General features: G+C 62.8%; 393 protein-coding genes and 4 pseudogenes (1 of these 397 running past the window's edge). 166 read left to right on the top strand and 231 right to left on the bottom strand.

Features of this window, described 5'->3' with window-relative positions; translation table 11 throughout:
- Positions 1–1,446, bottom strand: the 5' portion of a protein-coding gene (locus PP1Y_RS03545) for a TonB-dependent receptor (protein WP_013836723.1). The gene continues 930 nt to the left of window position 1, outside the view; only the first 1,446 of its 2,376 coding nucleotides appear in the window; its start codon is at positions 1,444–1,446; its stop codon lies beyond the left edge, outside the window.
- Positions 1,447–2,146: 700 nt separating this feature from the next.
- On the opposite strand from PP1Y_RS03545, the gene PP1Y_RS03535 reads away from it, so the two are divergent.
- Together PP1Y_RS03535 and PP1Y_RS03530 are read left to right on the top strand one after the other, a co-directional pair.
- Positions 2,147–3,454, top strand: a complete 1,308-nt coding sequence (locus PP1Y_RS03535; protein WP_173364713.1) for an MFS transporter — start codon at positions 2,147–2,149, stop codon at positions 3,452–3,454.
- A gap of 102 nt (positions 3,455–3,556) precedes the next feature.
- Positions 3,557–4,336, top strand: coding sequence for a DUF4336 domain-containing protein (locus PP1Y_RS03530; RefSeq protein WP_148274812.1), 780 nt, complete (start codon positions 3,557–3,559; stop codon positions 4,334–4,336).
- A gap of 55 nt (positions 4,337–4,391) precedes the next feature.
- Here PP1Y_RS03530 and PP1Y_RS03525 read toward each other — a convergent pair whose 3' ends face one another.
- Positions 4,392–5,405, bottom strand: coding sequence for an AraC family transcriptional regulator (locus PP1Y_RS03525; RefSeq protein ID WP_232512357.1), 1,014 nt, complete (start codon positions 5,403–5,405; stop codon positions 4,392–4,394).
- A 210-nt stretch (positions 5,406–5,615) separates the two neighbouring features.
- On the opposite strand from PP1Y_RS03525, the gene PP1Y_RS03520 reads away from it, so the two are divergent.
- The 8 genes from PP1Y_RS03520 to PP1Y_RS03485 all read left to right on the top strand — a co-directional run bounded on the left by PP1Y_RS03520 (position 5,616) and on the right by PP1Y_RS03485 (position 12,374).
- Positions 5,616–6,548, top strand: a complete 933-nt coding sequence (locus PP1Y_RS03520; protein ID WP_013836719.1) for a hypothetical protein — start codon at positions 5,616–5,618, stop codon at positions 6,546–6,548.
- A gap of 36 nt (positions 6,549–6,584) precedes the next feature.
- Positions 6,585–7,157: an OsmC family protein gene (locus tag PP1Y_RS03515; protein WP_013836718.1), complete on the top strand. Its 573-nt coding sequence runs from the start codon at positions 6,585–6,587 to the stop codon at positions 7,155–7,157.
- A 327-nt stretch (positions 7,158–7,484) separates the two neighbouring features.
- Positions 7,485–7,700: a hypothetical protein gene (locus tag PP1Y_RS03510; protein WP_041558315.1), complete on the top strand. Its 216-nt coding sequence runs from the start codon at positions 7,485–7,487 to the stop codon at positions 7,698–7,700.
- Positions 7,701–8,345: 645 nt separating this feature from the next.
- Entirely contained in the window at positions 8,346–9,572 is a 1,227-nt protein-coding gene (locus PP1Y_RS03505) for an aromatic ring-hydroxylating dioxygenase subunit alpha (protein ID WP_013836717.1), read from the top strand.
- 57 nt (positions 9,573–9,629) lie between these two features.
- Positions 9,630–10,424: an SDR family oxidoreductase gene (locus PP1Y_RS03500; protein WP_013836716.1), complete on the top strand. Its 795-nt coding sequence runs from the start codon at positions 9,630–9,632 to the stop codon at positions 10,422–10,424.
- Positions 10,421–10,891 carry a VOC family protein gene (locus tag PP1Y_RS03495; RefSeq protein ID WP_013836715.1) on the top strand — a complete coding sequence of 157 codons (471 nt, stop codon included), beginning with the start codon at positions 10,421–10,423 and terminating at the stop codon, positions 10,889–10,891. Before PP1Y_RS03500 ends, PP1Y_RS03495 begins: the two co-directional genes overlap by 4 nt.
- Positions 10,876–11,877 (top strand): acyl-CoA thioesterase II, encoded by a 1,002-nt coding sequence (locus PP1Y_RS03490; protein ID WP_013836714.1) that lies wholly within the window; start codon positions 10,876–10,878, stop codon positions 11,875–11,877. Before PP1Y_RS03495 ends, PP1Y_RS03490 begins: the two co-directional genes overlap by 16 nt.
- Positions 11,874–12,374, top strand: a complete 501-nt coding sequence (locus PP1Y_RS03485; RefSeq protein WP_013836713.1) for a MaoC/PaaZ C-terminal domain-containing protein — start codon at positions 11,874–11,876, stop codon at positions 12,372–12,374. The genes PP1Y_RS03490 and PP1Y_RS03485 overlap by 4 nt, the downstream gene beginning before the upstream one ends.
- Positions 12,375–12,405: 31 nt before the next feature.
- Here the strand turns inward: PP1Y_RS03485 and PP1Y_RS03480 are convergent, their stop codons facing one another.
- From PP1Y_RS03480 to PP1Y_RS03450, 7 genes are all read right to left on the bottom strand, one after another.
- Positions 12,406–13,566 carry an acyl-CoA dehydrogenase family protein gene (locus PP1Y_RS03480; RefSeq protein WP_013836712.1) on the bottom strand — a complete coding sequence of 387 codons (1,161 nt, stop codon included), beginning with the start codon at positions 13,564–13,566 and terminating at the stop codon, positions 12,406–12,408.
- A gap of 13 nt (positions 13,567–13,579) precedes the next feature.
- A complete protein-coding gene (locus PP1Y_RS03475) occupies positions 13,580–15,022 on the bottom strand; it encodes a dihydrolipoamide acetyltransferase family protein (RefSeq protein WP_013836711.1) in 1,443 nt (480 codons plus the stop codon).
- Between the two features lie 11 nt (positions 15,023–15,033).
- Positions 15,034–16,044 (bottom strand): alpha-ketoacid dehydrogenase subunit beta, encoded by a 1,011-nt coding sequence (locus PP1Y_RS03470; RefSeq protein ID WP_013836710.1) that lies wholly within the window; start codon positions 16,042–16,044, stop codon positions 15,034–15,036.
- A 12-nt stretch (positions 16,045–16,056) separates the two neighbouring features.
- The gene (locus PP1Y_RS03465) at positions 16,057–17,031 is read right to left on the bottom strand and encodes a thiamine pyrophosphate-dependent dehydrogenase E1 component subunit alpha (protein ID WP_013836709.1); all 975 of its coding nucleotides are present in this window, start codon (positions 17,029–17,031) and stop codon (positions 16,057–16,059) included.
- A 26-nt stretch (positions 17,032–17,057) separates the two neighbouring features.
- Positions 17,058–18,425, bottom strand: coding sequence for an SRPBCC family protein (locus PP1Y_RS03460; protein ID WP_232512353.1), 1,368 nt, complete (start codon positions 18,423–18,425; stop codon positions 17,058–17,060).
- On the bottom strand, positions 18,425–19,186 hold the full coding sequence (locus PP1Y_RS03455; RefSeq protein WP_013836707.1) for an SDR family NAD(P)-dependent oxidoreductase: 762 nt from the start codon (positions 19,184–19,186) through the stop codon (positions 18,425–18,427). Before PP1Y_RS03455 ends, PP1Y_RS03460 begins: the two co-directional genes overlap by 1 nt.
- Positions 19,187–19,332: 146 nt before the next feature.
- A complete protein-coding gene (locus PP1Y_RS03450) occupies positions 19,333–20,970 on the bottom strand; it encodes a class I adenylate-forming enzyme family protein (RefSeq protein WP_013836706.1) in 1,638 nt (545 codons plus the stop codon).
- Between the two features lie 288 nt (positions 20,971–21,258).
- Between PP1Y_RS03450 and PP1Y_RS03445 the strand changes: the two genes are divergently transcribed.
- The 3 genes from PP1Y_RS03445 (at position 21,259) to PP1Y_RS03435 (ending at position 23,797) form a co-directional block, all read left to right on the top strand.
- Positions 21,259–21,915: a TetR/AcrR family transcriptional regulator gene (locus tag PP1Y_RS03445; RefSeq protein ID WP_013836705.1), complete on the top strand. Its 657-nt coding sequence runs from the start codon at positions 21,259–21,261 to the stop codon at positions 21,913–21,915.
- 157 nt (positions 21,916–22,072) lie between these two features.
- Positions 22,073–22,993, top strand: coding sequence for an SDR family oxidoreductase (locus tag PP1Y_RS03440; protein ID WP_013836704.1), 921 nt, complete (start codon positions 22,073–22,075; stop codon positions 22,991–22,993).
- Positions 22,994–23,044: 51 nt separating this feature from the next.
- Positions 23,045–23,797: an SDR family oxidoreductase gene (locus tag PP1Y_RS03435; RefSeq protein WP_013836703.1), complete on the top strand. Its 753-nt coding sequence runs from the start codon at positions 23,045–23,047 to the stop codon at positions 23,795–23,797.
- Positions 23,798–23,891: 94 nt separating this feature from the next.
- On the opposite strand, the gene PP1Y_RS03430 is transcribed toward PP1Y_RS03435, so the two are convergent.
- Positions 23,892–25,238: an SRPBCC family protein gene (locus PP1Y_RS03430; RefSeq protein WP_013836702.1), complete on the bottom strand. Its 1,347-nt coding sequence runs from the start codon at positions 25,236–25,238 to the stop codon at positions 23,892–23,894.
- On the bottom strand, positions 25,235–26,593 hold the full coding sequence (locus PP1Y_RS03425) for an SRPBCC family protein (RefSeq protein ID WP_013836701.1): 1,359 nt from the start codon (positions 26,591–26,593) through the stop codon (positions 25,235–25,237). Before PP1Y_RS03425 ends, PP1Y_RS03430 begins: the two co-directional genes overlap by 4 nt.
- Before the next feature lie 187 nt (positions 26,594–26,780).
- On the opposite strand from PP1Y_RS03425, the gene PP1Y_RS03420 reads away from it, so the two are divergent.
- Complete coding sequence (locus PP1Y_RS03420; protein ID WP_013836700.1) at positions 26,781–27,314, top strand: VOC family protein; 534 nt, start codon at positions 26,781–26,783, stop codon at positions 27,312–27,314.
- A 78-nt stretch (positions 27,315–27,392) separates the two neighbouring features.
- Here the strand turns inward: PP1Y_RS03420 and PP1Y_RS03415 are convergent, their stop codons facing one another.
- The 8 genes from PP1Y_RS03415 to PP1Y_RS03380 form a co-directional block, all read right to left on the bottom strand.
- Positions 27,393–29,756 carry a membrane-bound PQQ-dependent dehydrogenase, glucose/quinate/shikimate family gene (locus PP1Y_RS03415; RefSeq protein WP_232512349.1) on the bottom strand — a complete coding sequence of 788 codons (2,364 nt, stop codon included), beginning with the start codon at positions 29,754–29,756 and terminating at the stop codon, positions 27,393–27,395.
- Between the two features lie 67 nt (positions 29,757–29,823).
- Positions 29,824–30,066, bottom strand: coding sequence for a biotin/lipoyl-containing protein (locus tag PP1Y_RS03410; RefSeq protein WP_013836698.1), 243 nt, complete (start codon positions 30,064–30,066; stop codon positions 29,824–29,826).
- 12 nt (positions 30,067–30,078) lie between these two features.
- Complete coding sequence (locus PP1Y_RS03405; protein WP_013836697.1) at positions 30,079–31,071, bottom strand: alpha-ketoacid dehydrogenase subunit beta; 993 nt, start codon at positions 31,069–31,071, stop codon at positions 30,079–30,081.
- A gap of 13 nt (positions 31,072–31,084) precedes the next feature.
- Entirely contained in the window at positions 31,085–32,089 is a 1,005-nt protein-coding gene (locus PP1Y_RS03400) for a thiamine pyrophosphate-dependent dehydrogenase E1 component subunit alpha (protein ID WP_013836696.1), read from the bottom strand.
- A gap of 15 nt (positions 32,090–32,104) precedes the next feature.
- Positions 32,105–33,418 carry a Xaa-Pro peptidase family protein gene (locus PP1Y_RS03395; protein WP_013836695.1) on the bottom strand — a complete coding sequence of 438 codons (1,314 nt, stop codon included), beginning with the start codon at positions 33,416–33,418 and terminating at the stop codon, positions 32,105–32,107.
- On the bottom strand, positions 33,415–33,873 hold the full coding sequence (locus PP1Y_RS03390) for a cupin domain-containing protein (protein WP_013836694.1): 459 nt from the start codon (positions 33,871–33,873) through the stop codon (positions 33,415–33,417). Before PP1Y_RS03390 ends, PP1Y_RS03395 begins: the two co-directional genes overlap by 4 nt.
- Positions 33,874–33,966: 93 nt before the next feature.
- Entirely contained in the window at positions 33,967–34,758 is a 792-nt protein-coding gene (locus tag PP1Y_RS03385) for an SDR family oxidoreductase (protein ID WP_013836693.1), read from the bottom strand.
- The gene (locus PP1Y_RS03380) at positions 34,755–35,072 is read right to left on the bottom strand and encodes a putative quinol monooxygenase (RefSeq protein ID WP_013836692.1); all 318 of its coding nucleotides are present in this window, start codon (positions 35,070–35,072) and stop codon (positions 34,755–34,757) included. Before PP1Y_RS03380 ends, PP1Y_RS03385 begins: the two co-directional genes overlap by 4 nt.
- Before the next feature lie 17 nt (positions 35,073–35,089).
- Here PP1Y_RS03380 and PP1Y_RS03375 point away from each other — a divergent pair, with 17 nt between their 5' ends.
- Entirely contained in the window at positions 35,090–36,604 is a 1,515-nt protein-coding gene (locus PP1Y_RS03375) for a tetratricopeptide repeat protein (protein WP_013836691.1), read from the top strand.
- 90 nt (positions 36,605–36,694) lie between these two features.
- On the opposite strand, the gene PP1Y_RS03370 is transcribed toward PP1Y_RS03375, so the two are convergent.
- A complete protein-coding gene (locus PP1Y_RS03370) occupies positions 36,695–39,028 on the bottom strand; it encodes a TonB-dependent receptor (RefSeq protein WP_013836690.1) in 2,334 nt (777 codons plus the stop codon).
- A 273-nt stretch (positions 39,029–39,301) separates the two neighbouring features.
- Here PP1Y_RS03370 and PP1Y_RS03365 point away from each other — a divergent pair, with 273 nt between their 5' ends.
- The 3 genes from PP1Y_RS03365 to PP1Y_RS03355 are packed head-to-tail and all read left to right on the top strand — an operon-like array spanning position 39,302 to position 41,014.
- Entirely contained in the window at positions 39,302–39,988 is a 687-nt protein-coding gene (locus PP1Y_RS03365; protein ID WP_013836689.1) for a TetR/AcrR family transcriptional regulator, read from the top strand.
- A gap of 32 nt (positions 39,989–40,020) precedes the next feature.
- On the top strand, positions 40,021–40,494 hold the full coding sequence (locus PP1Y_RS24565) for a nuclear transport factor 2 family protein (RefSeq protein ID WP_051009932.1): 474 nt from the start codon (positions 40,021–40,023) through the stop codon (positions 40,492–40,494).
- Between the two features lie 22 nt (positions 40,495–40,516).
- On the top strand, positions 40,517–41,014 hold the full coding sequence (locus PP1Y_RS03355; RefSeq protein WP_232512347.1) for a prolyl-tRNA synthetase associated domain-containing protein: 498 nt from the start codon (positions 40,517–40,519) through the stop codon (positions 41,012–41,014).
- A 3-nt stretch (positions 41,015–41,017) separates the two neighbouring features.
- Here PP1Y_RS03355 and PP1Y_RS03350 read toward each other — a convergent pair whose 3' ends face one another.
- The 3 genes from PP1Y_RS03350 to PP1Y_RS03340 all read right to left on the bottom strand — a co-directional run bounded on the left by PP1Y_RS03350 (position 41,018) and on the right by PP1Y_RS03340 (position 46,689).
- Positions 41,018–41,758 (bottom strand): siderophore-interacting protein, encoded by a 741-nt coding sequence (locus PP1Y_RS03350; protein ID WP_013836687.1) that lies wholly within the window; start codon positions 41,756–41,758, stop codon positions 41,018–41,020.
- Positions 41,759–41,933: 175 nt separating this feature from the next.
- Positions 41,934–44,084: a PQQ-dependent dehydrogenase, methanol/ethanol family gene (locus PP1Y_RS03345; RefSeq protein ID WP_232512343.1), complete on the bottom strand. Its 2,151-nt coding sequence runs from the start codon at positions 44,082–44,084 to the stop codon at positions 41,934–41,936.
- A 112-nt stretch (positions 44,085–44,196) separates the two neighbouring features.
- Complete coding sequence (locus PP1Y_RS03340; RefSeq protein WP_013836685.1) at positions 44,197–46,689, bottom strand: TonB-dependent receptor; 2,493 nt, start codon at positions 46,687–46,689, stop codon at positions 44,197–44,199.
- A gap of 286 nt (positions 46,690–46,975) precedes the next feature.
- Here PP1Y_RS03340 and PP1Y_RS03335 point away from each other — a divergent pair, with 286 nt between their 5' ends.
- From PP1Y_RS03335 to PP1Y_RS03325, 3 genes are read left to right on the top strand one after another with little or no spacing between them, the layout of a single operon-like run.
- Positions 46,976–47,530, top strand: coding sequence for a nuclear transport factor 2 family protein (locus tag PP1Y_RS03335; RefSeq protein WP_013836684.1), 555 nt, complete (start codon positions 46,976–46,978; stop codon positions 47,528–47,530).
- An 11-nt stretch (positions 47,531–47,541) separates the two neighbouring features.
- Positions 47,542–47,844, top strand: a complete 303-nt coding sequence (locus PP1Y_RS03330) for a putative quinol monooxygenase (protein ID WP_013836683.1) — start codon at positions 47,542–47,544, stop codon at positions 47,842–47,844.
- 4 nt (positions 47,845–47,848) lie between these two features.
- Positions 47,849–48,145, top strand: a complete 297-nt coding sequence (locus PP1Y_RS03325) for a putative quinol monooxygenase (protein WP_013836682.1) — start codon at positions 47,849–47,851, stop codon at positions 48,143–48,145.
- A gap of 47 nt (positions 48,146–48,192) precedes the next feature.
- On the opposite strand, the gene PP1Y_RS03320 is transcribed toward PP1Y_RS03325, so the two are convergent.
- From PP1Y_RS03320 to PP1Y_RS03305, 4 genes are all read right to left on the bottom strand, one after another.
- Entirely contained in the window at positions 48,193–49,491 is a 1,299-nt protein-coding gene (locus tag PP1Y_RS03320) for an MFS transporter (protein ID WP_013836681.1), read from the bottom strand.
- Positions 49,491–50,726, bottom strand: a complete 1,236-nt coding sequence (locus PP1Y_RS03315; RefSeq protein WP_232512341.1) for an MFS transporter — start codon at positions 50,724–50,726, stop codon at positions 49,491–49,493. The genes PP1Y_RS03320 and PP1Y_RS03315 overlap by 1 nt, the downstream gene beginning before the upstream one ends.
- A 94-nt stretch (positions 50,727–50,820) precedes the next feature.
- Positions 50,821–52,389, bottom strand: a complete 1,569-nt coding sequence (locus tag PP1Y_RS03310; RefSeq protein WP_232512339.1) for an alginate export family protein — start codon at positions 52,387–52,389, stop codon at positions 50,821–50,823.
- A 14-nt stretch (positions 52,390–52,403) separates the two neighbouring features.
- Positions 52,404–53,402: an MBL fold metallo-hydrolase gene (locus PP1Y_RS03305; RefSeq protein ID WP_232512338.1), complete on the bottom strand. Its 999-nt coding sequence runs from the start codon at positions 53,400–53,402 to the stop codon at positions 52,404–52,406.
- Here PP1Y_RS03305 and PP1Y_RS03300 point away from each other — a divergent pair.
- Positions 53,383–54,210 (top strand): TetR/AcrR family transcriptional regulator, encoded by an 828-nt coding sequence (locus tag PP1Y_RS03300; RefSeq protein WP_232512337.1) that lies wholly within the window; start codon positions 53,383–53,385, stop codon positions 54,208–54,210. The two genes, PP1Y_RS03305 and PP1Y_RS03300, sit on opposite strands and share 20 nt — an antisense overlap.
- A gap of 29 nt (positions 54,211–54,239) precedes the next feature.
- Here PP1Y_RS03300 and PP1Y_RS03295 read toward each other — a convergent pair whose 3' ends face one another.
- A complete protein-coding gene (locus PP1Y_RS03295; RefSeq protein WP_013836676.1) occupies positions 54,240–55,088 on the bottom strand; it encodes a CoA ester lyase in 849 nt (282 codons plus the stop codon).
- Positions 55,089–55,132: 44 nt separating this feature from the next.
- Positions 55,133–56,278 carry an acyl-CoA dehydrogenase family protein gene (locus tag PP1Y_RS03290; RefSeq protein ID WP_013836675.1) on the bottom strand — a complete coding sequence of 382 codons (1,146 nt, stop codon included), beginning with the start codon at positions 56,276–56,278 and terminating at the stop codon, positions 55,133–55,135.
- 119 nt (positions 56,279–56,397) lie between these two features.
- Between PP1Y_RS03290 and PP1Y_RS03285 the strand changes: the two genes are divergently transcribed.
- Positions 56,398–57,285, top strand: coding sequence for a LysR family transcriptional regulator (locus PP1Y_RS03285; RefSeq protein WP_013836674.1), 888 nt, complete (start codon positions 56,398–56,400; stop codon positions 57,283–57,285).
- Positions 57,286–57,397: 112 nt separating this feature from the next.
- The gene (locus PP1Y_RS03280; RefSeq protein ID WP_013836673.1) at positions 57,398–58,585 is read left to right on the top strand and encodes a hypothetical protein; all 1,188 of its coding nucleotides are present in this window, start codon (positions 57,398–57,400) and stop codon (positions 58,583–58,585) included.
- Between the two features lie 286 nt (positions 58,586–58,871).
- Here the strand turns inward: PP1Y_RS03280 and PP1Y_RS03275 are convergent, their stop codons facing one another.
- Both PP1Y_RS03275 and PP1Y_RS03270 read right to left on the bottom strand, forming a co-directional pair.
- On the bottom strand, positions 58,872–59,849 hold the full coding sequence (locus tag PP1Y_RS03275; protein WP_013836672.1) for a ParB/RepB/Spo0J family partition protein: 978 nt from the start codon (positions 59,847–59,849) through the stop codon (positions 58,872–58,874).
- A gap of 171 nt (positions 59,850–60,020) precedes the next feature.
- Positions 60,021–61,226 (bottom strand): AAA family ATPase, encoded by a 1,206-nt coding sequence (locus PP1Y_RS03270; protein WP_013836671.1) that lies wholly within the window; start codon positions 61,224–61,226, stop codon positions 60,021–60,023.
- A gap of 550 nt (positions 61,227–61,776) precedes the next feature.
- Here PP1Y_RS03270 and PP1Y_RS03265 point away from each other — a divergent pair.
- From PP1Y_RS03265 to PP1Y_RS03250, 4 genes are all read left to right on the top strand, one after another.
- Positions 61,777–63,081, top strand: a complete 1,305-nt coding sequence (locus PP1Y_RS03265) for a replication protein RepA (protein ID WP_013836670.1) — start codon at positions 61,777–61,779, stop codon at positions 63,079–63,081.
- A gap of 484 nt (positions 63,082–63,565) precedes the next feature.
- Entirely contained in the window at positions 63,566–65,248 is a 1,683-nt protein-coding gene (locus tag PP1Y_RS03260; RefSeq protein ID WP_013836669.1) for a ShlB/FhaC/HecB family hemolysin secretion/activation protein, read from the top strand.
- An 82-nt stretch (positions 65,249–65,330) separates the two neighbouring features.
- Positions 65,331–65,891 (top strand): 2OG-Fe(II) oxygenase, encoded by a 561-nt coding sequence (locus PP1Y_RS03255; RefSeq protein ID WP_013836668.1) that lies wholly within the window; start codon positions 65,331–65,333, stop codon positions 65,889–65,891.
- A 37-nt stretch (positions 65,892–65,928) separates the two neighbouring features.
- Entirely contained in the window at positions 65,929–66,453 is a 525-nt protein-coding gene (locus PP1Y_RS03250) for a prepilin peptidase (protein ID WP_148274808.1), read from the top strand.
- 43 nt (positions 66,454–66,496) lie between these two features.
- Here PP1Y_RS03250 and PP1Y_RS03245 read toward each other — a convergent pair whose 3' ends face one another.
- The 12 genes from PP1Y_RS03245 to cpaB all read right to left on the bottom strand — a co-directional run bounded on the left by PP1Y_RS03245 (position 66,497) and on the right by cpaB (position 77,591).
- Positions 66,497–67,501, bottom strand: coding sequence for a response regulator (locus tag PP1Y_RS03245; RefSeq protein ID WP_232512335.1), 1,005 nt, complete (start codon positions 67,499–67,501; stop codon positions 66,497–66,499).
- Between the two features lie 29 nt (positions 67,502–67,530).
- Positions 67,531–67,992, bottom strand: a complete 462-nt coding sequence (locus PP1Y_RS03240) for a hypothetical protein (RefSeq protein WP_013836665.1) — start codon at positions 67,990–67,992, stop codon at positions 67,531–67,533.
- Positions 67,993–68,421, bottom strand: a complete 429-nt coding sequence (locus PP1Y_RS03235) for a TadE/TadG family type IV pilus assembly protein (protein WP_013836664.1) — start codon at positions 68,419–68,421, stop codon at positions 67,993–67,995. It lies immediately after the preceding gene.
- A gap of 16 nt (positions 68,422–68,437) precedes the next feature.
- Complete coding sequence (locus PP1Y_RS03230) at positions 68,438–68,617, bottom strand: Flp family type IVb pilin (RefSeq protein WP_013836663.1); 180 nt, start codon at positions 68,615–68,617, stop codon at positions 68,438–68,440.
- A 78-nt stretch (positions 68,618–68,695) separates the two neighbouring features.
- The gene (locus PP1Y_RS03225) at positions 68,696–70,462 is read right to left on the bottom strand and encodes a pilus assembly protein TadG-related protein (RefSeq protein WP_041558311.1); all 1,767 of its coding nucleotides are present in this window, start codon (positions 70,460–70,462) and stop codon (positions 68,696–68,698) included.
- Positions 70,459–71,163 carry a tetratricopeptide repeat protein gene (locus PP1Y_RS03220; RefSeq protein WP_013836661.1) on the bottom strand — a complete coding sequence of 235 codons (705 nt, stop codon included), beginning with the start codon at positions 71,161–71,163 and terminating at the stop codon, positions 70,459–70,461. Before PP1Y_RS03220 ends, PP1Y_RS03225 begins: the two co-directional genes overlap by 4 nt.
- Positions 71,160–72,053: a type II secretion system F family protein gene (locus tag PP1Y_RS03215; protein ID WP_013836660.1), complete on the bottom strand. Its 894-nt coding sequence runs from the start codon at positions 72,051–72,053 to the stop codon at positions 71,160–71,162. The genes PP1Y_RS03220 and PP1Y_RS03215 overlap by 4 nt, the downstream gene beginning before the upstream one ends.
- Positions 72,053–72,955, bottom strand: a complete 903-nt coding sequence (locus PP1Y_RS03210; protein WP_041558308.1) for a type II secretion system F family protein — start codon at positions 72,953–72,955, stop codon at positions 72,053–72,055. Before PP1Y_RS03210 ends, PP1Y_RS03215 begins: the two co-directional genes overlap by 1 nt.
- A complete protein-coding gene (locus PP1Y_RS03205) occupies positions 72,949–74,292 on the bottom strand; it encodes a CpaF family protein (protein ID WP_013836658.1) in 1,344 nt (447 codons plus the stop codon). Before PP1Y_RS03205 ends, PP1Y_RS03210 begins: the two co-directional genes overlap by 7 nt.
- Entirely contained in the window at positions 74,289–75,455 is a 1,167-nt protein-coding gene (locus tag PP1Y_RS03200) for a histidine kinase (RefSeq protein WP_013836657.1), read from the bottom strand. Before PP1Y_RS03200 ends, PP1Y_RS03205 begins: the two co-directional genes overlap by 4 nt.
- 1 nt (position 75,456) lies before the next feature.
- Positions 75,457–76,674, bottom strand: a complete 1,218-nt coding sequence (locus PP1Y_RS03195) for a type II and III secretion system protein family protein (RefSeq protein ID WP_013836656.1) — start codon at positions 76,672–76,674, stop codon at positions 75,457–75,459.
- Positions 76,671–77,591: a Flp pilus assembly protein CpaB gene (gene cpaB, locus PP1Y_RS03190; protein WP_013836655.1), complete on the bottom strand. Its 921-nt coding sequence runs from the start codon at positions 77,589–77,591 to the stop codon at positions 76,671–76,673. The genes PP1Y_RS03195 and cpaB overlap by 4 nt, the downstream gene beginning before the upstream one ends.
- 618 nt (positions 77,592–78,209) lie before the next feature.
- Here cpaB and PP1Y_RS03185 point away from each other — a divergent pair.
- The gene (locus PP1Y_RS03185; RefSeq protein ID WP_148274807.1) at positions 78,210–79,538 is read left to right on the top strand and encodes a hypothetical protein; all 1,329 of its coding nucleotides are present in this window, start codon (positions 78,210–78,212) and stop codon (positions 79,536–79,538) included.
- On the opposite strand, the gene PP1Y_RS03180 is transcribed toward PP1Y_RS03185, so the two are convergent.
- The 13 genes from PP1Y_RS03180 to uxaC form a co-directional block, all read right to left on the bottom strand.
- Positions 79,509–80,639: a sensor histidine kinase gene (locus tag PP1Y_RS03180; RefSeq protein ID WP_148274806.1), complete on the bottom strand. Its 1,131-nt coding sequence runs from the start codon at positions 80,637–80,639 to the stop codon at positions 79,509–79,511. The two genes, PP1Y_RS03185 and PP1Y_RS03180, sit on opposite strands and share 30 nt — an antisense overlap.
- Positions 80,640–80,827: 188 nt before the next feature.
- Entirely contained in the window at positions 80,828–81,292 is a 465-nt protein-coding gene (locus PP1Y_RS03175) for a response regulator (RefSeq protein WP_232512333.1), read from the bottom strand.
- Positions 81,293–81,390: 98 nt separating this feature from the next.
- A complete protein-coding gene (locus tag PP1Y_RS03170; RefSeq protein WP_013836651.1) occupies positions 81,391–82,008 on the bottom strand; it encodes an EAL domain-containing protein in 618 nt (205 codons plus the stop codon).
- Between the two features lie 886 nt (positions 82,009–82,894).
- A complete protein-coding gene (locus PP1Y_RS03160) occupies positions 82,895–84,553 on the bottom strand; it encodes a hypothetical protein (RefSeq protein ID WP_013836650.1) in 1,659 nt (552 codons plus the stop codon).
- A 279-nt stretch (positions 84,554–84,832) separates the two neighbouring features.
- Complete coding sequence (locus tag PP1Y_RS24560; protein WP_051009930.1) at positions 84,833–85,045, bottom strand: hypothetical protein; 213 nt, start codon at positions 85,043–85,045, stop codon at positions 84,833–84,835.
- A gap of 45 nt (positions 85,046–85,090) precedes the next feature.
- Positions 85,091–85,213 carry a CHAP domain-containing protein gene (locus PP1Y_RS26070; protein ID WP_148274804.1) on the bottom strand — a complete coding sequence of 41 codons (123 nt, stop codon included), beginning with the start codon at positions 85,211–85,213 and terminating at the stop codon, positions 85,091–85,093.
- A 179-nt stretch (positions 85,214–85,392) separates the two neighbouring features.
- Positions 85,393–86,727: an EAL domain-containing protein gene (locus PP1Y_RS26285; RefSeq protein ID WP_051009929.1), complete on the bottom strand. Its 1,335-nt coding sequence runs from the start codon at positions 86,725–86,727 to the stop codon at positions 85,393–85,395.
- A gap of 176 nt (positions 86,728–86,903) precedes the next feature.
- Positions 86,904–88,253, bottom strand: coding sequence for a hypothetical protein (locus PP1Y_RS03145; protein ID WP_086000000.1), 1,350 nt, complete (start codon positions 88,251–88,253; stop codon positions 86,904–86,906).
- Positions 88,254–89,519: 1,266 nt separating this feature from the next.
- A complete protein-coding gene (locus PP1Y_RS26280) occupies positions 89,520–89,963 on the bottom strand; it encodes a hypothetical protein (protein ID WP_232512331.1) in 444 nt (147 codons plus the stop codon).
- Complete coding sequence (locus PP1Y_RS26275; RefSeq protein ID WP_232512330.1) at positions 89,863–90,618, bottom strand: ParB/RepB/Spo0J family partition protein; 756 nt, start codon at positions 90,616–90,618, stop codon at positions 89,863–89,865. The genes PP1Y_RS26280 and PP1Y_RS26275 overlap by 101 nt, the downstream gene beginning before the upstream one ends.
- A gap of 65 nt (positions 90,619–90,683) precedes the next feature.
- Positions 90,684–91,904, bottom strand: coding sequence for an autotransporter domain-containing protein (locus PP1Y_RS03130; RefSeq protein WP_041558300.1), 1,221 nt, complete (start codon positions 91,902–91,904; stop codon positions 90,684–90,686).
- A 597-nt stretch (positions 91,905–92,501) separates the two neighbouring features.
- A complete protein-coding gene (locus tag PP1Y_RS03125) occupies positions 92,502–93,788 on the bottom strand; it encodes a mannitol dehydrogenase family protein (protein WP_232512328.1) in 1,287 nt (428 codons plus the stop codon).
- Between the two features lie 80 nt (positions 93,789–93,868).
- Entirely contained in the window at positions 93,869–95,269 is a 1,401-nt protein-coding gene (gene uxaC, locus PP1Y_RS03120; RefSeq protein WP_013836644.1) for a glucuronate isomerase, read from the bottom strand.
- A gap of 326 nt (positions 95,270–95,595) precedes the next feature.
- Here uxaC and manD point away from each other — a divergent pair, with 326 nt between their 5' ends.
- From manD to PP1Y_RS03100, 4 genes are read left to right on the top strand one after another with little or no spacing between them, the layout of a single operon-like run.
- A complete protein-coding gene (manD, locus tag PP1Y_RS03115; protein WP_013836643.1) occupies positions 95,596–96,804 on the top strand; it encodes a mannonate dehydratase in 1,209 nt (402 codons plus the stop codon).
- Between the two features lie 15 nt (positions 96,805–96,819).
- Positions 96,820–97,776, top strand: coding sequence for a sugar kinase (locus PP1Y_RS03110; protein WP_013836642.1), 957 nt, complete (start codon positions 96,820–96,822; stop codon positions 97,774–97,776).
- On the top strand, positions 97,733–100,522 hold the full coding sequence (locus PP1Y_RS03105; RefSeq protein WP_232512326.1) for a glycoside hydrolase family 2 TIM barrel-domain containing protein: 2,790 nt from the start codon (positions 97,733–97,735) through the stop codon (positions 100,520–100,522). The genes PP1Y_RS03110 and PP1Y_RS03105 overlap by 44 nt, the downstream gene beginning before the upstream one ends.
- 26 nt (positions 100,523–100,548) lie before the next feature.
- The gene (locus PP1Y_RS03100) at positions 100,549–101,817 is read left to right on the top strand and encodes an MFS transporter (protein ID WP_013836640.1); all 1,269 of its coding nucleotides are present in this window, start codon (positions 100,549–100,551) and stop codon (positions 101,815–101,817) included.
- Here PP1Y_RS03100 and PP1Y_RS03095 read toward each other — a convergent pair.
- Positions 101,806–102,714, bottom strand: a complete 909-nt coding sequence (locus tag PP1Y_RS03095) for a LysR family transcriptional regulator (protein ID WP_013836639.1) — start codon at positions 102,712–102,714, stop codon at positions 101,806–101,808. The two genes, PP1Y_RS03100 and PP1Y_RS03095, sit on opposite strands and share 12 nt — an antisense overlap.
- 153 nt (positions 102,715–102,867) lie before the next feature.
- Between PP1Y_RS03095 and PP1Y_RS03090 the strand changes: the two genes are divergently transcribed.
- The 7 genes from PP1Y_RS03090 (at position 102,868) to PP1Y_RS03060 (ending at position 111,785) form a co-directional block, all read left to right on the top strand.
- Entirely contained in the window at positions 102,868–105,243 is a 2,376-nt protein-coding gene (locus PP1Y_RS03090; protein WP_013836638.1) for a TonB-dependent receptor, read from the top strand.
- Positions 105,243–106,619 (top strand): glycoside hydrolase family 1 protein, encoded by a 1,377-nt coding sequence (locus tag PP1Y_RS03085; RefSeq protein ID WP_013836637.1) that lies wholly within the window; start codon positions 105,243–105,245, stop codon positions 106,617–106,619. The genes PP1Y_RS03090 and PP1Y_RS03085 overlap by 1 nt, the downstream gene beginning before the upstream one ends.
- A 54-nt stretch (positions 106,620–106,673) precedes the next feature.
- Entirely contained in the window at positions 106,674–107,789 is a 1,116-nt protein-coding gene (locus PP1Y_RS03080; protein WP_013836617.1) for an FAD-dependent oxidoreductase, read from the top strand.
- A gap of 26 nt (positions 107,790–107,815) precedes the next feature.
- A complete protein-coding gene (locus tag PP1Y_RS03075; RefSeq protein ID WP_013836616.1) occupies positions 107,816–108,727 on the top strand; it encodes a VOC family protein in 912 nt (303 codons plus the stop codon).
- A gap of 3 nt (positions 108,728–108,730) precedes the next feature.
- Positions 108,731–109,888, top strand: a complete 1,158-nt coding sequence (locus PP1Y_RS03070) for a S9 family peptidase (RefSeq protein ID WP_013836615.1) — start codon at positions 108,731–108,733, stop codon at positions 109,886–109,888.
- A 137-nt stretch (positions 109,889–110,025) separates the two neighbouring features.
- Entirely contained in the window at positions 110,026–110,805 is a 780-nt protein-coding gene (locus PP1Y_RS03065) for a cyclase family protein (RefSeq protein ID WP_013836614.1), read from the top strand.
- 5 nt (positions 110,806–110,810) lie between these two features.
- The gene (locus tag PP1Y_RS03060; RefSeq protein WP_013836613.1) at positions 110,811–111,785 is read left to right on the top strand and encodes a fumarylacetoacetate hydrolase family protein; all 975 of its coding nucleotides are present in this window, start codon (positions 110,811–110,813) and stop codon (positions 111,783–111,785) included.
- 45 nt (positions 111,786–111,830) lie between these two features.
- On the opposite strand, the gene PP1Y_RS03055 is transcribed toward PP1Y_RS03060, so the two are convergent.
- The gene (locus PP1Y_RS03055) at positions 111,831–113,432 is read right to left on the bottom strand and encodes a carboxylesterase/lipase family protein (protein WP_013836636.1); all 1,602 of its coding nucleotides are present in this window, start codon (positions 113,430–113,432) and stop codon (positions 111,831–111,833) included.
- A gap of 126 nt (positions 113,433–113,558) precedes the next feature.
- Here PP1Y_RS03055 and PP1Y_RS03050 point away from each other — a divergent pair, with 126 nt between their 5' ends.
- The gene (locus tag PP1Y_RS03050; RefSeq protein ID WP_041558296.1) at positions 113,559–115,136 is read left to right on the top strand and encodes a sulfatase-like hydrolase/transferase; all 1,578 of its coding nucleotides are present in this window, start codon (positions 113,559–113,561) and stop codon (positions 115,134–115,136) included.
- 382 nt (positions 115,137–115,518) lie between these two features.
- Here PP1Y_RS03050 and PP1Y_RS03045 read toward each other — a convergent pair whose 3' ends face one another.
- Entirely contained in the window at positions 115,519–117,786 is a 2,268-nt protein-coding gene (locus tag PP1Y_RS03045) for a TonB-dependent receptor (RefSeq protein ID WP_148274802.1), read from the bottom strand.
- A 185-nt stretch (positions 117,787–117,971) separates the two neighbouring features.
- On the opposite strand from PP1Y_RS03045, the gene PP1Y_RS26460 reads away from it, so the two are divergent.
- On the top strand, positions 117,972–118,103 hold the full coding sequence (locus tag PP1Y_RS26460) for a hypothetical protein (protein WP_255327350.1): 132 nt from the start codon (positions 117,972–117,974) through the stop codon (positions 118,101–118,103).
- A gap of 144 nt (positions 118,104–118,247) precedes the next feature.
- The gene (locus tag PP1Y_RS03040; protein ID WP_041558294.1) at positions 118,248–118,997 is read left to right on the top strand and encodes a FadR/GntR family transcriptional regulator; all 750 of its coding nucleotides are present in this window, start codon (positions 118,248–118,250) and stop codon (positions 118,995–118,997) included.
- A 122-nt stretch (positions 118,998–119,119) separates the two neighbouring features.
- Here PP1Y_RS03040 and PP1Y_RS03035 read toward each other — a convergent pair whose 3' ends face one another.
- The gene (locus PP1Y_RS03035) at positions 119,120–120,025 is read right to left on the bottom strand and encodes a LysR family transcriptional regulator (protein WP_013836632.1); all 906 of its coding nucleotides are present in this window, start codon (positions 120,023–120,025) and stop codon (positions 119,120–119,122) included.
- 315 nt (positions 120,026–120,340) lie between these two features.
- Between PP1Y_RS03035 and PP1Y_RS03030 the strand changes: the two genes are divergently transcribed.
- From PP1Y_RS03030 to PP1Y_RS03000, 7 genes are all read left to right on the top strand, one after another.
- On the top strand, positions 120,341–122,650 hold the full coding sequence (locus tag PP1Y_RS03030) for a TonB-dependent receptor (RefSeq protein ID WP_013836631.1): 2,310 nt from the start codon (positions 120,341–120,343) through the stop codon (positions 122,648–122,650).
- A gap of 13 nt (positions 122,651–122,663) precedes the next feature.
- Entirely contained in the window at positions 122,664–123,641 is a 978-nt protein-coding gene (locus PP1Y_RS03025; RefSeq protein WP_232512325.1) for an MBL fold metallo-hydrolase, read from the top strand.
- Between the two features lie 242 nt (positions 123,642–123,883).
- Complete coding sequence (locus PP1Y_RS03020) at positions 123,884–124,147, top strand: hypothetical protein (RefSeq protein ID WP_041558292.1); 264 nt, start codon at positions 123,884–123,886, stop codon at positions 124,145–124,147.
- A gap of 2 nt (positions 124,148–124,149) precedes the next feature.
- A complete protein-coding gene (locus PP1Y_RS03015; protein WP_232512323.1) occupies positions 124,150–124,590 on the top strand; it encodes a periplasmic heavy metal sensor in 441 nt (146 codons plus the stop codon).
- 36 nt (positions 124,591–124,626) lie between these two features.
- Positions 124,627–125,184, top strand: coding sequence for an RNA polymerase sigma factor (locus PP1Y_RS03010; RefSeq protein WP_013836628.1), 558 nt, complete (start codon positions 124,627–124,629; stop codon positions 125,182–125,184).
- A 25-nt stretch (positions 125,185–125,209) separates the two neighbouring features.
- Positions 125,210–126,958, top strand: a complete 1,749-nt coding sequence (locus PP1Y_RS03005) for a copper resistance system multicopper oxidase (RefSeq protein ID WP_041558290.1) — start codon at positions 125,210–125,212, stop codon at positions 126,956–126,958.
- A complete protein-coding gene (locus PP1Y_RS03000; RefSeq protein WP_232512321.1) occupies positions 126,955–128,016 on the top strand; it encodes a copper resistance protein B in 1,062 nt (353 codons plus the stop codon). Before PP1Y_RS03005 ends, PP1Y_RS03000 begins: the two co-directional genes overlap by 4 nt.
- 713 nt (positions 128,017–128,729) lie before the next feature.
- Here the strand turns inward: PP1Y_RS03000 and PP1Y_RS26260 are convergent.
- A pseudogene (locus tag PP1Y_RS26260) lies at positions 128,730–128,786 on the bottom strand (hypothetical protein); the annotation flags it as partial.
- A gap of 240 nt (positions 128,787–129,026) precedes the next feature.
- Positions 129,027–130,247: an MFS transporter gene (locus PP1Y_RS02995; RefSeq protein WP_041558288.1), complete on the bottom strand. Its 1,221-nt coding sequence runs from the start codon at positions 130,245–130,247 to the stop codon at positions 129,027–129,029.
- A 180-nt stretch (positions 130,248–130,427) separates the two neighbouring features.
- Here PP1Y_RS02995 and PP1Y_RS02990 point away from each other — a divergent pair, with 180 nt between their 5' ends.
- Genes PP1Y_RS02990 through PP1Y_RS02970 form a run of 5 tightly spaced genes read left to right on the top strand, consistent with a single transcriptional unit; the run spans position 130,428 to position 136,400 of the window.
- Positions 130,428–131,543, top strand: coding sequence for a Gfo/Idh/MocA family protein (locus tag PP1Y_RS02990; protein WP_013836624.1), 1,116 nt, complete (start codon positions 130,428–130,430; stop codon positions 131,541–131,543).
- Between the two features lie 21 nt (positions 131,544–131,564).
- Positions 131,565–132,623 carry a sugar phosphate isomerase/epimerase gene (locus PP1Y_RS02985; RefSeq protein WP_013836623.1) on the top strand — a complete coding sequence of 353 codons (1,059 nt, stop codon included), beginning with the start codon at positions 131,565–131,567 and terminating at the stop codon, positions 132,621–132,623.
- A complete protein-coding gene (locus tag PP1Y_RS02980; protein WP_013836622.1) occupies positions 132,620–133,252 on the top strand; it encodes a gluconate 2-dehydrogenase subunit 3 family protein in 633 nt (210 codons plus the stop codon). The genes PP1Y_RS02985 and PP1Y_RS02980 overlap by 4 nt, the downstream gene beginning before the upstream one ends.
- A gap of 5 nt (positions 133,253–133,257) precedes the next feature.
- Entirely contained in the window at positions 133,258–134,949 is a 1,692-nt protein-coding gene (locus PP1Y_RS02975) for a GMC oxidoreductase (RefSeq protein ID WP_013836621.1), read from the top strand.
- Positions 134,946–136,400, top strand: a complete 1,455-nt coding sequence (locus tag PP1Y_RS02970; protein ID WP_041558285.1) for an MFS transporter — start codon at positions 134,946–134,948, stop codon at positions 136,398–136,400. Before PP1Y_RS02975 ends, PP1Y_RS02970 begins: the two co-directional genes overlap by 4 nt.
- Positions 136,401–136,542: 142 nt before the next feature.
- Here the strand turns inward: PP1Y_RS02970 and PP1Y_RS02965 are convergent, their stop codons facing one another.
- Genes PP1Y_RS02965 through PP1Y_RS02955 form a run of 3 tightly spaced genes read right to left on the bottom strand, consistent with a single transcriptional unit; the run spans position 136,543 to position 138,348 of the window.
- Positions 136,543–136,929, bottom strand: a complete 387-nt coding sequence (locus PP1Y_RS02965) for a DUF6379 domain-containing protein (RefSeq protein ID WP_013836619.1) — start codon at positions 136,927–136,929, stop codon at positions 136,543–136,545.
- On the bottom strand, positions 136,922–137,335 hold the full coding sequence (locus PP1Y_RS02960) for a hypothetical protein (protein WP_148274801.1): 414 nt from the start codon (positions 137,333–137,335) through the stop codon (positions 136,922–136,924). Before PP1Y_RS02960 ends, PP1Y_RS02965 begins: the two co-directional genes overlap by 8 nt.
- Positions 137,336–137,343: 8 nt before the next feature.
- The gene (locus PP1Y_RS02955) at positions 137,344–138,348 is read right to left on the bottom strand and encodes a sugar phosphate isomerase/epimerase (RefSeq protein WP_013836618.1); all 1,005 of its coding nucleotides are present in this window, start codon (positions 138,346–138,348) and stop codon (positions 137,344–137,346) included.
- 666 nt (positions 138,349–139,014) lie between these two features.
- On the opposite strand from PP1Y_RS02955, the gene PP1Y_RS02950 reads away from it, so the two are divergent.
- The 5 genes from PP1Y_RS02950 to PP1Y_RS02930 all read left to right on the top strand — a co-directional run bounded on the left by PP1Y_RS02950 (position 139,015) and on the right by PP1Y_RS02930 (position 144,126).
- Complete coding sequence (locus PP1Y_RS02950) at positions 139,015–140,130, top strand: FAD-dependent oxidoreductase (protein ID WP_013836617.1); 1,116 nt, start codon at positions 139,015–139,017, stop codon at positions 140,128–140,130.
- A gap of 26 nt (positions 140,131–140,156) precedes the next feature.
- Positions 140,157–141,068, top strand: coding sequence for a VOC family protein (locus PP1Y_RS02945; protein ID WP_013836616.1), 912 nt, complete (start codon positions 140,157–140,159; stop codon positions 141,066–141,068).
- Between the two features lie 3 nt (positions 141,069–141,071).
- The gene (locus PP1Y_RS02940; RefSeq protein ID WP_013836615.1) at positions 141,072–142,229 is read left to right on the top strand and encodes a S9 family peptidase; all 1,158 of its coding nucleotides are present in this window, start codon (positions 141,072–141,074) and stop codon (positions 142,227–142,229) included.
- 137 nt (positions 142,230–142,366) lie between these two features.
- On the top strand, positions 142,367–143,146 hold the full coding sequence (locus tag PP1Y_RS02935; protein ID WP_013836614.1) for a cyclase family protein: 780 nt from the start codon (positions 142,367–142,369) through the stop codon (positions 143,144–143,146).
- A gap of 5 nt (positions 143,147–143,151) precedes the next feature.
- Entirely contained in the window at positions 143,152–144,126 is a 975-nt protein-coding gene (locus PP1Y_RS02930; protein ID WP_013836613.1) for a fumarylacetoacetate hydrolase family protein, read from the top strand.
- A gap of 59 nt (positions 144,127–144,185) precedes the next feature.
- Here the strand turns inward: PP1Y_RS02930 and PP1Y_RS02925 are convergent, their stop codons facing one another.
- Entirely contained in the window at positions 144,186–144,908 is a 723-nt protein-coding gene (locus tag PP1Y_RS02925) for a cupin domain-containing protein (RefSeq protein WP_041558520.1), read from the bottom strand.
- Between the two features lie 113 nt (positions 144,909–145,021).
- Positions 145,022–146,221 carry a DUF1624 domain-containing protein gene (locus tag PP1Y_RS02920; RefSeq protein WP_232512320.1) on the bottom strand — a complete coding sequence of 400 codons (1,200 nt, stop codon included), beginning with the start codon at positions 146,219–146,221 and terminating at the stop codon, positions 145,022–145,024.
- A gap of 375 nt (positions 146,222–146,596) precedes the next feature.
- Between PP1Y_RS02920 and PP1Y_RS02915 the strand changes: the two genes are divergently transcribed.
- A complete protein-coding gene (locus PP1Y_RS02915; protein WP_013836610.1) occupies positions 146,597–147,919 on the top strand; it encodes an FAD-binding oxidoreductase in 1,323 nt (440 codons plus the stop codon).
- 45 nt (positions 147,920–147,964) lie between these two features.
- Here PP1Y_RS02915 and PP1Y_RS02910 read toward each other — a convergent pair whose 3' ends face one another.
- The 8 genes from PP1Y_RS02910 to PP1Y_RS02875 form a co-directional block, all read right to left on the bottom strand.
- Positions 147,965–148,174: a hypothetical protein gene (locus PP1Y_RS02910; protein WP_041558519.1), complete on the bottom strand. Its 210-nt coding sequence runs from the start codon at positions 148,172–148,174 to the stop codon at positions 147,965–147,967.
- A 130-nt stretch (positions 148,175–148,304) separates the two neighbouring features.
- The gene (locus PP1Y_RS02905; RefSeq protein WP_041558281.1) at positions 148,305–150,371 is read right to left on the bottom strand and encodes a bifunctional diguanylate cyclase/phosphodiesterase; all 2,067 of its coding nucleotides are present in this window, start codon (positions 150,369–150,371) and stop codon (positions 148,305–148,307) included.
- Between the two features lie 289 nt (positions 150,372–150,660).
- Complete coding sequence (locus tag PP1Y_RS02900; RefSeq protein WP_013836608.1) at positions 150,661–152,121, bottom strand: aldehyde dehydrogenase family protein; 1,461 nt, start codon at positions 152,119–152,121, stop codon at positions 150,661–150,663.
- Entirely contained in the window at positions 152,118–153,398 is a 1,281-nt protein-coding gene (locus PP1Y_RS02895; protein ID WP_013836607.1) for an FAD-binding oxidoreductase, read from the bottom strand. The genes PP1Y_RS02900 and PP1Y_RS02895 overlap by 4 nt, the downstream gene beginning before the upstream one ends.
- A 91-nt stretch (positions 153,399–153,489) precedes the next feature.
- Positions 153,490–154,335 carry a GNAT family N-acetyltransferase gene (locus tag PP1Y_RS02890; RefSeq protein ID WP_013836606.1) on the bottom strand — a complete coding sequence of 282 codons (846 nt, stop codon included), beginning with the start codon at positions 154,333–154,335 and terminating at the stop codon, positions 153,490–153,492.
- Positions 154,336–154,580: 245 nt separating this feature from the next.
- Entirely contained in the window at positions 154,581–155,435 is an 855-nt protein-coding gene (copD, locus tag PP1Y_RS02885) for a copper homeostasis membrane protein CopD (RefSeq protein ID WP_041558279.1), read from the bottom strand.
- A 5-nt stretch (positions 155,436–155,440) separates the two neighbouring features.
- Positions 155,441–155,827 carry a copper homeostasis periplasmic binding protein CopC gene (gene copC, locus PP1Y_RS02880; protein ID WP_013836604.1) on the bottom strand — a complete coding sequence of 129 codons (387 nt, stop codon included), beginning with the start codon at positions 155,825–155,827 and terminating at the stop codon, positions 155,441–155,443.
- Positions 155,828–156,077: 250 nt separating this feature from the next.
- Positions 156,078–156,266, bottom strand: coding sequence for a hypothetical protein (locus PP1Y_RS02875; RefSeq protein ID WP_041558277.1), 189 nt, complete (start codon positions 156,264–156,266; stop codon positions 156,078–156,080).
- A 71-nt stretch (positions 156,267–156,337) separates the two neighbouring features.
- Here PP1Y_RS02875 and PP1Y_RS02870 point away from each other — a divergent pair, with 71 nt between their 5' ends.
- Positions 156,338–156,748 (top strand): copper resistance protein B, encoded by a 411-nt coding sequence (locus PP1Y_RS02870; RefSeq protein WP_013836603.1) that lies wholly within the window; start codon positions 156,338–156,340, stop codon positions 156,746–156,748.
- Positions 156,749–156,781: 33 nt separating this feature from the next.
- Here PP1Y_RS02870 and PP1Y_RS02865 read toward each other — a convergent pair whose 3' ends face one another.
- The 20 genes from PP1Y_RS02865 to PP1Y_RS02770 form a co-directional block, all read right to left on the bottom strand.
- Positions 156,782–157,930: a M20 aminoacylase family protein gene (locus PP1Y_RS02865; RefSeq protein ID WP_013836602.1), complete on the bottom strand. Its 1,149-nt coding sequence runs from the start codon at positions 157,928–157,930 to the stop codon at positions 156,782–156,784.
- Between the two features lie 19 nt (positions 157,931–157,949).
- Entirely contained in the window at positions 157,950–158,438 is a 489-nt protein-coding gene (locus PP1Y_RS02860) for an Lrp/AsnC family transcriptional regulator (RefSeq protein WP_007014171.1), read from the bottom strand.
- 12 nt (positions 158,439–158,450) lie between these two features.
- Positions 158,451–159,860, bottom strand: a complete 1,410-nt coding sequence (locus PP1Y_RS02855) for an aspartate aminotransferase family protein (RefSeq protein WP_013836601.1) — start codon at positions 159,858–159,860, stop codon at positions 158,451–158,453.
- 119 nt (positions 159,861–159,979) lie between these two features.
- The gene (locus PP1Y_RS02850; RefSeq protein ID WP_013836600.1) at positions 159,980–161,056 is read right to left on the bottom strand and encodes a tartrate dehydrogenase; all 1,077 of its coding nucleotides are present in this window, start codon (positions 161,054–161,056) and stop codon (positions 159,980–159,982) included.
- Positions 161,053–162,525 carry an NAD-dependent succinate-semialdehyde dehydrogenase gene (locus tag PP1Y_RS02845; protein WP_007014174.1) on the bottom strand — a complete coding sequence of 491 codons (1,473 nt, stop codon included), beginning with the start codon at positions 162,523–162,525 and terminating at the stop codon, positions 161,053–161,055. The genes PP1Y_RS02850 and PP1Y_RS02845 overlap by 4 nt, the downstream gene beginning before the upstream one ends.
- Positions 162,525–163,379 (bottom strand): GNAT family N-acetyltransferase, encoded by an 855-nt coding sequence (locus PP1Y_RS02840; RefSeq protein WP_013836599.1) that lies wholly within the window; start codon positions 163,377–163,379, stop codon positions 162,525–162,527. Before PP1Y_RS02840 ends, PP1Y_RS02845 begins: the two co-directional genes overlap by 1 nt.
- A 153-nt stretch (positions 163,380–163,532) precedes the next feature.
- A complete protein-coding gene (locus tag PP1Y_RS02835) occupies positions 163,533–165,347 on the bottom strand; it encodes an ABC transporter ATP-binding protein (RefSeq protein WP_013836598.1) in 1,815 nt (604 codons plus the stop codon).
- A complete protein-coding gene (locus PP1Y_RS02830) occupies positions 165,344–166,168 on the bottom strand; it encodes an ABC transporter permease (protein WP_013836597.1) in 825 nt (274 codons plus the stop codon). Before PP1Y_RS02830 ends, PP1Y_RS02835 begins: the two co-directional genes overlap by 4 nt.
- Positions 166,165–167,145 (bottom strand): ABC transporter permease, encoded by a 981-nt coding sequence (locus tag PP1Y_RS02825; protein WP_173364712.1) that lies wholly within the window; start codon positions 167,143–167,145, stop codon positions 166,165–166,167. Before PP1Y_RS02825 ends, PP1Y_RS02830 begins: the two co-directional genes overlap by 4 nt.
- Positions 167,145–168,695: an ABC transporter substrate-binding protein gene (locus PP1Y_RS02820; RefSeq protein WP_041558274.1), complete on the bottom strand. Its 1,551-nt coding sequence runs from the start codon at positions 168,693–168,695 to the stop codon at positions 167,145–167,147. The genes PP1Y_RS02825 and PP1Y_RS02820 overlap by 1 nt, the downstream gene beginning before the upstream one ends.
- 112 nt (positions 168,696–168,807) lie before the next feature.
- Positions 168,808–169,500 (bottom strand): haloacid dehalogenase type II, encoded by a 693-nt coding sequence (locus PP1Y_RS02815; protein ID WP_013836594.1) that lies wholly within the window; start codon positions 169,498–169,500, stop codon positions 168,808–168,810.
- A gap of 154 nt (positions 169,501–169,654) precedes the next feature.
- On the bottom strand, positions 169,655–170,584 hold the full coding sequence (locus tag PP1Y_RS02810) for a glyoxylate/hydroxypyruvate reductase A (RefSeq protein WP_013836593.1): 930 nt from the start codon (positions 170,582–170,584) through the stop codon (positions 169,655–169,657).
- On the bottom strand, positions 170,581–171,636 hold the full coding sequence (locus PP1Y_RS02805) for a PepSY domain-containing protein (protein ID WP_013836592.1): 1,056 nt from the start codon (positions 171,634–171,636) through the stop codon (positions 170,581–170,583). Before PP1Y_RS02805 ends, PP1Y_RS02810 begins: the two co-directional genes overlap by 4 nt.
- Before the next feature lie 73 nt (positions 171,637–171,709).
- Positions 171,710–173,863, bottom strand: coding sequence for a TonB-dependent siderophore receptor (locus PP1Y_RS02800; RefSeq protein ID WP_013836591.1), 2,154 nt, complete (start codon positions 173,861–173,863; stop codon positions 171,710–171,712).
- A gap of 516 nt (positions 173,864–174,379) precedes the next feature.
- On the bottom strand, positions 174,380–174,991 hold the full coding sequence (locus tag PP1Y_RS02795) for a hypothetical protein (protein ID WP_013836590.1): 612 nt from the start codon (positions 174,989–174,991) through the stop codon (positions 174,380–174,382).
- 1 nt (position 174,992) lies between these two features.
- Entirely contained in the window at positions 174,993–175,727 is a 735-nt protein-coding gene (locus tag PP1Y_RS02790) for a HupE/UreJ family protein (RefSeq protein WP_041558272.1), read from the bottom strand.
- Positions 175,728–175,732: 5 nt separating this feature from the next.
- Positions 175,733–176,131, bottom strand: a complete 399-nt coding sequence (locus PP1Y_RS02785) for a hypothetical protein (protein ID WP_013836588.1) — start codon at positions 176,129–176,131, stop codon at positions 175,733–175,735.
- Between the two features lie 58 nt (positions 176,132–176,189).
- A complete protein-coding gene (locus tag PP1Y_RS02780) occupies positions 176,190–176,942 on the bottom strand; it encodes a DUF4198 domain-containing protein (protein WP_041558269.1) in 753 nt (250 codons plus the stop codon).
- 214 nt (positions 176,943–177,156) lie between these two features.
- A complete protein-coding gene (locus tag PP1Y_RS02775) occupies positions 177,157–178,119 on the bottom strand; it encodes a FecR family protein (protein ID WP_013836586.1) in 963 nt (320 codons plus the stop codon).
- Positions 178,120–178,141: 22 nt separating this feature from the next.
- A complete protein-coding gene (locus PP1Y_RS02770; RefSeq protein ID WP_013836585.1) occupies positions 178,142–178,642 on the bottom strand; it encodes an RNA polymerase sigma factor in 501 nt (166 codons plus the stop codon).
- A gap of 113 nt (positions 178,643–178,755) precedes the next feature.
- Here PP1Y_RS02770 and PP1Y_RS02765 point away from each other — a divergent pair, with 113 nt between their 5' ends.
- Positions 178,756–181,272 (top strand): TonB-dependent receptor domain-containing protein, encoded by a 2,517-nt coding sequence (locus PP1Y_RS02765; protein ID WP_013836584.1) that lies wholly within the window; start codon positions 178,756–178,758, stop codon positions 181,270–181,272.
- Positions 181,273–181,617: 345 nt separating this feature from the next.
- Positions 181,618–182,673 (top strand): TonB-dependent receptor, encoded by a 1,056-nt coding sequence (locus PP1Y_RS02760; protein ID WP_013836583.1) that lies wholly within the window; start codon positions 181,618–181,620, stop codon positions 182,671–182,673.
- Positions 182,674–182,698: 25 nt separating this feature from the next.
- Here PP1Y_RS02760 and istB read toward each other — a convergent pair whose 3' ends face one another.
- Positions 182,699–183,568 (bottom strand): IS21-like element helper ATPase IstB, encoded by an 870-nt coding sequence (gene istB / locus PP1Y_RS02755; RefSeq protein ID WP_013832221.1) that lies wholly within the window; start codon positions 183,566–183,568, stop codon positions 182,699–182,701.
- Complete coding sequence (istA, locus tag PP1Y_RS02750; RefSeq protein WP_013832220.1) at positions 183,565–185,070, bottom strand: IS21 family transposase; 1,506 nt, start codon at positions 185,068–185,070, stop codon at positions 183,565–183,567. Before istA ends, istB begins: the two co-directional genes overlap by 4 nt.
- Before the next feature lie 146 nt (positions 185,071–185,216).
- Between istA and PP1Y_RS02745 the strand changes: the two genes are divergently transcribed.
- Together PP1Y_RS02745 and PP1Y_RS02740 are read left to right on the top strand one after the other, a co-directional pair.
- Positions 185,217–186,539 (top strand): TonB-dependent receptor, encoded by a 1,323-nt coding sequence (locus PP1Y_RS02745; protein ID WP_013836582.1) that lies wholly within the window; start codon positions 185,217–185,219, stop codon positions 186,537–186,539.
- A 13-nt stretch (positions 186,540–186,552) separates the two neighbouring features.
- Positions 186,553–187,878 carry an amidohydrolase gene (locus tag PP1Y_RS02740; protein WP_013836581.1) on the top strand — a complete coding sequence of 442 codons (1,326 nt, stop codon included), beginning with the start codon at positions 186,553–186,555 and terminating at the stop codon, positions 187,876–187,878.
- Positions 187,879–188,001: 123 nt separating this feature from the next.
- Here the strand turns inward: PP1Y_RS02740 and PP1Y_RS02735 are convergent, their stop codons facing one another.
- From PP1Y_RS02735 to PP1Y_RS02725, 3 genes are all read right to left on the bottom strand, one after another.
- Entirely contained in the window at positions 188,002–189,051 is a 1,050-nt protein-coding gene (locus PP1Y_RS02735) for a MucR family transcriptional regulator (protein WP_041558514.1), read from the bottom strand.
- 209 nt (positions 189,052–189,260) lie between these two features.
- Positions 189,261–191,687, bottom strand: coding sequence for a TonB-dependent receptor (locus PP1Y_RS02730; protein WP_232512317.1), 2,427 nt, complete (start codon positions 191,685–191,687; stop codon positions 189,261–189,263).
- 468 nt (positions 191,688–192,155) lie between these two features.
- A complete protein-coding gene (locus tag PP1Y_RS02725; protein WP_013836577.1) occupies positions 192,156–193,214 on the bottom strand; it encodes a zinc ribbon domain-containing protein in 1,059 nt (352 codons plus the stop codon).
- Positions 193,215–193,560: 346 nt separating this feature from the next.
- Here PP1Y_RS02725 and PP1Y_RS02720 point away from each other — a divergent pair, with 346 nt between their 5' ends.
- Together PP1Y_RS02720 and PP1Y_RS02715 are read left to right on the top strand one after the other, a co-directional pair.
- Positions 193,561–194,373 (top strand): transporter, encoded by an 813-nt coding sequence (locus PP1Y_RS02720; RefSeq protein ID WP_013836576.1) that lies wholly within the window; start codon positions 193,561–193,563, stop codon positions 194,371–194,373.
- 132 nt (positions 194,374–194,505) lie between these two features.
- Positions 194,506–195,945, top strand: a complete 1,440-nt coding sequence (locus tag PP1Y_RS02715) for a sensor histidine kinase (RefSeq protein ID WP_041558266.1) — start codon at positions 194,506–194,508, stop codon at positions 195,943–195,945.
- Positions 195,946–196,147: 202 nt separating this feature from the next.
- Here PP1Y_RS02715 and PP1Y_RS26255 read toward each other — a convergent pair.
- The 7 genes and pseudogenes from PP1Y_RS26255 to PP1Y_RS02680 form a co-directional block, all read right to left on the bottom strand.
- Positions 196,148–196,369 (bottom strand): annotated as a pseudogene (locus tag PP1Y_RS26255) (acyl-CoA dehydrogenase family protein); the annotation flags it as partial.
- Between the two features lie 398 nt (positions 196,370–196,767).
- Positions 196,768–198,141, bottom strand: coding sequence for an amidohydrolase (locus PP1Y_RS02705; RefSeq protein ID WP_041558512.1), 1,374 nt, complete (start codon positions 198,139–198,141; stop codon positions 196,768–196,770).
- 25 nt (positions 198,142–198,166) lie between these two features.
- A complete protein-coding gene (locus tag PP1Y_RS02700) occupies positions 198,167–201,445 on the bottom strand; it encodes a TonB-dependent receptor domain-containing protein (RefSeq protein ID WP_013836573.1) in 3,279 nt (1,092 codons plus the stop codon).
- 734 nt (positions 201,446–202,179) lie between these two features.
- Complete coding sequence (locus tag PP1Y_RS02695) at positions 202,180–202,959, bottom strand: GntR family transcriptional regulator (RefSeq protein ID WP_013836572.1); 780 nt, start codon at positions 202,957–202,959, stop codon at positions 202,180–202,182.
- 612 nt (positions 202,960–203,571) lie between these two features.
- The gene (locus PP1Y_RS02690) at positions 203,572–204,051 is read right to left on the bottom strand and encodes an Lrp/AsnC family transcriptional regulator (protein ID WP_041558260.1); all 480 of its coding nucleotides are present in this window, start codon (positions 204,049–204,051) and stop codon (positions 203,572–203,574) included.
- Between the two features lie 4 nt (positions 204,052–204,055).
- Positions 204,056–204,529, bottom strand: a complete 474-nt coding sequence (locus tag PP1Y_RS02685) for an Lrp/AsnC family transcriptional regulator (protein WP_041558258.1) — start codon at positions 204,527–204,529, stop codon at positions 204,056–204,058.
- Positions 204,530–204,680: 151 nt separating this feature from the next.
- The gene (locus PP1Y_RS02680; protein ID WP_013836569.1) at positions 204,681–206,846 is read right to left on the bottom strand and encodes an NAD(P)/FAD-dependent oxidoreductase; all 2,166 of its coding nucleotides are present in this window, start codon (positions 206,844–206,846) and stop codon (positions 204,681–204,683) included.
- 267 nt (positions 206,847–207,113) lie between these two features.
- Here PP1Y_RS02680 and PP1Y_RS02675 point away from each other — a divergent pair, with 267 nt between their 5' ends.
- Positions 207,114–207,884 (top strand): SDR family NAD(P)-dependent oxidoreductase, encoded by a 771-nt coding sequence (locus tag PP1Y_RS02675; protein WP_013836568.1) that lies wholly within the window; start codon positions 207,114–207,116, stop codon positions 207,882–207,884.
- 16 nt (positions 207,885–207,900) lie between these two features.
- On the opposite strand, the gene PP1Y_RS02670 is transcribed toward PP1Y_RS02675, so the two are convergent.
- A complete protein-coding gene (locus tag PP1Y_RS02670) occupies positions 207,901–208,983 on the bottom strand; it encodes a helix-turn-helix transcriptional regulator (RefSeq protein WP_013836567.1) in 1,083 nt (360 codons plus the stop codon).
- A gap of 74 nt (positions 208,984–209,057) precedes the next feature.
- Positions 209,058–210,221 carry an LLM class flavin-dependent oxidoreductase gene (locus PP1Y_RS02665; RefSeq protein ID WP_013836566.1) on the bottom strand — a complete coding sequence of 388 codons (1,164 nt, stop codon included), beginning with the start codon at positions 210,219–210,221 and terminating at the stop codon, positions 209,058–209,060.
- A 221-nt stretch (positions 210,222–210,442) separates the two neighbouring features.
- Here PP1Y_RS02665 and PP1Y_RS02660 point away from each other — a divergent pair, with 221 nt between their 5' ends.
- The gene (locus PP1Y_RS02660) at positions 210,443–211,918 is read left to right on the top strand and encodes an NAD(P)/FAD-dependent oxidoreductase (RefSeq protein WP_013836565.1); all 1,476 of its coding nucleotides are present in this window, start codon (positions 210,443–210,445) and stop codon (positions 211,916–211,918) included.
- Positions 211,919–212,000: 82 nt separating this feature from the next.
- On the opposite strand, the gene PP1Y_RS02655 is transcribed toward PP1Y_RS02660, so the two are convergent.
- The 3 genes from PP1Y_RS02655 to PP1Y_RS02645 all read right to left on the bottom strand — a co-directional run bounded on the left by PP1Y_RS02655 (position 212,001) and on the right by PP1Y_RS02645 (position 214,548).
- On the bottom strand, positions 212,001–212,795 hold the full coding sequence (locus PP1Y_RS02655; RefSeq protein WP_013836564.1) for an SDR family NAD(P)-dependent oxidoreductase: 795 nt from the start codon (positions 212,793–212,795) through the stop codon (positions 212,001–212,003).
- Positions 212,796–212,873: 78 nt separating this feature from the next.
- Positions 212,874–213,851 (bottom strand): 5'/3'-nucleotidase SurE, encoded by a 978-nt coding sequence (locus tag PP1Y_RS02650; RefSeq protein ID WP_013836563.1) that lies wholly within the window; start codon positions 213,849–213,851, stop codon positions 212,874–212,876.
- A gap of 67 nt (positions 213,852–213,918) precedes the next feature.
- Positions 213,919–214,548, bottom strand: coding sequence for a TetR/AcrR family transcriptional regulator (locus PP1Y_RS02645; protein WP_013836562.1), 630 nt, complete (start codon positions 214,546–214,548; stop codon positions 213,919–213,921).
- Positions 214,549–214,680: 132 nt separating this feature from the next.
- On the opposite strand from PP1Y_RS02645, the gene PP1Y_RS02640 reads away from it, so the two are divergent.
- On the top strand, positions 214,681–216,840 hold the full coding sequence (locus tag PP1Y_RS02640) for a TonB-dependent receptor (protein WP_148274794.1): 2,160 nt from the start codon (positions 214,681–214,683) through the stop codon (positions 216,838–216,840).
- A gap of 73 nt (positions 216,841–216,913) precedes the next feature.
- Here the strand turns inward: PP1Y_RS02640 and PP1Y_RS02635 are convergent, their stop codons facing one another.
- The gene (locus tag PP1Y_RS02635; RefSeq protein ID WP_013836560.1) at positions 216,914–217,729 is read right to left on the bottom strand and encodes an SDR family NAD(P)-dependent oxidoreductase; all 816 of its coding nucleotides are present in this window, start codon (positions 217,727–217,729) and stop codon (positions 216,914–216,916) included.
- A 4-nt stretch (positions 217,730–217,733) separates the two neighbouring features.
- A complete protein-coding gene (locus tag PP1Y_RS02630) occupies positions 217,734–218,525 on the bottom strand; it encodes an SDR family NAD(P)-dependent oxidoreductase (protein WP_013836559.1) in 792 nt (263 codons plus the stop codon).
- A 136-nt stretch (positions 218,526–218,661) separates the two neighbouring features.
- Here PP1Y_RS02630 and PP1Y_RS02625 point away from each other — a divergent pair, with 136 nt between their 5' ends.
- Together PP1Y_RS02625 and PP1Y_RS02620 are read left to right on the top strand one after the other, a co-directional pair.
- Positions 218,662–219,723 (top strand): AraC family transcriptional regulator, encoded by a 1,062-nt coding sequence (locus tag PP1Y_RS02625; RefSeq protein WP_158511826.1) that lies wholly within the window; start codon positions 218,662–218,664, stop codon positions 219,721–219,723.
- A gap of 126 nt (positions 219,724–219,849) precedes the next feature.
- On the top strand, positions 219,850–220,368 hold the full coding sequence (locus PP1Y_RS02620; protein ID WP_013836557.1) for a nuclear transport factor 2 family protein: 519 nt from the start codon (positions 219,850–219,852) through the stop codon (positions 220,366–220,368).
- A 59-nt stretch (positions 220,369–220,427) separates the two neighbouring features.
- Here PP1Y_RS02620 and PP1Y_RS02615 read toward each other — a convergent pair whose 3' ends face one another.
- Positions 220,428–221,492 carry an alkene reductase gene (locus PP1Y_RS02615; RefSeq protein WP_013836556.1) on the bottom strand — a complete coding sequence of 355 codons (1,065 nt, stop codon included), beginning with the start codon at positions 221,490–221,492 and terminating at the stop codon, positions 220,428–220,430.
- 90 nt (positions 221,493–221,582) lie between these two features.
- Between PP1Y_RS02615 and PP1Y_RS02610 the strand changes: the two genes are divergently transcribed.
- Positions 221,583–222,338, top strand: a complete 756-nt coding sequence (locus PP1Y_RS02610; protein ID WP_013836555.1) for an SDR family NAD(P)-dependent oxidoreductase — start codon at positions 221,583–221,585, stop codon at positions 222,336–222,338.
- 23 nt (positions 222,339–222,361) lie between these two features.
- Here the strand turns inward: PP1Y_RS02610 and PP1Y_RS02605 are convergent, their stop codons facing one another.
- The 5 genes from PP1Y_RS02605 to PP1Y_RS02585 are packed head-to-tail and all read right to left on the bottom strand — an operon-like array spanning position 222,362 to position 226,310.
- Entirely contained in the window at positions 222,362–223,294 is a 933-nt protein-coding gene (locus tag PP1Y_RS02605; RefSeq protein WP_013836554.1) for an alpha/beta hydrolase, read from the bottom strand.
- Between the two features lie 19 nt (positions 223,295–223,313).
- Complete coding sequence (locus PP1Y_RS02600) at positions 223,314–224,231, bottom strand: NAD(P)-dependent oxidoreductase (RefSeq protein ID WP_013836553.1); 918 nt, start codon at positions 224,229–224,231, stop codon at positions 223,314–223,316.
- A complete protein-coding gene (locus tag PP1Y_RS02595) occupies positions 224,228–225,037 on the bottom strand; it encodes an SDR family NAD(P)-dependent oxidoreductase (protein WP_013836552.1) in 810 nt (269 codons plus the stop codon). Before PP1Y_RS02595 ends, PP1Y_RS02600 begins: the two co-directional genes overlap by 4 nt.
- Positions 225,034–225,459, bottom strand: coding sequence for a nuclear transport factor 2 family protein (locus PP1Y_RS02590; RefSeq protein WP_013836551.1), 426 nt, complete (start codon positions 225,457–225,459; stop codon positions 225,034–225,036). The genes PP1Y_RS02595 and PP1Y_RS02590 overlap by 4 nt, the downstream gene beginning before the upstream one ends.
- Positions 225,456–226,310, bottom strand: coding sequence for an SDR family NAD(P)-dependent oxidoreductase (locus PP1Y_RS02585; protein WP_013836550.1), 855 nt, complete (start codon positions 226,308–226,310; stop codon positions 225,456–225,458). The genes PP1Y_RS02590 and PP1Y_RS02585 overlap by 4 nt, the downstream gene beginning before the upstream one ends.
- Positions 226,311–226,441: 131 nt before the next feature.
- Between PP1Y_RS02585 and PP1Y_RS02580 the strand changes: the two genes are divergently transcribed.
- A complete protein-coding gene (locus tag PP1Y_RS02580; protein WP_013836549.1) occupies positions 226,442–227,230 on the top strand; it encodes an SDR family NAD(P)-dependent oxidoreductase in 789 nt (262 codons plus the stop codon).
- A gap of 40 nt (positions 227,231–227,270) precedes the next feature.
- On the opposite strand, the gene PP1Y_RS02575 is transcribed toward PP1Y_RS02580, so the two are convergent.
- From PP1Y_RS02575 to PP1Y_RS02550, 6 genes are all read right to left on the bottom strand, one after another.
- The gene (locus PP1Y_RS02575; RefSeq protein ID WP_013836548.1) at positions 227,271–227,603 is read right to left on the bottom strand and encodes a 2Fe-2S iron-sulfur cluster-binding protein; all 333 of its coding nucleotides are present in this window, start codon (positions 227,601–227,603) and stop codon (positions 227,271–227,273) included.
- Positions 227,604–227,615: 12 nt separating this feature from the next.
- The gene (locus PP1Y_RS02570) at positions 227,616–229,034 is read right to left on the bottom strand and encodes a cytochrome P450 (RefSeq protein WP_148274792.1); all 1,419 of its coding nucleotides are present in this window, start codon (positions 229,032–229,034) and stop codon (positions 227,616–227,618) included.
- A gap of 166 nt (positions 229,035–229,200) precedes the next feature.
- Positions 229,201–229,713 (bottom strand): VOC family protein, encoded by a 513-nt coding sequence (locus PP1Y_RS02565; RefSeq protein ID WP_232512313.1) that lies wholly within the window; start codon positions 229,711–229,713, stop codon positions 229,201–229,203.
- An 11-nt stretch (positions 229,714–229,724) separates the two neighbouring features.
- Positions 229,725–230,600, bottom strand: a complete 876-nt coding sequence (locus PP1Y_RS02560) for an SDR family NAD(P)-dependent oxidoreductase (RefSeq protein ID WP_041558253.1) — start codon at positions 230,598–230,600, stop codon at positions 229,725–229,727.
- A 68-nt stretch (positions 230,601–230,668) separates the two neighbouring features.
- Positions 230,669–231,382, bottom strand: a complete 714-nt coding sequence (locus PP1Y_RS02555) for an EthD domain-containing protein (protein ID WP_013836544.1) — start codon at positions 231,380–231,382, stop codon at positions 230,669–230,671.
- 13 nt (positions 231,383–231,395) lie between these two features.
- Positions 231,396–232,157 carry an SDR family NAD(P)-dependent oxidoreductase gene (locus PP1Y_RS02550; RefSeq protein ID WP_013836543.1) on the bottom strand — a complete coding sequence of 254 codons (762 nt, stop codon included), beginning with the start codon at positions 232,155–232,157 and terminating at the stop codon, positions 231,396–231,398.
- 169 nt (positions 232,158–232,326) lie between these two features.
- Here PP1Y_RS02550 and PP1Y_RS02545 point away from each other — a divergent pair, with 169 nt between their 5' ends.
- Positions 232,327–233,121, top strand: coding sequence for an SDR family NAD(P)-dependent oxidoreductase (locus PP1Y_RS02545; RefSeq protein WP_041558251.1), 795 nt, complete (start codon positions 232,327–232,329; stop codon positions 233,119–233,121).
- Entirely contained in the window at positions 233,121–234,842 is a 1,722-nt protein-coding gene (locus PP1Y_RS02540) for an FAD-binding protein (RefSeq protein WP_013836541.1), read from the top strand. Before PP1Y_RS02545 ends, PP1Y_RS02540 begins: the two co-directional genes overlap by 1 nt.
- Before the next feature lie 117 nt (positions 234,843–234,959).
- Here PP1Y_RS02540 and PP1Y_RS02535 read toward each other — a convergent pair whose 3' ends face one another.
- Positions 234,960–236,141 carry a sulfotransferase gene (locus PP1Y_RS02535; RefSeq protein ID WP_013836540.1) on the bottom strand — a complete coding sequence of 394 codons (1,182 nt, stop codon included), beginning with the start codon at positions 236,139–236,141 and terminating at the stop codon, positions 234,960–234,962.
- A 227-nt stretch (positions 236,142–236,368) separates the two neighbouring features.
- On the opposite strand from PP1Y_RS02535, the gene PP1Y_RS02530 reads away from it, so the two are divergent.
- Positions 236,369–236,887, top strand: coding sequence for a nuclear transport factor 2 family protein (locus PP1Y_RS02530; RefSeq protein ID WP_041558249.1), 519 nt, complete (start codon positions 236,369–236,371; stop codon positions 236,885–236,887).
- Here the strand turns inward: PP1Y_RS02530 and PP1Y_RS02525 are convergent.
- Positions 236,857–237,732, bottom strand: a complete 876-nt coding sequence (locus PP1Y_RS02525; RefSeq protein ID WP_158511825.1) for a LysR family transcriptional regulator — start codon at positions 237,730–237,732, stop codon at positions 236,857–236,859. The genes PP1Y_RS02530 and PP1Y_RS02525 overlap by 31 nt on opposite strands.
- Before the next feature lie 123 nt (positions 237,733–237,855).
- Between PP1Y_RS02525 and PP1Y_RS02520 the strand changes: the two genes are divergently transcribed.
- The 8 genes from PP1Y_RS02520 to PP1Y_RS02485 all read left to right on the top strand — a co-directional run bounded on the left by PP1Y_RS02520 (position 237,856) and on the right by PP1Y_RS02485 (position 246,674).
- On the top strand, positions 237,856–238,935 hold the full coding sequence (locus PP1Y_RS02520; protein WP_013836538.1) for a Rieske 2Fe-2S domain-containing protein: 1,080 nt from the start codon (positions 237,856–237,858) through the stop codon (positions 238,933–238,935).
- 99 nt (positions 238,936–239,034) lie between these two features.
- Entirely contained in the window at positions 239,035–239,802 is a 768-nt protein-coding gene (locus tag PP1Y_RS02515) for an SDR family NAD(P)-dependent oxidoreductase (RefSeq protein ID WP_013836537.1), read from the top strand.
- Positions 239,803–240,307: 505 nt separating this feature from the next.
- Complete coding sequence (locus PP1Y_RS02510; RefSeq protein WP_013836536.1) at positions 240,308–242,878, top strand: TonB-dependent receptor; 2,571 nt, start codon at positions 240,308–240,310, stop codon at positions 242,876–242,878.
- Positions 242,879–242,951: 73 nt separating this feature from the next.
- Entirely contained in the window at positions 242,952–243,557 is a 606-nt protein-coding gene (locus PP1Y_RS24550) for an EthD domain-containing protein (protein ID WP_013836535.1), read from the top strand.
- A gap of 3 nt (positions 243,558–243,560) precedes the next feature.
- Positions 243,561–244,034, top strand: coding sequence for a nuclear transport factor 2 family protein (locus tag PP1Y_RS02500; RefSeq protein WP_013836534.1), 474 nt, complete (start codon positions 243,561–243,563; stop codon positions 244,032–244,034).
- A 16-nt stretch (positions 244,035–244,050) separates the two neighbouring features.
- Positions 244,051–245,268, top strand: coding sequence for an MFS transporter (locus PP1Y_RS02495; RefSeq protein WP_013836533.1), 1,218 nt, complete (start codon positions 244,051–244,053; stop codon positions 245,266–245,268).
- A gap of 22 nt (positions 245,269–245,290) precedes the next feature.
- Positions 245,291–245,848 (top strand): carboxymuconolactone decarboxylase family protein, encoded by a 558-nt coding sequence (locus PP1Y_RS02490; protein WP_013836532.1) that lies wholly within the window; start codon positions 245,291–245,293, stop codon positions 245,846–245,848.
- Positions 245,849–245,876: 28 nt separating this feature from the next.
- Positions 245,877–246,674: an SDR family NAD(P)-dependent oxidoreductase gene (locus PP1Y_RS02485; RefSeq protein ID WP_013836531.1), complete on the top strand. Its 798-nt coding sequence runs from the start codon at positions 245,877–245,879 to the stop codon at positions 246,672–246,674.
- Positions 246,675–246,681: 7 nt separating this feature from the next.
- On the opposite strand, the gene PP1Y_RS25165 is transcribed toward PP1Y_RS02485, so the two are convergent.
- From PP1Y_RS25165 to PP1Y_RS02455, 5 genes are read right to left on the bottom strand one after another with little or no spacing between them, the layout of a single operon-like run.
- The gene (locus PP1Y_RS25165; protein ID WP_232512312.1) at positions 246,682–247,506 is read right to left on the bottom strand and encodes a nuclear transport factor 2 family protein; all 825 of its coding nucleotides are present in this window, start codon (positions 247,504–247,506) and stop codon (positions 246,682–246,684) included.
- A 28-nt stretch (positions 247,507–247,534) separates the two neighbouring features.
- Positions 247,535–248,632 (bottom strand): zinc-binding dehydrogenase, encoded by a 1,098-nt coding sequence (locus PP1Y_RS02470; RefSeq protein WP_013836529.1) that lies wholly within the window; start codon positions 248,630–248,632, stop codon positions 247,535–247,537.
- Entirely contained in the window at positions 248,629–250,269 is a 1,641-nt protein-coding gene (locus PP1Y_RS02465) for a choline dehydrogenase (RefSeq protein WP_013836528.1), read from the bottom strand. Before PP1Y_RS02465 ends, PP1Y_RS02470 begins: the two co-directional genes overlap by 4 nt.
- The gene (locus tag PP1Y_RS02460) at positions 250,266–252,038 is read right to left on the bottom strand and encodes an FAD-binding protein (protein ID WP_148274791.1); all 1,773 of its coding nucleotides are present in this window, start codon (positions 252,036–252,038) and stop codon (positions 250,266–250,268) included. Before PP1Y_RS02460 ends, PP1Y_RS02465 begins: the two co-directional genes overlap by 4 nt.
- Positions 252,035–252,664: a nuclear transport factor 2 family protein gene (locus tag PP1Y_RS02455; RefSeq protein ID WP_041558244.1), complete on the bottom strand. Its 630-nt coding sequence runs from the start codon at positions 252,662–252,664 to the stop codon at positions 252,035–252,037. Before PP1Y_RS02455 ends, PP1Y_RS02460 begins: the two co-directional genes overlap by 4 nt.
- A 159-nt stretch (positions 252,665–252,823) precedes the next feature.
- Between PP1Y_RS02455 and PP1Y_RS02450 the strand changes: the two genes are divergently transcribed.
- Together PP1Y_RS02450 and PP1Y_RS02445 are read left to right on the top strand one after the other, a co-directional pair.
- A complete protein-coding gene (locus tag PP1Y_RS02450) occupies positions 252,824–255,184 on the top strand; it encodes a TonB-dependent receptor (protein ID WP_013836525.1) in 2,361 nt (786 codons plus the stop codon).
- 29 nt (positions 255,185–255,213) lie between these two features.
- A complete protein-coding gene (locus PP1Y_RS02445) occupies positions 255,214–255,954 on the top strand; it encodes an SDR family NAD(P)-dependent oxidoreductase (protein WP_013836524.1) in 741 nt (246 codons plus the stop codon).
- Here PP1Y_RS02445 and PP1Y_RS02440 read toward each other — a convergent pair.
- Positions 255,923–256,420 carry a nuclear transport factor 2 family protein gene (locus tag PP1Y_RS02440; RefSeq protein WP_041558502.1) on the bottom strand — a complete coding sequence of 166 codons (498 nt, stop codon included), beginning with the start codon at positions 256,418–256,420 and terminating at the stop codon, positions 255,923–255,925. The genes PP1Y_RS02445 and PP1Y_RS02440 overlap by 32 nt on opposite strands.
- Positions 256,421–256,479: 59 nt before the next feature.
- Between PP1Y_RS02440 and PP1Y_RS02435 the strand changes: the two genes are divergently transcribed.
- Positions 256,480–257,568, top strand: a complete 1,089-nt coding sequence (locus PP1Y_RS02435) for a hypothetical protein (protein ID WP_013836522.1) — start codon at positions 256,480–256,482, stop codon at positions 257,566–257,568.
- Positions 257,569–257,614: 46 nt separating this feature from the next.
- On the opposite strand, the gene PP1Y_RS02430 is transcribed toward PP1Y_RS02435, so the two are convergent.
- Positions 257,615–258,301, bottom strand: coding sequence for a hypothetical protein (locus PP1Y_RS02430; protein ID WP_013836521.1), 687 nt, complete (start codon positions 258,299–258,301; stop codon positions 257,615–257,617).
- 44 nt (positions 258,302–258,345) lie between these two features.
- Positions 258,346–258,984 carry a gamma carbonic anhydrase family protein gene (locus tag PP1Y_RS02425; RefSeq protein ID WP_013836520.1) on the bottom strand — a complete coding sequence of 213 codons (639 nt, stop codon included), beginning with the start codon at positions 258,982–258,984 and terminating at the stop codon, positions 258,346–258,348.
- 140 nt (positions 258,985–259,124) lie between these two features.
- Here PP1Y_RS02425 and PP1Y_RS02420 point away from each other — a divergent pair, with 140 nt between their 5' ends.
- Positions 259,125–259,934, top strand: coding sequence for a sugar phosphate isomerase/epimerase (locus tag PP1Y_RS02420; RefSeq protein ID WP_148274790.1), 810 nt, complete (start codon positions 259,125–259,127; stop codon positions 259,932–259,934).
- A gap of 21 nt (positions 259,935–259,955) precedes the next feature.
- Here PP1Y_RS02420 and PP1Y_RS02415 read toward each other — a convergent pair whose 3' ends face one another.
- From PP1Y_RS02415 to PP1Y_RS02365, 11 genes are read right to left on the bottom strand one after another with little or no spacing between them, the layout of a single operon-like run.
- Positions 259,956–260,915 (bottom strand): aldo/keto reductase, encoded by a 960-nt coding sequence (locus tag PP1Y_RS02415; protein ID WP_013836518.1) that lies wholly within the window; start codon positions 260,913–260,915, stop codon positions 259,956–259,958.
- Positions 260,916–260,939: 24 nt separating this feature from the next.
- On the bottom strand, positions 260,940–261,476 hold the full coding sequence (locus PP1Y_RS02410; RefSeq protein WP_013836517.1) for a nuclear transport factor 2 family protein: 537 nt from the start codon (positions 261,474–261,476) through the stop codon (positions 260,940–260,942).
- Between the two features lie 4 nt (positions 261,477–261,480).
- A complete protein-coding gene (locus PP1Y_RS02405; RefSeq protein WP_013836516.1) occupies positions 261,481–262,008 on the bottom strand; it encodes an SRPBCC domain-containing protein in 528 nt (175 codons plus the stop codon).
- 12 nt (positions 262,009–262,020) lie between these two features.
- The gene (locus tag PP1Y_RS02400) at positions 262,021–262,791 is read right to left on the bottom strand and encodes an SDR family oxidoreductase (RefSeq protein WP_041558499.1); all 771 of its coding nucleotides are present in this window, start codon (positions 262,789–262,791) and stop codon (positions 262,021–262,023) included.
- A gap of 49 nt (positions 262,792–262,840) precedes the next feature.
- Entirely contained in the window at positions 262,841–264,295 is a 1,455-nt protein-coding gene (locus PP1Y_RS02395) for an FAD-dependent oxidoreductase (protein ID WP_013836514.1), read from the bottom strand.
- Positions 264,292–264,924 carry an NADPH-dependent FMN reductase gene (locus PP1Y_RS02390; RefSeq protein WP_013836513.1) on the bottom strand — a complete coding sequence of 211 codons (633 nt, stop codon included), beginning with the start codon at positions 264,922–264,924 and terminating at the stop codon, positions 264,292–264,294. The genes PP1Y_RS02395 and PP1Y_RS02390 overlap by 4 nt, the downstream gene beginning before the upstream one ends.
- A gap of 13 nt (positions 264,925–264,937) precedes the next feature.
- Positions 264,938–265,978: a 4-hydroxy-2-oxovalerate aldolase gene (gene dmpG / locus PP1Y_RS02385; RefSeq protein WP_013836512.1), complete on the bottom strand. Its 1,041-nt coding sequence runs from the start codon at positions 265,976–265,978 to the stop codon at positions 264,938–264,940.
- Complete coding sequence (locus PP1Y_RS02380) at positions 265,975–266,919, bottom strand: acetaldehyde dehydrogenase (acetylating) (protein WP_013836511.1); 945 nt, start codon at positions 266,917–266,919, stop codon at positions 265,975–265,977. Before PP1Y_RS02380 ends, dmpG begins: the two co-directional genes overlap by 4 nt.
- 28 nt (positions 266,920–266,947) lie before the next feature.
- A complete protein-coding gene (locus PP1Y_RS02375; protein WP_041558242.1) occupies positions 266,948–267,751 on the bottom strand; it encodes a fumarylacetoacetate hydrolase family protein in 804 nt (267 codons plus the stop codon).
- A complete protein-coding gene (locus PP1Y_RS02370; protein WP_013836509.1) occupies positions 267,738–268,556 on the bottom strand; it encodes an alpha/beta fold hydrolase in 819 nt (272 codons plus the stop codon). Before PP1Y_RS02370 ends, PP1Y_RS02375 begins: the two co-directional genes overlap by 14 nt.
- Positions 268,557–268,567: 11 nt before the next feature.
- Positions 268,568–269,782 (bottom strand): acyl-CoA dehydrogenase family protein, encoded by a 1,215-nt coding sequence (locus PP1Y_RS02365; protein ID WP_013836508.1) that lies wholly within the window; start codon positions 269,780–269,782, stop codon positions 268,568–268,570.
- Between the two features lie 192 nt (positions 269,783–269,974).
- On the opposite strand from PP1Y_RS02365, the gene PP1Y_RS02360 reads away from it, so the two are divergent.
- Genes PP1Y_RS02360 through PP1Y_RS02275 form a run of 18 tightly spaced genes read left to right on the top strand, consistent with a single transcriptional unit; the run spans position 269,975 to position 287,045 of the window.
- Positions 269,975–270,739 carry an SDR family oxidoreductase gene (locus tag PP1Y_RS02360; RefSeq protein ID WP_013836507.1) on the top strand — a complete coding sequence of 255 codons (765 nt, stop codon included), beginning with the start codon at positions 269,975–269,977 and terminating at the stop codon, positions 270,737–270,739.
- Positions 270,740–270,746: 7 nt separating this feature from the next.
- Positions 270,747–271,676, top strand: a complete 930-nt coding sequence (locus PP1Y_RS02355) for a VOC family protein (protein ID WP_013836506.1) — start codon at positions 270,747–270,749, stop codon at positions 271,674–271,676.
- Positions 271,676–272,554, top strand: a complete 879-nt coding sequence (locus tag PP1Y_RS02350; protein ID WP_013836505.1) for a CoA transferase subunit A — start codon at positions 271,676–271,678, stop codon at positions 272,552–272,554. Before PP1Y_RS02355 ends, PP1Y_RS02350 begins: the two co-directional genes overlap by 1 nt.
- A complete protein-coding gene (locus PP1Y_RS02345; RefSeq protein ID WP_013836504.1) occupies positions 272,554–273,357 on the top strand; it encodes a CoA-transferase subunit beta in 804 nt (267 codons plus the stop codon). Before PP1Y_RS02350 ends, PP1Y_RS02345 begins: the two co-directional genes overlap by 1 nt.
- A gap of 25 nt (positions 273,358–273,382) precedes the next feature.
- Positions 273,383–274,282: an enoyl-CoA hydratase gene (locus PP1Y_RS02340; RefSeq protein WP_013836503.1), complete on the top strand. Its 900-nt coding sequence runs from the start codon at positions 273,383–273,385 to the stop codon at positions 274,280–274,282.
- Complete coding sequence (locus PP1Y_RS02335; protein ID WP_013836502.1) at positions 274,282–275,370, top strand: nitronate monooxygenase family protein; 1,089 nt, start codon at positions 274,282–274,284, stop codon at positions 275,368–275,370. Before PP1Y_RS02340 ends, PP1Y_RS02335 begins: the two co-directional genes overlap by 1 nt.
- An 11-nt stretch (positions 275,371–275,381) precedes the next feature.
- Positions 275,382–276,137, top strand: coding sequence for an enoyl-CoA hydratase family protein (locus PP1Y_RS02330; RefSeq protein ID WP_013836501.1), 756 nt, complete (start codon positions 275,382–275,384; stop codon positions 276,135–276,137).
- Positions 276,137–277,291 (top strand): acyl-CoA dehydrogenase, encoded by a 1,155-nt coding sequence (locus PP1Y_RS02325; protein ID WP_013836500.1) that lies wholly within the window; start codon positions 276,137–276,139, stop codon positions 277,289–277,291. Before PP1Y_RS02330 ends, PP1Y_RS02325 begins: the two co-directional genes overlap by 1 nt.
- Positions 277,292–277,305: 14 nt before the next feature.
- The gene (locus tag PP1Y_RS02320) at positions 277,306–278,337 is read left to right on the top strand and encodes an acyl-CoA dehydrogenase family protein (RefSeq protein ID WP_013836499.1); all 1,032 of its coding nucleotides are present in this window, start codon (positions 277,306–277,308) and stop codon (positions 278,335–278,337) included.
- Positions 278,330–279,481 carry an acetyl-CoA C-acetyltransferase gene (locus PP1Y_RS02315; RefSeq protein WP_013836498.1) on the top strand — a complete coding sequence of 384 codons (1,152 nt, stop codon included), beginning with the start codon at positions 278,330–278,332 and terminating at the stop codon, positions 279,479–279,481. Before PP1Y_RS02320 ends, PP1Y_RS02315 begins: the two co-directional genes overlap by 8 nt.
- Before the next feature lie 19 nt (positions 279,482–279,500).
- Entirely contained in the window at positions 279,501–280,406 is a 906-nt protein-coding gene (locus tag PP1Y_RS02310) for an SDR family oxidoreductase (protein ID WP_013836497.1), read from the top strand.
- 3 nt (positions 280,407–280,409) lie between these two features.
- Positions 280,410–281,462 (top strand): acyl-CoA dehydrogenase family protein, encoded by a 1,053-nt coding sequence (locus PP1Y_RS02305; protein ID WP_013836496.1) that lies wholly within the window; start codon positions 280,410–280,412, stop codon positions 281,460–281,462.
- Entirely contained in the window at positions 281,459–282,637 is a 1,179-nt protein-coding gene (locus PP1Y_RS02300) for an acyl-CoA dehydrogenase family protein (protein ID WP_013836495.1), read from the top strand. Before PP1Y_RS02305 ends, PP1Y_RS02300 begins: the two co-directional genes overlap by 4 nt.
- On the top strand, positions 282,634–283,419 hold the full coding sequence (locus PP1Y_RS02295) for an SDR family oxidoreductase (protein ID WP_013836494.1): 786 nt from the start codon (positions 282,634–282,636) through the stop codon (positions 283,417–283,419). Before PP1Y_RS02300 ends, PP1Y_RS02295 begins: the two co-directional genes overlap by 4 nt.
- The gene (locus PP1Y_RS02290) at positions 283,416–283,886 is read left to right on the top strand and encodes a MaoC family dehydratase (RefSeq protein WP_013836493.1); all 471 of its coding nucleotides are present in this window, start codon (positions 283,416–283,418) and stop codon (positions 283,884–283,886) included. The genes PP1Y_RS02295 and PP1Y_RS02290 overlap by 4 nt, the downstream gene beginning before the upstream one ends.
- Positions 283,886–284,263: a steroid Delta-isomerase gene (locus tag PP1Y_RS02285; protein WP_013836492.1), complete on the top strand. Its 378-nt coding sequence runs from the start codon at positions 283,886–283,888 to the stop codon at positions 284,261–284,263. The genes PP1Y_RS02290 and PP1Y_RS02285 overlap by 1 nt, the downstream gene beginning before the upstream one ends.
- A gap of 14 nt (positions 284,264–284,277) precedes the next feature.
- A complete protein-coding gene (locus PP1Y_RS02280) occupies positions 284,278–285,480 on the top strand; it encodes an acetyl-CoA C-acyltransferase (RefSeq protein WP_013836491.1) in 1,203 nt (400 codons plus the stop codon).
- Between the two features lie 17 nt (positions 285,481–285,497).
- On the top strand, positions 285,498–287,045 hold the full coding sequence (locus PP1Y_RS02275) for a FadD3 family acyl-CoA ligase (RefSeq protein ID WP_041558238.1): 1,548 nt from the start codon (positions 285,498–285,500) through the stop codon (positions 287,043–287,045).
- A 208-nt stretch (positions 287,046–287,253) separates the two neighbouring features.
- Here the strand turns inward: PP1Y_RS02275 and PP1Y_RS02270 are convergent, their stop codons facing one another.
- Together PP1Y_RS02270 and PP1Y_RS02265 are read right to left on the bottom strand one after the other, a co-directional pair.
- Positions 287,254–289,800, bottom strand: a complete 2,547-nt coding sequence (locus tag PP1Y_RS02270; RefSeq protein WP_013836489.1) for a TonB-dependent receptor — start codon at positions 289,798–289,800, stop codon at positions 287,254–287,256.
- Between the two features lie 130 nt (positions 289,801–289,930).
- Positions 289,931–290,704 (bottom strand): SDR family NAD(P)-dependent oxidoreductase, encoded by a 774-nt coding sequence (locus tag PP1Y_RS02265; RefSeq protein ID WP_013836488.1) that lies wholly within the window; start codon positions 290,702–290,704, stop codon positions 289,931–289,933.
- 380 nt (positions 290,705–291,084) lie between these two features.
- Between PP1Y_RS02265 and PP1Y_RS02260 the strand changes: the two genes are divergently transcribed.
- From PP1Y_RS02260 to PP1Y_RS02205, 12 genes are all read left to right on the top strand, one after another.
- Positions 291,085–292,734, top strand: coding sequence for a class I adenylate-forming enzyme family protein (locus PP1Y_RS02260; protein ID WP_013836487.1), 1,650 nt, complete (start codon positions 291,085–291,087; stop codon positions 292,732–292,734).
- Between the two features lie 15 nt (positions 292,735–292,749).
- The gene (locus tag PP1Y_RS02255; RefSeq protein ID WP_013836486.1) at positions 292,750–293,616 is read left to right on the top strand and encodes an amidohydrolase family protein; all 867 of its coding nucleotides are present in this window, start codon (positions 292,750–292,752) and stop codon (positions 293,614–293,616) included.
- On the top strand, positions 293,613–294,467 hold the full coding sequence (locus tag PP1Y_RS02250; protein ID WP_013836485.1) for an SDR family NAD(P)-dependent oxidoreductase: 855 nt from the start codon (positions 293,613–293,615) through the stop codon (positions 294,465–294,467). The genes PP1Y_RS02255 and PP1Y_RS02250 overlap by 4 nt, the downstream gene beginning before the upstream one ends.
- Before the next feature lie 133 nt (positions 294,468–294,600).
- On the top strand, positions 294,601–295,686 hold the full coding sequence (locus PP1Y_RS02245; protein ID WP_013836484.1) for a Rieske 2Fe-2S domain-containing protein: 1,086 nt from the start codon (positions 294,601–294,603) through the stop codon (positions 295,684–295,686).
- 11 nt (positions 295,687–295,697) lie between these two features.
- A complete protein-coding gene (locus PP1Y_RS02240) occupies positions 295,698–297,221 on the top strand; it encodes an amidase (protein ID WP_013836483.1) in 1,524 nt (507 codons plus the stop codon).
- A 42-nt stretch (positions 297,222–297,263) separates the two neighbouring features.
- Complete coding sequence (locus PP1Y_RS02235; protein ID WP_041558236.1) at positions 297,264–298,022, top strand: SDR family NAD(P)-dependent oxidoreductase; 759 nt, start codon at positions 297,264–297,266, stop codon at positions 298,020–298,022.
- 124 nt (positions 298,023–298,146) lie between these two features.
- Positions 298,147–298,626 carry an Lrp/AsnC family transcriptional regulator gene (locus PP1Y_RS02230; RefSeq protein ID WP_041558234.1) on the top strand — a complete coding sequence of 160 codons (480 nt, stop codon included), beginning with the start codon at positions 298,147–298,149 and terminating at the stop codon, positions 298,624–298,626.
- The gene (locus PP1Y_RS02225; RefSeq protein WP_013836480.1) at positions 298,623–299,099 is read left to right on the top strand and encodes an Lrp/AsnC family transcriptional regulator; all 477 of its coding nucleotides are present in this window, start codon (positions 298,623–298,625) and stop codon (positions 299,097–299,099) included. The genes PP1Y_RS02230 and PP1Y_RS02225 overlap by 4 nt, the downstream gene beginning before the upstream one ends.
- A 321-nt stretch (positions 299,100–299,420) precedes the next feature.
- Positions 299,421–300,479, top strand: coding sequence for an acyl-CoA dehydrogenase family protein (locus tag PP1Y_RS02220; protein ID WP_013836479.1), 1,059 nt, complete (start codon positions 299,421–299,423; stop codon positions 300,477–300,479).
- Complete coding sequence (locus PP1Y_RS02215) at positions 300,476–301,654, top strand: acyl-CoA dehydrogenase family protein (RefSeq protein WP_013836478.1); 1,179 nt, start codon at positions 300,476–300,478, stop codon at positions 301,652–301,654. The genes PP1Y_RS02220 and PP1Y_RS02215 overlap by 4 nt, the downstream gene beginning before the upstream one ends.
- A gap of 6 nt (positions 301,655–301,660) precedes the next feature.
- Positions 301,661–302,089: a PaaI family thioesterase gene (locus PP1Y_RS02210; protein ID WP_013836477.1), complete on the top strand. Its 429-nt coding sequence runs from the start codon at positions 301,661–301,663 to the stop codon at positions 302,087–302,089.
- Entirely contained in the window at positions 302,086–302,463 is a 378-nt protein-coding gene (locus PP1Y_RS02205; RefSeq protein ID WP_013836476.1) for a PaaI family thioesterase, read from the top strand. The genes PP1Y_RS02210 and PP1Y_RS02205 overlap by 4 nt, the downstream gene beginning before the upstream one ends.
- Here the strand turns inward: PP1Y_RS02205 and PP1Y_RS02200 are convergent.
- The gene (locus PP1Y_RS02200) at positions 302,460–303,254 is read right to left on the bottom strand and encodes a hypothetical protein (RefSeq protein ID WP_232512310.1); all 795 of its coding nucleotides are present in this window, start codon (positions 303,252–303,254) and stop codon (positions 302,460–302,462) included. The genes PP1Y_RS02205 and PP1Y_RS02200 overlap by 4 nt on opposite strands.
- Positions 303,255–303,356: 102 nt before the next feature.
- Here PP1Y_RS02200 and PP1Y_RS02195 point away from each other — a divergent pair, with 102 nt between their 5' ends.
- The 3 genes from PP1Y_RS02195 to PP1Y_RS02185 all read left to right on the top strand — a co-directional run bounded on the left by PP1Y_RS02195 (position 303,357) and on the right by PP1Y_RS02185 (position 308,849).
- A complete protein-coding gene (locus PP1Y_RS02195; protein WP_013836474.1) occupies positions 303,357–305,102 on the top strand; it encodes an amidohydrolase family protein in 1,746 nt (581 codons plus the stop codon).
- Positions 305,103–305,175: 73 nt separating this feature from the next.
- On the top strand, positions 305,176–306,054 hold the full coding sequence (locus tag PP1Y_RS02190) for a Coq4 family protein (protein ID WP_013836473.1): 879 nt from the start codon (positions 305,176–305,178) through the stop codon (positions 306,052–306,054).
- Positions 306,055–306,338: 284 nt separating this feature from the next.
- On the top strand, positions 306,339–308,849 hold the full coding sequence (locus PP1Y_RS02185) for a TonB-dependent receptor (RefSeq protein WP_013836472.1): 2,511 nt from the start codon (positions 306,339–306,341) through the stop codon (positions 308,847–308,849).
- Positions 308,850–309,189: 340 nt separating this feature from the next.
- Here the strand turns inward: PP1Y_RS02185 and PP1Y_RS02175 are convergent, their stop codons facing one another.
- Positions 309,190–310,074: a helix-turn-helix transcriptional regulator gene (locus PP1Y_RS02175; protein WP_013836471.1), complete on the bottom strand. Its 885-nt coding sequence runs from the start codon at positions 310,072–310,074 to the stop codon at positions 309,190–309,192.
- A 90-nt stretch (positions 310,075–310,164) separates the two neighbouring features.
- Between PP1Y_RS02175 and PP1Y_RS02170 the strand changes: the two genes are divergently transcribed.
- Complete coding sequence (locus tag PP1Y_RS02170) at positions 310,165–311,982, top strand: acyclic terpene utilization AtuA family protein (RefSeq protein ID WP_041558230.1); 1,818 nt, start codon at positions 310,165–310,167, stop codon at positions 311,980–311,982.
- A gap of 29 nt (positions 311,983–312,011) precedes the next feature.
- Entirely contained in the window at positions 312,012–312,848 is an 837-nt protein-coding gene (locus tag PP1Y_RS02165; RefSeq protein WP_232512308.1) for a Coq4 family protein, read from the top strand.
- A gap of 308 nt (positions 312,849–313,156) precedes the next feature.
- Here PP1Y_RS02165 and PP1Y_RS02160 read toward each other — a convergent pair whose 3' ends face one another.
- From PP1Y_RS02160 to PP1Y_RS02100, 13 genes are all read right to left on the bottom strand, one after another.
- Positions 313,157–313,510 (bottom strand): response regulator, encoded by a 354-nt coding sequence (locus PP1Y_RS02160; protein WP_013836468.1) that lies wholly within the window; start codon positions 313,508–313,510, stop codon positions 313,157–313,159.
- Positions 313,507–316,929, bottom strand: coding sequence for a CheR family methyltransferase (locus tag PP1Y_RS02155; protein ID WP_013836467.1), 3,423 nt, complete (start codon positions 316,927–316,929; stop codon positions 313,507–313,509). The genes PP1Y_RS02160 and PP1Y_RS02155 overlap by 4 nt, the downstream gene beginning before the upstream one ends.
- Before the next feature lie 17 nt (positions 316,930–316,946).
- Positions 316,947–317,528: a PAS domain-containing protein gene (locus tag PP1Y_RS02150; protein ID WP_013836466.1), complete on the bottom strand. Its 582-nt coding sequence runs from the start codon at positions 317,526–317,528 to the stop codon at positions 316,947–316,949.
- A gap of 216 nt (positions 317,529–317,744) precedes the next feature.
- Complete coding sequence (locus tag PP1Y_RS02145) at positions 317,745–319,175, bottom strand: L,D-transpeptidase family protein (protein WP_041558228.1); 1,431 nt, start codon at positions 319,173–319,175, stop codon at positions 317,745–317,747.
- Positions 319,176–319,257: 82 nt separating this feature from the next.
- Positions 319,258–319,947: a murein L,D-transpeptidase catalytic domain family protein gene (locus PP1Y_RS02140; RefSeq protein WP_013836464.1), complete on the bottom strand. Its 690-nt coding sequence runs from the start codon at positions 319,945–319,947 to the stop codon at positions 319,258–319,260.
- A 194-nt stretch (positions 319,948–320,141) separates the two neighbouring features.
- On the bottom strand, positions 320,142–321,959 hold the full coding sequence (locus PP1Y_RS02135) for a response regulator (protein ID WP_013836463.1): 1,818 nt from the start codon (positions 321,957–321,959) through the stop codon (positions 320,142–320,144).
- A complete protein-coding gene (locus PP1Y_RS02130; RefSeq protein WP_013836462.1) occupies positions 321,949–322,821 on the bottom strand; it encodes a protein-glutamate O-methyltransferase CheR in 873 nt (290 codons plus the stop codon). The genes PP1Y_RS02135 and PP1Y_RS02130 overlap by 11 nt, the downstream gene beginning before the upstream one ends.
- Positions 322,806–325,901 (bottom strand): response regulator, encoded by a 3,096-nt coding sequence (locus PP1Y_RS02125; RefSeq protein WP_013836461.1) that lies wholly within the window; start codon positions 325,899–325,901, stop codon positions 322,806–322,808. Before PP1Y_RS02125 ends, PP1Y_RS02130 begins: the two co-directional genes overlap by 16 nt.
- 214 nt (positions 325,902–326,115) lie before the next feature.
- Entirely contained in the window at positions 326,116–327,552 is a 1,437-nt protein-coding gene (locus tag PP1Y_RS02120) for an efflux transporter outer membrane subunit (RefSeq protein WP_013836460.1), read from the bottom strand.
- A gap of 14 nt (positions 327,553–327,566) precedes the next feature.
- A complete protein-coding gene (locus PP1Y_RS02115; protein WP_013836459.1) occupies positions 327,567–330,755 on the bottom strand; it encodes an efflux RND transporter permease subunit in 3,189 nt (1,062 codons plus the stop codon).
- 62 nt (positions 330,756–330,817) lie between these two features.
- Positions 330,818–332,092: an efflux RND transporter periplasmic adaptor subunit gene (locus PP1Y_RS02110; protein ID WP_041558226.1), complete on the bottom strand. Its 1,275-nt coding sequence runs from the start codon at positions 332,090–332,092 to the stop codon at positions 330,818–330,820.
- Entirely contained in the window at positions 332,089–332,496 is a 408-nt protein-coding gene (locus tag PP1Y_RS02105) for a hypothetical protein (protein WP_013836457.1), read from the bottom strand. The genes PP1Y_RS02110 and PP1Y_RS02105 overlap by 4 nt, the downstream gene beginning before the upstream one ends.
- A gap of 431 nt (positions 332,497–332,927) precedes the next feature.
- Complete coding sequence (locus tag PP1Y_RS02100; RefSeq protein WP_013836456.1) at positions 332,928–333,539, bottom strand: TetR/AcrR family transcriptional regulator; 612 nt, start codon at positions 333,537–333,539, stop codon at positions 332,928–332,930.
- Positions 333,540–333,895: 356 nt separating this feature from the next.
- Between PP1Y_RS02100 and PP1Y_RS02095 the strand changes: the two genes are divergently transcribed.
- Both PP1Y_RS02095 and PP1Y_RS02090 read left to right on the top strand, forming a co-directional pair.
- On the top strand, positions 333,896–335,542 hold the full coding sequence (locus PP1Y_RS02095; protein ID WP_041558223.1) for an FAD-binding protein: 1,647 nt from the start codon (positions 333,896–333,898) through the stop codon (positions 335,540–335,542).
- Between the two features lie 132 nt (positions 335,543–335,674).
- On the top strand, positions 335,675–335,911 hold the full coding sequence (locus tag PP1Y_RS02090) for a hypothetical protein (RefSeq protein ID WP_041558222.1): 237 nt from the start codon (positions 335,675–335,677) through the stop codon (positions 335,909–335,911).
- Between the two features lie 177 nt (positions 335,912–336,088).
- Here PP1Y_RS02090 and PP1Y_RS02085 read toward each other — a convergent pair whose 3' ends face one another.
- From PP1Y_RS02085 to PP1Y_RS02070, 4 genes are all read right to left on the bottom strand, one after another.
- Positions 336,089–336,715: a hypothetical protein gene (locus tag PP1Y_RS02085; protein ID WP_013836454.1), complete on the bottom strand. Its 627-nt coding sequence runs from the start codon at positions 336,713–336,715 to the stop codon at positions 336,089–336,091.
- A 75-nt stretch (positions 336,716–336,790) separates the two neighbouring features.
- Positions 336,791–337,786 carry a sterol desaturase family protein gene (locus PP1Y_RS02080; RefSeq protein WP_013836453.1) on the bottom strand — a complete coding sequence of 332 codons (996 nt, stop codon included), beginning with the start codon at positions 337,784–337,786 and terminating at the stop codon, positions 336,791–336,793.
- Positions 337,787–337,995: 209 nt separating this feature from the next.
- Positions 337,996–338,883, bottom strand: a complete 888-nt coding sequence (locus PP1Y_RS02075; RefSeq protein WP_013836452.1) for a hypothetical protein — start codon at positions 338,881–338,883, stop codon at positions 337,996–337,998.
- Positions 338,880–339,881 (bottom strand): isopenicillin N synthase family oxygenase, encoded by a 1,002-nt coding sequence (locus PP1Y_RS02070; RefSeq protein WP_013836451.1) that lies wholly within the window; start codon positions 339,879–339,881, stop codon positions 338,880–338,882. Before PP1Y_RS02070 ends, PP1Y_RS02075 begins: the two co-directional genes overlap by 4 nt.
- Before the next feature lie 117 nt (positions 339,882–339,998).
- On the opposite strand from PP1Y_RS02070, the gene PP1Y_RS02065 reads away from it, so the two are divergent.
- The 5 genes from PP1Y_RS02065 to PP1Y_RS02045 all read left to right on the top strand — a co-directional run bounded on the left by PP1Y_RS02065 (position 339,999) and on the right by PP1Y_RS02045 (position 344,363).
- Positions 339,999–340,937 carry a LysR family transcriptional regulator gene (locus tag PP1Y_RS02065; protein ID WP_013836450.1) on the top strand — a complete coding sequence of 313 codons (939 nt, stop codon included), beginning with the start codon at positions 339,999–340,001 and terminating at the stop codon, positions 340,935–340,937.
- Between the two features lie 88 nt (positions 340,938–341,025).
- Positions 341,026–341,955 (top strand): sterol desaturase family protein, encoded by a 930-nt coding sequence (locus PP1Y_RS02060; protein WP_013836449.1) that lies wholly within the window; start codon positions 341,026–341,028, stop codon positions 341,953–341,955.
- A complete protein-coding gene (locus PP1Y_RS02055; RefSeq protein WP_013836448.1) occupies positions 341,952–343,523 on the top strand; it encodes a tetratricopeptide repeat-containing sulfotransferase family protein in 1,572 nt (523 codons plus the stop codon). The genes PP1Y_RS02060 and PP1Y_RS02055 overlap by 4 nt, the downstream gene beginning before the upstream one ends.
- Positions 343,524–343,545: 22 nt before the next feature.
- A complete protein-coding gene (locus tag PP1Y_RS02050; protein WP_013836447.1) occupies positions 343,546–343,911 on the top strand; it encodes a hypothetical protein in 366 nt (121 codons plus the stop codon).
- 125 nt (positions 343,912–344,036) lie between these two features.
- Complete coding sequence (locus tag PP1Y_RS02045; protein ID WP_013836446.1) at positions 344,037–344,363, top strand: UrcA family protein; 327 nt, start codon at positions 344,037–344,039, stop codon at positions 344,361–344,363.
- Between the two features lie 44 nt (positions 344,364–344,407).
- Here the strand turns inward: PP1Y_RS02045 and PP1Y_RS02040 are convergent, their stop codons facing one another.
- The 9 genes from PP1Y_RS02040 to PP1Y_RS02000 are packed head-to-tail and all read right to left on the bottom strand — an operon-like array spanning position 344,408 to position 355,374.
- Positions 344,408–345,349: a hypothetical protein gene (locus PP1Y_RS02040; protein ID WP_013836445.1), complete on the bottom strand. Its 942-nt coding sequence runs from the start codon at positions 345,347–345,349 to the stop codon at positions 344,408–344,410.
- A gap of 2 nt (positions 345,350–345,351) precedes the next feature.
- Positions 345,352–347,115, bottom strand: a complete 1,764-nt coding sequence (atzF, locus tag PP1Y_RS02035) for an allophanate hydrolase (RefSeq protein ID WP_013836444.1) — start codon at positions 347,113–347,115, stop codon at positions 345,352–345,354.
- Positions 347,116–347,117: 2 nt separating this feature from the next.
- The gene (gene uca, locus PP1Y_RS02030; RefSeq protein WP_013836443.1) at positions 347,118–350,714 is read right to left on the bottom strand and encodes an urea carboxylase; all 3,597 of its coding nucleotides are present in this window, start codon (positions 350,712–350,714) and stop codon (positions 347,118–347,120) included.
- The gene (locus PP1Y_RS02025; protein ID WP_013836442.1) at positions 350,711–351,349 is read right to left on the bottom strand and encodes an urea amidolyase associated protein UAAP2; all 639 of its coding nucleotides are present in this window, start codon (positions 351,347–351,349) and stop codon (positions 350,711–350,713) included. The genes uca and PP1Y_RS02025 overlap by 4 nt, the downstream gene beginning before the upstream one ends.
- Positions 351,350–351,364: 15 nt before the next feature.
- Positions 351,365–352,189: an urea amidolyase associated protein UAAP1 gene (locus PP1Y_RS02020; RefSeq protein WP_013836441.1), complete on the bottom strand. Its 825-nt coding sequence runs from the start codon at positions 352,187–352,189 to the stop codon at positions 351,365–351,367.
- A complete protein-coding gene (locus PP1Y_RS02015) occupies positions 352,186–352,647 on the bottom strand; it encodes a CopG family ribbon-helix-helix protein (protein ID WP_013836440.1) in 462 nt (153 codons plus the stop codon). Before PP1Y_RS02015 ends, PP1Y_RS02020 begins: the two co-directional genes overlap by 4 nt.
- Positions 352,640–353,440 carry an ATP-binding cassette domain-containing protein gene (locus PP1Y_RS02010; RefSeq protein ID WP_013836439.1) on the bottom strand — a complete coding sequence of 267 codons (801 nt, stop codon included), beginning with the start codon at positions 353,438–353,440 and terminating at the stop codon, positions 352,640–352,642. Before PP1Y_RS02010 ends, PP1Y_RS02015 begins: the two co-directional genes overlap by 8 nt.
- The gene (locus tag PP1Y_RS02005) at positions 353,437–354,252 is read right to left on the bottom strand and encodes an ABC transporter permease (RefSeq protein WP_013836438.1); all 816 of its coding nucleotides are present in this window, start codon (positions 354,250–354,252) and stop codon (positions 353,437–353,439) included. Before PP1Y_RS02005 ends, PP1Y_RS02010 begins: the two co-directional genes overlap by 4 nt.
- A 39-nt stretch (positions 354,253–354,291) precedes the next feature.
- On the bottom strand, positions 354,292–355,374 hold the full coding sequence (locus PP1Y_RS02000; RefSeq protein WP_013836437.1) for a putative urea ABC transporter substrate-binding protein: 1,083 nt from the start codon (positions 355,372–355,374) through the stop codon (positions 354,292–354,294).
- Between the two features lie 787 nt (positions 355,375–356,161).
- Between PP1Y_RS02000 and PP1Y_RS01995 the strand changes: the two genes are divergently transcribed.
- Together PP1Y_RS01995 and PP1Y_RS01990 are read left to right on the top strand one after the other, a co-directional pair.
- Positions 356,162–358,555 (top strand): TonB-dependent receptor, encoded by a 2,394-nt coding sequence (locus PP1Y_RS01995; RefSeq protein ID WP_013836435.1) that lies wholly within the window; start codon positions 356,162–356,164, stop codon positions 358,553–358,555.
- A 142-nt stretch (positions 358,556–358,697) separates the two neighbouring features.
- Complete coding sequence (locus PP1Y_RS01990) at positions 358,698–359,624, top strand: MBL fold metallo-hydrolase (protein WP_013836434.1); 927 nt, start codon at positions 358,698–358,700, stop codon at positions 359,622–359,624.
- A gap of 166 nt (positions 359,625–359,790) precedes the next feature.
- Here the strand turns inward: PP1Y_RS01990 and PP1Y_RS01985 are convergent, their stop codons facing one another.
- From PP1Y_RS01985 to PP1Y_RS01975, 3 genes are all read right to left on the bottom strand, one after another.
- On the bottom strand, positions 359,791–361,530 hold the full coding sequence (locus PP1Y_RS01985) for an alkaline phosphatase (RefSeq protein WP_013836433.1): 1,740 nt from the start codon (positions 361,528–361,530) through the stop codon (positions 359,791–359,793).
- A 13-nt stretch (positions 361,531–361,543) separates the two neighbouring features.
- Positions 361,544–363,943, bottom strand: coding sequence for a TonB-dependent receptor domain-containing protein (locus PP1Y_RS01980; RefSeq protein WP_041558219.1), 2,400 nt, complete (start codon positions 363,941–363,943; stop codon positions 361,544–361,546).
- A 227-nt stretch (positions 363,944–364,170) separates the two neighbouring features.
- Complete coding sequence (locus PP1Y_RS01975) at positions 364,171–364,554, bottom strand: ribonuclease HI (protein ID WP_013836431.1); 384 nt, start codon at positions 364,552–364,554, stop codon at positions 364,171–364,173.
- A 210-nt stretch (positions 364,555–364,764) separates the two neighbouring features.
- On the opposite strand from PP1Y_RS01975, the gene PP1Y_RS01970 reads away from it, so the two are divergent.
- The 5 genes from PP1Y_RS01970 (at position 364,765) to PP1Y_RS01950 (ending at position 371,700) form a co-directional block, all read left to right on the top strand.
- On the top strand, positions 364,765–365,967 hold the full coding sequence (locus tag PP1Y_RS01970) for an aromatic ring-hydroxylating dioxygenase subunit alpha (RefSeq protein WP_051009925.1): 1,203 nt from the start codon (positions 364,765–364,767) through the stop codon (positions 365,965–365,967).
- 11 nt (positions 365,968–365,978) lie between these two features.
- The gene (locus tag PP1Y_RS01965) at positions 365,979–367,319 is read left to right on the top strand and encodes an SRPBCC family protein (RefSeq protein ID WP_013836429.1); all 1,341 of its coding nucleotides are present in this window, start codon (positions 365,979–365,981) and stop codon (positions 367,317–367,319) included.
- 200 nt (positions 367,320–367,519) lie between these two features.
- A complete protein-coding gene (locus PP1Y_RS01960) occupies positions 367,520–367,846 on the top strand; it encodes a TraR/DksA family transcriptional regulator (protein WP_013836428.1) in 327 nt (108 codons plus the stop codon).
- A 289-nt stretch (positions 367,847–368,135) separates the two neighbouring features.
- Positions 368,136–369,104: an alpha/beta hydrolase gene (locus tag PP1Y_RS01955; RefSeq protein ID WP_232512307.1), complete on the top strand. Its 969-nt coding sequence runs from the start codon at positions 368,136–368,138 to the stop codon at positions 369,102–369,104.
- A gap of 109 nt (positions 369,105–369,213) precedes the next feature.
- Complete coding sequence (locus PP1Y_RS01950) at positions 369,214–371,700, top strand: glycoside hydrolase family 9 protein (RefSeq protein WP_013836426.1); 2,487 nt, start codon at positions 369,214–369,216, stop codon at positions 371,698–371,700.
- Positions 371,701–371,874: 174 nt separating this feature from the next.
- On the opposite strand, the gene PP1Y_RS01945 is transcribed toward PP1Y_RS01950, so the two are convergent.
- The 3 genes from PP1Y_RS01945 to PP1Y_RS01935 all read right to left on the bottom strand — a co-directional run bounded on the left by PP1Y_RS01945 (position 371,875) and on the right by PP1Y_RS01935 (position 376,718).
- Complete coding sequence (locus PP1Y_RS01945; RefSeq protein ID WP_013836425.1) at positions 371,875–372,144, bottom strand: hypothetical protein; 270 nt, start codon at positions 372,142–372,144, stop codon at positions 371,875–371,877.
- 309 nt (positions 372,145–372,453) lie between these two features.
- Positions 372,454–373,380: a mechanosensitive ion channel family protein gene (locus PP1Y_RS01940; RefSeq protein ID WP_013836424.1), complete on the bottom strand. Its 927-nt coding sequence runs from the start codon at positions 373,378–373,380 to the stop codon at positions 372,454–372,456.
- A 2-nt stretch (positions 373,381–373,382) separates the two neighbouring features.
- Entirely contained in the window at positions 373,383–376,718 is a 3,336-nt protein-coding gene (locus PP1Y_RS01935; protein WP_041558214.1) for a hypothetical protein, read from the bottom strand.
- Between the two features lie 311 nt (positions 376,719–377,029).
- On the opposite strand from PP1Y_RS01935, the gene PP1Y_RS01930 reads away from it, so the two are divergent.
- Positions 377,030–377,230, top strand: coding sequence for a hypothetical protein (locus tag PP1Y_RS01930; protein WP_148274788.1), 201 nt, complete (start codon positions 377,030–377,032; stop codon positions 377,228–377,230).
- A gap of 239 nt (positions 377,231–377,469) precedes the next feature.
- Positions 377,470–378,033: a hypothetical protein gene (locus PP1Y_RS01925; protein WP_013836420.1), complete on the top strand. Its 564-nt coding sequence runs from the start codon at positions 377,470–377,472 to the stop codon at positions 378,031–378,033.
- 26 nt (positions 378,034–378,059) lie between these two features.
- On the opposite strand, the gene PP1Y_RS01920 is transcribed toward PP1Y_RS01925, so the two are convergent.
- Positions 378,060–379,112 carry a Glu/Leu/Phe/Val dehydrogenase dimerization domain-containing protein gene (locus PP1Y_RS01920; protein WP_013836419.1) on the bottom strand — a complete coding sequence of 351 codons (1,053 nt, stop codon included), beginning with the start codon at positions 379,110–379,112 and terminating at the stop codon, positions 378,060–378,062.
- 127 nt (positions 379,113–379,239) lie between these two features.
- On the opposite strand from PP1Y_RS01920, the gene PP1Y_RS01915 reads away from it, so the two are divergent.
- On the top strand, positions 379,240–379,701 hold the full coding sequence (locus tag PP1Y_RS01915) for an Lrp/AsnC family transcriptional regulator (protein WP_013836418.1): 462 nt from the start codon (positions 379,240–379,242) through the stop codon (positions 379,699–379,701).
- A gap of 7 nt (positions 379,702–379,708) precedes the next feature.
- Here PP1Y_RS01915 and PP1Y_RS01910 read toward each other — a convergent pair whose 3' ends face one another.
- The 13 genes and pseudogenes from PP1Y_RS01910 to PP1Y_RS01850 form a co-directional block, all read right to left on the bottom strand.
- Positions 379,709–380,860, bottom strand: a complete 1,152-nt coding sequence (locus PP1Y_RS01910) for a glycosyltransferase (RefSeq protein WP_013836417.1) — start codon at positions 380,858–380,860, stop codon at positions 379,709–379,711.
- 16 nt (positions 380,861–380,876) lie between these two features.
- Positions 380,877–381,374 carry a DUF2141 domain-containing protein gene (locus PP1Y_RS01905; protein WP_013836416.1) on the bottom strand — a complete coding sequence of 166 codons (498 nt, stop codon included), beginning with the start codon at positions 381,372–381,374 and terminating at the stop codon, positions 380,877–380,879.
- Positions 381,375–381,391: 17 nt separating this feature from the next.
- Positions 381,392–382,318, bottom strand: a complete 927-nt coding sequence (locus PP1Y_RS01900; protein ID WP_013836415.1) for a hypothetical protein — start codon at positions 382,316–382,318, stop codon at positions 381,392–381,394.
- Between the two features lie 23 nt (positions 382,319–382,341).
- Complete coding sequence (locus tag PP1Y_RS01895) at positions 382,342–383,532, bottom strand: glycosyltransferase (RefSeq protein ID WP_013836414.1); 1,191 nt, start codon at positions 383,530–383,532, stop codon at positions 382,342–382,344.
- A gap of 180 nt (positions 383,533–383,712) precedes the next feature.
- Complete coding sequence (locus PP1Y_RS01890; RefSeq protein ID WP_013836413.1) at positions 383,713–384,453, bottom strand: DUF2334 domain-containing protein; 741 nt, start codon at positions 384,451–384,453, stop codon at positions 383,713–383,715.
- A 113-nt stretch (positions 384,454–384,566) separates the two neighbouring features.
- Positions 384,567–385,869, bottom strand: a pseudogene (locus PP1Y_RS01885) (sugar MFS transporter).
- 131 nt (positions 385,870–386,000) lie between these two features.
- A complete protein-coding gene (gene trxC, locus PP1Y_RS01880; protein ID WP_013836411.1) occupies positions 386,001–386,447 on the bottom strand; it encodes a thioredoxin TrxC in 447 nt (148 codons plus the stop codon).
- A gap of 96 nt (positions 386,448–386,543) precedes the next feature.
- Positions 386,544–386,789 carry a hypothetical protein gene (locus PP1Y_RS01875; protein ID WP_041558211.1) on the bottom strand — a complete coding sequence of 82 codons (246 nt, stop codon included), beginning with the start codon at positions 386,787–386,789 and terminating at the stop codon, positions 386,544–386,546.
- A gap of 140 nt (positions 386,790–386,929) precedes the next feature.
- The gene (locus PP1Y_RS01870) at positions 386,930–388,030 is read right to left on the bottom strand and encodes an NAD(P)/FAD-dependent oxidoreductase (protein WP_013836410.1); all 1,101 of its coding nucleotides are present in this window, start codon (positions 388,028–388,030) and stop codon (positions 386,930–386,932) included.
- Between the two features lie 308 nt (positions 388,031–388,338).
- Positions 388,339–388,554, bottom strand: a complete 216-nt coding sequence (locus PP1Y_RS01865; protein WP_041558208.1) for a hypothetical protein — start codon at positions 388,552–388,554, stop codon at positions 388,339–388,341.
- Between the two features lie 86 nt (positions 388,555–388,640).
- Positions 388,641–390,053, bottom strand: a complete 1,413-nt coding sequence (locus PP1Y_RS01860) for a HAMP domain-containing sensor histidine kinase (RefSeq protein ID WP_013836409.1) — start codon at positions 390,051–390,053, stop codon at positions 388,641–388,643.
- A gap of 3 nt (positions 390,054–390,056) precedes the next feature.
- A complete protein-coding gene (locus PP1Y_RS01855) occupies positions 390,057–390,740 on the bottom strand; it encodes a response regulator transcription factor (RefSeq protein ID WP_013836408.1) in 684 nt (227 codons plus the stop codon).
- Positions 390,730–391,131, bottom strand: a complete 402-nt coding sequence (locus PP1Y_RS01850) for a PDZ domain-containing protein (RefSeq protein WP_158511824.1) — start codon at positions 391,129–391,131, stop codon at positions 390,730–390,732. Before PP1Y_RS01850 ends, PP1Y_RS01855 begins: the two co-directional genes overlap by 11 nt.
- A gap of 292 nt (positions 391,132–391,423) precedes the next feature.
- Here PP1Y_RS01850 and PP1Y_RS01845 point away from each other — a divergent pair, with 292 nt between their 5' ends.
- The 4 genes from PP1Y_RS01845 (at position 391,424) to PP1Y_RS01830 (ending at position 396,849) form a co-directional block, all read left to right on the top strand.
- Positions 391,424–392,155: an AcvB/VirJ family lysyl-phosphatidylglycerol hydrolase gene (locus PP1Y_RS01845; protein WP_013836406.1), complete on the top strand. Its 732-nt coding sequence runs from the start codon at positions 391,424–391,426 to the stop codon at positions 392,153–392,155.
- Between the two features lie 83 nt (positions 392,156–392,238).
- On the top strand, positions 392,239–392,652 hold the full coding sequence (locus tag PP1Y_RS01840; protein WP_013836405.1) for a DUF2147 domain-containing protein: 414 nt from the start codon (positions 392,239–392,241) through the stop codon (positions 392,650–392,652).
- 32 nt (positions 392,653–392,684) lie between these two features.
- On the top strand, positions 392,685–395,261 hold the full coding sequence (mprF, locus tag PP1Y_RS01835) for a bifunctional lysylphosphatidylglycerol flippase/synthetase MprF (protein ID WP_013836404.1): 2,577 nt from the start codon (positions 392,685–392,687) through the stop codon (positions 395,259–395,261).
- A gap of 349 nt (positions 395,262–395,610) precedes the next feature.
- Complete coding sequence (locus tag PP1Y_RS01830) at positions 395,611–396,849, top strand: dicarboxylate/amino acid:cation symporter (RefSeq protein ID WP_013836403.1); 1,239 nt, start codon at positions 395,611–395,613, stop codon at positions 396,847–396,849.
- A 105-nt stretch (positions 396,850–396,954) separates the two neighbouring features.
- Here the strand turns inward: PP1Y_RS01830 and PP1Y_RS01825 are convergent, their stop codons facing one another.
- The 5 genes from PP1Y_RS01825 to PP1Y_RS01805 form a co-directional block, all read right to left on the bottom strand.
- Positions 396,955–397,302: a RidA family protein gene (locus tag PP1Y_RS01825; protein WP_013836402.1), complete on the bottom strand. Its 348-nt coding sequence runs from the start codon at positions 397,300–397,302 to the stop codon at positions 396,955–396,957.
- A gap of 18 nt (positions 397,303–397,320) precedes the next feature.
- Complete coding sequence (locus PP1Y_RS01820) at positions 397,321–398,619, bottom strand: FAD-dependent oxidoreductase (RefSeq protein ID WP_083835149.1); 1,299 nt, start codon at positions 398,617–398,619, stop codon at positions 397,321–397,323.
- A gap of 89 nt (positions 398,620–398,708) precedes the next feature.
- Positions 398,709–400,310, bottom strand: a complete 1,602-nt coding sequence (locus PP1Y_RS01815; protein WP_013836400.1) for an amidohydrolase family protein — start codon at positions 400,308–400,310, stop codon at positions 398,709–398,711.
- Positions 400,307–401,644, bottom strand: coding sequence for a serine hydrolase (locus PP1Y_RS01810; RefSeq protein ID WP_041558206.1), 1,338 nt, complete (start codon positions 401,642–401,644; stop codon positions 400,307–400,309). Before PP1Y_RS01810 ends, PP1Y_RS01815 begins: the two co-directional genes overlap by 4 nt.
- 209 nt (positions 401,645–401,853) lie before the next feature.
- On the bottom strand, positions 401,854–402,777 hold the full coding sequence (locus PP1Y_RS01805; protein ID WP_013836398.1) for a LysR family transcriptional regulator: 924 nt from the start codon (positions 402,775–402,777) through the stop codon (positions 401,854–401,856).
- A 167-nt stretch (positions 402,778–402,944) separates the two neighbouring features.
- Here PP1Y_RS01805 and PP1Y_RS01800 point away from each other — a divergent pair, with 167 nt between their 5' ends.
- Entirely contained in the window at positions 402,945–405,929 is a 2,985-nt protein-coding gene (locus tag PP1Y_RS01800) for a TonB-dependent receptor domain-containing protein (RefSeq protein ID WP_013836397.1), read from the top strand.
- 282 nt (positions 405,930–406,211) lie between these two features.
- On the opposite strand, the gene PP1Y_RS01795 is transcribed toward PP1Y_RS01800, so the two are convergent.
- From PP1Y_RS01795 to PP1Y_RS01770, 6 genes are read right to left on the bottom strand one after another with little or no spacing between them, the layout of a single operon-like run.
- Positions 406,212–406,961 (bottom strand): SDR family NAD(P)-dependent oxidoreductase, encoded by a 750-nt coding sequence (locus tag PP1Y_RS01795; RefSeq protein ID WP_013836396.1) that lies wholly within the window; start codon positions 406,959–406,961, stop codon positions 406,212–406,214.
- Positions 406,961–408,082: a Gfo/Idh/MocA family protein gene (locus tag PP1Y_RS01790; protein ID WP_013836395.1), complete on the bottom strand. Its 1,122-nt coding sequence runs from the start codon at positions 408,080–408,082 to the stop codon at positions 406,961–406,963. The genes PP1Y_RS01795 and PP1Y_RS01790 overlap by 1 nt, the downstream gene beginning before the upstream one ends.
- Positions 408,079–408,936, bottom strand: coding sequence for a sugar phosphate isomerase/epimerase (locus tag PP1Y_RS01785; protein WP_013836394.1), 858 nt, complete (start codon positions 408,934–408,936; stop codon positions 408,079–408,081). The genes PP1Y_RS01790 and PP1Y_RS01785 overlap by 4 nt, the downstream gene beginning before the upstream one ends.
- Before the next feature lie 7 nt (positions 408,937–408,943).
- Entirely contained in the window at positions 408,944–410,176 is a 1,233-nt protein-coding gene (locus PP1Y_RS01780) for a DUF1214 domain-containing protein (protein WP_013836393.1), read from the bottom strand.
- A 2-nt stretch (positions 410,177–410,178) separates the two neighbouring features.
- Positions 410,179–411,456, bottom strand: coding sequence for a sulfotransferase (locus PP1Y_RS01775; protein WP_013836392.1), 1,278 nt, complete (start codon positions 411,454–411,456; stop codon positions 410,179–410,181).
- Complete coding sequence (locus PP1Y_RS01770; RefSeq protein ID WP_148274785.1) at positions 411,453–412,493, bottom strand: zinc-binding dehydrogenase; 1,041 nt, start codon at positions 412,491–412,493, stop codon at positions 411,453–411,455. Before PP1Y_RS01770 ends, PP1Y_RS01775 begins: the two co-directional genes overlap by 4 nt.
- Positions 412,494–412,609: 116 nt before the next feature.
- Between PP1Y_RS01770 and PP1Y_RS01765 the strand changes: the two genes are divergently transcribed.
- Both PP1Y_RS01765 and PP1Y_RS01760 read left to right on the top strand, forming a co-directional pair.
- Positions 412,610–413,272 carry a TetR/AcrR family transcriptional regulator gene (locus PP1Y_RS01765; protein ID WP_013836390.1) on the top strand — a complete coding sequence of 221 codons (663 nt, stop codon included), beginning with the start codon at positions 412,610–412,612 and terminating at the stop codon, positions 413,270–413,272.
- A 95-nt stretch (positions 413,273–413,367) separates the two neighbouring features.
- A complete protein-coding gene (locus PP1Y_RS01760) occupies positions 413,368–413,613 on the top strand; it encodes a hypothetical protein (protein WP_013836389.1) in 246 nt (81 codons plus the stop codon).
- 60 nt (positions 413,614–413,673) lie between these two features.
- Here PP1Y_RS01760 and PP1Y_RS01755 read toward each other — a convergent pair whose 3' ends face one another.
- The 3 genes from PP1Y_RS01755 to PP1Y_RS01745 form a co-directional block, all read right to left on the bottom strand.
- Complete coding sequence (locus tag PP1Y_RS01755; protein ID WP_232512304.1) at positions 413,674–413,913, bottom strand: hypothetical protein; 240 nt, start codon at positions 413,911–413,913, stop codon at positions 413,674–413,676.
- 118 nt (positions 413,914–414,031) lie between these two features.
- The gene (locus tag PP1Y_RS01750; protein WP_041558202.1) at positions 414,032–414,397 is read right to left on the bottom strand and encodes a DUF6481 family protein; all 366 of its coding nucleotides are present in this window, start codon (positions 414,395–414,397) and stop codon (positions 414,032–414,034) included.
- A gap of 333 nt (positions 414,398–414,730) precedes the next feature.
- Positions 414,731–416,164 (bottom strand): PLP-dependent aminotransferase family protein, encoded by a 1,434-nt coding sequence (locus PP1Y_RS01745; RefSeq protein WP_041558200.1) that lies wholly within the window; start codon positions 416,162–416,164, stop codon positions 414,731–414,733.
- Between the two features lie 122 nt (positions 416,165–416,286).
- On the opposite strand from PP1Y_RS01745, the gene PP1Y_RS01740 reads away from it, so the two are divergent.
- The 4 genes from PP1Y_RS01740 (at position 416,287) to PP1Y_RS01725 (ending at position 420,691) form a co-directional block, all read left to right on the top strand.
- Positions 416,287–417,165: a DMT family transporter gene (locus tag PP1Y_RS01740; RefSeq protein WP_013836387.1), complete on the top strand. Its 879-nt coding sequence runs from the start codon at positions 416,287–416,289 to the stop codon at positions 417,163–417,165.
- Positions 417,162–418,004: a PhzF family phenazine biosynthesis protein gene (locus PP1Y_RS01735; RefSeq protein WP_013836386.1), complete on the top strand. Its 843-nt coding sequence runs from the start codon at positions 417,162–417,164 to the stop codon at positions 418,002–418,004. The genes PP1Y_RS01740 and PP1Y_RS01735 overlap by 4 nt, the downstream gene beginning before the upstream one ends.
- A gap of 177 nt (positions 418,005–418,181) precedes the next feature.
- On the top strand, positions 418,182–420,167 hold the full coding sequence (locus PP1Y_RS01730) for a BCCT family transporter (protein ID WP_013836385.1): 1,986 nt from the start codon (positions 418,182–418,184) through the stop codon (positions 420,165–420,167).
- A gap of 113 nt (positions 420,168–420,280) precedes the next feature.
- Entirely contained in the window at positions 420,281–420,691 is a 411-nt protein-coding gene (locus PP1Y_RS01725) for a DUF1801 domain-containing protein (protein WP_013836384.1), read from the top strand.
- Positions 420,692–420,762: 71 nt separating this feature from the next.
- Here the strand turns inward: PP1Y_RS01725 and PP1Y_RS25665 are convergent, their stop codons facing one another.
- Positions 420,763–420,912 carry a lmo0937 family membrane protein gene (locus PP1Y_RS25665; RefSeq protein ID WP_148274784.1) on the bottom strand — a complete coding sequence of 50 codons (150 nt, stop codon included), beginning with the start codon at positions 420,910–420,912 and terminating at the stop codon, positions 420,763–420,765.
- A 423-nt stretch (positions 420,913–421,335) separates the two neighbouring features.
- Here PP1Y_RS25665 and PP1Y_RS01720 point away from each other — a divergent pair, with 423 nt between their 5' ends.
- The 3 genes from PP1Y_RS01720 to PP1Y_RS01710 all read left to right on the top strand — a co-directional run bounded on the left by PP1Y_RS01720 (position 421,336) and on the right by PP1Y_RS01710 (position 424,398).
- Complete coding sequence (locus PP1Y_RS01720; RefSeq protein WP_013836383.1) at positions 421,336–422,625, top strand: O-acetylhomoserine aminocarboxypropyltransferase; 1,290 nt, start codon at positions 421,336–421,338, stop codon at positions 422,623–422,625.
- Positions 422,626–422,788: 163 nt separating this feature from the next.
- Complete coding sequence (yaaA, locus tag PP1Y_RS01715; protein WP_013836382.1) at positions 422,789–423,541, top strand: peroxide stress protein YaaA; 753 nt, start codon at positions 422,789–422,791, stop codon at positions 423,539–423,541.
- Between the two features lie 59 nt (positions 423,542–423,600).
- A complete protein-coding gene (locus PP1Y_RS01710; protein WP_013836381.1) occupies positions 423,601–424,398 on the top strand; it encodes an exonuclease domain-containing protein in 798 nt (265 codons plus the stop codon).
- Between the two features lie 151 nt (positions 424,399–424,549).
- Here PP1Y_RS01710 and PP1Y_RS01705 read toward each other — a convergent pair whose 3' ends face one another.
- Genes PP1Y_RS01705 through PP1Y_RS01695 form a run of 3 tightly spaced genes read right to left on the bottom strand, consistent with a single transcriptional unit; the run spans position 424,550 to position 427,018 of the window.
- Positions 424,550–425,332: an alpha/beta hydrolase gene (locus PP1Y_RS01705; protein ID WP_013836380.1), complete on the bottom strand. Its 783-nt coding sequence runs from the start codon at positions 425,330–425,332 to the stop codon at positions 424,550–424,552.
- Positions 425,333–425,356: 24 nt separating this feature from the next.
- Complete coding sequence (locus PP1Y_RS01700; protein ID WP_013836379.1) at positions 425,357–426,136, bottom strand: SDR family oxidoreductase; 780 nt, start codon at positions 426,134–426,136, stop codon at positions 425,357–425,359.
- Positions 426,137–426,190: 54 nt separating this feature from the next.
- Positions 426,191–427,018: an alpha/beta fold hydrolase gene (locus tag PP1Y_RS01695; RefSeq protein ID WP_013836378.1), complete on the bottom strand. Its 828-nt coding sequence runs from the start codon at positions 427,016–427,018 to the stop codon at positions 426,191–426,193.
- A 152-nt stretch (positions 427,019–427,170) separates the two neighbouring features.
- Here PP1Y_RS01695 and PP1Y_RS01690 point away from each other — a divergent pair, with 152 nt between their 5' ends.
- Both PP1Y_RS01690 and PP1Y_RS01680 read left to right on the top strand, forming a co-directional pair.
- A complete protein-coding gene (locus PP1Y_RS01690; protein WP_013836377.1) occupies positions 427,171–428,157 on the top strand; it encodes a GlxA family transcriptional regulator in 987 nt (328 codons plus the stop codon).
- A 344-nt stretch (positions 428,158–428,501) separates the two neighbouring features.
- Positions 428,502–430,505 carry a glycoside hydrolase family 3 protein gene (locus tag PP1Y_RS01680; protein ID WP_013836376.1) on the top strand — a complete coding sequence of 668 codons (2,004 nt, stop codon included), beginning with the start codon at positions 428,502–428,504 and terminating at the stop codon, positions 430,503–430,505.
- Between the two features lie 162 nt (positions 430,506–430,667).
- Here the strand turns inward: PP1Y_RS01680 and PP1Y_RS01675 are convergent, their stop codons facing one another.
- Entirely contained in the window at positions 430,668–432,623 is a 1,956-nt protein-coding gene (locus PP1Y_RS01675; RefSeq protein WP_013836375.1) for a glycoside hydrolase family 127 protein, read from the bottom strand.
- 297 nt (positions 432,624–432,920) lie between these two features.
- Between PP1Y_RS01675 and PP1Y_RS01670 the strand changes: the two genes are divergently transcribed.
- Positions 432,921–434,702 carry an amidohydrolase family protein gene (locus tag PP1Y_RS01670; RefSeq protein WP_013836374.1) on the top strand — a complete coding sequence of 594 codons (1,782 nt, stop codon included), beginning with the start codon at positions 432,921–432,923 and terminating at the stop codon, positions 434,700–434,702.
- A 230-nt stretch (positions 434,703–434,932) separates the two neighbouring features.
- Here PP1Y_RS01670 and PP1Y_RS01665 read toward each other — a convergent pair whose 3' ends face one another.
- The 5 genes from PP1Y_RS01665 to PP1Y_RS01645 form a co-directional block, all read right to left on the bottom strand.
- The gene (locus tag PP1Y_RS01665) at positions 434,933–436,267 is read right to left on the bottom strand and encodes a glycoside hydrolase family 1 protein (protein ID WP_013836373.1); all 1,335 of its coding nucleotides are present in this window, start codon (positions 436,265–436,267) and stop codon (positions 434,933–434,935) included.
- Positions 436,268–436,269: 2 nt separating this feature from the next.
- Positions 436,270–437,187: an alpha/beta hydrolase gene (locus tag PP1Y_RS01660; protein WP_013836372.1), complete on the bottom strand. Its 918-nt coding sequence runs from the start codon at positions 437,185–437,187 to the stop codon at positions 436,270–436,272.
- A 95-nt stretch (positions 437,188–437,282) separates the two neighbouring features.
- Entirely contained in the window at positions 437,283–439,610 is a 2,328-nt protein-coding gene (locus PP1Y_RS01655) for a TonB-dependent receptor (RefSeq protein WP_013836371.1), read from the bottom strand.
- A gap of 139 nt (positions 439,611–439,749) precedes the next feature.
- Positions 439,750–440,154, bottom strand: coding sequence for a DUF6379 domain-containing protein (locus tag PP1Y_RS01650; RefSeq protein ID WP_013836370.1), 405 nt, complete (start codon positions 440,152–440,154; stop codon positions 439,750–439,752).
- Positions 440,147–441,079, bottom strand: coding sequence for a sugar phosphate isomerase/epimerase (locus PP1Y_RS01645; protein WP_013836369.1), 933 nt, complete (start codon positions 441,077–441,079; stop codon positions 440,147–440,149). Before PP1Y_RS01645 ends, PP1Y_RS01650 begins: the two co-directional genes overlap by 8 nt.
- A gap of 147 nt (positions 441,080–441,226) precedes the next feature.
- Between PP1Y_RS01645 and PP1Y_RS01640 the strand changes: the two genes are divergently transcribed.
- From PP1Y_RS01640 to PP1Y_RS01625, 4 genes are all read left to right on the top strand, one after another.
- The gene (locus PP1Y_RS01640) at positions 441,227–441,856 is read left to right on the top strand and encodes a TetR/AcrR family transcriptional regulator (RefSeq protein ID WP_232512302.1); all 630 of its coding nucleotides are present in this window, start codon (positions 441,227–441,229) and stop codon (positions 441,854–441,856) included.
- Positions 441,857–442,023: 167 nt separating this feature from the next.
- A complete protein-coding gene (locus tag PP1Y_RS01635) occupies positions 442,024–442,437 on the top strand; it encodes an MbcA/ParS/Xre antitoxin family protein (RefSeq protein WP_013836367.1) in 414 nt (137 codons plus the stop codon).
- The gene (locus PP1Y_RS01630; protein WP_013836366.1) at positions 442,434–443,153 is read left to right on the top strand and encodes an RES family NAD+ phosphorylase; all 720 of its coding nucleotides are present in this window, start codon (positions 442,434–442,436) and stop codon (positions 443,151–443,153) included. Before PP1Y_RS01635 ends, PP1Y_RS01630 begins: the two co-directional genes overlap by 4 nt.
- Before the next feature lie 135 nt (positions 443,154–443,288).
- A complete protein-coding gene (locus PP1Y_RS01625; RefSeq protein WP_013836365.1) occupies positions 443,289–443,777 on the top strand; it encodes a hypothetical protein in 489 nt (162 codons plus the stop codon).
- 118 nt (positions 443,778–443,895) lie between these two features.
- On the opposite strand, the gene PP1Y_RS01620 is transcribed toward PP1Y_RS01625, so the two are convergent.
- The 8 genes and pseudogenes from PP1Y_RS01620 to PP1Y_RS01585 form a co-directional block, all read right to left on the bottom strand.
- Entirely contained in the window at positions 443,896–445,179 is a 1,284-nt protein-coding gene (locus PP1Y_RS01620) for an aminotransferase class V-fold PLP-dependent enzyme (RefSeq protein ID WP_013836364.1), read from the bottom strand.
- Positions 445,179–447,551, bottom strand: coding sequence for a TonB-dependent siderophore receptor (locus PP1Y_RS01615; protein WP_013836363.1), 2,373 nt, complete (start codon positions 447,549–447,551; stop codon positions 445,179–445,181). Before PP1Y_RS01615 ends, PP1Y_RS01620 begins: the two co-directional genes overlap by 1 nt.
- A gap of 432 nt (positions 447,552–447,983) precedes the next feature.
- Positions 447,984–448,616, bottom strand: a complete 633-nt coding sequence (locus tag PP1Y_RS01610) for a 2-dehydro-3-deoxy-6-phosphogalactonate aldolase (protein WP_013836362.1) — start codon at positions 448,614–448,616, stop codon at positions 447,984–447,986.
- On the bottom strand, positions 448,613–449,503 hold the full coding sequence (locus PP1Y_RS01605; protein WP_013836361.1) for a 2-dehydro-3-deoxygalactonokinase: 891 nt from the start codon (positions 449,501–449,503) through the stop codon (positions 448,613–448,615). Before PP1Y_RS01605 ends, PP1Y_RS01610 begins: the two co-directional genes overlap by 4 nt.
- Positions 449,500–451,065: pseudogene (locus PP1Y_RS01600) on the bottom strand (alpha-N-arabinofuranosidase). Before PP1Y_RS01600 ends, PP1Y_RS01605 begins: the two are co-directional and overlap by 4 nt.
- Positions 451,066–451,089: 24 nt before the next feature.
- Positions 451,090–452,016: a Gfo/Idh/MocA family protein gene (locus tag PP1Y_RS01595; protein ID WP_013836358.1), complete on the bottom strand. Its 927-nt coding sequence runs from the start codon at positions 452,014–452,016 to the stop codon at positions 451,090–451,092.
- Between the two features lie 3 nt (positions 452,017–452,019).
- Complete coding sequence (gene araD1 / locus PP1Y_RS01590; RefSeq protein ID WP_013836357.1) at positions 452,020–453,015, bottom strand: AraD1 family protein; 996 nt, start codon at positions 453,013–453,015, stop codon at positions 452,020–452,022.
- Between the two features lie 65 nt (positions 453,016–453,080).
- Positions 453,081–454,610: an aldehyde dehydrogenase (NADP(+)) gene (locus PP1Y_RS01585; protein WP_013836356.1), complete on the bottom strand. Its 1,530-nt coding sequence runs from the start codon at positions 454,608–454,610 to the stop codon at positions 453,081–453,083.
- A 112-nt stretch (positions 454,611–454,722) separates the two neighbouring features.
- Between PP1Y_RS01585 and PP1Y_RS01580 the strand changes: the two genes are divergently transcribed.
- On the top strand, positions 454,723–455,478 hold the full coding sequence (locus tag PP1Y_RS01580; RefSeq protein ID WP_013836355.1) for a FadR/GntR family transcriptional regulator: 756 nt from the start codon (positions 454,723–454,725) through the stop codon (positions 455,476–455,478).
- Between the two features lie 125 nt (positions 455,479–455,603).
- Here the strand turns inward: PP1Y_RS01580 and PP1Y_RS01575 are convergent, their stop codons facing one another.
- The gene (locus PP1Y_RS01575) at positions 455,604–456,923 is read right to left on the bottom strand and encodes a sugar MFS transporter (protein ID WP_013836354.1); all 1,320 of its coding nucleotides are present in this window, start codon (positions 456,921–456,923) and stop codon (positions 455,604–455,606) included.
- Between the two features lie 137 nt (positions 456,924–457,060).
- Here PP1Y_RS01575 and PP1Y_RS01570 point away from each other — a divergent pair, with 137 nt between their 5' ends.
- On the top strand, positions 457,061–458,209 hold the full coding sequence (locus tag PP1Y_RS01570) for an aldose epimerase family protein (protein WP_041558191.1): 1,149 nt from the start codon (positions 457,061–457,063) through the stop codon (positions 458,207–458,209).
- A 15-nt stretch (positions 458,210–458,224) separates the two neighbouring features.
- A complete protein-coding gene (locus PP1Y_RS01565; protein WP_013836352.1) occupies positions 458,225–460,036 on the top strand; it encodes an IlvD/Edd family dehydratase in 1,812 nt (603 codons plus the stop codon).
- Between the two features lie 181 nt (positions 460,037–460,217).
- Here the strand turns inward: PP1Y_RS01565 and PP1Y_RS01560 are convergent, their stop codons facing one another.
- Positions 460,218–461,306, bottom strand: coding sequence for a glycoside hydrolase family 43 protein (locus PP1Y_RS01560; RefSeq protein ID WP_013836351.1), 1,089 nt, complete (start codon positions 461,304–461,306; stop codon positions 460,218–460,220).
- Positions 461,307–461,373: the final 67 nt, after the last annotated feature.

Raw genomic sequence — 461,373 nt, 5'->3', positions numbered from 1 at the left:
GTTGCCAGGGAACACGTTGTCGCCGGCAACGATCGGAGCAGTGCGAACGCCGCTGTTTGTGCCCTTTTCATACTGCACGCGAATACCGCCGATAGCACGCAGACCACCGACAAGACGGTAGTCGGCCTGACCGAACGCAGCGATGCTGTCCTGCTTCAGGCGGATGCGGCTCTGAGCCGATTGCCACACGATATTCGTGCTGGCGCACGGTTCGCCCACGACGCCAGCGGTGCAACGTGCACGGCGGCGGTCGAACGGACGGTCGATGTCACTGTGCATGTAAAACGCGCCAAGGACGTAGTTGAAGTCCGAGGTACCGTTGTTTGCGATGCGCAGTTCCTGCGACCAGGCACTGAGATCGACGATCCCGTGATTCTGGTTCCAGAGCGTGTAAGGCGCGAAGGACGGGGGGCCCAAGTAGATCGGCGTAGTTGCGTTGATACGGTCGATGGGCTGATTAACCTCCAGATCATACTTCTGGTACGCGGTGATCGAGGTGACCGTCGATCCACCCAGGTCCCAGTTGGCCTGAAGCGAGTATGTCTGCGACTTGCTGTTCGCGTAGGTGTCAGTATCTTCGTTGATCGTGCGGTTCTTGCGCGATGCATCGATCGGCCCGACGACCGACTGCAGAACCGGATTCACAATGGAGATCAACGTCGATGCGCAGCAATCCGAGTCGGTCTTCTTGTATTCACCCGTCAGCAGGAAGGTCAGATTGCTGGTGGCCTCCCATTCCAGCTTGCCGCGCAGACCCCAACTTTTCGAGCCGTTGACCCATTTGCCGGTGCCGATGTTGCGGGTGATGCCCTGGACATCGCTATAGAAGCCGGAAACGCGGGCACGCAGCGTGTCGGTGATCGGGCCCGAAACAGTGCCGCGTGCACGATACTCATTGTGCTCGGCGACAGTAATCTCACCCTTGCCTTCCAGCACGTCGGAGGGACGCGCGGTGGTTATGCTGATCACGCCGGCAGACGCGTTCTTGCCGAACAGGGTGCCCTGCGGGCCCCGCAGAACTTCGATCCGCTCGATGTCGGCGAGCTCCGAGAAGCCCTGTGCCGAGCGTACGGCGACAACGCCGTCCACCACGACGGAAACCGAAGATTCCACACCCTGACCGAACAGCGCCGTACCGACGCCGCGGATTCGGAAGCTTGTGTTGGTTGGGTTTGCGCCCTGCTGGAACGACAGCGAAGGAATGGCAGTGACAAGCGAGTTGGTATCGTTGATCTGGCGCGCGGCAAGCGATTCCGCACTCACCGCAGTGACGGCAAGGGGAACGTCCTGAAGGCGCTCAGTGCGCTTCTGCGCGGTTACGACGATATCGCCCGGCTGAACCTCGTCAGCGGCTTCCTGGGCGAAGGCGGGCGCACTGACAGCCAGAGCTGCGCCCAGCGACAATACAGACACGGCGGACACGCGAATAGCGACTTTCAAAGACATACACTCCCTCCTCATAAACGGTCCGACTACAAGCATGCTGCGCAAGGGCAGACATGTGCGGCGGCTTCGAGTGACTCGATACGTGTAACGCTAAAAGCGCCTTCGACGCCGCGCGTCAACGGAATAATTTTAACGCTAATATATAGCGGCAGAATTGTTGCTGAAATATCACAGGCAGGCTTTTGCCCGCGCGCGCAGGGACTGAGCGGTATAACCCCGGGAATTGGATCCGTACCCTGCTCACTTTCAGTTGCGCATGATTGACACTGACAAGGACTGCACTTTTAGCGTTAAACTAGGTGCGGCCTGTCGCCTTGCGCCTGGGCTTGGATGATGTGCCCCCTTCCCCCGACTCCTATTGATGAGCCAGTTTGGTTCGGGAACGATCCACACGAAAGAGCCGTTACTTCGGAGATCTTCACAGTCGGGCTCGATCTGGGGAAGAAAGTGTTCAAGGCGCACAGGGTCGAGGTTAGCCCTAATGCTGTTGAGAATGGATTGGCCCGCGCCTTTTCTCGATGATCGCATGTGATGCCGGAGGCGGATTTGGAAGGAGCGGTCCGATCGCTATTGTTATCCTTGTTGTCGATCTGGCCGAGAACTCTCGCAGCATGGTAGCCATCGATGCGGCGGACACGGTTGCTGTGCGTCGATCCTTGCAGCGCCAGACTCTCAATGATCTTTTTGCCAAGATGCCGGCATGACCAAGGAAGCCAGTTTCTCCCCCGTGAGCAGCGCACCCTTTTCCTTCCCTCCAATGGCCCGGCGCTCAATGGTCGTGGCGGCGCTGTCAACGGCGGTGGAGTGGTACGACTTCACGCTCTACCTCTACTTCGCGACGGTACTGGCCCGCGTGTTCTTCGGCGCCGGCGCGAGCTCGATGACCGAGACGCTGGGCGGATTTGCAGTGGCCTACCTCATGCGCCCCTTAGGCGCTCTGGTATTCGGCCACCTTGGCGACCGGTTCGGGCGGCGCGTTGCAATGCTGGGCTCGATGGCGATGATGACAGCGGCGATGGCGGCAACCGCCCTGCTGCCGACACATGCACAGGCCGGGCCTCTCGCGGGCGTCCTGCTGATCGCGCTACGCTGCCTCATGTCGTTCTCGGTTGGCGGAGAGTACACAGGCGTCGTCGCCTACCTGCTGGAAGGCGCCACCCAAGAACGACGCGGGCTGGTTACCAGCTGTGCTTCGGCGGCCAGCGAGATCGGCGCCTTGACCGCGGCGGGAGCGGCGGCGCTGACGGTATGCGTCATACCTGAAACCGCACTCGTCAGCTGGGGCTGGCGCCTACCCTTCCTGTTCGGCGCGGCGCTGGCAGGCGTGGTGCTGATCGCTCGTGCCACGCTGGAGGAAACACCCGAATTCACCCGCCAGCAACGCACGGGGAAAGTGCCCCGGCGGCCGATCCGCCAGACGCTGGCGCGCCAGCGCATCGCCATAAGCCGCGGCTTTGCGATTTCGGCGCTGGGATCGATCACCTATTATGTGGGCATTACGTATGTGCCGGTCTTTCTCGATGCCACCGGCACCATGCCCGAAGCGCGTGCATTGTCGATCTCGACGCTCGCGGCGCTGACGGTAATCCTGGTGACGCCGCTAACCGGGCTCCTTTCCGACCGGTTCGGCCGCCGCCCGGTTCTGCTGGCTCTGGCGCTCGGCGGTATCGCGCTGCCGACCAGCCTGTTCGCGGCAATGACCAGCGGCGGTGTGGCGACGTGGGCGGGCGCCTTCATCATGGCAGCGCTGGGCGGCGCAGTAAGCGCGGTAGGCGCGGTAAGCACGGCCGAACAGTTCCCCGGCGAGGGTCGCCTCAGCGGCCTCGCACTCGGCGCGACGACGGCGACCGCCCTGTTCGGCGGCCTAACTCCGCTCGTTGCCCATCTTATCGTGACGCAAAGTGGCTGGGCGGGCGCGCCGGGAGCCATGATCGCCCTGGTAGCTCTCTGCGTGTTCGCAGTATTCTGGCAGATGCCCGAAACGGCGCCAGCGAGAACCGAAGCCTGAGATCCATTCGAAGCGTCACAAGGAATGCTTTCCCACCCCTTCTCACAACTTTGGCAATCGCCAGCGGCCCGACCACAAGTGCCTGGATGAGAGGTCGGCGGCATGAAGGAACGGCTACGTTCGCGCGCAAGATCGATTGCGCCGCGCCGTATCATTTCATGTATCATCGAAGCGGATCAATTGGGAGCTGTTGAATCCATGCTCGAAGAATTTGGGCCGTCCCTCTATTGCGTCGACGGACCGGACGTATCGTTCTTTGGCTTCCCCTATCCGACACGCATGGCTGCCGTGCGGCTTTCGAACGGCAAGATCTGGATCTGGTCGCCCATCGCGCTGACGGATGGACTGGCCAGCGCCGTCGAAGCGATCGGGCCGGTGAGCTACATTGTTTCACCCAACAAGCTTCATCACTTGTTCCTTCAGCAATGGGCCGAACGATGGCCGGATGCCCGGCTCTTTGCGCCGCCCGGTCTGGCGCGCAAGAGGCCCGAGATGCGCTTCGATGATGAATTGGCCGATCTCCCACCCCCGTGCTGGGCGGCGGACATCGATCAGGTGATCTTTCGTGGCTCATTCGCGATGGAAGAAGTTGTCTTCTTTCATCGGCCATCGAGCACCGCGATAGTCTGCGATCTGATCCAGCGGTTCCAGCCCCCATACCTGCGAGGCTTCAAGGGCCTGCTGATGAAACTCGACGGTTTGGCCGGCGAACATGGGAGCACGCCGCGCGAATGGCGGGCGAGCTTTCTGCGGCGAAAGCCGGCCCGCGCCGCGCGTCGCAAGCTCCTCGGTTGGCAGCCGCAACAATTACTGATTGCGCATGGGAAATGCGAGAAAGCCAACGCCGCAAAAGTCCTCGAAGATGCATTGAGCTGGATCTAGGCTGCGCCCTGGAAACGGTCAGCCGCAAATGGACCCCTGGCCGGGATTACCTGCCTCAAGCCGCTTCCCGGGTTAGCGCGGTTCGACGCCAGCTCGCCGGTGCTGAGCCGTAGGCCTTCTTGAAGGCGCGCGAGAATGCGGCCTCGGAATCGTAACCGACCGACAAGGCGATCTGCGCCAGGGACGCGGAAGAATTGCGCAGCTCCTGTGCCGCAATCTGCATGCGCCAATGGTAGAGATACTGGATGGGCGGCTGGCCCAGCGACCGCACGAACCTGTCTGCCAGTGCCGAGCGGGAGAGGCCGACTTCATGGGCTAGGTCGTCGATCGTCCATGCCCGCGCCACATCGCCGTGAAACAAAGAGAGTGCACGCGCGACGAAGGCATCGCGCAAGCCGGCGAGCCAGCCGGTCTGACCTTCGGGAAGAGTTTCCGCATAGCGTCGAATCGTATCCACGAACAGAAGCTCTGACAGCTTGGCGAGGACGGCTTCCGACCCCGGCCGGCCGCCAGCCACCTCATTGGCTGCGAACTGGAAAGTGGATCGAATCCACTCCGCTCCTCCGGCCTCGTCTATGTTGAGGACCAGCAATGACGGCAGAGTGGAGAGGACCGGATTGGTCCGGGCGCCATCGCACCCCAGAAACCCGCAGACGATTTTTACAGGCCGGCCGCCACCGCCATGACTTATGGAGAACAGGCCTGAGTCTCCCGGCGGCTTGATCAGGTCGCTGGCGAGAATTGGCGTACAAGAGAACTCGCTTGCGAGAAGGTGCACGTCATTGTGCGGCACCACGACGACTTCGCCGGCCTGCAACCGGTGCACTTTTGATGGCTCGCGTTCAGTCCGCACGAAACACTCGCCATCGACGACATAATGGTAGGGAATCAGATGCTCGGCCGGTTGCATGAACGGCAGGCACAGTTGCGGCGTCATCTGTGACGCGATGCACCAAGGCGCGGTGAAATTGGCGTGCAGAAACACTCCGCCTTTCAGCCGCGCCACACGCAAAACGTCGGAAAGCGGATCCATCGCACTCTCCTGAAGAAGGGCCGGCGTATCGATCATTTTTCCCGGCGAGCCGATCATAGATCGCAAGGGGGCTTGGGCGCAAAACAAACCTGTGTTCGGAACCGCGGCATCGGTCGGCACCTGCCAGACACCAGAGGCACCTATGCTCCAATTCTGCCGCGAAACGAACAGCGAATGACAAGAAAAAAGCACCGCGCACGCGGGCAAGGCAGCGATCGCGCTGCCAATGGCAAAGGAGCAGCGAGAATGAACGCCGTTACCGAAATCACGCGACCCAATCGCTACCAGCGATGCATCAGCGCTTCCAAGCGCGTGCGCTGGGATATTGACCAAGACGTCATCCGGAACCGCAGGTTTGCGAGGGTGGAGAAATTCCTGCCTGACGGGCTGTCCCTGATCGATGAATTCAAATCACTTTCCCACGCCGAGAAGCGCCTAGTCAGCCAGATCCAGGGCCGGACCTATGCGAATGTATTCGGGCTGGTCGAGCGTTACATCAACGCCAAGATCCTTGAGCTGAGCCAGGATTACTGGCTTGGCGATCAGACGGCGCTAGAGGCCCTCATCCGCTTCAGCGACGAGGAGCTCAAGCATCAGGCCCTGTTCCGGCGGATCGACGCCATGATCGGCGATGTCCTGCCGAAAGGCTATCGCTTCGATATCGATCCCGACGAAGTGGCGGGCGCGGTTCTTGGCAAGAGCACATGGGCCGTCCTGATGCTGACGCTCGACATCGAATTGTTCACGCAAGCCCATTACCGGCAGAGCATCGATTTCGACGCTGAAGTCTCGCCGCTGTTCAGGGACGTGTTCCTCTACCACTGGAAGGAGGAAAGCCAGCACGCGATCCTCGACGAACTCGAACTGCAGCGGCACGACGCTTCGATCTGCGCCGAGGAGCGGGACCGCGGCGTCGACGACTTCATCGCCTTGATCGGCGCCGTCGACGCAATCCTGCAGACGCAATCCGCTTGCGATGCCGCGTACTTCGCGAACGTTTGCGGGCGAATGGTCGATCGCGGCGAAGCCGCCGCAATCGAGGCTGCTTTCCTCAAGGCCTATCGCTGGCAGTACATCCATTCCGGCGCGCAGCACCCGCACTTCGGCGAAGTACTGACCGGGATGGTCACCGAAGTCCAGATGAGCCGCATCGGCGACATGATCGCAAGCCTCGCCTGAAAGACAAAACCCCAGGAAAGAAGAAGGAGACGTATGATGACCAGCGCAACCGAAATGACGAAGCCGGAAATCGTGAACGGCATCAATGTGGACGAACTCAAGGCTCTCGTGGGCGGCGTGGCCGCAGACCCTGAAAGTGGGGCAACCAGCTGGCGCGTATCGACGCAGTGGCAGGGGCAGACCCACTCTCGAAGCAAGATCGACGGCTTTGGCCTTGCCGGCGAGCACATCGCCCGCCCCTTCACCATCGACATCGATGAACCGTGCGAGCTTGGCGGCTCAAACCGGTTTGCCAATCCACAGGAACACCTGCTTGCGGCCCTCAATGCCTGCATGACGGTGGGCTACGTCGCGCAATGCGCCATTCGCGGCATTGAGCTCGAAAGTCTTGAGATCGAAACCACCGGCGACATCGACCTGCGCGGTTTCCTCGGCCTCGATCCGGCAGTGGCCCCCGGTTACGAGGCCCTGTCCTACACGGTTCGGATCAAGGGCAACGCCACCCCTGCGCAGTTCGAAGAAGTCCACGCTGCGGTAATGGCGACCTCGCCCAACTTCCATAACATTTCAAAGCCGATCGGCCTCGATCCGAAGCTGGTCGTTGGTTGAGACCATTGCCTGCCCCCCGGCCAGGTCGAACCCGCCCGGGGGGCAATAATCGGGAGACGGACCGTGCCCAGGTACAATCTCACATGGTGGTTCTGGTTGGCCACCGACCTGATCCTGGCCAACTACCTGTTCGTCGACCGCAGTTTCATCAGAGGCCTGTTCACGCTGAGTCTGGTTCGGTTGCTCAACTCCGGCAGGACCATCGGGCTCAGACTCGGAATCCCAGGCACAAGCAGCGCCCCGTTATCTTTCACCGCATTATCAAGGTGAACGTGAAACGGATTCATGGCAGTCTCGTGCAACCGGGTTGGCAAGAGGAGAGGCCAGATGGAACTCAAGAACCAGACAGATCATATCGCGCTGCTGTCGCTGACGATGGTCGGTTTGCTCATCAAGCGGCTCGACGAGCTCGACCAGCTCGATGAACCGACCCGAAAGCACCTTCACAAGCTGATCGATGGCGTTCGCCGCCATGCCGACAACCATGGCATTGGTGAGCTGAAAGTGCTCTTCGACAATATCGACAAGTCATTGAGCACCTGAATCTAGCGGCGCGGCACTCCGCCTCATGGCTTCAGTCTTTGCGCCGCTTGCGGCAGTGCCGGAGAGGCGGGCAATCCCACGCCTCCCGGCCCCCGGCGTTCCGTACAGTTTTCTGGCGCCGCTTCGAGATCGGTCGGCGCGGGCGAAAATTGGGCCCGCATCTTGGCCATACGGCTGGCCTGGCAGCGACAGTCATCGAACACTTCGCGGCGCATCACCACGAACCGGTCCTTCAACTGCGCGGTGATCTGCTCTTTGCCCTACTTGCCGCAGAGATTGTGATCCTCGTTTGGGTCGGTCATAAAACTCTACCTGCGCGAGGGGCTACCTTCAGGATATCACTTCAATGCAGCGCTACACGGTGCAAGCCAGGTGCGGCTTTCGCGGCGAGCTACTGTGCGATGCCTAATCCATATTCCGCACCTGCCGCGCGCCTTGTCTCGCCGTCAATTCGCCAAACGATCGTTTGGCTTTAGTTCGCGCTAAAAGGCCAATCCAATTCCAATCACTGTTGACTGTTTAGCTGTACGCGCGGTAATGAGACAAGCATCACTTCGACGAAATCAAACATTCTTGTCTGTTTTTGATTCGGTCGATGCCTGCACCCGGAGCATTGAAGACCGGGGCCGGAGGGAGAAAGAAGAGATGCTCGATTCGGTGACAGATCAAAGGCCCGAGAACGACCATGCGCGCATGGAGTACGAACGGGACCGCAAGGCACCGCCCGAAGGTTTTCCCAAGCTACCCGACATTCCCGGCAGCCGCTACACCGATGCCGAGTTCCTGCAGCTCGAAAAGGAGATGATGTGGGACCGGGCATGGCTATACGCCGGCCATGTCGATCAGTTGCCCAATCCCGGCTCCTGGTTCCTCTCCCGCAATTCCGGCGCGCCGATCATCGTGGCGCGCAATCTCGCCGGGGAAATCAAGGCCTTCTACAATACCTGCCAGCATCGCGGCGCCCCCTTGGTGACCGAGGAATCGGGTGAAGGCCGCGGCTTCGTTTGCGGCTACCACGGCTGGAGCTACACTCTCGACGGCAAGCTGACGGCGGTTCGCGACAAGCGCGACTTCGTCGATCTCGACTTCTCCTGCCGATCGCTCGTACCGGTACGCTGCGAACTGCTGGGATCGCTGATCTTCATCAACAAGGATCCGGATGCCCAGCCGCTGATCGAGCATATCGGTCCGATGGCAGCGCAGCTCGAACAGTACCAGCTCGATAAGCTGCGCCTCGTCGACAGCCGCAGCTACGAGGTGGACTGCAACGTCAAGGTCCTGCTCGATGCCTTCCTCGAAGTTTATCACCTCAAGTCGATCCACATCGACACCGTCGATCGATTCCTTGACCACCGCGCGATGATCGTGAGCCTCTGGCCCAACGGCCACAGCCGCATGGCCACGCCCAACCGCCGGCCAGACTGGGTCGATCCCGGTACAGTAGGCATGCCGGAAATTCCGACAATCGGCGAGTTCCCCGCCAAGAACAACGTCAGCTACCAGATCTATCCCAACTTCGTGATGCCTCCGGCACCGACCGGCATCCCGATCCTGCAGTTCTGGCCGCTGGGACCGAAGCGCTCTCGCGTCGTCTCGAGCTGGCTGGCCCCGGATCACGATCCGGAGAACCCCCACCCGCTCTGGACCACGCGCCTCAACAACTGGGAACGGATCCTCTATGAGGACTTGCAGTACGCGCCGCAGATCCAGGAATCGTTGGAAAGCCCCGGCTTCAGGGGCATGCCGCTCAATTACCAGGAACGGCGCATCTACCATTGGCACGAGGAACTTGACCGGCGCATCGGCCTCAACCGGGTCCCCGAACATGCCCGCGTCGAACAGGTGCTGGAGCCCTGGGTCCAGAAGGACTGACCCACCGCCCCGTATTCGACGATACCATTGAACGACAAAAGACAATCGGGAGAGAGCATGGCAGATCTGGCAGGCAAGGTTGCCGTGGTGATCGGCGCAGCGAACCGCGACAACATGGCGCAGGTCATCGCCCGGCGGCTTGCCCACGATGGCGCGCGAGTCGTCGTCGCGGGCAGGAAGGCCGAGGAGCTCGATCGGCTCGCGGCTGAAATCGGCGGCCATGCAGTTGCCGATTGCGATCTCACCAGCGAAGAAGACCTTGCCCGACTGGCGCAGGAGGCGGTCGACACATTCGGCGGCATCGACATCGCCGTCAACGCCACCGGCTGGGGGCTTCTCAAACCCTTCCTCGATACGACCAAGGCCGAGATCGAACGCATGGCAGCGCTGCAGTTCACCGGCGCGGTCCTGTTCTACCAGGCGATGCTGCGCGCCATGCGCGAGGGCGGCTCCCTGATCCAGATCTCCTCGGCCACGGCCTCGATCATGCTGGAAGATCATGCTGCATACATGGGCACCAAGGCCGGGGCGGATCACGTGATCCGCTGCGTCGCCAACGAGTTCGGCCATCGCGGCATTCGCGCCAATTCGGTGGCCCCCGGCTTCACCGTCACGCCGATGACCGGCAAGGCCGCGCAGAATCCGGGGATCATCGAGAGTTTCACCAAGGAATATCCGCTGGGCCGGGTCGGCACGAGCGAGGACATCGCCGAAGCCGTCGCCTGGCTCGCCAGCGATGCCTGCTTCATGACCGGACAGGTGCTGCAGGTAAACGGCGGCCTCACCCTGCGCCGCAATCCTACCAATGCCGAAATCGTCAGTGCGGTGAAGGCAGCGCGGGCCTCGGCATGATCCGCGGCGTCCATCACCTCGCGATCTCGACACCGGATCTCGAGCGCTTCATCGACCACTATCGCCGCTGGTTCGGGTTCGAACGGGTCGGCGAAGGCGGCTGGGAACGGGGCAATGCGCGCATCGACACGATGGTCGGGCTGGAGAACAGTGCAGCGCGCTATGCCATGATCCGGCTGGGGAACCTGCATATCGAAGTGTTCGAATACGCCAGCAACGATCCCCGCGAGGTATACCCGCGCATGTGCGATCACGGCATTACGCACCTATGCCTCTACTGCGACGACGTCTTTGCCGAATACGAACGTCTGAAGGGCATGGGCATGACATTCAACTGCCCACCAGGAGGGTCCGGCATGACCCGGGCAACTTATGGAAGGGACTGCGACGGCAATGTCGTGGAGCTCCTGCAGATCGTCGATCCCGACTGCACCTTCGCCTTCGAAAAGCAATGCGCGACCTGCTAGGCTTCGACGATCCGGCCGGCACGCAAGGCTCCGCCTGCCGCCCTGCCTCGCCGAATGAAGCGCAACCGAAAGGGCCGCCTGAAGTGTCTGCCGCCAATTGCTTCCCGGACGATCCCGAAATCGAACGTGAACTGGCCTATGCGTTCGAGAGAACCGGTGAGGACCGGTTTCGCGTTGCTCCGGTGCCGAGCGGCCTGCTGCGGCTCTTTGGGGGGATGGTGGTTTCCCAGTGCCTTGCCGCGGCGCGGCTGACTGTAGAGACAGGCAAGGAGGCGCACAGCCTGCATGGCTATTTCTACAAGCCGGGCCAGGTCGACCTCGCCAATGACTTCGCCGTGACGCGGGAAATGGACGGGCGCAGCTTTTCCAGCCGGCTCGTGCGAATGACACAGAATGGCGAACCGCTCATGAATCTCATGGTTTCGTTCAAGGCACCCGAACCGTCCGCTTCGCACGCCGTGACGATGCCCGGCGTGCCACCACCCGAGGCCCTGCCCCGTATCAGCGATCTGGTCGAGGATTTCGGCCCTGCCCTGCCCGAACGCCACCGCCCCTTCTGGCAACGCCGCCAGCAGGTCGAATGGCGCCCGGTCGAGCCCTTCCCTTTCGACAACCGGGAAGTCCTGCCGGCAACGCGCCATTTCTGGTTCCGCATAAACGGACAAATCGGCGATGAACTCCATGTCCACCAGCGCCTGCTTGCCTATGCTTCGGACCTGCACATCTTCCATACCGGACTTGGCCCGATGGCACTGGGCTGGGCCAACGATTACCTGCAGACCGCCAGCCTCGATCATGCGATCTGGTTCCACCAGCCGTTCCGTATCGACGAATGGCTGCTCTATGCGCTCGACAGTCCAGCTGCGAGCAATGCCCTTGCGCTGGGTCGCGGCAATGTGTTCAAGCGCGACGGCACGCTCGTCGCCACCGTCAGCCAGCAGGGCCTGGCACGCATTCTCGACGGAAAAAGGGAGGGCAAGCTGTGAGTGCCGATAAATTCAGGCCGCGCGAACCCTATCGCACCTTCGAAGACCTTTCCCTCGGTGAAAGGCGCAAGTCGCGCTCGCGCACGGTAACGCAGGAGGAAATCCTCGAATTCGCCCGGTCCTTCGATCCGCAATGGTTCCACACCGACCCTGAAAGCGCGAAGCACTCGGTCTTCGGACAAGTGGTGGCCAGCGGCATTCATGTCCTCGCCCTGTGGCGCCAGCTCGATCACGAGATCAACTGGGACATCGATTTCGTGTGCGGCGTGGGCTGGGACGAATTGCGCCTCAAGCGCGCCATCCGTGCCGGCGACACGATCCACGTGACCAGCGAGATCGTCTCGCTCGAACCTTCCAGGTCACGCGCCGACCGCGGGACCGCCAGGACGCGCTATGCCGTGGTGCTGGAGGACGGGACCGAGGCCGTGACCTTCACCAGTATCAATCTGGTCTATACCCGCGATGGCCGTCAGCGGATGGTGGGCACCGCGCAGTAGTCCGCGCGATGCCCGCTCACCCCCTCATGGATCAACGCCGCTGATCGAAACGGCGGCCGAGCATGGCCCCGGCAATATTGACCTTCTGAATGTCGATGGCGCCGCCGGCGATACCCCAACCCCAGGAATCGCGCAGGCGGCGCTCCATCGGGAAATCCTTGGAATATCCGTATGCGCCCATCAGCTGCATGGCATCGCCTGTCACCTCGCGGGCAATGGTATTCGCAAAGCACTTGCCGGTGGAGCTGTGCAGCACCGAGGGCAGACCGTCTTCGGCCTGCGAAGCGGCACGCCAGATCAGCAGGCGGGCGGCCTCGACCTTCATCTGCATTTCGGCCAGCTTGAGCTGCACGGCCTGGAACTCGGCGATCGGCTTGCCGAACTGCTTGCGCTCCTGGACGTATTCGCACACGTCCTCCAGCGCACCCGAGGCCTGGGCCAGCGACATTGTCGCATTGCCGCAGCGTTCGAGATCGAAAGCCTCCATCAGCTTCTTGAAACCGCCGGCAGGCACGATGACGTTGTCCAGAGGGATCTCGCAATCGTCAAAGTTCAGGTCCGACGAGGGGATACCGCGAAAGCCCATGAGCTGCTCGTTGGGACCGAAGGACAGTCCCGGCGTGCCCTTCTCGACAAGCACCGCACCGATGCCCTTGGCGCCCGGATCGTCTGACAGGCGGCAGTAGACGACATAGGCATCGGCGTGGCCACCACCCGAGCACCAGCGTTTGGTTCCGTTGATCACGACCTTGTCTTCCCGGACGACACCCTTGGTCTTCAGATCCGTAAGCGCGCTTCCGGCGTCGGGCTCGGACATCGAGACAGCGACGACCATGTCGCCGCTGCACACGGCGGGGACGACGCGCTTGCGCAGCGCATCCGAACCGAAATGCTCGATGGCGCGGACGGGCCCTACCGAGGATTCGAAGATCGGGAAGCCGACCGCCGAAGAAATCTTGCCGAATTCCTCCAGTACGATCAGCGCCTCGATATTGCCGAGGCCAAGTCCGCCCAGGTCGCTGGACACGTTGATGCCCAGAAAACCCAGCTCGGCATAACGCTTGACCAGCTCGCGGCTGGGCGGTCGGTTTTCCCGTTCGAGTTGGGCGGCGATGGCCGGCAGTTCCGCGCGGGCGAATTCGCGCGCGACTTCCTGCAACTGCAACTGGTCGTCTGTCAGCGTGAAGTTCATAATCGGATCACTTTCAGAGCAGGTGAGGCTGTTCGATCAGGTCTGCCAGCGCAGCCATGAAACGGCCGCCGTCGGCGCCGTCGATGGCGCGGTGATCGCACGAGACCGATAGGTTGAGGACTGGCACGATACGGATGGCACCGCCATCGTCGATCGGTTCGGGACGCGCCGTGCCGACCGCAAGGATCGCACCTTGCGGCGGGTTGATGATGGCATCGAACTGCTCGACGCCAAAACCGCCCAGATTCGATAGCGAAAAGCTGCCTCCGGTAAATTCCTCCGGCTTCAACTTGCCGCTGCGTGCCTTCTGGGCAAGCCCCTTCATCGCCGCGCTGATCTGTGCGACCGACATGTCATCGGCATTGAACATGATGGGCGTGACAAGGCCCTTCTCGGTCGCCACGGCAACCGAAATGTCGGCGGCAGCATAGCGATGGATGTCGTTGCCATGGACCTGGATATTGACCGCCGGCACTTCCAGCAGCGCCAGCGCACAGGCCCTGATCAGGTAGTCGTTGACACTCGGCCTTTCGCCTTCGAGCCCGGCGCGAAGGGCAAGCAACCGGTCTGCACGGACCCGGCGGCGCACGTAGAAATGCGGGATCTGCTGCTTGGATTCGCTCAGACGCCGCGCGATGGTCCGCCGCATCGACGACATCGGCGCGACGTCGAACCGGTCACCGGCAGACGAAACGGCAGACGGCCGCGATTGCGGCTGGGGCTCAGCCTGCTGTGCAGGTTCCGCTAATGGTGGTGCGGGCTTGGGCATGGCGGCCAGCACGTCTGCCTTGCGGACCCGCCCGCGCGGCCCCGATCCTGCAAGGGAAGCAAGATCGACACCTTCATTCGCGGCGATCCGCCGGGCGACCGGCGTTGCGTAGACATCGGCGTGGGGCGTCGGTGGCAAAACGCCGACAAGCTCAGGCTGCGCTTCGGGCCTTGCGGCCTGATGGACGTCCTGCGCGAAGATCTTCCCTTCCCGGCCCGAGCCGGAAATGGCGGTCACATCGACGCCCAGCCGCTCGGCTTCCTCGCGCGCCCTGGCGGTGATGGCAATTCCCTCCGGCACGATGATGCCTCGGGCAGGCGCGGCTTCCTCGCGCCCCGGCGCCGGAGCTGGCGCTGCGACACCCTCGTCATCCGGTCCGAAGCCGGACTCCGAAGGAGTGAAGCCTGCGATCAGCGCGTCGATTTCCGTCGCCGTCGCCTCGCCGCCATCGGAAAGAACGGCGAGCAACGCGCCGACCGGATACGTCTGGCCCGGCTCGGCCAGGATCCGCACGAAGCGCCCCTCGCGCTCGGCTTCGACCTCGTTGGTGATCTTGTCGGTCTCGATGAGCGTGAGGACCGTGCCGCGGGTGAATGGCTCGTTCTCGGCCACCATCCATTCGGCAATCGTACCTTCTGCCATCTCGATGCCCCACTTGGGCATGGTGAAAGGCGTTAGTTTTGCCATGACCGGCCCTCCTAGCGGAATGCGAGGACGCGGCGCACGGCATCCTCGATGTTCTGCGGCGAAGGCACCCAGGCACGCTCGAGGTTGCGCGCGAACGGGATCGGGCTGTGCGGTGCGGTGACCATCGCCGGCGGCGCCTTGAGGCTGGTGAAGGCCCGTTCGGACACCATCGCGGCAATATCGGCGGCCAGACTGCAGCGCGGTGGGCTCTCGTCGACCACGACCAGACGCCCGGTCTGTTCCACCGATTCCAGGATCGCGTCCTCGTCCAGCGGGCTGGTCGTGCGCAAATCGAGCAGGTCCATGCCGATCCCGTCGGCGCCCAGCTTGTCGGCCGCCTTTTCCGAGAAGCTCACCATGCGCCCGCAGGCAACCACGGTCACGTCACCGCCCTCGCGCACGACGCGCGCCTCGCCGAAGCGCTGGCGAAAGTCACCTTCGGGCACTTCGCCCTTCACGCCGTAAAGCGTCTTGTGCTCGAAAAACATGACCGGATCGTCACCGCGCAACGCTTCGGTCAGCAGGCCCTTGGCATCGGCCGGCGTGGTCGGCAGGACGACCTTTAGGCCCGGCATCGAGGTCAACATCGCGTAGACCGACTGGCTGTGCTGCGCCGCCGTCTGCATGCCGGCGCCATAGACCAGCCGTACGACCGCCGGGCACCTGGTCTTGCCCCCGAACATGTAGCGGAACTTGGCCATCTGGTTCCAGATCTGGTCGAGGCTGACGCCGACAAAGTCAGCGAACATCAGTTCGGCAACCGGCCGCTTGCCCGAAAGCGCTGCGCCTGCCGCCGCGCCGATGATCGCGCTTTCCGAAATCGGCGTATCGATCACGCGTTCGGGGCCGAATTTCTCCCAGAGCCCCGGGCTCGTACCCCAGATACCGCCGATCGCTTCGGGACCGCCTGCAGTCCCATTGCCGCCCACCACGTCCTCGCCCAGAACGATGATGTCCTCGTCGCGCTCCATTTCAGAGTGGAGCGTGCTGACGATCGCCTCGCGAATATTCATGACTGCCATGGCAAGGCTCCCTCAGTAGTATTCGACGTAGACGTCGTCTGCGACGCCTGCGGGATCGGGCATGTCATCGGCCCGGGCCTCGGCCACGGCCTCGTCGATCAGTGCATCGACTTCGCTGTCGATGGCGTCGAGCTCGTCCGCCGAAAGCAGCGCAGCCTCGGTGACCCGGGCGCGAAAGGCCTTGAGGCAGTCGCGCTCATCACGCAGGCGATCGAGTTCGCCCGGGCCGCGATAGCGCTGGGGATCGCCCTCGAAATGGCCATAGAAGCGCTCGGTATCGAGCTCGATGGCCGCCGGACCGTTGCCCGCCCGGACATATTCGAGCAGCTGCGCAAAAGTCGCATAGGTATCGAAGTAGTCGCAGCCATTGGCCCGCCACGCCTTCATTCCGAAACCCTCGGCACGACTGGCGATGTCGTTCGACGTACCAACCGCATAGGCATCGCCAGTATGCTCGGAATAGTGGTTGTTCTCGAAGACGAAGATCGCCGGGACCTTGGTGACGACGGCAAGGTTCATCGCCTCGAAGGTGGTACCCTGGTTGCAGGCGCCGTCGCCCGAGAAGGCGATCCCGACGCGCCCCTTGCCCTGCAGCCGCGCTGCGATCGCCGCACCGACCGCCTGCGGTGCGCCGCCGCCGACGATGCCGTTTGCACCCAACATGCCCACTTCAAGGTCGGCAATGTGCATCGACCCGCCCCGGCCCTTGCAAAGCCCTCCGGCCTTTCCGTAGATCTCCTTCATCATTCCCTTCACGTCGCAGCCCTTGGCGATGCAGTGGCCGTGGCCGCGGTGGGTCGAGACGATCTTGTCATCCACGGTGAGCTGATCGCAGATGCCAACGGCAACCGCTTCCTGCCCAGCATAGAGATGGGTGAAGCCCGCGATCTCGCCGGTCTTGATCTCGTCGTGCAGGCGTTCCTCGAACGCGCGGATCGTCTTCATCCGGCGATATGCACCGAGCAGTTCGTCGCGATTGAATTGCATGCCCTCTCCCCGGCAAATGCGTGTGGCTAGATATCGCCCGGCTGTTTCTGGCCGGGCCCGTAGATGTAGTCGTCGAGTGCGGAGTGGAAGTGCCGGATCCGCAGTTCCTGGTCTCCGATCCAGAGACCGGGAAAATGATCCGACTGCATGCCCAGCTGTACCGTCGGCAGATTGAAGGCATCCTGGTCGAGCACCTGGCCGATGGTCTTGTCGCCGTGCCGGAAGCGCTGGTGGCGCACGCGCTCGGGCCATTCCTCGCCCTCGGGAACGATCTCGAACATCCAGATGTCGTAATACATCTTGTTCGGATCGCTCGCGTGTGGGCGCTGACGGAACAACATGATGTCGTCGGCATGCACGTTGACCGAGATGTTCGGAAATATCAGGTAGTGATAGTCGTCGGTCAGCTGGTCGTCATTGAGCTCGGAGTAGTCCTTGCCCTGCTCGGCCCCGTGCTCACGCTTGAACAACTGGACGTCACGGCGGATATCGCTGACGCGGCCTTCATATTCGGCCGGGTCCATGCCGGCATTGACCATGATCTCATGGATGGCCGGCGGAATCTGACTGGGCATGGCCACGCGCGGACTGATCGCCGCGAACGGGATCAGATAGCGACTGTGCTTGCCGTAGCAGTCGATCTGGACGTTGATGTCGTCGAGATACCACTGCAGCTGCGGGTGGATGCCCTGCACGTGATAGGTCTCGTTGAAGGCATCGACCGAGGTCTTCCAGTTGCAGTCCCATTCCACGGTAATGTCGCGCTTCCACGCCATGCGTTCGGGATGATAGGGCTCCAGGTGCTGGCGCATCGGTGCGATGAAATCATCGAAGGGCTCCACCTCGGTATCGAGCGAGAACCACACGAAGCTGTTCCACTCGACACAGGGCAGCGACGTGGCCGCCATGCCCGGAGGACCACCCTGGAAGAAAGTGCACATGTCCGGAATATGCTCGAGCCTGCCGTCGAGACCGTAAGTCCAGTGGTGGTACATGCACTTGAAGTTCTCGGCATTGCCACGCCCTTCGGGCCGCAGGCGATTGCCGCGATGCAGGCAGACATTGGGAAAGCACCGCACCGATCCGTCGATCTGGCGCACGATCAGCACCGATTCCTTGCCGATGTCGGTGCAGATGTAGTCGCCCGGTTCCCTGATATCGTCCGAGCGGCCGCCCAGAAGCCAGACCTTGGTCCAGACCCGCTCCCACTCGAGCTTCATGAACTCGGGTGAATAGTAACGCTCAGCCGGGATCAGCTCGGTGCCCAGTTCGGGGTCGGGAGCCTTCTCGACAGGCGTTCCGTTGCCGGTGGTCTCCGGGTCGACACGCGGCACATCGACGACGCGTCTCACGTCCATCGCTGCCGCGTCCCATCCCATGACATGCCGTTTCATCAGAAGTGTGTCCGGTTGGTATAGCCCCCGTCGACCACGAGGTGCGATCCGTTGCACCAGCTCGCAGCCTCGCTGGCCAGGAAGACGATGGCCTTGGCCACTTCGTCGGGCCGTCCGAGGCGCCCCATCGGCTGCTGGCGAAGCTGAGCCTTGTAGAATTTCTCCATTGTGCCCTTGATCATGTCCCAATTGCCGCCTTCGAACTCGATCGGTCCGGGCGAGACGACATTGACGCGAATGCCGTCCTTGCCATGGAACAGCGCAAGCTGCTTGCCCCAGGTGACCAGGCTGGCCTTGAGAGCGTTGTAGGGCTGCGGCCCGCCCATGGCCTCGAGCACGGAAGTCGTCGCGATCAGGACGATCGAGCCCTTACCTTGCTCTGTCATCGTCGGCACGACGCCTTCGACCGCACGCACGGCGCCCATCAGGTCCAGCTCGAAGGCATTGTACCAGTACTTCTCGGTACCCATGCCCCCGCCGGCGGAGGTAAATGGCACAAGGATATCGACGCCGTCCAGTTCCTCGATGGCCCATTCGATCCAGGCCTTGTACTCATCGGGCTGCTTGGCATTTGCCGGCCTGCCGACCACGCGGGTGCCATACTTGCTCAGCTCGGCGACGGCGTCCTTGACGCTGTCTTCGCTACGCGCGGTCAGCGCGATGTCGCAGCCTTCACGCGCAAGAACTTCCGCCACGGCATAGCCGATACCACGCGCTGCACCTACGAGGATAGCCTTCTTGCCTGCCAGTCCCAGATCCATCTCACCTCGTCCTTGTCGTTACCGGATCACAGCGCTTCTTCGCTGCGAATGCCATGCATTCTCGTCCCCAGTCTAAGAGACTCCCCCCGGCCCGCGCAATAAAAAAGACAGTCACGACTGCTTTTTTATGAATCCGCGCAATGCCGTCAAGCGGTCTGCAGTTCGGCAATAAGATCTTCGCGCAGGCGGAATTTCTGAATCTTCGAAGTCGACATCGGCCATTCATCGACGAAGCGGACATGGCGCGGCACCTTGAAGCCGGCGATGCGGCCCTTGCAGTGCTCGATCAGTTCCTGTTCGCTTACGCTTTCCCCATCCGCCAGTTCGACGAAGGCAGCCGGCACTTCCACATAGCGATCGTCGGGAAGTCCGACGACTTGCGCCAGCTTCACCGCGGGATGGGTCTGCAGCATCGCCTCGATCTCGGCTGCGGCAACATTCTCCCCGCCGACCTTGAGCATGTCCTTGAGCCGGCCGTGGAACATCACGTTACCCTGCGCATCGATCGAGCCGATATCGCCGGTGTGGAACCAGCCGTCGCGGATCGCCTCGGCGGTCTTGTCGGGGGCATTGTAATAACCCTGGAGCACGTTGGGCCCGCCCAGCACGATCTCGCCGCGCTCGTCCGGTCCGCAGTCCGCGCCGGTCTCGGGATCGACGATGCGTACCTTCCATTCATCCAGCGGTACGCCGCATCGCCCCGTGCGCACTTCGTAGCTGTCGGACAGGCGGCTGGTCGAAACCGTGCCGGCCGCCTCGGTGAGGCCGTAAGTGCCGACCTGGATCGTGTGCGGCATCGCCTCGGAAACGGCGAGCTTGATCCATTCGGGCTGGACCGCGAAATTCGAGTTCATGACACGCAGGCGCGAGAGGTCGGTCTTCTCGAAACTCGGGTGGGTAATCAGGCCCTGCATGATCGTCACGAAGCTGGGATAGGCAATCGTCGCGCCTTCCCGGCCAAGCATTTCCAGCCCCACGCCCGCATCGAAATGGGGGATCGTCATGTAGGCACCGCCCAGATCGAGGATCATCGTCATCGGCAGGATTCCCGCGATGTGGAAGATCGGCAGCGGAGACCAGACCTTGTCCTGCGCGGTGCATTCGTAGCGCACACCGAGGTTGCGGCTGTTCGCCACTTGCGCGCGATGGCTGATCATCGCGCCCTTGGGATTGGCCGTCGTCCCCGATGTATAGAGGATCATCGAGGTATCGCCCGGCTCCACCGCATCGATCCGCGCATCGATCTCGGCTTCATCGACTCTCTCGCCTGCCGCCAGCGCGGCGCGGGCGGGAATCAGATAGGCCGCGCAGTTCTCGTCGAGACAGACAATGCTGCGCAGGCGCGGCGCTTCCTTGAGCGAGAGCCGCCACGCATCCGTCTGATGCACAAGCGAGGGCATTGCCGTTTCGAGCCGGAGGCCGAAATCGACGCTTTCGGCGACCTTGCCGGTCGTGATCACCGTCACGAGATCGGCATTGGCCACCACATAGCCCAGTTCGCTGGCCTGGTAGCGGGCATTGACCGGAACCGCGACGGCCCCAGCCATGGTGATCCCATAGAATGCCGTGATGAAATCGATACAGGTAGGCAGGAGGATGCCGACGTGGTCACCGGGCTTCACGCCCATTGCCACAATCGCCTTGGCCCAGTCGCGGGCAGCCCGGTTCAACGCCTCATAGCTCAGCCGCCTGTCAGGAAACACGATCGCATCGCTTTTACCATGACGCCCCGCCGAAGCGCGGACCATCGCGCCCATGGTCAGGATCGGCTTTTGATCGCCCATCGCCTGCTCTCCCAATCTTTGCCTTGACCCGCGATGCGCCCGCCGAACGACGAGTCAGACCGAGGACCTTCGTTTGCAGCGAGCTTATCAAGGCAAACGGAAAAGACAATCATTCATGTCTGTTTTAATTTTGGAGGGCATGGTGGCGTTTCGGGCAGGCCGTTTGCGCCAACAGCGCAGTGCCTGGGCGACTCGCCGTGCTTGCGCTCAATATTGCATTGGGATTACAGGGCCTGTCCAAACACCTAGCCGCAGCATTTGGCGGCCCGATAATTTCAGGCGAATCACATGGCCCTATCGCGCACCAAATCGACCCGCACCGCCAAGGCGGCCCCGAGCCGCAGCACCGGCGGCACGCTGCAGGCCGCCAAGGCTGCGCAGACGCGCAGCCGCTTGATCGAGGCCACGATCCGCTGCCTGGTCAAGTACGGCTACGCGAACACAACGACGCCGCGCGTCGCGCAGGAGGCGGGACTTTCGCGCGGTGCGATGATGCACCACTTCGAGAACGGCGCGGCCCTGATCAAGGCCACGATCATCGAATTGCACGAGCGGCGCCTGCGCGCCTTTCGTCGCGCCGCGGAAAAGCCCGAACACGATGTCGACAATCTGACCGAGACCTATTGGGCGCAGGTTCAGAAGCCCGGGTTCATCGCCTTCCACGAGCTGGCCGTCGCCGCGCGCACCGACAAGGAACTGTCCGACATCCTGGTACCGCTGCAGGAGGAGTTTCGCGCGCGCTTTAACGATCAGGCACAGGCCCTGTTCCCCGAATGGCGCAGTTCTCCCGAAAAGTTCGACTTGGCCATGAACCTTTCGCAGACGATACTCGAGGGCATGTCGATCGCGGTCCAGACGGGCGCGATGTCTTCCGAGAAGGTTCCCGCTATGCTGCAACACCTCGAAAACCAGATTCGCGAGCTCATGCCGCGAGAGCAATCCTGATCGCAAACACCGCAGGCCCAGGCGCCGCGAGAGCCGCCCGACAGCCTTAAAAACAATCTTGTTTGTCTTTTTGATGCTCTGGCGTTACGTTGCTTTCCGGCAGAGGGAACAAACGGCGCAGTCCGGCCCTTGCCGTTGATTAGCAAGGACAAACGAATTGAGCGCCCCAAAGACCTTCGAACCCAAGATCTTCCGGCCCGAAGACGACGGTCCCGACCGGCCGCGCCGGGGACTGGACGACGATTCGCTGCGCACGCAAACGACGATCTACCGCGATGACCTGCTCGCCGGACAGACCGTGCTGATCACAGGCGCCGGAAGTGGAATGGGCAAGGCCGCGGCCTACCTCGCTGCAAGGCTTGGCGCTCAGGTCGCGATCTGCGGGCGTGACCCGGAAAAACTCGAAACCACGGTCAAGCTGGTACGCGAAGAAACCGGCAGCGAAGTCCTCGCCGTGCCTACCAACATTCGCGATCCGGAAGCGGTCGAGGCGCTGATCGACAAGGTGCACAGCCACTTCGGCGGCATCGACACCATCGTCAACAACGCCGGCGGGCAATTCCCGCAGGATGCCATCGACTTTTCCCGCAAGGGCTGGCTTGCCGTCATCGATACCAACCTCAACGGGACCTGGTGGATGATGCAGGAAGCCGCCAAGCGCTGGCGCGAAATCGGCAAGCCCGGAAACATTATCAATATCGTCGCCAACGTCGAGCGCGGCATGCCGCAGGCTGCGCATACCTGCGCCGCGCGGGCCGGCGTGATCTACCTGTCCAAGACGCTGGCCACCGAATGGTCGCGCTGGAACATTCGCGTGAACTGTATCGGTCCCGGCGTGATCGAAACCGAGGGCTTCCGCATGTATCCCGAAGAGGCGCTTGCCCGCTTCCACAAGGCCAACCCCATGAAGATGCGCGGCAATGCCTGGGACGTGGCCGAGGCGATCGCCTATCTTGCTTCGCCTGCAGCCCGCTTCATCAATGGCGACCTGTTGATCATTGACGGTGGACAGGCGCAGTGGGGGGTCATCTGGCCAGCCGGGATGCCGGACTATTTCAGCGAAGACGGCGCAGCCTGAAGCGGCGCTCAATCTGCACCAAAACAAGCTTAAACTAATCGGGAGAAGAGGATGGGCCGGGTAGAAGGCAAAGTCGCGCTGGTTACCGGCGGCGGGTCGGGTCTGGGCGCTGCGGATTGCGAAGCCCTGGCGCGCGAGGGCGCGACCGTGGTGGTGACTGACGTCAAACTCGAGCCCGCGCTGGCCGTAGCCGACCGGATCGGGAACGGCGCACTCGCCATGGCGCTCGACGTTTCCGACGAGGCTCAATGGATCGCGGTCATGCAGGAAATCGAGGCGCGCTTTGGCCGGCTCGACGTGCTCGTCAACAACGCGGGCGTCGTGCTCAATGCCGATGTCGAGGACACGACGCTGGAGCAGTACCGCTGGGTCAACGCGATCATGTCGGACGGCGTCTTCCTGGGCTGCAAGCATGCGATCCCGCTAATGAACCGCAATGACGGCGGTTCGATCATCAACATGAGTTCGACCGGGGCCCTGCTCGGCTATCCGATCTTCTTCGCTTATTCCGCCGCCAAGGGCGCGGTGCGGGCGATGACCAAGTCGGTCGCCGTCATGTGCCAGGAAAAGGGTTACAAGATCCGCTGCAATTCGGTCCACCCCGGCGCGATCGAGACGCCGATGGTGCAGACCGCCGAAGGCCGCGCGCCTCAGGAAGTGGCCGAGGGCGTCCTGCCCCCGGGAACGCCGGGCCACCCCAAGGACGTCGCCGCCCTCGTGCTGTTCCTGGCCTCCGATGAATCGCGCTTCATCAACGGCGCGGAAATGGTCATCGACAATGGCGTGACAATCCGCCCGTTCTGATCTGGGCCCAAGAAAATTCGCCGCTGCGACCTGCCTTGAGGCGGTTCGCAGCGGCGAGGGCAAAAGCGCGAGGCTGGCCTCCAGGGCCGCGCTTCTAGTTTTCCATCCAGCGATCCAGTTCCTTGTGGAAGTGGCGCAGGCGCGCTTCCTGCTCGCACCAGAGCGGGCCGCGAAATCCGCGCGAACGCGCGCCCTTCTGGACGATCGGCAAGAGGTCCGAGTCCTGGTCCAGCACTTCGCCCATTCCCGGCGGCTCACCCAGGGAGGTATGGACGACTTCGGGCCTTGTCGCTCCGGTCACATCGACCTCCTTGCCAAGCCCCATCCAGCCGGGAGCCCCGTAACCGGGCGCATCGACGTGGCGGTACATGATCGTGGTGTCGTAAGTGAACTGCTCCGGATCGCTTTCATGCGGCTTGAAGCGATGGAGAAAGACCGCTTCGGGATGGCAACCGATCTGCATGTTCGGAAAGATCCCGAAAATGGTGCTGTCGGTCAGCTGCGCATCGGAAAAGTGCGAGTAGTCGAGCCCGATCTTCGCCGCGCGCTCACGCTTGGCAATGGCAACGGCCGCGCGGCTTTCCATCGCCGTGCCCGAGAAGCTCTGCGGATCGATCCCGGCGTCGGCCAGCAGCATGGCGATGCCCGGATTGATTCCCTCCTGATCGGGAAAGTGCGAGTTGGGCTGCGCCATCGGTACGAACTGGCGGCTCAGCCCGCCGGGGAACAGATCGATGTGGGTGCGATCGTCGATCACGCCCATCGTCTGCGGGTGGATCGCGTGGAGGTGATAGCTCTCGTAGAAAGCATCGATCCCGCCCTTCCAGTTCGCTGCCCAATCCGACCGGCGATGCTGGACGACATGCATCAGGTCGATCCGATAGGTCTCGAGCATGGGCAGCAGGGGTCCCAGATACTCCTTCAGCGGCGGCACATCGTCCGACATCGAGATGAACACCAGACCGACCGCCTCCTCGGCGCGCACCGTTGTAAGGTCGGTGCCATGGCACAGGACTTCCGGCCGAAAGGTTTCCTTGTCGGTGACCTTCTCGTTCTTGCCGTCCAGGCCGAAACGCCAGGAATGAAACGGGCAGGTGAAACTGTCCTGACTGCCCATCTCGCCCGTCACCAACTGACTGCCGCGATGAGGACAGACATTGTAGTGGGCAGCGACCGACCCGTCATTCTGCCGCACCACGATGAAGCTCTCGGGACCGATGTCGAACTTCACCCAGTCGCCCGCCTCGGGCAGGTCGCTTGCCGGTGCGGCGAGCAGCCATGTCCTGGTAAATACCTTTTCCCATTCCCGCGCGAAAAACTCGGGCGAGGTGTAGCGGGTCGGGTCCAGCCGCTCCGTCCCGTTATCTATCGCAGGGGCGGGCTTGTCGAAGGGATGCTGCGAGCCCTTGTGAACTGCCCAGCTTCTGGGGTCATAGTTCACGCGCTCTTCTCCCCTTTCATCCGGCGATCCAGCTCAGCGTGGAAGTGGCGCAGACGGCCTTCCTGCTCGCTCCACAAAGGACCGCGGAAACCGCGCGAACGCGCACCTTTCTGGACGATCGGCAGGAGATCGGAGTCCTGATCCAGCACTTCGCCGAGCCCGGGCGGTTCGCCAAGCCCGGTATGCACGATCTCCGGGCGCGTGGCTCCCGATAGATCGACATCTTCCCCGAGCCCCATCCAGGCAGGAGCACTGTACCCCGGCGCATCGACGTGCCGATAAAGGATGCAGGTGTCGTAGGTGAACTGGTTGGGGTCGCTCTCATGCGGGACGAAGCGATGAAGGAAGATCGCTTCGGGATGGCACCCGATCTGCGCGTTCGGAAAGAGCGAATAGACCACCGAATCGCTGAGCTGGCTGTCGCTGAACCGCTCGTATCCCAGGCCCAGTTCCTCCGAGCGTTTGCGCTTGGCCTGCTGGACGGCCTCGCGGGTCTGCGCCGCCGTACCCTGGTAATTTTCCGGGTCGATGCCGGCATCGCGGAGCATGAGCTGGATGCCCGGATTGACCGTCTCCTGATCAGGATAGCGTGCGGCAGGCTGGGCGAAAGGAACAAACTGGCGGGACAGGCCGCCCGGCCACAGGTCGATCTGGGTGCGGTCGTCCATCAGGCACTGGGTTTGGGGATGAACCGCGTGAAGATGGTAGATTTCCGCGAAGGCATCGACACCGCCTTTCCAGTTCGCGCCCCAATCGGACCGGCGGTGCTGGACGACGTACATCTGGTCGATGTCATAAAGCTCGAGCTGCGGCAGGATCGGGGCGAGCCACGTTTTCAGGGGCTCGATCTGCGGATCCATCGAGATGAACACGAGACCGACCGCGACTTCACAGCGCACCGAAGTCAGATTGCGGTCGTGGCACAGCACTTCAGGGCGGAAAGTCTCTTCGTCCGTGACGGCAACGTTCTTGCCCTCGAGGTCGAACTTCCAGCTATGGAACGGACAGGTGAAACGCTCGAGCGATCCGAAGTCGGTCGTGACGAGCTGGCTGCCACGGTGCGGGCAAACGTTGTAGTGCGCGTGAATCTCGCCGTCGTCACCCCGCACGATAATGAAACTTTCGGGGCCGATGTCGAACTTGAAGAAGTCGCCCTCCTCGGGGATGTCGGAGGCTGGACCCGCCAGCAGCCAGCTCTTGGCGAAGACCTTGTTCCATTCCTCGCGCATGAAGTCGTGATCGAAATACCGTTCCGGTGCGGGGCGGCTAGTGCCGTTGTCGATCTGCGGCGCACGCTCGTTGAACGGATGAGGTGTGCCGACGTGGATATTCCAGTCGTCGAAATCGAGCTTCATCATGGTCATCCCTCTCCATTTGGGATTTGTAACGGCGTCTCAACTTGCCGTCCTGATCCTTCCCCCGGTCCGGCTTCTCGCCTGTCCGACTCCGCGGGGGGTAGACTTGCATTAAAAAACAGTCATGATTGTTTTGCAAGCTGCTTTGCGAATTGTTCGATATTCAGCGGCACGGGAGAGACGAAAGATGAGCCTGACTTACGGAAAGACATTCCAGATCGCCTATGTCGTGCCCGATGTGGACGCGGCGATCGACCATTGGACCGGCGCGATGGGGGTCGGACCTTTCTTCGAGTTCCCGCTGCCTCTGCCTTTCGAGGAACTGGCCGTGCGCGAAGAGGCCGTTCCACTCGACGCCGACATTTTCGGCGCGATCGCCGTGAGCTACAGCGGGGACACGATGATCGAGCTGATCCAGCCGGGCACCGCTCCTTCCACCTATCGCGAATTCCTGGAATCGGGCCAAAGCGGCGTCCACCATTTCGGGACTTTCGTGGACGACTACGAAGCATGCATGGCGCGTGTGCGTGCACAGGGCGTGCCCGTCCTGCTGGAAGGGCGCCTGCCCCTCTCGCGCTTCGCCTACCTCGACACCGCCCGCCAGGGTCTCAGCCCGATCATCGAGATCATCGAACCCTATCCGGCCATGCACGAAACCTTTGCCATGATCCGCGAAGCCGTCGACAACTGGGACGGCAAGGAAGGCCGTCGCTCGCTGTAACGCCGGGACGCGCGGCTGGGGCAAGGTAGCCGGAGCGATCCGGCTGCCCCGCCTCTTCCGTTACAGTCCAGCCAGCACTCACCGAAAGGCGGGCAGCGCGAAGGCAACGACATAGTCGCCCGGTGTCGTGCCCATGTACATATGCCCGCCCGATGCGATCACCACATACTGCCTGCCGGTCTTCGACGAGACGTAAGTGATCGGCGTCGCCTGGCCGCCTGCGGGAAGCCTGCCCTTCCACAATTCGCGGCCCGTCGCCGTCTCGAAGGCGCGCACGTAGTTGTCCATGGAAGCGCCGATGAAGGTCACGCCGCTGGCGGTATTTACCGAACCGCCCAGGTTGAAGGCTCCCGGCACCTGAATGCCCAGTGGCGCGGTATCCTGCGACGTACCGAATGTGCGCTTCCAGGCCAGCTTGCGGGTCTTCAGGTCGATCGCGGCTATATGACCCCAGGGCGGCGCCTCGCAGGGAATGCCAAGCGGCGAGAGCATCGGCAGCAGGCTCACGCCGTAATTGGTGCCGACCTGCGGCAAGTAGCCGGGCGCATGCGAATCCCTGGCATCAGCGGGCCTGTCGGTATCGGCACCGTGCCGGAACAGCCGTACCTCCTGCGGCACTGCCGAGGAATTGACGATCATCAGGTGCCGCTGCGGATCGATGCTGACGCTGCCCCAGTTGAGAATCCCGAATGTCCCCGGCCACTGGATCGCGCCCCGCTCGGAAGGCGGAGTGAAGGCCCCGGAATAGTCCAGCGATCGGAAACGGATGCGGCACCACATCTGATCGAGCGGTGTGGTCCCCCACATTCCCGCCTCGGTCAGCGGATCGGGCGCGAAGGAGGGAAAACCGGTCACGAAAGGCTGGGTCGGCGAATACGTCTCCCCCGGCAAGGTACCCTTGGGCACGGCACGCTCCTCTACGCCGACGAGCGGCTTGCCGGTCGCGCGGTCGAGGATGAAGATGTCGCCGCGCTTGGTCGGTGCGGCAAGCGCCGGGACCGTGCGATTGCCGACCGGGAAATCGAACAGCACCGGCTGGGCGGGCATGTCGTAGTCCCACAAGTCGTGATGCACGGTCTGGAAATGCCAGCGCACTTTGCCGGTCGCCGCGTCGAGCGCCACGATCGAACTCGCATAACGCTCCAGCATCGGCGTGCGGTGGGTGCCGACATGATCGGGCGTGGCATTGCCGGTGGGCAGATAGACGAGGCCGAGCTTCGGGTCGGCGCTGAACACGCTCCAGGCATTTGCCGAACCGCGCGTCCAGCCCTCACCCGGGCCGGGCATTGGCGCATCGTCGGGACGGCCGCTGTCCCAGGCCCAGAGCAGCTTGCCGGTCTTTACGTCATAGGCGCGAACCACGCCCGATGGATCGAACCTGGAGAAGTTGTCGCGCACATAGGACCCCAGGATCGCGGTATCGCCCACGATCGCTGGCGGCGAAGTCGTGTAGGACATGAGTGGATCGATATGCCCCATGCCGGCATCGAGATCGACGCTGCCGTCCTTCCCGAAATCGCTGCAAGGCGTGCCGGTCAGGGCATCGCTGGCGAGCAAACGACCGTCCAGAGTCGCGCTGATCACGCGCTTGGCGCATGCACCCTTCGCGGCAGGGTCGCTGTGATAGGAAACGCCCCGGCAATTGAACATCTGGGCATTGCCGGGCTTCGCGTGGGGATCGCGCATCCACAGCTGCTTGCCGGTATCGGCATCGAGCGCGAAGACCTTGCCCGTTGGCGAGCAGAAATAGAGCCGGTCCTCGACCATCAGCGGCGTTGCCATGAACGAAATCGGCACCTTGATTTCAGGCCGCTTCTCGACCGTATCGCCCGTCTCGAAGGACCAGGCCTTCTCCAGCTTTGCCGCGTTGCCCGGCGTGATCTGCCCGGCAAGCGAATGACGCGTACCGGAGGCATTGCCGCCATAGGCCGTCCATTGCGTTGCACCCGGGTCCACTGCCGGCACCGGGATCGCCTGTGCCATCCTGCCTGCCCCGACCAGATAGACCGGAACATTGGCGTAAGCGACAACGAGCACGAGAACGCACAGCAGACCCGCTGCGCCGGGAAGAAAGCGCGTGGCCTTGTCCCCGGCATCGGTCAGCGCCCGGCGTACGGGCGGCAGGGCAAGGACCAGCGCGATCAGCGCGGGCCCGGCAAGGCGCGGCAGCAGTTGCCAGAAAGCTCCGCCCACTTCCCACAGCGCCCAGCCCAACGTTGCCAGCAGCATCGCGGCATAGACCCAAAGCCCCCGGCGATCTGAACGCCAGATCAGGCCCGCCGAGGCGAGGCAGGCGAACCCTGCAAGCAAATAGTAGAAAGAACCGCCCAACAGGACGAGGCGCAGGCCTCCGCCGGCCAGGACCAGACCCACGATTGCCAGAAATCCGCCGACCAACCATCGCGGCCAGCGCGGCGACCCGTTCACTTGCGCCATACTCATGCTCTCCCCTACCCTTATCGTCCTGTCACCGATCCGAAGCCGGCACCTTCTGTGCAGGCGCGGGAGATCAGCCGGTTTCGATCACCGCAATCGGCGCGCGAACATCGACCGTTTCGCCTTCCTGGGCGACGATTTGCAGCAGGGTTCCGGAAACCGGCGAAGGCACTTCCACAGTGGTCTTGGCCGCTTCGACTTCGACGAGATTCTCCCCTTCTTCGACCTTGTCCCCGGGACCCTTGAGCCATTTGACGATTTCGCCGTCCTGCATTCCCATGCCATATTGCGGGAGAACGACCGTAAATTGCGCCATGCGTCTTCCTCCTCAGGCCGGAACCGATGCGGCCGCGCCGACAAGCCTGCGGGCGGCATCGACGATCCGCTCGACCGAGGGATAGAGCGGCTTTTCGATGTGCGGACTGAACGGCAGATGGGTATCCGGCGTCGTGACGCGCACGACGGGAGCGCGCAGGGCGTGAAACGCATGTTCCACGATCGTGGCCGAAATCTCGCTGGCCGCGCTGCACGTCATGTGCGCGGGATCGACGCAGATCGCGCGGCCTGTCTTGCGCACCGACTGCACGATCAGGTCGCGATCGAGCGGGGCCAGCGTGCGCGGGTCGACAACTTCGATCGAGATGCCTTCCCTGGCCAGCTGCTCGGCGGCCTTGAGAGCCACGTTGACGCCGCCGGCAACACCAATGACACTGATGTCGGTGCCTTCGCGCTTGATATCGCCCTTACCCAGCGGAATCACGAAATCGGGATCGTCGGGAAGCTCGGACTTGTTCATCCAGCAGGTCGAATCCTCGAAGCTGAGGACGGGATTGTCATCGCGCACCGCGCCCTTGAGCAGCCCCTTCATGTCATAGGCATTGGAGGGGGCGATGATCTTGAGGCCAGGCATGTTCATGAACATGGAATAGGGCCGGTCGGAGTGCTGCGCCGCGTTGGAATTGCCGTAGAACAGGCATGAACGCAGCACCAGCGGCAGACGCGCCTGCCCCCCGTAGATGTAGCGGGACTTGGCGATGATCGAACAGATCTGGTCCATCGCCGGAAACAGGAACGAGGAAATCGTGGCATCGACGATCGGACGCATGCCGACCATCGCCGCACCTCCGGCTGCGCCGATGAAACCGTTTTCCGAGATCGGCGTGTCGCGCACGCGTTCCTCGCCGAACATGTCGACGAAGCCGGTCGTGGTCCCGAAGACATTGCAGCGAATATCCTCGCCCATCATGAAGACGCGTTCGTCGCGCTGCATCTCCTCCATCTGGGCCTGCCGGATCGCTTCGAGATAGGTTGCCTTTGCCATGTCGCTCTCCTCCTCAGGCGTGGGCCCGGACGTCATCGGGAATGGGAAGTCGCTCGACCAGGACATGATCGAAGGCTTCCTCGAATTCGGGATAAGCGCTTTCGCGCGCGAAGCTCAGCGCATCGGCCACTTCTTCGGCAACCGCCTTCTCGATGGCGTCGAGATCGTCGGCTGACACTCCGGCCGCTTCCAGCCGCGCCCGGTAGAGCACAATCGGGTCCCGGCCGAGCCACTCGTCATGCTCCGGTCCGCGCGGGGTCAATTCGCGGCCCATGTTCACGGCATGATCGCCATAGCGATAGGTCTTGGTCTCGATCAGCGTCGGCCCCAGCCCTGCGCGGGCACGATCGACGGCCTCGCGCACCGCATCCTCCACGGCGTCGACATCCTGTCCGTCGACGATCACGCCGGGAATGCCATAGCCCTTGGCGCGATCCGCCACATTCTCGCCGGCAACGGCATGGCTGGTCGGCGTGGACATGCCGAAGCGGTTGTTCTCGCATACGAAGATCGCGGGCAGCTTCCACACTGCGGCCAGGTTCATGCCTTCATGCACCGCGCCTTCGCTCGACGCGCCATCGCCGAAAAAGCAGAGCGCCACGCGGTCCAGCCCCTGCAGCTTGGCGCCCAGTGCCGCGCCTGCGGCGACAGGGGCGCCCGATCCGACGATGCTCGTCTCGCCAAGGCTGCCCATCGCGAAATCGGACAGGTGCATCGAGCCGCCCTTGCCCTTGCACACGCCGGTCGCCTTGCCGAGCAGCTCGGCCATGAGCGGGCGCAGGGCCGCGCCCTTGGCGATCGGATGCCCGTGACTGCGGTGATTGCCGACCATGTAGTCGTCGTCGCGCAGCGCCATGCAGGCGCCGACGCCAGAGGCTTCCATTCCCGCGTACGTATGCAGGGCGCCCGGAATCTCGCCCTGGGCATGGATGGCCTCCGCCTTCGCTTCGAACTGGCGAATGCGCTGCATCCGCCGGTACTTCTCGATCTTGCGATCGTTGTCGCCTGCAAGGCTCATCTTATCGTTCCTCTCTCAAGCAGCACCGGCAGGCTGCGCCATGGCGCGGTCCGCGGTTTGGGCAACGATCAGTTCGAGCGGGGCCTGGTACATCGACTCAGGCCCGTCCTTCGTGATCGCGTAGACGTTTTCCATGTGGCAGGGGCCGAGCTTCGCGCCGAAGTAGAGACTGTCGAGCGAGATCAGCATGTCCTCCTCGAGGACGAAGCCTTGCTTCACCCCGGCAAGGCCGGCGGAAGGATAGGGCAGCGGGATTTCGAGCGGCATGAGGCCGATCCCGTGGGCGACGACCAGCAGCTTCTCCGGCGTGGCCACGCCCTTCGACTTCAGGTATTCATACCCGATCTGCGGGAGGTCGGCGGTGCGGACGCCCGGACGCAGCTGCTCCACCATAATCAGGAAGGCGTCGCGCAGGATATCGTGCTGGCGGCGGTATTCAGCGCTCGGCTCGCCGATGACGGCGGTGCGGTTGATGTCGACCCAGAAACCATCGTGGATGCCCTGGGTTTCGAGGATGACGATATCGCCGCGCCGCAGGGCCCGGTTGCCCTGGGTGCGGAACAGGTCCGGGATGAAGTCATCCTGCTCGTATGCGCCGCCGAAGAGCATGGCGCCTTCGTCGACGGGGATGACTTCGTGGCGGACCATGAAATCGCAGATGCGCGCCTGCACGTCGTTCCAGTCCGCACCTTCATGAAGAAGTGAGCCGGCATGGGCGATGATCGCGTCGGCAATCCTGCCCACCTTGCGATAGCGCGCCAGTTCCTCTTCGGTCTTGACGACCCGCACCCGGATCAGGAAGTCGAGCGCGTCCGAGTACCGGTGCTCCAGCCGTGAGCGCAGCTTCTCCGACACGCGTGGCTCATCGAAGCCGATCGCCTTTCCGGTCATGCCGTTATCGGCCAATGCCGAAGCGATCGCGGCGACGATGTCGCCCTGGCACTCTCCAGCAATCGCCCCGGCCAGCGACATGGCATCGTGCGCCAGTTGCCCACCCTTGCGATCGGGATCGATGTAGCGGCTCACCTCGCAGAAGTTGAGCATCTCGAACGTGCGCACTTCCCCGAAGGTACAGCGTTTTTCCTGACGGTTGAGGACGGCGACGATGCCCAGGTTCGCCTCGGGAATGACCAGGGTAAGCGGCTTGTCCGGATCGGCGTAGACGATCGCGGCGGCCACCGGCTCCATCTGGCCCCAACGTTCGAGGACGGAGTGATAGCCCGTCGCATAGCGCACATCGTGCGGGTGGCTGAGCACGACTGCGTCCAGCCCTTCCGCGGCAAGCATGGCGCGCAGGCGGTCCGCGCGCGGGTTGGACGCGCTCGTCATGCCGCTTCTTCCATTCCTTCGTTGGCGATGTTGGAGCGAACCTCACCGCTGGCGACATCCCGCAGGAACTCATGATTGAGGATGAAGCGGATCTCGCCGTTCTCTTCCGTGAAGGCCACTGCGCCGTGGCCCATGAACAGATATTCGGTGACTTCATCGCAGCGCGCTTCGCTGTGTCGAGAACCGATCGGCTCGTATCCGTAGGTCCCTGCCGGCGCCGAGCCGACGTCGTAGATCAGTTCGCCCTTGGTCACGAAATACTGCCCGTGCCCGAGATGCCAGTGCGGCGCGAAAGTTGCGCCCGGCTCCATGTGGACCCACAAGACCCAGTCGCCGGTTTCCTCGCTGTAGCGCAGCAATCGGATCGTCGTGCCCGTGCCGAGCTCGACTTCGCGGCAGTCGTTGATGTTGACGATGAGGTCACCCAGTTTTCCCGGATCGTGTTCTTTCGTCATGGTCGCTCTCCTCTTTGGCTCTGTTCTGTCTTGTGCTGGCAGCGCCGTGTGCACGTCAGCTGAGAAATGGGTCAGCCTACCGGCGAAATGGGGTCACTGCGCGGTGTAGCCGCCGTCCACGACGAGCTCCGATCCATGCATATACCCCGATTCATCCGATGCGAGGAATCGCACGGCCTTGGCGATGTCGATGGGCTCGGCCATGCGCCCGATCGGATGGGCCGGGGCAAGGCCTTCGGCAGCCTGTTCGACACTCTCGGCAAAGCCGTTGTCGACGAAGCGCTGCAGGATGTGATCGACCATACCCGTCTTCACGCCGCTGGGGTGAACGCTGTTGAAGCGCACCTTGTAGCCAAGAGCGGAGAACTCCATTGCGCAGGCCTTTGCGAACAGCCGTACCGCGCCCTTGGACGCACAATAGCCGGTATGCAGCGGCGAACCGATCAGGCCTGCGACCGAGGAGATGACGACGATGGACGCGCCATGCGGCAGTTGCTGTCCAGAGCGGCTCATCAGCGGAATGGCCACCTTGGTTCCGAGGAACACACCGTCGACATTCACCGCCATCTGTTTGCGCCACTGTTCGAGCGAGGTATTCTCGAGCTTCTCGACGACGACGATGCCCGCGACATGGACAAGGACGTCGAGTTTGCCGTGATCGCGCTCGACTGCGGCGATGACATGCTGCCAGGACGCCTCGTCGGTAACGTCCAGCCGGTGATAGGCAGAGGACTCGATGCCCTCGTTCCAGCCGCCGCCGTCCTCGGGCAGGTCCGCCCCGATCACCGTGGCGCCGGCCGCCCCCAGGGCACGGCTGGTTTCCTTGCCGATCCCCCCGGTGCATCCTGTGACAAGGGCAATGCGTCCTTCAAGCGATCCGATCATGCAGTCTCTCCCATAACTGGTGCATCTCCAAGCAGCTCGAAGCTGCGAATGTCGGCCTCCCCGTCGATGCAGGACCAACCTTCGTCCGCCATCGCGACGTGGTAAGGCCGGCTGGCGTGGTCCTTCCACGCCTGGTGACTGGTGAACATCTCGGTAAAGGCAAAGGCATTGGGCTCGGTTTCGGAGCGCATGACCTGGAACAGCAGGGTCTCCGTCTCGTTCGCGCGTACGTCCTTCTGCAGCTGGGTAATCAGCTCGATGAAGCGCTCCGTCTTGTCCGGCTTGGTGCGGACATGCATGATGACGCCAATCATGGGAGAGACCTTTCCGTATGTGGGGGCAATTGCTGGAAGAAGCTGCAAGGGCGGCGCAGGGGCCGAAGCCGAAAGCGGCAAGGCCGCTGATTGCGCGGCTGCTGGAAACCGCACCGGGCGATGCGGACGCGCTGACACTGGCCGGCATCGTTGCCCAGCGCACGGGCGAGAGCGATGAAGCCATCGCCGCCTTCACCGCAGCGCGCGACGCCGATCCCGGCGATCCGGGCCGGCATCAGAACCTTGCCGTCGCGCTCAAGAACAAGGGCGCCATCGTCGAAGCCCTGGCCGCCTTTCGCGCGGCCCTCAAGCTGCGGCCGGGCCATGCGGCCACGTTGGCGAACCTGGGTTCCTGCCTGATCGCCGCGCAGCAATACGGCGAGGCAGTCGATACACTTGAAGCCGCGCTCAAGGCTGCACCGGGCCATCCCGATGCGCACCTCAACCTGGGCGTGGCGCTCTCCCGCCTCGGCCGGCACGAAGAGGCCGCGCGCCATTACCGGCTGGCGCTCGATGCAAGGCCCGGCCATGCCGAAAGCGCGCTCAACCTTGTCGATGCGCTTGCCGCGCTCGGTCGCCGGGAAGAGGCTGAAACCCTCGCCCGGCAGGTGCTGAACGCCATTCCCGGCCATGTCCGCGCGACGAACCAGCTCGGGCTGCTGCGCGAAGCCGCAGGCGATGCCCGGGGCGCTGCCGAGGCCTTCCGCACCGGTTTCGATCCTGCTGCGCCCAGCCACGTGCTGGGCGTAAATCTCACCCGCGCGCTTATACGCGCCCAGCGTTTCGAAGATGCCCTGGAGGTCAGCGGCTGCCTTCAGAGCGCCTCGCCGTCGATCACCACGCCGCTTGCTCTCTCGCTCGCGGCGCTGGAAAGACTGGGCCGCGCCAAGGAACGCGACGCGCTTATGGCGATCGACCGTTTCGTGACGGTGCACGACATCGAGGCCGTTTCCGGCTTTGCCGATCTGCGCCAGTTCAATGCCCACCTCGTCAATGAGCTGCGCAACCAACCCTCGCTCACCGAAGAACCCGAAGGCCTGGTAACCCGGGGCGGACGGCAGAGCGACGACTTGGCCAAGGCACAGAGCCCCGCCATCGCGGCCCTGTGTGCCCTCGCTGCGGCGAGGCTTGCCGACGAGCACGCGCGTCTTGCCGCAATGGCGACCGACCATCCCTTTCTCCGCGCCCTGCCTGCCGAATGGAGCCTGACCCTGTGGGGCACGATCCTGCGCCCCGGTGGAGAAGTCGGCGCGCATATTCATGCGCCAAACTGGATTTCCGGGGTCTATTACCCCGAATACACGCCCCCCGCAGATAGCAACGACGAAGGCGCCTTCGCCATCGGTATCCTTCCGCGTGAACTTGGCGGTGGCGGCCCGACGCATGTGATGCAACCTCGCGCGGGCCGCATGATCCTGTTTCCCTCCTACCTCTGGCACGCCACGATGCCTTTCGGCGGCAGTGAGGAACGCGTCAGCTTTGCCTTCGATCTCGTGCCGGCAGGCGTCGGCCAGCCGCATCGCCTGCGATAGCGCAAAGGCACTCCCCCGGGGCGGGAACGGGATCCGCCCCGGGGGACGACCGCTGGCGCTGAGGCAAGGAGAGGCCCCCGGCACCATCGATCAGAACTTCGCCGAGCCTTCGACGCCGAAGGAGCGCGGCGGTGCGTAGTTCGTGAAGTTGAACAGGCCGGCAACCGAGTTGGCCGAAACGCGATAGACTTCATCCAGCAGGTTGCGACCGAATATGGCGATGCGATACCTGTCGCCGGGATCGGTCCAGGCGATGCTCGCCCCGACCAGAGTGCGCGCCTCGCCCTGCGAGTAATCGGCATTGAGCGTCGTGGATTCGAATTCAGACTGGTAGTTCACATCGGCACTCAGCGCGATGGTACCCCATTCCGCCGGCGGGAATTCGTAACGGGCATTGCCGCTGAGCGTCCACTTGGGCGCATTGCGCAAGTGAAGATAGGACGCATCGTCATTGGTGCCATCGCCATCCACGTCGGTAAAGAACTCGAGGTACTTGGCTCGCTGCCAGCCGAGCGCGGCACCGAGCGTCAGCCCCTCGGTGGGGGCAGCCGACGCCTCGACTTCAAGACCGTAGACCTTGGCCTTGCCAGCGTTGGTGGTGCGGGTCTCCTGTCCCGGCAGACCGGTGATCGGATCGATGAAGGGAACGACGGCATCTCGCTGGAGATCGTTGTACTTCACGTAGAAAGCGGCAAGGTTGACGCGCAGGACGCGATCCGCCGTTTCCGTCTTCAGGCCGAACTCGAAGCTGTCAGCGGTTTCTTCCTTGAAAGGCAGCGCGGACGTGGCCGACATCGCCTGTTCGTTGTAACCGCCCGACTTGTAGCCCTGGCTATAGGTGAAATAGTTGTTGATCCCCGGCGCGATTTCCCAGCGATAGCCCGCGCGCATGGTAGGGCGATCGAACTTGGCGCTGTCGGTATACTGCGGCCAGAACCCGGTTTCGACCAGCGAACGGCGAACCTGCGGCTGCACCGCGAAGCTCTTGTTCTCCTTGGTGTAGCGCGCCCCGACGAAGATCGAGAACGGATCGGCCACTTTGTATTCGGCCTCACCGAATACCGCATAGGAATCAACCTTGTAGTTGGCCGTCGACAGGTTGGGATCGGTGAGCGCGGTCGGATCGCCGAGGAAGCGCAGGAAGCCAAGGAAGCTGGTCGCATTGGCGTCCATCTTCTGGCCCCAGTACATCGCGCCGACCGTGAATTTGATACGATCGGAGAAGTCCGAGGAGAATCGTGCCTCGACGCTGTACTGCTTGCGCGTATCGTCGCGGGTGGAGACGAACAGGTAGGCGTTCTCACCGGTGTAGTCTGATGGCAGCGACGATTTCACCCGGCGCCAACCGCCGACCACGGTGATCGTGCCCGCGCCTTCAAGAGTGTGCTCGCCGCGCAGGTACAGCCCGTCCACATCGATGCGGTGCCCGCTCAGGGTGCCGGGACAGGTCGCTGCCGTGGCCGAACCTTGGCATAGGGTCGTGCCGGTATCGAAGGGGCTGGCGCCGGTCGTCTGGATGCCCGGGAAGCCCAGGACATCGAACAGGAAACCCGGCGGCGTCTCGTTCACCGAGGGCGGAGAATCCCCGCGATCGCGCAGGATCTCATAAGTGGCCATGATGTTGGTGTCGGCGGTCGGCTCCCACAGCAGCTTGGCGCGGCCACTGAAATACTTCGATCCGCCCCAGCGCTGTCCGCGACCCGGGACGCCCTGGATACCGTCGACGTCGTTGTTCTTTGTCAAGTGGTAATAGCCGTCGCTCTCCTGGAACGAACCGGCAGCGCGGAAATAGAGGTTGTCGGTGAAGGGGATGTTGATCGCCGCCTTCACGTCCTTGGTATTGAAGCTGGAATAGCCCAGACGGACCTCTCCGCTGAAGCCCGGTTCGGGGCGCTTGGTGATCACATTGACGACGCCGCCGACGGTGTTCTTGCCGAACAGTGTTCCCTGCGGTCCGCGCAGGACTTCGATGCGGTCGATATCGAAGAGGTCGAAGAGCTGGGTTTGCACATGGGCAAGCACGAAGTCATCGACGACGACCGCAACGGCCGGCTCGAAAGTCAGGATGATGTCGCCGGTGGACTGGCCGCGAATGCCGATCGAGGCGGCGTTGAAGCCCGGGACATTGGTGATGACCACGTTCGGCACGTCCCCGGCAAGTCCGCGGATGTCGGTTGCGAACTTGTTGTCGATAGCCGAGGCAGTGAAGGCCGAAACCGCGACCGGGGTATCCTGAAGCGACTCCGAGACGCGCCTTGCGGTCACGATGATTTCTTCAAGGCCGCTTGCCTTCTGCGGGGCACCCCCGCCTTCGCCGCCTGCGGAATCAGGCGCCGTCTGCGCCAGGGCTGTCGTGCTTGCCGAAGCGAGCAGACCGGTGACAAGCAGTTTCAGGGCGCAATTCAGGTGTTTGTTGCCGATCATAACGTTCCCCTCATCCATCGACTGCCTTGCTGTTGCGGCAGTTCGAATCACCGCGCCATTTTTCGTGCGGCTCCTATAAATGAGTGCACATGTTCATTTTTGTGAAGAGAAAAAATACAAACATGTATGATCTTTTTTTGCCGCATCGCAACGGCAGGCAGACAAGAGGGGATTGCTTTGGGCGCGCTTACGCTCGTAGAAAACGGCAGAACGGCAAAAGGAAACGCAGTGCCAGAACGCGATGCTGCAGCGCAAAAACAGCCCGCGAAAAAAATGCCATCGATTCGGCGTCGCTACACCAGTCCTGCCATGCGCGAGCGGCGAAAGCGCATCGTCGACACCGCGCACCGCATCCTTGGCGAAGGCGGGGTGACCAGCCTGACGATCCGGCGCCTGTCCGTGGAGGCACAAGTCGCGCAGCGTACGATCTATCGGCTGTTCGGGGACAAGGACGGCGTCGTGTGCGCCACCGTCGTCGATCGCATGAAGGAAGTGCGCGAGCACATCGCCCGCCGCAAGCAGACCTATACGCTCGATGTCGTCTTTTCGGAGCTGGACTGGATGGTCAGCGAAATGGAACGCGACACACTCTATGCCCGGGTTGTCGTCGGTTTCGTGTTCGCATCCGAGCAACGGCAACTCGAGGTGCGGGAACTGACCTCAGTGGCCTACAATCGCCTCATGGCGTGGTATGCGGTAATGAAGGCAGAACATCGGGTACGCGACGACCTCGACATCGAGCAACTCGCCCGCGAACACGTGATGCACGAATTTCTTGTCTATCGCCGCTGGTCGCTGGGAGCCTGCGACAGCCCGCAATGCCGCCTGGAACTGCACGCCTGCTTCCTGAAAACCGCAGCACTGGTACTTCTGGGAGATGACCGGGAAGAATACCTGCGCAAACTCATCGAGATCCAGAAGCTGCTGAATGAACTGGCATCACAAGCAGGCAGCACATGACGCCGCAAGGCGCAAACGGGAGAAAACCTGAAATGACCCAGACTGAAATCAATCTGGCAGAACTCTCCGCGCGCGAAGCCATTCGCGAACTGCGCATCGCCTATTCGACCGGTTTCGACACCATCGATGAAGAGGCCGTCAGGCAAAACTTCGCGAGCGATATCGTATGCGCCTATCCCGCGGCTTACGGCGGCAGTTTCGAAGGAGCCGACGCGGTGATCGAGCTGTTTCGACAGACCTGGCAGCATTGCCAGGGACCTCTGGACACCCTGCACCTGATCGCCAACCACTCGATCACATTGACCGGCCCCGATACGGCCAAGGGACATTGTCTCCTGCTCGACCTCATAACCCGCCAGACTGCGGCATCGCCTTTCGCCACGCGAGGCGGGCACGACAATCCACTCTTCCTCATCGGCCGCTATGACGACGAATATGTGCGCGAGGACGGTCGCTGGAAGTTCCGCAAGATCGCCCTCACCGCGCTTTGGCCCGAGCGGCACTGAAGCCACCGGCGGCGCAATTGTCTTGAACAGCGAACATGCCCTGCTGGCCGACCTCGAGGGCGCCGGGGTCAGCTTCACCGTCCACGATCATGTTGCCGTGGCAACGGTAGAGGACAGCGCCGAGGTGACCGGGCATATCCCCGGTTATCACACCAAGAACCTGTTCCTGAAGGACAAGGCAGGCCGCTACTGGCTCATCACCATGCCGGGAGAAGAACGCGCGGACCTCAAGTTGATCGCTTCCCGGCTCGGCGCGGGCCGCCTTTCTTTCGGCAAGCCGGGCGCGATGAAGGAACTGCTGGACGTGATCCCCGGGGCGGTCACCCCGCTCGCCGCCTTCAACGATCGGGCGGGGCTGGTCACCGTCGTGCTGGACGCGGCATTCGCGCCGGAGGAAACGATCAACGTGCACCCCTTGCGCAATACAGCGACGCTGTCCCTTCGCACGGCCGACCTCGTCGCAGCGCTGGAGCGGTGGGATCACCCGCCCATCGTGCTATCGCTCCAGACCGAAGATTGAGGATCAGCCTTCTCCGGCTGCCTCCATGTCCTCACGCTTCACACTGCGGTGATCGTCCTCGTTGAGGCCCTGTTTCCAGTAACTGGAGATGTAGAGCTCGGCCGGACCGAGACCGCGCTCGGTCCGCAGGTACTGGCGCATCCCGCGCATCGCCGTAAATTCGCTCGCGGCCCAAGCGTAGACCTTGCCCTCGGGCCAGGCAACAGCGCGCACCGCATCGACCAGCAGGTCGGGCTGCGAGCCCGGCACCGGGTTCACCAACCAGGTTACCGTGACACCTTCGGGCGCATCGATGGCCTGCTTGTCCGACTCGCTCTGGATCTCGATGATGGCAATGCCCCTGGCATCGCGGTCGAGCGCTTCGAGGTTGACACCGATGGCGGGCAAAGCCGTCATGTCGCCCGCCACGATGTAGAAATCGAGACCCGAGGGTAGCGGCTTCGCAGGCCCCGGACCGCCAAGCTCGACGGTCTGCCCGGGCCGGGCCTGCAGAGCCCATGCGGTGGCAGGGCCCGCATGACCTTCGCCGGCTCCATGCAATGCAAAATCAATATCGATCTCGCCCTCGCGCTGGTTGCGGATGGTGTAGGTCCGCACGGTCGGCTTCATCGCTCCGGGAGCCGGGGGAAACATGAACTTAACGTAGCCGCCGGCACTCCCTTCGGGATAGCCGGCCATGCCTTCACCGCCCAGTGTGACACGAAGAAGCGAGGGTGAAACCGTGCGGCTGGAAACGACGGTCATCTGACGGGGTGCAGGTCTGGCCACGCGAAAGACTCCTTGTTGCGATCAATTTGCAGCAAGGGATAGGGACCGGCCGGTACATTGCAATCGCGGCCGCCCTCACGCGGCGCGTTCGTAACCAATTATGATCTCGGCCTCGCCAAACTTATCGCGTGCCCGTCCGTCCACCGGGGGATCAATCCCCCGGCTTCATGACCGATCCGGCGACATCTTCCTGGCTGCCCTTGCGCAGCACCTCAGCGCGCGAACGGATGTACTGGCGCAGTCCGGCGAGGTCGGCCTGCGTGAATTCCCCGAACTGGGGCATGCCATTGGGCACGAGTGCCCCGTCCTTCACCACCGACGCGAAGGCGGAAGGGTCGGAAGGGATCGCCGACGTGCGCAAGTCGGGCGCGGTACCGCCGCCGATCGCAGCGGTACCGTGGCAGACGGCGCAGCGAACGTTGAAAATGCGCTCACCCTTCTGCCCCAAAGCGGTATCGGGCGTGTAGCCGGGATCGTCGAAAGCGACCGGCTTGTAGGGCGTCTTGGGGGGCAAGGTTCCCTTTGCGCCCAGCGCGAAGGTCAGAACGCGGCGCTGCTGGGTGCGATAGTCGATGCCGTACTTGGCGAACATCGGACCGAAAAGTCCGGCGCTCGTCCCGATCCCGGCGACGACCGTCACATATTGCTTCCCCTTGACTCTGTAGGTGATGGGAGGCGCAACGACGCCCGCCTTGGCATCGAAGTTCCACAGGCGCTTACCGGTTTCGGCATTGTAGGCCGAGAAGCCGCCGTCTGGCCTGCCCTGGAAAATGAGATTGCCGCCCGTTGCCATGATCCCGCCATTGAGATGCACCTCCATCGGGATTTTCCAGCGCGCCTTTTGCGCGACAGGGTCCCAGGCGACCAGCCAGCCGGTGATCTTCTTCCCGGCATCGCCGATCGAATAGCCTACCCCGGGGGAGAGGCCCATACCGCCGGACCACTTGAAGTTCTCGCGCGTAATTCCGGTGTCGTCGTAGGTCACTTGCAGATCGATGGCCGGAATGTAGGTCAGTCCGGTCTTGGGGCTGAACGCCATCGGCATCCAGCTATGCGCGCCGATCGGGGTCGGCTTGAAGGTCACCGGGCCATTCTCGTATCGGACATTGGGCTTCTCAATCGGGCGGCCCGTCTTCAGGTCGATCTTGCTCGCCCAGGTTACCTCGACGAAGGGCTCGGCCGAAATCAGCTTTCCGTCCTTGCGGTCGATGACGTAGAAAAAGCCGTTCTTTGGCGCCGTCATGACCACCTGGCGGGGTTTTCCGTCGATTTCCAGATCGGCCAGCTCCATATCCATCGAGGCATTGAAGTCCCAGCTCTCGCCCGGGTTGATCTGGTAGTGCCACTTGTACTTGCCGGTCTTGGCATCGAGCGCGACGATCGAGCAGACGAACAGGTTGTCGCCATTGCCCATCGAGCGGATCTTGTGGTTCCACGGCGCCCCGTTGCCGGTGCCGATCAGGATCTGGTCGTTGGCCTTGTCATAGGTAATGGCGTTCCAGACGCTGCCTCCACCGCCATAGTTCCACCAGTCGCCGGACCATGTCTTGGCCGCCATCTTCATGGCGTTGTCTTCGAACCCGTCTGCGGGGTTGCCCGGAACCGTGTAGAACTTCCAGAGGAACTTGCCCGTATCGGCATCCCATGCGGTGACAAAGCCGCGCACCGGGCTTTCATCCGAACCGCCGTTACCGATTATCACCTTGCCGTCGAAGACCCGTGGCGGGCCGGAGATGAACAAGGGATCGTCCTTGCCGAAGGTTTCGGCAGTCCAGACCGGCTTGCCGGTCTTCTCGTCGATCGCGATCAGGCGGCCGTCCTGCGTCGCGGTGATGACCTTGTGGTTCCAGTAGGCGATACCGCGACTGCCCCAGCCCTGCCGCAGCTTGATGCCGGACGCTTCGGGCGCGCGGGGATCGTACGTCCATTTCACCTTTCCGGTTTCGACATCGATTGCGCGCACGACGCTGTAGCCGCTTGCCAGATAGACGGTCCCGTCCACCTCGATCGGCCCGGTCGCCGGATTGCCCGGCGGGAGATCGACGGACCAGGCAAGGCCCAGCTGATCGACGTTACCGTCATTGATCTGGTTGAGCGGGCTGTAATGCTGCTCCCCGTAGGTCCGCCCGAAGGCGGGCCAGTCCTTGCCGTCGCTGCCATCGTCGAGCTGGGCGAGCCATTGCTGGTCCGCCTCGGCGCCGTCGGCGTCCTGCGCGCTGCCGCCCTTGCAGGAAGTCAGGGCAAGAGCCAGGGCAGCCACCAGCATGAGGCGCGGGGCGGCATAGCGGGGGGTATGTTTCACGCTCATCCTCTCTCGGGCCGTTTGCCTGCACAAAGCCGGACGCGGCCTCTTCCTTTGCGACGCAAAAAAGGAAAAGGGGCCCCGCCGCGATGACGGCAGGGCCCCATGATCCTTACTGGTACTGACCGAACTTCACGCCCAGTTCGACACCGAAGTAGCGCGGTGCGCCGTATTGCGAGTTCAGCCACAGGCCGGCCACGTTCTGGACCGCCACTCGATAGCGCTTGTCGGTCAGGTTCTTGCCGACGGCGCGGATATAGTACTTGTCGTCCGCCTGGGCGAGCGTGATCGAAGCGTTCACGAGCGTCCGGGAATTGAGGAAGGTATTGCCCAGCGGATCGTCGATCGCCTGGGTATTCAGGTTACGCCCGCTATAGGCGACATTGCCGTTGAAAGTGATCTTGTAGGCATCGCCGAGCGGCACACTGTAGGTACCGTCGAGCGTCCACTGCCACTTCGGCGCACGGTCGAGAGGAGCGGAGGAGAGATCGTATCCGGCATTGTCCGCGGTATACGAATTGTACTTGCCGTCCTGGTAGCCCAGCACGCCGCGCAGGGTCAGGCCTTCCACCGGATTGGCCTGCGCTTCGACTTCGAGGCCCTTCACGGTCGCGCTGGCCGCATTGACGAACAGCGTCACCTGGTTGGGCTGGCCGTTGACCTCGATCGGCACGTTGAGCTGCTTCTGAAGGTCCTGGTACTTCACGTAGAAGGCGGTCGCATTGAACCGCAGGCGATTGTCGAGGAACTGCGACTTGAAGCCCAGTTCGTAGCTGTCGGCCTTTTCCGGATCCGTGGCACGGGCAGCGGCACGGAACGCGTCGAGATCTTCGCCGAAAGCCGCGAAGCCGCCGATCTGGTCGTTGAAGCCGCCGCCCTTGTAGCCGTGCGAATAGGTGCCGTAGACGAAGAGGTCATCGGTAGCCTGGTAGCTCAGGCTCGCGCGGTAGGTCGGTTCGCGCCACTTGTCCGATACGGTGACGACGCCGGCGGGATAGTTGTAGACGCTGGCGTCAAGCGCGTGCTCGATCGTCAGCGTGGGATCGAAGCCCCCGCCCAGCGCCGGGATGAAAGTCTGCTGGCGGCCGTACCAGGTCTTGTCGTCCCAGGTATAACGCGCACCGGCCGAAAGGGTCAGCTTGTCATTGAACTTGAAAGTGCCCTCGAAGAACAGAGCGCGCGACTTGGCCTTCTGCGCGTTGCATAGCAGGTAAGGCGTGTTGTTCCACTCACCGAACGGCAGCGGACCCGACGTCAGGTCGAGGAAGCCGAGGATCTGCGAGACGCAGAAGTCGATCTTGTCACGCTGGTAGAAGCCGCCGGCAACGAAGTTGAACGGACCCTGGAAGTCCGAAGCAAAGCGCAGTTCCTGCTGCCAGGTCTTGCGGTCGTCATCGCGGGTTGCGTCGAAGAACGAGAGCAGTTGCCCGTCGCTGCCCTCAGCCGTCGCGCCGGCGTAGGAATTCGGAATGCGCGAGCGCTGGAAGCGATAGCCTGACACCGAGGTGAAAGTACCGAAGTCGGCATTGTATTCGATGTTGGCATAGATGCCGTCCACCGAGATCCGCTGCCCCTTGCCCATATAGAGCAGCGCGTCGTTGCGGCCGGTATAGGCTGCACGATCCAGCGGATCGGTTCCCTGCGCATTGGGATCGGTCAGACCGAGCAGATCGGTAAGGAACGCATTGCTACCGGTATAAAGATAGTTCTCGTTGACCGAGGGAACCACTTCGGAGCGGTCGCGAATCCATTCGTACTGGAACAGCGCGCTGAGTTCGGGTGTCGGTTCGACCAGCAGCTTGGCGCGGGCCTGCCAGACATCCTTGCCGCCTAGCGTCGCGTTGTCGAGGCATCCCGTCGAGCCTTCGAACTTGTTGGTCACGAACCCGGTCACAGGGCCATAGCAGGCCCCGTTCTTGTAATAGCCGTCAGACTTCTCGTAACCGCCAACAAGCCGCACGGCGGCGAAGTCGCTGATCGGCACGTTCATGGCGGCCTGGATCTTCTTCTCGCCGAAATCGCCGAATTCCATGCGGCCTTCGACGCCTACGTAATCGATGATCGGCTTCTTGGTGCGCACGGTGACGACGCCGCCCGTCGTGTTCTTGCCGAACAGAGTGCCCTGCGGACCGCGCAGGACTTCGACCTGGGCGACATCGAAGGTATCGAGCAACTGGGTCTGGACCGAGGGAACCACGAAGTCGTCGACGAGAACTGCGACCGGCGGTTCGAAGTATACGATGATCGAGGTCTGGCCCACGCCGCGCATGGCAAAGCTGGCCGCGTTGAAGTTTGCGATCGTCGCGGCAGAGAAGTTCGGCACGAACGCGGCGAGATCGCCAAGGTCGCGCGGGCTCGCCTGCTGGATCAGGGAACTGTCGACCGCCGACACCGATACCGGGGTCGACTGGAGGTCGGTAGCGCGGCGGGTAGCGGTCACGACGATTTCGGCCAGACCGGTGGACGTCGCTTGCGACTTGGCCGGTTGCGCCGCATCCTGAGCGCCCGCGCTACCGGTTGCATCCTGCGCCCAGGCGGGGCTGGCCAGCATTCCCGTAATCAGTGCCAGCGCACATGTTGACCCATAGAGCCTCTTAGTCAGCATTCGCTCTCTCCTTGTGGCCTCGCCATTGTTTGCGAGTTGACTGACTGGATAACAGGATTTTTTCGTGAAGCAATCAATCATGTTTGTTTTTATTGGCGTTAGGGCGAAGTGTGCCTTTGCCGCATCAGTCAGGCTGCGATCCTCCCCGGCGATGCACCACATGGGCGAGCACGAGACGCCAGATATGATGCATTCATGATTGTTTTTATTCTGCACTTGCCTATGCTGCCGTGAAGACCATGCCGGTGGCAGCGACCGCCTCGGCGAAGGCCCGGGAGAGCAACGAATGGATGGACTGGAGGCCCGCGTCGCGAGGCTCGAAGCCGAATCGCAGATCCGGCAGCTCATCGCTCATTACAGCTTCGATATAGACGATCGCCTGATCGAATCCGTGCGCTCGCTGTTCACCGAAGACGGCATCCTCAGGTCCGCCGACGGCGTCATGTATGCCAAGGGTGCCGATGACATCATCGAACAGTACCATGGTCGCTTCGATGTCCTGGGCCCGGGCCACCATTTCATGCACGACATACAGATCGATTTCGCGGGCGACGGCTCCCGGGAGGCGACCGGTCGCGTTTCGGGCCATGCCGAACTGATGCGCAAGGGCCAGATGATGGTTGCCGCGATACGTTACGCAGACCGCTACCGTCATACCGATCAGGGCTGGAAGTTCGCCGAGCGCGTGATTTCCTTCCTCTATTACGTCCCCTTGTCCGAGTACCCGGATATCCTGCTCAAGCCCGATCGCAATCGGGCCTACGACACACCGGCCCCCGGTGACTTCCCCGAACACCTGCCATCGTGGATCGCCTACGAAAAATCGCGCGGCCGCGCCTGAGGAGAGAGTACATGGCCTTCAGCTTCCTGTCCCGTTTTCGCATCAAGGACGAAAGACAAGACGACTTCATAGCCATGGCACGGCAGATGGAAGAGCTTTCCAAGCAGGAACCGGGAACACTGCACTACCAATTTTTCCGTCTTGGTGAGCCGGGCATGTTCGCCGTGTACGAAAGCTTCGTCGATGAAGCCTCCGACAAGGCGCACATGGAATACGACCACAACAAGGATCTGATCGAACGCATCGTCGGCTGCATGGACGGCAGTTACGAGCGCGAGCTGCTGTTCGATCTCGAACCGCATCGGAAAGGCTGAAGCGATGGCTGGCAAGAGCTTCATCGCGCGTCTGCGCACCAAGCCGGAAATGCGCGAGCGCATGATCGAATTGCAGGCGGAGCTGAAGAGCCTCGTCTTCGAACATGAACCCGATGCGCCGGTCTACGAATTCCTCCAGTCGCAAGACGATCCCGACCTGTTCCACGTCGTCGCCACCTTCCGCGACGAGGCTGCCTTCGACAAGCACATGCACATCGACTTCCATGATCGCCTGGTCCCGGGCATTCTGGAATGCCTGGCACAGGACATGGAACTCACTTTCCACACTTCGCTCGGCTAGGCGGGATTGCCCGGCAGTCTCTGGAAAGAAGATTGCCGGGCCGGAACTTACTCGCCCTGCTCTTTCAGGAACAGCAGCGCGCCCGCGCCGATGAGTGAGCCCATCGCCATGAGCAGGGAAACGTACCCCAGCCCCAGTCCGGCATTGAACAGCAGGCCCGCAACAATCGGGCCAAGCGCGGCGCCGCCCCTGCCTATGCCGATGGCAAAGCCCGTACCGCCGGCTCGCACCGAAGTTGGAAAACCCTTGGCAAACAGGGCATAGAGACCGACCACCGCCGCATTCGTGCAGAAACCCGCCGCCGCTGCCACCATCGCCAGGCCAGTGAGCGTTTCCTGTTCCTGCCCGAACAGCGAAACGAGCACGGTCGATGCCAGCATTGCCGCGATCACCAGCGCGCGAACGCCGAAGCGGTACGTCAGCAGGCTCAGCAGCGAGGCGCCGAGCAGGCCGCCGACATTGGCCCAGACCAGCACGTCGCCGGCCTTCGACGCGACGTAACCCATGTCGACCACGATCTTCGGGATCCACTTGATGATGTAGTAGAAGGTCATGATGTGGCAAAAGTAAGCGAGCGTCAGCAATATCGTCACGCGCGCGAGGCCCGGCGCAAACAGCTGCGCGATCGAAACCTTGGGCGCCTTCTCGGGCACGGGCGGAAGCGCCTGTGCGATGTCATGCCCCAGGCGGTGCAGGGTGACATTGATCCGCTCAAGCGCATTGGGGCCGCGCTTTTGCGCCAGATAGCCGATCGATTCCGGCAGCAGCACCCAGGCGATCGGCAGGAATACCGCCGTGATGACCGCCCCGAAGGTAAACACGTCGCGCCAGTGTCCATCGGCAAGCAGATTGGTCGCGATGGAACCGCCGATGATAGCCCCCATGGGATAGCCCGCCGCCATGATCGCCACCGCCAGGTTACGGTGGCGATCGTTCGAGAACTCGGCGACCAGCGCATTGGTGCAGGCAAGCATGCCGCCAATGCCGAGCCCGGTGACAAGACGGATCAGGGAAAGCTCGAAGACGGAATTGGCGAGTGTCGCCATGCCCATGCCGCCGGCCATGATGACCAGGCAGCCCAGCACGGTCGGTCGGCGTCCGATGCGATCGGCAACGTTGCCCAGCACCAGCGAGCCGACTGCCATGCCGATCAGTTCCATCGACAGGACAAGGCCGAGGGCGGCTCGGTCGATGCCCCACTCGCTGGCAATGCCCGGCGATGCGAAGCTGATCGCCAGCACGTCGAAGCCGTCAAGTGCGTTGAGCAGGATACACAGCGCCACGGCTGCAATCTGCAGCGGCCGCATCGCGCCTTGGGACAGGATGGACTGAGGGTCTTTGGTCATCATCTCACTTGATCGTTGGGCATCGCCTGCTGGGGCGATTGCTGGTCTGCGGCGCGGTCGATCCGGCCATAAGTCCTGTCGAGCCAGAAAGCGGCGAGCATGATCGCCGGCACTGGAAGCGCGAGGCTGAGCAAGGCCGTACTGCCGGCAACGTCGTGCATCGTCACGAAACCGATCAGCAGCGGTCCGCAAAGCGCACCGAACCGGCCCAGGCCGAGGGCCCAGCCGATGCCTGTCGAACGCAACTGGGAGGGATAGAACTGGGATGCCGCCGCAATCATGCCCTTCTGGCCGCCACCTATGCCGATGCCGGCAAGCACCGCGGCAAGCAGGAACGGCTTGCCGCCCTCCCCTGCGCTCAGTCCCAGCAGGGCGATGCCAGCAAGGCCGATTGCGCTTACGCAAACAAGCGCCCGGAAGGGGCCCATGCGATCGGCCCACCAGATCATCGGCACGGCGCCGACGGCATTGCCCACGGTAAACAGGTTGGCAGCCGTCACTGCATCGGCATAGGTCATGCCCTCGCGTGCAGCGAGCAAGGGTAGCCAGCCCTGCACGGCGTAAAAGAGACCGAGCCCGATGGAGCACATCAGCCAGAACAGCAAGGTGCCCTGCCGCAGGTCGGACGCGAACAGGGATGCGAGAGGACGCGATTGCGGCGCGTGAGGCAGGCGCGCGGGAAGCGCATGCCACAAGAGGGCCGCCGCGATCAGGGCAGCCGGCAGGCTCAACCCCCAGGCTGCGCGCCAGCCGTACAGGGGAACAAGCCAGGCGCTTGCCAGCCCTGCGGCAAGAAAACCCATGGAATAGGCAACATAGATCCCGACGACCTGCGCACCGCGCCACCGCTGGGGACCGTGCTGGCTGGCCGCCGATACGGCGCAGGGGAACGCCGCGCCAATGGCAATGCCGACAAGAACCCGTCCAAGGATAAGGATTTCGACATTCGGTGCGACGAAGCAGATCCCCATTGACGCGGCAAGGCCAAGCATGGCCGGGCAGACCACTGCACGCGGTCCCAGCCGGTCGGCCAGGGGGGCTATGAAAAGGTAGCCAAGCAAAAGGCCGAAAATGGCTGCGCTGAGAAGAGGCCCGATCAGGCTTTCGGCAAGGTTCCAGTCATGCACGAGCCCGGGCATCGAGAAGCTCAACGTCTGGAACGCAATGCCGCCTGCAAATAGGGCCATGGCGCAACCCAGGATGAGTTGGACGCCGCGGAATTTGCTCAGGATCACCCCGTATACCTCTCCCGCCGGCAGCCCAGCCGACGGGAGGCGGCCCAGCACTCCAGCCGGCATGGCAAGCAGGAATACCGGACCGATCACGGCGTCAGAACCGCAAGGTCAACATCGTCTTCACGAACAGGTTATCGCCATAACCTGCGCGGCGTAAGACCTTTCCGGCATCGGCATAATTGACCATGCCGGCCAGGGCGACGTGGGGGTTGAGAGACCAGTTGGCCTTGAGGCGCGCGATGTTCGCCACGTGCTTCCCGGCAACGTTCTGCGTGCCGGCATAGGCCTGTGCATTGCCGCGATAGGCCGCGTCGTTCTCGTTCGGGCGCCAGTAGGATCCCCATTCGGCGCTCACCTGCAGTCTGCGCGTGGGCGAGAAGCTGATCGTGGGCGCAAAACCCATGGTGTTGATCGCGCCGACGAAGTTGTCGTCGCTGAAGATCACCGTGGCATTGTAGAGGAAATTGAAGGAGCCGACCTTGCCGGCACCATCATAGGTTCCGCCACCCGAGGCATAGTCGGCATGAAAACCCAGGCGCGGCGCCGACTTGCCCTTCCCCAGCCCCAGCGACTGGTTGGTGCTCACCGCCCAGGCATCGACACGCCGACCGGCAAAGCGGCCGTCCTGCTTGATCGCCGCCCAGTCGAAGGACAGGTTGCCGCGCGAGCCCCACAGCCGCGCACCATAAGTCTCGCGCCGGTCCTTGCCGCTGATCGGGCCAAGCTTCCGGTCGGTGTCCTCGAAGTTGTAATAGAACGGATCGAAGAAGATCCGTCCCTTCCCGGCATCGCCCTCGCCGGTAAGCAGAAAGCTGCCGTAAGCGCCGGTCAGCGTCTCGCCATTGCCGATACCGTCATCGAGGAAGCCGTTGCCCGGATCGGTCGGCTCGAAATAGAACGCACTGAAGCGGAAGCGCTTCCAGTCCATCGACAGCCGCGCGCCGTTCATCGAGACGCGAATGTTGGGATTGTCGCGCGGGCTGATGATGAAGCGCGGTCCGTCGAAGAATTCCTGCCGGCCGACCGTGACACGCGCCACGCCCGAAGCGACCGGAGCCCTCACCTCGGCGAAGAGTTGCTGCACGACCAGGTCGTTCTCGAAGTTGGCAAGGTGACGGGTTTCGTTCTTGCCGGAGATATGTCCCGATGCGAGTTCGCCATAGACCCGCACCGCCGGGCCTATCCTCAGGTCAGCCCCCAGGGTGGTGCGCGAGAGGATTTCGATGCGGTCCGTGGAATCGCTTAGCAGCGGCCGCGTCGAAACGCTGACGCTGGTGCGCTGATCGCCGTTCAGCGACAGGGAGATGTAACCCTCGTCGTCGAGCGCAATGTACTTGAGCGGCGATGCCCAGTCGCGCTTCGCCTTGGGATTGGCCAGGAACCGCCAGTCCTCCGCACCGCGCAGCATCGTATAATTGGGGCCGGTGCGCGGCCCCTGCCCATCGGCTTGCGCAGGATAAGGCGATTTCAGCGGGTCGCGCGCCGATGGCGCGGCTGCGGCCCTGGCATTGGAAGGAGTCGCTTCGGCGATCGGCTGCACAGGCCCCTGCCGCTCGGCTCCGGCCGTGGCTGCGAAAGCGCAGCCCGGCACCGTGAGACCGAACATCAGAACCGTGGACAGGCTTCGATCGCGTAGCGGGTGTGTCCGGTTACGCTTGGTCATGTCCCTGGCTTTGCTTAACCGAGCGGAATTTCCATCAGGTCGCTACCGACCACGATCTCGCCCTTGTAGTGCTTGGCGGCTTCGTCGCGCCACATGTCATCGGTGATCCAATCCATGTCTCCGGGCACGAAGTGACTCAGCACCAGCTTCTTCACGCCCGCGCGCTTGGCGATCATGCCGACCTGCTCGGCTGCCGTGTGGCTTTCGAGAATGTGGTTGCGGAATGCCGCTGACCCGTTGGCGCGCTTCACCAGCGCATCGACACCCGGGACGTAGAGCACTTCGTGCACCAGCACATCGGCGCCCCTCGCGAAGTCGGCCAGCGCCGGATTATAGGCGGTATCGCCGGAATAGACGACCGAGCCGTAAGGCGTCTCGAACCGGTAGGCGAGATTCTCCATCGGCGGGTGCGGCGTCGTGAAGGCGGTAACCGTCACGCCGTCTGCCGACATGACCGTGCCCTGCGATTGGCGGAAATCGTGAGGACGCAGGAACGTGCCGGGGTGCGGCTTGCCTTCGTCGGCCATGCGAATGCGGATGTCCTCGCGGTTGAGGTGCCAGTAGTCCGCGGCAAGGGCCTCCATGCCCGCTGGGCCATAGGCGTCGATCGGGCGACGCAGCACACCGGCTGCCCAAATGTTGTAAACGAGATTGCCGAATTCGAGCTCGTGGTCCGAATGCATGTGCGAAATGAAGATCGCGCGAATATCGGACAGATTGAGCCCTGCCTTCACGATTTGCGAAGTCACGCCCATGCCGGTGTCGATGACATAAACGTTGCCGTCCACGACGAGGGCATTTGCCGGATTTGAGCGCTTGCCGCCAACCCGAGGTCCTCCCTTGGTGCCAAGCAGGACGAGCTTGGCGCCCTTGGCAGTCTTGGTCTCGGGTCCGCCTGCCGTTGCGGCCAGGGACATGACCGGGGCTGCAATCATGCCGCTGGCAGTCAGCGCCATTGCGGTGCGCAGCATGTTGCGCCGGTTGAGCATGGGCATGCGCGATTCGGAAAACATCAGGTTCCTCTCCTCCACAATCGAACGCGGCATTGAGCCGGTTGCCGCCGATCTATCATCGAGTTTGAGGTCTCGTCAATGCGAATCCGAGTCGCATTCTGTTTCATTCAGCTGGACAAGGACGTACAGATCGGCGATCTCACTCGGCATGGCTGACGGGGAGGCGACATTCGACATTGAGGAAAACCTGACGAAAGTCGGGGTAATACCGACACTTCAGGCCCGCAGCCGCACCTTGCGCAATCGTCTGATCCAGGAAGCCTTGCGGATCGCTCGCAAGGTCCCCTTCGACGATGTCAGCATACATGAAATTTGTGCGGCGGCCGGCTGTTCTACGGGCGCCTTCTACTCGCGCTTTCCCGACAAGATCACGCTTTTCAAGGCCGTTATGATCTTCGCAGCCGCCGAATCGGGCCCCATGCTCGAAAGCATGGTGCGTTCGTTGCCTTTTGAAGAAATCCTGCCGAAATTGATGGCCAAGCAGGTCGAACGCTTCCAGAAACAGGAAACGTTCTTCCGTTCGGCCTTCAAGGTCAGCCTCGATTCGCCCGAGGCATGGGAACCGTTCCGGCGCAATGCCAACAGCCTTGCCAAGGCCTATCTCGAACGCGTGCAATCCCATCCGGATATTGACCAGGAACGGGTCAAGCCGGATCGGGTCCTATTTGCCTTTCAGGTGATGTATGGTGTGCTCAACAACACGGTCATCAACCGCCCCGGCCCTTTCCTCATCGAGAGCGAGGATTTCCCGCTCCTTTTACGCGAATCCATGCTGGCAGCCATGCACCTCCCCTTGCGAACGCCCTGAACGCGTTCGCAGCTCCGTGCCGGACCGCTTCAGGCCTGATCGAGAATGCGGCGCGCCTGAACGAGGTGGGGCCGATCGATCATCTTGCCATCGAGCTTGAGGGCCCCGACGCCGGGATTGGCGGCAAACGCCTCGACGATCGTCCGGGCCTGGGCCACTTCCGCTTCGCTCGGCGTGAAACCGTGATTGATGGTCTCCACCTGAGCCGGGTGGACTGCCATCATCCCGGTAAACCCGTCGCGCCTTGCCCGCGCGACATAAGCCGCTAGGGCATCTGGAGCATCGATACGCGGAAAGACCGTTTCGAGCGCGAGCGTCTGCGCGGCATGGGCGCCAAACAGGCACAGGCTGCGCACCATTTCATATGGAGCCGTATAACTGCCATCCTCCTCCCGCGAGGTCGCGGCACCGATTGCGGCAGGCAGGTCCTCAGCGCCCCAGGTCAAGCCAGCGAGACGCTCTGTGACCTCTCGATAAGTGCCGAGCTGGAATATCGCTGCGGGCGTTTCCGTTGCGATGGGCAAGATCGGCGGCAAAGCGCATCTCCCGCCCGTCTGCGCCTCCATCAGTGCGACAAGCCGGCGCACGCATTGCGATCCTTCCGACTTGGGAAGGACGATCCCATCTGGCCTGCCGGGCAAAATGGCACCGAGATCATCGGTCGTCAGGTCGCCGTCCAACGGATTGACCCGCACGAAAGTCGGCACCTTGCGCTCATTTGCAAGCCAGGCGGCGATTGCTTCGCGCCCAGCCCGCTTCCGTTCAGGCGCGACCGAATCCTCGAGGTCCAGAATAAGCGCGTCGGCGCCGCTCGCCGCGGCCTTGGCGAAGCGCTCGGGACGGTCGGCCGGGACGAACAACAAGGAACGCAGTTTCATGCTTCTCTCCGCATTGGGGTCGTCCGGCGAGGTGCCCCCCCCTGTCAGGCACCGATCAGTTCGCGTCCGATCAGCATGCGTCTGATTTCATTGGTCCCCGCACCGATGTCCAGAAGCTTGGCATCGCGCATCAGGCGCTCTACCGGCCAATCCTTGGTATAACCTGCTCCGCCCAGCGCCTGCACCGCCTCAAGCGCGGTCTTCATGGCATTTTCCGAAGCCAGCAGGATCGCCCCGGCAGCATCGAAGCGGGTCGTCTTGCCCGCATCGCAGGCGCGTGCGACTGCATAAACGTAGGCCCGTGCGCTGTTCAACGCGACGTACATGTCGGCGATCTTTGCCTGCATGAGCTGAAATGCCCCGATCGGCTTGCCGAACTGCTTGCGCTCTCGCACATAAGGCAGCACGACATCGAGACAGGCCTGCATGATGCCCAGTTGGATGCCGGACAGGACCGTACGCTCATAGTCGAGACCCGACATCAATACGCCAACGCCGCCGCCGACCGGTCCCATCACGTTTTCTTCCGGAACTTCGCAGTCGTCGAACACCAGTTCCGCTGTGGGCGAGCCGCGCATGCCGACCTTGTCGATCTTCTGCCCGATCGAGAACCCCTTGAAGTCCTTCTCGATCAGGAACGTCGTGATGCCGCGCGATCCTTCGCCGGTCTTTGCGTAGACCACCAGTGTATCGGCATAGGTGGCATTGGTGATCCAGAATTTCGTGCCGTTCAGGACATAGCGGTCGCCCTTCTTCTCGGCTTTCAGCTTCATCGAAACGACGTCGGAGCCCGCGCCCGCTTCGGACATCGCCAGACTGCCGACATGTTCGCCGGATATCAGCTTGGGCAGATAGCGTGCCTTCTGCTCCTCATTGCCCCAACGCCGGATCTGGTTGACGCACAGGTTCGAATGCGCGCCATATGACAGGCCGATAGAGGCAGAAGCGCGGGCCACTTCCTCCTGCGCCACGACATGTTCAAGGTAACCGAGACCAAGCCCGCCCCATTGTTCTTCGACTGTGATGCCGTGCAGCCCGAGTTCACCCATTTGCGGCCAGAGCTCGCGCGGGAACCAATCCTTCTCGTCAATTTCCGCAGCGAGCGGCGCAATGCGGTCCGTCGCAAAGCGCATCGTGCTCTCACGGATCATGTCGGCGGTTTCGCCCAGGGCAAAATCGAAATCGGTCATTGCGTCTCTCCTTGCCGTTCCTGATAGCGCGGATCGGTGCATAGGAAAAATTGAACCTACCTCAACGACTGCATTGGCACTATCTATAGATTACACCACTTGCCGCCCGGAGCCCTCCTGTGCTGGATCGCTACCTGCTTCGCTATTTCCTCGCCGTCGTCGACCAGGGTAATTTCTCCCGTGCGGCCGGCCATTGCAATGTTTCCCAACCGACACTGTCCGTCGGCATCGCAAAGCTCGAAAGAATTCTCGGTCACGCGCTTTTCGTGCGCTCGAACCAACGCGTGGAACTTACCGACGCCGGATCGCGCCTGCTGGCACATGCCAGGCGGATCGAGCGGGAGTTCAACCTTGCACAGCAGGCGATGGAACCGGCCAGCGCCCTGCCCTCGCTCCGGCTCGGCGTCCTGTCGACCATCCCGGCCCGCGCCATCGCCAGCGCCATCGCCACGGCCCGGCCGCAGGAGGCATATCGTTTCGAACTCGTGTTCGGCAGCGAAAGGGAATTGACCGGCCAGCTTGCCAAAGGCCGCATCGACCTGGCGCTGGCGCTGGTCGAAAGAGGCGCCGACCGCTTCCTTGAACGCAGTATCCTGTCCGAAGGCTATGCGCTGGCCATGGCGCAAGGCCATCCCCTCGCCCGAGCGGAGACCATCGAGGCGGGACAGCTTGTCCATGAAGTGATGATTGTGCGCCGCCATTGCGAGGCCTTGTCCGACATCAGCCGGCATTTCACCGAGCGCGGGGTCAGGCCGCACTTCTCCCTGCGCTCGACCAATGACGAGCGGGTTCTCGAGATGGTGGCGGCGGGACTTGGGCTCACCGTCATGCCGGATTGCTATGCCCACGATGGCGTCGCTCGCCCCCGCCTTGCCGGGTTTCCCGACAAGCGGACGATCGGCTGGATGGCGGCTCACCACGCGGAGCATCTGCTGGCAGCCCCCGGGGAGATTATCGTGACCATCGAGTCGGAATTGCGCGCGCTGCGGGAGAAGGCAGCAGGTTGATCCTGCACCTGCAGCGCAGGGAAGCATACGATGACATTGAGTCCAAGAAGGTGTATAGCAATTATGAGTTAGCTATACATTACGATCAACTTCATGATTTACAGAGATTTTTATGCCCCATTTTGACGGCATGCCCCTCGAGCGTGACCCCGCGGTACTCTCTGCCCTATACCTTGGCAGGATCCAGTCTGCGGTTTCACAGGCCAATGACGGCGCCATGATCGTGCTGGCTGGCCGGCTCATCCGCGAAAGCCTCATCACCGCTCTACGACAGGAAGGACACGCCTTTACCGATGAGCGCTTCTTCGACTGGTTCGCCGGGCTCAGCACCTTGTCGGATGTCTCGGCCCACAAGCTACGCCCTCCCCGCGCGCTTTGTCAGGCGATCCTGACTGAATTGAGGCACAATCCCTGGCATCACCTCGCAGTAGCTTCGCAGCGCATCGGCGAGGCGTTCCTCGCCCCGATAGACCTTGACCGGAATGAAGGGCACGAGGATGCCAATGCCTTGCTGGCCGAGGCAAGGGCCGTGATCACCGCGATTGAGCCATGCAATACGGATCTTCCCTTCTCGCCGGTGGCCGCGCTTTTCTCGGCAGCCCGCCAGTCGCTGCACTTTGCAAGGCAGGAGCGCGGGATCGAACTGATCAAGGGGCCACGCTCCGCCGTTGCAGTGGAAGTAGGCGAGCAGGCGCATTCCCGGTGGGCTCTGGACATCCTGGCCGGCGGCTACCTTGCGCCCCGGCATGGCTTGCCGTTTGCCGCCCCGCTGCCCGGCCTCCTGACCTTGACGTTCGAGAGCAGCGCTGCGGTCGATCAGGACATGCCCTTTACCCCCTCGCCTTCCGGCAGGGACCGCGAGAGCCTCACCGCCCTGTGCAATGCACTATGGTCTCTCGATCGCTTCATCCAGGATGCAATCAGGGATGCCGGCTGCATCGCCGACAAGTTGCAAAGCTGCCGCTCCAATGGCCGCGCGGGGGACGTCGCTGGCTATCTTGCAGGTTTCGGTACCCTGCGCGGCGTCCAGATCGAGAAGGTGATTGGCGCATCGCGTCTGGGCGTCCGCACGATCATGGCCACGCTTGCGCAGGCTGGCCTTGTCGAGGGAGAGACTTCGCGCAACGCAGCTACGATGCATCGCTTTGCGCCGCGTGAGGTGGTCCATGCTCAAGCCGTACAAGACCAGGAAGACTTTGCGTTCTCGTCGCAAGCGATCGACGAGTTCCAATCTTCCATGGATGCCATCGATGAATTGCTTCGCCGCTCTTCGCCCCGCCCAAGCGAAGGTGAGAGCTAGGCAGTTGCTTGCAATGTGGCCTCCTGCAGCCGGGAACGTGCCCACTTTCGGCGATCTGCCCATTTTTTAGGCGCCGCAGAAGGTCGTAGAGCGCAAAGACCGGACTGGTCCGACCCAAAGCTCATCCACGACGCGACCCCGCACCACAGGCCAAATCAGGTCAAATTTCGTCGATGGCTGGTCGGTTTCAGCACTCGGAGTGCAAGAATAGGCGCGCAGACGCCCCTGATACGAAAAGGGGCAGGATCGCGCCCTGCCCCTCTATCTTCACTGCGGTTGGATCCGGTCAGGCGTCCAGAAGTCCCCGAATGGCCTCGAGCACTTCATCTGCCGTCGCTCCCGATCTCGGCAGCACCTTGAGATTGAGCCCGCCTCGTGCCGGACGAGAGTAGCGCAGCATGGGCTTACCCTTGCGCGTCTTGATCAGTTCCTCCTGCGCAGACTTCTTCGACGTCGCAACAGTCGCCTTCACCAATCGCTTGGCGACTTCGGGACCGGTCAGCTTCACGCCGAGGTCCTCGCGTTCGGCGATGATGGCCTTACCTTCCGCGACCATGAGACCCAGCGCGCGCTGATCGCCGGTGAGCGGCTTGAGGTCACGCGCAACCCGCACCGTAATGTCATGCGTGTCGGGAAAGACGTTCACGATCTCGCTCGGCAGGCGCGCCACGTCGAGCAAGCGCGTCAACCACGATCGGGAAATCTTGAGATGCTCGGCCATCTCACTCTGCGACCCGTCATAGAATTCGCCGAGTGCGCGCAGATACTCATTCGCGCGCTCCCAATCGGAGATGTCCTTGCGCGACCGGTTCTCGATATCGGAGACCCGGAAGGCCTCCTCATCGGAGACGTGCTGGATGGTGACAAGGTACTCGTACTCGGGGTGGTGATGTTCGCGCAGCCACTGCACCGTCCACCAGCGACGCACACCGGCGATAATCTCGTAGTCATACTCCGGGTCTTCGTGGAGCTTGCGGACGATGGCCGGGATGCGCTGCTTCTTGGCGGAGAGAAACGCATCGATAAGGTCGCGACAGGTTTCCTCGTTGAGGTGATCGATGTCGCGATTGTGGAGGCGCCAGGGTCTGCAGCGCGCCGGGTCGACCCACTCGGTACGATCGGTCACGACCTTGCCCGAAGCGAGGCGGGCAAGGGTCTGGCTACGGCTGGCCATGATGCTTTCAGCCGGTGCCGAAACGTCCAGTTCGCTGTCGTCCAAGCCTTCGGTGAGGCTGCTTCCGAAGCCGCGATTGCCTTTAGCCATGATGCATTTCCTGTCTTCCGCCGTCGTTCTCATGCGCCAGTTGCCACGTGGCAACAAACCCATTCTGATCCTCTTCCCGCGCCCAATCCATGCCGACCAGAGCGGGGTATCTTTCCACTTGCGGGTCTGCCTTTGCAGCCCCCGGCCTTCCGGTTGCCACGTGGCAACCGGTCACGAAACCTGCTCCGCCCGGCTCTCCCATGAGCGCAGGACATCCTGCTCGATGTCATGGCAGACATCGCCGAGAAACTTGACGCAGCGGTTGTGCACTTCATGCGAAGTCACCGGCCGATCCAGCTCGAACACCGTCTTCATCCGGGAGCTGGCGTTATCGATTTCGGCGCTCGTCTTGAGCACGGAATTGATCATAGAGCCGCCGAACACCTGCCGCATCATCGACAGGATCTCACGGTGCATCGACTTGCTTTCATCGACGCGGCTGCCGACCAGACGAATGAAATTATAGGCCGGTTTGACCCTGCCGCCCAGCTTCTCGAGCTGGTGCATCGTCGTGCGCGCCATGTCGATGAACGAGACTGTCGAGGCGAAGTCGATGACGCTCGGCGGCATCGGAATGACCATCGCGTTGGCCGCCTGCAGCACGGCCATGGAAACCATGCCCAGCGCCGGTGGCGGATCCATGATGACGATGTCATAGTCATCGACGACACTGTCGATCGCCTGGGCAATGAGATCGATGATGTCAAAGCTCTGGTGCTGCGCAAGGTAGCCCGCAATCTCGTACTCCAGATTGTAGAGCTTGAGATTGGCAGGAATCAGGTCGAGCCCGAAGAAGTGCGTCTTGCGGATAATCGAACGCACGCCCAGCAGTTCCGGATTATGGAAGTGCCCATATAAAGTGTCGTCCTCGCCAAGATCGACGTCGGGGCGATAGCCGAACATCATTGTCGAACTTGCCTGGCTGTCGCAGTCGATGAACAGGACGCGATAGCCGCGAATGGCGAAGTGTTGGGCAAGGTGCAGGGCAATCGTCGATTTGCCGACACCGCCCTTGAAGTTCGAAACCGAGATGATCGCCGGCGTGTCGGTCGGCTCGCGCCAGGGCCGCGTCCCGAAGACCTCGCGCATGTGATCGAGTTCCTGCAGGGTATATTGCACCCGGTGGCCCGAAGCTGTCCGGTCGCGGGGCGGCAACCTCCCATCTCGCTCAGCCTCGCGAATGGCCGAAGCCGTTCGGCCCACGAGCGAGGCTGCCTTTGAAATGGGAAAGGAGGGCCCGACCTTGTGACCGGTTTCCGGATCAAGAGCGCCGTCCCTGATCCTTTTAAGGATCGTCAGGGCTTTCCTATGCAGCAGGCCAAGGCCATCATTGGTCAGGTCGTCAGGCTGAATTTCAAGACTGGGATGTGTCGCCATATGCACCAACTTGTGAGATTGAGGCCGCACGATAGCCTTGTTGCAAGTTTCGGGCAATGAACGTCCACCAATCTTACAACTTCACCGATGATCTCCGTGCCAAAAGACTTCATGACCATGGCTCACAGGGCAGGGGAGGGGCGACCGACCGATGATCTCGGAGCCGTTTAGCCCCAACTCGGCTGTTTCCGAGTCGCGAATCCCAAGCAACCGCGTCGCAGCAGCACAGGCTTGCGTCAGGACCGATGATCTCGGTGCCAACCGATGATCAGCGTGCATTTTACCGATGATCTCAGAGCCATAGCCACCGATGATCTCGGAGCGCATACCTATTACAAGAATCCCTAATCAAAATCCGATTCGCGAATCGGCTTTGATGAATTTGAGAAGGTTTTGGGAGCACATCACGGAAAAGGCACCGAGATCATCGGTGGAATTGTAGGTTTCAACCGCGAAAACCCGTCAAAACTGCCAACCATCTTGCCAAGCTCGCTCAAAGCTGTTGTTACATGAGCACCTTAGGACCCGGATTCGGGAAGGGATGGGCAATATGAGCGGGGATACGAGCAAACCGATCGGGCACCAATATGCTCTGGCCATGCTGGATGGCGGGGAAGATCGTGTCCGCTCGCTGGCCAAGACAGCCGGCACGCAGCTCACCATGGATGCCTTCCTGCGCGTTCAGGACGAGGAACCGGTCCCTGCGTTTCTTCACTCCGCGCTTTGCGCGATGTCCTTGCCGACCAAACGGCCCAAGGATGAAACGCAGCCGATCCTGCGCGAAGACGGAAAGTATGCCCTGGCCATCAATCCGCGGCCTGTCCTGCAGACCGTCGATGGCAAGCCCGTGCTGAGGAGCCTTGGCGTTCCATACGGGGCTTATCCACGCGTTGCGCTCATCTACCTGCTTTCGCAGGCTGTCACTAAGCGCTCACGCGACGTCTATCTAGGGCGAAACTTTACCGAATGGATGCGCCGGCTTGGCTATCAGACGGTATCCTACGGCCCGCGCGGCACCGCGAACCGCATGCGCGAGCAGGTTGACCGCTTGCTCGCCTGCGAATGGCAGATCCGCTGGGATGGCACGGATGCAGGCGACAATGCCTTCGCCGTGCGCGATGTTAAGATTTCCAACGAATATGCAGGCTCGCTCGAGAAGAACGGCGCATTTGCACGTGAGATCCGCATGTCGGAGGCGTTCTACAGCCATCTGATCGAACACGCCGTGCCTTTGAACGAAATTGCGATCCGCGAATTGAAGGGCACGCCCACCGCGCTCGATCTTTATACCTATCTCGCTTACCGCCTGCCGCGCATTACCAGCGACAGGGGGCAGACGATCTCCTGGGACCAGCTCGCGCGACATCTTGGCAACAGCGCGGATTCGAAAAGGTTCCGCCAGACCGTGCGCGAGACGATGCAGCTGGTTTCGGCCGTTTATCCGAACGCGAATGTCGACCTTTCCGGTCGCAAGGTCGTTCTTAACCCGTCTCCGGCACCGCTCGAACGCAAGCTGGTCGGCCCGCATCTGCGGCTGGTCGGGGCTGCTGCAGCTGAAAAGGCACCGAGATCATCGGTTTCCCTGGAGCGCAAGTTTCGCCGTGAAACACCGCAACTGACCGAAGAACTCCGAGCCTTTCCGGAAGGCAGCCTCAGCTTCGGCACGCGCGAAGCCGCCTTTCGCAAGATAGGCCTCGAAAAAGGCCAGCCCTGGTCAGTCGACACGATGGCAGACGCCTTCCGCGCCGGCTTTCCCGGAATCGGCAAGCTGCGCACCGACACCGAATGGCTGCGCGTATGGGAAGCCTTCGTCGTCAGTTATGCCAAGCGCCGGTCGCAGGATGGGGCCGAATGACCGATGATGTCGGTGCGCCGACACCGGCAAGCTGATAGGTAAACTCGAAGCCGATTTGCGCCCACGTATCGAACTGCCGCGACAGCTAGACATGCAATTGGTTCGCGCAAGTACGCAACATGCCCCTTTTTTGAGGGCGACCCGGCACAAATTTGATCTTCATGCTTGGAAAAGGCCCGAAATGAAGGGCTTGGGCCCTAAGCATTCAAGTCCAGATTGCATGGGGAGATATTCGCAAATTCCCCATGCGGATTCGCCGCGTGTATCCAGGCACTCGAACCGGAATGAATATTGTTTAGCAGAGGTGGATGTCACACCGGCTCTTTTGATGCGTGCTCGATGACGAGAACCATGAGTAGATTGGTCGGAAGGCGCGTATCCGCCGTTCTCCGGACCAAGAGGGTCAAACTCGACCAAGATGCTCATTCCCGCGATGTTATATGTTGTCAGAGCACCAGGGCCTGGCCTGAAGCGAGATTGGCTAATGAAGCTCGCGCGGGCCATTATCGGCTTTGCGGTAGCAGTCGCAACTTGCGCGCTCACCACCGGGGCTAATGCACAGGATGCCGGTCAGGTCTCCACCCAATTCAATCCGGCAGCGAATATCGATCGCGATCGCATGGATCGCATCGAGCCGAATATTCCGGAGCGCAGCAATGCACCGGAAGCGCCGCGGCCATCGATCGAAGTTGCCGCACCGACGAAACCAAGTGCCGTTGCGGCGATCGAACTTACCAAGGTCAAGTTCGAAGGGGCCACGCTCGCACAGGACGTCCTCGAAGGAGCGGTTGCTCCCTACCTTGGTTCGCGATTGACGCGGCCCAACCTGCAGAAGGTCGCCAATGCAGTAAGCCAAGCCTATGCGACTAGCGACATTGCATTCTACTCTGTGAGCATTCCCACGCAGGTTCCTCGCGGGGGTGTGCTGATTGTGCGTGTTCTGGAAGGTCGCATCGGCAACTATACGATTGAGCACGAATCCCGTAGCACGCCGACTCGCCTGATCGCTGCGCATATGCGCCGCTTGATGCAGGAAACTCCAACGCACAAGAGTTCGATCGAGCGTACGCTCTCGCTATTGCGGGATATTCCCGGACAAACGATCGAAGCCAAACTCAAATCCGCTGGCCGTCCGGGTGAAGTGACCATGACGTTGAACGTACGCCGCAAACAGGTTGAGGTTACTCTCGACGTCAATAACAGCGGCGTGACCAATGTGACGAGTGGCGTTCAGTCGCAGCTTGGTATTGCAGTCAATGGCCTGATCCGTGAAGGGGATACGACCCGCTTTTCCGGCTATATCCCCTTCACGCCCGATCGCTATCAGTTCTACTCGGCGAGCCATGCCACGCCGCTTGGATCTAACGGCACAACATTGGCGGTCAATGGGGCCTATGTGCGGACGCGTACCCGATCGGCTGACATTCTCGGTGAAGCCAAGCAGGTTGGCCTTTCGCTCTCCCATCGCCTCATCCGGTCCTACCACAAGAATCTTGTAATCAGCGCGAGTCTCGATGGGACGAATAGCCAGCATTACTTTCTGGATACAGCTTTTGGCGGTTTTCGGACGCGTGCCATTCGAATTGGTGCGACCTGGTCGGCTGTCGGCAAGACCGGTGGCTATGGCGTTTCGGGCACGGTCAGCCAAGGGCTGGACGCGCTCGGCGCGAAGGAAATCGCCGGATTTTCCGAAGCGAAGTTTCGCAAGGTCAACATCCAGCTCACGGCGGTAAAAGACCTGGGTTCGGGCCTTTCCGGTAAGGTTACGAGTCGCGCTCAATATACGCAGGACAAATTGCCAACGACCGAGCGCTTTTCGCTTGGCGGGGAGGGCGCGGGTATGGCTTACCGGGTCGGGACGATCACTGCCGACAAGGCTATTGCCGCCGGACTCGAAGTCGGTTGGAAGTTGAAATCAGGTAAAGGCCTCTTCAACAACTTCCAGATCTTCGCTTATACGGACGGTGCATTGGGAAAATCAAGCAGTCGTCAAAGTATTGGTATTGCTTCGAAGAAATATTCTCTTGCGTCGGCGGGCGGCGGTATTCGTATTTCTCCGATAAAAGGTTGGACCGCCCAGGTGCAGATTGCAGTTCCTGTCAAGAGTCCGCGTGACTTCTATGAGAAGAAGCCGCGTTTCTTTTTCAGCGTAACCCGCCGGGTCTGAATGCCCGTTTTGCGTATACGCAAAACCTTCTGACCCGCAGCGATCAAGCCAACGATAGAAACGAAAGCGACGGGACTCGGCGATGAAGAACGTATGGGAAGTCTGGCCTACAGCCCTCACGAAAGCTGAATGCGACGCGATTACCAAGCGCGCACTCAGTTACCCGCAGCAGGATGCCACTGTCGGTTTCGCAGATCAGCGCCGAGCCAATAGCGGGCACCGCACGTCACAGATCCGCTGGCTCGATGCCAACCGTGAGAAAGATATCGTTTCACGCATCATGACATTTGTCAGTTCATCGAACCGTACCAATTTCGGCGCCGACATTGTCGCACCATTCGACCTGCAATTTACGCAGTACAACGCGACCAATGCCGGTCATTACGATTGGCATCAGGACGTGTGGCTGGAATCTCCGCGGCCATTCGACCGCAAGCTCTCCGTTGTCGTGCAGCTCAGTGAGCCGGATGAGTACAACGGTGGGGAGTTCGAATTCTTCGGGCTGCAAAACCCGGGTGCCACATTTGCCAATCGGGGGAGCATGCTGATCTTCCCATCGTTTTTGCAGCATCGGGTTCTTCCCGTGGTCAACGGAAGGCGCCAGAGCCTTGTGACCTGGGTGGAAGGGCCGAAATGGCGCTGATGACGGCGAGATCGTTCGGTCGGGCAGAGGCCCTGCAATGAATTGGCCGCTGACAGGACAATCCGAACCGCACAATGCAGCCATGATGTCTGCTGCCTTGCTGTTGGCAGTAGGCTTTCTTTGTATGGCCTCTATGATCGACGTACGTCAGCGCCGGATTCCAAACGAAATCAGCCTCGCGGTGGCCCTTCTGGCCATTCCTTTCTGCTATGGCGCTGCAGGAGGCCCAGGCTTGCTGTCGCTTTTGCGGCACCTGTCCGTACCGCTTCTGCTGGCCGTTCCCATGAGCATCCTCTTCGCGCTCAGGATCCTTGGCGGGGGAGATGTCAAACTGATCCTAGCCAGTTCCTTGTGGGTTCCGCCAGAGAAGATTGCTACCTTGGCAATGATTGTAATCCTGCTGGGAGGACTGGTCGCGGTTCTCATGCAACTGCTCGACATGATTTTCCAGGCCGTGAAGCCCGAAAGTGTCCCTTATGGATTGCCTATAGCCGCTGGGGTGCTTGTCTTGCAGGTGCCCACCTTGCGACAGATTGCCACCATTCTGGGTACCGGTTGGTAATCGTCGCAAGAAGCCTTCCCGGATAATACGCGAAACGCGTTCGTCAAACGCCGGGATTCATGAGGCTGATCTGATCGGAAAGGTAATCGATCAAGGGTTGTTCGAACTTGGGATTGATGATCAAGAAGTGTCGCCGTTTGTCCTTTTCGTCGGGGATGCGGCAGAGAACGTCTTCCGTGACCAGTCGCCGGACCAGGCGCAGTGCCGTGCTCATCGGCGCACCGGATGCGATGCAGGCACTGGATACAGAGACTGTACGACCTTCAATCTTGGCAAGCAGCAGGTCCAGGAGCATTTCCCAGGTCGGATCGCCGAACAGGGCTCCTCCACCGATGCCGCGCCGTTTCGACTCCTTCCGCAGTTGATCGCGAATGAAATCGCAAAGAACGGATCTGTCGATCGCCGGGCCTTTGAACTGTAGCCCATTGTTCGAATGTCCGAGCATCGGTTTCAGGCTGCCCGTGCCATTCGGTTGTGGTTCATGGATAAGCTGTGCCAGCCTGTTCAGCTCGGAACTAAGGCTCGACATCTTGGTCAACAAGGTTTCGCGAGCGGCCGGGTTGTCCTGTAGCCCGCTGATGCGCTGCAACGCGCGCCGCAGATCGGAAGGGTGAATCGGCTTCTCGAGGAAATCCGAGACCGAGGCACGCATTGCGTCCACGGCAATGTCTTTCGTCGCATAGCCGGTCGCCATGACGATGTGCAACTGGCGGCCGAGCGTTTGAGCATGGCGAGCAAGTTCATGGATCAGCGAAATGCCATCTTTGCCGGGCATGTTGTAATCGATGATCGCGATAGTCGTATCGCTGTCGAGATATAGCCGCAGGGCATCCTGGGGGGTTAGAGCATGGAGGGGCTCGTAGCCCATGGCTCGCAAGGCGTAGGAGCACTCTTCGCCCCAGTCGGGATCGTCGTCGACGATCAGTACGCTCCCGGAGTGCTTGTCCTGAACGAGAGAAGCCAGTTCGGTTTCTTCGTTAGCTTCGATCTGGTTTGGATTGAAAAGTGATCCCAATTTCAACCGCCAATTCTGAGACATGAGGTTCATCGCTGTGGTAAATTTCTCGGTTCGATGTCTTAATGCTTGGTAAAAATCTGTCCGGTCTGGACAATGAGGATCGCCGAGACGCCAATAGCGAAAAAGTCAGGACGGCGCAGTTGTCCGTTAGCCTTGTTGATAAAGGCGCTGGAAAAGAGAAAAATCGACGAAAAAGAGAGCATTAAAAGGCTGCCTACAGGACCCAGCCAAATCGCCCCGGTGGCAAGGAGCTGGATATGACTTCCTGTTAAAATTTGTACACCCTGCCATGATTTCAGAGCTGTCACTGCAACCGCGATACTCAACATGCTAACGGCACCCGAAAGCGCGCTGGCCAGGAGTGCGGCAGCACCGCCTGTCAACCATGCCGCTGCGAGGCCCGCACCAGCAATAATTGCGAAGTGCAGAGCGGGAACGCCTTTGCCGCCCCAAGGCAGTACCAGGACGGGCAGAAGTAACAGGACGAGTGCGGCCGTGCCGAAGAAGTCCATGGCAGCCATTCAATAGCCTCCATTCGTGACGGTGGCGCTTGCTTTCATGTCCGTCGCGGGCAGGGGCAGGATGCTGGCGTAGCGCATGATCGGACTGTCGCTTATGTCGTAGCTCACGGTGACCATGAAGGCGTTGGCGCCGTCCGTTGAGGTGGTGATCACGGCATCCTTGCCCGAACCCAAGAGATTTCCGTAACTGTCCACGATCTCCTGCGCGCGGGTTGTGGCAAGGCTGATGCGCTCGTCGCTGGATAGTCCAGCCAGTGCGGTACGCGCACCTTCCGAAGCCGCTTGTCGCACACCGAAATAGGCTGCGAAGTACAGCGAATAGACGATGATGGAGAAGACCAGCATCAGCAGCGCCGGAGCCAGGAACACGAACTCCAGCGCCGCCATGCCGGCACGGCAACGAGATAGGCGGTGCAGCAGGTCATCCATTGCCGATGCCCTTCGGTCAGCTTGTCGCGCTGGCGAAAAGATTCGAGAAGGCCGTTGCCAGATTATCCTGAAAACCACTTCCGATAGCCACAATTCCGGCAACCACGATGCCGCCAAGGACCGCATATTCCACAGCGGTCAGGCCGCGCTCGTCGCGGATCAGCGAGCGGATCAGGTAACGCGTGTAGTCAATCATTGCTTTCTTCCTTCAGGTTGCTCCCGTAGCTCGGCGCGGCATCGGAAGGGAGGCGGTCCGATGCCGCAAAAGCTCTTCTCAGATCAGCACAGGCACTCCGCAGCGCGCACCCGTCGCCCATACCGTGGCGTGTCCCAGCTGGATCCCGAGCGCTTCGAGAACGAAATCCAGCAAGGGATCGGCGGTATTTCCGACAAGACCGCTCAGCGGCGTCGTGATCGCGCCCAGCAAGGTCTGGCGCAGTGTATCCTCGCTGCCCTGACAGACGATGGGCAGGCACAGTCCAAGCAGCTCGATCTGCAGGCCATCCGGCGCCATCAGGCCGTCGACAAGCGAACTGATGAGCGGCCCGACCTGTGCCCCGTTCCCAACGCTTGCAGGAGAGCCTGGACTGTCGGGGGAGCCGATCGTCCCATTGCCGCCGGGCCCGAACGTGAGCGTGGAGCTTTTGCCGAACACAGGCTGGGCAACGGCGCGCGCGTCTACAGTCACGAGGTTGAGGACATTCAGGAGCCGCACCTGGCTGATGTCGTCAGCCGTAATGGGCGGGACCGGACGGGTGAGGGCATTGGCCGGTGCCTTGCCGATATAGGCATTCACCAGACCCGAACTCGCGGTGACATTGACCCGGGTGTCGCGGCCTTGCTCCGCCGTGTCTGTGCATTCAATCTGGGAAATCTCGGCATGTGCAGCGGCGACATCAATAAGGACCGGCACGGACTCGCTGATCGGAAAGCCGAGTAGATTGATATCGCCCAGCCCGAGCAGGATCTGGAGCCGCAGTAGCGAAGTCCCGACGCTCGTTTCGCCGGCGGGGCCGAATGAGAAGCGAGGACGGTCGGCAGGGCCCGTTGCGATCGCGCCGATCTTCACGATGCTGCCGGGCACGGCCAGGCTTACCGCGTCGGACAGGTCGATGACGCCGGGACCGGCCTGAATGGCGAAGGTAACGAGCTGGTAGGCATTGATCCCGGCACGCAGCGAGGGCGGCGAATCCGCATGACCTACCGGCATGTTCTTCCAGACGCCGAGCCCAAACAGGTCCGAGAGCGGCACCTGGTAGCTGTTCGTCACTTGCGAGCCCAGCGAATGCAGGCCGAGTTTCGCCGCGATATTCGACGTGGCATCGGCTGCGGACATGACGATGTCTTTGATACCGTAAGTCCCGGCCACGAGATCGCCGTAAGTGCCGGTGCTGCCGCTACGCTTGGCCAGTGCATCGAAAAACAAGCCCGCGTCAACATTGGCCCCCATCATGCCTTCGATGTCGGACTGGTTGAGCCGCAGCTTGATGCCGAGCAGGGCACCGAGCAGATCGTTGACGACGTTCACCAGCGGATTGGTCACAGTGAGCAATCCAGAAGTGATACCGATTCCGGCTTCGTCGATCCGGGCCGCTGAAGCGGTCACTTCCATATCGGGAATGACGGCCTCGTCGAAAACGCCGGTGAGGAAGCGCCGGCTGGCCCTTTTCGTGTGAAGCCGCACCGCATTGGCGACGCCATTGCCGGGGCATCGCGTGAACGAAGGGTCGAAACGTTGGTTCGGATCGACCGATACGTCAGGACAGTATCGTCCGACTTCGACCGATTGCAGGACGTCGCCGTCATAGCCATTGCGGGTGAGGTAATCGCGCGCGCGTTCCTCGGCATTGCCGGGGTTCATGGAAGCGGCAAGGGCCGCCGCTTCGGTGGCTGCGCGCAAGTCGCGTTCACCGACGTAGTACAGCGCGACATCCAACGCGAGGCCGGCGGCTGCCAGAAGCGATACACCAAGTACCGCCAGCATCGGTCCGACAACGCCGTCGCGCGCTTCGGGCAAGGAGGCAACCGGCCGCAGCTTCACAGCATCGCCTCGACCTTGACAGTAGCAAGGGCGACAAGTCGGTTCACCTCGTCGGCTACCGCACGCCGGATCCGGCTGCGCACAGTCTCGTCCCCGATCGTCTCGAACAGGTATTTGGCCTCGCGCGCGTGATCGGCGAGGGTAAGCGCCAGCAACAGGTTGTTGCGTATCACCGTATCGTCTGGCGCGAGATCGTGGGCCGCCCGCAGGTTCTCAAGCGCGGCTTCGAACTGACCCGACTGCAGGCGCGCATATCCGAGCGCGTTGCTGGTGAGTGGATCGGCGGGCTTGAGCAGCAGAGCCTGTTCATATTGCGCGATGGCATCGGGCCAGTGCTTCTCAGCAGCGAAGACGTGGCCGCGGACTTGTTGCACTTCACCGCTGCGATCGTCGGTTGGAAGCTTTCCGGCTTCAGCGCTGGCTTCGCCGGTCTGGCCCAGGTCGAGCAGGCAGTTCACCCGCAGGATCCGGGCTTCGAGATCGTCGGGGTGACGCCGGTCGAAATCGTCGAGATAGGCGAGGGCCGCTCGCGGTCGTCCGTCACTGCGGGCCTGACGGATCAACATGAGGTAGAGGGATTTCGTCGAGCCGGCCTCCTGCACGTCCGTGGCGCGGGCCTGGGCGGGCGCTGCACGAAGGGTCGGGGCGAGAACGGCCAGCGCGACGGCAAGAGAGATCCTGGCAGGAAGCAGGTTGCTCATGGCGCGGTACTCCGCAAGGTGTCGAAGATGGCAACGACCGGAGGGGCAGCCAGCACGATGAACAGTGCAGGCATGAAAAAGACGAGCATGAGGATGACCATGCGTACGGTGATCGTTCCGATTGCCTCGCGCGCGCGCGTGACGCGGCGCTGTGAGAACTCGATGATGAACTCGCGTAGGGCCGGGACCAGTTCCATACCCTGGAACAGCGATTGCCGGAACAGGGCCGCCAGTTCGCGCGCTCCCGCGACCGACACCCGCGCGGCCCAGCGATCGAGGGCGTTCTGGTAATCCTGTCCGCGATCAAGGTCATCGACCAGCATGGCCAGCAGGCGTGCGTGATGGGGGACGGCTACCTGCTCATCGCGCGCAATGGCGCGGAAGCACTGGTCCAGCGAGATGCCGCTTTCGAGCATCATCAGCATGAGATCGAGCAGGAATGGAAATTCCGCGGTCAATGTCCGCTCACGATCCGTAGCCCGCATTTGCAGGATGTACTTGGCGCCGATGTAGGTCAGACCGGGAAGCGCAAAGAGGGGAAAGACGTGGGCGAACGGGTTGCCGGCAGCAATCAATCCGTAAAGCATCACGGCCAGCGCCATGCCTGCGGTGGCCGCCAGCCTGAGCCACAGGAACGTCACCAGCGCGCCGCTGCCGAACATCCCGGCGCTGCGAAGCTTCTTTTCGATTTCCTCACGGTCGCGTCCTCTGGCCATGAAGAGCCGGGGCAGTCGCAGCGAAGTCTGGCCCGGCTGTCCGGGGCGTTGGGGACGACCCGACAGGCGCGCGCGCAGTCGGTTGTCTGCCAGTAGCATGCGCGCTCCGCAGCCTGCGAAAGCGACGCTTGCGGCGGCCAGAACGAAAAGCAGAATTGCACTTGCCTGGACCATCAGAAGTCGAGCCTCATTGTCCTGCGCATCACGAAGATGCCGAGGAACTCGAGCACCAGAGCGACGAGGACCATTGTGTGGCCGCGGGCGTCCTGCACGAAGAAGTCGATGTAGGATGGGTTCATCGCCACGAGCAGCGCCATGGCGATCAGGGGCATGGCGATCAGTACGCGGGAAGAGACCTTCGCCTCGGAAGTTGCCGCGAGCAGTTCACGCTTGATCCGGAGGCGTTCGCGCAAGATGTTCGAGAGGTTGCGCAAGGCGGAAGTGATCGAACCGCCGTAACGCAGGTTGGTCTTGATCGCGGCGGCGAGCATTGAAATTTCGGCGACCCGGAGCCGGTCTGCAAGCTGTTGCATCGTCTCTCCGACCGGCGCCCCCATCTCGAGCTTGCGCGCCGTCTGGCTGAAATAGCTCTGGACTACGTCCGGCGCCTCGGCGAGCGCGCGCTCAAGGGCTTGGGAAAGCGAGTTGCCGACGGCCTGCAACTGGCGGATGCCATCGATGTAATGGGGCAGGGCTTCGGTCAGGGCATCGATGCGCTTGCGCGCCCGGCCGCTGACCCAGGCATGAGCGAGGAATGGCACGCCGATCAGCAGGAGCAGGGTCACCGCAGGACCGAAGAGCGCAAGGGTGCCGAGCCCGGTGAGGAGTGCGAGAACGCCGATCGTGCGGATGGTGCTAGCCGTCACTTCGAGCTGGGCCTGAGCCAGTAGCGGTGCGAGCCTTTCAGGCACCGTCAGCGGCGCGGACTGGCGCGGAGAAGGGGTGTTTGCATCAGACAATTGCGCAAGGCGACGATCGATGTCTGCCAGTGAACGCCTGCGCTCGCCGACCAGGTACCAGGCTAGAGCTGCCATGATCAGCAACGCCAGGATAAGGTATGCGGCGCCCTTCACCATGTCTCCGCTCCACGAACCATCGGCGCGTAGTCGCGCAGGCTGGGGCCGTGGTAGGGACGCGGGGAAGTGATCCGAAAATCGCCCATGCCCGACATCGGCGGTGATTCCTCGAAGCGGAACAGCTCGTTGAGCGTGTAGGACTCGCCTTCCACGCCGGTCACTTCCGTTATCGAGGTGATCCGCCGCCGACCATTGCTGAGGCGCTGGATGTTGACGATCACGTGAATGCTGTTGGCGACGAAGCGCCGGATCGCACGCATGTCGTTCTGCAGGCCGGCAAAGCCCATCAGCATTTCGAGCCGTGCAAGCGCATCACGCGGAGAATTGCCGTGAAGCGTGGCCATCGAGCCGTTGTGGCCCGTCGACATGGCCTGCAGCATCTCTACCACTTCGGTCCCGCGCACTTCGCCTAGGATGATGCGGTCGGGCCGCATTCGCAGGGCGTTGCGCATGAGGTCGCGCGCGCTGACCTCGCGATTGCCGTCGACATTGGGAGGGCGCGTCTCGAGCCGGACGACATGTTCCTGGCGCAGCTGAAGTTCTGCCGCATCCTCGATAGTGACGAGACGCTCTCCCTGCCCGATGCAGCCGGACAGGACGTTGAGCAACGTGGATTTGCCCGCACCCGTACCGCCGCAAATGACGAGGTTCAGGCGCGAGCGGACCGCGGCATCGAGGAAATCTGCCATCGGCTGGCTCATCGTCTCGCTGGCGACGCAATCGGCCATCGTCAGCGCCTGCATGCGGAACTTGCGGATCGAGAGCGTGGGGCCATCGAGCGCGATGGGCGGGATGATGATGTTGACGCGCGATCCGTCCGGAAGGCGGGCATCGACATATGGGGTGGCCTCGTCGACGCGGCGGCCGATGGGGCCGACGATGCGCTGGATGATGTTCATCAGGTGCGTATCGTCGCGGAAACGCGTTTCGATGCGTTCCAGCAAGCCCATACGCTCGACATAGATGGTCTGGGCGCCATTTACGATGATGTCGTCGATGGTCCGGTCGCGCAGGAGGGGGGCAAGGGGCCCCAGACCGACCAGTTCGTCTTCGACGTCCTCGATCAGCAGCAGGCGTTCCGCGCTGTTGAGCGCGAGTTGACCACGCCGGCTGCGGCTGTTGATGACCTGCTCGATCTCCGAGCGCAGGGCGCGCTGTTCGAGCCCTTCGGCGGTGTTGCCTTGCGCTTCGAGATGCTCGATGACTTGTTGGCAGGTAAGCGCCTTGACCGCCTGGTAGGTGTCGCTCATCCGCTTCGAGGACGGTTGTGTGATCGCGCTTCGCATTGGCGACTGGGGCGCCGCTTCGCTGACGGTATCGGTGGTCAGCAGGCTCATACGGCACGCTCCAGCGAGCGCAGGACGGATCGCCGCAGCTTGTCAAAGCGGGCGACCGTGCCGCGTGGCTGCTCCGAGATGTTGCAAACGCGGCGGATAGCCTGGATGTAGGAAGCATTGCCCCTGCCCAGATAGAGGGGCCGCCCCGCGTTGAGGGCGTTGTAGTAGTCGATCCTGTCGAAGGGCACGCCCATCAGCGCTTCGATGCCCATGACGTCGGCCATGCGGCGACCGTCGAGCAGGATTGCCGGATCGTGGCCCCATACAAGCAGGCGCATGCGGGCCAGACTTGCCGTGTCCGGTGCGACCCGATCGAGCAAGCGGCGGCAGGAATCCAGTTCGCGAATGGACTGGCTGCACACGATTTCGATGGCCTGCGCCTGGGATGCCAGTTCACGCAGGAGGCCACCATTGCGAAGATCTCCCGAACACAGGACGATGTTGCGGCAACTCGCGCGCAGCAACTGGATCAGGCCGATCACGTCATTGGGAGATAGGCCCACGGGTTCGGCACCGGTGCCGCCATCGAAAGTGAGCAGGGACAATCCGCTCGGCTCATGGCGCGCCAGGGCGTCGGCCAGGAGGCTTGCGTCCATCCTGTCGATATCGGTGACTGCGGCGGCAAGGCCGTAATCCACCTTGATGTCGAGGTAAGCTTCGGCAGTGCTCGAGGGCAGTGTGCAATCGACAAGCAAGGTCGGTGTCTGCGTCGTGCTGTAGGCAAGGGCCATGTCCGTGGCGGCCACGGCAGCCGCTTCACGGTCGGCGCCCAGTACGAGCGTGAGGCGGCCCGGACGGCCCTGGGTCGAGATCACCGAGTTGAGAATGCGCGAGAGAACGCCGGCAATGGCGGATCCTTCAGCGTTGCGGGCTATGACGTCGGCTGCGCCCGCCCGGATCGCTGAGAGGACCTGCTCGGTTTCAAGTTCATCGGTGGCCAGAACGATGGCGCGGCCCGGCGCGCTGTCCGACACCGCGGCAATCGTCGAGCCCAGCGAGCGCTCTGTCGCGATCGCTGCATGGTCGATAACGACGATCCCGGGCTCGCCCAGGTCCACCAGTTCAAGCGACTGGACCATTTCGACGGTAACCCGTTCCCCCAATGCCTCGGTCAGGCGCTGGGCAAGGGTACGGTCGACCGATAGAAGATGGATTTTGCCCATATCAGCGTCTCACCACTCCGAATTCGGCTATCGCCTGTTCAACACCGTCGTTGCCGAGGATCATCTTGCCCATCGAAGGATCGACCTGACCGGAAGCGCCGGGCAGGGGAGGGACATCCTGTGGGCTCACCGGATCGACGAGCCTGGGGGTGGCGACGATGATCAGTTCCTGGCGTTCCTTCTGGCTTTCCTGGCGCTTGAAGAAAGCGCCGAGGACGGGGATGTCGCCGAGGAAAGGCACCTTGTCCTTCGAGACCGAGCTGCTGCTGTAATTCAGGCCGGCAATAACGAAGCTCTGGCCGCTGCCGAGTTCCACCGTGGTTTCAGCCGAACGCCGCCGTATGCCGGGAACCACGTAGCCCTGGAGCTGAACGCCGTTGTTGTAATCCAGTTCGCTCACCTCGGGCGCAAGCTTGAGGATGATGTGCTCTTTGGAAAGGACGTAGGGCGTCACTGAAAGGCGAACGCCAAATTCCTTGTACTGGATCGAGATAGTGTTGCCGTTCCCGCTCGTAGTCTGGGGAACGGGGACCGGAAATTCGCCGCCCGCCAGGAAGCTGGCTTCTTCGCCGGAGCGGGCCATCAGGGTCGGTTGGGCGAGAAGTTGGGAGAGGCCGTTCGACGAAAGCGCGCTCAGCACCGAACTGATGCCGCGCTTGGGCGATGCGAGGAAGAGGTTGAAGGCATTCTGGATCGGCGCGGAGGCATCGATGGAGAGACCCGATGAGCCCAGGCTTGCGCTGTTGAGACTGCTTGGCGTGATAAGCGCACCCTGCAGTCCTCCCGAAAGCTTGGAGAAGCTGAAGCCGAGCGCCCGAAGCGTTGAGGTGGAAACTGCCGCGAATTGTACGTCGACCGCCACGACTTTCTCACCGGCCACGAGCGTCCTGGCCGTCCCGTCGCTGGAAGTGAAGCGGGCCGTGGAAGGATTGCGGACCTCTATCGTCGTGCGGCCCATGAGCTTGCCTTCGCCCGAGAAGACCGAAACTGTCGCGTCACCTTGCGCAAGGCCGGTCACCCGCAAGGTGCGGTCCGTCGGTGCGGCGATCGCGACGATGTTTTCCTTGTCCACTTCCACCCGGCCTATCGAACGCGGGAAGGACAATGTCCGGTCGGCGTTGATCGCGACGACTTCGGGGCTTTGCGCCCATGCCACGGTTGGTGCGGCGATGAGCGGCAGGCTAGCGCCCAGCAGGCTAGATGCGATCAGGGTTTTCAACGCGATCCGCTCCCGGAATAGATGACTTCCTTGTTCCCGCCGACGACCAGCTCGATGGCGTGCGGCTGGGGTTTGGCCACGGCGCGCGGGCGCGGAGCCGGGGCGGGTGCCGCCAGGTTCCTGACTACAGGTGCGCGCGCCGGTTGTGTGCTGGGAGCCGATGATACCGCTCGCGCCAGTTCGATCTGGGCTTCATCATCGGGATTGCGCAGCGACAGGGTAAGAGAGCCGGTGCTCCTGGCCAGGGTAAGCGCCGAGACCTGTTCGGGGCTCAGTGCAAGCGTGACGTTGCGTGCAGGCGGTGGCGGCGAGGAGACTTGTGCCTCGACGCCCGAAGGCTGCCTCGTGCCCACGATCGTTTCCCCTACCGCGAGGACCTGGACCATCTGCAACAGGGTTTCGGCTTCGCTGCGACCGCTGCCTCGTGCACCGCTGATGGCATCGGATCCGGGGTAGACAACCTGAACATCGACACGGTCCCCCGGGCGGACGAGGCCGGCGACGGCAATCTCCGCAGTCGTTTCGATGCTGACCGCGCGCATGCCGCGGGGAACGCGGATTGCAAGCTTGGTTTCCTGGCCGAGAGCAGCGCGGGGTATCAGGGTATTGGCGCGGATGTCGCGCGTGGCCACCTTTCCGACGACTTCGCTGGGAACGGCGACGTTGGGATGGTCGGCAGGATCCGCGGTTGCGCTGCGAAACATGCTGGCATCGATGGTCTCGCCTGTCAGAATGTTCCGCGTCGATGCAGCCAGGACAAGCTTGGGCTCTATGCGGCTTTGCAGTGCTGTTTGCGCCATTGTCGCGGTAACTGGTGTTGCCGCATCCCCCAGTTGTCGGAAACCCAGAAAGGCGAAAGTCCCGGCAGTCATCAGCCCTATGCCGATCGTCAGCTTCGCTTTCGTGCCCAGGCGCATGCCATTTTCCCCAGAACCTTGCGCTTACGCAATTTGATCCTGCCCCCGGTTACCCAACGTTTTGCGTATTGAAGCCGTGCAAAGGGGGGCGTTGCGTATTCATGATAGCGCGTCGTATCTGCGAGCGGGCATGGAGAAAAACCCGAAGCGACTTCTTTGGGACAGGTTTGACGTATTATCGCAAAAGCAGCGGATAAGGCGCTCTGTGTTGCCTTGTACCATAAATCGCACACAATCTCGCCGTGCCGGGTTTCGATGTTTAATAACTAAACAGCATATTAACGTTCGATCCGGTTCTTTCATGCTAACCTTACTCCGCGATGCGGCGTAAAAAACTTGCGACATCCGCGCGGTTTGGACAATTCGAATTGCGCAACGATCTGGATTAAGCCAATTTATGCGAAGGAGCGTTCGCTTTTGGCTGCAGTTCGTTGGCGACCATTTCTCCGAGAATGGTAATAACGATTGCATGGCGGTCAGGTATCGGGAATCGACTTCTGCGGGGCCAGGGCTGATGCCCAAGTCGTGCAAGAGAAAATCAGGCAAAGGCGGGGCACTGCCCCGGAATGGAAAGTGTGTCGCACCCCATGCAATTTACCGTAGCAAGAGGATCTGGCCATGAGCAGGTCGCACAGCACTATGCTCGAGACTGATTCCGGTCATGGCGACTGGCCCCGCAAGGTGCTCCACGCAGTGCCGGCGGGGCAGGATACCGCTACTGCGGCCACGGCGACCGAAGAGCCGTTGGAGAATGATCCGCTCTTGAGCAACGCAAGGCGAAGCATTTCTGCCGATCGCTCTTCGCAGTTGCTTGTCGCAGGCCTTGCTATCTGCGCCCTGGTCTTGGGCCTGACTACGCTTGCTGCGCCAGCCTCGGCAATACCGGGCGCGGGTATTGCAGGAGCCATCAGCCTGCTACGTGGAAGGGGGGTTGCGCTCATCGGAGCAGGGGCGATGTTGATTGCTTTGCCTTTGCTCTCCTCGTGGGAAGCCGGGCCGGGTTTCTGGGTCTTGTTTCTGTTCATGCTGTGCGCCGGACTGTTACCGGCGCGCTTCGCTCCCGTTCTGCTCCGGATCCCCGGAAGAGTTTGGATCTTCGCTGCGACCGTGTGCACCGTCTGCTTTTCGTTGAATTTACTCTTGCCAGGCATTGCGGGCGTGACAGCGATGCTGGTCGGCGCGTTTTGCGCGGCATTCATCGGAGCAGGCCTGGCGCGTCACCTGGCGATGCTCGATGCACGTGTACTGGCTTGGGGTGAGGACGGCCTCATGGTGGTCACGCGAGACCTTTTGTTGGGCCGCATTACAAGCGGGATGCTGCATGACCTCTCGCAGCCGCTCAATGTAATTTCGATGGCCAATGGCAACCTGAGCTATATCGTCGAACATCTCGATATTGCCGATCCCGAGCGGACCCAATTGCTTGAGCGTATTCGCCGCATATCCGATCATACCGAAGGCACTGCCGCCATTCTCAACCTGTTCCGGTGGTTCGGGCGTGAGGGAAATCCCGCGCAGGGACAGCTAAACGTGCGCAGCGCTTTGGAACGGGCCGTCGCCGGAACGAAATCCAACGTCTACCATCACGATGTACAGGTCACGCTGAGGGGCAATGCGCTGGATCACTTGGTCCCGGGGCAGCACCACGCGTTGGAAATCATGGCGGTGGCAGCCCTGCTCAGCGCATTTGGGGCATTCGGGAAGGCGGGGGGAGAGCGCAAGTCCGGCGCGGTCGTCCTGAGCGCGGAAATGAGCCCTGCACACGTCATCATCCGGGTGCAGTGTGTCGACGAGGCTGGAATGTCCTTGGCGAAGAAATCGCTGGACCACGCCACATTGTGGCTTGTCGAGCAAATTGCCTTCGAGATTAACGGCGATTTCAGATGCCTGGGGAGGGGCCGGGATACGACTCAGTATCTAATCCGGCTCGCTCGCGACGATATCTGACCCGGCGATGAGGGGGAGTCGGATCTCAATTCTGGCGCCGCCGACCTCGCGCGGTGACAGCTCTATCTTGCCCCCTGCCTTGGCGACGAATTGCTCACAGATGTAGAGGCCAAGACCCGTACCGCTTTCCTTGCGAGTTGTGTAAAAGCGTTCGAAGCAACGGCTTGCCTCTCTGCGGAGCAGGCCCGCTCCATTGTCGGCAACTTCGCAAAGTACTTGATCGTCACGGATCTTGGCGCTGATTGCAATCTCTCCTTCGCCTTCCCAACCGGCCTGGCGCCGCTTGCGAATGCTGTCGGCCGCATTTCGCAATACATTGACGAAGAGTTGCTCCACTTCGAGCTGTTCGAGGGCTACCATTGCCGTTTCGTGGGGGATATCGAGCCGCACCTGAATGCTGTCGGATTCAAAGAACGAGTCGAGGAATTCAACGGTGTTTGCAAGCGTCAGGGGCAGGTCGGTGAATTGCGACTCTGCACCGTTTGTCGAGACGTAGGAGAGTGTCCGCTGGACAATGTTCTGGGCTCGGGCAACCTGGTCGGCGATCCTCGCGACAGACTTTTGCATTCGCGATTTCAAGGCGCCGGGAGTGTCCAGCATGAGCCGCAAGTTTTCGTTGGCCATGGCGATCGTGAACAGCGGCTGGCGTATCTCGTGAACGATGGCTGATGTTCGCTCACCAAGGTCGGCAAGCCTGCTCTTCGCAGAGACCGCTTCGATCAGGTGGCGTGGTTCCCTGATGTTCGCCAGAAGGCCCGAAGCCCAGCGCGCGTTCCCGGTATTCTTGCGCAATACGAGTATGAAGCTTGCCAGGCCTTGAGTTGCGAGACGTAATTCGACTGAGGCATGATCGCTTGCCGAATGGGCCTTCAATAACTCGCAGTCGTCCGGATGGATCTGCAGGTGGCTGGATCGATGGGCGGTCTGGGCCGACGCATTAAGAAATGAAAGCCGTGCACTTTCGGGATGAAAACTGACGTCACGGATAGGCATGAGGCCGATGCTGGCTTGCAAGTCATTGAAAATTTGCTTGAGTTCGTCGCGTTCTGCGCGAAGGGCTTCGATCTCGAAGTGCTGATTCCGATTGCTGTCGCAGTTCACGATCACATCCCCTCTTCGGGGTAGAACGCGTGCACATTGCCTTCACGATAATCGTGAACTTCCAGCCAGTTCATTCCTCTGCCCTCATTTTCGTCCATTGATGTCGCCATTTCTCAAGCGAACTTCAGGTGATTGAGTGATGGATGGAGGTATAGGCGGCTATGAGCACTTGTGAACATAAACTGCTGCTAGCCAATTGTTCGCATGGCATCCAGCTTTTCTCTGAGGAGTTCGATAAGCGCACGCGGTTCGACCGGTTTCGTCAGGATGGAATGCTTGGGCAGATGCGAGGCCTGATTGAGGCGCATGGGGTCACCCGAGATGAAGATGTACGCGAAATTGCGGGCCTTGAGTCGCGGATGCGTACGAATTCTGTCGCAGATGTCGAAACCGGATTCCTTTCCCAGCCGAACGTCGCAGGCGATAACGCGGATCTGCGGCGCGTTCTCGAGCGCGCCGATGGCTCCGTCCAAAGAATGCGCGCCCGTGGCTGAAATTTCTCGCAAGGATAGGAGAGTGAGCAATTCCTCCACGATCTCTGCCACGTCGTCTATCACGAGTACCGTCGGTGTTGTCCGTTCCATCGACCCCAGGAAATCCTGCTCCGCTGCTTGCTCCGAAATGGGATTCAAGCTTGCCCTGAAAAGCACCACAGGTCAGTCCTTGGAACGCCCATGCGACAAAGATTTAATCTTGAAGCTGGGGTCGACATTGCCAGTGCATGCATTCTCGAACCACCTCCATAGCCCATTCAAGTTGGGGAAAGACGGCCGAAGCTCTGGGGAATGCGCGAGTTTGCAGATCCTCTTCCAGTATCTGCGTTAGCGCGTGGTTTTTGAGGTTTTGCGAGCCATGCGCGTCTTGTGCTTGCGCGGCCCTGCAGGGGCCCTGCGATCCATTGGACGTTTTCTTCCCTTGCGAGTTTCATGTGCCAGGGCGTTTCGACGCCATCGATGACGAGGGTGTTGGAGAGGGTTCGGGCGAGGCCGATGAGGTGGCTGATGCGGTTTCGGTTTCGCTCGCACTGGTAGGCGGTGTGCAGGAAGATGCTGTCGAGCTTGACGATGTCGGGCTGGATCATGAGCAATTGGCGGGTAGAGGCGAAGCCCGATCCGAAGCCGGCGATGCAGATGCGGGCGCCCAGCGCGCGCATCTGGCCGACCAGGGCCTGGACTTCGGCGAAGCCGGTCATTGGCGCTGTCTCGTGGATTTCCAGGACGAGGCGCGCGGCAAGGCCCTTGTCGGCGCGCAGGCGGGCGAGCAGTTCGGTCCATGCCGCATCGCGTCCATGCAGGTGGGGAGACAGGCTCTGGGCCGATATGGCGAAGGAGATGCTGGCGAGCGGGTCAGCCTCGAGTTCGTCGAGCACGCGCGATGCGGCATGCTTGTCGGCGAGATAGGCCAGCCCCAGTCTTTCGAGCGCGGCATAGGCCAGGGTACATTCGAGCTGCTCGCCCTGTTCGCCGGGCAGCGCAGGAGCGCTTCGTAGTGCAGGACGCGGTCGGGTTCCTGCGGCTTGAAGATCGGACGCCAGACGAAGAAGGCTTCCTCGCGCCCGATCCGCTCGAGCAGGGCTGCGGCCTGGACCATGTCTTCGCGGTAGAGGCGGATCTGGGTCTGGGAGGGCAGGAGCGGGCCGTCGCTGGGCATGGTGGCATCGGCAAGACGCAGGCGGGCCTGAGCCTTGCAGGCCTCATGCTCTGCCGCATCGGCTTCGATGCCTGCGTCCAGGGATACGAAGGCGCAGCCGGCGGTGACCGAGAGCAGGACCAGACGGCCGTCGTGGCGCAGCGGATCCATGGCGATGCCGGCGCACAGCTCGTCGATCAGGGTGCGCATGACTTCGGGGCCGATGCGGGTCCGCTTGCAGGCGACCATGATCTCGTTCTCGCCGCTCCGGTCGAGTTCGACCGGGCCGAGGTAGCCGTGCAGGCCGACGAGATAGCGCTGCAGGCTGGCAGCGAAGTGATCCATGGCGGCGGTGACCATGCCTTGTCCGTAAGCCGCGGTGATGGGCTGCGCATTGTTGAGGCGGAAGGCCATATGGCAGGTGCGGGGGGCGATGGTCGGTTGGCTCATGGTGCGATATCCTGCGGCATGAATGGGTCCTCCAGGTGGAGGAGGCAGCCTCGGGTTGGAGATTGGGGCTGCCTCCTCCGCCCCTTCTCCCCCTGGAGGAGCAAGAGAAGGGGGCTGTTGCGCATCCGGCCATGGGGTCGCCGGCTACGCGGGGGGTGACCAAGGGGTTCAGGTGGTCAGTTGCTGCCTCCGAGCAGACCGCCGAGCAGTCCGGTGACAGGGGCGATCGGCGAACTCGTACCGGTATCGGGAGCGCCGTCGGTTCCGCCGGTCAGGCCGCCGGTCAGCGAGCCGACGATGCCGGTAACCGGGGCGAGCAGCCCGCCGCTCTCGCCGCCACCGGAGAGGCCGCCCAGGGTTGAGTCGACCACGCCGGTGACGGGGGCGAGGACACCGCCGTCCGCGCTGCCGCCGGTGAGGGTATCGACGATGCCGGTGACGGGGGCGAGCAGCCCGCCGCTTTCGCTGCCGCCGGAGAGGCCGCCCAGGGCGGAGTCGACCACGCCGGTGACGGGGGCGAGGACACCGCCGTCCGCGCTGCCGCCGGTGAGGGTATCGACGATGCCGGTGACCGGGGCGAGCAGCCCGCCGCTCTCGCCGCCACCGGAGAGGCCGCCCAGGGTCGAGTCGACCACGCCGGTGACAGGCGCCAGCAGGCCACCTTGCTCCCCGCCGTTCAGCAATCCGCCGGTGATTGGCTCGAGCAGGCCGCCGGCGGTATCGCCGACCACGCCGCCCAGCGTCGAATTGACGGTATCGAGCACGGGTGCAGTCAGGCCGTCGACGATGCCGGTGACCGGAGCGAGGACCGGTGCGGCGGTGCCGCTCACCTGGTCGACGAGGCTGCCGACCTGTTCGCCGAGCAGGGCTCCGGTGAGGTTGCCGACCGGGGCGAGGCCGTCGGTGATGCCTTCTGCCGTGGTGGGCAGGCTCACGTCGAGCACGGTATCGCCGGAGAGGACCTCTGCGGTGACCAGTTGGCCCTCGGCCAGGCTGGTTCCGTCGGAGAGCAGGTTGACCCCCGCCAAGGTGTCGGAAGTCGTCGGACCGGTGACGAGATTGTTGCCCAGGTCGAGGCCGAGCAGCGGGCCGTCATACGTGCGCGCCGGCTCGTTGCCGCCGACCGGCAGGCCATCGGTGAGGCCGCCGAGCAGTCCATCGGTGACACCGGTGACCGGCTCGAGCAGTCCGCCATCGCCAAGCAGGGGCGAGGTCAGGCCATTGACGGTATCGAGCAGGGGCGATGCGACCTGGTCGACCGTGGAGGTGAGGCTAGCCACGGTGGGCGAGAGGGCGCCGGTGGTATCGTTGACCAGGTTGCCCACCTGTTCGCCGAGCAGGGCGCCGGCGAGGTTGCCAACCGGAGCCAGGGTATCCTGAACGCCTTCCGCGCTCGTGGGGAGCACGACCTGAACCACTGTGCCGTCCCCGGCCAGTACGTCCACCGCCAGTGTATCCTGCGCATCCGTCGCAGTCGAAGGAAGCAGGTTTACGTCCGCAAGCGTATCCGTCCCGGACGGGCCCACGACTGTCGTGTCATCGACAGTGGCGCCGATCAGCGTGCCCGTGAAGCCCGTGGGTCCAGAAGGACCGCTGGGGTCCGTCGGGCCGGATGGATCGGTGGGCCCGGTAGGACCGCTGGGATCCGTCGGGCCGGATGGATCACTCGGATCTGTCGGACCGGTCGGTCCGCCTGGCTCCGTGGGGCCACCGGGATTGCCAACACCTCCATGGAAGCCAACTCCGCCGGCGCAGGCGCCGAGCAGGAGAAGCGGGAGGGTTGCGGCACTGATCAGAGCTTGCCGCCTCAGTCGGGCGATACGAGTGATGGACATGTGTTTTTCCTCCAGTAAGAACAGGCCATGCGGCGCTGCTCGATCGGAGGATAAGGGCCGGGAAATGCCTCCGCTCGCCTAGATGAAGTCATGTTGAGGTGCATCTGGCATGCCTGAATTCAGGCATCGCGAAAGGGGTGCGAAAAATTGCGCAATACGCCCGGGAGAGGGCGGCTGGCGTTCCGCAAGGTGGAAGCACGGACACGCAAAGCGCGCAGGAGTGAGGTCAAATGGCTCGGAATAGCGATGAATTTCGGCAGCTTCCGCTTTGGTTGTAATTTAGCCGGCGACGCCGGCATCAGTATGGGCCGCATGATGATCATGCCGGCGCGCGAACGAATCGCCGCTTGCACGCCATGCCACTTCAGCCGCGCCAATGGCGCCGCCGTAGAGGAATCCTGCCATGGGCCAGTGCGTCTCGCCCAGGTTATGGATCGGCGCATGCCACACTCGCACAAGACTCCAGTCGTTGCCTGCGGAAACATCGAGCATCGCGACATTGCGTTCGATCTGGCCGTGCCTCCGGCCAAGGCGAGATCAGATGGCGTGGCTGACGAGAATGGTCCTGGAATCGATGATCCGCTCGACGAAGGCCGGATGTCCGAGCGGGGCATGACCGTGGCGGTGCAGCACGACGACTGCGCCGGGCCCGCGGTGCATGGCCGCGTGCATAGCGGCCGACTGCCTTTGTCCACCAGGTATAAGCATCTCCCCGCAGGCCGATACCCGAACGGGTACGAGCACAAGGTTCGCATTCCAGGTTGGACATGGCCCTTGCCGGCGATTGCCGGCAAGGGCCTGTCGTGTTGCCTGAGACCGGAACTGAAAAGGCAATGCGCTTATCGCAGCTGTACTGCTTGCCCCGCAGGCTGTGGCAAGAAAACCAGGTTGTCGTCTACGGTCTCTTCGCCGCCGTTAGCGCGTGGTTTTTGAGGTTTTGCGAGCCATGCGCGTCTTGTGCTTGCGCGGCCCTGCAGGGGCCCTGCGATCCATTGGACGTTTTCTTCCCTTGCGAGTTTCATGTGCCAGGGCGTTTCGACGCCATCGATGACGAGGGTGTTGGAGAGGGTTCGGGCGAGGCCGATGAGGTGGCTGATGCGGTTTCGGTTTCGCTCGCACTGGTAGGCGGTGTGCAGGAAGATGCTGTCGAGCTTGACGATGTCGGGCTGGATCATGAGCAATTGGCGGGTAGAGGCGAAGCCCGATCCGAAGCCGGCGATGCAGATGCGGGCGCCCAGCGCGCGCATCTGGCCGACCAGGGCCTGGACTTCGGCGAAGCCGGTCATTGGCGCTGTCTCGTGGATTTCCAGGACGAGGCGCGCGGCAAGGCCCTTGTCGGCGCGCAGGCGGGCGAGCAGTTCGGTCCATGCCGCATCGCGTCCATGCAGGTGGGGAGACAGGCTCTGGGCCGATATGGCGAAGGAGATGCTGGCGAGCGGGTCAGCCTCGAGTTCGTCGAGCACGCGCGATGCGGCATGCTTGTCGGCGAGATAGGCCAGCCCCAGTCTTTCGAGCGCGGCATAGGCCAGGGTACATTCGAGCTGCTCGCCCTGTTCGCCGGGCAGGCGCAGGAGCGCTTCGTAGTGCAGGACGCGGTCGGGTTCCTGCGGCTTGAAGATCGGACGCCAGACGAAGAAGGCTTCCTCGCGCCCGATCCGCTCGAGCAGGGCTGCGGCCTGGACCATGTCTTCGCGGTAGAGGCGGATCTGGGTCTGGGAGGGCAGGAGCGGGCCGTCGCTGGGCATGGTGGCATCGGCAAGACGCAGGCGGGCCTGAGCCTTGCAGGCCTCATGCTCTGCCGCATCGGCTTCGATGCCTGCGTCCAGGGATACGAAGGCGCAGCCGGCGGTGACCGAGAGCAGGACCAGACGGCCGTCGTGGCGCAGCGGATCCATGGCGATGCCGGCGCACAGCTCGTCGATCAGGGTGCGCATGACTTCGGGGCCGATGCGGGTCCGCTTGCAGGCGACCATGATCTCGTTCTCGCCGCTCCGGTCGAGTTCGACCGGGCCGAGGTAGCCGTGCAGGCCGACGAGATAGCGCTGCAGGCTGGCAGCGAAGTGATCCATGGCGGCGGTGACCATGCCTTGTCCGTAAGCCGCGGTGATGGGCTGCGCATTGTTGAGGCGGAAGGCCATATGGCAGGTGCGGGGGGCGATGGTCGGTTGGCTCATGGTGCGATATCCTGCGGCATGAATGGGTCCTCCAGGTGGAGGAGGCAGCCTCGGGTTGGAGATTGGGGCTGCCTCCTCCGCCCCTTCTCCCCCTGGAGGAGCAAGAGAAGGGGGCTGTTGCGCATCCGGCCATGGGGTCGCCGGCTACGCGGGGGGTGACCAAGGGGTTCAGGTGGTCAGTTGCTGCCTCCGAGCAGACCGCCGAGCAGTCCGGTGACAGGGGCGATCGGCGAACTCGTACCGGTATCGGGAGCGCCGTCGGTTCCGCCGGTCAGGCCGCCGGTCAGCGAGCCGACGATGCCGGTAACCGGGGCGAGCAGCCCGCCGCTCTCGCCGCCACCGGAGAGGCCGCCCAGGGTTGAGTCGACCACGCCGGTGACGGGGGCGAGGACACCGCCGTCCGCGCTGCCGCCGGTGAGGGTATCGACGATGCCGGTGACGGGGGCGAGCAGCCCGCCGCTTTCGCTGCCGCCGGAGAGGCCGCCCAGGGCGGAGTCGACCACGCCGGTGACGGGGGCGAGGACACCGCCGTCCGCGCTGCCGCCGGTGAGGGTATCGACGATGCCGGTGACCGGGGCGAGCAGCCCGCCGCTCTCGCCGCCACCGGAGAGGCCGCCCAGGGTCGAGTCGACCACGCCGGTGACAGGCGCCAGCAGGCCACCTTGCTCCCCGCCGTTCAGCAATCCGCCGGTGATTGGCTCGAGCAGGCCGCCGGCGGTATCGCCGACCACGCCGCCCAGCGTCGAATTGACGGTATCGAGCACGGGTGCAGTCAGGCCGTCGACGATGCCGGTGACCGGAGCGAGGACCGGTGCGGCGGTGCCGCTCACCTGGTCGACGAGGCTGCCGACCTGTTCGCCGAGCAGGGCTCCGGTGAGGTTGCCGACCGGGGCGAGGCCGTCGGTGATGCCTTCTGCCGTGGTGGGCAGGCTCACGTCGAGCACGGTATCGCCGGAGAGGACCTCTGCGGTGACCAGTTGGCCCTCGGCCAGGCTGGTTCCGTCGGAGAGCAGGTTGACCCCCGCCAAGGTGTCGGAAGTCGTCGGACCGGTGACGAGATTGTTGCCCAGGTCGAGGCCGAGCAGCGGGCCGTCATACGTGCGCGCCGGCTCGTTGCCGCCGACCGGCAGGCCATCGGTGAGGCCGCCGAGCAGTCCATCGGTGACACCGGTGACCGGCTCGAGCAGTCCGCCATCGCCAAGCAGGGGCGAGGTCAGGCCATTGACGGTATCGAGCAGGGGCGATGCGACCTGGTCGACCGTGGAGGTGAGGCTAGCCACGGTGGGCGAGAGGGCGCCGGTGGTATCGTTGACCAGGTTGCCCACCTGTTCGCCGAGCAGGGCGCCGGCGAGGTTGCCAACCGGAGCCAGGGTATCCTGAACGCCTTCCGCGCTCGTGGGGAGCACGACCTGAACCACTGTGCCGTCCCCGGCCAGTACGTCCACCGCCAGTGTATCCTGCGCATCCGTCGCAGTCGAAGGAAGCAGGTTTACGTCCGCAAGCGTATCCGTCCCGGACGGGCCCACGACTGTCGTGTCATCGACAGTGGCGCCGATCAGCGTGCCCGTGAAGCCCGTGGGTCCAGAAGGACCGCTGGGGTCCGTCGGGCCGGATGGATCGGTGGGCCCGGTAGGACCGCTGGGATCCGTCGGGCCGGATGGTCGGTGGGCCCGGAAGGACCGCTGGGGTCCGTCGGGCCGGATGGATCGGTGGGTCCGGAAGGACCGCTGGGATCTGTCGGGCCGGATGGATCGGTGGGTCCGGAAGGACCGCTGGGATCTGTCGGGCCGGATGGATCGGTGGGCCCGGTAGGACCGCTGGGATCCGTCGGGCCGGAAGGGTCGGTGGGCCCGGAAGGACCGCTGGGGTCCGTCGGGCCGGATGGATCGGTGGGTCCGGAAGGACCGCTGGGATCTGTCGGGCCGGATGGATCGGTGGGTCCGGAAGGACCGCTGGAATCTGTCGGGCCGGATGGATCGGTGGGTCCGGAAGGACCGCTGGGATCTGTCGGGCCGGAAGGGTCGGTGGGCCCGGAAGGACCGCTGGGGTCCGTCGGGCCGGATGGATCGGTGGGCCCGGAAGGACCACCGGGATCTGTCGGGCCGGACGGCGAACCGCCGCCCCCAGCACCGACCTTGAAACCGACTCCGTCGGCGCAGGCTCCCAGCAGAAAAAGAGGAATGGTTGTTGCGCAAAGCAGCAGGTGCCTTGCCGAACGGTGCGAATAATTGCCCGGCATGTCTGGCTTCTCCATAAAAGTGTGCCCGAATTCCGCAGGCAGCCTAAGAGCCGGAATGATCGGACGCGCGTTTAGAAGAAACCGCGTCGGTTCAGCGGGATGCTTGTCTTGTACAAGCGGCGCATCTCGTTTCGGGAAGGAGCCTTTCAACCACGCAAAAGTGCCCCGGGCACGCCGGATGTTCATGGAACGAGGGGCAAATCAGCTCAAACTGACGCAATATTGGGCAAAAGCATGCATGCCCCGCGCAATTGGTCGGTTCCTTAAAATATGGCCGATCCGGCTGCAATTGCGGCAAGGCTTGGAACGGGCGCTGCTGTTCGTTCGCACAATGGTAGTACAGACTGCCGGAATCGGGTGTGTGACGGCTTGGCGAACGGACAGGAACCGCTCAGAGCGGCTTGGCCCACGTTAACGTAACCAGAAAAACGATATCCCGGGACTTTCGCCCCGGGATATCGCCAACTCCCCCAGCTTAGGTTATCGCGTAGATGCGGCAGCCAAAGATCGGATCAGCCCCGATCCGGTCCCGGCCCAGTTGTGTCGTTCTCCTTCAGGCGTCGGCTCGGTCGAGCGCTATGGCATGTGACGCAGCCGACCGATCGCGGCTCGCGAGGATCGCTGCGCGGACCCGGTGCAGGAGCTCGTCTATGTCGGTTTCATCCGAAACGACCATGTCGACTGCCAATCCGTCACGGGCCGGTTTGACTTTGCCCACGCGTGAATTGCCGATGATTATGGGCGTCTCGGCATGACCTTTGCGATCGCCGCTTGTCCCTGCCTCCTTCAGGCGTTGGAGCACCGCAGCAGCAGCGATCATGCGTTCTCCGCTTGCAGCGAGTCGTTGCTGTTCCGTTCCGATCTCCCGGGCGGCAACGAGGATCCGCTGGCACTGCTCAGGCCTGCGCAGTAGCGGCGTCAGCACTTCCGAATGCCGTACGCGCAACTCGTCTCGCGTTGCGAAGGCGTCGACCACCTCTTCCGGCATCTGGGCCAAGGCAAGTAGCCGGCTCAGCTGGCTGTTCGAAAGATTGAGCGCAGTTGCCATGCGCGACTGAACCTCCCCCATAAAACCGATCGACCGCATTTTGATAGCTGCGTGCCCGATCCAGCTCGGTGATGTCCTCGCGCTCGCGGTTTTCGATGTCGGCAAGGCGAAACGCTTCCTCGTCGCTGAGATCGACGACGAGGGCGTTGAGGCGTATTTCGGGGCGGCCGTTGTGGTTGAGCCAATCGACCGAAAAGCGCCGGCGACTGCCAACGATCAGTTCGTATGGCGCGTCGCTCCCGGGTGGGTTGCGCCGCACCAGGACTGGAATGCGGTTCCCGTCCTCCTGGGCAATTGATTCGATCAGGGAGCGGCAGTTCTCCGAGGTCAGGCCGGGTTGATCCCTGGGGTTCCCGTCCCAGACGGAACAGTCGTTCGGCCGGATGGTGATTGCGCTGCGGTTCTGCCCGGAATTCTGAACGAAACCGGCCAGCCGTTGATCGAGGCGGGACAGCGCGGCCCCGTCCGCAGGAATCTGGTCGGCAGCGGCAGGCTCGTATGACAGTGTCGTGAGGATGTCTCTTAAGAAGCCTGCCATCAAGCACTCCGCTTTCAACGTCAAAACGTTACCATACAGCCACTCCCCACTGGAGGCCTTGCGCAATCATGTTCATTCCGGCCGCAATTCGGCTCTCCAATCCGAAGGTTAGCGACGCTGGACGGTTTGGTTCAGAAGCGGCGGCTCGCGGTGAGGGTGAAGGCATGGATATGGCGGTCGGAGGCGAATTCGCCATCGTAGCCGATCCGGATTGCAGTGCGGTCATTGTAGACAGCGCTAAGTCCCGCCCCCACGATCGCGGCATCCCTTGCCATGCGTGAGGATTTCAAGGTGAAGATCGGGAGGTCGCCGTTTGCGAAAGCGGCTTCGACGCGGCTGTCCGGACGGGAATTGAGTTCCCGTTGCCATTCAGCCCGAACAGTGGGCCGGATATTCCAGGAACCGCGCTCCAGTCCAGCCGATGTTCGCAAGCCGAGACTGCTGCGTACCGATTCCGTCTTGTATCCGGCAACGGCCAATGCGGCATCACCGCCATACTCGATGAACCCGCTTACATCGGCGTAGCGATACTGCAGCCCGACGAAAGGTTGCGCCCGAAGGACGCCGGTCTGCAGGATGCCGCCAACTTCGACCGTCGCCGAGGCGTTATCGCCTTCCACGCCTGCCCGAAGCTGGTCCGAAAAGCCCGACCAAGCGACCTGTCGGCGCAACTTGTACTGGCTCAGGCTATAGGCCGCTGTCGCATCGGCATAGATTTTGCCGTTGGTGTAGCTGGCGTATGGCCCGACACTGGCATTGAACTGGGTAATGCGCGGGTGTTGGGCGCGATCGAGATTGGCGTCGATGCCGTCAATGCCGATCGTGGCGCCAAGGATGAGTCCGTCCATCGCGGTAACATCAATTCCGGCGCGGATCGAGCGGCTGTCAGAGTTGGCGGAAGGCCTGTCTGCCCGCGCCTTGTAATTGCCTTGCTTGAGGCCGCCGGTCAGCATGAAGGTGATGCTTTCTTCTCCGGTCGGTACAGAGCCAGCCGGAGCGTCGAGCATCCGGTCCCGGCGCTCGGCCAGGTAGTCGCGGACTTGCCTGTCAGCACTGTCCATCGACTGGATCGCAAGCCGGGGCAGCAGCTTGTAGGCCCGCGGCGTAAGCTGCCCCAGCGCGTCAGCCTGCGACGCGGCGTCGGGAAGGTCGTCGATGGATTGGAGCAACGGACCATAAGGTGTCGCGCTCGGCGTTGCGATCTGGTCTAGCACGCCCGCGATCGCCGTTTCACCTTGGGTCGATGCATAGTCGCTGTAGGGCGCCGCATTCGCCTGTTCCGCGAATACAGTCAAACCACCGGCGAGCGAGAGACCGCTGACAAGAGCAAGCCTGGCGAAGTCGAATTTCACTGACAAGTCAAAAATCCCCGAAAACTATAGTTCTGGTGCAGGTTGAATGGGTGTTCTTGTCATCCAGGTGTGCTGATGACGCCAGCGCAAGTACGGTCGATGCGGGGATATCATCCATTGCGTATGGAAAGCCCGCGTTGCGTGTCATGAGGCCGCTTTTCAGAGGCTCAAGCTGTAGCGGCGGCGACTTTGCTCTCGCACCTTGTCTTGAGGCGGCGATCTTGTGCGTGCATTCGAAGGCTATTGCGGCCTTGACGAGCCCTTGTCTGAAATAGCTGCGCTTTTGATTGCAAATTTCCTGGAGGTTTTGGGTTGAGCGCCGATGTCCTCACCGTCGTTTCGAGGATGTGAGCGCTCTCCCCGCCTGCTTATGCAAAGCCTGAGGGGAAGTTATAACCACCTCGGTATAGCTGCACGTAAGGCCGAAGGTGTACAAGAGAGATCGCGCGAACGGGCTGCGCGTTGGTTGTCGAGATTGGCCTGTGCGCATGCACACTTCGACATGCTTCCACGTCGCATGCGCCGGCTCTAGCGGCCACCGGCCTCATCCGGCTTTGATCAGCGCGCCTTGGGCCCAGATGAACATTGGCAAGGCCGTTACTCGGCGAATGCAGCGTTCAATTCGTCGTTCGAAATATTCCAGGTTCCTGCCAGAATGCCCTGGCAGCCGAACATCGAGAGCGCGAGAGAAGAGTTCGAACTCTCCTTTGCAAGCTTGGCCAGTTGATCCGACAATGGATCTTCCACTGTGCCGTTCATTCCACGCAAATGGTCGAACCACGCCTCCAGGGCTGCAATGATCGAGGGACAGGGACGTCCCATTTGCCGGTTAGCTTCAAGCGTTTCCAGCCAGCGCTGCGGGATTTTCTGGCTGCCGTCCATCGCAATCTGGGCCAAGCGGTGGTTCAGGGCAGAGTTGGTGAAGCGGTCGAGCAGGGAGGTCGCATAAGCTGCGAGGTCCTGGCCGGGAGATACGGATATCGTCGGCGCGGCTTCATCTCGCATGAGCCCTTCCACGATGGGACGCAGGCGCATATCGGTGATAGCTTCATGTATATAGTCATGTCCTGCCCGAAGCCCCAGATAGGCAAGTGCAGAGTGCGCGCCGTTGAGCATGCGCAGTTTCGCCGTTTCGAATGATGACACATCGGCGACCAGCTCAGCCCCGGCCCGTTCCCAGCGCGGGCGCTCCCCTGCAAAATCGTCTTCGATGACCCATTGACTGAATGGCTCGGTGAATACGGCAGCACGATCTTCCATGCCCAGGCGCTCCGCAAGCCCCGCTCGATCGGCATCGGTAGGAGCCGGAACGATGCGGTCGACCATGGAGGAGGGGCAGCGGCATTCATTCTCGAACCAGGTCATCAAATCAGGCGCGCGGGCTTCGAGGTATTGGCGTATGAGGCGCTTCAATTGGCGACCATTGTGCGAAAGATTGTCGCAACTGAGCAAGGTAAGCCCGGAAATGCCGGCCTCGCTGCGAAGCCTCATGGCCTGGGCAAGGTAGGGATAAAAACTGCCTTCATCCGTACGCGAGAAGTCGAGTGCGCCTTCCGGGGTTTGGCAATAGCCCTTTTCGGTAACGGTAAATGTAACGATCCGGGTTTGCGGGTCCGCAAGTTGCCGTATCAACCGGTCACTTTCATTTGGCGCAAGCAGCACGTCCTGAACAGCGCCGACGAGGCGTGATCGCATGTCTTCCCCTGAGCGCTCGGTCACCGTGTAGAGGCCGTCTTGAGGCTTCATCTCGAGTGAAACGCCGCCAGATCGCAGCGAAACGCCCAGGATCATCCACTCACTGTCGCCAGCATCCATGGCCTTGTCCGTATACCAGGCCTGATGCGCACGATGGAATGCGCCAATCCCGAAGTGGACGATACCCACCGTCCCGCGGTCCCGATCGTAACCAAATCGTTCCTGCACTTGAATTTGCTGCAGCGCGGTTCGATCGGTTCGTCTTGATATCACAGCTTATAGGCCTTCTTGGCGAGATTGTAGGCAAGGTCCTGGGCCAACTCGGCGGCCTCCCAGTCGTTCAGCCGATGCTCGGCCACCAGTTCGGCGAGGAAACCGCAATCTATGCGGCGGGCAAGATCGTGCCGGGCCGGGATCGAGAGAAAGGCACGTGTGTCGTCGTTGAAGCCGACCGTATTGTAGAAGCCGGCGGTCTCCGTCGTTGCCTTGCGGAAGCGTCGCATGCCCTCCGGACTGTCGTGGAACCACCACGCGGGCCCGAGCCGGAGACAGGGGTAATGCCCGGCCAGAGGTGCCAGTTCGCGCGCATAGACGCTCTCATCGAGGGTGAAGAGGATCAGCGTGAAGTCCGGGCGGTTGCCGAAGCGATCCAGCAGGGGCTTCAAGGCAGAGACGTATTCGGTGCGCGAAGGAATGTCCGCTCCCTTATCCCGTCCGAAGGCCTTGAAGATGTCTCTGTTGTGATTGCGATAGGCACCGGGATGAAGTTGCATGACGAGCCCGTCGTCAAGGCTCATGGCTGCCATTTCGGTCAACATCTGCGCGCGGAAGAGTTCCGCGTCTGCCGCACTGCAGTTCTTCCTTATGACGCGCGCAAACAGGTCCTCGGCTTCGCCAGCCGAGAGGTCGGCCGTGCGTGCAGTCGGGTGACCGTGATCGGTGCTCGTCGCGCCCATTTGTGCGAAGAAAGCCCGCCGCTTGCGGTGCGCGTCAAGATATCCGGTCCAGGAATGACAATCTTCACCGGTCAGTTCCGACAGTTTGGCCAGGTTGTCGTGAAAGCCCTCGAACTCCGGATCGACGACCGGATCCGGACGATAGGCCGTGATGACGCGTCCCGACCAACCCGACTTGCGAATGGCCTGATGGTGTTCAAGCCGGTCGAGCGGCCCTTCTGTCGTCGCGATGACTTCGATGTTGAAACGTTCGAAAAGCGCACGTGGCCGAAATGCATCCGTGGCCAGTTTGGCTGTTATCGCGTCGAAGTAAAGGTCGCTGGTCCGCGCTTCCAGGATGACGTCGATCCCGAAAGCTTCTGCGAAGACCCAATCCAGCCATATGCGCGAAGGCGTACCGCGGAACAGGTGGTATCGTTCTGCAAAGAGACGCCACGCCTCGCGCGGATCGGCATCGGACTTGCCAATTCCCAGATCTTGCAGATCCACACCTTGGGAATAGAGCATCCGGAACACATAGTGATCAGGGGCAAGGAGCAGGTCTGCAGCGTTGCCAAATGTTTCATTGGCGGCGAACCAATGCGGGTCCGTGTGTCCGTGCGGGCTGATGATCGGCAGCGAAGCGATGCTTTGATAGAGCTCGCGGGCGATGGCGCGAGTCGAAGGGTCGGCAGGCAGCAACCGGTCCGGGTGCAATTCGAGTGTTCTGGTCATTTCATTCACCGTGCAAGAGGCGCATCAAACTGGCGGCGGGTCATTGTCTTGGCGCTTCCTATCCATCGCCTGTTCATCGTTTGTCACAGGCAGGTTATCAAGGACGGCGATAAAGCCCGCGAAGAGCCGGGTGGCCCCGACTGACTTTGATCATCGAGAGTCCCATGGCGGGGCTCCGGTGGGGGGGAGGGCGGTCCTGAGTTTTCTGCCACTTATCGCCCTGCTGTATATTGGTCAAACCAGTTACAATCCTATTGACAGACCAATGCGGCAGTGTCAAGAATTCCGGTTCATACAAGTCTACGGTTCCGAGGGAAGTGGCCACCATGAAAATTGAGTCTGCCAGGGTAATTGTGACGTGCCCGGGACGGAACTTCGTCACGCTCAAGATCATCACGGACCAGGGCGTTTACGGCATCGGGGATGGCACTCTCAACGGGCGTGAGACTGCGGTCGTCGCTTATCTTGAAGATCACGTCATTCCTTGCCTGATCGGCATGGATCCGCGCAGGATCGAGGATATCTGGCAATACCTGTACCGCGGAGCCTACTGGCGGCGCGGGCCGGTCACCATGCGGGCGATCGCCGCAGTCGACATGGCGCTATGGGATATCAAGGCCAAGATGGCCGGGATGCCGCTGTATCAATTGCTCGGTGGGCGCAGTCGTGACGGCGTGATGGTCTATGGTCATGCCAATGGCTCCGACATTGGTGAGACCGTCGAGGCGGTGGGCCACTATATCGACATGGGTTATAAGGCGATCCGCGCACAAACCGGTGTTCCGGGCATCAAGGACGCCTATGGCGTGGGGCGCGGGAAGCTTTACTACGAACCGGCTGACGCTGCGCTTCCTTCGGTGACGGGCTGGGATACGCGCAAGGCGCTGAACTATGTGCCCAAGCTCTTCGAGGAACTTCGCAAGACTTACGGTTTCGATCACCACCTGCTGCACGACGGACATCACCGCTACACCCCGCAAGAGGCGGCAAATCTCGGCAAGATGCTTGAGCCCTACCAGCTCTTCTGGCTTGAGGATTGCACGCCGGCCGAGAACCAGGAAGCTTTCAGGCTCGTGCGTCAGCATACCGTCACCCCGCTGGCGGTGGGAGAGATCTTCAATACGATCTGGGACGCCAAGGACCTCATCCAGAACCAGCTCATCGACTATATTCGTACAACGGTAGTCGGGGCAGGCGGGATCACGCATCTGCGTCGGATCGCAGACCTGGCGGCTCTCTACCAGATCCGCACCGGCTGCCATGGTGCCACCGACCTGTCGCCGGTCACCATGGGATGTGCGCTGCATTTCGACACCTGGGTGCCCAACTTCGGTATCCAGGAGTACATGCGTCACACCGAGGAAACGGACGCGGTCTTCCCGCACGATTACCGGTTCGACGAGGGCGAGCTGTTCGTCGGCGAAACCCCGGGGCATGGTGTGGACATCGATGAGAAACTCGCCGCAAAATACCCTTACAAGCCAGCCTATCTGCCGGTCGCGCGGCTCGAGGATGGCACGATGTGGAACTGGTGAGATCGCTGGTTGGGAATGACTGAAGTGCGCAGGATCGTCTGCCTCGGCGAATGCATGCTGGAACTCTCGCGCCAACCCGGCGGAGCCGAAGGCTGGCGCATGGGATTTGGGGGAGATACCCTCAACACAGCAGTGCACCTGTCACGGTCCGGCCACCGGGTCTCCTACATGACTGCATTGGGCAGTTGTCCGTTCAGTGAGAACTTGCGCCGCGCCTGGGAAAGCGAAGGGATCGATTGCAGCCTTGTCGCGACCCACCCGACGCGCCGACCCGGTCTCTACGCGATCTCGACCAACCTCGAAGGCGAGCGCAGCTTCACCTATTGGCGAGAAAGCAGCGCGGCACGGGCCATGTTCGAGATCTCCGAGATCGAGGAGGCAATCGCCAAGGCCGAAGCGGCCGATCTGCTCTATTTCTCGCTGATCTCGATGGCGATCCTGCCGCCGCAGGGCCGCAGGGACCTCATCCTTCTGGCAAAGGCGGTGCGAGAGGCGGGAGGACTTGTCGCTTTCGACAGCAACTACCGCCCCTTGCTCTGGGAATCGCGCGAAGCGGCGCAATACTGGCGTGATCAGGCCATCGCGCTCGCCAATATCGGTCTGCCTACTTTTGAAGATGAAGCACAGCTGTGCGATGCGCGAGACGAAGTCGCCGTCGCTGCGCATTGGCAAGGGCTGGGCTGCGAGGAAGTGATCGTGAAACTGGGCGCGCGCGGCTGCATGCTTCCTGACGGAAATGCCTGTGCCGTGCCCTTGGCTGTTACGCCTGTCGATACGAGCGGGGCAGGGGACGCCTTCAACGCCGCTTACCTGGCAGCACGCATGCGCGGCGCATCGGTACTCGAGTCCGCGCTGGCCGGACATCGGCTTGCCGGCTGGTGCGTCATGCATCCGGGCGCCATTCCGCAGCGCGATCCTTCGGCGCCTTATGGGCGCACCGAGCCGAATGCTCTTGCGGAGCCAAGGCGATAACTCCAGATCCGGCAGCGCTGGATCGCGCCGGTGGCACGAAAGAAACGAGACGAGGGAGATGGTCTTGGTGAAATATGATCGACTGGCTTGGATGGCGATTGCCGGGGCCTGCCTACTCCCTGTGACTACGCCGGCCTTAGCTGCATCCCACGCGCAACAGGCGGACGGATTGCGAACCGTCGTTGAACTTGGCGAGGGTTGGCGCTTCCGCAAGGGAGACATTCCTGCGCAATCTCCCGAGTTCGACGATCGAGACTGGTCGACTGTCACGGTTCCGCACACATGGAACAGGATTGGTGAGTACGACGCCTCCGCCCATGTCCCGGGCTCCTCCGGGCGTAAGATCGACAAGTATATGGGGGTGGCGTGGTATCGCCTTTCCTTTGTTAGTCCGGCGACCGGGCCCACCAAGAGAGTTTGGCTTGAATTCGATGCAGCGAGCCGCACTGCCGAAGTGTGGCTCAATGGCAAACGATTGGGCGCACATGCCGGCGGTTTCTCGCGGTTTCGTTTCGACGCGACCGATGCGATCCGTAAGGGAGGGCGCAATTTCCTGGCAGTTAGGGTAGACAATAGCGAACCTCAGCCGGGCAATGCGACGGCCAACACGCTGCCGCTGGCAGGGGATTTCTTCGTTCAGGGCGGACTATACCGTCCCGTGCGGTTGATTGTGACCGATGCCACGCATTTTGCCATGGACGATTTCGGTGGCCCCGGAATCTATGCCCGGACTCAGAGCATTGCGTCAGGCGCTGCGACGGTATCCGTGGAGTCCAAACTTTCCACCGAGCGTTCCGGTCCAGTGCATGGCAGTGTCGTGACGCGTCTTGTCGCGGCTGACGGCACGATTGTCGCGCGCTCGGTATCCCCGTTCCATCTGCAGAGCGGTGCGAAGGTAGAGGTCTCGCAGGAATTGACGGTGCCCGATGCGCACCTTTGGCAGGGAACGGCGGACCCCTATCTCTATTCGCTCGAATCCGAACTGCGCGACGGCAATGGTCGGTTGCTTGACCGTGCCAAGCAATCGTTCGGGATCCGGCAGTTCCGGATCGACCCGGAAAAGGGCTTTTTCATCAATGGCCAGCATGTTGCGCTCCACGGCGTAGGGTTGCACCAGGACGGTATGGAATCCGGCTGGGCGATGACAAAGTCCCAGATCGCGGATCGCTTTGAGACCGTCCGCGACATGGGCGCGAATACCATCAGGCTGACACACTATCAGCATGGCCAGTCCATTCATGACCTGGCAGACAAATACGGACTGGTTCTCTGGGATGAAATCGCGCTTGTCACGGCCTGGACGCTGGACCAGGCGCAGGGCGATGCGCCCCCTGAAATCATGGCACAGGCCCGGCAGCAATTGGTCGAGCTGATCCGCCAGAATTACAATCATCCCTCCGTTGCACTGTGGGGTATTGCCAACGAAGTTGACTTCGGACCGATGCGTCCGGATTTTCTTGGTCGTGGATTGAAGGTCAGTCCCAGCGATCCGACCCCGATGCTGGAAGAGCTAGCGGCCATTGTCCGGCGCGAAGACCCGGATCGGTCCGCTGCGCTCGCTACGTGCTGTGAAGACCGCGATATGCCCGATGTGCCGATAGTCGCCAATGCCGTCCCGGTTTCGGGCGGCAACCGCTATTTCGGCTGGTATTACGGAAAGCCGGAGGAAGTAGGCCCGCATTTCGATGCTTTGCATGCAAAACGGCCATCGCAACCCCAGGCGATTACCGAATATGGTGCAGGTGGGGCCCTTTCGATCCATACGGACAATCCGCTGGGCGGTCCTTTCGACATGGGCGGGCACGATCAGCCGGAGGAATATCAATCCTGGCTGCACGAAAAGACATGGCCGTACCTCGAGGAGCGACCGTTCCTCTTCGCCAGCTGGCTGTGGAACGCGTTCGATTTCGCGACGGTGACGCGAACGGAAGGGGACGCCAAGGATATCAATACCAAGGGGCTGGTCAGCTATGACGGGCGAATCCGCAAGGACGCGTTTTATTACTATCGCGCGCACTGGTCAGATCAGCCTACCGTTCATGTGAATGGCCGCCGTTACGTTCAGCGCGCTTATCCCACGACCGATATCAGCGTTTACAGTAACGCTCCTCGCACCAAGCTGTTCTTGAACGGCAAGGACCTCGGTGAGCAGGGCAAATGCGATAACCTCGTTTGTGTCTGGTCCGGTGTGCAGCTGAGTGCAGGCGCCAATACGGTGGAGGCAGTGGGAAGCTTTGCCGACAGGGACGTGCGAGATGCCGTTTCGTGGAACCTCGATGCCTCGAGGGCCAGCGCCTACTATATCGATAGCGGTGCGCTCGTCGCTGCGCCGGGTTACGGATCGGATACGTTCTTCAATGGGGGAAGGGCGGGCTCGACCGACCAGCATCCACGCGGACGACCACCTGTTCTTGCACCCATCGTCCCCGATGAGGAACATGCGCAGCTCGCCACCTTCCGGGAAGGCACCTTCAGCTATCGCCTCCCGGTTGAGCCGGGCCGCTACAGCATAACCCTGCGTTTCTTAGAACCGAAGGCCACTGCGGGAGAGCGCGTCTTCGATGTGAAGGCCAACGGAAAGACCGTTATTGCCGCCTTGGATGTGGCCAAGGAAGCAGGGGCGCCAATCACGCTGGTCGCTCGCACGGTCACATTGGATGTCACCGAAAACGCGATCGATCTGCAGTTCCTGCCCCGCAAGGGCGATGCAATCGTCTCAACCATTGAAGTGCGCCCCAGCGCCTGATTCTCAAGCATTAGAAGTAGGAAATCATGGCCATCTTCAAAGGTAAGCTGCGTTGGTGGATGATCGGCCTGGTCACCTTGGGCACGATCATGAACTATCTGGCGCGCTCAACGCTTTCAGTCGCAGCGCCGACGCTCAAGGATGAGTTCGGCATGACGACCGAACAATACAGCTGGGTCGTGCTGGCCTTCCAGGCAAGCTATACGGCGATGCAGACGGTGGCCGGTGCCTTGCTGGACTCACTGGGAACCCGGCTCGGTTTCTTCATTTTCGCCATGGGATGGGCTCTGGCCAACATGGGACATGCCCTTGCCACCGGTTGGCCGAGCCTGGCGGCATTCCGTGCGGCACTTGGGGCGACCGAAGCCGCTGCCATTCCGGCCGGCGCGAAAGTGACTTCTGAATGGTTTCCGGCGCATCAGCGTCCACTGGCGACAAGCTGTTTTCAGATGGGTACGAGTGTGGGCTCGATGCTCGCCCCGCCGCTTGTTGCCTTTTGCATCCTTTGGTGGGGCTGGCAGGAGGCGTTCCTGATTACCGGCGGTCTCAGCGTGGCCTGGGCCCTGCTGTGGTGGTTCGGCTACCGCAAGCCGGAGGAGCATCCCGCAATAACGCCCGGCGAATTGGAAGAGCTGAGCAAGAATGATCGGGGGCAAGAGGGAGAAGCGCGTCCGGCGACGCGCGGTGCGGTATTGAGAAGCCGAGGGTTCTGGGCAATCGCCGTGCCAAGGTTTCTGGCCGAGCCGGCATGGCAGACCTTCAATTTCTTCATACCGCTCTACCTCGTATCGGTATGGGGCCTGAACTTGCGCGATATCGCGCTGTGGGCCTGGCTTCCTTTCCTGGCAGCCGACTTCGGTTCGTTGGCGGCAGGTATTTTGCCCAATGCGCTGATGCGACGCGGCGCGGGAATGATTGCGTCGCGCAAGGTGACGATGACAGTCGGTGCATTGTGCATGATCGGCCCGGCCTGCATCGGACTGGCCGGTTCCCCCGGTCTTGCAATTGCTCTCTTTTGCGTAGGCGGCTTTGCCCACCAGATGTTGAACGGAGCGCTCATCACCTTGTGCGCGGACATATTTGACACCCGAGCGGTCGGGACCGCCAGCGGCATGGCAGGTTCAATCGCCTGGATCGGCGGTATGCTCTTCACTTTCCTCATTGGCCAGAGCGCCGACCAGTTCGGTTACGCACCCTTGTTCGTAGCCCTCGGTTGCCTGGATCTGCTGGGGGCATGCGTCCTGTGGGGGCTCTTGCGATCTCCAAAAGGGTCGGCCGGACGTTCATATGGGTGATTTGACCTCTGCCCTGATCAAGTCGATCAGCCAGCGCAGCCCCGGATCGCTTGCGCGGGTCTCATGATATTGGATGATCTGGCGAAGCGGCTCAATTGCCTGTGGCAGTGGCCTGTAAGTGATGCTGAAATGACTCGCGGCGATATGAGCCAGTCGTTCATGCATAATGGCAAGCCTTTGCGTGCCGACAAGCATCCATGGAACAACAGTGAATGAATGGGCGATAATATCCACTTTCCTGGCATGACCCAATAAGTTTAGCTGCCTATCGCCCACTGTCGTGGAGCCCGTTTCACCCAGTGAAACGGCGATATGGCCATATGTGAAGATGTCCTCCATTGTGAATTGCGAAGCGAATAACGGGTGGTTCAGGCACCCTGCCACGACGAAATTATCTTCATAGAGCGGTTCTGTCGGCAAACCGCTCGAACCATACTCGCTCGGTGTAATCATGAGGTCGACTACACCGCGCCGCAGCAAGTCGGCGGAATGACTTTCGGGCGGCATCAGATCCAGCATGACACCCGGTGCGCTCGTCTCCAGCGACCGCAGGAGTGGGCTTAGCAACGCCGCCGAAACATAGTCGGATGCGACAATGCGGAACAATCGTTCCGCACGGGCCGGATCGAACTGGCTGGATGTCGAAATCACCGATTCGGCACTGCGCAGGCATGCCCTGACCCGCGGCAACAGTGTTTCCGCCAGCGGAGTCGGAAACATCCGCCGTCCTTTGACGACCAACAGTTCATCGCGAAAGTAGGCGCGCAGTCGGGAGAGTGCGGCGCTCGTCGCCGGCTGGCTCAGACCGATCTTCTCGCCTGCCCGGGCCGTGTTGCGGGTCTCCATAAGTGCCTCGAAAGCCACGAGCAAGTTCAGGTCCATTCCCTTGAATCGCATCTCGATACTCCGCGTGGTTCTTGTGGCACTTAGGTCTAACCAATTTGGGTACCAAATCGTTACTGAGTTGATCAATTAGTTTTTGTCGATCATTTTTCGGGGCTAAGGACACGCGCAAGTCCAAAGCAAAGGACGATAGGGAGGACCCCGAATATGCGAACCACATTCACCGCCATACTTCTTTCCGCCACCTTTCTGGGTGGCGCGTCGGCGCAGGCTCAGGAAGTCGATGCGGCTGCAGCTGAAGGGGCAGGCACCGAAATCATCGTGACTGCGCAGCGCCGCAGCGAAAGCATCCAGCGCGTGCCAGTCAGCGTGACGGCGCTTACGCAAGACACCCTAGCCTCGCAGAATCTGAATGATCTGACCCAGGTATCACGCGCTGCGCCTTCGTTGCAGATCGGCGTAGACAACTCCTTTGCCGTGCGCGGTGTGGGCACGCTTTCATTCGCCGGCACCATTGACAGCAGCGTGGCCGTGGCCATTGACGACGTCAACCTTGGCCGTCCGGTGCTGAATAGCCCGCTCCTCAACGACCTGGCGCGAGTCGAGGTGCTTAATGGGCCGCAAGGCCTGTTGTTCGGAAAGAACGCATCCGCCGGTCTTCTCAACATTGTCACGGCACGTCCGGTTCTGGGTGCTTATACCAGCGCAACGAATCTTGAATTGGCAATGCGAGATACTCCCGGTTCGGGCCGCAATGCCCCGGGCATCATTGCCCGGGAAACGCTTAACATCCCGATTTCCGACAATTCGGCGCTGCGCCTTGCTGGCCTCTATTCCTATCAGGAGCCGGGAACCACATACGTAGGTACGCCCAGTCCCGGAACGCGGCACGATCTCAATGCCACGAGCTATTCGTTGAAGGCCAAGTATCTTGCCGAGCTGACCGACAGCCTGACATTCTATGGCATTGCCGATTACAACGAAAGCCATGGCATCGCGGGTATTTTCGACAACAGCTATCGTCAGGTCGATGCGACCAGTACGAATAGTCCCGCGCTTGCGGCCGATGGCATTACGCCGGGAACGAAGAATCTTCTTTTCGGCGGTGACGCCGACCAGTTCAGGGATATTGAAACCGGTGGTGCGCAAGGTCAAGTGACCTATGCCTTCGATTCCGGCTTCGAGATCAGCAACCTCTTCGCATGGCGCTACTACGAGCAGGACCAATCGCTCGACGGCGATTATCTCTCGGCTGATGGTTTCAATACAAACGCATCACAGTCCAGTTACAATCAGTTCTCCAATGAATTGCGCGTGGCGCTTCCATCTGGAAATCGCCTGAGCGGTCAAGTTGGCCTCTACTGGTTCAAATCGACTCTTGACCTGTCCCGCCAGCTTGGCGGTAACAGCTACCTTCCGGCATTTGTACTGAGCGGCTATCCCTTCTGCGTAGGCGCGACACCGGTGCCGGGCGCAAATCCGCCGGTCTGTTCCGTCAACAATCAGTCGCAAGTTGGCGGTGATCGTGATTACTCCCTCGACACGGAGAGCTATGCCGCGTTCGGTCAGTTGACCTACGAAGTAATCGATGGCTTCAAGCTGATTGCCGGTGGACGCGTCACGCATGACAAGATCGATCTGGATCTGACACAAAACCAGGTCAATTATTTCCAGTCGATAGGTGGTCCGCGTGGACGCTTCGAGTCGCACTACAGCAACACCGATTTCAGCTGGAAGCTGGGGGCTCAGTTCCAGGCTACTCCGACGGTGATGCTGTACGGCTTCTACGGTCGCGGTTATAAAGGACCGGGGTTCAACGACAGCTTTCCCACTGCCGACGCGGATGTCGTAGTTCGCGAGGAAACTTCGAAGACTGCGGAAATCGGCGTTAAGTCGAGCTTCCTTGACCGGCGCCTGGTCGTGAACCTTTCAGCGTTCCATACAGACTTCAACAACTTTCAGGTTCAATCGTTCGACCCGAATTTGAGCACCTTTGTGGTGCAGAACGCCGCCAAGGTCGTTTCGAAGGGTATAGAAGCAAACGTCATTCTGGCTCCCTTCGAGGGCTTGACGATCAACGGCTCGGGATCCCTGCTTTCCTCGAAGTTCAAGGACTTCGTCGGTGCTCAATGCTATCCCACGCAGACCACTTACGGTTGCTCTGCCACTGTGAACGTATTCGATGCATCCGGCCTTACACTTCCGGCAGCACCGAAGTTCACATCCAGTCTGCAGGTTCGTTACGAGGTGCCGACCAGCGGATCGATCGTCCCATTCCTGCAGGGGAACTGGTACCACCGGTCCTCGATCAACTATCTCGTCAATCGCGCACCTGGAGCTGGTCTCGATGTGATCGACATCTTTGGGGCGAGCATTGGCGCCCGCATCGCCGATAATCTTCGCGTGTCGATTTTTTGCAAGAACTGCACCAACAAGATCAACCCGACGGCGATCGGCGTGGAATCGGGCGATGCCAATGCCCGCGACTCAAGAGGCGGGGCCACTCCAAAGCTGACCTACACGCAGCAATTTGGGCTGGATTCTGTGCGTACGGTCGGCTTGAACCTGGGCTTCGACTTCTGATGAAGAAGGGCCCGGGACCTCTGCTTGGAAAAACCTTGAACGCTATCAGCGGGGTTAATCGGCGTGAGGTCCTCATGGGCAGTGTGGCGTTGGGCCTCGCGGCAAACTCCCGACCGGCGATTGCCGGTCGGGAGGCTCCGAACGGGCGCAAGGGAACATTCCCGAGCGGCTTTCTTTGGGGTGCATCCACGGCGGGCCACCAGGTAGAGGGCAATAATCTCGCCAGTGATACCTGGGCTCTCGAGCACTTGAATCCGACGAATTTCACGGAACCTTCCGGTGATGCATGCGACAGTTTTCATCGCTGGCCACTCGACCTCGACATTGTACGGGACCTTGGTCTGAACTCCGTCCGTTTTTCGGTGGAATGGGCGCGGATCGAACCCGAAGCTGGCGAGTTCTCGGTGGCGATGCTCGACCATTACAAGGCCATGGTCGAGGGATGCCGTGAGCGTGGTTTGAAACCTTTGGTGAGTTTCAATCACTTCACTTGCCCTCGCTGGTTTGCCATGCGCGGCGGCTGGACCAACCCTGACGCTCCCTCGCTTTTTGCGCGCTACTGCGACCGGCTCGCCCGGCATTTGGGTGAAAGTATCGAGCGCGCCACGACACTTAACGAACCGAATCTGATGCTTCTGTTGCGCTACAAGCTGCCATCAGGCGTGTTTGCGAAAAACGATGTCGTTCAGGCCGCGGCGAGCAAGGCTTATGGCTCATCGACTTTCGTAAGCTCATTCATTGAGAATGAAGAGCAGTCGCATGCCGTGCAGCCGATCCTCATGGAGGCGCACCGCCAGGCGAAAGCGGCAATCAAGGCGGCGAGGTCCGATCTTCCTGTCGGGGTTACGCTGGCGATCGAAGACGATCAGCCATTCGGCGAGGGCAGCCAGATCGCCAAGAAGCGGGCCATGTGTTACGATGATTGGCTTCGCGTCGCTCGCGCGGATGACTTCATAGGCGTTCAGAACTACGAACGGGCCAGAATAGGTCCAGAGGGCCAGATGTCACCGCCTGCCGGCGCTGTCCTTACGGATCGCGGGGCCGAAATCTATCCGCCTTCGTTGGCCGGGGCCGTACGCTATGCCTGGTCACAGACGAAAGTACCCGTGCTGGTGACGGAACATGGCATCGGCACATCCGATGATCGCCAACGAGCCGGTTTCATTCCGGCGTCACTGCAACATCTTGCGGAAGCCATTGCGGAAGGTGTGCCGGTACTGGGCTATTGCCATTGGTCTTTGCTCGACAATTTCGAATGGATCTTCGGCTACACACCGAAGTTTGGACTGGTTGAAGTGAATAGAACGACCTTCGCCCGCACGCCAAAGCCCTCTGCGCATGTCCTGGCAGGCATTGCCCGAAAGAATGCAGTCTAAGCGCCGAATTTCACCAAGGATGCATCTGCAAATGATTAGAGAATTGAGAACACGATGAAAGATCTGAACACGCTGATCATTGGCGGTGGTATTGGCGGCCTTTCGGCTGCGATTGCGCTGCGCCGTGCGGGGCACGGTGTTACGGTGATCGAGAAGGACCCTGAGTGGTCGGTCTATGGGGTGGGCATCATCCAGCAGTCGAACGTGATCCGGGCGATGGACCAGTTGGGCGTTCTCGATGCCTTTCTCGGTGCTGCCTGCGGTTTCGATGCGGTCGAGATCTACCTGCCCGACGGGACGCGCGTGGCGCGGGTGCCGTCGCCGGCGCTGGTCGAAGGCAAGCCGGCCAATGTCGGCATCGGCCGGCGCGCGCTGCAGAAGGTCCTGGGCGACAGCGCCATGCAGCTTGGCGCCGAGATCCGCCTGGGCGTGGCGGCCGAGCGGTTCGACGACGACGGCGAAGGCGTGAACGTGAGGTTCAGCGACGGGCGTGAAGAGCGCTTCGACGTCGTGGTGGGGGCAGACGGGGTCTATTCGCAGACCCGCGAGGCGATCCTGCCCGATGCCGAGAAGCCGCAGTTCACGGGGCAGGCGGTGTGGCGCTACAACTTCCCGCGCCCGGCCGATCTCGATGCCCTGCATGTCTACAACGGTCCGATCGGATCCGGCCTCGTGCCGATGTCCGAAGAGCTGATGTACATGTACGTCACCACGCCCGAGCCGGACAATCCGTGGTATCCCACAGAGGGCATCGCCGCGGTCATGCGCTCCAAGCTCGCCCGGGCGGCTCCGCAGATCCGTGCGCTTGCCGAGCAGATCACCAGCGACGAAGGCGTCGTCTATCGTCCGCTCGAGGGGATGATGCTCTACGGCTCCTGGAGCAAGGGCCGCATCGCGCTGCTGGGCGATGCCGTCCATGCGACCACGCCGCACCTGGGCCAGGGCGCGGGCATGGCGATCGAGGACGCGCTGGTGCTGGCCGAGGAGCTGACGCGGGCCGATACGCCCGAAGCGGCCTTCGAGGCCTATCGCGACCGCCGTTTCGAGCGGTGCCGCTACATCGTCGAGAAGTCGCTCGAGATCTGCCACGGCCAGATCGGCAAGGGCCCGCCGGTCGACAATCACAAGGCTACTGCGGAGATGTTCGCGGTGGTTTCGCAGCCCATCTGATCAGTCAATCTTCAAGGATCAATCCCATGACCCGAGTAACCGAGATCCGCTTTGTCGGATATGGCGTCGAGGACTTCGATGCCGAACGCAAATTCTACACCGATGACTGGGGCCTCGTCGAAGTGCCCGGATCCGGCGACAAGGCCGACATGGCCTGGTTCAAGACCCAGGGACATGGCGAGCACCATGTCGTGCGCCTGCACAAGTCGGATGCCAACCACGTCGAGGTGATCGCCTTTGCCGCCGACAGCCGCGCCGATGTCGATGCGCTGTTCGGCAAGATCGAGGCGGCGGGCTGCAAGGTCATCTTCGCGCCCAGGGATCTGGATGCACCGGGCGGCGGCTATGGCTTCCGCTTCTTCAGCCCCGATGGCCTGCCCTTCGAGATCTCGGCCGGGGTCGAGACGCTCGAGGCCCGCGAACTCGAGCGCTGGGAAGGCGTGCCGCTCAAGATCAGCCACATCGTCCTGCACTCGCCCGACCACCAGGCGATGGTGAAGTTCTTCACCGACGTGCTGGGCTTCAGGATCTCCGACTGGCTCGGCGACTTCATGTGCTTCCTGCGCTGCAACGAGGCGCACCACCGCGTCGCCATCCTGCCCGGACCGCCGTGCCTCAACCACGTCGCCTACGACATGCCGAGCATCGACGACATGTTCCGCGGCGCGCATCGCCTCAAGCAGCACGGCACCGACATCCGCTGGGGTCCGGGCCGTCATACCGCGGGCAACAACACGTTCAGCTACTTCGTCACTCCGGGTGGTTTCGCGGTCGAGTACACCTCCGAGCTGGAAGTGGTCGACTTCGAGACGCACGAGTACAAGGTGCACAAGCCCGCGCCGATGGTCATGGACCAGTGGGGCATCGGCACCGGCGGCCCGCAGACGATGCCGCATCCGGCACCCGATGCGCGTCTGTTCCAGGCTTCGGAGTTCTGATCGATGGCCCTCTTCGAATATTTTCCGAACTACATCTGGAACCTGTCGGTCGCGATTGCGATGGAGAGCGGCGGCCGGATCGGCGAAGTCATCGACATGTGCAAGCCGATCAAGGATGCGGCCGATGCCGGGGCCGATGCGGGCACGCCCGCGTTCATGAAGCAGTGGGTGGCGATGGGCGACAAGCTCATCGAACTTGCCGCCGAGGACGAGGCGAGGGGCCGTCTGTTCTCCGCCTCGAACAAGCTGGAGCGCGCCGCGCTCTACATGTTCACCGGCGAGCGCATGCAGGGCCATGGCCATCCGGGCCGCAAGGAGACTTACGCCAAGGCCCGCGCGGCCTTCGACAAGTCGACGCAGATCGGCCGGATCAACCGCGAACGCGTCGAGATCCCGCTGGAGAAGGGCACGATGCCGGCGCTGTTCACCCGCGCGCCGGGCGAAGGGCGCAAGCCGGTGGTGGTCTTCTGCAACGGCCTCGATAGCTGCAAGGAGCTGCTCTACTGGACCCAGCTGCCCGAGCAGCTCGCCCGCCGCGGTATCTCGACGCTGTGCGTCGACCAGCCCGGCTCGGGCGAGACGCTGCGCCTGCAGGGCCTGCCGGTCGATCCGCATTCGGAAAGCTGGGCGAGCAAGGCAGTCGACTGGCTCGAGCAGCAGGACAACGTCGATCCCAGGGCGATCGGCATGACCGGCATCTCGCTGGGCGGCCACTTCGCGCCGCGGGCGGTGGCTTACGAGCCGCGTTTTGCCTCGGGCGCGGTCTGGGGGGCCAACCACAACTGGCGCGAAGTGCAGGACAAGCGCATGGCGCGCGAGGGCGAGAACCCGGTCCCGCACTACTGGGCCCACGTTCACTGGGCGTTCGGGGCCAAGGACCAGGAGGACTTCCTTGCCAAGTCGGAGGCGATGAACCTCAACGGCCACATGGACGGCATCAAGGTGCCGTTCCTGGTGACCCACGGGGCGAACGATCGCCAGATCAGCCCGCAGTACGCCGACGACCTCTACGACCAGCTCGTCAACTCGCCGCGCCGCGAGAAGGTGATCTTCACCGCGCGGGAAGGCGGCGTCGAGCACGTGGGCGCCGACAACATGAGCTATGGCCGCGATCTCCTCTCCGACTGGTTTGCCGAAACCCTCGGAGGCAAGACCGCCTGAACTTCAGCCCCGCAACGGGCTGACAAGGCCGGCGCATCGCCCGACCCCTCTCTCCTCCGGTCGGGTGATGCGCCGGTAGCACTTCACAGCAGCGCGCGTCTGGCGAGATGCGCGCGACAAGATGGGAACCCACGCCTATGGCCCGCCGCTTCGTCGACCTGTCGATCACCTTGTGCAACGATGTCATCACCGATCCGCCATTCCTGAAGCCGGAAATCACCTACCAGACGCATGGCGAGACGATGGGCGAGCTCGGGCACTTCTTCCCCGGGGTGACGGCCGAGCAGACTCCTGACGGTGCCGGCTTTGCAGCGGCGGAATGGGTGAAGCTGACCACACACAGCGGCACGCACCTCGATGCGCCCTGGCACTTCCACCCGACGCAGGACGGCGGCAAGCCTGCCCTGACGATCGACGAAGTCCCCCTCGAATGGTGCTTCCAGCCCGGCGTGAAGCTGGACTTCCGGCACTTCGAGGACGGCTACGTCGTCACCGCCAAGGACGTCGAGGACGAACTGGCGCGTATCGGCCATGAGCTCAAGCCGCTGGAGATCGTCGTCGTCAATACCGCGGCGGGCAAGGCGCTGGGCGATCCCGACTACGTCAGCCGCGGTTGCGGCATGGGCTACGAGGCGACGATGTACCTCACCGAACGCGGCGTGCGCGTGACCGGCACCGATGCCTGGTCGTGGGATGCCCCCTTCGTGCACACCGCCAGGAAGGTGGAGGAAACCGGCGATACCTCGCTGATCTGGGAAGGGCACAAGGCGGGCCGCGACATCGGCTACTGCCACATCGAAAAGCTGCACAACCTGGAAGTGCTGCCCGCCGACGGCTTCACGATCTCGTGCTTCCCGCACAAGATCAAGGGCGCCTCGGCAGGCTGGATCCGCGCCGTCGCCATTTTCGAGGACTGAGCCGCATGCGTCTGGCCACGATAGCGGGCGCCACGCCCGACGGAACCCTTGTCGTCGTCTCGCAGGACGGGCGCCGCATGCTTGCGGCCGGCCCGCAGATGCCGAACCTGCTTGGCGCCATGGAGCGCTGGGACGCGCTCCAGCCGCACCTTGCCGCGCTGGCCCGGCGTCTCGAGGCCGGGGAGGGCGAGCCGCTCGATCCCGGGGCCCTGCGCGCGCCGCTGCCGCGCACCTGGCAGTGGCTCGACGGTTCGGCCTTCGGCACCCATGGCGACCTGATGCAGATCGCCTTCAAGTTGCCGCCGATCGAGACCGACAGGCCGCTCATGTACCAGGGGATCTCGGACCGCTTCTACGGTCCGGGCGATCCGGTTCCCTTCCCCGATCCGGCGGACGGCATCGACTTCGAGGGCGAGTTCGGCGTGATCGTCGATGCCGTGCCGATGGGTACGACGGCAGAAGAAGCGATGAAGCACATCCGGCTTGTCGTGCAGATCAACGACTGGTCGCTGCGCACGATCGCGCCGGTCGAGATGAAGACCGGCTTCGGCTGGGTCCAGGCCAAGCCGGCCTGTTCGATGGCGCCTTTTGCGGTAACACCCGAAGCGCTCGGCGATGCCTGGCAGGACGGGCGCGTGTGCCTCGATCTCGTGATCGAATGGAACGGCAAGGCCTTCGGCCACGCCAATGGCGCGGCGATGGACTTCGGCTTCCACGAACTGGTCGCCCATGCCGCGCGAACCCGCGACCTTGTCGCCGGGACCGTGATCGGCTCGGGAACGGTCTCGAACCCCAACTATGCCGAAGTGGGATCGAGCTGCATCTCCGAAGTACGCGCCATCGAGATGATCGCCGGGGGCAAACCGTCGACCGCCTTCATGGGCTACGGCGACACCATCCGCATGGAAGCCCGCGCCAAAGACGGCCTCGCACCCTTCGGCGCCATCGACCAGCGCGTGGCCAAACCCGCCACGCGCTGATTACCTACGGTTCCCGAATATCACCGCCCTGGGAGGCGAGCGGCTTCAAGGGCGAGGAGCCTTGCCGCTCGTATCGAAGAAAAACAGTTGCTCTCTGGCCGGCCATGGCGCCGGGTGAAGATCGTCTGCGATCATCATGAGTTGGGGCGCGCTGGCATCGAACGGGGGGAACTCCGCACTCGGGACGTCCGGCGTCCCGGTGCGCGCAAAGGCGATCAGGGCATTGACCATCTTTTCGCTGATCCGCCGATCGTTGGCAGTCCAGTCGCGGGTGTGACGGAAGCGGTTGAAGCTATCGAGTGTGCCGAGCCAGAAAGGAACTTCCGAGGTATGATAGGCGCCTGCCTTGACCGGATCGAGGTCGGAGAATGTGACGCCTGCAGCAAAGGAATGGGGGTGGGCAAACTCGTAGGAATAAACCGGCGCGTGACCGTAGGTCTGCTGCAACGCGGCCCATGAGAACATGCCCAGTGCGACGGTATTGTCCCGGTCCGCGAGGCGGGCCTGTGCTTTTGCCTCCGCGTCGTTCGCAGCCGGGAACAGCTCGAGAAACCTTTCCGCGCGATCGCCGTAGAGCGACCTTGCCTTGGCTCGATATTCGTCCAGCCCGCTTATGGGCCCCATGCCGCCAAGCGCTTCATCGCGCGTGAAGCCGACCAGCAATGGTACGTCAGCCTGTTCGCCGCTCCTGAAGATCTCGGGAATTGGCCCGGGAAGCACATATCCGTCTATCGCCGGGCCTGTGCTTGGGCCCCCCGGCACACGCGGCACGATAAGGCGATCGGCGGGCATCGCTCGCAGTTGCGACAGGCTGGTAGCTTTCCAGCCCGCTTCGAGTTTGCTCCCGGCAGTCTCGGCATCCGTCCGGGACGGCAAGGTGATTGCCCCTGCGATCATCGCGCCGCTCATGCCGACTGCGCGCTGGAACAAGCCCTTGGCCAGCGGGCTGGCCTGGAGCGCAAGCACGGACATCGATCCCGCCGACTGGCCGATGATCGTGATGTTGTCTGGATCGCCGCCGAATGCCGCAATGTTGCGCTTGATCCATCCGAGTGCGGCGATCTGGTCGAGAAGGCCGTAGTTACCCGAGGTGCCTTGCGGGGACTCGGCGCTGAGCTCCGGAAGGGCAAGGAAACCCAGCGGTCCTACCCGGTAATTCAAATTGACGAAAACCGCGCCGTGCCGGGCGATGGTCTCTCCGTCGTAGATCGGAAAGCTTCCTGCCCCGGTATAGAACGCCCCGCCATGAATATAAACAATAACCGGGGCACGCCTGGTGCCCGGCCTGGCCCAGACATTGAGGTACAGACAGTCTTCGGACATTGTTTCCGCGCCGGCATATGAGTTCGCCGTTGCATCGCGCAGCGGTTGGAAGCACTGGGCCCCGAATTCCCTGGCTGACCGAATGTCAGACCACTCCGGAGCAGGTTGGGGTGCGCGCCAGCGTAAGTCACGGACTGGAGGTGCAGCATAGGGAATGCCCAGATACGCGCGAATGCCAGAGGGAAGAACCTTCCCGGACAGCGTGCCGCCCTGTGTATGGACGATGGCTGCAGACGGCGGAGCGTCGACAGTAGCGGCGGCCGAGGCGGCGGTGGGGCCCAAGAGTAGTCCTGCGACTATCTTGATGAGGTGTAGAGCGCGCATCGCTTCGATCTCCCGGTAAGCATTCGAGTTTTGTGAGGGCTGCATATTTCGTCGTTCGCGCTTGACTTTAGCGTGTCATCATCCAGATTGGCCAGACCAAAAATTCAGATCGGATTGGAAGAGTGTATGCCGTTCCGTAAGGTCGACCGTCGGTCGGTCATTCGCGATGGGATTGCCGGAATCACCGGAGCATCCGCGATGCTCCGCGCGCCCGGGGCGCTGGCCGAGGCGATGGGCCCGACCGCTGGTTCGCGCCCCAATCTGATTTTGTTCATGACGGACGAATGCCGTGCTGACGCACTTTCGAGCTATGGCAATCCTGTCTGCAAGACACCGAACTTCGACCTTCTTGCCCGACAGGGGACGCGATTTGCGGATTGTCACGTCCAGTACCCGGTATGCGGCGCTTCACGATGCAGCCTGCTGACCGGATTGCCGGTGGCGAACACCGGTCATCGCAGTTTGTATTACTTCATCCGGCCCGACGAACCGAACATGCTCCGGTATCTCAAGGAATCGGGATACGACACATATCTTATCGGCAAGAACGACGCCCTGGCGGAGGCAAGCTTCCCGTTGAGCCTGACGAACTGGCTGGATTTCCCGTGGCGAGGCGGGGGAGGCCATACGCGGTTCGATCTTGACGCGCCGAATACGATGCTGGTCGATGCCAAGCCCGATCCACGGCAGACCAATGATTACAAGTTGCTGCAGTCGGCTATCCAGATACTCGAGCGGCGTCAGCAGGATCGGCCATTCTGCATTTTCCTGGCAATCGGCTCGCCGCATCCGCCCTATTTTGCACCACAGGGCTTTGCAGACATGTACAAGCCGGATGATCTGCCCGATTTGGCGCCTCCGGGCTTGTCGAAGAAGCCGATCTTTCATGAGGTCGTACGGAAAGGGTATCACCTCGACGAGGTCGGTGACGCCGTGTTCCGGCAAGTGCGTGCCACTTATTACGGACAGGTGAGCTATGCCGATTGGCTGCTCGGTCAGCTGATGGAAGCATTGGAAAGGACAGGGCGTTCGCGTGACACCGTTCTGGTCGCGAGTTCTGACCATGGTGATTATGCCGGCGATTATGGAATGGTCGAAAAATGGCCGGGCGGCCTGGAGAGCTGCCTGACGCGGGTTCCATTGGTGATCCGTATGCCGGGGGGCGCTGAGGGCCATGTCGTTCCAGAAATGACCGAACTCTACGATATCATGCCGACTTTCCTTGATCTCGGCGCAGTGAGGCCCAAGCAAGCGATCTTTGCGCGTAGCCTGTTGCCGCAACTCGGCGGCGCAAAGGGCGATCCGGAACGAGCCGCTTACACCGAATCCGGCTACGATACATTCGAACCGCAAGCATTCGAACCTCGGATGAAAGGGCCGCCGAACATCTACACGGCCAAGCACGAAATTCAGAACGATTTCCCGCAGACAGTTACGCGCGCGGCGGCAATCACCACTCCGGCCTACAAGCTTGTCTCCCGTCCGAATGGGCAGTCTGAGCTTTACGATCGCAAGAAGGATCCTGCCGAACTCGTCAACCTGATCGACGATCGCCGGTATGCACGCACCCGAGAAGCTCTCACGCACAAGTTGCTGGACCGGTATATCTCGACGACCGGCGTGCCTCCGGTGGAACGGGACTCACGCGAGGTGCCTCCCGATCCACCGATGCCGCAATTCGACAACGCAGCTTCGGTGGAATGACAGGTCCGCAGTTCGCGCTCCAGCATGGCATCCGTATCGCTGGATTATCGCTGGATTTGGTCTGGCGATTTGCCGATCATTGAGCGTCGATCGCAGCAACTTCATTTGATGCATCACTCGGGGCGCGTGCGATGTAATTGCTGATTGCGCGCCGGCCCAGCATTGCGCAACGGATGGAAAATGCAATCGCCCTGTGCCGTCTTGCCGGGTTCGAACATCCCAGCACATTTCAATCCTCACACGCTTCCTGAGCCATTCAGAGTTCCGGCATGCGCTCTGCGCCGGGGAGGCGGACCTGACATCATGGCTGATTCAAAATAAAAGGGGCCGACGCGGTAGTGCGCCGGCCCCCTGGGCATTTCTCGAATGTCGAAGAAAGGCGTCAGCGATCCCCACCAAAACCGAAGCGCAGCTTCAGCCCGACATAGCGGCCGTAATTGCGGGGCACCTGCTGCACGATCGCCGTTCCGGTGTAGCCATTGTCCGAGTAGTCGGTGAGCACTGCGGCATAGGACTTGTCGAACAGGTTGTTGACGAACAGCGAGACTTCCCAGTTGCGGTTCTCGGTCTCGCGCAGGCCGATGGTGGCGTTGGCTATGCCGTATGCTTTCTGTTCGGTAAGCGGATTACCGTCGAGCGCGAAGTTCACATCGTCCTGCCAGACGTAGTTGGCTGACGTGAAAATGCTGATCGGCGAACTGCCGAGCGGCGTTTCGAAGTTGCCGCCGATGTTGTACTTGAACTTCGGCGAGTTGGCCAAGTTGGCGCCGGCAAGGTTCTGCGAACCGCCGACGCAGCCTTGTACCGCCGTCTGGCCCGGATAGCAGGTCGCGTTCGGGAACTGGCGGATTTTTGCATCGACATAGGCTGCCGAGGCGAAAAGCGAGAGGCCGTTGACGGGACGCAGCGTACCTTCGAACTCGATGCCCTTCGTGCGCAGCTTGCCGACATTGCGAAGCACCGGCTGGATCGCGCCTCCGACAAATTCGACGTTCTGGGCCTGGAAATCGTCATAATCGGTCCAGAAGCCGGTGAGCCCGAACGAACCGCGATTATCCCAGAAGCGGCCCTTCACACCGACCTCGTAAGCAACCGAATTCTCCGGCTTGACGAGATTATCGATGCGCGACTGATTGAATCCCGAAGAGATATCGTAGGCCTGGCCCTTGTAGCCGGTCGCAATCGACGCATAGGTCATCACTTCGTCGGTTATGAAGTGCTGCAGGGACGCCTTGCCAGTGAGAGCTGTATCCTTGGCTTGGCCCTGATAGATGATCGGGGTGGCCGGGATGTTATCGCGGTAGAACACGCCAACCTTCTCATTGTTGATGCGTCCGCCAACGGTGAGCTTGGTCTTGTCCGACAGATCGTAGCCGAGCTGCGCAAAGGCCGCGAGGGTCCGCGTTGAAGCGGTCGAGTCCCAATTGCGGCGCAGGAACGTCAAGAATGCAGCCGTATCGCGGGCGAACTGGCGATCCGTCTCGCCGTCGGCGTAGTAGAGACCGACAAGATAATCGAACGGACCGGTGTCGGCCGAAGTCAGGCGGAGTTCCTGAGCGAACTGCTTCGCATGGTAAGGGCCGCCCTGACGAATGACGAACGACGGAGTGAAATCGAAGTCGGACGAGGTGTCCAGCTTCCAGTCCTGGTAACTGCTGACCGAGGTCAACGAAGCAAAACCGAGATCGAGGCCGATCTTGGCCGACGCCATCCACTGCTCCGTGTTCGAGAGCTGGTCGTCGTTGACTGTGACTTCGGTGTTGGCGATGCCGGGGACCACCCCGCCCAGGTTGATCGGACGACCGTTCTGAAGCGTGCCGGGAGCGACGTAATAGTAGGTTGGCTGATTGCCGGTGGATTTTGTGTTGCTGTAGTCACCGATCAACTGGACCGAGAGAATGCCGCTGTCGTACTTGACCTTGCCCCGTACACCGTAGCTTTCTTCGCCATTGAGCCAAGTGTCGTTCGTCAGGTTGCGGATGTAGCCCTTGCGGTCGCCGTAGAAGGCGTTGATGCGAAAGCCTGCGCTGTCGCCAATGGGGCCCGACAGGTTGCCGTTTACGCGAACTTCGTTGTCATCGGTCATCAGCCCTTCGACGAAGCCGCTGAGGTTGTTCGTCGGATCCTTGGTCACGATGTTGATCACGCCTGCCGAGGCGTTCTTGCCGAACAGCGAATCCTGCGGACCGCGCAGCACTTCGATGCGGGCGATGTCGTTGAGTTTGCCGAACGCCTGACCCTGCTGGAGCAGAGCGACATCATCCACGACAATCGAAACCGACGGCTCGACGCTGGTCGAGAACGAGAGAGTGCCGATGCCGCGAAGCGATACGGTCGAGGACGCGGAGTTGCCCGCGCTCGCCACTGTGACCGACGGGGCGACATTGGTGATGTCAGTGAAGTCCTTGACCTGTGCCGCGTCGAGCGTCTTTTCGCTGATCGCAGAGACAGCGGCCGGGACTTGGAGAATATCCTGTGAGCGCTTTTGCGCTGTAACGATGATGACGCCGGCGTCCTGACCGGCATCGGCTGCGTCAGGCGAACCAGCGTCCTGAGCCTGAGCAGGCGCGGCGACCAGTAGCCCGGCAAGAGTGCCGGCCACGATGGCGCGACGTCCAGCGGTCGCGCTGAAAATTGCAGAATGCCTCACGAAGTCTTCTCCCTACGAACCTTGAAGCGGTCGACTGGCCGATTAGCGTATTTTGGTAAGACCAGTCAAGCCGGTAGCTTTGGTGTGGGCTCGGAAATGACCTGATTGTAACTTCAAGATCCGTGCTCCCTTGTCCTCCTGTAGCTTGCCGTCGGCTACAAGAAGGAAAAGCCGGGCAGGATCTGATGAGTTCACGATTCGACCAGTCGTCGATCGCGGGCCGCGATCCCGGTCTGGCCCAGGATTGCGGCACGAGCCCCCACCTGCGGCTGCCGATCGGTGCAAGAATGGCGATATTTGGCAAGTGCGTGACCTAATGGCGAGCGCAGTGCGCAGTGATTGCGCTGGCTTTTTATTTTTGTATGGCTCGCTGGCGAATCCCGGGGCGGATTTCTATGTTAGATTGACCTCGCCTTATTGGTCTGGCAATCATGCTAATTGGTAAGGGATATGGAAGCGTGATGGCTGAGGGTATGAAGGAACGGCTCTATCAGGATCTTGCGCGCGAACTGCTCGTTGACCTGGTAGAAGGCAAATACCGCGTCGGCGACCGTCTGCCAGCCGAGCGAGAGCTGTCTGCGCTTCACAACGTAAGCCGGCCCACGGTGCGCGAAGCAATCATTGCACTGGAAGTTCAGGGCCTTGTCGAAGTGCGCGTCGGCTCGGGCGCCTATGTAGTCCGGTTACCGGGCGACGAGGAGAAGCCTGGCTTCAACATCTCCGCCTTCGAACTTACCGAGGCACGCCTGTTGGTCGAGTCCGAATGCGCCGCGCTCGCAGCCGCGCAGATCACGGATGAGGAACTGGCCGGCCTGGAAAGGCTGGTCAAGGAAATCGCGCAGGAAAACCTGGACCCCAAGGGCACCGAAAGAGCTGATCGCCAGTTCCACGTCACACTCGCAGCAGCAACCCGCAACGCTGCACTGATAGAGATCGTGGAGCGCCTGTGGAATTTGCGGGCCACGTCGCCCGAAGCCTCCTTGCTTCACGAAAAGGCCCGCAGTGCCAACATAAAGCCCGTCGTGGATGAACACACCGCGGTCCTCGATGCCCTGCGCGCCCGGGATCCTCGCGCTGCCCGCGCGGCGATGCGGGCGCACCTGACCACTGTTCTCGACAGCCTGCTTTTCGCCACCGAAGAACGTGCGGTGGAGGAGGCCCGGCGCGCGGTCGCTGCCAAGCGTGAGCGCTATGCGCGGGCGACATCGTGATAATGCTTGCGACATGACATTGCGCTGAGCCACGCGATCGGTTTCGCTTCGTCAGGGGGAAGTGCCGATAAAGGCCAGGCATCATCGCGGCCCGCTCTGCCCAGCTTTCCGTCGGTGCTCGATCAGCTTTCCTGCGCTTTCTCCTGAAGTCTGGACAGGAGCCACTGAAGCCCGGCGTCCCGATCTCTGGTTGAGTGAAACTGCGCCATCTCTTCCATCGTTGACATGGGGAACGGTAGCGGCGCGATAGCCAAGGGCAGGTGCCGGGCGAATTTTTGCGCAAGGCGTTCCTGCAATACGGCCACCCGGCTGGAATTCGGCAGGATCCAGGGAACGGCAGCGAAGGTCGGCGCGATTACCTCGATTCTTCGCTGCAGCCCAAGCGCCCGCATCTGCTCCTCTGCGAACGGCACTGTCCGGTTCGGCCCAAATTCCACGCAGACTTGCGGTGCAGCAAGAAAGTCTTCCAGCTTCACTTCCTTCGAGAATATCGGATTTTCATTCCAGCCCACGATGACGTGCTGCTCTTCGAAGATGGCGATGGCCGGGTGTTCGGGGGTTACAAAGTGGCGGGGCGTCAGAAGTAGATCCACTTCTGCTCGCTCGAGCTGCTTGATTACATTGGGCTCCAATGGATTGGCCTGGATCCTGATGTTTGGAGCCTCGGCCTGCAAGGATGCGATGAACGATGCCAGTAGGGTGGTGAAGATATAGTCCGATCCCATCACGACAAACTTCCGGTCCGAAGTGGCAGGATCGAAGCTGGCCGAGGTGGCAATCAAACGCTCCGCATCTGCCAGGACCTCGCGGACAAGGGGCCTTATGCTCAAGGCATGAGCAGTGGGAAACATGGTTCTTCCGCGCTGCTGCAGCAATTCATCGTTGAAGTACTCCCTTAACTTGGCAAGCGCCGCACTTGTCGCGGGTTGGCTAAGGTTAAGGCGCCTGGAGGCGGCGGTTACGCTGCGTTCGGCCAGGAGAGTCTCAAGAACAAGCAGAAGATTGAGGTCGAGCCCCTTGAAGCGCATAACATTCCCATCAGATTTTCAAATGAGATATCATAGAAAAAAGCAATTTTGCAAATTGATTGCTTGGTGCGAATGACCAGCAGGCAAGTGAACGAGTCGAAGAACGGTACAGGAGGGGGACAAGGTGGGGAGCGCATGCCTGTTGGGAATCGCCCCGAAATCCATGACCTGATCAGTCTCGACCGCCCGCAAATCGCGCCGGTCCGCCGCAGATGGCAACGGCGCCTTCTCAAATCCATGCATCGAATCTGGCCAGGGAGACCTGCTTCTCCGGCGGCATAGTTGAAAAAACAAACTGATAATGGGGAGTGAAAAATGCTCAAGATCACAATCGGAACATTGCTGGCCGGGGTTGCCCTGGCTCCGCACCTGGTGCTGGCTCAATCCGCCGAAGCTCAAGTGGCAGAGCAATCGGCTGGCAATGAAGGTGGTCTCGAGGAGATCATCGTTACCGCTCAACGCCGGGAGGAGACCCTGCAGAAAGTGGCGGTGGCGGTGAGCGCCGTTACCGGAGACCAGCTTGTAAAGTCGGGCATTACCGAAACGTCAAACCTCGGCAAGTTGGTGCCGGCGCTGGTTGTCCAGCCTACGGGCGGAACGACAAGTTTCTTCCTTCGCGGCGTCGGCACGAATTCGCAGAACAGTTTTTCTGAGAATGCAATCGCCTTTAATTTCAACGGCGTCTATGTCGGCCGTCCGACTGCGCCCGCCGGGGTTTTCTATGATCTCGAGCGCGTCGAAGTGGTGAAGGGACCGCAGGGCACGCTATATGGCCGCAACGCCACAGGCGGCGCGATCAATGTCCTTCCCAAGAAGCCGCAATTGGGCACGCTGGGCTTCGAAGGGCTGGTGGAATACGGAAACTACGACAGCAAGAAGGGGTTCGCGGCGGTCAATCTGCCGTTCGGCGAAACGGTCGCGCTCCGGGTTGCAGGCCAGATCGTCGACCGCGACGGCTACCTTTCCGATGGCTACGACGACGACAAAGGCGAGGCAGCGCGTGCATCGCTGCTGATCAAGCCTTCGGATCAATGGTCAATCACTTTCGTCGGCGATTACTACAACCAGCATGGCAAGGGTTCCGGAGCGGTCCTTTTGCCCAATCCGGATTTTGCGGTTCCCCCTGTCGATGATCGCATTGGGCTGTCGGATCCTCTGGCAATCGCCGCCATCAATGGTTTTGCCGATACGCGTTTTGCGCCGCCCTTCTGCGTCGGGGGTTTCATCGCCAGTGGCTGCATCGAGAACGCCAAGGGTGATGGTTATCTCAACAACAAGTTCTACGGGCTGAGCGCGCAGGTCGAAGGAGACATGGGCTTCGGCAAGCTGACAATCATTCCAGCCTGGCGCCGTTCCGAAGCCGATTTCCGCACATATCTTCCCGGGTTCCTCGGCGAGATCCAGGACAATGCCGACCAGATGTCGCTGGAAGCGCGCCTGACTTCGTCAGCGCAGGGCAGATTGCGCTACGTTGCCGGTGCATTCTTCTATAATGAAGAGCAGGAGACGCTGAACTACTTCCGCCAGGGCCGCCTTTCCACGACCCGCTTTTCGCCGCGCCTCAAGACGCAGAGCATCGCTGCCTTCGGCCAGCTGACCTTCGATCTCAGCTATGCTTTCCGCGTAGTTGCGGGCGGGCGCTATACCCATGAGGAAAAGTCACAGCTCACCGCATCGGTATCGGGCGGGCTTCCCGGCCCGATCGATCCGCCGCTTGGCGCGCCGTTTACCGGTAGCCTGACCTTCAACAAGTTCACCTGGAAGGCAGGCGTCGAATTTGACGCAGGTCCGGCATCGCTGCTGTATGCAAATGTTGCCACAGGCTTCAAGTCGGGCGGGTTCTACGTTGCTTCGCCGCCGAATAACGTTTTCGCTCCCGAGACGCTGACCGCTTACACCATTGGGTCGAAGAACCGTTTCTTCGGCAACAAGGTGCAGCTCAACGTGGAAGCGTTCTACTGGGACTACAAGGACCAGCAAGTGACCTTCGTGGGCGGCGTGAAAACGGGTGACGGCCTCTTCGCTCAAGGCTCTCTCACGACCAACGCGGGACAGTCGCGCATATATGGCGCCGAAGTCGAGATGCGCTTTGCGCCTACGCGCCACGATCAGTTCAGCGCCAACGTCCAGTATCTCAACGGCAAATACAACAGTCTGCAGACGGCTAACTTCTCGCCAACCGGCGCGCCCGTTTCGACGGGATGCACGGTCACCGGTACGCGGCTGGCGAACCCCGGGGTGAACGGGGCGCGGTTCTTCGACATCGATTGCTCGGGCAAGCCAACCGTCAATTCGCCGCGCTGGTCGGCCAATGTCGGATACGAGCATACATTCGATCTGGGCGGTGACATGGAACTTATTGCCGGCCTGCGGTCCAACATCGAGAGCAGCCGATTCCTGAATGCGAATTTCCGCGACGTGGAAAAGCAGGGCGCGTTCATGATGTCCGACGCATACCTCACGCTCGAAGGGCCGGAAGGCCGCTGGACCGTCACCGCGTTCATCAACAACATCGAAGATGAAGAAGTTCTTGCTCGCGCAGGTTCACGCCCGATCCTTGACTTCCCGATCGGAACTCTTCGTCCGCCGCGCACTTACGGCGCTCGTTTGGGCTTCAAGCTTTAAGGGATTGGATGTGATGATGAAGGTATCGCTGCGTGCGCTGGCGCCACTGGCATTTCTTGCGCTGGCACACACGGGGGAAGCGGCCACTGTAACTCCGGGAGCCACCAGCTTCATCACCTTGGGGACGATGGGTGGTCCGGTACCGGATGGCCAGCGTTCCCAACCCGCGAATGCCATCGTACGCGGTGACCGGGTCTATCTCGTCGATGCCGGGGATGGCGCGACAGAACAGCTGGCGCGGGCAGGAATGAACCTGCCCGCGGTTCGCGCAGTCTTCATCAGTCATCTCCATATCGATCACGTCGGTGGCCTGGCCGCTGTGATCGGCTTGAGGCTTCAGACCGAAACCGGCGGAGTGCTGCAGATCTATGGCCCGCCCGGAACGCGGGAATTCGTCGGCGGCATTGTGGCTTCGCTGCAGCCGTCGGCAAAGGCTGGCTATGGCCTTCCCGGACGAGTCTGGGCGCCGCCGGCCAATACCGTGAATGTTACCGAATTGCGGGATGGTGAGATGATCACTGTCGATGACATGACCGTGAAGGTCGTTCAGAACACGCATTATGATTTTGCACCGGGGAGTTCGGACGAGCGGAACTACAAATCCTATTCCTATCGCTTCGACATGCCGGGCAAGTCTATCCTCTACACCGGCGATACCGGTCCCAGCGAAGCGGTCGAGAAGCTCGCAGCCGGAGTTGACCTGCTTGTCAGCGAGATGATCGACATGGATTCGACGCTGGCGCGCATGGCCAAGGTTGCCCCCGATATGCCAGCGAGCATCAAAGAAAACATGGTGCGGCATCTTACCACGCATCACCTGACGCCGCAGGAAGTCGGCCGGCTTGCCGCCAGGGCGCACGCCAAGGCGCTCGTCGTGACCCATTTCGCCGGGGGCCTTTCGGGACCGGAGCAGGTTGGAAGGAATGTGGAAGCGGTCAAAAAGGAATATGCCGGACCGGTTACCATAGCCAATGATCTGGACCGCTTCTGAGGTCCGACCGGACTGTGACAGGCAACCGCCAGGTGCACCTTCGATCGTTGCATGGCCGCGCGCCAGCATGCGCGCGGCACACTGACATATGTGCCTTGCCGAAAGCCTGAAGCGCCCCGGCAGCTTCATGGCGGCGATGCCCGCACGATTGGCCCTCACGATTGCATTCGCCATGAACATGAGGGATGGGTGAAGGGGCTGCGTATAGCTCGGCAAGCAGAAGTATTTCAGGATATCACGCCATGGACGATGTTGACCGGTTCATAGCCCAATTGCGCGATGAACCCGTGCCTGCCGGACTTGGCGCTATCGAGGGCCCGGTCATGGCCGGGCTGTTCGCAGCGCGCGAGCGGTTGGTGGCTCGCCGCGGCATCGTGCTCGCCTGTGCGGTTGCGGGGGTGATCGGGTTGTGGGGCGGGCTTGCATTGCCGGGCGCGCCTTCCGTGCACGAAGATCCGCTGCTTGGCCTGCCCGCGGCCGCGCCTTCGCACTTGCTGGTTTCCTGATCGTGGCAGGTCTGCGCGGCTACGTTCTGGCATTTGTCCTCGCATTCCTCGCTGCGCTGGTTGCCCTCATGATCGGGCAGAAGCTGCGGGCGGGCGACAATCACGAGAGCCGGCTGCATGCCGTGCTTCATGAGGAACTCGATCTCGATAAGGCGCAGGAAGCGCAGATTGATCGGCTCGAGAGCGAATTTGCTGAAAGACGCAAGCTGCTCGACGGGCGTTTGCGGCAGGCCAACGCGCAACTGGCACAGGCGATAGAGCGCGAGCATACGTATGGTCCGGCAGTGGAGAGGGCAGTCGACCAGTCGCACATGGCCATGGGCGAATTGCAGAAGGCGACGCTTCGGCACGTCTTTTCCATGCGCGCTGTGCTCCGGCCAGATCAGGCGAGGCGTTTCGATTCCGCTGTTGCCCATGCCCTGACCACGCCGCCAGAGGAATGATCCGGCGTGTCCGGGCAAGGGCGGCAAACCGGTAGAATGGCGGTCGGGGATGGCGATGATGCATCGGCGGCGGTCGCCGCGCTTGCCGGTCGCCAGTCGGGCTTCGATACCCTCATGAAGCGGCACCGCGAGGCGGTTTTCCGCTTCGTGCGCGGCCTTACCGGTAATGAAAGCGATGCGCTCGACATTACGCAGGAATGCTTTGTCGCTGCGTTCCTTGCCCTTGGCCGCTATGACCGCACGCGCCCGTTTCGTGCATGGATCCTGCGCATCGCGCGCAACAAGTGCCATGACTGGGCCCGTCGGCGAACGGTTCGCCGCTTCTTTTCCTTTGCCGTGCCGCTCGACGATGCGTCCGATATTGCCGACCCCGAGGAGAACCCGGAAGAGGCTCTTTCATCGCGTCGGGGGGTGGAGAGAATCCACGAGGCGATTGCCAGCTTGCCGGCCAGCCTCAAGGAACCGCTGCTGCTCTGTTCTCTGGAAGACATGACGCAGGATGAGGCTGCCGAAGTTCTAGGCATCAGCCGCAAGGCGGTGGAAACCCGCATTTATCGAGCCCGCCAGAAATTGTCGCACCTGCTTGAGGGGTAAGCGCCGGATCTGCGTATTATCGGCGATGACTGCTCTCGATCCCTTCAACCGTCGCCGTTTTCTCGCCTTGTCCGGCATGCTTGCCGGGGGGCTCGGGCTTTCCGCAGTGACTCCCGCCTGGGCACGCAGCGGTACGCCGGGTACGGCAGGTTTCGGTACGCTCTCGGGCGATTCCATTACTCTGCAGATCGGCGAGAGCCATTTTGCGACGGGCGGTCGCTCGGCCCATGCGATTACCGTCAACGGTACCCTGCCCGCACCGCTCCTGCGGCTTCGCGAAGGCCAGACCGTGCGTCTTGCCGTGACCAATACCTTGCGCGAACAAAGTTCGATCCACTGGCACGGCCTGTTGCTTCCCTTCCAGATGGATGGCGTGCCCGGCGTCAGCTTCCCCGGCATCGATCCCGGCGAGACCTTCGTCTACGAGTTCCCGATCGTCCATTCCGGTACGTTCTGGTACCATAGTCATTCCGGGATGCAGGAAGCGGTCGGGCTTTATGGCCCTATCGTCATCGACCCGGCCGGTCCCGATCCGATCGGCTATGACCGGGAGCACGTCCTGGTTCTGTCGGACTGGAGCCCGATGCATCCGCATGAGCAGCTGCGTCGTCTCAAGATGATGGGCGGCTACTTCAACCGCCAGAAGCAGACTCTTGCGGGGTTGCTGGCCGGCAAGGACCAGAGCCTTGCCGAGCGTCTGGAATGGGCGCAGATGCGAATGGATGCGACCGACATCTCGGACGTTACCGGCTCTACCTACAGTTTCCTGATCAATGGCCATGGCACGCCGGAGAACTGGACGGGCTTGTTCAAACCCGGCGAAAAGGTCCGGCTGCGGGTGATCAATGCCTCGGCCATGACCAACTTCAACTTTCGCGTCCCGGGCCTTGCGCTCAAGGTCGTCGCGGCCGATGGCAACCATGTCCAGCCCTTCGAAACCGACGAAGTGCAGATTGCGATTGCCGAGACGTACGACTTCATCGTCGAGCCGGGCGAGGCGGAGAGTTACGCGATCGTCGCCGAGGCCATCGACCGTTCCGGGCTCGTACGCGCCTCATTGGCGCAGCGGCCCGGGCTGGTGGCGCCGGTTCCTCCACTGCGGGAGAGGCCGCTTCTTACCATGCGCGACATGGGCATGGACATGTCCGGGATGGACATGGGCGAGGGCGGCGTGATCGACCTCAGCAAGCCTGCCAACGAATCGATGGACGGACACTCCATGTCGATGCGCGATCCCTCGGTTGCGCCCGGCGTGAAGATGGGGCCTGGGGTGGCCACGCTTTCGCCGATGCCGGTCGACCGGCTTGCGGACCGGCCGACCGGGCTCGAAGACGTCGACCACCGCGTTCTGACTTATGCGGACCTGCGCGCGCTCGATCCCAATCCCGATCCGCGTACGCCGAGCCGCGAGATCGACGTCCATCTTACGGCAAACATGGAACGCTACATGTGGTCGATGGACGGCGAGGCGCTTTCGGAAGGTCCTGACCCAATTCCGTTCCGGCTCAATGAACGGGTTCGCGTTAACCTCATCAATGATACGATGATGCCGCATCCGATCCACCTGCACGGTCACTTTTTCGAACTGGTCAGCGGTGAGCCCGGGCACCGGGTGCGCAAACATACCGTCAATGTGCTGCCGGGCGGGAAGGCGTCGTTCGATTTGACGGCGGACGGGGAGGGCGACTGGGCCTTCCACTGCCACATGTTGCTGCACATGCATTCCGGGATGATGCGCATCGTCACGGTCCGTGACGAGGGAGCGGACGCATGATCGCCCGTTTTTCAGTTCGCGTGGCAGCTTCGGCATCGCTGCTCGTCATGGCCATGCTCGTGCCGGACGTGGCTGCTTCGCAGGAGCAGGACGCCCCCATGGACCACTCGCAGATGGATCATGGGAGCATGGATCATTCCATGCATGGTTCCATGGACGATCAGAACGGCATGGATATGCCGATGGACGACAGCGAGGCCATGCCCGCTGGCGACCACACTATGCATGATGGGCAGGACATGCCGATGGACATGTCCAGCGGCGAGGATCATTCGGCCCATGCCGGTCATGTCATGTCCGCCCCGCAAGTCGCCGATCAGCCGGGCAAGGCGCCTCCTCCTGCGGTGCCGACCGATCACTCCGCGGATCGCTTTTTCCCGCAGGACCGAATGCAGTCGGCGCGCGATGCGCTGTTGAAACATTCCGCCTTCTCCACGCTCGCGCTTCAGGTCGATCGTCTTGAATATCGCATGAAGGACGGCAAGGACGGTTACGGCTGGGAAGGGGAAGCCTGGTATGGCGGCGACATTGACCGGTTTGTCGTCGCCAGCGAAGGGGAGGGCACCTTCGGGGAAGCAGCCGAGCGGATCGAGGTTGCGGCCTATTGGCGTCATGCTCTCGATCCCTGGTTCAACCTGCAGGTAGGCGCACGGCAGGATTTCCGTCCCGATACACAGCGCACTTACGCGTTGCTCGGCATTCAGGGGCTGGCACCGTACTGGTTCGAAGTCGAGGGACAGTTGCTCGTTTCCAACAAGGGCGACGTCCACGCCAGGGGCAAGGCTTCCTATGACCAGCGGCTGACCCAGGTGCTGGTGCTCGAGCCTGAAGCAGAATTCGACGTTGCGTTTCAGGACGTGCCGGAAATCGGCGTCGGGGCTGGTTTCGAACGGGTCGAGGTGGGCGCGCGGCTGCGCTACGATGCCAACCGTTCGCTCGCGCCGTACATCGGGGTGAACTGGGAACGCAAGCTGGGCAAGACGGCGCGCCTGTCGCGCGCGGCGGGCGAGGGCGCCTCGGATGTTTCGGCTGTGGTCGGAATACGCGCCATGTTCTGAGCGGCTACGGCTTCGACCAGCTTAACGGAGACGCCGCCGTAGTTGCGGGCCCCGACCAGAAGAAGAACTGCACCGCGTAGTTCGACTTCGGCATGAACATCTGGGGCGAAGCGAGCGCCAAGGCACAGGGGACCTTCAAGGTGGCCGTCCGCCTGACCGGTGACAAGGAAAGCTTCAGCGCTGCTTCGCGTCACGCGCCTTGTCTGTGGTGGACGGTTTTCAGATCCTGGCAGTGAGGTAAGCGAGGCACATGTTGCCGAGTTCGGTTTTGAGCTCGTTCCAGTCCTGCTGGTGCACGGCTTCGCCTGTGGATCCGAGGCTGAGTTGCCTTGCGAGTGTGGCGAAGATGATCTGGTAGGCGGCGTTGGCCTTTTTCTGGCAGTCGTTGCCGCTGAACTCGCTCGATATTCGAGCATGGCCTCGATGCAGATTGCTGCGGCGCGGTTGGCGCTGGCGCGGCCCGGTTGGGAGACGAGGGGGTCGAAGGAGGCGCGCTGCATGCTCAGGCGCAGGAGCGGGGCATGTTTCTTGAGCAGTTCGGCAAAGCCCTCGACGAACCGGGGCACGAAAGTGGTGAGCGAGGTGGCGCCGGCGCGCACCTTCTCGATCATCGCGTCCTCGTCGAGCGCCATCTTGGCCAGGTGGTTGCCGATGACGGCGCGCACGAGGTTCTCCTTGCTCTCGAAGCGCAGGTAGATCGACCCGATCGAGACGTTGCCGCTCTGGCTGACGTCCTGGAGGGTGAAGTCCTCGCTGCCGCGCGCGAGCATGAGCTTTTCGGCGGCGACGAGCATGCGCTCCAGGGAGGCCTTGCTGCGGCCCTGGAGCGGCGTCTTGCTGACCGTATCGACGCTCAGCGTGGCCCCGGCATCCCTTGCTTTTGCTTTTCTTGGCATAGGTTTCATCTGGAGCCCGTTTGAAAAGGAAACGTCAATTCTATTTAATCGTCGCGCCCCGGTCGCTGGGTCATCACGGGCCCTGCAGGAAGGGCCCGTCCACGAGGATAAGGCTCAGGCAGGCTCGGGGCGGCGGGCAAGGCCGGTGACGAGCAGCGCGAGAATGCCGACCATCACCGCCAGCGCCAGGCCTCCGGCAAGCAGGAAGGCCCCCTGCATCGTGCCGGCGGCGAGGTTGAACTTGTGCACGAACCAGGGCGAGGCGAACTGGCCGAAGAAGAAGGCGCCGGTCCAGATGCCCATGCCGGTGCCGCGGTGCTCGAAGGGAAAGCGGGTCTGGGCCCAGGCGATGAGCGTGGGAATGGTCATGCCCGCACCGGTCTGCTGGATGGCCAGGCCCACGACCATCTCGGTGGGCGTGCGCGCAAGGCCGATGATGGTCAGGCCCGAGCCGAGAATGAACAGGAAAGTGCCCAGCTGCACGGCATTGGCGCGCGAGGCGAGGACGCGGAAGATCACCGCGCCGAGCATGACGAAGAGGCTGGGCAGGAAGGTGATCTTGCTGACCGCGGCCGGGTCGTTCACGCCGACCTCGCCAAAGGCGATACTGCCGTTGACGATGAAGACGTAGTAGAGCGCGGCCGAGAAGAAGGTCATCGCCGCCACTGCCAGGGCATGGCCAAGCGGGAAGGGGCGGCGCGGCTCGCCGGCGAGGGGCCGGGCCGTCTCGCCGGCGTCCTGGCCTGCGCGCCTGGGCTCGTAGAGGCAGGCGAGCATCGCGAAGTAGATCGGGAAGGCGACGAGATAGACCAGGAAGCCGCCGTTCCAGCGCACCGAGGCGACAAGGCCGGACATGAGGATGACGCCCGAGGCGAGGAAGGGCCCGGCGAGGCCTTGCAGGAAAAGCCAGTTGTGGCGGCCTTGCTCGTCCCAGTAGTCGGCGATGAGGGTGTTGACGATGGTGAGGATGCCCGCCTCGCACACGCCCAGCGCCAGGCGCGAGGCGAAGATGTGGTCGAGATCGTCGAGAAAGAACGGGGCCGTGCCGAACACGCCGTAGAAGAACGTGCACAGAAGCAGCAGCCGGCGCCGTCCGAAGCGGTCGACGAAGAAGCCGGCAAAGGGCGCAAGGATGGCAATGGTCAGGCCCGGAGCGGTGACCATCAGCGGGACCTTGGTGGCGGCATCGGGATCGGTACGGAAATGCTGGATCATCGCTGCGACGATCGGGAACATCGAGACGATCGCAAAGATCGGCAGGAAGCCGGCAGCGACCAGGGTGATTCCCTGGGGCTTCATCGTGAGATTGCTGAAAAAGCGGCGTATCGGTGTCATTCCACTCCCACCTCGAGCCCTTGCGGCCACGCGTATTAGAATTCGAATTTCTATCGGCTAAAGCCCTTCCGCCCATCGGTCAATCCAGTTCGAACACCACCGATGGGCTTGACCGATCGCTCTGACAGCAATTAGAATAGGTATTTCAAAGCTGATGGTTGAAGGGGAGGTATTCTCGCAATGTCCCGATTGCGGATGGGCATGATTGGCGGCGGACCTGGCGCATTTATCGGTCCCGTGCATCGAATCGCAGCAGAGCTCGATCGCGAGATCGAGTTGGTTGCCGGTGCCTTCAGCAGCGATGCCGAGCGCTCGCGCAAGGCAGGTGACACCTATCGAATCGATCCTGCGCGCGCCTATCCCGATGTCGCAACCATGTTGCGCGAGGAAGCGGCTCGCGAAGACGGTATAGACTTCGTTGCGGTCACTACGCCCAATCATCATCACTTGCCCGCCGTGCGCGCTGCGCTGCAGGCCGGGCTTCCTGTCATCTGCGACAAGCCAGCCACCGCGACGCTGGACGAGGCACGCGAAATGGCCGGCCTGGTCGCTTCGGCCGGACTGCCTTTCGCGCTGACCTATACTTATTCGGGCTATCCGCTCGTGCGCGAAGCGCGGGCGCGCATCGCTGCGGGCGATCTTGGCCAGATCCGCAAGGTCGTGGTCGAATATCCGCAAGGATGGCTGGCCCAGCAAGCGGAAGGCAAGCAGGCCGAATGGCGGGTCGATCCCGGCCGCGCCGGGATCGGCGGATGTATCGCTGACATCGGCGTTCACGCCTTCCAGCTTGCCGAATTCGTGACGGGTCTGAAGGTCACACGGATCTTGGCCGACCTCGGCGCCGTTGTGCCCGGGCGCGTCCTTGACGACGACTGCCAGATCCTCCTGCGCTTCGAAAACGGCGCGCGCGGTGCGCTTCTCGCCAGCCAGATTTCGGTCGGCGAACGCAATGGCCTGCGCATTCGCGTATACGGTGAAAAGGGCGGAATCGACTGGCGACAGGAAAGCCCCAACGCCTTTACCCTCTACCATCTCGATGGCCGCACCGAGCTTGTCCAGGCCGGCGATCCGGGGCTGGGCGAGGCCGCTGTTGCCTCCAGCCGCACGCCGGGTGGCCACCCTGAGGGCTACCTCGAGGCCTTTGCCAACCTCTATCGCGATTTTGCCAAGCAGCTTCGCGGCGAGCCGGGCTCGCTGGTGCCCGGCATGGCCGACGGTCTGCGCGGCATGCAACTGATCGACCTTGCCGTACGGGCGAGCCGCGAAGAGCGCGGCTGGACCGACTTTCCGGCCTGACGAAACACAGAGAGAACAGCCATGAAAACCATCAAGGGCCCGGCCATTTTCCTTGCCCAGTTTGCCGGGGATGAAGCTCCGTTCAATTCGCTCGATGCGATCGGCGACTGGGTTGCTTCGCTGGGCTACAAGGGCGTGCAGATACCGAGCTGGGACGCGCGCCTGTTCGATCTGGCCAAGGCCGCCGAAAGCCAGGACTACTGCGACGAGGTGAAAGGCCGGCTCGGAGCAAAGGGGCTGGAGATCACCGAGCTGTCGACGCACCTGCAAGGGCAACTGGTGGCAGTCCATCCGGCCTACGATGTCCAGTTCGACGGCTTCGCTGCGGAGCATGTCCGCGGCGATCCCAAGGCGCGCCAGGAATGGGCTGTCGATCAGCTCAAGCTTGCCGCAAAGGCAAGCAAGCGTCTCGGGCTGAACGCTCACGCCACTTTCTCCGGCGCGCTGGCATGGCCCTATGTCTATCCCTGGCCGCAGCGCCCTGCAGGTCTGGTCGAGGATGCATTCGAGGAGCTGGCCCGCCGCTGGAAGCCGATCCTCGATACCTTCGACGAGAACGGCGTCGACCTCGCCTACGAGATCCATCCGGGCGAGGACCTGCACGACGGCGCGACCTTCGAGATGTTCCTGGAGCGGGTCGGCGATCACCCGCGTGCCAACATCCTGTACGATCCGTCGCATTTCGTTCTGCAGCAGCTCGATTATCTTGCGTTCCTCGACATCTATCACGAGCGCGTGAAGTGCTTCCACGTGAAGGATGCCGAATTTCGTCCTTCGGGTCGCATGGGCGTCTATGGCGGCTACCAGTCATGGGTCGATCGCCCGGGGCGCTTCCGGTCGTTGGGCGACGGGCAGGTCGATTTCGCGCAGATCTTCTCGAAGATGGCGCAGTACGATTTCGCCGGCTGGGCCGTGCTCGAATGGGAATGCGCGCTCAAGCACCCGGAAGCTGGAGCCGCCGAAGGGGCGCCCTTCATCGCCGATCACATCATTCGCGTGACCGATAAGGCCTTTGACGATTTTGCGGACAGCGGCAGCGACCGGGAGGTCAATGCACGGATCATGGGAATTGGGGCATGAGCACACCAGCCTCCGGCTGGACCCGGCGCGAATTCGCTGGAGGCGCGGCGCTGCTTGCGCTGGCCTTGGGCATTCCGGCCGCGGCGGTCAAGCTTACCGACCTGGATGCGGCCGATGTCCCGAGCGATCGCCAGCGCAAACTGATTGCCGAAGTGTCCGAGCTGGTCATTCCGAAGACCGATACTCCCGGTGCCGCCGAAGTCGGCGTCGGCGATTTCGTGATCCTCGCGCTTGCGCATGGGCTTTCGGGTACCCGCGAACCTGTGGCAACGGGCGTAATCACGCCTGCGCTCGCTCCGTTTCGCCGCCGAGACGGATCCTTGAACCACCTCGACTGGTTGGAGCGCCGGCTCGATCATGCTGCAGGCGGTGACTTCCTGCGTCGCGACAAGGACGAACAATCGCGCCTGCTGGCCGCGATCGATGGCGAAGCGATGGCGCACGGCGCTGCCTATTCGCCTTGGGTCGCGATCAAGGGGCTGATCCTGACCGGTTACTACACCAGTGAAGTCGGCGGTTCGCAGGAACTGCGGTACGAACTCGTACCTGGAAAGTGGGAGCCCGATATCCCCATTCAGCCGGGCGACAGGGCCTTCTCGAGTGACTGGACTGCAGTGGATTTCGGCTGATAAATATGCAAAATCATGAATTTGACGCGATTGTCGTCGGCTCGGGCATTACCGGGGGCTGGGCAGCGAAACAGTTGACCGAAGCGGGCCTGAAAGTCCTCATGCTCGAGCGTGGGCGCAAGATCGAGCATCAGGTCGACTATGAGAACGAGACCAAGGCGCCCTGGGACATGCCATTCCGAGGTGTCGGTGATACCGAGCTCTACAAGCGCGAATATCCGGTGCAGATGCTCAACCGGCATTTCACCGAATTTACGCAGGACCACTTCGTCAACGATGCCGACCAGCCTTACCAGAAGGCAAAGGGCAGCGAATTCGACTGGTTCAGGTCCTATCAGCTTGGCGGTCGCTCGCTCACCTGGGGGCGCCAGTGCTATCGCTGGTCGGACTACGACTTCGGGGCGAACAAGCGCGACGGCTTCGGCACCGACTGGCCGATCCGCTATGACGATCTTGCGGCGTGGTACGACCTGGTCGAGGACTTCGTCGGTGTTTCCGGCGCGCATGAGGGACTGCCGCAGCTTCCCGACGGGAAGTTTCTCCCGGCGATGGAGCTGAACTGCGTCGAGGCTGCGATGCGCGAGCGTATCCTCGCGAAGTATCCCGATCGTTTGATCACCATCGGACGCACCGCGAACCTGACCGAGGCCCGCCCCGAACAGGGCCGGGCACATTGCCAGTATCGTTCGATCTGCGCGCGCGGTTGCTCCTACGGTGCCTACTTCTCGACCCAGTCGGCCACGCTCCCGGCTGCGAAGAAGACCGGGCTGCTGACGGTCGTCACCGATGCGCAGGTCACGAAGCTTGACCATGATCCGCAGACACGCCGTGTCAGCGCCGTGCACTGGGTCGACACCAAGACCGGTGAAGCGAAGCGTGCCGGCTCGCGCATAGTGTTCCTCAATGCCGGCGCCTTCAACTCCGTGCATTTGCTGCTGAATTCCGCAAGTGAGGCCATGCCCAACGGTCTTGCCAATTCGAGCGGCGTGCTGGGCACGCACATCATGGATCATGCCAATACCATGGCGGCGATGGCTGTCGTGCCGGGCTTCGAGGACAGGACCAGCTTCGGGAACCGGCCGACCGGTATCGTGATCCCCCGCTTCCGAAATCTCGACAAGCTGGACGGAGACGGCTTCACGCGCGGTTATTCCTTCCAGGGCGGCGCGTTGCAGGGCACCTGGACACGCGGCAAGCGCATGCCGGGCATCGGTGAGGGCTTCAAGGAAGAGATCCACAAGATCGGCCCCTGGACCATGGTCCTTGTCGTTTTCGCTGATTCCATGCCGCGGGCGAGTAATCGTCTGACCCTCAGCAAGCAGCTCGATCCGCGCGGCGTGCCGCAGCTTGAAATTGCCTTTGCGCACGGCAAGGAAGAACTCGCGGCGCTTGCAGACGCGAAGAAGGAGGCGGCGGCCATGCTCAATTCGGCAGGGGCGCACGTGGTCATGGGCTTTGATCAGCCCGGCCATGGCGGCACTGCCATTCATGAAATGGGCGGAGCACGCATGGGCTGGGATCCAGAGACCTCGGTCCTCAACCGCTGGAGCCAGTCGCACGACGTGGCGAACCTGTTCGTCACCGACGGCGCGCAGATGAGTTCGTCCGCTTGCCAGAACCCGTCACTCACTTACATGGCCCTCACCGCAAGAGCGTGCGACGCGGCAGTGAAGATGCTCAAGGAAGGCGCCATTTGACCGAAGTTGCGTCGCCGCCGCTTGCGGTGAATCACAATACGCATGGGGCGGCGGGTAACCTCACAGATCGACAGAAGAGCGTTGCCTATCTGACCCTCATGGTGGCGCTGGTGCTTGAGATCGTCGACGTGACGATCGTCAACACCGCTCTCCCGGTGATCGAGAAGGATTTCGGATCGGCCGCCGCGGAAGCCCAGTGGGTCTCCGCCGGTTACTCGCTCGCCTTCGCGCTGCTGCTGATGCTTGGCGGTCGGCTGGGCGATGCACTGGGCTACCGGGGGCTGTTCATCACGGGTGTGGCCGGTTTCACCGGGGCCTCGATCCTGTGCGGGCTTTCGGGCAGTCCGGAGCAACTGATCGCTGCGCGCGTCCTGCAGGGGTGCGCAGGTGCGATGATGGCGCCGCAGGTCATGGCACTGATCCAGGTCCTGTTCGAACCGCTTGAGCGCGTCGCGAAACTCGCTTGGGTTGGCGTGATCGGCGGGATGTCGGCCATTGCCGGGCCAATTCTGGGAGGCCTGCTGATTCACGCGAACCTTTTCGGGCTTGGTTGGCGCAGCGTCTTTCTGATCAATGCGCCGGTGGGCGTCGTAGCCTTGATCGTTGCCTGGAGGCTTCTTCCCAAGGCCAGGTCTGAGCACGCCCGCGGTATCGATGTATGGGGAACCATGCTGTTTGCAGGCGCGATGGCGGGCCTTTTGTTCCCGCTCGTGCGCGGTAGCGACCTTGGCTGGCAGCCCTGGCACTTCGCCCTTCTTCTGGCTTCGCCGATCCTGCTGATGATCGTGTGGCGGCGAACGAGGCAAAGGACGGAGCGGGGCGCGGCAAGCATGTTCCACCCCGAGCTTTTCTCGCAGAGACAGTTCCCCATGGGGCTGCTGATCGCGCTGCTCTTCGGCTCGTCGACGAGCGGGTTCCTTTTCGTCTTCGCTTTCGGTGTGCAAAAGCTCCTGGGCTACTCGCCGCTGCAGACCGGCCTGCTGCACATTCCTTTCAGTGTCGGGGTCATGATCGGCATTGCCTTTCTCGGCCGGAAACTCATTGCCAGCCACGGCAAGTGGGTCCTCGTCGGCGGCGTGACCTGCATGGCGCTGTTTTCGGCAGGCACGCTTGGCTGGATTGTGACGGGCGGTGATGGATGGTGGGTATTGGGCTGCCTGGCTCTCGCCGGAGCGGGGATGGGAATGACAAACGGCCCACTGACCCCGGTGATCCTCGCGCGTGTCGACCGGAAACACGCAGGAGCGGCCAGCGGGCTCATCAAGACGGTGCAGGAACTCGGACTGGCCCTGGGAGTGGCGATTGTCGGCACCGCATTCTTCGCCAGTGCCGGGCCCGGCGAAACGGGCAAGTTGCTGCCTGCGATCCTCGTTATAGAGATCTTGCTGCTCGGATGCTTCGTCCTGGCTATCCGTCTGCCCGGACCCTTGTTTCCCGAACACGATGCCTGACTGGAAACTTCCAATCGTTTGATCAGAAAATCACCCCTCGTGGGCGGCGCAGCTTCATGCAGCCGAGACGCGCAGAGGTAGCTTCGCAAGGCGCTTGACGCATGGGCTGGGCGGTACGCGTTTCGCGCACCGCCCATGATGGTCAGAAAGTGACGCGCTTGACGTCCGTGTTGACCGAGGGGAAGGGCAGGTACGAAACGCGAAGCTGCTCTACCAGCGAAAGTTCGTGTTCGCCCTTCGGGAAGCCGCCGGGATATTCGACCGAGATCGTTGCCGGAGCGCCGAAGGGCCAGCGGCGATCGTAGGCGGTCTCCATCTCCTCGAGCGAGATCGGGCCCTTGCCTTCATCAAAGCGGACTGCGTCACGCGCTATGGTCTCACCGTCGATCGAGACATCGAGCTTCTCGATCATCGAGAGACCGATCCCTCGATAGTAACCGAGTTTGGCTTGGAACGCGAAGCCGGTGGGCGCGTCGGCCGGACCGGTGTTGTGCAGGGTTGTTTCGTCGATCAGGTACTTGTCAAACATTACTTGTCTCCTGACAGGAAGCCCATGGCTTCCAGCCACTTGAAGAGTTGCGCGGGCCAACCTCCGGTTGGCATTCGGGGCTTGCCGAGGCCGAAGCTGTGGCCGCCCGAAGCGAAATAATGGAACTTGGCAGGCTTATCTTCGTCCTTCGGCTTTCAACGAGACCGAGAAGACAGCCGTCGACCGGCTGGATCGGCGTCAGCGCGGGGCGAATGACACTGCGCATGTTCACCTGAGTTCCGTGCAGGTGCCAGATGTCCCTTGGCGGCGTTCCCATCGCAATCGGCAGATCGATCGCAGCGGGCTGCACCGGCGCGGGAAGCGTCTCCTTGCTGACGACCGGTTGCGCGCCTGCACTCGCCGTCCCCAATATGAGGACGGATGCCGCGGCAAGGTCGTGCAGCAAGAAGCGCATCAGGCGTTCTCAAGCTCCGCTTCGGCCTTGGCAATGAGGCGGTCAAACATGACGTGCTGGCGGCGGACCTGCTCGCGGCTGTCGACTTCCATCACGTCCTGGATCCAGCGGTTGCCCTCGTACTCGCTCGAAAGCGTGCCTTCCCATCCGCACTTCACCAGCTCGGGGATGACGTCCTCGTAGGCCAGCGAAGGATCGGTGCAGTCCTCGTTCATCTCGTAGAACTTGGCCTGGATGTGGCGGAAGTAGGGCGCGTAGTCCTTGAGCCGCTTGGGATTGGCGTAGGGCGCGTGGCGCAGCGTCTCGGCCATGGCGATCTCGGCCTTGTTTCCGCCCATCTTCACCGCGACTTCGTAGATCGTGTACTCGCACATGATTTTCTGTTCATGCTGATCGACGATGAACTGGGTTACTTCCGGACGGGCGCCTTGGCGCTCGAAGCGGGCACGGAACGCCGGCGGATAGTGCTTCATGAAAATGCCCATGTCCGGCAGGATGCCCAGGTGCCTGGTCTTCAGGCGGTCGGCGACGTCGATCGTGCGAAGGATCCAGGCATGTTCGAGGTGCCAGGGAGCATGCACTTCGACGCCCATGTGGATGTCCAGTTCCTCAGCGAGAGGCACGCACTTTTCGAGGATGTCCGGGCGCACGAAGATGAGGATGCGCATGTTCTTGATGCCGAGGCGATGGCACAGGCGCAGGTCGCGCTCGATGCTGGCGACCTGTTCCTCGTCGGACATGAGCTCGCCCTTGCGCAGCTTGGTGTCCAGGAACATGTCGTAGCAGGTGAAGTGGGTGCCGTGACGCTCCATCATTCCCTTCCAGCGATCGACTTCGGCGTCGCTGATGTTGGGGAAGGTGGGCATGTTCTGCTCGGGAAGGATCTCGATGCCCTTGGCGCCGATGGATGCTGCATAGGCGACGCAGTCCTCCACGCTCATCTGACCGAGGAACATTTCCTCCTGGAAGCTGTAAAGGCTCACGCCTCGTTGTATTTTGGACATTCGTCGCTCCGTGGTGATCGTCCGGACCCGGGATGGGCGGGGCGTGGTTTCGCTTCGCTACGCGGAACACGCCCCGGTCCTGTCGCCAGGCGCCGGCCAAGAAATTCAAACAGTGATTCGTATCGATGATCCGGTCGTGCCGGTTGGCACTCGCTTGGTTCGCCGCTCCCCCATAGTGTGTTCTGCTCGTTTCGGCCTTCGGCCCCATCGGGCGGCAGGATGTGTCCGAACTCGGCCGGAACCCATTGTCTCTTTTTCACTTTGGGCGGCCTGAACCACCCTCGTATCGAGGCTTGGAAGTATAATCCTTCGAGCCCGCTTGCAATCAAAAATTAAAACCGATATTCGCATTCATCGCATGGTGGCTACGCTTGACGGAGAGTGCGGCAATTAATAGAACTATATTCTAGTTATGGTCAACTTGGCGGCCCCGGACAGCCCGGGTTTGCGGATATCCGGCCTCCAGGCCTGGGAGAGTCCATTGCAGTCGATTGAGGTGTGCGGTGCCATGTCGGGCTGGTGCTCGATGCAGGCAGGCAGGGGCAATCTGCCTGGCTGCCCGGCTGCTGTGTCCTGCCAGAATTCGGCTCGCCGCGAAGGTCGGTTTCAGGCCGCCCGGTCTCCTTCAAGTACACGCTTCAAATTCGATTATCTGAGGTTCTCGCGATGAAAGATCTGAACACGCTGATCATTGGCGGTGGTATTGGCGGCCTTTCGGCTGCGATTGCGCTGCGCCGTGCGGGGCACGGTGTTACGGTGATCGAGAAGGACCCTGAGTGGTCGGTCTATGGGGTGGGCATCATCCAGCAGTCGAACGTGATCCGGGCGATGGACCAGTTGGGCGTTCTCGATGCCTTTCTCGGTGCTGCCTGCGGTTTCGATGCGGTCGAGATCTACCTGCCCGACGGGACGCGCGTGGCGCGGGTGCCGTCGCCGGCGCTGGTCGAAGGCAAGCCGGCCAATGTCGGCATCGGCCGGCGCGCGCTGCAGAAGGTCCTGGGCGACAGCGCCATGCAGCTTGGCGCCGAGATCCGCCTGGGCGTGGCGGCCGAGCGGTTCGACGACGACGGCGAAGGCGTGAACGTGAGGTTCAGCGACGGGCGTGAAGAGCGCTTCGACGTCGTGGTGGGGGCAGACGGGGTCTATTCGCAGACCCGCGAGGCGATCCTGCCCGATGCCGAGAAGCCGCAGTTCACGGGGCAGGCGGTGTGGCGCTACAACTTCCCGCGCCCGGCCGATCTCGATGCCCTGCATGTCTACAACGGTCCGATCGGATCCGGCCTCGTGCCGATGTCCGAAGAGCTGATGTACATGTACGTCACCACGCCCGAGCCGGACAATCCGTGGTATCCCACAGAGGGCATCGCCGCGGTCATGCGCTCCAAGCTCGCCCGGGCGGCTCCGCAGATCCGTGCGCTTGCCGAGCAGATCACCAGCGACGAAGGCGTCGTCTATCGTCCGCTCGAGGGGATGATGCTCTACGGCTCCTGGAGCAAGGGCCGCATCGCGCTGCTGGGCGATGCCGTCCATGCGACCACGCCGCACCTGGGCCAGGGCGCGGGCATGGCGATCGAGGACGCGCTGGTGCTGGCCGAGGAGCTGACGCGGGCCGATACGCCCGAAGCGGCCTTCGAGGCCTATCGCGACCGCCGTTTCGAGCGGTGCCGCTACATCGTCGAGAAGTCGCTCGAGATCTGCCACGGCCAGATCGGCAAGGGCCCGCCGGTCGACAATCACAAGGCTACTGCGGAGATGTTCGCGGTGGTTTCGCAGCCCATCTGATCAGTCAATCTTCAAGGATCAATCCCATGACCCGAGTAACCGAGATCCGCTTTGTCGGATATGGCGTCGAGGACTTCGATGCCGAACGCAAATTCTACACCGATGACTGGGGCCTCGTCGAAGTGCCCGGATCCGGCGACAAGGCCGACATGGCCTGGTTCAAGACCCAGGGACATGGCGAGCACCATGTCGTGCGCCTGCACAAGTCGGATGCCAACCACGTCGAGGTGATCGCCTTTGCCGCCGACAGCCGCGCCGATGTCGATGCGCTGTTCGGCAAGATCGAGGCGGCGGGCTGCAAGGTCATCTTCGCGCCCAGGGATCTGGATGCACCGGGCGGCGGCTATGGCTTCCGCTTCTTCAGCCCCGATGGCCTGCCCTTCGAGATCTCGGCCGGGGTCGAGACGCTCGAGGCCCGCGAACTCGAGCGCTGGGAAGGCGTGCCGCTCAAGATCAGCCACATCGTCCTGCACTCGCCCGACCACCAGGCGATGGTGAAGTTCTTCACCGACGTGCTGGGCTTCAGGATCTCCGACTGGCTCGGCGACTTCATGTGCTTCCTGCGCTGCAACGAGGCGCACCACCGCGTCGCCATCCTGCCCGGACCGCCGTGCCTCAACCACGTCGCCTACGACATGCCGAGCATCGACGACATGTTCCGCGGCGCGCATCGCCTCAAGCAGCACGGCACCGACATCCGCTGGGGTCCGGGCCGTCATACCGCGGGCAACAACACGTTCAGCTACTTCGTCACTCCGGGTGGTTTCGCGGTCGAGTACACCTCCGAGCTGGAAGTGGTCGACTTCGAGACGCACGAGTACAAGGTGCACAAGCCCGCGCCGATGGTCATGGACCAGTGGGGCATCGGCACCGGCGGCCCGCAGACGATGCCGCATCCGGCACCCGATGCGCGTCTGTTCCAGGCTTCGGAGTTCTGATCGATGGCCCTCTTCGAATATTTTCCGAACTACATCTGGAACCTGTCGGTCGCGATTGCGATGGAGAGCGGCGGCCGGATCGGCGAAGTCATCGACATGTGCAAGCCGATCAAGGATGCGGCCGATGCCGGGGCCGATGCGGGCACGCCCGCGTTCATGAAGCAGTGGGTGGCGATGGGCGACAAGCTCATCGAACTTGCCGCCGAGGACGAGGCGAGGGGCCGTCTGTTCTCCGCCTCGAACAAGCTGGAGCGCGCCGCGCTCTACATGTTCACCGGCGAGCGCATGCAGGGCCATGGCCATCCGGGCCGCAAGGAGACTTACGCCAAGGCCCGCGCGGCCTTCGACAAGTCGACGCAGATCGGCCGGATCAACCGCGAACGCGTCGAGATCCCGCTGGAGAAGGGCACGATGCCGGCGCTGTTCACCCGCGCGCCGGGCGAAGGGCGCAAGCCGGTGGTGGTCTTCTGCAACGGCCTCGATAGCTGCAAGGAGCTGCTCTACTGGACCCAGCTGCCCGAGCAGCTCGCCCGCCGCGGTATCTCGACGCTGTGCGTCGACCAGCCCGGCTCGGGCGAGACGCTGCGCCTGCAGGGCCTGCCGGTCGATCCGCATTCGGAAAGCTGGGCGAGCAAGGCAGTCGACTGGCTCGAGCAGCAGGACAACGTCGATCCCAGGGCGATCGGCATGACCGGCATCTCGCTGGGCGGCCACTTCGCGCCGCGGGCGGTGGCTTACGAGCCGCGTTTTGCCTCGGGCGCGGTCTGGGGGGCCAACCACAACTGGCGCGAAGTGCAGGACAAGCGCATGGCGCGCGAGGGCGAGAACCCGGTCCCGCACTACTGGGCCCACGTTCACTGGGCGTTCGGGGCCAAGGACCAGGAGGACTTCCTTGCCAAGTCGGAGGCGATGAACCTCAACGGCCACATGGACGGCATCAAGGTGCCGTTCCTGGTGACCCACGGGGCGAACGATCGCCAGATCAGCCCGCAGTACGCCGACGACCTCTACGACCAGCTCGTCAACTCGCCGCGCCGCGAGAAGGTGATCTTCACCGCGCGGGAAGGCGGCGTCGAGCACGTGGGCGCCGACAACATGAGCTATGGCCGCGATCTCCTCTCCGACTGGTTTGCCGAAACCCTCGGAGGCAAGACCGCCTGAACTTCAGCCCCGCAACGGGCTGACAAGGCCGGCGCATCGCCCGACCCCTCTCTCCTCCGGTCGGGTGATGCGCCGGTAGCACTTCACAGCAGCGCGCGTCTGGCGAGATGCGCGCGACAAGATGGGAACCCACGCCTATGGCCCGCCGCTTCGTCGACCTGTCGATCACCTTGTGCAACGATGTCATCACCGATCCGCCATTCCTGAAGCCGGAAATCACCTACCAGACGCATGGCGAGACGATGGGCGAGCTCGGGCACTTCTTCCCCGGGGTGACGGCCGAGCAGACTCCTGACGGTGCCGGCTTTGCAGCGGCGGAATGGGTGAAGCTGACCACACACAGCGGCACGCACCTCGATGCGCCCTGGCACTTCCACCCGACGCAGGACGGCGGCAAGCCTGCCCTGACGATCGACGAAGTCCCCCTCGAATGGTGCTTCCAGCCCGGCGTGAAGCTGGACTTCCGGCACTTCGAGGACGGCTACGTCGTCACCGCCAAGGACGTCGAGGACGAACTGGCGCGTATCGGCCATGAGCTCAAGCCGCTGGAGATCGTCGTCGTCAATACCGCGGCGGGCAAGGCGCTGGGCGATCCCGACTACGTCAGCCGCGGTTGCGGCATGGGCTACGAGGCGACGATGTACCTCACCGAACGCGGCGTGCGCGTGACCGGCACCGATGCCTGGTCGTGGGATGCCCCCTTCGTGCACACCGCCAGGAAGGTGGAGGAAACCGGCGATACCTCGCTGATCTGGGAAGGGCACAAGGCGGGCCGCGACATCGGCTACTGCCACATCGAAAAGCTGCACAACCTGGAAGTGCTGCCCGCCGACGGCTTCACGATCTCGTGCTTCCCGCACAAGATCAAGGGCGCCTCGGCAGGCTGGATCCGCGCCGTCGCCATTTTCGAGGACTGAGCCGCATGCGTCTGGCCACGATAGCGGGCGCCACGCCCGACGGAACCCTTGTCGTCGTCTCGCAGGACGGGCGCCGCATGCTTGCGGCCGGCCCGCAGATGCCGAACCTGCTTGGCGCCATGGAGCGCTGGGACGCGCTCCAGCCGCACCTTGCCGCGCTGGCCCGGCGTCTCGAGGCCGGGGAGGGCGAGCCGCTCGATCCCGGGGCCCTGCGCGCGCCGCTGCCGCGCACCTGGCAGTGGCTCGACGGTTCGGCCTTCGGCACCCATGGCGACCTGATGCAGATCGCCTTCAAGTTGCCGCCGATCGAGACCGACAGGCCGCTCATGTACCAGGGGATCTCGGACCGCTTCTACGGTCCGGGCGATCCGGTTCCCTTCCCCGATCCGGCGGACGGCATCGACTTCGAGGGCGAGTTCGGCGTGATCGTCGATGCCGTGCCGATGGGTACGACGGCAGAAGAAGCGATGAAGCACATCCGGCTTGTCGTGCAGATCAACGACTGGTCGCTGCGCACGATCGCGCCGGTCGAGATGAAGACCGGCTTCGGCTGGGTCCAGGCCAAGCCGGCCTGTTCGATGGCGCCTTTTGCGGTAACACCCGAAGCGCTCGGCGATGCCTGGCAGGACGGGCGCGTGTGCCTCGATCTCGTGATCGAATGGAACGGCAAGGCCTTCGGCCACGCCAATGGCGCGGCGATGGACTTCGGCTTCCACGAACTGGTCGCCCATGCCGCGCGAACCCGCGACCTTGTCGCCGGGACCGTGATCGGCTCGGGAACGGTCTCGAACCCCAACTATGCCGAAGTGGGATCGAGCTGCATCTCCGAAGTACGCGCCATCGAGATGATCGCCGGGGGCAAACCGTCGACCGCCTTCATGGGCTACGGCGACACCATCCGCATGGAAGCCCGCGCCAAAGACGGCCTCGCACCCTTCGGCGCCATCGACCAGCGCGTGGCCAAACCCGCCACGCGCTGATTACCTACGGTTCCCGAATATCACCGCCCTGGGCATTCCCGGGAACCGTAGGCGAGATATCAGGCCGGCTTGCGCCAGAGTGCGAAGATCTTGGTCACGTCCACCTGGCTATCCCAGCTGCATTCTGCGCCTTGTTCGATGACAAAGGTGTCGCCCTTGCTGAAAGTCGCTTCGCGCCCTTCGGCGTCGACGAACGTCACACTGCCTTCAAGCAGATGCATCAGTTCACAGTGATGGAAGAAGATCGGAGTGCGCTGATACGGAGTGGAATCCCAGATGCCGCATTTGAACGCTTCGTCTGCCGAGGCGAACATCGTGTTGGCCCGGCATGACGGCGTCTCGCCCAGAAGCAGTTCGGCCGCCGGCGGATTGGAAGGCGATAGCTCGGCATCGTTGTCAATTCGCGTGATGCCCGGGTTGCCTGAAGGGCCTTCGAGGTATCGCATGATCACCAGCCTTGCACCGCCATCGCTTGACCAGGCAAAGGGCGTGTCACGCGCAACGCCAAAGCTCTCGCCTGCGGCAAGGTCCAGCGCGCCGCTTGCGTCGGTGACCGTGACTTTGCCTTCGAGCACGAAGATCCAGGTATCGCCCCGATCCTCGCAGGTTTCACCTTGGCCGGCAGGGAGCGCCAACAGTCCTATTTCGCAGGGACCGCTGCTCAGGTTCACCGGATGGAAGCCGCTGGTGAAGGCATCGGTGCCGGGCATGTCTCCCGCGGGAAGATCGGTGGCGAGGGCGCGAAGGTCGATGAAGGTGGGGCAGCCAGTGAGTGTGCTCACAAAAAATCTCCGGATCAGGAAGTGGGAACGGGTAGGAATGCAGAGGCCGATGGTTTCGGTTTCATCGGCCCCCTCGGGAAAATCAGAAATCAGTGCCGGGCTTTGCAACGGCATTACAGATACTTGAGCCAGGCGATGTCACGCCGCCGTGACTTTAGCCTGGAGAACCATACCGTCGGGATATAGAGGGCGGGCAGCAGACCCACGTACCAGACCCAGACCCAGGCGATATTGTCGACGCCGAAAAACTCGCCATGGTTCGGACCCCAGATGTACAGTGCAGTCATGTAGAGCGCGCGCAGTACGTAGAGGTGCAGAACGTAGAAGAACATCGGCGCTGCACCGAAGACCGACAGCGCGTTCATCCAGCCCTGACCTTGCGCCTTCTCGAACTGCGAAAGCAGCAAGGCGCCGATGCCCAGTGTCGGCAGCAGGAACAGCAGCGAAGGCGGATACTTGGTGAGGGCGATAAAGGCCATGAAAGTGCGCAGCGGCGTTTCCCCGGCGGTCCACGGCTTGTCGCCATAGACGTCGAGCAGGCGCAGCACGACAAAGGCTAGGAGCATGCCGCAGCCGAGCAGCAGCAGGCGTCGCTGGCGCGTGTTGGCATCGGTGCCCTTGGCGAACCACGGACCCATGGCATAGCCAAGCGATATCACGCCGATCCACGGGAGCACCGGGTAGGTCGTCTTCGCCATGAGGCCGAAGGGCAGGTCGATCATGTCGCGCTGGTGCAGCATGGCCCAAGGCACGTAGAACGGATGGCCGGGTTCAAGATGGATCGGGTCGAGCAGATTGTGCCCGCACACGATCGCGAGGCCGATGGCGAAGAGGACTTTGCGCGGCAGGTGCAGCAGTGCGGCAAGCGAGACCATCGCCAGGCCGATCGCCCAGATGACCTGGAGCCAGAACGTGGGCGGAAATTTGTAGGTCCACGCCATGGTGATGAGCGTGACTTCGAGGAACATGAGGAAAAGGCCGCGTTTGAGCAGGAAGGTCGATGCATCTGCCTTGCTGTGGCTTTGCGTATAGAGCCATGCGCCGAGACCTGTCAGGGCGACGAAGACGGGCGCGCATAGGTTGCTGACCAAACGGGTGAAGAACAGGGAAGGCGCCACGCTGGCGGCGTCCATGGGATCGGAGACCTGCATATGCAGGAACCAGGTCTCGCGGACGTGGTCGAGCAGCATGATGACCATGACGAGACCGCGCAGGGCATCGATGCTCTGGAGGCGCCGGCGCACGGCGGCAGCTGGTCGGGTGAGTGGGCTTGCCTTGAACTGGGCCTGTCCCATGACAGCGGCATTTGCCATTTCCGGTACGGTCCTTTTCGCCTTTCCCGATCGGGTGCGATTTTCGATGCAGCCATCGTGACCAATTCGGTGCAGCATTTCCTGTGGAAGTTGCGACCGGTGCGGCGAAAAGCCCGCAAGTCAGGGCCATCGCGACAGTAGATGCTGCCGCACCTTGCCGCGTCCGGGCCTTTCGGGCGCCCGATTTCGTTCGGTAGGGGGCGGGCTCGGCCGGCAAAATTCGACAGGACCCATGGCGTGGAAACCGCGCATCTGCTGAAAGAGCGCATCTTTTCAGTGCAATCTGTCGAGCATGCAATGCCATGTGTGCAGTGACGGAAGCTTATGCTTTCACCATGCCCGGGCATTGCCACGCAGAATCGAGGTTTCGCATCCATGTCTCCAGTCGTCGAGCGCATTCACAGTGACGAGAAGCTCCCTGCCGCCGCCGATGTCGTAATCGTCGGAGCCGGCATCGTCGGCTCGGCGACCGCCTACTATCTCGCCAGGCGCGGCCTTTCGGTGGCGCTGCTCGAAAAGGGCCATGTCGGCTGCGAGCAGTCGAGCCGCAACTGGGGCTGGTGCCGTCAGCAGAACCGCGACGCGCGCGAAATGCCGCTCTCGCAACTCTCAATGCGCCTGTGGGACGAATTGGCGGGCGAAATCGGCAAGGATCTCGGTTTTCGGCGCTGCGGCCTCGTCTACGCGACCGACGACGCACAGATGCTGGCCGGTTGGGAGAGCTGGCGCCCGGTGGCGAAGGACTTCGGCGTCAACACCCGCATGTTGAGTGCGGCCGAGGCGGCGGATCGAATGCCGACGACGCGGCGGAACTGGATCGGCGGATTGCACTCCGTCGACGACGGCAAGGCGGAGCCGGCGCTGGCTGCCCCCGTCCTTGCAGAGGGCGCGCGCGCCCTGGGTGCGACGATCCACCAGCAATGCGCTGCGCGTGGGCTGGACATCACGAACGGCCAGGTCGTCGGCGTCCATACCGAAAAGGGCACCATTCGCACCAGCGCGGTGCTCTGCTCGGCCGGTGCCTGGGCTTCGCGCTTCCTGCGCACGCACGGGGTGAGTTTTCCGCAGGCGAGCGTTCGCCAGACCGCGCTGCGCACGAAGCCGACGGCAAATGTCGGCGAGGTTCTCTATTCGCCCGACTTTGCCATGACCCGCAGGCTCGACGGCAGTTACACCCTAGCCATCAGCGGCCGTGCGGTCCTGGAGCTGACGCCGCAGGGGATCCGCTATGCGCGCGAGTTCATGCCGCAGTTCCTCCAGCGACTGAAGGCCGTGCAGGTGGGTCTCGGCAAGTCGTTTCTCACCGGGCCGGATTCGGTGTCCGCCCTCCTGAAGAACGACGATAAAGTCTTCGAGAAGACCCGCGTCCTCGATCCGGAGCCACTCGGCCGGCAGGTGCGGCAGATCATGCACAATGTCCGTACGACTTTCCCGGAGTTGGCGGACATCGAGATCGACAGTGCCTGGGGCGCTTTCGTCGACTGTACGCCCGATGCGGTTCCGGTGATCTCGCAGGTGGGCAAGGTTGACGGCCTGTTTCTTGCCGCCGGCTGTTCAGGTCACGGTTTCGGCGTGGGCCCGGGCATCGGCTACCTTGCCGCTCAGCTGATCGTCAACGACACGCCGAGCGTCGACACCACGCCTTTCCGCCTCTCGCGGCTTGTCGATGGATCGAAAGTGCAAGTCGGCGCTCTCTGACAGCGCGCCGACAGCAGCGCTTTGACCGCTTACATCCGAATGGATCTACCAGCGATCCCACAGGGGCTTGTGCCGCTGTCGGTCGGCGGCAGTTTGCTCGGGAAGATTGTCGAAGGCCGGCCAGAAGCCAAGCGTTTCGTACATCGAGCGTTCCAGATAGGGATAGGCGTCGCCCGCGGCGCTATCCACGCGGGCGCATTCGCCCAGTTCGGGAAGGCTTACCCGATAAAGTCCGTGCCGCTTGCGCGATTGCATCACTGACTCCCTGTCTCGTCTCCGTAACCGGGTACCGGCAATTACTTGATCGCGTCCCTCCTGGCGAATCCAAAGTGTGGGTAGGGTCCTCTATGGGGGACTCGGAGCAGGGGCCATCTCACGAGGATGGTCACGCGGCCCTCGCTCTCTTGCCCTGAACTTTTGCAATGTAATCATGGACGTGGGAGGCCTCGATCGGGCGGCTGTAGAAATAGCCTTGAAGGTGGGTGCATCCCGCGCTTCGGGTGGGGGCGACCAGGCGATCTTCGCTGATGCCTTCGGCCACGACTTCCGCGCCGACATGCCGGGCCATCGTAACTGCCGCTTCGAGGACGGCCAGCGAGGCGGGATCCTGCCCGAGGTCCATGACGAGGGTACGGTCCAGCTTCATGCGGTCGAACTTGAAGCTCTTGACCATCGAGAGCGAGGAATACCCCGTCCCGAAATCGTCCAGGGCTATACGGAAGCCCAGGTTGCGCAGCAGGTTGAGGGTCAGAAGCGCGCGGGTGTTGCGCTCGATGGAAAGCGACTCCGTCACTTCCAGGAAAAGTCTTTGCGGCGCGATCCCGTTCTGGCGGCAACAATCGAGCAGGAAGGTGCTGAAGCCGTCATGTTGCAACTGCAGCGGCGAGAGGTTGAGGCTCATGTGAATGTCCGGCCACTTGGCGAAGTCCTGCAGTGCCCTGCGGATAATCCATTCGCCCAGACGGACCATCAGCCCGCTCCGCTCGGCGGCAGGGATGAATGTGGATGGTGGAACTTCGCCCAGTTCCGGGTGCTTCCAGCGCACCAGTGCCTCGACTTCGCGGCAGGCCTCGTCGATCGAATGGATCGGCTGGTAGACCATGCGCAGCTGCCCGCCATCGAATGCAGCCTCGAGATCCTTTTCCAGCGCCCGGTCAATCAAGCGTTCTTCCGCCATTTGCGCAGCGAAGGCGGTGGCACAATTGCGGCCGTTCTTCTTCGAAGCGTAGAGGGCAAGGTCGGCGTTCCTGAGGATGGCATCGACATCTGATCCGCTCGGCAGCTGTGCTTCGGTGACGCCCAGCGAGACGGTCGATGCGACGGAGTATTCGCCCAGGCTGAAGGGTTCGCGCATGGCCTCGACAAGAGCAGAGCCGACCGCGATGCCGGACGTCTGCGCGGTCAAGGGCAGGAAAACGGCAAACTCGTCGCCGCCTACTCGCGCCACCACGCTTGCCTTGCCAAGGAAGGCCTTCATGCGCGCGCCGATGATGCGGACGAGTTCATCGCCGGCGGCATGACCGTAGTCGTCATTGATGTGCTTGAAGCGGTCGATGTCGATAAGCATGAAGGCGAAGCGTCCTTCCTTGCTGGCGCTCAGCAGCCTTTCGGCCGTTTCCTGAAAGGCACGGCGGTTGGGCATGCCCGTAGCTGCGTCGGTGAAGGCGAGGTTCTTGACTGCCTTGGCATTGCGGCGAAAGGTTTCGAGGGGCCCGGACAGGGCCTGAAGTTCCTGCAGGCGGAACACCCCGATCTCGATGTCCAGGTCGCCGTCGGCCAGCCGCTGCAGTGCGCGGTGCATGCGGCGCACGGCGGGCAAAATGTTCCTCAACAGGTCGATCAGGACGATCAGCACGACCAGGATCGTAACACCGCCAGTAACCAGCACGAGCAATTGCCAGCGCTCGATCGAGGTTACCAGCCTGGTTTGTGCGGACTGGCGATGGGCATGGGCCTTGTCGACCATTTGCGCTGCGAGGGCTTCCATTGTCGCGTTCTTCGCTTCGACTTTCGCGATCAGCGCCGACTTGTCGCCATTCGCGGTCTGGACCTTGAGGATCGTGGCGATATGCCGGTCGAGATTGGCAAAGTTTTCGGCAGCTCCCGGCAGGTCGAAGAGAACCGTGCCGCTGTCGCGCAGCTTGGCAAGCCGGTCGCCGATGGCGATGGCGGCATCGGTCAGGGTGTCGCTGGTCGTCGCGATGTCGCTGGTGACCAGCCCCCGATTGGTCGCCGTGCGCAGCTTTCCGACGGCTTCCGCGAACTGGTCGGCGTTTTCGGCAAGCGCGGAGGCACGCACGAGGGCATCGCTTTCCCGCTGCAAGCCGAACGCTTCCCTCTGCGAAACGAACTGCAGCAGCAGCGTCAACGCGACTATCAAGGCCATCGCGCCGATCAGGCGTCTTTCCAGCGAACCGAAGAACCTGTCGGCAATCCCAATCCAGTTTGTCATCGTGCACCCGAAGTTGCGCGAGCCACGACATGTCCCCGCGCCTGGTTTCAGCGGGGGCAGATAGCCGGTGAATCCTAAAAAAGTCTCATTATAACAATATTTTATAACCTATCATCGTCATTAAACTGTCACAGTACAGTCGAGAGGCGTGCCGAGGAGCGCTCTTGCGGCGATTGTTCAATGCGAAGGGCATGCCCGGCCACGGATTGGCCACGGCAGACCGATTCAAAAAGAGGCCGGCCCCACCGAGGTGGAACCGGCCTGATCGATTGGCATATGCCAGGACGTATCAACTCGGCTCGTATCCGACCATGGCCTTGATCTCGAGGAACTCTTCCATGCCCTCGATGCCGTATTCGCGGCCGTTACCGGAACGTTTGTAACCACCAAAGGGCGCCTGAGGGTCCCATGCCGGATAGTTGAGATGTACCTGTCCCGACCGGATGCGGCGGGCCACGGCGCGGACCTGATCCATGTCCGTGCCCTGGACATGGGCGCCGAGGCCATAGATCGTGTCGTTGGCGATCGCTACGGCTTCTTCTACGCTGTCATAAGGTATGATGACGAGGACCGGCCCGAAGACCTCGTCCTGGGCGATCGCCATGTCCGAGGTGACTTCCGAAAAAATCGTCGGCCTGGCGTAGAACCCGCGTTCCAGCCCCTCCGGTTTGCCGCTGCCGCCGCACACGAGCTTTGCGCCTTCGGAAATACCGACCCCGATCATGTACTGCACCCGCTCGAACTGGGCGCGGTTGGCGATGGGACCATGTGTCGTGCGCTCGTCGCGCGGATCGCCGACGACGAATTGTGCGGCAGTCTCGGCCGCGATGCGTTCGACTTCGGCGAGCTTCTCGCGCGGAACGATCATGCGGGTGGGAGCGCTGCACGACTGGCCCACGTTGCGGTAGCAAGAGGCGATGCCGGGCGGAACCGCGCGTGCCAGGTCGGCATCTGGCAGGACGACGTTGGGGGACTTTCCGCCCAGTTCCAGGGCGACGCGCTTGACTGTTTCGGCGGCCGATTTCGACACTAGCACGCCCGCGCGGGTCGATCCGGTGATGGAAATCATGTCGATGTCGGCGTGTGCGGAGAGAGCTTCGCCCACGTCCGGCCCGGAGCCGCTCACGAGGTTGAACACCCCTGCCGGAATGCCGGCATCGCAGATGATCTCGGCAAAGAGCAGCGCGCTCAGCGGGGCCAGCTCGCTGGGCTTGAGGATGACTGTGCAGCCGGCGGCAAGTGCAGGCGCGACTTTGGCGGTGATCTGATAGAGTGGCCAGTTCCACGGAGTGATCAGTCCGCATACGCCGATCGGCTCGCGTGCGATCGCGGTCGTCCCGCGCATGTGCAGGAAAGGATAGTCGGCAAGATTTTCCGCCGCAACGCGAACGTGTTCGGCCGCGAAGGGAACGTGAGCCGCGCGCGCGAAAGTGATGGCCGAGCCCATCTCCTGCGAGATCGCCTGAGCGAGAAGCTCGGCCCGCTCGAGGATCAGCTCATGGACTCGCGAGAGCAGTCTCGCCCGTTGCGCGACGGGCGTCGCTGCCCAGCCCGGGAAGGCCCCGCGCGCGGCCGCGACGGCGGCATCGACGTCGTCCGGCCCGGCCAGCACGACATGGGCGATCGTTTCTTCGCTGGCGGGGTCGATGACCGGGGCGGTCCGGCTGGACAGCGGCTCGATCCAGTGCCCGCCGACAAGGATGCGGTCGAAGCGGCCCGATGCTGCAAGGTGGGAGATGGGATCGGTCATGTGAAACGGTCCTTGAGGTGATAATAAGTGCCCACGATGGGCAGGAACCAGGGCTTGCCGAAATGGCCGGGGATGGCGGGCCAGTCGAAGTCCCTCCAGGGGTTTAGGTCGACATTGCCGTCCATCACCTCGGCCATGACTGTGCCCATGTAGGTGGCCATCTGCGTGCCGTGACCGCTGTAGCCCATCGAATAGTAGAGCCCGTCCTGGCGTTGGCCGGCGCGCGGCAGGCGATCACGGGTCATGTCGACCATGCCGCCCCAGCAATAGTCGATGCGGACATCGGCAAGCTGGGGGAAGACATCGAGCAGCGCGGCCTGAAGCAGCTTGCCGCTTTTCACGTCGGATTCGGGATCGGAAACGGCAAAGCGCGCACGGCCGCCGAACAGCAGGCGATTGTCGGGCAGGTGACGGAAATAGTTGACGATGTTCTTGGTATCGGTAGCCATGCGCCGGCGCGGCATGATCTGATTGAGCCGTTCGTCCGAAAGCGGCTCTGTGGCGATGATGAAGCTGCCGACGGGGATGATGCGGCGGCGAAACCAGCCAAGCGGCCCGACCCCGGAAATGCCGCTGGCAAGCAGGACCTGTCCAGCTTCGATCTTGCCGCGCGGGGTGGTTACTTCGAAGCTGCCGCTCGCGGTCCGGCGGATTCCGGTCACGGGCGTCTGCTCGTGGATCTGCGCGCCGCGCCGTGCCGCCGCTTCGCCAAGGCCGCGCACGAACCGGCCGACGTGCAGACCTGCGCTCTTGGCGAAGACCATGCCGCCGTAATACCGATCGGAGCCGATCTCCCCGGCCAGTCCCTCGCGGCTGACCATGTAGGTGTCGGAGTCCACCTGCCGGGCCAGCAATTCCTGGGTTCGTGCCAGCTTGTCATAGTGCTCCGGGCGCGCTGCGAGCTTGAGCTTTCCGTTCCGGGCAAAGCTGCAGTCGATGTCTTCTTCCTGCACCAGCCGTTCGACAGTATCGACGCCCGCGTCGAAGGCCCGGTAGAGCGTGTTGGCTTTCTCGATGCCGATCGCCTCGGCCATCATGCGGTAATCCTGCGCGAAGCCGTTGTTGCACATTCCGCCGCTGCGGCCCGAGGCCTGGCTACCGACGACGTCTGCCTCCAGGACGACGACGTCGGCGCCTTTCCTTGCCAGTGAAAGCGCAGCCGATGTGCCGGTCAATCCGGCTCCGACAATGACGACGTCGGCCTTGCCGCCCACCGGTTGCCTGGAGCGTCCGGAGAAGGGGGCGACGGTATCGAGCCAGTATGAGGTCAGTTTCATGCCTTGATTCCCGATACCCGGAGGGCGGCGCCGTTCCGGGACTTGCGCCTCGTTTCGAACTGAAATTCGGTGTGCGGCACGCGCCGCCATCCTAGCCCAGTGACTGGCTGGAAAGGGCATAGACCCGGGCCGGGCCCTTCGGCTGCGGACGATTGCCGCGAACCATGGCCTCGACGGTGTCAACGTGCGCCAATCCTTGCGTTTCCAGCCACGGCCCCAGTCCCAGGCCGATTGAGGTGTCGATCCGCACGAAGCGGCCCTGCAGGCGTGAAAGCGCATCGGCTATCAATGTGCGGGCGTCCTCTTCGCATTCGGCGATGACCGGCCCGATCACCTGGCCGCGGCCGAAATCGCGGGTAATCGCATATCCGCGCGGGCGATCGCCTTGCCCGCGCAGTACGCGCAGGTCTCCGGCTTCTACCAGGCGGGCTATCAGCTCGCGTCGCGCCATACCCGTTGCCGCCGCGTCGAGCTCGAGCACGATGGGAAGATCGGTGCCCACGGCCTTTTCCACGGCGGTTGACGCGGCCTCATCCGCAAGGTTGGCTGCCAGGCCCTGGTACTGACAGATTTGGTCGAAACCGACGAACCCGCGCCGCCGATAAAGCTCGAGGCCATCGAGCGTGGCGGCGAGGATGACGGAGCGTTCGCCGAGTGTGTCCATCAAGGCATCGAAGATGCGCGAGCCCAATCGCTGGCCCTTGAACTGGCTGTCGACGATGATCGAGCCGACGGTGGCAAAGTCCGGGCCATAGTTCCAGGCCATTGCCGTGCCGACCAGCCTGTCTCCCTGCCGCAAGGCAAGGCCATGGCCCAGATCGTAGCCGAAGCGCCAGTCTTCGAGGCGATGCGGCCAGGACAGCGCAGTGGACAGACCCACTGCCTGCGGCAGGTCTTCGACTGTAAGGGCAACGGGTTCGGATACTGCGTCCGTCATATTTTCATCGACCACGTCTATCCATCGAATTCAGGGGGCCTTGCGCATTCTCAGGCCTGTTGGATGCAGGATAGGCACGGGTCCGATACCATTGTGCCGCTTTGGCAGTGGCAACCGCATATGCTGCCAAATTTGGTCCCGCACGCGGATTATGGCACTGCCGGACTGAAGAAGTGCCATGTATCGGGCAGATCGCGCCGGATTCCATCCGCGGCAGAATATGCCTTCGATCGGCAGAATTGCAGCTAGGAAGGATTGAGCATGCCCGCGATGGCGACGAGGGCGACGACGCCCAGGGCGCAGGCGGTTTCGACGACCAGCGAGCGGCTGAGACGCGCCCTCGCTCCCGGCTGTCCGGTGTCGAGCGCGGGCACGAGGTGCCAGCGGTTGTGGGCTGCGAGTCCCAGCATGGCGATGAACAGCAGGATCTTTGCAGCGATGAGCAGCGACCAGGTGCTAGCCGGCACCAGGCCGGAAGGTCCGGTAATCAGGTAGCCGTTGGCAATGCCGGTCACGGCGAGAAGGACGACGATCAGGGTGCCCGTCCGGGCAAATCGCGAGAGGACCGTGACCCACTCCGCGTCGTTGCCGCGGCTCGCCCCATCGCGGACAAAGCAGGCGAGGGCTCCCACCCATGTCGCCGCCGCGAGCAGGTGGATTACGTCCGAGACCTCGTGGAGCGCGCCGAGCGTCCCTTCTCCGGCACCGGCATGTCCAGTCCAGGCGCAGGTTGCCAGAGCCAGTGCGCCCAAGGGGGCCAGCACGGCATGGCGCGGGACCGCCAGCGCCAGAAGCACCAGCGCGGCAAGTGCGGCGGATCGTATGATCAGGACATCGCCGAGCGGGGTCGCCCCCAGCACGGCGGTAACCGTTGCCGCGTCCAGATCCGTGAGCGAAGTCGCGGCCATGACGGCGACCGAGGCAAGGGCCCAAAGGCACGAAGCGGCGAATGCACCAAGCGCAAGCATGGCCATGAGCCAACGCTGTTGCTTGCCTGCGATCCGCCGTCCGTCAGTCAGTTGGTAGATCGGCAACCCTGCTGCGAGCAGGAGCAGTACGAATGCAGCAAGCCGCGATGCGATCAGGATGCCGTCTGCCACGGGACTTAGCGAACCGTGAAGTTATAGCTGCCCTCGATGCGGTGCTGGTCGGCAGCAACCGCATGCCAGTTCAGCGTGTAACTGCCGGCAGGAAGGGCTCGGGGCAGCTTGACCTTGATGCTCTTGCCTTCGGCCTTGGTGGTGAAGCCGCTGATCGGCATGGGCTTGTGATTGGCCATGCCCGGCATGCCCGTCATCACCAGTTCGATGCCCGAAAGCGGCGCCACCAGCGTCTCATTGAAGTTCAGCGTGATCTCGGTCGGCTTGGCGACGCTGGAATCGGCGGCAGGCGTGGAGGACACAAGCTTCGGGTGAGCCATGGCAACGCCGGGGACGACGAGAGCAAGGGCGGCAAGCGATGCCAGCGCGGAAGTGACGGTCAGGCGGGGCATAATGAACTTCTCCTAGGCATGGCCGGCATAGCACGGCGCATGCAGCCAATACGCGCAGCACCCGCTCATCCCTCGCCTTGCCCGAAAAAATTGCGATCGGCACAACCTGTAATCGCGGATTTGACCGATCTTGCCGAGATCGGTGGCCTTCCCGGCATGACCTGACGGACCGGGGATCGAGAAGAGCAGCCGCTTTCGCGGGCGCGGGGATAGTCTTTCATCCATGTCCACGCGATCGATTCTGGCGGTCCTAGCCGCTCTTCCTCTGTTCTCGGCTACGGCTCATGCCCAGACGCAGTTGGCTGGGCAGGTCGATCTGCTGGAGATGCATGTCGGCCGGGGGGATGACCATTTCCTGTTCGACAGCACCTTCACGCTCAGCGGCGATCGCCAAGGCGCGGCATTGAAGCTGGAAGGCGGCAGCGATGTCGGCGCACATATCGATGAAGTCACCGCGCAGGCGCTGTATATACGTTTTCGCCCAACGGCAGCACGAATATACTGTTCGGCGTGCGCAACGACTTTCGGGCCGGCAGGGATCTCGGCCACGCGGCGCTGGGCGTCGAACTTCAGATTACGCCGGCGATCGCGGGCGAACATTACCTCTGGCTTTCCCAAGATGGCGATGTCACCGGCGCGGCAATGATCGTGGGTACTTTGGCCTTCGGCGAGGCGTTGCGGCTAGAGCCGCGCGTGGCGATCGGCTGGTCGGCGCAATCGATCCCGGCCGAAGAAGTGGGCGCAGGTATTGGAGAGTTGGAACTGTCTGCGCGCCTGCGCCATCAGATCGGCCCCGTGCTCAATGTCTATGGAGGTATTATCGACGAGCGGCTGGTGGGCCAAACCCGTCGGATTGCCCGGGCACAGGGTGACGACGGACATGTCACCCGTGCGGTGATCGGGCTCGGCCTGAACTTCTGAGACTTCGGCTACCGGCGCGAAGGATGAGGGGCGTCAGTCCTGCAGCCAGTGGCGGGCGAGCGCTACGTGCAGGCGAATACCTGTTTCCATCACATCGTCGTTGAAGTCGTAATGCGGGTTGTGCAGCGGCGGCGGATTGTCTCCTCGTCCCTGGCCGAGCCACAGATAAGCGCCGGGCCGCTCCTGCAACATGAAGGAGAAGTCCTCCGATGTCGGAGCCGGTTCCGGTGCCAATTGCGCGTTGGCGACCGTCGCAGCAATATCGAGAGCATCCCCAGCCGCATCGGTATCGTTGATCGTTGCCGGGTAATAGCGATCGTATTCGAGCGAGCTGCGCACTTCGAAGGACGTCTCGATGCCCTTGATCATCTGGCGCATGCGCTCTTCGATGCGGTCTTGCACGACAGGATCGAAACTGCGCACGGTGCCGCCGATGCGCACGCTGGCGGGGAGCACGTTGTGGGCATGGCCGCCGGCGATTTCGGTGACGGAGAGGACGGCATTGGCACTGGGCGGGATGTCGCGGCCGATAATGCTATTGAGCTGCTGCACAAGGCTTGCCGCGGCCAGGATCGTGTCGGGCGTGTCTTGCGGCAAAGCGGCGTGACCACCCTTGCCTTCAAGTATGATCTTGAACTTGTCGGCCGCGCCCATGATCGCGCCGGGGCGCGTCGCGATTGTTCCGGCCGGCAGGCCCGGCCAGTTGTGCAGGGCATAGACCCGTTCGCAGTCGAAGCGGTCGAACAGCCCATCCTCGATCATGTGCCGTGCACCGCCAAGGCCTTCCTCGGCGGGCTGGAAGATGAAGTTGAGTGTTCCCGAGAAGCCCGGATCGCGCGCGAGCACCTGCGCCGCGCCCAGCAGCATCGCGACGTGCCCGTCATGGCCGCAGCCGTGGAAGCAGCCGGGGACCGTGCTCGACCAAGCGGCATTGGTCTGCTCTTCGATCGGCAGCGCATCCATGTCGGCGCGCAGGCCAAGCGTGCGCTTGCCATCACCGCTGCGCAGGACCGCGACGATGCCGGTTCCGCCGATGCCTTCGTGCACTTCCAGGCCGATCTCGCGAAGCTGCTCGGCGATGCGCTGCGCGGTGCGATGTTCGGCAAAGCCCAGCTCGGGGTGGGCATGGATGTCACGGCGAAAGGCGATTAGCGGCTGGAGCAGGTCGGCAATATCGTTCATCGGTCTCGCATTCGTCCGGTCATTCGCCGAACAGGTTCTGGATCGGAAAGTGGTGCTTGATGAAGGGGCTCTTGATCACGACGTAGCTGAAATACTTCTCTATGCCATAATCGCTTTCAAGCATTTCCTCGATGAGCGACTGGTAATGGGTAACGCCGCGGGCCGCGAACTTGAGGAGGTAGTCGTAGCCGCCGCTGACAAGGTGGCATTCGACGATCTCGTCGATCTTGGCGATGCGCATTTCGAAGCGCGAGAAATCGCCGCGCCGGTGCTCGCTCAGCGTCACTTCGGTGAAGACGGTGAGGAATTCGCCAAGCTTGTTGAGATTGATGTGCGCGCCGTAGCCGGTGATGTATCCGGCACTTTCCAGCCGTTTGACGCGGGTCAGGCAAGGACTGGGCGAAAGCCCGACAGCATCGGAAAGCTCTACATTGGTGATGCGCCCGCACTGCTGCAGCATCGCCAGGATCTTGAGATCGATGCGATCGAGTTTGGGGCCCAAGGCCATGTTCTTTTCTCCTCAGCCGAGCGCCTGGCGGACGTCTGGCATTTCCAGCAACTGATCTAGCGACCTCTCGACCCGTTCGAATATCAGGTCCATCTCGTTTTCGGAACAGCAGAGTGCAGGAGCGAAGCCGATTACGGCATTGGCGAAGCAGCGCACGATTACGTCGTTTTCCCAGGTGAGCTGCGAAAGCCGGCCCGCGATGTCGAGTTCGGGTGCGAAGCCGGCCTTGGTTTCCTTGTTGCTGACCAGTTCGATCGCGCCGAGCAGGCCGCGTCCGCGGGTATCGCCGACAAGCGGGTGCGCCCGGATTCGATCGAGGTGATGGTCGAAGCGCTTGCCCGTCTTCTGGCCGTTCTCGAGCAGACCGTTCTCATAGAGCCGGATCACCTCGAGGCCGACTGCAGCGCTAACCGGGTGGCCGGAATAAGTGAATCCATGACCAACGGGCAGGGCTGCCGGGGCCGAGTCTGCAATCGACTGATAGACATGATCGGCCATCAGCACTGCGCCCATGGGCGCGTAACCCGCGGTGAGTCCCTTGGCGAGCGTGAGGAAATCGGGCGAGACGCCTTCGTCGTCACAAGCGAACATCGGGCCGGTGCGGCCAAAGCCGGTGATGACTTCGTCGACGAGCATCAGGATGCCGAGCCGGTCGCAGGTTTCGCGGATTGCCTTGAGCCAGCCGCGGGGCGGAACGATGACGCCGCCCGAACCCTGGATCGGTTCGCAGCAGAAGGCCGCGACCTTGTCGGCGCCCAGTTCGGCGACCTTGGCCTCGATCGCGGCAACCGTGGAGGCAATCACCGCGGCATCGTCATGGCCTTCGGGATGACGATAGGGATAGGGCGAGGCAATATGGTGCTGCCAGGGACGCGGCAGATCGAAACCGCGGTGGAAGTTCGCCAGCGCGGTCAGTCCGGCGCCGTTCGAGCTGGAACCGTGGTAGCCCCATTCAAGAGCGATGAACTGCTTCTTCTCGGGCTTGCCGATCGCGTTGAAGTAGTGGGTGATGTAACGGATCGCGCTGTCGACAGCGTCCGAGCCGCCCAGCGTGAAATAGACGTGGTCGAGACCTTCCGGCGCGAGCGAGGCGAGCTTGTCGGCCAGCAGGATCGCCGGTTCGCTGCCAAAGTGGAAATAGCCGGTAGCGTAAGGCAGGCGGCGCATCTGCTCCATTGCCACTTCGACGATCGATTCCTGCCCGTAGCCGACGTTGACGCACCACAGTCCGGCGAAGGCGTCCAGAACTTTCTTGCCCTCGATATCGGTCAGCCACATCCCGTCGCCCGATGCCAGCACGCGGGCGCCGTGCGCCTCGTGTCCCCGGAACGATGTGACGGGATGGATCAGGTGCTGCCTGTCGAGATCGACCAGCGACTGGTTGGAGCGATGGGCGGGAGTGCGGGAGGGAGCGTTTTCCATGCCGTCGATGCTATCGCACGCATCCGGCGGGTTGCGCTGAAATAAGGCCCGCCGTCACCTCCAGCGGGCAAATCGTGGCAGGGTGGCGGCAGATTATGCCGCTCCCTGCCACGAGCGATTCAGCCGATCAACGAAGCCACGGCCTTGCCGCAGGAAACGGTGTTCGCCTTGCCGCCCAGGTCGCCGGTGCGCCCGTTCTCGGATGCGAGAGTCGCTTCGATCGCGCGCATGATCGAAGCTGCCGCTTCGGCCTCGCCCAAGTGTTCCAGCATCATCGACGCGGACCAGATCTGGCCGACCGGGTTGGCAATGCCCTTGCCAGCGATATCCGGCGCGGAGCCGTGGACGGGTTCGAACAGGGAAGGGTGCGTCCCGTCCGGATTGATGTTGGCGGAAGGGGCAACGCCGATCGTGCCGGTGCAGGCAGGTCCAAGGTCCGACAGGATGTCGCCGAAGAGATTGGAGGCGACGACGACATCGAAACGCTGCGGGTTCATGACGAACTGCGCGGTGAGGATATCGATGTGATACTTGTCGTGCGTGACCCCGGGATATTCGGCGCCGATAGCTTCGACGCGCTTGTCCCAGAACGGCATGGTGATGGCGATGCCGTTGGATTTGGTGGCACTTGTCACGTGCCTGCGCTCGCGCTTGGCTGCAAGGTCGAAGGCATAGCGCAGGACACGGTCGACGCCATGGCGGGTCATGACCGTTTCCTGGATCACGATTTCGCGGTCCGTGCCCGGGAACATGTGTCCGCCCACGGAGCTGTATTCGCCTTCGGTATTCTCGCGCACGACCCAGAAGTCGATATCGCCCGGCTTGCGGCCCGCCAGCGGACAGGGCACGCCCGGCATCAGGCGCACCGGGCGCAGGTTGACGTACTGGTCGAATTCGCGGCGGAACTGCAGGAGCGACTGCCAAAGGGAAACATGGTCCGGCACCGTGTCGGGCCAGCCGACTGCACCGAAGAAGATCGCGTCGACCTTGCCGATGCGATCCTTCCAGTCGTCAGGCATCATCTGCCCATGCTTCGCGTAGTAATCGCAGCTGGCGAAATCGTGCCACTGCAGGTCCAGCTCGAAGCCGTGGGCGGAGGCTGCGGCTTCGAGAGCTCGCGTGCCTTCGGGCATGACTTCCTTGCCGATGCCGTCACCCGGGAGGACTGCGATCGAATAGCGGCGCTTCGCGCTCATGCCTGTGCCTCTTGCAGTTCCAGCCCGCCGATGTGGAAGGCCTTGGTTTCCAGATATTCCTCGATGCCCGCCGTGCCGCCTTCGCGACCGAGGCCCGATGCCTTCACGCCGCCGAAAGGCGCCACTTCCATGGCGATCGAACCGGTATTGAGGGCCACCATGCCTGCTTCCAGCGCTTCGGCAACACGGAAGGAGCGCGAAAGGTCGCGGGTGTAGAAGTAGCTCGCCAGGCCATAGGGCGTATCGTTGGCCATGGCGATGGCCTGCGCCTCGTCCTCGAAGCGGAACAGAGGCGCGACGGGCCCGAAGGTCTCCTCGCTGGCCAGCCGCATGTCGGCATGGGCATCGGTGATCACCACCGGGCGCACGAAATTGCCGTCCTCGCGCCCGCTGCCCGATGCGACAAGGCGCCCGCCGCGATCCAGCGCATCGGCAACGTGCTCGGATACCTTGGTGACGGCAGCGGCATTGATCAACGGACCAACTGTCGCTCCGGCCTCGAAACCGGGCGCTGCGTGGAGCGCGGACACGGCGGCAGAGAGCCGGGCGGCAAATTCGTCATGCACGGACGATTGGACGAAAATGCGGTTCGCGCATACGCAGGTCTGGCCCGAATTGCGGAACTTGCTGACCATGGCCGCCTTGACGGCAAGGTCGAGGTCGGCGTCCTCGAACACGATCAGCGGGGCATTGCCGCCCAGTTCCAGGCTTATCCGCTTGATGGTATCGGCGCATTGACGCATCAGCAGCGATCCGACCCGGGTCGATCCGGTGAAGGAGAGCTTTCGCACGTCCGGGCTGGCCGCAAAGGTCTCGCCGATTTCCTGGGGCATGCCGGTCAGGACATGGATCAATCCAGCTGGAATGCCTGCCCGCAGCGCCAGCTCAGCCATCGCCAGGGCGCTGAAGGGTGTGAATTCGGATGGCTTGATGATCACCGGACAACCGGCCGCGAGCGCAGGCGCGCACTTGCGGGTAATCATCGCAGCCGGGAAGTTCCACGGCGTGATGATGGCGCTCGGCCCGACCGGCTCGGTCAGCACCAGAATGCGGCGATCGCGTTCCGGCGATGTGACGTTGCGCGCGCCGACCCGGCGGCCTTCCTCGGCGAACCACTTGATGAAGGTCGCCGCATAGCGAATTTCGCCCTGGGCTTCGGCCAGCGGCTTGCCCTGTTCGGCAGTCATGATCCGAGCCAGGTCGTCGGCATTCTCGAGGACGAGAGCATGCCAGCGCTCGACCAGGGCGCAGCGTTCACCCGCCGTGCGGGCGCGCCAATCGGGCCAGGCTGCCATGGCGGCATCGATGGCGGCCTGCGTCTCGGAGCGGCCGCAGGGAGGCACCATGCCCACGAGACTGCCGTCGGCCGGGTTGTCGACAGCGATGCCCGACGCCTTGTCGGCCACCAGCCATTCGCCGGAGATGAGCGCTGCCTGGCGCAGCAGCGAGGGGTCGCGAAGCTCCAGCATCAGCCGAACGCCTGCGAGGCGACAGCGAAGACTTTCGCCGGTCCCGAGCCCTTCGGCGCTTTGCCGCGGACCATCGTCGTGACCTTGCCCACGCAGGGCAGGCCGATATCTTCGAGCCATTCGGAAAGACCGGTGCCAACCAGCGCGTCGATCCTGCAGAACCTGCCAGCCTTTGCACCCAGCCAGTGCGTCACCAGTGCCTGCGCTCCGCCAAGATCCGGCGCGACGATCGGGGCGATGACGCGTCCGCGCCCGAACCGGCGCAGCAGCGCAAAGCCGACCGGTTCGTGATCGCGCGAAAGCACCACCGACTGGCTATCGCGCGAGATGCGTTCGAAGAAGGCATCGCGGTCCATGCCAAGCGTCTGGCTGTAGATTGCGGGCAGCATGTTGTCGGTGGCTCCCATCGGTCGCACGCGCTCACCCGGGCGCAGATCGGCCAGAGGCATTGTCGGGGCAAGTCCCTGATGCTGATGCACGGTGGCGAAGGGCTCGAAGCCCAGCTTGGTGTAAAGCGGCAGGCCTTCCGCGGTCGCATTGAGCGTGATGTTCCAGCCTTCGAGTCGCTCGAGCATGGCTTCCATCAGTTGGCGTCCGATGCCTTCGCCCTGCTTGTCGGCGGTGACGATGACCATGCCGATCGAGGCGTAGTTCCCACCGAAGCGCCAGGCCATGATCGAACCTACGACCTTGCCTTCGCATTCAGCGACAATGCCCTCGCCCAGTTCGTAGAACAGCTCCCAGTCCTCGGTGCGGTGCGGCCAGGATTGTTCGGCGGAAAGCTCGACTGTGCGGTGCAAGTCTTCCACACTCATGTCTCGCAATACGTTGGGGGCCTTCGTCGCAACCACCATGTCGATTTCTCCGTTTCGGTCCGGCGAAATGCAGGGGGCCGGACCGTTGAATTCAGCTGCCCTCTAGCGATTGCACAAAGGCATGGGCTGCCGGTTTTCCCGGCTAATCGGAACAATATTGCGCCATGCCGGATGGTTCCCCGGCATGGCCTATCAAATTTCTGCCGAGCCCGCCGATGAAAGATCGGCAAGCGTATGATGGCACAGGATCGCCTGGCCTTCGCTTTCGCGCAGCGGGGCAGGCACGGCATCGCAGGTCCCCGCGATCGCTGCAGGGCAGCGCGGCAGGAAGCGGCACAGCGCTTCCCCTGCGGCATTCCTGAGCGAAGCGCCTGGCATCGCGGCGCGTTCCACGGCAGCGCGGTGGGTGAGCCAGCCCCGGTCCATGTCAGGCACCGAATCGACCAGTAACCGCGTGTAGGGGTGGCGGATCGCGCCGGCGAATTCAGACTGCCGCGACAGTTCCACCGCCGTGCCGGAATAGAGCACGAGCATCTTGTCGCAAAATGCCTTCACCGTTGAGATGTCGTGACTGATGAAGACGGTGGCGATGCCCAGCTTGCGCCGCAACTCGTCGATGAGGTCGAGTATCGCCGCACCCACGACGGTGTCGAGCGCGGAGGTCACTTCGTCGCAGAGCAACACGTCCGGCTCGGCCGCCAGCGCGCGCGCAAGGTTGACGCGCTGTTTCTGCCCGCCCGACAATTCCGTGCTGCGGCGCGTTTCCAGTCCGCGGGGAAGCTGAATGATGTCGAGCAGCTCGGCGACCCGTGCCGCGGCAGCGGAACCCTTGAGTCCGTGGTAGAAGGCGAGCGGGCGCGAAAGGATTTCCCCGACGGTATGCGCGGGATTGAGCGCGGTATCGGCATTCTGGAAGACCATCTGGATGCGCCGCAATTGTTCGCGGCTGCGATCTGCCATGTCGGCGGGAAGGACATCGTCGTCGAGTTGGACTTCACCGCCGGCCGCAGGAAGGAGGCCGGCGATCACGCGCGCCAGGGTCGACTTGCCGGACCCGGACTCGCCGATGACCCCGATGGTCGCTCCGCGCTTCAGGGTGAAGCCGACATTGCTCAATACCGGAATTGCGGGCTGGCCATCGACGATGCGGCCATATCCCGCCCTGATTGCCGAAACAGTCAGCACATTGTCTTCGCTTGCGTCGGCCGACGGTCGGACAGCCGGATGCGCAGCGGCGAGGAGCGACTTGGTATAGTCGCTGGAAGGGGCCTCGAGGATCTGCTCCGCGGTGCCTTCCTCGCTCGTGCGCCCGTTCTTGAGCACGACAATGCGATCGGCAACCTGGGCGACAACGGCAAGGTCGTGGCTGACGTAGATTGCGGTGGCACCGCTGGCGGCAATGGCAGACTTGAAGGTACGCAGCACTTCGACCTGCGTGGTCACGTCGAGGGCCGTGGTCGGCTCGTCGAGGATAACCAGTTCGGGATCGGTGATAAGCGCCATGGCGGCCATGAGCCGCTGAAGCTGTCCACCCGAGACCTGATGCGGATAGCGCTGCCCGATGGTTTCGGGCGAGGGCAGGGCAAGCGAGCGAAAGATTTCGACTGCCTTGGCTTCCGCTGTCCTGCGATCGGCCAGGCGATGGACCAGGAGAGGTTCGATGACCTGGGCCATGATCGGGCGCGAGGGATTGAAGGCGGCGGCCGCACTTTGCGCGATATAGGAAATGCGCCGTCCGCGGATCGTGGGCAGTTCGCTTTCGGCCATCCGGTCGATGCGCATGTCGCCCACGCGAATGCACTCGGCCGAAATCCGTGCGCCGAAGCGCGAGTAACCCATCATGGACAGGGCAATGGTCGTCTTGCCCGAACCGGATTCGCCGATCAGCGCCAGTACCTCGCCCTTGGGGATGGCGAAGGACACGTCCTCGACGATAGCCTTGCGGGTGCCGTCGGGGCGGGCGACGTCGATGACGAGGCCGCTGACTTCGACTGCGGGCGCGTTCATGCCTTGCCTCCCGGCTTGAGGGCATCGATCAGCAGGTTTGCGCCCACTGTCAGCGTGGCGATCGCGAGCGCGGGGACAATGATCGCCAGCGCACCTTCGGTGATCCCGGAGATATTCTCGCGCACCAGCGAGCCGAGGTCGGCATGGGGCGGCTGGACGCCAAGGCCAAGGAAGCTCAGGCCCGACAGCAGCAGGACGACGAAGACGAAGCGCAGGCCGGTGTCGGCCAGCAGGGGATGGATCATGTTCGGCAGCACTTCGCGCAGGGCAATGTGGACCGAGCCTTCACCGCGGGCGCGCGCGACCTGCACGAAGTCGAGCGCCACCAGATTCATCGCCAGCGCCCGCGCGATGCGGAAATTGCCGGGCACGTAAGTGGCGGCGGCGATCACCAGCAGCAGCGAGAGCGAGGATCCGAAAGCTGCGACGAGGACCAGCGCGAAGATCTTCGAAGGGATCGAGATGAAGGTGTCCATCGCACGCGAGATCACTTCGTCGGTCCAGCCCCCGCGGATGGCGGCGAGCAATGCAAACGAGGTCCCGATGCACACAGCGATCATCGCTGCACCCAGCGCGAGGAACACGGTGTAGCGCGATCCCCACAGGACGCGGCTGAGCACGTCACGACCCAGGTAGTCGCTGCCCAGCCAGAACTGCGATGAGATTCCGCTGAAGACGTCCTGATCAACGAAGGCGCCGACCGAATAGGGTGCGAGCCACGGGCCAACGAGAGCCACGACGAGCCAGAAGACGACGAGTGCAAGACCGATGCGTCCGGACACCGGCAAGCCGCGCAGGAAGGTTGTCAGTTTAGTGCTCATGCGCGCAGCCTCGGGTTGGCGAGGATGGCGACGATGTCGGCCACCAGCATCAGGGCAAGATAGGTCGCGCAGAAGATCATCGCGCAGGATTGCAGCAAAGGCATGTCGCGGCTCGTCACGGCATTGACCATCAGGCTGGCAAGGCCGGGAAAGTTGAAGATCGTCTCGACGATGATGGCACCGCCCATGAGGTAGGAGAGGGAAAGCGCCATGGCGTTGACCACCGGGCCAACGGCATTGGGCATTACGTGGAACAGGACGATGCGCGAGAAGGGCACGCCCTTGAGCTTGGCCATCTCGACGTAGGGACGATCCAGCTGATCCGCGACAGCAGCGCGGGTCATGCGGGCCATCTGCGCCACGACGACGCAAGTCAGCGAGAAAACCGGCAGGGCCATCGAGCGCAGCATCGCGCTCCAACTGGCCTCGGGTGTGACCAGGGCGATCGAGGGCAGCCAAAGCAGCTTTACCGAGAAGATCAGCACACCCAGAGTCGCGATCAGGAACTCGGGCATGGCGACGAGCGAGAGCGTGGTGACGTTCAGCGCACTGTCGAGCCTGCCACCGCGATTGATCGCGCTCGAAATGCCGATGATCAGGGCGAGGACGGTTGAGATAACGGCGGTGATCGCTGCAAGTGTAAGCGAATTGGGCAGTCGGTCGGAAATGATCTGGCTGACCGGCATGTTGGCGACATAGGACATGCCGGGATCGCCGCGCACGATGCCGCCGAGCCAGGCGACGTACCGCACGTGCGCCGGGCGATCGAGGCCCATGTCATGGCGCAAGGCTGCCACCTGTTCCTCGGTTGCGCTCTGGCCGAGCACTTCCTGCGCGGCGTCGCCGGGAAGCAGGCCGCTTACCGTGAAGATCACCAAAGAAACGAGAAAGAGAGTGAGTAGCGAAGACAGTACGCGCCTGATGATCAGCGGCGCGAGCTTGGCCAGCGAGGACTGGGTTTTTGCAGGAGCCGCCATCAGTCTTCCCACCATGCGTATTCGGCGAAGCGATAGCCCATGAAAGCTCCGAGCGGGACCGGGACCAGGCCCTTGAGGCGGCGGTCATGACCGTCGAGCAGGCTGATGAAGACGGGAATTGCCACACCGCACTTGTCATGCACGATGCGCTGCATTTCGCCGTAGAGTTCGGCACGGCGCGCTTCGTCGGCCTCGCCGCGGGCTTCGATGAGCAGGCGGTCGAAGCGTTCGTTCTTCCAGCCGCTTTCGTTCCAGTTCGCCTTTGAATCGAAAAACAGGCTGAAGATAAGGTCGGCGGTCGGACGCGGATTGCAATTTCCGAATGTCATCGGATGCCGCATCCAGTGCGTTGACCAGTAGCCGTCGGCAGGCACCCGGTTGACTGCGAAGTTAAGACCGACCTTCGAGCCGTACTCCTGCAGGATCGAGGCCATGTCAACGGAGCCCTCTGCCGCAGTCGCAGCGAAGATCGGCATGCGTACGCCGGTCAGACCGGAGCGCTGAATATGCCAGCGCGCCTTGTCGAGATCGAGCACTGTCTGCGGCACGTCCGGATTGAAATAGGGCTGGAACGGCGCGATCGGCTGGTCGTTGGCAATTGTCGCGTAGTTGCGGAAAAGGGCTCGCTTGATCAGCGGCCTGTCGATCATCAGCTTTACCGCCTGCACGAAATCGGGGTTGCCGGTCGGCAGCTGGTCCTGGCGCATGATGAGATCGGTAAAGAGCGCGGATGGCGTTGCCATTGTCGCATAGCGCGGATCGGCCTCAATCCTGCGGGTGGAGCGGGGATTGATGGCATTGCACAGCTGGATGTCGCCGGAAAGCAAGGCGTTGACGCGGCTGACTTCGTCGGGAATCGCGATCAGCTCCACGCGTTCCAGATGCGGCCTTCCCGGGATCCAGTATTCCTCGTTGCGCACGACTACGGTGCGTACGCCGGGCTGGAATTCGGCAAGGCGAAAGGCGCCCGTGCCATTGCCGTCCGGTGCGTTCTGACCGGCACGCACGACCAGAAAGTGGGACTGGGCAAGGATCGTGGGCAGGTCGGCATTGGCTCCGGTGAGCCGGATCGTGACACCATAGCGGCCGTCGCTGCGAACGTCGGCGAATTGGGCGGCGATCGTCTCCATCTTCGAGCCGACTGCCGGATCCTTGTGGCGCAGCAGGGAGAAGACGACGTCTTGCGCCGTCAATTCGCTTCCGTCGTGGAAGCGTACGCCGCGCTCAAGTTCGAAGTGCCAGGTGATCCGGTCTGCGCTATCGATGGACTTGGCCAGGGACGGGCGCGGAACGAGGCTTTCGTCCTCGATGCAGGTCAGCCCGTTGTAGAGCATGAAATGGCGCGTGTAGTCGGTTGCCAGCGCGCCCTTGGCAGGGTCGAGCGTATCGGCGGTCGAAGCGGCCTGCGTCGCAACCCGGATACTGCCGCCCTTCTTTGGAGTGGCCTTGCGCTCGCCGCCAGCGCAGCCGCCCAAAGCCAGCAGTCCCGCGCCGGCAAGACCCGCGCCTATCACGCTTCGCCTCGAAAGGGAGTTGCCGCCGATCAGCATCGCTTGCAGTCCTCGCGCTTGATTGCCACCGCCAACGCCTCGCGCCTGCCCGATCGGGGGAACGGTAGGCGCGAGACGCGGCGGGTGAGAGGCAAAATCACAGCGTCGATGCTCAGAGGCCGACGACCGCGGGCAGGCAACCGATGTGCGGAATTTCGACATCGCGATAGTTGGCATTCGACGGCTCGTGGCCACGCCCGACGAAGACGCGGCAGCCGAAGCCGAGGTCCGTCGCCGTGTTCTGGTCGTAGCGGAAGCTGGACGAGACGTGCATCATCACTTCCGGCCCGCAGCCCAGCTGGTCGAACATGTATTCGAAGGCCTGCATGCGCGGCTTGTAGGCCTGGGCGCTCTCGGCCGTGTAGACACGGTGGAAGGGCGCGCCGAGCAAGGCCACGTTGTGCGGGATCTGATCGTTCATCGCATTGGAGAGGATGACGAGCGGGATCTTGTCGGCAATCTTGGAAAGTCCGCCGGGCACGTCGGGATGCGGACCCCACTTGGGCACCATGTCGTAAATGGAATCGGCGTCAGCTTCGCGGTATTCGACGCCGAACTTCTTTGCGGTGCGGCGCACGGCGTTGCGGATGACTTCCCGGTAAGGCTTCCAGGCCCCAAGTGTCTCATCGAAGCGGTATGTCGAGAAAACGGAGCACATGTGATCCATCGCCTCGGCCGGGATGCGATCGGCGAAGAACTCACGGGCCATTTCCGACATGTGAAAGCGGATCAGCGTGCCGTAGCAATCGAAGCTGATGTACTTGGGCCGGAAGGGGGGGGTGAAGCTGGAACTGGCGCTGGTCATTTCGTCGCTTGATCCTCTTGCGCGGGCCACGAATGCCTCGCGCTTCTCGCTGTCAATAAGGCCACTTCCGCTGCGCTACTTGTGTCCGATTGCAGGGAAGAAGTGGTGAGATTTGCTGTTTTGTCATTGCGAATTCGGCACAGCATGCTGCGGTTCAATATCCGCGGCTGCGGTCTACTTCGCCGTCAGGTTCCTGGCCCGCAAGCACGCGCCTCAGATTGCCCATGAGCGAATGCACGGCCGTTTCCCTCCGGGTTACTCCGGCGACGTGGGGAGTGAGGAAAATCGCGGGATGCGAATAGAATGGATGGTCCTGGGGTAGCGGTTCCGGGCTGGCCACATCGAGGAAGGCCGCCGACAATTGTCCCTCGTCAAGCGCGGCGCAAAGGTCTTCGGCTACGAGGTGGCCACCGCGTGCGGCATTGATGATCGCGGCCCCGCGCGGCAGACGGTCGAAGAGGTTGCGGCACAGAATGCCGCGTGTTTCGTCGGTCAGCGGCAGCAGGCAAACCAGGATGTCGCAGCGGGCCAGGAACGGATCGAGCCCATCTGCTCCGGCATAAGTGTCGACACCCGCGATATCGGCTCCGCTGCGACTCCAGCCCAGCAGATTGAAGTCGAGCGGAGCGAGCGCCTTGATCGAGGCGCGGGCCAGTTCGCCGAGGCCGAGGAAGCCGACCGTGCGTTCGGAGCAAAGGAGGACATCGCGCTGGGTCCAGCGGCCCGCGCGTTGCTCGGCCACGTAGAACGGCAGGTCGCGGTGAAGCGCCAGCGTCGCCATGACGATAAATTGCGCCATGGTCACTGTAATGCCGGGCTCGATCATGCGAACGACACGCACATGTGGCGGTACGAGTTCGAGGTCGAGCTGGTCGACGCCCGCGCCGATACTGAACAGGATCTCCAGGTTCGGCAGGCTCGCGATCAGTTCGGGCGTCAGCGTCCAGGCGACGAGAAAGCGAATGTCTTGCGGATCGCCCAGCTCCGGCCAGCAGCGAAAATCGACTTCAGGCATCTCGCGCGCGAATATCTCGCGCCAGAGCGTGCCGCGCTCTTCGTCGCCGCAGTGAAGGATCGAGGTCATTTCTTGGCTCCCGGTCGAGAGGAGCGGGCGCGCCACCATTGCAGCGGTCCGCTGATGCAGAGGAAAATAAGCGCCAGGGCTTCGGCCATGAGCAGCAGTCGTCCTGGCAGGCCGAAACTGTCTCCGGCGTGCAGCGGCAGCACCGTGAGCCACAGCGCGGGATTATCGTCGGATTTCAGAACTTTGTCGAGGGAGGGGCCGGTCGCATCGATTTGCACCACGTCGACGGCGCGCGGACCGGCTTCAGGAGCTAGCAGGTTGATGGCCAGGGTGCCGTCAGGTCCGATGCGGATGTCGCGCATGCGCGCTTCCGGCAAACGGGCATGAAGCAGGGAAATGGCATTGTCGACCTGGCCGCTGCTCAGAGTGATGGTCCGCGCCGGAGCGGCAGAAGCAGGAGCAGGTCCCAGTGGCAGGTCGGCGGCGGCAAGCAGGACACCCGTTGTCGCACTGAACAGGATCAGGATCGAAGCGATGGCGCCTGCGCTTCGGTGATAGAGGCGCAGCTTGATGCGCGAAGGCAGATTGCGGCGCACCTTGAGCGAGGCGACTATGCGGCCACGTCCCGGCCACCAGTGCTTTACACCGCTCACCCCGATGAGGAAGAGGGCGAGGCCGTTGAGCGTGACAATGGCAATGCCAAGCCAGTCGCCCAGCAGGCGATAATGGATCTGCAAGGCAGCTTCGATCGGGAAGCGCCATATCGGTCCCGCTGCAAGCACACGGGCATTGCCCGGATCGATCGAGGCATAGCGCACTTCGCCCTGCGCGCCGGTTAGCTGGGCAAAGGCGGCTGCATCGGGGCCGGAAGGCATGAACAGGCGCGTGACCCGCATGGTCGGGAAACGCGCCCCGGCCGCTTCGAGAAGCTGCGAAAGCGGCGCCGGCTGCATGTCGTGGCTGCTCTGGCGCGTCATCGCGCCGGGATCGAGTGTCTGCGCCAGCGGTTCGCGAAACAGGATCATGGTGCCGGTAAGGGCCTGGATCAGCAGGAGCGGCGCGAAGGCCAGAGCGATCCAGCGGTGAATTCGAAGAAAGGTACCGGGTTTCATGGCTGTCCTGAAATTAGCGCCCGCCACTCCCCGCTGGGAAGGGAGTGGCGGGCGCGCTGTCGGGAGGCCGTCCTTAGAAGGAGAAGTCAACCCGGAAAGTCACCGTGCGCGGCTGGCCCGGCGATACCCAGTACCTGTGGTAGGAGGCTGGGTAGTACGTCACGTCGAACAGGTTGGTGGCATCGACGCTGAGCTTGACGCCATCGCTCGGCGCATAGCTCGCAAGGGCGCGCACCAGCGTGTAATCGGGCAGGTAGAAATCGACACCCGTCTCGCCAAGGCGCTTGCTGGTGTAGTTGACGCCGCCGCCGATGGTGACGACGCCGGCATCGCCGAGATCGAATTCCTTGGTCACGAGCAGGTTAGCAGCGTGCTTGGGAATGTTGATCAGCGGATCGCCCGACTGGATGTTGAGGCCGAAGCTCACATCCAGAGCCGCGCTCGTCCACTCGGCATCGGTATAGGCATAAGTCGCGTAGACGTTGATGCCGCCGGGCAACTTGGCATTGACGTCCGCCTCGATACCCCGGCTGCGCGCCTTGCCGGCTGCGAGCGAGAACCCGGCATTGATCGGGTCGCTCGTCAGGATGTTGTTCTTCTTCATCGTATAGGCGGCGAGCGTTGCGGTAATCATGTCATCGGGCGACACGAAGCGCAGACCGGCCTCGTAGGACTTGCTGGTTTCCGGGGCGAACGGGTTTCCGGCAAAGTCGATGCCGCTGTTTGGACGGAAACCCGTGCCGTAGCTGGCGTAGAGGCTGAGCGTGTCCGTCAGCTGGTAAAGCGCGCCGATGGTTGGGCTGAAGCGCTTCTTGATGATGACGGTCGTCGTACCGTTGATGTTATTCACGATCTGCTGGCGGAAGTGGTCATAGCGGCCACCGCCACGGATCTTGAAGGCATCGGTAATGTCGATCTGGTCCTGGAAGTAGACGCCCCAGGACTTCTGCGTCTCATTGGAGTTCTGGATTACAGCGGTCGGAACCGGCAACTGGCCATAGACCGGATTGTAGATGTCGATGGCGTTGTTCGCCGCCGTGATCGGATCGCCCGCCGTATAGGGACCCGGTCGGAAGCGAAGCTGGTGCAGATTGATCTTGAAACGATCCCAGTCGGCGCCCACGAGAACGTGATGCGCGATCGAACCGGTGTAGAGCTTGCCGGAAACCTCGCCGCGGAACACCAGGTTGGTGGTGCCGTAATCGCGGTAGCGGCGCTGGCGGGCAAGGTAATTGCCGGTTTCCTCGAGCGTCTGGCGGCTGCCGGCCAGTTCGGCATCGCTCGAATAGCCCTTGAAGCTGGTATCGCGGTAACCGAAGCCGGCCAGGAAGACCCAATCCTTGGCGAGGTCCTGCTGAAGCTGGACCTGGTGGCCGAGCACCTTGACCTTGGTCGGGCCGTCGCCGGGTTCGCCCAGGAAGGTGGAGCGCGGGATCAGGCCAAGCACGCCGTCCACGGCGACTACGCCGCGGTCGAAGGGCACTTCCTGGTCAACGAATTCCATCTCGTAGCTGATGCTGGTCGACGATGAGGGTTCGAACAGCACCGAGGGCGAGGCGACGATCTTGTTCGAATTGATCGTGTCGCGGAAGCTCCCGGCGTCCTGCGCGGCGCCATTGAGCCGGATGGCGACCTTGTCGTTCAGGGCAAGGTTGTAATCGCCTTCGACGCGGTAGGTCGAGAAGCTGCCGGCCGAAGCCGCAAAGCTGCCGAAGGTGTCGTCGAGGGTGGCCTTCTTGGTGATGATATTCACCGTGCCGCCGGGCTCGCCGCGGCCGAACACGGCGCCGTTCGGACCCTTGAGGACTTCGATGCGCTCGATGTTCGAGGCATCGCGCGGGCCGCCATAGCCGCGTCCGCCGTTGAAGCCGTTGACAAGGAAGCCGCTCGGGAAGTTCTCATCACCGGCAAAGCCGCGGACCGCGAAGGCGTCCCACAGTCCGCCGAAGTTGTTCTGGCGGGAGATGCCGCTGGCCAGATCGAGAGCGGAATCGAGCCGGGTTATATTCAGATCCTGGAGCATCTTGCCGTCGATCTGCTGGACCGATTGCGGTATCTCTGCGAGCGGAACGTCGCCCCGATACTGCTGGCGCTGGCCGACGACGGTAATGGTATCGGCGGTTTCGGTGTCGTTTGCCGCCTCGTCTGCCATGGCGATGGCGGGGAAGGCGACAAGCGCCGTACCAGCCAACAGGGAAGCGTGAACTGCGGAATTAAAAATTCTCATCTTGTGACCCCTCACTTGAGTTGTTCCCACGTCCTGCAATTTCCAGTCGAGCAGATCTTCTTTGGTACAAACTCCGCGAAATTCTGCGGATTTTGCGACCTGTCCGCTTCTATTTGCAAGATCGAGGCTATCTGTACCCTGACAAATCTTTAATCGTAACTAGGGGGCCGGGCGGATGATTATGACGAATTGGGGTCATTGTCCGATTATTCTGCCGTGTTCTCCTTCAGCGAACAAACGGCAGGACCTGCCGACGCCCCGAAAGTGATTGTGCAGATGCGAAATGCAGTCCTGGCAGGGCTCTCAATTCAGACGAATCGGTGCCTACAAGGGAGTTTTTGCACTGCAGCATAGCAAAGACGTTCTCGCGATATCGGAGCAGCAGGCAGGCCTCTTTCGCGGATGCATCACGAATTACTATGCCGCTTTCCGTTTTGGACGGGCCAAAAAAGAAGGGCGAAACGCCGGATGGTAGCGCTTCGCCCTTGTTCAGGCTCGGGAATGTTTCGTGCGGGATCAGGGCTTGAAGAGATCCTTGTAGAAGCCTGCGACCTTCACGGTGACCTTGACCGGCGTGTCGCTCTTGTTGCGCCAGTACCAGCCATGCGTGCCGTCGAAGGTTGCGGTGAAATCGCCCTGACCGGCCTCGCTCTGGCGTTCCTTCCAGTAGCTGGTGAATTCGTCGTCGGCTGCGTTGACCGGTTCGCCGTGCATGTCGACCTTCACCGGACCGCCGGTGGAGTGCCAGGAGAAGACGAAGCTGTCGCCCTTGACCATGTGGGCCTTGATCTCCGCGCCGCTGTGCGGGGGCAGGTCAAGGGTGAGTTCGTCTTCGCGCCAGGCGGTGGCGCGTTCGATCGAAGCGCGGGTTGGGGTGACCAGCGATGCGGCCGGCCCAGTCGAGACAGGAGCGGAATCCTCGTCTTCTTCCATCACGGCCATGCCGGAGATGCCCAGTCTGGCGCCGATGCCGGTCGGATCGATGCCGTATTCGGCGGGCAGAACGAACAGGGTGAGCACGCCGCCCGCTGCAACGGCCGCTCCGATGCAGGCCTTGGCAAGCGTGGCGGGAGAGGCTTGCACGTTGCGTGGAAGCGCGGCGATGTCTGCGGGATATGTCGTGGCCATGTCAGGCTCCCTGGGTGAAGTAACCGGTCAGCTGGTAGCCGACGAGGACGAAACCGGCGCACATCAACGCCGCGTTGGCAGCGATGGCGCTGCGCTGGAAGCTGCCGCTCAGTCGCCAGATGTTCATGGCGATGAGGATCAGGCCCAAGGCCATGAACTGCCCAAGTTCGACGCCGACGTTGAACGAGAGGAGGTTAGGGATCATGCCCTCGGGCGAGAGCGTCAGATCCTGGAGCTTGGTTGCAAGGCCGAAGCCATGAAACAGGCCGAAGACGAATACCGCGGCACGGGGATTGGGCGCCCAGCCGAACATCGTGCGAAAGCCGTCGAGGTTGTCGATTGCCTTGTAGGCGACGGACAGCCCGATGATGGCATCGACGATGTAGGGATTGGCGCGAATGTCGAAGATCGTACCGACCAGCAGCGTCGTGCTGTGCCCGATCGCGAACAGCGTGACGTAAGTCCCGATGTCCTTCATCCGGTAGAGGAAAAAGATGACTCCGGCGAGGAAGAGCAGATGGTCGTAACCCGTGACCATGTGCTTCGCGCCGAGGTACATGTAAGGCAGGATGGCGATGCCCGAACTGCCCTCGATGAAGGCCTTGTCCGCTTCTCCCACTCCGTGGGCCTGGGCCGAGGCGGCGATCGCCAGCGCTGCCAGAAGCGTGCAGGTGGCTGTCAGCGCGCGTCCGGCCGCGGCAAGGCGGCGGGACGCTGCGAGGGTGGCCGTCTGCATTTGCGTCAGAGCTTGAAGGTCGCGAAAGTCTTCGTGCCGCTGCTCTTCTCGACCAGCGAGACGACGACCTTGGACCCGGCCTGAAGTTTGACGCCGGGCGCTGCAAAACGGTTGGCCTTGGCTGCATTCATTGCGGTAGTGGCCTTGGCGCCCGAGGCACTCGTCACGATCAGCTTGGCGCTGAATTCGCTGGCGGGCAGGGGTTCGTCTTCCTCACTGATATAGACATCGACGCCCTTGGCGCCCTTGACCAGTTCGAACAGGGTTTCACCCGACATCTGGACCATGCCGCCGTGCTGGGGCTTCATGCTGCCATGGGCATAGGCGGTGCCCGGGATGACTGCAGCCGGAGCTGCGGCCAGCAGGCTTGCAGCGAACAGGGCGGAAAATGCGGAAGTCTTCATTGGGGGATCTCCGTGTATCGGGCTCGCGAAGGCCGGCCATCGCGGCCGGCCTTTCGGATTATTCGGGCAGGTGCGGCAGAACGAACGACAGCGAGGAGCGGTATTCGACCTGGTCGTACTTCGTCGGCTGGTCCGAAGGCCCGACGTAGATGCCCATCAGCACGTTGAGGCCCTGGTTGCGCAAGGTGATCGTTGCCGTACCGTCAGCATCGGTCTTGACCGGGATCTGGTCGGGATCGTTGACGTAGTCGGACATCACCTGGACGCCTGCCATGGGCTTTCCATTGAGATAGGCGCGAACCTTGAGCGGCTTGCCCTTGTCTTCGGGGATCGGGCCGACCGGCACGAGCTGGAGCACGAGGCCTTCGAAAAGCGGCACTTCCTTCTTCGGAAGTTTCTCGAAGTGGAGAGCGTACTTCCAGTTGTGTTCGGACAACGCCACGTCCGCGACTTCATCCTTCGTCGTGTTGTGCCAGCTCCCGGCTTTGTCCTTGGTCCACACGCCATAGTCCATGACTGCGGTCATCGCTGCAATCGGTTCGTCGCTGTCGACGATAGGCACGATGCCGGCTTCTCGCAGGGAGGTCTCGACCGGTTGCCAGTCTTCGTCATAGCCCTTCACGAGAGTGAGATGCTTCATGCGGCCGACGGCATCGAGATCGTCGGCACCCACGCCGTAGATCAAGGCAAGCTGCTTGGCGCGCTGCGCGAACCAGATGGCATGGGCATCGGCGGGCGCGATGGAAGTAAATCCCAGCGCGAGAGCGGAGGCAAAAGTGGATGCGAGCAGGAAGGGCGAACGACGCGGCAATGATCTTCTCCTCGGTTTTCGTGAGCACAGCATGTGGTGATGCCAGCGCAAGATATTGCTTTTTGCGAGGGGTGGATCGGGAGCAAATTGCGAATTAGCCAGCCGGGCGGCAGCATTGCGTTCTGCGAGCATTATTGACTGCTGCGCGAATATACAGCGGTCCAGCACCCTGCACAGGCGCTCGCAAAGTCTGGGTTTCCTGACTTTGAGAGGATTATCGCCGGCCGGCTACAGGTGCCTGCCCTTGGGTTACGGCAATACCCATGGCTTCCAGTCCAGTGCGGATGTCCCTGTCGTTGCCAAGCTGGAATGTGCCGCTGACCCGTGCTTGCGTATCGGCGGGGTTATCGAGGACGAGCGGCCGGGCCAGGTAGGGGTTGAGCTTTTTCAGCACTTGCGAGACCGGCTCGGCATCGAAGCTGACGGCCCCCGTTGTCCACTGGCTGGCGCCGGCAGGATCGCTTCTGGCAATGACGAAGCTGCCGCCTGCGTCGCGGGACAGTTCTTCTCCGGGTACGAGCTCGGCCGTCTGAACCGCGTCGGCCACCCGCACCTTGCCCTGCGCTAGCATCACGAGCGGATCGTCGGGCTGCTGCGACACCATGAAACGGGTTCCCAGCGCGGTCACGCTGCTATCGCCCGAAGTAACGATGAAAGGGCGGTCCGCGTCATGCGCGACGTCGAAGAAGGCACGGCCCTGTTCCAAGGTGAGGCGCCGTGCATCATCCGACAGCGCGACTTCCACGCGCGAGGCCGCGTCGAGCGTAACGCTCGAGCCATCGGCAAGCCGATAGGTGCGGGGCGCCTCTCGGCCGTTCGCAAGGACCTGCACGGCCTGGGAAGCGGTCAGGCCGGGGCGGTCCGTCCAGATATAGCTGCCAAGGCCGACGACGATGAGCAGGCAGGCAGCGATGGCGGCCCACGGTGCGAGCGTGGGACGCGGCGAGCGCTGCTTCGCTCCGCCGAAGCGCATATTTTCGCCATCCTCGGCGCCGTCATTGGCAGCGAGGCGCGCGCGTGCAGCCGATCGCATGGCAAGGATGCGCGGATCGTCCCTAACCGTGTCAAGCGAGTTCCAGAGGTCTTCGGCTTCCTGCAGCGCTTGCCGGCTTTCGCCGGAAGATCGTGCCTCGCCCGACGCGTCGCGCAGGAAGGCGGCCAGTTCCTCGTCGCTCATGCCGCCGCTCCTTGAATGCGGATCAGTCATCGCTCTCCTCCAGCAATGCGCGCATTGCCTTCATCATATGCTTTTCGATCGCACTTACCGAAATGCCCATTGCGGCAGCGATCTGCTTGTTATTTAGATTCTCGAACCTGCTCAACACGAAGATATCGCGCGTGCGCTCCGGCAACATGCCGATGCGTGCCACGACCCTTTCTATCTCATTCTTTCCCATCAAGACGCGCTCGGGCGTAATTTCCTCAACGGGGTGCCGAATTTCCGTCAATTCCTCGTGGCGATTGGCGGCTCGCACCGCGCCGCGGCGAAAGCGGTCGGTCACGACGCTGCCTGCGGTACGAAACAGATAGGCGCGCGGATTGTCGATGACCCCCTGGTCCGGCAGCCGGCACAGCCGCATCCATACGTCCTGTACGACATCGTCTACGTCCTCCTTGCGATCGAGGCGACGCAGCAACCATTGTCGCAGCACGGGCAGGTGCGGAAAGATTGCGTCGTGCAGTTTGTTCGGCTCGCTCATCCGGGACCCAGGTGTGAAAAAGGCTTTCGGCCGACTATCACGGTCGGCGAATCAGGCTAGAGTAATCAAACTTTCGCATTTCAGGAAACACGCAAGAGATTTGGCCCTTGGTAATGGCGCGGCAGGCCCTGATCGTTTTCCTGGCATGGACCTGTTCCACTTTCGCCGTGCCCCCGGCGCTTGCTGCGACCGGTCGGGCTTCCCTCGCCGAGGCCCTGCAATCTCTCGCCCGGCGCGGCCATCTCTCGATCCTCTTCCGGCCGGAGACGGTGTCCGGGCTTCAGGTGGCCAAGCCCGGAAAACCGCGGAATCCCGAGGCCGCGCTTGACGAATTGCTGCGCGGTACGGGCCTGCGCGCAAGGCGCATCGCGCCACGGACCTTCATCATAGAGCGCATCGAAGTCGCCAAGTTCAAAGGTCCCGGCGAGGCTTCCGTTTCATCCGGCGAGCGACCTGCCCATGTGCCGCCGCCGTCTTCCATCATTGTAACCGCACTGCGAAGACCAACGCTCCTGCTGGACACTCCGGTCAGCATGATTGCGATTGACGGGCAGGAGTGGAGTGAACTGGCGGGTAGAACGAATGCCGACGTTGCAAGGTTGGCCCCCAGCCTGACGATCACGTCGCAAGGTGCGGGGCTGGACCGGCTGTCGCTACGCGGTGTGATCAGTGCAGGCGAACCTAGCGTCGGGCTCTATTACGGCAATGTTCCGGTTCTGGGGCCTTCGGGCTCCACTTCGGATCCTGGCCTGATGACGCCCAACCTGCTGTTGATCGACGTCGATCGGATCGAGGTGCTGCGTGGGCCGCAGGGGACTCTGTACGGCGCCGGATCGCTGGCAGGCACCATGCGTGTGCTCTTTCGCCAGCCCGATCTCGATGCCTATTCCGTCGATGTCGATGGCTCCGTCTCCTCCACGAAGGGTGGCGGAGTTGGTTTCGACGCTTCGTCGGCGATCAATCTCCCACTCGTGCCTGGACGCGCGGCCCTGCGTGCAGTCACCTATCGCCGGCGCGAGGCGGGCTTTGTCGACAATGTGGCGCTCGGTCTGGTCAACATCGGCAAGAGGGACGACGCGGGTGCGCGTCTGGCTGTGAAGTGGGAACCCGACCCGGACTGGTCGCTCGCGATCGAAGGTGCCTATCAGAAGACCGTGTATGACGATTTCGGAAGCGGCAGCGGTGACGTGGGCAGGAACCGAACCAACCGCGCCGTTCGCCTGCCTTTTTCAAGCCGGTTCTGGATGGCTTCCGCCGTCGTTCGTGGCGCGCTTGGCACGACCGATGTTGAACTTTCGGCTTCGCGCTACCGTTGGCTGCCTCGCCGGAGTTTCGATTTCACCGCCGTCCTCGAAGATCTGCGCGGCGACCCGCAGGCCTGCGCCGGCTATTTCGACAGGCCTGCGGCATCGGGATGTACAGCGGCCGAACTCACGCAATTCGGCAGCTATCTGAATTCCGCGACGCCAGCCGTGCTCGATCAGCCTCTGCGTGTCAGCAGCACCTCGGCCGAATTGCGCCTGTCCGGACGGGGTGCACTGAACTGGACGACCGGCTTTTTCTTCAATCGCCGCACCGACAAAGGGGAGAGCCTGACTCGCCGTACGGACGAGCGGGGGATGATTGATGCCACCGCTCCCCTGTTGAGCCAGCGGTGGTTTGCAGGGTCCCTCAATCAGGTGGCGGCGTTCGGCGATGTGACATGGAATGCGCTGGAGCGCCTTCATGTCACCGCGGGTGGGCGCATTTTTCGGTATCGTCGCTCGGCAAGCGGAGAGAGCGTCCTGCGCAATCCCGCGACAGAGGTCTACGGCAGCGAAGGCATGCAATCGTACGTGTACTCGGTGCGGGGCACGGTGGGACGCATTCGCTTCGACTTCTATCCTCGGACGGATTGGCTGATCTACGGTGAGCTGGCGCAAGGATTCCGGCCGGGCGGCATCAACATTGTGCCGGGACTGCCGAGCGACGCTGCGGTATACCTTGGCGATCGCCTCGTCAGTCGGGAAGTAGGCTGGCGCGTGTCGCTGGCGCGCGATGCGATCCAGCTCAGCGGCGCTGCGTTCCGCCAGGTCTGGTCGGACATGGAAGTCTCGGCCATCACGAACAACGGCGCCTTCGGCATCATCAGCAACCTGGGAAGTGCGCGTATCGACGGGGTCGAACTGGGACTGAAAGCCCGGGCCGGTGGGCACTTCGAGGCGAATGTGCAGGCGACCTACCTCGATCCCCGCCTGACGTCCGATCAGGTAAGTGAGATCGCGCAGGCCACCGGCCGTGCGGGCGATCGCCTGGGCCTCGTTCCCCCGTTCATTGCAAGCGGTGTCCTGACGAGCCGCTGGGATGTCGGCGGCGACCTCGCGTTCAAGCTGGCCCTCTACGGCCATTTCAGCAGCCGCCACTATTCGATGACCCACCGCGCTGACGACCGGACGATGCGCATCGGCAGCGCCGGATCGATCGACATGCGCGCAATCCTGCAGGGATCGGCGCATTCGGTGACTGTAGGGGTGACCAATCTGACGGGAAGCCAGGATCGTATCTACGCTTCCAATCTCCTGATCGCGCCCCGGACGATCACGCGGGTCCGTCCCCGCACCGTCTCGATCGGCTTCAACGCAAGCTTCTGATTCTCAGGCGCGATCTATCGCAATCTGCTGCACTGCAAAAAAACTTTCATAATTCGGTGCGGACTCGCTTCGGCGCTGCGTCTTCCTCTGTGAACGCCCTTCGGGTCGCACTCGCGGGGGCAAGGTGGGGCGTGGCTTTGTGACCGGAACGAACGGCAGTGCAGGCGGTATTGGCGGACCTTCGTCCGGTCATGGCCTGTCTGCCGTAACGTTCGTCCGGAACCGGGCTGCGCCGCATCCCATTCATCCCGATCAAAAACAAAATCGTCGCCAGGGAAGGATCGCAGGGGAGGCTGGCTTATCGCCAACCAAAAACGTCCTGTACCAAGGGGGGTATCTTTGCACATGAAGTCTTCGATCACCATGGCCGCGCTTCTGGCCGCTGTATCCGCATTCCCGCTCACGTCGATGGCCCAGACCAGCGATGCTGCCGCCACCAGCGAAAGCGCAAACGAGGGTGTCCTTGCCTCGGGCGACATCGTGGTGACCGCCCTGCGGCGCGATTCCACCCTGCAGGAGACCCCGATCAGCATTGCGGCGCTGAGCGGCGATACGCTGCGCGACATGGGGTCCAGCGATCTTTCCGGCTATTTCCGCCAGGTGCCCAACCTCAACGTCACGCAGGGTCAGATCGGCAGCAGCCGCATCAGCATCCGCGGCGTCAACGCGGCCGGTGAAGCCACCGTGGGCCTGTACTACGACGAGACGCCGGTCACCGGGCCGAGCGGCACGACACAGGACCCGGGCTCGGTAGCGGCCAACCTCAACCTGTTCGATGTCGAGCGAGTGGAAGTTTTGCGCGGTCCGCAGGGCACGCTTTATGGCGCAAGCTCGATGGCAGGCACCTTGCGCATCATCTTCAAGAAGCCGGATGCGTCGACCTACGAAACGGCTGCAGAGGCCGAAGCCTCGGCGATCGATGGCGGTGGTACCGGATATGGCGCCAAGGCCATGGTCAACATACCCATTGTGGAAGATAAGCTCGCGGTTCGTCTTGTCGGCTACTACCAGAAGAAGCCGGGCTTCATCGACAATGTCCGTTACGGCGACAAGAACATCAACGACAACACGGCGCGGGGCGTTCGCGCACTGATCGGCTACGAGCCCGGTCCGGACACGACAGTCACGGCTACTGCCATCTACGAAAAGTCCAAGGCCGACGATCTGCAGGGCTGGTATCCGCAAGTCGGTCGCTACAAGACGGACTCGCGCGTCCGCCTGCCCTTCCGCAGCGAGATGCAGCTCTACAATCTCAAGGCGGACCAGGATTTCGGCTTCGCCACGCTGACCGCCACGGGTACTTACTACAAGTTCAACATCGTGCGCGCCGTCGACTTCACGCCTGCAGTGGCAGCGTGTAGCGCGACAAACTGGATGAGGATTGCGCGTCAATCAGGATGAGAATGTGATTGTCGCGGCGCGTCGATCAGTGCCTGTTTTGATTGTCGCTGGCAAGGTCGTCGTTCTCATCCTGATTGTCGCGGATGGTCTCGAGGACCTTTGGCGTGGTGTAGGCGGCGGGGCGCCCGGCACCGGTGCGCCTGGCCTGTGCGGTGCGCCGCCGGTAACTTTCGACGTTCATCTCGAAGATGGTGGCATGGTGCACGAGCCTGTCCACGGCGGCGAGCGTCATCGCGGGATCGGGGAAGACCCTGTTCCATTCGCCGAAGGGCTGGTTGGCGGTGATCAGCAACGACCGTCGCTCGTAGCGTGCGCTGATCAGCTCGAAGAGCACCGACGTCTCGGCCTGATCGCGCGAGACGTAGGCGAAGTCGTCGAGAATGAGCAGGTGGTATTTGTCGAGCCTGGCCATGGCGGATTCAAGTGCGAGTTCGCGCCGCGCGACCTGCAGGCGTTGCACGAGGTCGGAAGTTCGGGTGAACAGAACCCTCCAGCCCCGTTCCACCAGTGCGAGGCCGATTGCCGCGGCAAGATGGGTTTTGCCGCCGCCGGGCGGACCGAACAGGATGAGGTTGGCGCCTTGCTCGAGCCAGCCATCGCCGGCGCACAGGGCCATGACCTGAGCCTTGGAGATCATCGGCACGGCATCGAAGGCGAAGCAGTCCAGGGTCTTGCCCGCGGGCAGATGGGCCTCTGCCAGATGACGCTCGATCCGGCGGCGATCTCGTTCGGCGAGTTCGTGTTCGGCGAGCGCGGCGAGGAACCTGCTGGCCGGCCACCCTTCCTTGTCCGCCTGGGCGGCAAAGTCCCCCCAGATGTGCTTGATGGTGGGCAGGCGCAGCTCGTTGAGCATGAGGCTGAGGCGCTGTGCATCGATCATGGGAGCTGCGTTCATGCGGCTTCTCCCTGTTCGATCAGTCCGTCGTAGATCGAGAGCGGCACCAGTTGGACCACGACTTCGGGCAGATCGGCAGGGTCCGGACTAAACCGGGCCCGCAAGGTTGTCAGGCACGGTGTTCGGCGCGCGGTCAGATCCTCGGTCAGGAGCGCGGCGAGCTCGGCCTCGCAGGCGCGTTCGTGGGCCATGGCCAGAAGTGCGACGGTAGTGCGGCATGCCTCCCGCTCGCCTTGAACTTCCAGCAAGTGGTCGAACATCAGGCGATAGGCATCTCGCGGGAACAGGCTGTCGCGATAGACCAGGCCCAGCAGCGCCATGGGTTTGCGGCGCAGGGAATGGATCACGTGGCGGTAATCGACGACGTGGCCGTGCTTCCCGTTCATGCCCGCGCGGCCGCGCGGCAGGGTCATGAGCCTCGTGCCGCCGATGAAGACGTCGAGGCGGTCATCATACAGGCGGACCCGCAAACGGTGCCCGATCAGGCGGGATGGGACCGTGTAGAACACCTTGCGCAGCGTGAAGCCGCCCGAGGACGTGACCGTCACGAGGATCTCCTCGTAGTCGGTGGTGCGCACGTCCGGCAGCGGCTGCAGGAACTTGCGTTCGGCATCGATCCCGGGGCCGTGCCGCCGGTTGCGCGCATTTACGACCTCGTCGATGAAGCGGCGATAGTCGGCAAGGTCGGCGAAGTCGCCGCTACCGCGCAGCAGCAGCGCATCCTTCACGGCAGCCTTGATATGGCCATGGGCACTCTCGATCGCGCCGTTCTCATGGGCAATGCCCCGGTTGTTCCTCGTGGGCTCCATTCCATAATGGGCACAGAGCGCGTCATAGCGCCTGGTCAGGTCGATCTTGGCATCGGCGTCCAGATTGCGGAAGGCGGCTGACAGGCTATCGGTGCGATGAAGCTTCGGCGCACCGCCTGCGGACCAGAGCGCGTTCTGCAGCCCTTCGGCCAAGGCAACGAAACTCTCGCCGCCCAGGATGACGTGTCCGTGCTCGAAGCCGCCGCAAGGCAGCCGGAAGTGATAGAGCAGGTGGTCCAGCGGCTGTCCGGCGATCGAAACTGCCAGATCGTCCATGCACGTAAAATCGGACAGGCCGAGCCGCCCCGCCTCGTGCACTTGCCGGAAAATGACTTCGCGATCTTGCCCGTTCATGGCGCGCCAGTCGCGAATGCGCCGCTCCAGGGTTCGCCGGGAGCCGAACACGGTCTCGGGATATCGGCGCCGCAGTTCCTCGAAGATCGCTATGGGCCGAAGGCCGGGAGCAGCCTCCAGCATCGGCACCACCACTTCATCGAAGATACCGGCAAGGGGATCGGGCCGGCGCCGGCTGCGCGGTGTTTGCCGCTGTGATGGCAACCGGGCGTCCTGCAAAACCCGATAGCCCGTCGCCGGGCTGAACCCGGCCTTCGCCGCCGCCAGAGCGACGGGGTTATTACGTCTGTTGGTCATGAAAAGTCTCACCTGATGATCGTTGATGTGTCGGCCGGCCACACGCCAGGTCCTCCTCCCCGGAAAACCCGATGCATAGCGGCCACCACGACCATCACAGGCACCCCGCAAAGAGCGCCTCCGGTGTGTCGGGACCGGCTACGGGCTACGCCCTCCGCCGATCCCGACACACCGGATTCTCATCTTGATTGTCGCGCTTTCTCACCCTGATCGTCGCGCGACAGGCAGCGCTTGGATCGCTGCCCAGCACTTGCAGCGCATACTATGGGCAGAGCGCCGCCTGCTCGGCGGATCAGCAGAGCGACTTCAGCGATTATGCCTCCTCTGTCCTGCCTGCGATCGGGTATCAGCCGGCTTGGCTCAAGTCGCAGAACTACGAAGTGCGGCTGGCGTCCAACGGCACCAACTTCATCGACTGGACGATCGGCGGTTATTACGAGCATCGCAAGGATCACATCGACAGCAACACGACCAGCGTGAGCCCGGTCGACGGGTCGGTACCCGATCCGCTTCGGAACCTGAGCTATCGATACGTAGAAACGAAAGTCCGGCAGTTGGCAGGGTTCGGCGAAGTCACCCTGCACCCGACCGACAAGCTCAGCCTGACCGGCGGCCTGCGCTATTACGACTACACGAAGACGACCGGTGGCGAGGCAACGCTCGCCAGCCCGCTGACGGGGAGCGTTCTTGCCGATTATTCCCGGGAGAAGGCCAGCGCCAACGGCCTGATCCAGAAGTTCAATATCAGTTACAATTTCACCCCGGATTTCATGGCCTATGCCTCGGCGGCAAAGGGCTTTCGTCCCGGCGGCGCGAACAACATTCCGATCCTGCCGGACAACCTGATCGCTTATGACGCAGACAGCCTGTGGAACTACGAAGCCGGTGTGAAGACATCCTGGCTGGGCGGTGACGTTATCTTCAATGCCGCGGTGTTCCAGATCGACTGGAGCAACATGCAGCTTAGCGCCCGTACGGCCGATGGTCTTTATTCCTTCCTCACCAATGCCGGTGCGGCAAGGATCCGTGGTGGTGAAGTCGACCTGACGGTTCGTCCCCTGTCCGGCCTCTCGCTGTCCGTTTCAGGCGGTTACACCGACGGCAAGCTGACCGAAGACCAGGCGAACGAAGATATCCTCGTGACCGCGTCGAGCGGCAAGAAGGGCGATCGCCTGTCCAACAGCCCGAAGTGGAGCGGCGCTGCCTCCGCCGCCTACAAGTGGGCGCTCAGCGATCGCTTCGATGGCCTGCTGCGTGCGGACTTTGCCTACACCGGCAAGATGAAGTCGAATGTCAGCCGGACCGATCCTTACCTCACCTACTACGGCGATTACGCAACCCTGAATCTCAGGGCAGGTGTCGAGAATGAGACCTGGGGCATGGCTGTCTACGTCAACAACGTCACCGATACGGTGGGCAACGTCAGCCAGACCAACGGCTTTGGCTACAGCAACCTGACCTTCTCGATCCAGCCGCGCACGTTCGGCGTCAATTTCCACTTTGCAATGTAAGGAGACCCAACCGATGAAGAAGTCACCACTCTTGCTGCTTCTGGCAGGACTGGCTGCCTCTCCGGCGGTTGCGGCTGTGCCCGACCCCAAGGCAGACCTCGCGCGGATCGATGCCGTGCTCGACAAGAACTACCCGCAGCTTCAGGCGCTTTATGAGGACATCCACGCGCATCCTGAAGTTGCCTTTCAGGAAACGCGCACGGCGGCCTTGCTGGCCGCAAGGATGCGCAAGCTCGGCTTTACCGTGACCGAGAAGGTCGGCGGCACCGGCATCGTTGCGATTTATCGCAACGGTGACGGTCCCACCGTACTCGTGCGCACCGAACTTGACGGTCTGCCGGTTCTGGAAAAGACCGGGCTGCCTTATGCCAGTCATTACACGCAGGAAATCGACGGAAAGGTCACGCCCACGATGCATGCCTGCGGGCATGACATCCACATGACCTGGTGGGTGGCCACGGCCGAGGCCCTGCTGGCGATGAAGGACCGCTGGCACGGCACGCTGATGTTCATCGGCCAGCCAGCCGAAGAAACCGTCAGCGGGGCGAAGGCCATGCTCGATGATGGGCTGTTCACGCGCTTTCCCAAACCCGACTATGGGTTCGCGGCCCATGTCAGCCCTGAGGCTTCCGGCAATGTGCGTTTCAAGGAAGGCACCTCTTCTTCGGCTTCCGACCAATTGCGTATTACCTTCAAGGGCAAGGGCGCCCATGGATCGATGCCCGCTTCGAGCATCGATCCGATCGTAATGGGCGGGCACTTCGTGAGCGACGTGCAGTCGATCCGCAGCCGGGAAGTCGATCCCGGGAAGTTCGGCGTCATTACCGTCGGCAGTTTCCATGCAGGCACGGCGCCCAATATCATCCCCGACACCTCGGTTCTGCAGCTTACCTTGCGTTCGCACGATCCGGAGGTGCGGCAACAGCTCATGGACGGCGTCAAGAAGACGGCCGATGCCGTGTCTGCCATGGCCGGCGCGCCCGAACCGCAGATCGATTACCTTTATGGCACCGCGGCACTTTATAACGATCCGAAGCTGGCGGACTCGGTCGCGGCCGTGGTCAAGGAGGCCGTCAGCGGGAAAGTCACGGTAGAATCGGAAGACAAGCCCGCAGGTTCTGGGAGCGAAGACTATTCGGAGTTCGTGACCGCAGGCGTGCCGTCCGTCTTCGTGGGCATCGGCGGCGTCGATGCGGATGTCCTGGCGGGATACGTCAAGAAGGGTGAAAGGCCGCCGGTGAACCACTCGCCATTCTTTGCACCCGACCCCGAACCGGCAATTCGCGCAGGCGCGCAGGCGCTTTCGCTGGCAGTGCTGACGGTGGCAGGCACCGACTAAGCCTGAATGGGGACCGCTTCTGCGGTCCCCCAATGTGGCCCTTGCATGAAAAAGCCCCGCATGTCGCAGTGACATGCGGGGCTTTCTTGTTCAATGGCTGCGCCTGTCAGGCGCCTTACCGTATTACTTGAAGACCGGCGAAAGCTTCGGGCGGTCCTTGCGGGCCGGCTTCGAGCTGGCGGTGCTGTCGGCAGTCGAAGGCGCAGCAGCACTCTTGCTTTCGGGGGCCGGGCTTGCCGCGTTGGCCGCGGGAGCTGGCATTGCAGCCGGAGCTGACGCGGCCGCGCCTGCGTCCTTCTTGCTGTCCTGGGCCGCAGGGGTCTTGGCGGTCGCTGCCTTCTTGGCAGCGGGAGCCTTCTTTGCACGGCTCTTTGCGGGGGCCTTGGTCGCCTTCTTGGCGGGCGCGGCCTTCGCTGCGGCAGGAGCTGCGTCTTTCTTGGCCTCAGGCGCGGCAGCTGCCGGCTTGGCGGCCGTATCGGCTGCCTTCGCGGCGGGGGCGCTCTTAGCCTTTGCAGCCGTGGCGCTCTTGGCCGCGGTCGACTTCGCAGCAACCTTGGGCTTGCTTGCGGTCTTCTTGGCTGCGGAAGGCTTCGCCTGCGCCGGAGCCTTTGCAGGGGCCTTCGTCTTGGCCGTCGCCGGTGCGGCTTCCTTGGCCGCAGGAACGGCCGTGTCCTGGCCGCTACGGTCGATGTTCTTGGCGACCTTGCGGCGCAGTTCCGAATAGGCTCTTGCCACGATGGGGTAGTCGGCGGGCAGGTCGTAGCGCGTCTTGTATTCGGCTTCGGTCAGGCCGTGCTTGCGAAGGTGACGCTTGAGCGTCTTGAACTTCTCACCGGTGATGAGTGATACGATGAAGTTCGGGTCGCTGTGCGATTCCTTGGCGGAAACCGCTGGCTTTACTGCAGCGGCAGGCTTGGGTGCTTCAGCGGTTTCTGCCTTGGCAGCCGGCTGCTCCGCCTTCGGTGCTGGCGCTGGTTTCGCAGCGGCGGGCTTGGTGGGCGCCTTTTCCTCGACTTTCGCCAGCGCGGGCATCGGCGCATCTTCACCGAATTCCGAAACGGCCTTGAATACATCGCTGAGCAGCGAAGGGAGCTGAGAGGCGTTCAGCTTGTTGTTGTTCACAAAGGCTGTGACAAGGTCCAGCGAAGCCTGACGTGCGTCGAAATCTGCCATATCCATCCAACTTGAAAGTAGCTCTGCACGAGCGGGAAGAGTCTCAAAAACGCGCCCATAAACACTATTGGTATATTAAGTGTCAAATATCCGATTGCATAGGGTGAAACGACCATACCTCTTACAGGTCTGCGCAGCCGGGTAAATGGGCATGAAAAAACCCGGAGGCCTGCCTTGAAGCCCCCGGGTTCGAATTTGTTTCCGCTTGGTCAGAATTCTTTGCGCACCGTCATCCCGATCTTGCGCGGACTGCCGATATTGTATCCGAGACGTGCCCGGCCGCCGCGTTCGCGATCCAGCGACATCAGGGCGTTCTTGTCCAGCAGGTTATTGACGTAGACCGACACGGACAGGCCATGGTCGAAGTTCACGCTCGTCGAGAGATTGACGAGGTCGTAAGACGGAAGGCGATAGGACCCGAAGTCATAGGCTCCGGTTCCGAAAGCACCCGTGGCGGGATCGTAGAAGATCGAATTGGTAAACGATCCTGCCCCCGGTTCCTGATCCGCAAGTTGCGTGAAGCGATTGCCAACGTGCTGGTAGCTTGCGGTAAGGGCCCAGTCGATGCCGTCGCTGATTTCGGTTTCGTAAGTGGCCGAAGCTGAAATCTGGAACTTGGGTACGGTCGGCAGGCGATTGCCCTTGCGGATACCGGCGATGACGGCACCCGATCCATCGACGACGGTGCTGTCGATCTTGGAGTCGATATAGCTGCCGTTTACCGTCACGTCGAACCCGGGCATTAGCCGGGCGGCGAGTTCGGCTTCGACACCGGTCGTATGGGCCTTGGGGACGTTGAACAGCACGCGCGAAGAGCAACTGCCGGCATCTGCGGTGACCTGGAGATTCCGGATCTCGTTATGGAATACCGCACCGTTGAAGGTGATGCCGCCGGTATGGGCCTTGATACCACCTTCGTAGTTCCACAGGGTTTCATCGTCGAAAGTCGGCCGGTTGCCGTAGGTCGCCGCATCCGGACCCGTCGCGCCGCCCGAACATAGCGGGATATTCAGTGGATCGTTGACGCCGCCCAGACGGAAGCCCTTCGATGCCTGCAGGTTCACCGTGACATCGGGGCTGGCTTCGTAGCTGGCGATGAAGCGCGGGGAGAAGCCGTTGGAACTGGTCTTGTCGCCGATGTTGCGGTCGCCATTGGCAAAGATGCCGCCAGAGATGAAGTCGCGCTTTTCCTTGAAATCATAGTAGCGACCGCCCGCGGTGAGCTTGAACTGTCCCAGCTTGTAGCTTGCCTCGCCGAATACCGCTGCCTGCTTGATGATGTACGGGATGTCGGCGTTGTACGGAGAGTCCGCCGGGAAGCCGTTCGCGACCGAGGCCGAAGTTCCGGCGCCGAGAGCGGCGTCGACGATCGCATCGTAGCCGGGGGTCGGCAGGCGCTGCGCATATGTGCGGTCAACGTGGCTGTAGAAGCCGCCGAACACCCACTGGAACGGGCCGGCGTCCGTGGAAGCTAGGCGCAGTTCCTGGGTCCATTGCTTGAGCTTCGTCCTGTCGCGCAGTTCCGATGGCAGGTTCGCCAGCGAACCGTCGACGCCCAGGTCGATGGCGAAAGGCGAGACGGATACCGAGCCGGTCAGTGCCGACGCATCGCGGGCGACGAGAATATTGCGATGGATATAGGTCGTCACCGAGGTGAGGGCGATCGCGTCGGTCAGGTCCGCATTGATCGTGAGGTCCGCCAGCGTCGTCTTGTCGCGGAACTCTTCACGCAGCTTGAGGTACTGGGTGCGCTCCGAAAGCGTTTGCGAGGCATCGATCAGCGGATTGTAGTAGAGGTGATAGGTGTCCTCGCGGTTGAAGCCGTTGGTCTTGATGTCCTGATAGATGATGCGCGGGGTGACCTTGATGCCCGGGCTGGGCTCCCACAACACGCTGGCGCGACCGCCATAGCGGTTGCCGTCGTTGATGTTCTTGCCCGCTGCCGGGCCGATCGCATCGACGAAGCCGGCGTAGTGTTCGGCGTAGCCCACGACCCTCAGAGCGGCCGTCTCGCCCAGCGGCAGGTTTACCGCAGCCTTGCCGTCATAGCCGACATCGCCGCCCTTCAGAACATTGGCGCCAGCTTCCACGGTGCCTTCGACAATGTCGAGCTTGGGCTGCTTGGTGATGTAGCGCACCGTGCCGCCCTCGGAACCTGAACCGAACAGCGTGCCCTGCGGGCCGCGCAGCGTCTCGATGCGGTCGAGGTCGAACAGGTCGAAATCGGGCGTGAACAGCGACAGCGAGATGACCGACTCGTCCATGTAGACGCCCACCTGCTCCTTCACGCCGGGCTGGTCGCGTACGACCTGGCCAGCGGAGACGCCGCGGATCGATACCTGGCTCTGGCCCGGGCCGAGGTTTTGGACGGTCAGGCCAGCGATGGAGCGCGACACGTCCTCGATCGAGGTTGCGCCCGACCTGCGCATGGCTTCAGCGGTCTGGGCATTGATCGAGAAGGGTACGTTCTGGATGGATTCGTTGCGCTTGGTGGCGGTGACGATGATTTCGTTGTTGTAGGCCTGGCCTCCGTTCTGATCGGCTTGGTCCTGTGCGACCGCGGCAGCGGAAAAGGCGATCATGCTGAAGCAGACGCCGCCGATAAACATGGCCTTGTTGTGAAGTCTCGTATTCATTTCGTTCCCCTCCCTGGTGGAGAAATTATTGAATTCTATATGGTTATATTCACGAGTTTACTGGTTCCAGATCCGGTTTTCCTCCTGTGCGAGTATCTAATCCGATCTTTCGCTTTTGGCGTGTGGCAGTTGCACAGGGCTTGCGATTTTCAGCGCTCCGTTGCTTTTTCGCAACGTATCCGCGACACGCCCGTCAGGCCCACGGGAGACTTGTGGTTTGGCGGTCCTTGCGAGACTAAGGCCTGCCTCGACGATCCGGTGCGAGCCGCTGAGGCGATCGATGCGCGCGCCTACGTCGCCATCCGTTCAAGACTGCAATTGCGGGAAAACGAACTGCTGCAATGGTCGCGCAAGCGCATTGCCCAGTACAAGGTGCCGCGCATATTGCGCATCTTTCCCCACCAGCCACGAAGCCCGGCCGCAATGGTCCTCCCAAGACCGGATTGCGCGATTGAGCCCGGGTGGTTCTCAGGTGCCTGCTTTGGCGGCGTCCTGCGCCGGCGTGCCGCAGGCCATGCAATAGCGGAAGAATGCCATCTTGCGGGCATTGCATTTGCTGCAGTGGTCGAAGAGCGTCATTCCGCAATGGACGCAGAAGTTGGTTTCGCTGCCTTCCATTGCAGCGATCGGGCGATCGCAGCCGGGGCAGACCTTGGCAGACATCTTCTTGAAGGCTTCGTCGTGCGAAACCAGCTTGCGGCGTTCCTCCTCGGCCTGCGCTTCCACTTCCCTGCGCTTTTCCAGGTAATGACGCATGTTCTTGATCAGGAAGTGGCCGGCAGCAACGGTAAGCAAGATGCCAACGCCGTAGCGGATGTAGCCGCCGTAGCTGGGCAGGTACGGCACCAGTTCGACAAAGAAGACGAAGACCGCGGCAATCACGAAGCCTCGTGACAGGGGCCAATAGGCGCCCTTGCGCCGCTTGGCGACCAGCCAGGCGGCGAGCAGCAACATCGGCAGGGTCAGCGCCAGGCGCAGCAGAAATATTCGCAGTTCCTGCCAGAACAGGGCCTTCTCAAAAGCCGGATAGGCCGCGTCCTGAAGATCGGCCTGCTCCTGACGCAGCGCCGTGGCGCGCTGTTCAAGAGGCAGGCGTTCGTTCTCCAGCGTGTTGATCCGTCCCTGGATCGCGCGTTCGTTACCCTTGAGCTGCTCAAGCTGCCGGGTGCGTTGAACCACTTCGGGGTCCTGTTGGGGATCGGTCGTCGCGGTGCGGGTCTGGATCCACGCCTGGAAAGTTTCGGTGGCGGTCTGCGAGGCGCGGCGCGCTTGCTCCAGCTGGAGCCTTGCAATCTGGAGCTTGTCGTCGATCGCCCCGCTGCGGTCTTCGGCCTGCTTCAGCTCGCTTTGCAGCTTTTCGTCCCGGGCCTTGTCGACGAACTGTTCCGGCGAAACCGTTGTTTCGACCTGAGGCAGGTCGCCGATGACGAGATTGCCGAAGCCGACAATGAAGCCGGCGAAGATGACCGAAACCGCCCAGAGTACGATCAGATAGGCCCGCTCAGGAACCCTTGCTCCCTTTATCATCTTCCAGCCTCCCGCGCCCTGTTGATAGCGCGAGGCTTATCATGGCCATCAGGACTGTAAAGGCATTCGGGCCGGCGTTAACATCGAAGGGCTGTGGGCACTCGTGTTCTTCCTGATCGTGCCTGCCGGAAAAAAGTGCCGCGCCGCGTGGATGAAATCCGGAGCGCCGCTCGTTCCTTCAGGGAAAGCCCGTCACCGAACCTGACGAAGCTTGGAACCCAATAGCCTGAGGCGCGCCCATGACGATTGCAGACACGATTACAGCAACGACTATTGCAGCCCGGTAGGGACGGCCCTGCACCAGACGTCCGACCTTTCTTGCCTAGCCGAACTGACGAGATTTTCCATGCACACCATTCAAGCGAGTGTGGCAGCCATCTTGCTGTCGCTGATGACCATGCCTGCCCTTGCTGCCGAGAGCGATGGCACGCTCCGCCCCCCGCCGCAGTGGTCGGGGGAAGTCAGTTCCGGCGTCACCTACCAGGAAGGCGATTATGGCACCGACGACAAGTTCGAAACCCTCTCGGTTCCTGTGGCGGCGGCGGTATCGAAGGGGCGGTTCCATCTGAGCGCGTCCATTCCCTATGTCCGCACGACTGCGCCGATCGGGGTCATCGTGAGCAAGGGCGGCCTGCTGGGAACCCCGCTTTTCGCGTCCGGTTCCCTGAGCCAGGAGCGCACTTCGCGCGAAGGGATCGGCGACCTTACCTTGCAGGCGGCCGTAGACCTGCCGATCGGCGATTTCGTGACCACCTGGGTAACCTCGATCAAGGTGCCGACGGCATCGAGCGCAAAGGGGCTGGGGACCGGCAAGGTCGATTACGCGGTTACCGGGCAGATCGCCCGCCCCATCGGCGCGATCACCCCCTTCGCTTCACTGGGTTACACGGTACTCGGCGAGCCCGACGGGTTCGATGTGCGCAATACCCTGAGCGGTTCGGCAGGGGCCCGCGTTGCCCTTGGCCACAGATCCTTTGCAGCCCTGTCTTATTCCTACGAGGAGTCGGCCATCGACACACTGGCCGACAGGGAGGCGCTTGGGCTTGGTATCGGTACGAAGCTGAATGACAGGATGAGGCTCAGTGTGGAAGGGGCTGCCGGGCTGAGTGAAGGCGCTCCTGCCACCAGTGTTGCCGCCCGGATCGGCTTTGGGTTCTAGTTGGCCCGCCAAACCGGATCGACGGGCCCAGATCGTCACTTTTATTATCGTGGCAATTCATTGACAAGTTCCGGGTAGGGCCACAGTTTGTGCAGAGCGCAAGTGCCCGGGTTTGCCGGAATTGAGGCGTCAGTGACCATAGATTTCCAATCGCTCATTTCGCTTTCGCCCAATCCCTATGTCCTTATGGATCGTAACGAGACGATCATCTGGATGAACGATGCCTATTTGCGCGCGACGATGCGCACCAGAGAATCGATCATCGGCCGGCGCATGTTCGATGCCTTTCCCAGCGAACCGGGCACGGAAAGCTATGAATTGCTCAGCGCTTCGTTGAAGCGCGTGGTCGAGACGGCAGAGGTCGATGAAATCGCGCTTATCCGTTACGATATCGCTTCTCCCGACGGTTCCATGGAGCAACGCTACTGGAGCGCGACGCACACGCCGCTGCTGGATAGCGACGGCAGGGTGGACGCGATCCTGCAGCACACTGTCGACGTGACCGAGTTGCACCGCCTGCGCTGCCTGCGCGACGAGAGTGGGCTGGTCCGGCGCGCCGATGCCGTGCAGCACCGCAACCTCGACCTGCAGGCCCAGCGTGCCCGGCTGACAAGGATGTTCGAACAGGCGCCCGGATTCATGGCGGTCCTCGTCGGACCCGAGCACGAGTTCGCCATGGTCAATGCTGCCTACACGCAGCTGGTCGGGCGCGAAAAACTGGTGGGGCGCAGATTGGCCGACGCGCTTCCCGAGGTTGTCAGCCAGGGCTCGATCGCTCTTCTGGACGAAGTGCGTCTTACCGGTCGCCCGTATCACGGTCGCTCCCAGGAGATCTACTTCGAGGCGGTTCCCGGTGCACCTCGGGACCGGCGCTTCCTCGACTTCATCTATCAGCCGATTTTCGAGGACGGCGAGGTTGCGGCGATTTTCGTCCAAGGGCAGGACATGACCGAAGTGGTCGAGGCGGCCCGCCACCAGGACCTGCTGATCAATGAGCTCAACCATCGGGTCAAGAACACCCTGGCCATCGTCCAGAGCCTGGCTTCGCAATCCTTTCGCAATGTCGAGATGGCCGGCAGCGCGCGGCAGTCCTTCGAGGAACGGTTGCGGGCTCTGGCAGGTGCCCACAACCTGCTTACAGATGCCAGCTGGCGCATGACCTTGCTGGACGAAGTCGTGCGCGAAGCGACCGCACCTGCGGCCGGGGCTGACGCCTGCCGGATCGAGGCGAACGGTCCGGTCATTGCCCTTTCTCCGCGTTTGACCGTTGCCCTGACCATGGCTCTGCACGAACTCACGACAAATGCCATGAAATATGGCGCCTTGTCCAACGACGCGGGCCGGATTTGCATCGCTTGGTTCCGGGAGGCCGGGAATAGCGATTACCTTGTACTTGACTGGCAGGAACTGGGCGGACCGCCCGTAAAGCCCTCAGGCCGCAAGGGCTTTGGCTCGCGATTGATCGAACGGGGCCTGGCGGCCGAATACGGCGGCAAGGCAGAACTCGATTTTCGCGAAGAGGGCCTGCATTGCCGCGTTGTCCTCTATGCCCCCGAAGTCTCTGCTGCGTGAACAGTCACGAATGCAGGGGCTGGCGTGTTATTGAAGTATTGTTCAAGCAGGCGGATTGGCTTGGTATTCCGGCTTTACGCTCGTGCGGCTTGAGGCGCAGTTGATCGCGCATGCCTCGATGCGCGTGTCGTCCTGCTGCACTTCGATGCCGACCGCGGCGCAAACTTGGGCCTGTTCCGGGGCGAGGGGCGCTATGTGCTGTGCGGCTACGTACGGCAGTAGCACCCGATCCCGCATCGGGTTCGGTCAGCGCAAAGGCGCCAATCGCTCGTCCCGCAATCAGATCGGGCAGGAATCGTGCTATTTGCTCTTGGCCTTCAACCCTGAGCAAACCTGACGCAAGCAAAGAGTTTTGGATCGAGACTATGGTCGAAAGCGCTCCATCAGCCGCAGCGAGTTCCATTTGGGCCAAGGCGCAGGACACGAAAGTCCGGCGCCCCTTCGCAGTGTCTTGGTGGATGCGTGAGGCTCCGTGAGCTGCCACATCGCTGTCGCTTGTGGCCGGACCGCACACCCGACCAAGCGACGAATACGGAGTTGAAGCTAGCTGCCGGATTGTCGTGCCGGGCGATTCCACGCGGCCACCCTGCGCATTGGCGCGGCGCCGCAGGAGGGGGCCAGACAGGTGCATAAAGGCTGCCTTCCGTGTCTTTGTAGGGTGCGATCCGCAACGGATCGCACCCTACAGCCAAGGCGCCTGCGCAGCGCGGCCAACCGGCGAGCGCCACGCCGTCGGTCAATTGGCGGGCAAATCGGCGCGGCCATGAAACAATCGCGTCAATGATCTTTGCCCGGAAGGCGATTTCGCGCGTGGACGGTAGGTCAGGCCGTTTTGGCGTCCAGTGTTCCGGCGACGAGGTTACCTGCATGGAATACGGCCTTGCGCGGTGCGAGGCGAGCCACCGCTTCCGCCGAGCAACTTGCAGGGACTAGCACCATGTCGGCCGCATCTCCCGCTTTGGGCCAAGCCTGTCTACCCGTCGCATCAAGCGGGGTGGGGCCGCCGGTGGCGATCTTGAGCGACTGGGAGATGCTGAACTCATCGCTCCAGCGGTACAGTTCACATGCGAGCTTGGCTTTTTCCAGCACGTCGCCGCTGCCGAACACCGACCAGTGATCTTCGACGCTGTCAGTGCCGGTGTACACATTGACGCCCTTGTCGAGCAGGATCGGGATCGGCATTACCTTTCCTCCGAAAGGCAGCGTCGAGGCGACCGACATATCCAGGGAAGCCAGGCGCGTAGCCAGTTCCTCCATCTCAGACGCGGGGATCGACATCAACGAGAAGGCGTGGCTGATCGTCACCTTGCCGCGCAGCGAAGGTTCGCGCTCCACGGTATCGGCGATGCGGCGGATCGCTGCGATGCCGCTGGCACCGGGCTCGTGCAAGTGGATGTCCACGCTCTTGTTCATGTCGAGCGCAATCTGCATCATCGCATCGACCGACTTTTCCATGCCGCCGTCAAGCGTGGTGGGATCGATCCCGCCTACGTGCGTCGCGCCAGCGGCCATTGCGGCGCGCATCGTCGGGATCAGGTTAGCACTGACGAAGCCGTGCTGCGGGAAGGCGACGATCTCGTGCCCGAAGCCGTCTGCGCGCTGGTCTAGCGCATGCTTGAGCAATTCGACATGCTTGGTGCCGACCACCGGATCGACGTTGCAATGGCTGCGCGCGAAGGTCGTGCCGTTGGACTGCAACAAGTCGACGAGCTTTCCGGCGCGCTCCTCCAGCGTGGGAAGCATCTGCGGCAGCAGCGTCTGCTCCAGCACGATCTGGCCGCGGATGCCGCCGGTGCGCTTGCGCGGGGGAACCCAGGGACCGCCGTAGAAAGTCTTGTCCAGATGAATGTGCATGTCGCGAAACGAGGGCAGCAGGAGCATTCCCGCGCCGTCACGCACCGCGGTCCCGGCCGGGGCGGGTGCGTCGGCCGGGAGGATCGCGGCGATCCTCCCATCCTGCACCAGCAGCGAGGCCTTGTCTGTATCGGTGCCGACGACGTCGGCGCCTTCGCGCTTGTAGCCGGTTTCCAGCAGCACGTTGCGCAGCAGGAAGCTAGCGCCGTGCACCGCTGCGTGCGGGCCCTTATTCGCCGCCGCGAAGGCGGGGGAGGTGACTCCGGCGGCACCGGCTGCACCGGCGACCAGTGCGGTAGCGAGTATGCCTCGGCGAGAAAGCTGCATTTCGGTTCTGTCCATCATCCTGGTCCCTTACCTCAAATTCTCAGAACTTGAACCGTGCGCCGATCTTCATCTGCCACACCGACTGCGTGTTGAAGCTGGTCGCCGCCCGGCCGACGAAGCTGTCGTACTGATAGAAGTTGCCCTGCGTCGCACAGGCTCCGGCGATCTGGCAATTGCGTGCCACCACGTTGGCCGAGACATAGGGCGACGGGATCTGCTGCAACACGCCCCACTTCTTGTTGATGAGATTGCCCAGATTCTCGACGTCGAGGTAGATCTCCGCCTTCGCCCCTTCGGGGAAGAACCCGGGGATTTCCTGGCTGATGCGCATGTCGATGGTGGTGATCGCCGGCGCCTTGAAGGCATTGCGCGGAGTGATCTTGCCCGCGTACTTGAGTAGGCCGTTGTTCTTGAGGAAGGCATTGAACGCCTGCAGGTCGAAGCCGGCGCCATAGGTTACGATCGGATCGCTGCCCGCGGTCACCTGGCCGCCCACCGTCTGCGGTACGTAAAGCAGCTGGCGGTTGCGGGTGGCCAGTGCGCCGTTCTCGCCAACCAGCATGTCGGCGGCCATGTTGGCATTGGCGCCAACGTCGAAGGTATAGCTGAATACCTGGCCCGAGCGGCGCTGACCGAACAGCGTCAGTCGCGTGCGGTTGTCGCCGAAGAAGGCATGCGAATAGCTGATCGACAGCTTGGACAGGTGGCGGAACTCGTAGTTCGAGGTGGCCAGCGCCGGATCGTTCGGATCGGAGGTCGCCACGCCGCTGTAGTTTGAGGAGGCCACGGTAGTAATGCCGGGGTTGATGTCCTTCGAACGGATGTAGGTATGCGAGAACATCGCCTCCAGTCCGGCGAGCGGGCCTTCCCGCCAGGTCTTGGCAAGCGCCAGGCCGACCTGGTTGCCATATCCCTTCTTGGTATTGGTCACGAGGATGTCGTTGCGGTTCTCACGCCCAGGCAGGAACGTCGGGCGGCCGTCCGGTGCGGGCGGTCCCTGATTGGCGTCGGCATAAAGTTCCTTCCACGCGACCGCGTTCTGCACTTCGGAGTGAATGAATTCGCCGGCTATGCGCCAGCCGTTGCCGAAGGCGCCCAGATCGAATTCCTTCTGCGCGCCTATCGACATCTTCCACGTCGACTGCGGCTTGAAGTCCTTGTCGAGAGCGTTGATCAGCCCTTGCCCGAGCGCAGCGCTGGCGGAATTGGCCTGCTGCAGCGCCGGATTGACGTTGAAGCCGTCGACGTTATTAAGGCTGGCGAGGCACGCCGCGCTGGCCGTGTCGTTGCGGGTGCATGTGACGTTACCCAGCATCTGCCCGGTGTTGTAGTAAGTGTTGGCCGTCCATACCGTCGGCGAGCCACCGCCGAACAGGCCGATGCCACCATAGACGGTCAGTGTCGGATCGGGTTTCCAGTTGAAGCCGAAGCGTGGTTGCAGCAGGTGCTTGCCGTCGAGGTTCTCGGTGTTGGAGATGCCGTAGCGCGCCATCACCAGCGGGTTCTCGTCGGGGCGGTCGGACTGCTCGAAGAAGTCGTAGCGCAGGCCTGCCTTGACCGTCAGTTCGGGAAGCACCGCCCACTCGTCCTGTAGGTAGATCGTATTGGTGGTGGTACGCAGGTTGAACCCTGCATCTGCCTTCTGGTTGCTTGCCGCATTGGCGTAGCTGACCGACGAGGCATTGCCCGCCCGCAGATCGTCCAATGAATTGAAGACGTAGGAACCGTTCGCGTTCTGGACGAAAAGGTCCCAGATCTTCAGCATTTCGCGCTCGTAGCCGGCGGTGATGCGATGCGATCCGGCGGTATATGTTGCCTTGGCGCGGTATTGCTGAAGATAGGTGGTCAGCTCGTTGGCCTGATAAGAGGCGTTGGTGCCGGCATAGATGCTCGGTCCCGTGGTGGTGCCGTTGAGATAGACGCGGAACTGCGCGAAATCGTTACCCGCCAAGGGATGGCCGGGGTTGTCCATCTTCTTGTAGGATGCGCTGAACTCGGTGCTGAAATTGTCGGTCCAGTCGGAGAAGACCTGCGCCTTGTATACCTGCAGGTTGTTCTGCCGTTCCACCCATTGCGACAGCAGGCCAAGCGACGTGCTCGAACCCGTGAGCGTGTTGCCGATGGCCGAGACCGAGGAGCCCTTGGTCTCTTGGTAGGATACCGTGGCGCGGTGGCCCGGCGCGATGTTCCAGTCCAGCTTGCCGAAGAACTTTTCGTCCCGCACGGGCAGCTTGGTAGCCTCGTAGCCGAGCGGATCGTAGCCGTACCGGTCCTTCAGGATCTGGCGCACCTCGTTGGCCTGCTCGACGCTGACGCCGGGCACCTGATTGGCGAAGTCTGAGCCGGTGGGGCCGACCAGTGAGGGTTCGGAGCGGCTGAATTTCTCGTAGTTCAGCGTGAAGAACAAGGTGTCCTTGATGATCGGTCCCGTTAGCGTGGCGCCGAAAGTCTTCTCGGTGAACTTGCCGGTCAGGCGGCGCTTCTGGCGAGACCCCTCCTGGAAATCGGTGTAGCCGAACGAGCTGCCCTGCAGCGCATCGCCGGTATATTCATAGAAGACTTGACCGTGGAAGCTGTTGCCGCCCGACTTGGTCGTGGCGTTGAGCGTGCAGCCGCCGAACGCGCCGTAGTTCACGTCATACGGCGCCAGTTCGACGCCCAGCGTCTCGATCACGTCGATCGAGATCGGTGAGCGCTGGGTGGGATAGCCGTTGGCCTGGAGGCCGAAGTCGTCGTTTTGACGCACACCGTCGATGGTGAGCGAGTTGGTGCGGTTGTTCGCGCCGCCACAGACCAGCGCATCGCTGTTCGATGGGTCGACTGCGACGAACGGGTTCATCCGCGCCAGATCCTTGAGGTCGCGGCTGATCGATGGCGCGGCCTCGATCTTCTGCGCCGAGAAGTTCGAGCTGGGCCCGGTTTTGAGATCGCCGCCTCCGAACGAGGAGCCGCTTACCACGATCTCGTTCACCTCGCCCAGCGAGAAGTTCGCCTGGAAGGCATCGCCGGTGTTGATCGCGGCAACGTCCACTGACTTGCTGCCGAAATCAAGCGAGGTCGCAGTGATCCGATACGGGCCACCCGGGCGCAGGTTGCGCACGGCATAGACGCCGTCGTCGCTGGTAGTGGCGGTGGTCGTTGTGCCCGACGGGACGTGGACGATAGCGACCGATACGTCCCCCAGGGGATTGCCCTCCGGATCGGTCAGGCGGCCGTTGATGGCGCCAGTGATCACCTGGGCATGTATCGCGCTGGGAACGATGAGCGCGATCCCCATCGCACTCAGAGAAAGACCGGCAGCCAGCTTCGCAATACGCATGATCGTTACCCTCATGATTGATCGAAATTGCGACCGGGGGTGGTGCGGCGGACTGTTGCCCTGCCGACACCCGGCGACCTGATCGCTTGTTGCGAATCATGTCATAATCGCAACTTCGTCGATGATCCAACATTAAATCGTCGACGATCTAAGATATTTTCGAGAACATTACTTTCTACGGCTGGGCTGGGCTTCAGCTTGGCGCAACCTTTCCGGATCCAATCACTGATCGTCGGGTCGGAACGATCTGAAAGTTATATCATTGACGATATATCTCCCAGTTGCAGGTTGGGTTGGCCGTGATCTGCGGCGGCTCACGGCAGCGCTCCAGGCATCTGGTATGCGGTGAAGCGTAGTTAGGGATGGGGTCGGGCCATGACCGGATCGGGCGAGGGCATCATTCTACGGTTCGATTGACGAGCTTTGACAAGGCCGCGCATTATAGGTGACGGACTGCCGGTGGGGCTGGGCCGTCAGAGATGCCTGGTCTCGAGAACACCATGTGGTGCCCGGTCGATCGCGGCTTTCGCGCCTCTTCCTAAGGCCGAGCGGCAGTGTCGTGCCGCCGTCATGTATTTGTGAGGCAAGCAGTTCGAAGTCCATTTGGACGACGAATTCTCGCGAACCTAGGATGCTAAAGGCGCGATGAGTCTCTCGACCAGCTTATAGAGTCGATCGGCGCCGATTGCCTTGAAAGCGATGTGGGTGGCCGTGCCGGAGATTCGATTAAGTGCTCATCCCAGGTTCAACATCTGCGCGAGGGTTTGTGTCGAGCCGCTGCGGTCGAGGCTGATATTGTCCTCCAGTGCTCGCAGATGGCGGCCCATCTCGGCACGTGCCGAGGCGACGTCGCCTTTCTCCATGTAGTCGACGATGCGGCCATGCTCCGCATGTTCGCATGCAGTGTTGCCAAGTGGCTGATACAGCGCAACGATCAGCGAACAGCGCGTCATCAGTTCGGTGAGGTAGGCGGTGAGGATCGGGTTGTCCGCGACCGCCGCGATCCGCAGATGGAATTCGCGCGCGCAGGCGGCCCAGGTGGGCTGGTAGGGGTTTTGCGTAAGCTCGTGTTCGCTCGCCAGCAGTTGGCGCAGATCGGCCAGGTCTTGTGCGGTGCGGCGCCGCGCCGCGATCTCGACGATGGAGACCTCTAGCGCGCGGCGCGCTTCGAAGATCTGCCGCGTTTCCTCCGGCGTAGGCGCTGCGATGACGGCGCCCTTGTTGGGACGCAGTTCGACGATGCGGTCGTGCTCCAGCCGCTGCAGCACCTTGCGGATCACCGCGCGCGAAACCTTGAAGAGCTCACACAGTGCCGGTTCGGGTAGCTTGGTCCCGGGCACCAGCCGCTGGTTGAGCACGCTGTCAAACACCGTCTGATAGATGTGCTGCTCGACATCGACGCCATGCGCCGCGACACCCGCGCCCAGATTTGGCGCGGCCTCGGCTTTGCGAGCCCGGCGACGAGGTGAAGAGGCAACGCGGCCTTTGTTTGACAAGTCGTTGCTCTGCTTCATGATCCAAAACTACCTTCCTGGTATATCGCCATCCTCAGGTCCCGACGCTTCACTCTCAAAATCATCGGCGAATGCATCGTACGTCTTTCTGCACTGAATCGCGATCAGAATGCAAGAAAAATAATCTACGATCATTGGTGTTAATCGTTGACGTTTTATGCATGGGATTGTCACGAAGGAGTGGCGGATTGACTCGGTAGTGCCGGAGGACCCTCTTCATGAAAGGAAGCGTCACGGCAAGTATATCGACCAACAAGTTTAGACCAAAAGGTCGTGAGCAGGCGGTCCGTATGGTGCGGGATCACACCGGCAACCATCGGCCTCGCAGGCGGGTGTCTGCCCGTCACCTCATCCAGGACTGATGCGTTGTACCCCTCGCCGAGGGCGCAGACCCGGCGCTGCGCGGCGACCTCTGCAAGCTCGTGTCCATGCGCTGGCCGGGCAGATCACGTTGGAGGGCAGCAGCGATATGGACACGTCGGTGTGATGCATCGAGACGGCTAATTGCATAGAGCGAGCCAACGGTCCCATTCGGGAAGCGGCTTGACTTTCGACGCCAATCTAGGGGCAGGACCCCTTGAGGCGAGTTGGATCATCGTGAGGGGATAGTCTTCAGTCTGGTTCGCTAGGCTTCGTGATCTTTGCCATGCGGGCATTGTACTTCACCGTCTTGACTGCGATCGAAGTCTCCACATGGTGGACCCCCTTGATGGAGAGGATCTGGTCAGACGCGGTCTCCACCAGCATATCGAGTTCTTCGAACAGGCACATCGCGGTGATGTTGAACTGTCCCATGGTCAGCAGCACCGCATTGATCAGGGGCAGTTCGGAAATGGCCTGCGCCACTTCACGAACGCGGTCTACCTCTGCCTGGACATTGATAAAGGCGAGGCGCGACTTGCGGGCGATCTCATATCCCGTGATTGCCGTGAAGGCGAGGAGGCCATCCTGCTGAAGGCGCTTGATGCGGCCGCGAACAGTTCCTTCGGTGACGCCAAGTTCGGTCGCAAGGCGGCGGTTCGATACCCGCGCGTCGTGCGCCAGAAGGCGGATCAGGTCCTGATCGAGCTGGTCGAGCATAAAGTCGGACATGGGCTCAGCGCTCTCCTTCGATTGGAGCGACTTCAAACTGGTACTTGACGACATCGACAACAACGGCAGGTGTCATCGATCGGATTCCGCGGACATTGGCAAGATTATCGAAAAGGAACCCGTTGAGGTCCGCAAAGTCGTGCAGCGCTACCAGAACGTCAATGTCGTAGCGGCCGGTCACGAGGTGTACCGCGAAGATCTCGGGCAGGTTCGACAAATCCTTGGCGACTTCCGAAGCGGGGCGGCCGTCGATCTCGATCGCGATCTTCATGAGCACGTTGAAGCCATGGGCCGCGAAGTCGGACACGCCGACGACGCGCAACTGGTTTGCATCCTCCATCCGCTTGATGCGGGTGGAGACGGTCGTCGCGGTCAGGCCCAGGGCCTCGGCAATCTGCTGATTGTTGGCCCGTCCGTTGAGGCGGAGTTGCTCGACGATCGCGTGATCGGTCGCATCGAAACTGATCGACTGGTTCATGTCGCCCGAAATTGCCCTAATTGCTTTACGCCCGGATGCTTTGCGCAAGGTGCCTCCTTCGTCAATCGCGACACGCGCTTTTTTCTGTTCTCCGGTCGGTGTTTGCCCGGGAATATCCTTGCCCTTGACGCGTTTCGCGGTTCCGGGGCGATCATCCATGCTGCATCTCGCGATGCTCTTCCAAGCGGAGTCCGCTGCTCAATTGGGCGACTGCGTCGGCTGCGCCGCGCATGGCGCCTTCAATGTAAGTGACACCCGTGGCATCGCCGAAGACGTGGACTTTCATCCCCGCCGTTTCGAGTGCTTCGGCAAGTGACGTATCGCCATGTGCGCCGCGCGCGACGATGACGTTGCCGGCGCGCACCGACTGCGCGTGGCCTTCGGCGTCGGTGAATGTCACGCTGTCCTTGCGGATCGCTATCTCGGAAACCCCGGAATGAAGACCCACGCCGTGTTCGGCGAGTTCCGCCAGAATGCGCATGCGGCGCACCAGCATCAGGCCCTTGCCCATCCGCGGCGCTTCGTCGATCACGTGGACCTTGCGGCCGCGCTCCATCAGGAATTCGGCCAGTTCGAGGCCGACCAGTTCGCCGCCGACGATTGCGATGTCGTCGGCCAGCGGCATCCATGCGTGGGTGGCCTTGCGCACCAGCGAAAGGTTTGCCGTTGCGCCGGTCGCGGCGCCGATCTTCGTTGCCATGCGCGAGAAAAGGGAGGTCTTGCGCTTCAACTCCGAGGTGGTCTCGCCCAGCATCAGGTTGCGCATGTCGTCGCCCGAATAGACGTGGTCGAGGTCATTGCCGGGAAGCGGCGGCATGTCGCGCACTGCGCCTGTCGCAACGAGAACGGTATCGACGCCCATCCCGCGCAGCAGTTCAGGGGACGCAACGGTCGAAAGCCTGATTTCCACGCCCGCCTCGGTGACCTGTCGGCGCAGCCAGTTGAGCAGGCGTTCGTTCGGCTCATAGGCCAGCGAGGCGAAGCGCAGCGTGCCGCCGAGGCGATCCGACTTCTCGATCAGCGTGACCTTGTGGCCGAGTGCAGCAAGGCGGCGTGCCGCTTCCATGCCGCCGGGGCCGCCGCCCACGACGGCGATGTGACGAGCGGATTTAGCGGGAGCCGGCTCACCCTGGTACTCGCGGCCGAGCTGCGGGTTGACGGCGCAGCGTACCATGTCGCCCATGTAGATCGCCGAGATGCAGGTATAGCAATAGATGCACGGGCGCACTTCGTCGGGTGCGCCGCGCGTCAGCTTTGCGGGCAGGTGCGGATCGGCCAGCAGCTTGCGGCCCATGGCGACGATGTCGAGTTCGTTCTTGCCGATCGCCTTGTCGGCGACTTCGGGCTCGATGCGGCCTGAGCCGATTACCGGGATCGAGACGACCGACTTGATCCTCGCGACCGCATCCAGGTTCCAGCCCTCGATGTGCGGCGTGTGCGATTCCGAATGAAGCTTGCCCAGGTCGGTATTGTGATAAGCAGTGACGGTAATTGCGTCGGCACCGGCCTCCTCGACCATTTGCGCGAATTGCTGTGCAAGCTCGATGGTGATTGCGTTTTGCTTGCCGATTTCGCGCGAGTCGATCTTCATCCAGACCGGGAAGTCCGGCCCGACTTCGGCGCGCACCGCACGCAGGACGTCGAGCGCGAGACGAGCGCGGTTTTCGAGGCCGCCGCCATATTCGTCGGTGCGGTTGTTCGTATAGGGCGAGACGAACGAGGAGAGCAGGTAGCCGTGGCCGCCATGGATTTCCACGCCGTCGAATCCGGCCTGCTTCGCGCGCCGTGCACCATCCGCGAACTGGCGGACGACGAGGTCGATGTCGGCCTTCTCCAGGACTTTGACCTGCGGGACCGGCAGCCCTTGCATCCCGGCGCGTTCCTCCATCAGGAAGTAGTCGGTGAAATTGGCCTTGGGGGCGGGCGGGTAGGCCGGGGCCCAGAGCTGCTCGCCATGGGCAAAAGCGGAATAGGCTGCGACAAGGCCGCCATGATGGAGCTGCGCGGCGATCTTTGCGCCGTGCGCGTGGACGCGGCGCGTCAGTTCGGTGAGGCCGGGCACGAAGCGGTCATCCGAGATCGCCGTCTGGTTGATCGAAACCCCGCCCGTAGGCCAACCGACCCCGGTTACGCCGGAAATGATGAGGCCCGCCCCGCCCTTCGCCTGCTCCTCGTGGTAGGCGATCAGTCGCTCGCCTACGGTGCCATCCGCCTCGGACAGACTGACGCCCATGGCGGTCACCGCGATGCGGTTGCGCAGCGTCATTGCGCCGATACGACCTTCCGACAGCAGATAGGGAAACTGATTGGATGACATTAACTGGTGCTCCGCCTCTCGTGGGCTGGCCTTGCCGGTACGCCCTCTCCTCGCCGCGATCCGTTCGTCACGGCCCGCTTTGTTGAAGGTGGTATCGGTGCGATCACCAAAACGCAATAAATAAGCTTACTAATCACGCAAAATGACCAGTAATGTGATCGCATACAAGAAATCGCGTATTGCGTATCGGATTGGTCTACGCTCAATTATCCGCGCATTCGACGCGCCCCGGCACGGCCGGGGCTGCTTGGTGAGGAGAGATTGTCCATGAAGGAAAGGCTTGAAGGCAAAGCCATTGTCGTTGTGGGCGCGGGCACGGGTATCGGAGCCGCTACGGTGAGGCGCCTGTGCCTTGAGGGCGCGCGGGTCTGTGCGGCCGATATCAACCTCGATGCCGCTGCGGCGGTGGCCGAGGAAATGGTCGCGGAGGGCCGTGAGGCCTTCGCGGTGCATGTTGACATTGCCGAGGAAGCATCGGTCCGCGAGGCATTCGCAGGCGCGATGGGCGGATTGGGCAGGCTCGACGGCGTGCATGTCAACGCGGCTGATCTGCGCACGATATTTGCCGACAGCGACGCGTTGGATGTCGACCTTGGCGTGTTCGACCGCACGATCGCGGTGAATTTGCGCGGGCATCTGCTGTGCACGCGCCAGGCATTGCCCGCACTGCGCAAGTCCGGGGGCGGGGCCATTGTCTATACCTCGTCCGATGCCGGCGACGCTGGGGAGCCGGAGCGCCCCTCCTACGCCATGTCGAAAAGCGCGCTCAATGCCCTTGTACGCCATGTCGCCAGCCGTTGGGGCAAGGAAGGGATAACGGCCAATGCGGTCGCGCCGGGTTTCGTGATGACGCCGGAAATGATCGCGGGCGGACAAGTGCCGGAGCCGTGGATCGCGCATTGCCTTCAAGGCGTCCATTCAACGCGCCTGGGCAAAGTCGAGGACATCGCCGCGATGGTGGCGCTGTTGCTTTCGGAGGACGGGCGCTGGGTGAACGGTCAGGTGATCCATGTGAACGGCGGTGCGTTTTACCGCTGATCTGTGGCCTGGCCGCTTATCCGGAAAGGTGAGCGATGAGCGAGACGAGCTGCGCCTGGCGCCTCACTCCGGTCTTGGCGAAGACCGAGCGCAGCTGCACTTTTGCAGTGTTGTGCGCGATGCCAAGCGAGTGCGCCGCGTTCACCAGCGATTCCCCGCCCGCGATTGTCGAGGCGAGCCGCGCTTCGGCGGGGGTCAGGCCGAAGAGTTCGCGCAGGACCTGGGGTGATGGCAGTTCCTCGTGACCGGGTTGCGAAAGGAGGAGCGCCAGCGCGCCGCTGCCCGAGCCGACGGCCGGGACGTCGATCGGCCGCGCCGTCGCCATGAGATCGCCGTTGACGGGTCTTTCGATGCGAAAGCGGGTCGGTCCGTCGCTGTAGTTTTCCGTCAGCATCGTATCGATACGCCGGGCATCGGCGGCATTGTCGAATGTCAGCCACTGGCCGGAAAGGTGAACGCCTTCGCCCTCGTCCAGAAGTTGCTCTGCCAGCGGGTTCCTGCTCACGACGTGGCGGTCGCGGTCGAGGACGACCAGCCCTATGCCCATGCCTTGCGCTGCCGAGTGGAAAGCGCCGTGCTGTGCGCCGGCAAACTGGAGTTTCTCGAACAGGGCGATAGCAAGGCGCAGATGCGGCACGAGCCCCTGCATCTTCGCTATATCGTCGGGACGGAACTCCGGCTCTGTTTCGATGCGGGTGACGCGAAAGCGTGCTTCGAAGCCGCGGGGAAAGCGCAGGTCAACGCCGATCACCTGCGCGCTGTGCGCTTCGCGCATGTATCCGCTGAAGGTTTCGTAGGTTTCCTCGGGCAATCCGGCAAGGAAGCCGCGATAGGTCATGACCTCACCTTCGGGGAGGCCCCGGAACGGGTCCTGCGCGAAATAGGTTCGAATGTAGTCTTCACTGCGCTGCGGGTCCGCGCCGGGCGTGATGAAAGTGGCGGGCATTTCGTTGCCCGGCGTGGTGATGATCAGCGTCGCGTAAGTCGCTTCCATCCACTCGGCCAGCGCCTTGAGAAAGGCCTGCCACGGGCGTTCGTCATCGATCCCGCCATAAAGCGCGGCAAGCAGGTTCGAGAGGGCGAGCGCTTCGTCCTTCATGCCGCGATCCATAACGCGAGAAGGGGCGCGGGGACCAGTCCCCCACGCCCCTTTCCGGAATGCTGTGCCGGGCTTCAGCCGACTTCGGCGAGGGCCTTGGCCTTAACTTCGGCCTGCGCGCGGAAATGCGGGATGACCTTGTCGCCGATGTTGGTGATGGTCTCCATGATCTTGTCGTGCGGGATGCCGCCCATCTGGAAGATGAAGAGGATCTCATCGGCGCCGGCGTCGATCAGGCGTTGAACGTAGCGGATGCAGTCGTCGGGGGTGCCGTAGGCGTCCTGCGCGATGGTGTAGTTCGACAGGTGCTCGTCGCCGACCGGGATTGCTTCTTCGGAGAGATAGGCAACGGTCTGCTGCTTTTCCTGTTCGAGGATGGCGGCCTGCTCGTCGCCGCTGAGCTGGTCATCGACGGTCGGCTTGGGGCCGCCCTGATACCAATAGGCAATCGACTCGGCGAAGAATCGTTGGCCGCGCAGGCCGATCTTGCGGGCTTCCTCGCGGTCGTCGAGCACGGTTGCGGCGCAGAGTGCGGCCAGGTGCTCGGTCGGACGGAAGCCGACCTGGTCCTCGGCCTTGCGGTTCCGGAACGCCTCGCGGTAGATCGCGTTCTTCTTGGCGATCTCGTCGGGACCGGAGAAGCCGAGCACGAGCGCGCCGATGCCGCGGGAACCGGCCGCCACCAGCGTGTTCTCGCGGGTGCAGGCCATGTACATCGGCGGATGCGGGTCCTGATAGGGCTTGGGATGGATCGGGCGCTTGGGAATCTTGATGTATTCGCCGTCGTGCTCGATTTCGTCCTGCACCATGATCTTGGGTATCAGGTACATGGACTCGTCGATCATCGGCTGGAGGTCGGCGAGGTCATAGCCGAAGGTACCCGCTTCCTGCTGCGTGCCGCCCTTGCCGACGCCGAAGTGGAGGCGGCCCTGCGAGAGGATGTCGAGCGTGGCTATGCGCTCGGCGACCTTGACCGGGTGGTTCATCGCGGGCGGCAGGCAGACGACGCCGTGGCCGACATGGATGCGACTGGTCGCGCCGGCGATGAAGGCCAGCACCGTCTCGGGCGCGGACATGTGGGCATACTGGGTGAGCGCGGTGTGCTCGACGCACCAGATGCAGTCGAACCCCTTTTCCTCGGCCAGCTTGGCCTGCTCGACGATCTGGAGAAACACCGCCTGCTCGTTCTCGCGGCTGGTGTCCACCATCTGGGCTTCGTAAATGATCGAGAATTTCATCTGTCGCTTCTCTCCCGCCCCGTAAAATGGGCCTTTGTTCTGGTTGCCGGGAGACAGGCTAACGGGTCGCCGAGCTGCACGCATAACCCAATCAGGTTATGAATCGCGTTGTCTCAACGCGGTCTCGTTCTGCACCTTTTCTTAGCTCGAATGGGTTATGCGGAGCTTTCTTCCTCGATGTAGAAAACAGTCCAAGAGCAACATTTCCGGGACGAGGATTTATGACTGCAACGAATGGCAAGCGAAGCGTGAAGACCGCGATCATCGGCGCCGGCATGGCCGGCATCCTGGCCGCGATCAAGCTGCGTGAGCGGGGCGAGGAATTCGTCGTTTTCGAGAAGGCCGACCGCATCGGCGGAACCTGGCGCGAAAACCGCTATCCGGGGCTGACCTGCGACGTGCCCTCGCATGCCTACACCTATTCCTTCGAACCCTATCCCGACTGGAAGGCCAACTTCGCTGGCGGGCCGGAAATCCAGTCCTATTTCGAAATGGTCACCGATAAATACGGCATTCGCCGCAATATCCGCTTCGGCTGCGAGGTGACTTCTGTCGATTGGAGCGAGGACAGCTGTCTTTGGACCGTCACCTTGGCTTCAGGCGAAACTTACGTCGCCGACGCCGTGGTTGCCGCTTCGGGCGTGCTGCATCACCCCAACATTCCGCAGATCGAGGGACTCGACAGCTTCGAAGGTCCTGTCTTTCACACCGCCCGCTGGGATGACGATGCGCCGATCGACGGCGCCCGCGTCGGCCTGATCGGCTGCGGCTCGACCGGCATCCAGATCGTCACCGCGATCAACAAGCGCGTCGAACGCCTCGTTCATTTCCAGCGCAGCCCACAGTGGATCCTGCCGGTCGAGCAGTTCGAGTTCACCGACGAGCAGCGCGCGGCATTTCGCGCCGATCCCAAGCTGATCGATGCGATCCGCTACAGCGACGAATATATCGGCGCGGTGCTGCGTTTCACCAAGGGGATCACCGAAGTCGACGGCCCGGAAATGACCGCGATCGAGGATTTGTGCCGCGAGAACCTGGAGAAGTCGGTCCGCGATCCGGATCTGCGCGAGAAACTGCGGCCCGATTATCGCGCGGCGTGCAAGCGCCTGATCTATTCATGGTGCTATTACGAGGAAGTGCAGAACCCGTCCGTTTACGTCGAAACCGGCGGCATCGAACGCGTCGAACCCAAGGGCGTGCGCATGAAGGACGGCACCTTTCACGAACTCGATACGCTCGTGCTCGCTACCGGCTTCCGTGCGGACCGCTTCATCCGTCCGGCCGGAGTGACCGGGCAGGGCGGGCGCACGCTCGACGACTTCTGGGCGGTCCGTCCCAGCGCCTACTATGCCGTGGCCATTCCCGGCTTCCCGAACTTCTTCATGCTCAATGGACCGACGGGGCCGGTCGGCAACTTCTCGCTGATCGACATTGCCGAGCGGCAGTGGGGGTACATCGACCAGCTCATGGACCGCCTGCGCAATGGCGAGGCGCGTTATATCGCACCGAAGGCCGAAGCTCACGCCGAGTATGAGGAGCGGCGCATTGCCGCAGCCAAGACGACTATCTTCGGATCGGGCTGCTCGAGCTGGTACCTCGATGCGACCGGTGTGCCTTCGAGCTGGCCTTGGGGCTACCAGGACTTCGCCGATGCGATGGTCGCGCCCAAGTTCGAGGATTACGCTCTCTCAGCCTGAGTGGGGACATATCGGCGCCATGCAAACGGCGCCCCCTGCTCGGGTAAGGGGCCGGATATGCGATTTGTCCGGCCCCTTTTTCCTATCCGCGCTGGGAGGAAATGTTGCCGCCGTCGACCACGAGTTCGGCCGCGGTGATGTAGCTTGCCTCGTCCGACAGGAGGAAACGCACGACCCGGCCGATTTCCTCTGGATCGCCCAGCCGTTCCAGCAGGATGCGGCGCTCGAAGTAGCCCTTTTCGAGGTTGTCGACTGCCGGGCGCATCATCGGCGTCAGGATCTGTCCTGGCGAGACCGAGTTGATCCGGATGCCGTCGCGCGCGAGCCTGTCGGCCAGTGAACGCACCAGCGAGAGCATGCCGCCTTTCGCCGCCGAATAGATCGGATTGACCGCATTGCCCAGCGTGGCATTGATCGAGGTGATGGCGACGATCGCCGAGCCGGGATTGCCGGCAAGGTCGCCCACCATCGCCTGTGTCATGAAGGCGAGCGCGCGCAAGTGGATGTCGATCCCGGCCTGCCAGTTGTCGATCGTTATACCTTCAAGTGAACCGGTATCGACGATACCCGCGCAGTGAACGAGGCCGCCCAGCGGTGGCAGTGCGGCACGGCAGCGATCGAGCGCGCTCGCGAAGTCGTCGGTGCGGCGCATGTCGACGCATTCCACGTGGCACCGGGTTCCGGTCTCGTCGCGGATCTGCGCGGCGGCGCGCTCCAGCGCTTCCTCGTTGATGTCCCAGATGGCGACCGGGCGGCCGACCGCGGCAACCGCACGGGCAGAGGCAAGGCCAATGCCCGAGGCGCCGCCGGTGATGACCACCGACGACTGCGGGCTTCCCAGAGCAGGGGCCAGATCAGGGGGGCGATTGTTCGTCATGTTGAATGCCTTTCACTTTTCGCAGGTAGTCCTGCTTGTTGTCTTTTTCCGTCAGGAAGTGGCGGCGCGGGGCTGTCCTCAACGCTGGCGGGAGAGGCGGCTCACCAGCGCCTTCGCCGCGTTCTGGCCTGTTCTGGCATTCGAGCCATAACCCAACTGCATTACGGAGATGGTGATGGAAGCGCGCACTGCGACCGATTCGTCGTCTTTCTGCGCAGGCGTCGGCTTGGCCTGGTTCATGTCGATCACGATGCCGGGCAGGGCGACATCGCCGGCGCCGAGCGCCTTGGCCATCGGCGACTGGCTCATGTCCTCGACGAAATGGACGCCATAGGCGTCGTATGTGCCGACCCGGGTGAGCTTCCAGCGGGCATTCTCGAGCTGGTGCGGGAAATTGACGTTCAGCGAAGTGCCGGTGGGAAGCAACGGTTTGTTGCCCGCCTGCTTTTCCAGCGCATCGAGCAGCGTGACCGAGAGCGATGCGATCTTGGCCGACTGCGGATTGGCGAGCGTCTTGTTGTCGGCTGTTTCCTCGCCGGCGCTCAGCGCGATCGCGGGAATGCCGCGGGCCGAAGCGTACTGGACGACATTGACCGTGCCCGAGCTGACGATGATGCTGCCGATATTCTGCCCTTCGTTGGGACCGGACAGCACGAGGTCGGGCGCATGGCCCCAGCGCTTCTGCGCCAGGACGTCGATTCCGTAAAGCAAGGCCATGACCGGCGTGCCGTCGACGTAGTGGAAGTCCTGCTTCGCTATGCCCGGGCGCTCGATGGAGCCGACCGCGGGCGCGCCCTTGGGAGCCGCGCCGTTGTGGCAGTCCTGAGCCAGCGGTCCGAGGGGGCGCAGGAACTTGACCGCCGCGCCCATGCCGCTCTGGCCCGTGCAGGGAACCGAGACGATCACATCGTCGCCGCGCGATTTCAGGGCGTTGTAGAGCGCAATGACATTGCTGGTGAGTCCGTCGTCGTTCGCAATGACGATGTTGCGGGCATCCGCGGCTTGCGCCGCCAGCAGGAGGAAGGGAAGGCACGCGGCCCCCAATCGCTTGTGCATCAATGGTCTTTTCAGGAATGAAGCCCCGTGCGGCTTTATTTTGCCGGGGCGGTATCTCTCGCGCTTGTTATCCTGCCGGGGCATCGCACAGCACCGCGGCGCGGATCAGCCGCCCCAGCAGTGCGCGATATTCCGCCAAAGTTTCGGGATCTGATGGCTCGTAGAAACGCTGCTCGCCGATCAACGTGCTGTTGTTGACGTAGAACAGGATGCCCCCGGACACGCCATTCAATACGAACATCGGCGATACTGGGCGGAAACGCCCGGATTCCACGCCTTCGGTCACGATGTCTTCCAGAATGTCTAGCGCGACGTGGGAGAATTCGATGGGATTGCCCTGACGCGGTCGTACGTCCGCGATCAGGCGCTGGATGATTCGCGCCGCCGTCGGCCTGGCGACAATGAAGTCGAGCCAGGCATCGGTCAGCGCCAGCAGCTTTTCGAGGGGGCCGGTGACGCCCTCGAGCCGCTCGCGGGAGAAGTGGTGCATCGCCTCGAAGATGTCCGCCTCGACCGCGTCATAGAGCTCCTGCTTGCCCGCAAAGTAATAGACCATCGAGGGACGCCGGACGCCCACGATGGCGGCGATGTCCTCAAGCCGGGCTTCGCCATAGCCGACTTCGGCAAATACGGTCTCGGCCGCCTTCACGATCGCTTCGCGAGTCGCTTTTCCCCGCTGGTGCCTGATTGCCTTCATTTCCCGTCCAATTTGGCCCGTTTTCTGGCCGAAACGGCCACTTTGATAAACCCACTTGCCTTTCTACCTTCATGTAGGTAGAAAATCAAATGCGTACTATATCATATATATTTCTACGCAATGGGAGGGTAAATGGTTATGTCGCTTAACGTACGCACATTCTTGCTCGCAGGAGTGGCAGGAATCGCATTCGCGTCGCCGGCAGTCGCTCAGGAAGCCGGCAGCCGCGACGGACTCAATGAAATCGTCGTCACCGCCCAGAAGCGCGAGGAATCGCTTCAGGACGTTCCGGTGTCGATCGTCGCGCTAGGTTTGCAGGATCTTGAGAATAAGGGAATCTCGGACCTGACCGACCTCAGGACGCAGGTTCCCGCGCTTCAGGTCACGCCGCACCCGAACAGTGCCATTACCGCACGTATCTTCATGCGCGGCGTCGGCAACAACGACGACCAGATCACGATGGACCCCAGCGTCGCCGTCTATATCGACGGCGTCTATGTTGCGCGCAGCCAGGGGCTCGCCTCCGACGTCGCCGAGCTGGAGCGCGTCGAAGTCCTGCGCGGTCCGCAAGGTTCGCTCTATGGCCGCAACGCGACCGGCGGCGCGATCAACTTCATCACCCGCGCGCCCAAGTTGGGTGAATTCGGTGCAGAGCAGAAGCTGACTTACGGCAACTACGACCAGTTCCGCAGCCGCACCCGCGTCAACGTGCCGATCGGCGATACCCTGGCGGTCGAATTCGGTTACCTTCACGCCCAGATCGACGGCTATGTCGACAACCTCGGTACCGGCGTGAAGCGTTTTGGCGACCAGCGCCGCGACGGCTACCGCGCCGCCGCGCTGTGGCAGCCGACCGACGCGATCTCGGTTCGCTACACCTATGACCGCTCGGAAATCAACGACACGCCGGCTTTCATTGCCTATGTGCCGTTTTATCCGGAAGTGGCTCCGCGCCCGACCGCCGGTTCGCCGAGCGTCAGCAACCTCCAGCCCAATGACGTCGTTTCACAGGGCCATAACCTGACGGCGAGCTGGGACGTTTCGGACTCGCTTACCGTCAAGTCGATCACGGGCTATCGCAAGCTCCGCAACCAGACGATGCAGGACTATCATTCGGGTGTCTTCGGACCGTTTCCGGTGTTCCGCACCGCGTTCGATTCGAGCCAGAAGCAGTTCAGCGAGGAATTGCAGCTCATCGGCAGCGGGCTCGATGATCGCCTCGAATACGTCCTCGGCTTCTATTACTTCGAGGAGAGCGCCGACAGCTTCGACACCACCGTCGTTCCGGGGCGTCCGCGCAGCGAGCGCACGGTCACTATCGATAACAAGGCCTACGCCGTTTACGCGCAGGCCACCTACAACCCGGCCTTTCTGGACAACCGCCTGTTCGTGACCCTGGGCGGCCGCTGGTCGCGTGACGAACGCAAGGCCACGCTTCAGGACGTCGCGGTTCCTTCCGTAGGTGATCCGATCCCCGGTACGCCGGGCCGCGGCGACCGCGCGTTCCAGAACTTCAGCCCGAGCGCGACGCTGCGGTACGAGTTCTCGGACAAGACCAACGCCTACGCCAAGGTCGTCTCAGGCTACAAGACCGGCGGTTACAACGTGCGCGCCAGCACGACCGATAGATTCAATGCAGGCTTCGGTGACGAGACGCTGACTTCCTACGAGTTCGGCGTGAAGTCCGACATGCTGGACAACCGCCTGCGGCTGAACGCTGCGTTCTTCTACACGAGCTACAAGGACATACAGCTCAACGTGCAGTCGGACCCGAACAACATTGCCCGGACCGACGTGCTCAACGCGGGCAAGGCGACGATCAAGGGCCTCGAACTGGATCTCTCGCTGCGTCCCGCGCGCGGACTGACCGTCTCGGCCAACTATGCCTATCTCGACGCGAAGTACGACCGCATCCTGAATGCGGCCGGCGACGACGTGACCTCGCAGTACAACTATATCCAGGCGCCGAACCACACGCTTGTCACGAGCGTGAACTACGAGTTCCCGCCGAGCCCGATCGGCACCTTCGCGGTCTATGCGGACTACTTCCTGCAGGACAAGAAGATGACCTCTTCAACCGATTCCCGCTACATCGTCGGCAGCTATGGCCTGCTCAATGGACGCGTGACGCTTTCGGACATTCCGGTCGGCTTCGGCAACTGGCAGCTCGCGGTCTTCGGCCGGAACCTGACCGACAAGGTCTACTATGCCGACCACTTCAATGCCGGTCTGCCCAGCGCCTTCTTCGGGCAGCCGCGCACTTACGGCGTGGAACTGACCTTCAAGTATTGAGACCCAATGGAAAAGGGCCGCGTCGGTTTATCCCGACGCGGCCCCGATCTTTCTGGCGTCGGCGCTTCACGCCTCAGGCGAAATATGCCCCGCCATTGACGGTGACCGTGCTGCCGGTCGCGAAGCTGGCGTCCTCGCTGGCGAGGAAGGCCACCGCGCCGGTGACTTCTTCTGGGCTGGCGAGGCGCTTCAACACGCTGTCGGCGGCGATGGAGTCCTTCAGCTCCGGCGGAAGGCCCGCATAGATCGGCGTTTCGGTCGCGCCCGGATTGACCGCGTTCACGCGGATGCCGCGGTCGGCAAGTTCACATGCCATGGCGCGTGTCATGCCCAGAACCGCTGCCTTGGCAGTACAGTAGGGGACTGGCCCATTGCCTTTCACTCCTGCGGTCGAGCCGATGTTGATGATGCTCCCGCCGATGCCTTCCTCCGCCATCAGGCGCACCGCTGCACGGCTGCACCGGAACACCCCGTCGAGCGTGACCGTCAGCACCTGAGACCATCCCTCGTCCGAGCAATGGATTGTCTGATCGACGAACACGCTCGGCACCTTGCCTTCGGCGATTTGCTGCGCGCGCTCGGCCTGTGCAGCGTAAAAGAGGTCCATCCCGTCGCCTGGCGCGCTGCCTCGCCCGGCATTGTTGACGAGTATGTCCACGCCGCCGAGGCGCGCTTGCACTTGCGCAAAGGCCGCATCCACGCTTGCCGTGTCCGAGACGTCGCAGGCGAGGCCGAAATGCGGGGTGCCGAGTACGGCGCCAGCCTTGTCCGCATCGAGGTCGAGAAGGGCAACAGTCGCGCCTTCCTCCGCCAGGCGCCGCGCAATTGCTGCACCGATGCCTTGCGCCGCGCCGGTTACGACGGCGCGTTTGCCCTGAAGCCTCTGCATGGGATCAGTCCTCCACTTGCGGACGCCAGGCGACGCCGTTCACATGAGAGCCTCCGTCAGCGAAAAGCGTATTGCCGTTCATGTAGCTGCCGCCCTCGCTGGCGAGGAAGACCGCGATCGGGCCGATGTCCTTTTCCGCATCGCCGAAACGGCCAGCGGGCACCTGCTGGAGAATCTGCGAGGCCATCTCCGGGTTGGCCTTGAAGTAGTCGCGTGCCTGCGGGCTGCTCGCCGACGGGCAGATCGTGTTGCAGGTTATGCCGTGGGGCCCCCATTCGACCGCGGCGGTTCGTGTCAGTGCGCGCATGGCTTCCTTGCTGGCATTGTACGCGACGGTGAACATGTGCGCGTTGACGCCGTTGAGCGAGCCCATGTTGATGATGCGCCCGAACTTCTGCGCTTTCATGATCGGGAAGGCGGCGCGCATGGCCCAAAACACGGCCCAGTAGTTGAGCGCGAAGGAACCGGCCATCTCCTCGTCGGTGTGGTTTTCGATCCGCTTGGGGAAGCTGGCCCCGGCATTGTTGACCAGCAGGTCGAGTCGTCCCCAGCGATCCTGTGCGGCGGCGACCGTCGCCTCGACTTGTTCAAGTATCGTGACATCGCTCCTCAGGAACGCGGCGTCGATGCCGTGTGCGCTGCGCAGGAACGCGGCCTCTTCCTCACCTTGTTCGGCATTGCGCTGGGCAATCAGCACGTTTGCGCCCGCCTCGGCCAGCGCACGGGCGATGCCCTGGCCCACGCCTTGTCCGCCGCCCGTGACGATGGCGGCGCGCCCTTCCAGAATTCGGGTCATGTCCTGTATCCTATCCCAAAGGAATGGTCGTAGCGTCGGCAACCGAGGCCGCGCTTTCCTGCACTTGATCTTGCGCCGCTCGCCGATGCGATGGAAACTACAGAATAGCTCAAAGACAGTGACTGGAAGAATCAGAGTGTCGAAGCGAATTTCACGCGCTGCCCCTGGTGAAGTGTCGCTGGAGGTGGCGCGTCAGTTGCTAAGGATTGTCGATCATGTCGGCGGGCAGCGGGACACTGTTCTGGCCGGTGCGGGTCTTGGCCATGTGGCCTCACTGCTGCGGAACGATGGCTACGATGCGCAAGCCCTTTCGCGGCATGATTTCGCGCGTCTCTTCGCTCAGTGCACCTGGGCCATCGACGCGGTCGCGGCCTGGCAGGAGGGGCGTGAGCCCCTGTCGAAGCTGGGCTTCGACCTCATGTGCCATGTCGTCATCAACTGCCGCACGCTGGAGCAGGTGATCCGCCGGATCGACGACTACTCGCAGATCCTGGGCCCTCGTCTTGCCCGCCTGACGCTCAGGACGGACGGTGGCAGGGCCATCATGGAAATGGCGACGATCCGCAGGCGCCGTAACGTCAGCGCGTGCTTCTCGGACCTGACCGGCCTGTCCACTTATCACCGCCTGTTCGGCTGGCTGGTGGGGCAGGACTTGCCGCTCACCGGTGTCCAATTGCGCTACGAGCCGGTTCTGGACAGCCGGGTCGCCGAATGCCTGATGCCCCATCGGATCGTGTACCGTTCGGCGGAAAACGCCCTTGTCATGCCTGCAGAAGTCTTGGGCCGCAGGGTGGTGCGCAGCGCGGGCGAACTGGACCGCCTGCTTGAATATTTCCCGTTCGACCTGATGCAGCCGCAGGACTGCGATGAGCACCTGTCGCGTACCATTGCCAGGCAGATGAGCCTGGCCCTGAGCAGCGGCGAACGCCTGCCGACCATCGCCGGTCTTGCGCGGCAGTACGGAATGGGCGCGGCGACGATAAAGCGCCGGCTCGAAGCCGAGGGAACGAGCATGGTGCAGCTTAAGCGCGAGGCCCGCTTCGGACTGGCACAGCGCCTGCTGTCGGACCGGAGGCTGACAGTTTCGGCCATCGCGCAGCATTGCCAGTTCGCGGATCCGGGCGCTTTCCGGCGGGCCTTCCATCAGTGGGCGGGCATGGCTCCCACCCGCTGGCGGGAAATGAACATGGAGGAATGACCGGCATTCAAGAACGCAAGTGGCGATCATTGGTCGAAAATGACTTTCATTCGCGCAACGAATTGGTCAATGATAAGCGCAAATGCCGGACGAGCCGGTGGACATGCAATTTCCGGAGAGGACAGGATGACCGACACAGTATCTGATCTCGCAGCGCGCCTTGCGGCGCTTGAGGACAAGGAGGCAATCCGCCTCCTGAAATCACGCTATCTGCGCGCCTGCGACCTCAAGGACGTTGAAGCCGTCAGGGACAGCTTCGATCCCGTCGAGGTCCGGATCGCCTATCAGGGCTTTCCGGTTTACAGCCGGCGCGACGATTTCGTCGAGACGTTCCGCCAGATGGGATGTCAGCCGGGCGTGTTCGACATCCATCATGCAACCAACTGGGACATAGAACTGACCGGGACGGATGAGGCGAAGGGCCTCTGGTCGCTTAATTTCCGGACCATCCTCGTCGGCCAGCGGCAGGTGACGCGGCTCGCCGTGGAGTATGAGGACATCTACCGCCGCAGGGACGGGCGCTGGTACATTGCGGAAAGCGTAAGCAAGGTGACTTCGCTTATTACTGAGGAAGTCGGCGCGGACGGCGCGATCAAGGTGCTGGCCTATGGCGAGATGCCCACTCCGGCGGCGCAACCGGCCTGAATGAAGGAATAGGCGGCGACGGAAACCTGTGCCGTCACCGCCGTGCTTCAGTCGGTCAGTCAGTCAGTCAGGGCAGGGTAATCGGTATAGCCGCGTTCTTCGCCGGAATAGAGGTGCGTGAAGTCCGGCTTTGCGAGCGGCGCGCCGCGGCGCAGGCGATCGACGAGGTCGGGATTGGCAATGAATGAGCGCCCGAACGAAATCGCATCGGCCCGGCCGGAATCGAGAAGTTCGCTTCCGCTCTCCAGCGTTAGCATGTTGTTGGCAATGATCGCTCCGCTGAACCGCTCACGCACGAAAGCGAGGGTGTCGAGCGTTTCCAGCTTCATGTCGACAACGTGGGCATAGGCGCAGCCCAGCGGTTCGATCGCATCGAGGAAAGGTGCGAACGTGGCGGCCGGGTCCGCATCGGCCATGCCGTTGTAGGGATTGCCGGGTGAAAAACGCACGCCGACGCGGTCCGCGCCGATGGCATCGGCCAGCGCCTTGACGACCATGGCGGGAAAGCGTGCGCGGCGCTCGGGATCGCCGCCGAAATCGTCGTTGCGCTGGTTGCTGCTCGCGTTCAGGAACTGGTTGATGAGGTAGCCGCTCGAACAGTGCAGTTCTACCCCGTCGATCCCGGCGGCGCGGGCATTGCGGGCGGCCTGGGCATATTGTTCGGCAACGAGCGGCAGTTCATCAGACGCAAGGGCGCGCGGCATGGCGCATTCGACCGGCACGCCGTCGGGGCCGGGTACCTTGTCGGGGCAGGGGATCGCACTCGGCGCGACAACGTCCGCGTCGAAGCCCCGGTTGGCAGGGACGACGACGCGGCCCACGTGCATGAGCTGCATGACGATCTTTCCGCCTTCGGTGTGGACCGCGTCAGCAACCTTGCGCCAGCCTTCGATCTGCTCGTTGGAATAGATGCCCGGCGTGCGCCAGTAGCCCTTGCCTTCCGCGCAGGGCTGGGTGCCCTCCGTGACGATCAGCCCGGCACCGGCACGCTGGCGATAATACTCGACCATCAGCTCGCCGGGAACATCGCCGGGACCGGCGCGGTCACGGGTCATGGCAGACATGACCACGCGATTCGCCATCTCTACGGCCCCAAGGCTAACAGTGGTGAAAAGCGATGACATTATCCGCATTCCTTAATTAAAATGTTCGACTGACCTTACTTTGCGTTTTATAGGATACAATCATCTACGTATGCAAGTGGGAGTCAAAGGATGATCAATTACGGCCTGGACGGTAAGGTCGCGCTCGTTACCGGGGCAAGCGGTGGGATCGGGCGGGCTGCGGCGCAGGCCTTCGCCCGCTCGGGCGCCCGGGTGCTGGTCTGCGACGTCAAGGACGTTGAAGGCCGCGAGACTGTCTCCATGATTGAGGCTGCGGGCGGCAGGGCTGCATATCAGCGGTGCGACGTCAGCAACCCGGACGACATCAAGGCGATGGTGGCCAGGGCAGTCGATACATGGGGCCGTCTCGACTGCGCGTTCAACAATGCCGGCGTAAACCTGCTCGGCCGTGACGAGTTCGAGGACGAAAACTGGGACGTCGCAATTTCGATCAACCTTACCGGTGTGATGCGCTGCATTCGCGAGGAAGCAGCGGCGATGCTCGAGACCGGCGGCGGTGCGATCGTCAACACCTCTTCGATCAACGGCCTTGTCGGCAATCCGAACCAGCCCGGCTATGTCGCCTCGAAGCACGGCGTCGTCGGCCTGACCCGGCAGGCAGCGCTCAAGTGGGCGCAGCAGGGCATTCGCGTCAATGCCGTGTGCCCGGGCGTGATCGAAACGCCGATGACCGCCCCGATCGCCGCCGACCCGAAGCTGAAGGCGGTGATTGATTCGATGACTCCGATGGGCCGCTTCGGCAAGCCCGAGGAGATTGCCGAAGCGGTGGTCTGGCTCTGCTCCGAAGCGGCCAGCTTCGTGACCGGTCACCCGATGGTGATCGATGGCGGCGCTATTGCATTCTGACCCAAGCGACGGGGCGCCGGCCGTCAGGCCAGCGCCTCGCGCAGCCGGCGGCCCGCCCTGTCGAGATAGGGGAGCACGTCGGGCACGGCTTCGAACAGCGACGCGAAGCCGTGGATCATGCCGGGGGCTACTTCCGCCTCGGTCGGCACGCCTGCATCGGCAAGGCGTTTGGCATAGGCCATGCCTTCATCGCGCAGTGGATCGCATTCAGCGGTGATGATTGTCGCCGGAGCGAGGTTGGAGAGGTCCTCGGTGCGCTGGACCGTCGCCAGCGGTATATGCGCTTCATCGCGGTTGCCGACATAGTGATTCCAGAACCACTGCATCATCTCTGTCGTCAGGAACCCGCCCGCAGCCCCGTTCTGCGCATAAGAGGGACGGGTGAAGTCGTTGTCTGTGACCGGGTAGATCAGCAATTGGTGGCGCAGCTTCGGACCGCCTTCTTCCCGCGCGCGGATTGCGACGGCGGCGGCCAGGTTGCCGCCCGCGCTGTCGCCCGCAACGGCCAGGCGCGAGGCATCGATGCCCAGCTTATCGCCATTGCGGCTGGCCCAGACGAGCGCGTCGTAGCAGTCGTCCAGTCCGGCCGGGAAGGGCGCCTCGGGCGCGAGACGATAGCCCACCGACAGGACCGCCGAACCGCTTTCCCGCGCCAGCTTCCGGCACAGGTTGTCGTGCGTGTCGAGGGTGCCGATCACGAATCCGCCGCCGTGGTAGAACAGCGTGAGCGGCGGCGCGTGATCCGCGCTTTCGGGCACGTAAAGTCGCGCGGAGATGGTGCGGCCCGCAAGCGGCAGGTCCATGTCCTCGATCCGGGCAAGGGGCAGAGCCTCTCCCGTGGCCATCGAATTGTCGCTGAAGGAACGCATCATCTCGGGCGTGACCGCTGACATGGGCGGCATTTCCATGGCGGGCATGGCGCTCAGGAACGCGACGATCTGGGAGTTCATCGGCATGGTCTTGTCGGTCCTCTTCTCAGGCGGCCTGTGCAGCGAACTGAGCCACGATCTCGCGCACGGCATTGGCAATGTCGTTGCGGGTGTAGCCGAGCAGGGCCGCTTCGTCCTCATTCGGCTCGTAGGCGATGGTGTTGCCGCGCCCTTGCGGGATGGCCACGTCGGGCAGCAGCGGCAGTTCGGCATCGCGTTCCTCGACCCGGACCTTGCTGCCTACGGCATCGAAAAACAGCTGGAAATATGCGCGGAAGGACAGATTCTCGTCGCCCACGAGATAGGCCTTGCCCGGCTCGCCGCGTTCGAGCGCACCGGCGATCGCTTCGGATAGCGAGCGGAACGACATGAAGTTGGTACCGCCCGGCGGGGCATAGTGCTCGATTGGAATCAGGCCCTGCGCCCACTGGACGTAAGGCTCGAAGATTGCGCTGGGAAGGCCCGGGACAGTGCCGACCATGAACGGCGCGTTGACGCTGATGACGTCGAAGCCCTCGCGGCCTTGCGCGCGGGCGCCTTCGCAGGCGGCCTTGCGCGACTGGATATAGACGTTGCCCGCCACCAGTTCTGGGCTCGCCTGCGGATAGAAACTGCCAAGCTGGATCGCCCGGGAAACGCCGGCCTTGCGCGCGTCGGCGAAGAAGGCCGGGATGGCCTCGCCGTTGGCGCGCATGAAGTGCGCGGCATAGTCGCTTCCTTCAGGGATATGACGCGGGTCGTTGCCGGCGGCAAAGACCACCCAGTCGAATCCTTCGAGGCGTGCCGGCGTGAATTCGCCCGCGACATAGTCGCCCTTGAGGAAGGGCAACTGCGCCATGGGCGTGTCAGGATTGGGGACATTGCGCCCGGCCACGGAGACCTGATGGCCAAGCCCCGAAAGGTAAATGGCGGCATGGCCGCCCAGACCGCCGGTTCCGCCGACGACGAGGATATTCTTGCTCATGACTGGTGAACTCCGCTTTTGGAGGGAGAGGCGATCCCGAGGTTGGGACTGCGCCGCAGAAGATTGCCGCCGTCGACGGCGATGCACTGGCCGGTGACCCAGGCGCTTTCCGGCCCGGCAAGGTAGCGTACGGCTCCGGCCATGTCCTCCGCCTCGCCGAGGCGCCCGAGCGGATACTCGGGCAGGAATTTCTCAAGCGTTTCGGGGGCGTCGAACATGCTGCCGGTGCTGTCCGAGCGGGTGAGGCCTGGCCGCACGGCATTGACGCGAATGCCGCGCCAGCCGAGTTCATCGGCGGCCGAGCGCACCAGCGCCTCAAGCCCGGCCTTGCTGACCGAATAGCTCGAAAGTCCGGGGAAGGTCAGCGGCGCTGCGCCCGAGGACAGGAACACCAGGGAGCCGCCATCGGGCATCAGTGGCACGGCATGGCGTAGCGCATGATGGGCGCTGATGACGTTAAGTTCGAAGTCCTTGCGCAGCGCCTCGGGAGTGACATCGAGTATCGGCGCGAAGGAACCGCCGCCCACTGTCGCGAACACGATGTCGAGCCGTTCGGCGATCACCCAGGCGGCCCTGCATGCGCGTGCCACGGCATCGGAATCGATGCAGTCGCCGACTTCCAGCGCGATATGCGTACCGGGAACGGCGGCGGCGATTTCCGCGCGCGCCTGCTCCAGCCCCTCGGGGCGGCGCGCCATGAGCACCAGATGCGCGCCATCGCGCGCGAGGGCGATCGCGGAGGCGCGGGCAATGGCTCCGGTAGCGCCCGTGACAAGCGCGGTCTGACCTGAAAGCGCGCCGCTCATGACTGCACCCTGACAGGGCGCGTCTCTTCCCAATCGATCTCGAGACGGCGATGGGCGATGCGCCACCCTTCGCCTTCACGCCGCCAGAGGTCCTTGTAGCGTAGCGACCACGAGAGGATTTCGTCACTTTCCCTCATCAGGTGGTCGGCGGTGCAATAAGTCTCGCTGACCGCCTCGTCGCCGTCGACTTCAGCGTGAATCTGATGGACGATGTGGCGGGTCTTGCGGAACATCTTGCCCAGCATGTCCAGCGAGCCGAGATTGTTCTCGCAGCCCTCGATGCGAAAGCCGGGGCCTTCGATCACGCAGTGTTCGGAAAGGACGCTCCGCCACAGTGTCTTGTCCCGGCGGTCGGCGCCCGCGGCATAAGTTTCGCAGGCGAGGCGCAGGGCTGCCAGCGTTGCAGTGTCGGCGGCGTTCATGAGGGTATCCTTATGCCGTTACCGGTGACGAGGGGGACGACGGTCCATTCGCCGTCTTGCGTGCGGGTCCAGCCTGCCGCGGCGAGCGCACCGCCGTCGACGTGGATCGCAGTGCCGGTAACCCATGATGCCAGAGGGCTGGCGAGATAGAGCGCGGCCCCGGCGCAGTCCTCCGGGCGACCGAGCCGGCCGAGCGGGATCCACTTGTCTTCATGCACGCGGCTTTCCGGCGGGATCATGAAGTCCAGCGGGACTTGCGGGGTGTCGGTCGTTTCCGGGGCTATGTCGTTGACCCGGATGCCCTCGGGCCCGAGTTCGAGTGCAAGGCTCTTGGTGAACCCGGCAATGCCGGCCTTTGCGGCTGCGTAGACGGAACACCCCGGAATCCCGCGATAGGCCTCGATCGAGGTGACGTTGACGATGGAACTGCCCGGAGCGGCCTTGCGCAGCAGCGGCAGCATCGTCGAAGTCATGCGCAGGAGCTGGCCGAGATTGACGTCGAGCACTTCGTTCGCCTGCGCGTTCGTAAGCATCGAGAACGGGCGCGGATGGACGAAATGGCCGACGTTGTTGACCAGCACGTCGAGCTTGCCCCCCGCCTGCTCGATCCGCGCTCCGGCCATGGCCGGAAAGTCCGGCGCGCAGACATCGCCCTCAATAGCGATCATCCCTGATGCCTCAAGGTCACTGCAAAGGCCCTCGTCGATCTCGGCCGCAAATACGCTGCCGCCCGCGGCATGGAACGCATCGGCGATTGCCCGGCCGATTCCCGCGCCTGCGCCGGTGACAAGGATGTTCTTCCCGTCGAAATCGAACGAGACGCCCGGGGGTCCGGGGGTTTCCTGGTTCATGGAATCTTCTCTCCATCTCTTATTTTCTTACGAGTTCTGATGTTCGTTTGACATACTGTCAACAAAATGCGCAAAATGAAATTGTCTAAGAGGCGATTATGGGCATAAGGGGGTCACTAAGGGAGATTGCTATGAAAAGGCTTGAAGGTAAGGTCGCGCTGGTTACCGGTGGCTCGCGCGGGATTGGCGAGGGCATCGTTCGCCGCTTCGTCGAAGAAGGCGCGAAAGTGATGATAACCGATGTCCTTGCGGACGCGGGCGAGGCGCTGGCCGCCGAGCTGGGCGAAGGCGCGGCGTTCACGCGCCACGACGTGACATCGCGCGCTGAATGGGCGAACGCCGTGGCCAGGACCGAGGAAGAGTTCGGCCGCCTCGACGTTCTCGTCAACAATGCGGGCGTGATCGTCTTCAAGGCCTTCGACGACCTCACCGAAAGTGAAATAGACAAGCTGATCGACGTCAATCTCAAGGGCGTTATCAATGGCTGCCATGCCGTGGTTCCCGCGCTCGAGCGTGCCGGTGGCGGCGCGATCGTGAACATGAGCAGCGCCGACGGTATTTCGGGCGCTAATGGCGTCACGGTCTATTGCGCCACCAAGTTCGGTGTGCGCGGCCTCACCAAGGCGCTGGCGATGGAGCTTGGCCCGCGCAAGATCCGCGTGAACTCGATCCACCCGGGCGGCATCTACACGCCGCTGGCGAACCCGATGAACGTGCCCAAGGAGGAATACGACAAGGGCTACTGGATCTATCCGGCGCAGTTTGCAGGCGAGCCCAAGGATATCGGTGCCGCAGCGGCCTATCTCGCTTCCGAGGACGCGCGTTACTGCATGGGCACCGAACTCTCGGTCGATGGCGGCCTCAACGCCGGGCACTACTACATGGGCATGCCCGGTTCGCCGACACCGCCGCAGGGCTGAGCGATTTGCAACCCGGGGTCCGGCGCGAGAGGTAGTACGCTCAGACCCCGGGTTGCTCTGGAGGAACCCGGACGACCAGTCCGTCGAGTTCTTCTCCCAGTTGAATTTGGCAGGTGAGGCGGCTTTCGGGTCGGATTTCGACGCCCTCGATGCTTTCGAGCATGGCACGCTCGTCCTCACCGGCGCGGCCGGTGATTTCGATCCAGGCCGGATCGATCCAGCAATGACAGGTCGCGCATTGCATCATTCCGCCGCACAAGGCGTCGATGCCCTCGACGAGGTTGGCGACGCCAAGTTGCATCAGCGTCATGCCCTCGAAGTTCACGCATTCACGCGGGGTGCCATCGGGCTGGATGAAGGTGACCTTCGCCATTACGCAATCTCTTCAAGCGTGGGCCGGGCAGCCGGCGGCGCGGGCGAGCGTGGCGGTGTCCGCAGGCCGGGCATCGCCTCGATTGCGCTTGCGATAGCGTACCCTGCAGGGCTGGGCGGGCCAATAGGTGCTCGCGCCTGATATGGGGCGCACCTCGTCGATCAGTTCCATGTCGTAATGCTGAAGCAGTATCGCGATCAATACTTTCATTTCCATGCGCGCGAAGTTCACGCCTGCGCAGCGATGGACACCGCCGCCGAAGCCGATCAGCGAGTTGCTCTCAAGCTGCGCCGCGGGGTTGTCCGGATTGAACCTCTCCGGATCGTAGGCGTCGGGATTGTGGAAGGTCTCTTCCATGCGGTGCGTGACCGAGGGCGCGAGCAGCACGAACTCGCCCTTGCGGATGCGATAGCCCTCGCGCTCGATATCGGCGCTGGCCTTGCGGGACAGGATGTAGGCGACAGGATGCAAGCGCTCGGTCTCGCGCAGGGAGAAGTCCATCTTGCCCATCGCCAGCGCCTGTTCCCAGGAGAAAGCGCTGCCATCGTCGCTGCCCATGACGGCGGCGATCTCCGCGCGAATGGTCTGGAGGTAATCCGGATTCTGCAAGAGGTCGGCCAGGGCCCAGCTTACCTGCCCCGCAGTGGTCTCGTGTCCGGCCCAGACGAGCAGCAGGATGAGGTGGCGGATCGTTTCGTCGGGGACCGGGGTGCCGTCCGGATAAGTGCTGGCGATCATCGTCTGGAAGAAGTCCGGCGGATCGACCGGATTGGCGCGGCGGTTGTCGATCCAGTCCTGCAGGATCGTATGGAGCTTCTTCTTCGCGCGCTGGCTGCGGATCTGCTTTCGCGTGGGAAGCCAGAGCGGAAGGACGAATTCCATTCCCGCCGAAAAGTCGCGGAACAGGTCGAAGAACTCGTGTCCCAGCTTCTTGTGGAACTCGCGGCCCATGAAGCTGTGTGCGGCGATGTCCATGACCACCGGACCGAGCGTGGGGATCAGGTCGAAAGTGCCTTCATCGCCGAGCCGCTTGACCAGGGCCAGGGCTTCCTCCGCCATGATCGGCACGTATTGCTTCATCGAGGCGGCCTTGAAGCGCGGCATGATGATGGCGCGCTGGCGCAGGTATTCGTCCATTTCCGCGAAGGAATAGAACTCGGGCGAGAACATCTTGAGGAAGAACGGCATCGACTCCCGGATCGAGAGCAGCTTGTCGGTCTCCTCGAAGAAGAAGCGGTTGTGCTCCGGCCCGAGCATGACGTTCATGCGTCGGCCCATCAGGTTCAGGGCGAAGAGACGCCCCTTTGTCGCGTAGCCGCGCTTGAGGACGGAAACGGGATCGCGGAAGAACTGGGCAAGGTGGCCGATTACGGGGCTCGCGCCGCCGACCAGCGGAAGGGGCCTCGAAGTATGGGCAGTGCTCGCCATCATTGCTTCTCCCGTTTCGGCGAGGGGTCGTTTCGCAGCCGGCCGTTACCGGGCGGCTTGCCTCGAGATTGAAGAATAGTCTGAAGCGCCTTGCCGGTCATGCGGCAATTGTTGAATCGGATCGTTTAGCGATCCAAAAGATACCGCAATCCGATCCGCGGAAAGGCGCTTATGATGCTGAGATCTCCCGAATCGGATCGGTCCCGCCCCAGTTCGCAGCCTCGGCAATGCCCTGCTTCATCAGCGCGCGCATGCCTTCGCCCTCGATGAGCTCGGTCAGCGCGCCCGGCTCGGCGGGGTGCTGCAGATAGGCAACCCGCACTGCAGCATTGGCGGCCTCGAACACGGGATCGAGGCCCGCCGCGCGCGCTTCGGCAACGGCCTCTTCAAGTTGTTCCACCACGTACGCGACATGGTGCAAGCCAATGCGCGCCTTGCCGTCCTTTCCGCGATAGGGCGAAGGGGCGCTATTCGTCGGCGCGATCAGTTCAAGTTGCAAGTCCCCGGCATAGGCGAGCCCCACATCCATGGTGACCTTCGTCTCGCGGCCGAGATAAGTGCCCGCCATCTCGACATTGCGAAAAACCGTCCACGGCCCCGTGCCGTCCGCGTGCAGGCGGCGCACGATCGCGGCGTCGAGATCGTCGACGATCCAGGCGACCTGATCGATCGCGCGCGGCACGCGTTTTGTCATCAATAGATCGCCGCAGGATTCTTCGTGCGCGGGCTGCCCAGCATTTCTCGGTGCGAAATGCGCTCATTGCCGCGGTCGGAGATGCCGAGCTCCTTGGCGATTTCGGCGACGATCAGGGTCTGGCCGGAAAGGTCGTCACGGTTGGGCGCGCGGTCGATGGCGTCGATGACATGGGCGGAGAATTCCGGGTTCTCGGCCATGGCCAGCATCTGCTCGTATTGTTCGGGATGGGTCTTGGCCGAGATTTGCGCGCGCTCGGTCAGTTGCATTCCGAGCCAGAGCGAAACCGCGATCACGCCGGTACCGCGAAAGTCGTGCTCCATGTCGTGCGCCAGCTTGTCGAGGCCGGCCTTCTGTGCGCCGTAGGCAGGGCCATGCATGTAGCAGGTCGCGCCGAAGGAACTGGTCATGGCGATGCATCCCGATCCGCGCGGCACCATCAGGTGGGCGGCGTGCCAACTCGCGACGTAGGCGCTGCGCAGGCCGACATCGAGAATCTTCTGGGCATCGAGATCCTTTTCCCAGAAGGGCATCTTCTCGATAAGCTGGTGGTGCATATATGCGGCATTGTTTACGAGGACGTCGAGCTTGCCGCCGTTCTCGTCGGCGATCTGCTCGAACAGGCGGGCGACTTGCGCGTCGTCGGCATGGTCGCAGACGATCGGCACGCCTTCGCCGCCCAATTCGTTGATCTTCGCGGCCGTCTCCGAGACGGTGCCGGGCAGGACGCTGCCGTCCCAGCCCTTGGCATTGCCCGGCGTGACGGTGCGGCCGGTGACATAGACCTTGTAGCCCATCTCGCCGAAACCACGGGCAATGCCCGCGCCAGCGCCGCGGCTGGCGCCGGTCACCAGGGCAATCTTGCGATCAGACATCGGGGTATTCCTTTCGTGCTGTGTCGCCGACGCGGACTGCATGATCGCTTGCCGCGGCGGCGGGGTTCTCAATCGAGACTGCGAAAATCGAACTGGCTGGTGGGGATGATGTCGACCCGCGCGAAGTCGATGAAGGCCGTGCAGCTATCCATCATGTCCTTCAGGTTCCGGTTGAACTTCTCCTCGTCGCCTGCCGCGTCGAAGAACGCCGGACTGTCGGTCATGGCCTCGGGCGAGAAGCATTCCTCGACGAAGGCATCGTAGGCCGGGGCGCCCTCGGTCAAAGGGCGCACGACGATGTTCTGGACATATTCGAAGTTAGCCTGGACATCGATCGCCACGCGCGTGTGATGGCCGTGCCAATGGGCAATGGCCTCCTCTCGCGTGAGGTCGGGTCGGAAGGTGATGAAACTCGCCTGGCTCCAGCCCCATGTTCTGCGGCCTTCGGCCAGTGGGTGCGCGGTATTGGGGATGATCGTCGATTCGCAGACCAGCCACAACGCGAAGCGCGCCGAATGCGCGGCCAGCACCTTGTCGACGGCGCCTCGAAACCGTGCATTGGCAGAGGGTAGCCAGAACTGAACCAGGGCATCCTGCTGCGGTTCCTGCGATTGCTGGATCAGCCCGGCAGCCGGTGCGACGGCTTCGTCGCGCAGGTTCAGGCGGATGCCGCTGGCGCCCGCTTTCTTGAGCGTTACCGGGAGGGTTTCAAGCAGGCGCTGTGCGAAGTCCGTGCGGGGTTCGCCTTCGGCAGCCCAGAGGGCGCAGACGATCTTTTCCATCCCTGCTGCTCCTTCAGTCGAAGTTTGCCTGCCCGCCGTCGAGCGGGACAGTGGCGCCGGTCAGGTAGCCCATGTCCGGGCCGCACAGGGCGACGACGGCGCGGCCGATGTCTTCCTCCAGCTTGCCGATGCGGCCGAGCGGGATCGTTTTGAAGAAGGCTTCGGCCTCGTCCGGGTTGTTTTCGATCCAGCCCTTGAGGCCAGGCGATTCGGCGTGCGGGGCGATGGTGAGCACGCGGATTCCGGCACGGCCCCATTCGGAAGCGGCAGCGCGGGTAAGGGCGCGGGTGGCTTGCTTGACCGCGCCATAGGCGCCGTAGAAAGCCATGTCCCAGCGGATTCCGGCAGAGGATGCAAAGTTGAAGATCGTGCCGCCGCCGCGCGCGACCATACTCGGCTTGACGAGCTTCATCAGCCGCAGCGAGGCAAGCGGGCCGGAAGTGAAACCGTTGAGGAAGGCCTCGTCGGTGACGTCGTCGAGCATCCCCAACGGGACTTCCTGCGCATTGTTGACAAGCACGTCGATGCCGCCGAATTTCCCGACCGCGGCATCGACCACGGCCCTCAGGTCTTCGGCATTCTTGACGTCGCAGGAAAGCGCCAGTGCACGAACACCGCGTTCTTCGACGAGCCTTGCGCTTGCTTCCACCTTGGATAGTGTACGCCCGGTGAGAACCACGTCCGCACCAGCCGCCGCCATGGCGAGGGCGATGCCCTGGCCTATGCCCTGGCCGGCACCGGTGATCAGCGCGACCTTGCCTTTCATGTCGTTCATAACCTCTCCCCGAGGACGGTTCCTGACCGTCTTGTTCGTAGAATAATTCAATGTATGTTACGCATCGAAGCGCTTATATGGCAATACCTGCCTTAACATGCGTTGATTATGACTGGGAGAGGTTAGGAATTATGGCAAAAATCAGTAGCCGCGCTGTCGGAGCCGCGGCATGAGCGTGGCCGTCATTACCGGTGCTGCCGGGGGAATCGGCGCGGGGCTGGCGCGCGAGGCGGTTCGGCGCGGCATGAATGTGGTTCTTGCCGACCGGGATGCGGACGTGCTGGCAGACGTTGCCGGACCGCTTGGCGACAAGGCGATTGCCGTGGCGGCCGACGTGACCGATCCTGCCTCTGTCGACGCGCTGGCCGATGCCGCATGGGACAGGTTCGGCGGAGTCGATCTGCTGTTCAACAACGCAGGCGTCCTGGTGACAGGGCAGGTCTGGGACATTCCCAAGCGCGATTGGGACAAGGCATGGGCCGTCAATGTCGATGGCGTCCTTAACGGCCTTCGTACGTTCGTGCCGCGCATGCTGGCGGCGGGAACGCCCTCGCGGATCGTGAATACGTCATCGATCGGCGGCTTCCTTCCCTCGCCGCTGATGTCGCCCTACACCTCGACGAAGTTCGCTGTCGTTGCGCTGACGGAGAGCCTGCTGCACGAGCTGACCGCGATCGGCGCGCCCATTGCGGTCTCGCTGCTGGCGCCGGGCCCGGTGAAGTCGGGCATCTTCCGCGAAACTCCGCCGGAAGAGGCCAAGGGCTTCCACGACACGCTGACCGCCATGCTCAACGAGCACGGTTTGACCGGCGACGAATTCGCACCCCTGGTCTTGGATGCGATCGAACGCGGCGAATACTGGATCATCCCGCAGCCGCTCGCCTTCGATGATGGGTTTGCCGCGCGCAATGCCCAGATCACGTCCCGGCAGACCCCGCACTTCCACCTCGTCAGGGACCAGTGATGCATTCATTAGCCAGCGAAAAGACCAGGGCTGCTGCCGGCTGGGACAAGGAAGTCGATGTTCTTGTCGTAGGTTCGGGAGCGGGCGGATTGATGAGCGGCCTCGTCGCTGCCAGCAACCGCGCCGAAGTGCTCATCATCGAGAAAGCGGCGGAATGGGGCGGCACTTCGTCCACCTCAGGCGGTGGGATATGGATTCCCGGCAGCGATCAGGCGAAGGCGGCCGGGTTCGAGGACAACCTCGACGATGCGTTCAAGTACGTGCGCGCGCTTTCCGCCGACAACGTGCCGGACGAGAATATCCGCGCCTACGTGGATAACGCTGCCTCGATGCTGCGCTGGCTGACCGCCCATACCGGGGTGCAATATCTGGCGCTGCCATACCCAGACTATCACGCAGAAAATCCCGGTGGTTCGGCGCAGGGCTTCCGCACTCACCTGCCGCTGGCGTTCGACGGCAAGAAGCTGGGCAAGGACGTGAAGACGCAGCGTTTCCCGTCCCCCGCGGCCAGCCTCTTCGGTTATCTGCAGTGGACCTTCGCTGAGACGCACCAGTTGCTCTACCGCACCAAGGGGTGGATTGCGGGCCTTGCCCTGAACATGGGGAAATACTGGTTCGACTGGCCGTTCCGCTTCACCAGTCGCAAGGATCGTCGTCTCACGCTCGGCAATGCGCTCACCGGAGCGCTGCGCGTCGCGCTCAATGAGAAGGGCGTGCCGCTCTGGCTGGAAACGCCGATGAAGCAGCTCGTGCGCGAGGATGGCCGCGTCGTCGGCGTTGTGGTCGAGCGCGGCGGCAAGCTCCTGCGTATTCGGGCGCGCAAGGGGGTGGTCCTGGCAGCAGGCGGGTTCGACAAGAACCAGGACATGCGCGACCAGAATGCGCCGCTCTATCCGACTGCGCAGTACTCGGGCGGGGTGACCAGCAATACCGGCGATTCCATCCGCGCGGGCGTTGAAGTGGGCGCTGGCACGATGAACCTGCAGTCCGCCTGGGCGGCTCCGGTTTTCTATGTGCCGGGCGAGGATCGCGGACGGCTTTGCACCATAGAGCGCGCCTTGCCGGGCTGCATCATGGTCAACCGGAAGGGCGAGAGGTACCTCAACGAAGCGGCTTCGTACCACGTCGTCGGTCAGCAGATGGCCGCGCGCGAGCGTGATCATGGCGATGCTTCGCCAAGCTGGATGGTCTTCGATTTCCGCTACCGCCACCAGTTCCCGATGGGTCCGCTGCTGCCGCTCATGCCTGACTGGATGCAGAGCGCGGGAGTCAGGAAGATCCTGAAGAAGGCGCGCACGATAGAGGCTCTTGCCGCGAAGATGGGCGTTGATCCGGACCGGCTCTCGGCTACCGTCGCGCGGTTCAACGAATATGCGCCCAAGGGCGAGGACCCCGATTTCCATCGCGGCGAACCGGCCTATGACAAGATGTACGGCGATCCGCGCAACCAGCCCAACCCGTGCCTGCGTGCCCTTACCAGGGCGCCATTCTATGCCATGCCGATTTATCCCGGAGACATCGGCACCAATGGCGGCCTCACGACCAATGCAAAGGCGCAAGTGGTCGATGAAGCCGGAGCGCCGATCGCGGGGCTCTACGCGGTCGGCAACAATGCCGCCTCGTCCATGGGCGAAAGCTATCCGGGCGCGGGCGTCACGCTTGGGCCGGGGCTGACCTTCGGTTACCTCGCGGCGCGCGACATGACGGGCGCCAACGACTGATCTATCCGCATGTGGGCTTAAGGGAACGCCCCTGAACCGGAGCAGGTGCCGGTCAGGGGCGGTTTCGGGCCAGGGCAGCGTCACGATCTATGGCGCTGCCCTTTCTCCTGTTCATGGTCAGGCCTTTGCACCTTCGACATAACGGGCGCGATACGCTGCGAATTCACGGCGCACGTCGGCTTCGTCGATCCCGAAGCGCTCGAGCGAATAGTCGTGCGACGGGCGCTGTTCGCGCTTGTTGCCGGCCATGAACTCCGCAAGCGCGGCTTCCATTTTCTCGTCCACCGCAACGCCGATGCGCTCCAGCACGCGGTGGGCCTGCTCGAGCGGGCTGCGCAGGACCAGGCGGTAGTCGATGTCGATGAAGCGGTCCTCACCGATTCTGATGCGCGCTTCCTCGAAGCGGCGCATCCACTGGACGAGGCGAGGGAACCAGAAGCGGCCCACTTCCTCGTCTGTCAGCGTAGCCGAGAGCTTGTAGAGCGCCGCCTCCATGCTGACGTAGCTCGGCACGATGTCGATCGGATCGCGGTGGGTCATCACCAGCAAGGCGTCCGGGAAGGCCTCTGCCGCCAGCTCCGCGTAGGGCAGGTTGGAGGGGCTCTTCAGGATCCACTTCGTGCCGCGCCGCTCCGGTGCCTGCCATTGCAGGTACTTGAGGATGGTCTTGAGATCCTCGTGCCCGTGCGACTGGTCATAGTCGTCCAGCCACCGCGAGAAGGACGGCACGTGGGTCATCCCTTCAACCATGGTCGAGACGAACATCTGGCCAAGGATGAGGATTTCCTCGTCCGGGGCATCGGGATCGAGCGGGTGGATCGAGGCGAGTTCCGGCGCAGCCTGCAGCCATCCGTCGATCATGGCCTGCGCATAAGCGCGTCGCTCGACCGGGTGGCCGCGTTCCTCACCAGGGAAGGGCGCAAAGTTCTGCGCCTCGTACCAGCGGATCGCGGTCATGCCCGGTGCGCTCGACAGCAGGCGGTGGAAGATCGTGCTGCCGGTGCGCGGAAGTCCAAGGATGACGGCGGCGACTTCGACCTTTTCCTCGAGGATTTCCGGATGCTGCCTGATGTCCTCGACCATGCGGAGACGGCTGGCGAGGCCCTTGACGATGACTTCGGTCTGCGCGGCGAGCCCTGATTCGGTCAGCCGGGCTTCCGCATTGGCGGCGGCAATGTACCGATCCATCGGTTCGAGGAACCAGCCGTCACCGAAATCGACCAAGCCGGTGCGCTCGCGGGCGGCTTGTAGCAGGGTTTCGCGGTCCAGCGCCTTGGTCGGGCTGATAGTATTGGTCATGCTTGCAATCTCTCTCCCAGGCCCTCCATTTCATCGGAGGGCGGCGTTCGCCCGACGGTCTTGCGGACTCGAGCGCTCGCAGGCCAGAGAATGGCAGACGCGAACACCCAAGGTCAATCAATTTCACCTTACATAACTTCGCATAAAGGCCTTATGCGTCTTCTTAAATAGTAATATGCGTAGACATTATATAAATATGCATCGCATGGTTCTATGGGAGAGAGACTGTGGATCAGGAAAACATTCTCGCGCAGGTCGCGCTCCGCGATCTCGTGATGCGCTATTGCCGGGGGTGCGACCGGCGCGATTTCGCACTCGTGCGATCGCTTTACCACGACGATGCGATTGATGAACATGGGACGATGTTTCGTGGCGGGCCGGATGAATTCGTCGCCTGGCTGCCCGAAGCGATGGCGCAGTGGGAACTGACCGTCCACACCATCGCGAACAGCCTGTTTGCGGTTGAGGGTGACCGTGCCGAAGGCGAGCACCATGTTCGCGCCTATCATCGCACCCTTCCGCCCGATCGGCGTGAGTTGATCGTTCATGGCCGCTACCTCGACCGCTACGAGCGCAGGGACGGTACCTGGAAGTTCACGCATCGCTCGCTGGTGTTCGATCATGGCGAGATGCGCGCGGTCGATGAAGCGGCGATGCGGGCGCTTGGCGGTGAAGCGCCGGCCGGAACATCCGGGAGAGACGATCCCTCGTGGACCTACGAGCTGCTGGCGCGGCTGGCCGTCTGATCGCAAAGCCGCGCAGCAAGCGCCTTGCCCAGATAGTCAATCAATCCGCTGAGCGCCGGACTGGGCGGGGCCTTGGCGCGGTGGATCAGCCATAGCGGATAATCGTCGCGGGGATCGGGCTCGTCCAGCCGTTCGAGCATGGGTTCGGCGTCTGCCGCGAAACACCACAGCTTCGCGGTGCCGAATCCGGAGAGCACGGCCTGCTTCATCTGCGGCCAGGAATTGAACGTCGTTAGCCCAAGCGCCTCGGCGGCATCGCCGGAAGGGTTCGCGGTGATCCACTGGCCGGGCTGCGCGGCGTCGAGTTCATGCCCCCAGCCAAGCTGCCTTGCGCGTTTGCCGCCCCGCAGTCCGTAACGCGCCTGCGACATCGTGGCGATCTCGATGCCAGCCATCCGGCGCGGCGGCTTGCGGATGATCGCCAGGCCGAGGTCGGCACGGCGGTAAGTGATCGCATCCAGCGGATCGAGTTCGCCGAGCAGTTCGACCGAGACGCGGGGCATCACTTCCTGGAAGGCCAGCAGCTCGGCCGCGAACTCGGCAACGATGCCGCCGCTTCCGGCGATGCGGACATGCCCTTCGTGTTGGACGGAAGGAGCAATGCGGGCTTGCAAGGCCTCGACTTCCGCCTCGATTCTTGCCGCCGTCTCCAGCAGGTGGGCGCCTTGGCGCGTCGGTTCGTGGCCCAGCGGCGTCTCGTGGAACAGCGGTATGCCGACGGCTTCCTCCAACGCCTCGATCCGGCGGCCCACGGTCGTGCGATTGACCCCGAGCCGACGTCCGGCGGCGGTATAGGAACCGGCCCTGACGGCGGCCAGATAGTAGCGCAGATCATCCCAATGCATGGCCCGTGCATATTTGCACAAGCAATGTGCATAGGAAAGAGCCTTCGCATGCAGGGGGTATGCGCGGTAAACAGGCATCAATTGCGCTGCAAACGAGTAGCACTGATTCAGGAGTTGATGCACATGGCAACTACCCAGGAATACGGCCTTGGCGAGTTCGACTTCCCGCGCGGCTGGTTCATGATCGGCGAGGCGAAGGAGGCGACGAAGATTCCTGCCGCAATCCGTTATTTCGGCAAGGATCTTGTCCTTTATCGCGGCGAATCCGGACAACCTTACGTGGTCGACGCCTATTGTCCGCACATGGGTGCGCACCTTGCCAAGAACACCACCAGCTACATCGTGCGCGACGGCGAGCACGTGCAGGGGGAAGCGATCCGCTGCCCGTTCCACGGCTGGGCCTTCGGCGCCGACGGTCAGTGCAAGCACATTCCTTATTCGGATTTCATCCCCAAGGCCGCGAAGCTGCGCACTTATCCGGTCGTCGAACGGGCTGGCATCCTGTGGATGTGGCACGATCCCGAAGCGCTTGAGCCCGACGTCGATCTGCCTGACTTCGGCGGCCACTACGACGAGCCAGGCTGGGTCGAGTGGAAGGTCGACTACATGGGCGACCTTGAAGTTCACGGTATCGAGATCGTCGACAACATGGCCGATTTCGGGCATTTCATTCCGATCCACGGCGCCAAGGACTGGCAGTATTTTGCCAACGAGTTCAAGGGCCACATCGTCCACCAATACTACAGCGCCGGTCACCGCACGCTGACGGCGGCGGACGAGGATCAACTCGTTCTCGACACCTGGTATGAAGGCCCCGGTTTCCTCCAGTCGGAAATGGCCGGTGCGTTCGACAGCTTCATCATGATCGCGAATACGCCGATCGAGGACGGCAAGACCCGCTCGTGGCACGCACTGATGGTCAAAGTGCATGATGGTTCGCGCGAAACCACTGACGCAGACCGGACCATTGCCTTTGAATATCAGGAAGGAAGCCGCCTCGCTTTCGCGCAGGATGTGGAGATCTGGGCTAACAAGCGTGCGTGCCTCAACCCGTTAGCGATCCCGAATGACGGCCCCTATGGCAAGGTTCGCGCCTGGTACAAGCAGTTCTTCAATTCGCGCGAGAAGGCCAGGGAAATGCAGAAGCGGGTGAACGGCGTCGTCGTCACGCTCGACAAGCGGCCTGGCAACAAGGCCGCCTGACCGGCGTGAATGACGCGATGCGGCCCGCCCCTTTCGGGGTGGGCCGCATCGCGTTCAGGATGACCTGATAACAAGACTGAATTCTACGGGAGAAGAGACATGGCCACATTTCCGAAGGGGTGCGCTCTGCTGTTTGGCGGCAGTGGTGGTATCGGACGAGGCGTTGCACGCACTTTTGCCGAGAGCGGCAGCGACATCGCGGTCGTCTACCGTTCGAAGCGCGATGTGGCCGATGAAGTGGCCGATCATGCCCGCGCGCAGGGCCGCGCGGCGAGCGTCCACGCTGCCGACGTGACAGACCCTGGGCAAGTGTGCGCCGCACTCGAGGCGGCGGTTGCCGAGCATGGCCGGGTCCACACCGTCGTGTGGGGGGCCGGACCGCTCGTGAACCAGCGCTACCTTGCTGAAACGCCGCTTGCGGAATGGCGCCATGCTTTCGAAGTTGAGGTCCATGGCTTCTTCACTGCCGCCCAAGCGGCAATTCCGCACATGCGCGAGCAGGGTGGCGGCAGCTTCGTCACGCTGGGATCGGCTGGCCATGACTGGTGGCCTGCACGCGACGGCATGTCCGTTGCGGTCAAGGCATCTAACGAGCAACTGGTGAAGGGCATCGCCAAGGAAGAAGGGCGCCACAACATTCGCGCCAACTCCGTGTTGGTGGGCGTGATCGATGCCGGTCAGCTTCATGAATTGACGCGGCAAGGCCAGTTCGACGAAGCTTGGGTGAACGAGACACACAAGCTGTTGTGCCTGAAACGTTGGGGCACGGCTGAAGAGATCGGTCACGCCTGTGTCTATTTTGCATCGAACGAGGGCGCATATACGACCGGCCAGTCCATCTCGGTCTCGGGCGGTTTCGGCGTCTGACCGCACGATCGGGCGTTCGGCCGATTTGACAGGCGGATATCGCCGGGGTGAAAAAGGCGCGACTCCGCCGTCGGACGCCGCGCGTCATTCCATTGAAATGTAATCAGAAAATCGGTTTCGAGAAGCGCAGTTTGCCGTCCGGTCCTGTCTGGTGAACTGTCGCTGCCGCACGCCCCGGCAATCCCTTCACGCGACCATCCCTGCAAGAGTTCGTCCAAGCACTGTTCAGAGTCTACGCAAATACGTCCCTAAAGTTGCTATTGATACAAGTTTGCGTAGGTGATAAACGAATCATCATGCAGTCCGGATAACCGGCGGCGGGAGAGAATGTACTGCGGAAGCCTGAATTTCGGGGAGCCTGTCCTTGCGTGACAGGGGCCGAAGCGGTTGCCTGAATAAGGGCTCTGCCGCCGCGAAAAACGGAGCGCTTTCCATCTCTTTTCCAACGACCGGCATGCCGACGAAGCAGGCGGTCTGCTGAAGTATTCAGAGAGGGAGAGTCGGAATGCATGATCTCAGCTGCGTTGGTGTCCTTAGTCGCCGGATGAGCAGCGCAATGCTTGCCGGGGTGGCATGGGGAGCCATTCTCGTACCGGGACAGGCCTGGGCACAGGATGCGCCGCAGGGTGCAAATGAAGCGGATCGCGGCATTGGCGAGATCATCGTTACCGCAAACCGCCGCGAGGAGCGCGGGCAGGACGTTCCGATCTCGATCACGGCCCTTTCTCCGCAGCGGCTCGAGCAGCAGAGCATCACCAAGGAGCAGGACCTTCAGGCCACCGTTCCCTCGCTCGTCGTCGGCCCGAATGGTCAGGGTTCGCGCGATTCCAACTCCTTCACCATTCGCGGGCAGGGCGCGACGTTCCAGGCATCGCCGGGCGTGGTCGTATACCTGAATGAAGTGCCGCTGGCTTCGGGCATCACGCTCAGCCAGCAGGGCGGTCCGGGCAACTTCGTCGACCTTGAGAACATGCAGGTCCTCGCCGGTCCGCAGGGCACCCTGTTCGGACGTAACACCACGGGCGGCGCCGTGCTGCTCGTCCCCAAGAAGCCCACCGATGAACTGGGCGGCTGGATCAAGGGCGAACTGGGCAACTACAAGCGCCGCAATGTCGAAGGCGCGGTCAACCTGCCGGTCGTCGAGGACAAGCTGTCCGTCCGCGTGGTCGGCGCCTATCACGACCGCGACGGCTACACGCGCGATGTGGTCTGGAACAAGGATCGCGACAACGAGCATTGGTATTCGGGCCGTATCGGCATTCTTGCGAAGCCGACCGACGCGATCCGCAACTACACGATGATCTTCGGTTCGAATTCGGACAACAATGGCGCTGGCCTGATTCATCGTGGTTTCAATATCGCTGGCCTGCAGGCGGTGGGCTTCTGCTCTGATCCGCCGAATCCCCTGAGCCCGATCGGCGTGCCCTGTGACGTGTATCGCGCCGCAACGGCGCAGGCTGATGCCCTAGGCACGCGTCAGACGGCTTTCTCTATCGACACCTTCTCCAAGACCAAGACCTGGGGGGCATCGAACACAACCGACATTGATCTGAGCGACGAAATTACCCTGCGCAATATCGTCAGCTACCAGAAAATGAAGGTCGGCTATCGCTACGATGGCGACGCGACTGTGCTGCAGCAGCACGACAACGATCCGGGCGTGCTGCCCGCGCCTGGCGTCGTCACTCTGCCGGGAACGACATTCCCGCTGACCTACATCAATGCGACTCTGGACCGTGAAACGCCGCGCGACAATTTCCGGACCTGGACCGAGGAACTGCAGCTTCAGGGCAACATGCTCGACGGCAAGTTGAACTGGACCATCGGCGGATTTTATTTCAACCAGAAGCCGGATGGCAGGCAGTCTACCAATTCGGTGGTATACTGCCCCGCGCTATACACCGGCTTCTGCACGGCAAATCACTCCGAGTACGGTAACAGCACGGTTTCCAAGGCGCTCTATGGGCAGGCCACCCTTGACTTCGGCGCTGTGTCTCCATCGCTCGATGGCCTTCGCCTGACCGGCGGTTATCGTCAGACCTGGGATCACGTCTCGGGCTTCGCCACGCAGTACAACTTCGATGCCTCGCTTCCTGCCGGCATGGTTATCTGCGGCAGGGATACCTCGCTTGTCGTGCCGCTCGAAACGGCTTTGCAGGACTGCCGCTTCGATGGTTCGAAAAAGACCAGTTCGCCCTCATGGCTGGTGGGTCTGGACTACAAGGTGACCTCCGGCGTGATGATCTACGGCAAGGTCAGCCATGGTTACAAGGCGGGTGGCTTCAATACCTATGCCGTCTATTTTGGAGAAAACGGCGATCCGGATACCCGGACATTCGATCCGGAAAAGGTCACCACCTATGAGGCCGGCTTCAAGTCGGACTTCCATCTGGGTACCGTGCCTTTCCGTCTGAACGTCACTGGCTATCATACCCAATACAAGGGCATCCAGCGTGCGACGGGAGACTATAACCCGAGGACCAATGTCAGCGGTGCGCGCACGCTTAACGCGGATGCCCGGATCAACGGCGTGGAAGTCGAAGCGATGATGCGTCCGTTTCCCGGCATCGAGATCGGCGGTAACTTCAGCTATACCGACGCGAAGTACAAGAAGTACGAGTATCAGACCGCTACCGGCGCCGTCGCCTGCAACGGCGTCATCGCTCCAGGAGGCATCGCGGATTCCTCGTGCCTCGATTTCCAGTATGTCTCGCCCTATATCTGGAGCTTCCATGTCGCGGCCGAACAGCCGCTGGGTGGAAACGCCGGCACCCTTTCCTTCTTCGCGAACTATTCGCACACTTCGCGTCAGTTCACCGAGGCGATCAACTTGCCCTCGCAGCAACCCGGCGCCTACCTTGAGCCGTTCGGCCTGCTTAACATGTCGCTCGACTGGAAGAATGTCTATGGCAGCGGTCTCGACGTGGGCGTCTTCGGCACCAACCTTGTCGACAAGAGCTACCGGATCTCCAATACCGACGTCTATCAGCAGGGCGCGCTGCTTTATTGGTCGACGCTCTATGGCGAGCCGCGCATGTACGGCCTGCGCCTGAAGTACACCTTCGGCGGCGGCTGATCCCCCATTTGATGCCCCGGCTCTGTACAAGGAGCCGGGGCCAGTTTCCTTTGCCGAAGTGGCCAATTTGTACATGATCAAAAGCCTCTGCGCCCTTGCCCGAAAGCCGGGGACCACACGCGGACAATTCCAGAGCTACTACGAAGAGAAACACGCTCCGCTCGCAGCCGGGCTGTTCCCGTTTTCAGGCTACGTGCGCAATCACCTGATCGATGCGCCGGACTTCGGATGGGACACGATAAGCGAATTCTGGAATGACGACATGGCGGGCACGGCCGCCCTGCTGGCAGGAACGGTCGGTGAGACCATGCGCGCCGATGAGGAACAATTCATGGACCGCACGAAGGTCGTTCCAGCGCGCGTCGAGGAAATCGTGCTGTCGCCGGGTGCCAGGGCAGATGCCCTCGGCCTGCGCTCGGCCCTGCTGGTCACGGGAACGCGGGCCAGCGCGGATATTCATGCGCAAGTAATTGAACAAGTGCGGGAACTGGCAGAACACTCCGAGGGTGTCTCGGTGGATCTGGTCGACACCGGCACCCAGTTCCCCGCGTCCGCGGTGATCTGGCTTCCGGGTGAGCCGAGCGCGCTTCCCGATCTGTCGGGCCTTGCGGTCACGGCTCTGCTGGTTCGGCGCTGTGGAACCGCGGTGACCGAACTGCTCGGCACGAGAAGGAGCTAGGAGATGCTGCCGCTTCAGGAAATTTCGGACCGCCTCGAGATTCAGGACCTGCTAGCCCGCTACAGCTTCGCGATCGACGAGCGCGACTGGGACGCACTGGACGAGGTCTTCACGTCCGACGCTGTGATAGACTATCGCGAGACCGGCGGCGCGCGCGGCACGCTGGCGCAAATCAAGGCGTGGCTGCCGCTGGCGATGGAACGCTTTCCGCTGTTCCAGCACATGGTTGCCACCACCAGGCTGGACCTCGACGGCGACCGTGCAACGAGCCGGACGATCCTGTTCAACCCGATGGTCTATCGCAAGGACGACGGCGCCGAGCAGGTGTTCTTCATTGGCCTCTGGTACCGCGACAAGCTCGTACGCACTGAAAAGGGCTGGAGGATCGCCGAGCGATACGAGGAAATGGGCTACGCGCACAACGTGCCGCAGATGCCTGCAATCCCGACAATCGATGACGTCCCGGATAGAATCTGATGGAGCAGGAAAACGCATGGACGGAATAACCACGGGCACGCGCAGGGCAATGGCGCTGCGCGGCTTCCTTTGCCAGAATGTCGTCGTTGGCGCTGCTTTCGGAGCTTTCGGCATCACCGTGCTGCCGGTGCAGGCGCATTTCGGAGTCGGGCGCGGCATGGCGACGTTCGGGCTGGCGCTCGCCGTCCTCGTCATGGGCGTGGGCGCGCCTCTGGCCGCAGGTGTCATCGGCCGTTTCGGGCTGCGCGTGGCAATCCTTGCGGGCGTGATCCTATCCGGGCTCGGCTATCTGGTTCTGGGCCTCGCACCGCTGCTGGGCGAGGCGGGCATGGGTCTGGTCCTGTTCGCCTATGCTCTGCCGATCGGTCTGGGTCTCGCTTTCGTTCCGTTCTCCTCGGCAATGCTGGCAAGCCGCTGGTTTCAGCCGAACCCGGGGCCTGCGCTCGGATTCGTGAGCATGCCCGTGCTCGTGGCGCTTCTGCCGGTCGCCGGAACGCCGGTTATCGCTGCGCTGGGATTGAGTTCCTTCTATTTCCTGCTGGCGGGACTTCATCTCCTCCTGCTGCCTCTGGCCCTCGGGATTGGTGAGCCACTGGCCGGTGTCAGTGGGCTCGGGCATGACGATACACCTGCGCTGGCGATGCGCACGATCTTCAGGCGCCCGGCCTTCTGGGTGCTTGTCTGCGGTGCGGGAACGCTGACGTCCGTTGGCATCACCGGCATGACGCACCTCGTCGCTTTCGGTGTGGAGCGCGGGCTTTCCGATCAGCATGCGGCGCTTCTTGTTACATTCACTGGCGGGGCCAGCGTGGCTGGTTCGCTGGTGGTCGGCATGCTCTGCGGATGGCTGGGCGCGGCGCGCACGCTGGCACTGATCGGCGTGCTCACCGCCCTGGGATGGAGCGCGCTGCTGGCGACGTCCGACCTTCCGGTCATGGTCTCCGTCGTCCTTCTGATCGGAGCGGGGGGCGCGGGGGTGTTCCCGGCCGTCAATGTCCTTGCGGGGCAGGTCTTCGGTCTTGCGGCCTTGCACCGGGTGATCGGCCTCTATGCCATCGCGAATCTGCCATTTACTTTCGCCCTGCCGCCGCTTTCGGGCGTCTTGCATGACGTGGCGGGCGGTTATGCGCCGGTTGCGGGAATGCTGATTGCCGCGTCATTCGCGGTCTCGATGCTGTTCTTCGCCTTTTCGCTCGCCAGCGGCCGTCCTTTGGCCGTGGCCGAGCCGGCCTGATGGCTCACCGAGGAGGATATTCATGATCCGCATCGCAATTCCAGCAGATCAGGGACACGATCCTTATGGTTTCGCCGCAAGGAACCATGCCCGTACCATCATGGCGGCAGCGGACGCCTTCTCCAAGGCGGTCTATCGCGATTCCATCCTGACTTTGCGTGAGTTCGAGGGCGGGCGTTCACGTATCGCCCAGATCAACGGGTGCATCATCTGCCAGCAATTTCGCGCTGCGCGCGATGCGAGCGCGATGTTCGCCGCGACCGGGCAGCGCGCGGACCATCTCGTGATCGACAATGGACCGGCGCCGGATGAGGCATTCTACGCAGAGGTGGAGAGCTGGCGCGAGGCGAAGGTGTTCTCCGACCGCGAGCGCCTAGCGATCGAGTTCGCCGAACGTTTCGCCCAAGAGCCGAAGGTCCTCGCCCAAGACGAAGAGTATTGGACCCGCGCACATGCGCTGTTCAGCGATGCCGAAATCGTCGACCTTTCGCACTGCGTTGCCGCCTGGATCGGGCTTGGCAGGATTGCCCATGTGCTGGGCTTCGACAGCATCTGCATGCCTTTCGCATCGGCCGATTGAGGACAGGTTTCAAGGGAAGGTTGGATTGATGGAAGGCAGGCTGAATGGGCGCGTCGCTCTCGTCACGGGCGCGGCTGACGGTATCGGTCACGGCACGGCGCGGCGCATGGCGGCCGAAGGTGCCTCGGTGTTGGTCGTGGATTTCGATGCCGAGCGGGGCAGGCATGTCGCTGCGGAACTGCGCGAGATGGGTGCCGGGGCGGAATTCATCGCTTGCGACGTGACCGACAGGGCGCAAGTCTTCGCCGCCGTCGAGCGGTGCGTGGAGCGTTTCGGCAAGATCGATATTCTCGTCAACAATGCCTATCGCGGGCAGGGGCAGGCGCGGATCGAGGCCAAGACCGATGCCATTTTCGCCAGCGCCATGGACATGTGCCTCTATGCCGCGAAATGGTCGATGGAGGCAGCCTTCCCAATCATGCGCAAGCAGGGCTGGGGGCGGATCATCAATGTCGCCTCGCTCAACGGCGTCAACGCCCACATGGGCACGGCGGAATACAACGCGGGCAAGGAGGCCCTGCGCGCCTATTCGCGCACGGCAGCGCGGGAGTGGGCTGCCCACGGGATCTGCGTGAACATCGTCTGCCCGGCAGCAAAGTCGGCATCCTATCGACGCTTCGAGGAAATGCAGCCGCAAGTCGCCGCCGCGACTGCCGCCGCCAATCCGATGGGTCGCATGGGCGATCCGGAGGCCGACGTCGGGGGTGTCATGGTATTCCTTGCCAGCGAGGATGCGCGCTACCTGACCGGCAATACGCTGTTTGTGGATGGCGGAGGCCACATCAACGGCGTGCCCTGGGTGCCGGACCTCGGCCCGGAGGACTAAGGCAGCATCAGCCCAGGTCGCCCGATCCCGCCGACAGGATCGCGGGATCGCCGGCGTGCGTCTGCCAGTTCGCGTCGCGCCTTACGATGCGCCAGCCTTCCGGACGTCGCTCCCAGCAGTCGATATATTCGCCGTTCGAATCGAACACCGCACCAGCCGCATCGCCAGCACGCTGGTGGCGGGCCTGCACGTAGGAGCGGCTGACGGCGCGATCACCGGCAAGGTCTACCGTCACGCTGCCGATCAGGTGCTGGGTGGGGCCGCAATTGTCGAGAAAGCGGGTCATGTTGTCGCGAAGTGCGGCGAGCCCCTTGCGCTCTTCGCCGGTGCCGTAATCGAACGCGACGTCCTGCGCGAAGACATCGCCGAGCGCGTTCCAGTCCTTGCTGTCGAGTACGCGGGCAAAGCGGGCCAGGCCGCGCATGATCGCCCGCTCGTCGATGAGGGCGCGCAGCGCCGGATCGGCAGCCGCTGAAGGCAGCGGCGAGGCGCGTTCGTCGACGAGGTACATGCGGGTGCAGTCCCGGTCGAACAGGTTTTCCTCATCCTCGGCGATCTTTCGGGCGATGTCGGGTTCAGCCGAGCGGGCCAGGAACCGGTCGCAGGCGGTGCGGTCGGCGAGGGCGATTTCGGTCATGACGTCGAAATCCGGCGGCGCGGCGCCGGGAGAAGCGAAGGCGCTTTCGCCTCGCAGGTAGTTTCGGCGGTAGTCCTGTATGCCGGGCAGCAGGGAGAGGATCAGCGGGGCATGGCGGGTTTCGTAGTACGCGACGAAAGCCTCATGCGACATTCCTTCGCGGCGCTTGAGCAACGCGACGTACTTGATCGTCAATGTCCTTCTCCCTCTTTTGCCGGGCGGATCAATCGTCCTGAAAGCTGCACACGACCCTGATCGCCTCGCCTGACTTCATCAGCGCGAAGCCTTCGTTCACTTTTTCCATCGGCAGGCGATGAGTTACGAGGTCATCGAGGTTGAGCTGCCCATCCGCATAGTGATCGAGCAAGTGCGGCAGTTCGCTGCGGCCCTTTACGTTGCCCATGAAGGAGCCCTTGACGGTGCGGCCCAGTTGCAGGGCAAAGGGCGTGACTCTCATCACTTCGCCGTCGGGCGGCACGCCCAGCACGGTACAGCAGCCCCAGCCGACGCGGGTGCAGTCGAACGCCTGTTCCATGAGGCCGGCATGGCCGACGCATTCGAAGGCATGGTCGACCCCGCCATCGGTAAGGGCGCGGATCGCGGTGACGGGTTCGGTTTCCCTGGAATTGACGAAGTCGGTCATGCCGAAACGCTGCCCCTGCGCCTCGCGCTCGGGATTGATGTCGACGCCGATGATGCGCGAGGCCCCTGCCAGCCGCGCGCCCTGCACGACATTCAGGCCAATGCCGCCAAGACCGAAGACGGCGACGCTGTCGCCTTTGGCAACGCGCGCCGTGTGGATCGCCGCGCCGACGCCGGTCGCGACCGAACAGCCGATCGTGCAGGCGAGGTGAAAAGGCACATCCTTGCGGATTTTCGCGACGTTGCGCTCCTTCATCACCACGAATTGCGCCAGCGAGCCGACGCCCGAATAGGCCCAGACCGGCTTGCCGTTCAGCGAGAAGCGGGTCTCCTGCGTGGCGATCTCGGCAAGGAACAACTCGCATAAGTTGGTCTTGCCGGAGAGACAGTTGCGACACCTTCCGCATTCCCCCAGGGCAACGGCAATGGCGTGATCGCCCACCGCGACGCTGGTAACGGCCGAGCCGACCGCGCGCACGATGCCTGCCCCTTCGTGGCCGACGACCACGGGGAAGGGATAAGGCGCGGCCTTGCCCTCGAGTTGGCTCAGGTCGCTGTGACACAGACCGTTCGCCATGATCTCGATCAGCACTTCGTCCTCGCCGGGCGGGGCGAGATCCAGTTCCTCGCGCACGAGCGGCTGGTTCGGAGAGTGGCAGACCATGGCTGCGACCTTCATCGGGCTTGCTCCTCGGGAAGCTTGGCTGGTGAGGGCGCCGCGATGCCGCGGATCATGTCGGCTGCCTTCTCGGCGATCATGGCGACCGGGATTGCGGTATTGCCGCCGGGCAGGTGCGGCATCACCGAGGCATCGACGACGCGCAGGCGATCGATGCCGTGGACTTTGAGGTCAGGGTCGACGACCGCACGCGGATCGCTGCCCATGCGGGCGGTGCCGACGGAATGGTAGTCCGCCTCGGCGCTGGCGCGGACAAAGGCGTCGATCTCCTCGTCGCTCTGGACCTGCCGGCCGGGGGCGAGTTCCTCGCCCCGCATGGGATCGAAGGCACTCTGGGCGAATATCCGGCGCGCGATCTTCACGCCTTCGCGCATGACGCGCCGGTCGTTTTCGGTGCCGAGGTAGTTCTGGTCGATGACCGGGGCGGCGTCCGCATCGGCGCTGGCCAGCGTGACGGAGCCGCGCGCCTCGGGCCGGGCGACGTTGATATGGGCGTAGAAGCCGTGACTGGGCATGAGCGTACGGCCGTTATTGCTCGTCAGCGCCGTGACCAGCAGCATCTTGATGTCGGGTTCGTCGAGCGCCGGGTCGGATCTCACGAAAGCGGCGACGGACATGCCGGTCGAGGCAAGGGGGCCGCTGCGCAGCAGGAGGTAGCGTCCCATCGCCAGCGAGCCGTAGACCGGATTGAGGTAGCGCAGCATCGACCACGGCTTCGTCGAGCGGCGCTTCACATGGGCGGCGAGGTGGTCCTGAAGGTCCTGTCCAACGCCGGGCATGTCACGCACGACGGGGAGGCCATGCGTAGCCAGATGCCCTGCAGGACCGATGCCCGACAGCATCAGGAGATGCGGTGAATTGATCGCGCCTGCCGAAAGGATCACTTCGGCGCGGGCGGCAATCGTGCTGTCCTGTCCGTTCCTGCGCACCATGATGCCGGTAGCGCAGCCATTCTCGATCAGGACCTTGCGGGTCTGCGTCTTGGTCAGGACGGTGAGGTTCGCACGCTTCATCGCGGGGCGCAGGTAGGCGCTGGAGGCGCTGCATCGCCGGCCCTTGTGGACCGTCAGGTCGACCGCGCCGAAGCCGTCGCGCCTCGCGCCGTTGAGGTCGGGATTGCGATGGTAGCCGGCCTCGGCGCCCGCTGCGAGGAAGGCCCTGGCGAACGGGTGGTCCTGATCGCCGCGCGTGACGTGGATGGGGCCATCCTGCCCGTGCCACGCGTCGTTTGCAGGATGGAACGTCTCCAACCTGCGGAAATAGGGCAGCACTTCGGCGAAGGACCAGCCGGAATTGCCTGCCTGCGCCCAGCGATCGTAGTCCGAATGCATTCCCCGGTCGTAGGCCATGCCGTTGATCGAGGAGCCGCCGCCCAGCACTTTGCCGCGCGGCAGGTAGAGCACTCGCCCGTCGAGATGCGCTTGCGGCGCGGACATGTATTTCCAAGCATGGCTGCCCGACATCATGATCGGCAGCAGCCCGCCCGGCGCAGCGATCAGGGGGCTGCCATCGCGTCCGCCCGCTTCGACGAGAAGGACCGTTACCCGCGGGTCTTCCGACAGGCGCGCCGCCAGGACACAGCCCGCAACGCCTCCACCGACGATGACGTAATCGAACTGTGTTGCATTCGCGCTCATTGTCCCGACTCTGAAATTGCCCGGGCGGCGCGGCGGCCCGAATAGATGCAGTCGGCGTAGGAGAGGCCGCTGACGTAGAGGTTGGAGCAGATGCCCACTGCGTTGCGCCCCGCTGCGTAGAGGCCGGGCACGATGTCCTCGCCCTCACGCCTCCGGACCGCGCCGCTCTTCTCGTCGACGGAGAGGCCGCCCACGGTCATGCAGGCAATGGGGAACATGCGCGCGTCGACGGAGGCGTCGATGGCATAGTAGGGCCCCCTATCGAGTACGGCCATTTCGTCAGGTGACTTGTGGAAACGGTCGGGCTTCTCGCCGCGTGCGGCGCGGTTGTAGGCCGCTATGTTGGCCGCCAGTAAGGCAGGATCGCAGCCCAACTTCGCGGCAAGCGCCGCTGGCGTGGGGCCCTTTTCCGCGGCGAAGAAGGCATTGACGAGCGTGATGTCGCGCTGGAAGCCCAGCACGCCTTCGCCGAAGGCATCGCGCAGCGACTGGCGGAACAGCTTGCGGTCCATGATGATGTAGCCGCGCCCGCCGTTGCGTTCGACCATCTCATCGCCGATGCGCGCGCCGTACCATGTCTCGTTGCAATATCGCTCGCCCCTCCCGTTGACGAGCAGGGCCTGTCCCCATGCGCGCGGCGGGGACAGGAAGCGCCACGCGGAGACGCGCTCCATCAGCGCGGTCTTCCCGCCGGCCGAGACGCCCAGCATGATACCGCTGCCATTGTCTCCCAGGGTGCCGTTGGGCAGACCGGCCGAATAGTCGGGCGCGAAATGGCGGACCATGTCCGGGTTGCAGATGAAGCCGCCCGCGCTCAGTACGACGCCGCGGCGGGCGCGGACCCACGCACTGGTGCGGCCTGCGGCTGCAAGCGCCTTGGCCTTGGCGAGGTGGCGGTAGCCGATGGCGAAAGTCAGCCGTGCGCCGGGAAACGTGGGCGAAAGCATCGCTATCCACTTGTTCGCCGCGGCGATGTGCCGCGAATAGCGTTTGCGAATGGCGGGGTCGATGAAACGCTCGACCCGCACGCCGATCACCCGTCCGCTGCTGTCGAGGGCAAGCTGGCGGGCTTCGGTCTGGGTGTGGATTACGAGACCGCGGTTCAGCGCTGCCTGCCTGAGCGGTTCCCAGATGCCCGCGCCGAGTCCCCAGGGTTTGCCGCCATTGCGCCGCACGGTCCGGTGACCGCGCGCGGCGGGCGGGGTCAGGTCGCGGAACGGTCCGGCAAGGCTGCTGTCGGGGTGGTAAAGGAACTTGTCGAGCGGCGGGTACGAGGTCTTTTTCGGCCAATAGCTTGCCTCGAACGGTGCGCCGTGGCGCTGCAACCATTCGACGGTGCCGGCGCTCTGCTCGCAGAAGTCGCGCAGGGTCTCGGGCGAGACGACATCGCCCACTTCGTAGCGCAGGTAGTCTTCCATGCGCTGCGCATCGTCGGAAATGCCTGCCTCGCGCTGGATCGGCGTGCCGCCTCCCGCATAGAAGACGCCGCCGTTCGCCGCCGACGATCCGCCGCCGTCATATTGGTCGAGTGCAATGACCGAGAGCCCGCGCTCCAACCCTTCCAGCGCCGCTGCCACGCCTGCGCCGCCAAGGCCGACGACGATCATGTCCGCCGCTTCATCCCAGTCGTGCGTTTCGGGATCTTCGAGCGTCAGCGGCGCGTCGATCGACAGCCCCCAGTCGCGGATATCGCGCCCGGCCTCAGGGACGGACGCTTCCGGCCGCAGACCCCACGGGCTGGGGGGCATGAAATCCGCCGGCACGTTCATTGCGCGCGGACCTTGACCTTGGGCGCGCCCTTGCCGCGCCGCATCGTCTCGATGAACTTGTCGAGTGGGGCTGGCTCGGCCACCGGGCCGCCATGATCGCCCGAGCGCGCCCAGAACTCCTCATAGCTGGGGAACAGCTTGTGAAAGTTGCCCTCGGCCCATTCGGTATCGGGCCAGCGCATCTTGCTGTCGCCGATGGGCGGCCTGTTGAGGTCGGTGGCGTACCAGTAGAGCGGCAGGCGTCGCGCGAAGTACCAGCGGTCATCCTGACGCACGTAGTCGTCGACGTACATCATCTGCATGATGACCCATTCGTCGCCGGTCTCGTGCTCGTTCTTGGAATAGACGATGCCGTGGGCGTGGTCGGCGTCATCGAACTCGATGATGTGCCCGCCGATGTGATGCGACGTTCCGGTGAAGGGCGAGCGTAGCGTTCCGTCCATGTATTCGCGCAGGGCAAGACGGCCGCTCGTCTCGCGCCCGACCCGTACATCGGTGGGGAACAGCGAGACCATCGCGTCCATGTCGCGCATGTCGAGTGCGAGGGCATACTTGGCGGGAAGCTGGCGAATCGCGTCCAGAGATTCGAGCCGGTCGAGTCGTGCTTCGATGGTGCGTGCGGTCACGCGATTATCCTCTCGTTCAAAATCGCATTTTGCGTAGCATAATGCTGACATATTCTCCGTGTTAGACAATCAGCTTGCCCATTCTGTCAAGAAAACATAATTAGGCTGGTATGAATGTTACGCGATGGCCGGAGTGGCCGTTGCCTGGAGGAGGATGTAATGAGGAAGTTTCTTGGCACCACTGCGCTGTTGACGGGCGTGCTTGCCGCCGCCGTTCCAGCCTTTGCGCAGGATGTCGCCGCCCAGCAGGGAGGCGCCGATGAAGATTATGGAATCGGCGCCATCGTCGTGACCGCCCAGAAGCGGTCCGAGAATATCCAGGATGTGCCCATCGCGATTTCGGCGGTTAGCGAGCAGTACCTTGAAAGCCGCGGCGTCGATTCGATCGACAAGCTGGGCACCATCGCCCCCAACGTGAAGATCGAGCGCGCGCCGTCGTCGAAGACCATTTCGCAGATTTCGATCCGCGGCTCGGTCACGATCAACCCGGCGATCACCTGGGAACCTGCGGTCGGCCTCTATCTTGACGGCGTCTACATCGCTAAGGCGCAAGGCTCGATCTTCGACATCGCCGACCTCGAGCGCGTGGAAGTCCTGCGTGGCCCGCAGGGAACGCTCTACGGTCGCAACGCGCTGGCCGGCGCGGTCAACCTCGTCACCAAGAAGCCAAGCGGCATAGCCGGTGGCTCTGCCGATGTGACTTACGGCAGCTTCGACGAGTGGAAGTTCCGCGGAGTGCTCGACCTGCCGCGCACGGGCATCTTCTCGGCGAAGATTTCGGGTCAGTACCGCAAGCGCAACGGCGTGATCGACCTCGTCGCCGATCCCTTCGATACCCCCGGCTCCTCGTTGCCCAAACGCAGCAAGACCGACTCGATCAAGTCGGGCAGCTTCATGGTGCAGGTCCGCGCCGAGATTTCGGACGACATTACCGCCGATTACACATTCGACTATTCGAAGAACAAGCAGACCCCGCCGTTTTCGCAGCTCCTGCGCGTCAACCGTAATGGCGATCCGCGCGACATCTTCGACCCGAATTCGGCAGGCTACGCTTTCGGCGGCGCGTTTTTCCCGCTCAACCTCTATACCAACCCGGATCGCGTCAGCACGGCCTCGATCGACGGCGACGTCTACGAGGATTCGCGCAGCTACGGCCACGCGCTGACGGTGACGGCGAACCTTGGAGCGGCCGAACTGAAGTCGATCACCGCCTACCGCGATCTTGCGTGGAAGGACGGGCTTGACCTCGACGGCTCGCCGTTGCCGGTGGCCTTCACCCAGCGCCTGACCGACTACCACGCTTTCAGCCAGGAGCTTCAGGTGACCGGCGAGGCTATGTCGGACAAGCTGAAGTACGTCGTCGGCGCGTTCTACTTCTCGGAGAAGGCCGAGACGCAGAATCCGCAGTCCTATTTTGGCGGCGCGACCGACCTGACCTCGGACTATGGCTCGCACACCAAGGCGTTCGCGCTCTATGCGCAGCTCGACTACAAGCTGACCGATGCCCTCAAGCTGACGCTGGGTGCTCGCTACACGTACGAGAAGAAGGACATCGCGCGCTTCTTCCGCATCAACTACGATGCGTCGCAGGGCATCACGGCACCGACCGTCATCGCCGACCTGCCTTACGGCACGTTCCCGGATGCGAAGTACAACAACTTCTCGCCCGCAGCGACGCTCAGCTATGAAGTGAACCCGGACGTGAACGTCTACGCCCGCTTCGCGCGCGGCTTCAAGTCGGGCGGCTTCAATGGCGAGACCAACGTGTTCTTCGATCCGGCGGCTCCAGCCGGGTGCCCGGCCGGCGCGACCGAACTGTGCCAGCCCTATCGCCCCGAAAAGGTCGACAGCTACGAACTTGGCGTCAAGACCAAGCTGATCGGCAACGATCTGGTCTTCAACGTCGCGGCCTTCCGGGACGAGCACAAGGATATGCAGCTTGCGGTCTTCACCGCCGGTCTTGGCGCGGCTTCTGTCGTGCGTAATGCCGGTGCCGCGCGCATCCAGGGCCTTGAGTTCGAACTCGTAGCCCGTCCGGTCGCTGGCGTGACGATCAACGGATCGCTCGCTTTCCTCGACCCCAAGTACAAGACCTTCATCGACGGCGGCGTAAATGTGGCCGACAACCGCGCTTTCCCGCATGCCCCGAAGACGACGGCGGCAGCCGGGATCGACTGGCGCGTGGTGGAAGGCGATTGGGGCAAGCTGAACCTCTACGGGGACGTCAGCTACGTCTCGAAATACTACACCTTCCCCTATCCGCTCGACAGCGCGACGGATTCCGACCTGAACGCGCACAACACGCGCTCGCCGGGCCGCACTATCGTGAACCTGCGCGCCACGGTTTCGGAGATCCGGCTGGGCGGCGTCGAGGCATCGCTTTCGGGCTTCGTGCGCAACCTGACCAAGGAAGACAGCCCCAGCAATTTCATCGACTTCGGTGCCGGCTTCGGCGGTATGACTTTGGGCTACTTCCCCGAACCGCGTACTTACGGGGTGACCGCAGGCGTAAAGTTCTGAGGTAAGACAAGAAAGAGGAGAGGATCGTAATGCTGTTCGCAGGCAAGAAGGCGCTCATAACCGGCGCGGCATCGGGGATCGGCCGGGCAACCGCGATCCGCTTTGCCGAAGAAGGCGCGCAAGTGACCATCGGTGATCGCAATCTTGCGGGGCTGGAGGAGACGGCGGCGATGATGGCGACCAGGCCTGTCGTCCAGCATTACGATGCCATGGACCACGCTTCTTCGCGGCGGCTTGTCGAAGTCGCCGCGAAGGATGGGCTCGACATCCTTTGCAATATCTCCGGCCTGCTCAAGTGGGGACCGTCGGATACGTTTGCACTTGAGGATTTCGAGCAGCTCATGACGATCAATGCGACGAGCGTATTCGTCCTGTGCCAGGCGGCGCTGCCGTATCTGGTCAAGTCGAAGGGCAATATCGTCAACACGGCTTCGACCGCTGCGCTTCAGGGGATCGCCTATACGATTGCCTACTCGGCTTCGAAGCATGCCGTGGCCGCCATAACCAAGGGGTTGGCGATCGAATACGGATCGCGCGGCGTTCGCGTCAACGCGATCTGTCCCGGCCACGTCGAGACGCCGATGACGCAGACCCCTCCGCCGGCGGGTGACGTGGACTGGACGCTCGTCATGCGCAATTCGCCCAAGCTGGAGAACGGCTCGTGCGCCCCTGAGGACATCGCCGAGATGTTCGCCTTTCTTGCCAGCGACAAGGCGCGCAAGGTCACCGGCTCGCTGTTTACCGTGGACGGGGGGCAACTGGCGGGGTGAGCAGGACGCGGGCAGCTTCCTGTCCGTCGAGCAGGGCGTTGGCGCGGTGAACCACGCGCCAGCCATCGCTCCTGCGCTCCAGCATCCAGCGGTTGGCGGAGACGCGATGGACTTCGAATCGCCCTGCGCTTTTTCCAGCCACATGTCGCATGACGACGCTGTGGCCGCGCGCGATCGCGCGGTCGCCGTCGAGATCGATCGCCACCGGGCCAAGCAGATGCGCGCAGCCATCGGCCATGAGGCCGCGATGCACCGGCCCGTCGATCATTCCGGCAATCGCCTCATGTCCCTTGGCCGAGGCGAAGCCGACCACTTCATATTCGCCGCCTTCGCTCCACAATTGCGCAAGCGCCTGCGCCTTGCCGCTGTCGGCGAGGGGGCCGTAGTTCGCGATCAGGGCGCGGATTGCCTCAAGGTCTTCGAGGCGTTGCAGGCGTGCGGCGATGGATTCGAGCGAATGGGTCATGAATCCCTTCGTGCCGGTTCGGGCCGGCATGAGAAAGTTGAAAAACCGGGAGAGCGACGATGAATGAAATACCGACCGGGCACGGCAAGCTGGGCCATGTGTGGCGCGAATTCTGCGACCGCCTGGCAGATGCCGGCGAAGTGCTGATGCACGACGCGGCGCCGTCCACGGCGATCGACCAGGCCGAAGGGCTGCGTTACCTCTCGCGCCTGACGCGAACCGCGCTCAACATGCTGGTCGACAGTGCCGATCCCGATTTTCCGCGCCTGTTCCTGCTCTGCGATGACAAGATCAAGATCGGTGCCGACAACCCCGACAACCTCTATCAGCAATGCGTCGTCAGCCCTGACCGCGAGTACCGGATCACCGGCAAGCGCAACTCGGTTCCCTATTTCTCGATCGGCAGCAAGGCCAACCGCTATGCCACTGAAGGGACGATGGTTTCCACAGGCGAAATCGAGTTCGCCGACATGGAATTCGGCCCCGGCGGCACATTCGAGATCGTCGCCAGCAAGGACCGGAAGCCCGGAAACTGGCTGCCGATGTCGGACGACACCTCGCTGTTGATCGTGCGGCAGACTTTCGACGACAAGAAGACCCAGGTTCCCGCCGAAGTGCAGGTCGAGCGGATCGGGCAAGGGCCGGCGGTGCCGGGCATCCTGTCTCCCGAGATCATCGAAAAGCAGTTGCTGGGCGCGGCGCAGTGGGTACGCGGTACGGCCAGCACGTTTGCCGACTGGTCCGAGTGGTTCAAGGCGCAGCCGAACCGGATCTTCGACGGCGACCAGTCGATCTTCTACCGCGCTGGCGGCGATCCCAATATCTGGTACGGGCACCTCTACTTCGACCTCGCTCCCGGCGAGGCTTTGGTGATCCGGGCCATGCCGCCCGAATGCCGCATGTGGAACTTCCAGCTCGACAACTGGTGGATGGAATCGCTCGATCACGTCAACAACCCGCGTGTATGGCTCAACAACACCATGGCGAAATACGAGGACGACGGCAGCGTAGTCGTCGTCTGCGCCGATGCGGACCCGGGCTTCGGCAACTGGATCGACCTTGCCGGGCACCGTTCGGGAACCGCCTTGTGGCGCTGGATTGGTGCCAGTGAGTTCCCGGTCCCGCAGGTGGAAGTGGTGAAGTTCTGAAAAGGCTGGGCGTCGCGCTGGGCTCGATCGGGGTGCCCGCTCATGCTCACATCTCCACGACGGACAGGACGTGGTTCTCGTATCCGGGGAAGACGTAATCGAGTTCGATCACCATGGAATCGCCGAGCTGGCCCGCGCGCAGGATGTCGGTTTCGATGAAGGCCTGTACGCCGTTCGCGCCATAGGCGAAACGCGTGCAGTCACCGTAGAGCGGTGAGGTATCGAGGCGTGCATCGACTTCCGGATTGCCGGGGCGGGCACGGTTGAGCCCGAACTTCAGGCGCCCCTTGATGTCGGGATCGCTTTCGCTGCGCTGCTTGAGGTCAAGCACGATGCGTTCGAGGTCTTCCAAAGATTCCAGCAGGAAGCCGAAGTGAAAGCTCGCCTCGAAGTCGCTCTCCATCATGGCGCGCATGTCCTTGACGGCCTGGTGTTCGTCTGCCGTACCCACGCCCAGTGTCTCGTGAATGGCCTCGATCAGCTTGCGCTGGGGCTCCGGCAGGCAGGAGAGATAGACGATGCCGTCGGCCCGCGCGAAGTGATCGGCACCAATCACGAAGCGGTAGAAATTGCCGCCGGGCAGGTGCAGGACCTGCGTTTCCTCAAGGCCCAGCAGGCCAAGCAATTTGGCTGCGACAGGACCGTCTGCTTCCGTGCCGTAGTGCAGGGCGATGTGTCCCATGCTGCGGCCCGGCGCGGCCTTGTTCCGGTCGGTTTCGGTGCTCGTCTGCATTTTTGGCGCTCCTCTCACTTATGGGCTGGTCTGTGCTTTGCGCTTCAGTTCCGGTCCCGGGCGGCACGCCGTTCGCGTTCGGCCGCTTCTTCGCCGCGCAGGCGCACGGCAATGGCGTTCGATTGCACGCGCTTGCGATCAGGTTCCGGCGCAGCGAGCGGTTCGACTTCCAACATGTCGGTCAGCGCCTCGCGCGCAAGGCGCTGGTATTCGCCCTTCCCGTCGTTCTTCCAGGTGACCTGATGCGCCTCGAAGGTCCTGACCACTCTGGCCGGGTTACCCGCGACAAGGCTGCGCGGCGGGATCACCGTATCCGACTTGACCAGTGAAAGCGCGGCGACAAGGCTTTCCTCGCCGATCTCCGCCCCGTCGAGCACGACGGCGTTCATGCCGATCAGCGCGTTGCTCCCGATGATACAGCCGTGGATGATCGCGCCGTGCGCCAGGGTCGCGCCGCGACCGATGACGGTATCGCGCAGCGACGAGACATGGATCGTGGTCGAATCTTGAACGCTCGTATCGCCCTCGATGACGATGCGTCCGAAATCGCCTCGCAGCGACGCGCCGGGGCCAATGAAGCATCCGGGTCCGACGATCACGTCACCGATGAGCGAGGCGAGCGGGTGGACGAAGCTTGCGGTATCCACGACCGGAACGATTCCCTGAAAAGCGTAACACGGCATGAGATGACATTCCCTTCGGGCCGATTTTTGCGAATTACTTCCCGAACATATCGACGCAATAGATGATTGTGAAACCGTATTGTGAAGCATATGCGTAATTATTAAATGCACCAATCCTTCAATTGCGCTAGATGGCAATCATGCGCCTGTCTCTCGATCACATCACGGCGGTAGATGCCGACCCGGTCCAGCTTGCCGAAACGGCAAGCGCTGCAGGCTGCGCGGGCATATGCCTCTTCATGCAGTCGATGGACGTTCTGCCGCTGATGCCGCGGTTCGATCTCTGCAGCGACCGATCGGCGCGCAAGGATCTGTCCCGCAGACTGGCTGACCTCGGTCTTTCGCTCGACCTTGCCTATCCCTTCACGCTTGCAGGACGCAGCGATGTCGGGGCCTTTGCACCTGCGCTCGAATGCGCGGCAGAACTCGGGGCGGGGCTGGTCAATGTGCTGTGCTACGACCGAGTACCTGCGCGCCGCACGGACAAGTTCGGCGCCTTTTGCGACCTTGCGGCGCGCTACGACCTGCGGGTAGGCATTGAATTCTATCCCCCGTCGCAAGTGCACTTGCTCGCCGATGCGCTTGCCCTCGCAATGGCGATAGACAGGCCGGGACAGGTGGGCGTCAACGTCGATCTCCTGCACCTGATGCGTTCTGGCGGGACGGTGGCGGAGCTTGCCGCAGCGCCGCAGCAGTTCATTCTCTATGGCCAGTTGGGCGATGGGCCAGCGCAGTGTGACTGCGGCGACCTCGATGCGGAGGCCTCTTCCGCGAGGCTTCTTCCGGGCGAAGGCGTGTTCGACCTTGCAGGTTTCGTTCGGGCCCTGCCGCCCGACTGTCCGATCAGTGTCGAAATTCCGCGCAATCATGCACTCCTTGCAGGGGAAACGCGTGAGCAGCGCGTGCGTCGCGCGGTGGATAGCGTTCGCGGGGCTTTGGCCAAGACCTGAGCCTGGGCGCGCGGTGACCGATCAGCCGCGAAGCTGCGCGAGTTCCCCGGCCGAGAGCTTGACTTTCGCCGCCTTGACGCCTTCCTCGACGCGCTCGGGGCTGGAGGCGCCGAAGACCGGGATCGTCTGCAAAGGCTGATTGACGAGGTAGCCGAGCACGATCTCGTTGATCGACACGCCGTGTTCGGCCGCGAGTTCCTGCGCTGCCGCGAAACGCCGGTCATTGTCCTGATTGCCATAGCGCGCGGCCAGCATGTCCGCGACTGCGCCCTTTTCCCGCATGGCGAAGTAGCCGCCACTGGTCGCGGCATAGGCGATCATCGGCATGGTTTCGTGGAGTGCCTCGTATTCGCCCTCGTAGTAGTGCTGGTAGCCCTGCCGGGTCGCCGCCTCGACGTCGGGCTTGGCCAGGCCCCAGAACGTCTCGGAGGCGACGAAGCCGGGCTTGCCTGCGGATTTGGCGTAGGCATTGGCTTCGACAATGCGATCGGCGGCCCAGTTCGACGCGGCATAGTGACGGATACGGCCTGCCGCTTGATGTTCGGCCAGCGCGTCGATCAGTTCCTGCACCGGGACATCGGGATCGTCCATGTGCAGGAAGTAGAGGTCGATCGTCCCGGTGCCGAGGTGGTCAAGGCTCTCGCCGAGATCCTTCGCAATGTCCTGTGGGTTCACGCGCATCCGGTAATCGCCCGCGCGTGCATCGAACATGCCGCCCTTCGTAGCGATGACGAGATCGGAGCGGTTGCCCCGGCTCTTCATCCATGCGCCGATGGCCCTTTCGCTGGCGCCGGCGGGAATGCCGGGAATCCAGTCGCCGTAAATGCGTGCGCTATCGAGGAAATTGCCGCCAAGCTCGACGAACCGGTCGAGAATGGCATTGGCGCTCTCCTGATCGATGGCCGATCCCAGCATGTTGGTGCCATAGCAAAGGACACTGACGGAGAGATCGGTGCTGCCGAGGGGCGTTCTTGAAAGCATGTCAGATTGTCTCCGCGTCAGGGTTCAGACGGTCTCATCCCACTCAATCAGGTGCGAGATGTCGGTGCGCGCTTCGGGCTTGCGACCGGTCCGGGCAAGATAATGGGTGGTGATCTTCGCGGCCGGGTCGATGGGCTGAACCACTTCGATGACACGGTCGTACTCGGTCCGGCTGAGTTTCCACACGCCGCCCTCGCAGAGGTATTCGTCGCGGTAGATGGCACTGCCGTAAGTGTGGGTACCGGCCTCGATGTCGATGAAGATGTCCTCGAGGTACCAGATGCCCTTCGCGGTGTTGTCGCCGGTCAGGGTGATCTCGGGCATGTGCCCGTGATGCATCGCGAGAGCCCCCGAGTGGAAGGAGTTCGCCAGGAATTCGAGCATGTTCGCCCGTCCGGCCAGCGCCACCTTATAGGTACCGCCGCGATATTCGACCATGATGTCCTCGGTGAACATGCCTGCCAGAAGGTCCATGTCCGCCGTATCGATGGCGCGGAAATAGCGATGCTTGAGGATCTTGATCGCTTCCAGGTCACTCAGTTGTTGCAGGGTATATGCCATTGTTTCAGCTTTCCTCTTCGGCGGCGAACATGGCCTCTGCACGGGCCTTCAGCGCGCGTGCGCTGTCATCGAAGGCGCGCTTGATCCAGGGGCCGGCGAAGCGATGGACGTGAATGCCATTGGCGCCGAGAAAGGCGTCGGTGGAATGGTAGCGGCAGGAATTTTCGCCCGTCGCCTCGATCACCTGATCGCGCCTCGCAGGGTAGGGCCAGGCCTCGCTATGCACCATTTCCCAGCTCAGCAGCTTCTCGGGCTCGAAGCCGCAGATATATTCGCAGTTCGGTACAAGTGAGCCGGGCGCGGCGTAGTTGACCAGCGTCATCTCCACGGCCGCGCCCATTTCCAGCGTCGAAGCGGCGCGCACGCAGAACGGGTTCCATTCGGCATAGCGCGGCACGTCGGTCAGGATTGCCCAGACGATTCGGGCAGGGGCGGCGATCTCGACCGTCTCGCTGACGGTGACGGCCTCGGGATCGAAGCCGCTGACGGGATCTTCGGCGAGGGTGGGGGCGCACCTCATCCAGTCCAGCATGTCGTTCCTCCTTCAGACCGCGACCCAGTCGCCGCCGTTCACGTCGAGAGCGGCGCCGGTGATCTCGCTCGCATAATCGGACAGGAGGAAGTAGACCGCCTTGGCGCAGTCCGCGTCGGGTGGAATGTGACCGACGGGAATTTCCGAGCTGCGCTGCTGGCGGAACGCCTCAGCGCCATCGCCGAGCGACTGGATGTACTGTTCGAGCGGCGCACCCATCATCCAGCCCATCAGCGCGGTGTTGACGCGGATGCCGGTTCCGGTGAGTTCCACGGCAAGCTGGCGGCTCATCTGGTTGAGCGCCGCCTTGGCCATGGCATAGCCGCCTTCGCCCGGCATCGGCTTGCGGCTGGCGAGCGTCGAGACGTTGACGATCGCGCCTTTCTTCTGCTCGCGCATGGTTGGGATTACGGCCTGAGCCATGCGCACGCCGCCGACCGCGATCACATCCATGGCCGTGAGTAGCTGTTCGATGGAATGGGTGTCTAGTTCGGTCCAGTCCGGGTGGTAGTAGGCCGAGTTGACGAGTCCGTCGATCCGGCCCCACTTGTCGAGCGCGGCCTTGGCGAGGGCGTTGCACTGGTCGGTCTGGGCGACGTCGCAGGGAACGGCGATAGCCTCGCCGCCTGCCTCAAGGATATCATGCGCAATGGCCTCGATGGCCTCGCGCGAACGGGCGGAGACGACGACTTTCGCGCCTTCCCTGCCAGCGCCCCGGCACATGGCCTGGCCCATCCCGGGGCCCGCACCGGTGATGATGACGACTTTATCCTGAAGGATCATGTTGTTCTCTCCCATTTTGTTCTGATTTGGCGTGCGTCGAAGGTCTGGGCTACGAGCCGGCAGCCCTCGATCCGGCGCGGCGGCCGAAGAAGGTGCAGTCGGCAAGGCTCATGCCAGAGCTGTAGCCATGGCCCCATGCCGGCAGCCCGGAGGTGCAGCGCCCTGCCGCGAAGAGGCCGGAGACGGGGTGGCCAGCGCGGTCGAGGACTTCGCCGTCCACGCTGGTGCGCAGGCCGCCGAGCGTGAAGAAGCTGAAGTAACTGTCCATGAAATCGAGTTCGAGCGCGACGAAGGGGCCTTCCTCAAGCGGCGTCAGGATCGGCGTGCGCTTGCCGAAGAGCGGGTCGCAGCCTTTGCGTGCATGGCGGTTGTAGAACGCCATCGTCGCCGAAAGCGTGCCCTCTGGCATCTCCAGTTCGGCTTCGACTTCTTCCCAGGTTTCGCCTGTGGCGGCAATGCGCATCTGGGCAATGTCCAGCGGCTGCGAGAAATGCGCGCAGTCCAGCAGCAGGTAGACCTTGCCGCCGGGCTGGTCGACTGCGCAGCGGCTGACGCGGCCATGGTAGCAGTCCTCATTGACGAAGCGCTGGCCCGCGACATTGACGAAGACGCCCTTGGCGTGCGGTTCGGGCATGGTCCAGGGGCAGGTTGTGAAGAACTGCTCCATGTGGATGGCATCGCCGCCCGCGCCCATGCCCAGCAGGATGCCGGTCCCGTCGTCCTTGTCGCCGATCGGGGCGTTGATGCTGAAGGTTTCGGGGCAATATTTGCGGCGCATCTCTTCGTTGAACACGAAGCCGCCGGTTGCGAGGACGACGCCTCTGGCCGCTTTCACGTAGCGGTTCCGGTTGTCGATGCGGAAGACGGCGCCAACGATCCGCTCACCGTCGGCGATCAGCGCCACGGCGCGAGCATCGGCCACGACCTCGACGCCGAGATCGCGCGCGCGCGCTTCAAGAATGTCGATCAGCGGGCGACCGCCGCCCCAGCCTGCGTGCTGGATGACATGGCCGCGCGGGGCGGGAGTCGCGATATCGCAAAAGGGCTGCGCCGCCTCGCTGCCCGACCAGATCAGCGTGGAATCGTCGACTGGCTCGATGTGCTTTCCGGGCAGGTAGTTGCCGCGATATGGCACGCCCTGAGCCTTGAGCCAATCGTAGTGCGAGAGCGACTGCTCGGCGTAGAGATCGCACTTCGCCTCGTCCGCGTAGGGGCCGCCCGCCGCCTTGAGGTAGGCGGCAAGCGCTTCGGTCGTATCCTCGAAGCCGGCGGCGCGCTGGGCGTCGGTGCCCCCGCCGATGTAGATCTCGCCGCCGGACAGCGCCGATGCACCGCCGCTGCCGGAATTGCGTTCGAACACCATGACCCTGGCACCGGCGTCGGCAGCCTCGATGGCGGCGCAGGCCCCGGCCGCGCCGAAGCCGATGACAACGACCTGGGTTTCAAAGTCCCAGGCAGGAACTTGCGAAGCCGGGAAGGGGCGGTGCAATGAAATGTCCGTCACAGGCGAGGGGTCTCCAACAGGGCGCGGGTGCGGGCGGCTTCGGCAACTTCCCGGCCCATGGCGCGGAGCATGGTGTCGATCTTTTCGTCGAGGCAGCGGCCATCGCCATCGAACATGGGCTGGGATGTGTTGATCGCAACGCCGAGCGGAGTATTCCAGCCCCTGAGTGCATGGACGATGCCGCGCAGGGTCGTCAGTGTCATGACCGCGCCTTGCCAACCGGCGCCGGTCGCGACCGCCCCGACCGGGCGTCCGTGGAAATAGGGCCACTCATCCTTGGACATGTCCTCGACATAATCGAGCGCGTTCTTGACGAGGCCGGAGATGGTGCCGTGATAGCCGGGCGAGCCGATGATGACGCCGTCGGCGCGGCGCAGGGAAGCGATAAGGTGCTGTGCCGCCGGAGTGCGTTCCTTGCGCTCCCACGCATAGATCGGCAGTTCGAGTTCCGGCCCGCTGATCAGCAGGGTTTCGGCCCCGCCCGCCGCCGCGCCTTCCAGCGCGATGCGCAGCGCCTTTTCGGTACTGCTGTTCGCGCTGGTGGTGCCGCCGAGCGCCACGACGAAGGTGGGGCGATCCGCTTCCACGCCCGCGCTGGCAAGCTCGATGGCCTTGTCCAGTGTGGTCATCACACTTCTCCGATTACTCGTCGCGTGCCTTGAGCATGTCGAGGGCGACGTCGACGATCATGTCCTCCTGGCCGCCCACCATCTTGCGGCGGCCGAGTTCGACGAGGATTGCGCGGGTGTCGATGCCGTAAGTCTCGCTGGCCTTTTCGGCGTGGCGCAGGAAGCTCGAGTAGACTCCGGCATAACCAAGGCTCAACGTCTCGCGGTCGACGCGGACCGGGCGGTCCTGCAGCGGGCGCACGAGGTCCTCGGCTGCATCCATCAGCAGGTTGACGTCGCAGCCATGATTCCAGCCCTTGCGGTCGACCGCGGCTATGAACACCTCGAGAGGCGCATTGCCGGCACCGGCGCCCATGCCGGTGAGGCTGGCATCGATGCGCACCGCGCCGCACTGGGCGGCAACGATCGAGTTGGCGACGCCAAGGCCAAGGTTATGGTGCGCATGCATCCCGCGCTGCGTTTCCGGCTTGAGCACCCGGTCATAGGCTTCGAATCGAGCGCGCACGCCGTCCATGTCGAGCGCCCCGCCGCTGTCGGTCACGTATACGCACTGGGCGCCATAACTTTCCATCAGGAGGGCCTGCTGGGCCAGCACCTCGGGCTCGATCATGTGGCTCATCATCAGGAAGCCAGAGACATCCATGCCGAGATCGCGGGCGATGCCGATGTGCTGCTTCGATACGTCAGCCTCCGTGCAATGGGTCGCCACGCGGACCGAGCGTACGCCGATATCGTAGGCGCGCCGAAGTTCTTCGACCGTGCCAACGCCGGGTAGGATCAGAGTGGTCAGGACGCACTTGTCGAGCACATCCGCCACGGCCTCGAGCCATTCCCAATCGGTATGTGCGCCAAAGCCGTAGTTGAAACTGGCGCCCGAGAGACCGTCGCCGTGAGCGACCTCGATCGCGTCCACGCCGCTCTTCTCAATGGCGCTGGCAATGTCGCGCACATGGTCGATTCCGTACATGTGGCGAATGGCGTGCATGCCGTCACGCAGGGTGACGTCCTGGATATAGAGCTTTTCGCCCGCTTCCACGTTGAACTTGGCCATCATGCATTCTCCTTGGCGGCCATGCGCCGCTGGGCCAGCAGTTCGCCGGTCGCCTTGGCGGCGGCGGTCATGATGTCGAGGTTGCCGGAATAGCTGGGCAGGTAGTCGCCTGCACCTTCCACCTCGAGCATGATCATGGTCTTGAGGCCGGTGAACTCACCCCGGCCCGGGATCTTGAGCTTGTTGTTGTCGCCGAAACGTTCGAACTGGACTTCCTGCTTGAGGCGGTAGCCGGGCACGTACTTCTGCACTTCGGCGACCATGTTCTTGACCGACTGGCGGATGGTGTCCTCGTCGGCGCCCTCGGACAGGGTGAAGACGGTGTCGCGCATGATCATCGGCGGTTCGGCGGGGTTGAGGATGATGATCGCCTTGCCCTTCTCGGCGCCGCCGACCTTCTCGATGGCGTTTGCCGTGGTGCGGGTGAACTCGTCGATATTGGCGCGCGTGCCCGGGCCTGCCGAACGCGAGGAGACCGAAGCCACGATTTCGGCATAGGGAACGCGGCTCGCAACGCGGCTCACCGCAGCGACCATCGGGATCGTCGCCTGGCCGCCGCAGGTCACCATATTGACGTTGGTCGCATCGAGATTGGCATGCATGTTGACCGGCGGCACGGTGAACGGGCCGATCGCGGCAGGCGTCAGGTCGACGACCTGGATGCCGTCGGCGCGCAGGGCCTCGTCGTGGACCTTGTGCGCATAGGCGCTGGTCGCATCGAAGGCGATGCCGATTTCAGGGTAGCAGGGCAGCTTCTTGAGGCCCTCGATGCCCTCGTGGGTCGTGGCGATGCCGTGCTCGCGGGCCATGGCGAGGCCTTCCGAGTTGGGATCGATGCCGACGACGGCCGCGAGTTCCATGTTCTGGGGATACTTGATCATCTTCATCATCAGGTCGGTGCCGATATTGCCCGAGCCGATGATTGCCGCCTTCACGCGTGCCATGTCACAGTCCTTTAAACCTATTTGGCTTTCAAACGAATTGCGCGACGCAAGAGCCGATTTTCCGGCCCCCGTTTTCCGGGTTGGAGTCGCTCAGGATCATTTCGAAACGGTCACCCTTCACCGCGGGGGCAAGAGGAACCAGCGAACCGGAGAGAATGACGTCGCCCGCATCGAGGGTGACGCCGTATTGGCCCAGCGTATTGGCAAGCCAGGCGACGGCCTGCGCCGGGTCGCCCTGGACCGCGTGCCCATAGCCTTCGGATAGCGGCTCTCCGTTCTTGGTGACGGCCACGTGCAGGCCCGGCAGGTCGAGCCCGGCAGGATCGAGGCGTTCCTCACCCAGCACATAGACGCCGCAGGAGGCATTGTCCGAGACGGTATCGACAATGGAGATCTTCCAGTCGGTGATGCGGCTGTCGACGATCTCGAAGCACGGGACGATGCTTTCAGTCGCCGCCATGACATCGGCGGCGGTGACCCCGGGGCCCTTCAGACCTTCCTTGAGGACAAAGGCGATCTCGGCTTCGGCGCGCGGCGCGATCAGCGCCTTGTCGTCGATGTCGATGTCGCCCTCGACGTACATCCAGTCGGTCAGGAAGCCGAAGTCGGGCTGGTGCACGTCCAGCATGTCCTGCACCGCCCGCGAAGTGACGCCGATCTTCTTGCCGACCACCTTCTCCCCATCCGCCCGGCGGCGGGCAAGGAAATCCAGGCTGATCGCATAGGCATCGTCAATCGTCAGCGCGTTATCCTGCTCGATGAGCGGGGCGAGCGTCTTGCGACCGCGAAGGGCATCGTAAAGTGCCTTTCCGTAAGTTTCAGCAGTGCTCATCGAGGAATCCGGTTGCATAGCGGTTGAATTCGGCAGCGCGTTCAAGCTGGACCCAGTGGCCGACCTTGCTGAAGGTCACGCAGCGCACGTCCTCGCAGGCCTCGAAGAAGTAGTCGATGCCGGATAGCGGCATGAACGCCTCATCGCGGCCCCAGAATAGCTGGATCGGCATCTTCAGTTCGGGCAGGCGCGGACGCACGTTGTGGGTGCGCATCCTGACGATGACGTCCTTGGGCTGCGTCTTCGAGACGGCGAAACGCTCGGCCACGAGTTCGTCGGTGACCATGGCCGGGTCGTAGACGAGGCTCTCGTTGAGCCGGCGCTGATCGGCCTCTGAGAAATCCGGGCTGCCGAAGGACGAGCGCATGTTGGCAATGCCGGGCATCGCGAAATAGACGTCGAGTTCCTCGATGCAGCCGGGGGCCATGAGGATCATGTTTTGGACGAATTCGGGATGATCCGCAGCGATCTCGATGGCGATCCCGCCGCCGAGCGAATTGCCGACGAGCGAGGCTTTCTCGAGGCCGTGCTGGCGCAGGGCCTCGTATACCGTCTCGACGAAGAGGGTCAGCGTGTAGTCGATCCCCTCGGGCTTCGACGAGGAGCCGTAGCCGATGAGATCGGGCAGCACGACGCGGTAGCCCGCCTCGACGAATGCGTCGACGTTCTGCCGGAAGTTGGAAATGCCCGAAGCGCCAGGGCCGCTGCCGTGGAAGAAGACCACGGCGGGGCCCTGTCCGCACTCGCGGATGTGAATGTCGTAGCCGCCGGCGACGCGGTACGTCGCCTCCTTCATGTCAGCCATGCCGTGCCCCCTTACAGGAAAGTGAACTTGGGCTCTTCGCCCAGCATCGAACCGACGAGATCGGCCGTGCGATTGCTTGGGTCATTGGCAACGTGGGCACGTCCGGCGTGCAGGTCGAGCCAGGGCTGGATGATCGGGCTGGTGTTATAGATCGCCCGGCCGCCCAGCAGCTTCATCATGTCGTCGGCAAGGTCGGCGAGACGGCGCACGACGGTCGATGACTGGTAGGCGAAGAGGGTGCGTTTCTGCATCGGTATCTTCTCGCCGCGCTCTGCATAGCCCATGAGCTCGTCGAACGTCGCGCGCAGGGTCGTTTCCATCTCGATGATCTGGGCGTGCGCCTTGGCGATGGCTGCATGGAGGAACGGGTCGGCCTTGGATGCCTTGCCGGTGTTGGTCGAGACGCGGTCCTTCATGATCTGTACCGCGGCATTCACGGCTGCGCGCGCGCCCCCGAACGCGGCGGTCGAAACGGAGCGGGTGAAAACCTGCGCCCAGGGCAGGGTGAAGAGCGGTGCGTCGTTTTCTTTCTGGCCGGGATTTTCGCAAAGGAAACCATGGACCGAGCGATGCGTGCGGTATTCGGGGACGAATACATCGTCGACGATGATGTCGTGGCTGCCGGTACCCTGCAGGCCGAAGACCTGCCAGGCATCGCGATTGATCGTGTAGTCCTTGCGCGGCAGCAGGAAGGTGCGCATGTCGGGTGCGCCGCCGGGCTCGCTGGGCGGCACCATCGACCCGAGCAGGACCCAGTCGCAATGGATCGAGCCGGTGGAAAAGCCCCAGTGGCCCGAGAGCCTGAAGCCGCCTTCGACGGGCGTGACCTTGCCTACAGGCTGGTAGGAAGAGGAGACCAGTACGCTGGTGTCCGTGCCCCAGACCTCCTGTTGCGCCCTGTCATCGAAAAGCGCGAGTTCGTAGGGGTGACAGCCGACGACACCGAACATCCAGCCCGTCGACATGCAGCCTTCTGCGAGGGCCTTCTGTACGTCGTAGAAGGCATTCGGGCTCATTTCAAAGCCGCCCCAGCGCCTGGGCTGGAGAATTCGAAAGAATCCGGCGTCTTGCATCTCGGCAATCGAGTCCGCCGGAACGTCCCGATCGGCGACGCATTTCGCCGCGCGCTCCTTCAATACCGGGATCATGGCGCGCGCACGCTCTACGAGCTGCTCGGGCGTCGGGATCGCTGCGGCCGCGTCTGTGACTGAGGCTGTGCTGGCCATTTCGCTCTTCTCTCCCTCGTAACGAATCAGGGCAACGCTCATCTGCGCTGCATTCGTAAAAATAAATGGCATGTGATACGCAAATCGTCAATTGAAAAGCCGTTGAGCTTTCGATATGTGCAGATTGGCAAGGTCTGAACGGACGCGAATTTCCGTTGGCCGAATCGGTTTTGCAGGAGAGAGGAGCCCGTGATGGGCAAGCAGACCATCGATCTTTCAGGGAAGGTTGCCATCGTGACCGGCGGCACGCGTGGCCTCGGCCGCGGCATTGCTGACGCCCTCGCGCAGACGGGTGCCTCGGTGGTGGTGTGTGGCCGCAGCGAGCCGGACGACCTCCCTGTCGGGGTGCGCTTTCGCGCAGCTGACATACGCGAGGCCGATCAGGCTGCCGCGCTCGTGGAGGCTGTTGTCGAAGACCATGGCCGCCTCGACATTCTGGTCAACAATGCCGGGGGATCGCCCGAAGCACCGGCAGCAACCGCGAGCTCGCGCTTCTTCGATGCGATCGTGCGGCTCAATCTCAATGCGGCCATGTACATGTCCCAGGCCGCCCATGCGCCGATGCAGGCTGCCGGAGCGGGAAGCATCGTCAATATTGCGAGCGTATCGGGCATCCGGCCCAGCCCCGGCACGGCAGCTTATGGAGCTGCGAAGGCAGGGCTGCTCAATCTTACGCAAAGTCTGGCCCAGGAATGGGGGCCTGACGGCATCCGCGTCAACGCCCTGATCCTGGGGCTCATGCAGACCGAAACTTCCCAACTCACCTATGGCGAGACGGAAGCGCAGGCCCGTGTCGGTGCCTCGATGCCGTTGGGCCGCATGGGGACAGGCCAGGATGCAGCGGGCGCCGTGCTCTGGCTCTGCTCGGAGATGGCCTCATGGGTCAGCGGCGCGCGGATCAACGTCGATGGTGGTGGCGAGCGTCCGTACTTCCTCGACCTCGTGAAAGGAAATTGAACTGACCATGGGTATCAAGGCACTTGGCTATGTCGTCGTCGAAACGGCGAAGCCCGAGGAATGGAATACCTTCCTCACGCAGTTCGCAGGAGCCATGCGTGCGCCCGATGCTGCCGATGGCGCTGCGCTGTACCGCGTGGATGATCGGGTGTTTCGTTTCCGGATCGAGGCCGGCACGCGCGAATGGTTCGTCGCGGCGGGATATGAACTGACCGATCGCGCCGCGCTCGATGCCCTGGCGGTCAGGATAGGCGATGCCGCGCGCCCGGTCGAATGGGCCGATGCGAACGAGGCCGCAGGCCGCGGTGCGGAGGCGATGTTCCGGACTAGCGATCCGGCCGGAAACGGCCTTGAATTCTATTGCGGCGATGCGCGCAGCGATAAGCCTTTCGTCTCTCCGATCGGCGTGCCGGAATTTCTCACCGGCGATCTTGGAATGGGCCATGCGGTATTTTCCGCCCCCGATTTCGAGGAGACCATTGCGTTTCATCGCGATGTCGTGGGTTTCCACGAGACCGACATGCCGCGCTTTCACCTGATGGGGCCGGATGCGCCGTCGATGGGCTTTGCCTTCCTGCATGCGGACAACGGCCGTCATCATTCTATCGCTTTCGGGGAAGGCCCGGTTCCGCCTTCGGGCGCTGTGCATATCATGCTGGAGCTTCCCGACCTGATCGAGGTGGGCAAGGCGCACGATCGCATGAAGCGCTTCGGCTACCCGGAAAGCGCCACGCTGGGCCGCCACGTCAACGACGAGACGACAGGGTTCTACGTACAGACTCCCTCGGGTTTCGATCTCGAGATCGGGTGCGACAGCCTGATCATCGATCCGGCCAGCTGGGAAGTGACGAAGCACGAAGGGATTAGCGTCTGGGGCCATGAATGGGCCTGGCAGAAGGCCCTCAAGGAACAGCAGGAACAAGAGAAAGGGGCATGATGCTCGACAAGCGGATGAGCGCGGCGGAAATCGTCGCGCAGATCAGGGACGGTATGACCGTCGGTATCGGCGGCTGGGGTCCGCGTCGCAAGCCGATGGCGCTGGTGCGCGAGCTTCTGCGTTCGGACGTCAAGGACCTGACCGTCGTTGCCTATGGCGGCGCCGATGTCGGCATGCTTTGCGCGGCCGGCAAGGTGAAGAAGCTGGTCTTCGCATTCGTCTCGCTTGATGCGATCCCGCTCGAACCATGGTTCCGCAAGGCGCGCGAGGGTGGCAAGCTCGAAGTCCTGGAAGTGGACGAGGGCATGTTCCAGTGGGGCCTGAAGGCAGCTGCCTTCCAGCTTCCTTTCCTGCCCACCCGTGTCGGGCTGGGCACCGATCTTGCCGAGCTGGGCGGGCTCAAGACAGTGCAATCGCCCTACGCGGACGGCGAGACGCTGATTGCGATGCCAGCGCTCAAGCTCGATGTCGCGCTGGTCCACGTCAACCGTTCCGACTGGCGCGGCAATGTGCAGGTCTACGGGCCCGACGTCTATTATGACGAGTGGTTCGCGAAAGCCGCGCAGAAGACCTTCGTGTCTTGCGAGGAACTGGTGGACCGCATGGAGGACCACTATCCCGAGCACGCGCAGGCCAACCTGTTCGAGCGGTGCTTCGTGAACGGTGTCGTCGAGATGCCCTGCGGCGCTCATCCCAGCTCGATGCCCCCGCACTATGGCTGGGACATGAAGGCGTTCAAGGCCTACGCCGGCGCGGCGAAGGACCCGGGCGACTGGGATGCGGTGAAAGACCGCTTCGTCGGCGCGAGCGAAGCGCAATACCTTGAAAGCAATGGCGGAAAGGAGGCGGTGGCGGCTCTTCCGCTCCCGATATTCTGATGACCCAGGTTACCCTTACAGAACTCTGCATCTTCGCGGCCTCGGAGGCCTTCCGCGGCAATGGCGAAATCGTCGCGACGGGCGTCGGCCCTGTGCCGCGTCTGGGTGCCAGTCTCGCCAAGCTGACCCACAGTCCCGAACTGATGATGACCGATGGTGAATGCTATCTGGTCGAGCAGCCGGTGCCGATCGGGCCGCGTGCCTACGACGATCGCAAGCCTGCCGGGCACCTCCCATTCTCGCGCTTCTTCGACAGCGCGGTGTGGACGGGGCGCCGCCACGCGATGGTCACGCCGACCCAGATCGACCGTTTCGGCCAGATCAACCTCTCGTACATGGGCGGCACATACCAGCAGCCCAAGACGCAGATGCTGGGCGTGCGCGGCTTTCCTGGCAACACGATCTACCACCCCAATTCGTTCTTCTTCCCGGCGCACAGTCCGCGTGTTTTCGTGCCCGGCGAGGTCGATATGATCTCGGGAGCGGGGTATAATCCGGCCAAGCGCGTTGCGGGCGGAAACTACTCCGGAGTCGACCTGCGCACGATCGTGACCAACCTGTGCGTGATCGACTTCGGCGGCAAGGACGCTGAGGGCAACCGGGCGATGCGCGTCGTCTCGTTGCACCCCGGCGTGACCTTCGACGAAGTGCAGGAAGCGACCGGTTTCGCACTCGAATTGGCTGAAGACGTTGCGCAAACGCCGCTGCCGGGCGCCGAGGCGCTGGAGATCATCGCGCGGCTCGATCCGCACGGTATCCGCGCGAGTGTGATCAAGGATAACCCGCCGGCCCTTCGCGGCTGAGCCAGAAGTGCATTGGAGAGCGACCATGAGCGACTTCGTCGAACCGCAGAAAGTCGACATCGTCTATGAGACTGGCGAGCCGGTCACCTACGAGGTGATCGACCATGTCGCGTGGATCATGATGAACCGGCCGACGTTCAACAATGCCCAGAACGGGCAGATGACTTATGCGCTCGATGACGCCTTCATGCGCGCGACGAATGACGACGAGGTCCGCTGCATCGTGCTGGGCGGCAACGGCAAGCACTTCTCCGCCGGGCACGACATCGGCACGCCGGGGCGCGACCTGCATTTCGAGTTCGACAAGCGGCTGATGGTCGCCCCGCACACCAACAAGCCGGCGGCGGAACTGCTCTACACCCGCGAAAAGGAGCAGTACCTGGGCATGTGTCGGCGCTGGCGTGACGTGCCCAAGCCGACGATAGCCATGGTGCAGGGCGCCTGCGTGGCGGGTGGCCTCATGCTCGCGTGGGTCTGCGACCTGATCGTGGCCAGCGAGGATGCGTTCTTCCAGGACCCGGTGAACCCCTTGATGGGTATTCCCGGGGTCGAATACTTCGCCCATGCCTATGAATTGCCGCCGCGCATTGCCAAGGAGTTCCTGCTGCTGGGCGAGCGCATGAGCGCGCAGCGCGCCGAGCAGTTCGGCATGGTCAACAAGCTGGTGCCGCGCGCCGAATTGCGTGACGCGGTGGCCACCTGGGCTGCAAAGCTTGCGGGTCAGCCGCGTCTAGGCAACTGGCTGACCAAGCAGGCCGTGAACCATGTCGAGGAACTGGGCGGCAAGCGCACGGCGATGGATGCGGTCTATCACATGCACCACTTCGCTCATGCCCAGAACGATCTCGTCACCGGCAATTCGATTGCGGGCGTCAGCGGCAAGTCGGCCGCGAGCGCCAACAAGAAAGATGCGGGCGAAAGCTGATGGGCAATCCGCTTCAAACGGTTCTTTGCGAAAGGCTGGGCTGTTCGGCCCCGATCATCCAGACCGCGATGGGCTGGGTGGCCGAGCCTTCGCTCGTCATCGCCAGCTCCAATGCCGGGGCCTTCGGCTTTCTCGGCGCAGCGGTCATGACGCCCGATGAGGTGCGCGAGAAGATCCTTGCCGTGCGCAAGGGGACCGACCGTCCCTTCGGCGTCAACTTCCACTCGTTTCAGCCCGGTGCCGACAGGATCGTCGAACTGATCCTCGAGAACCGCGAGCAGGTGCGCGCGGTCAGCTTCGGGCGGGGACCGAACGCCAGGATGATCGGTCGTTTCAAGGATGCGGGCATCCTCTGCATCCCCACCGTGGGCGCGGTGAAGCACGCGAAGAAGATGGTCGAATTGGGTGTCGACATGGTCAGCGTTCAGGGCGGCGAGGGCGGCGGGCATACAGGTTCGGTGCCCACCACGATCCTGCTTCCGCAAGTGCTCGACAGCGTGGACGTTCCCGTGATTGCCTGCGGCGGCTTTGCCGACGGGCGCGGCCTCGTCGCGGCGCTGGCTTACGGCGCGGTGGGCATCGCCATGGGGACGCGCTTCCTGTTGACGCAGGAGAGCCCGGTGCCCGATGTCACCAAGGCCGAATACCTCAAGGCCTCGACCGACGCGATCGTCGTGACCACGAAGCTGGACGGCATTCCCCAGCGCATGATCCGCAGCAAGCTGATGGACCGCATCGAGAAATCGGGCAGTCTGGGCATGTGGCTGCGCGCCATGGAAGCAGGGCTTCAGATGAAGAAGCAGACCGGGGCCTCGTGGCTGGAGTTCATCCGGTCGGCAAAGGGCATGACCGCGCACGGCGCCATGCCCCTGAAGCAGGCAATGATGGCCGCGACAATGCCGATGCTGATCCAGAAGGCCGTCGTCGAGGGCGACGTCGAACACGGCGTCATGGCCACCGGCGTCGTCGGCGGCCGCATCGCCGAAATCCCGACATGCGAGCAGCTTGTCGGCCGCATCATGGAACAGGCGCGCGGGCGGCTCGAAGCCCTTGGCGTGCCCGCACCGCAGCCCGCCAGCGCTGCCTGAGAGGACGCAACATGCCGATTACGACGACAATCAAGGACCGCATCGCCGAAATCGTCTTCGACGTGCCGCCGGTGAACGCCTTTGACAGCGAAACCTGGATGTCGATCCCCGCGATCGTCACCGAGGCGGGCCGCAACCCGGACGTCAACTGCGTGCTGATCCGCGCGGCCGAGGAATCGCGCGGTTTCTGCGGCGGCGTCGATATCAAGGAGATGCAGGCGCATCCAGAGCGCATTACCGTGCTCAACCGCGGCAATTACCTGACCTTCAAGGCGATCCACGAGGCCGAGGTGCCGGTGGTGGTCGCCGTTCACAAATTCGTGATCGGCGGCGGCATCGGCATTTGCGGTGCGTCGGATACGATCATCGCTGCCGATGACGCCTTCTTCTCGCTGCCCGAGGTCGATCGCGGCGCGATGGGCGGAGCTAGCCACATGTCGCGCATGTTGCCGCTTCACAAGGTGCGCGCGGCGTTCTTCACGGGCGGCAATATCCCGGCGCAGGAGGCCTACCGCCTCGGCGCGATCGAGAAGGTGGTCCCGCGCGCCGATCTCGTGAAGGAAGCCCGCGCCTTCTGCGAGCTTGTCGCCGCCAAGAGCCGCAAGGCGCTGGTCATCGCCAAGGAGGCGCTGAACGGTCTCGAGGCGCGCGACGTCGATCGCGGTTATCGCTGGGAGCAGGGCTTCACGCTTGAAATGTACATGCACGAGGATTCGCAGAAAAGCCGCGATGCCTTCGTCGAGACCGGCAAGGCGGCCAAGTTCTGATGGACCTGAGCTACACTCCCGAGCAGCAGGCTTTCCGCGCCGAAGTGCGAAGCTGGCTGGAGGCGCATGTCCCGAAGGCGCCGCTCGAACACTACGACGCCACGCGCGAAGGCTTCGAGGCGCACCGCGAATGGGAAAAGACGCTCAAGTCCGGCGACTGGGGTATGGTCACCTGGCCCAGTGAATATGGCGGGCGCGGGCTCGACCTGATCCAGTGGCTGATCTTCGAGGAAGAATATTACCGCGCCAGGGCGCCGGGCCGCGTCAACCAGAACGGCATCTTCCTGCTTGGCCCGACGCTGATGGAATTCGGCACGCATGAGCAGAAGTCCCGCTTCCTGACCAGGATGGCCTCGGGCGAGGAAATCTGGGCGCAGGCTTGGTCCGAGCCGATGGCGGGCAGCGACCTTGCCGGTGTTCGGGCGACCGTCGTTCTCGATGGCGATGAATACGTCCTCAACGGGCACAAGATCTGGTCGAGCCGCGCCGCCTTCGCCGATTGGGCCTTCGGCCTGTTTCGCGCGCCGGGCAGCGAGCGGCACCATGGCATGAGCCTGATCTTCTTTCCGCTCGACGCGCCGGGCGTGACGGTAAATCCGATCCGGAAGATCAACGGCCACGTCGGCTTTGCCGAAATCTTCCTCGAGAACGTGCGCGTTCCCGCCTTCAATCGCCTCGGCGAGGAAGGGCAGGGTTGGCACATCTGCATGGCGACGGCCGGCTTCGAGCGCGGCCTGATGCTGCGCAGTCCGGCCCGCTATCAGGTCGCGGCGGCGGAACTGGCCAGGCTGTGGCAGGCCCGCAAGGATGATCCTTGGGTCGATCCCGCGCTGGAGGCCGACGTCGTGCGCGCCTTCATGAACGCAGAGGCCTATGCGCTGTCGATCTATCAGACCGCCTCGCGGCTGATGGCGGGCGCCAAGATCGGTCCGGAAGCCTCGACCAACAAGATCTTCTGGTCGGAACTCGACATTCACCTGCATCGAACCGCGCTGGCCATCCTTGGACCGGAAGCCGAGGTGCTGAGCGAGCCGGGCGCGCACGATTGGATCGACGATTACATCTTCTCGCTCGCCGGGCCGATCTACGCCGGGTCGAACGAGATCCAGCGCAACATCATCGCCGAGCGCATGCTCGGTCTGCCGCGCAAGTAAGGGGGAACAGGCCCATGGACTTTACCCTGAACGACGAGCAGCAGATGTTCGCGGAAACCGCCCGCCAGCTTTTCGCCGATACCTGCACGCCCGATCACTGGCGCCGCCAGATGGAAAGCGGCGCGGTGCTGGACGAGGAGCGCTGGGCGCAGATCGTCGATACTGGCTTTCCCCTCGTGCTGCTTCCCGAGGAAGCCGGCGGGCTGGGCCTTGGCGAACTCGATTTCGCGTTGATCGCCGAAGCTGCCGGTTACAACGCGCTGCCTGATCCTTTGGTTGAGAGTGCAGGCATCGCGACGCCGCTGCTGGCCGCCGCGCGCCCGGAGATCGAACTGATTGCCGATCCGGCGGCGATCGTTGGGATCCAGCACCCGGCAAACCCTTATGTCGCCGATGCCGAAGCCGCCAGTGCCCTGATCCTGCACAAAGAGGGCGAAGCCTACCTTGCGGCCCGCGAGGACGTTACGCTGAAGCGCAAGGAGAGCATCGACCCGTTCCGCCGCCTCTATACGGTCGAGTGGGACCCTGCCAAGGCGCAGCCGCTCGGCGCGGTGGACTGGGAGCTCGCGCTCGATCGCGGCGCCCTGTTCGCCGCCGCGCAGGGTCTTGGCCTTGCCCAGCGCGCGGTCGATCTCGCCGTCGAATATGCCAAGGAGCGCCAGCAGTTCGGCAAGCCCATCGGCACCTATCAGGCGGTGAAGCACCACCTTTCCTCGGCGCAGGTCGCCATCGAGTTCGCCCGCCCGGTTGTCTTGGCTGCAGCGGCCGACCTCGCCCATGGCGATGTCCAGTCGCGCGCCCGTATCAGCCATGCCAAGCTCGTTGCTCTGGAGGCCGCCGATCAGGCCGCCCGCGCCTCGATCCAGGTGCACGGCGCGATGGGGTACAGCTGGGAAGTGGACGTCCACCTCTTCCTCAAGCGCACACTTGCGCTGACCAGTTCGTGGGGCACGCCCTACTTCCACCGCCAGCGGATCATGCATCGCATTGCGGCGCAGCCGCTTGGCCCAGACCAGACTTTTGCACGCGAGACAGTCCATGCCTGAAGCATACATTGTTGATGCCGTCCGCACGCCCATCGGCCGCAAGAAGGGTAGTCTTGCGCAGGTTCATCCTGCCGATCTTGGCGCGCATCCGATCAAGGCGCTGGTCGCGCGTACGGGGATCGATGCCAATCTTGTCGACGATGTCGTGTGGGGCTGCTGCGACACGATCGGACCGCAAGCCGGCGATATCGGGCGTACTGCATGGCTGGTCGCCGGAATGCCCGAGCACGTGCCGGGCGTGACGATAGACCGCCAGTGCGGTTCCTCCCAGCAGGCCGTTCACTTTGCCGCGCAGGGCGTGATGTCGGGCACGCAGGATCTTGTCGTCGCGGGTGGCAGCCAGGCGATGAATGCCATTCCCATTTCGGCTGCGATGTTCGCCGGCCAGCCATATGGCTTCGACAGTCCGTTCCTTGGCTCGAAGGGCTGGGATGCGCGTTATGGCGACGAGGAAGTCAACCAGATCCGTTCGGCCGAGATGATCGCCGAGAAGTGGGGCATCAGCCGTGCGGCGATGGAGCAGTTCGCGCTCACCAGCCACCAGCGTGCGCAGGCTGCCTGGGATGCCGGTTGGTTCGATCGCGAAGTGGCCCAGTTCGAAGGGCTCGGCATGGATGAGACGATCCGGCCTGCGACAACGCTCGAAGGGCTCGCGGCGCTCAACCCGGTGCGCGAAGGCGGGACGATCACCGCCGGTGTTGCCAGCCAGAACTGCGATGCCGCCGCCGCGCTGCTGATCGCCGGCGAACGGGCGGTCAAGGAACACGGCCTGACGCCGCGCGCGCGCATCCATCACCTGTCGGTGCGGGCCGCGAACCCGGTGTGGATGCTCACTGGCCCGATCCCGGCGACGCAGTATGCCCTGCAGAAGGCCGGGATGCGCGTCGAGGACATCGACCTGTTCGAATGCAACGAGGCCTTCGCCAGTGTCACGATGGCCTGGATGAAGGAGCTGAACATCCCGCATGAGAAAGTGAACGTGCAGGGCGGTGCGATTGCGCTGGGTCATCCCATAGGTGCAACCGGTGCACGCCTGATGACGACGCTGCTGGGCGCGCTGGAGCGCACCGGCGGCCGGTACGGCCTGCAGACCATGTGCGAAGGCGGCGGTCAGGCCAACGTCACCATCATCGAACGACTTTGAGACACGAGAGGACTGGATAATGGGTATCTGCGAGGGTCGCGTCGCGATCGTCACCGGCGCTGGCAACGGGCTGGGCAAGGCCTATGCGCTGGGACTGGCGGCAGAAGGCTGCAGGCTGGTCGTCAATGATCTGGGCGTCGGTACGCATGGTGAGGACGGCGAGACCAGGGGCGCGGCCGAGCGCGTGGTTGACGAGATCCGCGCGATGGGCGGCGAGGCGGTCGCCAATACCGATGACGTGGCCGAATGGGATGCCGGCAAGCGCATGGTCGAGGCGGCGCTGGACAATTTCGGTGAGCTGCACGCGGTCGTCAACAATGCCGGCTTCGTGCGCGACCGCATGTTCTTCACTTGCAGCCCGGAAGAATGGGATGCGGTGATCCGCGTGCACTTGCGCGGTCATTTCTGCACTTCGCGCCACGCTGCCGAATACTGGCGCGGCCGGTCCAAGGCGGGCAAGCCCGTCGACGGACGCATCATCAACACCACCAGCGGGGCGGGCCTGCAGGGATCGGTCGGCCAGTCGGCCTACTCGACCGCGAAGGGCGGCATCGCGACCCTGACACTGGTTCAGGCGGCCGAGCTGGCGCGCCTTGGCGTGACCGCCAATGCTCTTGCCCCCAATGCCCGCACGCGCATGACCGATACCGGCGCTTTCGACATGGATGTGAAGGACGGCGAATTCGACGTCTTCGCACCCGAGAACATGGCGCCGCTTGTCTCCTACCTCGTCTCGGCGCAGTCGAAGGGGGTAACCGGGCAGGTCTTCGAACTGAAGGGCGGAGAGATCTTCCTTTCGCAGGGTTGGACCGACAGTCCTTCGATCGACAAGGGCGCGCGCTTCGAGCCGGGCGAACTCGATCCGATCGTGCGCAAGCTGCTCGAAGACCGCGCGCCGGCCAAGCCCGTCTACGGGGCAGGTTGAGGCATGGAATTCGCCTTCAACGAAGAGCAGGCGATGATCGCGGAGACGGTGCAGGCCTTCTTCGCCGAGAACGCCACGAGCGAGCGGACCCGTGCGGCGATGGAAGCCGATGGGATCGACCGCGAATTGTGGGCGTCGTTCTGCATGGAACTGGGGCTTTCCGGCATCGGCATCGCTGAGGAGGACGGCGGTGTCGGGCTGGGGATGGTGGAGCTTGCGATCGTGGCCGAAGCGGCTGGATCGCAAGTCTCTGCCATCCCGTTGCTTGGACTTGCTACCGCGGGGCAGGCGATTGCAGCAGGGGGAAGCGCTGCCCAGAAGGAGCAGTGGCTGGGCGCGCTCGTTTCCGGTGAGGCGATTGCGGCAGCGGCCCATGCGCCTGCAATCCGGGCTGTAGGTGGCAGGCTTTCCGGCACGGTTCCGTTCGTCGCGCATGGCGGGCTTGCCGATGTGCTCGTTCTGGTGGGCGAGGACGCCGCCTGGTTGGTAGCGACCGGGGACGCAGGCGTGACCGTCACGAGGCATACGACGATGGACCAGACGCGGCCGCTCGCGACCGTCACCCTCGACGGCGCGGCAGGAGCGGCGCTGGACTTTGCTGGCGCGCGCGACGCGCTGCATGCCGCCGGGTGGGTCTGCCTTGCCGCAGAGGCGCTGGGCGGCGCACAGGCGACGCTGGAGCGCACGGTGCAGTATTCGACCGAGCGCATGCAGTTCGGTCGACCGATCGGCTCGTTCCAGGCATACAAGCACCGTCTGGCGGATATGATGGTGCTGATCGAGCAAGCGCGTTCCGCCGTCTATTGGGCGGCCTGCGCGGTCGACGAAGGCGCCCCCGAGGCTCAGCTTGCCCTGCATTGCGCCAAGGCCTTTTGCGCCGACACCTATTTCGAATGCGCCGGGCACATGATCCAGCTCCACGGGGGCATCGGGTTCACCTGGGAGCATGACGCGCACCTGTTCTTCAAGCGCGCCACCTCGATCCGCTCGATGATGGGCGACGGGGACTGGCACCGCGAACAGGTTGCCCGTCTGACGATCGGAGAAGCCGCATGAAGCTGGGATTTTCCGCCGAAGACGAGACCTTCCGCGCCGAGGCTGCGCAGTGGCTGCAAGGCCAGATGGCCGGCGAGTTCAAGGATATCGCCGGTATCTCCAACCTCGTTTCCAAGGTCGAGCGTCGCAAGGAGTGGGAGCGGCAGCTTGCCGCGCACAGGTGGTCGTGCATCGGTTGGCCCGTCGAATGGGGGGGGCGCGATGCCACCTTGGCGCAGCAGGTCATCTTCGCCGAAGAATATGCGCGCGCCGGTGCGCCCAACCGCATCAACCATATCGGCGTCGAGCTGGCCGGGCCCACGATCCTCGCCTTCGGGACGCAGGAGCAGAAGGTCCGCTACCTGCCCGGCATTGCCGCCGGCACGCAGATCTGGTGCCAGGGCTATTCGGAACCCAATGCCGGTTCGGACCTCGCCAATGTCAAGACCAAGGCGCGCCTCGAAGGCGACGAGTGGGTCGTGACCGGGCAGAAGGTGTGGACCAGCCTTGCCCACTTCTCGGACTATATCTTCGTCGTTGCCCGCAGCGAGGAAGGGTCGAAGGGGCCCAAGGGCTTGTCGTTCTTGCTGATGGACATGGACCAGCCCGGTATCGAAGTTCGCCCAATTCGCCAGATGAATGGCGAGGCCGAGTTCAACGAGACCTTCCTTGACGAGGCGCGGTGCCCGGCAGATGCCACGCTGGGTGAGCCCGGGAAAGGCTGGGGCGTGGCCATGGGCCTGCTCGCGTTCGAGCGCGGTGTCTCGACGCTGGCGCAGCAGATGCAGTTCCGCAACGAGCTTGACGCGATCGTCGCTGCGGCCAGAACTAACGGCAAGGCCGCGGATCCCGTTACCCGCCAGAAGATCGCCAGGGCTGAAATCGGGCTCAACCTCATGCGCTACGGCGCGCTGAGGATGCTCTCCAATACCGATCACGCCACCATCGACGGTGCAGCGCTGACCTACAAGATCCAGTGGGCGACCTGGCGACGCGACCTCGGCGAACTGGCGATGGAAGTGCTCGGGCAGGCCGGAGAGATCGCAGGCGGCGAGGCCTACGAGTGGTCGCTGCTGCCCAACATGTTTCTCTTCAGCCGCTCGGACACGATCTACGGCGGCACCAACCAGATCCAGCGCAACCTGATCGCGGAGCGCGGCCTTGGCCTTCCCCGCGAACCTCGAGGTGACAAATGACCGTTCCCGTTCCTTCCTATCCCGCGCCCCTCGGCCTGCTGAAGGGCAAGACCGTGGTGGTCACTGCCGCCGCCGGTACCGGCATCGGCTTTTCGGCTGCCAAGCGCGCCGCCGAAGAGGGCGCCAGACTGCTTATCAGCGACTTCCACGAGCGTCGTCTCGGCGAAGCGGCTGACCGCATCGCCGATGAAGTTGGCTGCGAACGTCCGGCTACCTGGGTGTGCGACGTCACCAGCGAAGCCGCGGTGCAGGGCCTGCGTGATGGCGCGCTTGCGGCGCTCGGCAAGGTTGACGTGCTCATCAACAATGCGGGCCTTGGCGGCGAAGTCAGTGTCGTCGACATGACCGACGAGCAGTGGAGCCGCGTGCTCGACGTCACACTTACCAGCCTGTTTCGCATGACCCGCGCCTTCCTGCCTTCGATGTATGCTGCCAAGTCCGGGGTCATGGTCAACAACGCGTCGGTTCTGGGCTGGCGCGCGCAGAGGGGGCAGGCCCATTATGCGGCGGCCAAGGCCGGCGTGATGGCATTTACGCGCTGCAGCGCCCTCGAGGCGGCCGATCACGGCGTGCGTATCAACGCCGTGGCGCCCAGCCTTGCGATGCACCCCTTCCTTGCCAAGGTGACGACCGAAGAGGCGCTGGCCGAACTGGTCAAGAAGGAAGCCTACGGACGCCCGGCCGAAGTCTGGGAAGTCGCCAACGTGATGATGTTTCTCGCCTCCGACCTGTCGAGCTACATGACCGGCGAGATCGTCCCGGTATCGAGCCAGCACGCATGAGCGCGCCGAAGATATTCGAACGCCCGACCGACCTGATCGGCGCGGAAGGCACTCAGCTCGGCCCGACCGAATGGCTGCCGATCGATCAGGAGCGGGTGAACGGCTTTGCCGATGTCACCGGCGATCACCAGTGGATCCACGTCGACGTGGAGCGCGCCAGGGACGGGCCTTTCGGCTCTACGATCGCTCATGGCTACCTGACGCTGAGCCTCGTCAACATGTTCCTGCCGCAGATGATCGAGGTTCGCCGCTTTGCGGCCGGCGTGAACGTGGGCATGGACAAGACCCGCTTCCTCTCTCCTGTGCTTGTCGGCTCGCGCATTCGCGGCACGGGGGAGATCGTCAGGGTTGAGGAAGTGAAGGGTGCGATCCAGTCCACCGTGCGGGTCACGATCGAGATCGAGGGAAGCGACAAGCCGGCGCTCGTGATCGACACCATCAGCCGCTATTTTCCGGAGACAGAATAATGCCCGATCCCGCCAAGATGGAAGCCGCCGTCCACGAATACGTCGCCGCCTTCGCTGAAGGTAACCCGGAGCGCGTGGCCGCACTTTTTGCTGGGGATGCAACGGTCGAGGACCCTGTCGGCACCCCGCCTCACGTCGGACGCGAGGCGATCCGGGCATTCTATACGCAGTCGATGCAGACCGGCGCGCAGCTCAAGCTCGAAGGGCCGGTGCGCGTCGCTGCCGATCATGCGGCCTTTGCTTTCTCGGTTCACCTGCACTGGGAGGGCCGCGACCAGCGTGTCGATGTAATCGACACGTTCCGCTTCAATGAAAACAACGAAGTCATCGAGATGCGCGCCTACTTCGGGCCGCAGAACATGCACGGCTTCGCCTGACAAGGACTGACACGATGCGCGAAGCAGCAATCATTTCCACCGCCCGCACCGGTGTCGGCAAGGCCTATCGCGGTGCGTTCAACGACACCGAGGCGCCGCGCATGGCCGCCCACGTCGTCAACGCGGCGATAGAGCGCGCCGGGATCGATCCGGCCCGGATCGATGACGTATACATGGGCTGCGCGAACCAGTGGAACACGCAAAGCTACAACATCGGCCGTCTTGCCGTACATGGCTCGGTCCTGCCGGATACGACTTGCGGCTTTGCCCTGGACCGCAAGTGCTCCTCGGGCCTTAACGCGCTCGCCTTCGCGGCGCGCGGCATCATCGCGGGCGAGATCGACTGCGCGCTTTCGGGCGGTACCGAGAACGTTTCGCTCACGCTCGACAAGCACTATCCCAGCTTCCGCAACCGTTCGGAATGGGTGAAGGAGCACGATCCTTACGCATACATGGCGATGATCGAGACGGCCGAGATCGTTGCCGACCGCTATGGGGTGAGCCGCGAAGCGCAGGACCGCTTCGCCGCGCTCAGCCAGAGCCGCGCCGCCGCCGCGCAGGAAGCGGGCAGGTTCGATGACGAGATCGCGCCGATCACCGTCACCAAGGCGCTGTTCGACAAGGAAGGCAACGAGACCGGCAAGGAAGAGGTCACGCTGACGAAGGACGAAGGCATTCGTGCCGGGACGACCTTCGAGAAGCTTCAGGAGCTGAAGCCCGTTTTCAGGAACGGCCAGGTCGTCAAGGAGGGCAGGCACATCACCGCCGGCAACGCCAGCCAGCTTTCGGACGGTGCTTCCGCGCAGGTGCTCATGGACCATGCCACCGCGCAGAAGGAAGGCTTGCCGATCCTCGGTCTCTATCGCGGCTTTCAGGTTGCGGGTTGCGGCGCGGACGAGATGGGCATCGGGCCGGTCTTCGCGATTCCCAAGCTGCTCGAGCGCGCTGGATTGAAGGTCGACGACATCGGCATTTGGGAAATCAACGAGGCCTTCGCCAGCCAGGCGATCTATTGCCAGCAGCAGCTGGGCATCGATCCGGAAAAGCTCAACGTCAATGGTGGCGGCATCGCCATCGGCCATCCATTCGGCATGACAGGATCGCGACTCGTGGGCCATGCCCTGATCGAAGGCAAGCGGCGCGGCGTGAAGTACGTCGTCGTCTCGATGTGCGTGGCTGGCGGCATGGGCGCTGCCGGTCTGTTCGAAGTCGTCTGACGGAAAGATTGCAAGACATGACGGATGCGATGGGCACGTGGCCAGCCACCATTCCCGGAGCCGCGAAGGCGGCGGCCGAGAGATGGCCGGATGTGCCGGGCCTGATCGTCGGGGAGAGAACCTGGACTTTTGCCGAGGTCTGGGCCGACGCTCGGGCTGCCGCCTCGGCCATGTTGGCAAGTGGCATCAGGAACGGCGATCGAATCGCGATCTGGGCGCCCAACACGCGTGAGTGGATCCTCGCCGCACTCGGCGCGCAGGCCGTGGGCGCGACCATCGTGCCGATGAACACCCGCTTCAAGGGCGCCGAGGCGGGCGACATCCTGCGCCGCGCGCGGGTGAAGATCCTCTTCGCGCCTGGCGACTTTCTCGGGACGGACTATGCGGCCCTGATCGCAGGCGAGGACCTTCCCGATCTTCAGGAAGTGGTCCGGCTCGATCAGGCCTGGGACTCGTTCATCGCCCGCGGCAAGGGAACGCAGGACCCCGCCGTCGATGCCGAACTGGCCAAGCTGACCGGTGAGCACATCTGCGACATCATCTTCACCTCAGGCACGACCGGCAGGCCGAAGGGAGCGCTGACCTCCCATCGGCAGGCGGTCCAGATTTTCGGCGACTGGGCCGTTCGCGTCGACTTGCGCGCTGGTGATCGCTATCTGATCGTCAATCCATTCTTTCATACGTTCGGCTACAAGGCGGGCTGGGCCGTCTGCTTCACGCGCGGGGCCACCATCGTGCCGATGCCCGTATTCGAGGTTGCGGAAACGGTTCGGCAGATCGAGCAGAACCGCATCAGCTTCCTGCCCGGACCGCCGACCATCTATCAATCGCTGCTTCAGGAACTCGACGGCGGCAAGCCGCGCGATTTTTCCTCGCTTCGCGTCGCCGTCACCGGGGCGGCCCCGGTTGCGCCCGCGCTGGTTGAGCGGATGCGAAGTGAACTGGGCATGTCGAATATCGTCAATGGCTATGGCATGACCGAATGCGGCGCCATATCCATGACCTGCCAGGGCGACGATGCCGAGACCGTAGCCAACACCTGCGGCAAACCGCTTCCCGGCATCGAAGTGCGCTGCGTCGACGATGACGGGAACGACTTGTCGAGCGGACAACCCGGCGAACTCTGGATACGCGGCCATGCCGTCATGAAAGGCTATCTCGACGATCCGCTTGCCACCAGGGAAGCAATCGATGCAGATGGCTGGCTTCACAGCGGCGACATCGGCACCATCGACGATCGTGGTTACCTGAAGATCACCGACCGCAAGAAGGACATGTTCATCTCGGGCGGTTTCAACGTCTATCCGGTGGAAGTGGAAAACCTCCTTGCGGCCCATCCCGCGATCAACATGGCAGCCGTCGTCGGCGTGCCGGACGAACGCATGGGAGAAGTGGGACGCGCCTTTGTGGTCCTGCGTCCGGGCTCGGCCGTGACCGAGGACGAGCTTCTCCGGTGGGCGCGCTCGAACATGGCCAATTACAAGGCCCCGCGCAGCATTCGCATCATGCCTGATCTGCCGCGCAATGCCGCCGGCAAGGTGCTCAAGACCGAACTCAGGGACTGACCGAAGCCCTGGGTCCCGGCCCGGGTTGAGGAGTATAATGTCCCCGCATTTCCTGGCTGGGCGCATACACGCGTGGCCGTCCGCGCCGTGCTTTCCTGCACAATGATTACAATTTCGGGTCGCAGAACGAAAAGAGCCCGCCTCTCCATTACAGGGAGGCGGGCTCATCGTGTTTGCCCGGACCCTGTCGGGTCCGGGCCGGGAGAGCTCAGTAGGAAATGCCGAGGGTCAGGCCGTAGGTGCGCGGCTCGGCATAATAGCCGCCGGCAAAGCCAAGCTGGCCGAAGTCGACCGCCCGGACGAAGTCCTTGGCATTGGTCACGTTCCTGACCCAAAGGCGCAAGCTGCCTTCGCCGCCGCCGATGGGCATGCCGTCGATTCCGATCTGGGCGTCGATTATGTCGCGGTTGTCGCCCTTGATCGCTTCATTGAACGGGGACGAGGTCACGCTGGTGAAGCTGTACTTGCCGTCCTCGTGCGTATAGCCGACGCGGCCCCTGATCGTCGCATTGCCCCAGTTGAGCGGGAACTGCGCATTGAGGGCAACATTGGCCGTCAGCGGCGAAGTGTAGCCCGGCGTCACGATAGAGGCGATGTTGACCGGCGGCGCGCCAGCGGTGGTGGACTGGCCGGCAAGGAACTCCTTGTACTTGATGTCGACGTAACCGAGGTTTCCGTCGATCGAGAAGTTGTCGTTGATGATTGCCTGTGTCTCAACCTCGAAGCCTGTGTACGTTACCTTGCCGGCATTGCCGATGCGCGTGGCGAACGTGCCGATGGGCGCGTCCGTGCGCGGGACGTTGATCGCCAGATCCTTGTAGATATTGTGATAGGCGGCCAGGTTGAGGCGCAACCGGCGGCCGAACAGCTCGCTCTTGAGGCCTACTTCATAGGATGCCACGTTCTCCGGCTTGAAGTTGGGAAGCTGCGTGGTGCCGGTGATCACCGGGTCCTGCGAATTGAACCCGCCCGAACGGTAGCCGGTCGCCGCGCGCGCGTAGAGGTTGACCCCTTGCGCCACGTCGTAGCCCGCCATCAGGTTCCAGGTGAACTTCTTGAACGAAGCCTCGCCCGTTTCCGGCACAGGCAGCGGGTCGGCTCCATTCTGGAAGCGGATCATGGCCTTCTGGTCCCAGGTGTAGCGACCGCCTGCGGTCAGGCGAATGCCGCTGCCGCGTCCGCCCGGGTAGAAGGTGAACTGTCCATAGAGCGCCTTGCTCTCGCTCCTCGCGGTGTATGACAGGCGTGCGAGCGTCTGGACGAGGCGGTACTGCGCGGGGTTCGCGGCAACGAATGACGGGCCCAGGGCGCCGAAGTTGCCGAGGAAGATCGAATTGGTGTCGAGCACGTAACCGCTGTTCTGGTAGCCGTCCTCCGAACCCTTCTCCCAGAAGTAGAACCCGCCGACGACCCAGTCGAGCGTGCTGGTATCGCCGGAAACTTCGATTTCCTGGCTGAACTGCTTGTGGCGACGGCGGTTGTTGGTGTCGAACAGGTCCTGCGTGATCGTCGGCACGGCTGAGGCGGCGATAAAGGGCCTTGCCGCCGCCGGGATCGACGGGATGTATTGGAGCAGGGCCTCGGGCATGCCGTTGAAGAGAGTGGCATTGCTGAATGCCGGGCCGGTAAAGGCACCGATGCCGTCAAGATCGGCCAGCGTATCGCTGTGCCAGAAGCGGTAGCCTGTGGTCGACTTGACCTTGAAGCCGCCGAAATCGTTCTGGACCTGGATATTGTGGCCCCAGCTCTTGTCGAGCGCGCGGCTGAGGATGTTGTTGCAAACCTTCTTGCGGTACTGGCGGGCCGGTTCGGCAAGCGCGGCGCAGTCCGGGTCGGCGAAAGTCGCGGCCGCCAGATACTGGGCTACCGGGGCCTGCTGCGTGGCGACGACGGGCTGGCCGTCGACGATGATGGGATCGCGGTAGGTTCCGTCGGCAACATTGGTGAGCTGGAAGGCCTGCGGCGTGCCGTTGATCCGGCTCCAGTCGAACGCGTACTGGAAACTGCCGCTGCCGCCCAGTTCGATGCGTGCGGCGGCGCGCAATGCGTCCGACTTGCGGGCACCGGGATCCCTGGAATCGCTGGGCTGAAGGATGTTGTCGACGAACCCGTCACGCTCGGAATGGCTGTAGGAAAAGCTGGTGGCAACACCGGCGATCTCACCCGGATCGACGACGACCTTGCCGTTCCAGGCATTGAAGTTGCCATACCCGGCTTCCGCCTTGAGGCGAAAGGTCGAGGACGGCGCACGCGAGATGAAATGAACGGCGCCGCCGGTCGTGTTGCGACCGAACAGCGTGCCTTGCGGGCCGCGCAGCACTTCGACGCGCTCGATGTCCATGACATCCAGGCCCATGGCGCCCGCACGGGCGATGTAGACGCCGTCAACGTAGAGGCCGTTTGCCGCATCGACGCCGAAGCTTTCGCTGCCGCCGTTTGAGATGCCGCGCATCGAGAAGACCGCCGCGCTGTTGCTCGTGGTGCCGGGCACGATGGTAACGTTCGGGGCGAGGCCGCTGAGATCGCGCGAATCCTTGATGCCGAGCTGCTCGACCTTTTCGGCACTGATGGCGCTGATCGCGATCGGCACGTCCTGGAGATTCTGCGCGCGCTTCTGCGCCGTCACGACGATCTCGCCGAGCGCGGGTGCTTGCGGGGAATTGGAAGTTTCCTGCGCCATGGCGTAGTCGGCAAGGGCGAAACTGCTGGCGCCCAGCAGCAGGTGAAACGCGGCAAATGCTTGACGTCTATGCATAAAGATCTCCCAGATAAGCGTTGTTATGTTTCGCGAGGCTGGCAAAGCGGCGTCTCGCGCAAAGTCGGAATTTCGGATCGATTGCGGTCTGCAGGGCCGGCCTGCAGCCGGGGCGGTTCGGCCCCCGGGGTCAGGACGGCATGTAGAGCTGGGCCGCCTTGCCGCCGTCTACGGGCAGGGCGGTTCCGGTGATGTAGCTGGCATCGTCGGACAGCATGAAAACGATGGCGCGGGCGAGTTCGTCCGGTCGGCCGCCCCGGCCCATGGGAATGGCATCGGCGGTCTTCGCGGCGATTTCCGGCGCGCGGGCCGAGAATTCCTCGGTCCCGGCGGTCTGGACCTGGCCGGGGACGATGGCGTTGACGCGAATGCCCTGCCGCGCGCCTTCGATGGCCGCGACGGCAGTGAAGTGGATGAGCGCCGCCTTAGACGCGGAATAGCTGGACATGTTGGCTGCGGCGCGGATGCCGCAAGTGGACGAGATATTGACGATCGAGCCCTTGCCGGCGGCGGCCATGACCTTCATCGCCGCCTTGGTGCTGACGAACACGGCGTCGGCGTTGACCGCGAAGTCCTTGCGCCATTGGTCCAGCGTCAGCTTGCCGATCGGTGCGTAGTGGGTGGACATGGCATTGTTAACCAACATGTCGAGCCGGCCGTACTTGCGTGCGGTATCCGCGATCATCGCCGTCAGTGCCGCATCGTCGGCCACATCGAGCCGGATCGTGTCGACCTTGCCGCCTTGTGCATCGATGTGAGCGCGGGCGCTGTCGAGCATTTCCTGCCTGCGACCGCAAATCACGACTTGCGCACCGCGCCGGGCGAGCAAGGACGCGGTGGCAAGACCGATGCCATCGCTGCCGCCGGTGACGATCGCGACCTGTCCTTCGAAATCCCGAATCATTGTCTTCGCCTCTTCCCGTTTCCTGTGCGTGATCCGCGTCCTTGCGGTGCCTGCGCTCTCATTGGCGGCGTGCTCCATATGAATTCGTCAAAATGCGGAATTTGTAAATGGCAAAAATACGAATCTATGAGGCGCCTGCATTCATGGGAGAGTGAGGCGCGGGCGTGGTTCCGCGTCCATCATGATAGGCCGTAGTCGCCTGAAATCACCATATATATCGGTATTTATTGAGAATTCCGATCCTATTCGTGGATCGTCTCCGTTTTGTCGGCAATGCGGAATGGCGCGCAAGCAGGCGTAAAAATAATTATCTTGAAATACGCAGTGCGAGGCATATCCTTGTTGCGAGAACGACAACGAAGCGAGTCGAGAGGAATTGCATGAGCAGGGTCGATCCGGTCTTCGCGGCTGTGACTGCACCGGGCACGCCATTCGAGATCGGTGAACGGGAAGGGCTGCGTACTTTCGTCAATGCGCCGTCCGATCTGAACGAACTGATCGAAAGCGCGCGCCGCTTTGGGGAACGGACTTTCATCGTCGATTTCGACGGACCGCAGGGTGAGCGTCGCCTGAGCTATGCGGAAGTTTTCGCGTGGCGTGATCGTCTGGCCTGCCACCTCGGCATAGCCCGTGGGGACCGGGTTGCCATCTGCATGCGCAATCGCGCGGAATGGATCGTCGCATTCCTCGCCGTCATCAGGGCCGGGGGAATCGCCGCCATGCTCAACAGCCGGGGCTCGGCCGCCGAACTCGTCGCCATGATCGATGACGTCACGCCTGCGCTCGTCATTGCGGACAGCGAGCGGGCGGCGCTGATCCGCGAAGGGGGCTATCGGGGGCGACTGCTGGACCAGACGGAGCCGCTGGAAGACACGGACGCGCTTCCCGATGACAATGCCCGCGCCGCTCCGCATGACCCTTGTGCCATCCTTTTCACTTCCGGCACGACCGGGCGCGTCAAGGGCGCGGTTCTGTCGCACAGAAGCCTGATCACGGGCCTTCTGGGCACGCAGCTTACTGGCACTATGGTACTGCACAACATGGCGCAGCAATACGGTATTGCGGTCGATACCATGATGCAGCAAGTGCCGCCCCAGGCGATCCTGCTGGTCAGTCCGCTGTTCCATATCTCGGGCCTTGGGTCGGGTTTTCTCGCGCCGATGCTGTCGGGCGGAAAGGTCGTCATCATGCGCCGCTGGGATGCGGAGGAGGCTGTAGGCCTGATCGCGCGCGAGAAGGTGACGCAGCTGTCGACCGTTCCCACGATGCTGTGGGACATGGTCCACAAGGCGCACCTGACCGAAGCGGATCTCAGTTCACTGCGCAACATCGGATCGGGTGGGCAGGCGCTGCCGCTCAACCTGCTGGAGGAAACGCGCAAGCTTTGCCCGCACGCGGTGATCGGCGTCGGCTACGGGATGACCGAGACTTCGGGCGCGATTGCGCAGGCGGTGGGCGAGGATTTCCTGCGGGCACGGGCCTCGGCTGGCCGCGTGTTGCCGCTGGTCGACTTGCGGGTCGTCCATGCGGACGGAAGCGAGTGCGGCGCCAATGAAAGCGGGGAGATCATGGTGCGCAGCGCCATGGTGATGAACGGCTACTGGAATCGACCCGAGGATACTGCAAAGGCCCTCACGCCGGACGGTTGGCTGCACACTGGTGACATCGGCTATCAGGACCAGGACGGCTACATCTTCATTGTCGATCGCGCCAAGGACATGGTCATCTCCGGCGGTGAGAACATCTACTGCGCCGAAGTCGAGCGGGTGCTTTGCGAACTGCCCGAAATTACCGAATGTGCGACTTTCGGCGTTCCCGACGAACGCCTGGGCGAGCGGCTCGTCGCCGTGGTCCAGGCCGATGGGCTGGACGAGGGCGCGGTGATCGACTGGGTTGCCGACCGGCTGGCGCGCTACAAGGCGCCGGCACGCGTTGTCTTTTCCGCGCGTCCGCTGCCGCGCAATGCCGCCCAGAAAATCGACAAGATCGCGCTTCGTGCGCTGTGGCCGCAACTGGCCAGCGAAGACTGAGAGGAGACACATCGCATGGGTATGCCCGGTGACATCAAGATCATCGACTGCATGTTGGGAATCCCCGACGCCGAGGACCGCTCCGAGTGGTTCGCGCCCTTCCGTCCGTTGATCAAGGATCGCCAGACCCTCGACCAGTTCGCGATGCCGGCGCAGTACATGTTCAAGGACATTCCGCAGACCGGCAAGGTCGACGATTTCGTTGCCTGGACCGTCGAGCAGATGGACCGCCATAATGTTGAAAGGGCGTTGGTCGGCTGGAACGACAATGCGACCTCCTACCGCGCCAAGGAGATGTTCGGCGACCGCTTCTTCTTCGACCTGCCGATCGATCCCAATCGCGGCATGGAGGAAGTCCGCCGCATCAAGCGCATCCATGCCGAAGTCGGACTGTCGGCAATAAGCTGCTTCCCGGCGGGTACGCTGCCGCAGGTGGCGATCAATCACAAGTACATGTTCCCGATCTATGCCTGCGCCGAGGAACTGGGCCTGCCGGTCCTGCTCAATGCCGGCATTCCGGGGCCGCGCATCCCGATGGAGACGCAGAAGGTCGAGCATCTCGACGAAGTATGCTGGTACTTCCCCGACCTCAAGGTGGTGATGCGCCACGGCGCCGAGCCGTGGGAGGCGCTGGCCGTCAAGCTCATGCTCAAGTGGCCTAACCTTTATTATTCGACGAGCGCTTTCGCTCCCAAGCATTACCCCAAGGCGATTATCGACTACGCCAATACGCGCGGCGCCGACAAGATCATCTACGCCGGCTATTTCCCTATGGGGCTCAGCCTCGATCGTATCTTCAGCGACATGCAGAACGTCCCGTTCAAGGACGAGGTATGGCCCAAGTTCCTGCGCGAAAACGCGATGAAGGTATTCGGGCTGTGAGCAGAAGCGGCGTCCTCGACAGTCGCGTGGCCATCGTTACCGGAGCGAGCCGGGGCATTGGGGCGGCCATTGCGCGTCGCTTCGCTGCCGAAGGCGCGCGAGTGGCGATCGTTGCCCGTACTGCCGAACCGGACGCCGCGCTGGCAGGATCGCTGGCCGAGACGGCGGCGATGATCGAAGCGGCGGGCGGGCAGGCGCTGGTCATTCGCGCCGATCTTGCGGATCCGGTGGACCGCGCGCGTATCGTGCCTGAAACTGTCGCGCGATTCGGGCGGCTCGACATTCTCGTCAACAATGCGGCCTGGGCGCGTTTCGTGCCGATCTGGGAAGCGGAGCCGCGTCACGTCGATCTTTCCCTCCAGTTGAATGTGCGCGCGCCGCAGGAGCTGTCACAGCAGGCGCTTCCACACATGCGCACATGCGGGGCAGGCTGGATACTCAATATCTCCAGTGCCGCCGCCGACCTGCCGCCGGCGGCTCCCTACGATTCCGAAAACCGGTATGTCGCGTTCAACCGCGATGGCCATGCGACGCTCTATGGCCTCGGCAAGGCGGCGCTCGACCGGCTGACGGGGGGCTGGGCGGTCGAACTCTCGCGCGAGGCTATCGCGGTCAACGCGATGGCCCCGGTCGGCGCAGTTGCCAGCGAAGGCGCGCTAGCGGTGGGCGGCTGGGACGAACACGACCACATTGAGCCGGTCGAGGCTATGGCCGAGGCTGCACTGCAACTGTGCCACCGCCCCGCAAGCGAATTGAGCGGCCAGGTTGTGCGCAGCCTGCACCTGCTTGAGCGGCTTGGCGTGCCCGTCCGCGGGCTTGACGGGCTGCCGCTCGAAGCGCGCGCGCAATGATGCGGCGCGGACCAGTTCTCGTGATTGGAGCCGGGAAGTCTGCTCCATTTCAAACCCATGACCGGCGGCGGAGACAACCCCTGTCGCCGGAGGCTCCCCGGACCAGGGGGACGAAATTACCAGGAGAGTGGTCATGACTCCAACCGATGTAATTACTGCCACCGACGCGCGCACGCCGCCCGTCGCCGTTTGGCAGATCCTCGAAAAACTCCGCGGGCAAGACCTGATCGACTGGCGCCTTGCCGAAGTGAAGGACCGCGCCTCGGTCGAGGAGCGCAATCTCGATAATGGCATTCCTTTCGGATGGTATCCGATCGACTTGTCCGCGAACCTCGCCGTGGGCGAAGTGAAGCCGCTGCGCTATTTCGCCAAGGACCTTGCCATGTGGCGCGGCGAGGACGGCGAAGTCCGTATCGTCGATGCCTACTGCCGTCACCTCGGCGCGCACATGGGCCATGGCGGCAAGGTCAACGGCAACCTGCTGGAGTGCCCGTTCCACGCATGGCGTTATGACGGCAACGAGGGCGTGGTGAAGGAAATCCCCTACGCCCGCGTCATTCCGCCGCAGGTCAAGCGCAAGTGCATCCGCACCTGGAACGTCGTCGAGGTCAATCGCTGGATCTGGGCCTGGTATCACCCGCAGGGCATCGATCCGCTATGGGAAGTCGCGGTTCTGCCAGAAGCGACCGATCCTGAGTGGACCGATTACGAGGTCCACGAGTGGAACGTCTGGGGCTCGATCCAGAACATGGCTGAAAACGGCGTGGACTTTGCCCATTTCAAGTATATCCACGGCACGGCGAATGTGCCTGAAGGCGATTTGCGCTGGGGCGATTGGGGCCGGGGCGCTGACGTGCGTGCCAAGATGGGCACGCCGATGGGTGAAGTAGATGGTCTCATCAGCTACGATACCATGGGGCCGGGCCAGAGCTGGACGCGCTTCACCGGAATTTCCGAGACGCTGCTGGTGGCCTGCCTCACGCCGGTCGATCAGGACCATGTCCATGCGCGCTTCTGCTTCACCCAGCCCAAGACGCAGGCCGAAGGACCGATGGGGCGTCTGGCGAAAGGGCTGATCCGCGACATCTGCAAGCAGTTCGATCAGGACAAGGTTGTCTGGGACCGCCAGAAGTTCGAGCCCAACCCGATCATCTGCGACGGTGACGGACCCATCCCGCAGTTCCGCAAGTTCTACTCGCGCTTCTACGCGCAAGGCTGATGGCGGACGGTATGGCTGGTGATGGAACGGGCGTGACGCGCCGTGAGATGGTGTCGGGGGCAGTCGCCTTCGCGGGAATGGCAGCAATGCCGGGCCTGGCCGCGGCGAAGGGCGGGGATCCGCTCGATACGCACGATGCCCTCGGGCTGGCCGAGCTGGTGCGAAAGCGCCAGGTCTCGGCCAGCGAGCTGCTCGATGCGGCGATCGGCCGGGCGGAGGCGCTCAATCCGCGCTTCAACTTCATGGCACAGAAGCACTACGACTATGGCCGCAAGGCCATAGCCGCAGGGCTGCCAGAGGGGCCATTTCGCGGCGTGCCCTGGCTGCTCAAGGACCTGAACACCTACATCGCCGGCCTGCCTACCGAGAACGGCAGCCGCTTCTATCGGGGCTATCGTCCCGAGGTGACTTCCGAGCTGGTCAAGCGCATCGAGAAGGCGGGTTTCGTCATCTTCGGCAAGACCTGCGTTCCCGAGATGGGCCTGACCGGCACAACCGAGAACAAGCTGACCGGGGATACCCGCAATCCGTGGAACCCGGCGCATATCGCCGGCGGTTCCTCGGGCGGTGCAGCTGTCGCTGTTGCCTCGGGTGTTCTGCCCGCAGCCCACGCGACCGACGGCGGCGGTTCGATCCGCATTCCCGCTTCATGTTGCGGCCTGTTCGGCCTCAAGCCCAGTCGTGGACGCGTGCCCATGGGGCCGCCGCGCACGGAAGGGTGGGGCGGTTTGTCGGTGCATCATGCAGTGACGCGCAGCGTGCGCGATTCCGCCGCGATCCTCGATGCGACGCAGGGCCCCGAGCCAGGGAGCCGCTACAGCGCTCCGACCCCGTCCGAGAGCTTCCTCTCGCAAGTCGGCAAGGCACCGGGCAAGCTGCGCATTGCGCTTATGCTGGACGCGCCTGCCGGTTCGCCGGTCGATCCCGAATGCATCGAGGCCGCCCGCAAGGCCGCGCGCCTGTGCGAGAGTCTCGGTCACCATGTCGAAGAAGCGGCGCCCAAGCTGGACATGGCTGCGATGGGGGCGGCGAGTTTCGTTCTGATCGCCTCCAACGTGGCCGCAGATATGCTGGACCGTGCCAAGGCAACCGGTATTCCGATCGGGCCCGAGGTGCTCGAAGCCATCACGCTCGCCTTCGTTGCCTATGGCCAGAGGACTACCGGCATGGACTTTGCGCGTGCCAACAACACGCTTCAGGCGGCTGCGCTGACAATGGCCCGGTTCATGGCCGATTACGACGTCATTCTTTCACCGACGCTCGCCGCTCCGCCATTGGAGCTTGGCAGGATCAACCTGTCGCCCGGCGTCGACTTCGAACAGTGGGGCGCACGCACGGCCGCTTTTTCGCCCTTTACGCAGATCGAGAACATGACCGGGCAACCGGCGATGTCGATGCCGCTGGCCATGTCGTCATCGGGCCTGCCGGTCGGCGTGATGTTCGTGGGCCGCTATGGTGACGAGGCGCTGCTGTTCCGCCTTGCCGGACAGATCGAGGCCAGCGTGCCGTGGAAGGACAGGCGTCCGGCGCTCTGAACGGCCCGTTACGAAGACAGGATTTCCCAAGGAGAGAACCCAGTGCAGGGATTGGCAGGCAAGATTGGTATCGTCGCGGGCGGTGGAAGGGGCATCGGCGCGGCGACGGCACGGCGGCTGGTGGGCGAGGGCGCCTCGATCGTCATCGGCGACATCGAGGAGGAATGGGCGGCGAGAACCGCAAGCGCGATCCGCGAGGAAGGCGGAAAGGCGATCGGCGTCTATCTGGACGGCACCAAGGCGTGCTCGCAGGCGGATATCGTCGCGGCTGCGCTGTCCGAATTCGGCGGGCTCGATTTCTATCACTCGAACCTCGCTGGCGGAACGCAAGGGGACGTGGACATTCTCGATTGTCCCGAGGAAGTCCTGGACCGCTCTTTTGCCATCAATGCCAAGAGTCATTTTCTGGCGTCGCAGGCCGCGCTCCCCGTGCTGATTGAGCGAGGCGGCGGCTCGATGATCTACACCTCGTCCGGCGCCGCCAGTTCGGGCAGCGCCTTCCAGGTGGCCTATCCGATGACCAAGAACGCGATCCACGCGCTCGTGCGCCATGTCGCGCGCAAGTTCGGCAAGCAAGGTATTCGCGCCAACGGTATCTGCCCCGGCCTCGTCATGACCGAGGCGGTCGCCCAGCACCTGACCGACGAATACGTGGAAACGATGCTGGAGACGGTGCCCCACACCCGCCTTGGCAAGCCGGACGACATCGCCGGCGCGGTGGCCTTCCTCGCGTCGGATGACGGGGAATGGGTCAACGGCCAGGTCTGGCACGTGAACGGTGGCGGATTGTTCCGCGATTGACGACGTGCGCCTGATCCTCAAGGGGCCGGGAACGCAACATGCGCTTAGGCATCGACCTCGGCCGCCTTTGCTGACAAGACGAAAGCTGACTTCGCGAGTCACAGGAAGGGATCAGAGCAAGCGCATGACTGACATGCTGGAATTTGACGAAACGGACCTCAGGATCGTCGAGCAGTTGCGGCGCAACGGCCGTGCCACTCATCAGCAGATTGCCAAATCCCTCGATCTCGTCGCGACGACTGTGTCCGCCCGCATTCGCCGAATGGAAGAATCGGGAATGCTTCGCGTCGTGGCCGTCTCCGATTTCGCGGTCCACGGCTATCACGTCCTGATCCATGTCGGGGTCGAGGTCAGCGGCCGCGCGCCTGCCGAAGTGGCGGAGGATCTTGCAGGATTCGACGAGGTCTTTGCCGCTTACCTCGTGACCGGCCGCTATGAAGTCAGCGTTTTGCTGGCCCTGCCGAACATAGAGGATCTGGCGCAGTTCATCGCGACCAAGTTCTCCAAAGTGCCGGGAATCCGTTCGATCACGCAGTCGATCGGGCTCGACATCGTCAAGTATGGCCTCGGAGCCAACCCCGTCGACGTCGAGGGCGTGCTATGAGCTGGCCCGAACTCGACGAACTCGATCACCGGATCATCGCCATCCTGTCGCAGGACGCACGGGTCTCGAACCGCAAGATCGCGGCCGATCTCGATGTCAACGAGGGAACGATCCGCGGCCGTCTGAAGCGTTTGCAGAACGAGGGCCTCATCGCCTTTACGGCGCTGACGAGCCCGCGGCTCGACAAGGGCAACAATCTGGCCTTCGTCGCGGTGCAGGCGGACATGCTCCATTTTCACCAGATCGCGCGCGAACTGAAGCGCATCCCCACGATCCATTCGATCATGACGATGCTGGGGCCATTCAATATCATGACGACCTGTGTCTATCGTGACATCGAGGAACTGCACGCCGTTACGGTCAGCCAGATTCTGGCGGTGGAGGGCGTCCATCACGTAGAGACGTCCATTGCCGTCAAGACCGTGAAATTCACCAACGGCGTGGTCAGCGTGAGCGCGGCGAACAGCAGCTGATGCGCTGACCGGAAATTGAATGTTCTTCGGGCCGGAGAGAGTTCGGCTCTTGCTGCCAAGCATGTGCGAAAGGTTGTAAAGCTTCGATATATATGCGGATAAAAAATAGACTTAAAATCCGCAAATCGAAGCTTGAAATGCTATTTAACCTCATATAGCGTGAATTTTAGATAGCTTGTATGCCGCACAGTGCATGCGAGCAAGGATGCGGAGCAGGGTGCAGTCAGGTCCCGGGCGGCTGGCCGAAGGCAATCGGCGGCGCCTGCGACGAACGATTTGCGTCCTGGCAAGACTGCCGCCGGAAACTGAAGGCAACCTGAAATGGAATTCGCGTTTACAGACGAACAGCACATGATCGCGGAGACGGCGCGCGCCTACTTCGTGGAAAATGCGACGAGTGCCCGCACGCGCGAGGCGATGGCGGGCGATGGCATCGACCGCGCCTTGTGGCAGGGGTACTGCCAGGAACTGGGATTTTCCGGCATCGCCATTCCCGAAGACCGGGGCGGTTCGGGCCTTGGGCTCGTCGAACTTGCGATCATCGCCGAAGCGGCCGGTTCGCAAGTGGCGGCGCTGCCCATGCTCGGCAGCGTCGTGCAGGCCGCGCAGGCGATTGCGGCCGGGGGCAGCGAGGCGCAGCGGTCCGCATGGATTGCAGGCCTGCTGTCCGGCGAGACGATAGCCGCCTTCGTCGAAGATGCCGGCCTTAAGGAAAGTGAAGGTCGGCTGACCGGCACATCGCGCTTCGTCACGCATGGAGGAAGCGCCGAGGTCCTGGTCGTCTCGAATGGCCGCCGTGCATGGATCGTACGGGCGGACACGCCGGGCGTTTCGGTCGATGTGCCGACGAGCATGGACCAGACGCGTCCCCTCGCATCGGTCCGTCTGGACGGGGCCGTGGGCGATCCGCTGGCCGATCCCGCTGCCGCGCTTGCCAGCAGCTATCGCGCGTCATTGGTCGCAGTGGCGGCAGAGGCACTGGGCGGAGCGCAGGAATGCCTCGATCGTACTGTCGCCTATTCGAAGGAGCGCGTTCAGTTCGGCCGCCCGATCGGTTCGTTCCAGGCTTACAAGCACCGGCTTGCGGACATGATGATCGAGATCGAGCAGGCCCGCTCGGCAGTCTACTGGGCGGCCTGCGCGGTAGACGAGGGATCGCCGGACGCGGAACTGTCCCTGCACGCGGCAAAGGCTTTCTGCACAGACACTTTCTTTCGCTGCGCCGGGGACATGATCCAGCTCCACGGCGGCATCGGCTTCACTTGGGAGCATGACGCGCACTTGTTCTTCAAGCGCGCCCGTTCGCTGCAGTCGATGCTCGGCAACGGCAATTGGCACCGCGAAAGGATTGCCACTATGATTCTCGGGGAAGCAGCATGAAGCTCGGATTTTCGGTGGATGACGAATTGTTCCGTCAGGAATGCGCCGACTGGCTCAATGGCCAGATGGCCGGCGAATTCAAGGACATCAAGGGCGTTACCAAGCTGACGGGCAGCCCCGAGCGCCGCAAGGAATGGGAACAGCAGCTCGCCGCGCACCGCTGGTCGTGCATCGGATGGCCTGAAAAATGGGGCGGCCGCAATGCGACGCTAGCGCAGCAGGTCATATTTGCGGAGGAATACGCCCGCGCGGGCGTGCCGGGCCGCGTCAATCACATCGGCATCGAACTGGCCGGCCCGACGATCCTGACTTTCGGCACCGATGAGCAGAAGCAGCGCTTCCTGCCCGGCATTGCGGCAGGCAAGACGATCTTCTGTCAGGGCTTCTCGGAGCCCAACGCGGGGTCCGATCTTGCCAGCGTCAGGACCAAGGCGCGGCTGGAAGACGGCGAATGGGTGGTCAACGGCCAGAAGATCTGGACCAGCCTTGCCCATATCTCCGACTGGATCTTCGTCGTCACCCGCACCGAGGAAGGATCGCAGGGCCCCAAGGGCCTCACCTTCCTGATGATGCCGGTCGATCAGGAAGGGATCGAGATCCGCGGCATTCGCCAGATCAACGGCGATGCCGAATTCAACGAGACGTTCTTTACCGACGCGCGCTGCCCGGCGGACAGCTTGATTGGCGCGGTGGGCGATGGCTGGAAGATCGCGATGGGACTGCTCTCCTTCGAGCGCGGCGTTTCCACGCTCGGCCAGCAGATGGGCTTTCGCTATGAACTGGACGAGATCGTCGCAGCGGCAAAAGCCAACGGCGCAGCTCGCGATCCCCTGATCCGCCAGCGCATCGCCAAGGCGGAAATCGGCCTGCGCCTGATGCGCTACGGCGCGCTGCGGATGCTCTCGAATACCGACCATTCGCGCATGGACGGTGCGGCGCTGACCTACAAGATCCAGTGGGCAAGCTGGCGCCGAAGCCTCGGCGAACTGGCGATGGACGTGCTGGGGCAGGCGGGCGAGATCAGCGACCATCCGGATTACGAATGGGACACGCTGCCCAATCTGTTCCTCTTCTCGCGCGCCGATACCATTTATGGCGGCACCAACCAGATCCAGCGCAATCTCATCGCCGAACGCGGGCTGGGTCTGCCGCGCGAACCGCGCTGGACGGCGTAAGCGGGAATGAAGGGCGAGGACGATCCCTTCGAACGGCTGAAAAACCTGCCGCCGCGCGGGCATCATGCCCTGCTCGGCATCTACAATGTGGATGACGGGCCGGACTGGGCGGAACTTGCCTGCCCCTTCGCGCCCGGCTTCCTGATGGATGCAGGGGCCGGCCTGGTATCGTCGGGGCCGGTCGTCTCGCTGATCGATGCGGCGACGGGTGCGGCGATCATTGCGCGCACGCGGCAATGGCGGCCAATGGCAACGCTGGACCTTCGCGTCGATTACTTGCGTTCCGCGCGGGCAGGCAGCACGCTCCACGCGCGCGCTGCCTGCTATCATGTGACCCGCAAGGTCGCCTTCACCCGCTGTGACGTCCATGATGGCGATGCTGGTGATCCTGTGGCCCATGCCACCGCCACCTTCTTCTTTACAGGTGACGCATGATTGCCGGTACGCCCTATGCGAAGTTGCTTGGCGTGCGTGAAATCACCGGCGATGATGAGACCATCGTCCTCCTGTTGCCCGCCGACCCCAAGCTGGAAGGGCGGCAAGGGTTCTTGTACGGTGGCGTCATCGGCAGTCTGCTGGAACTCGCCTGCCTCGATGCTATCGGGCGTGAGCTTGGCGATCCGGAGCGCAGGCCCAAACCGATCAACATGACTTTCGATTTCCTGCGCGGCGGCCTGATGGTCGATACATTCGCGCAGGCACGCCTGGTCCGCATCGGCAGGCAGGTCGTAAACGCGGACGCAACTTGCTGGCAGGCGGACCGGGACAGGCCGATCGCCACGGGGCGGATGCACCTCTTGCTCGATTAGTTGCCGGAGAAGTCGGCTGCTGAATCGGCAACGCCCGAGGCATCGAACGGGCGTATGGCACACATCATCATCATCCAGCGGCGTGGGCGCAGGCTCTCTTCACGGTCATGGTCGCCGAGCACCTGTGCGTCACGGCGCAGACGTTCCATCAGTTCCGCCAGTTGCCCGGCGCCCGCATCGGAGAGCTTGAGCATCTCGGCCGTATAGACCGCCTCGGGAGCGGCGAAGTCCATCTCCATGAACTGGTGCTTCACGTACTTGTCGAAGAGCGCCCGCATCGGCAGCTTGCGGAAGATCAGCGCGCGGTCGACAAGCGGCCGGACCCGGTCGCCGCGCAACCGGTCGATCAGGGCAAGCCTTTCAAGCTTGCCTAGCGCGGCGTCGAGGACAGGCCGCTTCAGTTCGAAGTCATCGATAAGTTCCTGCGGTGTCGCGCCGGCAAGGATCGTCATGAAGAGGAAGGACAGGAATACGTCGGTCGACAGGGCGCGTTCCTGTGCCAGTGTGAGTTCGCGCTTCATGCCGGAACGTGCGTGTTCCGCCTCTCGTGCGAGTTCGGAGATGGTCATTCCGCACAGGCCTGCCATCTGCTCGAGTCGCTCCAGGGTCAGACCCTTGCCCACGATCCACCGCTTCGCAGTGGCTTCGCCGATGCCGAAATGCGCGGCGAGGCGGGGGGCGGTCCAACCATCGTGGCGAAGGTGGCGGCGCAGGACGCCGAGCATGGCGTCAGTTACGGAATCGTATCGCATGGTGATACCGATAAGTGCAGTAAACGATACGAATTTCAAGCTGATCCTTCGAGAAAATCGACCTCTGAAATAGCATCCGCCCAGGCCAGATGCACACGGCGCTTTCAGGCCGGACTAGAAAACGTGGGAGAGGCTCGGAAAATGGAAAACATACTCATCAAGAATGGAACGGTCGTGGACGGTACGGGGGCTTCGGCCTTCAAGGCGGACGTTCGCGTAAACGGCGGCGCGATTGCCGAGGTCGGCGCAGACCTTGAGGCCAGGGGCGAACGTATCGTCGATGCCACGGATTGCTACGTGACACCCGGCTTCATCGAGAGCCACACGCACTATGACGGGACGATGTGGTGGCAGCCCGATCTCGACCCACTGCCGGGTTACGGCGCGACGACGATGATCCTCGGCAACTGCGGATTCTCGACCGCGCCGCTGCACAAGTACATGCCAGCCCAGCGCGAGATGATCGGCATTTTCTCGTTCTTCGAGGATATCCCCGAAGGCCCCTTCATGCAGAACCTTCCATGGGACTGGCACAAGTGGTCGGAATACCGTGCCTCCGTTGAGCGCAACGTGACGGTGCCACTCAATTATGCCGCCTATGTCGGTCACATCGCCATCCGTCTTGCTGCCATGGGCGTCGAGGCGTGGGACCGCGAGGCGACCCCGGAAGAAATCGCGCACATGTGCGAACTGCTTGACGATGCCCTTGCCGCAGGCGCGCTCGGCATGTCGGACAACCTGCACGATCATGACGGACAGGACCGCCCCGTGCCGACGCTCAAGGCCAGCGACGCCGAATTCGCCGCGCTGTTCGACGTCATGGAGAAGTACCCGAACTCCTGTTACCAGGTCATCGTCGATACCTTCATGCGCATGACTGGCCCGGCCGATCTTGAAAGGCTCGCCAAACTGCTCGGTGGTCGCAAGATCCGCTGTCAGATAGCGGGCGCGGTGCCGACGCTGGAATTCCAGAAAGGCATCCTTCCCGCGATGCAGGAATCCTTGCGCAAGATGCGTGAGGCCGATGTCGACGTGTGGCCGGGCTTCGCGCACGTATCGCCGACCAATGTGCTCTCGCTGGTCAAGTCGCTGATCTTCGCGCAGTCGAACGACTTCGTCTGGCACGAGGTCGTAATGGAGGACGACCATCACAAGAAGGCCGAACTGCTCGCCGATCCGGAATGGCGCGCGCGTGCCCGCGCGAGCTGGGACGAAAAGGCCTGGGATCACTCGCCGCTCAAGAACCCGCAGGAGCTCCACCTGATCGACAGCGAGAATGGGGCCGGCCCGCTCAATATCACGCTGAAGGAATATGCGGATTCGCTGGGCCTGCATCGCTCCGATGCCATGGCGGACTGGATCATCAAGAACGGCACCCGCTCGACCGTTCACATGGCGCCTTTCCCGAAGGATGAGGCCCTGACCATCGAATTGATGCGCGATCCCAAGACTGTCGGCAATATCTCCGATGCCGGTGCGCACCTGCAGATGCTGTGCGGCGGCGGCGAGAATGCGCTGCTCCTCACCCAGTATGTGCGCGAGGAAGGCAGTCTCACCATCGAGGAGGCCGTCCATGTCATGACCGGCAAGCTCGCCGGGCACTTCAACCTGTCCGATCGCGGCGTCATCGCGCCGGGCAAGCGTGCCGATATCGCCGTGTTCAACCTCGCCGAAATCGAACGCCAGGAAATGGAAAAGGCGAATGACGTGCCGGACGGGCGCGGCGGTACGACATGGCGCTTCACCCGAAAGGCAATGCCGACCCGGCTGACGCTGGTGAACGGTGTGCCGACTTTCGAGAACGGCGCATTTACCGGAGCTATGCCGGGCGAATTCCTTTCGCCTTCGTATGCCCCGGTCGAGCAGATGGCAGTGGCGGCCGAATGAAGGCCTGATCGCAAAATCATGGGCAGCGCCTCCCGAAGAGAGGTGCGCCCATTTCAGTGGAAAGGATGCCAAGATGAATGAAGCCCAGATCGGCGATGCGGATCGTGCCTATTTTAACGGTGCCATCAAGCAGGTGACCACGGAAAGTTCCGTATTGGTGAGCTCGTCGCGCTATCTCAACCATGCGGGCCTGAGGGCTCTTATCGCGCAGGAAATGCTGCGCCGAAACGGGCCGGACCTGCCCAATACCGCCTACATTCCCGAGGTGGCGCAAATCCTCCACGATCTGGAAGATATGCCGCGTATCATCGAGTTGTTCGAGATCGAAAAGGCCCGTCTCCCGCAGTTTCGCGAGTGGCTGGAAGGCCGCAGCCTGTCGGACTTCACCATCGCCGAGCTCGAAGGCTGCGCCTCCGGCACACTGGGTGCGGCGATCCGCGATTTCATGGTGAACTCGGGCTACCAGCTCGATCTGTTTTTCCAGGAAGTGAAGGTGGTCAACGACTTCACCTTCTATTTGCGGCAGACGGCGCTCACCCACGACATCGAGCACATTGTCACCGGATTCGGCCCAAATCACGGCGGCGAACTGGCGCTGCTGTCGGCTAACATGCATGCCAAGTCGCGTTACTTCCATCCTGAACTCTCGGCCTTTTTCTCCCGGATCCAGTATTACCTCAAGGCGAAGACGGTGATGAAGGACGGACTGCACTATCCCGAGGCGATGGTCGTTCACCTCGAGGCCGAGTTTCGCGGGGCGGAGCAGGGACGCAACTGGAAGTTCCCGCTGATGCTCGTTGACTGGCGCGCCTACGTCGACTGGCAGATTGCCGACATCCGCAGCGAATTCGGGATCACGCCGGTGGAGGATGGGCTCTGGCTCGAAACAAATCGTCTCTGCAACGAGGATGATCCAAACTACGGCGTTCCGCTCATGGAAGCCGCCGAATAAACCGGAAGCACCGTCGCTGCGACGGCTTTGCCGGAATCGGAAGCCTGCATTCATCGAGTGGCAACGCGGATGTCCGCGGGGAGTCATCGGGCTTCCCGCGTCATCTGCGCGCGCAAACGCAGTTTCCAGCGGCGCATGCTTGGTGAAAAACTTGCGTGCCCTGGTGCGCGGAGGCGCGGCCGTATCGGCAATCCTTGCGGGTTCGGTTGGGGGAATGGCCCGGCAATAGCCGGAGAGATCGCCGAATAATAATCAATATGACCACTTTGGGAGGTGCCTGAATAATGAAGGACTTGAGCCGTATTTATGTCGTCGGCTGTTCAACTCTTGCATTCGCGACCTGCATCGTGGCTGGGCCGGCGCTCGCGCAGTCAGGCCCGGACAGGACTTCCGGCGAAGAGCAATTCGCCGACCGGTCGGGCAGCGCGATCCAGGAAATCATCGTGACCGCGCAGAAGCGGACGGAAAACCTGCAGAAAGTTCCTGTCGCCGTGACCGCCATCACGTCGGCTGAGATCAAGAATGCGCGTATCGAGAATATCGCTGACCTGCGCTCGATCGCGCCCAACCTATATGTGGTTACGCAGCCCGGCGGGAGTTCGATCCCGACTACGGTGATACGTGGGCAGGTGTCGGGCGCTTCCTCGAACCCTACCGTCGATAACGGCATTTCCTATTACATCGACGGCGTTTACCTCGGCTCGCTCAGCGGCATTATCTTCGACATTGCCGACATCGAGCGGATCGAAGTGATCCGTGGACCCGCCGGAACGCTCTTCGGCACCAACTCGACCGGCGGCGCAATCAACTACATCACGTCCGGCCCGCGCGGGACTTTTGGAATTACCGAAGACGCGGGCTATTCGCGGTTCGGTTCGTTTCGCACCAAGACCCGTCTCGACCTGCCCGAGTGGCACGGTTTGAGCGCCTCGATCTCCTACCTGCATAACGAGAGACGAAGCAACGTCAGCAATTTCGACCGAATCACCCTCGACTACTCTAACGAAACGTCGGGGCGGGTGGGCGAACTGACCTCGGTCAGGCACCTCAATGAAAGCGTCACCAATGCCGTACATGCGGCCGTTCGCTGGCAACCGGCAGACGATCTCACGATCGACTACAAGTTCGACTGGTCACGCCAGAAGTTCACGCCGCCGCCTGTCTACCTGCTCGGGTTTCCCGATACACCGGGGGGCATCGGCGCCTACCAGCTGGTGGCATCGCAGATCTACTTCGGGGGGGCGCCGCTGGATGAATATATACAGACCAGGCGCGGCAGGATTGCCTTCAACAACAACACGGCGCCCAGCACTACCAGGACGCGGTCGCATCTGATCGTGGCCACATACAAGGCGAACGAACACGTCACGATCAAGAATACCACGAGCTGGCGCAATCTTGACCGCAACGCCTTCACCTCGAACCTCGATGGAGCCGGCGCGGTCATCGGGCCCATTGCCTATGCGCCCGATGGAACCCCGACCGCCTTCGCGCCCTTCGCGCTCCTGTCCGTGCGCTGCTGCAATCAACTGCGCCAGTTCAGCAACGAACTGCAGTTCAGCATAGAGACGCAGCCGGTAACGGCGACGGGCGGGTTGTTCATCTACAATCGCCGAACGCCGCCGGACACGAATCCATTTGGCCTCATTCTCGTCGACGCCTTCCAGCCTTTCCCCGACAACAGCCATCCGGGCGATCCGATCACCGATTTCGACCGCAGTTTCTTTTTCAAGGTCCGGCAGGTCGCGGGCTACGGGCAGGTGACCTATCATGCGACCGATACTCTCGATGTGACCGGCGGCATTCGTTACACGCAGGACGACAAGACCTTCTTCGACACCTCGGCAGGCGAGCCCGGCGCGAACTTCAATTATTCGAAGGGCAATTTCAGTTACCTGGCCAACATCACTTACAAGCCGAATCCCGACCTTCTGCTCTACGCCAAGTACGTCACCAGCTTCATTGCCGGTGGTTCCTCGCCGGGACCGCTTGCAATAGACAGCGTGACGGGCCAGGTCTTCCAGGGTGCGGCCATCCCCTACAAGGAGGAACGCGCCTATTCCTTCGAAGGCGGCGTCAAGGCGGAGTGGTTCGACCGCCGTCTGCGCACGAACCTGGCCCTGTTCCACGTACGCTACACCAACCAGCAGACCGCGATTTTCTCTGCAGAGGGCTGCATCACGTCTCCGAGCGGAACCTGCGAGCCGATCACCTCGTCCGCCTTCACGACGAACTTCGGCAAGTCGCGGGCCTATGGCGCCGAACTTGAAATTACTGCAGTGCCGGTCGACCATCTGACGCTGAGCGCATCGGGCAGCTATACCAGCTTCAAGTTCCTGGAAATCGACCCGGCCGTGCTGGCGAATGCCGCCGTGAGCCGGGTCCAGGATTATCCGAAGTCCTTGCGGCCCGAGTTCATGTCGAACGTCTCTGCCGAATACGTCGTGCCGTTTGCAGGCGACACGCGCATGTCCGTGCGCGTGGACGGTGCATACCGCTCGAGGATCGTGGTAAGCTCCGGCCTGGTCAGCGATGCGGGCTTTGTCGCTGCGGGGATTGCCTATGACAACGGCTATATCAACGACATGAACACGCAGAAGGCTCTGTTGACGCTCAATGCGCGCGTTTCGGTCATGGATATTCCGGTGGGGCCGACCACTGCAACCGTCTCGCTTTGGGGCCGCAATCTCACAAACAAGCAACAACTGAACTTCAATGCCAATACCGGGATCACCGCGACCGGCATGTTCGACGATCCGGTGACTTACGGCGTCGACCTGTCGGTGAAACTCTGAGGATCGCGGGCATTTATCGCGGGTTTATGACGGCCGGCAGCGAGGTGGATCATCGCCTCGCTGCCGCCGTTGGTCTTGCAGGCACTCACTTCAGGACAGTGGGTTGGCAGGCCGGGCCGATGGCCTTAGCCTAGCTAAAGAAGACCCAGCCGCTGCGCGCACCGCGCCGCGGGAATGAACAAGTGGCGGATGAGGATTTCGTACTTCTTGTGAAAGTTTACCGGCTCAGGACGCTCAATCGGGAAAGGCAGCGATGCCATATTGCCGTTGGCGAGTGCCGCTGCCGTTTCCTTGAGGGTCGCCGGCCAGGCGATCCGGTGCGTGGGCAGTGAAGCGGGCGTCAACCGTGCGCCGATGCTTCCTTGGCGCTCACAATGGAGATCATCCATTGCAAGGTCGCCTCGCCAATCGGGTTGAAGACTTCCACCCTGAATTCGCCGGACATGTCCGCGAAGAAGGTGAAGTGTCTGAAGTGGCACTGCTGACCGCTCGGCAGCAGGTAATTCAGATCCCGCGAAGTTCCTGACGGCAGTTCATAGCGCTCCCACAAGTCCCTGAATTCCTCGCTCCCTTCCAGCAGCTGCATGACGAGCGCCTGAAGATCGGGATCGTGCATGTTGCGCGCGAACGCAGCGCGGAACATGGCCACCTGGCTGCGGGCAGACTCCATCCAGTCGGGCAGGACTTCCCTGACGGCCTTGTCCAGAAATAGCGAGATCAACTGGTTTCCGTTGCCTGCGAAATCCTCGAAATTGCCGAAGAACGCCCGCGCCGCCCGATTGCAGGCGACGTAGTCGGCGCGCGGTGACAGCACGAAGGCGGGCGAATAGTGCATGGCATCGACGATCATTTGTGCCGACACCAGTATTTCGTCGACCGCTTGCACCGCTACGGCTCCCTGATCCTCTAGCCCGAGATGCATGAGCTGCGTGCGTTCGACCGAAGTCAGTGCCAGCACGTCCGCAATCTTGCCCAGCAGGCGCGGCGAGGCGGTTACGTCCAGTCCCTGTTCCAGCTTGGTGTACCACGACACCGAAACGCCCAGCAGCATGGCCACTTCTTCGCGCCTCAGCCCACTGGTCCTGCGGCGACCGCCTTCGGGAATGCCTTGGCTTGCTGGAGACAGTCTTGCGCGCCGTGAACGCAGGAAAGTGGCAAGCTCGCGCCGCCGCCAGGATGCAGCATCGTCCGGCTGCGGATGGATTAGGCTGTCACTCTGGGTCATAGGCTGAATTCGCTTACTACACTGCCCGGAGGCATGTTTCTACACATCGGACGACAAGGCAGTTCAAGCTGCTTATCGGGAGCGGATCGGGTGGCCCAGGAACACGGCAAGAAGGTAGTGAAAATCGGCGGCGCGGCAGGCGCCCTCAACGACAGCCTCATCGCCGTGCCACAGCTTCTGCGTGTACCGGATATAGACTACCTTGCATTCGATTATCTTGGCGAAGGGGCGATGGGCCTCATGCGTCGCCTCAAGGAGGCCAATCCGCGCTCCGGCTTTCTGACCGACTTCGTCGATCTTCACATTGGGCCCTACCTTGCTGAGTTGAAGGCGCGGGGGATCAAGGTGATTTCGAACGCCGGAGGACTGAACCCGGGGGAACTGGCCGAACTGATCCGCCGCAAAGGGCGCGAACTCGGCCTGGACATCAAGGTCGCCGCCGTTTCGGGCGACGACATCGAAGGCCTGGTTTCGGAGCTGCGCGACGAGGGTGTGTGCGAGATGTTCAGCGGCGAGCCCTTCCCACAAGCCGCCATCGGCAGCGTCAATGCCTATCTTGGAGCATTCCCGATTGCGGCGGCGCTCGATGCCGGAGCGGACATCGTGATCACCGGCCGCGTCGTCGACAGCGCGCTGATCCTTGGGCCGCTGATCCACGAGTTCGGGTGGGCGAACGATGCATTCGACCTTCTGGCAGCGGGCTCTCTGGCTGGGCATCTGCTGGAATGCGGCGCACAAGTGACGGGTGGAACCTTCACCGACTGGAAGGACGTGCCGGATTGGGCGAACATCGGTTTTCCGGTGGGCGAATGCCACTCGGACGGCACCTGCATAATCACCAAGCCTGAAGACACCGGGGGTCTGGTCTCTGTCGGCACCGTGGCCGAGCAGTTGCTTTACGAGGTCAGCGATCCGCGCACCTATTTTCTTCCGGACGTCGTTTGCGATTTCGCCGATGTCCGCATCGAGCAGATTGGCGAGAACCGCGTTCGGGTTTCGGGTGCCAAGGGCCGTCCGCCAACGGCGCAATACAAGGCCTGCGCGACATATGACGCGGGATGGCGGTCGGTTGCGCTGATCCCGATCGCCGGGATCGATGCGGTGGCCAAGGCGCGAAGGACTGCCGATGCGCTGCTGGAGCGCACCTCGAACATCCTCAAGGGGCGCTCTCAGCCCGATTGGCGCATGACTCATGTCGAGGTTATCGGCACCGAAGTGAGCTATGGCGAAATGGCCCGGCCGCTGAACCCGCGCGAAGTCTTGCTGAAGATTGTTGTCGATCACGAGGACGTCGCCGCTGCCGCCATGTTCGGGCGCGAACAATCGACCGCAATCATGAACATGGCTGTGGGCACCTCGATCGCGCCCATCGTTGCTGCACCCCGCGCCGTGCCGTTGACCGAGATGTTCCTGTTCCTGATCGACAAGGACCGGGTGCGACCCTGCGTCAAAATCGAGGGCCGAGAGATTCCGCTTCGTTTCCCCGACCTCGCGGGTTTCGACCCGCAATGCTTGCCGCAAATGGAAGCGTTTGATGCGCCGAAAGACGGACATACGCCGGTTCCGCTCGTCCGGCTCGCATGGGCGCGCAGCGGCGACAAGGGGCGCCTGTTCAATGTCGGCGTGATCGCGCGGCGCCCCGAATATCTGCCGTACATCCGGGCATGCCTGTCGGCCGAAGCGGTTGCGCGCTGGTACCGCGAGCAGTTCGACGATCCCGCCCGGGCGCGTGTCGATGTCTACCTCGCGCCCGGATGCGAAGCGCTGAACCTTGTCGTTCACGATGCGCAGGGCGGGGGGATCAACATGTCGCCGCGGTTTGACGCAGCGGCCAAGACGATGGGGCAGTTCCTGCTCGAAATGCCGGTCATGGTGCCGGCCAGCCTTGCCCGCTCATTAAGTGCCTGACCGCAGGCAGATCCACGAAATCGAGGAGGATGCGCAAGACCATGCAGACCAATGACGACATTCCCTATCTGCTTCGCGGGATTAAGGGCATCGCCACGCAGAGCAGTGTTCTCGTCAGCTCGTCACCCTATCTCAACGAGCCGCGCCTGCGCGACTGGATCGCGACAAGCTTCCTGCGGCGTAGCGGCAAGGATCGGCCGACCTCGGCGGATTCCTACGAACTGCACCGCATCTTGCGCGACGTGCTCGATCTGGACCTGATCGAGACGCTCTTCAGCGAGCAACGGCTCAAATGGCCCGAACTCGATAAATGGTTCGCGGAGGGTTTCTCCTCGACCTTCGGCGTCAAGGACCTGCTTGCCCATCCCGAAGGTTCGCTTGGCCATACCTTCGGAAAATACCTGACCGACAATGGCTTCGAGATCGACATCGTTCCGCGCTTCGAGCCCAGGTCCCAGTTCGAATATTATGCGCTGCGCAGCGGTCAGACCCATGATCTGGAGCACATCGTCACTGGCGGCAACTTCGACATTCTGGGCGAACTGGTTCCTTATTTCGCGCGTCTGTCCAACGTTCCGAGGTTTCTCGATCCCGCGCTTGCCGGACCGGTCAACGCCGGGCAACTGCTGGGGGCGCTAAGGCTTCTTTCGCGCACGGGGCTGCACTACCAGCAGTCCTTCCTCGCCGCCCTTGCCGCAGCTCAGGCCGGAATGCGCGTGGGCGAGCAGTCGCAGCCAATATTCATGATGAAATACGAAGACGTGTTCCACCTGCCGATAGTGGAGGCGCGCGAGGCCCTGGGCATCCGGGCGGTTTTTCCGGTCGATACCAGCGAGGCCTCACTGGCCTGGGAAGAATACAGGTAGACGTGGGAGGTATTGCGGATCTACGGGGGCTCTTAGGCGCGCGACAGGGCTCTCGCCGCGTGAATACAGGCAACGTTGGACGGCAAGGCCTAAGTTAAGTCCTGCGCCGCAGGACTGCGAGCAAGTGCCGCCCCTTGCGGAAGGGGCCCGGCGAAGCGGGAGGACGGCGGCCCCGATCCCGAATTGCCATCCTTTCCGCCTCCTTGATCCCGGCACGAAATCCAGTCGGGAAGAGGCTGGAAAGCGAGGCTGCGCGCTGCCCGAAAGGTGCGGTTGCGCGGAGCGGGAGCACGAAGGAGTGGGAACGGCTACCCGGCCAGCGCGCGTTGCAGGGCGTCGCGCAGGGACCAGGGTGAGCTGGGCTTGGGGCAGAACTGGGCGTCCGGGTAGCGGTCCCGCAACTGCGCCTCGTCGGCATGGCCGGAGTGGAAGATGATGGGCACGCCGGCAGCATGGAGCCGATCCGCGGCCGGATAGACTTCTCCATCCACCAAACGCACGTCTAGGATTGCACAGGCGGGCATCCCGTGATCGAGTGCCTCCTGCGTGCAAGACAGGGACTCGCAGGTCCGCGAGACCGCGAAGCCGGCCTCCTCGACGATGGCTTCCAGGTCGAGCGCGACGATCAGTTCGTCTTCGGCGATGAGCACGGAGCGGGTCATGCCAGCATCACCTTGGGCGGAAGCTGTATGCGCAGCCTATAGCTGTCATCGTTCACTTCTCGCGACAGTTCGGCCTTGAGCTGGCGGGCGGACGTCGTAACCAGCAGCGTTCCGAAGCCGCTGCCCTCCGGTATCTCGACGCTTCCCTGGCTGCGCTCGGTCCAGTTGAGGTCCAGGCCTTCCTCGCCCAGCTCCCATGTAACGACGAGGGCGCCATTGCCGGAGCCGAGCGCGCCGTACTTCGCGGCATTGGTCGTCCATTCGTGAAGGATCAGCGCCAACGAGGACAGGCAGGAGCGCTCGATGGAGACATCCGGGCCGTGCAACTCGATCCGCGCGTGGCCGTCATAGGGGGCGGTCGTCGTCTCGATCAATGCGCGCAAGGGGATCGACTGCTGGTCGCCCGAAGGCGCGGCCAGCGAATGCGCACGTCCCAGCGCGGCAATTCGTTCGCGCAAGTCCTCGCTGTAGCTGCGCACGTCGTCGTGCGAGCGGCCGGCAGCCGAAATCATGCCGCTGACCACCGCGAAGAGGTTCTTTACCCGGTGGTTCATCTCGCGCAGCATCAGCGCCCTGGTTTCCGCCAGCGCGTATTCCGGGGTCATGTCGATCGCTGCACCCACGAGGCGTTTGGGTTCCGAACTCGATATCAGGCGACCGAAGCTCTTGAGGTGCCGGACGCTGTCGTCCGGCAGCATGACCCGAAACGAGGCTTCGAAATCGTCGTTGGCGGCGCTGGCCTTGCGCAGGCTCGCCTCGATCGTCGCGCGGTCCTCAGGATGGACGTTCGCGAACGCATCGTCGATCCGCACGTCGCCGGTAGGCGGCAGGCCCAGAAGGCGGCGATTGGTGGCGTCGGCGATCAGTTCGCCGCTATCGACGCTGTATTCCCAAACCCCGATGCCGCCGGCCCTGATGGCAAGATCGAGGCGCTCACGCTCGGCGGCCAGATCGTGTTCCATGGATAGCGCCTCGGTGATGTCGGTCAGTACCAGGGTCGCGCCATCGATCGTGCCATGCTGGGTGCGGTAGGGCAGTACGCGCAGCGAGAGAGTGCGCTTGCCGTCTCGCGTGTGCACGCGGCGCTGGACGGGCTCGCCGTGGGTGGCGACGGCGCGGGCATCGTCCAGGTAGTTGCCCTCGTCGAGCCGCGTCGCAACATCGGCGAGCGAACGGCCCCGGTCGGTTACCTGCAGCGGGAAGATCGTGGTAGCCGCCTCGGTATAGCTGCGGATGCGAAGATCGCGATCGAGGATGATCACGGCCAGCTCGGTGGATTCGAAGAAATTGCGCAAGTCGGAGTTGGCCACGGTGAGCTGGTCGACCTTGCTCTTCAATTCGTCGTTGACGGTTGAGAGCTCCTCGTTGGTCGATTGCAGCTCCTCGTTCATCGACATCATTTCTTCGTTGGAGCTTTTCAGTTCCTCGTTGGCTGTCTCCAGTTCCTCTACCGCGGTGCGCAGTTTGTGCCGGGTGAGCCGCAGCTCCTCCTCCAGCGCCTCCATGTGATCGTCGCCGCTTTCGATCTCGGACAGATCGGCGGCCGCGAATGGCGCGAATGGGCCCCGGTCGCGGAAGATCAGCAGCAAGGTGCCATCGCCCAGCGGTTCGCCGATGGCCTCGATCGGCTGGACGCCATAGTCGGAAGTGACGTCGACCTCCCGTGCGATGACCCGCTTGCCGCTGTCACGGGCCTGACGCACCAGGGGGCCCAGGACGTCGCGAAGTCCCGGCTTGGCCAGCGAAATTGCGTTCGATCCACCGGTGCGGGTCACCGGAAAGTCGAAGTAGCGGCTGAGCTTGCCGTAGGCGGAGAGCACCGCGCCGTCCTGGTTGACGACCATCGCCGGCGGTGCGTAGCCCTCCGCCAGACGCTTGATCGCCATCCCACCTTCCGATATTTTCATCTTGCCGATGTTCATGGCCGAGCTGGAATTGCGGCTCGGCTGATTGTACTCGTTCGCTGGAAGGTCGATCGGGTAGATGGGATCGCCCGGGGCACGTTCGAAGATATGAGCGTGATGATCCAGCGCTGGGAACATGTTGTCGAAGCGGCCGATACTTTCCGACGGGCCGAGGAACAGGTAGCCGCCCGGCTTGAGCGCGTAATGCAGGATCGGCATGACCGACTGCTGCAGCCGGTCGTCGAAATAGATCAGCAGATTGCGGCATGACACCAGGTCGATGCGCGAGAAGGGCGGGTCCTTGATGACGCTGTGGTTCGAAAAGCGGATCAGGTCGCGGATCTGACCGGCAATCGAGAACCGTTCACCGTGCGGGACTGTCCAGCGTTCGCGCATGGGCGAGGGGATGTCAGCCAGCGCGGCCGCGGGATAGCTTCCCTCGCGCGCGACCTGCAGCATCTGTTCGTCGATGTCGGTTGCAAAGATCTGCACCGGGTTTGCCAGACCCTGATCGCGAGCAGCCTCGGCAAAGAGCATGGCTATGCTGTAGGCTTCTTCGCCGCTGGAACAGCCCGGAACCCAGACGCGAATTTCTTCCTCTGCGTTCCGTTCCTTTAGCAGTGGCTCGACGACCCTGGCGCGCAGGGCCTCGAACATGTCAGGATCGCGAAAGAAGCGGGTGACGTTTATCAGCAGGTCGCGGAACAGCGCCTCGCATTCTCCCGGATCGGTGCGCACGCGTTGGACGTAGGCGCTGGTACTGTCGATGCTGAGTACATGCATGCGACGCTCGACGCGGCGGACCAGCGTCGAGCGCTTGTAGCCGGAGAAGTCGTGACCGATGACCTTGCGCAAGGTCGCGCACAGATCGTCGACATGGTCGGCGACGAGCCGGCCCGCCTGATCCTGCGGCTCTCCCGAGCGTCGCTGGAAAAAGGACAGCAGGCAGTCGAGGATTTCGCCGGGGGCCTTCACGTAATCGACAAGACCGGTACCGACTGCTGCAACGGGCATCCCGTCATACCGTGCGGTCTCGGGCTGCTGGACGACGCAGACGCCGCCATGTTCCTTGATCGCGCGAAGCCCGGTCGATCCGTCGGCGCCGGTCCCGGAGAGAATCACGCAGGCGGCATTGGCCTGCTGGTCGGCGGCCAGGGAAATGAAGAAGTCGTCGATCGGACGGCGCAGGCCGCGCGGCTGCGCGAAGTCGGTCAGTTGCAGTTTGCCCTCGCGGATGGCGAGGCCGCGACCCGGTGGGATGATGTAGACGCGCTCGGGCTGCAGTTCCTCGCCGCCTTCGCATTGGAGGACGTCGAGCGGACTCGCTCGATCGAGAAGCTGGGCGAGCAGGCTTTCGTGATTGGGATCGAGATGCTGGACGACCACGAATGCGAGGTTCGTCGGTGGCCGGGCGGCCGAGAGCATTTCGCGCAAGGCTTCCAGACCGCCAGCGGACGCGCCGATCCCGATGACTGGAACACTTGTCCCGGCGTCAGCGCGGTTGCCCGCATCCATGTGTTCGTCGCCTTGGCTCACAGCAAGGAACTGTCGTCCAGACCCGCGAGCGAAAGTTTCGCCTGCGCGATCGTTGCCGCCGAGTTGGCGATGGAGGTCAGCGTAGCTTCGACGATGATGCCGCTTTCCGCTGCGACGGGGCTCAGCTTGGTCAGGGTCTGGCCGAGGTCGCGATCATAGGCCTGCAGGCGCTCGGGCCGGGCGCGACTGACATCGAATTGCGAGGCGAAGATGTAGCGCGCTTCACCATCCGCTTGCCGCAGCCGCGACATGTAGAGCAGGTTCACGAAGGGCGTGCCGTCCTTGGTGAAATTGAGGATCGGGGTGCGCACGTTCGGGGCGTCCTCGTCGTCGAGGAAGGCCCGCAGCTTTGCCCGTGCTTCGCGGTTATCCGCGTCTTGCTGCAGGACGCGGCAATTGCGACCCACCAGTTCAGCGTTGGAATAGCCGGTCAGCGCCACGAAGCGTCCGTTGACGAGGATGAGGGGATTGTCACGGGCCGGGGCAGCCAGCGCAAGGGCAACAGGGGAATCCTGAAAGAACGTGCGAAGCTTCTCTGGTACCGTCTCATCCTGCACGCAGGCATCTCCATGTTCCATCGCTCCACACGACGTATCAAAAGTATCCAGATCGATCCCGGTTCCCCGAGATCTGCAGCGCAACAGGTCTTGCTCCAATCGCCGGCGCGCGTCACGAGCCATCTACTCGGTCAGCCTGTGTCGACCGCGTTGTTTCTACGCAGAATTCGCCTGTCGCAGAATTCGCCTGTCGTAGTCGAGCCTTACGTCTCGCGGGAACGCAGCGCGAAAGCGATATCATGGTCCGACGTCTCCGCTGGGATTGCGCAGCAAGTGGCTCTTTGCCAATGGGAAACCCAGTGCGACGGCCACGCGATCATCCCAAGCGTAGGGATCGGCGCGGACCACCGGGGCGCCCTTCGCATCGAACAGGACGGTCTGGTAGAGCAGCCTCACCGGGATTTCGCGCGGCAGCGGCACGAACGTCTCATCGCCCTTGGCGCGGGACTTGCGCCATTGGTCAAGCACGCCTTCGTCGCGGGCGAGCAATTCGGCAAAGCCCAGCGCGTCCTGCACTCGCACACAGCCATGGCTGCGTTGCCGCTGCACTTCCTGGAACAGTGACTTTGCCGGTGTGTCGTGCAGATAGATTGCGTGGTCGTTCTTCATGTCGAACTTGACCAGGCCCAGGGAATTCTCGGGCCCCGACTGCTGAACGATCCAGCCGTTTTGCCAGGCCATGTTGTGGCTTTGCAGGTAATCGCCGCCTTTGCCTGCGAACTCCTTTTCCTGGATCGACCGGGGGACAGTCCATGTCGGGTTTGCCACTAGTCGGTAGATTGGAGAACCCAGCTGGGGTGTTTCCCGGCCCGGCTCGCCGACGACGGCCTTGCGTGTGTCGACAACCTTGCCATCGCGCCAGTAAGTCAGCCTGCCCGCAGCGGTATTCACATCGATGCGGGTTTCCGGCGGATCGCGCTCGAGCCAGCGCAGTCGCTCCATGGCAACGGCAAGCGCACGCGCCCTGTCGGTATCCGAGAAATTGAGGATCTCAAGTGCGTCCTTGCCGATGATGCCGTCGGGCTTGATGCCATAGTCGGCCTGCATGCGCTTGACGGCGCGGACCATGTCCGGGGAGTAGCGATTGCCGGTGCCGGACGGGTTGTCCAGATAGTCCGAGGCGGCAAGCTGCCGGGCGACCGCAGCAACGCGTGGATCGCTGTCACCGGGCTCCAGCGGGTCCTCCTCAAGGGGAATCTGGGGGGAGGGGGACGCCTGCTTGTTTTTGAGCTCCATGTAGGCTTTCGACAGGTGGCGATAGGCCGCGCTCTGCGGAGCCAGGCCATTGAGCCAGCTTTCCAGATTCCCGTCGGCCAGGGCCCTCGTCAGCCCCTGAAGAAGATCGGGGTGCGGACGCGGGATGGTGTAGATCTTGAAGAGTTCCTCAGGCGAGGAGGCACCCTGGGCAAGCGCACGGGCGTAACGCAGTGCTTCCTGGGTAAAGGCCTCGCCTGCCTGCGATGCGCCGTCTGCCGCGAAGGTGACGTGATCGAGCCCGTGCACGGCGCGCTGGCCGAGCGCTTCACGCAATTGACGCTGGTTCGATGAACTCCAGCTCAGCTGGCCGGAGCCCGACGCCTGCCCATTGGCATCTCCCGATGTTGCTCCGCAGCCGGCAAGCGTCATGGTCAAGACCATGATCGAAGCGGCAATGACACTCTTTCGCACACGGATCTCCTTGAAAGACCTGTATGTTAACGATTGTGCATCACCGATGTTGCATGGCCGGAAAAGTAATGGCGCGATGAGTTCAGGCGCGGCCCGCGTAAATCATGCGACCCTTGCCAAGAAACGAGAAGAGATCGTCAAGGTGCGTCTCCCCCACAGCGAAGCATCCCTGGCTGCGTCCCAGCATTCCATGTGTATGGATCATGTCCTCGTTCGCATACCATGCGCTATGCAACACGATGGCGCGGTCTAGAGCGTTGTCGTTCGTGGGATCGAGGCCGATCAGTCGCTGCGATCGGCCATGCTTGCCGACGTAGTAATCGTCGGTCAGAAAGGCGCCCTGGCTGGAGGCATTCGACCCGATAGCGTTCGAAAACCGCTCGACAAAGCCGGTATGGTCGGGGTCCGAGCCGGAACCGTGCGCAACAAGGATCTGTTTTGTCTTGCCATTTTCGATGTCGAGGAAGTGCATCCTTCGCCTCGAAGAGGAAACCGAAAAGTCGACGAAAGCGATTCGGCCATGATCCCGGATCCGTCCCGAATGCGTATCGAGCGCGGCGAGCGCTTTCTCCAGCAGTTTGGGATTTACATCGAACTTCGGCCCGACGGACGAGTGTCTTGCTACCGCGGGACTGCGCCACGGCCGGGCGGATGCGGAGGGTAGCGCGGGAACCGGAGCGGGTGACGAACGTTTGATCAATGCAGCGGCAGCGAAAGTCGCTCCAGCGAACAGCAAGTTGCGTCTGTTGAATTCGGACGGCTTCTTAGACATGCCCTTTATTATGGGGTATTTGTGCGCACGATTTAAGGCCTAATCTGGCCCGGAACGCGGCTTTCTTCGTGCACTTGTGACCTTAAGCCGATCAAGTGTTCAATTGTGAAACGTGCCTTTCACTCAGATTTCCGACCTGCGATTCGTTCGAATACCTGGATGAGGCAATGCTCGAGCGATGGCGTATTTCTGCTTTACGAAGGGGCTGCGAGCTTCGTGAATGCGTTGATTGCCGATACGATCTGGTCCGAACGGAATGGCTTGGAAAGAAGCGGGACATCCTCGGAACCGGCTGGCAGGTTCTCGCGGCCGTATCCACTGACGAAGGCGAAGGGGATGCCGCGCGCTTGCAGGGTCGCGGCGATGCCTTCCACCGATTCCCCGCGAAGATTGCCGTCGAGGATCGCGCCGTCCGCTTCGGTGCTTTCGATCAGGCGGAGTGCGGACGCGACGGTCGATGCCGAGCCTGTGACGATACCGCCGGCATCTTCGATGATTGTCATGAGTTCTATGGAAACCAGCGGTTCGTCCTCGATGACGAGGATCCGCATGTCGGCAAGGGTGCAGACGGGGGCTTCGGCATCTGGCTTGCGCATCACGTCTCCTTGCGCTTCGGGCTGCTTGCGTGCGGCCCTGGCGGAGGCTGGACAGGGAAGAACGAGTTCCCACTTCATACCGGCCGGATCGGCGTGCATCGTCGCGCCGCCGCCATCGGCTGCCAGACTGCGTTCGATCATCGTCTTGCCAAAGCCCGTCCGCGTAGGCGCCTCCACGAGCGGGCCGCCGCTTTCCACCCAGTCGAGTTTCAGCCGATCGTCAGCGATCTCCCAGTTCAGCGACACAGTGCCCTCAGGCCCTGAGAGAGCGCCGTACTTGTGGGCATTGGTGACAAGTTCGTGCAGGACCAGCGCAAGGTGCAGGGCGGGTTCGGGCCCCAGGTCGACGTCCGGCCCCTGCGCCTCGACCCGAGCGGGGTCGAAAGTCCCGATCGCGACCTGCCCGGCGATGAGCTGGCGGAGGTCTGCGCCCTGCCATGTGGCGCTGCTTAGCAGTGAATGTGCCTTTGCCAAGGCGTCGATACGCCCCAGGAAAGTGGTGGAGAAATCCCCCGGGCCGGAGGAAAAGCGCAAGGTCTGGCGGGATATGGCCTGAACCGTGGCAAGCGTGTTCTTCACCCGGTGATTGAGCTCGCCATTGAGCAGGCGCTGCGCTTCTTCGGCCCGAACGCGGTCGGTAATGTCCAGGATCTGTACGTTCACGGAGATCAACTGCCCGGCAGGATCGTAGATTGCCGAACAGTAGCATTCGCAGGTCAAGGTAAAGCCGGTCGTTGTCAGAAACCGGAGCGTATGTGTTTCGCGGTTGGCCTTTCCGTCGATCATGTTGCCGACGAGTGCGCTGAACGTGTCGGCATCTTCGGCGCTGAGCCAGCCGATCCGGCTGGCGTTATATCCTTTCACTTCCGCCGCGCGCCAGCCGAACAGGCGTTCGGCACCGTTCGACCAGGCAATCACTTGCTGGGCACTGTCGAGTTCGACGATTGCGAGCGGGGAGTTGTCGCTGTGCGCGGTGATCCGGGCCAGTGCAGTGGCCAGATCGTCGCGCTGGCGGGCCAGTTCGCGCCGGTGGGCGTACAGCTCGGTGAAGACATTGACCTTGCTGCGCAGGATATGGGTGTCGACCGGCTTGAGGAGGTAATCGACCGCGCCTGCTTCGTATCCGCGAAAGCGGCGGCGTTCATCGGTGGCGACTGCGGTGAGGAAGAGGATCGGGATCGAACGCGTCCGTTCGAGCCCCCGCATCAATTCGGCCAGTTCGAAGCCATCCATTCCTGGCATCTGCACATCGAGCAGTGCCAGTGCGACATCGTGGCAGAGCAGGAGTTCCAGAGCTTCCTCGCCCGATCGGGCCTGCAGGATCTCGACTTCGCCATCCGCGAGAAGGGCATCGAGGGCAACGAGATTCTCGGCGATGTCGTCAACGGCGAGGATACGGATGGGGTCAGGGTGCATGGGTAATCTCTCGCAGCGGCAGGGTGTTGCGACGGTAGATCTTCATGTGATCGTCGAAATCGCCGAAGGCCGGGGAATAGCGTGAAAGGCGCAGGGTCTCCTTGGTCCCGAGCCCCACAAATCCGCCGCGAACGAGTGAGTCCGCGAACAGGCCGAGTGCCCTGTCCTGTAGCGGCCGGTCGAAGTAGATGAGCACGTTGCGGCTGGAAACGAGGTGGACTTCGGAAAAGACCTCGTCACTGGCCAGATTATGTTCGGCAAAAACGGCGCGCCGGCGCAAGGACTTGTCGAAAATCGCGCTGCCATATGCCGCGGTGTAATGGTCCGACAGCGATGTACGCGCGCCGGACTGCTGGTGGTTTTCGGTGAACTGCGCCATCCGGTCGAGGTCGTAGACGCCGGCCTGCGCGCGCTTGAGGGCGGCCGGGCTGATGTCGGTGCAATAGAAGATCGCCCGATCCTCCAGCCCTTCCTCGCGCAGGAGAATGGCGAGCGAGTAGAATTCCTCGCCGTTGGCGCATCCCGCAATCCAGATCTTGATCGAGGGAAAGGTCTTGAGATGCGGGATGACGTTTTCCCGCAGGACGCGGAAGTAGCCGGGGTCGCGAAACATCTCGCTCACCTGGATGGTCAGGAATCCCATCAGCTCTGCGAAAGCCGCAGGCTCGCGCAGGATCCGGTGCTGCAGCTCGGAAAGGCTGGCGCAGTGGAACCTCTGCATCGCCCGCACCAGGCGCCGGTGCAACGAACCGCGCGAATAGCCGCGGAAATCGTAATGGTAATGGCGCCAGATTGCCTCGAGCAGGAGATCCAGCTCGATCTCCTCGTGCGGTTCGAAGGTTTCGATCAACGCGGCATCCATACCCGCACCAGGCTCAGGAGTTTGTCGACGTCGAGAGGTTTGGAAAGATAGTCGCTGGCACCGGCCTCGATGCATTCCTGCTGATCGCGCTCCATCGCCTTGGCGGTCAGGGCGATGATCGGCAGGGAGCGTCCCCACTCGCGCTCGCGGATCTTGCGGGTGGCGGTCAGGCCGTCCATTTCCGGCATCATCACGTCCATCAGAATTAGCTCGACGGGCGTATTGCCGGTCATCGCCTCGTCCAGTGAATTGAGCGCCTCGATCCCGTTGCGCGCGATGCGGACATTGACGCCGTGCGGTTCCAGCACGCTCGACAGGGCGTAGATGTTGCGAATGTCGTCCTCGACGACAAGCACGTTGCGCCCCTGCAGCGCCTCGTCGCGGTTCAGCGACTTGACGATCAACTGCTGCTGCGGCTCGGGGAGGTCGGAGACGACCTTGTGCAGGAACAGGGTGACTTCATCGAGCAGGCGCTCGGGGGACTTGGCGCCCTTGACGATGATCGACTTGGAATAACGGCGGAGCTTGAGCTCCTCTGCTGCGGAAAGGTCGCGGCCGGTATAGACGATCACCGGCGGGAAGGGCATGCTCTCGTCCGCACTCAGGCGTTCGAGCAGTTCCATTCCAGACGCGTCGGGCAGGTTGAGGTCGAGGACCATGCAGTCGAAGCTCTCGCGCTCGAGCATCTCGAAACACTGTGCCGCAGAGAAGGCCTCGACCGTCTCGACATCGCGCGAACCCAGCAGGAGACTGACGCTTTCGGCCTGCTTGGCATCGTCCTCGACGACGAGCACGCGGCGCATGCGCTGCACCATGCGCTGCTCAAGGCTATCGAGCATCTGCACGAGCTGTTCGCGCTGCACAGGCTTGAACAGATAGCCCATTGCGCCGCTGGCAAGTGCGGTCTGGCTCTCGTCGTCGACCGAGACGACGTGCACCGGGATGTGGCGGGTGCGCACATCGCGCTTGATGCGGTCGAGCACGGAAAGCCCGGTGTGATCGGGCAGGTTCATGTCGAGGATGACGGCGCTGGGAATGTATTGCCGGGCGAGCAGGGCGCCTTCGTCGGCGGTGTCGGCAATCAGGGTGGAAAAGCCCTGTTCGCGCACGAGATCGCGCAGGATCTGGGCGAAGACGGGATCGTCCTCGACGATGAGGATCACCCGGCCGTCCGCAGCGAGGCGCTCGCGATCGTCTTCGGGCGCATGGGAAGAGCGGGCAGGCGGACAGGCCGCCGGAGCGGGCTTGTTTCTCGGTGCGGAAGGCTTCGGAGCGGGACGCTGCGCGACCTCCCCTGTCGGGGACGAGAACTTGGCGGGCAGGATGAGCGAGAAGGCGCTTCCTTCGCCCGGCTCACTTTCGACAGAGACTTCGCCGCCCAGCAGGTGCGCCAGTTCGCGCGAGATCGACAGGCCAAGGCCGGTCCCGCCGTATTTGCGGCTGACTGACCCATCGGCCTGGCGGAATGCCTCGAAGATCGCGCCTTGTTGATCGGCCGGAATGCCGACGCCGGTGTCATGCACCGTGAAGGCGATCCTGTCATCGTCCTGACGGGCAACGGAGAGGGCAATCCGGCCGCGTTCGGTGAACTTGATCGCGTTGGACAGGAAGTTCTTGAGCACTTGCTCGACGCGCTGCGGATCGGTTTCGAGGGCGAGGTCCGGTTCTTCTATCTCGATGGCGAAGTCGAGGCCCTTGTTCGTCGCCGCCGGTTCGAACAGGCGCCGCAGCTTCTCGGCGATGCCCGAGACGCCGGTGACATGGGGGTCGAGCTCGACCTTGCCTGCCTCGATCTTCGAGATGTCGAGAACGTCATTGATCAGGATGAGGAGGTCGTTGCCCGAAGTCTCGATGGTCTGCGCGTGCTTGACCTGTTCCTCGGTCAGGTTGCCGGAGCGGTTTTCCGCCAAAAGCCGCGCCATGATCAGGAGGGAATTGAGCGGCGTGCGCAGTTCGTGGCTCATGTTGGCGAGGAATTCGGATTTGTAGCGGCTGGCCTGTTCCAGGTCTCCGGCCTGTGCCTTGAGCGACTTCTGCGCCCGCGTCAGATCGTCGCGCTGAACCTCGAGCTGGCGCGCCTGTTCCTCGAGCTGGGCGTTGGTCTGCTCAAGCTCGCTTTGCTGGGCTTCCAGTTCCTTGGCGGAATCCTGAAGCTGTCGGCTCTGCGTTTCCAGTTCTTCGTTGCTGGCGCGCAGTTCCTCGCTCTGGGCCTGAAGCTCTTCGGCTTGCTGCTGCGTCTCGGCGAGCAGTTCCTGCAGCCTTTCCCTGTACTTGCCGGAGCGGATGGCGACGCCCAGTTGACCTTCGATCCGTTCCAGAAATTCCCGCGCATGGTCGATCCGGCCTGCCGGAAGGCCCAGCTCGATCACCGCGTTGACCACGCCGTCGGCATAGGTATTGGCAATCAGCAAGGTCGCCGGTTTTGCCTGTCCAAGGCCCGAACCGAAGTAGAGATAACCGTCGGGGACCTGATCCAGCACGAAGGCGCGCCGCTCTCTGACCGCCTGTCCGAGAAGTCCGTCGCCGATATCGAAACTGGAGGGGATCGGGGCTTCGGCGGGAACGCCATACGTGGCATGGCGGCGATATCCCTGGCCGTTGCGAATGTAGATCGCTCCGGCGCGGGCGCCGAGATAGCCGGACAGATATCGCAGCGCGGCATCGCCCAGTTCATCCAGTTTCTTCTCGCCGCTGATCTCGCGCGCTAGCCCGACCTGGCCGGCCTGCAGCCAGCGTTCATGCAGGACCGTCAGCCGGTTGCGCACGAACAGATAGCCCACCCCCGCAAGCAGCCAGGTCACCGCGGTGCCGACGCTGCGATTGGTGATGGCAAGCGTCGGGTCGATGCCGGCCGGAGCGAACAGGAAGCCGAGTATGGCCAGCAAGGTTGCTACCGCGGCGATGACGGGCGGCACCAGCGGTGAAGGCGCGACATAGGCCAGCACCACGGGCAGGAGGTAGACCACCCAGACGGCCGTGCCGAGGGGGAAGGTCAGGTCGGCAAGGAAGGGCAGGAGAAGGGAGAGGGCGAGGCCGAAATAGATCAGGGAGGGGTGCCCGGACTTGATCTTGTCCTTCATCCCCAAAACCACACGATGAGCGAGTGAGAAGTACTTCCGACTCCTGCGCGAGGCTTGCGCAGTCTGCCGGTACCTGACGATTGCATGCGAAGAATCCCCTGTGTCGACTGCGCGCTAACGCACAAGATCGGCACGGGTTCCCGCAAATGCGATCAGGCCCTCGATCCGCGCTTCTGGCAAGCGCAGTCCGGGCGGGATCTCTAACTCGCGGCGGTCAGTGCTGAGCCGATGCAAGGCCTTGCGGCCATTCCTGCCATGTGCCGCCGAGGGCGCGGAAGAGATCGACTTGAGCGCGGGCCACGCCTTGAGTCGCCTGCGTATAGGCGGCTTCGGACCGGGCGAGGGTGCGCTGCGCGTCGAGGACGTCGAGGGCGTCGATCTGGCCGCGGCTCTGGCGCGCGATGCTCACTTGCGCGGCGCGGTCGGCGGCTTCCCGGGCCGATGCCAGTTGTTCCTTGCGCAGCAGGGCATTGCGATAGGCGGAGAGCGCCGTCTCGGTTTCTTCCAGGGCCCGCAGGACGGTACCGTCGAAGGCGGCAAGGTCTGCCTTGGTATCGGCCTTTGCTTCGCCAATCCGGGCGCGGATCGCTTCCTGGTTGGGGAAGGCCCAGGAAATCAGCGGTCCCAGCAGCCAGCGCAAAGGTCCTCCCGCGAAGATGTCGGTCGCACCCACGGCAGTGGTACCGATCGATCCGCCCAGCGTGATGCGCGGGTAGAGATCGGCTGTCGCGACGCCGATGCGGGCAGTGTCGGCGGCGAGACGGCGCTCGGCCGCCCTGACGTCGGGACGTCGGGCAAGCAGAGCCTGGCCATCGCCGACCGGGATAGGCTGCTGGACATCGGGCGTCGTGGTGCGTTCGCGCGCTGCCTCCGGCAGGTCCTGCGGGGTCTTGCCGGTGAGGGTGGCGAGACGGAAAAGCGCGGCGTCGCGCTGGGCCTGCAACGCTGGGATGGTCGCGGCCTGTTCGTCGCGTAGCTGCGTGACGCGGATGACGTCCAGCTTCTGGTTCAGCCCGCGCTCAAAACGCGCCCCGGTGATGCGCACGGAGCGGTCGAGCAGGTCGACCGTGCGCTGTGCGACGGCCAGCTGCTCTGCATAGCTGGCGGCATCGACATAGGCGCGCACGGTATCGGCCACGACCGTGACCCGGACCGCATCGGCGTCCTCCTGCGCGGCGCTCAGGTCGGCCCGCGATGCTTCGACCCCGCGTGAGACGCGGCCGAACAGGTCCAGCTCATAGGAGACGGAAAGGCCGGCATCGACGGTGCGGCCCTCCCGGTCGGCGCCGGGCAGGGTGCGTGCCTGCGAGGCGCGGCCGTAAGTCCCGGACCCTTCGATAGCCGTCTGCGGCAAGGTCTCCGAACGCGATCCGCGCAGGCTGGCCCGTGCCCGTTCGATCCGCGCCACGGCAACGCGGATATCTGTATTCGCCGCCAGTGCGTCCAGGACCAGGGCATCTAGCACCGGATCGTCGTAGAGCCGCCACCAGTCAGACTGTACCGCGTCTGTCGACACTGCGGACGATCGAGCGCCGATGAATGCGGCATCGCCGCGCGGTAGAGGTGTGGGCGCGATATAGTCGGGTCCGGCGGCGCAGGCAGCAAGGCTGGTCGCGGCAAGCAGTGCGGCAAGGAAACTGCGTGTTTTCATCAGGGTAATTCCTTTCACTCGGCCGGGGCGGGCAGGGGATGGTTCCCGTGCGATCCGGCCGAAGGACGGCGGCGCAGGCGCTCACCCAGCGCGCGGCACACAACATAGAAGGTCGGGGTGAACAGCAGGCCGAACCCGGTGACGCCGACCATGCCGAAGAACACGGCCGTGCCCAGCGCCTGGCGCAGCTCTGCGCCTGCTCCTTGTGCGATCACCAGCGGAACTGCGCCCAGGATGAAGGCGAAGCTGGTCATCAGGATCGGGCGCAGGCGGGTACGTGCCGCAAAGACTGCGGCTTCGACCGGCGACATGCCCTGTTCGTCCTCGGCCTGCTTGGCGAATTCGACCACGAGGATCGCGTTCTTGGCCGCCAGCGCGATCAGCACCACGAGGCCGATCTGGGTCAGGATATTGTTGTCCATGCCCCGGATGTCGACACCCAGCATCGCCGCGAAGAGGCACATCGGCACGATCAGGATGATCGCCAGCGGCAGTGTCAGGCTTTCGTACTGCGCTGCAAGCACAAGGAACACGAACAGCACTGCCATTCCGAAGACGACGCCCGCGGTATTGCCGGCAGTGGTCTGCTGGAAGGCAATTCCGGTCCATTCGTGGCCGTAGCCTGCCGGCAGCGCATCGTCGGCGATGCGCTCCATCGTTGTCAGCGCCTGTCCGGTCGAATAGCCCGGCGCGACGCTGCCATCGACCTCGACGGCGCGTTGCAGGTTGTAGCGCACGACCCGGTAGGGGCCGGTCTTGTCCTCGAAGGTCGCGACCGAGCCGATCGGGACCATTGCGCCCGAATTCGAGCGCGTCTTGAGGTTGGCGATGTCCGCCGTCGTGCCGCGGTAGGGCGAATCCGCCTGTGCAGTGACTCGATAGGTGCGGCCCAGCAGGTTGAAGTCATTGACGAAGGCGGAACCGAGATAGACTTGCAGGGCTTCGAATACGCGCTCCGGCGGCACGCCGAGCATGTCCGCCTTGCGACGGTCGACATCGGCATAGACGCGCGGCGTGTTGAGGTTGAAGAGGGTATAGACCTGCTTCAGTTCAGGCGTCTGGTTCGCCTGCGCGATCATCGCGCCTGCGGCCTTGGCCAACTCGGCATAGCCGCGTCCGTCCTTGTCCTCCACGATCATGCGGTAGCCGCCGGGAGGGACGATGCCGTTGATCGTCGGCGGGGGCAGCAGGAGGACCTGCGCCTTGTCGAAGCCTTGCAGCGCAGCCTGCGCCTGCTCCATGATTCCGGCGTAGGTGACGCCCAGCTTCCTGCGTTCCTCGAAACTCTTGAACGGGAAGTAGATGGCGGCGGCATCGGGGGCTGCGGTGCGTGACGGACCGTGGAAACCGGCAAACATCACCGCGCCGCGCAGGCCCTTGACCGGCAGGATGCGCTTGGCGACTTCCTGCGTCGCCTCGTCGGTGCGCGACAGCGATGAGCCGGGCGGCAGGAAGATGGCGGCCATGAAGTAGCCCTGGTCCTGCTGTGGTACGAAGCCGGTCGGTGTTGCCCAGAACAGGCCGACGGTCGCCGCGATGAGCGCGCCGTAGGTCGCCATCATGCGCAGCGGCTTCCTGACGAGGCGCAGCGTCAGCCCGGCATAAGCCGCACTCATCCGCTCGAACCCGTGGTTGAAACCGTCTGCGGCCGACTGGAGCACGCGCCTCCAGCGCGGCGCATCGGCGGGCAGGGGATGGCGTTCACGCAGCAGGATCGCCGCCAGCGCCGGAGATAGCGTAAGCGAGATCAGCAAAGAGATAGCCGTCGCGGTGGAAATCGTGACGGCAAACTGCTTGTAGAACGCACCCGAGATTCCGGAGATGAACAGGGTGGGCACGAAGACCGCGCAGAGCACCAGGACGATGGCGACGAGCGCGCTGGAAACTTCGTCCATCGAACGCCTTGCGGCCTCGATCGGGCGCATGCCTTCCTCGATGTAGCGCTCGACATTCTCGACCACGACAATGGCGTCGTCGACCACGATGCCGATTGCCAGCACCATGCCGAAAAGCGAGAGATTGTTTAGCGAATAGCCGACGGCCGCGAGCATGACGGCGGTGCCGATCAGCGAAACCGGGATTGCCACGATCGGGATGATCGCTGCGCGCCAGTTCTGCAGGAAGACGAGGATGACGAGGACGACCAGCACCACGGCTTCGAGCAGGGTGTGATAGACTGCGTCGATCGACTGTCCGATGAATTCGGTGGGATTGTAGATCACCGAATATTCGAGGCCTTGCGGGAAGGACTGCGACAGCTCGTCCATCTGGGCACGAACTGCCTGCGCGGAGTTGAGCGCGTTCGAACCGGGGCGCTGCATTACCGCCATGACCACGGTCGGGTTGCCCGAAAGATAGGTATTGGTCGTGTAGTCCTGCGCGCCCAGTTCAACCCGGGCCACGTCGCGCACGCGTACCTGCCGACCGTCCGCATCGGTGCGCACGATCACATCGCCGAACTGTTCGGGCGTCTTGAGGCGGCCCTGCAGTTCGACACCGATCTGGTAGGCATTGCCGGTATCGAACGGCGGCTGGCCGAGCGCGCCGGATGAAACCTGTACGTTCTGCGCGCGCAGGGCCGAGACGATCTCGCCGGCGGTCAGGTCCAGCGCGGCCGCCTTGCCCGGATCGATCCAGATGCGCATGCCGTAGTCGCGCGCGCCGAACAGGCGCACGTCGCCCACGCCGTCGATGCGGGCGAGCTTGTCCTTCACCTGGGTCAGCGCATAGTTCGAAAGATAGTCGCGATCGAACGTCCGATCGGGCGACTGCAGGTTCACCACCATCAGGAAGTCGGGCGAGGACTTGCGGGTGACGACGCCGAGTTGCTGCACTTCCTGCGGCAGGCGCGGTGTCGCCACGGCGACCCGGTTCTGCACCAGCACCTGCGCGGCATCGAGATCCGTGCCGATCTTGAAGGTGACGGTGATTGTCACCTTGCCGTCGCCCGTCGACTGCGAGTCCATGTAGAGCATGTCGTCGACGCCGTTGATCTCCTGCTCGATCGGCGCGGCGACGGTGTCCGCGACGGTTTCGGCAGAGGCACCCGGATATTGGGCGCTTACGGTGACGGTAGGCGGGACGATGTCGGGATACTGGGTGACGGGGAGGCCGATGAACGCAAGCGCTCCCACCACGGTGATGATCACCGCGATGACGCCTGCGAAAATCGGCCGGTCGATGAAGAACCGGGAAAATCGCATGATAATGTGCCCCTGCGATGGGGACGCGCGCCAATCGCGAACGCGTCCCCTTTACGGGTGGATCAGTTGTTGAGAGTTGCCTGCGAGGCCATCGGTACCGATGCGCCCGGTGCGGTGATCGTGTGCGTATCCGCAGCGATCATGCCCCTGCGGGTCTCGACCTTGGCACCGGTGACGGCGGCCTGGTAGTTCGAGATCACCACCCGGTCCTCTTTCGAGAGACCGGAGCGGATGACCCGCAGGCCGTCGACCAGCGGCCCGAGTTCGACCGGCTTGGCCGCAACGGTGCCGTCCCGGCCGACGGTCAGCACCACCTTGCGCGCCTGGTCGGACTGCACGGCATCGTCGGGGACCAGCAGGGCCTTGGCCTTGGCGCCTTCCGCAAGTCGCATGTTGCCGAACATGCCCGGGGTCAGGAAGCCCTTGGGATTGTCGAGCACGGCACGCACGCGGATCGTGCCCGAACGCGGATCGAGACCGTTGTCGGTGAAGTCTAGGCGGCCGTTCCACTTGTAATCGGCCTCGTCCTGTAGGCGCACCTGAACCCGCGCCGGTGCATGCCCCTGTTCCTGCTCGCGCCGGGCCTTGAGGAACAAGGCTTCGGAAGCATCGAACGTGAAGTAGATCGGATCGACGGCGTTGATCGTGGTCAGCAAAGTCGCATTGGCGTTGTTGTCTCCCGAGACGAGATTGCCGACATCCACGCGCCGGTCCGAGATGCGGCCGGAAATCGGGGCGCGCACGGTGGTGAACTCGACGTCGAGGGCGCGTTGCCTTGCGCGGGCCTGGGCAGCGGCGAGCGCGGCCTGGGCAGAATGCATGCGGGTGCGAAGCTGGTCGACTTCGCTGGCGGCCATGGCCTCGTCGCCGGAGAGCCCGGCCACGCGGTCATAGTCCGAGCGGGCGAGTGCCACGGCGCTGCGCGCTGCAGCGACGTCTGCCTGCGCTTCGGCAAGGGCGGCGCGGTAGGGTCGCTGATCGACCGTGAACAGCGGCTGGCCCTGGCGAACGAATTCGCCGTCCTTGAAGTGGATCCGGGTAATCGCCCCCGAAACGCGGGGACGCACTTCGACCGACTGGCTCGGCGCGAAGCGGCCGACGTAGTCGTCCCACTGCGTCACCTCGCGCACCAGCGGGTTGGCGGCCTGAACCTGGGGAACGGGCATCGCCACCGCCTCGGCCGTGGTGTCGTGAAGCAGGCTCCAGGCCGTTCCGGCGCCGACCAGCACGAGGATCCCGGCAATGGCTGCAAACCGCCGCTTGCGCGGCCGTTCGGGGCTTTCACTTGCCTGCCTGAAGGTCCGATCGGGGATGTCGATCTTTGCAGGAAAATTCACGCGGCAAGCCTCCGGAATGGCACACGCATGCGCCCGATGGTATCGATGACGGCGCCGACCTGCGCCTCGCTGTATCCGGCGGCCTGCGCTTCCCGCACGGCCGAAACCGGGAGGGTGTAGCCCTTGTGCCAGGCTTGCACGGCCAACTTTCGCAGTGCTTCGAGCCGCTCGTTCGCAAGTTCCGGCGAGATCGGTTGCGGACCCAGGATCAGCCGCCCCAGCCAGGACCGCTTGCGCTGCGGCCGCAGGGTTTCGAGGCCGTCGCCGCGAGCGAGTTCGACGATGCGGTGCTCGAGGTCGGACAGTGCAGATACCGAGGGGAAACGCCGGGTGTCCTGTACGGACCTGTTGGCAGGCGCCGCCAGTGCCTCCGGCGCCGCATCGGTGAAATCGATGAAGGCCATGATTGTACTCCCTGAAATGACCGGCGCGCGCCCCGAGGGGTGGGGGGGAAAGAAGGCGCGCGCCGGCCCGTTCCCGGCGCAAAGGGGGGCCGGGAAACTTAGATGTATTCAGCCTTCCGCGCAGTCGGGCAGGCGCGCCCGTCATGGCAGCTGGCTCAGGTTCAAAGTGTCGGAGGCCACCCGCGGGGGGAGCGGAGGGCACCGGAAATCAGCCGGGGGGAACCGGTTTGGCAATTTCAGTCATCAGACTTCCTTGCGGTGAGTCAGGTGGCTGCGTTCTGTACTGGACGGTATATATTGCGATGCGCGATTCCGTCAAGTGCATTCTATACTGACCGGTAAATTATTCCTTTAGTGCCTGCAACCTCAAGGTGAAGCCGGGATTTCCGGTTATGCCTGGCCGGGCCATGCGTGCCCGGCGAACGGGCGCTTCAGCGGCCGGGCCACATGGCCAGGAAAGTGTCGACGACGGCCTCAAGATCCTTGCGTTCGGCGCCGACCTGGGCCTTGACCGAGAGACCCTGCAGGACCGTGAGCAGGCATTGAGCCAGTGCCTTGGCATCCACGTGCTCGGGAAGGTCGCCTTCGGCCTTGGCCTTTTCAAAGCGCTCGACCACAGCAGCCTCGGACGATGCGCGGCGTGCCACGACTTCCTTGCGGATCGATTCTGCCTCGGTCGTGCAGGCGACCGAACTGATGACGCCCATGCAGCCTTGCGGGTCGCTCTCGCCGCAGTGCGTCTTTACCGCGCCGCGCAGAATGCGATTCGCAACTTCACGCGCAGTTGGCGCGTCCAGCGAGGTCTTGATGTAGCACAGCTTGTCGCGCTCGTAGAGGTCGAGGGCCTTCCTGAAGAGGGCTTCCTTGTTGCCGAAACATGCGTAGAGGCTGGGTTTGGTAATGCCCATGGCCTCGGTGAGCTCGGCCATGGAGGCGCCTTCATAGCCATGCTTCCAGAACACGCGCAGGGCGCTCGCCAAGGCTTCCTCGGGATCGAATTCCCGCGGACGGCCGCGTGTTTTGGTTGAGGCTGAGCATTCCATACCGAGTGGTACATAGTGATTGCCCAGCGTCTCGTCCAGTGAAGCCTTCGATGGGGCGCGGGAAACGAGGAGCGTCAGCGAATGGAGCTATGCAGCCCGCAGGTGGAGTGCTGCCTGCATGGCTTGCGAAAAATGCAATCCCCATATTGGTTTTCGCACTTGCACAATTATGCTGCGACGCACAAAAAGGACGGGCCTTTCAGGCATCCTCTCCCAAACTTTTCAAACCCGGTCGATCTGGCCGGGTTTTTCTTTGCCCGAACCATCCGGCCTGACACATGTCAGGGGCGATAGCGGCAGTCCCCTGTTCTATTCCCTCCGACGATATCGGGCGTAATCGGGGGAGGAATGAACGCGTGGCGGGGGATGACTTCAATTTTATCGTGATCGGCAGCGGTGCTGCCGGCATGGTAGGCGCCATCACTGCCAGTCGCGGCGGGCTGAAACCCATCATCATCGAAAAGGCTGACAGCTGGGGCGGTACCACTGCGACTTCGGGCGGCGTGCTTTGGGTTCCCGGAAACGATCTCATGCAGGGGCAAGGCGCGGGCGAAGATCCGGAATTGGCCCGCAGTTACGTTCATGCACTCCTCGGCGAAGAGGCGGGGGCGCGCGAGATCGCGAAGGCCGATGCCTTTCTGGAGAACGCCCCGCAGATGGCCCGGATGCTGGCGGAGGAGGGCGTCGACTGGATCAGGGCTTCCGAGCACCCGGATTACTATCCGGGCGTGCCGGGCAGCAGCAAGGGCCGCATCATCGAGTCTGCCGCGTTCGACGGTCATCGGTTGGGCGCGCGGTTCAGGACCATGCGCCTTGCCGATCTTGATCTGCCCGCGATCAACAGCGGCCAGTTCGCGACGCTGACGCGGGCATGGACAAGTCCGCGCCTGTTCGTGGAAGCAGCCCGCACGGTGATCTGCCATCTACTGCGCAAGCTGCGCGGGCAGAAGCCGCTGGGCAACGGGCGCGCATTGGCGGCGTCCTTGATGAATATCGCCCTGAAGCGCGACATTCCGATCCGCCTGTCCACTCGTCTTGTCGATCTGGTGGTGGAAGATGGCGCGGTCACGGGTGTCATCGTCGAGCGCGAAGGGCGGCGTGAAAGGCTCGATGCGCCCGCCGGCGTACTCCTCGCAGCGGGTGGCTTCGCGCAGAACAAGGCGCTGCGGCGAGAGCTTCAGGGGCGCGATCAATCGTGGTCCAACGCCATTCCCGAGGACGAGGGCGATGCCTTCCAAGCTGCCGGTGCCATTGGTGCGGCCAGCGAACTGACCGACGATTGTTGGTGGATGCCCTCGATCCAGATTTCGCCGGAACTGAATGGCCTCGTCCTGGCATTGCGCGCCCTGCCGGGCAGCATCATCGTCAACGCGGGCGGCGAGCGATACATGAACGAAGCGCGATCCTACATGACGACGGGCCGGGTCATGTATGAAAACGGCGCGGCCAGCGAACGCCATTGGCTCATTCTCGATGGCAGGTTCCTCAAACGCTACATCTTTGCCGACCTATCCAAGAAGGCGATCCGCAAGAAGATGATGGACAACGGCTATCTCAAGCGGGCGGACACGATCGCGGATCTTGCCGGTCAGTGCGGCATCGATCCCTCCCAACTGGAGGCGACGGTGGGACGGTTCAATCAGTTTGCCCGCGCCGGGAAGGACGGGGACTTCGGCAGGGGTGAGACGGATTACGACCGCTACTGGGCCGATCCCGCGCATAGCCCGAATTCCAGTCTCGGCGAGATTTCCAGGCCCCCGTTCTGGGCCGCGGTCATCAGGCCCGGCGACCTTGGTACCAACGGCGGCATCAAGACGGACTGCCATGGCAGGGTCTTGAATGTCGAAGGCCGCCCGATCGCAGGTCTTTACGCTGCGGGCAATAGTAGCGGTTCGCCTTTTGGCCATGCCTATCCCGGCGCGGGCGCGACGATCGCAGCTGCGGCAACCTTCGGTTACCTCTCCGGCAGTTTTGCGGCGCGCCGCAACAGTAATGTCGCTTAGCCGGCGGTCGCGCTGCGTGGTATCAGAGGCGTGGCATGCCCCTGATATCGATAGCCCGGAACACGGGAGGGAACACGGGGCTTGTCTCGAGGATTGACTGCAGGATACCATGTGAAAAAAGGGAGACGAGTCATGGCTGTCACAAGATCCCGGAATGCAGCGAAAATGCTGCTTGCGACGAGTGCACTTCTCACCGTCGCTGCCTGCTCGCAGGAGCCCGCCGAGTACAAGGCGGACGTCAAGGATGAAAGCGGAGGCCAGCTGATCGTCCAGGATGCCGATGCAACCGGTGTTCCGGTCGACCTGCCCGATACGCCGATGACCCCGGTCCCGCCCAGCGAAGCCGCGAATGGGGCTGCGGGGCAATAGGTCCTTTCGAACTTCCCGAGCCTGTCTGACGAAAAGGCAGAGACATCGGCGCTTCATGCAGAGCGACTTTGCCTCTGCCAATTCCCCCTATCTCGCAATCGGCCCGTGACCGTCAGTCAGCGGCAGCCCCGATCAGGTGCGGCCGCCTGTTATTCGCGGCATCCGCTGCGACCGCGATCAACCGGGCACAGGTTCGTGCGCCTGTGATCCCTGAAGCTTCTTCCTGAAAACGGACTTTATTAGTCCTGCTTCCAGCACGCGTCCGACTGAATAGAGCACAGCGAAAATGGCCGCGAAGACATAGGCTGAAGTTGGCGAGGGTTTCTTGCCCTCGTCGTCGGCAGCGTCTTTCTTGGGCAGTTCGGGGGCAGGAGCGCCCAACGCCTTGTCTATCGGATGCTGCGGCAGCACAGAAGCCTTCTTTTTGTCAGGCTTCTCGGTAGCGGCTTCGGTCGAGGGCTTCTCGAGATCGCCCAAGAATACGGTCAATTGCGCGAAACCCAGAAACAGCAGAGGCGCCAGAAAACAGAACAGCAACGCGCGGCTGACCAGGTGATAGTGCAGCACGGGGCCCGAACCGCTTCTTTCGATCTGCAGCACCCCGGCATCGAAGACCGACATCTTGTCCTGCGCCGCCTGGTCCTTCTTGGAGAAGCTCAGCGTATCATCTTGCTGGCTGTAGTTGGTGCCCGCCTCCTGAAACAGCGGTGCGAGCCGGTGAAATGCATCATCGCTCGATTGCCCTGGAGCGAGAGGTAGGCTGCCCTTGATATGCCAGATCCATTCGATGAAACGCGCGTTCACATGATCTCCTGTCGAGAGAGAATTGGATTTGGTCTTGTCGGGCCGCGCAGTCGCTTTGCGTCCGGCCTTGGCCCATCATTCGGCAGGCACGGTTTCCGCCCGGGTGTAACGTTCCCGGCCGTACTTCTCCTTGATCGTCTTCCAGCCTTCGGTGAATGGGAAGGTCATCTGCTCGCGGATGGACATACGGCGCCCGCCTTCCATGCCCAGCAGTTCAGCCTCGCCATCGATGCAGGTGCCGAAGATGCGGTCGATGAAGATGTAGGTGCCGGAATAGTTGCTGCGGGTGGCTTCGAAGTCCTGCGAATGGTGAACGCTGTGATGTTCGGTGGTGTTGAACAGGAAGCGCCACCAACGCGGCGTGTTGAAGCGCACGTTGATGTGCTGATAGGTACTCACCGCCATGCCGATGGCACCGGCGAGCAGGGCCGCCCGCGGCAGGAAGTCGAAGAAGCCGCCGATACCAAGGCCGATCAGGAAAAGCTCGACCGGATTGCCCACCGCGCCTTTGTTGATGTTTAGCTGGGTGATGTAATGGTGCACCGAGTGGGGCAGCCACAGCGGGTACCAGTTGTGCATCCCGCGATGCATCCAATATTGCCCGAAGTCGAAGATGAACGAGATCAGGAAGGCCTGCAGAAGCAGCGGCAGGCCCACGAACCATGCCAGCTTGTCCCAGTCGAAGGCGTGCTGGAGAGCCTCGATCACGGCATCGCTGCCGATGTACTGGTCTACCAGGTTGAGGATCGTATAGCCGAGCCCGACATAGAACAGGTCGGTAACCAGTTCCTTCCAGGTCAGCCGCCAGCTTTCATAACGCGGGTTCACCCATTCGAGCGCCAGTAGCAGTACCCTGAAGCCGATTCCGATGCCGATTGCGGTAGATGCCTTGGCAATGGAATTGGGCGCGTAATACCAGAATGCGATAAGCGCGAACAACACCGTGGGCTGAAACCAGGTGAACACGAACTGCTTGACCGGGCCACCTTCCACCTTGGGAATGTTCTCCCATCCCACGGTAACAGGGGCCTGTGTGCCAATCAGCCTTTTGCCTACGCGAACTCCGTCCACAACGCCTGCCCTCGTCTTGTCCGTCCGGTGTCCTGCGGGATTGCCCGCCGTGTCAGATGACGTGCAAGTCCGCGACCCATTGGAAATGATGTCGGCTCAGCATCCTGAAAGCACCTGCATCACGCCAGACGGTATTATGATATAGATGGCATAGACGCTGGCTATGCCCGAGGCTCCGTGGTGACGCGGAAGGGCGACGAAAGGCTCGGTCAATACGTTACCACGGCATGCCGCGCGAGATGGCCTTGTTCGCTCTCGATCCATGCCTGCGCCTGCGCCGTGCAGGGCGTCTGCCGATCGAAAGGAAAATCGCGGACGTGAAGATCGAGCGAGAAACGCAGGGTGCATGCCCTGTCGTCGACATGTTTTGCCAAGGTGATCGTCCGGTCGTCCTGCAGCTTGAAATCGCCGGCGGCGATGTCCGTCCCGAGAACGTCAGTGCGGGTACTGTACTTTACGGCGTGGCCGTCGATGGCAACGGAGACTTCATGGCTTTCGATTTCGGGTTCGGTAGCGATGCCTCGAGCGAGGGCCTCCTCCAGGCTGGGCTCGGCATTCACGGCCGCATCCACCTGCGGCAGTCGCGATTGGACATAGGCCATGTGTCGGCCTGCCACGATCAGCCCACCGTCGACCGGCACTTCTCTGCCGGTCTCGTCATCGCGCAAGGCAAGCAGGCGCAGTCCCAGGATCGGACCGAAAGAACATTGCTGACGCCAGTCTTCGACATAGGCACCCGAGGGCGCAAACTCGAGAACGCAGTTGCCGATGAACTGGAATGTCGCCGGTTCCGGCCATTGGTTGCCCGGTTGATAGCTGCGCACGATTGTCCAGGAGAGCTCTTTGCGATCCGGATCCCACAGCGTGTCTCCAATCCAGCCCTGCCGGGCCGCTATTGCGGTCTCGGCACCATCGGGCAGGCGCAGGTCGATCGTGAAGCTCCTGGACTGGAACCAGTAAACGAGGGTGGTCTCGTCGGTAAGGCCGGTGCAGAAGGTGATGCTCTTGCGCCGGAAGGCACCAAGAAGATTGCGGGGGAATGCAAGGCCATCAAGACCGGTCTCGGGCAGTTCCCTCATCAGGTCGGCAATGTTCACGAGGTTGTCCCGTTCGCGCGCTGGCCAAAGGAGTTGGGCGGAACGGCGTTGGAAAGCACCAGTTCTCCGCATTCGACCCTGCGTTTCAGGTAAGCGAAGGTCTGGGCTGTCTGGTTGAACAGGTGCTCGCCGCCTTTCAGCGGAGCGTATCGGGGGGCTTCGCCGCGCAGGACCGGCGCAATGACGTAATCGTAGTCGCAGGTGAGGAAGAGCGGGAACGAATAGCGTTCCTCCTTGACTTTCTTCACGCGATGCCGGGTAGCCACGAAGCGACCGTTGGACAGGATCTCCATCATGTCGCCGATGTTCATGATCATGGTGCCTTCGATCAGCGGGACATCCATCCACACGCCTTGCTTGTCGAGGATCTGCAGGCCCGGCGCAGTTGCAAAGAGCAGGGTGAAGCATTCGTAGTCGGTGTGCGCGCCAATTCCGGGGCGATCTTGCGCCGCGGCGTCGAACGGGTAGTGGATCAGGCGCAGCTGACTGGGAGGATGGCGCAGGTATGGGTCGAAATGGTCTTCGTCGAGGCCCAGGGCCAGTGCAAAGCCACGAAAGAGGCGGCGGCCGATTCTGGTGATGTGCGCGTAGTAGGCCTGCACATCCTCGCGAAATCCGGGCATCTCGGGCCAGCAATTCGGCCCTAGAAGCCGCCGCCTCCCGTGGGCCGACGTGTAGTCGCAGTTGACGTCGAATGCCTCTTTCAGATCTGCGGCAGCACCGGGGAATTGCTCTTCACCCACAGGCACGTACCCGCTGTGGTTCTCGGAATGGCCAATGTAGCTGGCCATCTTGGTCTCGTGGTCGAGCGCGAAGTAGGTCTTCGCCCGGTCGACGAGCCGGCGGAACAGGTCGGGCTCGAGTTGCGCGCCCGCGATGTAGAGAAAGCCGGTTTGCGCGCAGGCGCGGTCGAGTTCGCGTGCAACGGCCATGCGGTCCTCAAGGCGGATGCTGTCCAGACCGGAGATGTCGACGAGGGGGAGCGACGCTGATGTCATGGCAACAGGCTTATTCTACCGTGCCCATAGCGATAGATGCGACGATCAGATGATTTCCATTGATTTTGTCTATGACTTGGCCATCCTGAGGGCACCGCGAAAGGAATGGGCTATAGGATGAGTGAGCGAGCGCCGCTGATCGACCGGAAGTTTGCCAGCCGTGTCGACTGGAACCTGATGCGGACTTTCGTGGACATCGTCCGCGCAGGTGGCATCGGCGCGGCAGCGCGACAGCTCAACCGGCAGCAGCCCAGTATCAGTGCGGCGCTTAAGCGTCTTGAAGATCACGTCGGAGTCACTCTGCTCCATCGCACCGCTACCGGCGTCGAAATGACGGCGGCAGGCAAGGCCATGATGGCCTTGTGCGAAGACATGCTGGAATCGGCTCGCATGGTGCCGCACCAGATCGCCCAGGCGACCAAGCGCGTCGAAGGCATCGTTCGCATCCAGATCGTATCGGGTCTCGTCTCCCCGGAATTTGACGAAGCGATCGCCAGCTTTCACCGGCGCAATCCGGCCATTCACATTGAGATCCGCGTCTCCCCCTGGCGCCAGGTGCTCGATGCACTGGAGCAGGGCGAAGTCGAAATCGGTGTCGGCTATGACAGTTCCGTTCGCGGTAGCCTGATGTACGAACCCTTGCTGGTGGAGCGCCAGCAGCTCTACTGTTCCCGCCACAGTCCTTATTTCGGATACCGGGTAAGTCGTCTGGGTGAGCTGAAGGACGAGGGTTTCGTCCTCACCGGCGAAGACGAGATCGAGCAGATCACGCACTTGCGGCGGCGCTATCGGCTGGGCACCAATGTGCGGGGGCTTGCCGAGGACATCAATGAAGCGCGGCGGCTGATCTTGCACGGAATCGGCATCGGTTTCCTGCCGATCCTTGCCGCCGAGGGCGAAGTGGCCGCAGGGCGGCTGTGGCCGATGCTCCACGCCGATTTCGAACCGAGCTACGACATCTTCCTCCTCGCCCGAACCGAACCGGCGCGAGACACCGCGACCCAGCTTTTCTGGGACGAAGTCATGCGCAGGATCCGTGCCCAGCGCAGAGCATAGCGAAAATCTATGCCTTCCATCGTAAAATAGCGCCTCCCTTCATGACGCAATGCAGCGCAGTGTGGAAACACATGAATGGAGCTGCGTCATGCAAGCGAGTCTGAAGGACAAGGTTTTCAATCACATTCCTCCGGCGATGATCGCAGCGGTGCTGTTGTTCTGGGCCTTTGGACCGGAAACCCTCCTCAAGAATTCCTGGACTCTGACCGTCACGTCGCCGCTGATTGTCATGGCCGTGCTGGCGCTGGAATGGTTGCATGAACGCCACGCCGGCTGGCGTATGAACAAGCAGGAATTCCTGACCGATCTCTATTACTCCGTGCTCAGCGCAACTGTGATCGCTTGGGCATCGGAAAAACTGGCGGAAGCTCCGCTGACGGCGGCCAAGGCCTCGCTGGGCATCAGCACCCCCTGGGTCGCGCAGATGCCCTGGCTCGCGCAAGTTGCCTTGGCGATCTTCGTTCTTGAATTCGGTCAGTACTGGATGCACCGGTTGATGCATAACTGGACGCCGTTTTGGCTTACCCATGCGCCGCATCACCACATCACCCAGCTCAATGCGGCGAAGGGTGCGGTCGGCAACCCGATCGAACTGTTTCTGATCAGCCTGAGCGTGCTGGCGCTCTTCGACTTCGACCAGACTGCCCTTTTCGCAGCCTTCAACACGATGGGGGTCATCTCGGTCTTCGCCCACGCCAACGTGCGGGCCGATCCGCCGATCTGGTATTCGTTCTTCTTCACCACGATCCGCCATCACAGCCTCCATCATTCGACCGATTACGAGAGCACCCGCTGCAACTACGGCAATTCGCTCATCCTGCTGGATCGCATCTTCGGAACTTACCGCGAGGGCGAGGGCGTGCTGGTGGGACAGGACGACCGCAGGCGCCTGTCGATCTGGGAGCAGACCCTGTTCCCGTTCCAGCCGCTGATCGATAAGTGCCATTCCCGCAAGAAAGTGGGGGCTGGCACTGCTGAGTCGACTGAAAACGACCAGAACGAGCCACGGCCAGCATGACGGAAATGCGCTCTGCCCGGGTCGAGGCTGCTCGAAGCGCGCTGTCCCGAGGCGATTTGGGCGCAACCCATCGTTTCGCCACGACACTCCTGTCGGAAAATCCCAAGGATGCCGAAGCACACTTCCTTCTGGGGGTCGCGGAATCCAGCACGGGCCGCATCCGATCGGGGATTCGGCACATCGATCGGGCGGTGAGGCTCGATCCGCAAGGCGAATATTGCGCCAACCTTGCCAAGCTCTTCACCATGGTTCGGCAGGATGGCGACGCGGCGTCGATGCTCCAAGCAGCTGAGCAGGCCCTGCCCGGTGACGCGCTCAGCCGCGACACAATGGGCTGTGTCTATGCGCGCCTCGGGAACCACGCCGCTGCGCTCGTCCATTTTTCCGAGGCCGTGCGCCTAGAACCCGGTCATGCCGGATACCGCTACAATCAGGCGACGACCCTCAACTTCCTGGGGCGAACGGAAGAGGCCGAAGCTGCGCTCGAGGCACTGATAGCCTTGTCTCCCGAGGATGCGCGCGCGCACCACCTTCTCGCTGGGCTGCGCAGGCAAAACCCCGAATGCAACCATATCGGCCGGCTTGCCGAGATACGCGGCTTGGCCCGCAAGCCGCGCGACAGACTGCTGCTCGGCTATGCCCTTGCAAAAGAACTGGAGGACGTCGGCCAGCTGGACGAGGCACTCGATACGTTGTGCTGCGTCAATGCCGAACACCGTCGGACTTTGCCTTATGCCTTTGAGCGGGATGCCGCGTCCTTCGATGCGATCGAGGCTGCGTGGCCCCTGCCGAAACCGGTGGGAGAAGCCGCGACAGATTCTCCCATCTTCGTCGTCGGTATGCCGCGCACGGGGACGACGCTGGTCGACCGCATCCTCTCCTCTCATCCCGCTGTTGAAAGCGCGGGCGAACTGCAGGCGATGCCTCTGGCGGTCAAAAAGGCGGCGGGCACCCGAACGCCAACGGTCCTCGATCCCGACACGATAGCAGCTGCAGCAGGCAGCGATATGGCCGAGATCGGCCGAGATTTCCTGCAGCGCGCGAACCATCACCGGCGCAATCCCAGCCTCCGTTTCACCGACAAGTTTCCGGGGAATTTCCAGTACCTGGGGTTCATCGCACGGGCGCTTCCCGCGAGCAGGATCATCTGCCTGCGGCGACATCCGATGGACACAGTGCTCAGCAATTTTCGCAATCTCTTCGCGGTCACTTCGCGTTATTACGATTACAGCTACGACCTGCTCGACATCGCCGCCTACTATATGCGCTTCGACCGGCTCATGGCCCTGTGGCGCGAAGCCCTGGCCGATCGCCTGATCGAAGTGCGCTACGAAGATCTGATCGCCGATCAGGAGGGTGAAACTCGCAGAATCCTGGCGCATTGCGGACTGGACTGGGACGAGCGCTGCCTGTCGTTCCACACAAACAGCGCACCGGTCTCGACCCCGAGCGCGGCGCAGGTGCGCCAGCCCATCTATGCCAGTTCCGTTGCCCGCTGGAAGCGGCATGGAGAGGTTCTCGAACCTGTCCGCCGCATCTTCGAGAACGCCGGAATTGCCATCGACTGACAAGCAGGAGGCCTTTTGCACAATGTCGATATATCGCATCCGCAACGCCCTGAGCCTGACCGCCATCCTCTCCGCAGGAATCGCTACACCGGCAGCAGCCGAACCGCGGACGCGGCTCGTCGATTGCGAGGCCGGTTCGTGCCTGCTTGTTACAGGTCGCCGTGCCGATGTGGGGTCGGCGGTTAGCATCAACGGTCATGCGGTCGCCGCGCAGGGCGGGCGCAAGTGGCAGGTTAGCCTGCCGGTCAAGACGCTGCAGGATTGGTCGGTACCTTACGCGCGGACGATAACGGTATCGGTCGCCGATACGCATTCGCAGGCCGCTCTGCCGATCGGGCTACTTGGTCATGTAGACAATCTTGACCACCTGGTGGTGAGCGTGAAGTAATAATTGGGAGTGAATCTAGTAATAAAGTAACAAATTTTCCTTCTATATTGAAAGTTTCATCTTCTGGTCCTATGTATGCGGCAGTCGCCGTAGAGCGGCGTTCGTTCTACGTACAGGAGATGATGATGAAGATTGGCCTGGCGGTTCTCGCCACTTTCGCGTTCGCGACCACGGCTTATGCCGCCCCTGCCGAAAATCCCTTCGCCAAGGATGAGGCTGTCCTGACCCTCAAGGGGATCGACCTCACGACCCCTGAAGGCCAGGAGCGACTTGCGATCCGTATGGACCAGGCAGCGCGTGCCGTTTGCGGTGATCGCCTTGCCGGCGTGCATCTTGCACTGGAAGCCAAGGCGCAGGAATGCCGGACTGCGGTGGTCGCCGATGTTCGCTCGCAGATCGAAACTCGCTCGGCGATGGTCCCGGCGTCGGACCGCCTCGCGTACAACCGCTGAGCAGCCCTCGCTCCGCAGCCCGGGCGTCCCGGGCTGCGGGCGGTTTATTTTTCAGGCTTTTCCAGCTTCTTCGGCTTTGGCCACCAGGTCAGGGTGTGTTTGTCATGAGCCGAGGTCCACAGGCCAGCGCGGGTATATCGTAAGGCGCCGCTGCCTTCGGCCTTGCCGACCCGCGCACGGACCTTCATCGACTGCGGATCGATCACGGCGAAAGTCTGGTCCTCGGTGGTGCGCAGCCACACCTTGCCGCCGCCCGTATCGATATCGCCCCATTTCAGAACGTCGCCTACCTTGACACGCCCGGTCACTTCGCTCGTGGACGGATCGATGCGCGCCACGGTGCCGTCGCCCTGTTCCTGAACCCAGACGGCGCCTGCGCCGGCAGCGAGGAAGCCGGGCTGCTTGCCAAGGGCGGTGCGTTTCACCACCGCATTGATCTTCGGATCGATACGCTGGATCGAACGGCCTTTGGCGCTGACCGCCCAGAGCGATCCATGCCCGAAGGCCAGATACCACGTACCCGGATCGACAGGGATCGTCGCGACAACGGTGTCGGTGGCGGGATCGATGCGCGAGACCTTGCCCACATCGTTATCGCTGGCCACCCAGATCGAACCGGCACCAGCCGCGACGTTGAGCTCGCCATCCCGGTTGGCAATGCCTGTGGGGATCGTTGCGGTCTTTCTGGCGGTGCGCGTGTCGATCCGGACAAGTGCATTCTCTTCGCAATCGGCCACCCACAAAGAGCCGGCCATGATCGTCATGGCACCGCAGGGTCTGGACATGGCGACTTCGGCCAGCTTGCCCTTGCGCGACCAGCGCTCCACCCGTCCGGCATTGGTGGCCCACACGCTGTTGCCATCGACTGCCAGGAAGTCCGCGAAACCGGGCACTTCGATGACCTGCTCCTCGTGCGCCTGCGCAGTCAGCGGGAGCACGCCGAGGCCTGCGGCCAGCAGCGTAGCCAGTATCGGAAGATTGCGCATGATCAGCCCTGCCTTGCGATGAAGGCGCGCCAGCCGCCGAGTTCCGTTATGTCCTGCGCGCCGGCAAGCGCGCGAGGTTCGGCGACGAAGCCCTTGACGCTGCTGCCGTCGGAGAGAGTCACCGTGCCGATCGCGAGGGGAGCGGGCACTTCGACCACGAAGCTGCCGAATTCCGCTACGTCCAGTTCGTAGACCTCGACCGCGATTTCCCCACCATCGGGGCTGTGCACAAGCGCGGGTTTGGGCGGGACGCTGTCTGCGATGGCGTAGAGCCGGTACGAGGGAGCCGTCTGGAAGGCGCCGACGAACCTGGCATTGCGGGATGTGAGCTGCCAGTGCAGCGGCATGTCCTTGAGGTGGGCGCCCACGACGGCAAGTTTCACGGTTTGCATCTTTCCCTCCAGGTCGAGTGGTGGTCGTTGCGGGAGATTGGCTGCCGCGAGATAGGCGTCGGCCGCGTCCAGGAGGGCGCAGTCGGTATCGGCGGGGCCGATCAGGGTTACACCGAAGCCCGTTGCATTACCGCGAATACCGGCCGGCACGGCGACGGCTGCCATGTCGAGCAGGTTCACGAAATTGGTGTAGAAACCGAATGCGCTGTTGAGCGCGACAGGCGCGGCCAGAAGTTCGGAAACGCGATAGGTCGTGCCGGCAGTCGGGAAGGCGAGCATGTCGATGCCTTCCCACAGCAGGTCCGCATGCCGCTTCAACTCCGCCAAGCGGTAAATGCCGTTGAACAGTTCCACCGCGCTCATGCTGAGGCCGGGTTCGACCACTTCGCGCACTGTCGGATCGATGGCCTCGGGACTGTCGGCAAGGACGGTCGCGATCGCAGCGGTCCGCTCAGCCACCCAGGGGCCACCGTAGAGCAACTGCGCGGCTTCCTGGAAAGGTGCCATGTCGATTTCGACGATCTCGGCCATTTGCGCCAGCGAGTCGAGCGCGCGATCGTAGAAGTACTCGGACTCGCTGTCGCCGAACCAGACGCGTTGCCCACGGCGCGGCACGCCGATCCTCTTGTACTCCAGCGGGCGGTTGGCCAGTGCCTTGGAATAGGGATCGGCGGCATCGAAACCGGCTATGACCCCATCCACCAGCCGGGCATCGGTCACATTGTCGGTGAATACGGTGATGCAGTCGAGCGTGCGGCAGGCGGGCACCAGCCCCTTGTTGCTCCAGCGGCCTTTGCTTGGCTTGTAGCCGATCAGATGCTGAAACGCGGCGGGCACGCGGCCCGAACCGGCGGTGTCGGTGCCCAACGCGAATGGGACCAGCCCCGCTGCCACTGCGACGGAAGAGCCCGAACTCGAACCACCGCTGACATAGGCCAGGTTATAGGCGTTGCGCGGGGCGCCATAGGGGCTGCGTGTGCCATTGAGGCCCGTGGCGAACTGGTCGAGGTTGGTTTTGCCGATGCAGATTGCGCCGGCCTGTGTCAGCCGCTCGATCACCGTGGCGGATCGCTCGGGGCTGTAGGCGAAGGCAGGGCAGGCCGCCGTCGTTTCGAGACCCGCGACGTCGATGTTGTCCTTCGCTGCAAAAGGCACGCCGGCCAGAGGCAGAACCTCGCCGGCCTTTACGCGCGCATCCACGGCGCGGGCTGATTCAAGAAATGCATCCACGCTCAGCCGGCTGATCCAGACTTGTGCCTGGATGGCATCATAGGCGGCAAGCCGCGAAAGCGTTTCTTTCGCCACGGCGACGGCGGTTGTGCGTCCCGCGTTCACATCGGCAGCGATGGCGGCGGCGCTGCGGCGATCCAGCATGGTCAGGCCCCCTCTTTCAGGGCAAGCATGGGGGCGCCGGGCTGCAGGGCCTGCCGCTCCTGTACATAAATCGCTGCAATCGTTCCTGCACCGGGACTTTGCACTGCACACTCCATCTTCATGGCTTCGATGATCGCGATCGTGTCGCCTGCCTGTACTTCGTCGCCCGCCCCGACCAGCAGCTTCCAGACGCTGCCGCCGAAGGGAGCCTCGATGAGTGTCGCTCCGTCAGGCAGGTCAATCGCCGCGGCTTGGGGTGGCTCCGCTTCGGCGGTGTCGGCGATGCGGTCGAATTCGCCGCTGCGCTGCCATTCGGCGCGCTCCTCGTCGAATGCGGTCTGCCGGCGTGCCTCGAACTCGGCAATGGCGTCCGCATTCTCGGCCAGGAATGCACGATAGTCGGCAAGTCGGAACTCGGATTCCTCGATCCGGATAGAGCGGCGACCGCTGGGAAAGTCCCGTCGCCATTCGACGAGTTCGTCGGCGCTCACCGGATAGAAGCGGATCTGGTCGAAGAAGCGCAGCAGCCAGGGCTTGCCCTCGATGAAGGCGTCGGTCTGGCGATGCGTGTTCCACACTTGAATGGTGCGACCGAAGAGCTGGTAGCCGCCGGGGCCTTCCATGCCGTATATGCACATGTAGGAGCCGCCGATGCCGACCACGTTCGGCGGCGTCCACGTGCGGGCCGGGTTGTACTTGGTAGTGACCAGCCGGTGCCGGGGGTCGACCGGAGTCGCAACCGGTGCGCCCAGATAGACGTCGCCAAGGCCCATGACGAGGTAGTTCGCCTCGAAGATGAGGTTCTCCACTGCGGCAGTATCGGGCAGACCGTTGATGCGGCGGATGAACTCGATGTTGTCCGGACACCACGGCGCGTCGTCGCGCACGGCGCCCATGTACTTCTGTATCGTCTCCAGCGTTGCAGGATCGCGCCAGCTCAGCGGCAGGTGGACAATCCGCGAAGGGATGGCGAAGTCGGCGAGATCGCCCAACCGCTCTTCTGCCGCGATCAGCTCCGCCAGTGTGGCCTTCTGGTTGAGCACCTTGCCATCGAAGTGCACCTGGAGCGAGCGGATTCCGGGAACCACGTCGAGGATGCCGGGAAGGGCGAGACGTTCCAACTCGGTCATCAGGGCGTGAACGCGGATGCGCAACTCGATGTCGAGCACGATCGGACCGTATTCGACGAGGATGTTGCGATCGCCCTGCTGGCGATAGACGGTTCGCGGCCGGACCGCGCTTTCCTCTATTTCGGCAAGGATCGGCGAGAGCTGCGCGATCGGGCGCGCTTCGCTTGTGCCATGGGCAACGCCCTCGTCGAGTAGCCGTCGCTGCGCCTGGTCGGCCGCAATGGCGTCATCGAGCGTGATCGGGGCAAAGCGCAGTTTGTCACCGGGCGAGAGCTGGCCGATCTTCCAGCGGTCGGCGGCGATGACCACGAAGGGGCATACGAAGCCGCCGAGCGAGGGGCCGTCCGGACCTAGTATGATCGGCATGTCGCCGGTAAAGTCGACCGCGCCGATGGCGTAAGGGTTATCGTGGATGTTGGACGGGTGGAGCCCCGCTTCGCCGCCGTCGGTGCGCGCCCACTTCGGCTTGGGGCCAACGAGGCGAACGCCGGTGCGATTGCTGTTGTAGTGTACCTGCCATTCGACCTTGACGATCTCGTCGATATCCTCGTCGGTGAAGAAATCGGGTGCGCCGTGCGGGCCATAGAGGACGCGAACCGTCCATTCCGTGGCAAGATCGGGCAAGTCCACATCGGGCAGAGGGGCGACCGTCGCTTCATCGCCCAGGTGCAGTGTGTCTCCCGCAAGCAGGCGGCGCGCAGCGTGGCCGCCGAACTGTCCAAGTTCAAACGTGCTGCGGCTGCCGAGATAGGGCGCGATGTCGAGCCCACCGGCAAAGAGGATGTATCCGCGTATCCCGCCGCCTGACAGGCGGCCTGTGGCGAGCGTCTGTCCCGCCTCGACCTGGATCGCCTGCCCGCGCGCAACCGGATTGCCGTCGAGGGCCGCGCCGAAGTCGGCGCCGGTCAGGCAGATGCGGGCGGGGGCGCTGAAAGTCAGGGTAGGGCCGGTAATCGTCATTTCCAGCCCGGCTGTCCCCTCTGGATTGCCAAGGAGGCGATTGCCGAGGCGAAACGACTGATCGTCCATCGGGCCCGAAGGCGGCACGCCCACTGCCCAGAGCCTTTGCCTGCCGGGCCAGTCCTGCACGGTTGTCGCAGTGCCGCCGCTGACGACGCGGATGCTGCGCGGTTTGAACGCGATGCCTTCGAGCACGCGGGTCGAAACTTCGCCGCTGACGAATGCTTCACTGCGAACCACGTCGCGCAGCCAGCGCAGGTTCGTCTCGATCCCGTCGATCCGGCACTTGTCGAGCGCGTCCTGCATGGCGGCGATGGCCTCGCTCCGGCTCGGCGCATGCACGATCAGCTTGGCGAGCATCGGATCGTACCAGATGGATACGGTGGAGCCGGCCATGATCCAGGTTTCGGCCCGTATGTCGTCGGGGAATTCGACCGAGGTCAGGGTGCCCGAGGTGGGGCGATAGTCGAGGGCCGGGTCTTCGGCATAGAGACGCACTTGCACCGAATGCCCGCTCGGCTGCTTCGGCGCCTCATCCAGGAACGAGAAGTCTCCGGCCCCGCCGCGGATCATCCATTCGACAAGGTCCAGCCCCATGACCTCTTCGGTCACACCGTGCTCGACCTGCAGGCGGGTGTTCATCTCGAGAAAGAAGAACTCTTCGCGTTCGGCATCGTAGAGGAATTCGACCGTGCCGGCAGAGCGGTAGTTCGCGGCTTCGCCCAATCGGATTGCGGCGGCGATCAGCTCGGCGCGGACCTTGGCGGGCAGAAGCGGCGCCGGGGCCTCTTCCACCACTTTCTGGTTGCGACGCTGGAGCGAGCAGTCCCGCTCGCCCAGGGCCCGAATTCGCCCTTCGCCGTCGCCGAAGATCTGCACCTCGATATGGCGCGCTCGGCGGATGTAGCGCTCGAGGAAGATGCCGGCGTCGCCGAAATTGCTCTGCCCCTGGCGGGCCACGGCGGCGAAGCTTTCGCGCACGGATGCCTCGTCCTCGCAGACCCGCATGCCGATGCCGCCGCCGCCTGCAGTGGCCTTGAGGATGACCGGAAAGCCGATCCGACGGGCGGCCGCAGCCGCTGCGCTCTCGTCGGTCAGCAAGTCTGTGCCGGGAGCCAGCGGTACGCCGTGCGCAGCAGCCAGGGCGCGGGCGCTGTGCTTCAGGCCGAAGGTACGGATATTGTCGCAGGTCGGGCCGATAAAGACGATCCCGGCCTCGGCGCAGGCTTCGGCGAACTCGACGTTCTCGGCGAGGAAGCCGTAGCCGGGGTGGATGGCATCCGCCCCGGCTTCACGCGCGGCCTTCAGGATTGCGGCGATGTCGAGGTAGCTCTCCGATGCACGGGCGGGGCCGATGCAGACGGCCTCGTCGGCCTCGGAAACGTGCAGCGAGCCTTCGTCGGCTTCCGAATAGACCGCCACCGAACGCAGTCCCATGCGACGCAGTGTACGGATGATGCGGGTGGCGATCGCCCCGCGATTGGCGATCAGGACGGTGTCGAACTTCATGCGTTGGCAACGATCATGCGTACGGGGGTCGGGTTGAAGCCGTTGCACGGATTGTTGATTTGCGGGCAGTTGGAAACGACGACGATGACGTCCATCTCCGCTCGCAGGTCAACGGTCAGTCCCGGGGCGGAAATGCCATCGACGATGCCCAGCGACCCATCGGCCTCGACCGGAACGTTCATGAAGAAGTTGATGTTAGAGACGATGTCGCGCTTGCCGCGTCCTTCGCGCAAGTTGGCTTCCAGAAAGTTTTCGACGCAGGCGTGCTCGGCCTTCGTATGGTGGCCGTAGCGCAAGGTATTGGACTCGCAGGAGCAGGCGCCGCCGATGGTATCGTGATAATCGACGGACGTGCCGGTGATCGTCATCATCGCCCGCCCTTCATTGGAGCGCAGCACAGTGCCTTCGCGCAGGAACAGGTTGCCTTGAGCGGCGACAGTGTCCTGCGCGCTGTAGCGCTCGGTATCGTCCTGTGCCGAATACAGCAGGAAATCTACTGCCTGGTTGCCCTCGAGATCCACGATGCGCAGGGTCTGGCCTGCCGCGATGTGGTGCAGCCACGGCGCCCGCGCGGGGACGATGACGTCATGCGCGACAGTGCCGGGAAGATCGGAAAGATGGGGGTCGAGGCTCATGCGATGCTGTTCCTGTCAGCGGCGAAAATAGTCTTCGACGTTTTCGAAGGCGCGCAGACCTTCGGGCGTCGCGGTGCGGATGGGGTCGTCCTCGGCAGTGATCGGACCGCGCCATGCAGTCGCGCGCAGAGGAGTGCTGCTCCAGTCTTCGCGCGGGTCGAGAACATGCGGACAGTTAGCGATCACGACGATCACGTCCATCTCGGCGCGCAGGATCAGGCTGCGGCCCGGCTCGAAGGGACCGACGAGCGGCGTGATCGTGCCATCGGTCTCGATCCGGACACCCTTGAACAGGTTGATGCAGGGGTGGATGTCGCGCCGCTGCAATCCGTGCTTTGCGGCGCCCAGAAGGAAGCGGTCGCGACCATTGGGATGGGGCCCGCTGTTGCTGCCGTCGCCGTACTTGGCGCTGTTCATGACTGCATTGGAAGTGCCGCAGAATGCATCGTGCGTGCCGGCGCCGTCGGAAACGAGGCTCATCAGCACACGGCCCATGTCCGACAACAACAGCTTGCCCTCGCCAAGATAGGCGTTCCACTGGACTTTGACGGTATCGGCAACGTTGAGCCGCTCGCTCGGCATCTCGGCATTGAAGATCAGCAGCGAAGCGCAAGCGTCTCCCTTGAGATCGATCAGCCTCAGTCGCGATCCGCGGGGCAGTCGGCGCGAAGCGTATCCGCCGGCGGCGATCGTTTCTTCCCATAGCAGGTCTTGGGCAGGTACACTCTCCGGCAGGTCCTCGGCGACAGGGGGCAGCATCGGCATGGCTTCGACTACCGTGCCTGCCATTCCACGCGCGTGGTCGCGGGCAGCAAGAGGATTCGCGAGTGTCTCGGTCATGCAGTTTCTTCCGTTTCCTGTTCGTAGAGTGGAGGCAGAAGTGCGGTCGTTGTGACGAGCTGGAGTTGTTGCACCCCGCGCACCCGGCGCAGCGCGTCGCACAGTTCTTTCAGTAGCGAGGCGGGCCCCTGCACCAGCAGGACCTCGAGGGACTGATCGTCCTCCAGGAATACATGCTGGGAAGAGATGACTTCCTTGAGGTAGTCGGCCTGGGTCTGGGCAAGCTGGTGGCGCACCCGGCCGCGGTCGCCGCGATAGACGATGGTAATGGTGCCGGCCAGCATCTCGTCCGGGCGGGTGTATGCCTCATGTTCGGCAAGCGCATGGCGGATCAGCTCTGCGATAAGCTGCGAGCGGGATGGCAGACCGCGCTCTTCGACCATCATGTCGAGCTGCCTGAACAGATCGCCGGGAAGGCTCATGCTGAGCCTGGCCAGGTTCGTTGTTTCGTTAGCCATGTCCAATCCTCTCCTTGGCACCCAGCGGGCCTTCGAGCGAGACCACTGCGCCGTCTTCCGGCTCTTCATCCGACTTGCGTAGCGGCAGATCGTAGACTGCGGTCGCGCCGAAGCGATGTGGTGCGTGTGGATCGTGTCGGCGCTTGTCGAGTGCGAGCACCCGCGTTCCCAGCGTGAAAGCTTCGCGGATGTCATGCGTGACCATGATGATCGTCAGTGCATAGTCCTGCCAGAGCCGGGTGATCAGGCCGTGCATGTCAGCGCGGATGCCGGGATCGAGCGCGCCGAACGGCTCATCGAGGAGCAGGATGCGGGGACGCTTGATCAGCGCCTGGGCGATGGCCAGACGCTGTTGCATGCCGCCCGACATCTGCGCGGGATAGAGGTCTATCGCATCGCCGAGGCCGACTGCGTTCAGCATGTCGGCCGCTTCGCTCTCGGCTGCCCGCCTTGCGCCGCCGAACAGTCGGGCAGACAGCGGAGCCTTCGCGCATTCGATGCCGAAGACCGTGTTCTGAAGGGCGGATAGATGGGGGAAGACCGAATAGCGCTGGAATACCACGCCGCGGTCCGGTCCGCACTCGGGTGCCAGCGGCGTTCCGTCGAGCAGTATGGTGCCCCGTGTAGGCACTTCCTGACCAAGGATCACCCGCAGAAGACTGCTCTTGCCAGCGCCGGATGGGCCGATGATCGATACGAAGGAGCCGGCCTCGAACTCGAGGTCCACTTTCTCGAGCACGATCTTGTCGCCGTATTCGACCCAGACGTCGCGGAGGCTGAGAAGCGCGCTCAATGGCTTGCTCCATGGGCCCAGGGGTAGAGTTTCCGGCTCGCGAAGACGAGCGCTGCGTCCATCGCGATGGCCAGCAAGGCGATCCAGGCCACGTAAGGGATGATAACGTCCATCGAGAGATAGCGGCGCACGAGAAAGATCCGGTAGCCAAGGCCGACATCGGAAGCGATCGCCTCGGCGGAAATCAGGAAGACCCAGGCCGGGCCGAGCGAGAGACGGACCGCGTGCAGAAGGCGCGGCATGGCCTGCGGGAGCGCCACGCGGATCATGATCTGCCAGGAACTGGCGCCCAATGTCTGCGCCTTGATGATCTGCTCGCGCGGCAATGCAGCGACGTGCGCGGTGATGTCACGCACCATGACAGGCGCGATGCCGATGACGATAAGGGCGATCTTCGCCGTTTCGCCGAGACCCAGCGCTATGAAAAGTATCGGCAGAAGCGCGATTGGCGGGATGACGGCAATTCCGGTCACGAGCGGACCGAGTGTTGTGCGTACCGGCGGCAGTACGCCAAGGACCAGGCCGAGTACCAGCGCGACGACGGTTGCAATGCCCAAACCGATCCCGAGCCGCTGCAAGCTCGCCAGCGTATCCGCCCAGAACAGGAGCTTTCCGGTCAGCTGATCCGGCTGGAACAGCAGGACGGAGAGAGCCCTGGCCATGCCGTTGGGAAGGGGCAGGACCTTGTCCATCGGATTGGCCGCGTGGCGCTCGGCCGCGAGGAAGATGTAGAGTAGGATGAGGAACAGGATCGGCAGGGCCCCTAGCAGGATGCCTTCGCCTCGGCGGACGTTTCTATTCACCCAGCGCATATTGTCTCACCAGCATCATCGAGTCCGAACAAAGTCTGGTCAGAGCCTTCCGTCCGCAGCCATTTTCATGAAGCTTTCGTCGAAGCGCAGCGTTACCCGGCCCGGATCGCCGAGCGTCTTGCCGCCCGGGAAGCTCATGCCGACTTCGTCGGCCGAAGAAGCACCCTTGAACAGGCCGTGCGAGAAGCTGAAATCGCGTACTTGCGTCATCGTCTGAACGAGTGCCGGCGAGGAGGTTGCCGCCGCTGCCGCCTTCGGGTCCGAATAGAGGTATGTTGTTGCGAGTTGACCTTCGAAGACTTCCGGCGTCGTCCCGGCGAGCTTGGCCATTGCGGCGCGGGCCGCCTTGCCCTCGGCATCCTGCCGCTTGATCAGGGCCATCGTCTCGTACCAGATGCCGGTCAATGCCTTGCCGAGCTTCGGATTGGCCTTGAGGGTATCGGTATCCACGACCAGCAGGTCGAGGATCTCGCCGGGGATCTGGGCAGAGCTGAATACCTGCTTCACCCCGGGCTGCTCCTTCATGACGGAGAGCTGCGGGTTCCAGGCGACCGCCGCGGTCGCGTCCGGACTGCTGAATGCGCCGACGATGTCGGCATCGGATGTATTGACGGTCTTCACATCGGTGGGCTTCAAGCCGCCCTTCTCGAGCGCGCGCGCAAGAAGGTAATGCGACACGGAAAGCTCCACCAGATAGACTTGCCGGCCCTTGATGGAGCTGAGCTGGTCCGCGCCCTTGAGCAGAACGCCGTCGTTGCCGTTCGAGTAATCGCCGACGATGATGGCACTTGTATCTTTGCCGCCCGCCGCCGGTATGGTGAGGGCATCCATATTGGTCACGGTCACGCCATCGAATTTGCCGGCGGTATACTGATTGACCGATTCCACGTAGTCGTTGACCTGCACGACGTTAATCTTGATGCCGTACTTGTCAGCCCACTTCTTCACGATGCCGGCTTGCTGCGCATAGGGCCATGGCATCCAGCCGGCATAGATTGACCACCCGATATTGAATTCAGTGCGGGCTTGCGGCGTGGTATCTGCCCCGGGCGAACACGATACCGCAAGAAGCGTTCCGGCCAACAAAGCGATCCTGCTGGATCTGACGAACGACATGACCATGATTCGATCCCCTTTCGCAGTGCAGCATCAGTGAGAAGCCCGCGCTTGTCCATTAAAAAATATTACCGAAAGAAATTTAGGTAATAACTCCGCCAAAGTGGATTCGATGGCCAGGCCGGATTCGCCTCTGGTCTGGTCGAGCATTGCGATGACGCTTCTACGCCGGGAATCGCAGAAAGACGCGTACCTTAGCAGGGTTCACGTTTTCTCTAAAGTTTCACATGGCAGGAATGCGAATCAGATCTCGCCGGAGCGTTGCTTGCTCGCCAAGCAGTGCGGTCGAAGCCGGAATGCTTCCATTCGGTGTAAGGTCAGGCGCATGCGAAACTACCGGTTTGTGCGGTGCAACGCGAATTCCAGTCATACTGAGCAACTGCAAAATTATTACGCTTGACGACTTGTGTAATATCCATACCGTATGCCGTGTCGTTCTTTGAAGCGGCGAAGATCAAGGGGCGATCCGGTCGGCCTTTCGCCGGCGTGAAATGAGGGCTCGTGGATTGAAGACTGGCCAGCGGTCATTTCCCAAATGGGGAGTTGTCGGTCGTAATGCGCACAGTTCTGTGCGCAGGGTCTTTTGGTCCACAAGTAGATCCTCGGCTCGTTCCGCAGGAATGCAACGGCGCACGTATTACCGCGTCGCAAGAAGACCGCTACCGAATACGGCGGGCTCATGGAATACCGAGTAGGACCGGCCAATATCGGACCGGAAAGGCGCCGGCATAGCCAGAGCGTCAACGGGAGGGATGTCACTTGAGGCTCAACGGCATAGGGGGTCGAAGTGACTATGAAATTGTTTCGCAATACATTGCTTGGCGCTACCTTTCTCATGGGCGTCGGGACCACTTCGGCTTATGCGCAGGATGCAGCGGCAGGCGGTGAAACGGGCGGCGATATCGTCGTAACGGCCACGCGTCGCGCAACTTCTCTGCAGGATGTGCCGATCAATATCAGTGCCGTCGGCGAGGAGCAGCTCTCCCGGCAGCGTATCGATGACGTTCGCGATCTGGCGGACTTTACGCCCGGCATGACCATCTCTGACACGGGGCCCGGATCGACCGGATCGATCGTGCTGCGTGGTCTGAACGCCTCGGACGTGGATTCGACCGGTGCCTCGTATGACGACGCGCTGGGCATGTATCTGGGCGAGGTTCCCCTCTATTACGACTTCAAGCTTCTTGACATTGCGCGCGTCGAAACGCTGTTGGGGCCTCAGGGCACGCTATATGGTCTCGGCACGCTGGCGGGCGCCATTCGTAACATTCCCAATCGGCCGAATACGGACACGATCGAGGGGGAGGTGCACGGCCGCTTCTACGGCAAACAGCATAGCGGCAAGCTGGGATACCAGGTCGACGGCGTCATCAATATACCGATCGTCACGGACCACGTCGCGTTTCGTTCGGCTACCGGATATTTCTACGATCCCGGCTTCATCGACTATCCGCTCCTGCTGCAGGAACCGGGCGTATCGCTTCCGCAGCCCAGTGGTCCTGACGGTGTGACCGACGCGGACTATGCTGCAAACTTGATGAGCCGCAAGGATCTCAACTTTGAGAAGACCTTCACCACACGCAACCAGTTGCTTGTCCAGTTCAGCGAAGACCTGAAGGTGAACTTCACCTACGCGTACCAGCAGACCAAGACTGACGGTGGCCAGTACAACAGCGACGGCGTGCTCGGCACGGGAAAGTATGAAAGTGCCGGCCGTTACATCGAACCCGTGAACCGCCATGCGCATCTCGGCAGCATGGAGATAAACGCCAATCTCGCGGACATTGCAGATCTTGTGGCGACCACCGCGTACACCAATGTGCGCAACCGCACCCAGGCGGACAATACCGACCTCCTCTTGGACCTGGATTACGGTTACGAGACCTTTCCGGCCTTTTCGAGCTGGAACGAGGCCGATGATCACCGCAAGCAGTTCAATCAGGAAGTGCGCTTCGTTTCCCGCCATGGCGGACCGTTCAGCTGGGTCCTGGGTGGCTTCTATAACGAGCAGAAGCGACAGCGCGATTACATCGAACATGTGCCCAATCATCCCTGGGTCGAATTCGGGACGCAGCCCAATCCGGACGAAGTCGAGTACGCGTCCTTCGTGAAGTCGAAGGTGACCGAGAAGGCGGTCTTCGGTGAAGGTACGTTCCGCGTGACGCCGGCATGGCAGGTAACCGCCGGTGCGCGCTATTTCGGATACACTTCCAATATCTCGGGGCTCTCCGTGCTTCCGCTGCTGGGAGACCCGGTCAGTCCGTATGACCTGGAGCCTGCCGGCGGCAAGACGAAGAAGAGCGGCTGGGTCTGGAAATTCAACAGTTCGTACAATTTTACGCCGGACCTGATGGTCTATGCGACTTACAGCAAGGGCTATCGCATCGGCGGGCCTAACACCGTCGCGCCATGTATCCTGCCGCTGGATCCAACCCAGCAGAACGTCTGTGCTTTGCCAAATGAAATCCAGTACGGTCCTGACACGACCAAGAATGCGGAAATCGGTGTTCGCGCGCAATTTTTCGACCGCAAGCTCAATTTCAATTTCAACGTGTTCCAGATCAAGTGGAGCGGCATCCAGGTCGATTCCGCGACGCTGAACGGTATCGTCGGCATCACGGTGAATGGCGGCAAGGCCAAGTCGCAGGGCTTCGAAACCTCGTTCCAGGTCCTCCCTCTTCCCGGCCTGTCGATCCAGGGAACCTATTCCTACGTCGATGCCAAGTTGACCGAGGATGTGCCGGGTATCATTACCATCAACGATCCGGCGGGGACCTATCCGAGCAATCCGATCCAGTTGGACGCTCTGGACGGCGATCGCCTCCCCGGCTCGGCGAAGCACAGCGGAAGCCTTGGGGCGACCTACACCATGCCTGTCATGGCCGGGAACCTCGTGGCCGACTGGACGGCGACCTATCGCGGCAATGTCGTGACGCGCCTTGGCTGGGATCGTGCCTATGGCGACAGGTTACCCAGCTACGTGTTGCACCGCGCGTCCCTGACTTATGAAGCCGACCGGTACAGCATCGGCCTGTTCGCGAATAATATCTTCGACAAGTATGCGGTGGCTTCTGTTTCCAACGATCGTTCGCGTGTCGGCCTGAATGACGGCGTTCTGCTGCGCTACTACAAGCAAACGGTCATCAACCCGCGGACCTTCGGGATCGAACTACGGTACAAGTACTGATCTGGCATGGGCGGGACGCTGTTCCGGGAGGTCAGCGCCCCACTATTTTCAAGACTGTTTCGAGGCCAGTCGTTCGAAGGCATCGTTTTTCCTCAGCAATGCCCTCTGTCGGTCAGGGACTCCATCGAGAAAGGCAAAGGCATTGGCACGCGCAACTGCAGTCAGACGTTCGCACGCACTCGCCTTCGCCAGCGCGCTTGCGGCAGCATGGTCCTGGAGTGCACAAGCTGCAGCGCCGGCGCCGCAGCTTTTCAAGGAACGCTGGATAGCCGGTAACTTGGCGCAGGAACCGGTGGTGCAGGTTCAGGCGCTCGACGACGATACTTTCGTTATTCGCCAGTCCATCAAGACGAACTTCGAGGCGCCTTTTCTTTACCTGATGTTCGGGCGCGACAAGGCACTGATGATTGATACGGGGGCGCAAGGCGGCCAGATCAGGCCCGTGGTCGACCGACTGGTCGCCGAATGGTTGTTGGCAAAGCATCGCAGCAGCATTCCGCTGGTCGTTGCGCATAGCCACAGCCATGGCGATCACATCGCAGGCGACGGGGCGTTCCGGGATAGGCCGGAGACGGTCGTTGTCGGATTGCAGGCGGGGAACGTGGCCGAATTTTTCGGAGTGGCGAACTGGCCGGATGGAATCGCGACCTTCGATCTGGGTGGTCGCCCGCTCAAGATCATTCCGACGCCGGGCCATCAGAAGGCTGCGATCGCTGTCTACGATTCCCGTCTGCAGATCCTTTTGTCAGGCGACACGATCTATCCCGGCAGGCTCTATGTACCGGTCAATTTCCTGGCAGAGGAGCGCGCGAGCGTTGACAGGCTTGCCGCATTCGCCGCCAGCCATCCCATCCGTGCCCTGCTGGGTGCGCATATCGAGATGACCGTGCAGCCAGGTCGCGACTATGCGCATGAGGTACTCTCACACGCGGCAGAACATGTCCTGGAACTGCCGGTTGGGACAATCGGCGAATTGCAGGAAGGCCTTAAGGCCGATCTGGATGTGCCCGATCGGCCTCAGGTCCACGATAATTTCATCATCTATCCCGTCCCCGCGCGCACGGAATGAAAGTTGCACAATGTTACAGGATTTTCTTGCACGCCGAGGCTTCGGCCTCCTTGATGGGATCGCCGGCTGCCTAGCCTTGTCGCTGAAGCTCTAAGTTTTCGTGGATTTCCGTCTCATCCGGCACGAGACCGGGAGATTGGAAGTGAGCCGCAGCATGCGCAGGCGATCAGGCTTCGACGATGTCCACGACGTCGCCTTGGCGGGTGAAAGGAACCTGGCGCAGGACTTTCGTGCGATAATCGGGTGTCAGCACGGTATCGACGGCGACGAAAGTCGCTAGCCCGTTCTCGCGCCCGAATTCCACGCGCACGTAGCCCTGGTGCATGTTGTCGGTCCAGGTCACTTCGGGGATGTGTTCGGCATAGGCTCTGTCTAGCAGTTGCGCGGTCGTATCGTCGAAACCGCTCGATACGAAATCGCCCGGTGATGAAATGCCTGCGGTTCCGAATTCGATCCCTGCCGGGCGGCCGTCTTCGTCGGCCAGCCGATTGACCCAGAAACTGTGGCTGTCTCCGGACAGGAAGACCAGATCGCCGGCCCCGGCGCGGCGCGAAAGCCCGTAAAGACGTTCGCGCGCCCACGGGTAACCGCCCCAGGCGTCCGTATAGTCCGGAAGGTTGTACTTGCCTTTCCATGCCAACGCGACGGCCGGGTCGGCTGCGAGCCTGGCGAAATCTTCGGCGGTCTTTGCGAGTGCCAGTCGAGGCGCTGGATCGGGCACGATGCCGAGGGCAGCCACGTCCGGCACTTCGACCCGGCCGATCACCATTGGGCAGCCGATGATCCGCCATGGCCGACCCTCTCGAACCGAGTCCGACAGCGCCGCCTCGAGATCCTGTTCCAGCAGGGGCGACAGGATCGGTCGGTCGGGGGCGCCGAGCACGTCCTTGCGGAATCGCTCCGCCGAGGCCTGATCGACTATGTCCTTGGCATGATCGATATATTCGATCTGCTTGGCGCGCGCGGTGTGCCGGGTTTCCAGGGTGTGCAGCAGGGCAAGGTCGCCGAAGTCGTAGCGGCGCCAGAATTGCATGCGCTTGCGTCCCGGAGCCGATAGCCATTTCGGTTCACGCACGGGCATCCATTCGAAATAGGCCTGGATCGATGCGGCGCGGCGCGTGTTCCAGTCGCCTTCGGTGTCAGGTTGGTGGTTCTGCGCGCCGCCGGTCCAGTTGTTGTTAGCGCTTTCGTGGTCGTCCCAGCAGGCCAGGAGCGTATGATTGGCATGCATCGCCTGCGAACCCGCATCGGTCTTGTACTGTGCGTGGCGCATCCGGTAATCCGCGAGCGAGACGATCTCGTGCAATGGGGCCTGCACCCGGCCGATCGCCTGCGCGACATCTGCCCCCCAACCGTCCTTGCCGCCATATTCGTAGATGTAGTCGCCGGTGTGGAGGACGAAATCGACATTGCTGTCGCGGGCGATGGCGTCATAGGCATTGAAAAACCCGAAGGCGTAGTTCGAGCATGAAGCCAGGGCGATGCCCAGCCGCTCCAGTCGACCTTGCGGAAGGGTTCGCGCGCGGCCGACAGGCGAAAGGGCATCGCCGAGCCGGAAGCGATAGTAGTGGATGCTTCCCGGCGCGAGACCGTCGGCCAGGACCTTGACCGTGTGGTCACGGCTCGCATCGGTGCGGAAAACGCCGGTTCCGACCAGCTTTGCGAAGTCCGGCGTGTCGCTGAGTTCCCAGGTCACCTCCACCGGTCCGGCAGCGGTCACGCGCGTCCACAGCACCACGCCGGTGGCATCGGGATCTCCGCTCGCCACCCCGTGCCGAAAGGTGGGGTTGCTCGAGACCTCATGGGCGCGAAGGAGTGCTGGCTGGCCCAGCAAGGCCGCGGTGCCGGCAATCCCCGCGAGCAGGGCGCGCCGGGATACGCAGGCCTGGCTGATCTGGCGTTTCATTGTCCCTCGTTCCTCAGAAGTCAGCGGTAACGGTGAAGATTGCCGTACGCGGTGCGCCGATCCATGCGTAGCCGCCGGAAATGCCGCCGAGATAGCGCTCGTCGGTAAGATTGTTGACGGTGAGCGCGAATTCGAGATCCTTGAGGATGTCGCTGAGTCCTTCGCCCTTTACGCTGATGTTGAGGTCGGTGAGGAAATAGTTCTGCGCCACCAGGCTGTTGCCGGAGTCGGCGAACCGGTCGCCGGTGTACTTGCCAGTCAGACCTGCGGTGACCGGGCCGTATGTGTAGGAGCCGGAAAGGACCCACATGTGGCGCGGAATTCCGGCGACGCGATTGCCGGCCAGCCCGTTCAGCATGGCGATAGTCGCGTCGTCCTCGGTGGTGCCGGTGTCGAGGTCACTGATCGAACGGTACTTCGCATCGATGTAGGTATAGGCGCCGTAGAGATTGAGACCTTCGAACGGCGTCACGTTGGCAAGCAGTTCGAAGCCTTCAGAGTCGATGCCGCCAGCGTTGAAGAACTTGCCGTCACCTTCTCCGAGGTAGTCGTTGCCGGCCGAGGAACTGTTCGAGACGAAAAGGACCTGGTTGGAGAACTTGGCCTTGAACCATGTGGCCGATCCGCGGAACCAGCTGCCCTGGTAGCGCAGGCCCGCTTCCCAGTTCTCGGAAGTTTCCGGCTTGAGCTGGGACAGGTCGGCATCGCCGAATTCGAGCACCGCGTCGGTCAGCGCCTTGAAGTTCTCTGCGTAGCCGGCGAACAGGTCGAGTCCGGTCATCGGTTCGATCTGCACGCCGCCGGAGAGCAGCACGTCGGACTTCGACTTGAACCTGGTGTCGGGCGTGTCGCCGAAGAGGTCGACCCGGTCGATGTGATTGATGAACTGCTTGGCGCCGAAATTGGCCGTGACCGGTCCGAACTGCACCGTATCCTGCGCATACCACTTGAAGGTGTCCTGCGGATACTTGCGGCTGTACTGGGTCCAGTAGGGTGTCGCCTCGTATGCGGGACCGACCTGCGTATCGATGACATTGTGCCAGTCGCGCCATTCCTGGCGATGCGTGTCCTCGTACCACAGACCGCCACGCAAGGTGTTCTCGAGGGTGCCGAGTTGCCATTTCCATGCCGCATCGCCGGTGAAGCCCAGACGGTCCTTGCGGTAGTGCGTATGGCGATAGGACTGCGCGCCGATGGCCCCTGCCGGATAGCATGCAGGGTCGTAGCTTGCGTCGGTCGTGCCGCCGTAAGGATAAGTCAGCGAGCCGGTGCATCCGGAGGTCGGGGTGAGCGAAACTCCGTTGGCATCGACGAAGTATATCGTGCCCAGCGGCGAACCGCCGTTGACGGTGCCGATGCCCGAAAGTTCGCTTTCCGGGTTGCCAGCGCCGTCTGCGGTAACATCGACCACGTATTGCGGCACCCAGTCGCCGCGTCCGGCCATGTCGTGATAATAGGCCGAAACACGCAGGTCCAGGCTGTCGGCGATGGTCGTTTCCGCCTTCAGATAGCCCAGGAAGTTCTTGCGCAGCGTCGACCATGCGCGGCGATAGGCCTGATCCTGATAGGGGACGCCGGTCCAGTTGGTGGTGAGGCCATCGGTGCTCGGGATATCGACGTATTGGTCGGGAAAGAAGAGCTGGTCGTAGTTGTCTTCGTGGGCGTCGTCGTAGCTGGCATAGCCGGTGATCCTGACCGGCGCGTCGATGATGAACTTGCCCGCGAAGTTATCGCGATGATTCTGGGCCGAGCCGCCGATCCAGTCCGTCGCCTCCTGATGCGAATAGGAGAACCAGGCCTTGGCCGCGCCGTTGAGGAAAAGACCCGTGTCGACACGGCCGTAATAGCGGCTGGCCTCGAAATCGCCTACTGAGCCGGATAGCCGCACGCGCATTTCATCGAGCGGATCCGAGGTCACGAAGTTGAGCGTGCCGCCCAGCGCCTCGTTCGAAAGCGAGCCAATGTCGGCCGTTCCCTGCGAAACCTCGACGGTCGCGATATTCATGGTGTCGATGAAGCGATTGGCCTTGGCGCCGCCGCCGTAGTTCGATCCGCCATTGGGCAATCCGTCGATCGTGATGCCGACCTGCTGTTGGTCGAGATTGGTCTGGAAACCGCGGATGGAGACGGTCGTCGACCAGTCGTCGAAACCGAAGGCGTCGCCTTCCTGCACCTGGACGCCCGGCAAGGTATCGACCAGATCGAGCACCGATGCGAGCGGCGGTTGTTCCGCGATCATCTGTTCGGTCAGCATGGAGTTGTTGTAGGTCGTGCGCGTACCCGTGACGACAATGGCCTCGGCATCGACATTCTCAGCTTCGGCAGCCTCGTCGGCTTGTGCCGGCGAGGCTGCGGCGATTACCGCAAGGCTCGCGCCAAGTATGCTCATGTGACGAACGGTCTGGAATCGCATTTCTGTGCCCCCTAAGAAACTTGCTTGCGGGGCATGTGGTCGAGTTTGTTTACAGGCCGCAGTCAGTTTGCGGGCGGTTCCGTGTCAGATATGTGTCCCGGATGTGTCGGAAGGCCAAAGGAACCTTGAGGAACCGGGCACATCTACGGGCATCGGAATGCCGGTCTTCGCCTTCATCGAGCAGTCGCCTTGGGCCGATGACGACCTGCAGGATCCTGGACGCGGCGTCATCTTGGATGGCGCCGGGCGAGTGCGATTCCGGCAAGGTTCTGCTCCCGCTTGATCCAGCGGATCCGGCCGGGGCGAACCTCGTGCGCCAGGGCCAGGAATATTGAGACATGCCTGTGTGGGGCAATCTCTCCGCGCATTGCCAGATTGGCCTTCTGCACCACTTCCCGGGCATCGCCGATCAGTTCAACGTCGGTCAGGTCCATGGCACGTGATACTTCCAGCGCCTGAACAAGGGCCAGCCATTCGGCATCGCCATTCGAGCCATGTCCCATGTCCTCGAACAGATGCGTCTTGCCGCGAACCACCACGGCCGCCTCCATCCGACCGGGATTCGGGCGGCTTCCACCATCGAAGAACACCTTGACCCTGCGCCGTGCCATGCCCGCTTCCCTCAAGTTCTCTGCAAAGGTACTAGGCTAACCCCCGCCTTGAGGAAATCCCGTGCTTCCTGATCAGGCGCGCGCTCGAACCCATCCTGTCGACCGGTAGTAAAAAACATTCGTACATGTTTTTTGGAAAATCTTGATTCCGATCAAGTCGATTGGATCGTGCGCACATTAGGGCTGCTTCGGCGAGATGGGAGAACGTCGATGGACACCGCATTCGAGATGGCGCTTTACGAAGGCATGGCCGGGGAGAAAGCCCGCAAGGGGCCACCGGATGGCTTTCCACGTCTGCCGTTGATTCCAGCCGCGCGCTACACCGATCCGGCCTTCCTTGCGCTGGAGAGGAAATTTCTGTGGCAGAACGTGTGGCTCTATGCCCTGCACGTCGACGAACTGCCGGAGCCGGGCGATTATCGCTTGTGGGACAGGACGGGCTCGCCGATCGTGATCGTCCGCGGCAAGGATGGCGCTATCCGTGCCTTCTACAACAGCTGCAGCCACCGCGGCGCCCCGCTGGTTGAAAAGGTCCAGGGCGCGACGCAAGGTTTCTTCTGCCGCTACCACGGCTGGACCTATGACCTTGCCGGCAATCTCAATTCCGTTCGCGAACTGCGCGATTTTCCTCAGTTCGATAGGTCGTGCCACGGCCTCAGGAAAGTGCGCTGCGAAACCTGGGGGAACTGGGTCTTCGTCAACGAGAATCCCGATGCCGAGCCGCTCGATCGGTTTCTCGGCGGGATTGTCGACGACTGGGCGAATCTGGGCGTCGAACATCTGCGCCACATCCAGTCGGACAGTTTCGTCATCGACTGTCAGGTCAAGGTGCTGATCGACGCTTTCCTCGAAACCTACCACCTCAAGTCTATCCATCCCAATACCGTGGATCGTTTCCTCGACAGCCGCTCCTCGTTCATGAACCTGTGGGAGCGTGGCCATTCCATGATGACGACGGCGCACCGCGATCCCGAATGGCGAGATCCCGGGGCGCGGGGTATGCCGCAGATCGAAGGGGCCGAGGACATTTTCGAGCAGAATCCGTCCTACAACATCTTCCCGAACCTGGTGACGCCGCCCTCGAGGACCGGAATGCCATTCCTGACCTTCTGGCCGCGGGACGATCGCTCGATGGTGGTCGACGTACACTGGTTCGGGCCGGAAGGATCGCAGGGGCACGAGATGTGGCCGACCCGCATCTCCAACCTGGGTCGCATCCTTGAGGAAGACACGCAGTTTGCGCCATCGATCCAGAAGTCGGTCGAGGCAAAGGGGTTCGAGGGCCTGAACCTGTCCTATCAGGAGCGGCGCATCTACGCCTGGCACATGGAACTGGACCGCCTGATCGGCGATGCCTTGCCCGAGCAACTGCGGCTGGAACCCGTGCTCGCCCCCTGGATCGAGAGCCATTGAGGAACGCTGCCATGGTCACAACCTATCGCGAATTGCTCGATGCCGACAGCCGCAGTGCGCCCGAGGTCTTGCGGGCCGATCAGCGCGGGGATTTCGGCCATGCGCCGATCTGCGCAAAGCGTTACATCGATCAGGCCTTCTTCGACTGCGAGGTTCAGATGATGTGGTCCAGGGTCTGGCAAATGGCCTGCCGGGAAGAGGACATTCCCGAGGTGGGCGACGTCCACGTCTATGACATCATCGAACGGTCGGTGCTGGTAGTGCGCAGCGCGCCCGATCGGATCGAAGCGTTCCCCAATTCATGCCTGCACCGTGGCCGCAAGCTGATGGATGAAAGCGGTCGCGTGGAAACGATGCGCTGCGGATTCCACGGCTGGAGCTGGAAGCTCGACGGGTCGATCCGCTCGGTGCCGTGCCGGCAGGAATTCGCCGGACTTTCTGATGCCGACCTGCATTTGCCGCAGATCCGCGTCGGTCGCTGGGGCGGCTTCGTCTTCATCAATTTCGACAGGGATGGGCCCTCGCTCGAGGATTACCTTGGCGTGGTGCCCCGACACTTCGAACGCTGGAGGCTGGAAGACCGCTGGAAGGCCGTTCATGTGGCTCGGGTCATCCCCTGCAACTGGAAAGTGGCGCAGGAAGCTTTCATGGAGAGCTATCACGTCATTGCCACGCACCCCCAGATCCTGCCCTTCTTCTCGGACGTGGGATCGCAATACGACGTCTACGGTCCGCACGTGAACCGCAACCTTGCCGCCTTCGGTGAACCTAGCCCGCATCTGCCTGAAAGGCCGGGAAACGATGAGGTGATAGGTGGCATGTTAGGCTTGTGGGGGCGCAAGATGCCGGAGAATCTCGCTGCCGAGGCAGTGCCCGCGCGCGAGTTCCTGGGCGAAGCCGCACGCAGCAGCATCGTCCGGGCGACCGGGGGCGACCTCGAAAAGGCCACCGATGCCGAGATGCTCGACGCGATCGTCTACAATGTGTTTCCCAACTTTGCGCCCTGGGGCGGCTTTGCGCCCAATATCGTCTATCGCTGGAGGCCAAATGGCCGTGCTGTCGACAGCTGCATCATGGAAGTCATGATCCTCAAGCCCGTAAAGGAGGGTGAGGCGAGGCCTCGCGGTGTGCCGGTGCACTGGCTTGGAGAGGACGAACCATGGTCCAATGCAACCGAATTGCCGGCACTGGGGCCGGTGATCGACCAGGACATGGCAAACATGCCTCAGGTGCAGACAGGCCTCAAGGCATCGCTTGCCGGCACGGTGCAACTCGCCGGTTACATGGAAAGCCGCATCCGGCACTTCCACGAGACACTCGATGCGTATCTTGAAGGACGCTTGCCGGCGTGAATCTGCCTTCGCTCCGGCGTGGAAGGCAGGAGCTATTCAAAAGAGGCGCAAGCACGATTTTCCCGTGCTTGCCCTGCGTCGCGAAACGATTTGGCGCCGCAGATACCATATTCTGCTATGAAAGCAGGAAAGGGTTCCTGCGCAAGGTTTGTGGTTCGGCGCCTTATCTCTGGCGCGTGCAATCGAGAGGGATCAATGCCATGGCTGATATCGATACGGCGAAGAAGAAGCTTGAGGCGCGGCTCGCGGAGTTGAACGCCCGGCTCGCCCACTTGCAGGACGACTTGGCGGAACCGCTGGATCCCGATTTTGCCGAAGCGGCCGTTGAACGTGAGGACGATGCATCGCTTGAAGGTCAGGCCGCATTGGTGAGTAGCGAACTAGGTTCGGTGAACCGGGCACTCGATCGTATTGCCAATGGCACCTATGGCCTATGCGTCAAATGCAGTGGCCAAATTTCACCAGAGCGCCTGTCGGCAAGGCCCGAAGCGGCGCTTTGCATCACTTGTGCGAAAGAGGTCAGCTAGAAGCTCTCGGTCGCTCGCCTGAGTGCCATGATAGCGCTATTTTCAAGGCTGGTCATAAGGTCTTTCAGATTGCCTCCCGGCCCCTCATGCAGGTGAGAAGAAGGGAAAAGGCGCGCGCAATTTCGCCAAGCTTGGCTCGCCCCAACCTGAGGAAAATGGCCGATCCGCCACCTGGATCTCAAGTTGCCCGCTCTCATCTCAGACAAGTTTCGCTACTTGCGCGTTAGTGCATTGCTATTTGGTAGCGCTACCTTTAGCGTCATGCAAAATGACATATGGGAGAGTGCGAATGATTCGCCTGATGCGCCTGACATCCAACCTGCCTTTGACCCGGCCTATCCTGTCCTCTCTTGTCGCCTGCGGGATTGCTGCCAGCTTTACCATTACAGAACCGGCCCTGGCGCAGTCCGACAAGATGGTGTCCATCGCAACGCCTGCCCAAGGTGATGCCATCAGACTGGATACCGGGAAACTTCCGGGCGCAACGATCGCGGAATCCTGGCACAGTCAATACAACAGCGTCTTTGCGCGCAATGTCACGGAAGCCACGCTTACGCCCTTCCTGCCCGATCCAGCCAAAGCAAACGGTACGGCAGTAATCGTGGCCCCAGGCGGCGGCTTCCGTACGCTGTCGATGGAAAATGAAGGATGGGATGTTGCGCGCGCGCTTGCAGCCAAAGGCGTTGCCGCATTCGTGCTGAAGTATCGCCTTAACCAGACTCCGCCCAGTCTTGCCGACTTCGAACGTTCTTCGGCCGACATGAGCGCACCTCGCGGACCGGCGCCGCGCCCGGCGCTGGAGGGCATGATGGCCAACCTTGGTCCGCAGATCGCCGATGCACGCGCCGCCTTCGCGCTTGTCCGCAAGCGCTCCAAGGAATGGCATGTCGACCCCGATCGCATCGGCATGGTCGGCTTTTCCGCCGGCGCCATGTTGACGATGGCTACGACTTTGGCAGGACAGGATGCGAAGCCCGCTTTCATCGGTAACATCTACGGCCCTTTGGCCCCAGCTACGGTACCGGCCGACGCGCCCCCCATGTTCGTGGCCCTTGCCGCCGATGACCCGTTGTTCGGCAATAGCGGTTTCGGTCTGATCGAAAGCTGGCGGGCAGCGAAGCGGCCGGTCGAGTTTCACCTTTTCGAACAGGGTGGACATGGTTTCGGCATGTATCAGAAGCCGACCACCAGCACGGGCTGGTTCGATGAATTCACCAGCTGGATGGGGATGCACGGCCTCCTGAAGCCGACTCACTAAGCCAGCCACAATTTCTAGCCGGAAACGCGGCCGGGCCGCATCGATCGAGAGCCGACTTGCGCCTCTCGGCTCGATCAACTGTGCCTGAGATTAACCTGAGGAGATAGGGATGAAGAGGATTGCAAGTGCCTTGCTGGCCACCGCGACCATTATGGCCGGTCCGGTTGCCACCCAGGGTCAGACGTTGAGGGTTACGCCTGCACAAACTCTGGAGGCGCAGGGCATTACGGTTATCGTCGATCAGAACGAGTTCAGCCCGATCTTCTTCGATGAAAAGAATGCGGGAATTCAGATCGTCTTGCATGGCGAGCGGATCGCCACGGACGGCGCGGTGCGTCTCGATGCAACTCCGGAACAATGGGCTGCGGTACCTGCCTTTCTAGGCAGGACATTGGGTGCATCTCCGAATCAGGTCCTCGTGCGCTCGGAATACAAGGACGTGAATCTCGGTTACAGCGTCAAGGTCACCGCCGAAGGGGACGGCTTTCGCATAGCCGTCGATCTCGACAAGCCACTGCCGCCAAGCCTTGCGGGCAAGGCAGGCTTCAATCTGGACTTCCTGCCCACCGCCTACTTCGGCAAGACTTTCATGATGGGACAGGACCCGGGCCTCTTCCCGCGGCACCCCACCGGACCCATGGCAAAGGACGGCTCTGGCGATCCCCTTCCACTTGCAGAAGGGGCCAATGCCATCACGCTGTCACCGGAAGATCCGATGACGCGGGTCTCGATCACCTCGGATACGGCGCCGCTCAAGCTCTACGATGCCCGCAACCGGGCCCAGAACGGTTGGTTCGTGGTGCGCTCGCTAATTCCGGCAGGGGCCAAGGAGAATGCCATTGTCTGGCATGTCCGGCCCAACGTGGTGAAGGACTGGGTGCGTCAGCCGGTCGTTTCCTTCAACCAGGCTGGCTATACTCCGGGGCGGCCCAAGGTTGCGCTGATCGAGCTCGATCCCAACTTCAAGGCACCTGCTGAAGCCGAACTGGTCAAGCTGTCGCCCGATGGCAGCAAGGTGCCGGTGCTGCGTGCCAAGACGCAATCGCGCGGGCGCTGGATGCGCTATAACTATGCCGCCTTCGATTTCTCAAGCGTGCGCGAACCGGGGGTCTACGCGATCTCCTATGCCGGTCAGACGACAAATCCCTTCCGCATCTCGGCCGATGCCTACGATCGCATCTGGCAGACCTCGCTCGATACATTCCTTGCCGAGCAGATGGATCATATGGGTATTCGTGAGCAATATCGCGTATGGTCATCGCCTTCCCACCTCGACGATGCCCGGCAGGCTCCGCCGAACATTGTGCATTTCGACGGTTACAAGATGGGTCCCGAACTGGATTCGCCGTTCAAGGCGGGAGAACATATTCCCGGCCTTGCCGTTGGCGGTTGGCAGGATGCCGGAGACTATGACATTCAGACGCCCCAGAACGCATCCGTGGTTAGAGACCTGGTTTGGGCACGCGAACTCTTCGGGCTCGATTGGGACGAGACGAGTGTCGACGAGAAGGCGCGCGCGGTAGAGATCCGTAAGCCGGATGGCATCGAGGATTCGATCCAGCAGATCCGCCACGGCACCTTGCAGTTGCTTGCTCAGTACAAGGTATTCGGGCACGCCATTGTTGGCATCATCGATCCGACCCTGCGCCAATATGCGCATCTCGGCGATGCCGGATCGCAGACGGACGGTCTGGTCTACGATGCCAGTCTGGATCCGACTGAGCGTAAGGGCGCCGCATCCGGAGCGCAGGATGATCGTTGGGCCTTCACGACCGACTTGCCGGCCAACAACCTGATCGTCGCCGCGGCCCTGGCGGGCTCAAGCCGAGCGCTAGCTGATAGTGATCCGGCGATGGCGGGCGAGGCGCTGGCGGCAGCGAAAGCCCTTTGGGCCAAGCAGCAGACCGGAGATATCAAGCCGGGTGATGGACGCGACGATTCATCTTCGCCCCGTTCAGCACAAGCGGCCAATGTCGCGGCCACGGTAGAGCTTCTGATCACGACAAGAGGAGAGAAGGTCTACGCAGACCGGCTTCGGCAACTGCTCCCCGTAATCCAGCAGAACTTCGAATGGCTTGGGGACGCTGCCGTGCGAGCCATTCCTTTTATGGATGCCGGCTATCGCAAGCACTTGGTGCCGTCAGTGCGCAAGATGAAGGCCAAGGTCGACGCCGATTTGGTGGATAATCCGTTCGGTGTGCCGATCAGTGAAGGTTCATGGGCAGGTTCCAACCAGGTCGTAAGCTTTGGCACGACCATGTACCTGCTCCATCAGCATTTCCCCGATATTGTCGGAACCGACTACACGCTTTCGGCGATCGACTATGTCCTGGGACGGCACCCGGCCAACAATCTGTCGCTTGTCTCAACCGTCGGCACGGCCTCAAAGCTGATAGGCTATGGTCACAATCGCGCGGACTACAGCTTCATTCCCGGTGGACTCGTGCCCGGGGTGTTGATCGTGAAGCCCGATTTTCCCGAAGCGAAGACAGATTGGCCGTTCCTTTGGTTCGAGAACGAATACACGGTTAGCACAACTTCCGCATATATTCTCGCGGCGCGGGCTGCCATGGCTGCAGCAGCGGAGGCAAGATGACCACGCCGGTACGCCGAAATTTCCATTGATTGATGCGTGAAGCAAGACGACCGGTGTTATGAGGCAGTCCTGCCCGAGCCGAAGCGTGGCGCAAGGCGCTGCGCGGTCCGGGCAGGACAAACCTGAACTGTCGACTCTGGGACAATTCAGGTCGTCGAAACTACCTTGCGAAACTTATTGCGTGTCACCCATGTGGGTTTCGCTCGGCGCGATTTCGCCGTTGTCGTCGATCTTGTTGGCAGCTTCCTCGCCTTGTTCCTCGACACGGTCGGCCTTGTTCTCGAGCGCCTCTTCCTGGGCTTCACTGGTCGCGTTATCGGCCATCTCGTCGAGCTGATCCGCGCGGTTCTCCGCCGCATCCTCGACGTTGTCGGCCTTCTCGCTCTGACAAGCAGCCAGAGCCAGCAATGCGGCCGGTCCTGCCAGATAGATAAACTTCTTCATCATAAGTCTCCCGACGATCAGTACTATGTGCTCGCCATTGTTGTTTGTAGCAGGACGAGCCGTCAGCTCAGGACCCACATTTCAGAAGTCGCCGCCACTCATCGCGTCTTGCAAGGGGAGGTGACGACGACCTGAACACACAACAGGTAATGATCGGAAAAGTTCCGATCTTGCATTTCGCAGAATAAATGGACACTTTTGAACAGAGTGACTTTGACCGTGTAAATCTCGAGTTTTGGCGGAGCCGATTCCCGATCCGGTAACTTCGGCTCAACCTGTTTTAAGACCGTGTTGTCGCGTTGGCGCAATCTAGATTATTTCTGATTTGATTGCCGGATTTTGCGCGTTGCGAGGGAAGGGCACGGCTCCGGGGACGAGGATCCCTTCGGCCTCAAAGGCGCGAAGGACCCGCAGGTTGACGTCGGATTCGAACGCCTTCTCGAAGCGGGTATCGAGAACATAGGCCTTCAGGCGCAAGCGCACGCCAACCAGATAGTCCGATACCCATTGGGTAACGAGCACCGTTACCGGTTTGGCAAGGAACACGAAGCGACTCGACAACGCCGCTTCATTGACGATCTCGTATGCGCGGTCGATGTCCTGGCCGGGGGCGATGTAGAAATCCATCACCACCTGCATGTCGAGCGCGCCATAATTGCCCGACGAGGTGATCTCGCTCAGGAACTTGCTGTTGGGGATCGTGATGGTGTTGTCGTCGAGCGTCTGCATCCGGACGGAGCGCAGGCCGATCGCGGTGATGTCGCCGTACTCGCCGCCGAAGGAAACTCGGTCGCCCACCTGGAACGGGCGGTCCAGCATGACGATCACGCCGGCGATGAAGGAGGCGACCAAGTCTTTCATCGCGAAGCCGACAGCGACCGCGATGGTTCCGCCGATGACGGCAAGCGTCGTCTCATCGAACCGGAACGAGAGCAGCAGGACGAGGACTGTCGTTGCCACATAGACGACGAACTGGCCCAGCGTGTTGATTTTCTGCAGGGTCAGGCGGCGCGAGGTGAATTCGCTGCTGAAGGCGGAAACGAAACGCGAAAGCAGGCGCAATAGGGCCCAGGCGCCACCGATCACGAACAGCGAGGTGATCGCGCCGCTCCATCGCACGATATCCGCCAGCTTGCTGATCGTATCGGCGTCGAACTCTGCCTGTGCATGGGCCGCGCTGACCGGCGCGACCATGCCGCCGAAAAGACACAGGAGCCGTCCCAGGTGTCTCGACATCTTCATTTGATCCCTCGCACCGTCAGATTCTGTCGCAAGAGCAGGCGCGTTGCTTCCATCCACCAGTGCAGGGTGATCTGGTAGAATTCTGCAACGGGCGCGATGACGCCCAGGAGCTGCAGGCTCCTGAGGGCGTCGGTGACAATCGACGTTGATAGGTCGGTGCTCGCCCGGATCGATGGAACATCTGCCATGTCCATGCGCATGATCGCACGCAGGACGAACAGCGTGGGCAGCGGCAGGGCCGCCAGCCGGTCCACGGCCGGAGCATCGAACGTGCGCACGACGACTTTCTGGTCAAGGCCGTCGACGAACAGCGACTGCCTCCAATAGTCGAGTGCGATGGCCGGATTTCCATTCACGTACTCGGCAAGCCGGTCGAAGTAGCCGCGCTTCTTGCGCTCTTCGACGGTCAGGTCCTCGCCAAGCTCGAAGACGCCATCGTCGATCATGGCGGAAAAGTCAGGCTGCAGTCCGACTTGCGCGGTGCGTCGCTCGATCAGCGCCCGCAAGTCTGCAGACGACCAGTGCGGCAAGCGGATCACGGCATCGAAAAGGACGCGATCGACCCGGGCGCGCTGCAGGAAGCTCCATGCATCCTCGCCGATGGTGAAGGCCCAGCGGCAGCTGATGCCGCTCGAACGGGCCATGGCGATCAGGGTGTCGATAGCGGCAAGCCCGCCGATCGCGGGCATGACCAGCCGCTGCAGGTCGTCGACGGTGATCAGGCAGGGAGCGTCTTCGCGCGCCAGCCAGTCCGATAGTTCATCGGGATCGGAAGAGATCAGTCCGGTGCCGAGGGCTGCGTGCAGATCGTGCAGGAGCGCTCCCAGATCGGGCGAGCCGACGGACAACCGCACGACCTTTCCACAGTCTGCGTATTGCTCGGATATATCGCGCAGGAACGACGACTTGCCCAGCCCTCGCTCTCCAACGACGAGGGTGACAGTGCCGGGCATCAGCTCGGGCAGGGCGATGCCGCCTGGCCGATCCGTTCCGGTGCGAAATTCGATCGGCAGGCGATGGGGATCCAGGCACTCGAGAACTTCGGGCGAGGGGCGGTGGAAACGCCCACTTGCCTTGTCTTGGGCCACCTGCCGCGCGGCCTGAACGCGGGCGCGTTGCTCGAACAGTTCGCGAACCAGCGCCAGGTCCCGCATGCGCCGGGCGATGATCGAGCGCAGGCCGCGCAGCAGAAGCAGGGCGCCTGCTGCGAGGCGCCCCAGCAGGCCGGTAAGCCCACCCGGGTCGCGCGAGACCCAGTTAAGCAGTGAACTGTCCCGCGCTTCGGCCTGTGCGAGGGCGACTATGCGGGCCCGCCACCAGTTCGCCAGCAGGACAAGGATCGCCGGCACGAGCAGCAGGGAGAGCGTGAAGACCCAGTTGTACATCGCGCCCTTGCCGACGCTGGCGCTGGTCAGGTTGAGCAGCAGCCCCACAGCGAGCAGGCTTCCGGCTATCAGCCTCAGCGAATTCCATCGCAACGTGGCGCGAGGATCGTCCCGACCGCGACCGCGTGCGAGCTGATCGACGAGATTGACGACAAGCACGGTCGTGAGCGACCAGAACAGGACGATCCAGATGAAGGAGAGCCCCGGTATCAAGAGCCCTTCGGGCAGAAGCCACCAGACAAGAATGGTCAGAGCCAGCCAGTCGAGCGGCTTGCGCACGCGGCGCCAATACTCGAAGAAACCGGCCTGCAGGCTGCTTGCAAGCGTGCGGGGGCGCTTGGCCTGCGCTTCGGCCTGAGCGCGCCGCAGCATCGGGTCGCCGTTCCGGCGCCACCAGCTGAAGACGAGGACAATCGCCAGAAGACGCAGCAATGCCAGTACGAACCCAGGCGTCGGGCGCTGAAACGGTTGCGCGACCAGCTCCATGGTATTGCGCCATGATTGCAGGTTGAAGCGCAGTTCGAGCACGATCTCTGCGATTTCCCTGCGAACCTGAGCGACACCTTCCGTGCCGAAGCCGGTTACCTGCGCGCGCTTCGCAGGACTGAGGGAGGGCAGAAGCGCGAGTCGTTCGCCATTGAGCAGGACCATGGCATCATGGAGCGCACGGCGCTTTGCCCACAGTTCCTCGCCGTAGGAGGCGTGAAGCTGCGCCGCGGCGTGCGCCAATTCGGTCTTCTGCGTGCGAAGCTGCCGGGTTGCCGGCGAGTCCTGTGGGAGTGCAGGGTCGAGCGATCCGGGCTTCAGTGCGCGGTCGTACCCGTTTTCGCTGATGTCGAGAGCCTTGCTCAGTGCCTTCCTGATCCGGCTGAGGTCCGTCACGAGTTCGGCATAGATGGCATCGGCCTGCTGCTCGCGGCCCAACCCCTCATCTTCCAGTTCCTGGATGCGGCGGCGCCAGCTCAGGGCGGATTCCAGGATGGCGTCCGGTTCGGCTTTCGACCTGGCCAGCTGCGCGCGGAATTCGGCCTGAACGCTTTTTGTCTGCAGCAGCCGCGCCTGTTCATTGGCGATGAGACGCTCCTGCTCGCTCGCGGCATTGAGAGCCGCTCTGGCTGCATCGCTGAGCTGCGACTTGGCGACGTCGAGCAGGGCATCCGCGCTGGCTATCTCGTCCGCCGTGCCCGAACTGACGCCCGATGCAGCTTCAAGCTGGGCCAGCGTCGCGGGCTGCAATTGCAGTACTTCCGACTTGGCCGCGGCAACCTGCTTGCGCAGCCACGCAATCCTCGCATCGACCGGAGCGTCGGCAGCCGGTTCGGGGCCGGGAGAGGGCACCTTGCCCGTCAGCGTATCGAGCCGCCGGCTGTCGATCCCTCCGTTGCTGTTACTGAGCAGTCCAAGTTCGAGGACGGCAGATGGCGCGGGCTTACCCGCCAGGAAATCCTGAAGGCCCTGCATTTCGCGTTGCAGGCGTGCCAGTTCCTGCGCTGCCGCCTCACTGGTCTTCTGCTTGGCGCGGTAGCTGTCGAAGGTCTTGCGGTGCGCTTCGAGCTGGCGTTCACGCTCCGATTGCGGCTGGCGCAGGAAGGCGGCTTGTGCCAGCGCAAGCTTCGCCTGATCGTCCGTGAGGTTGGCGAGGCGCGAAGGGTCGGTCTTGGCCTGCGCGTAGAAGGAGCCGTCCGTCACCAGCCGGGCAACTGCGCGGGCGCCGGCTGCATTGCTGCTGGTGAGCGAGAAGGAGAATAGGTCGGCGGCCTCGACGTCGGGATCGAGCTGTCCGGCCATCAGGTCCCGGATCTGTTGCGCCTGGCCTGCAGCGCGAGACAGTTCCTGCTGCCCGGTGCTGCTTGCAGTCTGCGCCTGCTGCCCGGTAGCCAATCCGGGAAGGAGGGTGAGACAGGCCGCAAGGCCGATCAGGCATAGCTTGATAAGTCGCAGCACCATGTCAGCCCCGGCTCCGCATCCCCCCTGCTGAGCGCAATAATCTATCCGATCCGCCGCGAAATTGCATGTCGCGCAGCGGGCGAGGAATCCAGCCAATCGTGCTTAGCAAAGGTCCGGAAAATAGCAAAATTCGAGCCGGGCTGACTTGATCAGGCGGTCATCGGGCCTGGACGACGGTTCAAGCTTTCCGCCGTTGTTCTCGGCCCAATCGCTTTGCCGCGCGTGATACACGCCACATACCAACGGTGCTTCCCGGTCGATATCTTATGCTATTTATCCGCCCGCGAGTCCCGCAGCATGGAGGGGAGACCATGGCAACCTATACGCTGAGATATTCGGATGACGGTCGAGGGCTGGACAAGAAGATCGAGTTTCAGGCCGAAGATGCCAGCGGCGCATTGATAGTGGCCTATTCGGAAGCTCCTCACCGTAATGCAGAACTGTGGGAAGGCGCGCGCAAGCTCTGCACGATCCGCCGCGATACCGGGCAGGTCTGGCGCATCGGCGCCTGACGGCGCGCCCTGTTTTCCAGAAGCGAAAAGGTCTCGCCGAGCGCGGGAGCCGTAGTCATGCGTCTTTGCCCAAGTGGTTTTGCCGAGGGCGGCGGCGGTCCATGCCCCCGCCCCCGCCCTGATCGATCGACGTCAGCACAGCCCGCGCGGTTCTCGCCCAATCTCAAGCGGGCTTCCTAAGCGAAGTACCGGAGGCCTATGCGCTTGCGCCGGGGCATGGACGAAGTGGAGACAAGAGCGTGAGCACCTGCCCGAAACGAAGCGGCGACAGCGAGATGGCCGAGGCTCAGGCGAGCCCCAAGGCCGAGGCCTTGGGCAAGGATCTGCATCTCGGCCTGCAACTGTGCCGTGCCAATACGCTATCGCTTACCCGATTGCAGCTTGCGCTCAAGAGCGGTGACAGGCGCAGTACGCTCGAGGCCATCGACAGGCTCCATGCGCTCGATACGCAGATCAGCCAGCTCGTGCGGCGGTTGCCGGGCCATGCCAACGACGATCCGGACATGCAGGCACTGTCGCGCCACGTCGATGAGCAGAACATGGCGATTGCCTTCGAGAAACTCGCTCTGGTGAGCGCGGTGAGCGGGCCCAACCTCGGATCGCGCCACCCTGCGTGGAATGGCGGGCGCGAAACGGCGGAAGATTTGCCCGACCTGCCCGAACTCGGCCAGCGGATGCCGGATCTGCCCGATCACCTGATCGTTGCCGACGAACTGCCCTATCGCAAATGGCTGGGCATCCTGCTGGGCCTGCTTGTCTTCATGGCGATCGCCTTCGCAGCCGTCTTCGCGCTGACGGGCTAAGGCGCAGCGCGAAGACCAGCGCAGGATCAGCTGTCGGCCTGGACGGGCTGCGCCATCAGCTGTTCGGCAATGCGATTGGCCACCTGTGAGGTAGGCAGGTGAAGTTCGCCAGCCTGTTCCAGGACGTCTGCCGTGCGCGGCCCGATCTGCATGACGCGGGCGCGGACCTGATTTTCGTCCTCGTGGAGGTATTCCGCCGATACATTGATGATGCCACCGGCATTGACGACGTAGTCGGGCGCGTACGTGACATCCATGGCCAGCAGGCGACCGGCGATATGCGGGGTGGCAAGCTGGTTGTTCGCAGCGCCGCAGATCACCTTGGCCTTGAGTACGTCGAGCGCGGCATCGTTGAGTGCCCCGCCAAGCGCGCAGGGCGCGAAGACTTGTGCATCCACCCCGGCGATCTCTTCGACCGAGGCCACCTTGGCGCCGAGTTTGTCGGCCAGCGCGGCGGCGCGTTCCACGACGATATCCGCCACGACAAGCTTTGCGCCCGTCTTCGAGAGCATATGGCACAATTCGGCACCGACGCTACCCAGTCCCTGAACCGCAATGGTCATGCCGGATAGCGAGGTGCCATAGGCGAACAAGGCGGCTGCCTTCATACCCTCGAACACGCCCAGTGCGGTCCAGGGTGAGGGGTCGCCACCAGCGAAGCCCGGCCTTGCGCTGCGACCGGCAACGTGGCTGGTGTGAAGCGCGGCGAATTCCATGTCCTCGACGCCGGTGCCCACGTCCTCGGCGGTGACGTAGCGCCCGCCCAGCTTCTCGACTTCGCGACCGAACGCCTCGAACAGCGCACGGCGGTCGAAATCCCCGTCCGGGCGCCGCAGTACGGACTTGCCCCCGCCGAACGGCAGCTCGGCCATGGCGTTCTTGTAGCTCATGCCCTCGGCAAGACGGGCGGCATCGGCGAGCATCGTCTGCGCATCGCGATAAGTCCAGAGGCGGCAACCACCGGCTGCAGGACCGCGTGCGGTGGAATGAATGGCGATCACGCCGTCGAGGCGCGCAGCCTCGTCGATCAGGCGGATGTATTCCACAGGCGGCAATTCGTGGCTGGCAGCGGCAGTCATCTCTCAAGGCTCCGGTTGGTGTCGTCCCGATTATCGCGCAGGTGAGGAGGGAATTCTCGCCTCATTGGAGCTTGGCTGCTATCAATATGGGAAGGACGCACCCGAATTTTGAGAATATCAGGTCAAAATGATCGAACTTGATGCCTATGAGAAAAAGATTCTCCGCGAACTTCAGCGTGACGCGAATCAAACGACAGCCGAGATTGCCGAACGTGTGGGCTTGTCCGCATCCCCTTGTTGGCGGCGGATTGACCGGCTTGAACGTGAAGGCGTGATCAAGCGGCGGGTGGCCCTTGTCGACCGCGAGAAGGTGGGCCTCAATGCCCACGTCTTCGTGCAGGTCAAGCTGACGGCGCATGGCCGCGCCAACCTCGACGAATTCGCCAGCAAGATCCGCGAGTTTCCGGAAGTGCTCGACTGTTATGTCCTGATGGGCGCGGTCGATTTCATGATCCGCGTCGTGGCCAAGGACATCAATGCCTACGAGCGTTTCTTCTTCGAGGAACTCTCGCAGCTACCCGGGGTGCAGGAAGTGATCTCCACTGTCGCACTCTCGCAGATCAAGTCTACGACCGAATTGCCCATCTGACCGGATTTCAGGCGGCGCTGCGGGTGCCGGCCGTCGTCGCTTCGTAAGTGCTGAACAGGTCGGCGAAATGCTCGTCCATGGAACGGGCACGCAGGGCCGGGCGCGGGCGGTTCATGGCTATGTCACGAATGGCAAGGGCGCAACTTGCGGCATTGCCGGATATGTAAGTACGGCCGGCTCCGCTGGCGGCGTGGTCGGCAGCGCCGCCGCTATCCGGAACGATGACCGGTGTGCCGCTGGCGCGGGCCTCGGCCGCCGCCATGCAGAAGGTTTCCGCTTCGCAGCCGTGGACCAGCGCATCTGCGCTCGCCATGAGGCGCGCAAAGGTCTTCCGGTTGCGCTCGGGCTGGAACAGGCGGATATGCGGGTTGCCCGAGATGTGCTTGAGGATCGTGCGCTCCTCGCGCCCTTCACCCAGCATGACAAGGCCGATCGGCGCCCATTGGCTTGCGGCATTCACGGCGTCGATGACCATCGGCCAGCGCTTTTCGGGGGCAAGCCGGCCAACGCCGAGAAGCAGGACGGCGCTTTCCGGCAGGTCGCAATCGGCCAGAAGCCTTGCGCGCAGGCCGGGATCGCGATGGTCGGGCGAAAAGCATCCCGGCTCCACGCCCATGGCGATCGTCGTCGTATTGGCAACGCCGCCTTCGTGCAGGCGCCGGGTGAGATCGCTGTTGGCGCTGACGACGTGATCGAACTTGCGGCTGTGTTTGCGCAGGTGCTCCCAGAATACCGAGAACTGCCAGTCGATGGTCTTGCGAGAGAAGACCTGCCCGAACCATCGGTAGGCATAGGCCGACAGGGGGTCGGCATGCATGATCAGGCTGCGCGGCGCAGCGCCCGGCCATTCTGCGACGAGACCGGCACTGCGCCAGGGTGAGGTTGCCTCGACGAAGTCCGGCGCTTCGTCGTCGAGCGCGGCATAAAGGGGGTCGGCGGCCGGAAAGTACCAGTACTTGCGGTCGAGCGGAAAGCGCGGGCTCTTGACGGTGACGATGCGGGCGCCGGGTCCGCGCTCGATCACCGCGTCCTCGTCGCCCGGGGCTATGATCACGATCTCGTGGCCCAAGCGGGGGCCGATCTGCAGCTTCTGCTCGACATAAGTGCGTACGCCGCCGCCCATGGGCGAATAGAAAGCGCAGACATCGACGATCTTCATCGGGTAACGATCCTTTCTAGCGGCTGCGATCGAGTGGCGCGACGCCGAGGCCATGCTGGTAATTGAGGACGATGGTGATGGGCGTGGGGCCGCCCCCGGCCTGCGCGCTGGCCTTGGCGGCCTTGGGCTTGCCCCAGCCCAGGCGCGGATTTCCGGCAAAGCCGATGCCGTCCGTGCGCCATCCGAACCTACGGTTCTCGTCGCGATCGTGAAGCAGGCTCACCGCGTAGGTTCCGGGACCGGGCAGGCGGATGCACAGGACAGGCGTTCCTGTCGCCGGAACCGGTGCCACGACGCGGCGGAAGGTCTTGCCCTCGTTGATGAGGATGTTGTCGTCCTCGAGGAAGTCCCTGTTGTTGTCCGGATAGACCTCGAGCTTGAGATTGCCCTTGCGGTCCTTGAGACCGTCGACCCTGACCAGGAACGAGGGACCACGCTCCCCCGGGCGGCAGCGCCCTTCAGCCTGCCCCAGATCGGGTGTCGAGGGGATCGCGGCCGCGGCAAGCACCGGCATGGTAAGAGCCAGGGCAGTCACGCCGGTTTCTCCGGATTGGCGAGATCGTTGATCGCGAGCAGGCTGCCCAGCACGAGATGGGCAGCGAGGATCAGGCCGGCCATCAGCGCCATGAGCGCCCCGATATCGCGCTCATGGCCCAAGGCCACGACGGCGACGCCAGCGAAGAGAAGATCCTTGTTGGGCACGAGCGGCAGGCGCGATACGAGCTGGCGCAGGGTGGCAAGATAGAGCCACCACGAAAGCGGGACGTCGGGCAGGACGATGTGCCAGAGCAGGGCCGAGAGCACGGTGGAAAGGCCGATGCGGGCAAGGTGTACCTGCATGATCATCGACAGTTCGGCGCGCGGCAGGGTGAAGACGCGTCGCCGCCAGATCGTCGCTGCCACGGAAATCATGAGGATCACGCCCAGCGACAGGGTGAGCATGTGTGCATCGAGCCCGAGCTGGGTCGATCCGATCATGGGCAACATCACGACCAGGAGCAGGACGGTGACGCCGTTGCCGGCCATGGCAGAGAGGATCGCGACATCCTTGACCGCGCCGAATGGTGCAGCATCGAGTGAGACGCGGCGCCGCGCCCAGGTGTAGAAGTAGGCCTCGCCAAGGTAGCCCAGCAGCAGCTCGTTGTAGACCTTCTTTCGCAGCAGGGCGAGAATGCCGGCCGGGGGAATGGTCCACAGACGGCGGAAGATCACCCACTCGCTGGCAGGTGTAACGAAATAAGCAGCGGCAAAGACAATCCAGAAGCCCGGCGAAACCGGGATCATGCCCAGTACGTGATGGATGTCGAGCCGGCTCAATTCGTGGAAGACGGTGGCAATGACGGCCAGCGACAACACGACAGAGAACAAGGCATTACGGCCACGGTTGGACTTTCGGTCCAATGGCGTCAGTTCGATGGCTGCTGTGTCATTTGCCAGAATGGCAGCGGGTTCGGACACGAAGTTCTCCGATTAGGGGCTGGTCAGCTCAGGCGCGGGCCATGGTTCTGGGGTGAGAGGCAGCTCATCTCGAGCTTGCGTTTGCGATCGCATTCCTTTTGCCGGATGAGGTCGCTCATGAGGTCTATGTAGCGCCTGGCCGCGCCTTCCAATTCATAGCCGGAAGCTATCTGCCGGGCCTTTTCCGGATCGGTGCGGAACTGCCGGATTTCGACAAGTCCCTCGGCGAAGCTCTCTTCGCACCGGGTCGGGACCAGAACTCCGGTTCGGCCGTTGTCGAGCAGGCAGGACATGCTTACGCAGCAATCGGTGGCGAGCACCGGCAATCCGGCCGCAAGAGCCTCGACGATAACGCCGGGCAGCCCTTCGTAATCCGAGCTGAGCAAGAAGGCATCGGCGTCAGCCAGCAGCGGGTCGATGCTTGCCAGGTATCCGGGAAAGCGGACCCGCTCGGCGATCCCCAGTTCCGTCGCAAGCCGGACCAGCGCGTCCAGTTCCGGACCCTCGCCGGCGATGGTGAGCGTATCATCGGGCCGGGCTGCCCGGGCAAAGGCACGCAGCAGCAACGGGAAGTTCTTCTGTGGGACGAGGCGTCCGGCTGTCAGGTACCGGGTACTCCAGGCCGTGGCGCGGCGGCGCTTCAACCGGGACAGCGCATCGAGACGCGTGCGAGGCAAAAGCGGGTTGGCGATCGTCGCCAACTGCTGGGGAAGGGCGAGCGTGCGCTCACGGATTTCGCGCTGCATCGGCTCGGACAGTGCGACGAAACGATCGAAGACGGTTCCCTGCAGGCGGAGCCAGGAATCGTAGCCCCGGCGCAACAGGGGTGGCATGTCCGGACGGTCGAGCGCGTTGCTTACCTTGAGGATCATCGGTGGTGCATAATCGCCCATCAACAATTTCACCGCTGCTGCGACGACGGCATAAGTGTTGCCCGGGCAGAACAGGACATCGACGCGGTTTTCGACAAGGAAACTGTAGAGGCTGTGCACCATCCATGGCGTTTCCCAGGAAGCCGTGGGCAGCCGCGTCGGAATCTTCCAGTAATCGAGCGCCGGGGCACTGCACAGGTTCGCGCAGCCCGACCGGCCGAGTACGACCGTGACCCTGTGGCCGGCACGGTCCCACTCGCTTGCCAGGCCAAGCGCCACGCGCTCCACGCCGCCCGGTTTGAGACTGTGAATCGGAACTGCGATTCTGAGAGAGCCGTGCATGTCCACCCTGACGCCGCCACTCGACCCCGTCCGCAGTTGCGGGACAAGGTTTTTTCGGTTGCGGGCGTGCTCCTATGGGCGCCAGATTTCCGGTTTGTGACGGCGGCTCAGGATGTCATGCAAAGGATCGAATTCCGACGCCGATCTGTCATTGGACATCGCTGTCGCCAACAGCGAGAATCAGGTCAGCTCAGTGTAGCGTGCCGGGCGATGACTGCGGGCAAATCGGCTGAGCGTGGAATCGATGCTGGAGAGTATCGACGGCTTGGTGACGTCGCCGGGATGTACGGCGATGCGCACGGTGTCCAGCGTATGAGGGAGGACCGTGCGGGCGAGGACCGCGAATGCGAGTGAGGATGCCGTGCGCGCCATGCTTCTGCTTGCCCAGGTGATGACCGGCCCCCTGGCGAGCACCCTCTGGTCACTCGCGTTCCAGACTTTCCAGTGGTCCTCGGCAAGGGCAAAGCCGGATTGCCTGAGTGCGGACAGCGAGCCCTCGCCGTAAAGCCAGGCCGGCGCGATGAAGCCCGCGACTTCGCGGCCGATCACGTCCTCGACCAATGCCTTTCCTTCCCGCATGAGGCGCAGCGCGGTCGCCTCGTCGAGGCCGAGGAATTCGCCTTCGCCCGCAGTCAAGTGGCGCGCCTTGAAGCTGGCCGCACCGCTATGCTGGACGGTGTCGCGGTGAAACCAGCCATGCACGAACATCTCGATCCCGCGCTCCGACCATGCGCGCAGGCGGGACTGAAATGCCCTGTCTTCACGCAGCGGGGCCGCTCCCCAGTGGTCGGGCACGACCAGCATGGCGAAGTGGCCCTTGCCAAGCCGGCTCTCCAGCAGATCGGCCAGATGTTCGACTTCAGCCTCGAACCGCGGCCCGACATCGTGGATCGATGCCAGCAGGCGCTTGGTGCTGCTCATGACGTACCGGCGATCCCCGCGTGGCTGCTTTTGTGCCCGGAGATAGGGGCTGCGCGCAGCCTCCACAATATCCCGTCCTGGCAGGTCGGGATATTGCCCGGCGATTCTGTCCGTCAGGCGCCGACGGGCTTCCTCGCGTACCAGCCGAACAGGGCGATGATGGCGTAGCACAGCGCCGGTAGCGCAAGCGCCAGCTCGAGGCTGCCGGTGACGTCGGCGAGATGGCCGGTCAGCGGCGGGATCACCGCGCCCCCCACGATCATCACGCAGATCACGCCCGAACCGTCGGCGGCACGCTTGCCCAGGCCTTCGCAGGCAAGGCTGAAGATGGTGGGGAACATGATCGAGTTCATCAGGCCGATGGCGAGATAGGTATAGCCCGAGACCATGCCGGTGGTGTGCGTGGAAATCAGGATCAGGCCGATCGCGCAGGCGGCATTGAAACTGAGGATCTTGCCCGGGCTGACCATGCGCAACAGGGCCGAGCCGATGAAGCGGCCAACGAGCGCGCCGCCCCAGTAGAAGGGGATAAGCTTGCCCGCAGCCTGTTCGGTCAGACCCAGTACGTTTTCCTGCATCATATAATTGACGATGAACGAGCCGATCGCGACTTCCGCGCCGACGTAGAGGAAGATGCAACTGGCGCCGAAGCCGAAACGCAGGCGGCGCATGAGGTCGAAGCTCTTGAGGATCGATCCACCCTCGTGCTTTTCTCCCTTGAGGCGGTTGCGGTTGAACCACACGACGCCGGCGATCACGGCCAACGCTGCGGCAAGGCCGAGGTAGGCGCGTTCGATCGCAGCTGTTTCCGCTACCCGATAGGCCGCCAATTCCGCACCCGAGAGGTCTGCGGCGCTGACCGCGGCGAGGCCGCCCAGCATGATGATCGTGCCCACATAAGGGAAGATCGTCGTGCCCAGCGAGTTGAATGCCTGTGCGAACGTCAGGCGCGAGTGGGTCGTCTTGACCGGGCCCAGCAGCGAGATGAGCGGGTTGGCGACGACCTGGACGATGGTGACGCCTGCCGCAAGAATGAACAGGGCAAAGAGGAACACGCCGAAGGTTGCGCTGGCGGAGGCCGGGATAAACAGCAGGCAGCCGGCCATCATGGTCAGAAGGCCGATCGCCGCGCCGCGCATATAGCCCACGCGCTTGACGAGCGCCGCGCCCGGGATCGAGATGATGGCATAGGCGGCAAAAAAATGCGGTCTGCACCAGCATTGCCTGCATGTAGTTGAGGGTGAAGAGTTCCTTCAGCTTCGGGATCAGCACGTCGTTGAGCGAGGTGATGCCGCCGAAGATGAAGAACAGCGCCATCACGAAGAGGCGCAGCTCTGGCGCATCGATGTGCGGGCTGGGGCCCTCGTCGCCGATTTGAGGGTCAGTGCTGCTAGCCGCACCCGGTGCCAATGCCATGGGCGATCCTTCTCCGAAACTAGAAAGTCAAAGCCTGGCGCCACTTATGCGGCTTGAGGCGAACGCGGTTCTAGTCGCGGGAAACGGCAACAGGCAAGGAACTACAGTCTGTTTGGCCCCGAGAATTCGAATTATTGGCCGGTCGCGCGCCTTGCCCATGCGACGATGGCGTTGGCCGGCATGGCGCCCGCCTGCCGCGCCACTTCGCGGCCTTTGGAAATGACGGCAAGGGTCGGGATGGACTGGATCGCGTATCGAGAGGCAATGGCCCGCTCCGCTTCGGTATCCAGCTTGCCGAGACGCATGTAGGGTTCGAGCTGCGGTGCAGCGGCGGCGAAGGCAGGCGCCATCTGTCGGCAGGGGCCGCACCACGATGCCCAGAAGTCGATCAGCAGCGGAATGTCGCTGCGGGACGCATGGGCATCGAAATTTGCAGAGGTCAGCGTAAGGGGCGCTCCTTCGAAGAGCGGGGAACCGCACTTTCCGCATTTGCCCCCGGCTCCCAACTTGGCCACCGGAACCCGGTTGGCTGTTGCGCAAGCCGGGCAGATGACGATCCGTAACGCGTTCTGTGTCATCGAGTCTCTCTGTGCCTGTCCTACTCCGTACAAAGGCAGGAACAGGGCCCGCGTGACAAGTCTTTCGTCGGTCTTCGAAGCGTGACGCGAAAAGAGTCAGACCGCGTGAAGTCTTTCCACGGTCGCTTCGTGCTCGCCGCGCAGGGCCAGTTTGTCGTGTTCTGCAAATACGCGCTCGATATCCGCGCGCTTTTCGAAAATGAGCTTCGCCACGCCGGCCGTCATGCCGCCTTCGTCACCCACGCGGCCCAGAACGGCTGCAAGGTCTTCGAGAGTGGCTTTTTCGAGGCTGGCGTGCAGTCCTCCCTTGGAATCGCGATAGGCGACACATTCTAAGGCCATGCCCCATGCTCCTTATTAAGCGTGTGGTACAAAAACGCAGGAGATGGCTGCGAGTTGCAGCGAAAGCTCAATTCGCGGCCGCTTCGCATGATTCCAATCAGTTGTTCTGCGCCTCCTGTCCCCCATCGCTCCCGAACCGTTCATTCCAGTTTGCGGGCCACCCATTCTCCGATCGCCATGGACGCTGTCAGGCCAGGAGATTCGATGCCGAAAAGATTGACGAGACCGGGCAAGCCGTGATCCTGCGGTCCCTCGATCATGAAGTCAGCTGCCGTTTCGCCCGGGGCTGAAATCTTCGGTCGAATGCCCGCGTAGCCGGGCTGGAGGCGAGTGGGATCGAGCTTGGGCCAGATCCGCATGGCTGACCTTGCGAACTTGTCCTTGCGGGCGGGGTCGACGCTATAGTCGATGTTGTCGATCCACTCGACATCGGGGCCGAACCGAGCCTGTCCCGCAAGATCGAGCGTGAGGTGCGTGCCAAGACCACCGGGTTCGGGCACCGGGTAGATGAGATGGCTGAAAGGCGTACGGCCGCTGTATGTGAAGTAAACGCCCCGCGCGAAATGCAGCGGAGGCACTCGGCTCGCAGGCAGGTCTTCGATGGAGCGCGCAAGCACTTGCGCGGCAAGTCCACCGGAATTGACCAGGATCGGCGTTTCCAGCACGGGCTCGTTCATGCCCTCGATCCAGATCTGCCACATTTCGTTACGGCGAAGGGCGCGCGTCACCTTCGTCGAGCAGACCAGACGCGCGCCATGGGTCTCTGCCGAGCCAATCAACGCCTGCATGTAGGCATGGGCATCGATGATCCCCGTCTGCGGTGAGAGCAGGGCGTCCGCCACTTCCAGTTCGGGCTCGAGGCGCTTTGCCTGAGACCTTGTCAGGCGTTCCAGCTTGCCCGCACCGGCGGCATCCGCAGCCCGCACGATGGCATCGAGGTTGCCGGATTGGTCCGGCGAATGCGCGAAGATGATCTTGCCCAGGCGCTTGTGCGGAACCCCGGCGCTTTGGCAGAATGCATAGAGCCTGTCGCGTCCTTCCACGCAGAGGCGCGCCTTGAGCGAATCTTCGGGGTAATAGATCCCGGCATGAATGACTTCGCTGTTCCGGCTGCTGGTCCATGAGCCGAAATGGGGTTCGCCATCGAGGATCAGCGCTGCCGAGCCGTTTCGAGCCAGCGTCTCGGCAATGGCCAGGCCAACGACTCCGGCGCCAACTACGACAGCATCAGCTCTATCCATTAGGGTCCGCTATCTACTTAACCACTCGGTCGATAATACGACGGCTGCGCGGATTTGCCAGATCGTCCTGGTTAAAGCCAAGGTTCTTGAGCGCTTCGTTGCTCGCGCTACCGCAGTTCAGGCAGTGCGCGATACTTGCCGCCCGGCTCTCTGGCGGCTCGAAGCGGTTTGGCGATGAGTGGGGGCGATCTGGCCAAGGGATGGCAGCGGAGCACGAAAGTCGTTCGAAGGCCTGTCAATCGGGGGCTTGCGTCAGGGCTTCGTGGAGCGAGGTCGCTCTGCGACGATCGTGCTCCGTTGAGCTGGGACTACCTTGCGGTCGACTTGGGCGCGGACTGCTTCGTCGAGGTCATGTGAGTCATGTTCGCCTTGCAGGTCTTCAGCGCCTTGCCGGTGAGGCCCTTGCAGCTTGCGGTGGCGGCCTTGGTGTGGCTCGCCGTGCTTGCGGTCGCAGCAACGGCAAGACCCGGGACGGCGAGCAGCAGGGCACCAACGATACCAGTGACGAATGAACGGGTCAGCATGTCTTGAACTCCAGTTTCGACGTGGCGTCATTGCCTGTCGCAAACTTTCATAGGCCCCAAATCCCGTCCGCAGCATTTCCTGCAGATTACATCTTCGTCATGTTGGCTGGGGGCACCGTTTCGCGCTCCCCGTCTTGCCCGGGCAACCTGATCACGGCGCGTAGTCCGGGCCGGTTGTCTTCCAGATTGAAGATCCCGCCATGCAAACGGGCCGTGGATGCGACGAGGGCCAGGCCAAGGCCGGCTCCGGGTTTGTGTCGAGCAGGATCGAGGCGGCCGAAACGCCGCAGGGCAACTTCGCGAAGCTCGGCAGGAATGCCGACGCCGTCGTCCGCTACCACCAGAACAACGGCGTTCTCGTCCCTGCGTGCCTCAAGGCGGATGGAGGTTCCGCCGCGGGCATATTTGCAGGCGTTCTCGATCAGATTGCCGAGTGCCTGGCTGATGAGATCGCGGTGGAGGGATATCGCGATGGGGGCCGCAAACGTTGCCTCAAGGCTGAAGCCGCAGTCTTCGGCCAAGGGTCCGTAGATTTCGGCGAGATCCTGAAGGAGATCGCCCAAGGCGACGGTTTCGAAGCGTTCCCGGCCTATTCCGGCTTCGGCGCGGCTGATCTGCAATGCTGTTGTCAGCATGCGCAGCAAGGTATCGGCTTCGGCGGAAATCTTCTCGAGGACGGCGAGATCGTCGGCATCGCGGGTGTCGGCGAAGGCCTGTTCGATGTGCGACTTGAGGCGCGTCACCGGGGAGCGCAGGTCATGGGCAAGGCTGTCGGTCACCATTCTGAGCTCCTCGACCAGCAGTTCTATCCGTTCCAGCATTTCGTTGATGCCCGATCCCATCTGGTCGAAGGCGTCGTGGGTGCCGTTGAGAGGAACCCGATGGGAAAGGTCGCCGGCGCCGATTGCCTCGGCCGTTCTCGCGATCGAGGCAATCCGTCTGGCGATGCTTCGCCCGACCTGAAGCGCGATCAGCAGCGATATGGGGAATGCGAGCAAGGTTGCGGCGAGCAAGGCTTCATCGTTGATCTTCTGCAACTGCAGGCCGTTCTCGATGACGTGCCCGGTCAGCAGATGAGACCCGTCCGAGAGTGTGCTGGCAGAAAATGCCATGGCTTCAGGCGCCGTGGCGTCCTTTCGGTACAGGGTCAGCGTCGTCCACTCGGTCGTTTCCCCGATAACCGGTGGCCAGTTGTCCAGATTGCCCGCCGCGACGGAGCCGTCCGCATTAAGGAGCAGTATCACGGGTATGCCCGACTGCGGGAACTGCAGCCGGTCGCGAATGGCAGCGACAAGGGCAGGCTTGCCCTCCTTTCGGTATTCCGCAAGCAATCCGTCGCGAAGCTCTGCCACGACGGCTTTCTGCTCGCTCAGGAGCGTTTCCTGCGTGGAAAGGCGTACGAAATAGAGGATCCCGGCCGTTGCGGCGAATTGGGCCACGACCAGCATCGCGACCAGACGCGCGATAGTCGAGCGGGGCAGGAAGAATAACCGGCGCAAACCTCAGCGCTCGGCGCCGAGCAGGTATCCCGCGCCGCGTACGGTATGAAGCAGGGGTTCACCAGAGGCGTTGTCGATCTTCTTGCGCAGGCGACTGATGTGGACATCGACGACGTTGGTGCCCGGATCGAAATGGTAATCCCACACGCCTTCCAGCAGCATCGTGCGCGTTACCACCTGGTTGGCGTGGCGCATCAGGTATTCCAGCAGGCGAAATTCGCGGGGCTGCAGATCGACCGGCACGCCTGCGCGGCGTACCTTGCGTGACAGCAAGTCGACTTCGAGATCCCGGCACGTCAGTTTCGTTTCCGCCTGCGGAGCGCTCCCCTTGCGCAAGAGCAGGCGAAGCCGGGCGAGCAGTTCGGCGAACGCGAAGGGCTTGGCCAGATAGTCGTCAGAGCCTGCCAGCAGCCCTTCCACCCTGTCGTCCGAAGTCCCAAGCGCGGAAAGGAAGATGACCGGCGTTTCGATTCCCGCTGCGCGCAGGGCATTGAGCACTGCCAGACCGTCCAATCCCGGCAGCATTCTGTCGAGGATGATCGTCTGATAAGTTCCGTCGCTCGCCTGGAAAAAGCCGTCCCTGCCGTCCGTGGCATGATCGACGGTAAACCCCGCCTCGTTCAAGCCCTTGCATATGTAGGCTGCCGTGGCCTCATCGTCTTCGACGAGCAGAATCTTATGGCTCATTATGCCGATCAGTCTTGTGTTGGAGGATCAGCGTACGACGAATGTGATCGCGCACCAAGTCGAGATGCAGTCGTGGCCCTTTGGCATTCGCGACATCGCGGCGGGCATCGCTGATGGACTTCACGGATTTCTCGTCGACGGCGACCAGGCGGTCGCCCGCCGCCATCCCCAAGGCCTGCGCCTCGCTGTCCGTCCGCACGCTGGTGACGACAAGCCCGCCGGATCGGGGCGTTGCCCTGGCGATGGTGAAGCCGGGCAGGGCATCGCGATGCGCGGGACGGATGATCCCATGGACGGCGAGCTTCTGTGCGCCGAAGAACAGGCCCAAGGTGACGGCTGCAAGCGAGAGCATGACACCTGCCATGCACAGGCGACGCAGGGAAGCTCGCACAGTCCGGCTCATGGCGATCGGGGAGGCGATGATGGCCGGTGAGGGTGGCGGTTGATGGGCAGTCTGACGGACATGAAAGAAAGATGCGACTGTGATGGGCGGGTGTCACGTTACGCTTTCGTCATGTCAGGTGCTCCCCGCCTCGTCCGTTTCCTGCAGGTTTGCGAGGCGGGGGCGTCACGATGGTTACGAAACTGTAATCAAAGATCCATGGGCAGGCCAAGCCGGCTGTCCTACCAGTGCAGGATCAAGTCCAGGACGCCATGAATGGCGTCGGAGGAAGCGCGCTGTCATGAAGAAGCTGCTTATCGCACTGGCGGCAGTGCTGGCCGCGGGTGCCGGATTTCTGGGCTACATCGGGTATTTTGGCGGCGAGACTTTCGTGCCGGTCGCTGCAAACCCGCAGGCCGGGAACCCCGCAGGGGGGCTGGCTGCGGTCGTCCTGTCCGGTGACATGGGCTTCAGGATGGGAATGGGGCCTAAGATCGCCGCGCGCTTGGCCGCGGACGGCATCCCTGTCATCGGCGTCAATTCGCTCGTCTATTTCCGCCATCGGCGTTCACCGCTGGAAGTTCGCAATCTGGTTGCGACCGCCATCGAAAAGGCGCTGGAGTTCGGCCGCGCAGACCGTGTGGTCCTCGTCGGTCAATCCTTTGGATCGGATATGATCCCGGTTGCGCTATCCGCCATGCCCGGCCCGGTGCGCGCGAAGATCGCCAAGGTCATCATGGTCGTGCCTACCGACACGCTGTTCCTGCGCGCATCGCCGTCCGAGATGTTCAACTGGTCAAAGCCCGATGCTGACGCCATCCCCGGCGCGCGCAGGCTTACCTGGATTCCGGTCGTCTGCGTTTCGGGCGCCAGGGAAACCACGAGCCTGTGCCCGTACATGGACCAGCCCAATGTCGTGCATGTGAAACTGCCGGGCGGTCACTATCTGAACGGCGATGTCGATGCCCTGCATCGGGTGATATCGGATGCAATCTACTCGGCTCGCGTAGCTTCGGTGAAGGAACGAGGATAATGCGCCTCTATCGCATGCGATCGGCTCAAGCCTGGCTGCGAAGCGATGCCGGGAGGGAGAACATAGGGTTGCCGAAAAGAGTGATGCTGCCTCTGCTCGCAAGCCTGGCATTTCTGGCAGCGGGTCTGTCCAGCCAGACGAATGCCGCTTTCGCGCAAGTGCCCCCTTCACTGCACGGCGTCTGGGTCAATCCCAGTGGCACCGTGAAAGTGGAAACGGGCAGCTGCGCCGACCGGCTTTGCGGTTGGGTGGTCTGGGCCTCGCCCGATGCCATCGATGACGCGCGCGAGGGTGGAACCGAGCACTTGCTGGGAACACGGGTGCTCAGCGAATACGACCGTGTTGCGCCGGGCACATGGCAGGGTAACGTCTTCGTTCCCGATCACGGCGCGACCTTCTTCTCGAAAATTCGCGAGATCGACGGGGATTCCATCCGGATCAGCGGTTGCCTGCTTCACGGGCTGCTGTGCAAGAGCCAGGTCTGGCGCCGCGCTTGAGGACAGCGCAGATAACCTTGCGCCGATACGGCATGGCACTGTCCCGCTGGCGCAAGCCCTTGGGTGCCGTCCTGACCCTGATACTGGGTTGCCTGGGACTGTTCGCCTTGCACAAGCTGCTGGGTGAGATCAGTTTTCGCGAGGCCAGGGCCGCATTCCATGGCATTCCGGCCTGGCGCCTCGGTACGGCCATCGGCCTGACTGCCCTGAGCTATCTTTTCCTGACGCTCTACGATGTCACTGCGCTGCGGATCGTGGGGCGGCGCGTTCCTTACCGGACGGCGGGACTTGCCTCCTTCACCAGTTATGCGCTCAGCCACAATCTCGGGCTGGGCCTGCTCACCGGCGGGACCGCGCGGTACCGCATCTATTCTTCCGGTGGGGTGGGCGGCGCCGATGTCGCGCGGATCATCGGGCTTGCCGGGATGACGTTCTGGCTGGGGCTCGTCGTGATGACGGGTCTTGCCCTTGCGGCGAACCCCGATGCCCCTGAACTGGTAGGGCTACCGCTTCCGGGCTTCCTCGTGCGCGGGCTTGGCATTGCGGTCCTTGCAGCCGTAGCGGCGGCGCTTTTTGCCGTAAGGCATTCGGGCCGGGTCATCAGTGTGGCCGGATGGACCATGCCGATGCCTTCGGCGCGTCAGGCGCTTGGCCAGATCGTCGTTGCCTGCTGCGACATGGCCGCTGCGAGCGCCGCGCTTTTCGTGCTGGTGCCGGGCATTGGGCTATCTCTCTTTCCGGTCCTGTTCCTGGCCTACGTGCTGGCCGTCGTCATCGCGCTTATCAGCCATGTACCGGGCGGCATCGGCGTTTTCGAAGCGGTGATCCTTGCCCTCTTGCCCCAGGTCGAAAGGCCCGAACTGCTTGGCGCCTTGATAGCCTACCGCGTCATTTACTACCTGCTGCCCCTTGTCCTTGCTGCTGCGGTTCTGGCCATTCAGGAGCACCGCCAATGGCGCGGGTCCGTCGGATCGATCCTGGGGCATTCGCAGTTCGTGGCGACCAGCCTTTCGCCGATCCTCCTGTCGATGCTCACTTTCGGCGGCGGCGCCATGCTGCTTGTGTCGGGGGCGTTGCCGGGGCTGCACGATCGCCTCCAGATCCTGCGCCGGGTACTGCCCCTGCCATTCACCGAGGCATCGCACATCGCCGCCAGTCTCTCGGGCACCGCATTGTTGCTGTTGGCGCCGGGGCTATATCAAAGGCAGGACGGCGCCTTTCACCTGGCCAGGATAATTCTTCTCGCCGGCGCCGCTTTCAGTCTTCTGAAGGGCCTGGACTACGAGGAGGCGACAGTCTTGCTGGTGATTGCCGGGCTGCTGCAGTGGACCCGGGCCGCGTTCTATCGGCGCAGTTCGCTGACCAGCGCCAGCCTCTCGCGCGACTGGCTCGTCGCCGTTGCTCTCGCCCTCGGCCTTTCGTTCTGGATCGGGCTATTTGCCTACAAGCATGTCGCTTATCAAAGCGAACTGTGGTGGGATTTTGCATGGAGAGGTAATGCGCCGCGTTTCCTTCGCGCCAGTTTTGCGTCTTCGGTCCTGCTGACGGCCGCTGCGCTGCACTGGCTGTTCAGAACCCGCGAGGTCGTGGACGAGGCTTCCTTGCGCGCCTTGCCTGAAGCGACCGAACCCATGGCGCTGTCGGACCGCACATATGCGGCGCTCGCTTATTGCGGTGACAAGCGGTTTCTCGTCTCGTCCGAGGGCGATGCATTCGTCATGTACCAGGTGCAGGGACAAAGCTGGATCGTGATGGGCGACCCGGTCGGCAACCGGGATAGCTGGTCCGACCTGCTCTGGCGCCTGCGGGACCTGTGCGACCGGTCGCAGGGGCGCCTGCTGCTCTATCAGTTGAGCGACCGGGCCTTGCCTCTCGCCATCGATCTGGGCCTGCAACTGATCAAGTACGGCGAAGACGCGAGGGTCGACCTCGACCGTTTCAGCCTCGATGTATCCGAGGCCAGGAGCCTGCGTTACTCCGAACGCAGGGCAAGGCGCGAAGGCGCGATTTTCGAAATCGTTCCCGCAGCGCAAGTCCCGTCGATCCTGGGGGATCTGGAAATCGTCTCGAAGGCGTGGCTGCGCGCCAAGGGCCAAGCCGAAAAGGCGTTCAGCATCGGGGCCTTCGACCGGCAATACATGTCCAAATTCGATTGCGCCGTCGTGCGGCAGGAAGGGCGCATCGTGGCCTTCGCCAATATCTGGAAGACAGACGACCGCGGGGAACTCTCCGTCGATCTGATGCGTCATGCAGATGAGATGCCCTATGGGACCATGGACTTCCTGTTCATCCACCTCATGCTGTGGGGCCGTCAAAACGGTTATCGCTGGTTCAACCTCGGCCTTGCACCCTTGTCGGGGATAGAGGCGGGGCGGCTGGCGCCCGTATGGGCACGGTTGGGCCATCTCCTTTACAAGCATGGCGAGGCCCAATACGGATTTGAAGGTTTGCGCGCTTACAAGGAAAAGTTCCTGCCGTGCTGGGATTCAAGCTATATCGCGGGGCCTCCCGGTATCGGTCTGGTCCGCGCCTTGTTCGATCTGCAAAAGCTCGTGGGAGGCGGGCGTGACAGTGCTGCCCGCAAGGCTAGGCTGTCGCTTGTGGCCTGAGCTCCGAATGAGCCAGCAATGGCAACGCCAAGGGCAGCTGATCGTCTGGCGGAACGGCCGAACTCCGGTATTCCGGCCAGACACCGGTCGGACCGGCCCCGCGAACGCCTGCGACGGGACGCAAAGGATAGTGAAACGCTTGTAAGCGGGAAACAGCCGATCGAGGAGCCGATTTGCAGGGCATCCGGTGTCGCCGAGCTGAGATTTCCATGGTTTGGCCGCTAACCCAGTTTCTCCCGAGTCATGGCCTTGGGCTATAGGCCTCGCAATTCTTCGTAGACAACTGCTCTCTTCCACCTGCTATCGGTTGCCATCCTTATAGCAAAACCACTGAGGGGCAGGGTCGCAGATGATTCGTGGATGGTTCAGGATTGCGCTGTGGAAGCGCGTCCTTGCAGCATTGGTATTGGGCATAGCTGCGGGCGTGCTGCTGGGTGAGCAGGCGCAGTCGATCAAATGGATCGGCGATCTGTTCATTCGCGCTATCAAGATGCTGGTCGTCCCGCTCATCTTCTTCTCGCTGGTATCGGGAATCACCGCGGTCGGCGATGTCGGTCGGCTCGGTAAAGTGGGTGGTCGTGCCCTGGGCCTGTTCATGCTGACGGCTTTCATCGCCGTGTCACTCGGCATGGGATTGGCAGCGCTTGTCCAGCCGGGAGCAGGGCTCACCATCACATTACCGACCGGGAGCGCGGTGCCGCCTCCTCCGGACCAATCGTTGGTCGCGATGATCATCGGCCTGGTCCCGGAAAACCCGATCATGGCGATGGCGCAGGGCGCGATCTTGCCGGTCATTATCTTCGCCGTCCTTTTCGGCGTAGCGATTTTGGCGTCGGGTGAGGAAGGCGCACCGCTGGCACGCGCGATGAACGCGGGTTCGACGGTGATGCAGAACATGACGATCTACGTGATGGAACTGACGCCTTTTGGCGTCTTTGCGCTGATCGCCTGGGTGGCCGGGACTTTCGGTTTCGACGCGCTTATTCCGCTGAGCAAGCTGGTTGCGCTCAACTATGTTGGCTGCGCCATCATCCTGGGCATCGTCTACCCGCTGATCCTGCGCCTTATTGCGCGCCTGCCGATCATCGATTTCTATCGCGGCGTGGTCGATGCGCAGGCGGTGGCCTTCTCCACCGCCTCCTCCAATGCGGCGCTACCGGTGACCCTGCGCTGCGTCGAGCGAAACCTGGGCGTGTCCAACTCGATTGCCAGCTTCACGGTGGCCCTTGGCGCCACGATCAACATGAATGGCACGGCCATGTACCTGGGTGTCATCGCGCTGTTCGGTGCGCAGGCCTATGGCATCGAACTGAACTGGTTTTCCTACGTTCTCATCGCCCTGACATCCACCCTGGGCGCAATTGGCGCTGCGGGCGTTCCGGGTTCGGGGTTGGTGATGATGAGCCTCGTCCTGTCCTCGATCGGGGTGCCGCTGGAAACCATCGCCTTCGTCGCCGGGATCAACCACCTGCTCGACATGGCCCGCACGATGACCAATGTCACCGGTGACGCGACGGTCGCGGTGGCCGTGGGCCGGATGGCAGGCGAGATCGACGTCGAGGAATATATTTCGGCTGACGACGTTTGAGCCTCGCGGCCTGTCAGGGCCGACAAGCTGCATGAGAAAAGGGGCGCCGCGCGTATAGCGCTGCGCCCCTTTTCCGCTTCTGCCCGGCTGGGGGGGAATGTGGGGTCAGGCCAGGCAGGCTACCGCCTCGATCTCGACGTCCCCGGCAACGAGGCCGGAGATCACCGTCGAGCGGGCAGGATAGGGCTGTGCGAAAACTTCGCGATAGACTTCGTTGAAACCAGCCATGTGAGCCGCGTCGGTGAGCCAGGCGGTTACTTTGGTCACTTGGTCGAGACGCGCTCCGGCTTCGGAAAGAACCGCCTCGAGGTTGGCCAGAGCCTGGCGCGTCTGCACGCGGATGTCTCCGGGAACAATGGCGCCGTCCGCACCGCGCGGAAGCTGCCCGGAGGTGAAGACGAGATCCCCGGCGCGGCGGAAACGACTGAGCGGGGGAGAGGACTTGGTGGTCATGATTTGGGCCTTTCGCGCCTATACGGTTTCGAAGTGAGGGGTCCTGGACCGGGCGGCATTGACCAGCGCGGCGACCCGCTCGGCCGAACCCGCCGCGAAAGTCCACCCCAGCATGCCGTGCCCGATATTGAGGAAAAGACCCGGCGCGGCCTGCCGGATGATCGGGCGGGAGTCAGGCGTCATCGGACGCAGGCCTGTCCAACCCTCGCCGATCGCTTCGTAGTCGGCGGCCAGCGGCATGGACTGCCTTGCGCCTTCCACCAGCGCGCTCAACCGTGCCGGTTCCACGCGCAGATCGCGGTTGTCGAGTTCAGCGAGCCCGGCAATGCGCATCGAGGAACCCAGGCGACAGAAGACGATCTTGCGCCCGGTGTCGGTGAGGCTGACCGAAGGAGCATTGCTTCCCGGCGGTACGGTAAAGCTGTAGCCCTTCATCGGCCGTATCGGGGCACGAATGCCCAGCCTGCCGAGAAAACGCGGTGCATCGGCGCCGAGGCAGACCACGGCGCTGCGGCCTGCCAGGCTGCGCCCCTGGTTATCGTGGACCAGCATCCGATCGCCGCGCCGCTCCAGCTTCGCTATCGAGAAATTGAAATGGTCGCGGACGGGATATTGCTTGCGCAAAACTTCGAGCAGGCCAAGGCAGAAGCGATGGGGGTCGCCCACCTCTTCCGAAGGTGTCCAAAGCGCACCGTCGAAGCCTTGCGTGTCGATGAGCGCCGGTTCGACATCGATGGCCTCTTGCCGCGTCAGGATGAACTGCTCGGCGCCAGCGACCTGCTTCATGACAGCGACGCGTTTCGCCCTCTCCAGAGCTTCGGCATCGCGAAAGATATGCAGTTTGCCCATCGCGGCGTGGGCAAAATCGAAGCCATGTCGCGCTTGCAAATCCGCCATCGCGGCCCGGGATTCCAGGCCGAGTTGCAGCGCGGCCAGAGTGTTCGCCGAAAAACGGGCATCGCTGCAATTGCGCAGGAAAGAGAGGCCCCAACGCAGAAAGGCGGGATCGGCCGAAAGCCTGACTCGAAAGGCGGGGTCCAGACCTGCGATCATGGCGGGGATCTTGCGCAGCAGCGAAGGCTGTGCCAGCGCGTCGGTATAGGCGTAACTGAGCTGCGCCCCGTTCGCGAAGGAAGTGCCCTGCGCAGGGCCAGAAGCCGCATCGACCAGAGCGACCGAAAGGCCTCGGCGCGCCAGCGCATAGGCGGTACACATGCCGACTACACCCGCGCCGAGGACAAGTGCATCGACCTCCGGGGCACCTGACCCCGGGGGCAACGGTCGCGCCTCGCCCTTCGCTGGTTGCGAATGTTTCATCGTATTCCTCTTGTACTACGGTTTGCGTCCGCCCGAACCTTCAAGGCACCTGGAAACGAGTCAGGCAGGCGGGCGGCGTGTGCCTGAATTCAGGAGGGGCAGGTGCCCGGCGGCGGCCGATGACGGATTGCCTGCCCCGGAGCGAGGCCCGTCAACTTGCCATCGAGGATCGCCGCCTGCCCGTTCACGAACAGATCGCGCACGCCTTCTGAAAGTTCGCGCGGCGCGGTGTATGTCGCCACCGGGCGATAGCCTTCCGGATCGAACACCACCACGTCGGCCTTGTAGCCCGGCTTCAGGTGCCCCCTGTCAGCAAGGCCGAACATGTCCGCGGTGCGCCCGGTACTGCTGTTGATGAAGGTGGCGAGGTCGATCACCTTGTCCTGCTTAACATACTTGGCGTACTTGCGGGGAAAGTTCGCATACATGCGCGGATGGCCTTCCGATCCGTCCGAACTGGTGACCACCCAAGGGCGGCGCATGAAGGCGGCAATGTCCTTCTCGGCCATGTTGAACGATACGAGTTTGCCGCTGCGATCACCGTCGCGGATGATGCGCAAGGCGGCCGCGATGGGGTCGACTTTCCACCTCGCGGCGATCTCGTCGAGCCGCATCGAGGTCCATTCGTGGCCGGGATCGGTCAGAAGCAGCGCATGGGGTCCGCCACGCCGCCGCATGTTTTCCGTCATCGCCGCTTCGATCTTCCCGCGCGTGGCCGGATCGTCAATGCGCCCGAGCAGCGCGGATCGCCCTCCATCCTGCGCCCAGCCGGGGAGCAGTGCAGCCTGGAGGCTGGTGCCCGAGGCGTCCCAGGGGTACTGGTCCGCAGTGACGTCCTGGCCTGCGGCGCGAGCCTTTTCGATCTGCTCGATGATCTCGCCGGACTTGCCCTGAACGTCGACGCCCAGAACCTTGATATGTGCAAAATGGACCGGAAGTCCGGCTTCGCGGCCGATGGTGAGCGCTTCGTTCACCGATGCAGCGACGCCAATCGTGTAAGTCGCTTCGTCGCGCTGGTGAGTGTCGTAGACGCCGCCGCGCCGCGCTGCCTCGCGGGCAAGAGCCGTGACTTCCCCGGTCCTGGCGAAGCTTTGCGGCGCGTAAAACAGGCCGGTGGAGAGCCCCAATGCGCCTTCGCACATGCCTTGTGCGACCAGATCCTTCATCGCCTGCAATTCCGCCTCGTTCGGCGAGCGCGCAGCGTTACCCAGGACAGCGCGGCGGACCGGCCCGAAGCCGACATAAGTCGCGACGTTCGTGGCGAAAGTGCGGGCCTCCATGTCATCCAGAAATGCCGCGACCTCGGGCGTTCCTCCGCCGTCCACCCCAGAGAAGATCGTCGTCACACCCTGCATCAGCCAAGGCAGGTTCAGCCGCCCCTCGCCATCCTCGCTGTCAAGGAAGCGTTGGGCGTGGGTATGCGGATCGATGAAGCCCGGGGCGACGATCATTCCCTTGGCATCCACAATCCGTGCGCCTGCCGCAGGTTTGCGGCTGGGGCCTACGTAGACGATCTGCTCGCGCGCGATGACGACGTCGCCGACGATCGGGGTCTCGGAAGTACCATCGTAGATCGTCCCGCCCCGGATGACGGTCGTTTCTTCAGGGGCGTCATGCGACAGGGCAGGGGCAGGAACGCCCGCTGCCGCGAGTATCGCCAGCGCGCAAAGAGTTGACTTGTTCGCGATCATGGGACTTCCAATCCGGTGCGGCGGGTAAGGGGGATCCGGCCCGACTGGCCGCGGCTTACGCTGATTTTGTCAGGACTTGTGCCGGGCCACAGGCTCATGGCTCCTGCATGGAATGCGCCATCTTCGCCGGGCTCGAAGCGGACCGTGCGGGGCGCCGCAACTAGGGGAGACGTAATCCGGGCGAGCAGAGCAGAGCCCTCTCTTACGAGCGTGTAATCGCTATCAAGCTCTTTGGAATGGAAACGACCCGAGGGATAGGCCTTGGGGTAGCCGGGCGGACTGGTTCCGGCCGCAGCCATGACCTCATCCAGCTTCTCGGCGGCCTTCCAGTCGCCCCGGTTGCACAGGACCGCGAAGGCCGCGTGCCGCTCGGGCAGGCGCACGTAGGCGTGCTTGAACGCTTCGGCCGATCCCCCGTGGCGCACGATGCTTTCCCCGCCGAGCCGGCCCATATGCAGGCCGCCGCCATAGGCGAGGCCCTTGCCGTCGTCGATCGGCGTGCCATCGGCGAGCCTGCCCGGTGTCAGCATGATCTTCGCGACCGCCTCGGTCCAGACCCGGTGGCGGTGTTCGATATCCCGTTCGTAGCGGGCGAGGTCTTGCAGCGACAGCATCAGTCCGCCCGATCCGCTGAAACGCGGGAAAGTGTCGCGCGCGGCGAAGGCGTCGCCTTCCGGCACGTAGCCATGGGCGAAAGTGCCGGGCCGGGGACTGCCGTCGTCAAGGAAATAGGCGTGCTTCATGCCCATCGGATCGAACAGCACCTGGCGGGCATATTGCGCGAAGGGCTGGCCAGAAACGCGCGCGACGATTTCCGCGAGCAGCAGGTAGCCGCCGTTTGAGTAGCTGTACTGCGTTCCCGGGACAAAGGCCGTATCTGTCTGCCTGAATAGCAGGTCCAACGTCTGCTCCTTCGAGGCCCGGCCGACATCGGCCATTCCGGCCAGGCGCAGCAGTCCCAGGGAATCGCGGATGCCCGAAGTGTGGTGCATGAGCATCTCTACCTTCACTGGCCGCGCATACGCGGGCAATTCTGGAAGGTAGCTACGTACGTTGTCTTCGAGGCCAAGCTTGCCTTGCGCGATCAACGTTGCCGCCGCGAGTGCGGTAAACTGCTTGGAAAGCGAAGCGCCGTAGAACAGCGTTGTGCTGTCGAGTGGACGCTGCGAAGCCAGATCGGCAAATCCCGATGCGGCAGATTGGCGCAGATTGCCGTTCTGAAAGACACCTGCCACGCAGCCGGGGGCGACACTGTGATCGGGATCGACAAGCGTAGCGCGTATCGCGGCTTCGCGCGATTGCGCGCAGGCCATGCCTGGCATGGATGCCAGCATCAGCGCAATTCCGCCTGCAAGCAGATGGCTTGGGGAGCGACAGATTCTGGCAAGGGCAATCAAGCTGCGATCTCTTCCGCTGGTTTGTGCGACTGGGCATGGCGACCACGGGAAGATGGATCTGCCGGGCTGCCGCGAAGGAAGATCAGGTTTGTGGCCGATGCGCAGGCAAGACAATGAGCAGTTCTTTGCGAGGGCATAACCTTAGTCTATGAGGATCGGCCTGCCAGGGTCGCTTCATGGTGACCTGCCGCGTCCTCGATGACTTCCCGAACCGTCTCTATGAAACGGTCGATCAGTTCACCTGCCGCTGCGCTTTCCAGGGCGACCGCGCCGATCGGCGCAGATACGTCGGGGGCGAGGCCGTAGCAGGACAGGTCGGGCGCGGCCATGGCCGCCGCGGTGAAGGCATCGGCAACCGTCACGCCCACACCCTGGCGCACCAGGGCGAGCGCGGTGTAATAGGTGTGCGAGGTCACAATCTCGCGCGGGGCGATGCCAAGCCGCGTCAGTTCATTGACGAACACGTCCGCAAGTGGGCCGCTGTCCCTCAGGCCTACGAAATCCAGTCCGTCGAGCACCTCGACCGGGACGGCACGGCTTTCGTCTCCAAAGGCTCCGCGCGGTGAAACCAGCACGAGGCCCGCGCTTCCCAGCGCCGTCTGGCGCATGTGGACCTGCCGGGAAATACGATAGCCGATGGCAACGTCGCATTCGCGTTCGTAAAGGAACCTCTCCACTTCGCGGCTGTGCAGGGTCGTGATCTCGAATGTCACGTCAGGATTGCGCTCGCGAAAAAGGGCGATCGCGCGCGGGGCGATGGCAAGACCGATCGAGGGAAGCACGGCAACCCGCAAATGACCGCCCTTGCGATTGCCGATGTTCTTGGCAGTGCGCGTCAGGCGGCCGAGTCGGGTGTAGACTTCCGAAACCTCCGCGAACAGTTCGTGTGCCGGTTCGGTGGCAATCAATCGACCCTTGGTGCGCTGGAACAGTTCATAACCGAGCTGGTCCTCGGCATGGCGAAGAACCTTGCTGACCGAAGGTTGCGAGACATTGAGCGCGCGCGCCGCCTCGCTGATCGATCCGTGCTCGTAAACGGCGTGGAATACCTCGATGTGTCGTAAGCGCATGTCCCGCTCCGATTTTATGTGACCGCCTTGATCATAGCCCAAGGTTATGTCCTGCGGAACTACCGGAATTGGACGCACGGAAACGAATCCCGGATCAACATTGCAGATTTGTGTCAGGCTCCGATCCCGGCGGTCTGGCGAAAACCACCATCAGGGGGACATCGACAATGACGGCGTGCACGCGATTGAATTACCTCAAGGCCTCTTTCCTGCTCACCACCTGCTTTGCAGGCGTACCGGTCACGCAAGCGCAGACTGTCGCCCCGGACGAGCAGCCGGTCAGCGAGATTGTCGTGGTTGGCTCGCAGATCAAGAATTCGAAGGTCGCGGGCGAATTGCCGGTCTCCGTGGTCAGCAGTGAGGACATCGGCGCGATCGCACCGACTTCGGCCTCCGACCTGCTTCAGGCGCTTCCCGCCAACGGGACAATGGATTTCAACGGCACCGACACCGTGGGGAACGGTGTCCATTCCGCGCGCGGCGACGTCGCTTCGGTCAACCTGCGCAGCATTGGTTCGGGCAATACCCTGGTCCTGCTCAACGGCCGCCGGCTCGTGCAGCACCCGGGTACCCAGACCGAGGATTCGGTTCCCGTCTCCACCGTCAACATGAACGCGCTGCCGATCAGCGGGATCGAGCGGATGGAAGTCCTGCATGACGGCGCCTCGGCGATCTACGGCTCCGATGCCGTGGCCGGCGTGATCAACACCGTGCTGGACGACAAGTTCGAAGGCCTGCGCGCGACAGGCGAGATGGGCTTTGCCGAGAACACCGACAAGATGAAGTTCAGCGGTGATCTGCAGGGCGGCTGGACGTTCAACGAGGGCCGCACGCACGTTTCGCTGTCGCTGAGCTACTACCAGTCGTCGAAAGTCTGGGCGCGGGAACTCGACTATTCGGGCGCCAGCGACCGGCGTCCCTTCGTCGAGGACACCGACTTCGCGGGCGATACCAGCTTCGACAACCGTTCGAGCAGTACGCCGTGGGGCCAGTTCACTGCCTCGCAGGCGATCTCCGGTCTCACCAGTTCGGGCGGCGTCTTCCACATCCAGCCGGACACGGTATCGGGCTGCCGCACCGGCCTTGGCAGTGGCCTGTGCATCGATGACGGCAGTCTCGATCGCGACTTGCGCTACAATATCAACCAGTCCCGCACGATGTCTCCCAGCATCAAGCGCGGCAACGCCTTTGCCTTCATCACTCATGATTTCGGCGATTTCGAATTCTATTCGGAACTTGGCTATTACCGCGCGCGGACAGAGGAATATCGCGGGGAATCCTCGATCCTCAGTTCGGCCCAGTTCACCATTTCCAAGGATGCCTATTGGAACCCGCTCGGCGCGCTGGGCAATCCCAACCGGATTAGCGGATTTGCCATTCCCGACGAAGGGCTGGATCTCACGCTTACCAATTACCGCGTCGTTGATGCGGGCTTGCGACACATTCAGGTCGACAACGAATCCTATCGCCTGCTGGGCGGGTTCCGCGGCTCGCTGGGCAATTGGGACTGGGATACCGCAGCGCTCTATTCCGAAGCCACGACGAAGGACATCACCTTCGACCGCGTCAGCAACACGCTATTCAGCGAGGCCCTGAACCGCACCGACTCCAGCGCCTACAATCCATTCAACGGCGGCAGCCTGGCCGATCCCAACTGGGGCGATGCCACGGCCAACCCGCAGGCGACGATCGACAGCTTTCTGGTCGACGTGGCACGGTTCGGCAAGACGACGCTCGCCCTGGCGGATTTCAAGGTGTCGAACGGCAGCCTCCTCTTTCTGCCCGCGGGCGATGTCGGTATTGCGCTGGGCGGTGAATGGCGCCGGACCAGCTATCGTGAGGACTACGACGACCGGCTCGACGGGACGACCAACTACATCGATGCGGTGACCGGCGACCTGGTCAATGCCTCGGACATCATGGGATCGAGTGTTGCGTCCGATTCCCGCGGTTCGCGCAATGTCTTCTCGGCCTTCTCCGAACTCGCCGTTCCATTGGTCAGCCGTGACATGGAAGTGCCGCTGGTGCGCGCGCTCAACCTGCAGCTGGCTGGACGTTTCGAACACTATTCCGACGTCGGCAGTGTTTTCCGGCCCAAGTTCGCAGCGTCCTGGTATCCGGTGGACCAGCTCCAGCTTCGCGCTTCCTATGCCGAAGGTTTCCGCGCGCCGAACCTCGAGCAACTCAACACGGAAGTGACCACTCGCGTCAGCACGGTCATCGACTACTATCGCTGCCAGGCAAGCGTGAACAAGGGCGACGTCGCCAGCCTCGGTGCCTGCTCGGGCAATGACCGCGTCGAGGAACGCCGCTTCGGCAACAGGCAACTCAAGCCTGAGAAGAACGCGAGCTATTCTGTCGGTGCGGTCTTCACGCCCACGCGAGAGCTGACCTTCACCGTGGATTACTGGCACATCAAGCAGCGCAATCTGGTCGGCATTTTCGGTGCAGAGAACATCGCTGCGCTCGACTATGTCTCGCGGCTCCAGGGCGGATCGGGCGTGAGCGGCGTGCTGCGCGCCGATCCGACGGCGGACGATATTGCCTTCTACCAGGGAAGCGGTCTCGATCCGATCGGCGAGATGGTGCAGATCGACGACATCTTCACCAATCTCGACACGCGGACCAGCGCCGGGATCGATTTCGGCCTGTACTACCAGCCACCGGAAACCCCGCTGGGAAGCTTCAACTTCAAGTTCAACGCCTCTTATCTCGAAAAGGCCTACCAGGGTCTGTCTGATCAGGCAGCGCTCATCCGCTCGACCCTTGGCGATGCCGTTCCACTCGAAGCGGTCGGCGATCTGATCGAGAAGGACGGGCGTCCCAAGTGGCAGGCATCGGGAACGATCACCTGGAAAAGCGGTGGCTGGGGCGCGGGTCTTTTCGGCCGTTATGTGAGTTCCTACTACGACACAGGCGTCGTGCAGGATGATACCGGTGAATACTGGAAGGTGGACGACTGGTTCACGATGAACCTCTACCTCCAGCATACCTTCTTGGATGGCCCGATGGAGGGAACCCGCGTCCGCTTCGGCGTCCGCAACCTGCTCGATTCCAAGCCGCCCTTCCTCGATGCGACTTATGGCTACGATGCAAGTCTGGCGAGCGCGGAAGGCCGGTTCTTCTACACTTCGGTGCAGACTCGCTTCTGATCGCACTAGGTCGGTACCGAAAGACACGACGATCCCGTCCTTGTGGGCGGGATCGTTTCATGTTGACCCTGCCATAAGCCTTCTGCGCAGGCGAGCGACGGTATTGGCAAGCAACGTGAAAACCCACGGATACGGCCCGGAGGCGCCAACGATCCTGGCCATCGCGCAATGTTTGGCGCCGCCGCGCGTGTTGAAGCCTGATGGCGCAGCGACCTTCTTGCCACGCCTTCCGGGCGGGTCGAAGTAGGTGGGCAATCACTGCGGAATCACTTCGGGTCCGGCTTAGCCGGAAATTGTGTAGCCGCCATCGACGGCAAGGGTCTGGCCGGTGATCCAGCTGGCCGCCGGGCTGGCGAGGAAGGCGATGGCCTGCGCGATGTCGCCGGCTTCTCCCAGTCGGCCCAGCGGGGTGCGGGCGAGTGTGGGGGCAGTCCATGCCTCCTGCGCGAATGTGTCGGCGGTCATGCGGCTGCGGGTCAGGCCGGCAGCCACCGCGTTGGCGCGCACGCCGCGCGGCCCCCAGTGCGCCGCCATCGTGCGCGTCAAGCCGACAAGACCGGTCTTGGCCGCGCCATAGCCGGGCACCACCGGTATGCCGAAGAAGCTGCTCATCGAGGCAATGGCGATCACCGATCCGCCGCCGGGGATCACGCTATGTGCGAGAAGATCCACTGTACGCTGCGCCATGCGGAACGCGCCGTTGAGCAGCATGGCCACGGCGCGGTTGAATACATCGGGTTCCCATTCGTCCAGCCCCAGCGAGGGCAGGGCGATGCCGGCATTGTTGACAAGCACGTCGAGCCGGGGGAGCGATGCGGCCACCGCGTCGATGTTCGTCTTGTCCTCGATGTCGAGTTGCAGATAGCGGTAGCCGGACAGGTCGGCGTCGTAGTCGCCGGGGCCGCCGCGCGTTCCGGTGATCGTCACTTCCGCCCCGGCATCGCGCAGCAGTGCGGCGCAGGCGGCGCCGATGCCACTGGTGCCCCCGGTGATGAGTACGTGCGCGCCGGAGAAGTCGTGTCGCGGTCCCATCAGATTGCCTCCACGTCGATCCAGCGGCGCTCCGCGTCCGAACGTCGCGCAGCATCGAGAATGGCCTGGTTGGCGGCGGCATCGCGGAAATCGCCCGCAGGATCGGGCAGCGGCGGATCGCGCCCCTCGAGCCGTGCCTTCACTTGCGCGAACAGCTTGGCATAAGGCGCGACGTCGAAACCCTGACTGTGCCAGCGGTCCATTTCGGTCTGCACCAGTTCGTCGATGGGGAACGGTTCGGGCGGGGCATTGACGAGTTCGTCGGGCATCGACACCTGGCGTGCACCTTGCGCATCCTGGACCCAGACTTGCTCGGGTTCGCCAAACGCAGCGCCCGACTGGATCCACGCGGTGCCGGCGGTGCCGGCAACCTTGGTGGACATGACGAAGGGGCCGGGAAAGGCCAGCGCGGCCTCGATCAGACCCATGCAGCCCGAAGCAGTTTGAAACTGGATGGTGTAGTAATCGTCCGAGGTCTGAGTGGGGCGGCCGGGAGATAGCTTGCGCAGCACCGCGCTGACGCGCGCGATCTCGCCTACCGTTCCGCGTGCCTGGTCGATCATGTGCGTGCCGAACGCGCCCAGGAAGCCGCCACCCTGGGTGGCATCGAGCCACCACTCGGCCAGGGGCTCGTCAGGATCGCCGCCGGGCTGCTGATAGATGCGATGGAACATCAGCGGCTGCCCGATGGTGCCCGATTGTACCACGCGGCGCAGCAGGGCCTGCGCGCTATCGAAGCGGAATTCCGCGCCGAGCGCGTGGATCACGCCCGCCTGTTCGGCAGCGGCGAGCATCTCGCGCGCCTGCGCCAGATCCCGCGCGAAAGGCTTTTCGCAGACGACCGCATGGCCCGCGGCGATGGCCTGCATCACCGGTGTGAAGTGCGCCAGGGGTGGCGTGGCGACAGTGACGAGGCGGATTGCCGGGTCATCGGCCAGCACGCGAGGCAGGTCGTTGGCGGCCAGCGGAATGTCCAGCGGCGCGGCGCGGGTGCGGGTCTTTTCAAGATCGCGGCCAATGATAGCGCGCACTTCGAGCCCCGCGTCTCGCAAGGCGCGTACGTGGGTGAACAAGCCAAATCCCGTGCCGACGACGGCGGCGCCGATCTTGTCAGTGGTCATGCAACTCCTCTTGCCTTGGCGAGAACGCTGCGCGCGGCATTGGCCCAGTCGCGCGCCACTTGCGCGCAAGACTGGTTGTTCTGGCGGATGTTGAAAACTTCCACGCCCATCGGCGCTGAGGAGCCGATGCCATCTAGCGTGCGGACCAGTCCGGCGAGGTCCAGAGCGCCTTCGCCCGGCAGCAGGCGTGCAGTCATCAGTTCGGTCCACAAGTCGCCCTGCGGCAACACGGGGGCATCGCACAACTGCACGGTGTGGATTCGATCGCTGGGGATCTTGGCCAGCTGGTCAAGTGTCGAGCCGCTGCGGAAGAAGTGCCATGCATCGATGGTCAGGCCGCCGTTGGCGCGGCCCGCCGCCTCGACGATGGCCCATGCTTCCGACAGAGTGCGGATGCCGCCCACGGGCAGGAATTCGATCTGCACGGGCAGGTCATGCTCCGCCGCATGATCGCACAATTCGGCAAAGCTCTCAGCCGCTTCGTCGAGCGGGGCAGGGGTATTGGACAAGTCCACGGCGACAAGCGAGGCGGCGCCGATACGGGCGGCGGTGGCGACGACCTTGTCCGGAGTCAGCCCGCGCAGAAACTGCGCAAGCGGGTCGCTGTCACCCTGCGTGCGCTGGCGTGGCATCCAGCAGGCGGTGCAGTCCAGTTCAGCCACCTTAAGACCGGCATCGGCAATGCGCGCAGCAATTTCAGGCGCGGCCATGCCAGTCTCTTCCAGTGTCCAGACATCGCCCGGCATCAGCGACAGTGCAGTGAACCCCGCCGCCGCGACCGGGGCGAGGCGATCGAGCAGCGGCACGTCCGGCAAGGCCGGGGAACAGAACACGAGTTCTGTGATCGTTTTCATGGCGCAATCAATCCACGAACTGGCCGGTGGCGACAGCCTCGGCGGGCTCGAGTGTGGCAAGCCCCCTGTCCGCGAGGGCGGAGAGCGGTACGCGCCACAGACGTACCTGGGCGGTCGCCTGCGTCTGCACGAAGCGCAGGCCCCAGATGCCGCGTTCGTGGCCATAGCTGTTAATCCAGTTGCCGCCGACGCCGGGATCGGCTTCGGCAATCACGACGCGCACGGTGCCATCGGGTTCGACCAAGTGCCGCGTGTTGTTGATCCAGCCGTTGCCGTCCTCGAAGGTATCGAGGTTTTCCTGCCAGATGTTACACAACTGGAAGTTCCAGTATTCGCAGGGTGGCGGGGTGAATTCCAGCACCAGCGCCTCGTCCGCGCGTTTTTCCCAGCCGCCGAATGCGACGTGCCGGTCGGGTACGCCGCCGTTGGAAAGGTATTGCGCGCGGCTGTAGTCGAGCCGGTTGAGCCGCGCGGCAAAGTTGCCCTGCGCGCCCTGCCACCAGTTGCGTACCAGTTCGGCATATCCGAGCACCGCTTGCCCGGTCCACGCCAGTCCATCGGCGATCAGGGCGGGCGTGACTGGTTCAGGCGCGGCATGGTCGATGCGCTCGATGGTCATCGCGGGGGCCACTTCGCGGGCGCGGTTGCTCCATACCAGACGTATCATGATGCAGTTCGTTTCAGGGGTCAGGCGCAGCCAGTTGTGACCGTCGCCCGGATCGTTCTGCGACAGAATCAGTTCGAAGGTGCCGTCGGGCTCGATGTGCAGTTGCTGGCTGGCGAGAAATCCGGTGGTCTTGAGGTTGGAGGGATCGAACCGCTTGAGCCCCTCGATCCCTTGCGCGGCCCAGTCCACCGCCCCTGGCGCTGCGGGTGCGGGGCAGGTCAGCACTGCCATCACGAAATAAGGGATCGTGCCGCGCGTGCCGGTGATACGGTAATCGCGCGCCATGTCGAATTGGCACATGAGGTGGTCCTGATCCACCGTCTGCACGTTGATCGATTGCCGCCACACCATGTCGCGCAGGCGCGGGCGGGTGGGTTCGGCGTTCTCGATCAGCCGCTCCATGCTCGACCGCGTGAGCCGGGTCATGAAGCGATACCATTCGGCGCGGTCTAGGTCGGACAGCGGCCCGTCGAACGCGGCGATATGGCGGCCCGCCAGCTTCAGCGTGTCGCAAAAATCGTCCCACGCCTGCCCGGAAACGAGCCTCGCGCGAGCCTGTTCGGATGCGGCCATGATCAGTTCTCCTGTCGGACCGGAAAGCGGTCGTAGTAAAAGGCGAAGCGCTGGCGCAGCGCAGCCTCGTCCATGCCGAACACGCCTTCGAGATCGTAGTGAACCTTTCCGTGGGCATGGCGCGGGTTCTCGGAGAGGTAGCTCGTCAGCCGCGCCTCGGTTTCGGCCGGCAGGTCCAGGCCGGCCAGTGCATAGATGCGGCGAGCCATGCCCTGCTGGTCGGCCATGTAGTCGTGGAACGGAACGTCCAGCGACTGGGCCGGTCCCCAGCTTTTGCGCTGTGCCACACAGGCACGCAGGAGGCGTTCGATGCGGTCTGCCCACAGCCGCGCCAGCGCGGGAGGATCGATGCTTTCGCGCCGGATGCGGTCTGAGTAGCCGAGCATGGTTGTGAGCGAGCGCAGCACGTTCACCGGATCGCGGTGGGTGATGACCATCGTGGCGTCGGGAAACACCGCCCTGATGGCGGACAGGTTTTCCATGTGCTGCGGCGATTTCAGCAGCCAGCGGCGGCGACCGGGCTGGCCGGGCTGCCCCCCGCGATGCCAGGCGATGACCTGAAGTACTTTCTTTTCATAGGCATAGGATTCGGTGCGGTCGTGCGCGAGGTAGTGGTCGATCCAGCGGGGTAACCTGGCCTGGAATTCCCAGTTGTAGCAGTTGAGGTCCATGAACATCAGTTCGTTGTCCTCGTGGATGTCGTTGGCGGCCATTTCATGCATGGCCGACATGTGCGGAAGCATCGCGCCAAAGGCCGCCCACACCCCGGCCGAGCGCAGGATGCGTGGGTCGGTTTCGCCCGGCGCGACCGGGGCGGCGGGCACCGGCTCTTCCGCTTCCCATAGCGTCAGCGAATTGAGCCGGTCATCGCGCGACAGCCAGTTGACGAGGTGAGTGGTGCCCGATCGCGGCAGCCCGGCGATGAAGATCGGCCTTTCGACAGGCACGTCGGTAATTTCGGGATGACGCCTGACGAGATCCTCGATCCGCAGCCGGTTGGCCATTACGCGAATCGCCTGAGCGACAATGCTGAGCCTGCCGCCACGACTGAGGCCATGGTCCTCGTAAAGCGATTGCAGGATGACCGTCAGCCGTTCGCGAAAGCCGGTGTCCGCGCCGAAATCAGTGAGGCCGGTCTGCGCCATGGCGAGGTCCAGAATCGCGGCAGCGGTGGGAAAATCGGGCAGGTCGTCCGGGCCCTGGCGCGCGGCGACGAGCGCGGGGGTGAGTACCGGATCGGCCATGTCGTCTATGCGGATCATGGCGGGCAAACGGGTCATGCAGCCTCCGGAAAGGTGAGCACTACCTTGGCCGCGCGGGCAGCGTCGGCGGCAGTGGCAAGAGCTTCGTGAAAGCCGGCGAAATCGATGCGATGGCTGATCAGCGGGGATAGCTCCTGCCGTGCTTGCGCCAGCATCGCTACGGCTTCGCCGAATTCGGCCGCGCGGGCATCTGCGATAGAGCCGGACAGGGTGATCTCGTTGGCCATCAGGCGCCACAGATCGAGCGGTAGCGGTTTGTGATGTAGCGCGATCACGCTTACGCGGGCGCGGTATTTTGCCACCGCCAGCGCTTCGGCGAGTGCCGGCGCGGAGCCGGCGCAATCGACGAAGATGTCGGTATCGACATAGCGGCTGCCGAAGCGTTTGCCGCCGCCATGGAAACGTGCAAGCGCATCGGTCAGGGATTCGACACGCACGTTGATCGCAAGCCCTGCGCCTAGCGCGAGTGCGCGGTCGAGCCGTTCGTCCACGCGGTCGAAGATAGCCACGTCGCGCAGGCCCAGATGGGTCAACATGACCAGCGCGCACAGGCCGATCGGCCCTGCGCCCAGAATTGCTACCTTGTCCGGCGCTTTCACCCGCGCCACGCGCAACCCGTGCAACGCGACTGAGAGCGGCTCGGCCAGCGCGGCTTCGTCAAAGGGCAGGTGGTCGGGCAGGGGGAACAGCGTTTCGCCCAGTTCAGCGCCCGATACGCGGACATAGGGCGCCATCGCGCCGTCTGGTCCGCCGCCACCGATGAACGCGCGATCCGGGTTGACCGCCACGCGCAGACCGGGCGCAATCCCGGTCACCCCGGGGCCGATCGTTACCACCGTTCCGGCAAATTCATGACCGAGCGGCAGCGGCGCGGTCAGCGGCTCTCCGCCGCCCAGCCCGCCTTGCGCGATATAGCCAAGATCGCTGCCGCAAACGCCGCAGGCGGCGATGCGAACCAATACCTCGCCGGGGCTGCAGGTAGGCACGGGCACCGTATCGAGCCGTACGTCACCCGGTCCGTGCACGCGGGCCAAGGACATCGTTGGGGGAAGCATGGGCAAACTCTCCATCTGCCGACATTCTGACTCGCCGGTCTCTTGCTATGGTATACTGCCGAGTATATTTAGCAATCACCATTTACGCCGCGCGCCGAACGCGGCAGAGAAAGCGGATGAACGCGCCACAAGACCATCTGAGTGGAGAGGCTAAGGTCCCGGCAGGAGGCCAGCGCGGCCGGCCCTCGGCCGAGACCACCCGGCGCCGCATGGCTTATCTGTTGGACGTGGCCCGCGGCATGTTCGTCCGGCAGGGCTATCGCGCGACGACCATGGACGAAGTGGCCGCGGCCGCCGGCGTGACCAAGCGCACGCTCTACGCTTGGCACGCCGACAAGCAGGCGCTGTTCCAAGCCTGCGTTATTGCCGGGGCTGAGAGGTTTCCCAAGCTGGCTCCGGATGCGGGTGGTGATCTGCGATCTGGGCTGGAGCACTATGTCTTCGACCTGCATGACGAACTGTCGCGCGCCGACAGTTATGGCATGGGCCTTCTGGCGGCGGGCGAAGCCCGCGAATTTCCCGAAATGCGCGAAGCGATCCTGCGCGGACACCTCGATTACATGATCGAGCCGCTCGCCGTCTTCCTGCGCGGCCACGGGCTGGAAGAGGACGGTGCACTGGAACGCACGATGCTGTTCGTGGCCATGGCGCTGTCGCCGCTGCACAATGCCATGCTGGTCGGCCTGCCGCTGCCTACGCCCGGGCAGGTGCGCGACCATGCGCGACGCTGTGTCGGCATCTTTCTGGGCGATCCGGCATCCTGCCGCGCCCCCGCCTAGATGGAAAGCGCGTGGCCAGCCAGCAGCGCTGCTGTCAAAACTTACACCACATGTCGGGGGCGTGATCGAAGCAAGCTCGCCTACCTGAACCGGCCATGGTAACAGCGAACAGAAACTCTCCAGGGCAGGACACCGCCATCACCGAAGAATGCGATCAGTCACTGGGTAGGCCGCAGCGGCGATTGCTGCGCAGGATCTACAACGGCCGCACGGTCCCCATCATCGTCGATGGCCAGTCGTTTCTGACTTACAAGCAGGCAAGCCGCTACCTTCTGTCATTGCTGCCGGACGCACGAGAGAAGGCTTATGTGGAAATGAAAGACAGCGCGGGCGGCGGGTAAATATCCAGCCGCTACGCGCGCCCACCTACAAGGTGCGATGGAAGGTTTGGGCGTCGCCGGTCACTGATCGCTTGGTTGGGATGTCAAACCGGCGGAGATTGTTTCTGCGGCCGCGCCGGCTTCTGAGGCGAGGTCGCGCAATGCCTTTGCGGTATCCCGAAGCAGACCGTCGCTGATGGGGCGTTCCCCATTGATGAACCGCCGGATGGCTCGCTCATCGATCCTGAGCCGCCGCGAAAAAGCCGTCGTGCCACCAAACAGTTGGACACAGTAGGCGAAATGATCCTGTCGATCTTGCATCTGGGGGATCATAGCTCGTCTTGCGGTAGAGGCAATGCGGGCTTCTCGGCCAGCGACTTCGCAACCGCTCTCCGGTGACCCGGCACCTGCGCAGGTGCCGGGTCACCGGGTCCCTATCCTATCGCTTGCGCGCTTTGCGGGCTGCATAACGGGCGTCGCGTGCAGCCTTGAGTTCTTCGGCGGTCGGCACCTTCGGCCGGGCAGCTGCAGCGGCAGCACGAGCCTCTTCGGCAGCGGCCGCCGCGGCTTCGGCAGCGTCGCGTTCCGCCTGCTCCTTCGCGGCCTTCTCGGCTTCGCGAGCCGCTTTGGCGGCCGCGCGCATTTCCGCTTGGGCGGCTTCCTTGGCGCGTCGGCGCTCGGCACGCTCGGCGAGTTCGGCCGCGCTGGGCTTGGGCTTGTTCTTCAGCATTTCCAGGGCCTTGGCCTTGGCGCTGTTTGCGGCAGCCACCCGCTCATTAAAGCTCGGTTCCTTGAATCCTCGCATCAAATCTGTCTCTCTCTTTCGTCGTTGGTCGCCGGGGAAAGAGGGCCCTTTACAGAAAATCGCGCGCTGTGCCCAATTTATGTGCGACCGGGCATGCACTCCTTACGTTGCAGGGGCCGTGCCATGTCGCTTCGATCAGCTGAGATGCGCAGCGAGGAAATCCACGAAGGCGCGGATGCGCGCGGGGACGCTCGCACCGCCGCCGCCACATCGACGAGCGTGTCGGTCAGTAAGATGTCGATGAGGACTTGGGGATAGAGTGCAGTGAACTAAGGCATTGCGAGCTTCGCACTCGTGCCTGCTGTGCATCCTGTCGAGCGATCTGACCCGCCTTCATGTCGCGAGTTGAGTGGTGTGCGGGGGCGATTGTGCCGGGCGTCGATCGCTGGGCATGGTCGCCGCGCGTAACCAGTCGAAGATCTCGGGATCACCTGTCTGTGCGACATTGACGCGCATGTAACGCCCGGCGGTGCGCGACAGGCTGAATACATTGCCCGGCGCCAGCAGAATGCCGCGCTCGAGTCCCGCCCGGGCAAGCTCGGCGGCGTCGATGCCTTCAGGTAACTGGCACCAGAGAAAAATTCCCGCTCTCGGCTTCAGCCATGGCTCAATGCCCATGTCGTTCAACCGCGCAGTGACATCGGTGCGTGCCCGCCCGAGGCGGCCGCGCAAGCTCTGGAGATGCCGTCTGTAGCCCCCATCCTGCAAGACGCGCAGCACGACCTCGCTCGATAACCGGCTCGCTCCGAACGAGATGGCGATCGACAGATCCACCAATCGGTCGAGCCAATCCCGGCGGATGGCAATATAGCCGCAGCGGACCGATGCTGACAGCGTCTTGGAAAAGCTGCCAATGTGGATCACTCGCTCCAAACCATCCAGAGCGGCAAGACGCGGAGCGGGCTCGTCTTCGAAATCGGCGAAGATGTCATCCTCGATGATTGTCAGGTCATGGGCGTCGGCCAGTTTCAGCAGTCGGTGTGCAGTTTGCAGACTGGGACTTGCCCCGGTCGGGTTATGCACGCCGGAATTGGTGATGTAGAGCTTGGGCGCATGGCCGATCAGTGCCTGCTCGAATGCAGCGATATCGATTCCTTCCGGCGTCATCGGCACGCTGACAATGTTGGCGCGATGGGCGTGCAGCAGGGCGTGGAAATTGAAATAGCACGGATCATCGACCAGCACCGTATCGCCCGGGTTGATCAGCAATCGGCACAGCAGGTCAATCGCCTGGGTGCCACTTTCGGTCAGCAGTATCTGATCGGGCGCTGAATCGATGCCCCGCTCTGCCATCCGCCGGGCCAACAATTGCCGAAGCGCTGGCAGGCCGAGCGGGGTGCCATAATCCGACAGGCTGGCTTGATTGTCACGCGCCAGCGCCCGCAAGGCGCGCCGGACATCGTCCTGTGGCAGCCAGTCCGGCGGTAGCCAGCCGCAGCCGGGCTTGAGCATCTGCGCCCCGCTTTCCAGCGACTGGCGTGACACCCAGAACGGATCGATGGCGCGGTCAAGCCGGGGGGCAATATCGGCTAGTGACAGCGGTTCAGAGTGCGAGGTCACGAAAAACCCCGATCCGCGCCTGGATACGATTGCCCCCTCGGCGACCAGTCGCTCATAGGCTTCGACCACGGTGGATTTCGATACGCCCGAGGCCTCCGCCATTTGCCTTATCGAGGGTAATTTCGCCCCCGGGCCCAGACTGCGTGCCGTTATGCGTCGGCGCACGTCGGCCATCACGCGCGAAACCAGCGTTGGGTGGTGTTCCATCAAGGACTCCGCAAGAAGCTGTACCGTCAGGTTATGCAGTACAGTTTGGTCAAACCTTACCGGACTGTCTCTGTTGCCCAGCTGCGTTCCGGCGTCAACAGGCTGTGACAAAGGAGCAGAGAATGAACCGGACGAGCGAAGGATGGATATGGGGGGCATTGGGCATACTGATCTTCAGCGGGTCGCTTCCGGCAACGCGACTTGCTGTCATCAGCATTGACCCGTGGTTTCTGACAGCGGCCCGCGCTGCAATTGCCGGGGTGATCGGCCTTGCCCTGCTGATCGGGCTGCGCCAGCCTTGGCCTGCGCGGCGAGATTATGCGCCGCTGGCCGTGGTGTCGCTTGGCGTGATCGTGGGCTTTCCATTGTTGACCGCGCTGGCACTGCGCCACATCGATACGGCCCATTCCATCTTGTTTACGGGCCTCTTGCCACTGGCCACCGCTGGCTTCGGAGTCCTGCGCGCAGGTGAAAGGCCCGATCCACGCTTCTGGCTGTTGGCGCTGACAGGCGGCGGTGTGGTGGCAGGCTATGCGCTGATCTTGCAGCCGGGCGCCAACCTCTTGGGCGATGGCCTGATGCTGGCCGCCATAGCCATCTGCGGGCTGGGCTATGCCGAAGGAGGTGTGCTGTCGCGCCGTTTGGGTGGGTGGCAAGTGATCTGCTGGGCGCTGGTCCTGACACTCCCCGTATCGCTTGTCGCGGTTGCGATAACGCGGGTGCCAGACTGGACTATGGTCGGCACGGCGGCTTGGCTGGGGCTGGGCTATGTCACGCTGTTCAGCATGCTGATCGGCTTCATGTGCTGGTATCGCGGGCTGGCGCTGGGCGGGATCGCTGCGGTGGGACAAATGCAGCTTCTCCAGCCTTTTGCCGCGCTGGCGCTTGTCGCGGTCTTACTGCGTGAACGGATCGCGCCGGGTATGGTCGTAGCCATGCTTGCTGTTCTTGCTTGCGTCATCGGCGCACGGCACCTCTCGATACGGAGTACCCAGTCATGACCGCCAGTTTCCAGCTTATCGACGTGTTTGGCCAAGAGCCATTTACCGGCAACCCGCTTGCCGTAGTCACTAGCGATTACGCCCTCGATGCCGCCGAGATGCAACAGATCACGCGCTGGCTGAACCTGTCGGAGACGACGTTCCTTCTTCCGCCGACCAACAAGCAGGCCGACTACCGGGTCAGAATTTTCACGCTGGAGCGCGAATTGCCATTTGCCGGCCACCCGACGCTTGGCACGTGCCATGCCTGGCTAACGGCAGGCGGTATGCCAAGGACCAGTGATATCGTGGTGCAGGAATGTGGTGCCGGCCTGGTCGCCTTGCGCCGCGATGGTGACACGCTGGCCTTTGCGGCCCCGCCCACGGTGCGAGCTGGCGAAGTGGACGAGGCTACGCTGACCGAGGTTGCCGGTGTCCTGGGGGTCGACCGCAGCGCCATCGTTGACGCGCAGTGGGTGGACAATGGTCCGGGCTGGGTTGCGGTCATGCTGGCGTCAGCAGATGATGTACTGGCGCTCAAACCGGCACGATCCCACGGCAAGCGCATCGATATCGGTGTTGTCGGCTTCTATCCACCGGGCGCCTCGGTCGCGTACGAAGTCCGCGCGATCTTCAGCGATAAGTTTGGCGGCCTGATCGAAGATCCGGTGACCGGCAGTCTCAATGCCTCCCTCGCGCAATGGCTGCTGGCCAGTGGACAGGTCCACGCGCCCTACACCGCTGCACAAGGGACTGCCCTGGGACGCAAGGGGCGGATCGGGGTGGAGCGCGACGGGGAAGGGCAGGTCTGGATAAGCGGCAATACCCGGACACTGGCATCTGGAACAATCGCTGTCTGAGCCATAGTACGTCAAGCCGTTGCACGGCGGCCGGTCCACAGGCCAGCTCACAGTCGGTTGGACCTCGATCATGATGCTGCTACCCTGCGCAGCCAAGAAATCCAGACAATCTTGCAACCTCCGCAGGAACTCAGCGTTACTGGCGGGGGAGCGATCGACTCAAAAGGGGAAAACATCTTGTCTGATCCGGTCTTCGAGACGGCAACCCCGCCGAAGAAGCTAAGGTTGGAAGTCAACGCACCTGTTTTCTACATTTCCGCCGTGCTTATCCTGGCGTTTGCGCTCGTCGGCGCACTGTTTCCCGAAGCGGCGGGCAAGGTATTCGGCTCGGTGCAGGCTTTCATCGTCGAAGACTTCGGATGGTTCTACATCGCCTCTGTCGCCGGCTTTCTGATATTCGTCATTTTCCTCATGGTCAGCCGGCATGGCGACGTAAAGCTTGGCCCGGACGAGAGCGAGCCGGAGTACAGCTACCTGTCGTGGTTCGCGATGCTATTCAGCGCGGGCATGGGTATCGGATTGATCTTCTTCGGGGTCGCCGAACCGATTCAGCATTATGCCAACCCGCCGATCGGCGAAGGGGGCACCGTCGAATCCGCGAAGCAGGCATTGGTGCTGACATTCTTCCACTGGGGGCTGCACGCTTGGGCGATCTACATCGTCGTTGGCTTGGCGCTGGCGTATTTCTCCTTCCGCCGTGGCTTGCCGCTGACCATCCGTTCGGCACTCTACCCACTCATTGGAAACCGAATTTATGGACCGATCGGGCATGCGATCGACATTTTCGCCGTGCTCGGCACCATGTTCGGCGTGGCGACATCACTTGGCCTCGGCGTCCTGCAGGTGAACGCCGGCTTCAGCTATCTTTTCGGACTGCAGGTTTCAACGACGGTGCAGCTGCTGCTGATCGCGGTGATTACCGGTCTAGCGACGATGTCGGTCGTGCTTGGATTGGACAAGGGAGTGAAGCGCTTGTCCGAACTCAACATCGTGTTGGCGGTGCTGTTGCTCGGATTCGTGCTTGTCGCCGGATCGACCGTGTTTCTTCTCCAGGCCTTCGTCCAGAACCTCGGCGCCTATCTCGGTGCGGTCGTTCAGCGGACATTCCGAATGTACGCTTATGAGCCGAACCCCTGGCTGGGCGACTGGACGCTGTTCTACTGGGGTTGGTGGATCGCATGGTCGCCATTCGTCGGAATGTTCATTGCGCGGATTTCGCGCGGTCGCACGATTCGCGAATTTACCACCGGCGTTTTGCTGGTGCCCGTGCTGTTCACCTTCCTCTGGATGACCGTTTTCGGCAACACCGCCATTGCGCTCGATATGGGCGGGCTGGCGCCGATCGCCCGAACGGTGAACGACAACCTGCCGGTGGCGTTGTTCGAGACGCTCGCGCAGATGCCGCTATCCACGATAACCTCCTTTCTCGCGACCCTGTTGGTAATCACCTTTTTCGTTACTTCCGCGGATTCGGGCGCGCTGGTGATCGACATGATCACCTCGGGCGCAGCAGAAAATCCTCCGGTTTGGCAGCGGATATTCTGGGCGGTTTGTGCAGGAGGTGTCGCAGCCGTTCTACTGGTTGCCGGCGGATTGCAGGCGCTCCAGACCGCCGCAATCGCCAGCGCACTGCCGTTCGCGGTGGTCATGATATTCATCTGCTATGGGCTTTTTCGGGCGCTCCAGATGGAGCAGATGGGCACATCCATCGATCTAAGTCTGGCCGAACCCAATGCGCCCCGTGCGGAACTTGGTTGGCAGCAGCGCCTGTCATCCATCATGCACCACTATCCTCCGGAGGATATCCGGCGCTTCCTGAGCGAGACCGCCCGGCCCGCGTTAAATGCCGTCGCCGAGCAGATGCAGGAGAACGGGTTTGTGCCCGACGTGGCCGAAAGCCCTGAACAACTGGTACTGACGGTTCCGCACGGAGAACGCGGCGCCTTTCGTTATACCATCCGCAATCGTCCCTTCCTGTTGCCGAGTTTCGTCTGGGCGGAAACCCGCAAGGCTCATGAAAAGGAACCGCGACACTACCGGGCGATGGCACACACATCGGAAGGGGACCAACCGCATGACGTAACGGGCTTCACGCAGGATCAGCTGATCAACGATCTGTTGAATCGCTATGCGCGTTTCCGCCATGCTCGGCGCATCGCTTAAAAACGAAGGATCGTAGTGCAGGGGCGGGGTCATGCGCCCTGCCGGGCTATCTTGCCGCGGCCCACCGCCCGGGCCAGACCATAGCAGTTCTGGAAGACAACGGAGGAGAGTGCATGAGCGACCGGAATTCGTCATCGGCGATGATCGACGCGAAACTCGAGAGCCTCGGTGACTGGCGAGGCGACATGTTGGCACGGGTTCGTAAACTGATCCATGAGGCCGATCCCGAGGTGGTCGAAGCCGTAAAGTGGATCAAGCCAACGAACCCTTCGGGTGTGCCGACCTGGGAACATTCAGGGCTGATTTGCACGGGCGAAGTCTACAAGAGTTACGTCAAGCTGACCTTCGCGCGGGGCGCGGCGCTTGAGGATCCCGCCGGATTGTTCAATGCCGGATTCAACGGCGCAACGCGCCGGGCCATCGACCTGCACGAAGGAGCGGTGGTCGACGGCTCGGCATTCAAGGCGCTGGTCAGGGAAGCGGTGGCGCTGAATGCTGCCACGCAAAAGCCCAAGCGGGCCTAGGTTCGCCTGGGCTTGCGGAGGTCACACGCTGAACCTACGAGATACGGATTCCGCAAGTCGGATTGAGCCGACTAGATCCCTCGCCGTCCGGTCACAAGCTGATAGACCACAACGATCAAGGCCAAGACCAACAGAATGTGAATAAGCCCACCACCGACATGGAATGCGAGGAAGCCCAGAAGCCAAAGGACAAAGAGAATTACAGCAATAGTCCAGATCATCACACTTCTCCGCTAATTATGATTATTCACGAATAAGCTGCGAACTCAATTAAAGTTCCCGAAGACGAGCCGGCTCTCGTTGGCGCCGCTGAGGCGGCGGCAACGGGCCAAGCGGATTTCTAACCGCCTGAGCAGCCGCGCCAACCGTGCCGCGTTGCACTGTTAGAGCCGCTTTTGATGAGATCGGATCACGGCCGAAAATCGAACGGGATCGGTGAGCATGCTCAGTGCTGCCAACTCGAGGGGGACACTCAAGTACTATTGAAGGGCCGGGCTTCAGGCTAACGATCTCGGATCAGATTTTCTGGAAACCTCGGTTCGAATCTGTCCAGCTCCCATCCACGCATGCCAAAGATGGATGTGGTCAGTGCGGCGTGATAACTGCTACTGCCTTTCTCGATGACACACCGGATTGGATACACGATGGCCGACCTGAAGCTCGAAACGATGACCGTGCATGCCGGGTGCGAACCCGACCCTACGACCAATGCTCGCATCACGCCCATCTATCAGACGGCAAGCTATGTGTTCGACAGTGCCGAGCATGCCGCGGATCTGTTCGCGCTGAAGCAGTTCGGCAACATCTATTCGAGGATCATGAATCCCACGAACGACGCGCTGGAGAAGAAGATCGCGGCACTCGAGGGTGGTGTCGGCGCGCTCGGCGTGGCAAGCGGCCACGCGGCGCAGTTGGTGGCCTTTCACACCTTGATGGAGCCGGGGTGCAATATCGTCGCCGCGCGTAAGCTTTATGGTGGTTCGCTCAACCAGATGGGCGAGGCATTTCGCAAGTTCGGCTGGGAAACCCGCTTCGTCGATGTCGACGATCCCGAGAATGTCCGTGCAGCGATCGACGAAAAGACACGCTGCGTCTTCATCGAGAGCCTTGCCAATCCCGGCGGCGTAGTCACCGACATCGCGGCCATAGCAGACATCGCCCATGAAGGCGGCGTTCCCCTGATCGTCGACAATACGATGGCCAGTCCGATCCTGTGCCGTCCATTCGAACATGGGGCGGACATTGTTACCCACTCGACGACCAAGTTCCTCAACGGCCATGGCAATTCCGTGGGCGGCGTGATCGTCGACTCCGGCCGGTTCGACTGGAAAGCGCAGGCGCACAAGTTTCCCAGCCTGACGCAGCCGAACGGCTCATATCACGGGGCGATCCTCGTCGATGCACTGGCGCCGGTCGGCCCGATTGCCTTCATAATCGCCTGCCGGGTTCTTGGATTACGCGACTTGGGGCCTGCCTTGGCGCCGCAGAACGCGTGGCTTGCGCTCACCGGCATGGAGACGCTGGCGCTGCGCATGGAGCGACACTGTGATAACGCCCTGGCGGTCGCGAAATGGCTCGATCAGCACGAAAAGGTCGAATGGGTTTCCTATGCAGCGCTGGAGGGCAATCGCTACAAGTCCCTTGCCGACAAGTACCTCGGCGGCAGGGGAGGGGCGGTCTTTACCTTCGGGCTGAAAGGCGGCTTCGAGGCGGGTGTAAAACTGGTTTCCAGCGTCAAGCTCTTCAGCCATCTCGCCAATATCGGCGATACGCGCTCGCTCATCATCCACCCGGCCTCGACGACACACAGCCAGCTTGAAGGTGACGAACTCATAGCTGCAGGAGCGGGACCGGACGTCGTGCGCATATCGATCGGCATAGAGCATATCGACGATATCATTGCAGACCTCGAAATGGGGCTGAACCGTATCTGATTTCGACGCTGCGAAGACGACTGGCTGACGGAGCGGTGCCGAGCGCACCGTCAGCCAGAGGCGGTAATTCCTTTGACTGCCCCGGCTTGAACCTTGAGCGGCTGGAAACCTGTCGAGAACCATCGTTTTGACGCGGCGCCAAGCAGGCGTTACGGACCGCAGCATGATTGCCTTGCTCTCCCCCGCCAAAACTCTCGATTTCGAGCGTGCGCTGCCGCCATTGAGTGCCACGAAACCGCATTTTCTCGAGGAAGCCGGCAGCCTCGCCAAGTCAGCCGCCAACCTGTCGCAAAAGCGATTGAGCGAGTTGATGCATATCTCGCCGCGCCTCGCCAAGCTGAACGCGGATCGCTTCAACAACTTCGAAACGCTGCCCGAGCGACCGGCGCTCTTTGCCTTTGCCGGAGATGTCTACACGGGCTTCGAAGCGCACACGCTTGACGAAGCAGGTGTTATCTTTGCGCAGGACCACGTGCGCATGCTCTCCGGTCTCTATGGCCTCCTTCGGCCGCTGGATGCGATCCGGCCCTATCGCCTGGAAATGGGGACACGCTGGGCTCCGCGTCGAAAGAGCCTGACCGACTGGTGGGGCGATCGCATCGCCGAACTGCTTTGTGAGCAAGTGAATCGGGAAGGATCCGGCGAGGTGCTCAATCTTGCGAGCCAGGAATACTTTGCGGCAGTGAAGGGCAAGCTCAAGGGGCTTCGGGTCATCGATGTCGATTTCCGTGAACCGGGACCGGATGGCCCCCGCTTCGTCAGCTTCAGCGCCAAGCGCGCGCGGGGCATGATGGCACGCTGGATGTGCGAGCATCACGTCACCAACATCGATGACATGCGCGGATTCGATAGCGACGGTTACCGCTTTGATGCCGAGGCGAGCGGCGCAGACAACTGGCGGTTTACTCGCGCGTGAACGGTTTCGGCCAGGATACGGTCCCGGTTGGCTCCGCTGGCGAAAGGCCGGACTTCGTCGTGGTCGACGTCGAGACAGCGTGCGCGCGGGTCAGCAGTGTCTGCCAGATCGGCATCGTCGGTTTTCGGGACGGGAACGAGGTGTTTGCTTACGAAACGCTGATCGATCCAAAAGATGAATTCTCTCCGTTCAATGTCGGCATTCATGGCATTTCACCGGAACATGTGGCGGGGAAACCGACCTTCAGTGCAATCCATGGGATCGTCGCGGCGCACCTGACCGGCCGTGTGACGGTTGCCCATTCGGGGTTTGACAAGGGCGCCTTGTCTGCTGCCTGCCGGATCGGCAATCTGCCTTTCATCGAGACGACGTGGCTGGATAGTGTTCGCGTGGCCAAGAAGGCGTGGCCGCAGCTTCCCAATCACCGTCTGAATACGCTCGCCGACTATTTGAAAATCCGCCACCGCCATCACGATGCTCTCAGCGATGCGCGGGCGGCCGGCGCTGTGATCGTCAGGGCCATCGCGGAAACCGGCATCGACCTGTCAGGTTGGCTGGCCAAGCCCGCAAAGCCGGGAAAGGCGCCGCGCGCCGCTGAAACCGGCCCGCTGAAAGGTCATCGCATCGCGATCCTGGGAGAACGGCGAGACGAAGCTCTGGCACAGTTCCTGGCGGCCCATGGTGCGCGTGTGGTCTCCAGCGTCGGAACGACCACCACGATGCTTGTCATCAGTACGCACCAGCCTTTCGGTCGCTGGGAAGCGGCGCAAGCTGAGCATCGCAAAGCCGAAAAGCTGCGCGACGCTGGCGCTGGCATCGAGATCGTCACCGAAGCCGACCTGCGTGCGAGGCTTTGAGGGAGACCTGCTCTCATCGAGCGACGCGCAACATGCCCATTGGTCTGCCGGTGTACGCATGACTATGAAAATGAACCGGACAAATCAGTCGCAATCACGCTTGATGACGCTTCGCTAAGTATCTGACAATGGAGCGGTTGCAGGCAGCGCATCAAGCTGTCGTCGCCCAGGCAAGCGCCGCATCGGCGACCTCTTCCCATCCTTCGTCGAGCAGCGTCCAGTGCGACCGAAAGGGAAATTCCACATACTCCGTTCGCGACGGTGCACGGCGTTGCTCGCGATAGATCGCCCGGGTCATCGAGGCGTCGGCGATGAGATCCTTGCCGCCGCTGATCAGTAGCAACGGGGGCCTTGCCGGGTTGGTCCAGTCGATCCTCATCGGATTGACGATACCGTCCCAGTAGACGCGCCCCGGGGTCGGCACGATGTAGCGATCGTAGAGTGCGTCTGCATTGTCGGCAGTTACGGTCTGCGCGAACCGATTGCGAAAGAACCGGCGGGACATCGTCTTGACCTTCGAACGACTGAACGGATCGAGGAAAACCGGAAGAGCCGAGACGAGTGCGCGCAGGTGGATCGGCACCCCCGGGGTGGGCGCAGGGTCGATGGCCACGCCCGCAGAGCCAAGGCCGCGATCGAGCAGATGTTGCACGAAGACCCCGCCCAGCGAGTGGCCGATCAGGATCGGTGCCTCCGGTAAAGTCTTGATGATGCGCTCGTAGTGGTCAACGATCTGGCGCTGGCCTAGCTCGGCGAGCCCGGGGGATGGCGCCGCGCGAAGTTCTTCCGGGGAGCGGTCGTCCAATGGCCAGTCGGGTGCAATGACGGTAAAGCCCTTGGCTTCGTAACGGGTCTTCACCCTTTCCCAGCTGTGCGAATTCAGCCAGGCGCCGTGGATGAGTACGATCGTTCCGGTCGGCTTGGAGGTACCCATGGCAATGTCTCCTGTTGGGGGTGTTCAGAGCCGGTAGCGGGGGGCAGGCTCGCGCAGGGAAAGACCCGGGCGCAGTGCACCCCGCGCAGTGAGGAAAGCCTCGAGGCCGGAATTGTCGGGTAACGCCGGGATCGTGATCCGTTCGCCGAGGTCGAGACCGGCAAGAGCGGCATCGACCATGTCATCGACGTCCATCACCATTTCGGGATCGACATGCGCCATCTGCTCGTCGCTCCAGATGGCCGTGCGGGTGATTCCGGGCAGCACCGCCTGGACCCGGACGCCCTTTGGGGTCAATTCTGCCGCAACTGCCTCTGTAAAGGCGAGCACATAGGCCTTGCTGGCGGGATAGGCTGCCGTAAAGCCGTCGGGCATCAGCGCTGTCACGGAGGTGATGTTGATGATGGTCCCCGACTTCCCGCTTGATAGGCGCGGTGCGATGGCCGCAGTCAGCCGGGTTACGGCAAGGACATTGAGGTTCACCAGCGAAGTCAGATGAGCCGGATCGGCATCGACCAGCGTCGTTTCGCCTGCAATTCCCGCATTGTTGACCAGCCCGATGATGGTCTCGTCATCGCGCAGTCGCGCCTCCACCGTTGCTAGGCCATCGGGATCTGCCAGATCGGCGGCGATGATTTCGACCTGGACTCCGGTCTTCGCACTCAAGCGAGAGGCGAGGTCGGCAAGCCTGTCACCGCGGCGTGCGACAAGTACGAGGTCGTGTCCGCGCCGTGCAAGGCGATCGGCATAAACAGCGCCAATGCCGTCGGAGGCTCCGGTGATGAGATAAGTACCCTTGTTCATGTTCGTGATCCTTCGTGTTGGGATAGCGTGGTGGCCGCTCGCCGCCGCGCCCCGTCAGTTGCGGATGAAGGCAAGGAGATCGGCGTTGAACCGGTCCTGATGAGTCTGGGCGAGACCGTGATCTGCGCCCTCGTAGAGCTTGAGAACGGCGTCCTTGACGATCTTGATCGTCTCGAGCGCGGATGCGCCGATCGGGACGATCTGGTCGTCGTCACCATGGATTACCAAGGTTGGGCGGTCGAACCTGGCCAGGTCTTCGTGGAAGTCGCTCGCGGAGAAAGCCCGGATCGAATCGAGCTGCCCCTTGAGCCCGCCCATCATGCCTTCGCGCCAGAACTCCTGACGCAGTCCCTCGTTGATCGTCTTGCCTTCGCGGTTGAAACCATAAAATGGCGCCGTAAGGTCCAGGAAGAACTGGCTGCGATTTGCGTAAGTGCCCTCGCGGATTGCATCGAAGGCCGCGATGGGAAGCCCGCCAGGGTTGGCCTCGGTCTTCAGCATAAGTGGCGGGACCGCTCCGATCAGAGCGATTTTCGCCACGCGTCCCGTTCCGTGGCGGCCGATGTAACGGGTGACTTCGCCGCCACCGGTCGAATGACCGACGAGGATGACGTCGTGCAGGTCCAGCGTCTCGATCAATTCCGCAAGGTCGTCAGCGTACTGGTCCATCGTGTTTCCGTCCCAGACCTGGTCTGAACGGCCATGGCTGCGCCGATCGTGAGCGATGGTGCGGAAACCTTCTCGGGCGAAAAAGACCATCTGTGCGTCCCAGGCGTCGGCCGACAGTGGCCAGCCGTGGGAAAAGACGATCGGCTGAGCGTTCTTGTCGCCCCAGTCCTTGAAGAAAATCCGGGTTCCGTCCCCGGTGGTGATAGTGGTCATCGTGCTGCTCCGTGCCTTTGCGTTGTTTCGTGTCGCGGCTCTTTGCGTGCCGTGACTTCGGAGATAGATTGACCGCTTGTCCCCCGGGATCGGCAGTTGCGACATAAAGGGGGCCGAAACCGACATGTGGAAGCTGACGAGGGGCAAGGCGTATGGTGGCTCATGCTGTGGCAGCTGAAATCGGCCTCGTACTCTATGAGCATTGCCAGGCCGCGATGGTCCATGGGATGACCGATCTGCTCGGCGTGGCTTCGACGTTCTCCGCTGATCGCGGAGGGCCGATCATCCGGATCAGCCACTGGTCGAAAGCACGCGATGGAACCTTTTCGCGCACCTTCGACACGCATGAGGCTCTGCCGGGGAAGCCTGCGATCCTGGTCGTTCCCGGTCGCCTGACCGGACCGCCCGATGCGGACGAGTCTGCGCCCTATGCGCGCTGGCTGCTCGACCGCCATGCGCAGGGCACCACGCTGGCTTCGAATTGCGGCGGCGCCTTCCTGCTGGCAGCGACCGGTCTGCTATCGGGGCGGCGGGCTACGACACACTGGCTGTTCGCCGACCAGTTACGGGACCGCTTCCCCGAAATCCTGGTCGATGCCGACAAGATCGTGATCGAGGACGGCGACATCATCACCGCAGCCGGTCTCATGGCCTGGACCGACCTCGGGCTGCGCCTTATCGACCGCGTACTCGGCCCCACAATCATGGTGGAGACGGGCAAGTTCTGGCTGATCGACCCGGCTGGCCGCGAGCAGCGGCACTTCAGCAGCTTCTCACCCCGCCTGACGCACGGAGACGAAACGATCCTCAAGGTCCAGCATTGGCTGCAAGCGCGGGCGGTGCGTCATCTGACGCTGGCGGACATGGCAGCCCAAGCCCAGCTTGAGGAGCGTACGTTCCAGCGCCGCTTCAAGTCCGCGACCGGCCTCAAGCCGATAGAATATGTCCAGCACCTGCGCGTGGGAAAGGCGCGCGAACTGCTCGAGTTCACCCGCAGGACAGTCGACCAGATCGCCTGGTCGGTAGGCTATGAGGACCCCGCCGCGTTCCGCCGCATCTTCAGCCGTATCCAGGGACTTACGCCCGGTGAATATCGCACGCGCTTCTCCAGCGGGGCAGAGCTCAGGATCATGGCCTAGGGATGTCCGGAAATCGCAGACTTGCAGCGAGGATCGATGACATACGCCTGACCGCGTTCGCGGATGGCGGTGACCGGTTCGCCATCGCCTGCTCGAAGATCGACCAGGAGGGCGGAGGGGGCCTTCGCCTCGTTCTCGCCCGCGCGCAGGCCGGTCCCGCGAGGGTTCCGCCATCCGGCTTGGCTGCCCAACTATAACTTTTTCCGATCCGAACCCATCACAACTAAGCGTTTGGAAAATGGCAGATGGCCAGTATGGGTTCCTGTTCCATCTCGCGCGGCCAGCTCGCCGCGTGGGTCGCATTGCAATACGTTGGGAGATCCACTCTCCCGAAAGATCGGGAGATGAAAGTCTTGCGTCGTTTCGTTACCAGTTTGGCGATTTCATGCAGCGTCGCACTGAGCCTTGCAGCTTGTGCTGCAGTGGCCGAGCATCCAGTTGTTGGCGCGCAACGGATCGCGCAGCCCCGGATCGACTCGCGGTCCATTCCGGTCATCGAGGTGGACGGTCTGCAATTCCGCGATCTCGACCGGAACGGGGTGCTCACGGCTTACGAAGACTGGCGTCTTTCGCCTGATGAGCGTGCTGCCGATCTTTTGTCACGCATGACCGTCGAGGAGAAGGCCGGGCAGATGGTAGTCGCCAATGCTTTCTCGAACGCACCGTTCGGGCAGCCGGCCAGCGGTTACGACATGGGCATGGTAACGAACATGGTTCGCGCCCAGGGTATTACCCATCTCAACTCGATGCTGGTCCTGCCGCTGGCGCAGTTCGCCCAGGCGAATAACGCGATACAGGAAGAGGCCGAACAGGGCAGGCTCGGTGTTCCTGCCGTCATCGCCACCGATCCGCGCCATCATATTGCCAGCACCATCGGCGCAGGTGTGCAAAGCGGCGGCTTCAGCGAATGGCCCGATACGACCGGCTTCGCCGGTCTGGGCGATATGACCCTTGCCAGTCAGTTTGCGTCGACCGTTCGCCGGGATCTGCGCGCGACGGGCATTTCAATGCTCCTGGGGCCGCAGCTTGATTTGGCAACGGAGCCGCGCTGGGCGCGGATCAGCGGATCGCTTGGCGAGAGCCCGGCCAGTGCGGCGCCGCTTGCGGCAGTGCTGGTGGAGGGCCTGCAAGGCAGCGCGGACGGTCTCACCCGGGATGGCGTCGCAACCGTTGCAAAGCACTTCGTCGGCTATGCGGCAGCCAGGGACGGTTGGGATGCGCATAACCGCTATGGGCGTTTCGCTTCGGTCGATGAAGCCGAACTCAAAGAGCATCTCAAGCCGTTCGAGGCGGCATTTGCGGTGCACCCCTCTGCGGTGATGCCTGCCTATACGATTGCGCAAGGACTGACGGTAGACGGGCAGGCGGTAGAGCCGGTCGGTGCCGCTTACAGCAAGGTGCTGGTCCATGATCTGCTGCGCACCCGCTACGGGTTCGACGGCGTCGTGTTGACCGACTGGGGCGTGACTGCGGACTGCGGCGAGATCTGCCGTAACGGATTTCCCAAGGGTGAGCGCCCCACCTTCGAAGGCATATCGATGGCCTGGGGCGTAGAGGACCTGAGCCGCCCCGAGCGCTTCGCGCGGGCGATCTCTGTAGGGGTCGACCAGTTCGGCGGCGTAATGGATACCGGGCCGCTACTCGAAGCCATTCGCAGCGGCCTTGTCACGCCGTCTCAGGTCGACGCTGCCGTGGGCCGCATTCTGCGCCAGAGCTTTCGTCTGGGCCTGTTCGAGGCCCCCTTCGTAGATCCGGCAGAGGCCGAAAGGATCGCCGGAACGCCGCATGACAAGCAGCTTGCGCGCATCGCCCAGGGCCGTGCGATGGTGCGACTGGAGGATGACGGTCGCATTGCGGGCAGAACTTCCGGACGCGTCTGGCTGCGCAATGTCGATCCGGCCGCTGCCAAGGCTGCCGGGTACGAGGTGGTCTCGGATCCGGCAAAGGCCGACTTTGCGGTGGTGCGCACGGCAGCACCGCACGAAATGCTTCATCCCGGTTATTTCTTCGGTTCGATGCAGCATGAAGGCAGTCTTGCCTTCGCGCCGGGCGATCCGGACATTGCCGCGATCGAGGCGCTTCCGCCAGGTTTGCCGCTGGCCGTTTCGATCTATCTGGACCGGCCGGCCATCGTGACGCCGCTCAAGCGCAGGGCCAATCTGCTTCTCGCTGATTTCGGCGCTCGCGATGACGCGCTTTTTGACGTTCTTGCCGGGCGTACCAAGGCGCAAGGCACGTTGCCGTTCGAGCTTCCCTCCTCAATGGATGCGGTCATGGCACAGCGACCCGGCACGCCTGCCGACAGCGAAGGGCCTCTCTATCCCCTTCACTATCGCAAGACCAACTGACCATGATGCAGCGCCTGAATTGACGCGAGGAGCCGTTGGCAGGCATGCTCGCGCGCATGCGGCCTGTCTTCCATTCCTGATGGGGGCATCAGCCAGTGCTGGTGCCCCTCTTGAATGCAGAAGGTCCCAGGAGGCGCGGCTCAGCTCAGGCGAACATGGAGTCTAAGCCTCTGCAGGCTTCACGCGCCAATAGGTGGCATAACGCTCGTGCGCGATGCGGTGATAGGGAATCAGCCGGATCGGCGAACCATCCTCTGCCGCAATTGCGAACTCGAGAGGCGCGGCTCCTGGTCTCAGCCGCTGCGCCACCAGGCGGGGATCGCCTGCAATGGTGGGGACGGCCACATCGCTCTTGTTGTATTCGCCGATCTTGCGCTCGTTGACGATGATGTCAGCGTCCGGCGCCAATCCTTCGCGCCCCAGTGCGCCCGCGAGCACGATCGGGCCGTATGTAAAGGCGACAATGTCCGGCGCGGCCGGCGCGCTTTCCACTGTGGGCTCCATTTCCAGCTGCAGCTCGACCCGGTCGCCATCTTTCCAGGTCCGCGCGACCTCGACATAGCTGCCGGCGGTTGCCGACCGCGCGACCTCCTGCCCGTTTACCCGTACTACCGCCGTTCGGCTCCAGCGCGGGTGCCGCAACTGCAAGGCGATCTTGGCAGGCGCGCGCAATTTCCATTGCAGGCCGGTCGTCGGTTTTTCGGGGAAGGCCGTGCGCTGGATCAGTTCCGCACCCTTCTCCTTCCAGGCGACGGAGGACGGTACGAACAGGTTCACGTAGAGCGAGCGTTCGTCGTGGAAATAGATCGAGTCCCGGTATTTGACATGGTTCTCCATGCCCGTTCCGGTGCAGCACCAGAAGCTGTGCTCTGGCGTGTGATAGAGCTTCATGTAGCCTGGCCGCGCGCCCTGGAAATAGGTGACCATGCCGCTGTCCGGATCCTGCGAGGCAAGGATGCCGTTGTAAAGCGTGCGTTCGTAATAGTCTGCGTAATCGGCGTTCGGATCCTGCATGAACAACAGTCGCGCCAGCTTCAGCATGTTATGTTGGCAGCACGTTTCGGAGCCCTTGGCCGAGAAGACGTGCCTGTCGAAATCGGCCATCGCGAAGAAATGCTCGTTATCGCCATGTCCGCCCGTCGCGAAGGAGCGGGTATGCGCTACCGTGCGGAAGAAGAAGTTGGCCGCCTGCGCGTAGCGGTCGTCGCCCGTTATCTCGTAGACGCGCTGGAATCCGACGATCTTGGGCACTTGTGTATTGGCGTGCATCCCGTCGAGCAGGTCACGGCCCTGGACCAGCGGGTCCATGACCGCCTTGTGCGAGAAGCGCTGCGACAGTTCCCGGTAGTCCTCGTTGCCGGTCATGGCATAAAGATCGGCGTAGACTTCGTTCATGCCGCCATGTTCGGTCGCCAGCATCGTCTCGAACTGCCCATCGGTCAGTGGCCGTGTGGCCACCACGCCCCAGTCCGCCAGTCGGATCAGTACCTCGCGGGAAACCGTGCTGTCGGCAAGCAGCGCGCCGTCGCGCAAGCCCGCGTAGACCTTGTGTAGCGTGTACCAGGGGACCCCGGTGATCTTGTCTCCACGAAGGTGTGCTGTCAGAAGCGCCGGGCCGTCCGGGAATGCGCAGACAAGCCCCGAGCCGGTCGCTTTCTGGCATGCGGCCAACTCATTCGCAATATAATCGACACGCTGTTTGAAGCGCCTGTCGTTCGTCGAGCGAAAGGCCAGCGCGCAGGCCGACAGGTAATGCCCCAGGGTATGGCCATGACAGTTGATGTCGGCCCAGATCTCGTCCGATTCCCATCCGCCGTAGACCGCTGCCCTTGGCGCAAGCCCCGCATTGACTCTGAAATTATGCAGCAACCGGTCGGGCTGGAGGCGAAGCAGATAGGCTTCGGTCAGGCGCTGGGCGTGGAGGAAAGGCCCTTCCTCCAGGGTCACATCCGACAGGTCGAACGGTTCCAACCGCGCGGGCTTGACCTGCGTTCCCGCCTTCTGCGCCGCAAGAGCTGTCGCAGGCAGGATCGTGGCAAGGCCCGCAGTCGCCCCCGCAAGACCTGTGCTGACGAGCAGATCGCGGCGCGAATGCCCTGAAAAATCGGTTGCGGGCATGAATGCCTCATCTTTCCATATTTGATTTCGCACCTGTTTGTAGAGCAAATACTCCGACAAATGGCAACCATCGCTCTCAACCTGGTTCGCGGTCAGATGTGCCTGAAGGACTTCCTGGGCCTTGCGGCCGTGCTGCTTGGGTAACGCGCCGCTGCGGATTGCTTGCGTCTATGTGCGGCAATCGGCGCAATTCCAGGTCACGACTGCCATGTTTGCACGCTGCGTCACTATCCCTTTGCATAGGGCGACAGGCTGGCAAGAGGCCATACGATCCTCCAAAAATCGGGAGATGTGATTATGCTCGACGTACTCATCAAGGGCGGCGAAGTCGTCGACGGTACGGGGCGGCCGCGTTTTGAGGCGGACATTGGCATTGTCGATGGTCGCATCGTCGCAGTGGGAGAGGTGTCCGACCCCGCCCGGCGGACCATTGACGCTACTGGCCTGCTCGTCACCCCTGGTTGGGTGGACATCCACACGCATTACGACGGCCAGGCTACATGGGACATGCTGCTCGACCCGTCATTCAGTTCGGGCGTGACAACCGCGATCCTGGGCAATTGCGGTGTCGGCTTCGCACCGGTTGCGCGAGGAGATGAGGGGCGCCTGATCGATCTCATGGACGGAGTGGAGGAAATACCCGGGGGTGCCCTCCACGCCGGACTGGCGTGGAATTGGTCCAGCTTCCCCGAATATCTGGACGTTCTGGACTCCAGGCCACGCAGTTTCGATATCGGCTGCTATCTGCCTCATGGGCCGCTACGGCTATACGTGCTGGGCGACAAGGTTGGCTGCGGACGCAAGGCCGATGCCGATGAGATCGCGCGCATGGCCGGACTTGTTGACCAGGCAATGGAAGCCGGCGCCTTCGGGGTATCCAGCTCGCGCACTTCAGTTCACCGCACCATACACGGTGACATGACTCCCGACTTCGAGGCAGACCGTGAGGAATTGACGGCGATTGCCCGTGTCGTCGCCCAGCATCGCGGTGTCATGGAGTTCGCGCCCTCAGGCGTAGTCGGTGAAGATCCACAGGGCCTGCGAGCCGAGATGGCGATGTTCGACAGGATCGTCGCGGAAACCGGCGTCGACCTGCACATGTTGTTGCTGCAACCCAACCTCGATCCGGACTATTGGCAGGAACAGCTCGACTGGGCTGCCCGCATCAACGCGGGCGGACACTCGCGCGTTTTCGGGCAAGTCAGCGGACGCAGTATCGGCGCGCTGCTCAGCTTCTTCGGCACGCACCCGTTCATGGAGCGCCCGGGCTTTCGCGAGGTGAAGGATACCCTGTCGCGCGACAAGTGGCTTGGAGCGCTTGCCGACCCACAGGTCAAGGCGCGCATCCTGCGCGAGACCGACCCGGAAGGTACCTTCGGCGCGTTCCTCAATCAGCACTGGAACAATTGTTTCGATCTGGGGGAAACGGCCAACTACGAACCCGATGCCAGTGTAAACGTCACCGTCCTCGCCGCTGCTGCGGGCACCACTGCGCAGTCATACGTATACGACATGATGCTGAAGACCAGCCGGCATCCGCGCCTGCTGCTTGCAATCAACAATTACGTCGGCGGCGGTCTGGATAAACTCAAGCCGATGATCGAGCATCCCGCCACCGTCCTCGGTGCATCGGATGCAGGCGCTCATGTGATGACCATCTGCGACGGTTCCATGAACAGCTTCATGCTGACCCACTGGGCCCGCGATCGATCGCGCGGTCCGATCATTCCCCTGGAGCAGGTGGTGCGCATGATGTCGCACGATACTGCGCGTTCCATGGGCATCGCCGACCGTGGGACGCTGGAGCCCGGGATGCGCGCAGACATCAATGTCATCGATTTCGACAAGCTCGAGCTAGGCAAGCCCACCATAGTCGACGATCTGCCGCAGGGCGCCAGCAGACTGCTTCAACCCGTGAGCGGTTATCGCATGACGATGGTAAATGGTGCCATCACCCGTGAGTATGACGAGCCCACCGGCGCGATGCCCGGTCGCCTGCTTCGGCATAAGGCCGGAAACGGCGCACTGTCGCAGCGCGACCGGGCGCGCGCGAGCGTGCCGGCTACGCACGAAGCGTAATCGGCCTCCATCCCACCTGGGGCCGCACTCGTGCGCGTAATTCAGTGCGCGGGGGTAGGCCTGGGACCTATGATCCAGGGCTCGGATCATGCCTTTCATTTAGAGTCGAAGACTGCTCTGCCTTATGCTCAAGCGGGAAGTGCCAGCATCTCGCGCACAAAATCGCTCTCGTTTCCTTGTGCGCTCGATTCACCATGGGCGCTGGTGCCGTCTGTTTCCTGCATTGGTCATCACAGGCTATTGGCCCGCGCGATCATGCCTAGCACCGCTGCGCTCGGCTTGGCCGTCCGTTTGAAGGTCTCGTGGTCGAAGGAGTGCAGGCCGAAGTGGTGGTGATAGCCGAAGCCCCATTCGAAGTTGTCGATCAGCGACCAGTGGAAATAGCCTCGGACCGGAACACCCTCGTCCATCGCGCGCTTGAGCTCGGTCAACGCCGCCGGGATCAGCCACTGGCGCAAGGCATCGTCGTCGGTGTTGACGCCATGTTCGGTAACGTAGACCGGTAGCTTGGTCGCTTCCCAGGCATAGCGCACCGCACCGGCGAGCGAGCCTGGCCAGACTTCTGCGCCCGCAGCATTACGGGGGGCATCGGCGGGTGGGGGAAGCGCGCCCTTGTCGTTCCAGACCTTGCGTTCATAGTTCTGCACGCCGATGAAATCGCAGGTGTGCGCCGCAAGGCGCAGCCACTCGCCATAGTAGCGCTCGCGGATCGCATCGCGCATCGAATGCTTGCCCGCCGCCTGATCGTCGATGATCGCGAGGCTGACCCCGACGTCGAGATCGCTGCGCATCGCCTTGATCGCAGCCACGCCTAGCCTGTGCGCTTCCATCATGTTGGCGCGGTAGGTCTTCGGGTCCTTCACATAGAGTGCAACGCCAGGCGAATAGAGAGGCACGCCCAGTTGCTTCGCGACGGTTTCCTGCGTCGCCTTGTCGCCGGCCACGAGCTGGGGCGGAAGGATCTCGCCGATCACGCCTACAAGGTTGGGCTCGTTGAGGGTAGTGGCAAGCGCCATGCCCTGCGACAGATGGCGCGCGGCGCGGTCGCAGAAACGGGCGAAGAGCGCCGGGGAATCCGGGTGGTGCCAACCCCCCTTGGCAGCAAACCAGCGCGGCGTGGTGAAGTGGTTGAATGTGACGACGGGGTTGAGCCCCCGTTCCCGGCAGCCATCGATCATTGCCTTGTAGTGATCGAGCATGGCGTTGGAGAAGTACCCTTCATCGGGCTCGATCCGTGCCCATTCGAGGCTGAAGCGATAGGAATTGAGGCCCATGCCCTTCACCAGATCGAGATCTGCCCGCCAGAGCTCGAAGCTGTTGGCCGCATCGCCCGAACGATCCGCAAAGGTCGTTCCTGGCGCGTTCTCGATCGGCCAGAGGTCGGCATTGATATTGTTGCCTTCGACCTGATGCGCGGCTGTGGCGGCGCCCCAGAGGAAACCTTGCGGAAATTTCGGATCGATGGGCTTCGGTTTGGCAGTGCGGGCCAGGGCACTGCTGCCGGTCATGGCGGCAGAAGCGCCGAACGCCGCGGCCGACGCGATCAGATTGCGGCGATCGATCATATTCACTTGTCCTTGCTCAACATTCCCTGGGTGCGCATCCATCGATACATCAGATCCAGCCATCCTTCCTCGGGCGATCCAACCGGACCGGCACCGAAACCGTGACCTCCTTTCGAATAGAGATGGAGCTCGATCGATTTTCCGGCGGCGCGATAGCTTTCCAGAAGTGGTAGACCGTCCTGACGGGCAAGCAGGAAGTCATCGGCAGCAATCGCCACGAACATGGGTGGCGCATCGGCGGGTACATTCATCGCAGCCATATTGGGATAGATTGGCGCCACGAAGTCCGGCCGGTCCTCACCGCCCTTTTCAACGACGCTGCGCGAGAGGAAACCTCCCGCAGAAAAGCCCATGAAGCCGACGCGCTGCGGGTCAATGCCGTATTCCGCAGCGTTAGTGCGCACATAACGCAGCGCCGCAAGGCCATCGGCCAGTGCCTTTGCGGGCGTGTCAGACGGTGGGGCCAAGGTGCTCTTTTCCCCGGCGATCAGCTTGTCCAGCTCCGCGACGAAGACTTTCTGGTCGGGCGGTGTGGGTAGCGTGCGGTATTTGAGGACGAAGGCGGTTACGCCACGATTGGCGAACCAACGCGCCACTTCCCAACCTTCCTTGTCCATCTCGAGACCAAGAAAGGCGCCCCCCGGTGCAATGATCACGGATGCAGGCGAAGGCTGGCCCACGGGCCTGAAAGCAGTCAACGTCGGCCTTGTCACGTTGCGCACGGCATAGCGGCCGCTTTCGCTCATATGCCAGATCTCGCGGTCGACCTTTTCCGCGGTTTGCAGAACGATGGTGTTCGGCTGCGCCGGTGCAGCAACCGTTTCGGTGGAAATGCCCGTCTGCGCTGCGGCGGGCGAGCCGGCCGCAATCAGGAGCAACCCGAGAGTCAGAAACGGGCTGCGAAGTGCGGGTAAGGCCATGACTATCATCCTGCTCGTAGGGTCAGCCGCGCTCCGGGCCCGGCCGGATACGGAGTGATAAGGGCCGCCACCATCGGGCGGCGGCCCTTGTCGCATCAGAAGTTGATACCGGCACGCACACCGATCGTGCGCACGGAATCGAAGCTGAAGCGCTGGTTGAGCGTCAGCACTGGCGGCGCCGTACCGATGGGGTTGGCATCGCCGCCGTCAGACCCGATCGAGATCGGGCGAATCTCGTTCGTGCAGTTCTTGCAGAACAGGCTGATGTTCCAGTTCTCGGCCTTGATGCCGGCGCGCAGGTCGATCGTGTCCCAGGTGGGGATCGTGAACGGCGCACCGATCCCCGCCGACTGCGGCGAGCGGTGGTAGTAGCCGAGCCCGAACTGCGCCTCGAGCGCGTCCGAGATCGGCGCTGCATATTCAGCGCCGAGAGTGGCGGTGAACTTCGAGGACAGAGGCAGCTGGTAGCCCTTGGCGTTGAACGTGCCGACGAAGTCCGGCAGCGACGAGTTGACGTCGGCCTTGCAGCCGTCGGTCGTCTGTGTCGGATAGCACTGGGCGCCGGGGTAATCGTCGAAGGTCGCATCGGCATAGGCTGCCGAACCCGAGAGCGTCAGTCCCTCGAAAGGCCGCGCCTGGAACGAGAAGTCCAGGCCCTTGGTCGTTGCGGTTGCGGCATTGCCGAGCACGAAAGTGCGCAGTGACTGCACGAAGGCCTGGACCTGCAAGTCATAGAACTTCGTGTAGAAGGCCGAGAGGCTGAACGTCAGCGCGCCATCCAGCGCCTTGCCCTTGATGCCCAGCTCGCCGCCGCGAGAGATCTCTGGGCGCACGGCCAGATCCGCGTTGGGGGCAGGTGCCGTGTTCGAGAAGCCCGGCCCCTTGAAGCCTTCTCCGTAGAAACCATAGACCATGAGGTCCGGCGTCGCCTGCCAGTCGAACCCGACCCTGTAGCTGAGGTCCGTCGCGTCGGTGGACTGCTTGGTGACATTGCTCGGCACGCCCAACGTTACGAAGTACTGGCCGAAGTTCTCGCTCAGGTCGATCTGCGCCTTTTCGTAGGTCAGGCGAGCGCCGGCAGTCAGCTTGAACGCATCGGTCAGCTGGTAGCTCAACTGGCCGAAACCGGCGTAGCTATTGTTCACCAGCCGGTATTGGTAGTCCTGCCCGAGGAACGAGGCATTGCTCACGTTGCACGCGGGTGGCGGTCCTGCAGTGACGGTCGCGCCGACGCAGAACGGAAAGCCCACAGCGACGAAATCGGGCAGGCCGTTGTTACCGCCGCGGAAGCCGGCGGTGTTTCCGACAGACCGGTAATAATAGAGCCCAAACTGGCCGGAAAGGACGCTTTCGCTAGGCAGGGCAAGGCGCAGTTCCTGTGAGAACTGGTCGTACTTCTGGTTCGAAGAATTGTAGCTGAAGAAGTTGAACGGCGTCTGGTCGGAGTCGAACTGGAAGTCGGTCTTGGCCTGCTTCCACGCGGTGATGCTGGTCAGGTCCATGCCATTGCCCAGCGCAAGGTTGATATTCGCCTGGAGACCGCCCGTATCGCTGTCGCGGTAGTTCGGTGCCTCGGCCGCAAAAGTGAAGTTTTCGGGGCCGGCGACCAGGCCGCGATCGGGATACTGGCTGCCGGGGCCGAACTCACGGAAAGTGATGTCGTACCTGCCGGTAATGCCGCGCTGACGGTTGTAGTCGCCGATCACGTAGACCGAGAGGGTGTCGCTCGGCTCGTACAGGAACTTGGCGCGCACGCCCAGGTTCTCCAGGCTCAGGTCGTTGCGGACGGCCGGGTTGACCTGCGAAACCGTGATCGGGTCCTGATCGCTGTAAATGAAGTTCAGGCGCAGGGCGGCGTTCTCACCCACCGGCACGTTGGCAGTGGAACGGATCTGGAAGCCAGTGCCGTCATTGCCGGGGCGCGCGCGCTGGACCAGTTCCCCATCGGCGCTAAACGTCATCTCACCAAGCTTCGGCTTGTTGGTGGTGATGTTGACGAGGCCGGCCGAGGCATTCTTGCCGAACAGCAGGCCTTGCGGCCCGTTCAGCACTTCAACGCGCGCGATGTCGTAGAATGCGTTTGCTGCGAATTCGCGATTGCCGAGGACGACTTCATCGATCACCTGCGAGACGCTGGCTTCAACCGTGTTCGAGAATGTGGCCGTACCGACCCCGCGCACCGAGAAGGTGTTGTCCTGCTGGACCTGAAGGCTCGGCGCAAGCTTGGTGACGGCGGTAAGGTCGTTCGCGCCGCGTTGGGTCAACTGCTCGGCACCGACGACGGTCACGCTGACGGGAACCTTGAGTACATTTTCGCTTCGGCGCTGCGCAGTGACGATGATTTCGCCAGGTGTCGAAGCCTCTCCCGAGGCCTGCTCATCGGCAGTCTGTGCAAGGGCAGGTGCCGATGCAAACAGTGCCATGGCGGCAACCGATGCGGACAGTATAAGCCTATTCCTGCTTCTCATGTTCATATGTTTGTCCTCCCAGAAAAATTCTCGCGGATTTGTGTATTTGTTGCCGGTCCGCGCATCCGGCGTCGTGCCCAGGGACCCTTCCGGTTCAGGACAGGATAATCGTTGCGTGGCGCTCGTTTCGCGCGATAGCGGGCTGGAATTCAGGCGGAAAATAGGGGTGGCGGTAGCTTATCGCGCTACCGACGAGATGCACGCCGCGCGTCAGCCCACCTGCCTTGGGAACGACGACTGTGAAATAGTCGCCGACGTAGAGCCGCGTCTCGGTCGCCTCGTTCAGCTCGCTGCGCGTGTATTCCCTGTCGCCGAGGCGAAAGCGGTTGTGTGCGGCAGGGTAGAGAACCCCGTCGACCGTGATGTCTACGCCTTCGATCAGGCTGAGACGGGACGAGCGATAGTTGGCTTGACGGATGCGCAATTCGAAACCGGTGCGTGCGCCTTCGGGGCCGATGTTACGAAAACCGGTGCTTTGGATATGTGTGCGTTCAAGCATTGGCCGTCCCCCCTTGAGCCATCCCCGGATGAGACGCATCGTATTCCTCTTCGAGTTGGCGGATCAGTGCGTGCTGGCGGCGCACCTGCTCTATCGCCACCCATGGCGCGCGCTCGCCCTCGTACTCGCTCGAAAGATAGCCCGAGTAGCCCAGCTTCTTGAGCATCGGTACAATGCGCTCCCACGGGATCTGGTGGTCGTGCAGCGTTTCATCGATGTGGTGGAACTTGGCCTGGATGAACGGCACGTACTGGATCACGTCCTCGAGATGCTCGACCGGCACCTTGATGCCGTTGAGAAAGCTCAGCGCGCCCTTCTTGATTTCATCGGTCTCGCCTCCGCCCCATTTGTCGATCGGACGATCCTGGAAAATGCCGGTATCGATCATCAGGCCGAAGTGCTGCGTCCCCGTGCGCTCGATGAAGTTGACATAGGCGTCGGTCACCGGGTGGCGGATCGGGGTGGGCGAATGGATCTCGGGCAGGATCACCAGATCGAGCTGCTGCGCCAGATCGAGATTGCGCTCGACTGCACCTTCCCAGATCGGATCGGGTGTCAGTTCGTGGTCAATCACGCCGAACTTGGGGCGGATGAACTTGAAGCCGAGGCGGTGGGCCAGGCGCAGGTCCTGAGCGATCTGGGCGGCGCCTTCCTCGACGTTCATGTTGCGGTCGATCTGGATGCGCGTGTCGACCCAGCAGGCAAAGTTGGTCGGCTCGAGTTTGTAGCGATCGAGCTGTGCGAACCAGTGGTCGAGCCATGCGGCAGGCGGTTCGGGATAGAGCGGCACGCTCGTCTCGCCCAGGATCTCGATACCCGTCGCCCCGGTGTCCGCCACATGATCGAACGCGTCGTCCAGCGTCATGACGGTGCCGAAGTCGTCGGTATAGCTGTACAGTGAAACGCCGTACCGGAAGCCTGTCACAGGTATTCTCCCCCTGATGCGGAATTGTTTTAATCACCGCTTAGTTGGCCACCATTTAAGCGATGTTAATTTGGTCCGCAAGCCATAAATTAAGCGGTGCTAGTTATAAGTGTCTTCAGGCTTGCTAACGGGTACGTAACGCCGCACATGAGCAACATGGCAACGAAGCGAACGCCCGGAAAAAGAAGAGGCAAACCGTACCACCGCGAAGATTTGCGGCAGGAGCTGCTGGATGCGGCCAAGGCCTTCATCGTGCGCGAAGGCTACGAAAACCTGTCGATGCGGCGCCTTGCTGAAGAGATCGGGGTCAGTTCCGCTGCGCCCTACCACCATTTTCCGGATCGGCGCGCCCTTCTGCTGGCAGTGGCTGTCGACGGTTACCACTCCATGTTCGCGGATGCGCACATAGGCGTGGACAACACTGATCCGCGCGAAAACCTGCGTGGCCAGTTGCTGAATTTCCTGCGTTTTGCTTCCGGCAACCGGCGCATCTTTGCCCTGATGTACGAAAGCGAGCTTGTGCGCGAGGGGCTCGCGCCAGAGATCCAGGAAGTGCAGGATCTCGGATTTCGGCGCCTGCATGAGCTCATGATGGCCGTGGCGCCCGATCTTTCGGACCGGGAACGCAGCATTCGCTGCGCAACGTTATGGTGTGCGGTGTTCGGCTTTGCATTGCAGACCAACCGCTCGATGATTCGCACGCCGGAACCTGAGCCGGATCGTGAAGAGCTCGCGGAAGCTCTGGTGGGGCAGGCTCTGAGATTGTTGGATAGCTGAACGGCTTCACTCGCCGGTGCAGTCCTTCGCCACGGCGATCGACAGGCTCGGTTTGAACAAGATCCTTCAGTCTTGTGAGGGCAAAACCTGAGAGCGCTGAAGCCAGGCGCCTGCAATATTGCCATTTGGCATAGAATCGACTATATGGTGCCATATGGAGAACTGCCATGCTGGCTCTGGAACCCATTGATACAGCCCCCGGGGTCTTCCGGCCCGACCCGGTGACCCAGAACGAGGCCGCGGCGATGTTCCGTGCCGTGTTGAACCTGTTCGCCAGATGGGACCTGACCGACGAGCAGGCAGCGACGCTGCTCGACATGCCCGTACGCACTTATCGGCGCTGGAAGGCCGAAGGGCCCGGACGCATCTCGCGCGACGGGGCGGCACGGCTTTCGAACCTGATGGGGATACACAAAGCGCTGCGAATCATCTTTTCCGAAGCCCGGCGCGGTTATGCCTGGATCAAGGCGGACAACGCCGCTTTTGCCGGTGCGAGTGCGCTCGATATCATGCTTGGCGGAGAGCTGACCGATCTCATGCGGGTGCGCCGCTATCTCGATGCCGAACGCGGCGCCTGGTGACCGGGCCCGAGGCTCTGCAGGTTAGCCGGGTCGAGTGGAAAGATGCGGTCCGGATCATCCGCAGTACCTACCCGCCGATCGATCTGTTCGAGGATATTGCCGACCCTGCAGACTGGCCGCTGCTGATCTCGGCGGAGCAGAAGACCAATCCGCGCATCATGACGACGATCGGCAATCTCGATCTGGTGCCGGTCGAACGCCGGGTCGGCGGAAACGGCGCGTCCTACCTGATGGCACCCTTCACCCACGTCAGCACCGACCGGCCCAGTCGCTTTACCGATGGCAGCTACGGCGTACTCTATGTCGGCAATGGGTTCGAAACAGCGCTGTTCGAGACGATCCATCACCATGCCCGCTTCATGGCCCGCACGGCCGAAGCGCCGGGCTGGACCTCGCAGTTCCGGGAGATCGTCCTGTCGGTCGGCGCCGACTTGCATGACATGAGGGACAGCGCCGCAGACAAACGCGCGCTCGATCCCGACAGTTATGCCGCGTCGCAAGCCCTCGCGGCCACGCTCAGGGCCGCTGGTTCCGATGGCATCGTCTATCCCAGTATCCGGCATCGCGGCGGACAATGCGCTGCCCTGTTCTACCCCGATGGCGCTTTCGAGCCCGTTCAGGGCCGTCATCTCGACTATCATTGGGACGGCACCGGCGTCGACCTGGTGCGCGACGCCGGATCCGGCGCGGTGTTCCGCGTCGTGCATTCCGATTGAGGCAGCTCTTCGGCACTGGTGCTTTTCGATGCTCTCCGGCTAAGCGGGTCGCGTCGGTCGCTACCCATAGAGAAGCGCTTCTGCTCGCATGCGTCAGCGTGCTATGGGCACAGTGCAGCGTTCGTGGAGGATGACATGCGGCTTCGTTGCGCTCTCGTTGTGTCCCTGGCCTTGCTTGCATCCCCGGTGCTGGCCCAGGCGAACTTGACGGCGAAGGACCGCGCCGCCGCTTTTCGCGCTGCCGGTTTCACGCTTCAGGGCGGTCAATGGTCAGCTTGCGGCGATCCCGGCACGCCCAGTTATTCGCCCGGACAAATCGACACCGTGCGCGATCTCAACGGCGATGGACGACCCGAAGCGGTGATCACCGAAGGCGGCACCTATTGCTTCGGCATGACGGGAACCGGCTACACGATCGTCAGCAAGCAGGCCGACGGCAGCTGGAAGAACATCACCGGCGGGACCGGAATCCCGACATTCCTCGCCACCAGGGGCGTGGGTGGCTGGCCGGATATCGAAATCGGCGGTCCGGGCTTCTGTTTTCCGGTAGAGCGCTGGAACGGCAAGGCCTACGTCCTGAACCGGCATCAGTACGACGGGAAGCCCTGCCGTCCCCAGATGTAAGCCTGCTATGGGCAGTGGGAACCAACGCAGGTTCGGCAGGAAGTCCGTCCGGGTCAGGGCGTAATCCGGCCGTGCGTCTCGTGGCGAATTGCCGGCTTCCCGGGCAGAAGCCAATAGATCAGTTCGATGCGATCGCGGCGATGGCGGCAGCAACCTTGTCCATTTCCGCCATGGAATTGAACAGCGCGGGAGTGATCCGCACACAAGCTCCCGAAGCGACGCCGTCGCGGTGGACGGTGAAGATCCCGTGTCGGTCGAGCAACTGCTTCGCGAGGGCCTTGTTGGCCTGCACACTGGTGCGGCCTTTGAGCCGGAACGAAGTGATCGAAGCGGACAGCTCCGGGTCTTCGGGTGTCAGGATCTGCACATTGGCGATAGTTCGCGCCTGGTCCACCCATCGGCTGCGCAACGCGCGCAGGCGCCGGGTCCGGCGCTCCGATCCGATCCGGGCATGAAAGGCGAGGGCGTCAGGTGCGGTCAGCAAGGCGGAGATGTCCATGGTTCCGGTGTGGACGCGGCTGAACACACCGGCATCGCCTTTCTCGGCGGGGTCCGGATCGATCTTGTGCAGGGCGCCCCGGCGAATGTGGATCACGCCGAGGCCGAGCGGGGCGCCGAGCCACTTGTGGCCGTTTACCCCTACGAAGTCGCAATCCATCGCGGCGATGTCGCCATCGATCTGGTACCATGAGTGCGCTGCATCGACGATCGTGTCGACCCCGCGGGCGCGGGCCATGGCAGCGATTTCGCGCACCGGCACAGCCAGGCCCGTGCGGTGTCCGATACGGGTAAGCAGCAGCAACCTGACCTGCGGATTCTCGTCCAGAGCCTGCGTGTAGGCCGCGAGAAGGCCTTGATGGCTTGCCGGTTCGGGCAAAGCGATGCGAACCACGCGGGCTTTGCACCGCGCGGCGAGGCTATCCATCGAAGCCTGCATGGAATCGTAATCGAGGTCGGAATAGAGCACCGCCTCGCCCGGCTTGAGCTGATTGTAGCCTAGAATGAGCGCCTTGAGGGCCTCGGTGGCATTGCGCGTAAAGGCGATCTCGTCGGGCTGAACCCCCAGCGCATCGGCGATCTCCTCGCGGACCGCCATTGCATCGCGGCCGAAGCCCCGGCGCGAATAGTAGCTGGTATCGCGATTCACGCGCGCGAGGTGTTCCTGGTAGGCCGTGAAAACGGGCCGGGGCATCATGCCCCAATTCCCGTTTTCCACCTGAACGACCTCGCGCGTGACGTCGTACTGCCCCGCGATGGCCTGCCAGAAAGCCTCCTCGTCGCCGGTTTCGACCGGGAGATGCGGTTGAACGGCACCCGCCACCCCTTTCGTTCCGACCGTAAGCGACGCAAAGCCAAGTGCGCCCTTGAGGACAGTGCGGCGGGGTGTGCGGGTGTCGATCATCAGAAGTTCACTCCCAGGCGGACGTAGTACTGGCCGCCATCGGTGTCGTAGGGCGCGTTGCGCGAATATATCAGGCCGCGAACTGCCTGAAACGTCGCCTCGTCAGGATAGGAATCGAAGATGTTCTCCGCCCCGACCCGCAGCGAAAAGTGTTCATTGAACGTGTAGGCGGCCGACAGGTCGAACAGGACCATCGATCCGAACTTCTGGAAGATCTCGCCGGTCGCATTCCCCGAGACATCGGTCCAGGGACCGTAGTAGCGCGCCCGGGCGAGGACTTCGAAGCCCGCCACGTCATATCCCAGCGAAGCGGTGCCGTTGTGGTGGGGCAGAGCGTTCTCGAAACGGACCCGCTGGGTTTCATTGGAAATCGCCGCGCTGGTGCCCGAAGTCACCTTCGTCTCATTGTAGTTGTAGGCGAGATTGGCCTTCAGACGTCCCGCGCCAAGCTGCGTGACATAGGACAATACGGCATCGATGCCGCGGGTGCGGGTGTCGAAATCGTTGGTGAAGTAACTGATGGCTGAATAGCCCTCGACGTTGTTGTAGTCCGCAGGCACGGCGAACGTGGCCGACTGGCTGAAACGGTCCATGAGCTTTATCTGGTAGAGATCGACGCTGCCTGACAGGCCGAAGCCGGTCTGGAAGGTCACCCCGCCAGTCAAGGAGCGCGATTTCTCGGGCGTCAGGGGCCTGGCTCCCAGCGCAATCGCCAGAGGATCGGATGGCGAAAGGCGACCTTGCGTGTAGATCGTCATCGTTGTCGTATCTAGACCCTGCGTGGTGGCGCGGGTATTGAGCTGGGCCGGTGTGGGCGCGCGGAAGCCGGTCGACCAGGTCGCCCGGATGCCTAGACCCTCGATCGGGTCCACGCGGGCCGACAGCTTGTAGTTGAAGGTGTCGCCGAATGAGGAGAAATCCTCGTATCGCCCTGCCGCACCCAGGGTCAGCATGTCGACAGGCCGCCATTCGAGATCGAGGTAACCGGCGTAGCTTGTCTGGTGCCAGGTGCCGACCCGATCCGGTCCGAAGCCGGGATAGCCGTTCGAGCTGGAAGCGAGGCCTTCGGCTGCGCCCTGGCCGATGGTCCACGACGCGTCGTCACCCTGGCCGACCTCATAGGTCTCCCGGCGGCGTTCCGCGCCGAAGGCAACGTTGATCGGTTCGGTCGAGCCGACATCGAGGCGATAGACGAAGTCAGCATTGAGGTTGAACTCACGCTGTTCCAGCTTGCCGATGTAGAAGCTGGTCGGGCTGTCCGGCCCCATCGAGGCGTTGAGGCTTTCGGTCATGCCGTATTCGATCGTGCTGCGGCCATATGACCCGCTCAGGTCATAAGTGAAGGCAGGGGCAATCTCGCCGCGCAGTCCGGCAGAGGTCTGGATGTCGCTGTACCGGGTGGAAAAGCGCGGCGTGAAACCGGCCGGGTACCACTGGGCGAAGTTGAACCCGGGAAAGGCCGCGGTGTCCTTGAAGACGCTGGCTGTCGCAGTGGGATTGCGCCAGTTGAAGTCGGTTACGCCGTCGCCGTCCTGCGCCGTGACGAAGCCATAGACTTCGATCGCCTCGGAAAATTCGTAGCGTGCATCGAGTGAGCCATGAATGCGCTCCTCGTCTGGCTGGCCCCAGCGCTGGACGGGATTGGGCACGTCAAGATCGGGGTTAGCTTCTTGCAACGCTTCGGCATCGGCGCGCTGGCGGGTGCGCGAGGTTGCCTCGGCGTGGTCGTACTGGCCGGTAAGGACAATGCTGCCCCTGTCGCCGAGCGCGATGCCGCCCCGCGCGCCGACCTGGTACTCGTTGCCATCGCCCTCATAGTATTGCGAGAACTGCGAATACGCGCTCATGCCCGGCTCGTCTTCGAGGATGATGTTGATGACGCCGGCAATCGCATCCGAACCATACTGCGCCGCTGCACCGTCGCGAAGTACCTCGATGCGCTTGATCGCCAGTGAGGGAATGCTGGCGAGATCGGCGGCCTGGGCCCCGCGCGTGCCGAGCAGCGCCGAGCGATGGTAGCGCTTGCCATTCAAGAGGACGAGCGTCTGGTCGGCGGAAAGCCCGCGCAGGGTAGCCGGACGCACAAAGGCCTGGCCGTCCGCGGCCGGAAGGCGCTGGATATTGTAGGATGGCAGCAACTGGGCAAGGGTGTCGTTCAGATCGCCCGAAACGCTTGAACGCACGGCATCCTGGCTCAGCGAATCAATCGGGGCGAGTGTCTCGAAGATGGTGCGCGAGCGTTCGCGGGTGCCGGTAACGACTATGGCGTCCGATTGGCTCGAGGTTACAGCCTCGGCTGTGGCTGTCTGGGCCATGGCCGGCACGCCCATGAACGCAAGCGCGATCCAGCTTACCGTGATTAAGTTCTTCATCGAAATCCCTGCTACTTGCCGGCGTGCGACCGTGCCGCCGAAGTTCGGGCGCACTAGCTGCGAAAGATGACGCTACAGGGTGAAATCGATTACAGTCGTGTGTCAGTGCCGGGCCGGTAGTCAGCAACCATTGCGGGAAGGAGCGCTCGTGTTCGCGAAGACGAAGACCTGCAAAATGGAGTGGGTCCATTGTGGGCAGGCCCGTGGTGTTCATGTCAGGGCGACTGCGACAGGTAACAGTCAGGTCACACATAGTAGGTGTCGCCTTCGCGGATGATCACCGGATCGTGTGCCGTCAGATCGCCTGAATGCTGCGCATTGAAGGTGAGCGAGGCGCTGTCGTGGTTCTGCGGCGTCCGTTGCGCCTCGGCACTGGCGACACCGGCGCACAGGCCAAGCGCCCAGCCAGGATGAGAGACGTCTTAGCCTTGATCAGGCGCTCGCAGCGTGCCAGGCAGCGACGATCTCGCGCGCCTTTGCACCGACGGTGTCGGCATCGAATCCTGGCTTGTAGAGACTGCTTCCCACGCCGATACCGAAACAGCCGGCGGCCCGGTATTCGGCCAGATTTGCCGGTCCCACGCCGCCTACGGCCCAGATGCGCACGTGCTTGGGCAGGACTTCACCGATGGCCTTGATATAGCCGCTGCCCAGCGAAGAGCCGGGAAAGAGCTTCAGGTCCCGTGCCCCGGCATCGATGGCGGCAAAGGCCTCGGTTGGCGTGAGGAAACCCGGAAGCACGTCCATGCCCAATGCGATCGAGCGGGCGATGACGGCGGGATCGACGTTGGGCGACACCATGAAGGCTCCGCCCGCGCCGCCAAGGGTTTCCGCCAGGGCGGCGGAAATCACCGTGCCGCCGCCGATCGCGGCGCGGTCGCCAAGCGCATCGGCCATGGCCGCGATCGAGGCCGCTGGATCGGGCGAATTGAACGGCACTTCGATGATGCGGATGCCCGCCTCGATCAGCGCATTTCCGACCGCGACTGCCTCGGGCGGCCTGATGCCGCGCAGGATGGCGGCGATGGGCGGGGCTCCAGTTGCCAGGGCGTCTTCGATCTTCATGACTTGGGTCCTCTTGCAAGTCGCAGCCCGGCCACAACCGCTGCATCGCCGTCGATGCGCGTGGCCTTGCAGCCCAATCTGAGCAGGCCGTTCTCATAAAGCTTGCACAGCGATGGGTCGCCGATCAGGACGATGTCCGATCCCGCCCCGGCCTCGGCCCTGACCTCGCCACCGATCAGCAGGCCGGAGAGGTAGCCGCGCGACCAGTCTTTCGACTTGCCGTCGAGCATGCGCGCTGCTCGTGCCTCGAAAAGGGCCGAAGTGAACGGCTCGTGCGACCGCACCAGACCGCGTGCGAAGCCGTCTTGGAAAGTGCCGTCGCCGGGCATGTCGGGCCCGGTCAAGGTCGACTGGCCGGCCAGCAGCGCAAAGAGCTCGCCGGTAGGATGGGTTCGAAATCCGGTAATGGACCCGTTACGCAGCCGGACCCACTTGCTGTGCGTGCCCGGCAGCACGACGATGTTTTCACCTTGGGCGAGAGACGGCTCCAGCACGAGTGCGCCGAAGACCTGGGTTTCCTCGCCGCGCATGACTTCCGGCACCCCGGCTTCGGTGCGGCAACTCAGGCCCGGCAGAACCGCAACATTCACGCCCGCGACTTGCGTGGTCGCGCGTGAGGCCAACCATGAGTTCGCATCCGCGGGACATGGGGCATAGCCTGCGGGCAGAAGTGCCCCGGGTGCCCCGGCCATGCCGCACAGGGTGACGTCTGCCAGACGGCCTTCGCCAAGCCAGACCTCCAGCCTCTCGGCCAACACGCTCTCGGCGCTGATTTCCAGCGCGCCCGTTCCGGGGCCGTTGAGCCTTGCAGTCGGGTCCGCGCCGCTCATTCGGTAGAGCCGCAGGCGACTGGTTCCCCAGTCGCCAAGAACGTAGGCCTCGCTCATTGTAGATCGAGCACGACGACCGACTTGGCCGGCAAGGTAACGATGAGTTTGCCGCCCTTGATGCTCGCTCCATGGAAGGATGCGGGCCTTACTGCCTGCGGGGCATCGAAGGTATTGTGCGCATCGATCTTCGCGGCTGTGAGGACGCGGCCCGACACCCGCTTCGCGTTTACGCCTTCGAGTGCAATCGTCACGGTATTCGACTGATTGGGGTCGGCATTGGAAAGACCGATGTGGATCTTGCCGTCCTTTGCCTTGACCGCCGATCCGCTCACGGCGGGCAAGGTGTACTTGCCCTTGGCGTAAGTGGGGGTGTCGATATCGATCGGCAGCACGGTGGCGTCCTGCCAGGGCTTGTACATCTCGAACACGTGGTACGTCGGCGTCAGGACCATCTTGTCGCCATCGGTCAGGATCATTGCCTGCAGCACGTTGACCATCTGGGCAATGGCGGTCATGCGCACGCGGTCTGCGTGCTTGGCGAAGATGTCGAGGTTGATCGCGGCGATCAGCGCATCGCGCAGGGTGTTCTGCTGGCGCAGGAAGCCGGGATGGGTTCCCGGGTCCTGCGCGTACCATGCCCCCCATTCATCGACGGCCAGGAACATGCGCTTTTCCGGATCGTACTTGTCCATGATGGCGCTGTGTTTGGTGATGAGCTCGTCCATTCGCCAGGCTTCATGCAGGGTGTCGGCCCAGGCGCTTTCGTCGAAACCGACAGCAGGCGCGCGCGGCGGCCAGCCGCCATCGGGCAGCACGTAGTAGTGCAAGGACAGGCCATCGAGCGTTTGTGCGGCGTCGCGCATCAGCGTCTCGGTCCAGTCGTAGTCGTCGCCATTCGCGCCTGCGGCCACCTTAAGGATGCTGGTCCCGGCAGGGGCCTTGATGAAGGTGGCATAGCGGCGCGTCACGTCGGCGGCGTATTCCGCGCGCATATTGCCGCCGCAGCCCCACAGCTCATTGCCCACGCCGAAATAGGGAACCGCCCAGGGTTCCTTGTGGCCGTTCCTGGCACGTTCGTCGGCAAGGCTGCCTGCGGGGGCGGTCATGTACTCGACCCATTCAGCCATCTCGCGCGGCGAACCGTTGCCCACATTGCCGGCCACGTAGGCCTGCGCGCCCACTTGGCGCACAAGCTCGAAGAACTCGTGCGTGCCTACGCTGTTGGGCTCGGTTACGCCGCCCCAATGGGTATTGACCTTGACCGGGCGTTCGTTCTGCGGGCCGATGCCTTCGCGCCAGTGATATTAGTCGGCAAAGCATCCACCCGGCCAGCGGATCACGGGCACCGAGAGGTCGCGAAGGGCGCTTACCACATCGTTGCGAAAGCCGTTGGTATTGGGGATCTTGCTGTCCTTGCCCACCCACAGGCCTCCGTAGATCCCGTTGCCCAGGTGTTCGGCGAACTGAGTGAAGATATCCTTGTTGTAGACCGGGCCAGGCGTATCGGCATGGATGGTCGCCGTCGTCGACTTCCCGCCGGTATCGGCCTGGGCGACGCCGGCAAGCGCAGTCGCGCCCAGCAACAGCAGCTTCGTCGCATGGCGAAGGGCCTTCAGCATCGTGTTCTCTCCTCCCTTTGGGAATCAGTCGTGAAACGGTTCTACGGATTCGCGTTTGCCGCGCAGGAAGGCGTCGGCAACGAGGCGCAGGGGATCGAGATCCACGTCGCTGCGTCCGCCGCGGATGAGGTTCGCGAAGCGAGCGTAGAGGCCGGGATATTCCAGGTCCTCGTTGTGTTCGGTGCCGTTGGGCAGGGCCAGCACCGCGCCGCCGCTGGAGAGCTTGAGCGTTCCGGCGTCGGTTTCGACGACGATGTCCCAGCTTTGCGGGCCGGTCTGGCGCCAGTCGAGGTCCATGTGGATGTGAGCGCCTGCCGTGTCGCGCAAGTTCAGGTCTGCTGCAATCGGGGCTGCGCGGTTTTCGGGTATGCTGAGCGTGGCGGTCTTGAGGAAGACCGGGCGCGGCAGGATATGGGTCAATATGGACAGGGCGTTGATGCCTGGGTCGAACACGCCCAGCCCGCCGGGTTCCCAGATCCACGCCTGCCCGGGATGCCAGACGCGAACGTCCTCGCGCCAGACGATGGATACGGTATCGATCCTTCGCTCGGCGAGCCATGCGCGCGCCGGTGCGACGCCTGCGGCGAAGCGCGAATGCCATGCCGCGAACAGGGAGACGCCGACCTTGTCGGCGCGCTCGCGCAAGGCGACGACTTCGCTGAGCGTTGCGCCCGGGGGCTTTTCGAGGAAGACGTGGGCGCCGCGCTTCAGCGCCAGCGCGGCGAGGTCGTAGCGGACCTGCGGCGGAGTGCACAGCGAGACGGCGTCGATGGCCGGGCCGTGCTCCAGCAGTTCCTCGAGGCCGGCAAAGTGGGCAATGCCGTCCAACCCGGGATCATCGGGGCTGACGGTTGCGGCGAGGCTGAAGGCGGCGTTCCCGGCGATGGCCGGCAGATGCTGGTCCCGGGCGATCTTGCCTAGGCCGACGACGGCAATGCGGATCGGGTCCATGGTTCAGAGCGTCCTGACCGTAACGGCGCGCTCCCGGGCGCGTACGAGCGGATTGGATACCGGCAGCGTGAAGGGGGACGCCGAGATCTCGAAGACGTCGCCTTCCTGCGTCGTCACGCCGTCGCTGAAGGACAGGGTCGCGGTGCCGAAGAAGTGGACGTGGACATCGCCGGGGCGGCAGAACAGGTCGTACTTGAAGTGGTGGTGTTCGAGGTTGGCGATGGTGTGCGACATGTTGGCCTCGCCGGACAGGAACGGCTTTTCCCAAAGCGTCTTTCCGTTCCGCAGGATACGGCTCGTGCCCTCGATCCCCGTGGGCGGGGTTCCCAGTAGCAGTTCCGCTCCCAGGGCGGCCTGGCGCAGCTTGGAATGGGCGAGCCAGAGGTAGTTGTGCCGCTCGGTCACATGATCGGAATACTCGTTGGCGAGCGCGAAGCCGATGCGATAGGGCGCGCCGTCCTCGCCGACGATGTAGATGCCGGCGACTTCCGGTTCCTCGCTGCCGTCCTTGGCGAAGGCGGGCATGAGCAGCGGATCGTTCGGGCCGACGAGCTGCGAGCCGTCGCCCTTGTAGAACCATTCGGGTTGCTGGCCGACTTCGCCCGGTGCGGGCTTTCCGCCTTCCAGGCCTTCGAGGAACATGCGCATGGAATCGGTCTGCGCCTGGCTGGCCATGGCCTCGCGGTGCATCTTGTCGCGGCCTTCCGCCGAACCGAGATGGGTCAGGCCGGTGCCCGAAAGGATCAGGTGCGCCGGGTCTTCGTGGTCGATCGGCGCGATCAGGCGGCTCGCGTCGAACTCGGCGCGGATGTCGACGGCGGGGCCTTGCCCGCATGCCTTAGCGGTATCGGCCAGCGTGTCGCCCGCAGCGATCGCGCGCAGCGCCAGTTCGCGCACCGAGGTGACGCCCTCAAGAAAATGGGCGGTGTTGCCTTCGGCAAGAATGACGGATCGCGAACCGTCGACCGCGCGATGCTGGAGCAGGCGAAGAAAAGTCATGATTCTCTCCCGGGCCGCGGCGCGCGCTCATTCATCGGCGCGCGCCGGGCAGAAGGTGGTGGTGGTCAATCGAGCTTGAGGGTGCCGTCGATCAGGCGCGGGGCGCCGTCGCCCATGGCGCTGTCGCGCAGTTCGGCGGGCAGAACGTCCTGGGAGAGGTTCTGGTAGCTGACCGGGCGCAGGAAGCGGTCGATGGCAAGGCTGCCCACCGACGTGGTGCGCGGGTCGGACGTGGCCGGGAAGGGGCCGCCGTGGACCATCGCGTGGCACACTTCGACGCCCGTCGGCCAGCCATTGGCAAGGATCCGGCCGACCTTGCGCTCCAGCACCGGCAGGAGGCGCGCGGCCAGGTCCTCGTCGGCGGCGTCCATGTGCAGCGTGGCAGTAAGCTGGCCTTCCAGTCCGGCGAGTACCTTGGCGAGTTCGGCTTCGTCCTTGCAGCGCACGATAATGGAGGAGGCGCCGAAGACCTCGTGGCCCATGGCCTTGTCGGCGAGGAACGCCTCGCCGGTGGTCTGGAACAGGACGGCCCCGCCGTGGGTGCGATCGCCGTCTTCCCCGCGCGCCAGCGTCTCGACGCCCGGACAACCTGAAAGCGTCTCGACGCCCTTGGCATAGGCCTCGCGAATGCCAGCGGTCAGCATCGTCTGCGGCTTTGCCTGAGATACGCTGCCCGTGGCGGCCGCCATGAAGGCGTCGAGGCCTTCGCCCGCGATGGCCAGGATGAGACCGGGATTGGTGCAGAACTGGCCTGCGCCCATCGTCAGCGAAGCGACGAAGGCCGTGCCCAGTGCCTCGCCGCGCGCCTTGAGCGCTTCAGGCAGGAGCAGGACCGGATTGATGCTCGACATCTCGGCATAGACCGGGATCGGCACTTCGCGGGCCTGGGCGATGCGGGCGAGGGCCAGGCCGCCGCTGCGCGAGCCGGTGAAGCCGACCGCCATGATGCGCGGATCGCTGACGAGCGCGGCGCCCAAGTCGTTCGAGGGGCCGACGAGGTGCTGGAAGACACCTTCCGGAAGTCCGCAGGCAGCAACAGCCCTGGTGATCGCCTGTGCGACCAGTCCACCGGTGATCGGGTGGGCCGGGTGTCCCTTCACGACGACCGGGCAGCCGGCTGCCAGCGCCGAGGCCGTGTCGCCTCCGGCAGTCGAGAAGGCGAGCGGAAAGTTCGAGGCTCCGAATACGGCGACGGGCCCAACCGGGATCATGCGCAGGCGCAGGTCCGGCCGCGGCAGGGGCTGACGCTCGGGCATGGCGGGATCGATGCGCAGCTGTTGCCAGAGGCCCTTGCGCACGACGTCGGCGAACATGCGAAGCTGCCCGACGGTACGGCCGCGTTCGCCTTCGAGGCGTGCACGGGGCAGGCCGCTCTCGGTCATCGCGGCCTCGATCAGCGAATCGCCGATGGCGAGGATCTCCTGGGCGATTCGTTCGAGGAAGGCGGCCCGTTCTTCACGGCTCGTGGCGCGATAGGCATCGAAGGCGGCGTCGGCCCTGTCGCAGGCCTGCGCAACTTGTGCAGGACCATCGACGTTGAAGGGCTCGCCATGGGGCTGACCGGTTTCAGCCGCTACGGATCGGAAATCTGTCATTCGGGGTCTCCCTATTTACTCCGACATATTCCGTGCTGGCGATAAACGCAATGTTTGTCGTTCCTTCCTTGCAGGAGGGCTGATAGGGTCGCTTGCGGAGGTAAGGAAAATCGTGACGGATGCTGAACTGAGCAAGGAAAAGGATGCTGCAAGGCCTGGCGAGGAACCCCGTGGTCCGGGTCGGCGTCTGCACGGTGCGATTGCGCATAAGCTGGGGACGGACATCTTGTCGGGCAAATATGCGCCTGGCGATGTTCTGTCCGGTGAAGTCGCCTTTGCCGAGGAGCTCCAGGTTTCCCGCAGCGCCTATCGCGAAGCGATCCAGGTGCTTACCGCCAAGGGGCTGGTGGCAAGCCGGCCCAAGGCGGGAACGCGCGTGCTTCCGCGCGAGCGCTGGAACCTGCTCGATCCCGAAGTGCTGGGTTGGGCCTTTGCCGGCGAACCGGACATCGAGTTCGTACGCAGCCTGTTCGAGCTGCGCGCCATCGTCGAACCGGCGGCAGCCCGCCTGGCGGCGAAGCGGCGCGACAAGGCCGACCTCAAGGCCATGAAAACCGCCCTGGCGGAAATGCGCAGCCATACGCTCACGACCGAGGCGGGGCGTGCGGCCGACAGGGATTTCCATGCAGCGATCCTGCACGCCACCGGCAATCAGGCGCTCATGGTCCTGAGTGCCAGCATCGGAGCGGCGGTCAATTGGACGACGCAGTTCAAGTTGCGCGCGCGCGCGCTGCCGCGCAGTCCGATACCCGATCACACCAAGGTCTATGAGGCGATTGCCGCCGGGGACGGCGATGCCGCCGCCGAAGCGATGAACGTCCTGGTCGAGCTGGCGCTGGACGATACCCGCAGCGCAATGCGTCCCTGACGACGGCGAGGGCCGCGCGCCGATCCTTCCCTGCATCGACACAGGCACAGGGCCGATGACATGGTCACCGGCCCTGCGTGCAATCCGGTCCCTTTTGCTCAGGAGGAATGTCCCTGGCCGCTGGTTCAGACCGGCTGTGCTTCGAGCACCTCATCGGGCAGGGCATGCGTCGGCTTGCTGCCCCACAGCGCATAGAACAGCACGTAGAGTTCGCAGGCCGCGGTCAGCAGGAAGGAGGTCTGGAGGCCGTAGTTGTCGGCGATCCAGCCCTGCACGATCACCAGCGCGCCGCCCGCGATGGCCATTACCAGCAGCCCCGAACCTTCCTCCGTAAGCGGCCCCAGCCCCTTGATGCCAAGGGTGAAGATGGTCGGGAACATGATCGAGTGGAACAGGCCCACGAGGATCAGCGACCACATCGCGACCGGGCCGTGCGCGAAGCTGGTGACCAGCATCACCACGAAGGCGCCGACGGAAAAGACGGCGAGGACTTTCGCCGCATCGAAACGCTGCATGATCGCCGAGCCGGCGAAACGGCCGACCATCATGCCGCCCCACAGGAACGTGAGGTAGCGACCGGCCTGCTCATGGGTCAGATTGGCGATGTCAGGCTGGCTGACGAAGTTCACGAAGAGGTTGGCCACGCCGATCTCCGCGATCAGGTAGATGAAGATGGCGGGGATGCCGAAGACCAGGTTGCGGTGGCTCCACAAGGACAGGTGCTTGCGCTCTTCCTTGGCCACGCGGGCATTGGCGGTGCCCATGGCGGGCAGCGGGAAGCGGGCGATGACGATGGCGAGGACTACGAGCACCACCGCGACCAGCCCGTAGGGCAGGATCACCGATTGGGCATCGGCCATGCGCTCGGCTTCGCTGAGCACCGTACCCACCGCCGAGGTGCCGCTCTTGGAGCGGCCCAGGATCAGGTAGGCGCCGAAGAGCGGGGCGAGCATGGTTCCGGCCGAGTTGAGTGCCTGCACCAGGTTGAGGCGCGAAGAGGCGGTCTCGGGCTTGCCGACGATGGCGACATAGGGATTTGCCGCCACCTGCAGGAGCGTGATCCCGCTGGCGATCACGAACAGCATCGTCAAGGTGACGCCGTAGGACGGGATGCCGGCTGCCAGCATCATGCCCAGCGCGCCCGCGGCCATGATGAGCAGGCCCACGACCAGGGACATCTTGTAGCCGATGCGCTCGATCAGCTTGGCCGAAGGAATCGAGGCGACAAAGTAGGCGATGAACCAGACCGATTCGATCAGCGTGGTCTGGGTGTAATTGAGCTCGAACACGCTGCGCAGATGCGGAAGCAGCGTGTTGTTGATGACGGTGATGAACCCCCACATGAAGAAGAGGCTGGCAAGCAGGGTCAGCGCCGGGCCATAGCGAATTGCGGTTTCCTGCGCGGTTTCGGCGGATGTGCCGGACGACGAGACAACTGTAGGCATGTCTATCCTCTCGAACGGGGTCCGCGCGACTTCCTTTGCGAACCGGCTTGCGCTTTTTCCATTTGTCGGACTATATCGCGGTGTGGGCCCCGTCAATGGGCCGCAAAAATTCCACGCAGGGTCTGGAGCGATCGGGAATGAGGAATCTGAAAAAGGCACTGGCCGGCGCGGCCCTGGCAGTCATGGCGACAGGCCTTTGCCCATCCGCGCATGCGGCCGAGGCGAAGCGCGAAATCGCCGGAGCCCTGGCCGATGGCACCGAAGTGAGCGCGATCACCCTGAAGGCCGACAACGGCATCTCGGCCACGATCCTGTCCTACGGCGCCACCCTGCAGAAGCTGCTTGCGCCGGACAACCATGGCAAGATCGCCGACGTAGTCCTCGGGTATGATACGCTGTCCGACTATGTCGAGCATCCCAATTACTTTGGCGTGACGGTTGGCCGCTATGCCAATCGCATCGCCGGTGGCCGCTTCACCCTCGACGGAAAGACCTACCAGCTGCCCCTCAACGACGACCACAACAGCCTCCACGGCGGCGGTCATGGCTTCGACAAGGTCGCGTGGCAGGTCGTCTCCGTGAAGTCCGGTCCGACCGCTAGCGTCGTGCTGAGCCACGTCAGCCCGGACGGCGATGCAGGCTATCCGGGCAAGGTCGTCTCCACGGTTACCTACACCCTCGACGAGGCCGGAAACCTCGGCATTGCCTTCGAGGCCAGGACCGACAGGCCAACGGTCATCAACATGACCAATCACGCGATCTTCGACATGGCCGGCGAGGGGTCGAGCGATGGCGCGACGGGCCAGATGCTGACGATCCCGGCCAGCCGGTTCACGCCGGTCAATGCGGACCTGATCCCGACCGGCGAACTGCGCCCGGTCGAGGGAAGCGTGTTCGATTTTCGCCAGTCGCGCCGCGTCGCGGACGGACTGCGCGATGGAACCGACCGGCAGATCGTCTTCGGCAGGGGCTATGACCACAACTTCGCGCTCGATAAGGGCGTGACCGCCACGCCGCAGCTTGCCGCAAGGCTCGAGGACCCCGTGTCGGGCCGCGTGCTCGAAGTGCTCACCACCGAGCCGGGCGTGCAATTTTACTCCGGCAATTTCCTTGACGGGACGCTGGTGGGCAAGCAGGGCCACCTGTACCGGATGGGCGATGGCATCGCGCTCGAACCGCAGAAGTTCCCCGATGCGCCCAATCATCCCGACTTCGTCTCCGCCCGTGTCGATCCCGGCAAGCCTTACCGGCATGTCATGATCTATCGCCTCTCCACTTCGCGCTGATCGAAACGAACCGCCATGACAAACCAGAATCCTCCCAAGGCGCCATCCGCGAAGCTGCGATCGCGCGCTTGGTTCGATAATCCCGACAATATCGACATGACCTCGCTCTACCTCGAGCGGTACCTGAACTTCGGTCTCAGCCTGGAGGAACTGCGGTCGGGCAAGCCGATCATCGGCATCGCCCAGACCGGCAGCGACCTGTCGCCCTGCAACCGCCACCACATCGTGTTGGCCGAGCGCATCCGCGAAGGCATCCGCGAAGCCGGCGGCATCGCCATCGAGTTCCCGGTCCATCCGATCCAGGAGACCGGCAAGCGTCCGACCGCCGGCCTCGACCGTAACCTGACCTATCTCGGACTCGTCGAAGCGCTCTACGGTTATCCGATCGACGGCGTGGTCCTGACCACCGGCTGCGACAAAACGACCCCGGCGCTGCTCATGGCCGCGGCAACGGTCAACATCCCGGCGATTGCGCTCTCGGTCGGCCCCATGCTCAATGGCTGGCACAAGGGCGAGCGGACCGGTTCGGGCACCATCGTGTGGAAGGGCCGGCAGATGCTGGCGGCAGGCGAACTCGACGACGAAGGCTTCATCAAGCTCGTCGCCTCGTCCGCACCCTCGACGGGATACTGCAACACGATGGGCACGGCCACGACGATGAATTCGCTGGCCGAGGCATTGGGCATGATGCTGCCGGGCTCGGCGGCGATCCCCGCGCCCTATCGCGACCGGCAGGAATGTGCCTACCACACCGGCAAGCGCGTGGTCGAAATGGTACACGAGGATCTCAAGCCCTCGGACATCCTGACGCTCGAGGCATTCCACAACGCCATCGCCGTCAACGCCGCCATCGGCGGCTCGACCAATGCCCCGATCCATCTCGCCGCGATCGCCCGCCACATCGGCGTCGACCTGCCGCTCAAGGACTGGGAACGCATCGGCCACAAGATCCCGCTGCTGGTCAACCTGCAGCCGGCCGGTGAGTACCTTGGCGAGGATTATTACCGCGCCGGCGGCGTGCCCGCAGTGGTCGCCCAGCTCATCAAGCAGGGCCTGATCAATGAGGGGGCCATGACCGTCAACGGCAGGACCATGGGCGATAACTGCCGCAATGCCACCATCGAGGACGAGCGCGTCATCAAGACCTTCGACCAGCCGCTGGTCGAGGAAGCCGGCTTCCTGGTCCTGTCGGGCAACCTGTTCGACGCCGCGATCATGAAGACCAGCGTGATCTCCGCGGAGTTTCGCGAACGCTATCTTTCCAACCCGGCAGACCCCGATGCCTTCGAAGGCCCGGTCGTGGTGTTCGACGGCCCGGAAGACTACCACCACCGCATCGACGATCCCGCAACCGGCATCACCAGCGAAACGCTGCTGTTCATGCGCGGAGCCGGCCCCATCGGCTATCCCGGAGCCGCCGAAGTTGTGAACATGCGCCCGCCTGCCTACCTCATTACCGAGGGCATCTCGGCCCTGCCGTGCATCGGCGATGGCCGCCAGTCGGGCACGAGCGGCAGCCCTTCGATCCTCAACGCCAGCCCGGAAGCCGCGGCCATGGGCGGCCTCGCCCTCCTGCGCACCGGAGACCGCGTCCGGATCGACCTGGGCAAGGGCTCCGTCAACGTCCTCATATCCGACGAGGAACTGGCACAGCGCCGCGCCGACCTGGAAGCAAGCGGCGGCTATCCCTATCCCGCGTCGCAAACACCCTGGCAGGAGATCCAGCGCAGCATCGTCGGACAAATGGATACCGGCGCCATCCTTGAAGGATCCGAAAAATACCAGCGCATCGCCCAGACCATGGGCCTGCCGCGCGATAACCACTAAACACGGAGTGATGGAGGGCAGGAGTGATGGATTTCGCTCAGCACTCCATCACTCCGCAGGGCCCGGCTTCGGTGTACGCCTCCCGACTCCGGCTACGGTCTATCCGATCTCAAAAGCCGCAATGCGAAGGGCCCGGTTCCTGCCCGATGCGGGCGGGAACCGGGCCCCTTTCAATGGAAAATCAGTGCTTGAAGGGATCGATCGTCCGGATCGTCCCATCGGCATTGAAATGCAGCTCGGTCATCTTGACGTTGCGTAGGTGGTTCTTCCCGCTCAACTGCGTGTCGTGGAAGAGCAACCAGGTCTTGCCATCCCAATCGACTATCGAATGGTGTGAAGTCCAGCCCTGCACCGGCAGCAGTATGTGCCCGGTATATGTGAACGGTCCGTATGGATTTTCGCCGATCGCATAGTTGAGAAAATGCGTATCGCCGGTCGAGTAGGTGAAGTAGTATTTGCCGCCGCGCTTGTACATCCACGAGGCTTCGAAGAAGCGCTTGTCGTGATCGCCGCCAAGTACGGGTTTGCCGCCCGTGTCGAGTATCACGGCATCGCGGGGCGCTTCGGCGAATTCCTTCATGTCCGGCGCCATCTTGGCGACCTTCGGCATCAGGGCGGGTTTGTCGTCCTGCTTCAGATCGACATCGCCGATCGAGGGATCGTATTTCCCCCTCGCCCATTTCTGTAGCTGTCCGCCCCAGATGCCGCCGAAATACATGTAGCTGGTACCGTCATCGTCCGTGAATACCGCAGGGTCCATGGAGAAGCTGGACTTGATCGGTTCGGGTTCCGCCTTGAACGGACCCATCGGGTTGTCGCTGGTCGCCACCCCGATATGAAAGATTCCGTCCTTGTCCTTGGCCGGGAAGTAGAGAAAATAGGTGCCGTTCTTGTATGCCGCGTCAGGCGCCCACATGCTCTTGCTGGCCCAGGGCACATCGTCCACATCCAGCGCGACTGGCCCGATGGCTACTTTCCCGCCGGGCTTGTCCAGCTCCAATACGCGATAGTCACGCATCGCATATTGATTGCCCAGGTCATCGTCGGGAATTCCGGTATCGATGTCGTGGCTGGGATAAATGTAGAGCTTCCCGTCGAATACATGGGCCGAAGGGTCCGCAGTAAAGATCTCGGTAACGAGAGGCTGCGCGATGTACTTGTCCGTCTCTTGCGCCTTGGGTGCTTCCTCCGGCTTGGAGCAACCGGCTATCGCTGCCGCCGCCCCCGCGAGAATCGCGGTTCTTATGAACAAAACATGGGATCTGCGCATCTATTCCTCTCCGCGATGTGGGTCCATTCCCCACCTCATCGCGTGATAGATAGCGCTACCATTACCT

The organism is Novosphingobium sp. PP1Y, from assembly GCF_000253255.1.
GTDB lineage: Bacteria > Pseudomonadota > Alphaproteobacteria > Sphingomonadales > Sphingomonadaceae > Novosphingobium.
Note: the sequence above shows the minus strand (reverse complement) of the source record. Positions and strands in the feature narration are given on the sequence as shown.

What these genes read in the sequence shown, in the direction of transcription:
- PP1Y_RS02495 (WP_013836533.1), top strand. Translation starts at nt 244,051, where the DNA reads ATGGACGGAATAACCACGGGCACGCGCAGGGCAATGGCGCTGCGCGGC.
- PP1Y_RS02865 (WP_013836602.1), bottom strand. Translation starts at nt 157,930, where the DNA reads ATGAACGATATTGCCGACCTGCTCCAGCCGCTAATCGCCTTTCGCCGT.
- PP1Y_RS02690 (WP_041558260.1), bottom strand. Translation starts at nt 204,051, where the DNA reads ATGTCCGACTTTATGCTCGACCAGCTCGATCAGGACCTGATCCGCCTT.
- PP1Y_RS26070 (WP_148274804.1), bottom strand. Translation starts at nt 85,213, where the DNA reads ATGCACCGCGGGCCCGGCGCAGTCGTCGTGCTGCACCGCCACGGTCAT.
- PP1Y_RS02205 (WP_013836476.1), top strand. Translation starts at nt 302,086, where the DNA reads ATGATTGCCGGTACGCCCTATGCGAAGTTGCTTGGCGTGCGTGAAATC.
- PP1Y_RS03255 (WP_013836668.1), top strand. Translation starts at nt 65,331, where the DNA reads ATGAAGAACGTATGGGAAGTCTGGCCTACAGCCCTCACGAAAGCTGAA.
- atzF (WP_013836444.1), bottom strand. Translation starts at nt 347,115, where the DNA reads ATGCTGGATCGCCGCAGCGCCGCCGCCATCGCTGCCGATGTGAACGCG.
- PP1Y_RS02705 (WP_041558512.1), bottom strand. Translation starts at nt 198,141, where the DNA reads ATGGACAGAACCGAAATGCAGCTTTCTCGCCGAGGCATACTCGCTACC.
- PP1Y_RS02795 (WP_013836590.1), bottom strand. Translation starts at nt 174,991, where the DNA reads ATGGCCACGACATATCCCGCAGACATCGCCGCGCTTCCACGCAACGTG.
- PP1Y_RS01910 (WP_013836417.1), bottom strand. Translation starts at nt 380,860, where the DNA reads ATGAAGATCGTCGATGTCTGCGCTTTCTATTCGCCCATGGGCGGCGGC.
- PP1Y_RS01905 (WP_013836416.1), bottom strand. Translation starts at nt 381,374, where the DNA reads ATGCCGGTGCTTGCCGCGGCCGCGATCCCCTCGACACCCGATCTGGGG.
- PP1Y_RS01920 (WP_013836419.1), bottom strand. Translation starts at nt 379,112, where the DNA reads ATGACTGCCGCTGCCAGCCACGAATTGCCGCCTGTGGAATACATCCGC.
- PP1Y_RS03325 (WP_013836682.1), top strand. Translation starts at nt 47,849, where the DNA reads ATGGCTGGCAAGAGCTTCATCGCGCGTCTGCGCACCAAGCCGGAAATG.
- PP1Y_RS02980 (WP_013836622.1), top strand. Translation starts at nt 132,620, where the DNA reads ATGAGCACACCAGCCTCCGGCTGGACCCGGCGCGAATTCGCTGGAGGC.
- PP1Y_RS03350 (WP_013836687.1), bottom strand. Translation starts at nt 41,758, where the DNA reads ATGACCGTCGTTTCCAGCCGCACGGTTTCACCCTCGCTTCTTCGTGTC.
- PP1Y_RS02440 (WP_041558502.1), bottom strand. Translation starts at nt 256,420, where the DNA reads ATGACCCATTCGCTCGAATCCATCGCCGCACGCCTGCAACGCCTCGAA.
- PP1Y_RS02915 (WP_013836610.1), top strand. Translation starts at nt 146,597, where the DNA reads ATGTCTCCAGTCGTCGAGCGCATTCACAGTGACGAGAAGCTCCCTGCC.
- PP1Y_RS01865 (WP_041558208.1), bottom strand. Translation starts at nt 388,554, where the DNA reads ATGCTGACCCGTTCATTCGTCACTGGTATCGTTGGTGCCCTGCTGCTC.
- PP1Y_RS03300 (WP_232512337.1), top strand. Translation starts at nt 53,383, where the DNA reads ATGCGCGATTCGGAAAACATCAGGTTCCTCTCCTCCACAATCGAACGC.
- PP1Y_RS02020 (WP_013836441.1), bottom strand. Translation starts at nt 352,189, where the DNA reads ATGACCGAGACACTCGCGAATCCTCTTGCTGCCCGCGACCACGCGCGT.
- PP1Y_RS03425 (WP_013836701.1), bottom strand. Translation starts at nt 26,593, where the DNA reads ATGAAGCTCGATTTCGACGACTGGAATATCCACGTCGGCACACCTCAT.
- PP1Y_RS02175 (WP_013836471.1), bottom strand. Translation starts at nt 310,074, where the DNA reads ATGACCCAGAGTGACAGCCTAATCCATCCGCAGCCGGACGATGCTGCA.
- PP1Y_RS02600 (WP_013836553.1), bottom strand. Translation starts at nt 224,231, where the DNA reads ATGAGCAAGAATATCCTCGTCGTCGGCGGAACCGGCGGTCTGGGCGGC.
- PP1Y_RS02525 (WP_158511825.1), bottom strand. Translation starts at nt 237,732, where the DNA reads ATGCATTGGGATGATCTGCGCTACTATCTGGCCGCCGTCAGGGCCGGT.
- PP1Y_RS01680 (WP_013836376.1), top strand. Translation starts at nt 428,502, where the DNA reads ATGAAAGTCTTGCGTCGTTTCGTTACCAGTTTGGCGATTTCATGCAGC.
- PP1Y_RS03070 (WP_013836615.1), top strand. Translation starts at nt 108,731, where the DNA reads ATGGCCCTCTTCGAATATTTTCCGAACTACATCTGGAACCTGTCGGTC.
- PP1Y_RS01595 (WP_013836358.1), bottom strand. Translation starts at nt 452,016, where the DNA reads ATGGACCCGATCCGCATTGCCGTCGTCGGCCTAGGCAAGATCGCCCGG.
- PP1Y_RS01690 (WP_013836377.1), top strand. Translation starts at nt 427,171, where the DNA reads ATGGTGGCTCATGCTGTGGCAGCTGAAATCGGCCTCGTACTCTATGAG.
- PP1Y_RS01875 (WP_041558211.1), bottom strand. Translation starts at nt 386,789, where the DNA reads ATGGCCTTAGAATGTGTCGCCTATCGCGATTCCAAGGGAGGACTGCAC.
- PP1Y_RS02520 (WP_013836538.1), top strand. Translation starts at nt 237,856, where the DNA reads ATGGCAACTACCCAGGAATACGGCCTTGGCGAGTTCGACTTCCCGCGC.
- PP1Y_RS01995 (WP_013836435.1), top strand. Translation starts at nt 356,162, where the DNA reads ATGAAATTGTTTCGCAATACATTGCTTGGCGCTACCTTTCTCATGGGC.
- PP1Y_RS03035 (WP_013836632.1), bottom strand. Translation starts at nt 120,025, where the DNA reads ATGCGCTTCAAGGGGCTCGACCTCAATCTTCTGCTTGTTCTTGAGACT.
- PP1Y_RS02100 (WP_013836456.1), bottom strand. Translation starts at nt 333,539, where the DNA reads ATGGAATGCTCAGCCTCAACCAAAACACGCGGCCGTCCGCGGGAATTC.
- PP1Y_RS03210 (WP_041558308.1), bottom strand. Translation starts at nt 72,955, where the DNA reads ATGGTGAAGGGCGCCGCATACCTTATCCTGGCGTTGCTGATCATGGCA.
- PP1Y_RS03000 (WP_232512321.1), top strand. Translation starts at nt 126,955, where the DNA reads ATGATCGCCCGTTTTTCAGTTCGCGTGGCAGCTTCGGCATCGCTGCTC.
- PP1Y_RS01785 (WP_013836394.1), bottom strand. Translation starts at nt 408,936, where the DNA reads ATGAAAACGATCACAGAACTCGTGTTCTGTTCCCCGGCCTTGCCGGAC.
- PP1Y_RS02165 (WP_232512308.1), top strand. Translation starts at nt 312,012, where the DNA reads ATGCGCAAGACCATGCAGACCAATGACGACATTCCCTATCTGCTTCGC.
- PP1Y_RS02545 (WP_041558251.1), top strand. Translation starts at nt 232,327, where the DNA reads ATGAGCGTGGCCGTCATTACCGGTGCTGCCGGGGGAATCGGCGCGGGG.
- PP1Y_RS02265 (WP_013836488.1), bottom strand. Translation starts at nt 290,704, where the DNA reads ATGATTCGGGATTTCGAAGGACAGGTCGCGATCGTCACCGGCGGCAGC.
- PP1Y_RS01950 (WP_013836426.1), top strand. Translation starts at nt 369,214, where the DNA reads ATGAAGAGGATTGCAAGTGCCTTGCTGGCCACCGCGACCATTATGGCC.
- PP1Y_RS03090 (WP_013836638.1), top strand. Translation starts at nt 102,868, where the DNA reads ATGCGAACCACATTCACCGCCATACTTCTTTCCGCCACCTTTCTGGGT.
- PP1Y_RS03280 (WP_013836673.1), top strand. Translation starts at nt 57,398, where the DNA reads ATGCCCCATTTTGACGGCATGCCCCTCGAGCGTGACCCCGCGGTACTC.
- PP1Y_RS03460 (WP_232512353.1), bottom strand. Translation starts at nt 18,425, where the DNA reads ATGAAACGGCATGTCATGGGATGGGACGCGGCAGCGATGGACGTGAGA.
- PP1Y_RS02400 (WP_041558499.1), bottom strand. Translation starts at nt 262,791, where the DNA reads ATGATCCTTCAGGATAAAGTCGTCATCATCACCGGTGCGGGCCCCGGG.
- PP1Y_RS03275 (WP_013836672.1), bottom strand. Translation starts at nt 59,849, where the DNA reads ATGGCTAAAGGCAATCGCGGCTTCGGAAGCAGCCTCACCGAAGGCTTG.
- PP1Y_RS03220 (WP_013836661.1), bottom strand. Translation starts at nt 71,163, where the DNA reads ATGAGCAACCTGCTTCCTGCCAGGATCTCTCTTGCCGTCGCGCTGGCC.
- PP1Y_RS02055 (WP_013836448.1), top strand. Translation starts at nt 341,952, where the DNA reads ATGACGGAAATGCGCTCTGCCCGGGTCGAGGCTGCTCGAAGCGCGCTG.
- PP1Y_RS03435 (WP_013836703.1), top strand. Translation starts at nt 23,045, where the DNA reads ATGGGCCGGGTAGAAGGCAAAGTCGCGCTGGTTACCGGCGGCGGGTCG.
- uca (WP_013836443.1), bottom strand. Translation starts at nt 350,714, where the DNA reads ATGAAGTTCGACACCGTCCTGATCGCCAATCGCGGGGCGATCGCCACC.
- uxaC (WP_013836644.1), bottom strand. Translation starts at nt 95,269, where the DNA reads ATGACCAGAACACTCGAATTGCACCCGGACCGGTTGCTGCCTGCCGAC.
- PP1Y_RS01720 (WP_013836383.1), top strand. Translation starts at nt 421,336, where the DNA reads ATGGCCGACCTGAAGCTCGAAACGATGACCGTGCATGCCGGGTGCGAA.
- PP1Y_RS01665 (WP_013836373.1), bottom strand. Translation starts at nt 436,267, where the DNA reads ATGATCGATCGCCGCAATCTGATCGCGTCGGCCGCGGCGTTCGGCGCT.
- PP1Y_RS01940 (WP_013836424.1), bottom strand. Translation starts at nt 373,380, where the DNA reads ATGTCGAGACACCTGGGACGGCTCCTGTGTCTTTTCGGCGGCATGGTC.
- PP1Y_RS03245 (WP_232512335.1), bottom strand. Translation starts at nt 67,501, where the DNA reads ATGAACCTCATGTCTCAGAATTGGCGGTTGAAATTGGGATCACTTTTC.
- PP1Y_RS24565 (WP_051009932.1), top strand. Translation starts at nt 40,021, where the DNA reads ATGACCCAGACTGAAATCAATCTGGCAGAACTCTCCGCGCGCGAAGCC.
- PP1Y_RS03500 (WP_013836716.1), top strand. Translation starts at nt 9,630, where the DNA reads ATGGCAGATCTGGCAGGCAAGGTTGCCGTGGTGATCGGCGCAGCGAAC.
- PP1Y_RS03010 (WP_013836628.1), top strand. Translation starts at nt 124,627, where the DNA reads ATGGCGGTCGGGGATGGCGATGATGCATCGGCGGCGGTCGCCGCGCTT.
- PP1Y_RS03250 (WP_148274808.1), top strand. Translation starts at nt 65,929, where the DNA reads ATGAATTGGCCGCTGACAGGACAATCCGAACCGCACAATGCAGCCATG.
- PP1Y_RS03005 (WP_041558290.1), top strand. Translation starts at nt 125,210, where the DNA reads ATGACTGCTCTCGATCCCTTCAACCGTCGCCGTTTTCTCGCCTTGTCC.
- PP1Y_RS03065 (WP_013836614.1), top strand. Translation starts at nt 110,026, where the DNA reads ATGGCCCGCCGCTTCGTCGACCTGTCGATCACCTTGTGCAACGATGTC.
- PP1Y_RS02130 (WP_013836462.1), bottom strand. Translation starts at nt 322,821, where the DNA reads ATGGATGCCGCGTTGATCGAAACCTTCGAACCGCACGAGGAGATCGAG.
- PP1Y_RS02290 (WP_013836493.1), top strand. Translation starts at nt 283,416, where the DNA reads ATGAGCGCGCCGAAGATATTCGAACGCCCGACCGACCTGATCGGCGCG.
- PP1Y_RS02890 (WP_013836606.1), bottom strand. Translation starts at nt 154,335, where the DNA reads ATGACGGACGCAGTATCCGAACCCGTTGCCCTTACAGTCGAAGACCTG.
- PP1Y_RS01820 (WP_083835149.1), bottom strand. Translation starts at nt 398,619, where the DNA reads ATGAAACATTCGCAACCAGCGAAGGGCGAGGCGCGACCGTTGCCCCCG.
- PP1Y_RS01565 (WP_013836352.1), top strand. Translation starts at nt 458,225, where the DNA reads ATGACAAACCAGAATCCTCCCAAGGCGCCATCCGCGAAGCTGCGATCG.
- PP1Y_RS02465 (WP_013836528.1), bottom strand. Translation starts at nt 250,269, where the DNA reads ATGAGCGCGAATGCAACACAGTTCGATTACGTCATCGTCGGTGGAGGC.
- PP1Y_RS02000 (WP_013836437.1), bottom strand. Translation starts at nt 355,374, where the DNA reads ATGGTCATGTCGTTCGTCAGATCCAGCAGGATCGCTTTGTTGGCCGGA.
- PP1Y_RS01915 (WP_013836418.1), top strand. Translation starts at nt 379,240, where the DNA reads ATGATCGAACTTGATGCCTATGAGAAAAAGATTCTCCGCGAACTTCAG.
- PP1Y_RS02855 (WP_013836601.1), bottom strand. Translation starts at nt 159,860, where the DNA reads ATGGAAAACGCTCCCTCCCGCACTCCCGCCCATCGCTCCAACCAGTCG.
- PP1Y_RS01855 (WP_013836408.1), bottom strand. Translation starts at nt 390,740, where the DNA reads ATGAGCCATAAGATTCTGCTCGTCGAAGACGATGAGGCCACGGCAGCC.
- PP1Y_RS01870 (WP_013836410.1), bottom strand. Translation starts at nt 388,030, where the DNA reads ATGGATAGAGCTGATGCTGTCGTAGTTGGCGCCGGAGTCGTTGGCCTG.
- PP1Y_RS03400 (WP_013836696.1), bottom strand. Translation starts at nt 32,089, where the DNA reads ATGAGCCTTGCAGGCGACAACGATCGCAAGATCGAGAAGTACCGGCGG.
- PP1Y_RS02355 (WP_013836506.1), top strand. Translation starts at nt 270,747, where the DNA reads ATGGGTATCAAGGCACTTGGCTATGTCGTCGTCGAAACGGCGAAGCCC.
- PP1Y_RS01945 (WP_013836425.1), bottom strand. Translation starts at nt 372,144, where the DNA reads ATGAAGAAGTTTATCTATCTGGCAGGACCGGCCGCATTGCTGGCTCTG.
- PP1Y_RS02700 (WP_013836573.1), bottom strand. Translation starts at nt 201,445, where the DNA reads ATGCGTATTGCGAAGCTGGCTGCCGGTCTTTCTCTGAGTGCGATGGGG.
- PP1Y_RS02540 (WP_013836541.1), top strand. Translation starts at nt 233,121, where the DNA reads ATGCATTCATTAGCCAGCGAAAAGACCAGGGCTGCTGCCGGCTGGGAC.
- PP1Y_RS01825 (WP_013836402.1), bottom strand. Translation starts at nt 397,302, where the DNA reads ATGACCACCAAGTCCTCTCCCCCGCTCAGTCGTTTCCGCCGCGCCGGG.
- PP1Y_RS01985 (WP_013836433.1), bottom strand. Translation starts at nt 361,530, where the DNA reads ATGAAACGCCAGATCAGCCAGGCCTGCGTATCCCGGCGCGCCCTGCTC.
- PP1Y_RS03410 (WP_013836698.1), bottom strand. Translation starts at nt 30,066, where the DNA reads ATGGCGCAATTTACGGTCGTTCTCCCGCAATATGGCATGGGAATGCAG.
- PP1Y_RS01610 (WP_013836362.1), bottom strand. Translation starts at nt 448,616, where the DNA reads ATGAAGATCGAAGACGCCCTGGCAACTGGAGCCCCGCCCATCGCCGCC.
- PP1Y_RS03490 (WP_013836714.1), top strand. Translation starts at nt 10,876, where the DNA reads ATGCGCGACCTGCTAGGCTTCGACGATCCGGCCGGCACGCAAGGCTCC.
- PP1Y_RS02930 (WP_013836613.1), top strand. Translation starts at nt 143,152, where the DNA reads ATGCGTCTGGCCACGATAGCGGGCGCCACGCCCGACGGAACCCTTGTC.
- PP1Y_RS03095 (WP_013836639.1), bottom strand. Translation starts at nt 102,714, where the DNA reads ATGCGATTCAAGGGAATGGACCTGAACTTGCTCGTGGCTTTCGAGGCA.
- PP1Y_RS02135 (WP_013836463.1), bottom strand. Translation starts at nt 321,959, where the DNA reads ATGCACCCTGACCCCATCCGTATCCTCGCCGTTGACGACATCGCCGAG.
- PP1Y_RS01605 (WP_013836361.1), bottom strand. Translation starts at nt 449,503, where the DNA reads ATGAGCGAGGCCTACGTTCTTGGCGACTGGGGAACCAGTCGCCTGCGG.
- PP1Y_RS02380 (WP_013836511.1), bottom strand. Translation starts at nt 266,919, where the DNA reads ATGGCACGCGTGAAGGCGGCAATCATCGGCTCGGGCAATATCGGCACC.
- PP1Y_RS02015 (WP_013836440.1), bottom strand. Translation starts at nt 352,647, where the DNA reads ATGGCTAACGAAACAACGAACCTGGCCAGGCTCAGCATGAGCCTTCCC.
- PP1Y_RS01650 (WP_013836370.1), bottom strand. Translation starts at nt 440,154, where the DNA reads ATGCTTGAACGCACACATATCCAAAGCACCGGTTTTCGTAACATCGGC.
- PP1Y_RS02460 (WP_148274791.1), bottom strand. Translation starts at nt 252,038, where the DNA reads ATGAACGTGCCGGCGGATTTCATGCCCCCCAGCCCGTGGGGTCTGCGG.
- PP1Y_RS02905 (WP_041558281.1), bottom strand. Translation starts at nt 150,371, where the DNA reads ATGACAAACTGGATTGGGATTGCCGACAGGTTCTTCGGTTCGCTGGAA.
- PP1Y_RS02965 (WP_013836619.1), bottom strand. Translation starts at nt 136,929, where the DNA reads ATGTTTGACAAGTACCTGATCGACGAAACAACCCTGCACAACACCGGT.
- PP1Y_RS01975 (WP_013836431.1), bottom strand. Translation starts at nt 364,554, where the DNA reads ATGGCACGGCGCAGGGTCAAGGTGTTCTTCGATGGTGGAAGCCGCCCG.
- PP1Y_RS02120 (WP_013836460.1), bottom strand. Translation starts at nt 327,552, where the DNA reads ATGAAAACACGCAGTTTCCTTGCCGCACTGCTTGCCGCGACCAGCCTT.
- PP1Y_RS01705 (WP_013836380.1), bottom strand. Translation starts at nt 425,332, where the DNA reads ATGGGTACCTCCAAGCCGACCGGAACGATCGTACTCATCCACGGCGCC.
- PP1Y_RS02025 (WP_013836442.1), bottom strand. Translation starts at nt 351,349, where the DNA reads ATGAGCCTCGACCCCCATCTTTCCGATCTTCCCGGCACTGTCGCGCAT.
- PP1Y_RS03025 (WP_232512325.1), top strand. Translation starts at nt 122,664, where the DNA reads ATGATGAAGGTATCGCTGCGTGCGCTGGCGCCACTGGCATTTCTTGCG.
- PP1Y_RS02820 (WP_041558274.1), bottom strand. Translation starts at nt 168,695, where the DNA reads ATGCTGATCGGCGGCAACTCCCTTTCGAGGCGAAGCGTGATAGGCGCG.
- PP1Y_RS01575 (WP_013836354.1), bottom strand. Translation starts at nt 456,923, where the DNA reads ATGCCTACAGTTGTCTCGTCGTCCGGCACATCCGCCGAAACCGCGCAG.
- PP1Y_RS01725 (WP_013836384.1), top strand. Translation starts at nt 420,281, where the DNA reads ATGAGCGACCGGAATTCGTCATCGGCGATGATCGACGCGAAACTCGAG.
- PP1Y_RS03100 (WP_013836640.1), top strand. Translation starts at nt 100,549, where the DNA reads ATGGCCATCTTCAAAGGTAAGCTGCGTTGGTGGATGATCGGCCTGGTC.
- PP1Y_RS02470 (WP_013836529.1), bottom strand. Translation starts at nt 248,632, where the DNA reads ATGAAGGTCGCAGCCATGGTCTGCCACTCTCCGAACCAGCCGCTCGTG.
- PP1Y_RS01840 (WP_013836405.1), top strand. Translation starts at nt 392,239, where the DNA reads ATGCTGCCTCTGCTCGCAAGCCTGGCATTTCTGGCAGCGGGTCTGTCC.
- PP1Y_RS02045 (WP_013836446.1), top strand. Translation starts at nt 344,037, where the DNA reads ATGAAGATTGGCCTGGCGGTTCTCGCCACTTTCGCGTTCGCGACCACG.
- PP1Y_RS02990 (WP_013836624.1), top strand. Translation starts at nt 130,428, where the DNA reads ATGTCCCGATTGCGGATGGGCATGATTGGCGGCGGACCTGGCGCATTT.
- PP1Y_RS02275 (WP_041558238.1), top strand. Translation starts at nt 285,498, where the DNA reads ATGACGGATGCGATGGGCACGTGGCCAGCCACCATTCCCGGAGCCGCG.
- PP1Y_RS02405 (WP_013836516.1), bottom strand. Translation starts at nt 262,008, where the DNA reads ATGCTGGACTGGATGAGGTGCGCCCCCACCCTCGCCGAAGATCCCGTC.
- PP1Y_RS03515 (WP_013836718.1), top strand. Translation starts at nt 6,585, where the DNA reads ATGACCAGCGCAACCGAAATGACGAAGCCGGAAATCGTGAACGGCATC.
- PP1Y_RS02375 (WP_041558242.1), bottom strand. Translation starts at nt 267,751, where the DNA reads ATGAGCACTGCTGAAACTTACGGAAAGGCACTTTACGATGCCCTTCGC.
- PP1Y_RS02500 (WP_013836534.1), top strand. Translation starts at nt 243,561, where the DNA reads ATGCTGCCGCTTCAGGAAATTTCGGACCGCCTCGAGATTCAGGACCTG.
- PP1Y_RS02615 (WP_013836556.1), bottom strand. Translation starts at nt 221,492, where the DNA reads ATGTCATCGCTTTTCACCACTGTTAGCCTTGGGGCCGTAGAGATGGCG.
- PP1Y_RS01810 (WP_041558206.1), bottom strand. Translation starts at nt 401,644, where the DNA reads ATGCTGGCATCCATGCCAGGCATGGCCTGCGCGCAATCGCGCGAAGCC.
- PP1Y_RS02590 (WP_013836551.1), bottom strand. Translation starts at nt 225,459, where the DNA reads ATGAACGCCGCCGACACTGCAACGCTGGCAGCCCTGCGCCTCGCCTGC.
- PP1Y_RS03320 (WP_013836681.1), bottom strand. Translation starts at nt 49,491, where the DNA reads ATGACCAAAGACCCTCAGTCCATCCTGTCCCAAGGCGCGATGCGGCCG.
- PP1Y_RS02800 (WP_013836591.1), bottom strand. Translation starts at nt 173,863, where the DNA reads ATGAGAATTTTTAATTCCGCAGTTCACGCTTCCCTGTTGGCTGGTACG.
- PP1Y_RS02785 (WP_013836588.1), bottom strand. Translation starts at nt 176,131, where the DNA reads ATGAAGACTTCCGCATTTTCCGCCCTGTTCGCTGCAAGCCTGCTGGCC.
- PP1Y_RS03265 (WP_013836670.1), top strand. Translation starts at nt 61,777, where the DNA reads ATGAGCGGGGATACGAGCAAACCGATCGGGCACCAATATGCTCTGGCC.
- PP1Y_RS03495 (WP_013836715.1), top strand. Translation starts at nt 10,421, where the DNA reads ATGATCCGCGGCGTCCATCACCTCGCGATCTCGACACCGGATCTCGAG.
- PP1Y_RS01935 (WP_041558214.1), bottom strand. Translation starts at nt 376,718, where the DNA reads ATGGTGCTGCGACTTATCAAGCTATGCCTGATCGGCCTTGCGGCCTGT.
- PP1Y_RS01755 (WP_232512304.1), bottom strand. Translation starts at nt 413,913, where the DNA reads ATGCAAGATCGACAGGATCATTTCGCCTACTGTGTCCAACTGTTTGGT.
- PP1Y_RS03185 (WP_148274807.1), top strand. Translation starts at nt 78,210, where the DNA reads ATGAGCAGGTCGCACAGCACTATGCTCGAGACTGATTCCGGTCATGGC.
- PP1Y_RS01560 (WP_013836351.1), bottom strand. Translation starts at nt 461,306, where the DNA reads ATGCGCAGATCCCATGTTTTGTTCATAAGAACCGCGATTCTCGCGGGG.
- PP1Y_RS02550 (WP_013836543.1), bottom strand. Translation starts at nt 232,157, where the DNA reads ATGAACGACATGAAAGGCAAGGTCGCGCTGATCACCGGTGCCGGCCAG.
- PP1Y_RS02325 (WP_013836500.1), top strand. Translation starts at nt 276,137, where the DNA reads ATGGACCTGAGCTACACTCCCGAGCAGCAGGCTTTCCGCGCCGAAGTG.
- PP1Y_RS01830 (WP_013836403.1), top strand. Translation starts at nt 395,611, where the DNA reads ATGATTCGTGGATGGTTCAGGATTGCGCTGTGGAAGCGCGTCCTTGCA.
- PP1Y_RS01980 (WP_041558219.1), bottom strand. Translation starts at nt 363,943, where the DNA reads ATGCGATTCCAGACCGTTCGTCACATGAGCATACTTGGCGCGAGCCTT.
- PP1Y_RS02390 (WP_013836513.1), bottom strand. Translation starts at nt 264,924, where the DNA reads ATGACCACACTGGACAAGGCCATCGAGCTTGCCAGCGCGGGCGTGGAA.
- PP1Y_RS02770 (WP_013836585.1), bottom strand. Translation starts at nt 178,642, where the DNA reads ATGAGCGAGCCGAACAAACTGCACGACGCAATCTTTCCGCACCTGCCC.
- PP1Y_RS01620 (WP_013836364.1), bottom strand. Translation starts at nt 445,179, where the DNA reads ATGATCGACACCCGCACACCCCGCCGCACTGTCCTCAAGGGCGCACTT.
- PP1Y_RS02805 (WP_013836592.1), bottom strand. Translation starts at nt 171,636, where the DNA reads ATGAAACCCGGTACCTTTCTTCGAATTCACCGCTGGATCGCTCTGGCC.
- PP1Y_RS02370 (WP_013836509.1), bottom strand. Translation starts at nt 268,556, where the DNA reads ATGGCTGACATGAAGGAGGCGACGTACCGCGTCGCCGGCGGCTACGAC.
- PP1Y_RS02260 (WP_013836487.1), top strand. Translation starts at nt 291,085, where the DNA reads ATGAGCAGGGTCGATCCGGTCTTCGCGGCTGTGACTGCACCGGGCACG.
- PP1Y_RS01640 (WP_232512302.1), top strand. Translation starts at nt 441,227, where the DNA reads ATGAGCAACATGGCAACGAAGCGAACGCCCGGAAAAAGAAGAGGCAAA.
- PP1Y_RS03510 (WP_041558315.1), top strand. Translation starts at nt 7,485, where the DNA reads ATGGAACTCAAGAACCAGACAGATCATATCGCGCTGCTGTCGCTGACG.
- PP1Y_RS24550 (WP_013836535.1), top strand. Translation starts at nt 242,952, where the DNA reads ATGATCAAAAGCCTCTGCGCCCTTGCCCGAAAGCCGGGGACCACACGC.
- PP1Y_RS02420 (WP_148274790.1), top strand. Translation starts at nt 259,125, where the DNA reads ATGCGCCTGTCTCTCGATCACATCACGGCGGTAGATGCCGACCCGGTC.
- PP1Y_RS01805 (WP_013836398.1), bottom strand. Translation starts at nt 402,777, where the DNA reads ATGCGCTTACGACACATCGAGGTATTCCACGCCGTTTACGAGCACGGA.
- PP1Y_RS02725 (WP_013836577.1), bottom strand. Translation starts at nt 193,214, where the DNA reads ATGATAAAGGGAGCAAGGGTTCCTGAGCGGGCCTATCTGATCGTACTC.
- PP1Y_RS02415 (WP_013836518.1), bottom strand. Translation starts at nt 260,915, where the DNA reads ATGCTTTCAAGAACGCCCCTCGGCAGCACCGATCTCTCCGTCAGTGTC.
- PP1Y_RS02790 (WP_041558272.1), bottom strand. Translation starts at nt 175,727, where the DNA reads ATGCAGACGGCCACCCTCGCAGCGTCCCGCCGCCTTGCCGCGGCCGGA.
- PP1Y_RS02680 (WP_013836569.1), bottom strand. Translation starts at nt 206,846, where the DNA reads ATGTCATCCAATCAGTTTCCCTATCTGCTGTCGGAAGGTCGTATCGGC.
- PP1Y_RS03110 (WP_013836642.1), top strand. Translation starts at nt 96,820, where the DNA reads ATGACTGAAGTGCGCAGGATCGTCTGCCTCGGCGAATGCATGCTGGAA.
- PP1Y_RS02240 (WP_013836483.1), top strand. Translation starts at nt 295,698, where the DNA reads ATGGCTGGTGATGGAACGGGCGTGACGCGCCGTGAGATGGTGTCGGGG.
- PP1Y_RS02040 (WP_013836445.1), bottom strand. Translation starts at nt 345,349, where the DNA reads ATGCGCAATCTTCCGATACTGGCTACGCTGCTGGCCGCAGGCCTCGGC.
- PP1Y_RS02860 (WP_007014171.1), bottom strand. Translation starts at nt 158,438, where the DNA reads ATGGCCTTGGGCCCCAAACTCGATCGCATCGATCTCAAGATCCTGGCG.
- PP1Y_RS02185 (WP_013836472.1), top strand. Translation starts at nt 306,339, where the DNA reads ATGAAGGACTTGAGCCGTATTTATGTCGTCGGCTGTTCAACTCTTGCA.
- PP1Y_RS03235 (WP_013836664.1), bottom strand. Translation starts at nt 68,421, where the DNA reads ATGGATGACCTGCTGCACCGCCTATCTCGTTGCCGTGCCGGCATGGCG.
- PP1Y_RS02255 (WP_013836486.1), top strand. Translation starts at nt 292,750, where the DNA reads ATGGGTATGCCCGGTGACATCAAGATCATCGACTGCATGTTGGGAATC.
- PP1Y_RS01655 (WP_013836371.1), bottom strand. Translation starts at nt 439,610, where the DNA reads ATGGCACTGTTTGCATCGGCACCTGCCCTTGCACAGACTGCCGATGAG.
- PP1Y_RS02810 (WP_013836593.1), bottom strand. Translation starts at nt 170,584, where the DNA reads ATGACCTCGATCCTTCACTGCGGCGACGAAGAGCGCGGCACGCTCTGG.
- PP1Y_RS02050 (WP_013836447.1), top strand. Translation starts at nt 343,546, where the DNA reads ATGTCGATATATCGCATCCGCAACGCCCTGAGCCTGACCGCCATCCTC.
- PP1Y_RS03370 (WP_013836690.1), bottom strand. Translation starts at nt 39,028, where the DNA reads ATGATCGGCAACAAACACCTGAATTGCGCCCTGAAACTGCTTGTCACC.
- PP1Y_RS02425 (WP_013836520.1), bottom strand. Translation starts at nt 258,984, where the DNA reads ATGCCGTGTTACGCTTTTCAGGGAATCGTTCCGGTCGTGGATACCGCA.
- PP1Y_RS02300 (WP_013836495.1), top strand. Translation starts at nt 281,459, where the DNA reads ATGAAGCTGGGATTTTCCGCCGAAGACGAGACCTTCCGCGCCGAGGCT.
- PP1Y_RS03310 (WP_232512339.1), bottom strand. Translation starts at nt 52,389, where the DNA reads ATGACCAAGCGTAACCGGACACACCCGCTACGCGATCGAAGCCTGTCC.
- PP1Y_RS01770 (WP_148274785.1), bottom strand. Translation starts at nt 412,493, where the DNA reads ATGCTTCCCCCAACGATGTCCTTGGCCCGCGTGCACGGACCGGGTGAC.
- cpaB (WP_013836655.1), bottom strand. Translation starts at nt 77,591, where the DNA reads ATGCGCCTGGGCACGAAAGCGAAGCTGACGATCGGCATAGGGCTGATG.
- PP1Y_RS02345 (WP_013836504.1), top strand. Translation starts at nt 272,554, where the DNA reads ATGACCCAGGTTACCCTTACAGAACTCTGCATCTTCGCGGCCTCGGAG.
- PP1Y_RS03375 (WP_013836691.1), top strand. Translation starts at nt 35,090, where the DNA reads ATGTGGGGGCAATTGCTGGAAGAAGCTGCAAGGGCGGCGCAGGGGCCG.
- PP1Y_RS02350 (WP_013836505.1), top strand. Translation starts at nt 271,676, where the DNA reads ATGCTCGACAAGCGGATGAGCGCGGCGGAAATCGTCGCGCAGATCAGG.
- PP1Y_RS02730 (WP_232512317.1), bottom strand. Translation starts at nt 191,687, where the DNA reads ATGAATACGAGACTTCACAACAAGGCCATGTTTATCGGCGGCGTCTGC.
- PP1Y_RS01970 (WP_051009925.1), top strand. Translation starts at nt 364,765, where the DNA reads ATGGACACCGCATTCGAGATGGCGCTTTACGAAGGCATGGCCGGGGAG.
- PP1Y_RS03380 (WP_013836692.1), bottom strand. Translation starts at nt 35,072, where the DNA reads ATGATTGGCGTCATCATGCATGTCCGCACCAAGCCGGACAAGACGGAG.
- PP1Y_RS03365 (WP_013836689.1), top strand. Translation starts at nt 39,302, where the DNA reads ATGCCATCGATTCGGCGTCGCTACACCAGTCCTGCCATGCGCGAGCGG.
- PP1Y_RS02920 (WP_232512320.1), bottom strand. Translation starts at nt 146,221, where the DNA reads ATGGCAAATGCCGCTGTCATGGGACAGGCCCAGTTCAAGGCAAGCCCA.
- PP1Y_RS03205 (WP_013836658.1), bottom strand. Translation starts at nt 74,292, where the DNA reads ATGAGCCTGCTGACCACCGATACCGTCAGCGAAGCGGCGCCCCAGTCG.
- PP1Y_RS26285 (WP_051009929.1), bottom strand. Translation starts at nt 86,727, where the DNA reads ATGAGCCAACCGACCATCGCCCCCCGCACCTGCCATATGGCCTTCCGC.
- PP1Y_RS03420 (WP_013836700.1), top strand. Translation starts at nt 26,781, where the DNA reads ATGAGCCTGACTTACGGAAAGACATTCCAGATCGCCTATGTCGTGCCC.
- copC (WP_013836604.1), bottom strand. Translation starts at nt 155,827, where the DNA reads ATGCCCCGCCTGACCGTCACTTCCGCGCTGGCATCGCTTGCCGCCCTT.
- PP1Y_RS03395 (WP_013836695.1), bottom strand. Translation starts at nt 33,418, where the DNA reads ATGACGAGCGCGTCCAACCCGCGCGCGGACCGCCTGCGCGCCATGCTT.
- PP1Y_RS01955 (WP_232512307.1), top strand. Translation starts at nt 368,136, where the DNA reads ATGATTCGCCTGATGCGCCTGACATCCAACCTGCCTTTGACCCGGCCT.
- PP1Y_RS03470 (WP_013836710.1), bottom strand. Translation starts at nt 16,044, where the DNA reads ATGGCAGTCATGAATATTCGCGAGGCGATCGTCAGCACGCTCCACTCT.
- PP1Y_RS02660 (WP_013836565.1), top strand. Translation starts at nt 210,443, where the DNA reads ATGACTGCAACGAATGGCAAGCGAAGCGTGAAGACCGCGATCATCGGC.
- PP1Y_RS02450 (WP_013836525.1), top strand. Translation starts at nt 252,824, where the DNA reads ATGAGGAAGTTTCTTGGCACCACTGCGCTGTTGACGGGCGTGCTTGCC.
- PP1Y_RS01615 (WP_013836363.1), bottom strand. Translation starts at nt 447,551, where the DNA reads ATGAAGAACTTAATCACGGTAAGCTGGATCGCGCTTGCGTTCATGGGC.
- PP1Y_RS02640 (WP_148274794.1), top strand. Translation starts at nt 214,681, where the DNA reads ATGGTTATGTCGCTTAACGTACGCACATTCTTGCTCGCAGGAGTGGCA.
- PP1Y_RS01570 (WP_041558191.1), top strand. Translation starts at nt 457,061, where the DNA reads ATGAGGAATCTGAAAAAGGCACTGGCCGGCGCGGCCCTGGCAGTCATG.
- PP1Y_RS02935 (WP_013836614.1), top strand. Translation starts at nt 142,367, where the DNA reads ATGGCCCGCCGCTTCGTCGACCTGTCGATCACCTTGTGCAACGATGTC.
- PP1Y_RS02555 (WP_013836544.1), bottom strand. Translation starts at nt 231,382, where the DNA reads ATGGAAAAGATCGTCTGCGCCCTCTGGGCTGCCGAAGGCGAACCCCGC.
- PP1Y_RS02280 (WP_013836491.1), top strand. Translation starts at nt 284,278, where the DNA reads ATGCGCGAAGCAGCAATCATTTCCACCGCCCGCACCGGTGTCGGCAAG.
- PP1Y_RS02005 (WP_013836438.1), bottom strand. Translation starts at nt 354,252, where the DNA reads ATGCGCTGGGTGAATAGAAACGTCCGCCGAGGCGAAGGCATCCTGCTA.
- PP1Y_RS01735 (WP_013836386.1), top strand. Translation starts at nt 417,162, where the DNA reads ATGACCGCCAGTTTCCAGCTTATCGACGTGTTTGGCCAAGAGCCATTT.
- PP1Y_RS02125 (WP_013836461.1), bottom strand. Translation starts at nt 325,901, where the DNA reads ATGAAGGACAAGATCAAGTCCGGGCACCCCTCCCTGATCTATTTCGGC.
- PP1Y_RS03415 (WP_232512349.1), bottom strand. Translation starts at nt 29,756, where the DNA reads ATGAGTATGGCGCAAGTGAACGGGTCGCCGCGCTGGCCGCGATGGTTG.
- PP1Y_RS03335 (WP_013836684.1), top strand. Translation starts at nt 46,976, where the DNA reads ATGGATGGACTGGAGGCCCGCGTCGCGAGGCTCGAAGCCGAATCGCAG.
- istB (WP_013832221.1), bottom strand. Translation starts at nt 183,568, where the DNA reads ATGAACGCAGCTCCCATGATCGATGCACAGCGCCTCAGCCTCATGCTC.
- PP1Y_RS01890 (WP_013836413.1), bottom strand. Translation starts at nt 384,453, where the DNA reads ATGAGCAGCACCAAGCGCCTGCTGGCATCGATCCACGATGTCGGGCCG.
- PP1Y_RS01930 (WP_148274788.1), top strand. Translation starts at nt 377,030, where the DNA reads ATGGCAACCTATACGCTGAGATATTCGGATGACGGTCGAGGGCTGGAC.
- manD (WP_013836643.1), top strand. Translation starts at nt 95,596, where the DNA reads ATGAAAATTGAGTCTGCCAGGGTAATTGTGACGTGCCCGGGACGGAAC.
- PP1Y_RS25665 (WP_148274784.1), bottom strand. Translation starts at nt 420,912, where the DNA reads ATGATCTGGACTATTGCTGTAATTCTCTTTGTCCTTTGGCTTCTGGGC.
- PP1Y_RS03340 (WP_013836685.1), bottom strand. Translation starts at nt 46,689, where the DNA reads ATGCTGACTAAGAGGCTCTATGGGTCAACATGTGCGCTGGCACTGATT.
- PP1Y_RS02285 (WP_013836492.1), top strand. Translation starts at nt 283,886, where the DNA reads ATGCCCGATCCCGCCAAGATGGAAGCCGCCGTCCACGAATACGTCGCC.
- PP1Y_RS03465 (WP_013836709.1), bottom strand. Translation starts at nt 17,031, where the DNA reads ATGCAATTCAATCGCGACGAACTGCTCGGTGCATATCGCCGGATGAAG.
- PP1Y_RS02650 (WP_013836563.1), bottom strand. Translation starts at nt 213,851, where the DNA reads ATGCACAAGCGATTGGGGGCCGCGTGCCTTCCCTTCCTCCTGCTGGCG.
- PP1Y_RS02410 (WP_013836517.1), bottom strand. Translation starts at nt 261,476, where the DNA reads ATGGCATATACCCTGCAACAACTGAGTGACCTGGAAGCGATCAAGATC.
- PP1Y_RS03520 (WP_013836719.1), top strand. Translation starts at nt 5,616, where the DNA reads ATGAACGCCGTTACCGAAATCACGCGACCCAATCGCTACCAGCGATGC.
- PP1Y_RS03240 (WP_013836665.1), bottom strand. Translation starts at nt 67,992, where the DNA reads ATGGCTGCCATGGACTTCTTCGGCACGGCCGCACTCGTCCTGTTACTT.
- PP1Y_RS01800 (WP_013836397.1), top strand. Translation starts at nt 402,945, where the DNA reads ATGACGGCGTGCACGCGATTGAATTACCTCAAGGCCTCTTTCCTGCTC.
- PP1Y_RS01670 (WP_013836374.1), top strand. Translation starts at nt 432,921, where the DNA reads ATGCTCGACGTACTCATCAAGGGCGGCGAAGTCGTCGACGGTACGGGG.
- PP1Y_RS02695 (WP_013836572.1), bottom strand. Translation starts at nt 202,959, where the DNA reads ATGAAGCAGAGCAACGACTTGTCAAACAAAGGCCGCGTTGCCTCTTCA.
- PP1Y_RS02065 (WP_013836450.1), top strand. Translation starts at nt 339,999, where the DNA reads ATGAGTGAGCGAGCGCCGCTGATCGACCGGAAGTTTGCCAGCCGTGTC.
- PP1Y_RS03295 (WP_013836676.1), bottom strand. Translation starts at nt 55,088, where the DNA reads ATGAAACTGCGTTCCTTGTTGTTCGTCCCGGCCGACCGTCCCGAGCGC.
- yaaA (WP_013836382.1), top strand. Translation starts at nt 422,789, where the DNA reads ATGATTGCCTTGCTCTCCCCCGCCAAAACTCTCGATTTCGAGCGTGCG.
- PP1Y_RS02535 (WP_013836540.1), bottom strand. Translation starts at nt 236,141, where the DNA reads ATGACCAATACTATCAGCCCGACCAAGGCGCTGGACCGCGAAACCCTG.
- PP1Y_RS03270 (WP_013836671.1), bottom strand. Translation starts at nt 61,226, where the DNA reads ATGGCGACACATCCCAGTCTTGAAATTCAGCCTGACGACCTGACCAAT.
- PP1Y_RS02310 (WP_013836497.1), top strand. Translation starts at nt 279,501, where the DNA reads ATGGGTATCTGCGAGGGTCGCGTCGCGATCGTCACCGGCGCTGGCAAC.
- PP1Y_RS03040 (WP_041558294.1), top strand. Translation starts at nt 118,248, where the DNA reads ATGGCTGAGGGTATGAAGGAACGGCTCTATCAGGATCTTGCGCGCGAA.
- PP1Y_RS02595 (WP_013836552.1), bottom strand. Translation starts at nt 225,037, where the DNA reads ATGAGCGGCGCGCTTTCAGGTCAGACCGCGCTTGTCACGGGCGCTACC.
- PP1Y_RS02940 (WP_013836615.1), top strand. Translation starts at nt 141,072, where the DNA reads ATGGCCCTCTTCGAATATTTTCCGAACTACATCTGGAACCTGTCGGTC.
- PP1Y_RS03075 (WP_013836616.1), top strand. Translation starts at nt 107,816, where the DNA reads ATGACCCGAGTAACCGAGATCCGCTTTGTCGGATATGGCGTCGAGGAC.
- PP1Y_RS03475 (WP_013836711.1), bottom strand. Translation starts at nt 15,022, where the DNA reads ATGGCAAAACTAACGCCTTTCACCATGCCCAAGTGGGGCATCGAGATG.
- PP1Y_RS02060 (WP_013836449.1), top strand. Translation starts at nt 341,026, where the DNA reads ATGCAAGCGAGTCTGAAGGACAAGGTTTTCAATCACATTCCTCCGGCG.
- PP1Y_RS02835 (WP_013836598.1), bottom strand. Translation starts at nt 165,347, where the DNA reads ATGAACGCGCCCGCAGTCGAAGTCAGCGGCCTCGTCATCGACGTCGCC.
- PP1Y_RS02975 (WP_013836621.1), top strand. Translation starts at nt 133,258, where the DNA reads ATGCAAAATCATGAATTTGACGCGATTGTCGTCGGCTCGGGCATTACC.
- PP1Y_RS02490 (WP_013836532.1), top strand. Translation starts at nt 245,291, where the DNA reads ATGATCCGCATCGCAATTCCAGCAGATCAGGGACACGATCCTTATGGT.
- PP1Y_RS02430 (WP_013836521.1), bottom strand. Translation starts at nt 258,301, where the DNA reads ATGCAGACGAGCACCGAAACCGACCGGAACAAGGCCGCGCCGGGCCGC.
- PP1Y_RS02210 (WP_013836477.1), top strand. Translation starts at nt 301,661, where the DNA reads ATGAAGGGCGAGGACGATCCCTTCGAACGGCTGAAAAACCTGCCGCCG.
- PP1Y_RS03050 (WP_041558296.1), top strand. Translation starts at nt 113,559, where the DNA reads ATGCCGTTCCGTAAGGTCGACCGTCGGTCGGTCATTCGCGATGGGATT.
- PP1Y_RS02580 (WP_013836549.1), top strand. Translation starts at nt 226,442, where the DNA reads ATGAAAAGGCTTGAAGGTAAGGTCGCGCTGGTTACCGGTGGCTCGCGC.
- PP1Y_RS03260 (WP_013836669.1), top strand. Translation starts at nt 63,566, where the DNA reads ATGAAGCTCGCGCGGGCCATTATCGGCTTTGCGGTAGCAGTCGCAACT.
- PP1Y_RS02945 (WP_013836616.1), top strand. Translation starts at nt 140,157, where the DNA reads ATGACCCGAGTAACCGAGATCCGCTTTGTCGGATATGGCGTCGAGGAC.
- PP1Y_RS02160 (WP_013836468.1), bottom strand. Translation starts at nt 313,510, where the DNA reads ATGACCCGCTCCGTGCTCATCGCCGAAGACGAACTGATCGTCGCGCTC.
- PP1Y_RS03215 (WP_013836660.1), bottom strand. Translation starts at nt 72,053, where the DNA reads ATGGTCCAGGCAAGTGCAATTCTGCTTTTCGTTCTGGCCGCCGCAAGC.
- PP1Y_RS03535 (WP_173364713.1), top strand. Translation starts at nt 2,147, where the DNA reads ATGACCAAGGAAGCCAGTTTCTCCCCCGTGAGCAGCGCACCCTTTTCC.
- PP1Y_RS02225 (WP_013836480.1), top strand. Translation starts at nt 298,623, where the DNA reads ATGAGCTGGCCCGAACTCGACGAACTCGATCACCGGATCATCGCCATC.
- PP1Y_RS03030 (WP_013836631.1), top strand. Translation starts at nt 120,341, where the DNA reads ATGCTCAAGATCACAATCGGAACATTGCTGGCCGGGGTTGCCCTGGCT.
- PP1Y_RS01845 (WP_013836406.1), top strand. Translation starts at nt 391,424, where the DNA reads ATGAAGAAGCTGCTTATCGCACTGGCGGCAGTGCTGGCCGCGGGTGCC.
- PP1Y_RS02720 (WP_013836576.1), top strand. Translation starts at nt 193,561, where the DNA reads ATGCACACCATTCAAGCGAGTGTGGCAGCCATCTTGCTGTCGCTGATG.
- PP1Y_RS02295 (WP_013836494.1), top strand. Translation starts at nt 282,634, where the DNA reads ATGACCGTTCCCGTTCCTTCCTATCCCGCGCCCCTCGGCCTGCTGAAG.
- PP1Y_RS03330 (WP_013836683.1), top strand. Translation starts at nt 47,542, where the DNA reads ATGGCCTTCAGCTTCCTGTCCCGTTTTCGCATCAAGGACGAAAGACAA.
- PP1Y_RS02610 (WP_013836555.1), top strand. Translation starts at nt 221,583, where the DNA reads ATGATCAATTACGGCCTGGACGGTAAGGTCGCGCTCGTTACCGGGGCA.
- PP1Y_RS02950 (WP_013836617.1), top strand. Translation starts at nt 139,015, where the DNA reads ATGAAAGATCTGAACACGCTGATCATTGGCGGTGGTATTGGCGGCCTT.
- PP1Y_RS01895 (WP_013836414.1), bottom strand. Translation starts at nt 383,532, where the DNA reads ATGCACGGCTCTCTCAGAATCGCAGTTCCGATTCACAGTCTCAAACCG.
- PP1Y_RS02515 (WP_013836537.1), top strand. Translation starts at nt 239,035, where the DNA reads ATGGCCACATTTCCGAAGGGGTGCGCTCTGCTGTTTGGCGGCAGTGGT.
- PP1Y_RS01750 (WP_041558202.1), bottom strand. Translation starts at nt 414,397, where the DNA reads ATGCGAGGATTCAAGGAACCGAGCTTTAATGAGCGGGTGGCTGCCGCA.
- PP1Y_RS02320 (WP_013836499.1), top strand. Translation starts at nt 277,306, where the DNA reads ATGGACTTTACCCTGAACGACGAGCAGCAGATGTTCGCGGAAACCGCC.
- PP1Y_RS03305 (WP_232512338.1), bottom strand. Translation starts at nt 53,402, where the DNA reads ATGTTTTCCGAATCGCGCATGCCCATGCTCAACCGGCGCAACATGCTG.
- PP1Y_RS01700 (WP_013836379.1), bottom strand. Translation starts at nt 426,136, where the DNA reads ATGAACAAGGGTACTTATCTCATCACCGGAGCCTCCGACGGCATTGGC.
- PP1Y_RS02635 (WP_013836560.1), bottom strand. Translation starts at nt 217,729, where the DNA reads ATGCAGAGGCTTCAGGGCAAACGCGCCGTCGTAACCGGCGCGGCGCAA.
- mprF (WP_013836404.1), top strand. Translation starts at nt 392,685, where the DNA reads ATGGCACTGTCCCGCTGGCGCAAGCCCTTGGGTGCCGTCCTGACCCTG.
- PP1Y_RS02630 (WP_013836559.1), bottom strand. Translation starts at nt 218,525, where the DNA reads ATGACCCGAATTCTGGAAGGGCGCGCCGCCATCGTCACGGGCGGCGGA.
- PP1Y_RS02245 (WP_013836484.1), top strand. Translation starts at nt 294,601, where the DNA reads ATGACTCCAACCGATGTAATTACTGCCACCGACGCGCGCACGCCGCCC.
- dmpG (WP_013836512.1), bottom strand. Translation starts at nt 265,978, where the DNA reads ATGATGGCCAAGTTCAACGTGGAAGCGGGCGAAAAGCTCTATATCCAG.
- PP1Y_RS01625 (WP_013836365.1), top strand. Translation starts at nt 443,289, where the DNA reads ATGCGGCTTCGTTGCGCTCTCGTTGTGTCCCTGGCCTTGCTTGCATCC.
- PP1Y_RS01765 (WP_013836390.1), top strand. Translation starts at nt 412,610, where the DNA reads ATGAACGCGCCACAAGACCATCTGAGTGGAGAGGCTAAGGTCCCGGCA.
- PP1Y_RS02190 (WP_013836473.1), top strand. Translation starts at nt 305,176, where the DNA reads ATGAATGAAGCCCAGATCGGCGATGCGGATCGTGCCTATTTTAACGGT.
- PP1Y_RS02735 (WP_041558514.1), bottom strand. Translation starts at nt 189,051, where the DNA reads ATGGCAGATTTCGACGCACGTCAGGCTTCGCTGGACCTTGTCACAGCC.
- PP1Y_RS03530 (WP_148274812.1), top strand. Translation starts at nt 3,557, where the DNA reads ATGAAGGAACGGCTACGTTCGCGCGCAAGATCGATTGCGCCGCGCCGT.
- PP1Y_RS02270 (WP_013836489.1), bottom strand. Translation starts at nt 289,800, where the DNA reads ATGCATAGACGTCAAGCATTTGCCGCGTTTCACCTGCTGCTGGGCGCC.
- PP1Y_RS02815 (WP_013836594.1), bottom strand. Translation starts at nt 169,500, where the DNA reads ATGACCAGCGCCAGTTCCAGCTTCACCCCCCCCTTCCGGCCCAAGTAC.
- PP1Y_RS01775 (WP_013836392.1), bottom strand. Translation starts at nt 411,456, where the DNA reads ATGACCCGTTTGCCCGCCATGATCCGCATAGACGACATGGCCGATCCG.
- PP1Y_RS02895 (WP_013836607.1), bottom strand. Translation starts at nt 153,398, where the DNA reads ATGAAACTGACCTCATACTGGCTCGATACCGTCGCCCCCTTCTCCGGA.
- PP1Y_RS01815 (WP_013836400.1), bottom strand. Translation starts at nt 400,310, where the DNA reads ATGATCGCGAACAAGTCAACTCTTTGCGCGCTGGCGATACTCGCGGCA.
- PP1Y_RS02090 (WP_041558222.1), top strand. Translation starts at nt 335,675, where the DNA reads ATGGCTGTCACAAGATCCCGGAATGCAGCGAAAATGCTGCTTGCGACG.
- PP1Y_RS02955 (WP_013836618.1), bottom strand. Translation starts at nt 138,348, where the DNA reads ATGTCCAAAATACAACGAGGCGTGAGCCTTTACAGCTTCCAGGAGGAA.
- PP1Y_RS01780 (WP_013836393.1), bottom strand. Translation starts at nt 410,176, where the DNA reads ATGGCCGCATCCGAACAGGCTCGCGCGAGGCTCGTTTCCGGGCAGGCG.
- PP1Y_RS02845 (WP_007014174.1), bottom strand. Translation starts at nt 162,525, where the DNA reads ATGCTGGAGCTTCGCGACCCCTCGCTGCTGCGCCAGGCAGCGCTCATC.
- PP1Y_RS02605 (WP_013836554.1), bottom strand. Translation starts at nt 223,294, where the DNA reads ATGCCGATGAACTCCCAGATCGTCGCGTTCCTGAGCGCCATGCCCGCC.
- PP1Y_RS03105 (WP_232512326.1), top strand. Translation starts at nt 97,733, where the DNA reads ATGGGCGCACCGAGCCGAATGCTCTTGCGGAGCCAAGGCGATAACTCC.
- PP1Y_RS02765 (WP_013836584.1), top strand. Translation starts at nt 178,756, where the DNA reads ATGGCGCGGCAGGCCCTGATCGTTTTCCTGGCATGGACCTGTTCCACT.
- PP1Y_RS02665 (WP_013836566.1), bottom strand. Translation starts at nt 210,221, where the DNA reads ATGAAATTCTCGATCATTTACGAAGCCCAGATGGTGGACACCAGCCGC.
- PP1Y_RS01695 (WP_013836378.1), bottom strand. Translation starts at nt 427,018, where the DNA reads ATGACCACTATCACCACCGGGGACGGAACCCGGATTTTCTTCAAGGAC.
- PP1Y_RS02335 (WP_013836502.1), top strand. Translation starts at nt 274,282, where the DNA reads ATGGGCAATCCGCTTCAAACGGTTCTTTGCGAAAGGCTGGGCTGTTCG.
- PP1Y_RS01585 (WP_013836356.1), bottom strand. Translation starts at nt 454,610, where the DNA reads ATGACAGATTTCCGATCCGTAGCGGCTGAAACCGGTCAGCCCCATGGC.
- PP1Y_RS03080 (WP_013836617.1), top strand. Translation starts at nt 106,674, where the DNA reads ATGAAAGATCTGAACACGCTGATCATTGGCGGTGGTATTGGCGGCCTT.
- PP1Y_RS02910 (WP_041558519.1), bottom strand. Translation starts at nt 148,174, where the DNA reads ATGCAATCGCGCAAGCGGCACGGACTTTATCGGGTAAGCCTTCCCGAA.
- PP1Y_RS02115 (WP_013836459.1), bottom strand. Translation starts at nt 330,755, where the DNA reads ATGCGATTTTCCCGGTTCTTCATCGACCGGCCGATTTTCGCAGGCGTC.
- PP1Y_RS03160 (WP_013836650.1), bottom strand. Translation starts at nt 84,553, where the DNA reads ATGTCCATCACTCGTATCGCCCGACTGAGGCGGCAAGCTCTGATCAGT.
- PP1Y_RS01675 (WP_013836375.1), bottom strand. Translation starts at nt 432,623, where the DNA reads ATGCCCGCAACCGATTTTTCAGGGCATTCGCGCCGCGATCTGCTCGTC.
- PP1Y_RS02575 (WP_013836548.1), bottom strand. Translation starts at nt 227,603, where the DNA reads ATGGCGAAGGTCACCTTCATCCAGCCCGATGGCACCCCGCGTGAATGC.
- PP1Y_RS02850 (WP_013836600.1), bottom strand. Translation starts at nt 161,056, where the DNA reads ATGAGCGCGAAGCGCCGCTATTCGATCGCAGTCCTCCCGGGTGACGGC.
- PP1Y_RS02840 (WP_013836599.1), bottom strand. Translation starts at nt 163,379, where the DNA reads ATGGTGGTTGCGACGAAGGCCCCCAACGTATTGCGAGACATGAGTGTG.
- PP1Y_RS02645 (WP_013836562.1), bottom strand. Translation starts at nt 214,548, where the DNA reads ATGAAGGCAATCAGGCACCAGCGGGGAAAAGCGACTCGCGAAGCGATC.
- PP1Y_RS02330 (WP_013836501.1), top strand. Translation starts at nt 275,382, where the DNA reads ATGCCGATTACGACGACAATCAAGGACCGCATCGCCGAAATCGTCTTC.
- PP1Y_RS03055 (WP_013836636.1), bottom strand. Translation starts at nt 113,432, where the DNA reads ATGCGCGCTCTACACCTCATCAAGATAGTCGCAGGACTACTCTTGGGC.
- PP1Y_RS02620 (WP_013836557.1), top strand. Translation starts at nt 219,850, where the DNA reads ATGACCGACACAGTATCTGATCTCGCAGCGCGCCTTGCGGCGCTTGAG.
- PP1Y_RS03455 (WP_013836707.1), bottom strand. Translation starts at nt 19,186, where the DNA reads ATGGATCTGGGACTGGCAGGCAAGAAGGCTATCCTCGTAGGTGCAGCG.
- PP1Y_RS01745 (WP_041558200.1), bottom strand. Translation starts at nt 416,164, where the DNA reads ATGGAACACCACCCAACGCTGGTTTCGCGCGTGATGGCCGACGTGCGC.
- PP1Y_RS02315 (WP_013836498.1), top strand. Translation starts at nt 278,330, where the DNA reads ATGCCTGAAGCATACATTGTTGATGCCGTCCGCACGCCCATCGGCCGC.
- PP1Y_RS02230 (WP_041558234.1), top strand. Translation starts at nt 298,147, where the DNA reads ATGACTGACATGCTGGAATTTGACGAAACGGACCTCAGGATCGTCGAG.
- PP1Y_RS02510 (WP_013836536.1), top strand. Translation starts at nt 240,308, where the DNA reads ATGCATGATCTCAGCTGCGTTGGTGTCCTTAGTCGCCGGATGAGCAGC.
- PP1Y_RS03405 (WP_013836697.1), bottom strand. Translation starts at nt 31,071, where the DNA reads ATGGCAAAGGCAACCTATCTCGAAGCGATCCGGCAGGCCCAGATGGAG.
- PP1Y_RS01760 (WP_013836389.1), top strand. Translation starts at nt 413,368, where the DNA reads ATGGTAACAGCGAACAGAAACTCTCCAGGGCAGGACACCGCCATCACC.
- PP1Y_RS02985 (WP_013836623.1), top strand. Translation starts at nt 131,565, where the DNA reads ATGAAAACCATCAAGGGCCCGGCCATTTTCCTTGCCCAGTTTGCCGGG.
- PP1Y_RS02585 (WP_013836550.1), bottom strand. Translation starts at nt 226,310, where the DNA reads ATGAACCAGGAAACCCCCGGACCCCCGGGCGTCTCGTTCGATTTCGAC.
- PP1Y_RS03385 (WP_013836693.1), bottom strand. Translation starts at nt 34,758, where the DNA reads ATGATCGGATCGCTTGAAGGACGCATTGCCCTTGTCACAGGATGCACC.
- PP1Y_RS01795 (WP_013836396.1), bottom strand. Translation starts at nt 406,961, where the DNA reads ATGGGACCGCGACACGACTTCTCCGGCGCGCACGTACTCATCACCGGG.
- PP1Y_RS02830 (WP_013836597.1), bottom strand. Translation starts at nt 166,168, where the DNA reads ATGAGCACTAAACTGACAACCTTCCTGCGCGGCTTGCCGGTGTCCGGA.
- PP1Y_RS24560 (WP_051009930.1), bottom strand. Translation starts at nt 85,045, where the DNA reads ATGCTCGATGTTTCCGCAGGCAACGACTGGAGTCTTGTGCGAGTGTGG.
- PP1Y_RS02900 (WP_013836608.1), bottom strand. Translation starts at nt 152,121, where the DNA reads ATGACCGATCCCATCTCCCACCTTGCAGCATCGGGCCGCTTCGACCGC.
- PP1Y_RS03200 (WP_013836657.1), bottom strand. Translation starts at nt 75,455, where the DNA reads ATGGGCAAAATCCATCTTCTATCGGTCGACCGTACCCTTGCCCAGCGC.
- PP1Y_RS02445 (WP_013836524.1), top strand. Translation starts at nt 255,214, where the DNA reads ATGCTGTTCGCAGGCAAGAAGGCGCTCATAACCGGCGCGGCATCGGGG.
- PP1Y_RS02435 (WP_013836522.1), top strand. Translation starts at nt 256,480, where the DNA reads ATGAATGAAATACCGACCGGGCACGGCAAGCTGGGCCATGTGTGGCGC.
- PP1Y_RS01740 (WP_013836387.1), top strand. Translation starts at nt 416,287, where the DNA reads ATGAACCGGACGAGCGAAGGATGGATATGGGGGGCATTGGGCATACTG.
- PP1Y_RS02875 (WP_041558277.1), bottom strand. Translation starts at nt 156,266, where the DNA reads ATGTGCGCCGACATCGCTGCCGCCTTCCAGCTTCAATGCCGCGCCTTG.
- PP1Y_RS02155 (WP_013836467.1), bottom strand. Translation starts at nt 316,929, where the DNA reads ATGGATGCGGGCAACCGCGCTGACGCCGGGACAAGTGTTCCAGTCATC.
- PP1Y_RS02220 (WP_013836479.1), top strand. Translation starts at nt 299,421, where the DNA reads ATGGAATTCGCGTTTACAGACGAACAGCACATGATCGCGGAGACGGCG.
- PP1Y_RS02655 (WP_013836564.1), bottom strand. Translation starts at nt 212,795, where the DNA reads ATGACGAACAATCGCCCCCCTGATCTGGCCCCTGCTCTGGGAAGCCCG.
- PP1Y_RS02560 (WP_041558253.1), bottom strand. Translation starts at nt 230,600, where the DNA reads ATGTCTGATCGCAAGATTGCCCTGGTGACCGGCGCCAGCCGCGGCGCT.
- PP1Y_RS02105 (WP_013836457.1), bottom strand. Translation starts at nt 332,496, where the DNA reads ATGGCCTTCATCGATTTCACCGATGCGGCGCCGGAGGCACTGGCGGCG.
- araD1 (WP_013836357.1), bottom strand. Translation starts at nt 453,015, where the DNA reads ATGACTTTTCTTCGCCTGCTCCAGCATCGCGCGGTCGACGGTTCGCGA.
- PP1Y_RS03020 (WP_041558292.1), top strand. Translation starts at nt 123,884, where the DNA reads ATGGACGATGTTGACCGGTTCATAGCCCAATTGCGCGATGAACCCGTG.
- PP1Y_RS03525 (WP_232512357.1), bottom strand. Translation starts at nt 5,405, where the DNA reads ATGATCGATACGCCGGCCCTTCTTCAGGAGAGTGCGATGGATCCGCTT.
- PP1Y_RS02995 (WP_041558288.1), bottom strand. Translation starts at nt 130,247, where the DNA reads ATGACACCGATACGCCGCTTTTTCAGCAATCTCACGATGAAGCCCCAG.
- PP1Y_RS02760 (WP_013836583.1), top strand. Translation starts at nt 181,618, where the DNA reads ATGAAGTCTTCGATCACCATGGCCGCGCTTCTGGCCGCTGTATCCGCA.
- PP1Y_RS02340 (WP_013836503.1), top strand. Translation starts at nt 273,383, where the DNA reads ATGAGCGACTTCGTCGAACCGCAGAAAGTCGACATCGTCTATGAGACT.
- PP1Y_RS02685 (WP_041558258.1), bottom strand. Translation starts at nt 204,529, where the DNA reads ATGAACCAGTCGATCAGTTTCGATGCGACCGATCACGCGATCGTCGAG.
- PP1Y_RS02670 (WP_013836567.1), bottom strand. Translation starts at nt 208,983, where the DNA reads ATGAAGGACGAAGCGCTCGCCCTCTCGAACCTGCTTGCCGCGCTTTAT.
- PP1Y_RS03505 (WP_013836717.1), top strand. Translation starts at nt 8,346, where the DNA reads ATGCTCGATTCGGTGACAGATCAAAGGCCCGAGAACGACCATGCGCGC.
- PP1Y_RS03060 (WP_013836613.1), top strand. Translation starts at nt 110,811, where the DNA reads ATGCGTCTGGCCACGATAGCGGGCGCCACGCCCGACGGAACCCTTGTC.
- PP1Y_RS03450 (WP_013836706.1), bottom strand. Translation starts at nt 20,970, where the DNA reads ATGGGCGATCAAAAGCCGATCCTGACCATGGGCGCGATGGTCCGCGCT.
- PP1Y_RS03445 (WP_013836705.1), top strand. Translation starts at nt 21,259, where the DNA reads ATGGCCCTATCGCGCACCAAATCGACCCGCACCGCCAAGGCGGCCCCG.
- PP1Y_RS02825 (WP_173364712.1), bottom strand. Translation starts at nt 167,145, where the DNA reads ATGGCGGCTCCTGCAAAAACCCAGTCCTCGCTGGCCAAGCTCGCGCCG.
- PP1Y_RS01635 (WP_013836367.1), top strand. Translation starts at nt 442,024, where the DNA reads ATGCTGGCTCTGGAACCCATTGATACAGCCCCCGGGGTCTTCCGGCCC.
- PP1Y_RS01965 (WP_013836429.1), top strand. Translation starts at nt 365,979, where the DNA reads ATGGTCACAACCTATCGCGAATTGCTCGATGCCGACAGCCGCAGTGCG.
- PP1Y_RS02215 (WP_013836478.1), top strand. Translation starts at nt 300,476, where the DNA reads ATGAAGCTCGGATTTTCGGTGGATGACGAATTGTTCCGTCAGGAATGC.
- PP1Y_RS02195 (WP_013836474.1), top strand. Translation starts at nt 303,357, where the DNA reads ATGGAAAACATACTCATCAAGAATGGAACGGTCGTGGACGGTACGGGG.
- PP1Y_RS02150 (WP_013836466.1), bottom strand. Translation starts at nt 317,528, where the DNA reads ATGGAACATGGAGATGCCTGCGTGCAGGATGAGACGGTACCAGAGAAG.
- PP1Y_RS03085 (WP_013836637.1), top strand. Translation starts at nt 105,243, where the DNA reads ATGAAGAAGGGCCCGGGACCTCTGCTTGGAAAAACCTTGAACGCTATC.
- PP1Y_RS03290 (WP_013836675.1), bottom strand. Translation starts at nt 56,278, where the DNA reads ATGACCGATTTCGATTTTGCCCTGGGCGAAACCGCCGACATGATCCGT.
- PP1Y_RS02365 (WP_013836508.1), bottom strand. Translation starts at nt 269,782, where the DNA reads ATGGCCAGCACAGCCTCAGTCACAGACGCGGCCGCAGCGATCCCGACG.
- PP1Y_RS01790 (WP_013836395.1), bottom strand. Translation starts at nt 408,082, where the DNA reads ATGACCACTGACAAGATCGGCGCCGCCGTCGTCGGCACGGGATTTGGC.
- PP1Y_RS01960 (WP_013836428.1), top strand. Translation starts at nt 367,520, where the DNA reads ATGGCTGATATCGATACGGCGAAGAAGAAGCTTGAGGCGCGGCTCGCG.
- PP1Y_RS03390 (WP_013836694.1), bottom strand. Translation starts at nt 33,873, where the DNA reads ATGACGAAAGAACACGATCCGGGAAAACTGGGTGACCTCATCGTCAAC.
- trxC (WP_013836411.1), bottom strand. Translation starts at nt 386,447, where the DNA reads ATGACACAGAACGCGTTACGGATCGTCATCTGCCCGGCTTGCGCAACA.
- PP1Y_RS02305 (WP_013836496.1), top strand. Translation starts at nt 280,410, where the DNA reads ATGGAATTCGCCTTCAACGAAGAGCAGGCGATGATCGCGGAGACGGTG.
- PP1Y_RS02070 (WP_013836451.1), bottom strand. Translation starts at nt 339,881, where the DNA reads ATGACATCAGCGTCGCTCCCCCTCGTCGACATCTCCGGTCTGGACAGC.
- PP1Y_RS02360 (WP_013836507.1), top strand. Translation starts at nt 269,975, where the DNA reads ATGGGCAAGCAGACCATCGATCTTTCAGGGAAGGTTGCCATCGTGACC.
- PP1Y_RS02485 (WP_013836531.1), top strand. Translation starts at nt 245,877, where the DNA reads ATGGAAGGCAGGCTGAATGGGCGCGTCGCTCTCGTCACGGGCGCGGCT.
- PP1Y_RS02140 (WP_013836464.1), bottom strand. Translation starts at nt 319,947, where the DNA reads ATGTCTAAGAAGCCGTCCGAATTCAACAGACGCAACTTGCTGTTCGCT.
- PP1Y_RS02775 (WP_013836586.1), bottom strand. Translation starts at nt 178,119, where the DNA reads ATGAGCGACGAGGAACTGGCCGCCTTCCTGCGCGACGCGTCGGGCGAG.
- PP1Y_RS26460 (WP_255327350.1), top strand. Translation starts at nt 117,972, where the DNA reads ATGAGTTCACGATTCGACCAGTCGTCGATCGCGGGCCGCGATCCCGGT.
- PP1Y_RS02675 (WP_013836568.1), top strand. Translation starts at nt 207,114, where the DNA reads ATGAAGGAAAGGCTTGAAGGCAAAGCCATTGTCGTTGTGGGCGCGGGC.
- PP1Y_RS01660 (WP_013836372.1), bottom strand. Translation starts at nt 437,187, where the DNA reads ATGGCCTTACCCGCACTTCGCAGCCCGTTTCTGACTCTCGGGTTGCTC.
- PP1Y_RS03480 (WP_013836712.1), bottom strand. Translation starts at nt 13,566, where the DNA reads ATGAACTTCACGCTGACAGACGACCAGTTGCAGTTGCAGGAAGTCGCG.
- PP1Y_RS02740 (WP_013836581.1), top strand. Translation starts at nt 186,553, where the DNA reads ATGAAGAAGTCACCACTCTTGCTGCTTCTGGCAGGACTGGCTGCCTCT.
- PP1Y_RS02570 (WP_148274792.1), bottom strand. Translation starts at nt 229,034, where the DNA reads ATGATGGCGAGCACTGCCCATACTTCGAGGCCCCTTCCGCTGGTCGGC.
- PP1Y_RS03230 (WP_013836663.1), bottom strand. Translation starts at nt 68,617, where the DNA reads ATGATTGACTACACGCGTTACCTGATCCGCTCGCTGATCCGCGACGAG.